Raw genomic sequence first — 404,888 nt, 5'->3', positions numbered from 1 at the left:
CTGTTCTGAGATAAGGTTTCGTATGAGGTTCCCTGTAGATGACAGGGTTGATAGGCCGGATCTGGAAGCACCGTGAGGTGTGGAGGTGACCGGTACTAATACACCGATACAACACACACAAAAATATTTGGTGTCACCAACCAGCCACACGGGCTGCATTGATGATGAGTATTGTGTTCGCGTCCACTATCTGGTGTCTGGCACACCACCGCTAAACCCCCGTTTGGGGTTTGGTTCACGTGCCGAATTGATGTGCCGGTGGCATTCAGCGGCGGGGTCACGCCCGGTCCCATTCCGAACCCGGAAGCTAAGCCCGCCAGCGCCGATGGTACTGCACCCGGGAGGGTGTGGGAGAGTAGGTCACCGCCGGCCCTTAAACAAATATTGGGAAGGCAACACCTCGTTGAGGTGTTGCCTTCCCTTTTTGTATTTCTACAGTCAAGTAATAAGACTTGATTGCGACTTCATTGACTCATCCTGGTCTTCAGCGCGACAGCGCTATCCGCGATCCATCAATGTCCGACCGTGTGGGATACTTCTTGCTATGACAATTCGAGCTGCTGCGGACGGTTCCGCCCTCGACAACCCCGGACCAGCTGGTTGGGCGTGGTACGCCGACGATGACACCTGGGCAGCCGGCGGTTGGCCAAATTCCACCAATAATCGCGGCGAGCTCACAGCAGTCGCCGAACTCCTCGAAGCAACCGCCCACAAGGCAGAAGAACGCCTAGAGATACTGTGCGACTCCCAATACGTGATCAACTCGGTCACCAAATGGATGGCTGGGTGGAAGAAAAAAGGCTGGAAAAAGCGTAATGGCGACCCAGTCCTCAACGTCGACCTCATGCAGCGCATTGACGCTGCAATGGCCGGTCGGGATGTGAAGTTCCAATGGGTTAAAGGGCACTCCGGAAACCCCATGAATGAGGCTGCGGACAAACGAGCCCGCGAAGCCGCCATCGCCTTCAAAGAGAAGCGCTCCCCAGACTCTGGACCAGGATTCCCCGGCGACACCAGGGACCCCGGTTCCGAAGAAGAACGCAATAAACGCAAACCCGCCGCCAAAGAAAGCATCGGCGCATTATTCGACGTCGAACCAGTCGAAAAAGGCGACGACAAAAAGGCGCTTGCAGCGGTGACGGCACATCGTGTTCTCGCCCGAGCGGTCGCACAATTGCGTACCGGTGACGGTCGCAGAGCGCGCTTCCTCACCCGCGATGCAGTCGTGGTGCCAGGAGTCGAAGCCATCCCGGAAGCCTTCGTGCGCGCCCCCGCAGATGTCGGCGCCACCAGCGGCAACACCGCTGTCACCGTCGCCCGTGGTGGTGACACCATTGTGACCTGTACCTGGGATATCTCCGGTGACCCGAAGCTGGTCAGCCTGCACGCATCCCACACCTAAAATCAGCGGGCACAACCGCGGTCTTAGCTCACCTGCCGCTACTGGTAGCGTGACCATTCGATATCAGTCACACACTACGAAGGAGTTGCCCAGCCTATGGCGGAGCACGACGGTCGACGTTCTGGAGGCCGGAGTCACGGCAAGCCCGATAACTTCGGAGGCGCTCGAGGCGGCCGGGGCCGCGATGAACGTCGCGGACGAAGCGGCAACCGAGACGACCGACGCGGGCGCGGCGATGAACGCCGCCACGCCCAACGCGGCGGTCGCGACCGGGACCGCAATAACCCCAGCGGCCCCCAGCGCCCAGGATTCCGCGAAGAGCGGATGAACCTGCGCGCCAACGAACCCGATCTTCCCGATGACGTGCGCGCCGACGAGCTCGACCCGTCGGTACGCCAGGACCTGCGCTCTCTGGCCAAGGACAACGCAGACGCCGTCGCCAGGCATATGGTCATGGCCGCAACCCTGTTGATCGACGACCCGCAGCAAGCCCTGCGGCACGCCCGCGCCGCCAAGGACCGGGCCGGCCGCGTCGGCGTGGTCCGTGAAACCAACGGCGTCGTCGCCTATCACGCAGGGGAGTGGAAAGAGGCGCTATCGGAACTGCGCGCTGCCCGCCGGATGAGCGGTGGCCCCGGCATGATCGCGGTCATGGCGGACTGCGAACGCGGCCTCGGCCGTCCGGAAAAGGCCATCGAGCTCGCCCACAGCGAAGACCTCAGCGGGCTTACCGACGAAGACCGCACCGAACTCGCCATTGTTGTCGCAGGAGCGCGCCGCGACCTCGGGGATGTCGAAGCGGCCATCCTTGAACTGGAAATGCAGGACCTCGACCCGTCCCGAAAGGACCTCGAGGCAGCGCGCCTGTTCTACGCCTATGCCGATAATCTCGCCGCCGCTGACCGCGTAAGCGAAGCACGCACCTGGTTCGAACGCATCGTTGACATGGACCCCGACGACGCTCTTGGCGCCAAGCAGCGACTGAAAGAACTCCCGGAGGGCTAACCACATGGCTACCAGCGCAACCCTCGCCGCCTCCTATGACGCGGCACTGCTCGACCTCGACGGCACCATCTACGAAGGCGGCCGGCCCATCCCCGGCGCCTACGATGCACTGGTCAAGGCCGGCCTGCCGATGCTATTCGTCACCAATAACGCATCCCGGGCGCCGCGCACGGTAGCTAACCAACTCACCGAAATGGGCTATAACTGCAGCCCCGACGACGTGATGACCTCCGCCCAGGCGGCCATCGAGATGGCCAAAGACCATATCCCCGATGGCGCAACAGTGCTGGTGCTCGGCGCGGACTCCTTCCGCGAACTCGCCCGCAACGCCGGCTATACCGTGACAGACACTGCAGAAGACAACCCAGCAGCGGTCCTGCACGGGCATTCCCCAGACACCGGCTGGGCCCAGCTGTCTGAGGCCGCACTATCGATCCGCAAGGGCGCTGTCTACCTGGCCAGCAACCTCGACACCACGCTGCCTTCTGAGCGGGGACTGTGCGTGGGCAATGGATCCATGGTCGCCGCCATTGTTTCCGCCACAGGTGTAGAACCACTCAGCGCCGGCAAACCACTGCCGCCAATGTTCCACCGCGGCGCCGAACGCATCGGATCGACCAACCCATTAGCCATCGGAGACCGCCTCAACACCGATATCGCCGGAGGAAATAACGCCGGCTACGCCACGCTGATGGTCATCACCGGGGTCTCCGGGCATTTCGATGCGCTCACCGCCACCGGTGCACAACGCCCCACCTATATCGGCGCTGATATGTCCAGCCTGCTTGGGCCTATCGAACACACCCAGCCCGGCCCGCAGGCAGGATTCACCGCCAGCTGGTCCACCGATGCCGCCGGCACCATCATTATCGACGGCGGCGACGAAGACGACGAACGCCTCCACAACCCCGCCGAAGCAGCCGTGGCCGCCCTGCTCACCGCAGCAGAACTGGCCTGGGCTGATGATGCTGCCACCGTTGACAGCGTGGTCGGCGGTTCCACCGCGGCAGAATCAGCCCTGGCGGCGTGGCGGTAAAGACTATGGCAACCCCAAGCCCAGTCGACATCGCCGGCACCACCGATATCGATACGCTGCGCAGCAACTACGACGAGATCGTCGCCGAGCTCGCCGCAGACAGCGAAACCACTCCTGCTCGCGGAGCCGAGATCCTCGAACGCGCGCACCAGTTATTGCAGGACACCCTCGGCGGCCAGGGGGAACAGCGTGGCTAAAGCAAAAGGTGGCCCCAGCCGACGTCGACTCGACGCAGAACTGGTGCGCCGTAAAATCGCGCGCTCACGTGAGCACGCCACGGAACTCATCCGCGACGGCCGCGTGGAAGTAGGCGGGATTCGCGCCACGAAACCAGCCACCGGCGTCACCCCAGATATCTCCATCCGCGTCAGCGGCGGCGATGACGCAGACTGGGCCTCTCGTGGCGCCCATAAGCTCCTCGGCGCCCTGGCCGCTTTCGAACCACAAGGGCTCAGCCTCAAAGACCGCCGGGTTCTTGATGCCGGGGCATCCACCGGTGGCTTTACCGACGTGTGCCTGCGCCGCGGTGCCAGCGAAGTCGTCGCCGCCGACGTCGGCTACGGCCAACTCATCTGGCGGCTGCAAAACGACGACCGCGTCCTTGTGCTCGACCGCACCAACGTGCGCACCCTCACCCCCGAGCAGATGAATGGGCCTGCCGACGTGATGGTCGGTGACTTATCGTTTATCTCCCTGCAGCTAGTCCTACCGGCACTAGCCGACTGTATCCGGCCCGGTGGTGACCTATTGCCCATGGTCAAACCCCAATTTGAGGTCGGTAAAGACCGGCTTGGTCGGGGAGGGGTAGTCCGCAGCCCCGAACTGCGCGCCGAGGTTGTGACCGACGTCGCCACCGCCGCAGCACGCCTTGGGCTATCCACCCGCGCAGTTGTCGCTTCCCCGTTACCCGGGCCCAGCGGTAACGTCGAATACTTCCTATGGCTGGTCAACGACGGCGCCAAGACCGCACCGTCGGCAAGCGAACTCAGCGAACACGTCCAGCACGCCGTCGCCGCGGGGCCACAATAAGCGCCCACAACAACCCCGCAAGGTGCCCCGAAAGCCCGCGTGGGCAATAATGACCACCACAACCGGCGAACCCGTCGAGACCATATAAGGAGGAACCGCCATGACCCGACGTGTGTTGCTCGTGCCGCATACCGGCCGAGCCAACAACCTCGAGGCCGCCGCGGAAGCCGCCACAGAGCTCGACAAAAACGGCATTGATGTGCGCGTGCTCGCCGGCGACTACCCGGAAATGCTTATCCGGCACCCCGTGCTGGGCAGCTTCCCCCGCTTTGGCCACTCCGCCGAAGCCGCCGACGGCTGTGAACTGGTGCTCGTCCTCGGCGGTGATGGCACATTCCTGCGCGCAGCCGATATCGCCTACTCCAATGACCTCCCGGTGCTGGGCATCAATATGGGCCACGTCGGTTTTCTCGCCGAGTGGGAACAAGAATCCATGGCCGAGGCAATCGGCCGCGTCATCGACCGGAAGTGGCGCATTGAAGACCGCATGACGCTCAAGGTTGTCGTCCGCGACTCCCACGGCTACATCACCGGCGAAGGCTGGGCCCTCAACGAACTCAGCCTGGAAAATATGAACCGCCGCGGGGTACTCGACGTAGTCCTCGAAGTCGACCGCCGACCGGTGTCGTCCTACGGCTGCGATGGTGTGCTGGTATCCACGCCGACCGGCTCCACCGCCTACGCATTCTCCGCCGGCGGCCCGGTGCTGTGGCCGGAGCTCGACGCGATGCTCGTCGTGCCCAATAACGCCCACGCACTGTTCGACCGCCCCCTCGTTGTTGCCCCCGGCTCACTTATCGCCGTGGAAACCAGCCCAAGTGGAGGCCCCGCCCAAGCCATGCTGGACGGGTTCCGCCAGCTCATGGTGCCGCCGGGCTCCCGCATGGAAATCACCCGCGCCGAGCAACCAGTGCGCTGGGTGCGCCTGGACTCGGTGCCCTTCGCTGACCGCCTTGTGCATAAATTCCGCCTGCCGGTCACCGGTTGGCGGGGGCCGCGGGAGTAACCGCCATGCTCACAGACCTCGCCATCCGAAACCTTGGTGTCATCACCGGTTCCACTGTCGAGTTCGCACCGGGCCTGACCGTGCTCACCGGCGAAACCGGTGCTGGTAAAACCATGGTGGTTACCGGCCTGCGCCTGCTTGCCGGTGGGCGTGCCGACGCTGGCCGCGTCCGCTCTGGTGCCGAAAAAGCCCTGGTTGAAGGGCATATCAGTACTGACGGTATGGGGGATCTAGCCCGTGCTGCCATCACGGGCGCGCTCACCGAATGCGGCGGTGAGACCGACGAAAATGGCGAAATTTTACTCGCGCGTCAGGTTTCCGCGAAGGGCCGCTCCCGTGCCTGGGTCGGCGGGCGCACCACCCCGGCAGGCACCCTCGGCACTATTTCTGCGGCGGCTATTGCCATCCACGGCCAAAATGACCAACTGCGTCTGCTGGGCAATGACGAGCAGCGCGGCGCACTGGATCGCTATGGCGATAACGGCCACAACCAGCTGCTCGAACGCTACCGGAAGGCCTACACCACCTGGCGTGGCCTGGACAAAGACCTCAAAGAACGCACCGCCAGCCGACGGGAACTGGCGATGCGCGCCGACCAGTTACGCTTCGCCATCGACGAAATCGATGCGGTCAACCCCGAACCAGGCGAAGATGAACGCCTCGTGGAGACCGTGCGTCGCCTCCAGGACGTCGACACGCTGCGCGACGCCGCCACCGCAGCCCTTATGGCCATCGATGGTGCCGCTGAAGACACCACCAGTGAAGAATCCGCCGCCGCCGAATTGCTTGGCGGCGCCCAGCATCACCTCGCCACCGCTGGTGATGATGAGCTGCGTGACTTAGCTGAGCGGATCGGGGCGGTTACGACCGAACTTTCCGAAATCTCGGCTGACCTGGGCCGATTCGCTGAAGCGCTTCCCGACGATGACGGCGACCTGGACACATTGCTCACCCGCCAGGCCGATATCCGCCAACTCACCCGGAAATACGCCCCCACTATCGACGGGGTGCTTACCTGGCGCACGAAGGCCGCTGCGCAGCTCGACAGCCTCGATGTGTCCGAAGAAGCCCTCGACGAATTGGCTAAAAAGGTCGCCGCGGCGCATAAAGATCTGCAGGCCGTGGCGAAAAAACTCACCAGTTCACGCTCTGCATTGGCAAAGAAACTCGGTGCCGCGGTGACTGAGGAACTCGCCGGGCTGGCCATGCCGAATTCGGTCCTCCAGGTCAGCGTGGACGACGCTGGTGGTTTCGGCCCCGAGGGCGCCGATACCGTCACCTTCGGACTTGCCGGGCATGCCGACGACACCCCACGGCCCCTGGCCACCAGCGCCTCCGGCGGTGAACTATCCCGCGTGATGCTTGCCCTGGAAGTAGTACTGGCCAGCAGCGATAGTGGCCAAACACTGGTTTTCGACGAAGTCGATGCCGGTGTCGGTGGCCGCGCCGCCGTCGAGATCGGTCGCCGCCTGGCTCGCCTGGCGCAACGCAATCAGGTCATCGTGGTCACCCATTTGCCGCAGGTCGCCGCCTACGCCGATACCCACCTCCACATCGCCAAGGACTCCGGTGCCAGCAGCGTGGAAAGCGGAGTGAACGAACTCAGCCGCAATCAACGAGTCGAGGAACTAGCCCGCATGATGGCTGGTCTCGACGACACCGAATCAGGCCGCGCTCACGCCACCGATCTGCTCGAGCGGGCCGAATATGACCGTGCGCAGCTGTCCACGTCGCGCCGATGACGTCGGAAAGCTAGCGACACGCAGGAGCTAAGCGGCGCGCCTCCCCAGGCCGCGCCCCAGTGCGGGGCACACTGTGCACATGAGTCTCTTCTCCCGGAACTCCGACGAACTCCCAGGCCTGACCGGCACTGTCCGCGATGGCCTGCGCCTGGACCGTGCCTTGCGCAAACTTTCGGCCGGAGACATTCTTGTCCTCGACGCCCCAGACATCCCCCTGGAGGTGGCCCGCCGCATTGTCGCCGCGAAGGCCGCCGCAGTGATCAACGCCGCCGAGTTCTCCACCGGTAACGTGCCGAATTACGGCCCCCAGCTGCTGCTGGAAAACGGTGTGCAGCTCGTCGAAAACGCCGGTACCGAGGCCTTCGAGAAGATTAAGGACGGCAAAACCGGCCGCCTGCACGAAGGCAAGCTCTACTACGGAGACCGCCGCGTGGCAGCCGGTGACGAAGTTGATACCGACAGCCTCGTCCGCACATTCAACGAGGCCCGCACCAGCCTGGTCGACCGCATGGAGGCCCTATCCGGCAACCTGGTGGAATTCTCGGCCACTGAAGCCCCGCTTTATGTCGATGGCCTCGGCATCCCGATGATCGACCCGAAGCTGCACAACCGCAAAACAGTGGTGGTCAGCCCCGGCCCGCGCCATGAAGAGACGCTGAAGAACCTGTCGAACTTCATCCGCGAGTACGACCCAGTACTCATTGGTGTCGACGCTGGTGCCGACACCCTCAAGGATGCTGGCTACCTGCCGGACCTCATCATCGGCGACCCGAAAAGCATGCGCGCTGAAACGCTGCGTTGTGGCGCCCAAGTGGTGTTGCCCGCCGATCCTGATGGTCACGCCGCCGGCCTTGAGCGCATCCAGGACCTCAATATTGGGGCTATCACCTTCCCGGCGCTGACTGATTCGGCCACCGACCTGGCGTTGCTGCTCGCTGAGCATCACGGCGCGGAGATGATCGTCAACGTCGGCGCCCCAGTCAACCTCGATGGTGTTTTCGCCGCCGCTGATAACCCGGAAACCCCCTCGGCGCTGCTGGCCCGCCTCAAGGCCGGTGGCAAACTCGTCGACGGCGAGGTAGTTGCTGACCTGTACCGAGTTCAGGGCGGTGGCTTCGGCGTGGCGTGGGCCATTCTGGCCGTCCTTATCGCTATTGCCGTGATTGTGCTGATTGCGGGCTTCACTGGCGATGATTCTGTGCAGCAGAACCTCATCAACACGTGGAACTCCATCGCGTTGCGGTTCCAAGAACTGTTCAAGCGGTAGCAGCCCACCCAACACGTCAGGAGAAACCAGATGAGTAAGCGACGCGGCAGCGGCAACACCTCTGCCATTATCACCGGCCTCGGGCTGGGTATCGCCGCAGGTTCGGCGCTGGGTGCCTTCGTGCTGGCCCCCGACGGAGGGATCACCATCGGCGGTGCTTCGGCTGAACAGCGCGCCGCCGCTGAGGCAGAAGCGCAGCAGGCCAATGAGCGCGCCGACGTGGCGGAGGAAGTCTTAGCCGCCGTTGAGCAGGACATCATCGGCGATGAACTGTCCGATGTCCCGGTTACCGTCATCGCCACCCCCGATGCGGACCGCGATGACACCAAAGCTGTCCGCGCCGCCCTGACCACCGCCGGGGCCGAAGATGCCGGTCTTATCACCCTGACTGATAAGGCACTGAGTTCTGATGGTGTCGATGAGCTCGGCGATGTTGTTGCCGGCGCTTTGCCAGGTGGGGCGAAACTTGACGAAAACCGCCTCAACCCAGGCCGGCACGCCGGCCAGGCCCTGGCTGCGGCGCTCCTCACCGACCAGGCGGGTACTCCGAGGGCCAGCGACGGGGATCGTGAATTGATGCTGGCCTCGCTGAAAGAAACTGGTTTTATTGAATACCGCGATGGGGCGGTGAAACCAGCTGGGGCCATCGTGTTCCTTGCCGGTAATGGTGCTGGTACTAATCCGAGTGACGATGAGGTCATGCCCGGTGCTTTCGGCTCCAATGTGTTCGCCGAAATGGTCACCGCTGTGCATGAGGCCGGCCCGGTAGTGCTCGCGGCCCGTCCCGAAGCCACTGGTGAAGACGGTGTGATTACCTCCCTCGGGGAGGTCCCCAATGGCGACGAGGTCGATACTGTCAGCGTGATCGGTGATGCCGCCGGCCGCATTATGATGATCAACGACCTGCGGAATCAGCTCAACGCACCCGCCCCGGAACCTTCCGCTGCCCCCGACCAGGGCGCTGCTGGGGCCGAGGGCAATGAGGGCGCGGCAGCACCCCAGCCGGCCCCGGAAGAGCAGCCCGCAGCGCCGGACCAGCCCGCCGGGGAGCAGTCCGCGCCCGGACAGCCCGCCGCGGAGCAGTAGCCGCCGCACCTGATTGCCGTGCGTTTGTGTAACTGTCACGTTTCGCGGCGGTAAAACCTGCGTAGGCGGGTGCAGGTCACCCCGGTGCGCACCGTTTTGGTGTTGGCTGGGGTGCGCGCCGACCGATAGGCTGAAGTCCCGTGGTCGTGTTCAACGCGGCCCGCCATCACGGTTCAACAGCCACCGCGATGGCTTCACCACCGACCCCGGGGAGCCCGAGTGAACCGCAGCCGAGGCGCAGAGCACGTCACCAAATACATCATCGTTACCGGAGGCGTCGCCTCGTCGCTAGGCAAGGGGCTGACCGCCTCGAGCCTGGGCCGGTTGCTGACCTCCCGTGGCCTGAAGGTCACCATGCAGAAACTGGACCCGTATCTCAACGTCGATCCGGGCACCATGAACCCCTTCCAGCACGGCGAGGTCTTTGTCACCGAAGACGGTGCCGAAACTGACCTGGATCTTGGCCACTATGAGCGGTTTTTAGATCGGGATCTCGACGGCAATGCCAATGTCACCACCGGCAAGGTGTACTCCTCGGTTATCGCCAAGGAGCGCCGCGGTGACTTCCTGGGTGAGACCGTGCAGGTCATCCCGCATATCACCGATGAGATTAAGAACCGCATCGTCGGCATGGCCCATGCTGATGCCGACGGCGGCAAGCCCGACGTGGTCATCACCGAGATCGGCGGAACGGTGGGCGATATTGAATCCCAGCCGTTCCTGGAGGCCGCCCGCCAGGTGCGCCACGATGTGGGCCGCGAGAATATTTTCTATATTCACGTATCCCTGGTGCCGTACCTGGGGCCCTCCGGTGAGCTCAAGACCAAACCCACCCAGCATTCTGTCGCTGAACTGCGCTCCATTGGCCTGGTGCCGGATGCAGTGGTGCTGCGGTGCGACCGTCAGGTCCCCGATGGGCTGAAGGAAAAGATCGCGCTCATGTGCGATGTTGACCTCGAAGGTGTGGTTTCCTGCCCTGATGCGCCGTCGATTTATGACATCCCGAAAGTTCTTTACGAAGAGCACCTCGATTCCTTCATCATTCGTCGCCTGAATCTGCCGTTCCGCGATATGGATTGGCGGAAGTGGGGCGGCCTGCTGGACCGCGTGCATTCCCCGAAGGCCACTGTGAAGGTCGCCCTCGTCGGCAAGTATGTGGATCTGCCCGACGCGTACCTGTCCGTGACTGAGGCTATTCGTGCTGGTGGTTTCGATAATCAGGCCCGCGCCGAGATCCTCTGGGTGCCTTCCGACGACTGCGCCACCGATGAAGGCGCCGCGCGTGCCTTGGGCAGTGCCGACGCTGTGGTGGTGCCCGGCGGATTCGGTATCCGCGGTATCGAGGGCAAGATCGGTGCGATTAAGTACTGCCGTGAGAATAAGATTCCGCTGCTGGGCCTGTGCCTAGGTATGCAGTGTGTGGTCATTGACGCCGCCCGCACCGCTGGTGTGGCAGCAGCCTCCTCCAGTGAGTTTGACCCGGAGGCCGCCGAGCCTGTGATCGCCACGATGGCGGAGCAGAAAGCAGCCGTGTCCGGTGAGGAAGACTTAGGCGGCACCATGCGCCTTGGTTCTTATCCGGCCACGCTCGCCAGTGACACGATTGTCGCTGACCTGTACGGCACTACCGATGTCGCTGAGCGCCACCGCCACCGCTATGAGGTCAATAATTCCTACCGGGATAGGTTGGCTGAGGCTGGTTTGGTGATTTCTGGTACCTCGCCTGATGGGGAACTGGTGGAGTTCGTGGAGTACCCGCGCGAACAGCATCCCTTCCTTGTCGCTACCCAGGCGCACCCGGAGTACAAGTCCCGCCCGACTAAGGCGCACCCGTTGTTCTCCGGCCTGATTCGCGCCGCCCTGCAGCGTGGGTAATAACTATGGCTGAGACTTCTCACACCCCTGGACAGCACGTTTTCGATGTGGTGGATTCGACCATCTTGGTGGAGTCACCAATTCTGGCGTTTCGTCGTGACCGGGTGCGTATGCCGGGTGGCCGGATAGCTAACCGCGAAATTGTGGAGCATTTCGGTGCCGTCGCAGTGGTCGCGGTCGATGCCCAGAACCGGGTGGCGATGGTGCGCCAGTGGCGCCAGGCCGCAGGGGAACGGCTGTGGGAATTGCCGGCCGGGTTGCTCGACGTCGCTGATGAGCAGCCCTTAGCCGCGGCCCGTCGGGAATTGGCGGAGGAGGCTGGTTTGGCTTCTGCGCAGTGGTCCACGTTGGTGGATATCTGGACTTCCCCGGGGTTCGCCCAGGAGGCGGTGCGGATTTTGCTGGCCGAGGATGTGCACGAGGTTCAGCGCCCGGAAGCACCCGATGATGAAGAAGCCGATCTCGTACTGGACTGGTTTGAGCTGGACCAGGCCATTGACATGGTGTTGTCCGGCGAGATCCGCAATGGCATTGCGGTAGCAGGCATTCTGGCTGCGGTGCAGGTGCTGCAGCATGGTCGGCCGCGTCGCGCAGCTGATCCGGATTTCACTATTCGCCCGCGTGCTTTAGCGGATCGTCGCAAGCAGCAGCTAGGTGGCGGTGACCTCAAGCGCGTGCCCAACCCTGATGCGGCCGACGGTGGCGCCGGCGCTGTTATGGAGTAGGCAATGTCTGCGGAGGATGATCTTTCACCGCAGCTTGCCGACGAGGGCGCGGCCTTCCTCGGCCATATGGCCGTCGAGCGTGGCGCTAGCGGCAATACTCTTGCCGCCTACCGACGTGATGTGCGGCGCTACCTGAACTACCTCAACAGTGTGGGGCGGTCCAGTTTGGGGGAGGTGACCGCGGTTGATATTTCTGCGTTTCTGGAGCAGCTGCGCCGCGGTGATGCTGAGGCCGGACAAGCCCCTTTGGCGGCTACTTCGGTAGCGCGGGTGTTGTCCACGGTTCGGGGGATGCACCGTTTCGCTGTCGGGGAAGGCGATATTGCCGATGATGTCGCCGCTCGGGTGCAGCCGCCGAAAGCCCCGCAACGCTTACCGAAGGCGCTCACTATTGCCGAGGTCGAAAAGCTCATCGATGCGGTGCCGACGGGGGAGTCGGCGGCTATTTCGGATATCCGTGATGCCGCGTTGGTTGAGTTGTTGTACTCCACCGGCGCGCGTGTTTCTGAGGTCACTGCTTTAGATATTGACGATCTGGATCGCGTGGACGGGTTGGTGCTGCTGCGCGGCAAGGGCGGTAAAGAACGCCTTGTGCCTGTCGGCACGCCAGCACTGCGGGCCGTGGAAGCGTGGTTGGTGCGGGGCCGGCCGAACCTGGTTCGGGCCGGGTCGCCGCCGGCGCTTTTATTGAATAATCGGGGCGGGCGGCTGTCCCGGCAGTCGGCTGGCAATACCTTGGCGGAGTTGGGTACGCGCTGTGGCCTTGACGGCAGGACTTCTCCGCACGCGCTGCGGCATAGTTTCGCAACGCATCTTCTCGAAGGCGGTGCGGATATTAGGGTGGTTCAGGAATTGTTGGGCCACGCCTCGGTGACCACAACGCAGATTTATACCAAGGTCACCGCTGATAGCCTGCGTAAAGCCTGGTTGCAGGCGCATCCTCGGGCCAGTAGTGGCTAGCTAGCGCCAGCTGGGTGAAGGTGTTTAGTCGGCTGCGGGCGCGCCGAAACTGGTGCGCGGGTGTGCGTAGGTACAGTGGGAATATATGCACATGAGGTGTCGGGAGACGACACCCCTAGCGAGTAGTCAAGTGAAAGGGGTTGACGGTGAGCGGAGAAGGGCTGTTTGACGCTTCAGCTAGCGAAGTCGGGCTCACTGGCCGCCCGGCGCGCGAGCTCCCAGAACCACGCCCCGTCGACCGGCACGGCCCAGCCACCGTGCTGGCCATGTGTAACCAAAAGGGTGGCGTCGGGAAAACCACCTCGACGATCAACCTCGGCGCGGCGCTTGCAGAATTTGGCCGCAAGGTGCTGCTGGTAGACCTTGACCCGCAGGGTGCGCTCTCGGCAGGCCTGGGGGTGCCCCACGAGGAACTCGACCTGACCATCTACTCGCTCATCATGGACCCGTCGCTGGATGTGCGCGACGCCATCCACACCAGCAATGTTGCTGGCCTGGATCTGGTTCCGGCCAATATTGACCTCTCTGCTGCCGAAATCCAGTTGGTCAATGAGGTCGGGCGGGAACAGGCATTAGGTCGCGCCCTGCGCCCGGTGATGAATGACTACGACTACATCATCATCGACTGCCAGCCTTCGCTGGGCCTGCTCACTGTCAATGCGCTCACCATCGCCCGTGGTGTGATGATCCCGATGGAGTGCGAATACTTCTCGCTGCGTGGCCTGGCGTTGCTCACCGATACCGTGGAGAAGGTGCGCGACCGCCTGAACTTCAATCTTGAGGTACTCGGCATTTTGGTCACCATGTTCGACCGGCGCACCCTGCACGCCCGTGAGGTGATGACCCGCCTGGTGGAAGTCTTTGATGACAAGGTTTTCGATACGGTCATCACCCGCACGGTGCGCTTCCCGGAAACTTCTGTCGCCGGAGAGCCGATCACCACGTGGGCTCCGAGCACTGAGGCGGCTAACCAGTACCGCAACCTCGCGCGCGAGGTCATTGAGCGCACCGGGGGCTAAACCCGTGGCGCGCGCTTTATCCGCGCCCGGTAATTCTGGCCCGCCTGCCGGCCAGGGGGTGCAGGAGGAAATCACTGGCTTTCAGGTCGCCCTGGCGAATTTCACTGGCCCATTCGACCTGCTGCTCCATCTCATCGGGCAGAAAAAGATGGATGTCACCGAGGTGGCTTTGGCCTCAGTAACTGATGAGTTCATTGCGTACACCCGGGGCCTGGACGCTAAGGCCGAACTGGATGAGATCACCGGTTTCCTTGTTGTCGCGGCGACCTTGCTGGATCTGAAAACAGCTCGGCTTTTGCCACGCGGTGATGTCGAAGACGATGAGGATGTCGCCGCCCTGGAGGCCCGGGATCTGTTATTCGCCCGCCTTTTGCAGTACCGCGCCTACGGCAAGGTCGCGGATCTGTTCGCCGACTGGCAGCGCGATGCCCCGCGGCGTTATCCGCGCGCTACCGGCATGGAAAACCGTTTCGCCAGCCTATTGCCCCCTGTTGAGTTAGGCATGGACCGTAATGAGTTCGCCGAATTCGCCGCTGCGGTCCTGCGCCCTAAACCCCCGGAGCAGGTCGGGGTGGAGCATATCCACATCGCACATGTCTCAGTTCCCGAGCAGGCTGGCCGCATCTTGGATGCGTTGAAACTTGCCGGGGTCAATACGTGGGTGCCGTTTACCCGCCTTATCGCCAGTTGCGAGCAGTCCATGGAGGTTATTGGTCGTTTCCTGGCTCTATTGGAGCTCTACCGAGCCCAGGCCATCGCCGCTGAGCAGGAAGAACCGCTAGCCGATTTCAACGTCCAGTGGACCGGCAAGGACGTTGATCCGGCCGTTGTCGCAGCCGCGAATTGGGCCTAGGCCTACACCGGTTAGGCTCGCAGCTATGACCACGCCCGAATCCTCTTCGCAGCCCACGCCCACCACGTCGGCAAGCACCTCTGCGGCTGGCTTGCCGACGGTATCTGCGTTGCGTGCCGGGGTGGAGGCGATCTTATTGGTTGTTGATGCCCCGGTCACTCCGATGGATATCGCCCGCGCCTTGGAGACCGACCCGGAGGCGGTGCGCACTGTGTTGCACGAGATTCGTGCCGAGTTCACTGCCCGTGGTTCTGGTTTTGACCTGCGCGAACTCAGTGATGGGTGGCGCCTTTATACCCAGCCGGAGCATGCCGACGCGGTGGAGCGATTCCTGCTTGATGGGACGCATACGAAACTTTCCCGGGCCGCGCTGGAAACCTTGGCTGTGGTTGCCTACCGCCAGCCAGTGACCCGCGCCCAGGTTTCGGCGGTGCGTGGGGTCAATTGTGACGGGGTGATGCGCACCTTGCTTGCCCGTGGCCTGGTTGCTGAGGCGGGGGAGGAGCCTGCAACTGGCGCGCACCTCTACATCACCACCGAGCTGCTGCTGGAACAGTTGGGTATTGACTCCCTGGAGGCCCTGCCTGACTTGGCGCCATTGCTTCCCGACGTTGACCTCATCGACGAGCCATAGTTGTCGCCACCATAGGACTAGGCAAAAACGGCCGTTGGGACCTAGACTAGTTAGCGAATGTGCCTGTGTAGGCACACTGTTTTTTACCGACCCCGACGCCGAATCGGCCCGGGGTTACTCAATTTTTAAGGACGTGTACACGTGACTCCCGCTCGCCGAGACGGCACACCGGACCACAACCGCGGCAAGAGCCGCGCCACCAACGAAGGCGCCTCCGGACATTTCGTGTCCCAGGCCCGACCAGCCCGACACCAGCACGTCCGCAATAAGAATGAGGCGTCGTCGGAAGAGAATAAGGTGCGCCTGCAGAAGGTGCTCGCCCAGGCTGGCGTGGCATCGCGGCGCATGGCCGAAAAACTCATCGAAGACGGCCGCGTTGAGGTCGACGGCAAAATCATCACCCGCCAGGGTGTGCGCGTCGACCCGGCCACCGCGGTGATCCGCGTCGATGGTTCGCGGGTCATTGCCGATAATGAATTGCAGTACTTCGTGCTGAATAAGCCGCTTGGTATGCATTCGACCATGCACGACGATCAGGGCCGCCCCTGTGTCGGCGACCTGGTCAGTGAGAAAGTAGCTGCCGGGCAGCGCCTTTTCCACGTCGGCCGGCTCGATGCCAATACTGAGGGCCTGCTGCTGCTGACCAATGATGGTGAGCTCGCCAACCGGCTGATGCACCCGCGCTATAACGTCACCAAAACCTACCTGGCCACCGTGATCGGTGAGGCCGACCGCGCGCTGGTGAAGACACTCACCGACGGCATTGAGCTTGACGACGGCCCCGCCAAAGCTGATTTCGTACAGGTCGTGGACGCCTGGCAGGGCCGCGCCATTGTGCGTGTGGAACTGCACGAAGGGCGCAAGCACATTGTGCGCCGGATGCTGAAAGAAGCCGGCTACCCCGTGCAGCGCCTGGTTCGCACCAAGCTGCACACCGTCCAACTGGGTGAACAAAACCCCGGCACCTTGCGCGCTTTGAACCGCGCCGAGATCGCCAGCTTGTACAAGGCGGTGGGCCTGTAATGACCACCCAGAACCACGACCAGGAGAAATCCATGTCTGACGCCACCGCGCAGCTACTTGTTGCAATCGACGGACCGTCCGGCACCGGTAAATCCACCGTGTCCCGCGCCGTCGCCGAACGCCTCGGGATGAACTACCTCGACACCGGCGCCATGTACCGCGTGGCCACCCTATGGGTGCAGCGCCAGGGTATCGATCCCAGCGACACCCAGGCCGTTATTGACGCCACTGCGGAACTGCCCATGGAAGTCACCGAGGACCCCCGTTCGACTGAGGTCATCCTCGACGGCCGGGACGTGTCCTCAGAGATCCGCAGCGAAGCTGTCACCAGCGCGGTATCGGCTGTTGCCGCTATTGCCGAGGTGCGTGAAAACCTCGTCGCCCTGCAGCGCGAACTCGCCACACAAGCAGGCCGTTGCGTGGTGGAAGGCCGCGATATCGGCACTGTGGTGTTGCCGGACTGCCCGCTGAAAATCTTCATGACCGCCACCGCTGAGGTCCGCGCCCGCCGACGCTACGACCAGGACATCGCCGCTGGCCGCGAGGCTGACTACGACACCATCCTGGCCGCGGTCAATCGCCGCGATGAGCTGGACTCCACCCGTCAGACCTCCCCGCTGCGCCCCGCCGATGACGCCCGCCTGCTGGATACCTCCGAGATCGATGTCGACACTGTTATCGACACCATCCTCGGCCTCGTCGAGCAGACCTACGGCACTGCCGCCCCCAAGGCCAACGAGGGCGGCGAGCTGCCCCCGCCGTCGGCAGGCAGCGCACATGGCGATGCCGACGCCGCCATCGACCGGGCACTGGCGGACCACGAAGAAATCATCGCCGACGCCATCGCCCGCGCAGAAGCCGGAGAACTCGGCGACGATGTTGATTGGGACGAACTCGAAGAGGCCTTCGCCGCACTCTCCGGTGAGGTCGACGAGGACGAACCGCTGCCGACAGTGGCCATTGTGGGCCGACCCAATGTCGGCAAGTCCACGATGGTCAACCGCTTCATCGGCCGTCGCGAGGCTGTTGTGGAAGACTTCCCCGGCGTCACCCGCGACCGGATCAGCTACCTCGCTGACTGGGGCGGGGAGCGGTTCTGGGTGCAAGACACCGGCGGCTGGGACCCCGACGCTAAAGGTATGCACGCCGCCATCGCCCGCCAGGCCGAGGTCGCTATGGCCACCGCCGATGTGATCATCATGGTGGTGGACACCACCGTCGGCGTGACCTCCACTGATGAGGTCATGGCGCGTAAACTGCAGCGCGCCGAACAGCCAGTCATTCTGGTGGCCAATAAGTTCGAAACCGATGGCCAGCTGGGTGATGTGGCCGAATTCTGGAGCTTGGGCCTGGACTACCCCTACCCGGTTTCCGCCCTGCACGGCCGCGGTAACGCCGATGTTATGGACGAGGTGCTCCGACGCTTCCCGGAGCAGCCGCGTGCCGCCGCGCTGCCATCCGGGCCGCGCCGGGTCGCCCTCGTCGGCAAGCCCAATGTCGGCAAGTCCTCCCTGATGAACAAGATCTCCGGCGAAGACCGGGCCGTGGTCTCCGACGTCGCCGGCACTACTGTTGACCCCGTTGACACGCTGGTGCAGCTTGATGAGACGGTATGGCGGTTCGTCGATACCGCCGGGCTGCGCAAGAAGGTGCGGCAGGCCCAAGGCCACGAGTACTACGCATCGCTGCGTACCCGGGCGGCCATTGACTCCGCCGAGGTGTGCATTTTCCTCATCGACTCCTCTGAGCCAATCACCGAACAAGACCAGCGCGTGCTGCGCATGATTCTTGACTCCGGGCGGGCCCTGGTGCTGGCGTTTAATAAGTGGGACAAGATGGACGAAGACCGTCGTGACCTGCTTGAACGCGAGATCGACCTGCAGTTGGCGCATGTGCCGTGGGCGCGGCGAGTCAATATCTCCGCTAAGACCGGCCGGGCCCTGCAACGCCTCGAGCCGGCCATGCTTGACGCGCTGGACAACTGGGAAAAGCGTATCTCCACCTCGAAGCTGAACACGTGGCTACGCGGAGTGCTGCAGCAGACCCCGCCGCCAATGCGTGGTGGCCGCCTGCCGCGGGTTCTTTTCGCCACTCAGGCTTCGACCCGGCCGCCGGTGTTCGTGCTATTCACCACCCACTTCCTAGAGCACGGTTACCGTCGCTTCCTGGAACGCAAGCTGCGTGAGGACTTCGGTTTTGAGGGCTCGCCCGTGCGGATTGCGGTCCGGGTGCGCGAAAAGCGCCAGCGCCGCTAGGTGCGCTGATGCTAGCGGCGACTGCGGCTGGGCACCTTTCGGTAGGGTTGGGCGTTTAACCTATAGCTAGAGATTCCGACGATTCCGTCGATCACATCGAGGAAGAAGGACAGGGCCATGACTGATAATCGCGATAACCGGGACCCCTACGGTGAGGACAACCCCACCGAGTACATTCCGCGTGAGAACAGCAATGGTGCTGGCCCGGGCGCTGATTCTGCTACCGGATCCAATGCTGGCGATGACGCGCCCACCCAATTCTTTGGGCGCCCCGACGCTGCGAATAATGAGCCGCCGGCCACGGCGTGGAGCGAAACCCGCCAGGCCCCGGCGCCCGGTGCCGACCCGGAAGGCCCCCGTGACGCCACGGGGCAGTATTGGGCCCCGCTGACCCCGGAGGAACGCGGCTACGCCGATGCCGAATATGCCGGCAGGGGATACCAGGGCGGCGGTTATGCTGGTTCGTCGCGCACCCCGCGCCCGAACCCCGTGCAGGGAGGCCAAGGCCGCACCATCCCGCAGCCGCAGGACTCCAACAGCTCGGCGTGGCCGATCGCCATTGGTGCCATTGTGCTGCTGATTGTGGTGGTGGCGGCGTTGCTATTCGTCTTCAATAATGATGACAATCCGCCGCCGGCAGCGACGACCAGCCCGACGACGACCTCCGTCGAGCCGGAAACCACTGAACCCGAGAGCAGCCTGAACGACGAGATCGATTCCTTGCGTGATGAGATCGAATCGATGCGGGAAAACCCGCCGGAGATCCCCGGCCTGCCCGGTGGTGAGGTCAGTGAACAGGTCATCCCCGATGCCGCGGGTAAGTCCCCGGCTGAGGTGGAATTGAACCTACGTCGTCTCGGCTTCAATGACATCACCGTCTTTGATGCCAATGGTGAAGAGGTCAACTCGTTGATTGCGGTGACCGGCACCGTCGCAACCATTGATCCGCCGTCGGGAACGACGGCTAGCACCGACCAGCCGGTGCGGATGTACCTGGAGTGACCAGGCGATTCGCCGGAGCTTAGGGCTATGTTGTAGCCTGTACGAGTTGCTTCGGCGACAGCCGGACTGTGGCGCAGCTTGGTAGCGCACCTCACTGGGGGTGAGGGGGTCGCAGGTTCAAATCCTGTCAGTCCGACAAGAAATCCCACCCTTTCCGGGTGGGATTTTTTCATGCCTGTGAGGCCGGGGCGCCCCGCACGAGTCGCCCCGCACGAGTCGCCCCGCCGCCTGGTGCTCGCTACTGCACGACAATGCCGTCTTCGTCAGACCACAGGTGCTCGCCGGGCACGAAGTCGATGCCGCCGAAGCTGACCACAATATCGCGCTCACCTGCGCCGGTCTTGGTGGACTTGCGTGGGTTGGTGCCCAGCGCCTTGCACCCAAAGTCCATCTCGGCGATGACTGCGGAGTCGCGTACCGCACCGTTGACGATAATCCCGGCCCAGCCGTGGTCTCGTCCCAGGGCTGCGATGATGTCGCCGACTAGTGCGGTGTGCACCGAGGCGTCACCATCAATGACCAGCACCCCGCCGGGGTTGTCTTCACTGAGGATGGACTTCAGCAGAGCGTTGTCCTGGAAGCATTTGATGGTGGTGATGGTGCCGTGGAATTGCTTGCGGCCACCGATATTGCGCATTTGCAGGTCGCAGGAACGCACCTCGGGGCCGATATCGTCGACTAGGTCCGCAGTGGGGATGAATTCGTGCTTGGTCATGAGTGTCCTCTCTGAAGGGTTGTGGTTTTTACACTGCCAGATGTGCCGGATTGTGGGGGCGTGGGTGCGTTAGGGTGGGGGCCTAACCTCGCCGGTGGTTTCCCGGCGGCCGCGTAACCCATGGAGGACACCCCGATGGCGGGAATGAGCTGGTTCTGGAAAGCACTGGGCGGGTCCCAAGGACGCGACCAGAAACGCAGTGTTTCTTTGGTTGCTCAGGCTGCTGCGCTTGCCCCAGAGCTTGCTGAGCTTTCCGACGCTGACCTCGCCGCGCGGGCCCGTGCTGATAAGGACGATGCCCCGCAGTTATTGGCGTGTCTGCGGGAGATTTCGCAGCGCACCATCGGGTTGCGCCCATTTGATGTGCAGCTGCAGGGGGCTTTGCGCCTGCTGGAGGGCGATGTGGTGCAGATGGCCACTGGTGAGGGCAAGACCCTGTCCGGTGCGCTGGCTGCGGCTGGTTTCGCTTTGCGTGGGGACCGGGTGCATTGCATCACGGTGAATTCTTATTTGGCGGCCCGGGACGCGCGCTGGATGGGCCCGATTTTCTCGTTTATTGGTTTGACGTCGGCGGCTATTGAAGAAACCGCTGATGCCGATGCTCGTCGGCAGGCTTATGCCAGTGATGTGGTGTTCGTTGCGGTTAATGAGTTGGGTTTTGATGTGCTGCGCGATCGGGGCGCGCTGAGCCCGCAGGAGCGGGTGCAGGCCCCAGCGCGGGTGGCGATTATTGATGAGGCTGATTCGGCGCTGGTTGATGAGGCTTTGGTGCCGTTGGTGTTGGCTGGTTCGGAACCGGGTACCTCGCCCACAGGCCGGGTGACTGATGTGGTGCGTCGCCTCACCAAGGACCGGGATTACACCGTTGATCCGGGCCGTCGCAATGTGTTTTTGACTGATACCGGGGCTGCCCGCATTGAGCGCGAGTTGGGTATTTCCTCCCTGTATGACGCTGAGCATGTGGGCACGACGTTGACCCAGGTCAATGTGGCCTTGCATGCGCGGGAGCTGTTGGTGCGCGATGTGGATTATATTGTGCGCGATGGCAAGGTGGCCCTGGTTGATGGTTCACGCGGCCGGGTGGCCGATCTGCAGCGCTGGCCGGATGGTTTGCAGGCTGCGGTGGAGGCCAAGGAGGGGCTTGCGGTCACCGAGGGTGGCCGGGTGCTTGATACGTTGACGATTCAGCAGCTCATTGGCCGCTATCCGGTGACCTGCGGCATGACTGGTACTGCTACTGCCGCCGGGGATCAGTTCCGTGAGTTTTATGGGCTGACGGTGTCTGTGGTGGAACCGAATGTGCCGTGTATTCGTGTCGATGAGCCGGATCGTATTTTCGCCACGCATGAGGATTCTTTCGCCGCGGTGGTCGATGAGGTGCTCAGTGTGCATGCCACGGGGCGCCCGGTGTTGGTGGGCACCGGTGATGTTGCCGAATCAGAGCAGCTTGCCGACGCTTTGGGCGCACGTGGTGTGGATGCGGCGGTGCTTAATGCCAAAAATGATGAGGTGGAGGCCCGTGTGATTGCTGATGCCGGTGCCCTGAACGCGGTGACGGTATCAACGCAGATGGCTGGTCGCGGTACGGATATTCGCCTTGGTGGGCATGATGAGTCGCAGCGTGATGAGGTTGTGCGCCTTGGTGGGTTGTGTGTGATCGGTACGAGTCGGCATCGCACGGCGCGTCTTGATGGGCAGTTGCGGGGCCGCGCGGGGCGCCAGGGGGACCCGGGCTCGTCGGTATTTTTCGTGGCCCTTGATGATGATGTGGTGCGTGAGGGCGGTGCCGGCGAGGAGCTGGTGGTGCAGCCCGACGCGGCCGGGCAGATCACTGAGAAGCGGGCTGCGGAATATGTTGATCGCGCCCAGCGGGTGACTGAGGCGACGATGCTGTCGATTCATGCCACCACCTGGAAGTACAACAAGCTCATCGGTGACCAGCGCGCTATTTTGGATGAGCGCCGCGAACGGGTGCTCACCGGTGATGTGGCGTGGCAGGAGTTGTCCGCCAGGGAACCGGAGGCTGCCCGGCAGATGGCTGAAGTAGCTGGCGAGGACACCGCTCGGGCGGCTGCTCGTCGGATCATGTTGCACTACCTGGATGAGGGCTGGTCGCGGCATTTGGCGGATCTTGATGATCTGCGTGAGTCGGTGCATTTGCGGGCATTGGCGAAAGAAAGCCCGATTGATGAGTTTCACCGCGCCGCTATTGCCGCGTTTAAGGGGTTGGCTGCCGGTGCGGTATCCGATGCTGCCCGCACCTTCCGCAGCGTGACTGTGACCGACCAGGGCGTCGATTTTGAGGCCGAGGGTTTGGGGCGGCCAACGTCGACGTGGACCTATATGGTCAATGACAATCCGTTGGCCGGGGGGTCGACCATGGGCTCCATTGCGGATATGTTTCGGTAAAGGTTGCGTGGGTGGAATTTTCAGGGGAGCCGGGTAGCGCGGAGAGCAATGTAGCGCGTGCTCGCCGCATCTATAACGAGCGTGACCAGGCACTGCGGGATCGTTTCGGGATTCGGCCGGATCACCTGGCGCGCGCGGTGCCGCCGGGGATGGGGGATATCGCCGAGCAGCAGGCCGACGTGCCCTCAGAACGGGTCATTACGCTGCCTAATGCGCTTTCTATGCTGCGCATCGTGTTGGTGCCGGTCTATGTGTGGCTGTTGCTTGGCCCCGGGGATTATGGTGCGGCGTTGGCGGTGATGATGCTGTCGGCCTTCACCGATTGGTTGGACGGCAAGATCGCCCGCGTTTTCAATATGACGTCGAAGTTGGGGCATTATTTGGACCCGGCTGCGGATCGGCTGTTCATCATGGTCACCCCGGTGGTGTTTGTGATGATCGGGATTTTGCCGTGGTGGGTCGCTGCCCTGCTTATCGGCCGGGATGTGGTGCTTGCTCCGACGATGTTGGTCTACCGCAACCGGTCCCGCGGGGAAGTTCTCTACCTGGGCAAAGCGGCGACTTTTGCGTTGATGTTCGCGATCCCGTGCTACCTGTTGGCCGAAGCGGGCTGGTCTTTTTCCCCGTGGTTTTCGCCGTGGGCGGATGCATTGATGGTGTGGGGGACCGTTTTGTACTTGTGGACCGGGCTGTTGTACCTCGGTCGAGCATTTATTGTTGCGTTTCGGCAACGGTCGGTAGCTGCAGGTGAAGGCGGCCTGTCGGGGGCTTCATAGGGGGTTGGGGGCGCCGATATCGTCATTATCGCGTACCCCAGCGCCGCGCTGGGCGCTATGATTTAAAGCTGTAGTCGAAATCTGAAACGAACTGCGGAGGAATCCACTGATGAGCGATAACACCGGCAAGCCTGAGGCCTCGGTAGAGACCACCTCGGTGTTCCGCGCCGATCTCCTGAAGGAGATGGAGGGCGGTTCGGGCAAGGAGCCGGCCGTTTCGGGCGTCGAGAGCCTCCCGAAGGGCTCTGCACTCCTGGTGGTGAAGCGAGGCCCCAATGCGGGTTCGCGCTTCCTGCTGGACCAGTCGGTCACTACCGCTGGTCGCCACCCTGATAGCGACATTTTCCTTGATGATGTCACCGTCTCCCGTCGCCACGCAGAGTTCCGTCTGCAGGACGGCTCCTTCGAGGTCGTTGACGTCGGAAGCCTCAATGGCACCTATGTCAACCGGGAGCCGAAGAACTCGGCAACGCTCGGCAATGGTGATGAGGTGCAGATCGGCAAGTTCCGCTTGGTCTTCCTCACCGCTGGCGAGAGCGCCTAGGTTAAAAACACCCCGAACGCGCACCGCGTGGGCGAACGTCGATAACGCCTCGCCGCCGGTGCGCGATCGCACAGCGGGCGAGTTTTAGCCTTAGCAATTCCGCCTCCCCTGACAGTTTTCCCCTGTCAGGGACGCATATATCAGAAAGACACTCACTCCAGTGGCAGCAGCACAATCGGCGACCTCACATGGCGCTGCAGCGCGATCCGGTTCTGGCCGGACGATGACTATCGGCGCAGTGCTCAAAGAGCTCAAGCAGGATTTCCCGGAAATCTCCGTGTCGAAGATCCGCTTCCTCGAGACTGAGGAGCTGGTGTTTCCGGCGCGCAGCAAGTCCGGGTACCGCAAGTATTCCCCGGCCGATATTGACCGTTTGCGCTATATCCTGACCCTGCAGCGGGATCACTACATGCCGCTGAAGGTCATTCGTGAGCAGCTGGACTCCATGGATGAGGCCGCTGGTGCTGGCAATGGGTTGGCCACTGTCACCCCGTTGGTTAGTGCCGAGCAGTTTCGCCCCGCCGCCCCGGTTCGGCTCAGCAGCGCCGAGTTGGCTGCTGAAGCCGGTGTGGATGAGGACTTCATCGTCGAACTGGAGCGCGTCGGCATCCTGCGTGCGGACACTCTCGGCGAGTACGACGCCGATAGCGCTGTTGTTGCCCACACTGCGGCGCAGTTGCGTGATTACGGTATTGATTCACGCCACCTGCGGTCTGTGCTCAATGCCGCTAATCGGGAAGCTGGCCTCATTACACGTGCGGCGGCCCCGACGGCCCGGTCGCGTAAAGAAAACGCGGTACAGAAGGCCGAGGAGATGTCTCGGGAAATGACAGCACTGATGGTGTCGCTGCACGGTGTGCTGGTAAAGCGCGAAGTCAACCGCACCACTCACTAACTGCCCCGCCGCAGGCGGCAGTGGCCATAGGCCCTCGACTAGGGGAGGTATGTCGCGATGGAGAGCATCGTCAATCCCGTTGAACTTATTGTCCGCGAGGCCAATTTCGTGGGGCCAGAGGCCGACGCACTGGTCATCTTGCACTGGGAAGCCGGTCAGCGGGACGTGCCGGTGTGGATTTACCCGCCGTCGCTGCCGTTGATTGACCACGAGGCTGGCTATTTGCGCCCCTCGCGGCCGACGGTGCTTAACGCCATTGGCGACATCGTGGAGGTCTTTGGCGGTTGTGTTGACCGGGTAGAGGTGCGCGGCATCGTCGAGGGCGTGTTCATTTCCGATGTTGTGGTCATTGACAGCACCGGCCAGGAGCACCCGATTAGTCTGCGGATTTCCGAGGCGATTGCCTTGGCCCAGTCTTTGGAGCTGACCATTATTGCCCCGCAGGATTTTGTGGAGTCGGTGTCCTTGCCCACGGAGTTGGTGCAGCGCAGTGGTGCTGGTTTCCCGGAGGAGCCGGAGCAGGAGGAGTCGGTCGATGAGTTTCGGCGCTTCCTGGAGGATATTGATGCCGCTGATTTTTTGGCGTCCGACGGGGACACCCCGCAGCCTGAAACTGGCGATACTGATGTGACAGATGATGACAATAGTGATGGAAGTGCCCCCGGTAAATAACCCCGTTGGTATTTAGCTCTACCGCGATGAGCAGCGGTTTTGTTCCTAGGGTGAACTAGACCTCAACTAAAGGTTGAAACTTTAGGGTGTGTGCGGGTTATCCTGTTGACACTGACCCCACTGTGGCGAAGTATTAACTACACCGTTGTGACCCGACCTTATGGGAGCAAAAATGGCTGACGCGCACACCCCCGATGGCGTCCAGGAGTCCCTTTTCGACATGGGACCGGACGAAGAAGTGGGCTACCGCGTGCCCATTGCACTCCAGGTCGCCGGCATCACATACCGCCAGCTGGACTACTGGGCACGCACCGGACTGGTCGAACCATCAATCCGCAATGCCGCCGGCTCCGGCTCACAGCGCCTGTACTCCTTCCGCGACATCCTCGTATTGAAGATCGTCCGCGGCCTGCTCGACACCGGCATCTCCCTGCAAAATATCCGCCAGGCCGTCGATAAGCTCCGCGACCTCGGCGTCGAGGACCTCGCCACCATCACCCTGGTCTCTGACGGCCGCACCGTCTACCAGTGCCGCTCTAATGAAGAAGTCATCGACTTGCTCAATGGCGGCCAGGGCGTCTTCGGCATCGCAGTGCCAGGCATCATGAAGGAACTCGCCGGCTCCATCGCCAGCTTCCCCTCCGAACGCGTCGACGGCTGCGCAGTCGACCAGCCCGTCGACGAACTCGCCCAGCGCCGCAAGCGCCGCATCAGCTAACACAACGCCGCGGCCACAGCCGCGCACAACAACAGCCCCGCGCTTTATCTGCGCGGGGCTGTTGTTATCGCTAAAGGGCCCTAGCCCAGACCAAAGGCCTGGCGCAGCGCAGCTGGAAGATCCTGGCGGCCATCAATAACAACACCACCGGTGGCCTCAGCAGCCGACTGCAGACCACCATTGGTGCGATCGTCGCCGATAAGCACAATATCGACACGCACCGGACGATCCTCGCCGATCATCTCGCGCAACCGGTCCACAGCAGCATTCGGGTCCTCACCGGATAGATCCAGCCCAGAGCTGACCAGCACCACCCGGTTCGTGGTCTCCGGCAACCAACCATCCTGAGCGTGACCGAACGCCTCACGCAGTGAGGGCCACATCCACGGCTCACCCACCGAGCGCAACTGATTGAGCTGATCCACATCAGCCTGCGGCGTTGCACCCGACAAATACGTATTCGCGCGCACCGGGCTTTGCACCCCAGGCGACTGCGGGGACGAGAAATTCCACAGCGCCACCCGGCGGCCCGCACCGGTACCGGCCTCCTCAATGACGGGCACCAACTGCGGGCGCAGCGCATCAATATCAACCTCAGTTGAGGTATCCACAAGCAGCACCGTCGAACCCGCCGGGGCATCGCCAGCGGCCTGCGCAGGGTCCTGATTGCCCGCATACGGGTCAGTCTGCAACCGGGCTAAGTCCGGCATTACCGCCAGCGCCTGCGCGCCAGTGGGGCCAATAGGGGAGATGGTCGTGTCATCGGCAGCCAGACGCTGTGCCGCGAAGTCAGTAAAGGACTTCGCCGCCCGGGCAGTGGGCTCATCAATCGGGCCACCAGAACCAAAAGCGACCACAGGTGCTGCAATAGCTGCAGAACCCTCCGGGGAAATAAACCCCACCCCAGGGCCCACATTCATCGTCATTGACTGCGTTGCCGCCAAAGCCTGGTACGTCTTATCCCCATTGGCCATCTGGCCAGCAATAGTATCGGCAGTCAGATCCCCGCTCTGCTCCGCACGAGCAATCGCCGCATCACGCAGCTGCTGCGCCTCACCGTCATCAATATGGGCGGCAACCAGTGACGACACCACCGCGTCATCACCACCCGGGGCGGCAATATTCAACGCCGAAAGCTCATCCCAGGTCTGCGCGCGGTACTGATCGCGCTGGTCGGCGGGCACAGCCAACCCCACCGGCTCGGGGCTGAGCCGGGCATCAATATCGGATACCGAGACCACATCAAGATCCTCAGCAGCATCCACCGCGCTATCGACAGCAGGAATCCACACCGCCGGCAACGCAGCCACCGCATTATCATCACCTTCACCGGCGGCCCGAATAGCATCGACCACCTGGTAGCTGCCGCTGACCATCAACTGCGGGCGCACACAGTAGTCATGCGCCACTGGGTTAGATTCGCCATAATCGGCCACCAACTGCTGAGCCTGGTTAGCAACAGCAGGGTCCGCGCTGACCCGGATACTGATATCCCCCTTGGTGCAGTCGGCATTGACCGCGCGGCGCTCATCGGTGACCCTATTGAGCACCACCCACGACACCACCAACGCGGCGACCACAATCAGCGCCACGATGAGGAATAACAGGCCCCGCGAGATTCGGTAATTGGACTCCCCAGTGGAATGGCGGCCCATGACATCACACCCCTTATGCTGCCGGCGGCAACTGCACTGTCGCCTATTGCACCAATGGTAACGACAAATCCGCCCCGGACGAGCAGAACAACCAAGCCCAGCTCACTCACCCAGGGCAGCGTCGGCAAGTGCAAGCAACGCACGACGCAACGGCTGCCCCCGGTCAGTGAATTCACGCTGCTTATCGACGTAGACAGCCTTACCCTCAGCGGTCTCCACCGCAATAGGCTGCACACCCCACGCCGAGAGGTCGTAGGGGCTCGCGGCCATATCGACCGCACGGATATCGCGGGCTAACTCGAACGTATCCAGCCACAACTCACCCGGCACTAAGGGCCCAAGCTTCGCCGCCCACTTATACAAATCCATCCCCGCGTGCAGACATCCCGGCTGCTCACACTCAGGTTGGCTCTCGCGGGTCGGCTGCAACACATTGCGCGGCTTCGCCGGTTCAGTAAAGAACCGGAAAGCATCAAAATGACTACAGGCAATCGTGTGGTTTTCCACAACCTCATCAGTACCGTCCTGGCCGAGGCGCAACGGCTCAGGGTGGCGTGGCTTATCGGCGCGGTAGACCATCGCCCACTCGTGCATCCCAAAGCAGGAAAAGCGGGCAGGGCGCTGGCTGGTATTACGCAAAAGATTGCGCACATACGCCACCGTGTCGCCACGGGCAGCAAGAAAAGCAGCCACATCAACAGTGGCGGAACCATCGTCGGCAAGCCGATAAAATTTCGGCCACGCTAAGCGACGATCAACGCGCACACCATCGCGCGTCTCGACGACAGCGTCGGCAAGCTGCACCCCAGCCCCAGGGCACCAACGCCTAAGATGAGCCGGACGGATGGGGTAGTAGTCGAAGAGGAAATCCTCCACCGGGTGGCGCTCATGGCGACTACGACGCTCACGGTGCGCCGCAGTGAAACCATCAGCACGCTTGGCATGTGCAGCCGCGAACTGCCGCCACTGCGAAGCAGCGACGGCAGTCGGTGTAGCAGACGCGGAAGACATACCGTGACCCTAACGGGTCTGGTTCCTCCCCGGCCGCACCGGGCCAAGATCGACCTGAGCATGACCGACGGTCTCGTGCGTCCAGTCCCGCACGACACCAATATGCTCCTCGATGAGGTCCTCCAAGGTCACAATGCCCACCGGCTTGCCGTCCTTGGTGGCCAACGCCATATGCTGCGACTTGCGGCGCAAAATACGCATCGACTTATCGATGGAACCATCAGCATCGACCGAAATCAGGGTGCGGATCTCCTCATCCGGAATAGCCTCCTCCGGGCCCGACTCCGGATTAATCACCCGATCCAGCACATCCTTGACGTGGATATAGCCCTGATAAGAACCAGCCTCATCAATCACCGGGAAACGAGAAAAACCAGTATCGGTCACCGCCTCCTCTAAGTCACCGACCCGAGGATGGGCCGGCACAGTACGCACCTGCTCCAACGGCACCAGCACCTCCGCGATTGAACGGGACTCCGAAGACAAGGCACGGTTGAGCCGCGAATGCTCATCAGCATCCAACAGGCCTTCTGAGCGCGACTCAGCAATCATCGAAGCCAGCTCGGAGGAATCCACCGAAGAATCCAGCTCATCCTTCTGCTCAATGCCAAACCACGCCAAGGTGTGCCGGGCAACCCAGTTGAAGAACAGCAGCAAAGGCTTGGTGAGCTTATAGAACACCACGTGGATAGGTGTCAGCCACATCGCCGTGGTTTCCGGGCCGGCCAGCGCAATATTCTTCGGCACCATCTCGCCGAGCAGAATATGCAGAATCGAAATCAGGCCCAAAGCAATCGCGAAACTCACCGGGTGCAGCAAGTTATCGGGAAGATGCGCGGCATGGAAAGGCTTTTCCAACAGGTGCGCAATCGCCGGCTCAGAGACCTTACCCAACAGCAGCGAAGCGATCGTGATGCCCAGCTGCGCGGCAGCCAACATCAACGACAGGTTCTCCGAAGCCTGGATAACAGTGCGGGCACGCTTTTTACCCTGGGCGGCAAGCGCCTCCAAGCGGTCGCGGCGGGCGGCAATAAGAGCGAACTCCGCGCCAACGAAGAACGCGTTCAGTAACAGCAAAAACGCGGTCAGGAATAATCCGAAATAGTCATTCATCAGCCGAATATCTCCTTGGCGCGTTCATCGGTCATGGGGATAAGCAAGGCACGGTCGACGCGGCGACCATCCATTGCCGTAATGCGGGCTGTCCACCGACCCGGAATGCCGGACTCAAACTCATCCATGCCATCTCGGTCAGTCTGGGGCAGCAGCACCGCATCTCCCTCGGCGGGAATGCGGCCCAAGGCATTCATCAATAAGCCACCCAAGGTTTCATAATCACCCTCGGGCGCGAAATAACCGACACACTCAGGAAGTTCATCAATACGCACCAGGCCGGAACAGTCCCAACCTTCCAACACGCGCTTCACTTCCTGCTCGGCCTCAGCGTCATCATGCTCGTCATAGACCTCGCCGAGAATCTCCTCGACCACGTCCTCAATAGAGACAATGCCCGCAGTGCCGCCGTACTCATCAGCAATGAGCACCACCTGGCTACCAGCAGAGCGCACCGCATTAAGCACCGCGTCACCATCTAGCGACTGCGGTAAAACCGGCACCTCGCGGGCAAGCTCACCAACAGAGGTGGTGCCGCGCTTCGGGCCGGGCACCGTGAACGCTTCCTTTACGTGCACCACACCGACGGTGGCATCCAGGTCACCATCGGCAACCGGGAAACGGGAATGGCCAGTGGTTAAGGCCAGCTCCAGTAAGTCAGTGACGGTCGCATCGGTATGCAACCAGTCAATAGTGGAGCGCGGGGTCATCAAATCCTCGGCGGAAGTCTCACCAAAACGCAGCGAGCGGTCCAGAATCTGGGCCTTGCCTTCATCCAGGGAGCCATGCTGGGCGGAATTACGCACCAAGGCGCCAAGTTCCTGGGGGCTGCGCGCCGAGGCCAGTTCATCGGCAGGCTCGATACCAAATTTGCGGACCAACTTATTGGCCAGCACATTCATGATGTTGATGAGCCACTTGAAGATCCAGTTGAAAATCGTCACCGGCCGGGTGACCTTGCGGGCCACCGCCATCGGCTCGGTAATAGCAACATTCTTCGGCACCAGCTCGCCATAAATCATGGACAGCCCAGTGGCGATAATCAGCGCCAAAATCAGGGACACCGGCCGAGTTGCGGCATCAGGCAGATTCAGCCATTCCAGCAGCGGCGTGAAATAGCCGGCAAGGACTGGTTCAGCCAAAAAGCCAGTGACCAGGGTGGTGATCGTAATACCGAGCTGCGCACCAGAAAGATGGAATGACAGGTTGTTATGTGCCTGCTGCAAAGCCTTACCGGTGCTGTCACCCCGCTTGCGAGCGTCATTATCAATGGCGGAACGTTCCAGGCCGGTGAGCGCGAACTCAAAGGCCACGAACATGCCGGTGCCGGCGGTCAAGGCGATGAAGCCAATGATCGCGGCAATATTAAGCACGATGTCCATATTCGGTGTGTATTACATCCTTTATCTAGTCACGTAGTACGCCCGCCGCAGATTTTGCGGCCCCTCCCTGCGTAAATACTGTAGGTCAGCGTACCCGCTCAACTACCGACGGCGGGTACCACCGGAGCGACCCCGCCTGCTTGCGCCATCACGACGAGTCTTCGTCCGAGGCCTAATTTCGTTGCCATCAAGACCAACCTGAAGATCAACCGGAATTCCCCGGCGACTCTTCGGCGGTGTTTTCTTCGCCTTCCGACGCCGCTCCGGCGCACCAGTATCAGTGCTGCTAGAACGACGCGGACGCCCTGGTGGGCGGCGCGCCCCAGTAGCTGCTTGCACCTGGCCGGAACGCAGATCAGCATCCAGCTCCTGGGCGCTCACCCCTGCCTCGGCAAGTACTGCGCGGGCGGCACTGAGACCATCCCGGGTGATAAGAGTCGCAACAATTCCGCGGCGGCCCGCGCGTGCCGTGCGCCCCGAGCGGTGCACATACGACTCAGCATCAGCAGCCGGGTCAACGTGCACCACCAGTTCCACATCATCAATATCCAGCCCACGGGCAGCCACATCAGTAGCCACAAGCACCGGCGGGGAACTAGCAGCAAAACCGCGCACAGCTTCAGCGCGGGCAGTATGGCCACGGCGGCCATGAATAAACCCAGCGTCGATCCCAGCGTCGGCAAGCACCTGATGCACCTTGCCGACCCGGAACCGCTCGCCCACAAAAAGAATGGTCCGCCCTGGGCGGGCAGCTAACCAGGTGGCCAACTCATCCCGGGCGGCCTCATCCTTGGCGATCAGCAGGAAATGCTGCACCCGGTCTAGCTGCTGCGCACCGGCGGCAGGGCTCACCACAGCGCCCTCGGCACCAACCTCATGGCGAACCGGGTTCTGCAAACGCTGGTACAAAGGCTCCACCGCCGCACCCAACGTCGCCGAGCACAACATCAGCTGCGCAGTATTGGGCACCTTATTGAGGATGCGGTTGACCTCCGGCAAGAAACCCATATCGGCCAGCTCATCGGCCTCATCGACCACGGCGACAACAGTCTTATCGAAACGCAATAAACCCGTGCGGATCAGCTCACCAGCGCGGCCAGGGGTGACCACCACAATATCCGCAGGGGCCGCCAGCCGACGCTGCTGCGGGGCCAATTTCTCCCCGCCAATCAGCGATAAGGTGCGCAAACCATAGGCCCGGCCCAACTCACTGAGCACCTGAGCAATCTGATTAGCCAACTCTCGAGTCGGGGTAATCACCACCGCACGAGGATGGCCCGGCACGCTATGGCCGTCGGCAAGCGCAGCCACCAGCGGCACCGCAAACGCCAAGGTCTTACCGGTGCCGGTCGGGGCGCGGGCAATAATGTCCCGGCCAGCCAAACCATCGGGAATCACCGCAACCTGCACGGCAGTAGGGGTAGTAATACCCATCCGGGTGAGCTCCCGGTTAATCGCCTCCGGGGCGCCGAGCTGCTGCAGCGAAGAATCCACGATTAAGACTGGACTTCCGAACGGTCGCCCGACCACAACGTGTGGAAGGAGCCGTCCTTATCGGTGCGCCGGTAGGTGTGCGCACCAAAGAAATCACGCTGGCCCTGAATAAGAGCGGCCGGCAAACGCTCGGCACGCAGACCGTCGTAATACGCCAACGAAGAGGAGAACACCGGGGCAGGAATACCCAGGCGGGTGGCGGTGACCACCACATCACGCCACGCATCCACGCACTCGGTGACCTGCTCGCGGAAATAATCATCCAGGATCAGCGCCGGCAACTGCGGGTTGCGCTCATAAGCTTCGCGGATACGGTTCAGGAAGCGGGCACGAATAATGCAGCCACCACGCCAAATAGTTGCGATAGAGCCGCGATCCAGCTCCCAGCCGTACTCGGCGGCACCAGCATTAATCTCATCGAAGCCCTGCGAGTAGGCCACAATCTTCGAGGCATACAGCGCACGACGGACCTTCTCAACGAACTCAGCACGGTCGGCCGGGGCGTCGGCAAGCGCACCAGAAGCCAGCTTGCCCTGGGCGGCCTCGCGCTGCGCCAAGGAAGAAGACAGGGCGCGGGCGAACACGGCCTCACCGATACCAGTAACCGGAATACCCAAATCCAGGGCGGCCTTCACAGTCCAGCGGCCGGTGCCCTTCTGACCAGCGGCATCAACAATGACATCCACCAACGGCTTGCCGGTCTCAGCATCGACCTGGGAGAGCACCTCAGCGGTGATCTCCACCAGGTACGAATCCAAATCGCCGGTATTCCACTCGCGGAAGATATCGGCAATCTCGGCCGGGGAGTAGCCCGCGGCATCGCGCAGCAGCTGGTAGGCCTCGCCGATGACCTGCATATCGGCGTACTCAATGCCGTTGTGCACCATCTTCACGAAGTGGCCCGCACCATCGGCACCAATATGGGCACAGCACGGGGTGCCATCGACCTGGGCGGAAACACTCTCCAGCAGCGGGCCGAGGGACTCGTAGGCCTCCTTGGTGCCACCAGGCATAATCGCCGGGCCGTTCAGGGCACCTTCCTCACCGCCGGAGATACCAGCACCTACGTAGTGCAGGCCGCGGGCCCGGATGGCCTCTTCGCGGCGGATGGTGTCGGTGTAGAGCGAGTTACCACCATCGATGATGATGTCGCCGGGCTCCATGGCGTCGGCAAGCTGGTTGATCACAGCGTCGGTCGCCGGGCCGGCCTGCACCATGATCAAGGCGCGGCGGGGACGCTCCAGGGAGGCAACAAAATCCTCAATGGACTCGGAGGCAATGAAGTTGCCCTCCGAACCGTGCTGGTCCATAAGGGCCTGGGTTTTTTCAGCGGAGCGGTTGTAGACGGCGACGGTGTGGCCGCGGCGGGCGAAGTTACGGGCAATATTTGAACCCATAACCGCCAGACCGACGACACCAATCTGCGCGAACTGATGTGAAGTCATGGATTTGAGGATAAGTTATGGGAACCATAAACGCAGAAAGGGGCAACCATGAGCGACGAAAATAAGGGGTCCGCGGCGCCGGATTCTGACATTGATGAATCGATGAATTTCCTTGTGTTGCGCGATATCGCAGCTCAGCGTGAGCTTACCGACGATGAGCTCACCCAGATCAACACGATGCTGAGCCAGTCGACCGCACATATCGACGGTGACCTTTCTCAAGTATTCGGCATGGAAGCCCTCACCAACGTGCGCTATCGGGCCGTCGGACCCAAGGGCGTCACCCTGTCGGTCCAGGTTGACTACCGACACCTGCAGCCCGCCGGCCAGGTCAATGGCGGCATGTTGGCCTTCCTCGGCGAAACCGCCGGTTCCATTGCTGGATATATCGCCCTGGGCCCGGATTCAGTAAGCCGTGTAGTCGGCGCCAATAACAACACCGACTTCATCCGCCCATGTTTCCCCGGAGACACCATCACCTCCCAGGCCACCGCGATTCACCTGGGCCGCACCTCCCAGCTGTGGGATGTCCGGCACACCAACCAGCACGGCAAGCTGTTGGCGTGCACCACCCTGCGCCTGGCTGTGTTGACCCCGCCACAGAAGTAGGCACGACAAACGCCCGCTGGCGCACCATCACGGTGCACCAGCGGGCGTTATCGATAACTAGCCGCAAGGGGTGGGCTGATTTATTCCTCAGTGTCCTTGCTGCGGATCGCGCGGCGGGTATCGCGGATCTCCATCGGCTTGTCCTGGCCGGTGAGTTCCTCAAGCTGCGAGATGGCGTTGCGCGCGTACATTTGCTGGCGGGTGGACACCAGCTGCCAGCGGTCGCGGGTGAGCACGTTGAGGCCCCAGCTGATGGACGACACCAGGCGGTTGCGGAAGCCCACCAGGAACATCAGGTGCACGCCCAGCCACAGTGCCCAACCCAGGAAGCCGGTGACCTCGACCTTGCCCATCTTCACCACAGCGGAGAAGCGGGAGACAGTGGCCATAGAGCCCTTATCGAAGTACTTGAACGGCTGGCGCTCGCTGATATCGGCGCCTTCGGCCTCATCGGCGATATAGCCGGCGACGCATTCGCCGCCCTGGATGGCCACCTGGGCCACACCGGGCAGACCGTCCAAGCTCATCATGTCGCCGATCACGAAGACCTTGCGGTCATCACCGACGGAGAGGTCCGGGTTGACCGGTACGCGCCCGGCGCGGTCGACCTCGACACCAAGCTGGTCGGCGACGAGCTTGCCCAGTGGGGAAGCGGCCACACCGGCGGACCAGATCTTGCAGTAGGAGGGGATGGTGGCGGTGACGTCGCGGACGGTGTCCTTGTACACAACACCGTGGTCGTCGACGTCGGTGACAATGCTGTTGAGCTTGACGACAACACCGAGGTCCTCCAGGCGCTTCTGGGCGTTGCGGCCCAGTCGCTTGCCGAAGGGCGGCAGCACCTGCGGGGCGCCATCGAGCAAGATGACGCGCGCGGAGTGCGGGTTGAAGGAACGGTAGGACGAGGTCAGGGTGCGGTTAGCTAGCTCCGCGATCTGTCCGGCAAGCTCCACACCGGTCGGGCCTGCGCCGACGACGACGAAGGTGAGCAGGCGTTCCCGCTCGGCCGGGTCATTGGTGAGCTCTGCGCGCTCGAAGGCGGAGATGATCCGTGCCCGGATCTCAAGGGCGTCGTCAATGGTTTTCATGCCCGGTGCGTAGTGGGCGAAGTGGTCATTGCCGAAGTAGGACTGGCCAGCACCGGCGGCGAGCAGCAGGTAGTCGTACTGCCACAGGTTGACTTCATCGCCCAATTCCGAGGTCACGACCTGCTTGTCGACGTCGATATCGACGACATCGCCCTTGACGACGCGCACATTGGGCTCGCTGTCGAAGATCTGGCGGGTTGGCGGGGCGATCTCGCCGGAGGACAGGATGCCGGTGGCAACCTGGTAGAGCAGGGGCTGGAATAGGTGGTGGTTGGTCCGGTCGATGATGGTCACATCGACGTTTTCGTCTTTGAGCTTTTTCGCGGCGAACAGACCGCCGAAGCCCGAACCGACGATGACGGCATGGGGGCGCCCGGACTCAGGACGGAACGGCGTCTCGGTCATTGTCTCTCCTCACAATTGCTGACGCGGCCAGGTCAGGGTGGATTGCACACTTTTCGGCCACGGTTACCGCGACAGTTTATGCGCAATGGTGTGCCGCCGCCGATTTGGTGGGGTGCAACGGTAGCGTTCAGGGATATCTGCTTATTGCGCCACCCGGCGTGACAGGTTCATTGTGCTGTTGGTTTTATTCGAACCTGCACCAATGTAATCGCCGAATAGCATTTATTGAAGTTCACGTTGTTTTCTGGAGGTTCTGGTGGAGCCCTACGCCATTGATGCGCAGCGCTGGCCTGGTGTGGCGCGGGTGCCTGCGGGCCCGCTGGGTGGCACGCGCGGAACATTGGCGCGGCGCTCCTTCGAGCGTGCGTGTGTGCGCGCTGGGGTGGAGCTTTCCGACGCTTGCCGCGGCGGCGCTGACTCTGCTGTTGCGCCTGCTTGTGAGCTGCGGGTGAATAATGAAGCGATTTATCAACGGCTTGCCGAGTCTGACTGGTTGGGCCTGGGGGAGTCGTACCTGGCTGGGGAGTGGACCTCGGATACGTTGCCGGACACTCTTGGCGCGCTTTTAGGGGTGGGCCTGGAGTCCGGTATGGAAGGCCGGGTGGGCCGGTCATTGCGTCGGGTGACCCGTACCCGCCCCGAGCTTGCCGACGAGTCCCCCGGCGGGGAGCTGCCGTCGTCTCTGGTTGCCCTGTATGCGGGTAAGAGTTTGGCGGCCGGCTCGGCCCGGTTCGCCTCCGGGATTGCCACCACCGCACGCGAGGATGTCGCCGCTGATGCGGGTAGCCCCAAGCGTCGTGATCTGCATCGCCCACCTGTGGATATCACCACTGTTGACCCGCCGGTGGACCCGATGCGTGCTGATTTGCCGGGCGCGCAGCAGCGTCGGATTGCTGCGATGATGCAGGCTGCGCAGGTGCGTGCGAGTTCCCGGGTGCTGGAGTGGCCGTCCTCGGGTGGTTCTTTGGCGATGGCTGCCGCACAGCGGGGTGCAGCTGCCGACGTGGTGGTCAACAGTTCCGATATGGCCGCGGCGGTGGGGAAAAATATCGCCGAGGCTGGGATGAGTTCTTATGTCAAGGTGCTGCGCAGCCGTGACTCGATTCCTTCGGCCCGCGAATTCCCCACTGATTATGACGCCATTATCTGTGCTGAACGTCTGGAAACTCTGGGCATGGCTGGGTTATTGCGGTGGCTGAAGACCGCCGATCGAGTGCTTGCTGAGCGTGGCCGCATTGTGCTGCACCTGCCGGTGGCTGTGGGCGATAGTTGGGGAGAGGTCGGCCCGGCCCTGGATTTTGTGCGTTCCTATATTTGGCCTGCTTTGTACTACCCACAGTTGCCGGAACTGCGGCGCCTTATTGAGCGCGATACTGGGCTGCGGGTTGTTGAGCACACCCATTTCGCCGGGCATTATGAGCACACTTTGCGGATGTGGCGGGAGCTTTTTGCCGCCCAGTCCCGGCAGGCCGCCGGTCTTGGTTATGACCGCGTCTACCGGCGCTTATGGGAGTACTACCTGGCTTTGCAGGAGGCGTTGGTGCGCACTGGTCGTCTGGACATGGTGCAGTTGACGTTGACGGTTGCGCCACCGCGACGTCGGTAAGCACTGAGGGGTTGACCAAAACTCGGCAAAACTGTTTTCTGTGAAAATATTTCTCGGTATGGTTTGGTCATGGATACCAAGCAACAGTCCGTCTCAGAAGTCACCGCCCAAGAGTATTTCGACGTCATCGTTGTCGGCGCTGGTCTTGCCGGCCTTGTTGCAGCCTATGAAGCACAAAAGGCTGGGCGCCGCGTCCTCATCGTCGACCAGGAATCGTTCCGCAACCGAGGAGGCCAGGCCTTCTGGTCCCTGGGCGGCATTTTCTTGATTGACTCACCTGAGCAGCGCCGACTGGGGGTAAAAGACAGCCTTGAGCTCGCCCGCCATGACTGGTTCTGCTCAGCCCAATTCGACCGGCCCGAGGATCACTGGCCCCGGCAATGGGCCGAGGAATACCTCAAATTCGCAGCAGGGGAGAAGCGCGAATACCTCACCGGCCTGGGCATGCGGTTTTTGCCGGTGGTCGGCTGGGCAGAACGCGGCGAAGGCGATGCCGACGGGCACGGCAATTCCGTCCCACGCTTCCACCTGACCTGGGGCACCGGCCCGGAGATTGTGCGCGTCTTCCTAGAACCCCTGGAGGAGGCGGAAAAGGAAGGCCGTGTCGTGTTCGCGCACCGCCACCGCGTCGACGAGGTCACCATGGAATCTGGTCGCGTCACCGGTGTGAAGGGCACTGTGTTGGAGCGCTGCGATCACCTCGACCGGGGCATGGCGTCGCCGAAGGGGGAACTGGGCCCCTTCGAGTTCCGCGGCGACACTGTGCTTATCGCCACCGGTGGCGTCGGCGGCAACCTGGACATGGTGCGGCGCTACTGGCCGGAGGAAAAGCTTGGCCCGATGCCCACCGATATGGTCACCGGTGTTCCCGCACATGTGGATGGCCGTGGCATCGAGATCGCCGAACGCGCTGGTGCGCACACCATTAACCGGGACCGCATGTGGCATTACACCGAAGGAATGGCCAACTGGGACCCCATCTGGCCCAACCACGGCATCCGGATCATCCCCGGCCCGTCGTCGTTATGGTTCGACGCCACCGGTAAGCGACTGCCGGCGCCGTATATTCCCGGCGCGGACACTGTCGGCACGATGAAAGCCATCCTGGATACTGGCTACAGCTATTCCTGGTTTGTGCTCAATGAGTCGATTGTGAGCAAGGAATTTCTGTTCTCCGGTTCCGAGCAGAACCCGGACCTTACCGATAAGGAACTGACCAAACTCGTCGATAAGATCCGCGCAGGTATTCCCGGCCCGGTGCAGGCTTTTATGGATAAGGGCGAAGACTGGGTGATCGCCGATACCCTCGAAGAACTTGTCGACGGCATGAATGCAATCACCGGTGCTGATCCGGAAAGTGACACCAACGAGGTGCCCGTTGTCGACGCCGCGCAGCTGCGCCACCAGATCGAGGCCCGCGATATGCAGGTCGACAATAATTTCAGCAAGGACTACCAGGTCAACTACACGCGGGTGGCCCGTAAATTCCTTGGGGACAAGCTCATCCGGTGTGTGAGCCCGCATAAGATTCTCGACAAAAAGCATGGTCCGCTTATTGCGGTGCGGCTGCGTATGCTCACCCGGAAGACCCTCGGCGGTATTGAAACTGATCTCGAAGGCCGCGTGCTTGGTGCCGACGGCCAGGTCGTCGACGGTTTGTGGGCTGCTGGTGAGGCCACCGGTTTTGGTGGCGGCGGAATGCACGGCAACAACGCACTGGAGGGCACATTCCTTGGTGGCTGTGTGTTCTCCGGAATGCGTGCAGGTCGCTCGATGTCCCAAGCTGTATATCACGAGGCGCGCAGCGCCATTACTGCTGAATAGGTAGAACGGGACATATGACTGATACCACTGCCTTCCAGGGCACCCCCGTAACTCTGTCCGGAACGTTGCCTACCGCAGGTGAATCCCTGCCGTCTTTCACGGTCACTGGTACTGACCTGAAGGCACTGTCGAATAAGGAACTCACCGGCAAGAAACTCGTCCTCAATATCTTCCCGTCGGTTGATACCGGCGTGTGCGCGGCCTCGGTGCGCCGCTTCAATGAGATCGCCGCTGAGCGTGGTGATGCCACGGTGGTCAATATCTCCCGCGACCTGCCGTTCGCACTGGGCCGTTTCTGCGCCGCTGAAGGAATCGACGGTGTTATCTCCGCCTCGGATTTCCGCCGTGAATTCGGCGAGGCCTTTGGTGTGGTGCAGACCGACGGGCCGCTGGCGCAACTGCTGGGTCGCGCTGTGGTTGTTGCTGATGCCAATGGTGGCGTCATCTACTCCCAGGTTGTCCCGGAAATCACTGAAGAACCCGACTACGACGCGGCTCTGGCTGCGCTCGATAGCTGATTGAGAATGTAATTCATCATGACCCCAAATTCCGTAGGTCTAGCTCTTCTCCTCCTTGGCCTATTCCTGCTGGTCGGCAAGTTCATCCGGATGCGTGTGCGCTGGGTGCAGAACCTGTTCTTGCCCTCCGCCATCGTCGCGGGCTTCATTGCGCTGGCGTTAGGGCCGGATGTTTTCGGCCAGATTATGGCCCTATTCGGCAATGACAGTTTCACCGAATCCGGCCTGCTGGGAGCGGACACGCTGGAAGTGTGGAAGTCCCTACCGGGCCTGCTGATCTCGGTGGTCTTTGCCACCTTATTCCTGGGCCAGAAGCTGCCCGGGCCGCGCACCGTAGTGGATCTCGCTGGCCCCCAGCTGTCTGTGGGCGTGGCGTTTGCTTCCGGCCAGTACGTCATTGGCCTGCTGCTGGCAGTGCTTGTGCTGGCGCCATTCTTCGGTATCCCGGAGATGGCCGGCGCGCTTATCGAAATTGGTTTTGAAGGCGGCCACGGCACCGCAGCCGGCATGATTCCCGTTTTCGAGGAAGTCGGCTGGTCTGATGGCGCCGACCTTGCCATTGGTGTGGCCACCATCGGTCTGGTTGGCGGCATTGTAATCGGCGTCGGCGTGATCAACTGGGCTATCCGCACCGGCCGCACTGAGGTTGTGACCGACGTCTACGAGCAGTCCCTGGCTGAGCAGCGTGGCCTGTTCGGCAAGGATGAGCAGTACACTGCCGGCAGCCTCACGTCGCGCCCGTCGTCGATTGAGCCGCTATCGCTGCACATGTCCTTCGTTGCTTTGGCCATCATCATTGGTGTTGGCTTGCTGGAGTTTTTGCAGTGGGTTGAGCAGATGCTGTGGGCGGATAAGGTTGAACTGTTGGCATACGTGCCGCTGTTCCCGCTGGCCATGCTGGGCGGCATTTTCTTGCAGATCGCCATGAATAAGCTCGGTATTGGCCATTTGGTCGACCCAGGTTTGATGATGCGTATCCAGGGCTTCGCCCTTGACGTGCTCGTCGTTGCTGCCTTGGCCACCATCTCGCTGCAGGCTATTGCCGCGAATTTCTGGGCCTTCCTCATCTTGTGTGTCGGCGGTATTGCCGTGAACCTGTTCTTGCTGCTGTGGATGGTGCCGCGCACTATCCCGTCGTTCTGGCTAGAGCGCGGTATCGGTGACTTCGGCCAGTCCATGGGTGTCACCGCCACCGGCCTGATCCTCATGCGCATTGTCGACCCGGAGGGCAAGTCGCCCTGCTTTGAGGCTTTCGGCTATAAGCAGCTGGTCTTTGAGCCGTTCTTCGGCGGTGGTCTGATTACCGCAATCGCCATCCCGCTGATCTACCAGTTCGGCCCGTACCCGCTGCTGGTGGGGATGGGTGTGCTCTTTATTGGCTCGTTGGTCACTGGCCTGTTCTATTGGGGCCGGAAGACCAGTGATGATGCTGCATTGCGGCATGCCGATGTCACACCGGATCATGTCGGCCCCGGCGACGGGGTTTCGTCGACGGCCTAGCTAGGCGATTCGCGAACACAAAATCTCCCCGTCCCCACAAGCGTTGGGGGCGGGGAGATGTGTGTTTTTTTCGGGTCAGTTAATGGGCGGCACCGAAATTGCCGGAGAGGCGTTCTAGTCGGGCCAGACTGGCCCCATCGAGTCCGGTGATGGTGACGTCCTTTCCGCGCTGCTGGTATTTGTGCACGATGCCGTCCAGTGTTGCCACCGTCGAGGCGTCCCAGATATCGGCACCGGTTAAGTCAATAATGATGTGCTTGGCATCATCGGTGTAGTCGAAGGCGTAGACGAGGTCATTGGAGGATGCGAAGAATAATTGGCCACTGACCAAATAGCGGCGGGTATCGACTTGCCCATCGTGGTTGGTGTCGAGCTCTTCGACCTTCTGCACGGTCACCAGGTGTGCGATCCTGCGGGCGAACATGACCATGGCGGCCAGCACACCGGTGATGACACCGACGGCGAGGTTGTGGGTCACCAGGGTGGCGATGACGGTGGTGAGCATGACGCCGGTTTCCGATAGCGGCATCAGGCGCAGGGTGTTGGGGTGAATGGAGTGCCAGTCCATGGTGGAGACCGACACCATGATCATGACCGCCACCAGCGCGGCCATGGGGATAAGGCCCACCATTTCGCCGAGGCTGACTACCAGAATCAGCAGGAAAATACCGGCCAGCAGGGTAGATAGGCGGGTGCGGGCACGGGATGCGCGCACGTTGATCATGGTCTGTCCGATCATGGCGCAGCCGCCCATACCGCCGAAGAAGCCAGTGACGAAGTTCGCGGTGCCCTGGCCGAGGGCTTCGCGGGTTTTATCGGAGTGCACGTCGGTGATGTCGTCGACGAGCTTGGCGGTCATCAGGGACTCGAGCAGGCCGACGATGGACATGGCCAGCGCATAGGGCGCGATGATCTTCAGTGTCTCGAAGGTCAGGGGCACGTCGGGCAGTAGTAGTGCCGGCAGGTTTTTCGGCAGTTCGCCTTGGTCGGCGACGTCGGGAACGTCCCAGCCGACGGTGACCACGAGGATGGTGAGCACCAGGATGGCGATGAGGGGAGCGGGCACCGCGGTGGTGAGGTGGGGGAAGAGGTAGACGATCAGCAAACCACCAATGACCAGCGGGTAGACCAGCCAGGGGACACCGAGGAGGTGCGGAATCTGGGCGGAGAAGATCAGGATTGCCAGGGCGTTGACGAAGCCGACCATGACGCTGCGTGGGATGAAGCGCATGAGCTTGGCTACCCCAATGAGGGCTAGCAGGACCTGGAAAATGCCGGCCAGGATCACTGTGGCGATGAGGTAGTTCAGGCCGTAGTCCTTGGCTACTGGGGCGATGACTAGTGCGATCGCGCCGGTGGCGGCGGAGATCATGGCGGGGCGGCCGCCGGTGAAGGCGATGGTCACGGCCATGGTGAAGGAGGCGAATAGGCCTACCCGGGGGTCGACGCCGGCGAGGATGGAGAACGAGATCGCCTCGGGGATGAGGGCGAGCGCGACGACCAGTCCGGCGAGGACTTCGGTGCGTAGTCGTGAGACCGAGGAGAAGGCGTAGCGGAAGGATTCGATAACGCCGGTGGGGGCGTTGGCGCCTTCGACGTGCACCGGGGTGGGGTGCTCGGCGGTGGTGGTTGAACTCATGGGGCTCCTATAACCGCACATACGTTCCGGCTCGGCCGGGCGCCGGTGTGGGTTGGTGGGTTGTGGGGCGGAAAAGTGATGACTAGGCGGATGTGGTCTAGCTGGGTGAGCGGGCCGTAAGTATGTAACGAAAACCTTGCTCACCGTACTGTTCAGCGGTGATGTGCAGCAATTCGAGACAGGGGGTTTAGGGGTTTAGGTGTGGTTAGCAGCCACCCCCAATAGTTCACCCTTTCGTGAATACAGCGAACGATGTACTGTTACGGCTATGAGTATTGCACTACCCACGGTTCATCTTGAGGCGCTGTCGCGTTTCGGGCATGCGCTATCTGACCCGGTTCGCACCCGAATCCTCCTTGAGCTCAAGGAAGCCTCGCGCTATCCCTCTGAGCTTGCCGACGATATGGGCGTCTCGCGCCAGGTCATGTCCAACCACCTGGCCTGTTTGCGCGGGTGTGGCTTGGTCAACCGTGTCGCCGATGGGCGTCGAACGCGATACTCCCTGTCCGACCCACACCTGGCAGAAGCGTTAGACGCACTGCTAGCCGTTACCGTGCGCACCGATCCGGTGTGTTGCGGGGGAGAAGAGTGCTCATGCTAACCATTACTGAAACACAAGCGGCCCCGGTGGCCCCGTCGGTCGAGCGGCAACACGTTCTCGGTCGGCGCATTCGCCTGATTGTCGCAGCGACGATCATCTACAACCTCATTGAAGCTGTTATTGCGATTACCGCAGGCACCTTGGCCTCCTCGGGTGCTCTAATTGGCTTCGGTTTGGACTCGACTATCGAGGTGACCTCGGCAGTTGCTGTTGCTTGGCAATTCACGCGCCAGTCGCCTGAAAAATGGGAAAAGTCCACGCTTCGTGTCATTGCGATGGCCTTCTTCGCGCTTGCTGCCTATGTCACTTTTGACTCGGTCCTGTCGCTGACCCAAGGCGAAGCTGCTGACCATTCCACGGTGGGCATTGTCCTGGTGGCTATTAGTGCCGTCGTGATGCCCCTGGTGAGCTTCTTAGAGCGTCGTGCAGGCATGGAGCTTGGTTCAGCAAGTGCTGTTGCCGACTCTAAGCAGACCTTGATGTGTTCGTACCTGTCGGTAGCTGTGCTTATCGGCTTGGTATTGAACTCGTGGCTTGGCTGGTGGTGGGCAGACCCGGCTGCCGCGCTCGTTATTGCCGCACTGGCTGTGCGCGAAGGCGTCGAGGCATGGAAGGGCGACGGATGTGCGCTAGCTGCCGGTCGAGCCCTTGATGCTCAGCCGGGCGATGGTTGCTGCGGTACCGACGGGTGCACCGACGGCTGCTGCGACTAAGGCAGCCTCAGTCGGGGTCACTAGACTTGGCGGTTATGAAGACTCCGCGTAATTGGCGTGCCATCGCCGTCGTACTGATTCTTATGGCGAGCGTTCTCGTGGTCTTGTCCGCGAAGAGTTTCTTCCCGGGCTGGTCCACGATCGCCTGGGTTGGTGCGCTGTTGTGTTTCGCCGGCAGCTTTCTTGCGATCAATGAGGCGCGCAAGGAGTAGCTGGCGTGCCGGCTATATGCCGTGGGGTGGGGTGTACTGAAACTGGGGTTCAGCACCACGTGGCGTAAATGTCATAATGTATATTATCGGACAATTGTTGAGCTGGGATATTGTCGTCTACCCACGCGCTAGCGCCATGAGATCAGTCTTCCTCGGCTACGCCGGGTGTGGACTGCTCATTGCGTTCCTTTTCCTGCATTACAGGTAGCTCTTCGCGTAGTTGCTTTATCTGGTAGACCGCCAGCGCCAGGAATGCCAAGCCGATGAGGACGAAAATCCACGCCTTCTCGAGCACCATGACGGCGATGAAGATGATGAGCAGCGTGGCGCGCACATAACGCATCCGCAGCATCCGCTCGAGGGTGGCAACGTTCATAAGGTGTCCTCTAGGTCTTATTGGTGGTAGCTCCACTCTAACCGTCATTACGTCACAGTGACGTAATGACGGGTGTAGTGGCGCCGTTGTTAGGCTGTCTCCGGGACCCGGATCGTCGTGATAAACGCAGCATGATCCGAATCGCCTATCCGATGTACCGCACAGTCAGTAGCTTGCAGCGGCGCGGTAATAAATACATGGTCAATCTGCGCGCGCAGACTAGCTGGGCTCGCCGCCGGCCAGGTGCCGCCCGGAAAATGGTCACACTGGCGTGCAGCATCAAGCAATGCAGAACGACGAGCCATCGGCCCATGCCGCAGCGTCGCATTGAAATCCCCGGCCATAATGATCGGAGCATCAAAATCTTCGCCATAGGCAACGCTGCGATTCAGATCGGCACGCCACACATCCATCAATCCCGGTTTCGGCGAGGCGGTATGCAGGCCGATAATGCGCGGCAGCCCCGGATCGTCGAACTCCAGGCTCACCGTGCCGGATCGAGTAATCGGCCCCTCAACGAGCCGCGAATGGCCAAGGCGATTATTGACAATCACTGTTGTGGGCGCCACCTGGTCCGCGAACTGCTTGAGACGTCCCCACGGTGGCGTGCCCCGTACATAGCCTGGGTAGTCAAGATCGGCTACATAGCGCACGAGGTCCCTATGCGGGGTTTCCGGCAGCACCAGAATATCCGGGTCATATTCAGAAAAGATTGTTTCCAGATCATTTTTAGTGAATGCGCCCTGGGTATTAAAGGTCATTATCCGAATAGACCTCCCCGCGCCGTCATCGGCAGCAGCTGCCTGCGCCTCAATAGCTGGTGCGCGTTCTGGAAAATAAAAACCTGCCGGAGCCAGTGCAAAAATAATGCCGGAAATAATCCAGACCACTGAGGCTACCCAGAGACGAAAAGACCGCACCGGATAATGGGCCAATACCGCCAACACCACCCCCAGCACGCACACACATAATGACACCGGCGCCAAAAACGCCACGAACTGGGCAAACGGCATTGTGGTGGTCAGCTGCCGCACAGCTGGGTGCTGCGGAAAAATCGCGGCAAAAAGCGTCACTAGACCAACAGCTAAAAGAGCCTCGGCATAGAGGTGGCCACGGAAGTGCCGAAATAGCATTGCGTTCCTTGCAGGGCTTAGGAGCGAACTCGCTCCAAAACAAGGCGAATATTCAGCTCGCCGTCTTCATCCACCAAAGCGGCCGCGAAGTCAGGAACACGCACCCCATAGTCGAGACGATTAATAGTGATATCGCCAGAGAGCAACACATTCTCACCAGTACGGGTGACCTCTAAAGGCACGGTGACGTCCTGCGTTACACCACGAATCGTCAACCGGCCAGGAACCTCTACCGTCTGCGATGTCGCATCGTCAGGCACATCGGAGATATCCACCGGCTCGGCGACCTCAAAGGTGGCCGTCGGATAGCGATCAGTATCGAAAATCGTCATCCGCACATTGACGTCGCGACGCTCAATATCCGACGACATGGAGGTCATATCGACCGTGATCGTGCCGTCGGCAAGCTTGCCGTCCTTGACCTCCACCTGGCCCGTGACCTCGCGGGTATTACCGGAGGTGGTCCGCGCATCAGAGGGCAACAGCTCGTTGAAGGTGTACCCCACCGCAGTAGCATTAGGGCCACTACCTGGGATAACTTCCCACTGTCCGTTAATGCCGACGCTCGCAGCGGGCATATCGGCGGTCGTGAAGTCACCGGTTTTGACACCCTCAGACGTCACGAGCCGGTACAACACCGGGCCAACAATGACGATAGCCAGGGTGACCATCGCAACAGCGAAGAGAGTCAACAGCGTCTTCTTCATAAATCCATCGTATCTGCCTGAGCAACAAACCATGACATTGCCGCCTGCTCAAATACGTACCCCGACGAGTTGGGCTACCGTAATTTGTCCAGCTCACGGGTCAGTTCGATGAGCTCAGTGGCCATGTGCTTGATATCGTCGTGCGAGGCTTTCTCCACAGCGGCGGTATGGATATCTTCTGCGGCGCAGCGCAATTCGAATAGTCCGTCGTGCAGTCGGTCAGCGGTGGCCTGGCTCATGGTGACGCCCTCACCGGGCTGGACTCCCCTGCCGCCGCGGCGCGATTCGTAGGCACGCTGCCGACAGGCATGGCCACAGTACTTGCGGCGCCGACCGCGCGGTGGTGATTCAATCTCGCGGCCACACCACTCACAGTGGTTCCGGGCGCTGGCTGTCATGCCGCTTAGCCTATCCCCTTTCCGTTTTCTGTAGTATCGACCAAGCTCCGGGTTATACTCGGAGGTCGACTATCAGGGCCGTCCTGGCCCGCTGATGCGCGTGCGCTTTAAGGGAGGAACGCAATGGCAGACCGAGTTCTGCGAGGCAGCCGAATGGGTGCCGTGTCCTATGAGACGGATCGCGACCACGACCTGGCCCCACGCCGGATGGTGAAGTACCAGACCGAGGACAACGAGATCTACGAGGTCCCGTTCGCCGACGATGCTGAAATCCCCGGCGAATGGCTGTGTAAGAACGGTAAGGTCGGCAAGCTCATTGAGGGCGAAGGCACCGAGGCCAAGCCGGTCAAGCCGCCGCGCACCCACTGGGACATGCTGCGTGAGCGCCGCTCCATTGAGGAGCTCGATGTGCTTCTCGACGAGCGCATTGACCTGCTGCGCAAGCGTCGCCGCAATGCCGCGCGCCTGCTCAAGCAGCAGCAGGAGGCCGAAGCCGCCGAGGCTGCCGCCAAAGGCAAGAAATAACTCGCCCAGCTAGCCGCAAGAACCACGCAAAAGCGCCCGCCATAACCGGCGGGCGCTTTTTACTGTGTGGAATCTGGACTACAGCTTGTAGCGGCGCCGCTTACGCTTGGCGACTTCCACCTCATGCTTGAGCTCATTGCCCAACAGGCTGCCAACCTCGGTGGCGAAATCCTTCACCTGGGTCGCGCGGTGCTTGGCCGCCCAGGTGGTGACATTGGCCAGCGACTTCAATACGAAGCTCGGGTCCATCTTGGACTCGCCGTACTCACGCTCCACGAAGGTAATCGGCACCTCCTCGACATAGAAACCCGCCTGGTCGGCCTTCCAGCCCAACTCAGTCTGGAACATATAGGCCGCCCCGCCAATGGAGCTCAGGTCAAGCTCCTCGAGCACTTCGCGTCGGAAAGCGCGGTAGCCGGCGGTGATATCAGCAATATCGGTGCCCAGGGCCAGGGCGATATACACATTGCCGCCCCGGGAGAGCAGATAGCGTGACTTCGGCCAGTTGCGGGTGCGGCCACCGCGTACATAGCGCGAACCGATAACCAGCTCGGCGCCGTCGTCGATCTCATTGAGCAGCCGGTGCAGCTGCTCTGGTGCGTGGGAGCCATCGGCGTCCATCTCGCACAGCACCTTGTAGTCCCGCTCTAGGCCCCATTCAAAACCAGTGCGGTAGGCGTCCCACAGGCCGTCCTTCTTCTTACGGTGCAGGACGTGGATCTGCTCATCGGCGCTGGCCATCTCATCGGCAATATCACCGGTGCCATCGGGCGAATTATCGTCGACGATCAACACATCAACATGCGGTTCTGCTTCGCGCAGCCGCTGGACAACCAGCGGCAAACTCTCCCGCTCATTGAAGGTCGGAATGATGACCAAAGTAGAGTCGCTGGGCTTTGCTGTCGCGGTCATGGTTTCTCCTGTTAGCTGTTGGCCGACGAGTCGCGCCGGATCACGGCTGCGGCGGCCACCATCATGGCGATGATGACGACGCCCCACTCAACACTAGCGCCCCACCGGGCTGCGATAGTGCGCTGCGTGTGTAACGGCACTGTCGACGTCAATACAGCCTGCTCGAAAATCTTCGTCGACGCCGCCACAGTGCCGTCGGGACGCACAATGGCGCTGACCCCCGAGGTGGCGGCCACAACGACGGTGCGGTTGTGCTCAATGGCGCGCAGCCTGCTCATCGCCAGCTGCTGGTAGCTCATATCGGTGTAGCCGAAAGTGGCGTTATTAGTCGGCGTCGCCAAAATCTGGGCACCATTATTGACCGCAGTGCGGTAGGCATCATCAAAGATCACCTCAAAACAGGTGGCGATACCGACGGCGATACCGTCGGCATGCACCACAGTGTCACCATGACCGGGCTTCATATCGCCGGCTAGCTCCACCATGTCGCTGAAATGGGCGAGGAAATCACGCATCGGCATCCACTCGCCAAAGGGCTGTAAGTGAATTTTCTCGTGGGTCTCCCCCGCGCCTGTGTCCGGGTCCCACACCACCATGGTGTTTTGCACCCCGTCGGTATACGTGAACGTGCCGACGATGATGGGGGCGGCAATGGCGTTCGCGGCCTGTTCGATCATCCGCTGCGCCTGGGGCTCAATGAAGGGCGACACATCGGCGGAGTTCTCCGGCCAGATAACAACGTCTGGCTGCGCCTCCTGGCCAGCCTGTACCCGCTGCGCCAGTTCGATGGTGGCGTCAACATGGTTGCGCAGCACCGCCAGGCGTTGGGCGTTGAACTCCAGACCCAACCTGGGCACATTGCCCTGCACCGCGGCGACCCGAATAGACCGCGCCGCGCCGGGCTGCTCAGCACTGGGCTCTGAGTCGCGAAACAGTGGGGCGGCGCTGCTGAGTGCGGCGACGATGGCCACCACTACCCCGCTGCTCACCCAGGTTTTCGGCTGCCAGCGCAGGATGGCCACCGCACACGCAGTACCAATAAGGCAGGTCAGCCAGCTCACCAGGGGCGCGCCGCCGATGATTGCGGTCTGCGCGATGGGCCCACCGACCTGGCCGAAGGCGTGCCGCAGCCACGGGAAACCACCAAAGGGCCAGCGGACCAGTACCGCCTCGATGGCGATAATCCAGCTGGCGGTGCCGACGATGATGAGTGCTGGGTGCAGCCGGGCGTTGGTGATGAGCCACACACCGAGTGCGGCAGCGATCTGCACAATGCCCAGGGTCAGGCATAGCGCCAGCCACGGGCCATTGCCGACGAATTCGCCGATCCAGCCCAGGGACATCAGGGCAGGCACCGCGCCCCAGATGAGGCCGATGACTACGGCAAGCCACCACCGGGGCCGACCCGCCAGTGCGAGCACGAGCAGCGCGGCGGATAAGGGCCCAAGCACCCACCAGCCGATGGGCTGGAAGGACAGCGATAATGAGGCACCGCCCGCTGCGGCAGCGATGAGGCGCAGCAGGGCGGTGTAGGCAGGTGAGATGCGACTAGGCACGGCCGTCGCGGTGATCTCGATTGTCGTCGACGTCGTCGGGCATATCGATAATGGTCTGGTCGGTGCCTGTGTGGCCGGTAGTGCCCTGGTTGGGTGTGCCGAACAGCCCCTGGCCAGCGTCGGGGTCGTAGCCCTTGGATTTCATATTGGTGCGCACGATGGTCATCGAGGATGTTGCGGTGTTTTCAATCCAGGCCATGGTGGCCCGGCTGATAATGCGGCGCAGCATTGTGCGTGTCGGCGGGGCGATCATCAGCAGGCCACAGATGGTGTTGACCAGGCCGGGCAGCGCAACGAAGATGCTGCCGACAAACACCATTGCCGAATCGGCAACAACACGGCCGGGCCGCTGCCCGGTTAAGGAGGCCTCGGCGACTTTTCGCATTTGGACTGCGGCGAAAATCATGCCGAAGAAGAACAGCGCCATGATGACAAGGACAGTCCACAGCCAGCCGATCCATTGAGCCAGGGCCCAGATGGCAACGAGTTCGGCGATTATGTAGAGGGCAAACAGGACGCGCTTCATGTCCGACATCCTACGTGTAGCCCACTACAGTGACACCAATGAGCGACTCTGATAACGCTGCGCGCCCGGTGGAGCTGCGTTTCCCCGCTGCGACTGTGCCGGCTGAGTATTTTGCGGCCTTCGCCGATGCCGCCGACCACCACGGTGATGGCACTGTGCAGCTGACCCGCCGTGGCCAGTTGCAGATCCCCACCAGTGACCCCGATGGTGTGGTGGAGATGCTCCTGGCTGCTGGGGCGTGGTCGGCGCACCCGCAGCGGGCGCATGTGCGCACGGTGGTGTCGCCGTTGAGTGGTCGCAGTGGTGGCCGGCTGGATATGGGCGAGTTGGCGCGGCTGTTTTGCCAGCAGTGCCCGCAGCTCGGTGCGGTGTTGGTGGGTTTTGATGATGGGCGCGGCGATATTCTCGCAGAAGGCCCTGAACTGGGGTTATTGGCCTGTGATGGGTCCGAGGTGGAGCTCATTATTAATGGCCGCCCCGCAGGTGTGGTGGTCAGCCGGGATGCCGCGGTGCCTGCTTTGGTAGAGCTTGCCCAGGTGCTTGCCGACGCTGGCGGCGACCTGGCTGCGATAGCTGAGGTCCACCAGGTGCTGCGCACTCCGTATCGGCGCGGTTCGGCCGGTGCGCCCCAGCAGGCCCCCACTGCCCCGGTGGGCTGGTTTGGGCAGCCGGATGGGCGGGTGAGTCTTGGCGCTGGCTTGGTCAACGGTGTGTTGAGTTCTCAGCAGGCGCGGATGCTGGCCCAGACGCGCACGTCGGTGATTATCACCGCCTGGCATGGGTTGGTGTTGGTGGACCTTGATGAGGCGGTTGCTGATGTCATCGTGCGGGTACTGGCGCCGAATGGGTTTGTTTTTGACGTCAACTCTGCGCTGCTGAGCGCACACCCCAGTTAATGTTGACGCGCGGTGAATGCTTGGTGAACTCTCGTCAATAGGGCGTTCCTCGAGTATCCGAATGGGCCGGGATGCGGTGAAATCGGTGAGAATACCTCCGATTTCACCCCACGAAAGGTTCTCTGCCAGTGCTTAACGGCTTCCTCGTCAACCCGGACCTGACGAACCGGCGCATTGTTTTCGAACTCGAGCACGCCTCGCAGTTCCTCGGCGGCGTCGAGGAAGACCGCGTCAGCGTTGCCTTCCAAGAAGACGGCTCCACCTACGCCGCGCTGTACTCCTCCTCCGCAAAGGATGAGGGCGCAGAACCCAACCCGGTTGCTTCCCTGGGCCGCAATACTGCGGCCACCGGCAATCCCGCGTTTTTCACTGACCCCACTACTGCGGTCTCCGGTGCGGTGATCTTCGTCGGCGCTGAGGGCGAAGACATCACCGATGAAGAAATTGAGCGCGTCAACCAGGGCATCCGCGCAGTCAAGCGCTACCGCGAGGACCACCCTGAGGAGTTCAACTACTGGCGTTCTGCGGTGCTCAACCTCGCCGAGCACGAGGATGAGCACAACAGCTAGGGACCTAGCGCGTCCACGCCACCCGGCGCAGCAAGCGCTGGGCGGTGCCAACGTCATGGGCCACATCAGCAATAGATGCGCCCGGCAAAGCTGGACGCTGCACCATCACCACGGTTTTCTTTAAATTCCGGGCTGCCTCCAGCGTCACCGCCCCGGCTGCACTGCCGGTATTGGTGACCACCACACAGTCCACCGCGTAGTCACGCATGAGTTTGCGTTCACTCGCCACATCGCGCTCAGTTGAATCGGGAACAACCGTATAGGTGCTTGGCAGCGGACCACTGGGCCGGTGATTGGCGCGAATAAGGTAGCGGCCCTGCGTATCGGAGGCGAAGTCCGCAACAGACTGCGGCCCCACATCCAGCAGCGGCGCCCGGAAACGATCGCGCACAACGTCGGCAGCTGCAGCTAGGCAGTCCACCGGAATCCACTTATCCAGCCGCTCTGGTTCCCACTCCGGGCGCAGCAACACCACCAATGGCACACCCGTAGCCCGGGCTGCTTCTGCGGCGGTATCGGAAATGCGCTGGGCAAGCGGTACTGCGGCGTCGACGATGACATCAGTCTGGGATTCCAGTAGCCACCGGGCCATACCGGCCGCCCCACCAAAACCGCCGATCCGCACCTGACCCACCGGCAAAGCCGCATCGCCGGCCTCGTCGGAAAGCGCAGTGGTCACAAGCCACCCATCGGCCTGTAGCCGGCGCGCCAGGTCCCGAGCGTCGTCAGTTCCACCGATAATGAGCGCCCGCGGCGGGAGTGCCCCCGGCCTCATCGCGGCATCCTGCGCCACACCGGGCGCGGCACCCACCGGGTAATCCAGGCGAGCACCCCAATCCCAGCTGGAATCCACACCGCGTCCTTGCCAGCATCGAGGGCGGCCACCGAGGCGTCGGCGACCTGATCTGGGGTGGACGACATGGGCGCGGGATCCATGCCTTCGGTCATGCGGCCAATGACGAAACCAGGCCGGGCAATAGTCAGCTGTACCGGCCCGCCATGCACACGGTCCTGCAATCCCTGTAAGAACCCATCAAGCCCGGCCTTGGCGGAACCATAGATATAGTTCGGGCGGCGCACCCGCGCCCCAGCAATGGACGAGAAAGCCAGAATGCGCCCGCCACCTGCGGCCTCCATGCGGCAGACCAAGGAGGTGGCGATAGCGGCGTGGGCGGTGAAATCAGTGTGGATAATGGCTGCGGTGCGCCTACCATCGCGCTCATCGGCATCCTGATTGCCCAAGACCCCGAATGCGATCACTGCGGTGGTCACCGGGCCATGCGACCACACCTCGTCGAGAACAGCCTCATGGGAGCCCAGATCATCGGCGTCGAAAAATACGGTGTGGACCTCACGAGCCCCGGCTGCGGTTAATTTCTCCGCTACGGGGCCGAGTGCTTCGACGCGCCGGGCGGCGAGGGTGACCACCGCCCCCGGTGCCAGCCGTTGGGCGACCTCACCGCCGATCTCTGAGGTTCCGCCAAGGATCAGCACATGCTGCGTGTTGGTCATCACAGGGCTCCTTGTGTGGTGGGGACAAGTGCTCGGTCGCAATTATTGAGGCTGCGCACACCATCGGCGGTAACGACGACGATGTCTTCGAGCCGCATCCCGAATTCGTCGGGAAGATAAATGCCAGGTTCGACGGAAAAGGTCATGCCCTCGGCAAGCTCAATATTATTCCCGGCCATAATGAACGGTTCTTCGTGGACACTTAAACCAATGCCGTGGCCGGTGCGGTGGATGAAATTCTCGCCATAGCCGGCCTCGGTAATGACGCTACGGGCTGCCGCATCGATATCAGCAGCAGTCGCACCAGGCCGCACCGCTGCCACTGCGGCCTGTTGGGCGCGGTGCAGGACCGCGTAGACCTCCTCGGCGTGTGGGTTGGTTCCGATGACGTAGGTGCGGGTGCAGTCGGAGTGGTAGCCAGCCCCGAAACTGCCGCCGATATCGACCACGACGACGTCACCGTCGGCAAGCACTCGGTCAGAAAAACTGTGGTGTGGGTTGGCCCCATTCGGACCGGATCCCACAATGACGAAATCCACTGCGTAGTGGCCTTCGGCGAGGATGATGCGGTGTAAGTCCTCTGCCACCGCACGCTCAGTGCGCCCTGGTTGCAGTAGTGCAGGCACCTGGGCGTGGACCCGGTCGATGGCATCGGCGGCGCCTTGTAAATCAGAAAGTTCGGCGGCGTCCTTGGACATGCACAGCTCACGCAGCGCCGGAGCTGCCAGCACCGGGTGTGCTGCGGGCAGGTGATCCAAGATGGGCAATATGTGGTCGGCGGTCAGCGAGGAGCCGATGCCGACGCGGTCGCCCTCCGAGGCCGCTAAGGCCGCGGCGGTGCGCTGGTGGGGGTTATTGCCGTCGGTCCACAGATCAATCTTGATATCGAGATCAGTGACTGGGCAGTTGGCCAGCGCGTCGCGTTCAACAGCGGGCATCAGCAGGGTTGGGGTGCCGGCGGCGGGAATGACTAAAGCGGTGAGACGCTCATATGAGCTGACCGTTGAGCCCAGGAAATACTGCAGGTCAGGGCCTTCTCCAAGGATGAAACCGGCCAGATGCTGGTCAGTAGCGCAGGCAGCTGCGCGCCGAAGACGGTCGGTATAAACCGCTGCGTCGAAAGTGGTGTCCGGCGATGTCATGTGCCCCACGGTACAGATTTGACGCCTGGGACTAATGAGGCGCGTGGGGACAATAGTGCTGCCGCAGCACAGAGCAGAAAACTTCTAGGTTCATGTCATGTTCAGATGCTGGTCAGGAAGCTGTGACCCCACCTCGTCACACTAATGAGGTTTGCACACAACGCTGCTCCCACTCGACCGCATAGGAAAGGTTTCTGCTTTGGACCGCCGCGCCTCAGTACTCGCCGCCGCCCTCACAGCCGCCACCGCACTCACCGCTGCCGCCGGGCCCGCCGCCGCACTCAACTCCGCCACTGGCGAAGCAACCCAAAAAATTCTTGGCGAACTCGATGATGTCCTCTACGGAGACAACGGGCCGTACGGCGAATATGAAAACGCCACCGTCAATAACCAGGTCGACCCCCACTCCCCGGTTGAGCGAGTCATTGTCGCGCCCAGCGCTGATGGCGCCCACGGTGTCACCATCACCTTCCGCAGCCCCAGCGAAAACACGAGTGTTGAATACCGCACCGGCAATGGCCAGCTCATCAGCGTGCCAGCAATAACCAAAGACGAATACGATGGCCGCTTCTTCCAGTTCGTCGAACTCACTGGCCTAGCCGGTGGTACTGAGTACACCTACCGGGTACGCCTCGGCGACCAGCACAGCCAGTGGTACCGATTCACCACCGCCGCCAATAGTCATGAGCCTTTCGACGTGCTGTATGTCGGCGATGCCCAAAATGGGCTCACCACCCACTGGCCGATTACCGCCCACACAGCGCTCAACGACAACCCTGAGGCTAAATTGCTGCTGCAGGGCGGTGACATGATCAACCACTCCGGCCAGGACAAGCAATGGTCCGATTGGTACAACGGCATAGGCCCTGAGGCCCCGAATACCCCGATGCTCACCGCACTGGGCAACCACGAGATCTGGCTTAAAGACGACGGCCCGGACCCGACCGCACGGGCCTACCGCAACCACTTCACCCATCCGCTCAATGGGCCGGCACAATTTCCTGATTCGAGCTTCTACGTCGATTACCAGGGCGTGCGCATTGTGGTGCTCACCGGCAACTACTTGGGCTACAGCGCCCAAGCCGCTTTCCTCGAGCGAGCACTAGCAACCAACCCCCACCAGTGGTCGCTTGTGATGCTGCACCAGCCCATCATTAACTCCACGGATAAGCGCGTGGACCCCGCTCAGCTCGCCGCCTTCGCGCCCGTGATTGAGGCACATGATGTGGACCTGGTGCTCACTGGCCACGATCATTCCTACGCCCGCGGCCACCTGACATCGTCGAATAAGGGCGACTTAGTCTCCGGCCCGGTCTACCTCACCGCCACCGCTGGTTCGAAGTTCTACCCCACCAGCGAGGACAACCTGTCCTGGAAACTCTTCGGCGCACAGCGCGAGGTCTGGGCCCAGGGGTTATCGACGTACCAGCGCCTGCACTTTTCCGGCTGCGCCCTGGAAGTCACCGCCACCGTCACGGTCACTGATGATGCCGACATCGTCTCCTCCAATGGCGTCACCGACGGTGTGCTCGACCAGTTCACCATCGATAAGTGCGGTGGCGACAAAATTGTGCGCTAGCCGTTGTATAGCGCCACTACCCCACGACGAATCGCCTCAATGGCCTTGCGGGCATTGCGGCGAATCTCGTCGGTATAGCCCGTAACCTTCACCTGTTCCAGCAGGTCAATGACCTGACGGCACCACCGCACGAAATCACCCGGGGTCAACTCAGCACCATTATCGGCAGCTGCGGCTAAGGCATACGCCAACGGTGCTCCCGCGGTCCACTGGTGCATCGCACCAGCAAAAGAGGCGTCCGGTGCCTTCGTGAGCGGCAGGTTGTGGCGCTCCTCGTCGGCGGTGAGCTCGCCCCACAGCCGGTTGATATTGCTAATCGCAGTGGCCAGGGCCTCCGTCGGCACCGCAGCGGCAGCCTCAGTGGGGCGACGGTTTTCAAACACCAATGCCGAGGCCGCACCAGCAAGTTCTGCCGGGTCCAGGTCGTCCCAGATCCCGCGGCGCAAACAGGTCGCCACCAGCAGGTCCGAACCACTGTGGATCCGGGCCAGGCGCTCGCCCTCATCAGTGACCACCCACGGCTCGGCACTATCCCCGTCGGCAGACGCAGTACCGCGTTCGACGTAGCTCATCTCGCTGAGCAGGTCCAAAATGCGGTCAAACATCTTCGCCAAGGTGTCCGACTTCTTCGCCACCCGCTGCTCTAGGCGCTTCACCTCACGCTGGGCCTTCCGCAGCGCATCAACCTCAGCCATCGCCGCATCAGCCGCCGGGTCCCCATGCATGGGGTGCTCGCGCAGCCTCGCCCGCAGCTCCTTCATCTTCTTCGTTGGCTTCACCGAACGACGCTTCAGCCGACGCGGGCCTTTAATGCTGCGCCGGGCAATCTCCGACTGCACCAACTGCACCGCACGCCGCGGCTTATGGGCGGCGTCCTTGGGGACCTTGATCGTGCCCAACACAGTCGGGGCGGCCGGGAATATTGAGGCATCAATAGCGCCGGTGAAGCCCTTCTCGCCGACCACCACCGGACGCGGATTCGCGCCGCCATGTTCTTCCCGCACCACAGCCACCAGCTCAACCTTCTTGCCGCGCGGCATCGCAATCACATCGCCACGGCGCAATTTGCGCAGCGCAACGGTCGATTCTTTGTGCCGGTCCTCAATATTGCGGCGTTTGGCATCCCGCTCTTCGGCAGTGATCGCCGCACGAATATCGAGATACTCCAGCAGCGCGTCAAGATCGCGGTCCTGTGCCTGGGCCGCGTCGGTAAGTTTTTCTAGTCGCCGCTTCGCCCGCTCGAGAGCCTGGACTTCGCCGACGACCTCACCATCGGCCTGATACTGGGCAAAAGAGCGCCCCAGAACCGCTGTTGCTTCGGCATAGCCCTGCGTGCGCAGCAGGTTAACGGCCATATTGTAGCCGGGCGCGAAGGTCGAAATCAGTGGGTAGGTGCGCGTGGACGCCAGACCAGCCACCCACTGCGGGTCCATCGCCGGAGCCCACTGCACCACCGCATTACCGACGGTGTCGATGCCGCGCCGGCCCGCGCGACCCGTCATCTGGGTGTACTGGCCCGGGGTGAGATCCACATGGGCCTCACCGTTGTACTTCACCAGCCGCTCGAGCACCACGGTGCGCGCCGGCATATTAATACCCAGCGCCAGGGTCTCGGTGGCGAAAACCACCTTGAGCAAACCAGCGTTGAAGAGTTTTTCCACGATGTGCCGGAAGGCCGGCAGCATGCCTGCGTGGTGGGCGGCGAACCCGCGCATCAGGCTCGCCTTCCAACGGCGGAACATGAGCAGTTCGAGGTCTTCGCGCGGGATGGTTTCCACACCGGCGTCGATAATCGCCGAGATCTGTTCCTGCTCATCCGGGGTGGTCAGCGTCATTCGGGAGGCACCCAGTTGTGCCAGCGCCCCATCACAGCCAGCCCGGGAGAAGATGAAGATAATCGCCGGCAGCATCCCGCGGCGCTGCAGGATGGACACAACGTCGGTACGCCGAGCCATCCGCACCCGCTTCTTCTCCGCCAAGGAGGCAGCGGCCAGCACATCGCGGTTTACTGTCTCGCCGTCAGAGGCGAACAGCGGCATCAGTCGGTTGCCGACCATCATGTGCTGGTGCAGCGGCACGGGGCGGCGCTCAGAAACAATGATGTCGGTATGCCCGCGGACTTCAGTGAGCCAGTTGGCGAATTCCTCCGCATTGGACACCGTCGCCGATAGGCCCACAATCTGCACGTCCTCTGCCAGGCCCAGGATGACTTCCTCCCAGACCGCGCCGCGTTCTTTATCGGAGAGGTAGTGGATCTCATCCATCACCACCGACTGCAGCCGGTTCAGCTGCGGTGACTTGGCGTAGATCATATTGCGCAGCACCTCAGTGGTCATCACCACAATGTCTGCGCTGCCATTATTGGAAATATCGCCGGTGAGCAGGCCGACGTTGTCCTCGCCGTAGACCGCACACAGGTCCCGGTACTTTTGGTTCGACAGTGCCTTAATCGGTGTGGTGTAGAAGCACTTACCGCCGGTCTCATGAGCCCGGCGGATCGCGAATTCACCGACAACAGTTTTGCCGGAGCCGGTGGGGGCGCACACCAGCACCCCGCGGCCGTTGGTGATGGATCGGCACGCGTCGAGCTGGAATTCGTCCGGGGTGAAGCCCAGATCGGCGACGAAGGTATCGAGGACGCTCATGCCGCCAGGGTGTCAGTTCGCGGCGTTATTTGCGAGTTCGCCGGACAAACACCCAGATCACAAAACCCACGATGGGAAGCACTAACGTCACCAGACCCCATGCGATGGCAGTGCCGATATCAGAGCGGCGAAGTGCGGTGATGAAGACGGAGCCGACCAGTACAAGGTAGCCCAGTAGAATTCCACCGACGTCAGCGCAATGAACACTAGGGCCAACACCACGGAGAACGATGCGGGTACTGCTCATCGATAACCACGACTCGTTTAGCTATAACGTGGCTCACGATATTGCGGTGGTCACCGGCGCCGCACCCGAGGTGATTGTCCACGACAACCCTCCGGTGGCTCCGGGTGAAGTTGACCAGTGGTTGCGCTGTTTCGACGCGATTGTGGTCTCCCCTGGCCCGGGGACCCCGGATTGTGCCGCAGACCTTGGGGTGTCCGCGGCGGCTATTGCCCAGTCCGAGGTACCGGTGCTTGGTATTTGCCTGGGTATGCAGGCCATTGCCCACGATGCTGGGGTATCGGTTATCAGGGCGCCTCGCCCGGTACATGGTGAGGTAGCTGAGGTGCGTCACGACGGTGGGGGCCTCTTTGCCGGCCTGGCCTCTCCGGTGCCGATGGTGCGCTACCACTCCCTCATCGTTGACCCGCGCGAAAGCGCCGCACATGAGGACATTGTGGTCGATGCCCTCGTTGGGGACATCGTGATGGGCCTACACCGGCGCAGCCGCCCGCAGTGGGGACTCCAAGCCCACCCAGAATCCATTTGTTCACACCAGGGCCGCAGTCTGCTGGAGCGCTTCTTTGACTGCGCCCGGCAGTGGAATCAGCAGCACCGGCGGGGCGGTAGTAGGCACAGCGTTCAGTCGTCGGGGGCCGCATCCGTGCCGCTATCGTCGGGCACCCGCCCGCACTGGCAGGTGCTTGTGCAACGGGTAGCTGTGGAGGCCACCTCGGAAGCAATTGTCGACGAAATATTCCGGCAGGACGACCACGCCTGGTGGCTCGACTCCGCTACTGGTACGGGCGTATCCATCTGCGGTTCCGCAGCCGGGCCGCTGGCGAAAGTGGCGACTGCGCTTCCCGACGGCGTCCGGGTCCGCGGTACAGCAGGCAGCCACGACCTCGATATCGACTTAGTGGACCTTGTGGAATCCACCCTGGGCTCAGTAGCGGCGCGCGACCTCGATGGCACGGATATCCCGCCAGAGTCCCTGCCCTTCGTCCCCGGTTGGGTCGGCTACCTCGGGTATGAGTACGCCTGCCGTTGGCTGGACCCACACACCCATATCGACCCCGGCACGAGTGCTCCGCCGGCTGAACTTGTCTTCAGTGATCGCGTAGTCGTCATTGACGACACCACCGCCTGGGTGTTGGCGCTGACCGACGAATCCGTCGCCGAGGAGCAATACCAGTGGGTAGGCGACACCGCTGAGCGGATACGCACCATGCGCGCCCAGCAGCTGCCGCTGCCACCTGCTCCGGAATGCGGCGAGGTGACGGTGCGGCACAGTCGGGACGACTACATCGACCTCATCGAGCAGTGCCAGGAGGAAATCGCCGCCGGCCAGAGTTACGAACTGTGTCTGACTAATTCGATCCGGGTGCGGGCCCGCACGGACTCCTGGCAGCTCTACCGGCGATTACGCACGTTGTGCCCGCGCCCCTTCGCGGCTTATCTCGCCTTCGGCGACCACCATGTGTTGTCGGCCTCCCCGGAACGCTTCCTCACCGTCGACCCCCTCGGGCAGGTCGAGGCCAAACCCATCAAAGGCACCAGCCCGCGTGCGGCCAATCCGCATGCCGACGCTCGCCTGGCCGCCGAGCTTCACGAATCGGTGAAGGAGCGAGCCGAGAACCTCATGATCGTTGATCTGCTCCGCCATGACTTATCCCGGGTGTGCACACCAGGCTCAGTTGAGGTGCCACTGCTGTTCGATATCGAATCCCACGCTGGTGCGCACCAGATGGTCAGCACGATTCGGGGCACACTCACCAAGACCAATGGCGCCCTCGACGCTGTGCGCGCCACCTTGCCTGGCGGGTCCATGACCGGTGCCCCGAAATACCGCACGGTCCAGCTGCTGCGGGAATTCGAGGACGCTCCACGCGGGGTGTATTCGGGCGTGCTGGGCTATATCAGCGTCAATGGAGGCACAGACCTCTCCATCGTGATTCGCACCATCCTCCACCACGCCGACCACGTCGAATACGGCGTCGGTGGTGCCATCACGGCTCGTTCAAACCCCACGGAGGAATGGGAGGAAACCCGGGTGAAGGCCCGCACACTTGGCGTGGCCTTGGGAATCGATCTGGATGAGGAGCTTGAGCGCGCCGCCCGCTACTGATGAACCGGCGTGAGCTGCCCGTCAAGGAACTCCCGCCAGGAGGTGAACCGCTGCGGCGCGCCGGGCGTGATATCTGCGCCCACCCAGTCGGTGACATAGCGAATCCCCTGGTAGGCGTTGAGTAACCACGCCTCGCAGCCATCGAGTTCGGCGAGTCTGGCGGCCACCTGGCGCACTGGTACACCTAGCTCGTGGGCGCGCTGCTCCACTACCAAGCGGGTCACACTCGGCAGGACCGGCAGCTCAGGCGTCGGGACGCACAATGCCTCACCGTCCCACCAGACCAGCGCGGCATAGCCGGCCTCCAGTACGAGACCTTGTTCGTCGCGGAACAGCACTTCGTGCGCCCCAGCCTTAGCTGCGTCGGCGATGAGCGCGCCGGTGCGGGCTAGGTCAGGGCCCTTCACCCGGGGGTTAGTGCGTGGATCGCCTGGTGGTAGTACCTGCACGGTTAGTGCTTGCCGACGCTCTGGGCCCGGCCGAATATCCAGGTACACGGTGTCTTCAACGAGGCTCAGCCGGGGAAACCACTCCCCTTCCGCAGGAATGAGCTCCACCGCAGCGGTAAAGAGCGCCGACCCGTTTACCCGGTAACCATACTGGGCAGTGGAGTGCGAAAATCGCTGTTGGTGCAGGTCAATTCGTCGGACATGTCCGTTGGTCTGGCGCCACGAGTCCGCGACGCGAAGTTTTCCAGACGGGGTGGACGCAGGAACAAACTGCGTGCCATCCCATGCGAATGTGCTCATTTAGAGAACGTCGTCGAAGTCAGAGCCTTCGCGCTCCGACAGCGGCTTTGCCTGGCCCGACTGCGCGGAGGCCTGCGGCGCACCATACGGCGACGAGGCCGGTGGCGCCGAGGGGCGCGGCTGGTTGGTCGTACGCACCGGCGCGGGCCTATTGAGCGTCGAGGCAGCCGGGCGGGAACCAGTGGGGCCAGTGACTGGCTCGGACTGGATTGGGCCTGAGGAACGCACCGGCCCGGATGCTTCATCGTCGGCAAGATCCAGCCATTCCGCACGCTGCTTGGCGCGGCGCTTGTCATTGAGTCGGCAGAACTGCAGGGCAATCTCGACCATGATGCACAGCGCAATAGCCATGGCCGACATCGATGCCGGGTCACCACCCGGGGTCATGAACGCGGCGAAGATGAACAGGCAAAGAATGATGATGCGGCGCTTGTCTTTCAGCGTGTCGTATTCCAGCACGCCGACGATATTGAGCATCACGATGAATAGTGGCAGCTCGAAGCTCACGCCGAAGACCAACAGCAGGGCGAGGATAAACGAGAAGTATTCGCCACCAGTGAGGAAAGCCACCTGGGCCTCGTCACCGATCTCCAGCAGGAACGCCAGACCGTAGTTGACAACGAAATAGGCCAGGGCGGCGCCTGCGCAGAATAAGATCACTGCGGCGGTAACAGCGATAAATGTTGCGCGGCGTTCGCGGCGCACCAGGCCCGGGGTGATGAACGCCCACATTTGGTACAACCACACCGGCGAGGACAGCACCACGCCAGCAAGCGCGCCGACCTTGAGGCGCAGCATGAACATCTCAAACGGGCCGGTCGCCAGCAGGCGGCATTCTTCTGTCAGATTCCCACCGAAACGTGATTCGGGAGGCAGCGAACAATAGGGCCGCTTAAGTAGCTCGCCGAGGGAGAGCACATGTAGGTGACCGATATGAAACGACACCTGGTACCAGATGAAGCCAATAATCGTGCCGAGGAAAAGACCCAGCACGGCCTTGAACAGCCGGGAGCGTAGCTCCTGGAGGTGCTCGACGATCGTCATCACGCCCTCGGGGTTTTTCGGCTTACGCCGCAAACCCCGGGGCTTCGTTTTCTCCGCCACTAGCTAATTACTGCTGCGGGGGCTGGTAGCCCTGCTGCGGTTGCTGGTAACCCGGCTGAGCCTGGGGCTGCTGCGGGGGCTGCTGGTAGCCCGGCTGCGGCTGCTGCTGAGGCTGCTGGTAACCCTGCTGCGGCTGGTAGCCCTGCGGGTAACCTTCTTGCGGCTGCTGCTGGGCCTGCGGAAGCTGCTGCGGGGGCTGCTGGTAGTTCTGGCCAGCATCCTGCGCATCATCGTGCTGCATTTCCTTGACCTCAGACTTAAAAATGCGCATGGAGCGGCCCAGCGAACGGGCTGCATCCGGCAGACGCTTAGCGCCGAAGAGCACAATCACGACGATAAGAATGAGCAGCAGTTCGGGCCAACCGAGAGTCGGCATGAGGTGCACCTTCCAATAGTGAATAGGGGGTGGGCGTTACCAGTATCCAGCGTCGGGGCTGCGACAGTCCAGATTCTATGCGCCATCATCTGACGCTGGCAGTTGAGCATACGCTGCCAATGCCATTTCCGCGCGCGAGACAACCGTACGTGCCACTGCCCCATCATCGGTAGCCCGCACCCCAGGGAAACGCTTCAACAAGAACCCCGCCGTGCGGCGAATATCGCCTTCGGGAATCCACGCGGTATAGCCGTCGCCATCCTCAGCAGGCTCGATATCGACTACCGGGTCGTATTCACTGACCCACGTCCAGCCGTCGGCGATGCGCACCGGCACCCACTCCGCCTCGTCTTCGGCAAGAAAGCCGTGCGGGTCTTCCGGGTCCGGGCTTTCCGACGTTATCCGCGCCGCCGCCTCGTCGAGCACTCGCGCGGATTCGATCCGATCCAGGCGGAATGTCTTAGGCTTCACCTGCTCACCGTTATCGGTGACGCGGTCCGTGGCGTAGAGGTAGGTAAACCCGTCGACAGCGCGCAGCTGCACCGGATTGACCTGGCGGGTGGAGCGCTCATCGGAACCAGACCAATAATCAATCTCGAGCACCCGGCGCGAGTCAACCGCCCGGCGCACAGTAGTCGCCACCTCAAGCGGGCTGCGCTGCTGCGAATCCAGATCAAGCAAAACCGAGAAACGCTGAAAAGCACGCGGGGCAACCGCACGCAGCTTCTGCTCCGCCGACCGCACCACAGCCGGGTCAGCCACATCGGGCATACCGATAAGCGCCCGCAAAATCAGCAATAACGTGGCCGTCTCAGTTGCCGTGAGTTTCAGCGGCAACCCCAGCGGCTCGACGCGACTGCGCGTGATCTCCGCGGTAAACCGGTTCGGACGCACCACATCAAACGCTGGGATAGATGTCTGGCCGGGGACCTCAGCGTCGGCAAGCGCATCCAAACACTCCGTTACCGTGGCCGTATCCACACCCAATTCGGCGGCGGCCTCCATCACACTGTGCTGGCGCTGATAGAAATACGCCGCGACAGTAAGCAATTCGCCAATCGTTGCACTCGATTTAGCCATCAGCGGGCTCCTTATAGGCGGCCACAACCTCGCGCAGCTGGGCAATAACGTGCTCGCGCACCGCAACTGGTTCCACGATGACGAGATCGCCGGCGTGCTCGAGGGCCATATTGGTGGCTTCTCGAATAGGCATCTCGGGAAGCTCCCAGCGGCCATCGCCGCAATCCCGGGCGGTGCGCACAATATCGCCACACGTGCCAGGCACAACATCAATCACAACCGGGCCATCAGTGAACTCACCGAATAAAGACTGCTCGGCAAGCCGACGCATCTCCGCCGCACCCGGGTCGCCATGCACAGCCAGATCATCTGCACTGGTCGTGACCTCACACATCCGGGACAGGCGGAATGTTCGTGGGCCCTTGCGGTGAACATCCCACCCAATTAAGTACAGCTTCCCGTCATGCGGAAACAGCCGCCACGGCTCGAGTAGGCGCTGCTGATCATTATCCCCGACCTGCGGTGTGTACCAGAACCTGATGCGCTGTCCGAACAGTCGCGCGGCAATAATCGCATCCAAATCAGCGCCGGTGAGCAACGAATTATCGGCAACCACCACCGCCGAATCAGCATTTTTTAAATCCTCCCGGCCACGCAGCCCAGCAATCTTCGCCCAACCACGAGAGCCCACTCGCGACAGTGACCGATCCGCGAAAGTCGCCGACCCAGCCATCGCCACCACCTGGGATTCAGCCTCAGTGAGATTCGGGTCCACCAAATGCCACTGCTTCGCATCCACCGCATAGGCAACCTGGGAACCAGCGACAGTGCGTTCCACCACCGGCACCCCAGCCGACTCCAGCGCAGCAAGATCGCGTTCCAACATCTTGCGCGCCGCATCGTCGGCAGCGGAATAGGAACTGATCCGGGCCTCGAGCTGCTCCCGGGTGCTGCCACGCGGATTTTCCTCCAGGTGCAGCACAAGCTCTAGTTGGCGACGCGCCGGAGTGAGCTGGTCAACCACTGCTACGCTCCCCCAGTCAGCTCATCAAGCAACGCGGCAACAGAGGCATCCTCAGTAATAAACGGGTCATCGAGCACCGCGGCTTTCGGGTTATCGCCGCTGACCTTCAAATGAGTCCAGTCGACAACAGTGGCCAGCCCGGCTTCGCGGGTACGGCGCAAAAACTCGCCCCGCACATGCGCACGGGTGGTCTCCGGCGCAGTAGTCATCGCGTGCTGGATATCCTCATCGCTCACCCACGAGCTCACCGCACCGCGGGCCTCGAGCAGCCGGAAAATGCCACGTCCGGGGCGCGTGTCGTGATACGCCAAGTCCAAGCGGGCCAAGCGGGGGTCCGTCAGCTCCAGACCGCGATCTAAATACCGGTCAATGAGCGACTTCTTAATCGCCCAGTCAATATCGCGGCTGATCCCGGAATAATCCCCGGAATCAACGGCGTGCAACGTGCGCTCCCACAACTCCACCAAGCGCTGGAACTCGGCGTTCTTCGTGCCCGAGTCGGAATCATCACGCTGCTGTAGGTACTGCTTCGCCGCCTCAAGATAGATGTACTGGATAGCCAACGCGGACTCGCTGCCACCATGCCGCAACGGAATCTGCACCCGCCCCGTCACATCCCTCGACACCAGTCGGATGGCCTTAATCTCATTGGCCACCTCCAAATCCGGCAACTCCCACCCAGCCTCGATCAACTCCAAAACAAGGAAGGCAGTACCGACCTTGAGCGCGGTGGTGGTCTCACTCATATTCGAGTCGCCCACAATCACATGCAGGCGACGGAACCGAGACGAATCAGCATGCGGCTCATCACGGGTATTAATAATCGGCCGCGACCGCGTCGTCGCACTGGAGACCCCCTCCCACACATGGTCAGCGCGCTGGGAGAAACAGAACTGGGCAGGGTCCTTCTCATTCGGGCTACCCGGATACGGCCGAGTGATGACACCAGCACCGCAAATCAGCTGGCGGGTGACCAAAAACGGCAACAGCTTCTTCGACAAGGCCTTCAGACTCATCGACCGACCCACCAGCAAATTCTCATGGCAGCCATAAGAATTACCGGCTGAGTCGACATTATTGCGAAGCAAAAACACCTCGCCGCCGATGCCCTCGTCGGCAAGCGCACGTTCAGCCCGCACCGCTAACTCGTCAAGAATGCGCTCCCCTGCCCGGTCATGGGCAATCAGCTGGCTAATCGAGTCACACTCAGCTGTAGCGAACTCAGGGTGCGAACCCACATCGAGATAAAGCCGGCCGCCGTTATCGGTGAAAATATTCGTCGCCCCATGCTCCTCCAACACCGGACGGAACATGTACCGCGCGGTCTCATCGGGCCCCAGCCGGGTCTTACCGTCCTGGGTGCACACCACGCCGTATTCGGTTTCGATGCCCGCAATACGGCGCGTCAACACCGTGGGGTCGGCTGCCGTCACGGTTTACTCGCCGCCCTTCTGCACGTAGGACTTCACAAAATCCTCGGCATTGGATTCCAACAGCCCATCAATCTCATCAAGAATGTCATCAGTGTGCTGGGCGTGCTCCTGCAGCTGGCCGCCACCAGCGGCATCGACCTCATCATCGTCGCCGCCGGAGCCACCACCCTGAATCTGCGAGCCTTTAATATCCGCCATCGCGCAAAATCCCTTTCGTCGTACCTGATCTAGTTCTACTCGGAAGTATCAGCATCGTGCGGGCGCAACCCCGCCAAGCCCCGGGCACAAAGGCCACCGACCACATCGCCAATGGTCTCCGCATTCTCAACAATGTCCGCGACCGCGTCGGCACCCAGGCCCTCCACGTCATGCAGCGACAATTTCACCAACGCATTCGGGTCGGTGGGGGCACCACTGTTATCGGTATCGCCTACGTTGACGATGGTGGAATCCCAGCTGGCGGCGACAATATCGGCCGGGAAGCGTCGCAGCAGCCCGCCGCGCAAATAGGCGCGCGTGGACGTGGGGGCCTCATGCACCGCCCGAGCGACGGTCTCATCGTCGGTAAGCCGACGCATCCGGCCCCGGGCAACCAGCGCGTGATACAGGCCGCGGTCGGGATCAATATCGGAATACTGCAGGTCAATAAGGGCAAGCTTGGGATGATCCCAGCCGAGGTTGCCGCGCGAACGCAGGCCCTCCAATAAGGACAGCTTCGCCGTCCAGTCCAGAATCCCGGAAGTCGACATGGGGTCTTTAGCCAGCAGATCCAGGACCTCACGCCAGCGCGACACCACCGTGCCATGCGTATCGAACTCGGCAACCCGGTTGAGGTACTCGTACTGGATCTCCACCGCAGTCCGCCACGTGACATGGTCCTCATGCTGCAGCTTCTCCGTGCAGCTGAGATCCCGGGACACCTTGCGCACATCGGAAACCGGGTCCCGCAGCGCCAAATCGGAAAAATCCACCCCGGCCTCGATGGCGTCCAGCACCAACGACGTCGCCCCCAACTTGAGGAAAGTCGCCGTTTCCGACATATTCGCATCCCCAATGATGACGTGCAGGCGCCGCCACTGGTCCGGGTCCGCATGCGGCTCATCGCGGGTATTAATAATGCCGCGGTTCAGCGTGGTCTCCAGGCTGACCTCGGTCTCGATATAGTCCGCGCGCTGGGAAATCTGGAACCCAGCATGTTGGCCCTTCTCCCCCAGGCCCACCCGGCCAGCACCACAAAAGACCTGGCGGGTCACGAAAAATGGGGTCAGCCCAGTGATGATGTCATCGAAATTCGTGTCCCGGCGGAACCGGTAATTCTCGTGGGTTCCGTACGAGGCGCCCTTGCCGTCGACATTATTGCGGTAAATCTTCAGCTGCGGGCAATCCGGCTCGGCGCTGGCGAGCTTGGCGGCCTCGAGCATGATGTGGTCACCAGCCCGGTCCACAATCACCGCCTCCAACGGGTCGGTGGTCTCCGGGGCGGAATATTCCGGGTGGGCATGGTCGACATAAAACCGGGCGCCATTATCGGTGATGATATTCGCCGCCCCCAGTGCATCCGGGTCCACCACAGGAGTCTGCCGGTAGCGCCGCAGGTCAAAACCACGGCTATCACGCAGCGGCGACTCTGGCTCATAATCCCAGCGGGCTCGCCGGGACTGGCCCTTGGCATGGGCCTTGGCGTAGCTCAACACCGCCTGGGTGGAGGTGAAAATAGGGCTGGCGTCGGCATCGCCAGGTGCTGCAATGCCGTACTCGATCTCGGTGCCTAAAACGCGGGCCACAACTTCCCCCTAAGCGTCGGGCTGGGTGCAGGAATCAATATCAGGGCAATGCGCACCGCGCTGCGAGAGCACAGTGACATCAACCACGCGACCAGAGGTGCGCCCGGAAATGCGGGCCCACTCATCCGGATTGGCGGTATTGGGCAAGTCCTCGTTCTGGGCGAACTCCTCAGTAACCGCACTAATCAGGTGGCGTTCATGGATGCCCTTGGCCGTGCCAGAAATGACATCCTTAATCGCGAGTTTCTTCGCCCGGTCGACGATATTGGCGATCATCGCCCCAGAGGCGAAGTCCCGGTAGTACAGCACATCTTGGCGGCCATCAGCGTAGGTCAGCCGCACAAACTCATTCTCAGCACCAGCGGCGTACATCCGGTTAGTGGTGGCCTCAATGAGGTGGGCGGCGACTGCCTCAGCACTGCCGTGGGCGGCGATATCCTCGTCGGCATACGGCAAAGTGCTGGTGAGGTACTTAGCGAAGATATCGCGGGCGGCGTCAGCGTCGGGACGCTCAATGCGGATCTTCACGTCCAGTCGCCCCGGGCGCAGAATTGCGGGGTCGATCATTTCCTCACGGTTGGAGGCGCCGATGACAATGACATTGTCCAGGCCTTCCACACCGTCGAGTTCGGCCAATAACTGCGGGACGACGGTGTTTTCCATATCGGAGCTCACACCGGAACCGCGAGTGCGGAAAATCGCGTCCATCTCGTCGAAGAACACAATGACCGGGCGGCCATCCTCGGCGATATCGCGGGCGCGGTCGAAAATGAGCCGGATCTGGCGTTCGGTCTCGCCGACGAACTTATTGAGCAACTCCGGGCCCTTGACATTTAAGAAATAGGAGGTCGCGCGGCGAGCCTCGGACTCATCAGCGCCCCGCGAGATCGCGATCTTGCGGGCCAGCGAATTAGCCACCGCCTTGGCGATAAGGGTTTTGCCATTACCGGGCGGGCCGTAGAGCAGCACGCCCTTCGGCGGGCGCAGGTCATAGGAGGCGAACAGCTCCGGGTGCAGAAATGGCATCTCCACGGCGTCATGAATCTGCTCGATCTGCTTGGTCAGGCCACCGATATCGCCGTAGTCGACATCGGGAACCTCCTCCAGCACCAGGTTTTCGACCTCGGCTTTCGGGATGACCTCAAAGGCATAACCGGCTTTACGGTCGACCAGTACCGTGTCACCAATTTTCGGCGCTAATTCACCTGCAAGATTTAACAGGTATTCCTCCCCGTGCGGGTCGGTGACGAGGATGCGCCGCCGATCGGGCAGGTTTTCGCGCACTAACGCTAAGTCCCCGTTGTCGACAAAACCGCAGTCTTCGACGATCACGGCACCATCAGAGATCCGCACCAACGCACCCGGGCGCAGCGTGCGGGCATCAATAGTGCTGACCACATTCAGCCGCATTCGGCGGTTGCCGGTGTAGACGTCGGCTGTTTTGCCGTCGGCCATGGCCTGCAAAAAGGTGCCGTAGGTCGACGGTGGGTCGGTCAGCGTGTCAAGGTCGCGGCGCAGCTCGGAGAGTTGGTCCCGGCTTAATCTGAGCGCGTCAACGAGTCTTTCGTTGCGCGCCGCGAGCACCTTGTTCTTCTGCTCGAGGCTGCGGATCTCACGCTGGTGATCGGCTAGCTCGGTCATAAGCGCCAGATTACCTGCCGCAGGTGTGGTGACCCTGTGCTGCCCCGTTGCTGGCGTGTATTAGCGCCGATTTCGCCGCTGCGGGCGCGGCGCCACAGTGCCATCGGCTAGCCGACGTGCGGTGAGCACAAACGCGGTATGGGCCTGCATGCGGTGCACCGGGCGCACCGCGAGATCGACGACATGCCAGTCACGCACCATCGTCTCCCAGGCGCGCGGTTCGGTGAAGCAACCCAATTCGCGGATACCTTCCATCACCTTCATCAGCTGGGTGACGGTGGCGACATAGCCGATGAGCATGCCGCCGGGCTCGAGGAGATTCTTCGCCGCCTCCAGGCAGGTCCACGGCTCCAGCATGTCCAGCAGCACCCGGTCGACGGTGCCGCCGCAGTCTTCGGGGGTGACCTCGCGCAGATCCCCAAGCCGCAGGTCCCAGTTGTCGGGGTGTCCGCCGGAGAACTCGGAAACATTGCGCTCAGCGTGCTCGAGGTGATCCTCGCGGATTTCATACGAGATGAGTTTTCCGCTCGGCCCTATGGCACGCAGCAGGTAGAGGCTCATTGCACCGGAACCGGCACCGGCCTCCAGCACCCGGGCGCCGGGGAATACGTCGCCTTCAACCAGGATTTGGGAAGCGTCCTTGGGGTAGATGACGGCTGCACCGCGCGGCATGGACAGCACATAGTCAACCAGGGTGTGGCGCTGCGCTAAGTACACAGTGCCTTCCCCGGAGACCACGGTGGTGCCTTCTTGGGAGCCGATGATGTCATCGTGGGCGATCGGCCCGCGGTGGGTGAAGAAGCGCTCACCAGGTTTAAGGGTGATGGTGAATTTTCGGTTCTTGCCGTCGGTGAGCTGAACGCGGTCGCCGACGTGGAATGGTCCGCTATGTGCCATGTCCGTGTTCCCCTTCCAGGTGATGGTGTGGTGCAACCCGCTGTGATGAACACGGGCGGTGGGCTTATCCGGTAGATGTCCGGGCGGCCGCTAGCCTTGCAAATTATGCCCCACCCGCCTGCTGCACCCGAATCGAATGCCGCGCCGGCCCCAGCCAACCGCCGGCGCCTGGCGCTGTCCCCATCGCGTGCCAATGATTACCGGCAATGCCCGTTGAAGTACCGGCTGCGCGCTATCGACAAAATCCCAGAGCCCCAAACCATTGCGCAGGTCAAAGGCACTTTAGTGCATGATGTTTTAGAGCAGATGCACTCGTGGCCGCGTCAGTCGCGCACCTACCCCAATGCTGTTGCGCGGCTCAAACCCACCTGGCGGGAAATGGCCGATAAGGACGCTGAGCTCGATGAACTCGTCGGCGAGGATGACCTGCTGGATTTCCTCATTCAATGCCGAGCTTTGCTCAAGGGGTATTTCATGATGGAAAACCCGCAGGGCTTCGATGCGACTGAGCTAGAGCAGTTCGTCACCGCCCGCCTAGAGGGGGTGCCGGCGCGTGGGTTCATTGACCGGGTGGATGTCGCCCCCACCGGTGAGGTGCGCATCGTGGACTATAAGACCGGCAAAAAGCCCGCGCCACGGTTCCAGAACGAAGCGCTGTTTCAGATGCGTTTTTATGCCCTGGTGTATTGGCGAATCACTGGCCGCGTGCCCGACCAGCTGCGGCTGATGTACCTCAAGGCCGCGGATGACTTGGTGCATGTGCCGCGGGTGCCGGAATTGGAGCGGTTTCAGCGGGAATTGTCGCAGCTGTGGGCCGATATTGTTCGCGATGGTGAATACGGGGATTTCGCGCCGAAGACGAGCAAGCTGTGCGATTGGTGCAGTTTTAAGGACAGCTACTGTCCCGCCTTCGGCCACGAACCCCCGGAATACCCCGGCTGGCCCGGGGCTGCCTAGGTGCTAGGCCGTGTCGTCGGAAGCCTCTGGGGCCTTTTCATCATCGCATTCGCCAGCGACTTCTTCGTGGCTTTCCGACGGTGTGAGCTGCGCGCCCTCGGTATTGTCGTCGGCGGCGCGGGCACGTAGTTCATCCAGGCGGGTTTCCCCCTCGACATAGCGACGCCCGCGGTACTCCGGGTGCATGAGATTGTCGACAGACAGCACCCGTTCGAGCTCTTCCTCATCGAGCAGGCCTTTTTCCAGGATGAGGGTGCGGATGCTCTTGCCGGTGGCTGCGGCCTCCTTGCCGATGACATCGCCCATATGGTGGCCGATGATCGGGTTGAGGTAGGTGATGATGCCGATGGAATTGTCGACGTAGTCGCGGCAGACCTGCTTATTGGCGGTGATGCCATCAATGCACAGCTCCCGCAGCGTGCGCGCGGCCTTGCGTAGCAGGTTAATCGAGGAGAACAGGCACTCGCCGATAACCGGTTCCATGACGTTGAGCTGCAGCTGGCCTGCTTCTGCGGCCATGGACAGGGTCACATCATTGCCGAAGACCTTGAAGCACACCTGGTTGACGACTTCGGGGATGACCGGGTTGACCTTGGCCGGCATGATCGACGAACCTGCGGCGCGCTCAGGCAGGTTGACCTCATTGAAGCCAGCGCGCGGGCCGGAGGACAGCAGGCGCAAGTCATTACAGATCTTGGACAGTTTCATCGCAGTGCGCTTCAGGGAGGAGTGCACATTGACATAACCGCCGGTATCGCTGGTGGCCTCAATGAGGTCCTTGGAGGATTCCACGGTCAGGCCCGTGATTTCGCGCAGTGCCTGCACCGCGGCTTCCCGGTAGCCCTGCGGGGCGTTGACACCAGTGCCGATTGCGGTGGCACCAAGGTTGACCTCAAGAAGCAAAGCAGCGGCACTGGACAGTACTTGCTGTTCTTCGTTGAGGTTATTGCCGAAGGCGTGGAAGGTCTGCCCCAGCGTCATCGGCACCGCATCTTGGAGCTGGGTGCGCCCCATGGTGATGACGTCGTTGAATTCATCGCCCTTATCGTGCAGCGAATAGGCCAGTTCCTCGAGTTCCCCAAGCAGGCCACGCAGCGCGATATGCACAGCCAGGCGGAAGCCGGTGGGGTATGCATCGTTGGTGGACTGGCACTTATTGACGTCGTCATTGGGGTTGACCACGTCGTAGCTGCCCTTGGGGTAGCCCAAGTATTCCAGCGCGAGGTTTGCCACCACCTCGTTGGTGTTCATATTCAGTGACGTGCCCGCCCCGCCCTGGAAAACATCAATGGGGAACTGGTCCATGCAGCGGTGCTTGACCAGGATTTCGTCACAGGCCCAGATGATTGCGTCGGCCACATCGGAAGGAATGGTGTGGATACGACGGTTGGCGATAGCTGCGGCTTTTTTCACCATCACCATGCCGCGAATGAACTCGGGGTGGTCATTGATGGTGCTGTTCGAGATGTCATAGTTTTCCATCGCGCGAACAGTGTGGACGCCGTAGTAGACGTCATTGGAGATCTCCCGGGTACCCAGGAGGTCTTCCTCAATTCGTACGTCGGCCTGGTGGTTGGGGGCGCTGGAAGTATTGGCAGTCATACAATCCACGCTAGCCAAGGTTGCCCAGCTTTGCCTGCGCGCAGCCAGTGCCGACGTGACAGCGGCGAACCGCCTCGAATCAGATACGGGCGATCCGGATATCCGAGGCCAAAATTGCCTGCGCGCCGAGAGCGGCGAGCTTATCCATCACCGGGTTGGCCTGGTCGCGCGGCACCATCGCGCGTACCGCAACCATGTCATCATGCTGCAGCGGCGACACCGTCGGCCCGGACAGGCCCGGGGTGACCTGGGAGGCTTGTTCCAGGTCAGCGCGATTGATGTTGTAGTCAATCATCAGGTAGTTCTTTGCGTGCAGGATGCCGGTGATGCGGGAGAGGAACACATCCTGGTCGGGGTGTGCTTCGGCCCCTTTTCGGGCCACCACAACAGCCTCCGAGGTCACCAGTGGTTCACCGAAGGGAGCTAGTCCTTGTTTGCGCAGCGTGCGCCCGGTGGAGACCACGTCGGCGATAACGTCGGCAACGCCAAGTTTGATGGAAATCTCCACCGCCCCATCGAGGCGAATGACCTCCGCCTTCATGCCGCGGGCTTTCATGTCCTCGCGCACCAGGTTGGGGTACGACGTCGCGATGCGCTTGCCCTCGAGCTTCTCAATGCTCCAGGACTGGTCAGCGGGTGCGGCATAGCGGAAGGTGGAGTCACCAAAACCGAGCTGAAGAACCTCATCGACCGGGGCGAGCGAATCTGCCGCTAGGTCGCGTCCGGTGATGCCCAGATTCAGCTGGCCATTGCCGACGTAAATCGGGATGTCTTTGGGCCGCAGGAAGAAAAACTCAATCCCATTGGCGGCGTCGGTGACGGTGAGCCGCTTGGAATCACCGCGGCCGGGGTAGCCAGCTTCGGTAAGAATCTCGAGGGCGGCTTCAGACAAGGCGCCCTTATTGGGCACGGCGACGCGCAGCATGGTGGCAGAATCTCCTGGGTGGTGTGTGCCGGTGACAGGTCAGTAGGCGAAAACTACAGGGTGCGATAGATATCGTCCGGGGTGAGTCCCCGCCCGACCATCAGCACCTGCAGCCAGTAGATGAGCTGGGAGATTTCCTCGGCCAGTTCCTCATCGGATTCGTATTCGGCGGCCAGCCATACCTCGCCAGCCTCCTCCAGAATCTTCTTGCCCTGGGCATGGACGCCAGCATCTAGCATCGCCACTGTCGACGATCCTTCGGGGCGGTCTTGTGCACGCTGGCGCAGTTGCTCATAAAGGGTTTCGAAGTCTTTCACGGCAGCCATTGTTTCACACCCAGCCTGGTGCTTCACGATGCCGTGGCCAGCCGGTCGTAGAGCGCCGCGAGTTCCTGCAGCGAGATGCGCCCAAAATCACTATCGCCAGTCAGATCACTCAAGCGTGATGCCCCCTCGGCGATATCCCCCTCATCATCAACAGGTGCGGCGATAGTGACGCACCCAGCCGCGACGGCAGCGGTGGCGCCATTGCGGGAATCTTCAATCGCCAGGCAGCGTTGGGGCGTGGTGCCGGCCTGGGCTGCCGCGGCGGCATAAATATCGGGTGCGGGTTTGCCGTGGGCAACGTCGTCGCCGAAGAGCACCCCGTCGAACCAGTCCGGCCCGATCTGTTCCAGGGAGTGCACCGCAACCCGGCGCACCGTATTGGTGACCAGGATCTGTGGGATACCGGCTGCTTTGGCCTCGGCGAGGAGGTTTTGGGTCCCCGGCCGCATTGGTGCCCCCGCGCTGAGTGCCTCGAGGAAAAGCTCGAATAGACGCTCCCCGGCGCGCTCGCGTTGTTTGTCGGTGAGGGTGAGGCCGAGGTAGTTCTCGATGACGCTGACTGTGTGTGGTGCCGAACCGCCGATGGTGGTCTGCCGCAGGTGATCGGGCAGCCGGCCGCCGAGTTCTTCAGACAGCCGGTAGACCCCACTGCCCCATAGCGGCTCGGAGTCGATCAGGGTGCCGTCCATATCCCATAACAATGCGTCCATCACTCGGGGAAGGCTACCTGGTCGCAGTGCTACGGACTTAGTCGGCAATGCCCACACGAATCGTCACACACCGTTATTGTTTTGGCATGGCACATAACGATGTTTTTGGCTCCCCGACTGAATCCCTTGCCGGCAACTCCGCCTATTTCGAACCCCTTGGAGTGCATACCGAAGGCGACACCACCTTCGAATGCTTCCAACCCACCGAGCACACCCACGGCGCCTGGGGTGAATTCCAGCATGGCTCTCCCCCAGCCGCGCTTCTCACCCGCGCCCTGGAACGCTGCGAAGGCGTGGCCCCCGGGATGCGCACTACCCGTATTGCCGTGGACCTGCTTGGCGCTGTGCCCTACACCGAGCTGCGGGTGCGTTCGTGGGTATCGCGGCCAGGCCGGCAAATCTGCAAAGTCGATGCCGAATTGCTCGCTGAGGTCAAAGGCACCTGGCGGGCGGTGGCCTCCGCAGCGGCATGGCGCATGCAGGTACACGACACCGACGTCATCACCCGCGCCCTTGAGCGCGATATCCCGGGTCCCGAACAGTGCCCCGCAGAAGGCAGCGAGATCACCGGCCGCGGCGCCGATGTGCCGCTACTGCAATGGGATGGTGGTTTTATCCGCTCCATCCGGGCCCGCTGTATGCCAGACCCCGATAACCCGGAGGGCCCAATGATCCACTGGGTACGCACCGACCACCCCGTAGTCAGCGGCGAAGAACCCACCACCATCGAGCGCCTGATGAGTGTGGTGGATACCGCCAACGGCATCGGCGCCACCCTGGACCCGAAGAAGTGGGCGTTTATGAACACCGACCTTGTGGTGCACCTGCACCGCGAGCCCACCCCGGGCTGGTTCGGTATCTCCGCGCGCGGTTCCATCGGCCCCGACGGTATCGGCATGACCGCCGGTGAACTCTACGACGAGCACGGCCCGGTCGGCCGGTCGGTGCAGACACTGCTAGTCCGCCCCCAGCCGGAATGAGCCCTACTCGGCATCGGGCAAGCTCTTCGCAGCCGCGCGTAGCCGGGTGATATCAGAGGCCTGAGCGCCGTGGGACTCGGCTTGGTCAATCATGGTGGCCACATGCCCGCGTAACCGCACCGCCAGGCCCGGCTCACATATATGCGGCATTACGCGGGTAGCCATCTCCACCATCGCCTCCAGCACCAAGGGCTGCTCCATTGAATACGGCACGATATGGGTAAACGGCTGATCAATGACATCAGCCGCACTCACCCGCGGAATGGAAGCGCGGATGACGCCATCATCGTCGGCAAGCAGCTGTGGTGGGGCCTGCCGCTGCACCGCAAGGATGAGCCCAGGCACAAGCTCATCGATGGCACCCATAGCCGTGTACGGGTCATTGCTGCCCGGGGACAAGGCGCGCACAGCCAGCTCGACGACCTGCTGCTCAGCAAAAGCCACATCGCGGTACGGGTTGCGCGAATCCTCCACATCAGTGGCGTGGCGCAGCGCGGTATCCAGCGCGGAGACCACATCGTCGGACAGCGGCTGGGTGGAGTCACCATTGCGCCACACTCGGGCCACCACCTCACCGGGGGCCACCGGCGAGCCCACGCCCACCGACAGTTCAATGACCGCATCATTCTTCGCGGCAGCATCGCGCAGGGTGGAACCATCCACGCTGGTGACATAACCAGTGGAGTTGGCGTACAGCTTGCGCACGCCCCCAGAAGGCCTAGTGACCTGCTCTGAATGCGGCGGGCGGAACGGCGGCACCGCGGTGGTCTCCGCAGCGGCGGCGTCCGCACTGTCCTCATCGCGTTCGTGGAAGACCCGTTTGACGGTATCGACGAAGGTGAGTCGGGTGGCGCGGGAGAGAGTCTCCACCCGGATCGACGTAGCGATGTGATTAATGAAGTACACCAGCACAAACACATCAGCCACGGCCAGGAAAATAGCGAAATACACCGCCACGTGCGGCACGAAGTCCCCGCCGGACTCCTCATTGCCCGCCCGGATCGTGCGCAGCACCAACAGTGAGTACACGAACGTGGCGCTGAGCACGCCCAACACCACCTGGTTGCCGCGGTCAGCCATGAAGTTACGCACCAAACGCGGGCCATAACTTGTCGACGCGGTGGCCACCACTGAAATAGTGATGGAGAACGCGGTGCCGGCAACACCGAAAACCGTGGCGCCAATACCCGACAGCATCGACCGTGAGCCGGACACCCCCAACTCCAGCAACCCTTCAGTCACCGACTCGAAGGAATTACTGCGGTCCACCTGCACCAGCACAGAGGCCAGCAGCATCGCCAGCACGATACATAGCGACGGGATGAACCAGAATGACTCCAACGCGGCGAGGCCCTTGCGTTGCATCCGGCGCAACCACGTCTGCATCTTCATGGGTTAACCCCAGGTGGTCTCGTTCGGCATGCCGACGTTGACGCCGAGCAGGCCGCGCACCGCATCAGCCATGAGCTGACCATCGGCAGTATCGACCCGCTCGTGGCCACTGCGCGCGGCCCACCTATCGACCACGGCCAAGGCCGTTGGGGTGTCAATATCATTAGCCAGGGCCTCGCGCAGCTCCACTACAGCCGGGGCGGCCGGGGCGCCTGGGTTGGCAACAGCCTCACGCCACCGCGACAGGCGGTGTTCTGCCTCAGCAAGCACCTGATCGGACCACGGCCGGTCCTGGCGGTAATGACTGGCCAGAATGCCCAGGCGGATCGCCGCCGGATCGTGGCCAGCGGCAGTGAGCTTAGAGACAAACACCAGGTTGCCCAGGGACTTGCTCATCTTTGTGCCGTCCAGCGAAATCATGCCGGTGTGCACATAGTGCAAGGCCATGCGCGGGGCGTCGGCGGCGGCCTCGGCATGGGCGGCGGAGAACTCATGGTGCGGGAAAATCAGGTCGCTGCCACCGCCCTGAATATCGAAGGGCACGCCGAGCCGGTTGCGGGCAATAGCCGAGCACTCGATATGCCAACCGGGCCGGCCAGCACCAAATGGGGCCTCCCAGGACGGCTCGCCCGGCCGGGCCGCGCGCCACAGCAAAGCATCGAGCGGGTCACGTTTGCCGGGGCGATCCGGGTCGCCGCCGCGTTCAGCGAAGAATGTCGACATCGTTGCTTCGTCATAATTCGACTCGTAGCCGAACTGCTTTGTGGCGTCGCGGCGGAAATAGATATCGGCGTAGTCGTCGCCCTCTAGCTGGTAGGCAGAACCATTGGCCAGCAGCTGGGAGACCATCTCGATGACCTCGGGTACGGCCTCAATCGCGCCGATATAGTCCCGCGGCGGGATGACGTCGAGATTGTCCATATCCGAGCGGAACAGTTCGATCTGAGAATCGCCTAGTTCACGCCAGTCCACCCCGTCACGCTCGGCGCGCTCAAACAGCGGATCATCAACATCGGTGATGTTCTGGACGTAGTGCACGTCGTGGCCGTTCGCGAGCAGCACCCGGTGGATGATGTCGAATGCCACATAGGTCGCTGCGTGGCCAAGGTGGGTTGCGTCATAGGGGGTAATGCCACAGACATACAGCCCGGCTACGGGACCTGGGGTCACCAGGTGCACCCCAGCACGGGCGGTGTCGTACAGCTTCAGCGGTACTGGTGCGCCGGGGATAGCGGGCACCTCGGGTGTAGGCCAAGAACGCATGGGGCAAACACTACCGCCCCGGGGTCACTAGGTAGCGGAGAGCACCCCGGCACCAAGCAGACCCATCACGGCGAGACCAACCGGGATGCGGTAGGCAGCGAACCACGCGAAGGAGTGGTTCGACACGAAACGCAGCAACCAGGCAATGGAGGCGTAGCCCACAACGAAGGCGATCAGCGTGCCCACACCCAACTGGGCGGCAGTGGCGGATTGGCCAGCCTGCGGGTCGAAAGCGTCGGGAAGCGAGAATAAGCCCGAGGCCAACACGGCCGGGATTGCCAGCAGGAAGGAGAACCGGGTAGCTACTTCGCGCTCTAGGTTCAGCAGCAGGCCCGCCGAGATGGTGCCACCAGAACGTGACACACCAGGGATCAGCGCCAGGCACTGGGCGCCACCCATAATGAGCGCGTCGCGCATGCGCAGCGAACCGAAACCGCGATTACGCTTCGAGCGGCGTTCTGCCCAGATGAATACCAGGGAGAAACCAGCCAGCACGGCGGCGGTGATCCACAGGTTGCGCAGATTATCGCGGATTAGGTCCTTCCCCAGGAAGCCAACAACACCGACGGGGATGGTGCCGGCGATAACCATCCACCCCATCCGCCACTGGTCCCCACGGGCGGACTTATTAAATAAGCCCCGCACCCAACCAGAGGCGATATTCCAGATATCGCGGGCGAAGTAGACCAGCACCGCGGCCTCGGTGCCGAGTTGAATGACGGCGGTGAACGAGGCGCCAGCATCAGCACCCCAGAACAATTCCGAGACAATACGCAGGTGGCCGGAGGAGCTCACCGGAAGAAATTCGGTGAGGCCCTGCACGATGGACAAACCGATGGTCTGAGACCAGCTCATAGTGGTGGGTTCAATCACGCGGCTAAGGCTACTCGTTCTTGGCACGTAGAGTCGTAACCGTGCGACGACGGATTTTGGGAGCAAGCGGGTTACGTGTTTCTGCGCTGGGCCTTGGCACAGCCACCTGGGGTGCAAGCACCGAACCTGATGAGGCCGCGGCGATTCTCGGGGAGTTCATTGATGCCGGCGGCAATCTTGTTGACGCCACCCCGGTCCAAGGTGGGGTGGCTGCTGCCCAGGTGCTCGGTGACACGCTGCGGCGCCGGGGTATGCGCGATGAGGTGATTCTTTCTGTTGCCTCCGGGGTGGACCCGGCCCGCCCGGTGGGTCGGCGGGTGGATTGTTCGCGCCGGGCGTTGCTTGGTGAGCTAGATGAGGCGCTATCGAGGCTGCGCACTGAGCATATTGATTTGTGGAGCGTGGGCTATTGGGATGGCCATACCCCGCCGGAGGAGGTTGCGGACACCCTGGAGCATGCGGTGCGTACCGGCAAGGTCCGCTATGTCGGGGTGCGTGGTTATAGCGGTTGGCAGTTGGCGGTCACCCATGCCGCTTCTGGTGCGGTGCGTCCGATTGCTGCCCAGGATGAGTACAACTTGCTGCGCCGTGGCCCGGAGCATGAGTTGCTGCCTGCTGGGGAGCACCTGGGGGTGGGGTTTATTGCCGGCGCTCCCCTGGCCCAGGGTGTGTTGACCGGGAAGTACCGCACCACTATTCCCAGTGATTCGCGTGGTGCCTCGGAGTATGCCGACGCTGAGGTGCAGGACTATCTGGATGAGCGCGGCGCGACGATTGTGGGCGCGTTGTGTACTGCGGCGGAGGGGCTTGGTGTGTCGGCGCCGGCGGCGGCCTTGGCCTGGGTGCGGGATCGTCCTGGGGTGAGTTCGGCGTTGGTGTGTGCGCGCACCAGGCAGCAGTTGCGGGAGTTATTGCTTTCCGACGAAGTGGTGTTGCCGGGCGCTATTTGTAGTGCCCTGGATGACGTGTCGTTGTAGCCAGGTTTGGGCCTGCTCTGTGTCAATGCGCCGTGATGGTAGCGTCGGGAGGCGTGAGCAGCCATATCCGTCACCGTATCGCCGCGGCTAGCTGTCTTCTTGCTGCGGCAAGCACCCTGACTGCCTGCGGTGGGTCAGATGAGGACATCGGCCCCATGATGGGCAATGCCACTGCGGCGCCGCCTTCTGCCCCCTCCACTTCGCCTGCAGGCAAGGTTGTGGATCTCGATTATGAGGTCACCAATGCCGTGCAGATTGATGACCGGATTCTTGCCCGTGCGGGCGATAAGGTTATTTCCGGCACTCCCACCAAGCCTGCGGTGAATACCACTGATATTGACCCGGCGTGTGGCGATTTGGCCCCTGCTGGTGGGGTTGCGGTGCTCCCCTGCCCTGATGGCATTCATGTGCTTGCCGACGATGGCAGCACCGCCGCGCTTGTGGGCCGTGGTACTGCCTATTCTTCGGCGGTTGGTCTTGATGATGGCCGCATTTTGGGGCACCGCGCTGATTCTGAGCGCCTCGATGTTTATGGCCCCGGTGGGGAGCTCGATACTGATTTTAAGGCTTCTCGGGTGGGTTCCCAGCTTGTGCCGGTTCCTGGCGATAAGGATCTGGTGTTGGAGATCAATAGCCCGGAGACGTCCATCCATGAGTTGGAGATCGCCGAGGACCGTTTGGGTTCGAGTCTCCGGGTGGGCCTTGGTGTCGCTGAGGCCGCTGTGGGCGATGACGGCACTATTGCGGTGACAGATGCCACCGGCAGCCAGTTGATGATTTATACCGCCACCGATGTGATTCGGCTGCACCAATCGTTCCCGGTGCCCCAGAGCCCGTGGGCTGTTGTGGTGGACAATCAGCGCAATCTGGTGTGGGTGAGCTCTACAGCCGAGGGCATTATCACCGGTTGGGATATTTCGTCTGGTCAGGGCGTGAAGGTAGCCGAATTGGAAGCGGTGACCGACCCGCGTGCGATGGTGCTGTCCGACGGTGGCCTGGTGGTGTATTCCGCCGCTGGCGACGGGGTGCAGCGCATTTCGGCGACTGAGTTGAATGAGGCCATTGCCGCAATGGCTGATACCGCCGACCAGGAGCGCGAATTGCTTGCCCCGGGCCCGGCGAAGGACCGTTTGCCCACGGGTGCGACTGAGACGACAACCCCCGCCCCGCTCGACGAGAATTAACCCTGCCCCGCCCCCGCGTGGGGCGCACTGAGGAGCCCCATGTCGATCCCTGATTTCCGATCTGTGCGCGGCGTCGCCTACCAGGCAGCGCTCAAAGCCATGTTCCAGCTCGACCCGGAGACCATCCACACCTGGATGAATAAGGCTCTGGCCGGGGTCAGTGCCAGCACTGTGGCCCAGCGTGGCCTGGGCCGGGTTTTGCCGGTAACTGACCCGGTGTTGCAGCAGCGGGTGTTTGGGGTGGACTTCCCCGCCCCGCTGGGCCTGGCTGCTGGTTTTGATAAGTCGGCTGGTGCTGCCGATGCGTGGGCCCCGCTGGGGTTTGGTTTCGCTGAACTTGGCACGGTTACTGCCCAGCCGCAGCCGGGTAACCCTAAGCCGCGGTTATTCCGCTTGCCGGCCGATCATGCTGTGCTGAACCGGATGGGTTTCAATAACCCCGGTGCCGCGGCGGTGGCCTCGACCTTGCAGCGCAGGCGCGGCGACGGGGTGATCGGGATCAATATCGGCAAAACGAAGAAGGTGCCGCTGGACGGTGCGGTTGCGGACTACCGGGCCAGCGCCCGGACCTTGTCTGGTGTGGCCGACTACATGGTGGTCAATGTGTCATCGCCGAATACCCCGGGTTTGCGGGATCTGCAGGCGGTGGAGTCACTGCGCCCGATTTTGGCGGCGGTGCAGGAAGAGTCCGATATTCCGGTGTTGGTGAAGATTGCCCCGGATCTCAACGACAGTGATGTGGATGCTGTTGCGGACCTGGCTGTGGAATTGGGCTTGGCCGGCATTGTGGCGACGAATACGACGATTTCCCGGCAGGGTTTAACCACCGCCGCCGATCAGGTCGCTCAGATGGGTGCTGGTGGTATTTCTGGCCGCCCGGTGGCCGAGCGTGCCGAAGAGGTGCTGCGCCGCCTCTATGGGCGGGTGGGCAACCAGTTGGTGCTCATTGGTGTGGGCGGTATCGAAACCCCACGCCAGGCCTGGGCGCGGATTAATGCTGGCGCTACCTTATTGCAGGGCTATACCGGCCTGATTTATGGCGGCCCGGACTGGATCCGCGATATCCACCTCGGCCTGGCCGCACAGGTACGCGCCCACGGCCTGAACTCGATCAGTGCGGCCGTAGGCGCGGGACTTGCCTGGCGGGACTAGCTGATTACTCCGTCGTTTCCCACCACGGCGTGATGATGGCACGGCCGATGCTGTGGAAGTACAGGTTGAAGCCCAGCACCGTCGGGGTGGCGTCGGCGGGTACGTCGAGCGTGTCGACGTCCACGGCGTGCACTGCGTACATATAGCGGTGGGGTGCGTGGTTGGCCGGTGGGTTCGCGCCGTAGTGGCCGCGGATACCGGAGTCGCCGGCGAGCTGAATGGCCCCTTTAGGCAAGGTGGTGGAGTTTTCCTGGCCGGCGTCGCGCTCTAGGCCAGTAGCAGTTGCCGGAATATTGAACACAGCCCAGTGCCAGAAGCCGGCAGCGGTTGGCGCGTCGGGGTCGAAGCAGGTCACCGCGAGGGACTTGGTGCCCTCGGGCAGGTTGGACCAGTTCAACTCTGGGGAGACATTCGACGGTGCGCGGTTGGCCTCGGGGATCGGCTCGCCATCGGTGATATCGGGCGAGGTCAGCGTGAATGACGGCAGGTCTTTCAGTGGCGCATAGGGGTCAGGTCCGGGGAAGTTCGTCGGAGTTGTCATGCAACCAGTGTGCCCAGCTATGACTTTTGATGCCAGTTTTAGGCGTTCTACCAGCTGATTTGTCCGTCAATCCCGCGCCGGGGTACAGTATCGTCCGTTGCCGCGACCACGAGTTGCGGTCACCACCAGTCCGGGTGGCGGAATGGCAGACGCGCTAGCTTGAGGTGCTAGTGTCCTATTAACGGACGTGGGGGTTCAAGTCCCCCTCCGGACACAAAATAAAGGCCGGGTCAGCACTGACCCGGCCTTTGTCATGCGCACCGCGCCCCGTCTGACTACTGCAGCGACGACGTCAGCCGGAACACGTTATCCAAATAGCGTTGCCGCCACGGCCGGTCCTGCCACATCTTTTCCGTCAGCGCAGAAGAGGCCGCGTCGTATTCGTCGGCAAGCGCTACGAGCCGGTCCACGAGCGTGCCGCAGGCGGTGACAATGGTGACCTCGTAGTTGAGGCCAAAGGAGCGCATATCCAGGTTCGACGAGCCGACCACGGCAATCTCATCATCAATGATGAGGAACTTCGCGTGCAGCACATTCGGGGCGGGGAAACGACGAATCTTCACCCCCGCCTCCAGCAACGCCTGGTAGTAGGACTGTTGGGCGTGTCCCACCATGAACTGGTCAGCTTCCTCATTGACATGCAGGCGCACCTCAATGCCCGAATAGGCGGCGGTGGTCAGTGCCATAAGCAGGGACTCATCAGGCACTAAATAAGGACTCACGACGGTGATCCGGTGCCGTGCGGCATAGATGAGGTCATTGAAGACCCGCAGGTTCGGTTCTGTGGTGTAGCCAGGCCCGGACGGTAAAACCTGGACGAGATTAATATCCGGGTCATCGGCGATTGGTTCTTCGATCTTCATCGTGGCGCTGGGCTGCGGCGCTTCGGCTCCCTCACTGGTCCAGTCGACGGCGAAAACCGCATCCAGGTGGGCGGCGATATCGCCCTCAAGTTCGACCATGACGTCATGCCACCGCCTGCCATCACGGTGATTGGCCTCTGACTGGTATTCCGCCTCAATCATATTTTGGCTACCGACGAAGGCATGGCTGCCATCAACGACAAGGATTTTGCGGTGATTACGAAGATCCGGGCGTCGGCTGCGCAACCGAAAGGGACTAATCGGCAGCATGGCGTGCCACTGCACCCCGGTGGCGTTGAGCAGTTTTTTCAGTTTCTTATACCCGGGGTATTTGCGCGAACCAATGGGGTCGACGAGGACTTTGACGTCCACTCCCCTGTTTTTTGCCGCAATGAGTGCATTGACGAAAGGGCGGGTTGTTGGGTCGAGCGCGAAGATATACATCTGCACGTGCACGGTGTGCTTGGCGTGCTCGACTGCGGCGGTCATCGCTGCGATGGACGCGGCGTAGTCCGAATGCACCGCACGGCAGCGGCCTTTGACCGCCGGTGGCCCGGTGAGCTGGCGAATAAGTTTTACCGTGGCGATGAGTTGGCCCGATAGTCCCGGCCCGCGCGTGTCGATCTGAGCATCGGCGGGAATATCGGGAAGGTGCGCGGTGCGGCGCACAATTTCTTTATTTGCGTGTGCCTGAATCCGGTGGCGGCGACCTGTGATGGTCTGCGAGCCAAGGAGTAAGAACAGCGGCAGGCCGACGAACGGCAGCAGCAGGATAATCAGCAGCCAGGCTGTCGACGAGGAGGGGTTACGGTTTTCTGGCACCGTGCCAATGGCAAAGAACTTAATTGTGTAGTCGGCGACGAAAATCGCGATTTGCCACCATTGCACATTGGCCATGTTTGGCCAGAGATCCAGTAACCACTCCATCGCCTCAGCCTAGCGCTCGCTGGGCGAGCCGACGGTGATTAGTCGTGCTGTTCGTTGGGATCGTTTTCGGCATCCTCGAAGGTTTCGTGGATGGTGCCCTGGACATGGTCGGCCGGGCCGTAGATGGAGTACAGCTTCAGCGGCTCATCCCCGGCGTTGAGGACGTTATGCCAGGAGCCAGCGGGCACGAAGGCCGACCAGTCATCTTCGACAACTTCGTCGATATCGAGGTTGTCCTCCGACGGGCCGATCTTGACGTGGGCTTTGCCCTGTTCAATGCGGAGGAACTGGTCGTTGGAGTCGTGAACTTCGGCGCCAATTTCACCGTTGACCGGGATAGCCATGACGGTCATCTGGATGTGCTTGCCGGTCCACAGGGTGTCCCGGAAGTTCTCGTTGTCCAGGGTGGCCTTTTCGATATCGAGGACGTAGGGGTTCGGGCCATGATCGGTTCGAAGATCGGACATGTGCGCTCCTTCACGGGTTGCATCTGATACTGCTTTTCTCAGCAGCCGCAGCGGCCGCTGATGTTCGCAATCGTACGCCGGTTGGTGGTGGCGTCGACCTGCTGCGGGCGCGAGTACGCTCGTAGCGATGTCTGTCAATCGCGCCTCTACTGTGTCTGCCCGTCAGCAGCGCCGCCGAGTGTTCATCGCTGCTGCGGTGTTAGTGATGTCTGCGGTGGTGGTCGCTGTTGTGGGTATCCCGGATTTGTCGGCTATTCGACAGTGGGCGGATGCGGCCGGCCCGTGGTTCCCGGTGCTGTTTGTGGGCATTTATGTGGTGTTTACGCAGTTGCCGATTCCGCGCACGGTGTTCACGGTCAGTACCGGGTTGTTATTCGGCCCGGTGGTGGGTTCTGTGGTGGCGCTGGTGAGCACTGCGATTGCCGCGGCCGTGTCGTTGACTGTGGTGCGTACTCTTGGCCGGGATTGGGTGCGCCGCCGTGTCGATGGCCCTATTTTCGCCGAGGTGGATCGGCGTTTGGCGCGGCGGGGTTGGCTTGCAGTGGGGTCTTTGCGCATGGTTGCCGGGGTGCCGTTTTCCATTCTTAATTACGCGTGTGCGATGACTGCTATCCCTTTGGGGCCCTTTTTGTTGGGCACGGTGGTGGGCTCTGCCCCGGGCACGATTGCGTTGGTGGTGTTGGGTGATGCCTTGACTGGTTCGGTCGATCCGCGGCTGATGATGATTGCCGGTGGGCTTGTGGTGCTGGGGTTGGTGGGGCTTTTTGTGGAGTCGCGGCTGCCTGCGCCGAAGTCTCAGGCAGGTGGGCTTTCCGACGTGGAGGGCGGCGCGGACTAATACGGTCCCCCAAAAGTCAAGTCTTAGGCATAGACTTATGCCTATGTTTGCTGTTCATGCTCGCTACCGTGGTCGGGCTAGCCGCCGCGCTGACCACGTAGTCGCCTCCGCCGCAGCACTGTCGCGCCTGGAGGCCGTTGGTGAGGTCACCACCGCCGGCGTCGAAGATATCCACGCCACCCCGCAAGGACCGGTCGGGGTGACCACTTTGGTGTTGGCATTGCTTGCCGCCGGTGACTGGGCGGTGGCTATTGCCGTGTGTCCCCCACATGCCGGCGCTGGTGCTGGAATGAGTGCTGCTGCCCGGGCTAGTGCAGCCTCGGATGCTGCTACTGCCGCTCTTGGGCGCGGTGGGCGCGCGGGGCAGGTCCAGGTCCGCGTGATCGGTGAGACCACAGCCGTCGGTGATGCCAGTGATGATATCGCTGCGGCTTTTACGTTGCTGCAGCACGTGATTTCGCGGCGCTCCGCGCAGGGGCGCCAGGCAACGGGGCTCATGCGCGCAGGGTGGTCTCAGGTGGAGGCCGCCGCCGAACTTGGGGTGAGTAAGCAGGCGGTCAATCAGCGGCTCAACGCGGCTGGTTGGCATGCCGAAGAGGCCGGCTGGACCCTGGCGGTACATCTGCTCGAACGCGCAGCGCAGCTGTAAAAGCGCAGCTGTAAAAAATACCGATGCGGCCCCGACGCAGGCTTGTGAGTCTGCGTCGGGGCCGCATGTGCTCGGCGGTATTGCGGATTAGGTATCCGATGGGGTCGAATCACCCTCGCGTGGTATCGGGTGTGGTTGCTGCTTGGTTGGTGGCACACCCGGCTCTGTTGTACCGGGGGCGGCACCAGCTGCTTGCGACTGGCCGAGTTCGCGTACCGGCGGGGCCTGTTCGGGCTTAGCTGGACTTTGCTCGTCGCCGGTGACCTTTGCGGAGGCAGCGGCAGCTAGTGGGTCATCGACTGGGCGGTTGGCGACCTCATTGGCAGCGGCGACGGCACGCGCAATCTCCGGGTTGGTCGACATATCGAACCAATCCTGGTTGTCGTCGGCGGCTACTTCCTCACGCACCCGGTCGGGTACCGGCGGGGCTTCGTAGCGGAAGACCCCATCGTCGTCTTGTTTGCCGAAGGCCTTGGCGAAGGATTCCAGGGAATCCCCGAACTGGCTGGGCACCATCCACACCGAGTTGCCGTCCTTAGCGGCTAGTTCGGGCAGCGTCTGCAGGTACTGCCAGGCCAGAACCTCAGGGGTAAGCTCAGCGGCCTTGACCGCAGCGTTGACCTTGCGCACCGCAGCGGCCTCACCTTGGGCAATCAGGTACTGCGCGGCGCGTTCACCCTCGGCTTCGAGGATGGTGGCCTGGCGTTCCGCCTCCGCGGCGAGGATTTTGGCGTGCTTATCGCCCTCAGCGGCCAGGATTTGGGCCTGCTTGCGGCCCTCGGCGGTTTTGATATCGGCCTCGCGGGTGCCTTCTGCGGTCAGAATCATGGCGCGCTTCTCACGGTCGGCCTTCATCTGCTTCTCCATCGACTGCTGAATCGACGGCGGCGGGTCAATGGCCTTCAATTCCACGCGGGCAATCCGCAAGCCCCAGTTGGCGGTGGCTTCATCCAGGGAGCCACGCAGCCGGCGGTTGATGTATTCGCGGCTGGTCAGGGTCTGTTCCAGGGTCAGGCCGCCGACAACGTCACGCAGGGTGGCGGTGGTGATCTGTTCGATGCCGAAGATGTAGTCCGAGACGCCGTAAATAGCGCGGGCGGGTTCATTGACCTGGAAGGTCACCACCGTGTCAATGGCTACGGTGAGGTTGTCTTCGGTAATGACCGCCTGGGGTGGGAAAGTCACCATCCGCTCACGGGTGTCGACCTTCTCGCGCACCGAATCAATGAATGGAACAACGAAGGCCAAACCCGAATCGAGGGTGCGGGTATAGCGGCCCAGACGCTCCACGATGGCGGATTCACCCTGGCGTACCAGCACCATCGACCGGGAAATAATGACGATGAACAGGGCGACGATAATTGCGCCCACAATAATGCCTGTCAATGGGAGACCTCTTCGTCTATCACAACGGTATTGCCGTCAACACTAATAACTGTGACGCGGTCACCTGCGGCGAATTCGGTGCCGGTGACCAACGTGCGCGCCGACCATAATTGGCCGGCAACACGCACCACCCCGGCATCGGCATCGACGCTTTCTACGACCACCCCACCCCGCCCGGGAAGCGAGCGGGGACCGCCGGCGAAGTCCAAGGCGCGGTCGGGGGTGGCCATACGCTTCCGCAATGCAGGCCGGACCAGCATCAACAGCAGCGCGGTCACGACCACGAATGCCGCCACAGTGGCCCATAGCGGCATCCCCAGCCCACTCATACCGGCGGCGACCAGCGCGCCGCCTCCGAGCATGAGCAGCGATAAATCGCCGAGGAGCAATTCCCCGGCGATGAGTGCTAATGCAAGGACAACCCAAACTATTGCTGCGGACACGCCGTCGACTCTACCCGCCTTATTGGTTGGGTGGCACGGTCACAAAGTCAATAAGTTGCTCTACTGCCTGCAATAACGTCGGTTCTAAGTCGCGGAAACTATGCACTGAGGAGCGCACTTTACGCCAGCCATCGGTGGGGTCTGCCCAGCCCAACTGTGCGCACACGCCGGTTTTCCAGTCCTGGCCTTTGGGTACCTTCGGCCAGGCTTTAATGCCGACCGCGGCGGGCTTCACCGCTTCCCAGATATCGATATAGGGGTGTCCGGTGACCATCACATGCGGGCCTAGGTGCTGGGTCATGCGCATCTCTTTGGACCCGGTGACGAGGTGGTCGGCGAGCACCCCGACCCGACGGCCCGGCCCGGGCTGGAACTCAGCTAGTCGTTCGGCGAGGTTATCGAGGCCTTCGAGGTGTTCGACTACTACACCTTCGACGCGCAGGTCATCGCCCCAGACGCGTTCGACGATCTCGGCGTCGTGGATGCCTTCTACCCAGATTCGGCTGGGCAGGGCGATTTTCGCGGTTGCGTTAGCGACCGCCCGGGAGCCGGAGGCGGTGCGTTGTTTGCGCGGGTCCGGTGGGGTTTTCTTTGGCCGCACCAGGGTGACTTCTTGGCCGTCGATGAGAAAAGCCCCGGGGCGCATCTCGAAAAGGCGCACTTTGCCGCGCCGGTCCTCGAGTTGCACCAGGTCATAGGGCCGGTTTTTCTCGAATCCGACGACGAGGCCAACGAACCCGGATTCGGGGTCCTCGGCGACAACATCAGGTGTTGCTGGCACCTTCGGTGGCGCCGGTCGGTTTCGGCGCTGGTGGCCGCGTCGGCCAGCGAAGACGTCTTGGCCTGAGTACATATCGGAGAAGCCCATGGGGTCCAAGATATCGTTGCCCCCATGGAACGGCCGATTCTGGAGCAGGTGTGGAATCCCACCCAGCACATAGCGCTGTGGTTGGGGGCGTGGGCGACCGGTCACGCAGGTTTTGATCATTGTTCAGAAGCCTTGGCGAGCCTCGGGCCTACCCACCAGGTTGATCTTGTCGACGCATATGTGCCCGAGGTGGTCGACCTCGACGCGCCGCTGCACACGCCGGAGTTTTTACGCCTGGTTCGCGCAGTTACTGCCGACGGCCCGCGTGGGGTGACCGCCGAGCCCCCGGTGCGGCTTGTGCTTGCCGGGCCGGGTGATGTTCCGGCGCTGCCCGCCCAGTCCGCGGCGGCGGAGGCGACCCGGCAGGCAGGTTCTGCGGTGGTGCTTGCCGACGCTGATCCCCAGTGGCATCACGTCGTTGTTCCTGCCGCCGGTGATGCCGGCTTGGTCTGGCAGTGGTTTTCGCTGGACCAACCGTTGCCGCCGTCGGCGCACCTGTCCCCTGGTGAGGCTGATCTGCAGCTTGCCGACGCTACCCGCGCCGCTGCGGCACAGGTGCAGGCCCGCCACCACGGCGGTGCCGGTTCGACGGTGCCGAATCCGCGACTTCGGGTGGGCGCGTTAACGGATCATTTTGATCTGGTGGCAACCCCACCGGCGATGCCGAATCGGGCCGGTGGGCTCATCGCGCGGGCGGATAATGTGGCCGCGGTGCTGGCGGTGGCCCAGTCCGGGCCGGGCGGGTCAGAGGTGGACCCGGAACTTATTCCGCTGTGGCGCACTGTCCGCCAAGCACGGACCACGGCCGTGGAATATGCGGTACGGGAGTGGTCTGCGCAGGCGGCGGAGTTTGCCTAACTAGCGTTGGCGCCATGAGCTGTGCCGTGGCCGGCACCGTGGCCGTGGCCGGCCCCGTGGGGGCGGCGTTTGGGCTGCACACAGCAATTCTGGTTACAGGTATTGCCATCGCTGGCCTGCCCAAACTGGGGCAGTGTGCCAAGCCGACGCACCGGTGCCTGCTCCGTTTGCTCCCGGATGAGCTCAACAATCATCGTGGCGAACCCAGCGGTCGGTCCCGGGGTGCCGGCGCGCTCAATGACGATGTCGTGGTGCTCCATCTCATCCTGAAGCTCGGAGTCCAAGTCCCAGGCGACCTCAATATGGTCAGAAATAAACCCGACCGGGCACACCACCGCAGCCTTTAAGTCCTCATTCTCGGTGAGGTCCTCGACGTGGTCGACGATATCGGGCTCAAGCCACGGGATCTGCGGCGGGCCGGAGCGTGACTGCCACACCACATCAAAGTCTTCGATGCCAAGCTTGTCTGCGATGAGCTGGGAGGCTTCGGCAACCTGCCGGGAATACAGGTGCCCCTCCCCTGCGGCCGGGCCGGCGGCCTTATCCGCCGACTCCGGGATCGAGTGCGCGGTGAAGATCAAGCGGGCCTCATCGCGGCGATCGGCGGGAAGCCGGTCAAAAGCATCCTGGATGGTGCCGGCGAACTCCGCAATGAACAGCGGGTGGTCGTGGAAACCACGAAGACGCTGCAAGTGGAGCTGCGGCAGCCCCTTATCCGCGAGGTGCTGGCGGGCTCGGGCGATGTCCTCGTGGTACTGGCGGCACCCCGAGTACCCGGCCCAGGCGCTGGTGGCGAAGACTAGCGCGGAACGCACCCCGTCGCCCACCATCTCTTCGACGGTGTCTTCGATCATGGGGTGCCAGTTGCGGTTACCGAAATAAACCGGCAGGTCGATCCCCTCGTCGGCAAGCTCAGCGCGCACGTGATCAATGATCTCGCGGTTGAGATCATTAAGCGGCGAACGGCCATTGAAGTTCTTGTAATGCTCGCCGACCTCATCGAGTCGCTCGGGCGGGATACCGCGACCACGAGTGACGTTTTCCAAAAAAGGCCGGACATCTTCCATCTTCTCCGGGCCACCGAAGGAAAGGAAGAGCAGAGCATCGTAATCGGCTGCTGTCATGCCGCCAGTCTAACCGGGCGCCACGGCGAAATGCCGCTAAGCATCACCTCAATGGCCAGGGCTGCGCCGCGACTCGAAAACCTCAGCGCCCACCGCAATCACAAGGACCCAAAAAGCCGCCAATAACCACGGGCGCGGATTAGGCTCCTGGCGCATCTCATAACCAATATCATCAGCCAACTCGCCGTAGGCATCATTGAGCTCATCGAGCGACTCCGCCTTATTGAACGTGCCGTCGGTGCGCTCAGCGATCTGCTGCAAAGACACATCATCAGTGGGCACCGGGATTCGTTCCCCCTGGACTTCAACAGCACCGTCGGGAGTACCGAAAGAAATAGTATTCACCGGCACGCCCCGCTCGGCGGCCTCCTCAGCGGCGGTATAAGCACCCCGCGGATCATCGAGTTCAGCCGGAATGGTCTGCTCCCCGTCGGAAAGCAAAATAATCGCCGCCGGCGGCGGGCCCTCTGCCCCACCAATCGTGTCCTCAACCTCGGCAACCGCATCTAGGGCAGCCATAATCGCATCACCAGTGGCAGTGGCATTAGCCAAGGTAGCCGCGTCCAAAGCACGAGCAACCCGGCCATGATCAGTCGTCGGCGACACCGGGGTTCGCGTAGAACCCGCAAAAGTCACCAAACCCAGGTTGAGATCATCGGGCATGGTCTCAATGAACTTCTTCCCCGCCTCCTTCGCCGCAACCACACGGGACGGAGCAACATCCTTTGCCCCCATGGACAACGACACATCCACGACAAGAATGACCGTGGCGCGATTGCGGGCGACCTTCTTCTCTGTAATCGGCTCCGCTAAGGCGATACAGGCCAACACCAAGGCCACCACCATCGCAATAACCGGGATATGCCGGGTCCAATTCGTTGTGGACTGCAACACCTGCTGCAACGCGAAGGTATTAGAAAACGCGATCGCTCGGCGCCGCGAACGCCGCACCACCACCGCATAGACAGCCGCCGCGATAAGCGGAATAACAGCAGCGACAAGCCAATAAGGATGCGCGAACATCTAACGTCCTGCCTTCCGAGAAAGCTGGCGGGCCATATCAGTCACCCAATCCCGGTCCGTCCGCAACTCAATGGTCTCAGCCCGGCAGCGGCGCAATTCCGCATGTACCTGCTCCCGGTGCTGGGCGGCCTGAGCAGCATAATCCCGCCGGAGTCGTTCTGTGACGGTGAAGGATAACCGCTGCCCGGAATCAGCGTCGGAAAGCACCACCGGGCCTTCCCCGGGAAGTTCCACATCGGCGGGATCGACTAAGTGAATGGCCATGACATCAGTACGCGCAGCAAGCACACGCAGCGGCTCTGACCAGCTGAAATCACCGAGGAAATCGGAGATCACCACAATCAGGCCAGCATGTGGGGCGCGCGCCGGAAGCGACATCAAATCCGCAGCAAGACCCCCACCGCCCTCATGACGAGCAGCGGTATCCATAATCCGCAGCATCGCGGCCCGCCCCCGCGCCGGCGGCACAAGCTGGCCGTCGGCAAGCAAAGCAGTGCGATCCCCCGGGCCCGAATTCAGCAAGGCCACCGCAGCGCAGGCATCTACGAGCAGGTGCCGCTTCGTGATCGCGCCGGTACCGGCGTTGAGACGCTGCGCGGCGTCGATCACAATCCAGGCCTCCAGCTCACGCTCTGCCTCCGGATCGCGCACATGCGGCACACCGGTGCGCGCAGTAACCGCCCAGTCCATCCGGCGCACATCATCACCTGGGGTGTACTCCCGGGAAGCATCCGGCTCACTGCCCGGGCCAGGCAGCGCAGAAGGAAACGAACCGCGCAACATCCCATCGAGGCGCCGCGTGACCGTTAACTCCACATGGCGCAGCAGGCGCTCCAGATCTTTGCCGCCGCGGGCCATCTAGACCCCCGGCTCCGGCAGCCGCACCGAAGCCAATAACTGGTCAATGATGACGTCCGGGGTCACTTCCTCAGCAACGCCCTCATAGCTGAGCACCAGGCGGTGGCGCAGCACGTCGGGAAGCACCTCGACGATATCCTCCGGCACAACATAATCCCGGCCCGCCAACACCGCAGTGGCGCGGGCAGCAGCAATCGTGCCCAGCGTCGCACGCGGCGAAGCGCCATAGGAAAGCTGACGATTGACATCAACCAGATTCGCGCGCATCGGATTCCGGGTCAGTTCAATAACCGCGACAACGTAGTCAATAAGACTGTGGTGGACGAAAACCTCACGGGTGTGCTGCTGTAACTCCCGAATCCGGAACGGGTCCAGGATCTGGTGCGCCCGCGGCGGGGTCGACCCCATCCGGTACACAATCTCGCGTTCCTCAGCAGGTGTTGGGTAGCCCACCAGGACCTTGAATAAGAAACGGTCCCGCTGCGCTTCGGGAAGCTGGTAGACGCCCTGGTTTTCGATCGGGTTCTGGGTGGCCAGCACCAAAAATGGGTCCGGCACCGGCAAGGTTTCATTGCCGATCGAGACCTGCCGCTCGGCCATGACCTCCAACAAAGCGGACTGGACCTTAGCCGGGGCGCGGTTGATCTCGTCGGCAAGCACCACATTGGCCATCACTGGGCCCTGCTCAATGCTGAATGTCGAGGTGTCCTGCCGGAAAATGCGGGTGCCGACAATATCGGAGGGAACCAGGTCCGGGGTGAACTGGATACGGCGGAAAGTACCGCCGATCACGGTGGCGAAGGTGGACACCGCCAAGGTTTTCGCCACACCGGGCACACCTTCGACGAGCACATGGCCGCCGGCGAGCATGGCCACAGCGAGGCGGTGGCACAGTTTTTCCTGGCCGACCACCACGGTCTGCATCTCGGCGAGCACACGGGATATATCCGAGTGGGACTCTATGCTCTGCGCGTGCTGGTTCACCTGGGAGGGCTCCTCATCGATAACAGTCCAAGGGCCCCGCACCAGTACAGGTTGCGGGGCGCCGAGGGTTTTTAGTCGGGCGCGGTAGCCCTGACTTTAGAGCAGACGGACCACATTCGGGGTCATGCTGTTGTAGCGGACCGGGGAAATCTTGACGACGTCACCGGACTGCGGGGCCTCAATCATGGTGCCATCACCGAGGTAGATGGCGACGTGGCCGTGGCCGTTGGGTCCCCAGAACAGCAGGTCGCCGCGCTGCATCTGGGACTTCGGGTAGTGGGTGCCGCGCTGGTACTGGTACCCGGTGTAGTGCGGCAGGGAGATGCCGACACCGGCGTAGGCGTACAGAGTAAGCCCGGAGCAGTCGAAGCCGACCTTGTTGTAATCGCCGTGGGCGTCAGCCACGCCACCATCGCGGATGCCGCGAGTCGGGCCGTTGGCATTGCCGCCACCCCAGGCGTACGGGGTGCCCAGGTAGGCCTTGGCGCGGGAGATCACGGTTTCAATCTTGGCGGCGCGGGAGCTAGCAGAAGACGCGGTGCCCTCAGCGCCGCTGGGGGCGGTCTCTACAGTCGAACCGGAGCCGGTGGTGCCGGAATCACTGGTGCCGGAATCGGAGGCGCCAGCCTCAGAGTTGCTATCTTCCTCGGCCTTCTCCTGGACCTCGTCTACGACGTCCTCGACCGCATCGGCTGCCTCAGCGATCGCATCGGCTGTGCCGGTATTGGCATCACCGGTACCAGTGCCATTGTCGGTGCCGTTGTCGGTGCTGGCGTCGGTGTCCGGGGTCGGCTCTTCCGAGGGCTGCGAGGGCTCTGGGGTGGGCTCGGTGGACGGCACATCCGGGATGGGCAGCGGAGTGGGCTCATTGGAGCCGTTATCGGCGCCGTTATTCTCGTCGGCACGCTCCTGGGCGGCGCGGATAGCCTCGGCGGCGGCACGAGCACCCAAGGCAGCAATGCCCTTGGCAGCATCGCGGACGCGGGCCTGGTTTTCCTCGTCCTCAATCTCGGCCTTGATGCGCGCACGTGCCTCATCGGCAGCGCGCTGCGCGGCCTCAGCCAGTGCCTTTTCCGCACGCTTGCGCTCTTCGCTGTTTTCGTAGGCTTCCCGGGCGCGGTTGAGTTCCTGGACTACCGTGCGGGCAGCCTCAAGTGCAGCATCGGCGCCACGGCGCTCAGCGAGAACCTGGCGGTACTCGGTCTGCTTGACCTCAAGCTTCTCGGTGGCAGTGACCATGGACTGCTCGGCCTCGGTCTTGCGGGTCTCGGCGACGAGCTCCGACTGCTCCGCTTCGCGCTTGGCTACGCGCAGGGAGGCCTCAGAGTTGGCGTCGCGGGTACGGGCGCGGACGAGCTCTTCAAGCTCGGCCTGCTGCTCTTCGACCTTGCGGCGCAGCAGTGCGGAACGCTCCAGGGCCTCATTGGCGTCATTGGCGCCCTGCAGGCTGCTGCCGGTGGACTTGCCCTGGCGCATGATCGAGCGGGCCAGCTTGTTGAAGTCAGCCTGCTCCTGGCGCAGCACCTCGCGGGCGTCATCGAGCTTGGCGCGGGCTTCGGCGGCGGCGGCGCGGTTGCGTTCGGCTTCCTCACGGGCGACTTCGAGGTCGACCATGGCGCGGTTGACGCTTTCGCGGATGGAACCTAACTGCAGTTCCAGCGCGGCGACTTCGCGTTCGCTGGCGGATGCCTCAGCAACGAGGTTCTGGACGACCTGGGCAGAGGTATTCAGCTCTGCTTTGGCGTTATTGATTTCGGTCTGACTGACAGGGCGCGGTTCAGCTGCTGCGGCAGGAATCTGCGCAGCAAACATCGCGGCCATGGCTAGGCCTGCGACTGGGCGCGTAATCCAGCGCTGGTCGCTGAAGGGTCGAGCGTGGGCCACCTGTGCTCCTTGGTTTGTTGACTGCCGGAGCGTCTAGGCAGAAACAACTTCCCCATTGCTCTTACCGTGCGCCGCTCCGTATATACCGGCGTTACCAGCAGATGACCCTGCGCCTCATAGGGCAACATAGGTCTAACTGCCGAACAACAGGCACGCTACGGCACTCGCGCCCCTAAAAACACAGCAGTCACATAAGAATAAACTCATCTCATGGCTGTTATGCGTTCGTAACCGCGTCTAACCTGCAGGCTTGTCGGCAAAAATTTCTAGTGTGACCTTCGTCTCATTTTGGGTTTTGTGCGGTGTGTCATGAGCTGGGGATACGCAAAAGCGACTACGAGGCCGTCATTTGGTCAAGAATAAAGCCTTGACTACCGCTAAGGCGAGTCAAGGCTGCACCGACCCAAAAGGGCGCTACACACTATCCGGTCGTCGTCACCGGCTGTAAGCCCTGCGCGCCCGCAACCACCACACCAGAGGCAGGGTCACGGCCAAGACCATGACCACCCCGAGGGCGATGTAGTTGATCTCAGACCACGGAATGAAATGCGTCGTAGTCGTATGAATAAACGCGTCAAGGCCTTCGGGGTAGCGAATCTCATCCATCATCGCCAACTCCCCCGACTCCAAAGCAGAACGAGAAAAGCTTTCCGAATAAGAACCGCTCATCATGGGGCTACGCACCACAACGGTGCCGCCGGTCTCCTGGCCAATGGTGGTCGCCAAATCCCGCACCAGGGTGTCTGTCTCAGGTGTCTTATCTAATACGACAACCTGAAGATCGGGCATGCCACGGCTGCCCGCATCATCGACGATCGGTTGCAATGCGTCGTCAAGCTGCGCATTCGTCGTTACGATGCGATCCTCGGCCAGCTCGGCGCGGATAGCGTCGATGTCGAAGTATTCGCTCGCGGTCTGCACCTCGGTCGTCATCGCGTCACTCCTGGGGGTTTCATTTGGGTGTGGCCATTGTGCCCGTTAGTGACGGCGAATCAGTGATGGCGCGCGGGGGTGTGGTTCACCCAGCTGCGCCGGGGTTAAGCAAAGCGGCACGCGGGAGGCTCATTTATGGAACAGAACGCCCGTACTGTTAAGATTGTTTGAGGTCGAGCACTATTTGTGTGGTCTGCGTTGCCGGCTTCACTAGACGCTCGAGCTACGCGCCTAGGGCCCGTTCGTGTGCGGGGCCACGGTGCGCACTCACCCGAATTAAAGAATTGGAGCTGACTGTGACTGACAGCAAAAACTCCTTCGATGCCAAGAGCACTCTTGACGTCAATGGCAAGTCCTACGACTACTACCGCATTGACGCCGTGCCCGGCATGGAGAAGCTGCCCTACGCGCTGAAGGTTCTCGGCGAGAACCTGCTGCGCAATGAAGACGGCGCGAACATTACCGAAGAGCACATCAACGCGGTTGCTAACTGGGACCCCAGCGCAGACCCGTCGATTGAGATCCAGTTCACCCCAGCCCGTGTGATCATGCAGGACTTCACCGGTGTTGCCTGTGTGGTTGACCTGGCCACCATGCGTGAAGCGGTCAAGACCCTCGGCGGTGACCCGGACGCGGTTAACCCGCTCAACCCGGCCGAGATGGTCATCGACCACTCCGTCATCATCGAAGCTTTCGGTGACTCGCAGTCCCTCGAGACCAACGTGGACATCGAGTACCAGCGCAATGATGAGCGTTACCGCTTCCTGCGTTGGGGCACCGGTGCCTTCGACAACTTCCGTGTCGTTCCCCCGGGAACCGGCATTGTGCACCAGGTCAACATCGAGTACCTGGCCCGCACCGTCTTCGACAAGGACGGCCTGGCCTACCCCGATACCTGTGTCGGTACTGACTCCCACACCACCATGGAAAACGGCCTGGGCATCCTGGGCTGGGGTGTTGGCGGCATTGAGGCCGAGGCTGCCATGCTGGGCCAGCCGATCTCCATGCTCATCCCGCGCGTTGTTGGCTTCAAGCTGACCGGCGATATGCCGGTGGGCTGCACCGCCACCGACGTCGTGCTCACCATCACCGACATGCTTCGTCAGCACGGTGTGGTCGGCAAGTTCGTCGAGTTCTACGGCGCTGGCGTCTCCAAGCTGCCGCTGGCCAACCGCGCCACCATCGGCAATATGTCCCCCGAGTTCGGCTCCACCGCCGCGATCTTCCCGATCGACGAGGAGACCATCAAGTACCTCGAGCTCACCGGCCGCTCCAAGGAGTCCCTGGCTCTGGTCGAGGAGTACGCCAAGGCTCAGGGCATGTGGCTCGACGAGAACACCCCCGAGGCCGAGTACTCCGAGTACCTCGAGCTCGACCTGTCCACTGTCGTTCCCTCCATCGCCGGCCCGAAGCGTCCCCAGGACCGCATCGAGCTCACCGACGCTAAGAGCCAGTTCCGCAAGGACCTGCACAACTACGTCTCCGTCGGCGAAGATATGGGCGATATGGCCGATGAGGGCGGCGCTGCTGCTGCCGGCACCCCGGCCAATGCTGCCGACGCCAAGGGCAATATGCCCTCCGCTGCCGCATCGGCTGAGGGTCGTCCCTCCAACCCGACTGTTGTTGAGTACAAGGGTGAGAAGATCGAGCTCGACCACGGCATGGTCGGTATCGCCTCCATCACCTCCTGCACCAACACCTCCAACCCGTCCGTCATGGTCGGTGCCGCCCTGCTGGCGCGCAACGCCGCGGATAAGGGCCTGAAGTCCAAGCCGTGGGTGAAGACCTCCATGGCTCCGGGCTCCCAGGTTGTCACCGGCTACTACGAGAAGGCGGGCCTGTGGTCCTCCCTGGAGGCCATGGGCTTCTACCTCGTCGGCTACGGCTGCACCACCTGTATTGGTAACTCCGGTCCCCTGCCGCAGGAAATCTCCGACGGCATCAACGAGGGCGACCTGGCTGCTACCGCGGTGCTGTCCGGTAACCGTAACTTCGAGGGTCGTATTAACCCCGACATCAAGATGAACTATCTTGCGTCGCCGATCCTGGTTATCGCCTACGCCATCGCCGGCACCATGGACTTCGATTTCGAGACCGATCCGCTGGGTCAGGACCAGGACGGCAATGACGTCTTCCTGCGCGATATCTGGCCGACCACCGAAGAGATCGAGTCCGTCATCGAGGAGTGCATCACCTCCGAGCTGTACGACGAGGACTACGCTGACGTCTTCGCCGGTGATGAGCGCTGGCAGTCCCTGCCCACCCCGGAGGGCAAGACCTTCGCGTGGGACGACGCCTCCTCCTACATCCGCAAGGCACCGTACTTCGACGAGATGGACATGGAGCCCTCCGATGTCACCGACATCGACGGCGCTCGCGTGCTGTGCTTGCTGGGCGACTCGGTCACCACTGACCACATCTCCCCGGCATCGTCGATTAAGCCGGGCACCCCGGCTGCCCAGTACCTCGACTCCATGGGTGTGGAGCGCAAGGACTACAACTCCTTGGGCGCCCGCCGTGGTAACCACGAGGTGATGGTGCGCGGTACCTTCGCCAATATCCGCCTGCAGAACCAGCTGCTCGATGGCGTCTCGGGTGGCTACACCCGCGACTTCACCCAGGAAGGTGGACCGCAGTCCTTCATCTACGACGCCGCCCAGAACTACAAGAAGGAAAACACTCCCCTTGTGGTGCTCGGTGGTAAGGAGTACGGCACCGGTTCCTCCCGTGACTGGGCCGCTAAGGGCACCCTGCTGCTGGGCGTGCGCGCCGTCATCGCCGAGTCCTTCGAGCGTATTCACCGCTCGAACCTCATCGGCATGGGCGTCATCCCGCTGCAGTTCCCCGAAGGCGAGTCCTGGAAGTCCCTGGGCTTGGAAGGCACTGAGACCTTCGATATCTCCGGTATCGAGGAGCTCAATAACGGCACCACTCCGAAGACGGTGCACGTCAAGGCCACCAAGGAAAATGGTGACGTCATTGAGTTCGACGCTGTCACCCGCATCGACACCCCCGGTGAGGCTGACTACTACCGTCACGGCGGCATCCTGCAGTACGTGCTGCGCAATATGATCAACGGCTAGTTTCACTGCCCGTTGAGGCCCCTTAATAGTCCGCCCCGGTCCCATCCAGGGTCCGGGGCGGATCAGTGCACAACTGCGGGGAGCAGCCTATGCCGAAGGTAAGCGTTGAAGATTTGGCGCAACGCCGTCAGGACATCCTGGAAGGTGCGCGCCGGTGTTTCACCGAGTTCGGCTACGGCGGAGCAACCGTTGCACGACTGGAAGCAGCCACGGGTAAATCTCGGGGCGCTATCTTCCACCACTTCGGTTCCAAGGAAGGGCTGTTTTTAGCCCTTGCTGAAGAAGATTCCCGCCAGATGGCGGAGTTGACTGAGGAATCCGGGTTGGTGGAGGTCATGCGGGATCTCATTGCCAATCCTGACCAGCATGCCTGGTTGGGTACGCGCCTTGAGGTGGTGCGTCGGTTGCGTACCGACGCTGAGTTCCGCCAGCAGTGGTTCCAGCATCAAGAACACCTCGATCACGCCGTGCGGGAGCGTCTTTCTGCAAGTGCAGAAGCCGGCGCCTTGCGTAGCGATATTCCGCCGGAATCCTTGCGACTTCTCCTTGAGCTTTTGCTTGATGGGCTTATCACCAGGATTGCGACGGGGCAGCCTACCGATGGCGTGTCCGATGTGCTGGATCGTGTGGAAGCCTCCGTGCGAAGTCGTTAGTCGGGTGAGCGCACCTAGCCTTTGTGGGCCGCGCTTGTGTGGACATTGGTCCGGCAAGTGCGGCCCCTTTTCTATGCCCTGAACCAACGATGGACTAAGCTGTCTATCTGTCGTTGGAACCGACCGCCCCTTATCCCCGATCCACCACGCCGAGAGCAGGTCGCTGATTATGAACCACGCCATTGGTAGCGCACACAGCGCCGATGCCAAGCCGTTCCTGCTGCTGTCCACCCGAGGTGAAAACGCCGCCGCGCACGAGGAACAACTCTCCTTCGCCCGCGCCACCGGCCTCGCCCCCGTACACCTGCACCAGATGCGGCTCGAACGTGGTCTACCCGGAGACCTTGACTTAGACCGGTATTCTGCCGTCATCGTCGGCGGCGGTCCCTTCAACTACACCGACGAGAATAAAAGCCGCACCCAGCGCAATATCGAGGCCTGGTTCAAAGACCAGCTCGCCAATATTCTGCAGCGCGACTTCCCCTTCTTCGGCGCCTGCTATGGCGTCGGCCTGCTCAGCGCCGCCGCCCACGGCCGGGTCTCCCGCACCTATGGTGAACAGGCTGCGGTCATCCCCGTGGCGCTTACCGACGAAGGTGTGGCCGACCCGGTGCTTGCCGACGTTGACCCGAATTTCCACGCCATTGTTGGCCATAAGGAAGCCATCGAGGAGCTTCCCGACGGCGCGGTGCTGCTAGCTCGCGGTGAGGCCTGCCCGACGCAGATGTTCCGCCTGGGTAAGAATGCCTACGCCACCCAGTTCCACCCCGAGCTTGATGCAGTCAGCTTCGAGAAGCGACTGCGGATCTACGCCGGCCAGGGCTATTACCAGCCCGGCGCTGAGGCCCAGGCAATCGCGGATTCGAAGAAGTACGACGTGGGGGCGTCTAGCCAAATGCTGCGCAATTTCGTCTCGGCGCATGCCACGCCCCGGGCGAGCTAAGCCAGCTCGACGATGTCCATATAGTCTTCGCTCCACAAGTCCTCGGTGCCGTCGGGAAGCACAATGACGCGCTCTGGCTCTAGGGCTTTGACCGCACCGGGGTCGTGGGTGACAAGCACCACTGCCCCAGTGTAAGTGCGTAGTGCGTCGAGCACCTGTTCACGAGAGATCGGGTCCAGGTTGTTTGTCGGCTCGTCAAGCAGCAACACATTGGCCCGGGAGCTGACCAAGGAAGCCAGCGCGAGGCGGGTTTTTTCACCACCGGAGAGAGTCCCGGCGGGTTGTTCCAGCTGCGCCCCGGAGAACATGAACGCCCCCAGCAGCGAGCGCAGTTCCTGCTCATTGACATTGGGGCAGGCTTCGACAGTGTTCTCCCAGACGGATTTATCGGGGTCGATTGTGTCGTGCTCCTGGGCGAAATAACCGATCTTTAGCCCATGCCCGGAGACGATGCCGCCTTCGCCGTCGGTACGCTCCACCCCGGCCAGCAGCTTCAATAATGTTGTTTTACCTGCACCGTTGAAGCCCAGTACGACCACCCGTGAGCCTTTATCGATGGCCAGGTCCACCCCGGCGAAGACCTCCAGGGAGCCGTACATTTTGGTCAGCCCGGTGGCGTTGAGCGGCGTTTTGCCGCATGGGGCCGGTTCCGGGAAAGAAATATGGGCGACCTTATCGGCGACGTGCTCTTCGTCGAGGTTGTCCATCATCCGTTCGGCGCGGGCAACCATCTGCTTAGCGGCCTTGGCTTTGGTGGCTTTGGCGCCGAGCTTATCGGCCTGCTTTTTCAGCTGGCTGGCTTTCTTTTCGGCATTGGCCCGTTCGCGTCGGCGGCGGGCTTCGTCGGTGGCGCGGGCGTCGAGGTATTTGCGCCAGCTCATGTTGTACACGTCGGCTTCAGCGCGTACCGCGTCGAGGAACCAGACCTTATTGCACACTGCGCCGAGCAGGTCCACGTCGTGGCTGATCATCACCAGGCCGCCGTCGTGTTGTTTGAGGAAGTCGCGCAGCCAGGTGATGGAGTCGGCGTCTAAGTGGTTGGTTGGCTCGTCGAGCAGCAGTGTCGTCGTGGATTTACCGGCCCCCTCCGATGCGGCGAAGAGGATGCGGGACAGTTCCACGCGGCGGCGTTGGCCACCGGAGAGAGTGGATAGTTGCTGGTCGAGGATGCGTTCGGGCAGGCCCAGGGCGTCGCAGATGCGGGCTGCTTCACTGTCGGCCTCGTAGCCGCCGAGGTCGTGGTAGCGCTCCTCGAGGCGGGAGTATTTGCCGATCGCCGCATCGCGTTTGGTGTCGGAGAGCTCGGATCCCATCAGCTCTTGCTGGCGGTCCATATTGCGGCGGATGGCATCCAGGCCGCGGGCGGAGAGCACCCGGTCGCGTGCGGTTTGGGTGATATCGCCTTCTTTGGGGTCCTGCGGCAGGTAGCCGACTGGCCCGGAGGTTGTCACCGAACCGCCGTAGGGTTCACCTTCACCAGCGAGGATGCGCATGGTGGTGGTTTTGCCCGCACCGTTGCGGCCGACGAGGCCGATCCGGTCGCCGGGCTGGACCCGCAGGTGTTCGCCGGGTGCTTCGAGCAGAGTCCGGGCGCCGACGCGGACTTCGAGGTCTTGGGTGACAATCACGGCTGGAAGGCTATCAAGCATGTGGCGTTTCGCTAATTTTGGGGCTATGCGTTGTTCTCCTTCTGCCTTGGTGTTGGGACTAGGCCCGGCTGGTCGTATCGCCGCGTATCGGGCTGCTGCTCGGGGGTGGTCGGTGTGCGCTATCGATCCCACCGGCGGCAGGATGCCCTCGACGATTGGTGCTTGGGCGGGTCAGCTGCCGCAGTGGTTGCCTGCCGACGTTGTCGCCGCCTGCGCCCCGGCGTTGGTGATTACCTCGACCGGCCGGGAGCGCCAGCTCGGCGATGACTACGTGGTGTTCGATGTGGATGCTCTGGGGCGCCTGGGTGCGGATACTTTCGAGGTGCTTCGGCAGCGTGCCATCCACACCACAGGTTTCCAGTTCTCCTTCTCGGATGCCTCCTCGCAGCGGTCGGTTGTGGCCCGCTGGTGGAGCAAGCTTCGGGGGTTATTCGATGTTGAGGACGCTTTCGCCGGCGCCGCTGTGATGCATGAGTATTTCCGCGTTGATCCGCGCCACTGGCCGGAGGATTTCGTTGACCCGCTTGGCCCCGGCGGGTCGTTGGAGTCGTTTGCGCAGCCGGACCTGCTCGTTGACACCATCCCGGTTTCTCCCCTGCTGGCCCGCCAGTTGGCTTTTGGCCAGGTTTTTGAGGAGGCTGACCTGCCCGTTACGCACCGTCGGTTAGTGCTGATGGATTTCACGGTGGCCGGCCAGCCGCACCCGGAGATGCCAGCCACCTTTTCGTACCGCATCCCGCTTGGTGATGGGCGCTGGCTGGTGGAGGAAACGATCCTGGCCACCACTGTGGGTGACCGGGGCCATGCTGAGGCGCTGCACGCCTACCTGCGTGAGCAACAACGCGCCCGGCTTGAGGCGCTTGGCATTGATGCCGGGTGTGCTGTGGATGAGGAGGTGGTGGATTTCCCGCTTGGCCCCTGGAAGCTGCAGGATCAAAGGCCCCGCCGTGCTATTGCCGATAAACTCCGCAATATTCCGGTGGGCAGCAAAGCCGCGCTGGACTTGTCCTGGTTGGTTCCGTTCAGCGGGAATAACGCTCCAGGTGAGGTTCATTTCGGTGCCGCTGGTGGGTGGATGCACCCGGCTACTGGGTATTCGGTGGGTGCGGTGCTTGCCGACGTTGACCGCGTCCTGGATCGTGGCCTAGCCGGCAAGAACACGAATCCCCCAGGTGGTGTGCGGCTGGGTCGATTGCGCCGGTTGGGGTTGGCGGTGTTGTTGAGTTTCAGCCCGGATCAGACGCGAGTATTTTTTGATGCCTTCTTCCGGCTTTCGGATAGGCGGATTTTCGCCTACCTGACGGGGTCGAGTCTGCGCGGTACCGCCCTGACGATGGTGTCGCTGTTGCCGCATCTTGTGCCGCACCGGGAAACATTATCTCGGTTGCTGGTGACGGCTGTGTCGGCAGTTGTCCCCTTCCGCACTAAAATCTCTAGACAACGGCGAGTGATGAACTAGGCTTAGCGACGTTTCGTGCCGCACGTGCGCGGCCTTGCCGTGAGGAAAGAGAGCCACCGTGAGCGTTTCTGCGAATACCGCAGCAGCGGATAGTTCAAACACGCAGCATCCGGGGACGCTCCGGCGCAGTTTGCGTGCTCGCCACCTCAATATGATCGCCATTGGCGGCGCTATCGGCACCGGTCTTTTCGTCGCCTCCGGCGCCACTATTTCTGAGGCGGGCCCTGGCGGCGCGCTGTTGGCCTATGCCCTGATCGGCGTCATGGTGTACCTGGTGATGCAGTCGCTTGGTGAGATGGCTGCGTATATGCCGGTGGCTGGTTCTTTCCAGGAATACGGTTCGCGGTTTGTCTCCCCGTCCTTCGGTTTCGCGATGGGCTGGAATTACTGGTTTAACTGGGCCATTACTGTTGCCGCGGAGCTCGTGGCTGCGGCTTTGGTGATGAAATACTGGCTGCCCGATGTCCCCGCCATTGTGTGGTCGGCGTTATTCCTGGCGATACTTTTTGGGCTTAATGCCCTTTCGGCGCGTGCTTATGGTGAGTCCGAGTTCTGGTTCGCCGCGATTAAGGTCATGACCGTTATTGTGTTTTTGATCATTGGTGTGGCAATGATCCTGGGCATTATGTCCGGCCAGTCCCCCGGTTTTGAGAACTGGACCCGAGATGACGCCCCATTTGTTGATGGTGGCCTTGGCGTCTTGGCTGTGTTCATCGCGGCTGGTTATTCCTTCCAGGGCACTGAGCTCGTCGGTGTTGCCGCAGGTGAAGCGGAGAATCCTTCGAAGACCATCCCGAGGGCGATCCGCACTATTTTCTGGCGCATCATGCTGTTCTATATCGGTGCGATCGCCATTATCGGTTTCCTTATCCCCTACACCGACCCGAACCTGCTGAACGCGTCGACGGAGAATATCTCGATTTCCCCGTTCACTCTTGTTTTCGACCGCGCTGGCGTGGCCATTGCCGCCGGTTTGATGAACGCGGTCATCCTGACCTCGGTGCTTTCTGCCGGTAACTCGGGTTTGTTTGCCTCCACTCGTATGCTTTTCGCCTTGTCCCGGCAGGGCCTGGCCCCGAAGTTTTTCGGCAAGCTGTCCAGCCACCAGGTGCCGATGCGGGCACTGGTAGCCACCACGGTTATCGGCATGGCCGGTTTCATCACCAGCCTTGTTGGTGATGGTGTGGCCTACACCTTCTTGCTGACCCTGTCCGCCCTGGCTGGTTTTATCACCTGGATGGGTATTTCGTGGTCCCATTACTGCTTCCGTAAAGCCTTAAAGGCCCAGGGCCACGAGTTAGCTGAGTTGCCCTATAAGTCCCCGTTCTTCCCGGCTGGTGCTGTTGTGGCGCTGCTGATGTGCTTTGGTGTCGTCATTGGCCAGGCGTATGGCCCGGCAACGACCGGTGAGAATGTGTTCGCCATCTTGGCGCCGTACCTGGGTATCCCGGTGTTTTTGGCGCTGTGGTTTGGCCATAAGTTCATCACCGGTTCGCAGGCGGTGGACCCGGCACAGGCTGATCTGTCCCGGGATGCCAGCTATGTTGTGGGCCCGTTTGATTCGGTGGAAGATATCGAGGCCGCCTCGAAATAGGCCGGCCCTGGTACACAAATACCGCCCCTCGTTGTGTCACGAGGGGCGGTATTGCTGTGTGGCTAGACGGAGAAGCCGAGGGCGCGCATCTGGTCGCGGCCGTCTTCGGTAATGAACTGCGGTCCCCACGGCGGCGACCATACCCAGTTGATCCGGAAGTCCTCGATGCCGTCGACATCCATCACCAGGGTTTCGGTCTGGCTGGTGAGCAGGTCAGTTAAGGGGCATGCCGGTGAGGTCAGGGTCATGTGGATAACGGCGGTGGAGCCGTTTTCGATCCACAGGTCGTAGACCAGGCCCAGGTCGACCACATTGATGCCGATCTCGGGATCGACCACGTCGAACATGGCTTCTTCGACCTTGATCGCCAACTGGTCGTCTTCTGGGGTTTGGTCGGGGCGTGGGGGCACGCCGAGAGTGTTTTCTTCGACTTCGATCGGGTCGTAGTCTTCAGCGTTGGTGGGGTTGTCGTCGCTCATGGTTTAGGCCTCCGGTTGCTTGGTTGTGCCACCCATGGCTTCGGCAGCAGCGGCTTGGAATGCTTTCCAGCCCAGCAAAGCGCACTTGACTCGGGCGGGGTATTTGGACACACCGGCAAAAGCGATGCCGTCGCCGATGAGGTCTTCGTCGCCTTCAATAGTGCCCCGGGAGGTCACCATCTTCTCGAATTCGGCGAGCTTGGCCATTGCTTCATCCACCGGCTTGCCGACGATTTCTTCGGCCATCACCGACGTTGAGGCCTGGGAAATGGAGCACCCAATGGCTTCATAGGAGACGTCCTCGACGGTGCTGCCATCGTCGGAAAGCTTTACTCGCAGGGTCAGTTCATCGCCGCAGGAGGGGTTGACGTGGTGAACCTGACCGCCGAAGGGTTCGCGCAGGCCAGCGTGCTGGGGGTGTTTGTAATGATCCAGGATGACTTCCTGGTACATCGACTCAAGTTTCATTATTGCTCCGTTCGCCGTAAACCCATAGTGGCATTAGGCGCCGAAGAAGTCCTGTGCCGCGCGGATTGCATCGGCAAGCTCGGTGACTTCTTCGAGGGTGTTGTACAGGTAGAACGATGCCCGTGCGGTGGACTGGACGCCCATGGTTCGGTGAACCGGCCATGCGCAGTGGTGGCCGACGCGGATGCACACGCCCCGGTCATCGAGCACCTGGCCGAGGTCATGCGGGTGGACCCCGTCGACCTGGAAGGACACGGCCGAACCGCGCTGCTCGGCGGTTGTTGGTCCGACGATGGTGAGCCCTTCGATATCCTGCAGCTGCTCCAGGGCGGCTGCGGTGAGGGCGTGCTCATGGTCGGCGATATTGGCCATGCCGACTTTGGTGAGGTAGTCCACGGCAGCACCAAGGCCCACGACCTGGCTGGTCATCATGGTGCCGGCTTCGAAGCGCTGCGGCGGCGCAGCGAAGGTCGAGCCATCCATGGTGACCACTTCGATCATGGACCCGCCGGTCATAAACGGCGGCAGGGCGTCGAGGATTTCCGCGCGTGCCCACAGTGCGCCGACCCCATTGGGGCCAAGCATTTTATGCCCGGAAAATGCCAGGGCGTCCACACCTAGTTCGGCGACATTGACCGGCATATGCGGCACGGACTGGCAGGCGTCGAGCACGGTGAGCGCCCCGACGGCCTTGGCGCGGGAGACGATCTCTGCCACGTCAGAGACCGCACCGGTCACATTCGACTGGTGGGTAAATGCCACAACCTTGACGCGCTCGGTGAGTTCCAGCGAGTCGAGGTCAATGCGGCCCTCCGGGGTGGCCGAGTACCAGCGCAGTGTTGCGCCGGTGCGCCGGGCCAGTTCCTGCCACGGCACCAGGTTGGCGTGGTGTTCCAACTCGGTGATGACGATCTCATCGCCGGCACCGACCTGGTACTTTCCTGCCCGGTCATCACCGAAGGTGTACGCCAGCAGGTTCAGTGCCTCAGTGGCGTTTTTGGTGAAGACCAGTTCGTGGTCGGCCGCGCCGATGAACGCCGCAATGGCGCTGCGGGCGTTCTCATAGGCGTCGGTGGCCTCTTCGGCGATCTGGTAGGCGCCGCGGTGTACTGGTGCGTTGCACTCAGTCAGGAACCGGTATTCGGCGTCGAGCACCTGGCGGGGGCGCTGCGATGTTGCCCCAGAATCAAGGTAGATCAGGGGCTTATCGTCGCGCACGGTGCGTGACAGGATCGGGAAATCCTGCCGTAGCGCGGGACTAAGCATGGATGAAGCGGTCGTAGCCATGCTCTTCCAGGGCCTTGGCCAGTTCCGGGCCGCCGGACTCAACGAAGCGGCCATCGTGGAAGACGTGCACGAAGTCGGGCTGCACGTAGTTCAGGATGCGCTGGTAGTGGGTGATGATGAGGATGCCGCCGTCGTTTTCGCGCTGGTAGCGGTTGATGCCTTCACTACACACCCGCAGGGCGTCGACGTCGAGGCCGGAGTCGGTCTCGTCGAGGATGGCGAACTTCGGCTTCATCAGGTCCAGCTGCAGGATTTCGTGGCGCTTCTTTTCGCCGCCGGAGAAACCTTCGTTGACGGAGCGCTCCGAAAACGACGGGTCGATCTCCAGGTCCTTCATGGCTTCCTTGACTTCCTTGACCCAGGTGCGCAGCTTCGGGGCCTCGCCGCGCACTGCGGTGGCGGCAGAACGCAGGAAGTTGGACATGGAAACGCCGGTGACCTCGACCGGGTACTGCATGGCGAGGAAAACGCCGGCGCGGGCGCGTTCGTCGACCTCCATGTCGAGGATATTTTCGCCATCGAGGAGGACTTCACCGTCGGTGACTTCGTATCGGGGGTGGCCAGCGATCGTGTAGGCCAGGGTGGACTTGCCGGAGCCGTTGGGGCCCATCACGGCGTGCGTCTCACCGGAGTTGATGGTCAGGTCGACGCCCTTGAGGATCGGCTTGGCCTCGTCGGTGTCGTCGGTGGGTAGCACTGATGCGTGCAGGTTTTTGATTTCGAGGGTGCTCATCGTTTGTCGCGTTTCCTTCGTAAAAGTATGTGGGTGAGGTGCCAGTGGGTTAGAGCTCGACGGTGTCGAGTTCTTCGTCAATCAGCGCGCTGAGCTGCTTGCGGGCGGATTCGACCGGGATGCGGTTGATGACCTCGCCGAAGAAACCACGCACCACCAGGCGGCGGGCGATTTTCTCCGGGATGCCACGCGACATCAGGTAGAACAGCTGGTCATCGTCGAAGCGGCCGACGGTTGCGGCGTGGCCGGCCCCGGCGATCTCACCGGTTTCGATCTCCAGGTTCGGCACCGCGTCGGCGCGGGCGGCGTCGGTGAGGATCAGGTTGCGGTTGAGCTCGTAGGTGTCGGTGCCACCAGCGTCGGCGCGGATGAGCACATCCCCCACCCAGGCGGTGCGGGTATCGGGCTTATCGGAGTTCGGGTCGCCCTGCAGCGCGCCCTTGTACATCACATTGGAGCGGCAGTTGGGCACTGCGTGGTCGACGAGCATGCGCTGCTCGAAGTACTGGCCGTCGTCGGCGAAGTAGACGCCAAGTAGTTCGGCATCAGCACCGGGGGCGGTGAACTTCAACCGCGGGATGACGCGCACCACGGAACCACCGAAGGTGGCCACGGCGTGGCGCAGGGTGGCGTCGCGGCCGACGGTGATGTGGTGGCCGGAGAGGTGCACTGCATCATCGGCCCAGTTGGCCATGGTGACCACGGACAGGCGAGCGGCGTCGCCAAGGACGAATTCGACGTTATCGGCGTAGGTGCCTGAGCCTTGGTAGTCGATGATGGCGACAGCTTCGGCGCCGTCTTCCACATCAATGACGATATGGCCGTAGCCGACTTTGCCTTCGCCGGGGCCGTGCACGGTGATCCGTAACGGTTCCTCGGTGGCCGGGGCGTTCTTGCCGACGGTGACGACGGTGGCCTTATCGAAGCTGGAGAACGCCTGGGCGGCGACTCGGTCGACGGGCTTGCCGGCGCGGCCAAGTCGCTCATCGCCGCGGGTGACGCGGTCGATGCTGACGTGGTCGTCGGCATTATCGACGGTGATGTCTACGGGGACGGGCTCACCTGCGGTGCCGTCGTGCAGGCCGCCGAGGCGACGCAGCGGTGCGAAGCGCCACTCTTCGTCGCGGCCCTTGGGCACGGCGAAGTCCTCCACATTGAAGGAGGAGAAAATATCGCCCTTATTCTCCAGGACGCGGTCGCGCCAGCTGGAGGACTTCGGTGCTTGTGCGGTAGTGGTCTCAGCCATTGGGGTTAACCCACCGACCCTTCCATTTGCAGTTCGATGAGGCGGTTGAGCTCGAGGGCGTATTCCATCGGCAGCTCCTTGGCGATCGGCTCAACGAAGCCACGAACCACCATTGCCATTGCTTCGTCTTCTTCGATACCGCGGCTCATCAGGTAGAACAGCTGGTCATCGGAGACCTGGGACACAGTTGCCTCATGTCCCAAGGTGACGTCGTCTTCACGCACGTCGACGTAGGGGTATGTATCCGACCGCGAGATGGTGTCGACCAGCAGCGCGTCACACTCCACGGAGGACGAGGAGTGCTTGGCGCCTTTATTGACCTGCACCAGGCCACGGTATGCGGCGCGGCCGCCGGCGCGGGCAACGGACTTGGAGACAATATTGGAGCTGGTGTGCGGCGCCATATGCACCATCTTGGCGCCGGTGTCCTGGAACTGGCCCTCACCGGCGAAGGCGACGGAGAGCACCTCACCGCGGGCGTGCGGGCCGGTCATCCACACCGCGGGGTACTTCATGGTGACCTTGGAGCCGATATTGCCGTCGATCCACTCCATGGTGGCGCCCTCTTCGCACTTGGTGCGCTTGGTGACGAGGTTGTAGACGTTATTCGACCAGTTCTGGATCGTGGTGTAGCGGCAGCGGCCGCCCTTCTTCACGATGATCTCCACCACGGCGGAGTGCAGGGAATCCGACTTGTAGATCGGGGCGGTGCAGCCCTCGACGTAGTGCACGTAGGCGTCTTCATCGACGATGATGAGGGTGCGCTCGAACTGGCCCATATTTTCCGTATTGATGCGGAAGTAGGCCTGCAGCGGGATGTCGACGTGGACACCCTTGGGCACGTAGATGAAGGAGCCACCGGACCACACGGCGGTGTTCAACGCGGAGAACTTATTGTCACCGGCGGGAATGACGGTGCCGAAGTACTCCTCGAACAGTTCCGGGTGCTCCTTCAAAGCGGTGTCGGTGTCGAGGAAGATGACGCCCTGGGCTTCAAGATCCTCACGAATCTGGTGGTAGACCACCTCGGACTCGTACTGGGCGGCCACACCGGCGACCAGGCGCTGCTTTTCTGCCTCGGGGATGCCGAGCTTGTCGTAGGTCTGCTTAATGTCATCGGGCAGGTCATCCCAGGTCTGGGCTTGCTGCTCGGTGGAGCGGACGAAGTATTTGATGTTGTCGAAGTCAATATCCGACAGGTCCGCGCCCCAGGTGGGTAGCGGCTTGCGGTCGAAAATCTTCAGAGCCTTCAAGCGGTTATTGAGCATCCACTCCGGCTCGTTCTTCTTCGCGGAGATATCGCGCACGACGGCTTCGGACAGGCCGCGCTGGGCTGCGGAGCCTGCAGCGTCGGCGTCGTGCCAGCCGTACTGGTACGCGCCGATCGAGTCGATAATCTCCTCGTCGGTGGACGGAGTGTGCACCTTTGCGGATTCATCCTGGGTGAGGGTCATTGTCCGCTCCTTTCTGTGGGTGCTTCGGTGGCCTTTGGGCGGGCTGCCGGCGCAATTGGGATATTTGTTGTGCACACGCCATTGCCATCGGCGATGGTAGCGAGCCGCTGGGTGTGCTGGCCCAACAGGGTGCTCACCACTGCCTGCTCTGCTTCGCAGAGTTCGGGGAACTCCCCGGCGACGTGGCTGATTGGGCAATGCCGCTGGCAAAGCTGCACATTGCCCCGGTTTTCATGGACGTGTGCGGAATAACCGTGGCGTCGGAAAGCCGAAGCGACTTCATCGACCACCTGGGGGAGGTCATGGTCGTCACTGACCGGTTCCACGCCCTCAAGGATCTTGGCTACCCGCTGGTGGGCGAAAGCAGTGACTGCTTCTTGTCCACCGGCTTGGCGCAGTGCAGTAAGTGCTGCTGCGGCAAGTTCGTCATAGCCATGACCAAATTGAGAGCGGCCAGCGTCGGTAAGCCGGAACGTCTTCGCGGGCCGTCCCCTGCCGCGTGGCCCAGTAGCTGGTGCCGGTGCGGGTTCAGCCAGCCCATCGGTGACCAAAATGTCCAGGTGGCGGCGTACTGCCGCTGCCGACAAGCCAAGTTCGGAAGCGATAACCGACGCTGAGGCCGGATTGCCTTCGAGAAGGCGGTGCAGGATGTGATTGCGGGTGTCGCCGTCATGTGTTGACGTCACGTGGCATCCACCTCCTGGTGCCGGCGCGGGTGCCGGGTTGCTGGGTTGAATATTGTGGGCTGGGCCGCGTGGGGACAGGGTCCGAATTGCGGGCAGTGTCCGATCCATTAGTCGAACCGTTATGAACGCCCTGATGGATTAGACAAAACAAATCTTACGTAATTCCCACCCACTGTAAAGACGAGCAGGTCAGCGCCGCGCAATAAAGACGGAAAGCACAATCGCTGCTACACGGACGCGGGTGACTATCCTTATCCACGTGAGTACCGGGACCACGCGCCACCACCCCAGGACCTACTGGCTGCGCGAAGCAATGCCACGATTCGGCCTTGCTGGCTCCCGCTCCGCCCAACTGCACTCCGGCGTGGAATCCCCGCTGGCTTTCCGCACCGATCACCGCGAACTGCGCCGCTTCACCGCGCTGCGCTGGCTGGGCACCCTGGGCGCCATTTTGATCATGGTCGGCGGCATTGGTGCCGGGGCCACCCCGGTGCTGTCCAACCCGTTCTGGGCCAACCCCATCGGTTCGCTGCTGGGCCGGATGCTGCTTGCCACCACCATCATGACCTTCACCGGCATCGCCATGCTGGTGGTCGCCTGGCTGGGCGTGGGTGCCTTCGTCTATTCCGGGGCGCGCACCCGCGTCACCGCAGTCGATACCGGAATGCTGGTGCGCACATTCGCCGGGTGGGTTTTGCCGCTGCTCTTCACCGCTCCCCTGTTCACCCAGGATATTTATTCCTATCTAGCCCAGGGCGCGGTGGTGGTGCGCGGAATGGACCCCTACGCCGCAGGCCCGGTGGATCTGTTGGGCGCGGCCGACCCATTGGCCCGCTCGGTGCCGCTTATTTGGTCGCACTCCCCTAGCCCTTATGGGCCGGTGGCGATGTTGGTTGCTGCGGCTATCGCCAAGATCACCGCTGATGGGGTCTTGATGTCTGTGTTGCTGCACCGGGCGGTGGCTATTGTCTCGCTTTACGTGGTGGCCTGGGCGTTGGTGTGCCTGGCGCAGCGGTGCGGGGTGTCCCCACAGTTCGCCCTGTGGCTTGGTGTGCTCAACCCGTTGACGTTGCTGCATTTGGTTGGCGGCGTGCATAACGAGGCCTTGTTATTGGCGTTGTTGCTTTCCGGTTTGGAGCTGACCCAGCGTGCTTTGCATGGGCGGCCTGATCCTGGTTCCCCCGACCCTGCTGTGGCCGCCGGGAGGCCTTTATTGTCTCGTCGGGCGTGGCTGGTTTTTGGTGCCGGGGTGGTGCTTATCGCGATGGCGGGCATGGTGAAGGTCACCGGTTTTGTGGCGCTTGGTTTTGCGGGGATGGCTTTGGCGCGGCGTTTCGGTGCGGGTCTGCGCGCTGTTGCCGGGGCGGCTGTTGTTACTGGTGTTATTACTGCTGCTACGACGGTGCTGATTTCCGTGGCGTCTGGTTTGGGTTTTGGCTGGATTTCTAGTCAGGGCGGGGCTGCGACGGTGCGGAGTTGGATGAGTGTGTCCACGCTTATTGGGATGTGCTCGGGCCTGATTGGTCGGTTGCTTGGTGTTGGTGATGTCACTGAGGCGGCCTTGGTGATGACTCGTGGGGCAGGCATTGTGGTTGCCGCGATCTGGTTATTGCGTATGTTGTGGGCCACTTTCCAGGGCCGTGTGCACCCCTTGGGTGGTTATGGCCTGTCGATGTTTGTGCTGGTGTTGCTGTTCCCAGTGGTGCACCCGTGGTATTTGCTGTGGGCGTTGGTGCCGCTGTCGGGGTGGGCGGACCGCCCGGGTTTCCGGATCGCGGTGGTGGTGTATTCCACGATTTTCAGTTTCACGGTGTTGCCGCGTGGTTTGGGGTTGCCGCCGATCACGGTGCTGCAGGCGTATCTGGGTGCGGTGGCCGCATTTGTCATCTGTATGGCGTTGATTTTGATGGTGGGCGCCCGCACTCGGGCTTTCCGGGTGCGCTAAATCGGGGACTTAGGCGGCCCATTGCACAATCCGGGCGGCTGGCTGTCCTAGACTTGCCGACGTGAACCACGCATCTTCAGCTAGCTTTGAGCTCGCGCTTGAACTCGACGGGGTGACGAAACGCTATGGCGATGTCACTGCCGTTGATTCCCTGAGCTTTGATCTGGCGCGTGGCCAGGTGTTGGCCCTGCTGGGCCCTAATGGTGCCGGCAAGACCACGACGGTGGAGATGTGCGAGGGCTTTGTGCGTCCCGACGAGGGCAGCGTGCGCGTGCTCGGCATGAATCCGCTAAAGCAGTCCGACGCGCTGCGCCGCCGGATCGGCATCATGCTGCAAGGCGGTGGCGGCTATCCCGGTGTGCGCGTGGGCGAGATGTTAGAGCTGGTCGCCTCATATGCGGACAATCCTTTGGATACGCAGTGGCTTCTCGACGTGGTGGGCTTGTCGAAGCACCGCAATACCGGTTACCGGCGGTTGTCTGGTGGCCAGCAGCAGCGGCTGTCTTTGGCGTGTGCCCTGGTGGGCCGGCCGGAGTTGGTGTTTTTGGATGAGCCCACCGCCGGTTTGGATGCCCAGTCGCGTATTGCGGTGTGGGATTTGGTGACCTCGTTGCGCCGTGATGGTGTCACTGTTGTGTTGACCACGCACTTGATGGATGAGGCGGAGTCGCTGGCGGACAAGGTGCTGATCATTGATCATGGCCGGCTGGTCGCTGGCGGCACGACCGATGAACTGACCGGGCTAGCTTCTACCCGGGGTATTGATATCAGTGTCACCGACGATATTGATACCCGCGATTTGCAGCATTACCTGCAAAAACCCACGCGTTCCATTGAGGTGCGTTCGATGGCGCCGGGGCGGTATCGCGTTGATGGTGCCGCCGAGCCGGAGGATATTGCCTTAGTTGCTCGGTGGTGCGCGGATCGGGATGTGCTGATCACCGATCTTCGGATGGCGCATCGCAGCCTTGAGGATGTTTTCCTCGACATCACTGGCCGAGAGATGAGGAATTGATATGAGCACTCCGTCATCGACTCGTTTCCCCGAGGGCACGTTTGCCCCGAACCCCGGTTCGGCCCCGATGCTGAAGGTGCTGATCGCCCAGACGCGGATGGAGTTGGCGCTGATTCTGCGCCACGGCGAGCAGGCTTTGCTGTCGATGGTGATTCCGCTGGCGATGCTGGTGGGCTTTACTGTCGTGCCGGTGCTGGAGATGGATGACCCCTTGGCCACCGTCTACCCGATGGTGCTGGCGGTGTCTGCGATGTCAGCCGGTTTTACTGGTTTGGCGATTGCGGTGGGGTTTGACCGCCGTTATGGGGCGCTGAAACGTGTGGGCGCCTCGGGGCTGCCCAGGTGGGCGATTATTGCGGGGAAGACGTTGGCGGTTGCCGGGGTGGTCACCATCCAGTTCGGGTTGATGACTGCTACCGCGATTGCGTTGGGCTACCGCGAGCACGTCGGCCTGGTCCTGCTGGCCTTTGTGGTGACCTTATTGGGCGCTGCGGCGTTCGCCGCGATGGGTTTGCTAATGGGCGGCACGCTTGCTGCTGAGCTCATCTTGGCTTTGGCGAACTTGATCTGGTTTGTGCTGTTGGGCGCGGCGACTCTGGTTGCGGTGGGCCCGGAGCTTCCCGACGCTGCGACGACCGCGTTGTCCTTATTGCCGTCGGTGGCACTGACCCAGGCGCTTATTGGGGTGCTTGGTGATGGTGTGGTCTGGCCATACTTATTGGTGATGGTGGCGTGGGGTGCGCTGTGCGCGGTGCTGGCCACGAAGCTGTTTTCGTTTGACTCTCCCCAGGACTAAACCCCAGGCCGGTAGCGGGTAGGCACCAGGTAGACTGTGCGTTTGTGAGCACTTCTGCCCAGCCCTCCCAGCCCGTGTCCGAACGCCAGCTGCCGTTGTCGTTTTTGCCGCTTCCTAGCGTCGGCAAGCAGAAACTTTTCGCCTTATTGGTGTTGCTGGCCCAAGCAGGTATCGCCGTTACCGGCTCGATTGTCCGCGTGACGGGTTCTGGTCTTGGTTGCGATACCTGGCCGCAGTGTCATCCGGGTAGTTTCACCCCGGTCCCCGGCGCCGCCCCGGCGTTGCACCAGGCCATTGAGTTCGGCAACCGACTGTTGACCTTCGTGCTGATTGTGATCACGTTGGTGTTGTTCCTTGCGGTGGTGCGCGCAGGCCGCCGTAAGTCCATTATTGTGCTGAGCTTCATTGAAGGTTTCGGCATCATTGTGCAGGCCGTGATTGGCGGCATTTCTGTGCACGTGGACCTGAACTGGATTTGGGTGGCGTTCCACTTCTTGCCGTCGATGGTTCTGGTGTGGATCGCTGGTGTGATTTGGGTCCAGGTGGGCCAGCCTGATGATGGCCAGCTGGAGCGCCGCTACCCTACCGCCCTGCGGTGGCTGAGTGTGCTGATGGGTGTTGCGGTGAGCCTGACGTTGGTCTCCGGCACGATGGTGACCGGCGCTGGCCCGCACGCCGGTGATGCCGATGTCACCCCTGAGGAACGTTTGAACCTGCCGATTGTGGAACTCACCCATGTCCACGCCGGTTTCATGTACTTGCTGCTGGGCCTGGTGGTTGGTCTGACGATGGCGTTGATTGCCCTGAAGGTGGAGCGCCGCGTGTTGATTGTCGGCTGGGCTTTGATTGCGGTGATTATCTCGCAGGCCGTGGTCGGCATGGTGCAGTACTGGACTGGTACCCCAGCGGCCCTGGTTCCGGTGCATATCGCTGGTTCTGGTGCGGTGACCGGTCTTGCCGGCATGCTGTACGCCTTTGGTCGTGATCGGGTGGGCGGTACCGCCACGAATTACGGTTCGCTGGCTGCCGAGCAGGACCCGAAAGCGAAGGCGAAGGCCTAACCCGGTGAGCTAGCCTCGCCGACCTGCTTGCCGACGGTGGTTGCTGGTTGGCGTGAATCCTGAAAAGCCCGCTCCGAGATTTCTCGGGGCGGGGTTGGTGTACTCGTAAGGTTGCTGCACCGCCTCAGTAAGTGAGGCGTAGATGAGACAAACAACAAAAGAAGTATAGAATGTATCTACCGGAGGAACGATCAGGAGCGGCTTAGCGAACATTACTTATTGTTTATTTTAGATTGTCGGTTTCCAAGTCTGTTAGTGCAGTTAAGATAGGTCTACTACGGGAGAGTGTTACGCTAAGCCTTAGAAAATCACGAGTTTAAAGATGTGTAGAGAAGCCGGTTATTCCATAAATAAGAATTGGTCCTTAGGAAATTCAGTCTCTATACGAAAATATTTCGAATCGACTCATTGCAAAGTTTTGGATGGCCCGAAAGATTTAGCCTGACTGTGATTCATGTCGGAAATAGTCAAAGAGTCAAAAAAGTTTTTCGGATGGCGTAAAAAGTAACTGAAAACCTCATTTTGCTCTGCTAGAAAACGAATTCTACTTTTGTTGGCTGATGGATCTTGCTAAAGTTCTTAGTACTTTCGACGGCAATAAGTATCGGTTATGTATTTTCATCTTTCGCGTATCAATCACAGCACTTGGTAAAATGTTTTTAGTGGACTTAAGTTAATCCCAAAAACCTCGCTATGTTGTAAAAATCGGTCGACATGACGAGCATTATTGTAGTCACCAGTACTATCTTCGTTGCAAAGGGTTAAAGAAATGTGAAATGCAATTAAATAAATCTTTGATGAAGCGCAATAGCGGGAATAGGAGCATAGAATGAATGAATCGAAATTTGGCGTTATCGGTCAAAAGCTCAGAAGTCTTCTAAGCCATGCACTAAAAGGGGGCGGGCAGAATGAGCCCATTCTTCGGGAGCCCACATGGGCGAGATATATTGCTAGTGTCCACCCCAACGTTCTCAATTTCATTATCGTAGTTCTATCTTGTTTTGCTGGTGCACAAATTAGCAATGGCAGGATATGGATAGTTGCATTAATTTTTATTCTTATAGCAATTTGCTTTGGCCTTAATATGCTCAGTGAACGTCGCGATAGAGACGTTGAGGAAGAGCGAAGCGAGATTCAGGAAGAAGCTGTAAGGTCAATCATTTTCGCGCTTACCGACACTACTCAGGCAATTAGTCACGCCTTACACACTAATAAGAAAGTAGAGCGGGACACAGAGATTGCCGCTGCCCGCCGAGCGATTCTAGCGTCCGTTAGAGAACGTATTGGTCCACCTGAAGGTGTTCGAGCAAATCTTTTTGAAGTCAGTAATACGTCTCCAGTTGAGCTTAGTGCTTCGAAATATGGTCATGATGGTCGATTAAATCATCACTCTAAGCGCATTTTTACAGTGAACGATAGAACTCTTCGTGTCGCGATCGAAAATAACCAAGGTCGATATATAAAGGATACGAGTGAATTAGAAGAGACTTCTGAGAAAGCATTAGACTACGACTGTTTTGCTGTCATGCCGGTTAGTACGGGCGACGAGCTATTTGGTCTTTTGACTGTCGATTCAAAAAACGCCGGAGACATCGATGAGTTCCACGGAACCGCTCTCTTGAATCAGTTTGCTTCTTTGCTATCCTTGACTTATGTTGGAAAAAACGCTGAGAACGACGCTGTTCCCATAGGTCCGCTAGGAGCTGACGCCGGGCAACACGCCGCCGACGACCGTGACGGCGGAATCGGCGTCCCGGCTTCTAACATGGGTCAAGATCAACTCGAAACATCTGAACGACTAGAGGGAAGTGCCGATGATGAGTGGTAAGGGCGATCTTTACGATGCTCACCGTCAAGATCGGATCCGTTTGCTCCAGGAAAATCCCGCGCTATACTTCCGTGACGCACCGCGTTTGACCTTTGGGTTTTCTAACTACACTGACAACGAACGGGCTGCTCGTCGACGGCGCAATCAACGTAACTAGCCGTCATGGGTGCCCCCCCCCGGGGCTTGCGCACAGCGTGGCGTCATCAGTGTCGATGCCTCCGGTCCTGGTGAGTGTCGTCAGCTTAGGGAAAATTAATTTCTCGCTGACCCCGAGATGTGTAAAGAACCAGGTCACAACCTAAGCTTAGAGTTTTAAAAATAATCTACTACCACAAGCTGCGACAGGTCGATGGTTAGACATAGGTAGCAGTCGGTCACCTCAGATCTCGATCAGGTTGAGTAAATTTCGGCTAGGTATGCCGTATCGACACCGATGAATTGGTCGCCACCGTTTATCTACTGCGTTGTTTCGGATCCTATTGCGTGAGATGGCCCTGCTTTCGACTCGTTGGTTGCTGGGAAGCCCGGGTCAGCCGGCGAGATGCAACCATAGCTCCAGCTCGGAGACAATGGGCCGCGCTTCATGCCTCACCTTTCACCGCACGATCTGGTTCGGGCGTTTGTAGTGGCCACCTTGTTGTCTTCAAGGGAGTTAACGATACGGACCGTTTCCAAGGCGACGCTGGTGACTTTGGCGATGAGGTCGACGATATAGCGCGGATTCCCGACTTCGTCTGCCCAGTCGTTGGGGTCGTTGACGATCCCGGACTTCTTGTCCTTTTTCACCTGGTAGCGGTCAATGAGCCAGGCGATAGCTGAGCGGGAACCGAGCATGTACTCGTCAGCTTCTGCGGGGATGTCCCGGATGGTGACCTGCTTGTTGTAGATAAGCGTGGTCACATCGTTGACCTTCTTGCCGGTCTCCTCATCCGTGGTCTTGGCCCACTTCATTTTGGTGACACGCCAAGTCTCCCGGTCATCCGGATCAGCAGTCTTCTTTAGATCCACAGTGACTGGGTACGGCTCAATCGACTCGTAGTTGATGTGGAGATCCATCAATTCCCGGCCGGCAGCACTGAGTTTGTCGAACCTGGCGCGGTCGGTTGGGGTCTCAATATGCGGCAGCATCTTCTTTAGATCTGCTGCGTATTTGGTGCGGTACTCCGGGTCGTGGAGCTGCGCGTAGACAAAGTAGAAGATGTCATCTTTAGACACCTCCCCCAACGCCTGCTCGTATTCAGTCAGGATTTCGTCGGTGATGTTGTCAACGCGGCGGTATCCGTCCCGGATCTCTCCCTCAGTACCGACAGGACCGCTGGAGGCTTGGTCTAGGCCGAAATCGAGTTCGCCCTCTTCTGCCTCTATCGGTTCCCAAATCCAGCGTGGGAAGAATTGAACGGGGTTACCTGCGCCAGCAACGCTTTGCAAATCCGGGACTAAATTCGTTGAAAAAGCGGTAAAAGGAGCGCTCGATCCTCGAGAATTTATGGATATACCGTAGTTATCGTGGCGTGGTGTGGGGAAAATATGTCTTATTTGATAAATTTGATCGTTAAGTTTAGCGGAAAAGTCAAGATATAGGTGGCTCCGCATGAAAGGGCGATAACTTAGTTCTCGAAATCCTGTGGTATCGATGCTTACACTCACGCCACGTTCGATGTCTTTCTTGTTGGTTCTATTCCAACTGAAGCGCGACTTGTTGCGGTAAAGTATTTCATTGAAGGTTCTGTTATTGCCTCGATCGCTATTTAGTAATTGAAGAGTTTCGTTGTAATAACTGACCATATCTTCGACATTGTGGGTTAGTTTTTTCTTGCTGAAGTTCACTACCCAAGCGTCCCTAGCTGTGGCAACACCGCGAGAAAAGACGCCAAAAATTGGTTGGCTGTTATCCCCCCGTTTTATTCCTAGGGCGGGGAAGGTTAAGAAGTCTTCTGCTCTTTGGCTAATCCAGTCTCCGTAGGAGTTAGGATCAATGCCGCGCCAGTCCATCTCGCTTACCTGGCTGTTGTCGACGATTTTGAGTTTTTCGTCGGCGGATAGATAGTCGCCAATGTCCTTATAATGGATTGTGCATCCTGCACTGTTGCTTCGTTTGACGCCAATAGTGATAGCAACGGTATTGCGGCTGCCCGATCCGAAAACCTTCCCGCCCTCTTTGCGGGATAGCTCACCTGCGGTGCGTTGATTTCCGCGTAGGTTAAAGACATAGATGTCGCTGAAGTCTTCGGCAAAGGACAGGCGAACTCCATCTGCGGTGTTACCGTCAATCCAGCCGCCGTTGGATACGAAGGCGACGACACCTTCGTTTCCAATGCGGTCAGTGGCCCATCGGAATGCACGCAAATAGGAGTCGTACAGCGAATTCTTATTCGTAGCAGTCGACTGGGCTGCGTAGGTCTGTTCAATCCGCTTATCTAGCGTCGGGTACTTGAGGTTCTGGTTATTGTCGTTGGCGCTGCCCTGTCCGACCGAGTACGGCGGGTTGCCCACGATGACGTTGATGGGTGAATTCTTTTGCCGTTCGATGGCATCGTTGTTTTCCACGAAGACATCCATGTCCAAGGTGTCGTCGTCTTCATGGATCTGGAAGGTATCTGCCAGGGCGATGCCGTCAAAGGTGACGTACGGAACGTCTAAGTCACTTTCGGGGTTCTCGGCCTTCTGCTGTTCCCGGATTAAAGCGTTGTAGGTGGTCTCGATATTGACCGCTGCGACGTAGTACGCCAAGAGCATGATCTCTGTGGCATGGAGTTCGTTGGCGTACTTGCGGGCCATATCTTCTGGCTTAATGCGTCCTGATTGCAGCAGGCGCACCATGAATGTGCCCGTACCAGTGAACGGGTCGAGGATATGTACGCCTTCGTCGGTCAGTCCCCTACCGAAGTGTTCCTGCATGAGGTCATCGGCGGCCCGGATAATGAAGTCGACAATCTCTACCGGGGTGTAGACAATGCCCAGGGCATCTGCTTGCTTCTTGAACGCTTTACGGAAGAACCGTTCGTAGAGGTCTTTGACGACCTGTTGCTTGCCCGAGGCACTGGTGACACCAGAGGCCCGCACGCGCACAGACTTGTAGAACTTCTCTAGCCCCTCGGTCTCAGTTTCTAGCTGCTTATCGGCAAGAGCATCCACCATGCGCTGCATCACCCGGGATACCGGGTTGTGCTGGGCGAAGTCATAATCACTGAACAGGGCATTAAACACAGGCGCGGTGATGAGGTGCTGTGAGAGCATGCCGATGGCCTCATCCTCGGAAATCGAGTCATTGAGGTTGCCGCGCAGGCCCTCAACGAACTCTTCAAACTCTGTGCGGAGTTTCGGGTCAGCCCCGTCGACGAGGGTTTTGATGCGCTCTACCTGGGCGGCGGCGATATCGGCGACATCATCTGCCCAGTCTTCCCAGTACGTGCGGTCGCCAACTTTGTCGACGAGTTTGACGTACATCGCCTCCTGCCACTTCTCCAGAGAGAACAGGGCGAGGGTTTTCGCTGTGACGTCATCTGGATCGTAGGCGTGGTTGGCGCTATCCTCCTCAGCCTTCCGCAGACGCTCACGAGGATCTGCAGTGTGATCATGCTTGATCGGCAGCTCATCTGGTGTGGACTCGTTGAGGCTAATGGAGTTGACCTTGGCATTGAACCGATCATCATGGGCACGAAGCGCATTGAGGATCTGCCAGACAACCTTGAACCGGGTGTTATCGTTCAACGCTTCCGAAGGGGACTTGCCCGGCGGAACCGCGACCGGAAGGATGATGTAGCCATAATCCTTGCCTTTGCTCTTACGCATGACACGCCCGACTGACTGGACCACATCCACCATCGAATTGCGCGGGTTGAAAAACACCACCGCATCCAAGGCCGGTACATCCACCCCCTCAGACAAGCACCGGGCATTAGTAAGAATGCGGGTTTCGTTATCCGGGACGTCAGCTTCAAGCCAACCCAGCCGGGAGTTGCGTTCCATCGCATTCATCGACCCATCGACATGCTGAGCCCTCACCCGGACATCAATATTGTGCAGGCTCACATCATTGAGTGCCGCGCTCTCCCGCAGCGACTGCTGATAGTTGTCAATCAGCGCCGGGTAAGACTCAACAATCGACTTCGACGTCTTAATGTCCTTGGCGAAGGCAACCGTGCGCTGCATCGCGGCAGCACCCTCATCGAAACCTGCGGACGTACCCTGCTCAGAACCTGAACGCTTCGCAAGACCATTCCAGGTGCCGATCATCGCAGACGCCAAGCTCAGATTGACGCCGCCAGCATCGCCCCGGGACAGAGCCTCAGCTGCCACAGATTCGTCAACAGTCATGACCAAGACTTTGTAATCGGTCAACAGGCCCTGCTCGACGGCATCTCCGAACCCAAGCCGATGGAACTCCGGCCCGTAGATGTCCTCATCGTCCATCGAGGCCACCTCGGCGGAATGCTCCTCAGCTTTGCCCTTAACCTCATCGTCGAACAGCTTCGGAGTCGCCGTCATATACAGCCGCTTTGCCGCCTTGATGTAGTCAGCGTCATGAATCCGCACGAAGTTCGACGCATCCTCGCCGGCAATGGTCACACCTGTGGTGCGGTGCGCCTCATCGCAAATAACCAGATCGAAATCCTCAAGGCCACGCTGCTGGGCATCATGGATAGCCGGCAAAGATTGGTAGGTGGAAAACACCACCTGGAGGCCCTTAGCGCGCTTGCCGTGTGAGAATCGCTCGGCGATATCAGCACCATCAGTAGACACCGGCACTTCCAAGTCGTATGCGGCGATATCCTCGGCCTTCTTCGAGACCTTAGAATCCGAGCACACTGCGTAGACCTTCATGTCCAGGCGCGCCTGGGCGGTCCACTCCTTCAAGGTCTGCGACAACAAGGAAATCGACGGCACCAGGAACAACACCCGCGCCCGACCACCATTGGCCTCGGCGAACTGCTCCGCCAGCCGCAAAGACGTAAAAGTCTTACCCGTACCGCACGCCATGATGAGCTTGCCGCGATCATGGGCGGCAAACCCCTTCAAGGTCGCATCAATAGCCGCAGACTGATGCGGACGCGGCTCAAAGGTCTCCTTCTGAGACAGGTGAATATTCAGCTCCGAACCGGGGAACGTCAGATCCCAATCCAACGGGGAGCTCGCAATATGCTCGGTGCCGATGCGGTTAGTCGGGATGAGCTGGCTCTCCAGCATCGCCTCAGCATTAGAACTCCACCGGTCCGTGGTGGAAATAATCATCCGCTGGGCGAAGGTCTCAGTGCCATTATCGGTCTGGAAAGTACGGCCAGAAGCCTCAAAGAACGAGTCCAGATTCGCCTTGCTCACCGTCGTGGTGGGCTTATAGAACTTGCACTGGATAGCCACCCACCGCTGATCCTCACTACGCCGGGCAACCAAGTCGATACCAGCGTCGGCCTTGCCGCCGTTATACTTCCAATCCACCCACCGGCAGACCTCGTCATACTCAGTGCTGAGCACCGGGTCATTCTTGAAGTAATTGACCATCAACTTCTCAAAAGCCAAGCCATACTTCCCGGCAGGCTGATTTTCACGAAGTTGGACCAATGCTTCAGCAAAAGACGACATGCTATTCAGTATGACAGCAAAAGGAAAACCCCGGGTGGCAACCAGGGGCTCGGTGCGTCGGAAGGCTCGTACAGACGAGCAATAGGCCCCTCTTACTGGGACATCATCCGTAGCGTAGCGGAGCGTTACTCCTCGAAGAAGTCTTCATCGACTTCGTAAAGAGTGAACTCGCGCTTCTTATGCACAGCAACGCCGTAAGACAGCATCAAACTCGTGAGCTTCAGGCCGTCAATGAGAATAATTTTGCCGTGGCGGTACCGTTCAGCAGTACGCACAGCAGCAGGCTGGAAGCTCGACGTCGTAATGAAAACACCCAGGTTCGCCCTGCGGGAATCCAGTGCACCAATGAAGTTGCGGATCTCCGGGTCGCCCACCTTATTGGTATCGGCATAACGCTTCGCCTGGATATAGATATTGGTCAGGCCAAGAGCATCCTGACTGATAATCCCGTCTACCCCACCGTCACCGGAACGGCCCACACGTTTCTTCTCGCCATGGGAACCGCCGTAACCCATCGCCCACAACACATCAATGACAGCATCTTCGAAAAACCCAGGAGAGGCCTGCTGCAGCTTCCGGCGCAGCTCAGTCTCCGTCTGGGCGTTAAACGCCGCCTCAGCATCAGCCATCGTTTCGATGGGGTCCGATTGGTCCGTGGCTTCTACATCGCTGGTATTCGGAGAAGCCTTTTTGCGGGCCGCAACTTCCTCCTGATACTCCCGCCACGCCGGCCACTCCAGCATGTCTTTTTCGGTGTACTCAGTCAGATCGCGGCTATCGACGGCACGACCGTCCTCAGTGATCCGGTACCGGCCACGCTTAGGACGATCCAGCAGACCTGCAATGGTAAGCCCGGAGAAAGCCCACTGGATTCGATTCACGTATCGGCTCTGGCCAGAAGAAATCGTCTCTGCACGGACATCGTCGGACAGCTGGAGATAGTCGGCCACCAGCTCGCAGATATCACGGCCCGCGCGCTCGTGGCCGTCGCCGAGCACTCGCAGCACAATGGGGCGGAATTGGTCAGTTGTTGGTGTGTTGTCTGTACTCATGCGTTCCTTTTCGTGCGCCTAAACATAAGGCGAAACAGCCAGCCCTCACCGTCGGCAAGCGAAAACTAGGACACCAGTGAGCCGATGGTCTGCAGGCCCAGCACGGCATCCACAGACAGGCCCACGCACACCAGCGACAGGTAGTTATTCGACATCAAGAACAGCTTCATCGGCCTGATGCTGCCGCCCGCCTTGACGTCGCGATGTAACACAATGGAGCCGTAGAGGAACCACGCACCGGCGGCTACCGACACCACCGCGTAAATCCAACCAGCGGCCGGAATCAGCAAGAACGTGGTCACCGCAGTCGCGGCGGTATAGGCAATGATGCGCTTGGTGACGTAAATCGGCTCATGCACCACCGGCATCATCGGCACCCCAGCGGCCTCATAATCCTCGCGGTAACGAAGCCCCAGCGCCCAGGTATGCGGCGGGGTCCAGAAGAAAATCACCATGAACAGCACCAGTGCCTGCCACCAGTGCCAAATGCCATCGACATTGGTGGTGTTGTCGGTAATAACCGCCCAGCCCACAAAGACCGGCATACAGCCAGCAGCGCCGCCCCAGACCACATTCTGGTCCGTGCGACGCTTGAGCCACATGGTGTAGACGAACACGTAAAACGCGATCGTCATCAGGATAAAAACAGCCGCTAGCAGCGAGTTACACAGCAACCACAGCCACAAAAACGACGCCACCATCAAGGTGGTGGCAAAGATCATGGCATTGCGATTCGACACGCTCTCCAGGGCCAAGGGGCGCTTCCGGGTGCGCTTCATCATCTTGTCGATATCAGAATCGGCAACCATATTGAAGGTATTGGCAGCCGCAGCGCCCATCCAGCCACCGGCGAGGGTAGCCAGAATGAAGCCCACGTGGACCTCGCCACGATCGGCCTGCAGCATCGCCGGAATCGCCGCGACGAGCAGCAGCTCAATCACGCGAGGCTTCGTCAGCGCGATATACGCCTTGACGGTATCCAGCAATGGTCCTCCCAGACAGGTTAGGGCTAGCAGGCAACGCACAAAGAGCCTAGCGGCTCAATCGTAGCCTTGACCGTACCCCACACCCCCACCGGGCTGGTCGGCGCGGTGTGCCCCAACCCTTACCGTGCGGGATAGAATGGCCCGGACAACACGACGACACCAACCGGTAGGAGCCCTTCCCGTGACGTTATCCCCCGAGCTGCAGCCCCGAGTCCGACGCAATTACCCCGACGACTGGGCCGAGCTGGATACCAAAGCCGTGGATACCGCCCGCGTGCTCGCCGCCGACGCCGTGCAAAACTGCGGCTCCGGCCACCCCGGCACCGCCATGAGCCTCGCTCCCCTGGCCTACCTGCTCTACCAGCGCGTACTGCGCCACGACCCGACCGACCCCACCTGGGTTGGCCGCGACCGCTTCATCCTCTCCTGCGGCCACAGCTCACTGACCCAGTACATCCAGCTCTACCTCGCCGGCTTCGGCGTCGAACTCGATGACCTCAAAGCACTGCGCACCTGGGGCGCCCTGACCCCAGGCCACCCCGAATACGGCCACACCGACGGTGTCGAAATCACCACCGGCCCCCTCGGCCAGGGCCTGGCCTCCGCTGTGGGCATGGCTATGGCCGCCCGCCGCGAGCGTGGCCTATTCGACCCCCAGGCCGCCGCTGGCCAGTCCCCCTTCGACCACCACGTCTACGTCATCGCCTCCGACGGAGATATCCAGGAAGGCGTCACCGCCGAGGCCTGCTCCTTAGCCGGCACCCAGAAACTGGGCAACCTGATTGTGTTCTGGGATGACAACGGCATCTCCATCGAAGACGACACCACCATCGCCTTCACTGAAGACGTCGCCGCCCGCTACAGCGCCTACGGCTGGCAGGTCATTGAGGTCAACGGCGGTGAGGACGTCGCTGCCCTGGAAAAGGCTGTTGCCGAGGCCAAGGCCGAAACTGAGCGCCCCACCTTCATCCGGGTGCGCTCCGTCATCGCCTACCCCGCGCCCAATGCCATGAACACCGGCGCCTCCCACGGCGCCGCCCTGGGTGATGACGAAGTCGCCCTCATTAAGGAAGAACTCGGCTTCGACCCGAACCAGAGCTTCGCCGTGGCCGATGAGGTCATCGAGCACACCCGCGGCGCCATCGAGCGCGGCAAGGCCGCCCACGCCACCTGGCAGGAAAGCTTCGACGCCTGGGCCAAGGCCAACCCGGAAGCCCACGACCTGTTCACCCGTCTCGAAGCCGGTGAGCTGCCCGAGGGCTACGCCGCCGAGCTGCCCAGCTGGGACGCCGACGCCAAGGGGGTGGCCACCCGTAAGGCCTCCCAGGAAGTGCTGCAGGCCCTCGGCAAGACCCTGCCGGAACTCTGGGGCGGCTCCGCCGACCTGGCCGGTTCTAATAACACCGTGATCAAGTCCGACCCGTCCTTCGGCCCGGAAGAGATCACCACCGACACCTGGACCACCTCCCCCTACGGCCGCAATCTGCACTTCGGTATCCGCGAGCACGCCATGGGCGCCATCCTCAATGGCATCACCCTGCACGGCGGCACCCGCGTCTACGGCGGCACCTTCCTCATCTTCAGCGACTACATGCGCCCCGCAGTGCGCCTGGCCGCCCTGATGGGCATTTCCCCGCTGTACGTGTGGACCCACGACTCCATTGGCCTGGGTGAGGACGGCCCGACGCACCAGCCCATCGAGCAGCTGGCCACCTTGCGCGCCATCCCGGGCATGGCCACCCTGCGCCCGGCCGACGCCAATGAGACCGCCGCTGCCTGGACCGCCGCCCTCGAGGCTGCCCCCGGCCCGAAGGCGCTGGCGTTGACCCGCCAGAACGTGCCGGTGCTTGAGGGCACCAAGGACAAGGCCGCCGAGGGTGTGCGCCGTGGCGCCTACATCCTGCGCGATACCGATGGCACCCCGGACATCATCCTTATGGCCACCGGCTCTGAGGTGCAGATGGCCATCGAGGCCGCTGATGTGCTCGCCAAGGACGGCGTGGCAGCCCGGGTTGTCTCCGCCCCGTGCCTGGACTGGTTCGATGAGCAGGACGCTGACTACCGCGAGCAGGTGCTGCCCCGCGAGGTCCGCGCCCGCGTCTCCGTTGAGGCCGGTATCGCCATGAGCTGGCATAAGTACCTCGGTGATGCTGGTCGCGCGGTGTCCCTGGAGCACTTTGGTGCCTCTGCCCCCTACCAGAAGCTGTTCGAGGAATTCGGCATGACCACTGAGTCTGTGGTTGCTGCCGCCCGCGAGTCCCTGGCCGCGGCGAACTAACAGCAGGAACAACCGCAGCATCCCGTCCACCCGCGTGGGCGGGATGTTCGCGTTACCGCGCGTCTTCTACCGATCTCATGTGCGCCATGGGCGTCGGTAGCGCATACTCGACACCACGTATCAATCGGAAAGGTCACCTCTTCTTATGGCGAATACCCCGCTGACCCAGCTCGCCCAGACCGGCACGTCCACTTGGCTCGACGATCTCTCCCGTGGCCGCCTGCAGTCCGGCAACCTCACTGAGCTGATGACTGAGCGCGACGTCGTCGGTGTCACCACCAACCCGGCTATTTTCCACACGGCCATGACCGTCGGTGATGCCTACAACACCCAGCTCGATCAGCTTGCCGACGCTGGCGCCGACGCCGCCGAGGCGGTGTTCACCATGGCTATCGAGGACGTGCGCAACGCCTGCGATGTGCTGGAACCGGTCTATGAGGAAACCAATGGCGAAGACGGCCGGGTCTCCATTGAGGTCGACCCCCGCTACGCCGCCGATTATGAGCAGACCATCGCCCAGGCCCGCGAACTGTGGTCCCGCGTCGGCAAGCCCAATGCGATGATCAAAATCCCGGCCACCGACGAATCCCTGCCGGCTATTTCCGACGCCCTGGCCGAAGGCATCGCCGTCAATGTGACCCTCATTTTCTCCCTGCAGCGCTACCAGCAGGTCGTTGACGCCTATATCGATGGCATCAGCCGTGCGAAGCAAGCCGGCCTGGATATCTCCCAGATTTACTCTGTGGCGTCCTTCTTCGTCTCCCGCGTCGATTCTGAGGTCGATGGTCGCCTGGAGGCCATCGGCACCGACGAAGCCCTGAAGCTGCGCGGCGCGGCCGGTGTGGCCAATGCCCGCCTGGCCTACGACCACTTCGAGAACACCTTCACCAACAGCAATGAACGCTGGGCTGAGCTGGCTGCTGCCGGGGCGAATGTGCAGCGCCCACTGTGGGCATCGACGGGTGTGAAGAACCCGGACTACCCCGCCACCATGTACGTCACCGGCCTGGCTGGCCCGCACACCGTCAACACCATGCCTGAGGCCACCCTGGAGGCCACTGCTGCTGCCGATATTGACCAGGTGCCCGATACGCTCAGCGGCACTGGTGCTGCGGCCAAGCAGACTATGGCCCAGATCGCCGCTGTTGGGGTCGATATTGACGATGTGTTCACCCTCCTGGAAAAGCAGGGTGTCGATAAGTTCGTCGCCAGCTGGAATGAGCTGCTTGACGCTATCGGCGGCCAGCTCGACGAGCGCCGCTAAACCCACCCGCGCCTACTGCGAAAGTTCCCATGAGTAACGACGCCCTCGGCAATCCCACCGGTTGGACCAACCCCCTGCGCGACCCCCGCGATAAGCGGCTGCCGCGCATCGCTGGCCCCGGTGGCATGGTGATCTTCGGTGTCACCGGTGACCTGGCCCGCAAAAAACTCTTGCCGGCCATTTATGACCTGGCCAACCGTGGCCTGCTGCCCGCATCCTTTGCCCTGGTGGGCTATGGGCGCAGGGAGTGGTCGAAGGAATACTTCGAAAACTACGTCTACGAGGCTGTCGCCGCCGGTGCCCGCACCCCGCTGCGTGAACACGTGTGGCGTCGCCTGGCCGAGGGCATCCACTTCGTCCAGGGCACCTTCGATGACGATGAGGCATTCGACCGCCTTGCCGGGCGCCTCGCCGAGCTTGATGCTTCCCGCGGCACCGCCGGCAACTGGGCGTACTACCTGTCGATTCCGCCGGATAATTTCCCCGACGTGTGCCACCAGCTTGACCGGGCCGGCCTGGCCCGCCCTGGGGCGGAGAACTGGCGCCGGGTCATTATTGAAAAACCCTTCGGCCACGACCTCGCCTCGGCGCAGGAACTCAACCGGATTGTGAACTCGGTTTTCCCCGAGGAGTCGGTATTCCGCATCGACCACTACCTCGGTAAAGAAACCGTGCAGAACATCCTGGCGATGCGGTTCGCGAACCAACTATTCGACCCGCTGTGGAACTCCCACTACATCGACCATGTGCAGATCACCATGGCCGAGGATATTGGCCTTGGTGGCCGCGCTGGCTATTACGACGGTATCGGCGCTGCCCGCGACGTTATCCAAAACCACCTGCTGCAGTTGCTGGCCCTGGTGGCGATGGAAGAGCCGATCGACTTCACCCCGGAGCAGTTGCAGTCGGAGAAAGTCAAGGTGCTGCGCGCTACTGAGCCGGTCACGCCGCTGTCGAAAACTACCGCCCGCGGCCAGTACGCAGCCGGCTGGCAGGGCTCACACCCCTGCGTCGGACTGCGTGATGAGGAAGGTTTCGACCCGGCCTCTACCACCGAAACTTTCGCCGCCTGCACCCTGCAGATCAATTCCCGGCGGTGGGCTGGGGTGCCGTTCTACTTGCGCACCGGTAAGCGTCTGGGCCGGCGTGTCACCGAGATTGCTTTGGTGTTTAAGACCGCGCCGCACCTGCCGTTCGCGGACACTATGACCCAAGCCCTTGGCGCTAATGCCATGGTCATCCGGGTGCAGCCTGATGAGGGCGTGCTGTTGCGCTTCGGTTCGAAGGTGCCGGGTTCGACGATGGAAGTCCGCGACGTCAATATGGACTTCTCCTACTCGGAGTCGTTTACCGAACAGTCCCCGGAGGCCTATGAGCGCCTCATCCTGGATGCCTTGCTTGATGAGGCCAGCCTCTTCCCCACCAATGAAGAGGTCGAATTGTCCTGGCGCATCCTGGACCCGATTATCAATTTCTGGGCGCAACGCGGCCGGCCGGACGATTACCCGGCTGGCACCTGGGGCCCGGCATCCGCGGATCGGATGCTGGCCCGCACCGGTCGCGCTTGGCGACGCCCCTAGACCGCGCATCACGTACCCCGGAGAAACCCGATGATCATTACTCTGACTGACTCCGACACTCGCGATATCGCCCGCGAACTGGTCCGCCGCCGCGATGACGGCGGCATGGTCACCACCGGCCGAGTGCTCACTTTGGTCGTGCTTGCCGACGGCGACGACGACCTGGAATCCATCATCGCCACCGCCAATGAAGTCTCCCGCGAGCACCCCGCCCGCGTGCTGATGCTGGTCTCTGAATCCCGCGATGGGGACAACCGCCTCGATGCGGAAATCCGCCTCGGCGGTGATGCCGGCGTCGGCGAGATCATCGTCATGCACTTGGCCGGCAAAATAGGCGACCACCCTGAGGCCGTTGTCATGCCGCTGCTGCTGCCTGACACCCCGGTGGTGGCCTGGTGGCCCACAACTCCCCCAGTGACCCCCTCAGAGACCGAGATCGGTGCCCTAGCCCAGCGCCGCATCACCGATATGCGCGCCTCGAAGCGGCATAACCCCCTTGAGGTGCGGCGCAATGCCTACCGGCCGGGTGATTCGGACCTGTGCTGGTCCCGGCTGACCGCATGGCGTGGTGTGCTGGCCTCTGTGCTGGACCTGCCGCCCCATGAGCCGATCACGGGGGTCACCATTACTGGTGCCGCCGATAACCCGTCAGTTGACCTGGCCGCCGGTTGGCTCGCCGACCGGTTAAGCCTGCGGGTGCGGCGCACCATTTCCGAGGACCCGGCCGCCAATGATCCACACCGGGTGCCGGTGACCCGGGTACACCTGCAGCGCCCGACCAGGGATATCGTCGTGGAAACCGTCGATGAAGAAACCGCCCAGGTGTGCATCGGTGACCGCCCGCCGTTCCGGGTTGCGGTATCGGCCCGCCCGGAAGTTGACTGCCTGGCCGAAGAACTACGCCACCTGGACCCCGACCAGGCCTACGCCCGCGCCCTGCGCGGCCTGTCCCGCGTAGACCGCAGCACCGGAGTGAAATAACCAATGAGCATTACTGTTTCCCGCCACGACGACCAAGACGGCCTCATCGAAGCCGCCCGCGCCCGGTTCGTGGCGCAGGTAAGCGCCGCCCAACGCGATGGTGGCATTGCCCGCGTCGTGCTCACCGGTGGTGGCGCCGGCATAGGGCTGCTCCGAGCATTGCGTGCCGACTACGGGGATATTGATTTCTCCCGGGTGCTTGTGTTCTTCGGCGATGAGCGTTTTGTGCCTGCCGATGATGCCGAACGCAATGAACTGCAGGCCCGCCAGGCGCTGTTGGACCATATCGACATCCCGGCGCAGAATATCTTTCCCATCGCCGCCAGTGATGGGCAATTCGGTGCCGACCCGGAGGCTGCCGCTGCGGCCTATGCCCGAGTACTTGCCGAACACGCGCCCGATGGTTTCGATATTCACCTGCTGGGCATGGGCCCGGAGGGGCATATCAATTCCCTGTTCCCCCATACTGAGCATCTGGCGGCCACCGGCACTGTGGTGGCAGTGCGGGACTGCCCGAAGCCCCCGCCGACCCGGGTGTCGCTGACCTGGCCGGCCATCGCCACCGCGAAGCACGTGTGGCTGCTTGTTGCCGGCAGCGCGAAAGCCGAAGCCGCTGCGGCTGCTGCCTCTGGTGCTAACCCGCAGCAGTGGCCCGCCGCTGGCGCCAGGGGCAGTGAAGAAACCGTGCTGTTCGTCGCCGCCGACGCCAGCGGCTGGTTAGACGACTAACCACACACGTAAAAGACCGCCGCATCCGGTATGGATGCGGCGGTCTTGGTGTACGCGGGGGCGGAGTCTTAGGTATTCCAGCCGAAGGCCTGGTACAGGCCCAGCAGGACAATGCAGGCCACCCACAAAATCGCGGTGATCACCGTAATCCGGTCCAAGTTTTTCTCCACCACGGTGGAACCGGACAGGTTCGACTGCATGCCGCCGCCGAACAGGCTGGACAGGCCGCCGCCCTTACCCTTATGCAGCAGGATAAACAGGGCCATCAGGAATGAGGTGATGACCAAGATAATCTGAAGTGCGAGGTACACGCGGGTCTTTCCTCTGCGAAAATCGGGAACGTCCGGTCTTCACAAACCGGGTGGTTAATTCTGCACCAGGATAGCGCACGCGGGCAGTGAAACCAGCGCGCGCCCCCAGCGGCGTGGCCTAACCGGAGTTACGCAACGCCGTGGCCAGACCATTCATCGTCAACTGGATCGTGCGGCGCACCCGGTCGCGCTCATCGCCGGCGCGGTAGCGGCGCAGCATCTCCAACTGGATGACGTTGAGCGGCATCAAGTACGGGAAACGCATATCCACCGAACGCGCCAGCAACGGGTTATCGTCCAGCAGGCCTTCTTGGCCGGTGATATCGAAGAAGATCTGCTTCGTCAGCTCGAACTCGTCAGTGATCCGGCCGTGAATGCGGTCCGCAATATCCTGGTCATCAAGCAAATCAGCGTAGAGCCGCGCAAGATCCATATCGGCCTTGGCCATCACCTGCGCCATATTGGACAGCACCGAGGCGAAGAACGGCCACTCACGGTACAGCTCACGCAGCTCCTGCAGGCGCGCCCCGTCGGGGTCCTCGCCGATCCACTGCGACACAGCCGAACCCACACCGAACCAACCAGGCACCATGGAGCGCTGCTGCGACCAGGACAACACCCACGGGATAGCACGCAGGTCAGAAATGGACGTGGTCTGCTTACGCGAGGACGGGCGGGAACCAATATTGAGGCTGCCGATCTCCGCCAGCGGCGTGGAGGTTTCAAAGAACTCGATGAAACCCGGGTCCTCGTGCATCAACTCCGCATAAGCAGTGCGGGACAGCTCCGCGATCTCCGACATGATCTTATGCGCCCGCGGCGGCGTCGGCGGCTGCCCGATGGTCAACAGCGTCGACTCGATCGTCGCAGACACCAGCGCCTCCAGGTTGCGTCGGGCCGCCTCGGGGTGACCGTACTTGGCGGAAATAATCTCGCCCTGCTCAGTCACCCGCACCTGGCCCTGCACCGCCCCGGTGGGCTGGGCCAGGATCGCGTCATAGGACGGCCCGCCGCCACGGCCGACGGTGCCGCCACGGCCGTGGAAGAGGCGTAAGCGAATCTCATGGTCCCGGGAGACCTCAGTCAGCTGCAATTCAGCGTCGTATAGCGCCCAGTTCGCGGCGAAATAGCCGCCGTCCTTATTCGAATCCGAGTAGCCCAGCATGACCTCCTGAAGGTCATGGCGCATGCCGACGTAGGCGCGGTAGAACGGCAAGGCCCACGCATCACGCAGCACCCCAGCCCCGGCCTGCAAATCCTCAATGGTTTCAAACAGCGGCACCACATCAGGGCCAGCGATGGGCCCGTCGGTGCCGATGGTGATCAGGCCGGTTTCCTTCAGCAGGATCATCGGCTCGAGCAGGTCAGAGACACTGGTGCACATCGAAATGATGCAGCGCGGCACCATCTGTTGGCCATAGGCCTGCACGGCCTCAGCGGCGGCACGCATAATGCCCAGTTCACGTTCGGCGACCTCACCAAGGGTGGCGGTGGTGGGAACCAGCGGGCGGGCCGAGGACAATTCCTGCACCAGCAGGTTGACCTTGTCGTCCTCACTCAGCGAGCGGTAGTCATCAGTGACCCCGGCAAGCGCGAACATTTCAGTGAGCACGTCCTCGAAGGACTCCGAGTTCTGGCGCAAATCCAGCGAGTACAGGTGGAAGCCGAAGGTCTCCACGGACAACTGGATGGCGGCCAGGCGGTGGTCGGCGATGATGTCGTCGTGGTTGCTGCGCAACGACTCCTCCACCACACGCAGGTCACCTTGGAGTTCGCTGACATCCCCATAGGGCTCGTACTCGGACCAGTCGCCCTCGATGACGTTATCGCCCAGGCGGGTGATGGCGGTGGCGGCGACGCGGCCACGGATACCGTGCACGGCACGCCGGTACGGCTCATCAACACGGCTGGGAATATCGTTATGCCCAGCCTTGGCCAGGCTCATCAGGTCCACTGAGACATGTGAGAGCCGGTCCGACAGGGACAGTTCCCGCTCCAGGGCGTGCAGCTGCTTCAAATAGTGACGCAGGATGACTGCAGCCGCCCGGTCCGAGGCGTAGCGCACGGTTTCTGCGGTGACGTACGGGTTGCCGTCATGGTCGCCACCAATCCACGAACCCATCCGCACCATCGGCAATGAGGGCACCTCGGCGTCAGCGAAGCGACGCAACTCACGCTGGATATCGGCATTGAGCTGCGGCACGGTCTCCAGCAGGGACAGCTGGTAGTAGCGCAGGCCAACCTCAATCTCATCGCGGATATCGGGGCGGTTGACGCGGATCAGCGCGGTCTGCCACAACGTGGTGATACGGCGCCGGATCTCCAGATCAATGGCCTCAATGCGCTGCTGAGTGCGGGCATTTTCCTTCGCACCGGCGATTTCGTGGCGCAGCCGCATCGCCGCAGCAATATGCTTCTGCACGTCAAAAACAGTTCGGCGGCGGGTTTCGGTGGGGTGCGCGGTCAGCACCGGGGTGACCTCACCATTGAGCAGCATATCGGCGGCATCGGCCTTCTCGATGCCAGCGTCGGCAAGCTTGCCCCACGTCGCGTCGAGCGAAGAATCAAACGGCGGGTAGCCGGCATCAAGGTGATTTTCGATGATGCGTTCTTCGTGCAGATCCTCAGCCAAATTGGCGAGCAGCGCGAAGTGGGTGAAAGCCCGCACTACCGGGCTGGCGTCATCGGCGTCGATATCGCGGAACAGCCCGGTGAGCTCAGCAATGCTTTCCTCACCCCGGTGTAGGCGGAAAGCGGTCTGGCGAGCAGTTTCCACCAGCTGGAAAACATCTTCGCCTTCTTGTTCCCGGATGACGTCGCCGAGGATTCGGCCGAGGTGACGGATATCGTCACGGAGCAGGGTGTCGCTCGGTCCCGGGATAGCGGAATTGGTATCGCGTGAATGCATGCCCGGGATGCTACCGCCCCGCCGGTGAATATGCCGACGGGGCGGGGTCTAACTAGTTGTTCACCGCGTCCACAGCCAGGGCAGCCAGCTTGGCGAAGTCCTCCCCATCCAGGGAAGCGCCACCGACCAAGCCGCCGTCGACGTCGTCACGCGAGACCAGCTCAGCGACGTTATCGATCTTCATGGAGCCGCCGTAGAGGATGCGCATGGAATCAGCGACATTATCGCCGGCGATCTCGCGGACCTTATCGCGAATCGCGGCGCAGACTTCCTGCGCGTCAGCAGCCGAGGCGACCTTGCCGGTACCGATAGCCCACACCGGCTCGTAGGCAATAACCGTGTTTTCCAGATCGGTTTCGGTCAGGCCGGACAGCGAGTTTTCCACCTGGGTGACCACATGGTTGACGTGCTCGCCGGCCTCACGGACCTCCAGCGGCTCGCCGACGCACACAATGGGCTTCATATCGGCCTTCAGCGCGGCCTTGGCCTTCTTGGCGACGATCTCGTCGGTCTCGTTGTGCATCTCGCGGCGCTCAGAGTGGCCGACCACAACCCAGTCGCAGCCCAGCTTGGACAACATGCCAGCGGAGATCTCACCGGTGTAGGCGCCGGAGTCATACATGGAGATGTCCTGGGCGCCGTAGGTGACGCGCAGCTTATCGCCCTCCACCAGGGTCTGTACCGAACGCAGGTCGGTAAACGGCGGGATGACGGCCACATCAACGTCGTTGTAGACGTCCTTATCCAGCGCGAAGGCCAGCTTCTGGACGACGCCGATGGCCTCCAGGTGGTTGAGGTTCATTTTCCAGTTACCGGCAATAAGAAGCTTGCGTGCCATAAGAGGTATAGGTCCTTTCGAAAAGTGTTTTTAGGAAATTTATGCAGTGCGGATGAAGCGGTGCAGCGGCGCGGGCCGACCGTTGCTATCGTACGGCCGGCCCGCGACACCTGGGATCAGATACCTGACCCCGTTGTGAGTGAACTAGCGGTCGAGGACTTCCACGCCCGGCAGGTCCTTGCCCTCAAGGAACTCCAGGGAAGCGCCGCCACCGGTGGAGATATGGCTAAACCCGTCCTCGTCGAGGCCCAGGGCGCGCACCGCAGCAGCGGAGTCGCCGCCACCGACGACGGAGAAGCAGCCGTCCTTGGTGGAGTCGATAATGGCCTGGGCGACGTGGCGGGTGCCGTTGGCGAAGTTGTCCATCTCGAACACACCCATCGGGCCGTTCCAGAACACCGTCTTCGCCTCAGCCAGCTTGGTGCCGAAGGCCTTGGCGGACTCGGTGCCGATATCCAGGCCCATCCAGCCATTGTCGATGGCGTCGACGGCAACGATCTTGTGGTCGGCGTCGGCGGCGAACTTATCAGCAACAACAACGTCAGAAGGCAGCACGATCTTTTCGCCGTAGCGCTCCAGCAGGTCCTTACAGGTGTCGATCATCTCATCCTGCAGCAGCGAATCGCCGACCTCATAGCCCTTGGCCTTGAGGAAGGTGAAGCACATGCCGCCGCCGATGATGAGGTTGTCCACCTTCGGGGCCAGGGCCTCAATCACACCGAGCTTGTCGGAGACCTTGGAGCCACCCAGGACCACCGCGTAGGGCTGCTTGGGTTCCTTAGCCACGGTGCGCAACACCTCAAGCTCGGACTGGACCAGGCCACCGGCGTAGGCCGGCAGCTTCTTGGCGACGTCGTAGACAGATGCCTGGGCGCGGTGGACCACACCGAAACCATCAGAGACGAAGGCACCTTCGGGCACCAGGGCGGCCAACTCGGCGGCGAAAGCCTCGCGCTCGGCTTCGTCTTTGGAGGTCTCCCGGGGGTCGAAGCGCACGTTCTCCACGAGCAGCACATCGCCTTCGGTGAGGCCATTGGCGCGCTCATGGGCGTCCTCACCGGAGACATCGGCGGCAACGGCGACGTAGCGGTCGAGGCGCTCGGAGAGGGCCTCGGCCACAGGTGCGAGCGACAGTTCGGGCTTAACCTCACCCTTCGGCCGGCCCAGGTGGGCGGTGACCACAACCTTCGCACCTGCCTCGGAAAGCTTCTTCAGCGTCGGCACGGAGGCATCCACGCGGCCGAAGTCGGTAATAGCGCCGTCCTTGAGCGGGACGTTGAGGTCAGAACGGACCAGGACGTAGCGGCCGTCGACGCCTTCGTCGATGAGGTTATCCAGAGTGTGCACGGTCATGAAGATTCCTTTGCTGCGGGTGTTGTGTAGATATGGGTCGGGCCGGGGTGCGCGCCGAGGCGCACCCCGGCCCGGGGCGTAGTGCTAGCAACGACCTACCTAGCCGGTGCTGAGCATCGCGGGGTTATTAGAGACGCTCGCCGACGTAGGTGGTGAGGTCCACGAGGCGGTTGGAGTAGCCCCACTCGTTGTCGTACCAGGACACAACCTTGACCTGATCGCCGATGACCTTGGTCAGGCCGGAGTCGAAGATCGAGGAGTGCGGGTCGGTAACGATATCGGTGGACACCAGCGGGTCCTCGCTGTAGGCCAGGACACCCTTCAGGTCGCCCTCGGCGGCCTTCTTGATGGCGGCGTTAACGGCCTCGACGGAGACCTCCTTCTTGGCGGTGAAGGTCAGGTCGGTAACCGAGCCGGTGGGCACCGGCACACGCAGAGCGTAGCCGTCGAGAACACCCTTGAGCTGCGGGAGCACCAGGGCCACAGCCTTGGCGGCACCGGTGGAGGTCGGCACGATATTCAGGGCTGCGGCGCGGGCGCGGCGCAGGTCCTTATGCGGGGCGTCGTGCAGACGCTGGTCGCCGGTGTAGGCGTGGATGGTGGTCATCAGACCACGCTCGATGCCGAACTCCTCGTCGAGGACCTTGGCCATCGGGGCGAGGCAGTTGGTGGTGCAGGACGCGTTGGAGATGATGTTGTGCTTCTCCGGGTCGTAGTCGGTGTGGTTGACACCGACGACGAAAGTGGCGTCCTCATTCTTCGCCGGGGCGGAGATGATGACCTTCTTGGCGCCACCGTCAATGTGGGCCTTAGCGGCGTTGGCATCCGTGAAGAAGCCGGTGGACTCGACAACAATGTCGACGTCGACGTCGCTCCAGGGCAGGTTCTTCGGGTCGCGCTCGGCCCAGACGACAATGCGCTTATCGCCGACGGTGATGGACTCATCATCGAAGGTGACGTCCTGACCAATACGGCCCAACAGGGAGTCGTACTTGAGCAGGTGGGCCAGGGTCTTGTTATCGGTGAGGTCGTTGACCGCCACGATGTCAATGTCTGCGCCGGATTCCATAACAGCGCGGAAGAAGTTGCGGCCAATTCGGCCGAAGCCGTTGATACCTACACGAACCGTCACGATGTGCTCCTTAAAGAGTCGCTTTCTCGGATGCCGCCACCCGGATGATTCCGGGGGCTGGCTCACCTATAGATCCTACCGACATTTAAGGGGCGCTGCAGCCGCTGAGCACCGGCGTCCGCAGACGAATTAGCCACCAGCGGGTGAACTTGCCCACTAACTGCCAGAGTTGCCATCCACCGCGGCATGAGTGTTGGCCACCCCAAGCTCAGCAGCCCGCCGATCCGCCATCGACAACAGCCGCCGAATACGGCCCGCCACCGCGTCTTTGGTCATCGGCGGGGTGGCCAACTGGCCCAGCTCCTCCAGCGACGCCTGGGTGTGTTCCACCCGCAGCCGCCCGGCAGTCACCAGGTGCTCGGGCACATCATCACCCAGGATCTCCAGGGCCCGCTCCACCCGGGCCGCAGCGCGGGCGGCAGCGTCGGCACTGCGCCGCATATTCGCATCATCGAAATTCGCCAACCGGTTCGCGGTATTGCGAACCTCCCGACGCATCCGGTGCTCCTCCCACTGCAGGCGCGTCTTCTGCGCCCCCATCCGGGTCAACAAGGCACCAATGGATTCCGCGTCCCGGATCACCACCCGGTCCCCCGTCTTGGTCTCCCGGCTCTTCGCGGTCAAACCAAGCCGTCGGGCACAGCCCACCAACGCCAACGCCGCCTCCGGGCACGGGCAGGTGACCTCCAGTGACGATGAACGCCCCGGCTCAGTAAGTGAACCATGCGCCAGGAAAGCACCCCGCCAGGCGGCTTCGGCATCGACAATCTCGCCGCGAATAATATGCGGCGGTAAACCCCGCACCGGACGGCCTGAACGGTCCACCAGACCAGTGCGGCGGGCCAGCTCATCGCCGCCGTCGACCACCCGCACCACATAGCGGGTGGTGCGCCTAATACCGCCCGGCTGCAGCACAATAAGTTCCGGGGCCACATTGAATAGTTCCTGGATCATGCGGTGCAGGCGACGTGCCACCGCCCCCGCGCCGACCTCAGCCTCCACCACAATCCGGCCACTGACCAGGTGCAAAGCACCCGCGAAGCGCAGCAGGGAACTCACTTCAGCGCGCTGCGCGCTTTCTTGGGCCACCTCTACACGGGCGAGCTCGTCTTTCACCTCGGCCGTTAGCGCCATGGAAGCCTCCAGATCGTTGTGGACAACGCTGTACCGGCCACTGCGGTGACCAGAATGCACATCGCGATTCTACCCGGCGGGCACTACCCACCTGCCCCACAGTGCCCGCGGCCGCTACCGCAGCTGCTCAGCCAGGGCAGTACCCAGCTTCGCGCAATCATGCCGCCCAGTCACCCGGCCGAACTCATCAAGTTCGCGGACATCGGCAAAGACCACCTCAGCGTCCAATAAGGCCGCCGCGCGCTGTAAGTGACTGCGCTCCCGGCTACTCGGCACCGTCGCCTCATCAACCAGAATCTGGTCAACAGTCAGCCCTGGAGCGTGTTGCTGAATCATGTGAATATGCCGCTCAGTGGAAAAACCAGCGGTCTCCCCCGGCTCAGACACCAAATTCAGCACCACCACACGGTGCGCCTTCGTGGTCCGCAGTGCCTCCACCAAATCCGGCACCGTCAGGTGCGGCAACACCGAGGTAAACCAGGACCCCGGGCCAAGAGTCACCATATCGGCACTGTGAATCGCCTCGATAGCTTCTTCGCTAGCCGGCGGATTAGCGGGAATAAGCCGAATACGACGCACCTGGCCAGGAGTGGTCGCCACCGCAACCTGGCCGCGCACCGTACTCACCACCCGGGCATCATCTTCCAGGCCGACCACTTCGGCCTCAATATCCAACGGCACCGGGCTCATCGGAACCACCCGGCCCCGAATATCCAGAATGCGGCCCAGCTCATCAAGGGCGGCAATCTCGCTGCCCAAAATAGACACCAGCCCGGCAATGAGCAGGTTGCCGACGGCATGGCCGGCCAGCGCACCGGTGCCGCCGAAACGATGCTGCAAAGTATCGGCCCACAGCTGGCCGTGCTCATCAGTATTCGATAAAGCGGCCAAAGCCATGCGCAAGTCACCAGGCGGGATCTGGCCCAATTCCCGGCGGATACGGCCTGAGGAGCCACCATCATCAGCGACGGTGACAATGGCGGTGATGTCATCAGTGATCGTGCGCGCCGCCGAGAGCGTGGCGTAGAGCCCGTGTCCCCCGCCGAGGCAAGTAAGTGAGGTCATGACGAGCTGCTCCTAAGGACGATCGATATCGCGGTGCACGGCGGCGACTTCCACGCCCTGCATTTCTTGGAGCCGAGACACCAAAGCCTCAGTCATCGCCACAGACCGGTGGTGGCCACCGGTACAACCAATCGCCACCGTCATGAAGCTCTTCCCCTCCCGGTTATAGCCAGGCAGCGCCACCTCAATCATTTGCTGCATCAGATCTAAAAACCGCTCCGCATCCGGCTGGGCCAGCACATAATCGGCCACCGGAGCGTCGGTACCGCGATGCGGGCGCAGATCCGGAATCCAATACGGATTCGGCAAAAAGCGCACATCCACCAATAAGTCAGCATCGCGCGGCGCGCCGTGCTTAAACCCAAAGGACTGCACCGTGACCCGCTGAGTACGCGAGGCCGGGTTAGCGAACTGGCGCTCTAACTCCCGGCGCAAATCATGAATACTCATGCTGGAGGTATCAATAACCACATCGGAGGACTGCCGAATCGAGGACAGCATCTCGCGTTCCCGGGCAATACCGAAAGACAAGGTCTCACTGCCCTGCAGGGGGTGGCGCCGGCGCACCTGGTCGTACCGGGCGATGAGCACATCATCCTCGGCATCCAAATACAGCACCAGCGGACTGCGACCAGCAGCACGCAACCGGTCCAGCACATCGCCCAATGAGCCCGCGAACTGGCGGGAGCGCACATCGGTGACAATAGCGAGCCGCTCCACAGGGGAATCGCCCTCGAAGGACAACTCCACCATGCGCACAATGAGCTCCGGGGGCAGGTTATCTGCGACGTACCAGCCCATCTCCTCTAAGACTGAGGCAGCCGTATTACGGCCGGAGCCGGACATACCAGTAATGAGGACCAGAGAGGTGTCGGGGCGCGTCCCGGGATTCGGCTGCTCGCTCATGGTTCAAGACTACTGTTCGTAGCTAAATTGTGCTGGTATCCGAATGCAATGCGGTAAAAACCGCCTCAGCCAGGGCTGGGCCGATACCCGGGGCCTGCTGAATCTGCTCCACATCAGCCTGCTTCAGCTTCGCCACCGAACCGAAATGCTTCACCAATTCGGTACGCCGCTTCGGCCCTAAACCAGGCACCCCATCAAGTACCGAAGCCCGCATCCGCTTCGAACGCTGCTGACGGTGATAGGTAATAGCGAAACGATGCGCCTCATCGCGCAGGCGCTGCAGCAAAAACATTGCCTCCGAATTACGCGGCAAAATCACCGGCTCCGGGTCCCCCGGCACCCACACTTCCTCTAAACGCTTCGCCAACCCCACCAGCGCCACATCAGTCACACCCAGCTCATCGAGCACCGCCTGAGCAGCCGCGACCTGCGGGGCACCACCATCGACAATGAATAAGTTCGGCGGGTACGCGAATTTATGAACCCCGGTGGTCTCCTCCTGCGCGTCGACCTCCTCAGCGAAAACCGTGCCGTCATCGGTGGCGGGCATCGCCAACTTGTCCTCCACATGACGTTTAAACCGCCGGCGCACCACCTCAGCAATAGAGGCCACATCGTCGGAATGCCCACCGCCGGCGGCTTCCTTAATCCGGTACCGGCGGTAATCAGCCTTCTTCGGCAAACCGTCCTCAAACACCACCAAAGAAGCCACCACATCGGTGCCCTGGATATGCGAAATATCGGTGCACTCAATACGCAGCGGCGCCTCCGGGAGGAAAAGCGCATCCTTAATTTCCTCCAAAGCCTGCGAGCGGGCCGTGAGATCCCCGGTGCGTTTGAGTTTGTGCTGCGTCAACGCCTCGGCGGCGTTCCGCGCCACCGTGTCCATCAGTTCCCGCTTATCGCCGCGCTGCGGCACCCGCAGATCAACATTCGCGCCCCGCAGATTCTGCAGATAATCCACAATATTGTCGCGCTCGGCTGGATCGGCCTGAACCAGAATCTCGCGCGGCACCGCCGTCGTGCCATCAGTATCTTCGGCCCCATCCACCCGGGCATGATCCATGGCATCACCGTAGAACTGCACCATGAACTCGGCGATAAGCTGCGGCAACGCCGGGTCCGGGGCGCCTTCCGGGATCGGGCCGGACTCAGTATCGCCAGTTTTCTCCACTGTCCAACCACGCTGGCCGTGAATGCGGCCTTTACGGACATGGAAAATCTGTACCGCGGCCTCCAGCTCATCAGTGGCAAAAGCGATGAAATCGGCGTCGGTCGCGTCGCCAAGCACCACCGACTGCTTCTCCATCACCGAACGCACCGCAGCAAGGTCATCACGCAGCCGGGCGGCACGCTCAAAATCGAGCTCCTCAGCCGCGCTTGCCATATCTGCCTCAAGCTGACGGACCACACTGCGGGTATTGCCCGACATAAAAGACATAAAGCCGTCGACAATCTCCCGATGCTGCTCAGCGCTGACCTTGCCGACGCACGGCGCGGCGCATTTATCGATATAGCCCAATAGGCACGGCCGGTCGAGCTGCCGCTGCCGGTTAAACACACCCTTCGAGCAGGTGCGGGCGGGGAAAACCCGAGTCAACAAATCAAGGGTTTCGCGCACCGCCCAGGCCTGCGAATACGGGCCGAAATAGCGCACGCCCTTCCGCCGCGGGCCGCGGTAGACAAACAGTCGCGGGTATAACTCCTGCACGCTGACTGCCAACATGGGGTACGACTTATCGTCGCGGTACATCACATTGAACCGCGGGTTGAAACGCTTAATCCAGGTGTACTCCAACTGGAGCGCCTCAACCTCAGTGTGCACCACCGTCCACTTCACCTGGGCCGCGGACTGCACCATCTGCCGGGTGCGCGGGTGCAGCTGCGTGATGTCCTGGAAGTAATTGGACAGCCGGGCACGCAGATTTTTCGCCTTACCGACGTAAATAACGCGGTCGGCGGCGTCCCGAAATGTGTAGACCCCCGGCTCGGTAGGGATCGTGCCAGGGGCAGGCCGGTATTCGGCGGGGTCCGCCATAGGAGTTAATCCTCCGGCATATAACGGTCTTCAAGTTCGCGGAACCGGTGCACTGCTTGCACAGCGGCCTCACCGTCACCAGCCTGAATGGCCCACATGGGCACAAACTCGAAATCGGGCAGCTCCAGACGAGCCCACCGGGCGGTCTTCGGGAAGCTCAGCCCATAAATATCGTCCCAGACATAGAAATGCCCAGATAGGTAGTTGCGCACCTCCACGCCGCGGGAGTTCACCCGCACCCGAGCGCGCTTGAGCATCAATGCCGCACCGGCAAAAACCAAACCCACCAGCGGGAAGGCAGTGAGATCAACTGGGGTGAGCACCACGCCGGTATCACCAATATTGACCACCACGCCCATGAAGATATGCAGCACCATGATGGCCGCTGCGGCACCCCAGGCCCACCGGTTCATTGTCTTCGAGGTGACCACAAGCTCCCAGTCGCCATCGAGGGCAGACCGGATCGCAGGAGTATCGATATCGCTACCCGCATGTGGTTCGCTCATCGGGTTCCCTCCACTTCCCGCAGAATATGGGCGGTATGTAGCGCCGCCACCATGGCCTCACGGCCCTTATTCTCCGCCGAATCGGCAAAACCTGCCCGGTCGACGGCCTGTTGCTGAGTGTCACAGGTCAACACCCCATTGCCTACCGGAGTGCCGGTATCAAGCGCAATGCGGGTCAACCCTTCAGTCACCGAATCGCACACATAATCAAAATGCGGAGTACCACCACGCACCACGCACCCCAACGCCACCACCGCATCGCAGGTACGCGCCAACGCCTGGGCCACCACAGGGATCTCCAGGGCACCGACAACGACATGGGAACGCACCGTGGCCCCAGCCTCCTCGGCGGCACGAACAGCCTGCTGCTGCAGCTGGCCAGTGATCTCCTCATTCCAATGCGAGGTCACCACGCCAATGGTCAGACCCGAACCGTCGGGCAGGTCAATAGTGGGCAATCCGGCACCGCTCATCGGCCCTCCTCCTCAGCAACGCTGTGCTGCTTCACATAGTCATCCAACCAGGGCAGCTCATGGCCCATACGCTGCTGCTTAGTCAGCAGATAACGCACATTATCCTCATTGACCTCCACCGGAACCGGGACCCGGCGGGCAATAGTGAGCCCATAGCCGCCCAGGCCGGAACGCTTGGTGGGGTTATTCGTCAGCAACGCCATCGACCGCACCCCAAGATCCCGCAGAATCTGCGCCCCGGTGCCGTACTCGCGGGCATCACTGGGCAGTCCCAGCGCAAGATTCGCGTCGACCGTGTCCGCGCCCTCATCCTGCAGCTGATACGCCCTCAGCTTGTGTAACAGGCCAATACCGCGGCCCTCATGGCCACGCATATACAGCACCACACCCCGGCCGGCTTCCTGCACAACCGCTAATGACGCATTGAGCTGCTGGCCGCAGTCGCAACGCCGCGAGCCGAAAACATCGCCGGTCAAACACTCCGAATGCACTCGCACCAGCACATCGGCACCGTCATTGCTGGACGGGTCCCCCACCACCAGGGCCACATGCTCCACCCCATCAACAAGACTGCGGTAGCCATGCGCCCGAAACACCCCGTGCTCGGTGGGCATATGGGTCTCAACGACCTTCTCCACCAACGTCTCATTATGGCGCCGGTGGTCAATGAGCTGCTCAATAGAAATCAGCGCCAGATCGTGGCGATCACAGAACTCGCGCAGCTCCGGGGCGCGCGCCATCCCCGTCGGGTCCTGTTCGGAAACAACCTCACACAACACACCAGCCGGGCGCAGCCCCGCCAGGCGAGCCAGATCCACCGCAGCCTCGGTATGGCCGGCACGAGCAAGCACCCCACCATCTCGGGCGCGCAGCGGCACCACATGGCCAGGGCGGGTGAAATCTGCGCTGGAGCTCGACGCGTCGGCAAGCAGCCGAATAGTGCGGGCCCGGTCAGCCGCAGAAATGCCGGTAGAGCCCGTATTGGCGTCGACGGTGACCGTATAGGCCGTACCGCGCACGTCCTCGTTATGCGCCACCATCGGCGGTAAACCCAGCCGATCACAGTCCTGGCTGGTCAGTGAGGCGCACACATAACCCGACGAATAGCGCACCATGAACGCCAGCAACTCTGGGGTGGCCTTCTCAGCGGCGAAAATAATATCGCCCTCGTTCTCGCGGTCCTCGTCATCAACAACGACAACAGCCCGCCCGTTAGCGATATCGGCAATCGCCCGATCCACGGTGTCGAAATGCATCACCACTCCAGCCTAACGCTCAAGCATTTGTTCGACGTACTTCGCCAACACATCAACCTCAAGGTTGACCGTTGTTCCCACGCCCGCCTCACCCAAGGTGGTTTCCTCCAGCGTTGTCGGAATAAGACTGACCTCGAACCAGCCATCCCCCTTGGCCGATACCGTCAGCGATGTGCCGTCGACAGTGATCGAACCCTTCTCCACCACATACCGAGCAAGCTCAGCAGGCAAGGAGATGCGCACCACTTCCCAATGCTTCCCGGGGTTGCGGCTGAGCACCTCCCCGGTGCCGTCGACATGGCCCTGCACAATATGGCCACCAAAACGGCCCCCAACAGCCATTGCGCGTTCCAGATTCACCCGGCTACCCGCCTGCAATGAGCCCAAACTGGAGCGGTTCAGCGTCTCACGCATCACATCGGCGGTGAAGCCGGAAGCGGTGCGATCCGCCACAGTCAGGCACACACCATTGACCGCTATTGAATCGCCGTCGCGGGCATCGGAGACAACCACGCTGCACCCGACCGTGAGCCGAATAGCATCGCCCTGGTCAAGCACCTCAGTGATACGGCCTGTTTCCTCGATTATTCCGGTGAACACCTAGACCAGACTAGCCGCCGGGTGGACACAGCGGGCCAACGGCCCAACCACACCCTCACGACGCGGCGTGGCGCACCGCCCGCAACAGCACATCATTGCCCAATTGCGTCACAGAGGTTGTCCGGAACCGACGCAGATCCCCAATAGTGGTCTGCGCACCAACCTGCACCGCCGCCGAGCCCGCACCCAATACCGCCGGGGCGATATAGGCCTCAATCGCATCCACACAACCAGCGGCAACAAACGCACCAGCCAGGCGTGGCCCGCCTTCTACCAACACATCAACAAACCCCAACTCGCCGAGCTTGCCGACGACCTCGCCGATATCCCGGGTAAACAACTGGCACATCCCACCAGCGCCGACAACCCGGAAATCCTCATCGGCGCCGCCGCGAATAAGCGCATCCGTGGCCACCTCAGATCGGCCCACCACAATCCGCGCCGGCTGATGCGGCACAGCAACACCCCCGCGATCCCGGGCAGTCAACCTCGGATTATCCGCCAGCACAGTGCCCGTGCCCACCACAATGGCATCCCGACGCGCACGATCCACGTGCACATGATCCCGGGCCGCCTGCCCCGTAATCCACTGCGAAGTGCCGTCGGTAGCAGCAGCCAACCCATCAATCGTGGTCGCCGTCTTCAACGTGATATGCGGCCGACCAGTGCGGTTGGTATGCAACCAGGCGCGCAGAACCTCATCGGCAACGATATCGGCCAACACCCCGCCGGTGACCGCAATGCCGTGCTGGCGCAGCTCGTCGGCACCACCAGCGGCAAGCGGATTCGGGTCCGCCAGCGCGTAGACCACCCGACGAACCCCAGAGGACAACAACGCACCCGTACACGGCGGAGTACGCCCCTGATGATTACACGGCTCTAAGGTGACCACGGCAGTACCACCGTCGGCACGCCCACCAGCAGCCCGCACCGCCTGCGCCTCGGCATGTAGTCCCCCGGCCGGGTCAGTACCTGCAACAGCGATGGGCACACCGGCACCATCGAGCAACACACACCCCACCGCCGGGTTGGGGCGAGTAGTGCCGCGTACCCGCTGGGCGGCCGCAATCGCCAACCGCATCGCCGAGGTATCAGAAACCGGGCCGTCGCTCAGCAGCTCAGGGAAAACCGGCATGGGCTAGCCGTTCTCAACAGCGACGCGACGAAGCTCATCAATGGCGTCATTAGGCACCTCAGCGCCGTAAACGGCAGAACCGGCGACGAAACAATCGCACCCAGCAGCAGCGGCCTGCGCAATCGTTGTGGCATTAATGCCACCATCGATCTCGATCAAAGTCGCCAGGCCCCGCTGGTCAATCTCCTGGCGCAGGGTGCGCACCTTATCCAACTGATCCGGCATGAACGACTGGCCACCGAAACCAGGCTCGACGCTCATCACCAACACCTGGTCGAACTCGTCGAGCACCGACAACCACGGCTCCAACGGCGTACCAGGGCGCAGCGAAAACGCGGCGTTGACCCCACGGGAGCGAATATGCCGGGCCAACTGCACCGAATCCTCAGCGGCCTCAACATGGAAAATAACCGTGTCGGCCCCAGCATCGATGTACTGGTCCACCCACTTCTCCGGGGCCTCAATCATCAGATGCACATCCATATGGGCATCGGTGACCTTATCTATGGCCGCCAACACCGGCGCGCCGAAAGTCAGGTTCGGCACGAAATGCCCGTCCATCACATCGACATGGATCCGGTCGGCATGAGAAATCGCCGCAATCTCACGGTCCAGGCGGGCGAAATCGGCAGAGAGAATAGACGGGGCAATAATCGGTGCGCTCATAGCCCCAATCGTAATATCTCCCCTGCCGGGCTACGCCCGATCAGTAGGAACACGCAGCACCGCGAAGAACATGGCGTCCGTGCCATGCCGGTGCGGCCACATCTGCACCGACTGCTCCGTGCCCGTATCGCTCATCGGGGCGACCAGTTCCTCGGCGGCTAATTCCACCAGGCCGAAGGAACGCACCGCCTTATCGACGATGGCGCGGGTCTCCCGCAAATGCGGCGAACACGTCGAATACACAATCACCCCGCCCGGGCGGGTCAGCTGCACCGCGCTGGCCAGAAGCTCCGACTGCAGAGTGGTCAAGCCCACCAAATCCGAAGGCTGCTTCCGCCACCGCGCCTCAGGGCGACGCCGCAATGCGCCCAAACCCGAACACGGGGCATCCACGAGCACCCGGTCATAGCCGCCATCTAAACCCGGATCGCGCCCATCGCCGATATGCACCGTCACCGGAAGACCACTGGTGGCATTACGCACCAGCTCCGCGCGGGTATCGGAGACCTCCACCGCATCCACATGCGCGCCATCAATACCAGCCAAGGCACCCATCATCGCGGCCTTACCGCCGGGGCCGGCACACAGATCCAACCAACGCCCATTATCGGCGCCCTCGGTGGCTGCAGTGCAGGTAGCGCGAGCAATAAGCTGCGAACCCTCGTCCTGGACAGCCGCCATATGCTGGCGCACCACATCCAGATCCCCGGGGTCACCAGAATCCAAATACACCGCGTACGGGGAATACGAACCCTCCTGCCCACCAGTGATCAGGGCCAATTCCTCAGCACTGATCTCACCGGGCCGGGCAGCCAAATGCACCTTCGGGCGGGCATCATCGGCGGCCAAAGCGTCGGCAAGCTCACCAGCCTGAGCACCCAAAGCCTGCGCAAAAGCCTCCGCAATCCACCGGGGATGGCAGAACTTCGTGGCAACATAACCCACCGGGTCAACAGTCCGATCCGGGGCCACAATATCGACCCACTGCTGCTCATCACGGTGCGAAACCTTGCGCAAAATGGCATTCACAAACCCCGTGGCAGAACCCTGGCCCACCGTGCGGCACGACGCCACCGACGTATCCACCGCGGCGTGCACACCGACGCGAGTGCGCAACAATTGGTAAACACCCAGGCGCAAAATATCCAGCACCGCCGGGTCCATCCGGTCTACTGGGCGGTCCGACACCTCGTTGAGGATCGCATCTGCTAAACCCTGGGCACGCAGCGTGCCATAGGTAAGTTCGGTAGCAAACGCCGCATCGCGGCCAGAAATTTTGCGTTTGCGCAGCAACTGCGGCAGCACCAGGTTCGCGTAGGCGCCACGCTGACTGACCTGGGTGAGGACCTCCAGCGCAACCTGGCGGGCCGGGTCCACACTGACTGTGTGATTGCCCTGCTTCCGCTGCCTGCCACCATTGCCACCACCGGTCTTAGCAGGACGGGACTGATGCGACCGGGAACTACTGCGGAAACCACCGCGCGGATTCCGCCCCGAATTGCCCTGTGCCATCTAGCTCAACGCCTTTCCATCAGGCTGGGCGCCATTAGCCCAGTCCCCCGCCGCCATCATCTTCTTCCCAGGCACCTGCACCTGGCTCAGCTCCACCGGGCCCGACCCAGTGCCGACCAACACCGTGCGCTTCTGCACCCGAATCTGGCCGGCCGGAAGATCCTCGCCGCCATCGACCAGACGCACCGGGCCAAGCTTGAGCCGGTCGGCGCCCAGCATCGTCCACGCACCCGGGGCCGGGCTGTGCGCACGAACCTGCCGATCGATGACATGGGCCGGCAGCGACCAGTCCACCCGGGCATCCTCAGTGGTGATCTTCGCCGCATAGCTGACATCAACATCGGGCTGGGCTTCGGGGCGCAAGGCACCAGAGTCCAACCCATCCATAGTGGCCACCAGCAAATCCGCGCCGGACACAGCAAGACGCTCTAGAAGATCACCAGAGGTATCGCTGTTCCGGATCGTCTCAGTCACCCGGCCGAAAACCGGGCCAGTATCGAGGCCTTCTTCAATACGGAATGTCGAGGCACCAGTGATGTCATCACCACGCGCAATCGCGGCCTGCACCGGGGCGGCACCCCGATAGGCCGGCAATAAGGAGAAGTGCAGATTCACCCAGCCGTGGGTGGGCAGATCCAGCAAATCAGGCGGCACCAGCTGGCCATAGGCAACCACCGCAATACAATCCGGCGCCAGTTCCTGCAGGCGGTGCCGGGTCTGTTCACTGGCCTCACCACGCAGGCTCGACGGAGTAAGAACCTCCACCCCAGCTTCGGCAGCGACCTCGCGCACCGGCGACGGCCGTAGCTTGCGGCCACGCCCCACCCGCGCATCCGGGCGGGTGAGCACCCCAACAATATCGTGGTGCTGGGCAGCCAGCAGAGCACGAAGCGATGGCACAGCGGCCTCAGGGGTACCGGCGAACACAATCCGCATAGACGAGGTCTCCTTAACTAGTCGGCGAAGCGAGATAACACCGCCACTCAGGCACCCCATGGTAGCGCCTAGGGGGCAGACCCCAGACAGTTGCGCAGCAGCACCGCCAACAGCGCTGCCGCTAACCGATTCGCAGCGGGTCCATCATCACCCGCACCGGCGGCTCACAACGATCTAATGCCCGGGTAGCAGCCGCAGTGCGCAACGCCCGGCCCAGCCTGCGGCCCTGACCATGCGGTACCCGCACCAGAATCCGGCGGGTATCGGCGGCATCCATCCCCGGCGGCGGGCGCGACCCAGCAGGCAACGGCACCGGGCCTAAAACCGTCGCCGCCTCGGGCAGCTCGGCATCATCAAGAAAGCGATTAATGGCAGCAGGGGTGCCGTCCACAGCCGCCAACTGGACTGCCGGCGGCAACTGGGCGGCGGTGCGCTCAGCTAATTCCCGTCCCGCCGCGCCAACAATATCCCAGTTCAGCAGGTCCGTCACCACGGGGACAGCAGCATCGGCGGCAATGACTACCGCCCCACCCGCAGTCGCCGGCCGGGCCAGCGCAGCCGCGCGCACCCAGTTGGCCAACGCGTCCTCGCTGGCACGCAAATCCTGCCGGCCCAGCATCGCCCACGTATCCAATAGCAACACCGCCCCATAGCCGCCGTCGACACGCGGCTCAGCGCCTGGGGTGCACACCACAACCTGAGGCCCAGGCTGGATCTCCTCCACAATGCGCTCACCTGAGGAGGCCACAACTTTATGCGGCGCGAACGTGCGACCCAGCTCTTCGGCGGTGCGCTCCGAACCGGTCACCACGGCCCGGATTCTCGGCGAACCGCACTCGCCGCACCGGTGCCGCCCATCAATTCGCCCACACCAGCGACACGCCGGAGCCATCGCCTGAGCAGTATCATCGCGACTGCCATCGGGGCGCTGCGGGATCTCTAACGGGCCATTACATGCCCGGCAGCGACTCGCCGCCCCGCATTTCCCACACGCCAGACTTGGCTGATACCCCTTGCGCGGGACCTGCACCAACACCGGGGCGCCATCGCGAAGCGCCGCCCGGGCTGCCTTAAAAGCCGACGCCGGTAATCTGCCGGGGGCGATATTGTCCGGGTCGGTGGACGTATCCGAGGCAGCCAACAGCTGCGGAGCGCGTTCAGTCAACGCCGCCACCGTGGGCACCAACGTCCCAGCCCACCCACGATCAACGAGCTGCTGCACCTCCGTGGTGCGCGCCCAGGAGGCACAAAGCCAGGCGCAGCGCTCCACAACCGAACGCAAAACCGTCACCTCACGGGCATGGGCGTACGGGGCGCGTTGGTCGACAAGATTGTCATCACCATCGTCAACGACCACCGCCAAGCGCAGATTCACCACCGGGGCGAAAGCCGCAGAGCGGGTGCCGACGACAATGCGGGCACTGCCATGCACAATATCCAGATACCGCCGGTAGCGGGCCTCCGGGCCCAGCTCAGCGGTTAACACCGTCACCTGCTTAGCACCGACATGGGCACGCAACGCAGCTTCCATCCGGTCCACGCGACGCTGATCGGGCACCACCAACAACACCCCACCGCCCTTAATGGCAGTAACGGCGGCTAATTCGGCTAGACGGGCGTACGGGTCCTCCCCAGGGGCTGGATGCCAGGCAGCACGCACCGGTTTGCCGGCACCAACTGCACCAATAAAAGACCCAGCCCAGGCGTAGCTATCCCACCCGGATAGGTCAATATCAGGGCCTGTGGCGGAACCCTCGGCTGGCCCAAGCTCTTCCCAGGTGGGCGGCTGCAGGCCAGCGCGGCTTTTCTCCACCCGGGCATGCCGCCCCGGAATCGCGGACCGGATAATGTCTGAGCGCACCCCACCGGTGTAGTCAGCTAGCACATTGACCAATTCGGCCAACCGGTCCGGGTAGACCACCTCCGGGGACAAGACCGACTGCAGGCTGGCGAGCTGGCCGGCATGGTCTGTTGTGGTGCCGCGTTCGATGACGATGGCGTCGGTAAGCCGCCCAGCAAAACGCACCCGGACCCGCACCCCCGGCTGCGCCGCGGCATCCATATCGTCGGGCACGCGGTAGTCGAAAGTGCGATCCAGGTGCGGTAACCCAAGCAGCGGCAACACCCGGGCGACCCGAAGGTCAGCAGGGATGTGCGGCGCGGCGGTCATGACCCCCGATGGTAGTGGTGCGCCACCCGGTGGTGCCTAGCGGACCCCGGCGGCTGCGCGCAGCGCGTCCACCCGGTCCAGGCGCTCCCAGGGCAGCTCCACATCGGTGCGCCCAAAGTGGCCATAGGCCGCAGTCGGTGAATAAATCGGGCGGCGCAAATCCAACTCCCGGATAATAGCGGCCGGACGCAGGTCAAAGACCTCCGCAATGGCCTTCTCAATGATCTCCGGGGCCACGGTCTCAGTGCCGAAGGTCTCCACGTACATGCCGACGGGATTAGCTCGACCAATCGCGTAAGCCACCTGAACCTCCACCCGGTCAGCCAGGCCCGCGGCGACAACATTCTTCGCCACCCACCGCGTCGCATAGGCCGCAGAACGGTCCACCTTCGACGGGTCCTTACCGGAAAAAGCACCGCCACCATGCCGGGCCATGCCGCCGTAGGTATCGACGATCACCTTGCGGCCAGTAAGACCGGCATCACCCATCGGGCCGCCCAGCACAAAGGAACCAGAGGGGTTGATTAACAACGTCAGCGCGGAAATATCCAGCGTCGGCAAGCCATCCTCGGCGAGCACGTGATCGATAACATGCTCGCGGAGGTCGCGTTCGAGCTGCTCATGGGTAATGCCCGGATTGTGCTGGGTGGAGATCACCACAGTGTCCAGCTCGACGGGCTTATTGTCCTCGTCGTAGCCGACAGTGACCTGGGTTTTGCCGTCGGGACGCAAATAATCCAGAGTGCCGTCCTTGCGGACCTCGGTCAGGCGGCGGGCCAGGCGGTGTGCCAAACCAATCGGCAGCGGCATCAGCTCCGGGGTTTCACGCACGGCATAACCAAACATCAGGCCCTGGTCGCCAGCCCCGGCACGCTCATCCTCATGGGCGGCATCAGAATCGGTGCGGTACTCCAGCGAATCGGTGACGCCATCGGAAATTTCCGGGGACTGCTCACCAATAGAGATGGACACGCCACAGGTGGTGCCGTCGAAGCCTTTCTCCGAAGAGTCGAAGCCGATATCGCGCAGTTTGGCGCGCACAATGCCGGCGATATCGACGTAGGCGCTGGTGGATACCTCACCGACGACATGCACGAGGCCGGTGGTGACCACAGTCTCCACGGCGACGCGGGCGAAGCGATCTTGATCCAGCATTGCGTCGAGAATCGAGTCCGAGATGGCATCACAGATCTTGTCTGGGTGTCCCTCGGTGACGGATTCACTGGAGAAGAGTCGGAGGCGTCCAGTCACGGTGTCTATGCCTTTCCTAGTGGGCGTGCGAGATGACCCTGCGGTCAGCCGCTCGCAATAGTATAGACTAAGCGGTTCAGAATCCAGCTGTGGGGCCAACCCCTCAGGGGTATCGGCCCCTAGGGCAATAACGGAATAACCGCGTCAATAATCGCAGCCGCAACAGCCCGCTTCGAACCGTGCTGCACCTCAGTGACAGTAATATCGCCGCCCTGCTGACCACCGGTGAGCAACCAACCTGCGTTATCAGCAGCACCAAAGGTCGCCCCACCAGAAACGTCATTGCACATCAGCAGGTCGCAGCCCTTCTTACGGAGCTTGCGTTGCGCATAATCCACCGGCGACGCATCCTCATCACCGGTCTCCGCGGCGAAGCCAACAATCACCGGCTTGGCACCACCGCGTCCGTCACGCTGCTGGACCAGGCCCTGCAGAATATCCGGGTTCTCAGTTAGCTCCAGATGAGCCAGACGCGCAGAAGACTGCCCCTTCTTCAACTTCGAACCGGAGATCTCCGTCGGGCGGAAATCCGCGACCGCAGCCGCCATCACCACCACATCAGCATCTGACGCGTAAGAACGCATGGCCTCGGCCAACTCCACGGCAGAGACCACATGGTGCACTTTCGCCCCAGGCGGGTCCGGCAGCCGGTCCACCGCACACGACACAAGCGTCACCTCAGCGCCGCGGTGGACCGCAACGTCGGCAAGCGCATACCCCTGCCGACCCGAGGAGTGATTGCCCAAAAACCGCACCGGGTCCAACGCCTCCCGGGTACCACCAGCGGAAATAACGAACTTGCGGCCCTCAAGATCCCGGGTGAGCGCATCGGGGCGCTCATAGGCAAGATCGGCCATAAAGCCGATATGTTCCGGCTCCGGCAGCCGGCCCGGCCCAGTATCGCTACCAGTCAAACGCCCATGAGCTGGCTCAAGCACAATATGGCCATGCCGACGCAACGTGGCCACATTGTCCTGCGTAGCCGGGTTATTCCACATCTCGGTGTGCATCGCCGGGGCGAACACAACCGGGCAGGTCGCGGTCAATAACGTCGCGGTGAGCAGATCATCGGCGCGGCCCTGAGCGGCCCGGGCCATAAGATCCGCTGTTGCTGGGGCAATGACGACGAGGTCAGCGTCCTTGCCGACGCGCACATGGCGTACCTCGTCGACAGCGGAGAAAACAGTGGTGCTCACCGGGTTTCCGGACAGCGCCTCAAAAGTGGCGGCGCCCACAAAATTCAATGCCGCCTCAGTGGGCACAACCTGCACCGAATCGCCCCGCTCAGTGAAGTAGCGGATGAGGTGACAGGCCTTATACGCAGCAATGCCGCCGGAAACTCCGACGACAATACGGCGGGGACCGGCGGCTACAGTCGAGCTCATCGCTGCGGAAAACCTCTTAGCCCTCAGTGTGCTCAAGAAGGCCAGCGTTGACTTCGCGCAATGCGATAGACAGCGGCTTCTCAGCTGCACCTGGGGTCAGCAGGGGGCCAACGAACTCCAACATGCCCTCGTCAATCTGGCGGTAGAAGTCGTTGATCTGGCGAGCGCGCTTCGCAGCGAAGATCACCAGGGCGTACTTCGACGAGACCTTGTCCAGAAGCTCATCGATCGGCGGGTTGGTAATACCGACCGGCGGATCGAAAACAGCTTCCGGGGTGGGGATGGTCTGCTGGGTCACTAGGAAGTCTTCCTTCTACGTTGCTGTGGTTAACGCTATTTAAGCGGTATGGCCGAGTTCAGCGGCAATACGCGCAATAGCGCCATCGACATCATCGTTGACAACGACAACATCAAATTCGTCTTGGGCGGCGAGCTCATTACGGGCCGTCTGGAGGCGACGATCAATCGCCGCCTGATCCTCAGTCCCCCGGCCAGTGAGGCGCTCAACAAGCACCTCCCAGTTCGGCGGGGCCAAGAACACCAGGCGAGCCTCCGGCATAGCCGAACGGATATTCCGAGCCCCGGCGAGGTCAACCTCACACAAGACCGGACGACCATCGGCCAAAGCCTGCGCGACAGGCTGCCGCGGCGTACCGGAACGTTGCATACCGCCGTGAATATCAGCCCACTCCAGCATCTCACCAGCATCAATGCGTTCCTGGAACGCCTCGGGAGAGACAAAGAAATAATCCTTGCCCTCAACCTCGCCGGGGCGAGGTACCCGAGTTGTCATGGAAACACTGAAATACAGGTTGGGCACAGTGCGCCGCAGTGCAGACACCACGGTCGATTTGCCCACCCCGGCTGGGCCGGAGAGGACGACGAAGCGGGATGCGCCGTCGTCAGTCATCGGATTAGTCCTCGGCGGAGAAGCCGAAGCGCTCCAGCAGAGCGCGACGCTGGCGCTCGCCAAGACCACGCAGGCGGCGGGTCTGGGCGATCTCGAGGTCGCTCATGATTTCCTGAGCCTTGACCTTGCCGACCTTGGGGAGGGCTTCGAGCAGGGCGGAGACCTTCATCTTGCCGACGATCTCATCCTCGTCGGCCTGCTTCAGGACCTCGGGAAGATCGGTTGCGCCACGCTTGAGCTTGTCCTTAAGTTCGGCGCGGACCTTGCGGGCCTGAGCGGCCTTCTCGAGCGCGGCTGCACGCTGCTCCGGGGTCAACTGCGGAAGGGCCACGGGTTCCTCCGTTATTTCTAGGGGATCTGGAATATGACGTCTCGACAATATTAGCTGGCGAGACAGTTAGCTTGTCGTCACCGCGCAACATTGTTCGCGGTAATGCGCTAGCCGAGAGTAGCCCCTCCCTAGTGGGAAAAGTCAACCGGCCCGGCCAGCGCTTACTCGAGGAATGATAACACCGACTCTGAAATGGGCTAAATACTGGGGCGGCGTTTTGCCCAGTTCACACCGAGAAATCAGTCCGAGCCTTGACTGCAGCCTCACGCAGAGACACAAGATCTGGGCCCTGAGAAAGAATCCCGCGGGAGATATTGGGCAACGCGAAACGGGCCACCCCACCAGCAATCCGAGCCACATCAGCAGCAGTAGCGCCCTGCGCACCCACACCCGGCATCAATACCGCACCACGCAACTCATCAAGCTGCGGCGGGTCCGCCAAGGTAGCGCCCACGACCACACCGACCGGGCCGCACTCCCCAGCTGCCGCGTACTCAGCATTAACCCGACCAGCCTGGTCAATAACCGACTGATCCACCCGAACCCCATCCCGGGTAGCACGCTGAATACTCGCGCCCTCCGGGTTCGAGGTCGCCGCCAGAACAAACACACCCCTGCCCTGCTCGACGGCAAGATCAATGGCCGGCTGCACCGAGCCGAACCCCAAATACGGCGACACCGTCACACTGTCGCAGGCCAACGGGGAATCAGCGCTAAGCCACGCCCGGGCATAGGCGGCCATCGTGGACCCAATATCGCCACGCTTGGCATCAGCGACCGATAAGGCCCCAGTGGCGTGAATATCACCCAAGGTCTGCTCAAGCACGGCGATACCCGCCGACCCGTACTCCTCAAATAACGCCACCTGCGGCTTAATCAGCGCGGCAATATCACCAAACGCCTCAATGCAGGTGCGACTAAAGGCTCGCAGGCCATCGGCATCAGCGGTCAAACCCCACTGCTGCAGCAGGTTCGGGTGCGGGTCAATCCCGGCGCACAGCCGACCGCGCTGGGCGGTAACAGCTGCAAGCCGGGCGCCAAAGGGCTCCATGATGGGGCTACTCCGTCTCCGTCGACTCAGCATCGGCAGGTACACCGGCAGAAACCAGGTCCTGCAAGGCCATCACATCGGTCTCGTTATTCAGCACCGCTTCAATGCCCTGCACAGCAGCGACCGCGCCCTGGACGGTGGTCACACACGGCACGTTCATCGACACCGCAGCAGCACGAATCTCGTAGCCGTCGGAACGCGAACCAGCCGAACCAACCGGAGTGTTAATAATCAGGTCCACCCGGCCAGCACGAATCGCATCGACAATGGTGGGCTCGCCCTCGACCTCCGGGCCATCAGCGGTGTACTTATTCACCAACTCGCAATCAATGCCATTGCGACGCAGCATTGACGCAGTGCCCTGAGTAGCCAAAATATGGAAACCAAGACCAGCCAGACGCTGAATCGGGAACACCAAGGTGCGCTTATCGCGGTTGGCCAAGGACACAAACACAGTGCCCTGCGTCGGCAGCTCACCATAAGCAGCGGCCTGGGACTTCGCGAAGGCAGCACCGAAATCACCGGCGCGGCCCATGACCTCACCAGTGGACTTCATCTCCGGGCTCAGCAGCGAATCCAACTCCTTGCCATCGGGGCGGCGGAAACGGTTAAACGGCATGACCGCTTCCTTCACCGCAATCGGGGTATCCGGCGGCAGGTCCGTGCCATCGCCGGAGTCCGGCAGCATCTTCTCCGCACGCAGATCGGCGATAGTTGCGCCCAACATCACGCGGGCAGCGGCCTTCGCCAACGGCACCGAGGTGGCCTTCGACACGAACGGCACCGTGCGCGAAGCACGCGGGTTGGCCTCAATGACGTACAAAGTGTCGTCCTTCAAGGCGTACTGCACATTCATCAGGCCATTGACGCCAATCCCCTTCGCCAGCGCCGCAGTGGCCTCCCGAACCCGCTCGATGGTGTCGCCACCCAACGTCATCGGAGGCAGCGCACAAGCGGAGTCACCGGAGTGAATACCGGCCTCCTCAATATGCTCCATCACACCACCGAGGTAGACCTCCTCGCCATCACACAGAGCATCGACGTCGATCTCGATCGCGTTATCCAAGAAGCGGTCCACCAACACCGGGTGGTCCGTGGAAAGCTCCGTGGCGCGGTTGATGTAGTCCTCGAGAGTCTCCTCGTCGTAGACAATCTCCATGCCCCGGCCACCAAGTACATACGACGGGCGCACCAGCACCGGGTACCCAATAGAGGCAGCCACCGCCTTGGCGGCAGCGAACGTCGTGGCAGTACCGAACTGCGGTGCCGGCAGGTTGGCCTTCTCCAACACAGTGCCGAACTCGCCGCGATCCTCGGCCAGGTCAATGGCCTCCGGGCTGGTACCGACGATGGGGACACCAGCGTCGGCAAGCTGCTGGGCAAGACCCAACGGAGTCTGGCCACCGAGCTGCACAATCACGCCAGCAACAGTGCCCGACTGCGACTCGGCATGGTAGACCTCCATAACATCCTCGAAGGTCAACGGCTCAAAGTAGAGACGATCCGCGGTGTCGTAGTCAGTGGAGACAGTCTCCGGGTTGCAGTTGACCATGACAGTCTCATAACCCACCCGGGACAACTCCAGGGCCGCGTGCACGCAGGAGTAGTCGAACTCGATGCCCTGGCCAATCCGGTTCGGGCCAGAGCCAAGAATGATGACCTTGTCCCGCTCAGTCTGCGGGGCCACCTCAGACTCAGCATTCGGGTCCAGCTCATAGGAGGAGTAGTGGTACGGGGTGGCGGCCTCAAACTCGGCGGCACAGGTGTCCACAGTCTTAAACACCGGGTGCACACCAAGGCGCCAGCGCAGCGAACGAATACCCTCCTCGCCAGCGAACTCAGGGCGCAGCGCGGCGATCTGGGCGTCGGAAAGCCCCCAGTACTTCGCCTCACGCAGCAGATCCTCAGTCAACACCGGGGCATCAAGCACAGCAGCGCGGATATCCTGCAGGTTCTCCATCTCAGACAGGAACCACGGGTCAAGGCCAGAAGCCTCATGCACCTGCTCAATAGAGGCGCCCAGGCGCATCGCCATCTCCACGTCGTAAATACGGCCCTCTGTCGGGCGACGCAGATCATCGAGGATGGCAGTGACATCACCAGCACGCTCACCGGCAATGTACTCATCCGAGGTCGTCCAGAAACCAGACGGCTTCGACTCCAACGAACGCATCACCTTGCCCAGTGCACTGGTGTAGTTACGGCCAATCGCCATGGCCTCACCGACGGACTTCATCGTGGTGGTCAGGGTGTCATCAGCGCCGGGGAACTTCTCAAAGGCAAAGCGCGGGGCCTTGACAATGACGTAATCCTGCACCGGCTCAAAAGCAGCCGGAGTCTCGCGGGTGATGTCATTGGTGATCTCATCCAGGGTGTAGCCAATGGCCAGCTTCGCGGCGATCTTGGCGATCGGGAAGCCGGTGGCCTTCGACGCCAACGCCGAAGACCGCGACACCCGCGGGTTCATCTCAATAGTGATCAGGCGACCATCATCGGGATTAATGGCGAACTGGATATTGCAACCACCAGTGGCCACACCAACCTCACGCAAAATGGCAATGCCCTGGTCACGCATGGTCTGGTACTCGCGGTCGGTCAAGGTCATCGCCGGGGCGACAGTCACCGAATCACCGGTGTGCACACCAAGGGCATCCACATTTTCAATCGAGCAGATGACGACGACATTGTCATCCCCATCGCGCATCAGCTCCAGCTCGAATTCCTTCCAGCCCAGGATGGATTCCTCAATGAGCACATTGGCCTCCGGGGAGGCCGCCAAGCCACCACCGGCGATACGTTCTAAGTCCTCATTGGTAAACGCCAGGCCAGAACCCAAGCCACCCATAGTGAACGAGGGGCGCACCACAACGGGCAAGCCCAGCTCAGCCACAGTCTCGTGGACCTCGTCCATATTGTGGCAAACCTTCGAGCGGGCGGACTCGCCACCAATGGAGGCAACAATATCCTTGAACTTCTGGCGATCCTCACCGCGCTGAATAGCGGGAATATCGGCGCCAATGAGCTCCACGTTGTACTTGTCGAGAATGCCGGCCCGGTCCAGCTGGATAGCCGCATTCAGGGCCGTCTGGCCGCCCAGGGTGGCAAGCACCGCATCAATGGGGTGGCCTTCGGCCTGCTCCTTGGCGAAAATCTTCTCGATATAGCCCGGCTGGATCGGCTCAATATAGGTGTGGTCGGCGAACTCCGGGTCGGTCATAATCGTCGCCGGGTTCGAGTTAATCAGCGTCACCCGCAGGCCTTCTTCGCGCAGCACGCGACAAGCCTGGGTGCCGGAATAGTCGAACTCGCAGGCCTGGCCAATAACGATCGGGCCGGAGCCGATGACCAGGACGTGGTTGATATCTGTACGACGGGGCATGAGTTAATTGCCTTCCTGGTCAGTGTTGGCGGTGGAATCCATCAGCGCGACGAAATCGTCGAAAAGGGTGCGGGCGTCGTGCGGGCCAGCCGCAGACTCCGGGTGGTACTGCACCGAAAAGGCCTTGCCATTAGCCAAGGCAACGCCCTCGACAGTGCCGTCATTCAGGCAGGTGTGGGTGATACGTGCCGGGCCGAACTCAGTGTCGAAGCTCTGCCCCGCCGTGCCCTCCAAGGCGAAACCGTGGTTCTGGGCGGTGATATGAATAACCCCAGTGGTGTGGTCTTTGACCGGGATATTGATACCGCGATGACCGAACCGCATCTTGTAGGTACCCAGCCCCAAAGCCCGGCCCAGGATCTGGTTACCGAAGCAGATGCCAAATAGCGGCATGCCATCAGCCATCGCGGCCTTGGCCACCGCAACCGGGCCATCGGCAGTGGCCGGGTCACCCGGGCCATTGGACAAGAAAATGCCATCCGGGTGGTACTCGGAAACGGCATCCTCATATGTGGTCTCGGCAGGCACAACAACCACCCGCAAGCCCCGGGCAGCCATCTCACGCGGGGTATTGGACTTAATGCCCAGGTCCCAGGCGACAACAGTGTGCTTGGCCTCCCCCTCAGGCTCGACCACATAGGCCTTATCGCAGGAAACTTCACCGGCAAGGTCGGCCCCAGCCATAGACGGCTGCGCACGCACGATCTCTAGCAGCTCATCGACGGGCTTTTCGGCCTCCGCGCCGGAGAAAATACCGGCCGGGGTGGAACCATTCTCACGCAGGTGGCGCACCAGGGCGCGGGTATCAATCTGACGGATGCCGATAATGTTCTGCTTAGCCAGCTCTTCAGCCAAGCTGCGCTTGGAGCGCCAGTTCGACGGGGCCCGGGAAAGGTCACGGATGATGAAACCAGCGGCCCAAATACGCTCATCGTGGGATTCGCTGTCTTCATCATTCCAGCCGGTATTGCCCATCTGCGGGGCGGTGGCGCACACCAACTGACGGTGGTACGACGGGTCGGTCAACGTTTCCTGGTAGCCGGTCATCGCAGTGGAGAACACGGCCTCACCAAGGGTGCGACCAGTAGCGCCGAAACCACGGCCCTTAAAGACCGTGCCGTCGGCAAGTACTAGTACAGCGGGAGTGGAACTAACGGCGGGCGACGCACTAGTCACAGGGCTGCCTTTCTGGGTTGAAGATTCTGAGCTTAAGGGTTGGGTCATTGAACGCCACCTAGCGTCGGATTGACTTCGCCGTGAAGGCTGGTCACGCGGCCACGCAAGATAGTGCCCGCAATGGATACGGGCAGCTCCATGCCCTGATACGGAGTATTCGACGACTTCGAGGCCAACGCCTCCCCGTCGACAGTCCACGACGTATCGACATCGACAAGAGTGAGGTTGGCCGGCTCTCCGACAGCAATAGGCCGACCATGACCAGGCAACTTCGTGATCTCGGCGGGGCGCTCACTCATCACGCGCGCCACCCACCGCCAATCACAGGGGCCATTGAGCACAAACAGGCTGGCAATAATCGGCAACGAAGTCTCCAAGCCCAACATGCCGGGCTTAGCGACGTCGAACTCGCAGCACTTCTCCTCAGACCCATGCGGGGCGTGGTCAGTGGCCACACAGTCGATAACGCCATCAATCAATGCCTGGCGCAACGCCGCAGAGTCACTGGCCTCGCGCAGCGGCGGGTTGACGCGGAAGACCCCGTCGAAGGTCTCCAGCTTGTCGTCATTAAGAATCAGGTGATGCGGGGTGACCTCGGCAGTAATAGCAATGCCCTGCTCCTTGGCCCATCTGAGCAGCTCGACTGCACCGGCGGTCGAGGCGTGACAAATATGCATCCGACCGCCATAGTCGCGGGTCAAGATGACATCGCGGGCAATGATGGACTCTTCAGCCACCCGCGGCCAACCAGTAAGCCCCAAACGGGCACTGGTGGGGCCTTCGTGGGCCACCGAACCGTGGGTAAGGCGGGAATCCTCGCAATGCTGGGCGAGCAACACATCCTCACCGGCGGCGTACTCAACAGCACGACGCATCAACAGCGGATCATCGACGCACTTGCCGTCATCAGAGAACATGCGCACCTTGGCCTGGCTGTCCGCCAGCATCCCGAACTCGGTGAGCTGCTTTCCGTTCAGCCCCTTAGTGATGGAACCAACCGGGTGCACATCGCAGGTATTAAGGTTCTGCGCCTTCAGCCACACACTCTCGGCAACCGACGGGTCATCAGTAACCGGGCTGGTATTGGCCATAGTGAATACCGCAGTAAAACCACCACGGGCAGCAGCAGCCGAACCAGTGGCCAATGTTTCGGTGTCCTCACGGCCCGGCTCACGCAGGTGCACGTGCATATCCACCAGGCCCGGCAACAGCACCGCGCCGGCACCGTCGACCGCTGTGGCATCAGTGGCGCCGTGGTCAGCACCAATATGTGCGATCTCACCATCGCGGATCAGGACGTCGGTGGGCTCCCCCTCGCCATAGGGGCGCACATTGGTCAGCAGCAGTTCGCCGTCCGCCGCCGGGGCTAGCGGGCCCACCTCGGGATAATTATGAGTTGTCATGGCTTAGACTCCTTCCGCCGCGGGGCTGGCGATGAGGGTGAACAGCACGGCCATGCGCACATGCACACCATTGGCGACCTGCTGCAGCACAGCAGTGCGGGGCAAGTCAGCGACATGGTCATTAATCTCCATGCCACGCAGCATGGGGCCGGGGTGCAAGACGACAGTGTCATCACGCAGCAGCTTCTCGCGGGCGCGGGAAAGGCCATAGCGGGTGGCGTACTCGCGATGGGACGGGAAGAAACCACCATCCATGCGTTCTGCCTGCACCCGCAGCATCATCACCGCATCAGCGTCGGCAAGCTCAGCGTCAAAGGAATCCGCCACGCGCACCGGCCAGTTCTGAACGCCATAGGGCAAAAGCGTCGGCGGGGCGACGAAAACAACCTCAGCACCAAGCTTGGACAAAAGATCCGCATTCGACCGCGCCACCCGAGAATGCAAAATATCGCCGATGATGACGATCTTGCGGCCCTTAATCTCGCCCAGACGCTGACGCAATGTCACCGCGTCCAATAAGGCCTGGGTGGGGTGCTGATTTTTACCATCACCAGCATTAATAATGGCCGGGCCGGAACCGTGGGTGCCCGTCCACTGAGCTACCAGGTGCGGGGCGCCCGAAGACGGGTGCCGCATCACGATGGCATCAGCGCCAATAGCGTCCAGGGTCAAGGCCGTGTCCTTGAGCGACTCGCCCTTCTTCACCGAAGAAGACGACGCGGAAATATTGATCACGTCCGCGCTCATCCACTTACCAGCGGTCTCAAACGACGAGCGGGTGCGAGTGGAGTTCTCGTAGAACAGGGTAAAAATCGTGCGCCCACGCAGGGTCGGCAACTTCTTAATCTCCCGACCAGCCAAGGCTTCTTTGAACCGGTCGGCCTCATCCATTAGGCCAATGATCTCGTCGGCAGTCAGGTCGGAAATTGATAGCAGGTGTTTCATTTACTCTGCTCCTCTGCTCAATAGCACCGCATCACGGCCGTCGATAGCTTCGACCAGCACGCGCACCTCTTCATGGCGTGCGGTGGGCAGATTCTTGCCGACGTAATCGGCGCGAATGGGCAGCTGGCGGTGGCCACGATCGACCAGCACAGCCAGCTGAATGATGTCCGGTCGGCCGATATCGTTGACCGCATCCAGGGCGGCTCGAATGGTGCGACCAGAGAACAACACGTCGTCGACCAGCACCACAATGGTGCCGTCAATACCCGTGTTCGGAATTTGGGTGGGCAACAGCGCCCGGTGCGGGCGAGCGCGCAAGTCATCACGGTAAAGGGTGATGTCCAAAGACCCGGTCTCCGGGCGAATCCCGGAGAAGTTCTCGATGTGCTCGGCGAGGCGCTCAGCAAGCGGCACTCCACCGGAGGGAATCCCGAGGAGCACAACCCGTGGCCCGTCGGAACTATCTAATGCGGTCTTTTCGATGATCTGGTGGGCAATACGCGCCACCACGCGGGCGACCTCACCAGCGTCAAGAAGCTCTGTGGGCTCCTGCGCCTGTGGGGTATTCACAGCGTCGCTCATCGTGACCTCCTTCCCCGCCTCTCAGTGCGGTCCTTAAAGGATGTCGACGTTGACATACCGCTATGAGGTTACCACTGGCTCCCGGGCTGTTCCGCCTCATCGGAGCTGACCTCGGCCGCAGCGCCATCATCGCTACTCACTTCGGGGGTGGTCTCCCCCTGCGGCGGCAAGGACTGCGCCACCGCAGCAGCGGCAGCACGCGCCTGCTCAGCAACCCCAGAAGCCGAGTCCAACACCGCATTCACATACGGCGGGGCCTGGTTGGTGGAGTACTCACTAGCCAGCTCCACCGCCTCCACAACAGCGACCTGCGGGGGAACATCCGGGTTGTGGAATAGTTCCCAGATCCCCAGCCGCAAAATAGCCCGGTCCACAGCCGGCAAGCGGTGCAGCGGCCATTCCTCGGTCAAATAACCGGCAATAGTCGAGTCAATGCCATCGATATTGGTGGCCACACCGACGACGATCTGTTCGGCGTACTCGGCCACCGGGGCGATATCGCTGTGCTGCTCCCGAGACATTGCGATGCGCTCTTCAACGAGATCAATGGGGTTGACGTCTCGCTGTTCGGCCTCGAAGAGCAGATCGACTGCGCGTCGGCGGGCCCGGTAGCGGGCGCCGCGACGCTTATAGTTGGCTTCTTTCATAACCGTGCTGTCTGCGCCTATCAGCGCTTAGTTGTTCACGCGGGACAGGTACGAACCGTCGCGGGTATCGATCTTGAGGACATCACCGGTGTTGATGAACAACGGGACCTGAACCTCAGCGCCGGTTTCCAGGGTGGCGGGCTTGGTGCCGCCGGTGGAACGGTCACCCTGCAGGCCCGGGTCAGTCTGCGACACAGTCAGCTCCACCGACACCGGCAGCTCAGCGAACAGCGGCTGGCCCTCGTGGAAGGACACCTGCACCGGGGAGTTCTCCAGCAGGAAGCGGGCGCCATCGCCCATCAGGTCCGGCTCCAGGTTGATCTGGTCGTAGGTCTTATCGTCCATCAGGACGAAGTCCTGGCCATCCTTGTACAGGTAGGTCATATCGCGGCGGTCGACGGTCGCGGTCTCGACCTTCACGCCGGCGTTGAAGGTCTTGTCGATGGTCTTGCCGGAAACAACGTCCTTGAGCTTGGTGCGCACGAAGGCAGGGCCCTTGCCCGGCTTCACATGCTGGAACTCGACGATCTGCTGCAGCTTATTGTCGATCTTCAGCACGAGGCCGTTCTTGAAATCCGAAGTAGTTGCCACGAAGTGTTCTCCTGTACCAGGTTGGTTTATCGGTAAAAGTCGGTCGCAGGCACAATACAGCGCCGCCGAAAACGCGACGCAACCACGGTACCGCGCCAAGCAGCAGGCTATAAAACGCGGGCTACCTAGGCGCGCCGCCCTACGAAAGCGTTTTCGGCAGGTTAACCAGGTTCTCCGGCTCACCGTCAGTGATGATCAGAGTGTCTTCAATGCGCACCCCACCACGGCCCGGCACATACACCCCAGGCTCAATGGTCAACGTCATCCCCGGCTGCAAAGCACCAGTGCCACGGGTGGCGGCATACGGCGGTTCATGCACATCAATGCCGATGCCATGACCAGTAGAGTGCACAAAATACTCCCCATAACCAGCCGCACTAATCGACTCGCGACACACAGCGTCGATCTCAGCTAACTGGGCACCAGGCCGCGCAGCCTCAACACCGGCCAGCTGCGCGCGCAGCACCACCGAATAGATCTCGCGCGAAAAATCATCCAACGCCGCTGCCCCACCCACAGCCGACGTGCGCGTCATATCCGAGCAGTACCCATGAGCCAGCGCACCGAAATCCACAGTGACTAAATCCCCGGTCTGCAACACCCGGTCGCCGGCACCGTGGTGCGGCAGCGCCGAATTCGGCCCAGAGGCCACAATCGTGTCGAAACTGGGTTTATCGGCACCACGCAACCGCATCCGGTACTCCAGATCGGCTGCGACCTCACGCTCCGTGCGGCCAGCGGCGATGCCACCGTCGGCAAGCAACTCCGCATAAGCCCCAGCCGCGATGTCGGCGGCCGTGCGCAGCAGCTCCAGCTCCACCTCATCCTTGACCTTGCGCAACTCAGCGATAACGCCGGTGACCGGCGTGACCACAATGCCCTCAGCGGCACCATCGCGCAGGCTGTGGAAAGCAGCGACGCTAAGATGCTCGGCCTCTACACCAATACGCGTTCCCGACGCCTCGGCGAACGGCTGCTCACGCTTGGCAAAAGAATCCACCAAAAACGAGGCGCACTCACGGGTGATATGACGCTGCAGATCCGGGACCTGCTCGGCAGCCTGCGAGGTATAGCGCGAATCCGTCGCGAAAGCCGCCGTGGCACTGGCATCAATAACCACCGCACTATTGGAACCAGTAAAACCAGTCAACCAGCGCACATGCTCCGGGCGGGCAACAACAATCGCATCAACGTCATGCTCGGCTAAGGCCTTTGCGACGCGGGCGCGGCGAGAGGAGTAATCAATAGCAGGCACAGGCACGTGTCCTTCACACATAGCTTCAGCAAAAAGTTCGTACTACTAGGCGGTGGGCCCCAGCACGGCACTAAGGGCCATACCGTAGCCAGCACAACCAAACCCGACGATAATCCCCCGGGCATTGGCCGACAGGAAAGAATGATGCCGGAAATCCTCGCGGGCGTGCACATTGGAAATATGCACCTCGATATAGCCGGCGCCATCAGCGACCTCAGCTAACGCATCCCGCAACGCCACCGAGGTGTGCGTGAACCCACCGGCGTTAATAATCACCGGCCAATGATGATCAGCGGCCTCATGCACCCACTCGATGAGCTGGGCCTCCGAATTGGACTGGCGGCAATCCACCGTGGCGCCATACCCCTGGGCCACAGTGGTCAGATCGTTTTCAATATCGGCCAGCGTGGTCGAACCATAAACCTCCGGCTGGCGCTTACCCAGCCGATTCAGATTCGGGCCATTCAACACCAGCACATAATCAGGCGCATTGCTCATCGTTCAGACTCCTCCGCAGCCGGGCTGCCCTGGGTAGTCAACAGCTCATAGGCCTGCGCCAAGTCCGCACCACTCGGGCCCTCGAGACGGGTGCACTGCCCCGGGCTGGTCAGTGCCACAAAGCGGATCGTGCCGGCCCGGTTTTTCTTATCGCGGCTCATCCCCGCCAACAGTTCATCAAACAGCCCCGAGTCATACGTGGTGGGCAGGCCAATCGACTCCAAAATCGCGCGGTGCCGATCCACAAGGTCCTGGTCAATCAGCCCATTGAGCTTCGCCAGTTCCGCAACAAACACCATGCCGACGGACACAGCATGGCCATGCCGCCACCGGTAGTTCTCGTGCAACTCCACAGCATGACCAAAAGTGTGGCCGTAGTTGAGGGTCTCGCGCAGACCCGCTTCCTTCAGGTCCTTCGAGACCACACTGGCCTTCACCGCAATAGACCGCTCAATCAGTTCCGGCAAAGCGCCGTCGATATCGAGACAAGCGGCCGGATCATGCTCATAAAGATCCAGGATCTTCGTATCCGAGATAAACCCGGTCTTAATGATCTCCGCAGACCCGGCGACAATTTCAGCCTCCGGCAAGGTACGCAAAAAGTCCAGATCCACAAACACTGCCCGCGGCTCATGGAACGCACCGACAAGGTTCTTACCGGCCGCGGTGTTAATACCCGTCTTGCCGCCCACAGCAGCATCAACCATGCCCAGCAGCGTGGTAGGCACCTGGATCACAGCGATCCCACGCATCCAGGCCGCGGCGATAAAACCACCCAGATCAGTAGCCGCCCCGCCACCGACAGAAATCACCACATCACCACGGCCAAGACCACGCTGGCCAAGAGTGTCCCAGCAGCGTCCTGCGACCTCGAGGGTCTTGCCGGATTCGGCATCGGGAACCTCCATGGCGAAAGCCTCCACCCCACGGGCGGCCAGGCCTTCCACAATGCGGTTGGCCGGACCGGCCACCGGGCCCTGGTGAATCACGGCGGCAGCAGAAGCAAAAGAGGCTGCCTCGGCGATCGCGTCGGTAAGCCCAGTACCGATAGTGACCTGGTAGGGCGATGCTCCGGTAACGGCGATAGTGGTGCTCACACGGTGTCCTTTGGTCGTGGGAAAAATCGGCTAGCGCGGCGGAGTTAATGCCGCATGGTCGTCATTGGCGATCTCAAGGAAAGAAAGAATCTCGGCGACAACACGCTGCGGAGACCGCTCATCCGAATGCGCCCGGAAAGTAGCGACCTCCTGGTACAGCGGGCGGCGACGCTCCAGAAGCGCCGCATAATGGGCCTGCGGGTCCTCCGCCTCCAACACCGGGCGGGTGTTATCCCCACAGGTGCGCTTCACACCCAACTCGGCCGAGACCTCCAGATAAATCACGGTGTGCTGCGTCAACAAGGAACGGGTCGAATCAGTCAGCACCGCTCCCCCGCCCAGGGCTAAAATGCCCGGCTGGTGCAACGCCTCAGCAATGATCTCGGCCTCCACACGGCGGAACTCTTCCTCACCAAGGTCGCGGAAAACCTCACCGCAGGGCTTGTTATAGCGCTGCGCAATCACGTCATCAGTATCAGTCAGCGGAACTTTCAGCTCCCTGGCCAATCGTCGCCCCACCGTGGATTTACCGGCCCCCGGAGGCCCCACGAGAACCGCGATGGGTGCAGTGTCATAAGGATGCACCGTGTTACTCCCAATCAAGCCGTTCGGACACTTGCTGCAGGTAAGACTCGGCATTACGACGGGTCTCGCGGAGACTATCGCCACCGAACTTCTCCATCATCGCCTGTGCCAAGGTCAGCGCAACCATTGCCTCAGCAACAACCCCACCTGCGGGTACCGCACACACATCAGAACGCTGATGAATAGCAGTCGCCGCAGCACCGGTGGACATATCCACCGTCTGCAAAGCACGCGGGACAGTAGAAATCGGCTTCATAGCGCCACGGATCACCAACGGCTGGCCATTAGTCATACCGCCCTCCAAGCCACCAGCGCGGTTAGTGAGGCGGTCGACGCCACCGTCGGTACGCACCATCTCGTCATGGGCCTCAGTGCCGCGACGACGGGCCTCTAGGAACCCATCCCCAATCTCAACGCCCTTAAAGGATTGGATACCCATAACCGCAGCCGCCAGACGGGCATCAAGGCGGGTACCCCCAGAAATATGCGAACCCAGCCCCACCGGCAGGCCGTGAACCACAACCTCGACAATGCCACCAAGGGTGTCGCCCTGCTTCTTAGTCCGCTCAATCTCAGCAATCATCGACTCTTCGGCATCCTTACCGAAAGCCCGCACCGGGGAAGCATCGATGGCATCAATATCGGCGAACGTCGGCAATGGGCCCGCATAAGGCTCCGAACCGCCAATAGAGATGATGTGGCTGAGCACCTCAACGCCAAGGACCTCACGCAGCAAAGAGCGAGCCACAGTGGCAGCAGCAACACGCGCAGCTGTCTCCCGGGCCGAGGAGCGCTCCAGAATATTGCGGGCATCGTGATGGTCGTACTTGACCATGCCATTGAAATCAGCATGCCCCGGTCGCGGGCGAGTCAAAGTGGCACCACGGGCAGTATTGAGATCTTCAGCCGCCACCGGGTCCGAATTCATCACCGTGGTCCACTTCGGCCACTCGGTATTGCCCACCATGATGGCAACCGGCGAACCCAGGGTCTCACCGTGACGCACACCGCCAAGCACAGTGACCTCATCGGCCTCAAACTTCATCCGCGCACCACGGCCATACCCAAGCCGACGCCGCGCCAACTGAGCGGAAATGTCCGCTCGGGTTACCGGGACACCGGCGGGGACGTCCTCCACCATGGCAATGAGGGCCTGGCCGTGCGATTCGCCTGCAGTGGTCCATCGAAACATGCGGTCTATTCTTCCACGGCACCGCCGGTAGTGGCAGCATTGGCCCAGCAAACAGGCCCAAGCCCCATCAGATACACACTGACCTGCTAGAACACGAAGGCCACCGCCGCCCCGAGCAGCATCGCCGGGCCATGGGCAACACTCCGGCGCCGCCTAACCAGGCCATACCCGGCACTCAGCAACCCAGAAATCATCGTCGCCACCGCCGCAGTCAACACCACCTCCCCCAGCCCCGCATCCACATACGCCCCCGCCCATAACCCCAGCGCCAATGCGAGCTTGATATCCCCACCGCCCACACCACCCGGGCGCGCCAGACTGGGCACCAACAGCAACGCAGCCCACACCACTGCCCCACCGACGGCATCACCCACCTGCCCGCGGCTGAGCGCAATAAATAAGAAAACAGCGATTGCCGGGATAGTGAGCCAATTATCTAACCGGCGCGTGCACAGATCCCGCAGCATCAGCAGCCCCGCCCACGCCGACCACACAGTCCATCCAAGAAGTCCCATAGTGGCCACCACGCTAGAAAGAAACCCCAGCTAGCCGGGCGCACAGCAACTGGGCCCGGCCCACAATGTGGACCGAACCCAGTTCGTGGAAAACACCTAATCCATAATCGCGGCGCGCATAGCCTCACGCGGGGCAGTGTGACCAGTGAACTGCTCAAACTGGCTCAGCGCCTGATGCAGCAGCATCGTCAAACCCCCAACCGCCGGGGTATCGACACGACGCGCCGCCGACACCAATGGCGTAGGCCACGGGTCATAAATCGCATCCAGGATCATCGGTGCACGAGCCAACTGGCCAGCCACACCCTCCACCGCCGCCGCGGGAACCGTGGAGACCAGCACATCGGCGGCAGCGGCAATATCGGCAAGATTCGGCGCATCCAAACGCACCCAGGTGAACTCCATACCTAACTGGGCGGCCAGGGGCGCTAAGTCATAAGCACGCTCAGAGCGGGCGACGATATTGACGTGGCGCACCCCCAACTGGTGCAGGGCCCACATCGCGGGCCGGGCAGTGCCGCCATTGCCGACAATGATTCCCCGGCCACGCCGAGCCTCACTTAGACCAAGCTCACGCAGCGCACCAGACACGCCTTCACAATCAGTGTTATCGGCACGCCACCGGTTGCCGTCAAGACGCACCAAAGTATTGGCCGAACCAATCGCGCGGGCCCGATCAGAGACCTCGTCGGCATAATCCAGGGCCGCGAACTTACCGGGCATGGTCACCGAGAAACCGGCGAAACGCTCATCAGCGCCGCCCACAACGTCGGCAAGCTGCTCCGCATTGCACTGAATCGGCAGGTAGTGCCAATCCGCTAAGCCCAGCGCGGCATAGCCGGCATTATGCAAAGCCGGAGACTTCGAGTGGGCAACCGGGTCGCCCATAACCGCCGCGAGATGACGGTACTGGTCAGTATCGGGCAAGCTCATCGGTTCGAGTCAAGAACGCCGTTAGCGCGGGCCTGTTCAATAGCAGCACCATGCTCATCAAGAGTGTTGGTGAACACTGTGGTGCCATCCTTATCGACGGTCACGAAATACAACCAGGCACCCGGGGCGGGGTTCTCCATAGCCTTAATCGCCTGCACCGACGGCGACGAAATCGGGGTCTGTGGCAGGCCATCGCTGGCGTAGGTATTCCACGGGGTTTTCTCCTCGCGGTCCTCGTCGGTGGTGGCGATCTCCTGATCATCGAGGCCATAGTTCACCGTGGAGTCAAACTGCAGTCGCATCGGCTCATCAAGACGATTCAGGATGACCCGAGCAACCATCGGGAAGTACTCGTCGGAGGCTTCCATCTGCACCAGCGACGCGGCGGTGAGCAACTCATACGGGGTGAGGCCAACATTGTCCGCAGACTCAGCCAGACCAGTTTCCTCATATTCGGCAACGGAATTGGTCACCAACTCAGTCAACACCGTCTTGGCGTCATCCATCGGGTTGAATTGGTGCACACCCGGGCTAATCAAGCCCTCCAGGCGACGAGGATCATCACCGCGGGCAGTAACCGGCTTGATCGCCCAGTCCGGAACGCCCAACTCGGCGGGATCCGTGGTGGCGGCAGCATCGCGCAATGACTCCACGGTGATGCAGTCATCATCGGCGACACAGGATGCCTTCGCGATCTTGGTGAAAATGCCCTCGCGGACATCATCGGAACCCACCACCAGAGTGTCCTCCAGACGAGAACCAGTGGGGATATCGACAGTGCCGGAACGATTCTCCGGGTCAAGCAGCGCATCAACGGCAGCGGCGGCCGACATGTGCTCCTCGAGGCGGTACCACCCCGGCTGCAGCTGATCGGCACGCGGATTATTAGCCGCAGCCGTCATGAAGGCGCTGCTGGAGGCCACTACGTCATCGTCGACGAGACTATCGGACAGATCCGACAGTGAGCTGCCGTTCTCCACATTGACCAAAACCATATTGCCGTTACCGTCACCCTTGAAATCACCGGTGGTGCCTCCGGTAAACCAGGCGACACCCAAGACGAGCAGCACCAGGCCGCTCAAGATGATGGACGTGACGTTAATGGCAAGCGCTGTCTGACGGCGCCGAACCCGGGCCCCGGGTCCACGACGAGACCGACTGTCCGGTCGGTTAACGCGAGGCGCACGTTGACTGCGGCTCATCCGTTCTCCTCCACTAGTGCGGTGGTGCGGCGGCATGTGACGATTCGTCCATGCAGTTGTTGGTTAAAGTTTCCACTATCGACGGGGCATTTGTCACATTTCTGTCACGTCCGGCGCGTCGGAATCGTGCGACAAAGCCGCAACATCCTTACGTGCATCCAACCACGACTGCAGAATTTCCACAGCCGCAGCCTGATCAATACGGGAGCGACCACTCTTGGCATCCACCCCCGCCTCCCGCATCCGAGAAGCAGCAATAACCGTGGTCATGCGCTCATCCTGCATCCGCACCGGCACCGTATTATCGGTGCGCCGACGCAGCCGGGAACGTAGCTTTTCAGCCGTGCGAGCAGAACTACCCAGACCCCCATCGAGCATTAACGGCAAGCCAATAATGATTTCGACAATCTCATTTTCCTCGATGAGATCGACGAGTCTATCGACGTCGGCGCCGTCGGGGCCGCGTCGCCCACTCTCCTTGCGGATGGTCTCCACCGGAGTAGCCAGCAAGCCATCCGGATCGGAGATAGCCACACCAATCCGGGCCTCACCGACATCAATGCCAAGACGGCGACCCCGCCCCGGGTCATCAGCACCGGGGCGGTCCGGGAGTAGTTGCGCCATAGTCGCTACCGCTGTTCCAATTCCGCACGCACAGCTTGAATGCCGGCGCTGATCCCGGCCGGCTCCGAACCCGAACCCTGGGCCAACTGCGGCTTGCCGCCACCACGGCCACCAATATGGGGGCCCAACACCTTCACCAAATCGCCGGCCTTAAGACCATCGGCGACACCAGCGTCGGTGACCGCAATCGCAAATGGTGCCTTACCGTCGGACTTGGCGGTAAGCACAATCACACCAGGCTTCGCGCCGAACCGGCCCCGCAGGTCATTGGCCAGCGTGCGCAGGTCCTTCGCCTGGGTGCCCTCAGGCAGCTCCACGCCCAAGAACGTGGTGGTACCGATGAGTTCGGCATCATCGAGGTGGCGGGCAGCGTCGGCAAGCAACTGCTTCGACCGCATCTCCTGGATGGTGCGCTCAGCCGCACGCAGCTTCTCACTCAGCGCGGCGATACGGTCCGGAAGCTCAACCGACGGGGCCTTAAACTCAGTCGCCAACTGCTCGGCAAGAAGCCGCTCGGTGGACAAATACGAGAAGGAATCCATACCCGAGTACGCCTCAATACGGCGCACCCCGGACCCCACAGAAGACTCACCAAGAACCGCTACCGGGCCGATACCGGAGGTATGCCGCACGTGGGTGCCACCACACAACTCCATGGAGAACGGGCCACCCATCTCAACCACACGGACCCGGTCACCGTAATTCTCCCCGAACAGCGCCAAAGCACCCATCGCCTTGGCTTCCTGCAGCGAAGTTTCGGTGGTATGCACAGTCCAGTCAGCATCGACGGCTTCATTGGTGACCTGCTCAACCTGACGCAGCTGGTCCGCAGACAACTGGGCGCCATAGGAGAAATCGAACCGCAGATAGCCGGGCTTATTTAGCGAGCCGGCCTGCACCGCATCGGGGCCAAGCACCTCCCGCAAAGCGGCGTGGATCAGGTGTGTAGCCGAGTGCGCCTGCGCCGCCTGGTGCCGCCAGGAAGGATCGACCTGGGCCTCGCCCACACTGCCGGCAGTGATATCGCCGCCGCGGACGGTACCGCGATGCAGCCAGAGCTTCTTGCCGACCTTCTGCACATCGTCGATATCAACCGTTGCGCCATTGGGCAGCACAAAGCAACCATGGTCGGCCATCTGGCCGCCCGACTCGGCATAGAGCGGGGTGCGATCCAGGATCAGCTCAACCTCATCGCCCTCCTCCGCGCCGGTCACGGTCTGGCCATCACGAATGAGGCCCACCACAGTGGACTCTTCAGTGAGGTTGTCATAGCCGGTGAAGGTGGTCGGGTGTTCGTCTAAGAACTGGCGGTAGACGCTGTTATCGCCATGATCGCGCTTCTTGGAGCGGTTATCGGCCTTAGCGCGGGCGCGCTGCTCAGCCATCAACTCCTTAAAGCCAGCCTCGTCAACACTCAGCCCAGCCTCGCTGGCCATCTCCAGGGTCAAATCCAGCGGGAAGCCGTGGGTGTCGTGCAAGGTGAACGCGTCCGCACCGGAGATGGTGGACCCACCGGCAGCGCGCACCGATTCGGCGGCGTCGTCGAACAGCTTGGTGCCGGCTTCGAGCGTGCGCAAGAAGGCCTGCTCCTCACCGACAGCGTTACGACGGATGCGCTCCCAGTTCTGCTCCAGTTCCGGGAAGGACGGCAACATGGTGTCGCGCGCGGTGGTCAGCAGCGCTTCGAGGGTCTCGCCCTTGGCCCCCAACAGGCGGGCGGAGCGGATAATGCGGCGCAGCAGGCGGCGCAGGATGTAGCCACGGCCCTCATTGGAGGGGCTGACCCCGTCCAGCATCAGCATTAGGCCGGTGCGGGAGTGGTCCGCGATCACGCGGAAACGCACATCAGAGGTGTTATCGGCGCCGTAGCTGGAGCCGGTGAGCTTTTCCGCGGTATCGATAACCGGGCGCAGCAGGTCCGTCTCGTAGACGTTCTCGACCCCCTGCAACAGGAAGGCGACACGTTCGATGCCCATACCGGTATCAATATTTTTCTTCGGCAGCGGGCCGAGGATCTCAAAATCGCCCTTGCCGGTGCCTTCGCCGCGCTCATTCTGCATGAACACGAGATTCCAGATCTCGATATAGCGGTCCTCATCGGCAACAGGGCCGCCTTCAACGCCGTAGTCCGGGCCGCGGTCGTAGAAAATCTCCGAACACGGACCACACGGGCCGGGCACACCCATAGACCAGTAGTTATCTTCCATGCCCCGACGCTGAATGCGTTCTTCGGGCAGCCCGATCTTATTCGCCCAGATGTCGTGGGCTTCATCATCGTCGTGGTAGACGGTGACCCACAGCAGCTCCGGGTCGATACCGAAACCGCCATCATCAACGGACTTCGTCAGAAGCGACCAGGCCAGGGTGATAACGCCTTCTTTGAAGTAGTCACCGAAGGAGAAGTTGCCCGCCATCTGGAAGAACGTGTTGTGGCGGGTGGTGATACCGACTTCTTCAATATCCAGGGTGCGCACGCACTTCTGGATGGAGGTGGCGGTGGCGTACGGCGGGGTCTCCTGCCCGAGGAAGTACGGCTTGAACGGGACCATGCCAGCGTTGACGAACAGCAGGTTCGGATCTTCCAGCACCAAAGAAGCGCTGGGAACCTCGGTATGGCCCGCGGCGATGAAGTGCTCCAAGAAGCGCTTGCGGATCTCATGAGTCTGCACTGCGGAGGGACCTCAATTCGGATAGTGCGGGTCAGGACAAAACGCGCGTTGCACCATGCCATAACCGGCCGGGACGCGGGACGTGCACATCATACTCTGCACCAACTGGTGCTACGTCTGCCGGTAGTTGCGCACGATATCGCGCAGTTTGCCGACGCGGTGGGCGATATCTTTTTCATACCCATGCCCGGACGGGCTGTAGTACTGCGCATCAACAATATTGTCCGGCGGGTACTGCTGGGCGACGACACCAAGGCGGTCATTATGGGGGTACTCGTAGCTGACGCCGTGCCCCATCCGCCGGGCACCGGAATGGTGACCATCGCGCAGGTGCGGTGGGACGGGGCCGACTTTGCCGGCCCGGACATCAGCAAGGGCGGCGTCAATGGCGGCGATCACCGAATTCGATTTCGGGGCCGTGGCCATATAGACAACCGCCTGGGCTAGCGGCAGGCGGCCCTCGGGCATGCCGATGCGTTCGACCGCAGCTGCGGTGGCGGTGGCCACAGTGAGGGCTTGTGGGTCGGCCATGCCGATATCTTCACTGGCCAAGATGGTGATCCTGCGGGCAATGAAGCGCGGGTCTTCCCCGCCCTCAATCATCCGGGCGAGATAATGCAGGGCAGCGTCGACATCTGAGCCACGCATGGACTTAATGAATGCGCTCGTGACGTCGTAATGCTGATCCCCGTCGCGGTCATAGCGCAACGCAGCCTTATTGATGCTGGCGTAGACCGTGTCCGCATCCAGGGTGCCGCCTTCGGCAACACCTTCGGCCGATGCTTCTAAGTAGGTCAGACTGCGGCGGGCATCGCCTGCAGCCAGGGAAACCAGGGCTTCTTTCGCATCGGCGGTAAGGGTGATAGCGCCGCGCAGGCCACGCTCATCGCGTACCGCCCGGTCAAGGACCTCACCAATATCACCATCGCTGAGCGGCTCGAGCTGCAGCAGCAGGGAGCGGCTCAGCAGCGGTGAGACCACCGAGAACGACGGATTTTCGGTGGTGGCGGCAACGAGCAACACAATCCGGTTCTCCACCGCACCAAGCAGCGCGTCCTGCTGGGTTTTGCTAAACCGGTGCACCTCATCGATAAACAGCACGGTTTGCCGGGAATCATTGAGTAGATTCCGGCGCGCGCGGTCAATAACAGCGCGGAGTTCCTTCACCCCGGAATTGAGGGCGGAGAGCGCTTCGAAGCGGCGGTTGGTGGCCGCAGAGATCAGCCCCGCCAGGGTGGTTTTACCCGTGCCGGGCGGGCCGAAGAGGATCACCGAGGTGTCTCCCCCACCTTCGACCAGGCGGCGCAGCGGCGCACCAGGGCCTAATAGGTGCTGCTGGCCGGCGACCTCGTCGAGACTATTGGGGCGCATCCGCACCGCCAGCGGGGCGTGCCCGGAAGGGTGAAAATACTCATGAGCCCCCTTAGTGGTGGCCGCCTCTTCGGCGCTGAGCTGGGGGTCACCAAATAAACCCGGCTCGGTCATGCTCAACTACCCCGATGGTCAGAGACCATGGCAACCACAGCGTCGGCAAGCGGCACACAGTCAGCGAACCGCTCCGAGCAGCTCTCGGCGAACCGGCGCAACACCTTCGCGGTACGGATCAAGTCCTTGCGTTCGGCCGCCGACGAGGCAGTCCACTCCACCCCGTCGCGGTGATCCGGTGGTACGTAGATAGCACCCGGGTCGCTGAGTTCACCGTGTTCAATGCGCCGCTCCAGGTAGCCCTCGGCGGCCAGGGCGTCCTCGGCCCCACCGAAGTGCAGCAGGGTTACTGACAGCAGCACCCAGCCCAGAAGCGCAATAGTGATGCGCTCATGCAGCTCATCATCACCAATGATGTCGGGCCACATATGCTTCACCGCGCCCTGCCAGGTCTCGACGAAGAACGAAGCCTCATCATCGCTGAGTGGTTCGGTGAACGGGTAGTGCGGGAAACCGGCGACAACGGCTGCTAAGTCGAAGGCGACATCGCGGAAACCGGCCCACTCGTAGTCGAGGAAGAACACCCGGTTGCGCACCAAAATATTGTCCGGCCGCAGGTCAAAGGGCGTGAAAGCACGATGGTTGCCTGAGTTTGTGCGCCGGGCGGCCAGATTGGCCAGCTGCTGCACATCCTCAGTAACCGCGATGCCACGCGAGTGCAGAATTTTCAGGCCCTTATCGATGGAGCGCACCACACCACGATCCCTGGCACCGGCAATAGCCGGGTCCAGGTGGTGGCGATGGAATAGCCGCGACATCAGCGCGTGGAAGCCTTCTTCGCGCATGGCGGTGGCGGTATGGGTGCGGGCGAGCGCATTAGCTAAGGCCCGCAGCGCCTGCGTGCGCTCATCCGTGGTGGTCTTGGGGGCGAGCAACTCGTCATAGGTCTCGGCTTCCCCGATATCGCTGAGTACCAATAAGCGGTGCTCGACATCGTGTGCCAGCAGGGTCGGGCCCGGCCGGGTGTCCTCCGGCAGGGTGTTGGTGAACTGGTAGGACACGATCTCGCGCAGCAACGCCGGCTCAAAACCGGTAGTTGCTGCGGTCGGGAGCTGTTTGACGACAACCGAGCGTTCCGGAAGGAAGGGGTTGGTGGCTAGGCGGAAGCGTAAAACGACGGATTCGCCGGAACCACCAAGGTCTTCGGGATCGCTAAGTTTCTGGCGCCCGCCGAAGCGGGCCGCCAACAGTTCCTGCGCAGAATGCAGGATGTCGTCAACTGATATGGCATCCATAGGTCGGTCCTTGCCGGGCCCTGTGGTGCTGGGCCGTTATTTGGAAGCAGAGTCCTTGGTCGGTTCTGCCTGAGTCTTCTTCTTGGGCTTGGCATCAATACCCGATTCCTTGCGCTGAGCAGCGGTAATCGGTGCCGGTGCGTCGGTGAGCGGGTCCACGCCGCCACCGGACTTGGGGAAGGCAATGACTTCCCGGATGGAGTCCATGCCGGCTAGCAGTGAGCAGATCCGGTCCCAGCCGAAGGCGATACCGCCGTGCGGGGGCGCGCCATAGGAGAAGGCCTCGAGCAGGAAGCCGAACTTCTCCTGGGCCTCTTCTTCATCGATGCCCATGACACTAAAGACGCGTTCCTGGACGTCCTTGCGGTGAATACGGATCGAACCGCCACCGATTTCATTTCCGTTGCAAACAATATCGTAGGCATAAGCGAGAGCCGAGCCCGGGTCCTTATCGAAGGAGTCCAGGTGCTCCGGCTTCGGCGACGTGAACGCGTGGTGCACCGCCGTCCAGGCGGAATGGCCCAGCGCGACGTCACCGGAGGCGGTGGCATCAGCGGCCGGCTCGAACATCGGCGCGTCCACAACCCAGGTGAAGGCCCAGGCATTGTCGTCGATGAGATCCAGCTTGCGGGCGATCTCACCACGGGCGGCACCAAGTAGGGCGCGGGAGCTCTTGGCATCACCAGCGGCAAAGAAAATACAGTCGCCGGGCTTAGCGCCAACATGCTCGGCGATACCGGCGCGCTCTTCGTCGGTGATGTTCTTCGCAACCGGGCCGCCCAGTTCGCCGTCTTCAGAGACCAGGATGTAGGCAAGGCCCTTCGCACCGCGCTGCTTGGCCCATTCCTGCCAGGCATCGAGCTGACGGCGCGGCTGGCTGGCGCCGCCTTCCATCACCACAGCGCCGACATAATCGTTCTGGAACACGCGGAAGGTGGTGTTGCTGAAGAACTCGGTGCACTCGGTGATTTCGATATCAAAGCGCAGGTCGGGCTTATCGGAGCCGTAGCGGCGCATTGCCTCGTGGTAGGTCATCCGCGGGAACGGAGTGGTGACCTCAACGCCGGCAGCAGCCCACACCTCGGTGATGATGTCCTCAGCCAGGGCGATGACGTCTTCCTGGTCAACGAAGCTCATTTCCACATCGAGCTGGGTGAACTCCGGCTGCCGGTCGGCGCGGAAATCCTCATCGCGGTAGCAACGCGCAATCTGGTAGTACCGCTCCAGGCCAGAAACCATCAGCAGCTGCTTGAACAGCTGCGGAGACTGCGGCAGCGCGTAGAACGTGCCGGGCTTGAGGCGCGCCGGAACCAGGAAGTCGCGGGCGCCTTCCGGGGTGGAGCGCGTCAGGGTCGGGGTTTCGATCTCGGTAAAGCCCTGGGCGTCAAGCACGCGGCGGGCGGCCTGGTTGGCCTTGGCGCGCAGCCGGATGGCCTGCGCGGGAGCTTCGCGGCGCAGATCCAGGTAGCGGTACCGCAGGCGGGTTTCTTCGCCGACCTCATTAGCCGAGGACTGGTCATCGAGCTGGAACGGCAGGGCCGCGGAGGTGTTGAGGATCTCCAGGTCGGTGACGTTGACTTCAATATCGCCGCTGGGCAGGTTCGGGTTCTCCGAGCCTTCGGGGCGGGCTTCGACAACACCGGTGACCTGGATGCAGTACTCGCTTCGCAGGTGGTGGGCGCGCTCGGCGACCTCAGAGTCGCGGAACACTACCTGAGCAAGACCGGAGCGGTCGCGCATATCGATGAAGATAACGCCGCCGTGGTCGCGACGTCGGGCGACCCATCCGGTGAGGGTGACGGTCTGTCCAGCATGCTCAGCGCGGAGCTCGCCAGCGAGGTGGGTACGCAGCACTGCGTGTCCTTCCAGGGGTTGGTGAAGTCGTCTATCACGCGGCAGGTGAGTAACACCTGGCGTTCAAAGCACGCAGTCTACCCGTTCCTTGGACATCGCAACCTTGGGTTCCTACTACCGTGTTGGTATGAGCACCAACCAGCCGGCTAGTGAGCCAACCGAAACTGAGACCGCGGGCACCCGCGCCACTGAGTTCCTCTCGGCATTTAACCGGCTAGAAAAGCACTTTCGCGCACAGCTCAACCTGGACCGCTATATCGGTTTTACGTCGATGGTGCACAAACTGCATAAGCGCGGTGAGCTTTCCGACGCCCAACACGCCGCACTGACCTCTTTTGCCGAACTGCGCAACGCCATCTCGCACGGCGAATACCACCAAGGCATGCCGATTGCCGACCCGTTGCCGCACACGGTGGCCGCTATCCACCAGATCGAAGAGGTCCTCATCCACCCGCCACAGGCGCTGCGTGTTTTAGAGCACCGGCGGCCGGTGACAGTGCGCCCGGAAGATTCGGTGGACAGTATTTACGATGTGCTGCGCACAACGACGTATTCCCAGTTTCCCGTCTATACCGATGGGACCTGTACTGCATTGTTGACCACCGATCAGATTGCCCGCTGGTTAGCCGAAGACATCACCGATGATGGCCATATTTCGGCCCGCACCGTCGCCGAAATCCTGGACACCACCGGCACTGCAGAAAAACCTGTGTTCGTCCGCCGCACTGTGACAGTGCAAGAGGCAGTGCAGTTGCTCACTGTGCCGACGAAGAAGGGTCGCCTGCCGCGCGCACTCGTGGTCACCGAGCACGGCCATGCTGACCAGAAGCCATTGCGCGTTATCGGTGGTGGCGATCTGCCGGCCTTATTGGAGTCAGTGGCCGTGCCGGACTAGTTGGTGCGACCTCAACCAGGGTGAGCCGGAGCTCACACAACTGGGGGTACATGTTTTTCACCGGCTAGGGTGTGCCCAATGAGTGCGTCTTCGCAGCCAACGGCTGTCCACCCCGTTAATGAATATCCGGGCCATGCCCGCGTGCTCCTGTTGGGTTTCCAGCATGTGCTCGCTGCCTATGCTGGCGCAGTGGCTGTGCCGCTGTTCGTCGGCTGGGCCCTTGTCGACGCCGGGCGGATGCAACCCAGCGATATCCCCCACCTCATCGCTGCGGATCTCTTCGTCGCAGGTATCGCGACCATTGTGCAGTCCGTCGGGATCTGGCGCTTCGGTGTGCGCCTACCACTGATCCAAGGCTGTACGTTCTCCGCGGCGATCCCGATGGTCACCATCGGCGGCACCTACGGTGTGCCCGCCATCTACGGCTCAGTGATTGCCTCGGGCCTATTCATCATCATCTTCGCCCCGCTCTTTGCGTCACTATTGCGCCTATTCCCGCCGCTGGTCACCGGCACTGTGCTGCTCATTATCGGCACCACCTTGATGCCTGTTGCCGCCGACTGGATTGGTGGCGGCGCCGCTGTGAAGGGAACTGAGGAATACGGCACGGTACAGAACCTGGCCATTGCGATGTTTGTGCTCGTCCTCATCTTGCTCATTGAGCGCTACGGCCCGGAGTGGCTCTCCCGGATCGCCGTACTCGTCGGCATGCTCACTGGCCTGGTGGTGTGCATTCCGCTGGGCATGGTGGATTGGTCCGAGACCGCCGATACTCCCCTGCTGGGACTTACCACCCCGTTCTACTTTGGCCTTCCGACGTTCATTCCGGCTGCTGTGCTGGCAATGTGCATTGTGTCCTTGGTGACCATGGTTGAGGCCACCGGTGATGTTCTGGCCATCGGCGAGATCACCGATACTGACGTCGACGATCGCCGCATTGCCGATACGTTGCGTGCCGACGGTGCCGCCACGGTGCTCGGCGGTGTTTTCAATACCTTCCAGTACACGGCATTTGCCCAGAATATCGGCGTGCTGTCGATTACTGGTGTGAAGTCACGCTGGGTGACCGCCGCAGCCGGCGGCATGCTGATCGTGCTGGGGCTCATCCCGAAGACCGCGGCGATTATTGCAGCCATCCCCGCGCCGGTGCTCGGTGGCGCTGGGCTGGCCCTATTCGGCATGGTTGCCGCCTCTGGTGTGCGCACCTTGTCGAAGGTGCAGTTCACCGAGTCGAATATCCTTGTCGTCGCTATCCCCGTCGGGCTGGGTTTGCTGCCCGCAGTCTCCCCGGACTTGTTCAGCTCCATGCCGGCGTGGGCGCAGACTTTCCTCAGCTCCGGCATCGTGATCGGTTCGGTTGCCGCCATTGTGCTCAACCTCATGTTCAACACCGGTAGTCGTGCCCCCGTTTCGGCCAAGCCCACCGCCCATGACTCGTTCCGTGGTGAGCTCAACCTCAACGACGCGAATAATGATGGCTTCGGCGACCACCCGCACGGCTCCCGCCGGGTCTCCGATAGTGAAGACTGACCCGGCTCTAGGGCAGCAGCACTGTTAACCCCAGGGATTGGGCATCGGAACTGTTGAGCAACTCTGCGAAACTCAGGGTGCCGTCTTCTGTACCAAGCGAGAGCACACCCACAGCAGCTAAGGAGCCATCAGGTCGCGCCCAAAACACCGGGGCCCCGCTGTCGCCGTGTTGGGATGATGCATCAAAACCCACGTCGGAAGGCCCATTCCACCCGGTAAAGCCCTGCACGGTGCCGCAACTACGACCGGTGGTGCGCCCGATGAAGCACAGTTGGGTGCCCTGCTCGGGTGGGATGTCGTCGACTACAGCTACTGATGCTGGTGCCGCGTCGATCTCGGCAATAGTGCGTTCGATGGGCAGGGTTTGGTCATAGAGCCGGATAAAAGCCAGGTCAAAGATTTCCTCTGGCTCATAGGGGCGGTCTTTGATGCTGGCGGGGTCAACATTGGCCTCACTGATGGTGAAAACCCCAATGGGGCGTAGAAGGCCGTTCTCATCTTTGACCGTGACTTCATCGCCGACCAGGCCGCAATGGCTTGCCGTGATGAAACCCTGCTGGCCTTCTGCGTCCCGGGCGGCGAAACCCAAGGTGCATGCGGAATCTTTTTCCGCGACGAAGAACTCCGTGCCCGGCCCGGCACCGAAGGCCGCAACCTGGTAGTCCGCAGCTGGTACCGGCAGCGGCGAAGATTGTTGCGAGTCCAGCACAGCCCAAAGCCCGGCGATACAGATCAACACGGCGCCGGTGATCCCTAGCAAGGTCACCATGAGATTCGAGTTGGTGTTCTTTTTCCCAGCTCCGCCGCCGTGCGGCACCATCTGAGGTGGACTCGGGGCGAGGTATGGCTGCGCACCGGGCTGGTTGTGGTAGCCAGGGTGGTTGTACTGCCCGGGCTGGCTGTACTGCCCGTAGCCCGCATTACCACCGTGTCCCGGCGCGGGATTGGGGTATTGCGGGTACTGGTTCATGGCCGCCATAGTGCCAGATCTCATCGGAGAACATGAGGTGTGTCACAATGCCGAAACACTAGAGAAACTCTGGGTCAACCCGGGCGCTCTAGGGTGCAATTATGCGTTTAAGTGTCGTCGATATTTTCGCGGTCGGTCCTGGCCCCCGCTTCGTGTTCAGCGTGGGCCCGATGCGCGCGGCACAGCGCTTCGCTGCTGCAACTGAACCCCAACCAGGGGTCCTGGTCGATATCGAACTCGGCGGTGCCCTGACGGCGCGTGCGGCCCGCCCGATAGTGACCCGCGCAATCATGCTGGGACTATCTGGCACAGATGCCCAGATGGTGTCGCCCGGCGCATTCGAGACCACCGGACCGCGCCTTGGCATGACCCACACCATCACCGGCGCGGCCGGGAATTTCAGCTGCCGCATGCACAGCAATGCCGACGACGCGGCCAGGCCAGACCCCGGCCCGGCAACAATCACCATGCGGTATGTCGACCAGGCGAACCAGGCGGCGGGCACCACCGGCAGCGCCCCAGCCATCACCTACCGCATCCTGCCTGGCGGTCAGGTTGTTGCTAATTGGCAGCACCACACCGCGGTGCCGTACGAGTTTTCCACCACGACAGAACTTGTCGCACACGCAGTCCAGCACAATATGACGGTGGCTGAGGTCGCCGCCCACAATGAAGCAACCTTCCACCAGGACCCCGACGCCGCGCCAGCACACCTGGACCAGGTGTGGGACATTATGCGCGACAGTGTCGCCGCAGGTCTTAGTCGCGGATCTGTGGGGCCACAGCGGCTGACGAACCGCCGGGCGCCGGCCCGCCTGGATGAACTACTAGCCCAGCGAAAAAAGAACCCCACCGCCCGGGGTATCTCCCCCGCGGCCGATAACTGGCTGGTGCTGTACAGCTTGGCGGTGGCCGAATATGCCCAGGCTGGGTGTCGCGTTGTCGCCGCCCCCACGGGAACAGCCGCAGCCCCGGTGCCTGCGGTGCTGCACCATGCCATGGACCGGATAACCTTCTTCACCCGAGAGACCGTGCACCAGTTCCTCTTCGCAGCCGGCGCCATTGGCCAGGTCTTCGCCGAAGCCGATATGCACCGCGATAGCGGGCTGCCGCTGGCCCCAGAGGTCGACTACGGGCTGGGTGCGGCGATGGCTGCGGCTGGCCTGTGCGAAATTCTTGGCGGCTCCCCCACCCAGGTCGATAATGCCGCCGGGCTGGCCCTGGATCAGCTGCTGCACCCCGACGCAGGTATTGACACCACAACCACCGGGATAGCTGAAGCCGCCGCAGCCAGCGCCGTTGAAGCCGCCCGGCTGGCGTTGCGACCAGCCGGGCCGCACCATATTCGCCTTGACGACGTCATCGCTGACAATTCGAACCGGCAGCATGTGTGCGCCGGCTAAGCACTCGTCGTTAAGCCTGCCCGGCGCCCAGCGCACCGGCTAAGGTGCTGACCAGCTCGGCAAAGGCAACCGGGTTCTGTTCTCCGGTGGCAAGGTCTTTGACCTGCACCTGTTCCGCATCGAGTTCCGCGTCGCCAAGCACCAAAGCGAATCGGGCGCCGGCGCGATTAGCGCCCTTCATCGCGCCCTTAAGCCCACGCCCGCCATAGGACATATCGGTACGGATACCGGCCTGGCGCAACTGGTGTACGAGCACACCCATCCTGTGTTGCGCCGCCTGGCCAAGGGCTACGCCATAAACATCAACGCGCCCCTGCGCACCGACTGTCTTCTGTTCTGCTTCTAGCGCAAGCAACGCCCGATCCACGCCGAGGCCGAAACCGATCCCGGATAGTTCCTGGCCGCCCAGCTCAGCCATCAGGCCGTCATAACGGCCACCGCCGCCGATACCGGACTGCGCGCCAAGCCCATCATGAACAAACTCAAAACAGGTCTTGGTGTAGTAATCCAGCCCACGCACCATGCGCGGGTTGATGACGTAATCGATGCCCATATCGTCCAAAAGGCCCGTCACCGTGTCGAAATGCTCCGCGCACTCGGCAGAGAGGTGATCGCGCATCAGGGGTGCGTCGGCAAGCATCTCTTGTACCTCGGGGCGCTTATCGTCCAACACCCGCAGCGGGTTGAGCTCCGCGCGACGGCGGGTCTCCGCATCCAAAGGAAGACCAAAGAGGTAATCCTGCAGCTTCTGCCGATAAGCCGGGCGGCAGGAATCATCACCAAGACTGGTCAGCTCCAGGCGGTAACCAGTAAGACCAATCCCCCGGAAACACGCCTCGGCCACAGCGATCACCTCGGCATCCAAAGCCGGGTCATCCACACCAATGGCTTCGATACCGAACTGCTGCAACTGACGGTAACGGCCCGCCTGCGGGCGCTCGTAACGGAAAAATGGGCCCGCATAGGACAACTTCACCGGCAACTGGCCCCGGTCAAGATTGTGCTCAATGACCGAACGCATCACACCAGCGGTGCCTTCCGGGCGCAGCGTCACCGAACGGTCACCACGGTCAGCGAAGGTGTACATCTCCTTCGACACCACATCAGTGGACTCACCCACACCACGGGCGAATAAGCCGGTGTCCTCAAAAATCGGCAGCTCGATATGCTCATAGCCCGCAGTGCGGGCATGGTTGCGCCAGGTATCGCGAACAGCCTCGAACTCACGCGAGGCCGGCGGCACGTAGTCAGGCACACCCTTAGGTGCGGAAAAGGCCTTGGGCTTCTGCTTCTTCTCGCTCACGATGGTTGACCTTACCGGGCTAACGAATCTGGGCCAGGAACGGGTTGGTGGCACGCTCAGCGGCCATGGTCGTCTCAGGGCCGTGGCCCGGCAGCACGCGCAGCCCGTCGGCAAGCGGCAGCACCTGATCCCGCAATGACGCCATCATCTGCTGCGGGCTGGAACCAGGCAGATCCGTGCGGCCAATCGAACCAGCAAACAGCACATCGCCAGAAAACAGCACCGGCTGGGCCGGGTCGTCGACCCGCAACAACACACTGCCCGGTGAGTGACCCGGGGCGTGACTGAGGTGGAAATCAATACCAGCCAGGCTTAACGACGTGCCATGCGGCAAATGCCGCACCTGCTTCGCCGAGGGCATCGCGGCCACATCAAACATCCGATCCAGGCCCATGGGCGCACCGACCATGGGATCGTCGAACATGAACCGGTCATCATCATGCAGATAGACCGGGATGTCGAAATCATTGGCCAAGCCCGGGGCGTCGCGCGTGTGGTCAATATGACCATGCGTGAGCACCACCGCCACCGGCGTCGCATTATGCTCGGCGACGATCTGCTTCACCTGCGCAGCAGCCTGCATCCCCGGATCGATAATGAGACACGGCCGCGGCCCACCCGGGTGGGCGGGATTGCCCAGCACCACATAGCAATTCGTGCCCAAGGGGCCAGCAACAAAACCAATAATCTCCATGCCGCCCGATGCTACCGGCGCGACATGGCAGATAAGCCTCTTTACCGCAACGCCGAAACCGGCCAGGCATAATGGGCACCTGATATTGCCAACGTGATGGGAAGGCGGCACACCGTGGCCGATAATAAGCAGCGCCGCAAGGACGCGATGAAAGAACTCGACCGGGAACTGCACCGGCGCGAGCGCGCGGAGAAAACCAAGCCGCTCGGCGTTGTGCTGGCAACCTTGGCGATCCTCGCCGTCATTGGTGGCGGCATCTGGGTGCTGACCACCTGGGGCAGCGAAGATGAGGCCACCGATGTGGACACCACCGCCGCCGAACAAACCCCCGAACCGCAGGACGCGACTCCCCTGGCGATGAAGCGCGCACAACCCCTGGGCGAGACCGTCACCTGTGACTACACCGATACCGGAGACGGCGTGAAAGACGTTGACCTCCCATCGGGAACTGATGTGCCCGCCACCGGCACGGTCACTGTGACGCTGCAGACAACCGCAGGTGAGATCCCGATGGAACTCGACCGCGCCCTATCCCCCTGCGCGGTTAACTCCGTGGTGCACCTGGCCGAGTCCGGCTTCTATGACGACGTGATCTGCCACCGCCTGACCGAGGGCGGCATCTTCGTGCTGCAGTGCGGCGACCCGGCCGGTAACGGCACCGGCGGCCCCGGCTACAGCTTTGCCGACGAGTACCCCGTCGACGAGGCCGATAACGGCGCCGCCCAGCAGGTCATCTACCCCGAGGGTTCTATCGCTATGGCCAACTCCGGCCCGAATACCAACGGCTCCCAGTTCTTCCTGAACTACGCCGATGGCACCCTGCCCCCGTCCTACAGCGTGCTCGGCATGATGAGCGATGAGGGCTTGCAGACCGTTAAGGGTGTTGCCGACAAGGGCACCGAAGAAGGCAGTGAGACCCCGAAGGAAGAGGTCCGCATTACCGGCGTCACCGTCAAGTAACGCCTGCCCCAGATAACCAATAAAGCGCCCCGGCTGCGGTGATAGTTACCGCAACCGGGGCGCTTGAGGATCTGCTGCGCTGTGGTGCTGGGTCTGTGCTGCCGACGGCTTGTGCGCAGCTACCTAGCCGCCGCTGGTGACACGGAAGACGTCGTAGACGCCCTCGATTTTGCGCAGCGCAGAAATCACGTTGCCTAGCTGCTTGGTATCAGAAACCTCGAAAGTAAAACGCATCGTGGCCACCCGATCCTCGGCGGCATGCGAACTCGTCGACATGATAGAGACCTTGTGGTCACTGATCGTGTGCGTGATCTCAGATAGCAGGCCATACCGGTCTAAGGCCTCGATCTGGATGGTGACAGTAAATACCGCCCCGGTGGAATCTGCGGCCCACTGCACCTCAATATTGCGCTGTGGTTCATCACGCAGCTTCGGGGCATTTGTGCAGTCCGTGCGATGCACCGACACCCCGCCACCACGAGTCACAAAGCCGAAAATCTCATCCCCCGGCACCGGGGTACAGCACTTAGCCAATTTGGCCATCATGTCCGCTGAACCCTCGACCAGCACGCCCGCACCGTCGGCACGCGAACGCTTCGCCGGGTTCTGCAGCTTCGACATGGGGGTACGTGCGGCCAGCTGATCCTCGGCCTCATCGCGACTGCCGAACTCCGCTAAAAGCCGCTTGGTGACATGCCCAGCCTTTACCGTGCCCTCACCAATAGCGGTATAGAGCGCGTCCACATCCGGGTAATGCAGCTCCTGGGCAATCTGCTTCATGCCCTCCGGGGTGAACAGCCGATGCATCGGCATGCCGCCACGCTGCACCTCGGCAGCCAACGCGTCCCGGCCGGCCTCAAGGGCCTCCTCGCGGCGTTCCTTCGCAAACCACTGCCGAATCTTCGCCTTAGCCCGCGGGGTGCGCACAAAGCTCTGCCAGTCCTTTGACGGGCCAGCGTGAGCGTCCTTAGAAGTGAAAATCTCCACCCGATCGCCGGTATTGAGCGAAGACTCCAGGGCAACGAGTTTTCCGTTCACCTTCGCGCCAATACAGCGGTGCCCGACCTCGGTGTGCACCGCGTAGGCGAAGTCCACTGCAGTGGCTTCGGCAGGCAAGGTCACCACATCACCCTTCGGGGTGAACACGAAGATCTCATTGCTGGCCAGGTCGTAGCGCAGATTGTCGAGGAACTCATTGGGGTCAGCGGCCTCCCGCTGCCAGTCAAGCAACTGGCGCATCCACGCCATCTGCTCCACCTCATGCGCAGAGCCCGAATGCGACCCCTTGGTCTCCTTATACCGCCAGTGCGCCGCGATGCCGTATTCGGCGTTGTAGTGCATTTCGTGGGTACGAATCTGCACCTCGAGCGGTTTGCCACCTGGGCCAATAACAATGATGTGCAGGGACTGGTACACCCCGAAACGAGGCGCGGAAATATAGTCCTTAAACCGCCCCGGCATCGGCTGGTACAAGGAATGCACCGCGCCCATCGCCGCGTAGCAATCCTTCGTGGTGTCCACCAGAATGCGGATGCCGACCAGATCAAAAATCTCATCGAACTGGTGTCCACGGACAATCATCTTCTGATAAATCGACCAGTAATGCTTCGGCCGGCCACGCACCTCAGCGGCAATATGCTCGCCACGCAAATAGTCCGTGACCTCACTGCACACCTGGTTGAGGTACTTATCGCGCTGCGGGGCCCGGTCGGCGACCAGGCGCACAATCTCCTGATACTTCTTCGGATACAGGATCGCGAAGGACAGATCCTCCAGCTCCCACTTCACACTGGCCATACCCAGCCGGTGCGCCAGCGGAGCAATAACCTCAAGGGTCTCCCGGGCCTTCTTGGCTTGTTTCTCCGGCGGCAAAAACCGCATGGTGCGCATATTGTGCAGCCGGTCGCACACCTTAATCACCAGCACCCGCGGGTCCTGGGACATGGCCACAACCATCTTGCGCACCGTCTCCGCCTCGGCGGCAGAACCTAGCGCAACCTTGTCGAGCTTGGTGACCCCATCGACGAGTTGGGCGACTTCGGGACCGAAATCATTGGTCAGGTCCTCGATGGAATAGTCAGTGTCCTCAACGGTGTCGTGCAGCAACGACGCAATAAGCGTCGTGGTGTCCATGCCGATCTCAGCGGCAATGGTGGCAACCGCCAACGGGTGGGTGATGTAGGGCTCCCCGGACTTACGGAAAACCCCGTCATGTAGCCGCTCGGCGGTGTCATACGCCCGCTGCAGCTCACCGACATCAGCGCGCGGATGCACCTCCCGGTGAATCGCCACCAACGGTTCCAGCACAGGCCGGACACGGGCGCGGCCCCCGGTGAGGCTACGGGCTAGCCGAGCGCCATAGCGTCGCGCAGAGCGGTCGGCCATCATTGCCCGTCCTTCTCCCCTGGTGCGCTGTGCCCATCGGCATGATCGGGATTATTCACCACATGCACGGTGACATCAGAAAAATGCTCACGGCCATTCAAACCAGGCACCTCAAGCACAGAAGCGATACCGACGACCTCGGCGCCACACTCTTCCAATAAGGCGCGCGCCGCCCCCATCGTGCCGCCGGTGGCCAGCACATCATCCACCAGGGCTATCCGACGGCCCTGCAGCGGAATCCCCGACGCCGGCACCTCAAGAGCAGCCTCACCATATTCCAGGTGATAGGACTCCGAAAACACCGGTGGCGGCAGCTTGCCCTCCTTGCGAACCGCAAGAACACCGGTGCCCAGGGAGTAGGCCACCGCCGAGCCGACCAAGAAACCCCGGGCGTCGAGACCGGCGATCACATCGGCACCCATGGCCCGAATGGCCTCAGCGAGGTCATCAATGACCAACCGGAAGCCCTCAGCGTCGGCAAGCACCGGAGTGAGGTCCTCGAACAAGATGCCCTCGGATGGGAAGTCCGGGACATACCGGATGAGCTCACGTAAAGCTTCTTGGGCGTTGGCGTAGGTCACGAGTGTCTCCAGGTCGGCTAATCCGGGTGCTGCGGCAAGTACATCTAGCGTACCGCCCGCACCTACATCCCCGGGCGCCAGGACAGCGGGGTGCTGCCGTTGGCCTTCGCATCACCGGCAGGCTCAGCGGGGCGACGATGAGCCTGATCCGGCACCTGCGCTGCCTCAGCGGAAGCAGCCGCCTCGTCGGAAGAGCCAGCACCCGAGCGGGCCGCCAGCACCTGCTGATTGTGCTTGCGGTAATCACGCTGCATACCCTTCAGCGCCACCAGCAACGGCGAAGCGAACAGAATCGAGGAGAATGTGCCCTGGATAATGCCGATGAACTGGATCACCGCCAGGTCCGCCAAGGTGCCCACACCCAGTGCCCACACCGCAATCACCAGCAGCGAAGCCACCGGCAGCAAGGTGGAAATAGTGGTGTTAATCGAGCGCATCACAGACTGATTCACCGCCAGGTTCACCAGCTCGCCATAAGTGCGGCGCGTGGACTGCTTAAACCCAGCAGTGTTCTCCTCCACCTTGTCGAAAATCACGACCGTGTCATAAAGGGAGAACGCCAACACAGTCAGCAAACCAATGACGGTGGCGGGAGTGACCTCCAGGCCAGTCAACGAGTACACGCCCATAATCACCACGCCATCAAGGGCCAGACAGGCAATGGCGGCGATGGCCATATCGCGTTCGAAACGGAAGGTGATATAGGCGAATACCAGCACCAGGAACACCGCAGCGGCCAGCAGCATGCGTTCGGTAATCGAGCTACCCCAGGACTCCGACACGGTGGAATCACCGATAGCGTCCGGGGATTCCTGGCCGGACGCGTCCTTGGGCTCGAAGGCGGTGTAGAGCTCCTCGCGGGCTGTAGCGATCTGGGTTTCGTCGATACGCTCCGAGGTGATCTCAAGCACGCGGCCCTCACCGGAACCAACAATCTGGACCTGCTCGGGTTCAGTGCCGGTGGCCTCCGTGAAGATCTCCTCGGCCCGCTCAATGGAGGTGCCCTCGGCAGGCATCGTCATACGGGTGCCGCCCTCGAAATCAATGCCGAGGGTGAAACCGCGGATAACCATCGCCAATAAGGCGACGACTACGACACCAGCTGCGATGGAGAACCACAGCTTCGAACGGCCAATGATATTAATGCCGCCAGCGCCGCTGTAGAGGCGCCACAGCACACCACCTTCATGAGCGGTGTCGTCGGTGGCAGGTGCCACGGGGGTGCGGGTAGTGGCCTCGCTCATCGCTGGCTCCCCTCGGTCTTAGTAGCGGTGCCGACGGTGGGTTCATCGGCAGTGTCATAGCGGTCGGTGACGCTGGAGTGCTCCGGCGGCGCCACAGCCCCACGCTTGCGGGCCAAATCCATCACCGAACCGAAGCCATTCATCGACGGCTTTGCCATCGCTGGTTTGCGCGACGCCATGATCACCAGCGGTGCGGTGACCAAGAAGGCGGTGATGATGTCGAATGTGGTCGACAAACCAAGGGTGAAGGCAAAGCCCTTCACATCGCCCACGGCCAGGATGTAGAGCACCACGGCCGCGATAATCGACACGAAGTTACCCGACCAGATGGTGCGCTTAGCGCGGCGCCAAGCGTGCGGCACAGCCGAACGGAACGTGCGGCCATCCCGGATCTCATCCTTGATGCGCTCGAAGAACACAATGAACGAGTCCGCAGTCGTACCAATCGAGATCACAATGCCGGCGATACCGGCAAGATCCAGGCTGTAGCCAATCCAGCGGCCCAGCAAGATAAGCACGCCATAGACCATTGCGCCGGAGGCGGCCAACGACACCACCGAGATAGCGCCCAGTGCCCGGTACAGCAGCAGTGCGTAGCAGACGATGAGCACAATGCCGATCAACGCGGCCAGCAGACCGGCCTGCAGGGAGGCCGCACCAAGGCTTGCCGGGATGGTCGTTGCAGTGCCACCGCGCTCGCCGTCCTTGCCGGCAAAGCTCAGCGGCAAAGCGCCATAGCGCAAGTTATTAGCCAACGCCTGGGCTTCTTCAGAGGTGAAGTCACCGGTAATGGCAGTAGCCGAACCGACCGGGGTTGCCGAACGAATCACCGGCGCAGAGATGACCTGGGAGTCCAACACAATGGCGATCTGCTGCTGCAGGTACTCGGTAGTCAGGTCCGTCCAGGTGGCGGCACCGGTGCTGCCGTTATCGGACTTAAACCGGAAGCTGACCTCCATTTGGCCACTGTCCTGGTTCAAGCCGCCAGTGATGGGCGAGTTGGTGTCAATAGCGTCACCGGAAAGGCGCTTGCCGCCTTCCTTCTCCCCCTTCAGCAGGGGCGCCGGGGCGAGCAGCATCGCCCGGCCAGAAGCATCCGGGTCACAGGTCACCAGCGGCTTAGCCGGGTCATCGCCGCCACCAAGCGGGTCGACAGCCTCGGGGTTTTCACACTGCATCAGGGCAGCCGCAGCGAAAAGCGTGGTCGGGTCGTCGGACTGCCGGGTCTGCAGCAAAGTCTCATGGGCTTGCTTACGCAGGTCGGCGCGCTCGATGGAGTTCGCTGCCTTCTTCGGGGGCTTTGCCGTGACCTTGCCGGGCTTGGCCTCATCGCGGGCTAAATCCGGGGGCAGTTCAGCCTCGGGGTCGGCTTCCTTAAACTGCTCGCGCTGCTGTTTCAGAGTCTCGTTGAGATTATCCGCGAGCTCTTTCATTTCTTTATTGGCTTGCTCCGGGGTGATGATGCCGGCGGCAACCCACTGGTTGGCGACCTCTTCGACCCGGGATTCCATCTCGTCAACAGCCGGTGATTGCGGCTGCATGACCGGGCGGAAGTACAGCTTGGAGGTCTGGCCAACCTGGCGCGCCTCCTGCGAATCCGAACCGGGCACAGTAATGACCAGGGTATTGCCGTCGGTGACGACTTCAGCGCCGGAGACACCCATACCGTTCACACGGTTTTCCAGGATGCGTCGGGCCTGTTCTAACTGTTCCTGGGAGGGTTCTTGGCCCTGCGGAACCAGGGTGACGCGGGTACCGCCCTGTAGGTCAATACCGAGCTTCGGGGTGAGATTGCGGTCGCCGGTGAACAGCACCAATGCGTAGGTGAACACCAGGATGATGCCGAAAATGGCAAGTGCCCATTTCGGGCGTGCGGCGGTTGTGCCGCGGCGGCGCTTGGAGGTGGCCAAGACAAAGCTCCTGCCGGGAGTAGGTCGAAAGTGGATGGTTGAAAAGCAGAGGATTACCCTGCGACGAATTTACTTCTCGTCGGGGTGGGTGTCGGCCTGTTCCGGCTGCTGCGTCTGCTCAGGTTGTGCAGCCTGCTCGGCCTCAGCGGCCTTCTGGCGCTCCACATCCTCCAGGGTGAGGTTGCGCATAATCGCGGCGCGTTCCCAGGTAGTGACGACACCCTCGGCGATCTGCAGCTCGACGGTGGTCTCATCGCAAGCAACGACAGTGCCGTGGCAGCCAGCACCGGTCTGCACGCGGTGGCCGGGGGCGACGCGGGACTGCATATCCCGGATCTCGCGGATGCGCTTGTTCTGCTTATAGGTCTGCCACGCCGGCAAGGCCAGTAGCAACACCATGAGGATAATGAGAAGAATCGGGTCCATGACGGTCGAGTGTAACGGCCCGGTCGCATCGGTGCGGCGGGGGCTACCCGCGTGCCGCCCCGTTCATGGCAGACACAGCGCCTAAAACAACCCCATCGTGCCCTCGGGCGGTTCTAAACCAAGGTGCCGCCACGCCGCGGCGGTGGCGATCCGGCCACGCGAGGTGCGTGCCACAAAACCGGCGCGCACCAAATACGGTTCGCACACTTCCTCAACAGTGCCGGGTTCCTCACCAACAGCAAGCGCCAGTGACCCCACACCGACAGGGCCGCCGCCATGGCCGCGGATAAGGGCATTGAGCACCGCGCGGTCTAGGCGGTCCAGCCCGGCCTCATCGACGTCGAAAACCACCAGCGCCGCCCGGGCAGCACCGAGGTCGATGACTCCCCCGGCGTGTACATCAGCGAAGTCACGCACGCGGCGCAGCAAACGGTTGGCGATACGCGGAGTGCCACGAGAGCGAGAGGCGATCTCTACTGCGGCATCATGGTCAATCTCAACACCAAGAATCCCAGCGGCGCGGGTGACGACCTCAGTGAGGTCGTCGGTGGCGTAGAACTCCATCTGGGCGGTGAAACCGAAACGGTCCCGCAGCGGGCCAGTGAGCATACCGGACCGTGTCGTAGCTGCCACCAGCGTAAACGGCGGGATTTCTAGTGGGATAGAGGTAGCTCCCGGGCCCTTGCCGACGATCACGTCGATGCGGAAATCCTCCATTGCCATGTACAGCATTTCCTCAGCGGGCCGGGCAATACGGTGGATCTCATCAATGAAGAGCACATCGCCCTCCATAAGGTTCGACAACATCGCAGCCAAGTCGCCAGCGCGTTCTAGGGCCGGGCCGGAGGTCATGCGCAGCGAAGAACCAAGCTCTTGGGCGATGATCATCGCCATAGTGGTTTTACCCAGACCAGGCGGGCCGGAAAGCAGGATATGGTCGGGCGCTACACCACGGCTGCGGGCCCCAGCGAGCACCAGATCTAGCTGGCCACAGACCTTCGGCTGGCCAATGAACTCCGTGAGCGACTTCGGCCGCAGATTAAGTTCGGCGCTTTCCTCCACAGCTTGAGCAACCGGGTCCACAGTGCGCTCGTCGCTGCTGCTGGAGCCTCGCGGTGGCGCCGAGGTATTGCCGATATTGAACTCGGTGCGCTCGATATCACTCATGATGAATTCACCCTATCCGGCTAGGAACGGCCCAGTACCTTTAAGGCAGCACGCAGCACTGTGGAGGTATCGGCCTGACTATTAGCACCGGCGGCCTGGGTGGCAGCGCTTTCTGCCTCGCTGGCATTAAAGCCAAGGCCGACCAGAGCTTCCACAACCTGGTCAATATCCGCTGCCGGGGCAGCAAGATTGGTCACGTCGGCAATATCGGCGGCAGGGCTTGGCGCAACAGCGAACTCATCGACCTTTTCGGCGAGTTCCACCACCATCCGGTTGGCCATCCGCACACCTACCCCATTGGCGCGCGCAAGAGTTTTCGCGTCTTCTCGGGCCACCGCAGTAGCGATCTCGGAAGGGTCAAGCACCTCCAGAATGGACATGGCCATGCGGGGGCCCAGTTTGCTCACCGACTGCAGCACATCAAACATGCGCCGCTCATCGGAGGTGGCGAACCCATAGAGAGTCATGGAGTCCTCCCGCACCACAAGTGTGGTCAGCAAGAACGCCTCCGCGCCGCGGCTGAGGGTGGCGAGGGTACGTGGGGTGGCATGAACCAGATGCCCTACCCCGGCACATTCGATGACGGCCGTGGTGAGGTTTTTATCAATGACCTCTCCGCGCAGCGATGCAATCACGGCAGGTTCCTTTCTCGACTGACCGAATTGGCCTTGCGGTGCAGTTCTTCCAGACGGTTCCGCCCACCGGTGGCCGCACGCTGGCGGGCTAAGTGTGGGGCACGCCAACAGTGACAGATCGCCAGGGCCAAAGCGTCGGCAGCATCGGCTGGCTTTGGTGGCTCACTCAAGCCGAGAATGCGGGTGACCATCGTGGTCATCTGCGCTTTATCAGCCCGGCCATTGCCGGTGAGTGCCTTCTTCACTTCCGACGGGGTGTACTCGTGGATCGCTAGCCCGCGTCTAGCGGCGGCGACCATAATGGCGCCGACACCGTGGGCGGTGTGAATGACCGTGGAGACATTGCCGCGCTCGAATACGCGCTCCATGGCGACAACATCCGGGTCATACCGATCCATCCATTCCTCGGCGGCGTTGGATAGCCGCAACAGGCGTTCTTCCAACGGCAAGTCAGAGGGGGTGCGGGCCACACCAACAGCAATGGGCGTGACCTTCCGGCCGGAGCCGCCGTCGGCTATCGAAAAGCCACAGCGGGTCAGGCCAGGGTCAACGCCCATGACGCGGACGGATGAACTGGAGGTGCTCACATGGTTCTTTCTACCAGATCATCCGAACAGGTGTTTGCTTTAGTCCTCGTCGAGCTCAGCGAGCACCTCATCAGAGATGTCCATATTGGTGTAGATATTCTGCACATCATCGGAGTCCTCAAGAGAATCGATGAGGCGCATCATCTTCCGAGCACCATTGGCATCCAGCGGTACCTCGACCGAAGCGCGGTAATCCGGTTCCGCCGAGTCATAATCAATGCCCTCGTCCTTGAGTACGTTGCGGACATTCATCAAATCCGGCAGATCGGAGACGATCTCAATTTTCTCGCCCAGGTCGTTGACCTCTTCGGCACCGGCATCGATCACCAGCAGCAGGATATCGTCGGGCTCCTGATCGTTTTTCGGGGCCACAACAACGCCCTTGCGGGTGAACATGTAGGCAACCGAGCCCGGGTCGCCCATCGAACCGCCGGCCTTGGTGACGCGGGAGCGCACCTCAGAGGCGGCACGGTTGCGGTTATCGGTGAGGCACTCCACCAGCATGGCCACACCGCCGGGGCCATAGCCCTCGTACATGATGGTCTGCCAGTCCGCACCGCCGGCTTCCTCACCGGAGCCGCGCTTGCGGGCACGTTCAATATTGTCATTGGGCACCGACAGCTTCTTCGCCTTCTGGATGGCGTCGTACAGCGTCGGGTTGGCCGCCGGGTCGCCACCGCCGGTACGGGCGGCGACCTCAATATTCTTCACCAAGCGAGCGAACTGCTTGCCGCGCTTGGCGTCATTAGCGGCCTTCTTATGCTTCGTTGTTGCCCATTTTGAGTGCCCGGACATTGGTAGAACCAACTCCCTAATTATTGCGTTCAGTAACGAGGCGGAACCGCCCTAAAATCTTTGCCCACTATAGCGGGCCGACAACCCCAGCTTTACGCCTGTGTGCCGACTGCGCCGCCGACGCACTCGGTGACGAAGTACTCGTGCAGGCGGGTCTCCCCCGGCTGGCACTCCGGGTGAAAACTCGTCGCCAAGATATTGCCGCAGCGCACCGCAACAACAGCGCCGGAATGGTCACCGTGGCCTTCGGGAACCCGAGCCAGCACCTCCACCTCATCATCGGCGATCTCAACCTGCGGGGCACGAATAAATACCGCATGCACCGGCTCGTCGAAACCCACCATGTCGAGGTCAGCCTCGAAGGACTGCGCCTGGCGGCCAAAAGCATTGCGCCGCACCGTCACCGGCAACACACCGAAGCTCACCGCATCGGCGCGGGTATCGAGGACCTCGTCGGCAAGCAAAATCATGCCCGCGCAGGTGCCAAAAGCCGGCAGACCTGCGCGCAAAGCCTCCCTGACGGGGTCAAACATCGACTCAGTGACCAGCAGGTGCGACATCGTCGTCGACTCGCCGCCAGGAAAAATCAGCCCATCAAGGCCATCAAGATCAGCGGGTTTGCGAACAAGTCGGTGCGCTACCTTAAGCGAGTCCAACACGCGCTGGTGCTCGGCGACGCCGCCTTGCAGCGACAAGATGCCAATCAGCGGGGTACTCAATCTGCGTTCTCCGGGGGCTTATCGAATGAGGGTGGGGTTTTCGCCTTAGGGATGGGCTCCACGCCCGGCGTGAGATGGCGGGTCAGGCCTTCCTGCGTCACCACTGCGACAAGATCGCCTTGGCGGTTAAAAATCCGGCCATGAGTTAAGGCCCTACCAGCGTGTCCCGACGGGGAAACCTGGTCATAGAGCAACCAATCATCAGCGCGGAAGGGCCGCAAAAACCACATCGCGTGGTCAAGGCTTGCCTCCTGCACCTCCACACCGGGGTGCGGAACCAGCGCTGAGGACAGCAGCGTCATGTCAGACATATACGCCAGGGTGCACACGTGGAAAGTCGGGTCGTCGGGAAGATCCTCACGACACCGGAACCACACCACCTGTTGGGAGGCGGTGTACTTATTGTGCTCGTAACGGTCCGGCTCGACGACGCGAATATCCCAATCAGCCCATTCCCGGAGCAGCAATTTCCGGGTCTCGGTCATATTAGACGTGTCCAGGACAACATCCTCAGGGTCCGGCACGGTCCGCATGATGTCGGAATGCTCAATTCCGGTATCGCCGATGCGGTGGAAACTCGCCTGCATCGAGAAAATCGTGCGGCCATCCTGGACGCCCTTGACATGGCGGAAGCAGAAGGAGCGGCCGTCACGGACCCGGTCGACGACAAATGTCGTCGGCATATGAGGCCGACCAGGGCCGACGAAGTAGCCATGCAGGGAGTGCACGGCATAGCCCTCGCCGACGCTTCGGGTAGCAGCTACCAGAGCCTGCGCGGCGACCTGGCCACCGAAGGTGCGCTGCAGCACCGATTCAATAACCGGGCCGCGAAAAATATCGCGGTCAATGCGCTCTAGGTCGAGTACCCGCTGGATTTCGGCCATCGCGTCTTACCAGCCGCGCTCTGCGAGACGGTGCGAGACCGGCAGGTCATCGACATTGAGGCCAACCATTGCCTCACCCAGGCCGCGGGAGACCTCAGCGATGGTCTCTGGGTCGTCGAAGTTCTGGGTGGCGCGCACAATAGCCGCAGCGCGCTTAGCCGGATCGCCGGACTTGAAGATGCCGGAGCCGACGAAGACGCCCTCGGCACCAAGCTGCATCATCATCGCGGCATCAGCCGGAGTGGCGATACCGCCGGCGGTGAACAGCACCACCGGGAGTTTGCCGTTCTCGGCGACCTCACGGACAAGCTCATAAGGCGCCTGGAGTTCCTTCGCGGCGACATAAAGCTCGTCGGGGGCCATCGACTTCAGGCGGTTAATTTCGGCGCGGATGGTGCGCATGTGGGTAACCGCATTGGAGACATCGCCGGTGCCGGCTTCGCCCTTGGAGCGGATCATCGCAGCGCCCTCATTAATGCGGCGCAGTGCTTCGCCGAGGTTGGTGGCACCACAGACGAAAGGCACGGTGAAATCGAACTTATCGATGTGGTTGGCGTAGTCGGCGGGGCTGAGCACCTCGGACTCGTCGATGAAGTCCACGCCAAGGCTGGCGAGCACCTGGGCCTCAACGAAGTGGCCGATGCGTGACTTCGCCATCACGGGGATGGAAACGGCGTCGATAATGCCCTGGATCATGTCCGGGTCGGACATGCGAGAGATACCGCCCTGGGCGCGAATATCGGCGGGGACGCGCTCTAGGGCCATCACTGCGGTGGCGCCGGAGTCTTCAGCGATCCGGGCCTGCTCCGGGGTGACGACGTCCATAATGACGCCGCCCTTGAGCATTTCGGCGAGGCCGCGCTTCACGCGTGCGGTGCCCTGTCCGGCGGTGTTATCAGTAGTGGTCAACGAGTGTTCTCCCTGTTCACATCGTGTCCGGCGCTGGAGTGATGGTGTGGGCTACGCATCTGCGCCGGAGGTACCAAGCCATGATAGAGGTAATGCTGCTAAGACTTTATCGCCGGGTCCCCAAAAGCGGAATGCTCTGTCTATATTTATGGCTAACATGCTGGTAGAAGGCGTGTTACCCAGGTGATAGTCGCCGCACACTAGCGGGCAGCTGCGTCGAAATACTGCGGTCGCGGTGCAGTGCCGGCAAGCCGGAAATACTTCACCATCGGCCTCCTGCGCAGCGCCCGGGTATCGGTGACGGCCTCGTTATAGAACCGACGCGCCAAATCCACGCGCACCCGTGCCTCATTGAGCTCACGGACCACAGCAGGACTGAGTTCATCGGTGCGCTCAGGCGCAATATCCTCAATAGCTGCGGTCAGGCGGTTTTCTGCATCGGCCCGCAACCCCGGATCAGCAGCGGTGAGCGGCTGGGATTCCGCGGACTGCACAAGCTGGCCCAGCTCCGGGTATGCCGCACGGGCCACCGCAGCGCGCCTGCCAAGTGCCGCCTCAAGTGAGGCCCGGGCCAAGTCGCACCGCACATGCATGCGGTTGAGCCGTTGCGCGGCAGCTGAGGCCAACACGCCGGCGATAACAGCAATGACCACCACAATTGCCAGGAACAGTACCCATACCGGAAGTTCAATCATCGCCCAATCACCACTTTCTCCCCAGGAGCGCGCACAGTTTCGTAGACCTGAAGCACCTTATCGGCAATCGCTGACCAGTCGTACTCCCAAGCCCGCTGGTGCGCAGCCTCAATAAGTGCTTGCCGACGTTGTGGGTCGCGGACTAAGGCAATGACCTTCGACGCCAGATCGCGGCTATCCCCATTGCGGAAAGACACCCCATACTGGCCATGGTTGAGCACAAGGTTGAACGCATCAAGATCGCTGGCCACCACAGCAGCACCCGCGGCCATCGCCTCAACCAGGACAATTCCGAAACTCTCGCCGCCCTTCTGCGGGGCGATATACACATCAGCCGAAGCCAAGATCGCCGACTTCGCCTGGTCAGAAACACGCCCGACGAACCGCAGCACCTCGGCATGGTCGCCGGCACGTTTGCGGGCGGCGGCAACATCGCCATCACCGACGATGATGACCTCTACGTCGCCGACTTCCCGCCGAATTTCCGGTAAGGCCTTCAGCAATACCGGAAGGCCTTTCCGCGGCTCATCGAAGCGGCCTAAGAACACCAAACGCACTGTGCTGGGCTCGGCTGGCCCCACCCCGGCTGCTGCTGCCGTATCCGGATCAGCCAGGGTCTTCGACGTCTCATAGTCGGCGACGCGGACACCATTGGGGATGAGCACCGGGTCTCCGCCGAGCTGCTCGACCTGCCAGCGCCGCGCAATATCGGACACCGCGATGCCGCCACGGATGCGCTCCAAGACCGGACGCAACACCGGCAGCGCCACTTTCAGCACCAAAGAGCGAGTAGCTGCGGAGTGGTAGGTCGCTACCAGCGGGCCTAAAGCCTGGGCGGCGGCGAGCATGGAAAAACTCGGCGAATTCGGTTCGTGGATATGCACCACGTCGAAATCACCGCCGGAGATCCACCGGCGTACGCGCCAGGCCGTAAGGGGGCCAAAAGCCAGGCGAGCAACAGAACCGTTATAAGGAATCGGCACTGCCGCTCCCCCGCGCACCACGAAATCAGGCACCTCAGCGTTCTTACTTGCCGGACCAATCAGAGAAACCTCATGGCCACGGCGGCGCAATTCCGCACAAAGGTCAATGGCGTGGGCTTGCACACCGCCGGGAACATCGAAGGAGTACGGACACACCATGCCGATGCGCATTAGTTACTCTCCTGCCGTTTCTTGCGGCGATCTGCGGGCCAAATCGGCTGCAGCATATGCCAATCAGCGGGATGAGCTGCAATATCAGCTTCTAGGTAACGGGCTTGTTCGGTGACAATATCGGGCACACTACGCCCGGCCACCTCAATCGGCGGGTGAATATTCAAAGCCCAACGCCCCGGCCCCGGATAGCTGACATGACACACATGCAGCGCACAATCAGTATCCACCGCCAGTTTTGCCGGGCCGGCGGGCATTGTGGTCTGCTCGCCGAAAAATGTCACCGGCACACCATTGCCGCCGAAGTCACGGTCACCGAGCAAGCACACGATGCCACCGTCGGAAAGCACAGCCCGCAGCTGAGCGACGATATCGCCACCACCGGTCAACGGGAGGACATGGAAGCCCAGGCTCTCCCGGTATTCGACGAAAGCTTCATAGAGCGACTCTGGCTTTAACCGCTCAGCCACAGTCCAGAAATCCCCACCGGTGTGATGGTTCAGCCACGTACCGGCCGCATCCCAATTACCAGAATGAGTTACGACAAGGACCACACCTTTACCGCGGGCGAGGGAGGCATCAAGATACTCCGCGCCAGTGGTCCCACGGTCCAAAGCGGCACAAAACTCAGGGCCCACCATCCGCGGTAAGCGGAAAGCCTCCACCCAATACCGCAGATAGGAACGCATCGAGGCGCGCACCAAACCATCGGGAACATCGGCAACCGGAGCCCCAATAACGCGCGCCAGATTCTTGCGCAATTGCAACGGACCCCGGCCATCCGGGCCACCACGTGCCGCCCGGTCTGCAGCCCACATCGCCGCCGCCAGCACCGGCTTCTGCGGCAGCAGGCCCACTACCTTCCAGCCGAGCACATAACCAATCGCCGCAATGTCCTCGCGGGTGCGGGGAAAATGCGGAAACCTCATTGCTCAGCCCCTGCCGGCGGGGCAATATGCTCACTGCCGCGTTCGTCCTGGGCGACCATCATCAATCGCTGCACCACGGTAATAACCGAACCGATGGCCAATACACTCAGCGAAACCTCGATGGCATACGGCACCCCAAGGCCCTCAAAACCCACACCAACCAGGCCGATAATGAGCCGCTCAGGCCGCTCCACCAAACCACCATCGACATGGAACCCAGATGCCTCGGCGCGGGCCTTCACATACGAAGTCACCTGGGAACCAACGATGACCACCATGCACGCCATCAGCAACCACCACGGCGCGTCATGGCTATAGATCAGCCACCACAGGATGGACAAAAACAACGCGCCGTCGGTAATGCGGTCACAGCTGGCGTCGAGCACAGCGCCGAAACGAGTACCGCCACCACGCAGCCGGGCCATCGTGCCATCGACCATGTCGAAAGCAGTGAACAGACCAGCAAGTACCGCCGCGAGGAATAAATGCCCCGTCGGGATAAGACTCACCGAGATCGCAATCGCGGCAAGAGTGCCGATCACCGTCACCGCATTCGGGCTTAGCCCCGCTGCCGTGGCCGTTTTAGCCAAAGGTTCGATAAGACCACGAACGGGCTTGCGGCCTTTCGCGCTTAACATTCGTCCCTCCCCCACGCATCAGCCAGCAGCTGCCGCGTCTCACGTAACAACTGCGGCAACACCTTGGTGTCGCCCAGCACCGTCATGAAATTAGCGTCGCCCGCCCAGCGCGGAACGACATGCATATGGAGATGCTCGCTTACCGAACCACCGGCAGCGCGCCCCAGGTTAAAACCCACATTGACAGCATGTGGGTGGCTCACTCGCTTCAGCGTGCGGATAGCCTCCTGGCCAAAAGCCATCAATTCCGCTGTTTCCGCCTCGGTGAGGTCTTCCAGATTGGCGACCTCGCGGTACGGCACCACCATGAGGTGCCCAGAGTTGTACGGGAACAGGTTAAGCAGGCAGTACACCAACTCGCCTCGCGCAATGATGAGGGCTTCCTCATCGGACATCGCGGGTATGCGGGTAAAAGGATTCACCCGCTCACCAGCGGTGTCGGTATTAGCATTGGAGGCGATATAGTTCATCCGATATGGCGCCCACAGGCGCTCAAGTCGGTCGGGAACACCCGCACCGAAATCGGCGAACGTGCCGTCAGGACCGCCGTGCTGCAATGGCCTCTCCATTCGGTTGGGTGTTATTGCGCTCGCGGATCCAGGTGCTGATAATCCGCACCGCCTCATCAATGGGCACCCCGTTGACCTGGGAACCATCAAGGAAACGGAAGCTCACCGCATTGGCTTCCACATCGCGGCCGCCTGCAAGCAGCATAAACGGAACCTTGCCGGTGGTGTGGGTACGGATCTTCTTCTGCATGCGGTCATCAGCGGTATCGACCTCGGCACGCACCCCCTGCGCACGCAGCTGCTTGGCGACCTGCTCCAAATGCGGAATGAACTCATCGGCAACCGGAATACCCACCACCTGGTGCGGGGCAAGCCAAGCGGGGAACGCACCGGCGTAGTGCTCCAACAGCACGCCGAAGAAGCGCTCAATGGAACCAAACAGCGCACGGTGAATCATGATTGGCTGCTTCTTGGAACCATCAGAGGCGGTGTACTGCAAGTCGAAGCGTTCCGGCAGGTTAAAGTCCAGCTGCACAGTAGACATCTGCCAGGTACGCCCAATGGCGTCTCGGGCCTGCACCGAAATCTTCGGGCCGTAGAAAGCAGCCCCACCCGGGTCCGGGACCAGCTCCAGGCCAGAGGCGTCGGCAACGCGCTGCAAGATCTCGGTAGAACGCTCCCAGATCTCGTCCGAACCAACGAACTTGCCCTCGTCCTTGGTGGACAGCTCGAGATAGAAATCATCCAAGCCATAATCACGCAACAACGAGATGATGAAGTCCAGCACATCGGTGAGCTCCTGCTCGAGCTGGTCCTCAGTGCAGTAGATATGCGCATCATCCTGAGTGAAGCCACGCGCGCGGGTCAGACCGTGGATCACACCGGACTTCTCGTAGCGGTACACAGTACCGAACTCGAATAAGCGCAACGGCAATTCACGGTAGGAACGGCCCCGCGAGGAATAGATCAGGTTGTGCATCGGGCAGTTCATCGGCTTGGCGTAGTAATCCTGCGCCTGCTTGGTGACATTGCCCTCGTCGTCGGTCTCCCCGTCCAGCTTCATCGGCGGGAACATGCCGTCGGCATAGAAATCCAAGTGACCCGAGGTGGCGAAAAGGTCTCCCTTGGTGATGTGCGGGGTGTTGACGAAGCTGTAGCCAGCAGCGATATGACGCTGCCGGGAATGCTGCTCCATCTCCAACCGGATTGTGCCGCCATCGGGGTGGAACACCGGGAAACCCGAGCCGATCTCGTCGGGGAAGCTAAACAGGTCCAGTTCCGCGCCGAGCTTACGGTGATCCCGCTTTTCGGCTTCGCGAAGCATCTCCAGGTACTCCTCCTGGGCTTCCTTCGACTCCCAGGCCGTACCGTAGATACGCTGCAAGCCGGCATTGGACTGATCTCCGCGCCAGTACGCCGCCGAGGACCGAGTCAGCTTAAAAGCCGGAATGTACTTCGTCGTCGGCACATGCGGGCCGCGACACAGGTCAAACCAATCAACATCTCCAGTGCGTGGATTGATGTTGTAGTAGCCGGTTAGCTCACCGCTGCCAATCTCGGTCGCCTCATCCGACTCCGGGTCCACCGACCCCTTATCGGCGATGAGCTCAATCTTGTACGGCTCGTCGGCAAGCTCAGTGCAGGCCGCCTCGGAATCGCTGAAAACGCGGCGCTCGAATTTCTGGCCGGACTTGATGATCTTCTTCATCCGCTTTTCGATCTTCGACAGATCCTCAGGGGTGAAGGGCTCATCGGCATCGAAATCGTAGTAGAAGCCATTAGCAATGGCCGGGCCGATACCCAGCTTGGTGCCCGGAAATTCCCGCTGCACTGCCTGGGCCATCACATGCGCACAGGAGTGCCGGATAACCGAACGGCCATCTTCGGTGTTGGCTGCCACCGCAGTGACGGTCTCGTCGGACTCCGGAGTCCACGCCAGATCACGAAGCTGGCCCGAGGCATCCCGGATACAAACGATCGCCTCAGGTCCCTTATTGGGCAGTTCCAGCTCACGCATCGCGGCACCGGCCGGAGTTCCGGCGGGGACAGCAAAAGTGGTTGCGGGGGCGGATGGGGAGGTCACAGATGGGCTCCTTAGCTTTTTCGTACGGCAGCCGCATACCTGGCGACTGCCGTGGACCGCAATTACCTTACCCCCTACCCCAAGCCGCAGCCGAGGCTAGTCCGGGCTACCTGCTGGCTCCAGCAAGCTCTGCGCCCAGTACTCATCCGGACCCGTGCCACGCGGGATCACAAACACAGCCGATCCGACGGTAGTGGTGTAGGCCAGAAAACGGTCCCGGTCCCCTAAACGCTGGCGAATCTGGTCGAATTGCGCCAACGGGTCCTTCTGAAACGCCACGAACATCGTGCCGGTTTCCGTGCCCGCAAACGGGTCAATGGTCTCCGTCGCCTGCGGCGAATCACTCTCGGGCGCCGGGGCACCAACCACTGTTTGTTCAAAGGGGTACGAGCGGCGCAGCATCCGCTGATTCGGCAACTCCTCCGGCGGGCGCGCCAAAGCGATATGACTATTCGGATCGATCACAGGCTGGCCATCAATATCGGTGTCCTGGAAACGAGGAGTATCGCCGGCAACCCGCCCGGTCAAAGGCGCCCCGGTATCGAGTTTGCGGCCCACAACCGCTTCCCGCTCGGCGCGCGGTAGCCGCTGCCAGGAGTTGATATTGGTCAGCACGCGGCGCACCACCACAGCGGTGCCCCCGCGCAACCAATCCGGCCCCTCATCAATCCAGACGACCTTGTCCCGGTCAGCCTTATCAGTAGGGTTCACAATGCCGATCTGGTACCCCATATAGCTGCGCGGCACCTCGTTTTTCGCCAATGCTGCAGGCTCCTGCAGTTCGCCGTGCTGGGCCCACCGGATAGTGGCGTACTCGGCGGCATCACGCAGCAGAAGCCGCGTAGTGTGCGCCACCGTCATAGCGTCATCAGCGCAAATCTGTAGAAACAGGTCCCCACCGCTAAAACGGTCTTCGAGCTCATCGCCCGGATATTCCGGAAGCGCAGTTAACCATTCTGGGATGGCCTCGGCGCGCCCGGCCGCGCGGAAAAAGCCCTCGCCAAGGCCGACGGTGATCGTCAGATTGGCTGGGGCCACACTCAACTCATGCGCCAAGTCCGACGGGATGGGTTCCCCGTCGGTAAGCAGCCGGGCATCAGCGGTCAGAAGCCGCATGAGATTCTGTAGCTGGACCACGCCGATATCGGGGCGCAGATCCAAGGCGACGAAACGAGCATTGGTTTGCCGGGGAGTATCGATACCGGCTTGGTGCTCACCGTCGAAGGGGACCTTCGCCACCTGCAGGGCGGGGAGTTGTTCTTCTGGTTCTGGCGACGGCCAGGACAGCGCCTGGGCCGCAGGCGCGGCCATGACCGCAGCGCCTGAACCAAGACCAAAGCCCAGGAGGAAGCGACGGCGTGGAAACTTTGTGCTCATCGCTCCTCCTGGGCCCTATCTGGTGCTGCGCACTAAGCGCAGCGAAGGCGGAGTTCTTTGTTGTCGCCTCCGGGTTTATTAGCCCTCAGCGCTGCCAGCGTAATCCTCTTCGCCAGCGGGCTGGACGCGAACCGGAATATCGATGGACAACTCAGAACCATCATCGAAGTTGATGACCAAAGTGTACTCGGCACCAGGGGCAAGGTCATCGAAGTTGTTCATGATCATCAAGTGGTCGCCACCGGGCAGCAGTTCATGGCTGCCATTGGCCGGGATGACGTGACCACCCTTGATCTCACGCATGACGCCGTCGGCGACCTCATGCTGCTCGTAGACAGTGTCCGCGGACAGACCCTCGACGTAGAAGTCGGTGATCTCCAGGTCCTCGTCGGTGTTATTGACCAGGGTGCCGAAGATGGCGGTCATATCCTTATCGGCCGGCTTTTCCTTGATGTAGCCGTCCTCGAGGGTGACCTCCTGGTTCTGGGCGTCAACAGCGTCCTTCGCCTCAGACGTGGCCGAGGCGCCAGCCGACGTTGCCTCGTTGACCACGTCCTCAGCGTCGTCAGTGGAGCAGCCCGCCAGGGCCAAAGCTGCGGCGCCGGCAATAGCGATAACTCGAGTGCGTCGGTTAGTAATCATGGGATACACCTTTCATGTTGGGTGCCTTTGACCTGCCGGTTAGAGCAGGTAAAAAGCCGTTAGTCCTTAAGGAGCTTTTCTCCCCAGTACTCATTCGGGCCCGTGCCGCCAGGGATGGCGAACACAGCCGAACCGATATGTTCGATCCACTCGTTGAGTCGATCGACTTTATCCAGACGCTTCTGGATGGGGTCAAACTGCTTCATCGGGTCCTTCTGGAAGGCGATGAAAATCAGGCCGGTATCCGAGTCAGCGTCCAAGTCAGCTGTTGGTGGCAGATCGTATTGGAATACACGACGCCGAATCTGCAAACTCGGTTTGCCATGCTTCGGCATCGAGCGGGCCACGTGGCTCTTCGGATCAATAAACGGCAAGCCGAACTGATCCCGCTTATCCAGGTCCACCGGGTCGTGTTCCTTTTTCTGCCCCAGTGGCGCGCCACTAGCCAGTTTGCGGCCGACGACTTCCTCACGGGTATTGCGATCGAGCAGTTCCCATTCCCGGAGGAACATCTCTACTCGCCGCACCACCATGGAGGTACCGCCGCGTAGCCACTCCGGCCCTTCGTTAATCCAGACGATGTCGTCGTATTCCTCGTCGGTGCGCGGATTAATGGTGCCGTCAAGCTGCCCGAACCGGTTGCGCGGGGTGGCCCCCTCAGGGCGGGAACCATTGGCATTGAGGAAACCGACCTGCGCCCACCGCAAGTCCACATAGGGAGCGCCATTGCGGATCATGTAGCGGGTCACGTGCGACAACGTCATCGGATCATCGCAGCAGACCTGGAGCATGATGTCGCCACCGCTCCACTTATCCTGCAGATTGTCCCGGTCATATTTGGGCAGTGGGTGCAGCCACTCGGGCCGCTGCGCAACGCGGTCGATGACATCGAAAAAGCGCTGGCCAAAACCAATGGTGAAGGTGAGGTTTGCTGGCCGCTGCACCATTTCGGGCTCAAGCTCAGTGATGGACGGAACACCCAGCGACATCCTGCGCGCATCCTCAGTCCAGGTACGCATCAGGCGCCGCATCGTCTGCCGGTCGCCGCCGTCCTTGATATCGAAAGCCATCACCCAGGCCTGGGCCTGCTGCGGGTTGGAGATACCCGCCTGATGCTCACCATCGAAGTCGATCGTCGAATCAGCCAGCAGATCAGGGTCGATGGGCTCACCCTTATCGTTGGTGGGGCCATCCTTGGCCAACGTTGCAGCATCGGCAGTACCCATGGCTAACGCACCGGCACCAGCGCTGACGCCTAGTCCGGTGAGGAATCGCCTACGGGGCAGTTCGTTGCTCATCGTTCCTTCTCACACACGCAACTATGCGCGTTGGGGTTATTTGTGCTTGCGGTTACGAATAGCGACGCCGGCGACGACACCGACGATCAGGACAATAACGGCCACTCCACCAACAACAGCCCAGGTCGGGATGCTGTCATCGTCGGCAGCGTCGGCAAGCGACTGATCCGCGGCAGTGCCATCGGTACCGAGCTCATCGCCGTCATCAGCGACGGTGAAGCCGACCTTGCCACGGGTGGAATGCCCATCAGAAGAGGTGATCTGGAAACCGACAATGTACTCGCCGGGGCCGGGATCAATATCTCCGGGAATATCGATGGTCACCAGCTGGCCGTCCAGATCTGGCTCCTTGGTGAAGAGGACTTCACCAGAGTCGACATCACTGATCGCCACCGTGTTGAAGTTTGGTCGCGGCTCACCAGAGAAGGTCAGCTCGACGTGGTGCGGAAATTCATCCACAGTGGCGCCGTTGGCCGGTACTGACTTGATGACCGAGTCATGTGCGGCGGCGATAGGGGTGTTTAGGCCCAGCATCGAGCTTGCTGCCAGCGCACTGGCGACAACAGCGGACGCACCACAGCGGCGTGCCATGGTGTGTGTGGCGGTTTTGTGGTGCTTCATCGGTCTCCCTATAGGTGGTACATCGTTTACCTCGCCATGGTACGGACACAGCCGAAGCCACTACATGCCCACCCAGTGCCTCCACTGAGGTGGTTATAGAAATTAGTCGGCTATGCGCACGGGATAGTTCCCAACGGAGGCGGTTTTTCTTCACAACCAGGAGGCAATCACTACCTCAACAGCAAAAACGCCCGGTCCGAGAAAACGGACCGGGCGTGTGTGGTAGCTCCAACTGGGTTCGAACCAGCGACCTTTCCGGTGTGAACGGAACGCTCTCCCACTGAGCTATGGAGCTATATTTTCCTGCCTAATGCAGGTGGGTGACGCCTCGGTGAAGCGCTGCGGAATAAGTTAGCACAGACGGTTTAGGCGAGCGAAATCCCAAGCTAAGAACGGCTATTGGGGCCGCGATTGCACGACAAAGCAGGCCTGTCCTAAGCGCTGGGCGCAACATGGCTACAAAAAGGCGTTTGCCAGCCGTTTACCTTGCCCAAAAAATAGGTTCTAGCTGGGGATTTGTGTAGGCGGATCAAATAACGCTAGTGTTCTTTACGCACCGCAAGCGGGAGCGAGGTAAAAATCGCTTCTTCTTGTAAGGTCAATGCGGATGTAGCGCAGCTGGTAGCGCATAACCTTGCCAAGGTTAGGGTCGCGGGTTCGAGTCCCGTCATCCGCTCTGATTTTCGCAGGCGCGATACCATCTGGTATAAACTTGTGAGAATCACGAGGCGGAGACGCCACGGTGGAATGGCCGAGTGGTGAGGCAACGGTCTGCAAAACCGTGCACACGGGTTCGATTCCCGTTTCCACCTCGAGTACTTCGGTACTTTCCGCGCGTTTAGCTCAGCGGGAGAGCGCTTCCCTGACACGGAAGAGGTCACTGGTTCGATCCCAGTATCGCGCACAGGAGTATGACCCTCGGGTTATACGCCCTGCGGATGTAGCGCAGCTGGTAGCGCATAACCTTGCCAAGGTTAGGGTCGCGGGTTCGAGTCCCGTCATCCGCTCCATAACGAAAGCCCGTCAGTTAACGCTGGCGGGCTTTCGTCATATCTACTCCAGCGAGCCCGTAGGTTGTGTGCCTCTCCCCTGGCCTAGATATAAAGGAGCACCCCGCCACGGGCTGGTGGCGGGGTGCAGGGTGAGTTACCGGATTCTGTTTAGCGAGAACCCAGCTCATCGTCGATGCGCAGAAGACCGGAGCCTTCATTGCCGACGAGGTTCAGGCGGCCGATGATGCTACGCACGGAATCCTCTTCCTCAATCTGCTCGACAAGGAAGTCATCCAGCAGCGGGCGGGAGTCGACGTCGCCCTCATCGTCGGCAAGCTTGCGCAGTGCACGGATGGACGCGGAGACCTTCTCCTCATGCTCGAGGGAAGCGCGGAAGGCGTCGATAGCGGAGCTGATCTTTACCTCCGGCTTGTCGATGGTGCCGATCTCAGCGCGGTTGTCGCGATCCGCCAGGTGCGCAATGAAGCGCTCGGCGTGTTCGATTTCTTCCTCGGCCTGCTTGCGCATCCAGGAAGCCATCCCCACGAGGTCGAGCTGGTCGAGCTCGATGGCGAGCTGGCGGTACACGCTAGACGCGTGCAGTTCCATAGTGATCTGGTCGTTGAATGCTTTTTCCAAGGTGTCGTTCAATCGCATGACCCAAGAATAGAACCGACCTTTTAAACTCCACAAGCTTGTACGTCTTTACAATAACAGCCTGCCCTCACCTCATCCGCTGTTTATCGGATTGCCTTAATCTCCCAGGTGAGCGCCAAAAACAGGCTTTTTGGCAAGGTTTAGGCCTTTTCCCGACCCTTACTCACACGTAAATTGGCCTCATGCATTGGATCGGCGAGATTTCCTCTGAGACCATCGGCACGTTTATTTCCCCGAGCACCCCCATTCGGGGCTGCACCGTGCCTCCAGCGTCGGTGAGATTGGTCGCAGTGACCTCATTAAACGGCGCCGGAGCCATCGACGGAACGTCCGGCGCACTCGGAAATGACACCGACAGCGCCATCTTCACCGCAATCAGAGAAGAAGCCGACGTCATCATTGTCGGTGCTGATACCGCTGTCGCCGAGGACTACGGGACGTGTTCAGCCACACCAATGCTGGTGCTCTCCCGCTCCCTAGATCTCGTTGACTGGGCCCATAGCCTGGACACGACCGCCACGAACTGCCCAGAAATCATCACAACAACACCGCACCGAGACACCACCCAGTGGCGCATAAATAAGCAGAAAATTGAAAACCAAGGAGTGACAGTCACCGTCCTGGCTGATACCGAACCCCAGAATGTCCTCGACGAAATCACGCGACGTGGTTTCCACACGATCGCATTAGAAGGTGGACCGACGCTGTACGGACTGTGGCTCGAGTCCGGTGTCGTCACCGAGGTCTTCCTCACCCTCGCACCCGTTTTCGTCGGCAATACCGCCTCACTAATACAGTTTCCGAATGCGGAGGGGGTCGTCGAAAAGCTCACACTCGCTGCTCTAGGAGTCTCCGACTCGCACCTGTTCCTCCGTTATCAGCGCACCTAAAATCGGTAATCTTTACCTTTATGCGCAAAGAAGCAGCCACCGCGGACCTAGTCGGCCCCACCCACGTGGATACTCCCGGCAACACTGCCCTGCACGCCGTGTTCTGGCCGCTGGCCGCCATCGCGCTGTTCCACCGCGTCTATATCCGGGGCACGTCCACCCTCACCGACGACTACACCACCGTATTCACCGCCATCCGCCGCTTTATCGAGGGCGGCAATGTCTACCAGCAGGATTACGCCAGCGTCGTACCGCACTACCTCTACTCCCCCGGCGCAACACTGCTTCTGGCGCCATTCCTCGGCTGGACTTCCGACGTGGAAACCAGCCGCGCGGTTTTCCTGACTATCCAGGTGCTGGCCATCATGGCCGCGATCCTGGTGATGTTTCGCTGGATGGGTATCTCCGGCCGGTCCTGGGTCTACCCCGCCACTATTTTCGGCGCACTGCTGACCGAAACGGTGTCCAACACCATTGCGTTCACCAACGTCAATGGGGTCCTGCTGCTGTTGGTGACACTGTTCTTAATCACCTTGCTTGACGGCCGGGTCATCCTCGCCGGCCTCATTATCGGCCTGGCAATCACCGTTAAACCCGTGGTCGCCCCCTTACTATTCCTCCCCTTTGCGCTGCGCAGGTTCAGCACCGTCGGCGTCGGCATCGCTGTCCCCGTGGTGGCCAACGCCGTCGCCTGGCCGCTTATGCCGCACCCGGAGGAATACCTCACCCTGACCTTGCCGTACCTCGCTGAGGTGCGTTCCTACGCCAATGTGTCCATCGCCGGGCAGTTCGTTTTCTTCGGCGCCTCACCCAAATGGCTGATGCTGTGGCAGGTGCTGCTGGCCGGCGCTGTCATCGTGGGCCTGATTCTGCTGCTGCGTTGGATTGACCGCGACCGCGTGTTCTGGGCGACCACCACCAGCGCACTGTTGCTCACCGGCGCATTCTTATTGGGTTCCCTCGGCCAGATGTACTACACCATGCTGCTCTTCCCGCTGGTGGCCACTATTGCCCGGCCTATTCGTGGAGTCACAGATGCACACGGAAAGCCGGTGCGCACAGTCGCCGCGGCATGGCCATTCTGGGTCGGTTTTGCCCTCTGCGTCTGGTTCGACAGCTTCCTCACCGAGGGCCACCCCTTGGGTTCCTACTGGTTCGATATCGGACGAGGCACCCTTGGCTGGATCATTATCTTGCTCAGCATCACCGGCTGCGTGGTGAAATGGACCATCGAAGACGTCGCCGCCGGTGAAAACCTCATGCCCGGTTTCTCTTTCCGCACGCGCGACAAGAACGGAACGCCTCATGCCTAAAACTCCAGACCAGCCCACCGATTTCGCCAATCTCTCCGACGCCGAATGGAAACAGCGGCTGTCCGATGCGGAGTACCGCGTCTTGCGTGAAGCCGGCACCGAAGCCCCCTTCGTCGGCGAGTACACCGACACCGAAACGCCCGGCACCTATATGTGCCGGGCATGTCATGCAGAACTGTTCCGCTCCACGGAGAAATTCCATAGCCACTGCGGATGGCCGTCCTTCTTCGACCCGGCACAAAGCGAAGCCGTCATCACTCGGGCCGATAACAGCCTAGGCATGCGCCGTGTCGAAGTGCTATGCGCAAACTGTGAAAGCCACCTGGGCCATGTCTTCGAAGGCGAGGGCTACCCCACCCCAACTGACCAGCGCTACTGCATCAATTCGATCTGTTTGGTACTGCAACCAGATAATTAATGCCCACACCCAAAAACGCCCCGGGAACCAGCTCTGTCCCGGGGCGTTGTGCGTGGCGCTGAATCAGGGCAGCGTCTCGACGAGCTCTGCGATGTCGTCGACGCGACGGCCAGCGAAGAACGGGATTTCTTCCCGCACGTGCAGGCGGGCTTCGGTGTAGCGCATCTTCCACATCAATTCCACGATGCGGCCCATGTCATCACCTTCAAAGGCAAGCAGCCACTCGTAGTCGCCGAGGGCGAAACACGGCACGGTGTTGGCGCGCACATCCGGGTAATCGCGGGCGGCCATACCGTGTTCGGCGAGAATACGGCGACGCTCCTGCGGGTCCAGCAGGTACCAGTCGTAGGACCGGACGAAGGGGTAGACCGAGATGTACTTCTGCGGCGGCTCGCCCATCACGAAGCTGGGCAAGTGAGACTTATTGAATTCAGCCGGGCGGTGCAGGCACGCATTAGACCAAAACGGGGTACTGGCCTTACCCAGGGTGGTCTCCCGCTGGAAGCGCTTGACGAATTCCTGCAGGTCTTCAAGGTGCTCGGCGTGGGTCCAGAACATGATGTCGGCTTCCGCACGCATGCCGGAAATGTCGTAGACACCCCGGATTTCGAGGTCATGATCGTCGTAGGACGCCAGGAACTCGCGGGCCTCGGCCACGGCGGCGCTGCGATCATCACCAAGCTGCCCCGGGGCAACCTTATAGGCGGTGAACATGGCGTAGCGCACCATGGAGTTGAGCTTTTGGTAGTCGAGTTTCGCCATTATGGGTACTCTCCCAGTTTCGGACGGAGTCGGATTTCGGCGGTCATCAAAAATCGTACTCCCGCCGCCCTTGGCACGGCGGCAGGGGCTGCACATTACCTATATCTAGGGTTTATACCCCACCAAGATGCTTGCCGACGCTGACTGCCGCCTTTTTCGCATCGGCGATACACGCCGGAACACCCGGGCCCCGGTGCCAGGCACCAGCAGCCGCCAGCCCCGGGATCTCGGCGAGCTCTTGGTCAGCCACATCCATGAGTTCCATATGGCCGACGTCATATCGCGGAAGCCCGCCATACCACCGCTGCACCATGGTCTCGGCGGGTTCGACATCGAAACCGCTGACCGTGCGCAAATCCGCTTTGGCCTTAGCGATGAGGTCCGCATCGGGTAAGTCCACTAAGGCGCAGTCGTCATAGCGGCCGAAGGATGCCCGCACAATGGCACCGCCGCGCTGTTGCAGGTGTGGCCATTTCCGCGAGGAAAAGGTGAAGGCCTTCGCGTCGAGCCCGGCGTCGGAAGCAACCAAAATGCCGGAATTATGCGGCAGCCCGCTGTCATCATCGAAACGCATAGCCACCACAGCCGAATTGGCGATATCCACGCCGCCGATAATGTCGGAGGCCGCCGGGGCAACGTCGGCAAGCACAGCACCTGTGACCGGGGCTGGCGCAGCAACAACCACACCATCGACAGCACCGATTCCCTCCACGTGGAAACCGGCGGCCTTTCTGGTCACCGCCCCGGCCTGGGTGTGTAACAACAGCTCAGGCGCAGCCCGCTCAATAAGAGCGTCCAGCAGTACCTGGTAGCCGCCCTGGAAAGTGCGGAAAACCGGGCGCGGCTTGGTCGTTTCGGCGGAGGCCAGTCGTGCCTCATTAGCCGCGGCGCGCTGTTCCAAGACTAATCCGGCAGCCGCAGTTACAGACACCTCAGCGCCAGCATTGGCAAGAGTGTCGAGCGCATCGGCGATCTGGGGCACAGTAGCGCGCATACCCAGGTCATCCGCGCTGGTGGAATAGACCCCACCGAGCAGCGGGGAGACAACATGGTCGACCAGCTCATCGCCGAGGCGCACCCGCAGCAGTTGGCCAAGGTTGCAGTCATCCCCGGAAATCCAGTGCATCGGGGCGACCTGCTCGGAGTCGCCTTCGGCCTTAATCCGGGCTGCGGTGTGCTCACTAATAAGGTCGCCGAGGCCTTCGGGTGAGGCCGGAATGCCCATCACGGTATTGCGGGGCATGGCGTGCAACTGCCCACCAGACCACACCGAAGACGGCAGGCCGGAGGGCTCCACAAGCTCATCGCCAAGACCGAGTTGTTCGAAAAATGCGGTCGCATCTTCGCGGAAGGCAAGGTAGGCCTCGGCGCCAACCTCGATCGGGCCGGTGGCTGTGGCCACGGTTTTCAGCTTGCCGCCGACGCGCTCAGCACTGTCCGCAACGATAATGCGGGCACCTGCGCCAAGCGTGCGGCGCAGATAATAGGCGGCGGTCAGTCCAGTCAGGCCCGCGCCGATAACGGCAACAGTAGGGCCATCAGTCATGGTGTTCTCCTCGCCCGGGCCGCCGGTGATCGGCCCGTTAGTGGTGGCCACCGGCCAGTTTAAACAGCGGCCGGGGGCAGACTGTGCACGAATTCGACGGTACTCGTGATGACCTCAGGCTTCGTAGACGGCAATACACCGTGGCCCAGGTTGAAAATATGCCCACGGGCTTCGCCACGTCGGATAGCCGTATCGGCTTCCTTAGTAATACGGGTGACCTCGGCTTCAATGGCTTCATTACCAGCGAAAAGGATCGCCGGGTCGAGGTTGCCCTGCAAAACGCGGGCCTGGGCACCGCGCCCATCGCTGTGATCCTGCTCATGTACAGCGACGCTGATCCGGTGCGCGGCGTGATGCAACGGCACGCGCCAGTCGACGCCGACAACCTCAGAGCCGGCCTCCGCCATGGCCCCAAGCAACTCACCGGTGCCCACACCGAAGTGAATGCGGGGAATACCGGCATCGGCGACGTCGGCGAGAATCTGGGTGGAGTGCGGCAGCACAAAGCGTCGATAGTCGCGTTCGGTAAGGAAACCGGCCCAGGAGTCGAAGAGCTGGACTGCGTCCACACCGGCTTCAATCTGTGCCCGCAAAAAAGCACTGACCACGGGTGTGAGCCGTTGCATGAGCCGGTGCCACAGATCCGGCTCGGAGTGCATTAATGCTTTAGTGCGCTCGTGGTTCTTCGACGGCCCACCTTCGATGAGGTAGCTGGCCAGGGTGAATGGCGCCCCAGCGAAACCGATAAGCGCCTGGTTGGAGCGCAGCTCAGCCAGCACCCCTGCGATTCCCTCGGCGACGGGAACAAGATCTTCCGGGTCGAGCTGCGGCAGTGCGTCAATATCACTGGCGGTGCGTACGGGCTGGGCCACAACGGGGCCGCGACCGGCAACGATGTCGATATCCAGGCCTGCTGCTTTAAGAGGCACGACGATATCGGAGAACAAAATTGCGGCATCGGTGTCGTGCCGACGCACTGGCTGCATGGTGATCTCGGCGAGAATATCGGGCTGGAAGCAGCTGTCCAGCATGCCGATCTTTTCGCGGATCGCACGGTATTCCGGCAGCGATCGGCCGGCCTGGCGCATGAACCACACTGGCCGTCGGGTTGGGGTGCGGCCAGCGATGGCGTCGAGCAGCGGTGCGCGGTGGAGCTCGCGTCGGTTCGTCATGTGCTCAATTGTGCCCCATGGCCAGATCGGGCTACGGACGGGTCGGGGCAATCGGCGCGCCTCACCGGACAGTGCGCGGCTGCGGGTTAGATTCCCGTTTGTGACCGCAACAGCTCCCGAAGAAGCACCGCAGGCTTTTACCGAGGCCGTGGCGTCAATGCATGCCGCCTCGTTGCGCCCGGAGATCTCCCTCGGCGAGATTCGCCCGCCGCGCAAACTCGCACCGTTTTCGCATGCGGTGGGGCTCGAGGTGGTGCAACCGGAAACCGATATCATCCCGGAGACTTCCGAGGGCGACGCTTTTGGGCGCCTGATTTTGCTGCATGACCCGCGCACTGAGGAATCATGGGACGGTTCCATGCGACTGGTGGCCTATATCCAGTCCGATATGGATTCCGATGTCGCCGAAGATCCGCTGTTGCCGCAGGTTGCCTGGGAATGGCTGCTGGAAGGTCTTACTGAGTCAGGGGTGCCGTACTCCCATCTGGGTGGCACAGTGACCAGCACGAACTCTGTGCGCCACGGTGATATTGGCGGCCCCCCGCAGGCCTTCCAGTTGGAGCTGCGAGCGTCGTGGACGGCTGCGGATATTGATTTAACGCCGCATGTGGAGGCCTTTGCCCACGTACTAGCTTTGGTTGCTGGCTTGCCTCCGGAGGGCGTTGCCACCTTGGGTTCCTAGGGTGCGTGCTACGTAGACCGGCCCCTTATTGAGCCGAGTCTCGCGCTACCTCGTATGATCTTCTCCATGTCCGAGACCCTCTTGCACCCCCGCGGCGGTACTCCCCCTGTTCTTTCAACTGCTGATGAGGTGGGCCAGGCGGCGGCTGCTATTGCGCAGGGGTCGGGTCCGGCTGCCATTGATACCGAGCGCGCCTCAGCTTTTGTCTATGACGACCGCGCTTTGCTTATCCAGGTCCGCCGTGAAGGCGCCGGCACGTTCCTTATCGATCCGGAGACGAACCCGGGTGCGGTGGGTCCGTTGGTGCCGGTTCTCAATGACATCCCGTGGATTCTGCATGCCGCTGTGTCGGACCTGCCGTGTCTGGCGGAGTTGGGGATGAGCCCTCCGGAGCTTTTCGATACCGAGATCGCCGGTCGCCTACTGGGTTTGCCGAAAGTCAACCTTGCTGCCCTGACTGAGCACTTTTTAGGCTATGGGCTTGCCAAGGGCCACGGCCGTGAGGACTGGTCGACTCGCCCGCTTCCCGACGAGTGGCTGGACTACGCGGCCCTCGATGTCGAACTACTCGGCGATCTGGCTATTGCGCTTTCCGACGCTTTGGCCGAGGTGGACCGTCTTGATTGGCTGATCGACGAGACGACGGCGTTATTGGCAGAACACCCGCCAGCGAAGAATCCCCGGATTGGCGGTAATGCCGATATTCGTTCCGGCTCCCCTGATCCGGAAGGCTGGCGCAGCCTGAAGGGGATCGGTGCTCTGCGCCGGTCTGAGCAGCTGGTCATTGCCCGGGAAATGTGGCTTGCCCGCGACCGTAAGGCCCGCGCACAAGACCGCAGCCCCTCCCTTATCCTCCCGCATGCGGTGATTATTGATGTGGCTAAGACTGTGCCGCATTCTGTCGCGGAAATCTCTGCGGTCCGTGGTTTCCCGCGGCGGCGTTCGGGTGCGGCGAAATACTGGCAGAAGATCGTCGACGATGCCTTAGCCCTGCCCCGTTCGCAGTGGCCGAAACGGGAGCGGGAAACCAAGCGTGGCCGCCCTCGGCACCGGGATTGGTCGGATCGGGCGCCTGGCCCGGCTGAGGCGCTGGCTGCCTTGGAGGAGGCAGTGCAGCATATTTCGGACGAATATGGCATCGAGCAGGCCATGTTGCTGCGCCCGAAGGTGCTGCGCGATCTTGCCTGGCAACTCGGTGACGGGGATGGGGAAGGCACCCAGCCTTGTTCTGTCAGTGAGGTACGTGCCTTGCTGCGCGAGCGTGGTGCGCGGCCATGGCAGGAAGAGCTCATTGGTGATGTGGCCGCTAGCGCGGTGTTATTGCCACGCAGCGAACCACTGTCATAATCATCGCCCGGCCAGCGTTTTCTTACTTTTTATGCAGTAGTGCGATGGCCTCGACATGGTGGGTGTTGGGGAACGCATCAATAGCCTCGAGCCGGTCAATGCGGTAGCCGTGATCAGCCCAGCTGCGTAGGTCGCGGGCGAAAGTGGCGGGGTCGCAGCCGATATGCATGACTTGCTCCGGTCCTGCCGCGGAGACCTGGGAAATAACCTTATTGCCGGCCCCAGTTCGGGGCGGGTCGAGCACAACAATGCGCGGGGCGGAAGTCTCAGCTAGCTTGGCGACGCAGTTCTCCACACGTGCGGTATGCATGGTCACCGGCAAGCCAGTAAGTGCTTTTGTACCTGCCGGGGCTGCCGACGGGGCGGCCTCCACACTGTCGACATGGCCACTATCGCCAACAATCTGGGCTAGTGCAGCGGCGAGCACCCCTACCCCGCCATAAAGATCCCAGGCGGTTGCCCCTGTTGCCGGGGTCAACCAGTTCAGCACCCGGTCGTAGTAGTACTGAGCGGCGCCGCTGTGCGCCTGCCAGAACCCATCGACAGCAACTTCAAAGCGCCGTCCCGCCACGATATGTTCCGCGGTCGGGGTGCCTTCGATAACGGTGGCTGCGGGGCGTTTTCCTTTCGCCCCACGGACACCGCGTTCCGGGGCGGCGCGGTGCATCACGTGCCTGGCCCCATCGGCGTCGATAACCGCGTGCAGTTCCCCGCCGGGAGGGCAGAAACCTTCAGTTCCGACACCGTCGAGCAGCCCGTCGACGACTTGGGTGCAGCCGGTTGCGACAACCAGGTCGCGGGAATGGCGTTTGCGCAACCCGGCCCGGCCGTTATCGTCCACACCCAGGCGGACTCGGGTGCGCCACCCGGTGCTGGGCTTGAGGCTGGTGCTGTCGATAACGTCGGGCAGTTCCGCTGCCGTAAACCGGCCGATCCGACGCAGCGCATCGGCGATAATGGCGGCTTTGAAACGGATTGCGGTGGCGTTGTCGATATAGGCCCAGTCGCAGCAGCCAGCTCCGGCGCGGGCGGCCGGACAGGAGGTGTCGACCCGGTGGCTCGATGGTTCCAGGATGTCTTCTGCAGCACCGCGTAGCAGTTTGGCGTTCGGGTCGTCGAAACGAACCCGGGCGACCTCACCGGCCATGGCGCCACGTACGAGCACAATGCGCCCGTCGAGGGTGCCGATAAACTCACCGCCCTGTGCGGGCCGGTCGATGCGAATATCGGCGGTGGCGCCGGGGGCTTCAGTCATGGGTTTCCTGTTCACTGAGGGTGTCTTGTGCGTGGCGTGCCCGTCGGACAGCCCAGACACAAATAAGCAACGCAATGCCGGTCAGTGGCCAGCCCATGACAACACGGGCGACACCCAACCACTCAACTTCATCAGCGTTGTAGAAGCTGTGCTGCACAAGGAAGCGGGCTGCGAAAACAACCGCCCAGGCGCCTGTGGCGATTTGGTAGGACTTGCGCATCACTGGGTTGCGCACCCAGCTGCTATCGCCGCTGTTGAGGCCTTCCCAGATATAACCCACCGCTGGCCGACGCAACAGCATCGAGACGGTGAAAATCACCGCCAGCAGAGCCGAGTACCAGATGCCATAGAGGAAGAACCCCTTGGCGTCGCCGAGCAATACGGCGATGCCGGCGCCAATGAGCACGGCAAACATGCCGGAAAAGGCTGGCTGCAGGTTTTCTTTGCGCGCCCACCGCCAGATAAAAACGGCCAAGGCCACAGCCACCGAGGCGACCAGCGCAGGGGTCAGGCCCCAGATGCTGTTGACGGGCACTAAGACGAGCACCGGCAGCGTGGAAGCGACCAGGCCGGAGACACCGCCCATCTGCTCAAGCAGGCTGGCGGTTTCTGCTACTGCGTCCTCACCGTCGGGGGCGTGCTGGATCGGGTTGCGCTCGGTCACTGCTGGGCCGGTTTGTTTTCTTCGTCTGCCTTGGCAGCTTCAGCTTCCTGCTGCTGCTTATAGGCCTCGTGGATCTGCTGGGCCATCTGGGCCGGCAGGGTCACCGGCAAGGGCTGGCCGGCCGGGATCGGGTTATCGCCGCGGTTGACGAAAATACGGGCCAGGGTCTCGCGGGCAATCGCCGCCAAATCCTCATTGCCTTCCTCGGGGCCGCCGCAGGTAACCCGCAGCATCCACCGGGGGCCTTCGACACCGATGATGCGCATGCACACACCATCGCGCTTGCCGACGACCTCATCGCCCCACGGGCCCTGCTCGCGGGTGACGGTCAGGCCATCACCGGAGAGGCCCTTTTCAATATCTTCAGCCGAATCGGCCCACAGGCCGCCGGAGGTCGGTGCGGCGAAGGCAACCGGGGTCAACCGGCCGTACTGAGTGACCAAGTGCAACATGGTCGGCCCATTGGGGCCCATCTCGACCTGGATATCGCCGTTTTTCGGGATCGGCAGCAGCAGTGAACCGAGGTTGACCGATGCCTTGGCGAAATCACTGAAATCGTGGTTTTCGGGCTTGTCGATATCGATATCGAACGGGCCCTCGGCGCCGAGAGCGCCACTTTCGGCCTGGGGTGCTGCGGCGCCAGCGTCGGGGGCGTCAGCCGGTGCAGGGTTGTCCTGCACCTGGTCGGCGGCTGGGGCCTGCTGCGGCTGGGCAGCGTCGTCGTCTTTATCGTTGTTCTTGCCGAAAGGCCACATAGTGCGTGGTCTCCTCACCTAGATAGCGTCGGTTATCGAGCTGTATGTCGTTTATTGCGCGCTTTGCGGCGCACCTAGTAGTCCAGGGTAGCGCCCGGTTGGACATAGCGCCGGTGCTTAGACACGCCCACTGGAGCCATAACCAGATGCGCCGCGCTCAGTATCGACAAGTTCATCGACCTCAACAATCTTCGGCAGCTCAACTCGCTGGATAACCAGCTGCGCAATTCGCTCACCGCGTTCAATCACAATCGGCTGATTCGGATCGTGGTTAATCAAACAGACCTTGATCTCACCGCGGTAGCCCGCGTCGATAGTTCCCGGGGTGTTGACGATGGAGAGGCCATGCTTGGCCGCGAAACCCGAACGCGGGTGGATCAGTCCCACGGTGCCCTGCGGCAACGCGATGGCGATACCGGTGCCCACCAGAGTGCGCTCACCGGGGGCTAGTTGGACGTCGTCGGTACTGCGCAGGTCGATACCAGCATCATCGTGATGCGCACGCTGCGGTAGCGGCAGGTCGCGGTCAAGACGCTTAATCTGGAGGTCGCCGAGATCAGGATTCGAGTTCATAGCCCAGCAGAGTACTTCCTGCCGCCAGGGCGTGACGCGCCGGTAGGCGATAGTGCCTACCCGGTAGACTCATCGGTGTGAGTAAGTCGACGAACACCGACAACCCCGGCCAGATCTATCGCGAACGTCTCTACGTGCCGTGGTGGTACTGGGTGGCAGGCGCCATTGCCTGCGCTGTGTGTACTGCCCAGGTGGGCTTTAACCGGCCAGCGATATGGACTGTTGTGGGCGGCATCATTCTCACCGCACTGACTATCTGGGTGCTTGTGACGATGTCGAAGACCTTGGTCCGCGTCGAGGTCGACAGTGCTGGTGAGCGCTGGCTCTACGCGGGCAACGCTGTATTGCCGGCTTCTGTGGTCGCCCGTTCGCTGGTGGTTCCCGAATCCGCCCGGCAGAACGCACTGGGCCGCCAGCTGGACCCCGCGGCGTTCCTGGTCACCCACTCCTGGGTTCCGGACATGGTGCTTTTGGTGCTCGATGACCCGGATGACCCCACACCGTATTGGTTGGTGTCTTCCCGCCACGCAGAAACGCTGCTTGATGAGTTCCTTGGTAAGCACCGCACCAGCGCCTAAAAGTTTCTGCCTGCCTGGTTGAACAACCGCGCACGGCTGAAAAAAAAGACAATGCCCGCCGACCCGGTACCGGATCGGCGGGCATACCCGTGCGGTGGGCTGCTACACGCAGTCGCGACAGTACGGGAGGTCGTCTTCGGGTTCTTTCGCAATCATGGAGACGTGCTGCACTAGGAAACAGGAACCGCAGGTGAACTCGTCATCGCGCCGCGGCACGACGGAGATCTCCAGTTCCTCACCCGATAGGTCTACTTCCTTCGGCTCGAAGGGTTCGACGATTTCTCCATCGTCATCATCGGCGACCTCTGCTTCAGCAGCTGCAGCCTGAAGCTTTTCCAGCGAGTCAGTCTCCATTTCTTCGCTCTGCGTGCGCGGGGAATCGTAATCGACTGCCATCTGCAAGCCCTCCTCCACAGGGGTCCAACCTTTGGCGCTGTTGTTGCGTCTGCGCGGATACTATGTCACCGCGGAAAGCTTGTCATATTTGCTGCTCAAAGGCCCTCTTTTGGGGTCGACGAGCTGTCTACAGCCAGGTCTGGAAGCAAAGTCACTATGCTGAAACGGTCACGACCATTGCCACCACGACCGAAAGGGCACCGATGAAGCGGGTCTCCAGAGGCGTACCGGGATATAACCCGCTGCCCTATTACATACTTCTCGGTGTCCTTATTGCCGCCATGCTCGCCGCGTGGGTCTTAGTGGCCACCCGCACCTCAGACCCAGCCCCGGTGGCCTGTGGTCGCGCTGAGGTCGGGCGCACGGTGCCATCGACTGAGCTTTTCGGTGAACCAGTAGCCCGCCCCAATGAGATCCCGGTTCGCGTCCTCAACGCCAATGGTGAAGCCGGTGACGCCACCCGGGTCGCGGATAAATTATCCACCCTGGGTTTTATGCAACATCCCGAAGGGGCGGCCGGCAATGACCCGGTGATTACCGAGCAGGACCTCAACTGTCACGGCCAACTGCGCTTCGGGCCAGACTCGATTGCCAAGGCACATACTCTGCACGTTTTGGTGCCGTGTTTTGAACTTATCGACGATGGCCGCACCGACGGCACCGTCGACATGGCCCTGGGGCGCGGCTATACGGGAATCGAGGATGCCCCCTCGGTGACCAACGCCCTCAATGAGCTCAATAACGGCGCCGATCCCGCCACTGTGGATATCGACAGCGGCTCACACGAGGTCTGCTAGCCCCTCACCAATCGGCCGGTCCGCGCCGACCTCGCGCACAGCGGCGAAAAACTCTTCAGCCACCGACGGGGCTGCTGCCAACAGCGGGGCGCCCTCCCCATCCGGCAGGCACACCTGAACCCCGGCTTCTTCGGCAATCACAGCCCCGGCGGCGTAGTCCCATTCATTCAGGGCGTGTTCATAGAAAACGTCGAGGCCACCGTCGGCAAGAAAACACAGATCCAACGCAGCCGAGCCCATCCGACGAATATCGCGGACCTGCGGCAATAGCTCAGCAATCCACCGTCCCTGTTGGGCGCGATTATGCGCGTCATAACTAAACCCGGTGCCCAATAATGCCTGGCTCAAGTCGGCAGGTTGGTTGGCCTGCAGCGATACGGTTCGCCCGTCGGCAAGCGTGACTGCCGCACCGGCGCCGCGGGCGGCATGGAACACACGCTGGTGGGCAATATCGGCGACCGCCCCGGCCACAGCTGTGCCACCAATTGTTGCCGCAATGGACACAGAAAACGCTGGTAGCCCGTAGAGGAAATTCACGGTGCCATCAATGGGGTCAACCACCCACCGCACCTGCTGATCATCTCCCCCAGGGCGGGCCTGTCCACCCTGTTCCTCACCAAACACCGCGTCAGCTGGGCGCAAGGCGGCGATGAGGTCACGAATATGCTGCTCAGATTCCTTATCGACGACCGTGACCGGGTCGACCGAACTGGACTTCGTCTCCGTGCCGTCGACAAGCCCTGCGCCGGAGCCGGCAATAAGTTCAGCCCGGCGCCGCCGCACCAGATCTGCGGCTGCGGCGGCAATAGTGCGCGCAAGCTCCCGCAATTCCGTAAAGGAGGGCTCAACAGGGCAATCTGATGTGTGTTCCGCCATGGCGCTATTGTGCCCCGGCCGTACAATTGACGCCATGAGTGACAACCATGGATTCGGCATTGACGTCGGCGGCTCGGGCATTAAAGGCGGTGTGGTCGATTTAGATAACGGCACCCTCGTTGGGGACCGCATCAAAATCAAGACCCCACAGCCAGCCACCCCTGATGCTGTGGCTGCCACCATCGCCGAAATCGTCGAGATCGCCGGCTGGGAGGGGCCCATCGGGGTGACGTTGCCCTCGGTGGTGCGTAATCAGACCGCACTGTTGGCCGCCAATATCGATAAAAGCTGGGTCAACCTTGATTGCGCGGAGCTTTTCGCCCGGCACCTGCCTGGCCGCGATGTGCACGTGCTTAACGACGCTGATGCGGCCGGTATGGCTGAGGCTGCCTACGGTGATGAGCGAGCCAAAAAAGGCTCGGTGGTGCTTTTGACCTTCGGCACCGGTATCGGCTCGGCACTACTGCACGACGGCAAGCTGTTCCCCAATACCGAGTTCGGCCACCTGGAGGTCGACGGTAAGGAAGCCGAGCATATCGCCTCCGCGGCAGTGCGCGAGCGCAAGGAAATGTCGTATAAGAAGTGGACCAAGAAGGTCTCGAAGGTGCTTAACACCTATGAGGACCTGCTGTGGCCGACTCTATTTATCGTGGGCGGCGGTATTAGCCGGAAGCACGAAAAGTGGGTCCCATTGCTGGAGACTCGCACCCCAGTTGTGCCCGCTAAGCTGCAGAATCAGGCCGGTATTGTCGGTGCGGCAATGGCGGTTCAGCAGGGTCTGCGCCCCTGATTCTGGTTGCCTCGACGCGCGCGGCGCCGCTACCGGATAACCGCCTGCGGCGGTTGGTTCGTTACAATGGTGAGTTGATTCACGGTCGGCTGGCTCTTCCACTGTTGTGGACCTAGCACCGACACGTTTCGGCGATACCTTTCGTCGGCCGCCGTGGCGCTATTTATCGGCAATATACGGCCGTGCTTGTGGCATTGCACCACGGGGCGGTCGCACCTGGCATGCACTGTCAGGTGAGGGTTCGTGCCCCGACTATGGTGGGCGCGGCCGTACACACGACATCTTATTGTGAAAGGGCATTCGTGGCAGTCAACGAAAATGATCAGCCGACGGCGTCCGAAGGCTCCGATTCTCAGGGCGACGCTGCCGCGTCGGCGCAGAAAACGACGCGGAAGACAGCTGCGAAGAAGACTGCAGCCAAAAGGACTACCCGCAAGACCGCCGCGAAGAAAACCGCAGCGAAAAAGACCACTCGTAAGCGCACTGCGGCGAAGAAAACCACCGCTGCGGCCACCTCCGAAACCGCTGAAGCCGGTGCCGAGGCAGCCGAGTCAACATCGACGCCGAAGAAGACCGCGAAGAAAACTGCGAAGAAAACCACTCGCAAACGCGCGGCGAAGAAAACAGCTGCGAAGAAGACGGCTGCGAAGAAAACGACTCGTAAACGCGCAGCCAAGAAGGCTGATAACGCGGAGTCAGTGCAGGCGACCTCTGCGAAGGCGAAGAATGCCGAAGCTGAGGATAACGACGAGCTCGACGATGATGATGACGTCGACATCGATATCGCCACTGCCTTGGTCCCAGAACTTGACGACGAAGACAGCGACGAGGATGCCGACGACGATTCCGACGATGACGCCGCTGATGCCGACAGCGTCGACGAAGTCTGGAACGAGGACGAGTCAGCAGCGCTGCGCCAGGCCCGTAAGGACGCCGAGCTTACTGCTTCTGCCGACTCGGTCCGGGCCTACCTCAAACAGATCGGCAAGGTTGCCCTGCTGACCGCTGAGGAAGAAGTTTCTCTGGCCAAGCGCATCGAGTCTGGCCTGTACGCCCAGTACAAGATCGATGAGGCGAAAAAGGCCGGCGAGCGTCTCCCCCACGCCCAGCGCCGTGACCTGCGAGAGATTTCTCGTGATGGCCAGCGCGCGAAAAACCACCTGCTGGAAGCTAACCTGCGCCTGGTGGTGTCCTTGGCGAAGCGTTATACCGGCCGCGGCATGGCTTTCCTTGACCTCATTCAGGAAGGCAACCTTGGTCTGATTCGCGCAGTCGAGAAGTTCGACTACACCAAGGGCTATAAGTTCTCGACCTACGCCACCTGGTGGATTCGTCAGGCGATCACCCGCGCTATGGCCGACCAGGCCCGCACCATTCGTATCCCGGTGCATATGGTGGAGGTCATCAATAAGCTGGGCCGTATTCAGCGTGAGCTGCTGCAGGATCTGGGCCGCGAGCCCACTCCGTTCGAGCTGGCCCGCGAGATGGATATCACCGAGGAGAAGGTCCTCGAGATCCAGCAGTACGCCCGTGAGCCGATCTCGTTGGATCAGACCATCGGCGATGAGGGCGACTCGCAGCTTGGTGACTTCATCGAGGACTCCGAGGCTGTGATCGCCGTCGATGCGGTGTCCTTCACCTTGCTGCAGGACCAGCTGCAGGATGTGCTCAAAACACTGTCTCCGCGTGAGGCTGGCGTTGTGGAGCTTCGCTTCGGCCTTACCGACGGCATGCCCCGCACGCTGGATGAGATCGGACAGGTCTACGGCGTTACCCGCGAACGTATCCGCCAGATCGAGTCGAAGACGATGTCGAAGCTGCGTCACCCCTCGCGTTCTCAGGTGCTGCGCGACTACTTGGAGTAGACACGCTTCCTGCTTGCCTATCCGGCATACGAAAACCGAGCCTGTGCTTGCCCGCAAATGCGGGGCACAGGCTCGGTTTTTTGTTGGTGTGCAGGTCTTAGTAGACCAGGTTGAAAACCCAACCCAGCAGAGTCACCGAGGTGATGGAGATAAGAACCATCGCGATGAGGTTGAGCCACATACCCACCTTGATCATGCTCTGCATGGTCACGTAGCCCGAGCCGTAGGCAATAGCGTTCGGCGGGGTAGCAACCGGCATCACGAAGGCGGAGGTAGCAGCCAAGGCGACGGGCACGCAGAAGACCATCGGGTCCACCCCGAGGGTGAGGGCGATACCGCCGACGATAGGCAGGAAGGTCGCGGCAGTAGCGGTATTGGAGGTGAACTCGGTCAGCAGAAGAACCACCAGCACCATACCGCCGATGATGAACAGCACCGGCAGGCCGCCGAGGCCCTCCATCTGCTCACCGATCCACTCCGATAGGCCAGACTTGGTGAACTGGGTGGAAAGCGCCAGGCCGCCACCGAAGAGCAGCAGCACACCCCACGGCAGTTCGTTCATATTGCGCCAGGTCAGCAGCTTCACGCCGCTGCGGCCGCCAGGAATAATAAACAGTGCAATACCGACGGTCATGGCGATGACCGCGTCGGAGAATAAGGTTTCCTTCCACAGCACCGGAACAAAGACCCAGGCCAGGGCTGCGGCGATGAAGGCGATCAGCACGCGCTTTTCACCAGTGGACATCGGGCCGAGGTCTTTCAGCTGCGCCTTCATCATTTCTCGACCGCCCGGCATCTTGTTGATCTCGGGCTTGTAGAACACGAAGGTCAGCAGCACCCACGCCACCAGCATCAGCACCATAGCCACCGGAACACCCACGAGCATCCAGCGCCCGAACCCGATTTCCAGGTCGTGGTTTTCTGACATATAGGCGACAAGCATCGCATTGGGCGGGGTACCAATGATGGTGCCCAGCGAACCGATGGAGGCCGAATAAGCGATACCCAGCATCAGGGCGATACCGAAATTGGAGTTCGGGGCGCTGTCCTCTTCGGCGTCTTCGGCGATGTCCTGGGCGGCACTATCCGTCGTGGAGGAGCTGTCATGCTTCTTGCCTTCGCGCACAATATCGACGACCTTAGCGAGCACGGAGACACCGATGGGCAGCATCATCACGGCGGTGGCAGTATTCGATACCCACATCGACAAAAAGCCGGTGGCGAGCATGAAGCCCAAGATGAGCATCTGCGAGGAGCTTGCCATGAAGCTCAGTACCCACAGTGCGATGCGCTTATGCAGGTTCCATCGCTGCATAGCCAGCGCCAGCATGAAGCCGCCCATGAACAAGAAGATCGTCGGGTTGGTGTACGAACCCGAGAAATCCCCGATATCGGATAGGCCAAGAGCTGGGAAAAGGACCAGGGGTACCAGGGCGGTGGCGGCGATCGGGATGGCTTCCGACATCCACCAGACGGCGATCAACACTGTTGCAGCGGCGGTGGCGCGCAGTTGATACGACAAGTCGCTCGGCATGACGTAATAGACGACAAACGCCAAAACGACGCCGATGATAAGACCACTGCGTTCGCGGAAGAGTGCGCGCGGGGCGCGACCTCGATCCTTCTGGCCCTCAGATAAGTGCTGGCCGTTCCGGGAGGAAGTCTGTACTGACATAGCTTGAGTACCCCGTCCAGATGATGTTATGGGCTGGAGGCAACTAGGGCGCCGTACGCTCCAGTTGACTGATTACATTTTATTACATCGACATAGCGTCATCCTGTGGGTGTCTCGCTATGCCGCGTCTAACGCATACCTCACCAATTATCGCATTTTCCAAAGGGAAAAGTGTTACCGATGCCCTAAAAAGCTCAGCGGTTTTGACCGCCGCCTAGCCCTTGCGCAAAAAGCTGATCCGTTGCCGGAGTTGGTCCACCGAACACAGCGCGGTCGGCGGCCCACCGCAGCGTTGGCGCACCTCATTATGGATCTGGCCATGTGGCCGCCCAGTGCGTGCAGCAGTCATTGCCACAAGCGTGTTGAGCTCTTTGCGCAGCCGCGGCATTTCCTCACTCATCGCACCGAACGTCGATGACCCGCCCTGACTGGGTTGACTAAACCTCGTTCCCACCGGCGGCGGCACCACTGGAGCAGCACTGTCGGTATCGCCTGAGGTGCGCCCCACCCGTGGCTGCGCAGATGCTTCTTCGCGGGCATTGAGCTGCTGCTCCTGCCGCTTTTGCAACAAGACCTTCATCTGATCCGCGTTGAGCAGACCCGGCAGGCCCAAGTAATCGGCTTCCTCCGCTGACCCAGCCAGCGTCGCCGTGCCATAGGACGACCCGTCATAGATGAGGTAATCCAGCTCAGCGTCGGCCCCGAGAGACTCATAGGGCGGCAGTTCATCGGGTTCATCGCGTTGCCGATTGGCCTCTGCGACCAGATCGTCATCCCAGCCTTCATTGGGCCGGTCGGGTTTGCCAAGCACATGCGTGCGTTGGGCTTCCATCTCACTGGCAAGATCCAGCAGCACCGGAACTGAGGGCAGGAATACCGAAGCGGTCTCCCCGGGGCGCCGCGAACGCACGAAACGACCAACCGCCTGCGCGAAAAACAATGGTGTCGAAGCACTAGTGGCGTAGACGCCAACGGCAAGCCGCGGCACGTCCACCCCCTCGGAGACCATCCGCACCGCCACCATCCATTCATCGGTAGAGGCACTGAAATCAGCGATGCGTTGGGAGCTGCCCTCCTCGTCGGACAGCACTAGCGCCACCGGTGTCGACGACAGGGACTCCAGAATGCGCTTATAGGCGCGTGCCGAGGCCGCGTCGGTAGCGATCACAAGGCCGCCAGCATCGGGCACATCCCGCCGAGTCTGTTGCAGACGGGTGTGGGCCGCACGCAACACCGAGGGAATCCAGTCGCCTTTCGGGTCCAAGGCGGTCCGCCAGGCCCGGGTGGTTTGTTCCGGGGTGGCGATATCACCGATCCGGGCGGCGAATTCCTCGCCGGCGGAGTCACGCCAGCGGGCTTCACCGGAATAAGCCAAAAACACCACTGGCCGGACGATGCCGTCGGCAAGCGCCTCGCGGTAGCCGTAGGTGTAATCGGCGGCGGAGGTGCGGTTTCCTTCAGCATCTTCGACATAGCGCACAAAGGGGATGGCAGCGTCGTCGGACCGAAACGGGGTACCCGTCAAGCACAGCCGTCGGGTGACGTCGCTATAAGCAATTTCGATGCCCTCACCCCAGCTTTTGGCGTCACCACCGTGGTGCACCTCATCGAGGATCACCAAGGTGCGGCGGCTCTCCGCGAGAGTCTGGTGCTTATAGGGCGCCACCGCGACCTGGGCATAGGTAACCGCAATGCCGTGGAAAGCGGGGTTGAGCACGCCGCGGGAGTTGGTGAAATCTGGGTCTAATTGGATGCCCACGCGCGCGGCAGCCTGAGACCACTGCTTTTTCAGGTGCTCAGTGGGCACCACCACAAACACGCGGTCGACCTGCCGGTCGGCAAGCAATTCGGCTGCTAGGCGCAGGGCGAAGGTGGTTTTGCCGGCCCCTGGGGTCGCGACCGCGAGGTAGTCAGTCGGTTGGGCAGCCCGGTAAGCCTCGAGGGCTTCGTGCTGCCATTGCCGCAGTCCGCTCACGCTTATTTACGACGGAGGCTTTGGTAGATCCGTTCGCAGTCCGGGCATACCGGAGAGCCCGGTTTGGCGGACTTCTTCACTGGGAAGGTCTCACCGCACAGGGCTACTACATAACTGCCGCTGACCGCCGATTCGACGATGCTGTTCTTCTTGACGTAGTGGAAGAACTTTGGGGTGTCATCGTCGGTGGTGTTCGACGTGTCAACGTCGGGACGTTCGATGGTTTTGGTGGTTTTCAGCGGGGTGGTCACGAATGCGATTGTGCCGCATCGGCCGCGCACAGTCAGATCGACCCCTCCCCTGGGCTGGTGTGCTTGGCATTAGCCCGCTAATGGTTCGCGGTGTCGCGGCGGCGAGTACCGTCAAAGGCATGGCTCGACTGCGGCGGAAGAATCGGAGGGACACGGCGCTCATTACTGACGCGCGCACTTCGCCGCAACGAAATTACAATCAACGTCGCCATACCTACACGTTGCTGCAGCTATCGCGTATTCCGCTGCTGCTTTTAGCTGGTGCGGCGATTATGTGGTGGGACCTGCCCTGGTTGGCTGCGGTGTTGACGGTTGTGAGTGTGCCGATGCCGTGGATTGCCGTGGTGATTGCCAATGGTGTTGGTGAGCCAGCCGACCGGCGTGCGCCCAGGGTGTATAAACCAGCTGCGGCTCGTGCTGAGGCCGCGCGGTGGGCGGCGGCGCAGCAGAACCAACTAGCTGGTGGTTCGCTGGGGGCGTTGCCTGCGGCAGAGCAGCCGCTTTCCGACGCTGACGGCGACGCGGATGCTGATGACTCGATTGTGATTGATATGCCCACCGACGATGCCCCGAATGAGGACACCGATGACTCCACCGACGACGGAAAAACTGAATAAATTCGCCGGTCACGCCGCCACGCTGGCCCAAGCATTGCACGATGTCGGGTTTAGCCCTGAGGGGTTATCCGCCGCGCTTTCCGACGATGGCATCTGCGCTCTGGATCGCGGTGAACCCGCAGGCGTGCTGTGGGCCTTAGACCGCGCCGGGGATGCTGGCTCGACCGTGTCGGAGGGGTTGCGCAGCGTGATTCGCGGTGTGGTCGTCGGTGAGCCAGCGCCGTTGCGTGAAGTCTTTGGCGACGAACTTACTGATGCGCTGGTTGACTGCGATGTGCTTGCGGCAACCGAATCCGGTGAGCTGTACGCGACTATCGATATCCGCCCGATCACGGTAGGCGAGACCACCGTGTTCGCCTTCTCCGACCGGGATGCGTCCATGCGCCCGCATATTCCCGGCCGCGATCATGTGCCTGGGGTGGGCCGGGCTTCCCGGTCGTTGCTTGATATCACCCCGTGTTCGCCGGTGGGATCGGTTTTGGATCTGGGCGGCGGCTGCGGCATTCAAGCGTTGGGGCAACTATCGGCGGGCTCCCTTGTGGTCACCGATATCAGCGAGCGGGCGAATGCTTTTGCCCGGGCCAGCCTCAACGCAGCTGGGCGCGTCGATGCCGAAGTACTAACGGGTAGCTGGTTTGCGCCGGTAGCGGGGCGCACCTTCGACCGGATTGTTGCCAATCCACCTTTTGTGGTGGGCCCGCCTGAGGTCGGCCATGTCTACCGGGATTCGGGTTTGGATCTCGATGGGGCGACCGAGTTGTTGTTGCGCCAGATCCCCGACTACCTCGCCGAGGACGGTACCGCTCACCTGCTGGGCGCCTGGGTCACTTCAGATGATGAGTCCTGGGAGTCCCGGCTTGCCTCATGGTTGCCGGCTGAGGGAGTGGAGGCCTGGATTGTGCAGCGCGACCATGTCGACGCCATGACCTATGTGGGCACCTGGTTGCGTGATGAGTCGGTTGACCCGCGTACTGAGCACGGCCGTGAGCGGATGCGTCGTTGGGTGCAGCATCTGCACGATCATGGTGTCACCGGCGTCGGCTTTGGCTATATCACCTTGCATGCCATTACTGGGCCTAGTGAGGTCACCTGTGAGGTGATGCCGCAGGCCCTGGGTGGGTCGTTTGCTGAGGAGGCTGAGGAGTTTTTGGCGCGCAGTCAGTGGCTTCGCCATCGCAGTGCCGACGATATTCTCGATGCCTCATTCCAGGTGCGCCCCGATGTCGCTATTGAGAAAGTCGAGCTTGCCGACGTTGAGGCCCGCCAGGGCTTTGAGCCGATCACAGCCCGGGTCTGTCGCACTGATGGGCCGCGGTGGAGCCACGATACCGATCCGGGCACCACTGCCCTATTGGGTGCTCTCCACCCGGATATTCCGTTGCGGGTGACCGTGGAGTTAATGGCCGAGTTTGGCGCTTTCGGTGATGGCGATGGCACTGAGCGCTCGGTCGGGGTGATTGTGGATCTGGTGCGCCACGGCATTGTGCTGCCTACTGATCTCGTTGTAACCGAGGACGCTGATGAAGAAGGGATGGGGCTATGAAGGCTGTGTTGACGCGGGTGACCCGGGCGATGGTGACTGTGGGCGACGAGGTCGTCGGCGAGATTGATGGCGGCCAGACCGGTGGTGTGCTGGCTCTGGTGGGTGTGGGCCGCGATGATGTCGAGGATGCCTGGCAGACCATGGCCCGCAAGATCGCCGAGTTGCGGATTTTGGATGGTGAGGTCAGCGCTGCTGATGTCGGCGCCCCGGTGTTGGTGGTGTCGCAGTTCACTTTATTGGGGGCTACGGCTAAGGGGCGGCGGCCGTCGTGGTCAGCGGCGGCACCTGGGGCGCAGGCGGCCGAGGTTATTGACCGGATTGTGGCCGATTTACGGGATCGGGGTTTATCGGTGGCTACTGGACAGTTCGGGGCGATGATGAAAGTCGAGTCGGTCAATGATGGCCCGTTTACTGTTCTTGTGGAATGTTAGACCGATTTACCTGCCTAAATAGTGCGTGCGGGGCGGTGTGGAAAATAAGTACCTGACTGCTGGGGAACAATCTCTAAAGTCCGTTCGTTAAACCTTATGAACATCGCGACGATCCAGGAGGCCGGTGCATATGACAAACGCGGATGCCCTACCCACAGATGACAAGGGCACCACGGTCGATCGAGGCCGACGCTCGGGTAATAACAACAACCCCTCGCAGGACCTGGTCCGCGTTTATCTCAACGGCATCGGTAAAACCGCGCTGCTTTCTGCCGAAGAAGAAGTTGAGCTGTCTAAGCAGATTGAAGCCGGTGTGTACGCCGAACACCTGCTTGCCGAGGGCGTCAAGGTCACCCGCGCTAAAAAGCGTGACATGAAGGTGCTGGTGAAAGAGGGCAAAGCGGCTCGTGCTCATCTGCTCGAAGCCAACCTGCGGTTGGTGGTGTCGCTGGCTAAGCGCTACACCGGACGCGGTATGCCGCTATTGGATCTGATCCAGGAAGGCAACCTGGGTCTTATCCGCGCTATGGAGAAATTCGACTACACCAAGGGTTTTAAGTTCTCTACCTACGCAACCTGGTGGATTCGCCAAGCAATTACCCGCGGTATGGCCGATCAGTCCCGCACGATTCGGCTTCCTGTTCACTTAGTTGAGCAGGTCAATAAGATTTCCCGGATTAAGCGTGAGCTGTACCAGCAGCTGGGCCGGGAAGCCACCAATGAGGAATTAGCTGACGAGACCGGCATTCCGGAGGAAAAAATCGAGATGCTGCTCCGCCAGTCTCGGGACCCGGTGAGCCTGGATATGCCGGTGGGTACCGATGAGGAAGCCCCGCTGGGTGACTTCATTGAGGATTCTGAAGCCACTGATGCCGAGGAGGCTGTGGTCGCCGCTTTGCGGCATCACGATGTGCGCCGGGTGTTGTCCACTCTGGAGCTGCGGGAGCGTGAGGTCATCAAGCTTCGCTATGGGCTCGATGATGGTTTGCCCCGCACCTTGGACCAGATTGGCCGCCACTTTGGGCTTTCCCGTGAGCGGGTGCGCCAGATAGAGCGTGAGGTGATGGCGAAGCTGCGAGATGGCGATCGCGCGGACAAATTGCGCGCCTACGCTAAGTAGCTGGACGTGGTGTGCTGGGCATACCTTTTCTGCACTGTGAAAAGAAGCCCCAGCGCACACCTTGTTTACAGGGGCTGGACCCGGGAAATATAAACGTGTCTGAGCTCCGCACTAAAGGCACTGATTTCAGTTATCCTTTAATCCTACGTTGCCTGCCGTTACCAACTGAGAAGTTCGGCCGTGCAACACCATGCTTCACCCCGAGGTCGCTGCCGACGGGAAGCTGCGAACCGTATAAGACCGGAGGACGTGACGTGAGGGACCTGGTAGATACCACTGAGATGTATCTTCGAACCATCTACGAGCTCGAAGAAGAAGGCATCGTGCCACTGCGTGCGCGCATTGCTGAGCGCCTCGAGCAGTCGGGCCCGACGGTGTCCCAAACTGTCGCCCGCATGGAGCGCGACGGTCTGGTCGCTGTCGCTCCCGATCGCAGCCTGAAGCTGTCTGAGCAAGGCCGCGATTTGGCCACTGCGGTTATGCGTAAGCACCGCCTGGCTGAGCGCTTGCTCGTCGATATTATCGGCTTGAACTGGGACAAGGTTCACGATGAGGCGTGCCGCTGGGAGCACGTGATGAGTGAAGAGGTTGAGCGTCGGCTGATTTCTGTGCTCAGCAATCACGACTACTCCCCCTTCGGCAACCCGATCCCGGGCCTGGATAAGCTTGGCGCCGATCCGGTGGTGCCCACCGCGGATGCGGTTCGTCTGTCAGAGATCCCGGAGGGCGGCCCGTACACCGTCGTCATTGAGCAGATCAATGAGATCTTGCAGATGGAGCACACCTACATGCGCCGTCTCTACGCTGCCAAGGTCTTCCCCGGGACCGAGGTCGAGATCGAGGTACACTCCGGACGTGTGACTGTTTCCCATAATGACCATTCTCTGGACATCCCGGAAGAACTTGCCCACGCTGTGACGGTGACCCGAAAGTGAAACTCCTTGTTACTGGAGCCGCCGGTTATGTCGGCGGTGTAACTGCAGCTGTTCTCGCCGAAAGTGGCCACGACGTCACTGTCATCGACAACCTCAGTACCGGTAATCGGGATGCCTTGCACCCCGACGTGACCTTCATTGAGGGCGACGTCGCCGACTGTGCCCATGAGGTGCTCGCCGGTGGCAATTTCGACGGTGTCGCTCATTTCGCCGCCCGCTCTTTGGTGGGTGAGTCCTGCCAGGACCCTGCCGCTTATTGGCATGGCAACGTCGGCACCACGCTTGCGTTGCTCGATGCGATGCGGGCTACTGACACCAATAATCTGGTGTTCTCCTCCACTGCGGCTACCTACGGTGAACCCGAGCAGGTACCGATTACCGAGGACAGCCCCAAGGCACCGACGAACCCCTATGGCGCCACCAAGCTTGCTATTGACTACGCAATCACCTCCTACGCCGAGGCGTACGGGCTGGCGGCGACGAGCCTGCGCTACTTCAATGTTGCCGGCGCCTGGCACGGCTATGGCGAAAACCGGGAGATCGAAACCCACCTCATTCCGCTGGTATTGCAGGTAGCACTTGGCCATCGGGACAAGATCATGGTCTTCGGCGATGACTGGCCCACCGTTGATGGCACCTGCGTGCGTGACTATATCCATGTCAAAGACCTCGCTGACGCCCACCTGTTGGCCTTGCAGTCGAATAAGCCTGGGGTGCACCGCATCTACAACCTCGGCTCCGGCGATGGCTACTCGGTTCGCGAAGTCATCGATACGTGCCGTGAGGTCACCGGACACGAGATTCCTGAGGAGAAGGCCCCGCGCCGCGATGGCGACCCGGCCACCCTCATTGCTTCTTCCGCGAAGGCTATCGCCGAGCTCGGGTGGAACCCGCAGCTGACGGATCTGAAGACCATTGTCACCGATGCCTGGGAGTTCACCTCCCAGCTAGGCGATAAGGCCTATTCCGCACGGCGGTAAGCCGTAGCACTGGCGTTTTTGCGCGCCCCACTGTTCACAGCGAATGGTGGGGCGCCATTTCTTTGATCAGCTCATAGCTTGTGGACAGCATGGTCGACACCGCCATATCCCCTTGCCCAGTGTTGATGGCCCGGGACAATAATGAGCTCAGGTTGTGCCCCGGAAATGTTTGGGCTGCCGCTTCGAGTGCATATTGGGCTGCGGTATAACTTCCCATCGCATACCTGTCCAGCGCGTAGCAGGCCAAGGCGTGGGCCCGCAGTTCTCCGCCAAGGCACCGTCCTGCGGCCAACCAGATAGCACGCACCACGGGTTCTCTGTCGTAGTCACTGATAACACTCATTGTCATATCGCGGATGGTGAGGTCGCACAGTGATTGGGCGACGATCTCGATGGCTTCACGGTCGCTCAAGATATCGCAGATCGGCCGCTTACCTGCGTCGATCGCATCGACGAGGTTATTCCACTGCCGCCACCACCGCTGGCGGCGCCGCCAGGTTTCCTGCGGTACCTCTGTGCGCAGTATTTCTTGCCACTGCGCTTGCACCTGCGCCACAACATCCTGGATGAGTTCTTGTGGGGCGAAGGGGTCCGGCTCGAAGCGTTGTGCCAGTGCGGCGAAGTCCGGTGCGATGGCCTCGCCGGATTGGGCCAGAGCAAGCGCAGAACAGCTTTGCGCCGGATCACCGACCCACCCCACCATGCAACCATCCGGGGTATAGATCTCGGTGCCAGGTGAAATAGCGGCAACACCTGCGACAACGCCGAGTTTTACGCCCGCTGTGCGTACAACCGCTGCCAGATCCTCGCCCAGGGTTGTTGTGACAGGGTGTGCCCACTCAGGACTGATGAAGAAGAAATCCACCCACTCCACATCGGTGTCTTCGACGAGGACATTGCGGATATCGTCGGCAAGCTCATCGGGTTTATCGAGGTTGCGGATGAGAAGGGCTGCTTTGAAGGTCTGCTCGGGGTGGTAGGCGCCATAAGGCCCGGTGGGGTTTGACGCTTCGGTGCGCATCAGCATGGCGACGATATTGGAAGGGTGAAAGCCGAGGTACCCCGGCAGGTTGGTAAAGAATGCGATGGTGTCGAGGTCGAAGGGCTGTGGCTGGCTGCTTGTGTCGGGCATGCTGTGACCGTGCCTTGTTCAGTGGCGTCGGCGTCGGCACGCAGGCACCTGTGGGCCCGGTTTTGTGGATTGTGCCGCAATAGTGGATAACTTGTTCGAATACGATGGTGCGAATGCGGAATACTTCCGTATGCCACGTCGTTATGCCTAGCACGACACTAAATCTGAGTGCGGGCCAGGTAGACTGGTTCCTCACATTCCGGCCGCGAAAGGAGGCGACCCCACAATGTCAACGAACGAAAGCGACAATGGCATGTACCACCTGGAGATTCCCACTCCCGACGTACGCGCCCAGGATGGTCGCCTGACGATGGTGGTGGCCCTGCGGGGCTATGCCGACGCAGGCCTTGCCGTTGGGGCTACTGCCGAGCACCTGCTGAGCAACCTCGACCACCGTCGAATTGTCTCGTTCCACAATGATGAGCTCATTGACTACCGCTCCCGTCGACCGGCGGTGACCATGATCGGCGACGAGGTGGCCAGTATCGACGATATGGGCCTGTCGCTGGAGGTCATGCGCGATGGTTCCGGCAAGCCCTTCCTGCTGCTATCGGGCCCGGAGCCGGATTTCCGGTGGGATGCGTTTTCTTCTGCGGTCGCCGATTTAGCCGAGCGGTTTAATGTTGGGCGCACTGTGGCGCTTTATGCTGCACCGATGACGGTTCCGCATACCCGGCCGATGAATATCATCTGCCACGGCACCGACCGCGATGTGATGGAGCGCTACCGGTCCTGGGGCCAGCGGGTCACTGTTCCGGGTGCGGCGAGCTTACGTCTTGAGCTGGAGATTTCCCGTCGCGGCGGCACCACAAGTGGCTTTACTGCCCAGGTGCCGCACTATATCGCCCAGTCGGAGTACCCGAATGCGGTGCTTGCATTGCTGCAGGTGCTTTCCGACGTCGGTGGCCTGGAACTTCCCACTGAGGCTATTGAGCGTGAGTCCGAACGTGTCCAAGAGATGCTCGGCGAGCAGGTCGAAGAGACCGAGGAGATCGGTCGGCTGGTGCATATGCTCGAGCAGCAGCATGACGAGGAAGAACGTCGACGCTCGATGTTGGAGTCCAGTCCGCTGATTCGCCCGGATGGGTCGATGGCCACTGCTGACGAGTTGGGCGCGGAGTTCGAGGAGTTTTTGGCTAAGAACGCCTCCGCTCCCCGTCCAGGCGGCGCGGATACCGACAACGCCGGCAGCCCACGCGATGCGGCTACAGATCCGGTCAATGAGCTTTCCGACGATGCCGCCGGTATTGCCGATTCTGCGGAAACCGCAGCAGCCGACGACGCTGATAGCACTGACGACGCTGACAGCATTGACGGCACTGACCGCACTGTGGACACGGAACCCCATGCGGCGGCGGATACGTCGGACCAGCAGCAGCCCGAATCTTTTGCGAGGGCTCTGGGCGAACACGCCGTGCGGCGCTTGCCGAAGAAGCTGCGTTCTTGGTTTCGCCGCTAGTTAGTTTTCCGTCACGCCCCGGGCAGTAATGTCCGGGGCTTAGCTACGCTGGGTTTGTGCTTCTCTCACAGATGTTGCCTGACCTTGCCGAGGTTCCCGACTCCATGGTGTCGGAGGCCGCCGTTGACTGTTTCACCAGGTGGACACAGTCACGGTCGATAAGCCTCTACCCTGCCCAGGAGGAGGCGACTCTCGCCCTGGCCGGTGGTGACCACGTCATCCTTGCCACGCCGACGGGGTCGGGTAAGTCGATGGTGGCTATCGCCGCGCACTTTTTGTGCATGGCCCAGGGCGGCCGCAGCTTCTACACCGCGCCGATTAAAGCGCTGGTGAGCGAGAAGTTCTTTGCTCTGTGTGAGATTTTCGGCGCCGATAACGTCGGCATGATGACCGGTGATGCCACCGTCAATGGCAAGGCGCCGATTATCTGCGCGACTGCTGAGATCGTTGCCAATATTGCGCTGCGCGAAGGAGCCGAGGCCGATATTGACCAGGTCGTGATGGATGAGTTCCACTACTACGCTGACCCGCAGCGCGGCTGGGCATGGCAGGTACCGCTTCTGGAATTGACCGGCGCACAGTTTTTGCTGATGTCGGCGACTTTGGGTGATGTCTCCATGTTCCAGAAGGACCTCAAGCGCCGCACGGGCCGCAATGTTGAGCTCGTCGCCGGGTCGACTCGCCCGGTCCCCCTGGATTTTTCCTACGTATTCACACCGGTGCACGAGACCATTGAGCAGTTGCTTGCCGATAACAAGGCCCCGGTGTACGTGGTGCACTTTTCCCAGCGGGAGGCTGCTGAGCGGGCCCAGGCGTTGACGGGGATGAAGCTTGTTAATGATGAGGAAAAGCAACGCATCCGCGATGAGATCGGTGGGTTTAGATTCACCACCGCTTTTGGTAGGGACCTCTCGAAATTATTGCGTCGCGGGATTGGGGTGCACCACGCCGGGATGCTCCCGAAGTACCGGCGTCTTGTGGAGCGGCTGAGCCAAACAGGTTTGCTTAAAGTCATCTGCGGTACCGACACCCTCGGGGTGGGTATCAATGTGCCAATCCGTACTGTGCTGATGACCGGGCTGGTCAAGTACGACGGCATCAAGCAGCGCACCTTGAGTTCCCGGGAGTTCCACCAGATCGCCGGGCGTGCGGGACGGGCCGGGTATGACACCGAAGGCACTGTGGTCGTACAGGCCCCGGACTACGAGATTGAGAACGTCAAACTCCGCAAGCGTGCTGGTCAAGACGAGGCGAAGTTGAAGAAACTGCGCAAAAAATCAGCACCTAAGGGTGAGGTCACCTGGTCCCAAAAGACCTATGAGCGCCTCATTGACCAGGAGCCGGAATCACTGACAAGTAGGTTCCAGGTGTCCAACGCCATGGTGCTCAACGTTATTGGTCGCGGCGGCGATACGTTTGCCCATATGCGCCATCTGCTGCGCGATAATCATGACACCCGGCACCAGCAGAACCAGGCTATTTTGAAGGCTATTGAGCTCTATCGGGGGCTGGAGTCCGCCGATATTGTGGGTCTGACGGAAACCAAGTTCGGCCCGCAGCCGCGACTTACCATTGAGCTGCAGCGCGACTTTGCTTTGGACCAGCCATTGGCGCCGTTGGCCATTGCCGCGTTGGATCTGCTGGATAAGGAGTCGGAGACCTACGCACTGGATGTGCTGAGTGTTTTCGAGTCGATTCTTGATGACCCACGTCCCCTACTGGCGGCCCAGCAGCGCGCTGCTCGTGGTGCAGAAATCGCCGCACTGAAAGCCGACGGCGTGGAGTACACCGAGCGGATGGCGCTTATCGAGGACATCACCTATCCGCAGCCGTTGGCCGAGGAACTCGAAGCGGCTTATCAGACCTACGCCAAGGGACACCCGTGGGTGCGGGAGTTCGATATTTCACCGAAGTCCGTGGTCCGCGACATGGTGGAAAAGGCGATGACGTTCTCAGATGTGATTGCTGAGTACGGGTTGGCCCGGGCCGAAGGCGTGGTGCTGCGCTACCTCACCGATGCGTGGCGCACGTTGCGGCACACATTGCCCCCAGAGCACACCACCGATGAGCTGTCCGACATCATCGAGTGGCTCGGCGAGACTGTCCAACAGGTGGACTCGTCACTGGTTGATGAATGGGCGCGGATGGCCGATCCGGACGCGCCTGTTGATGAGCAGACGCTGCGTGAGGTTGCTTATGGCGATGATGGTTCCCGTCCGCTGACGGGTAATCGGCGCGCATTTACCCGCATGGTGCGTAATTACTTCTTCCGCCACGTGCAGCTCTTCGCCTTCGAGCGTGAGGATGCCTTGGCCGAGCTTGATGCGTATCTGGATAATGCCCCGGATTGGCCGGCATTGATGGACGACTACTACGACGAGTACGACGAAGTGCTTATCGACGCTGATGCCCGTGGCCCAGAGATGTTCCACATCGAAGACGCCACCGCCGATGGCGTGTGGCGCGTGCGGCAGATCCTGCACGACCCCAATGGTGATAAGGGATGGCAGCTTATCGGCGAGGTTGACCTCGCTGCCTCAGATGAGGCCGGCGAGGTACAACTACGCAGCCTTGAGGTGCAGGCTGGCTAGTCCGCGATCCGGGAATCGACCGCGCCGGTGGCTTTATAGGCGCGGGTAACCAGGTCTCCGATTCGGATATATTCCTCACCGCGCACAGAGCTGGCCCGGTGCACCATACCGACGGTGCGGCCGGGGCGGTTCGGGCCGGCAAAACGTGCTGTTGCCAGATTGGGCCGGGTTGCCTCAACAGGTAGGGCTGATGCGGGAATGAGCGTTTCGCCCAGGCCGCCGGCAACGCACTGGACCACAGTCGACAAGGATGCGGCGCGGGTTTCCGGGGCAACATCTTCCTTTTGCTGCATATTGACGCTGCGGCACAGGTCGAGGACCTGGTCGCGCATGCAGTGCCCGTCGTCAAGCAGCAATAAATCCAGGTCGTTCAGAGCGTCTAGTGAGATGTCGTCGCGGCCGGCCAAAGGGTGGTTCTCTCCCGTGACCAGGTGGAATTCTTCCTCATAGAGCGGGGTTTCTTGGAAGATGGACACCCCAGTTGGCAGCGCCATAATCGCCAGATCGATAGAGCCGGAGCGCAGTGCCTCCATGAGGTGGGCGGTGGGCTCTTCGTGGATACGCGGCTCTAGGTCGGGCAATTCCTCGCGCACAATCCGCAAAAAATTCGGGAGCACATAGGGCGCGATAGTGGGAATAAAGCCTATGGACAGCGGCCCAGACAGACTCGCAGACCGGCCAGCAGCACGTTCCACGACCTCGTCGACAAGCTCAGAGACATCCCTAGCCAGCGGCAACAGGCCGCGCCCGAGCGGGGTGACAAGCACCCGGCGGGTTGATCGCTCGACGAGTTGGACGTCAAGACCCTGCTCAAGGGTGGCTAATGCTTGGGACAAAGAAGGCTGCGAGATGCCGAGCTTGCGAGCTGCCTGACCGAAATGGCCGGTATCAGCAATAGCTACAAACGCGCGCAGCTGCGGCAGGGTCGGCCGGTACTCTCGATTACGCATACCTATCACCATACCGTAAATTCTTCAGTGATTCCTCTTGACGGGCTTATGGTTGCCGTGCATACTCGACATTGAGCCCGCACGGTAGAGCGGTCCACAGCCTGGAACGCTCTGGCCTTCACCCAGCGGGGATAACAGCCCTTTCTTCAACGCAATCCCACAGGAGGATTTTCATGGCTCTGCTAACCATTGGTGACCAGTTCCCTCAGTTCGACCTCACCGCCCTTAAGGGCGGCAATCTCCGCGAGGCAAATGCCTCTTCCCCGGAGGATTACTTCGAGCAGGTCACCAACGACTCCTTCGAAGGTAAGTGGAAGATCTTCTTCTACTACCCCAAGGACTTCACCTTCGTCTGCCCCACTGAGATTGCTGCCTTCGGCAAGCTTTACGAAGAGTTCGAAGACCGCGACACCGTGGTCCTCGGCGGTTCCGGCGATAACGAGTTCTCCCACTTCAACTGGCGTGCAACCCACCCCGAGCTGCTCGAAATTCCGTTCCCCATGTTCGCCGATGTGCGCCATGACCTGATGCGCGCCCTCGGTGTGGAAAACAGCGACGGCGTTGCCGACCGCGTTACCTACATCGTCGACCCCGATGGTGTTATCCAGTTCGTCTCCGCTACCCCGGACGCCGTCGGCCGTAACGTCGACGAGGTGCTTCGCGTTCTCGACGCGCTGCAGTCCGAAGAGGTCTGCGCATGCAACTGGGAGAAGAACGACCCGACCAAGAACATCGACAAGATGGACGTCTTGAAGCAGGAGCTGAACTAATACATGAGCATCGATAATCTTCGTTCCGGCCTTCCGGAGTACGCCAAGGACCTCAAGCTGAACCTGGGTTCGCTGACTCGTACCACCGAGCTCAACGAACAGCAGCTCTGGGGCAGCCTGCTGGCCTGTGCCGCTGCCACCCGCAACGACACGGTCTTCTCCGAAATCGCTGATGAGGCCAAGGATCACCTCTCCGAGGACGCTTTTAATGCCGCCCTTGGTGCCGCCTCCATCATGGCGATGAATAACGTCGCCTACCGCACCCGGCACATGCTTGGCGAGGACTACACCCAGGTCAAGTTCGGCCTGCGGATGAATATCATCGCCAAGCCGGGCGTGGAGAAGTCCGACTTCGAGCTGTGGGCACTGGCCGTTTCCTCCATTAACGGCTGTGAAGCCTGCGTCACCGCTCACGATAAGGTCGTGCGCGAAGAGGGCCTGACCAAGGAGCAGGTCTGGGAGGCCGTTAAGGTCGCCGGTACCGTTCAGGGTGTCGCCCAGGCAGTCCAGATTGAGGATGCCCGCTAGTCACACCCTTGGCTAGAAAGAACTAATCGCCGTTTGGTGGGAGACCCACCAAACGGCGATTTTTCTATCGTTATACCGAAGCTATCTGCGCCTGCAGATTACACAATCGGACGACGGCCGCCGATGCACTGACGGTAGCCATGAGCTGCCATCAGCAAGCTGACCGGCATGAAGTACAGCAGACCAACGAAGCACAGCATCATGCCCACCAGCTGCAGCAGACTCTGCATGACCACCAAACCCAACAGCGCCAGGTAGTTGTTTTTGGCGATGGCAATATTCTGCTTCAGCGCCTCAATGGGGTTCACCCGCTGGTCGATCACAATGTGCATGAGGAAGCAGTACAGCGGCATGATAGCGATCCACGCGACGATCGCTACCACCGCGAGCACAACCGCGAGGGGATACAGCTCCGCCACAAACGCAACGGCGATAGCGGTGCCGAAGATTCCCGCAAGCACCACGGAAATCAACCACTCGACAAGCAGGGTCAAGACAATCGTGCCCCAATTGTTGACCTTGACGAAGTCCCCGAAGCCCAGCTCCCGACCATCAATGATCTCGAACGCACCACGGACCAAGAAGATCATGAACACGGTCGAAACCAGGCCGGTGATTACCGAGAACACCGCACTGACGTCGGAATAGTACGATGCGTCCGGAGCAATAGGCTCGTTCATGCCTGGGGAGAATGCCTGCCCCAGGGCGCTGACAAAGAACACCACAACGCCGAAAATGACCAGGAAACCGATCCAGGCTCCCGGGCCACGCTTGAAGCCCTTGAAGCCATAGGACAATGCCTGCCCAAGATCGAGGTTGGCGCCGCCTGTGGTGACCGGGATGGTCGGCGGCAATTCACCACCGGGCTGTTGCACACCTACCCCGATATCACCCTGAGGGGCAGTGAAACCGTACTGGTTGGCCTGTTCAGCATTGGGATAGTTCGGGTAACCACCTTGGGCGTAGCCACCACTGGGCTGGTCATAACCGCCCTGGTGATAGGGGTTCTGGTTATAGGGACCACCGGACTGGTCATAGCCGCCCTGGTTATAGGGGTACTGGTTGTAGGGACCTTGGTTATTAGGGCCCTGATTCGGGTAGGAGGGGTTGCCTCCCGGGTTCCCGTTGTCAGCGTCACCATTATTGGGGTTGGTCATCTTCGCTGCTGACTCCATTCTTTCGTTGTTTTTACGCCCCGAGGCGAATACATACGTTTACAGTACGGACTCGTGCCTCGACAGCAAGCAGAAGCTGTGTTCGCTCGGGCGGACTAGGCCACTGTAACCGTTGCCGATGCCGAGAACGGCGTGACGCGACCAGTCAGGTCACGTGCGGCAAAGTCGAAATGAATGACGTAGTCACCAGGGGCCGAACCGGCGGTATTCCAGGACACCACCGCATTGGTGATAAGACCATCCTTATCGAATACCAGGCGAGTGAACTCATGCGAGTCATCGGCAATAATGCTGCCGTCAGGCGCTTCGACAGTGACGTAGCCCCGCTCTTTACGCAGGTCTGAGTTCGGATTCGCCGCGGCGAAGGTCACTTCCACCCACTCCCCTTGCGCCACTGGTTCATCGGGGGCGGTGATGACGTCACCGAAATCATGGCCTGGCTGCGGGATATCGTGGCTCGGGTTACCCGCCGGCGAAGGCGGAATAAGCGCAGTGGCATCAGGGTGCAACCTTCCCGGCTTATTAGGCAGGCCGTCGGCAAGCTCAGCAGCCAACGTATCGAAAATCTGCATCACAGCAGGCAACGTCGCCCGACCGAATGCGGTGGCACCGCCTTCATAATTCTGGGTGTCGTACTCCTGCGGGGTGGCTATATAGTGCCCATAACCCGAGGTGTAGCCCTGCACGATGACGGTGCGCTCGTCGACATCAAGCACCTCAGCCACCGTGCGCCGAATGCGCAGACCAGAGACCACGGTCGGCTCGAAACCGAGCGACACCAGCGTGATCCCGCCGATACGGGTGATATGGAAAAGGTGGGTCTGCTGGATGAAGCCGTCGATATACCCCAGCGGAATGAGCATTTCCTTATTGCCGTGAATCGCTTTGGCCGACGGCGGCACAACGACCTTATTCACCTGGGCAACCCACGGCGAGCCGCCCCGTGCCCCCTCATCAAAGGGCAGTGAGTCATCACCGCCGCCATCTTCCTGACTAGAAGCGGCAAAAGCTGCGCCAAGCACAGCCGGGCCGGTGCGGGCAGGCTGACCATTATCGGTAAACCGGGCTTCGACCTGCACATTGCGCATATCAACCCACTTCCAACGGGAATCAATACCGCTATTGGGCGCAGGGCTAATCCGGCTGCCTTTGGTGCCTTCTGCCTGCCGGTAGCCCAGAATATGGGCCGATTCGTACTGGTCAGCGCCGGGACCAGTACCCGGGGCAAGGCCGTGGTTAGGTGTGACATCGCCGGCGCAACCAGTCTGGAAGGCCGCGACGAAGGGCACGTCGTTTAATTCGCGGTGGTTTACACCTGCGGCATATTCCATTGACCAGGCCGCATAGCCCTTGGAGTCACCGGAGATCTCAGTAAATTCAGGACCAAAGCTGGTGGGGTGAACCCCGTACCAGCTGATCAACCCAATATTGCCCCCGTTGCGAAGCACGTGCAGGGTGGTGGCTGTGCGCAGCACCCCATCGGGAACAAGAGCCTTATCCGACTCGGGGTTTTCTGAAAATGCTTCGAAGGAACGATTCCGGCCGGTGTCTTCGACATCACCAATGGTGAGCAGCATTTCCGAGGGCGCAATATCGTCGTGGGCGCGGGCCACGGAGTCGATAATGCCGGACACCTCGGCCTCAAATGTGACCGGGCGGAACCCCAATGTGGTCAGGTCCACCATTGCGTGACCAGAGGTGCCACCAGGTGCGACATGGGTGTGCGTGGCGGTAATGAGGGTATTGCCCTCGTGATAGAGGTCCCCGTAGCGCGCGGCTAGCCGACGCAGCACTTCTTGCTGCACGGATTGAAACATCAACCCGGTATCGACAGTGATGTGGGCAACCCGGTTACCGCTGGCATCTTCGAAGATAAAGGTGCGGGCAAACTGGCGTCGTTGAATACCGGTAGAGGTCTGTTTCAGCACTGCATAACCATTCATGCCAGCGCCGAGTGGCTCGCCGGTGACATCGCCGATACCTCGCCCAATATTCATGGCTATAGCCGAATCTGCCTGTGCAGCAGCTTGTGCGGTGTAGCGAGAAAGTAGTGCTGCACCGGCGGCGGCACCAGAGCCAACCAGAAACGTCCGGCGGGAGGGGGTCGCCTTCGCAACCTTCTGAGCAATTTCCATTGCACCAGTATCCTTTGCCTACGTTTAGAAGTTAAGGATTTGACGAAAAACACTCTCCGAGTTTTTTGCGCGATCCACCACCGTAAATACAAAACGCCGGCCAGGAATTGGGTACGAAAACTGCCTCATACCCACTTTTCCGGCCGGCGTGGTGCACCAGTGACGACAATGCCGTCTTGCGAGGTGGTCTTAGAGGACCATCGCTGCAATCCAACCCGCGATCAGCAGCGGGATGTTGTAGTGCAAGAAAGTCGGAATCACGGTGTCGCGGATGTGGTCATGCTGCCCGTCCGCATTCAAACCAGACGTCGGGCCCAGGGTGGAGTCCGAGGCCGGCGAACCAGCATCACCCAGCGCGCCGGAGGTACCAATAATGGCGACCGTCGCCATCGGCGAGAAGCCCAAAGACAGGCACAAGGGCACATAAATGGTGGCGATAATGGGCAGCGTCGAGAACGAAGAGCCAATACCCATGGTCACAATGAGGCCCACGAGCAGCATTGCCAGCGCGGCGGCGGCCTTATTGTTAGAGAAAATATCGGCGGTGGCATCAACCAGGGTGGCGACCTCACCGGTAGCGCTCATGACTTCGGCGAAGCCCTGCGCAGTAATCATGATGAAACCGATAAGCGCCATCATCTTCATGCCCTGGGTGAACACGTCGTCGGCCTGGCGCCAATTGACAGCACCGGTGCCCATGAAAATGGCCAGGCCGGCAAGAGCACCAATGAGCAAGGAGTCAGCCTCGGTGCCGATGGACTGCATAACGACCTGAATAGCGAAGGTCACCACGATAGCGACCAGGGCCACACTGACCTTGTACTTGGAAATCTCCCCTTCATCACCGGTCTCGGCGATGGCGCGATCCTCGTAGTCACGGGGCTTGCGGTAGCTGAAGAACACCGCAATGAGCAGGCCGGCGACCATACCCAGTGCCGGGATACCCATCACCGTCATGATGTTGATCCCGGAAACATCCAGACCGGCGTCTTCGATATTGCCCAGCAGGATTTCATTCAAGAAGATCGAGCCGAAGCCGACGGGGATGTACATGTAGGTGGTGACCAGGCCGAAGGTCATGACACAGGCAACCAGTCGGCGGTCCAGGCGCATCTTATTCATCACCGACAGCAGCGGCGGAATGATCAGCGGGATGAATGCGATATGCACCGGAATGAGGTTCTGCGACATGATCGACATCGCAAGAATGCCGGCAATCACGCCGTATTTGGTGGTGGTGATCGCTGCGGTGCGGGCGGCACCTTCCTGCATATTGATTTTGCCGATCAGCCATTCGGCGAGCAGTCGCGGAAGACCAGAGCTTGCAACAGCCATGGCAAAAGCACCGAGCAAGGCGTAACTCAGTGCGATCTTGGCGCCACCGGACAAACCGTCCTGGAAAGCGACCATGGTGTTGTCAAAGCCAAGGCCACCGAGCAACCCGCCAACAAGGGCACCGATGAACAAGGCAAGCACGACGTGAACGCGTGCAACGGCAAGGAGGAGCATCACCACAACGGCGATTAGGACGGCATTCATGGCCCTCAGATTAAACGGTGGCTCAACAACAATTTGCGTCAGGGTGCAAATTAACCGCGCCTATGCAAGATTTTCGTCAAAAACTGCCCGCAGTGCAGTCGCCGCAGCCCGCGGGTCCTTCGCCTCAGTAACAGCGCGCACAACAACAATCCGCTCGGCACCAGCAGCACGAACCTGCTGGGCACGCTCGATATCAATGCCCCCAATGGCCCACCAATTCACGGTGTCACCAGCCTGCCGACGCTGCGCAACCATCTCAGCGGCACGAGAAACCATCGGCACCCCCACCGCCGCCCGGTCGGGCTTGGTCGGTGTCGGCCACACCGGGCCAATAACCGCGTAGTCGATATCACCGTCGGCAAGCGAATCGGCGAACATCTCCTCACTACGATTCGACCGACCCAACAGCACATCGGGCCCCAACAGTGCCCGCATATCAGCAGTACACAAATCCTCCTGGCCCCCGTGGAAAATATCCGGGTTGGTCAGGGCCGCAATATCGGCACGGTCATTGACCGCAAAAAGCCCACCATGCTCCCGGGCGACCGCACCCAATAACCGCACCGCAGCGATCTCATCGCGTGCGGAGATGGACTTATCGCGCAATTGGATAATGTCTACTCCCCCGGCGAAGGCCTCATGGAAGAACATTTCCAACTCCCGCATATCCTCCGGGCTATTGCGGTCGGTGCGGGCATCGGTACATACATAAAGCCGGGCGGCTTCCAGACGGGCGAGTCGGCGGGCTCGTGCCTCCGGGTCAGCGGGCAGGTGCGGCTGCGGTTGCGACATGCGGCCTATAGTAGTGATCACACTTTTTCCGCGGGAGCCCCATTGGGGCTGAGAGGGCCGGTTACCGGCCGACCGCCGAACCTGACGCGGGTCATGCCGCCGGAGGGAGGAAGACATGCCGGAGATCGTCATCGCCGGTGGTGGAGTCATTGGGCTCGCCACCGCGTGGGAACTGACCCAACGCGGCCACAGCGTGCAGCTTTTTGACCCAGACCCAGGCTCGGGTGCTTCTCGGGCGGCCGCTGGGATGCTCGCCCCCGTCGCTGAGGTGGTCTGGGATCAGCCGACGCTGTACCCACTGATGATTGAGGCCGCGCGGCGCTACCCCGAATTCGCGGCCACCATTTCCGAACAGGCCGGACGCAGCGTTGGCTACCTGACCACAGAAACCTTCGTATGCGCCGGCGATGCCGCCGACCGGGCAAGCCTGCGTGAACTCTGCGATATGCAACAACAACTCGGTATGCAGGTTGAGCCAATTACAGCCCGGGCTGCCCGCCAACTTGAGCCCGCCCTTGGTCCCGGGTGCGTCGGCGCAGTACATATCCCCGGCGATCACCAGATCGATCCGCGCCAGTTAGTTGCCGCCCTGCTCGATATTTTGGGGCCGGTGGTGCAGCGGGCACAGGTCACCGAGGTGCTCTGGGACGGCGACCGCGCCGCCGGGGTGCGCCTGGCTGATGGCACCTGCGTGCCTGCCGAGGAGGTGCTTCTCGCCGCTGGGCTGGGCATAACCGAAATCGCGGGCCTGCCGGAGCACTGGCACCTGCCGCAGCGACCCGTGCATGGTGATGTGGCGCGGTTGCGTGTCCCTGAGCACCTACAGCCCTTACTGAGCCGCACTATCCGCGGTGTTGTCCGGGGCTTCCCCGTCTACCTGGTGCCGCGTGCCGATGGCAGCATCGTGTTGGGGGCGACCTCCCGGGAGGACACCATGGCTGGGGTGTCGGCGGGCGGGGTCTATCAACTACTGCGCGATGCCCAGCGCCTTGTGCCGGCCATCCTTGAGTGCGAGATCACTGAAATCATTGCCCGGGCTCGGCCCGGTAGTCCCGATGATGTGCCTATCGTGGGACGTATCGCCGAAGGGTTGTGTGTCTCTGCTGGTTATTTCCGGCATGGCATTCTGCTGACCCCTCTTGGCGCGAGCCTCGGCGCAGACGTGGTGACTAACACTGCGCTTGCCGACGATCTCGCCGCCGCTGTCGACCCGCACCGTTTTTCCCACGGCGCTTAGGAGCACTTCATGACCACTATTAATGGTTCTGCACATAACGGTCCCGAAAACACTATCCTCGAAGTCGTCATGACCTGGACTAACCGGGAACTTAATGACGATGGCACCCCCACCGACGGTGGCCGCCTTGGCATAGCTGTGGCGGTCAATGGTGCTGTGGTGCCACGCAGCCGCTGGTTCGACACTCCCGCCCAGGGCGAGATCGATATTGTCACCGCCGTCCAGGGAGGCTAAATCAATGAGCACTGCGGATAGTTCGCTGACCATCGGCGGGCTGGAATTATCCTCCCGGCTGATCATGGGCACCGGCGGCGCCACGAATCTGGCTACTTTACGCAAAGCCCTGGTGGCCTCCGGGACTGAGCTGACCACCGTGGCGATGCGGCGTGCCGACGCCGGCGGCACCGGCGGGGTTTTCGACCTTCTCAATGAACTCGGTATTGCCGCGCTTCCCAATACGGCTGGTTGCTATACCGCCCGCGATGCGGTGTTGACCGCGGAACTGGCCCGGGAGGCGCTAGAGACAGACCTCATCAAACTGGAGGTCATTGCCGATGAGGACACGCTGCTGCCCGACCCGGTGGAACTGGTTGACGCAGCCGATCAGCTGGTGACGAAGGGTTTCACGGTCCTGGCCTACACCAACGATGACCCCGCCCTGGCCACACGGCTCGAGGATCTTGGTTGTGCCGCGGTCATGCCTGCCGGCGCCCCCATCGGCACTGGTTTGGGCATTCTCAACCCGCACAATATTGAGCTCATCGCTGAGCGGGCCCACGTTCCGGTCGTGTTGGACGCCGGCATTGGTACCGCCTCTGAGGCGGCACAGGCCATGGAGCTTGGTTGTGATGCGGTGCTGCTGGCTTCTGCGGTCACCCGCGCCCACGACCCGGAAAGCATGGCCGACGCATTCCGCCAGGCTGTTTGCGCCGGGTATTTGGCCCGTCATGCCGGACGGATTCCCCGCCGTCGGCTGGCCCAGGCAAGTACTGCCACCGAAGGGATCATCACCGGGGCGAGGACAGGAGAAAGCCTCTAATGGCATTGGTCTCACGCGGCGGTCGCCTCAGCGACACCGAATCGGCCCGCTACGCCCGCCATATTGCGCTGCCCGGATTCGGCGGCGACGCGCAGCGGCGACTGCGCAACGCCCGAGTATTGGTTATTGGTGCTGGCGGCCTCGGCTCGCCGGCGATTACCTACCTCGCGGCCGCTGGTGTGGGGCACTTAAGCATCATTGATGATGATGTGGTCGAGGAATCGAACCTGCAGCGCCAGGTGATCCACCGGCAGCAGGATCTGGGCCGCCCGAAGGCGACTTCTGCCCGGGATGCCGTGCTGCGTCTGGACCCGAGTGCATCTGCGACCGCACTGGTAGACCGGCTCGACGCAGATAATGCGCTGGAGCTCTTCCGCGACCATGATCTGGTTGTGGACGGGGCCGATAATTTCGCGACCCGGTATCTCGCCAGCGATGCCGCAGAGCTGACCGGCACCCCTGTTATCTGGGGCACCATCAACGGTTTCGAAGGCCAGCTTTCGGTGTTCTGGCCAAGCCACGGCCCAATGCTGCGTGACCTCTACCCCGATATCCCCGATCCTGATTCGGTGCCGTCCTGCGCCGCCGGCGGTGTGCTCGGCAGCCTGGTGGGAATAGTGGGCGCCACCATGGCCACTGAAGCTATTAAGGCGATCACCGGCGTCGGCGAACTGGCCTGCGGACGGTTGCTGATTGTGTCCGGTTTAACCGCGCAGTGGCGGGAACTGAGTTTTAGCCCTGACCCGCACCGACCACCCGTGACCGATCTCAGCGAAGCTGGTGCTGCCTGCGCTGCCGTGGCTGACCAGGCCAGCCCTGCCCCACAGGTCGCTCCGGGAGCACTTGCCGACGAACTGGCCAGCGATAATCCACCCACGGTGGTGGATGTGCGAGACGCCGAGGAGTTCGCGGCGCTGCCCCCACTACCCCAGGCGGTCCATATCCCGTTGGCTGAGATCCGCCGCCGCGGCATGGCTGCTGTCGCGGCGAAGGTCAATACCAACGTCCGCCACCTGAACCTGGTTTTCGTGTGCCGCACAGGTATCCGCTCCGCGGAGGCGGTACGCAGTTTGTCCGCCACCTATGACGCCCGGATGCGTAGCCTGTCCGGCGGCATGGTGGCCTGGGCAGCAGGCCCGGGCGCCGAAGCCGACGAGGACTAAAGCAGCCTTCGGGCCCGGTCGGCGATCCCGTCGGCGCTCAGCCCCATCTCGGCGAGCACCTCATCACGGCTGGCATGGGCATAAAACCGCACATCAGCGCCGTGGACATGCACCGGCGTGGCACAACCTTGCTGCTGTAGCGACCGAGATACCGCGGCACCAACACCACCGTGGGCAATACCGTCCTCCACGGTCAAAACGACGCGGTGCTGCGCCGCGAGGTCAGCTAGGGCTTGTGGCACCGGAAGCGCCTGTGGGCAGTGCACCACGGTAGCGGCGATACCAGCGTCGGCAAGCTTATTGACGCAATGAAGACACGGCTGCGCCATCGCCCCCACCGCCACAATCAACACCTGCGCGCCCGCCGCCTGGTGCAGGATATCGACCCCACCAGCACTACTGCCGGCAATGCGCTGCGGCAGCGACCCCTTCGGGTAACGCACCGCGACTGGGCACTGCTGCGCAACTGCTGTGGCAACAGCACTGTCCAAAGCCACGCGCAAGCCCACCAGATCGCGGGGCGCCCACAGCCGCATCCCCGGTGTTGCCGCACATAACGCCATATCCCACATCCCGTTATGCGAGGGCCCATCCGGGCCGGTGACACCTGCGCGGTCAATGGCAAGCACCATAGGTGTATCGATAAGCGCGACGTCCATCAGCAACTGGTCGAAAGCCCGGGCAAAAAACGTCGAATACATCGCCACAACAGGAACAAAACCCCCACGTGCCAACCCGGCGGCACTGGCCAGACCATGCTGCTCAGCGATACCAACATCAACGACGCGGTGCGGGAACTGTTCCGCAAAAGCGCTCATTCCCGTCGGCCCGGTCATTGCCGCGCTCACAGCAATGATGTCCTCGCGGGCGGCACCAGCGTCGTTAAGCCACTGCCCGAAAACCTCGGTGGGACTGGGATGCGAGCAGGTGTGGGCACCAGCGCCACCCCGAGCGCTAGTGGAGTGCATATGGTCTGTTGCATCAGCCTCGGCGGGACCAAAACCGTGGCCTTTTTCGGTGAGCACATGCACCACCGTGGGGTGGGTGGCTTTAGCTGCGCGGTGGAGCTGCAGTTCCATCGCCGCGATATCGTGGCCGTCAATGGGACCGATATAGTCCAGGCCAAGGCCGCGCAGCAGCGTCGGCAGGTGCGTCGCAAGCGCACCGACGGTGGGTGCATACGAGCGGCCATTATCGTTGATCACAATGACCAGCCGGCGGTTTGGAGGATCATCTTCGGCGATGAGGTTAAGCGCCTCCCAGCACATCCCACCGGTCAACGCCCCATCGCCAACAACGGCCACCACCGGGCGGGCCGGGTGCATTGGGTCAGCTCGCAAAGCTCGGGCCCGGGATAGCCCTTCGGCCTGACTCAGTGCGGCCGAGGCGTGCGAAGATTCCAACCAGTCATGTTCTGATTCGGCACGGCTGGGGTAGCCCGATAGGCCACCGGCGCGGCGCAGGGAGTCGAACTGGTCTGCTCTGCCGGTGAGAATCTTGTGCACGTAGGCCTGGTGGCCGGTGTCGAACAGGATGGCATCGGCAGGCGATTCAAAGACCCGGTGCACCGCGATGGTGAGTTCGACGACACCGAGATTCGGGCCCAGATGCCCGCCGGTACGCTGCACCTTGTCAATGAGGAAGGCGCGGATCTCGTCGGCAAGCTGGGTCAGCTCGGCCGGGTGGAGGGCCCGCAGATCCGCGGGGTGCCGGATGGTGTCGAGGATACTCATACTGCCGCCCAGCCTAGGTCACAGCAGCTGCCAGTGAGCGCTGCACAACCCACCCACTAGGCTTGTCGACGATTATGTCTGAGCAGAATGCATCCTCCTCCCCGTCCGGCCATGGCAACTCACGTCGTCGTGGACGCGGCCGAAGCCGTGGTTCGGGCCCCGATAAACGCCCGCTCTACGACCGCCTCGATGGGGTAAGCCTGTCCGAGGCGCGCAGTTTTCGGCGGCGGCTCAAACGCGCCGGCTCGGCCAAAGCCATTCATGCGATCGGCGCTGATATTGAGCTTGCCCGGCAGCGCATGGAGCAGCGTGCTGCTGGCATTCCGACGATCACGTACCCGGAAAACCTGCCGGTCAGTGGGCGTCGTGACGATATTCGGGCCGCCATTGAATCCCACCAGGTCACCGTTATTGCCGGCGAGACTGGTTCTGGCAAGACCACGCAGATTCCGAAAATCCTGCTGGAGATGGGCCGCGGGGTGCGCGGCAAGATTGGACATACCCAGCCGCGCCGGTTGGCGGCGCGTTCTGTGGCAGACCGAATTGCTGACGAACTTGGTGAAAAGGTGGGCCAGCACGTCGGCTACGCCATCCGCTTTGATGACAAGGTCAGCCGCGATACCTGCGTGAAGCTGATGACTGACGGCATCCTGCTCGCCGAGATTCAACGCGACCGGCTGCTGTTGGAATACGACACCATCATCATTGATGAGGCGCACGAGCGAAGCCTTAATATCGACTTCCTGCTTGGTTATCTCAAGCAGCTGCTGCCCAAACGGCCTGACCTGAAGGTGATTATTACTTCGGCGACGATCGACCCGGAGCGTTTCGCCGAGCATTTCGCCGATGATGCGGCCAACCCCGCGCCCATCATCGAGGTGTCTGGGCGGACCTATCCGGTGGAGGTTCGCTACCGCCCCCTTGAGCGCGAATCGCAGCAGAAGAATGGCGATACCCGTGTGACGAGCATTGACCCTATTGATGGGGTTGTTGCCGCGTGCGAAGAGCTGATGCGCGAAGGCGACGGCGATATTCTGTGCTTCTTTTCCGGCGAGCGCGATATCCGCGATGCCGCTGATGCGATTGAGGGCAAGAATTGGCGCGGGGTGGAGGTGCTGCCGCTCTTTGGTCGACTGTCCAATGCTGAGCAGCACCGTGTTTTTGGTCCGCATTCTTCCCGACGGATTGTGCTGTCGACCAATATCGCCGAAACGTCGTTGACGGTGCCAGGTATTCGCTATGTGGTCGATACTGGTGAGGCCCGTATTTCTCGCTATTCGACGCGCACGAAGGTGCAGCGCCTGCCCATTGAGCCGATTAGTCAGGCCAGCGCGAATCAGCGTTCGGGACGGTGTGGCCGTGTGGCTGCGGGTGTGGCGATTCGTCTTTATTCTGAGCAGGATTTTCAGGCACGCCCTGAGTTCACTGAACCAGAGATTCTGCGCACGAACTTAGCCAGTGTGATCTTGCAGATGGCCTCGCTGGGCCTGGGTGATATCGCGGCTTTCCCGTTTGTCGAAGCCCCGGAGCAGAAGTCCATCCGTGATGGCGTAAACCTTCTTGATGAGCTCGGCGCCATTGAGACTGATACTAAGCATGCCGATACTGGCCCGACGCTTACCGACGTCGGCCGCGACTTGTCCCGTCTGCCGGTGGACCCGCAGTTGGGGCGGATGTTGGTGGAGGGGCACCGCAATGGGGTGCTGCGTTTGGTGACGATTATTGTCGCCGCGCTGAGCCTGCAGGACCCGCGGGAACGGCCCTTGGAAAAGCGCGCCCAGGCGGACCAGGCCCATGCCCGTTTTACTGATAAGACCTCGGATTTTCTGAGTTATCTGCGGTTATGGCGCTATCTCGCGGAGAAGCGTCGGGAGTTGTCCGGTAATCAGTTCCGCAAACTGTGTATGCGTGAGTACCTGCACTATTTGCGGGTGCGCGAGTGGGAAGATTTGGTGCGTCAGCTCAACCAGATCACTGCTGAGATGAAGTGGGATGCTGGGCTTGCCGACGATGACGACCGGGTGCATCAGTCGCTCTTGGCTGGGTTGTTGTCGCGTATTGGCGTTCGTGAGGGCGAGGGCAAGGAATTTACTGGTACTCGCAACACCTCGTTTGTGGTGCACCCGTCTTCGGCGTTGTCGAAAAAGCCGCCGCGGTGGGTGATGGCTGCCGAGATTGTGGAAACGTCGCGGATGTTCGCGCGTGATGTCGGCAGGATTGAGCCGCAGTGGGTGGAGAAGCTTGCCGCGCATTTGCTCAAGCACAATTATGCGGAGCCGCATTGGTCGTCGAAGCGGGCTGCGGCGATGGCTTTGCAGACGTCAACGCTGTACGGGGTGCCTGTGGTGCAGTCGCGCCCGGTGCCGTATCACCGGATTGATGCCGAAGCTGCCCGGGATATGTTTATTCGCCATGCGCTGATCGATGGTGAGTGGAATGCGGAGCCGGAGTTCCAAAAAACGAACCGCGCGCTGCTTGAACAGGCCGCTGAGGTGGAGGAAAAGGCTCGTCGCCGCGGCATTGTTGTCGATGATGAGACGCTGCATGCCTTCTATGACGCGCGGATTCCGCATTCGGTGACAACAGGTGCGGATTTTCTGAAGTGGTGGAAGCACAAGCGACATGATGAGCCGTCGCTGCTGGATTTCGATCCCGCGTCGCTTGTGGACCCGCAGGCAGAGGAGGTTTCGGAGACTGCTTTTCCCGATCTGTGGCGTCATGGTTCTTTGGAACTGCAGTTGGGGTATCGATTTGAGCCTGGTGCGCCTGATGATGGTGTGACCTTGAAGGTGCCGTTGCCGCTGCTTGCGGGTATCCGGCATGAGGGTTTCGACTGGTTGGTGCCGGGACTGCGCGCTGAGCTTGCGGAGGCGTTGATTCGAACGTTGCCGAAGCCATTGCGCAAAACTGTGGTGCCGGCGCCGGATTTCGCGGCGAAGGCCCTGGAGAAGATGACTGCGTATGCCCGGCCGATAACGCAGGAGCTTGCCGACGCTTTGCGCAGCCTGGGCGGTTCTGGCATTTCAGCGACTGATTTCAATGACGACAAACTGCCGGACCACCTGCGGTTTAATTTCGCTGCGGTCGACCGCAGTGGCACGGTCATCGACCAGGACCGTGATTTGGCTGCGCTGCAGAAGCGCCAGTCTGATTCGTCGACGATGGCGATGTCGAAGGCCGCCCGGCGTGGTGGCGGCAGGAAGCCGAAGGGGGCGATGGAAGCCCAGCAGCAGTCTGCTGGTGGCGGCGGCGGTGCAACAGTGGTGCGTGGTCCGGTGCAGAAGTGGACTGCGGAGAGTCTTGGTGCGGTCGAGGAGACTGTGACTACCTATGTCGATGGGCACCGCGTTGTTGCCTACCCGGCGTTGGTGGTGCAAAAGGACGGCGTGGCGATTCAGGTGATGCCGACGAAGCAGCAGGCCGAGGCGGCGATGATGACCTCGACGCTGACGTTATTGCTGCGTGAGTGCACGGTGAAGACTGCTGCGATGGTGAAGGGGTTGCCGTTACAGCAGCGGGTGTCGGTGGATGCCTGGCCGCATGGTGGGGCTGCTGGTCTTGTTGAGGATTGCCGGATCACGGTGGTGCGTGATGCTCTTGTGGCCGCTGGCGGCCCAGTGCGTGACCCGGAGGCGTTTGAGAGGTTGCGGGCGCAGATTTCGCCCCAGGTTTCTGCTGGGGTGCGGCAGTTGGTTGTGGGTGTGGCGCAGTTTTTGCCGCGCTATCAGCGTATCCGGGAGCAGGTGTATGGCTGGGATGGTGCCGCGATGGAGGATATGCGCCAGCAGCTGGCGTTCATGTTGCCTCGTGGCGCGGTCGCTAAGCATGGGTGGCATCATCTGCGGCATATGCCTCGCTATCTGGAGGCGATGGAGATCCGTTTGGAGGATATGGACCGTGATCCGCAACGCGACGCGGACTGTGAGGACCAGGTGCGTGGTGTTGCCGAGGAGCTTGCGGCGAAGCTGAAGACATTGCCTGAGGGGCGGCGTAATTCTGCGGCTGTACGCGAGATTGGGTGGCGCATGCAGGAGCTGCGGGTGAGTTTATTTGCGCAGCGGTTGGGTACGGCTGGTTCGGTGTCGCCGCAGCGGATTAGTAAGCAGATTCAGAAGCTGCGTTAGCTGCGCAGGGCGTCGATTTCGACGAGGAAGTCCTGCGCGGAGCTGAAGGATTTGTAGACCGAGGCGAAACGCAGGTAGCCGACTTCGTCGAGGTCGCGAAGCGGCTCCAAGATGGCCAGGCCAACTTTATCTGAGTGCACCTGGGAGGTTCCTTCAGAGCGGAGGATCTCCTCGACCTTTTGGGCGAGTTTTTTCAAGTCCGCTTCAGAGACGTTGCGGCCCTGGCAGGCCCGGCGCACACCGCGGATGACTTTGTCGCGGTCGAACTCTTCCGGCTGACCATCGCGTTTGATGACCATCAACATGGTGCGTTCCAGCGTGGTGAAACGCTTGGCGCATTCGGTGCACTCCCGGCGCCTGCGAATGGTCGAGCCTTCTTCAACGAGCCGGGAGTCCACCACTTTAGTTTGAACGTGATGACAAAACGGGCAATGCACGCCGCTTATTCTATGGCCTCTACTCCCCTACTGAAGAACTCGCGGCCCCAACGCTGTAGGTGGCTGCGGGGCTTTCCAGGGGTTGCGGGTCCGCCCAGGCGTAATTGAGGGCACCGCCGAGGAAAAGCCCAAGACCCAGGATGGCACCGATAGTGCGGCGGTTCGTCCCACTGCTGCGCACCGGACGACCAATAGTGTGCTGCGCAGGTGCAGCGCCTTCATGGGCGCGGTGGACTGCCGGGATAGTGGCACGAAGCGTGCGCGCATTATCGCCGTGGGAACGGGCATAGCTGCCGTTATGTACCCGGGGCCCGCGACCACCCGGCGTCGTTGGTGCGTTCGCCCCATTACGCGGCGGCCGCAGCGCACGACCCCGTGTTCGAGTAGTACCCGTACGGCGCGTGCGACGCGCCGGTGTGGTCTGCTCAATCCAGCTGGGCAAACCACTGTCAATTATCGCGGCGGTATTGCCGGTCCGGTTATTCTGAGCTGCGGTATTGGTGAGAGTCATCATGTTGTCCTTCATGGTTGCCGATTGTGCCGACTGGATGGACACGCGCTATCACCCTGGGGCACAACTGTTCGAATTCGTTGATGCTTCGATTTATAGCACCTGTGTTCGACACTGTCCACACGTTCGAAAGAATTTTTCGAACGTGTGTGCACTGCGCACAGTGTTCGACTATGCTTTGCCACCGAAGGCATAAGCCACCGCACACACCGGATAATCCGGCGCCAGGGTGCGCCACGCTTCACTGAGACAGCAGTCCCCAGACGCCATGGAGGCATCCACCCGATGAGCGATTCGAAGAAGCCGAATATCAGCTCCCTCACCGACCGCCAGCGCCGCATCCTCGATGTCATCCAAGACGCGTTGAAGCTGCGCGGCTACCCGCCAAGCATTCGCGAAATCGGCGACGCCGTTGGCCTCAACTCCACTTCTTCGGTCTCCTACCAGCTCAAAGAACTAGAGCGGAAGGGTTTTCTGCGCCGGGACCCACATAAGCCCCGCGCAGTCGATGTTCGTGGCCTCGACCAGCACTCCTCCCACAGCAAACCCAAGGCTGGCCCGAAGCCGAAAGCCGCAGCAGATCTTCCCCAGGGCGCTACCCCAGCTGCGTACGTGCCCATCGTCGGCACCATCGCCGCTGGGACTCCGATTCTCGCCGAGCAGCATATTGATGACTACATGGCGATGCCGGAAGAAATTGTCGGCCAAGGTGAGCTATATATGCTGCGCATCGACGGCGACTCCATGAAAGACGCCGGGATTATGGACGGCGACTATGTTGTCGTCCGCTCCCAACAGACCGCGAATAATCACGATTTCGTCGCCGCGCTTTTCGAAGACTCCGCCACATGTAAGGAGTACTTCGAAGACAGCACCGGCCGGTGGCTACTGCCTCATAACGACGCCTACGAACCTTTCCGGGCTGACGAAGCCCAGATCATCGGCAAGGTCGTCGCCGTGCTCCGCAAGGTTTAGCGCATCAAGCACACCAGAGCCTAAAAACGCTCCGAACATACAGTTCGGAGCGTTTTTAGCTGCGCCCACAAGGTGCAGGCCAGACCAACTTGACCTACCGAAGCGCGTTTCGGGCAGCCTCCCGCGCACTATCGGCATCCGGGGCATCCAACGCGGCCTTAGCAGCGGCAACACACTGCTCGCGGGTGACGTCGGCAAGCTGCGCGCCCACCCCCGGCAGCGCAGTAGCCGCCGCCGACAACGACGTCACACCCAGGCCCACCAACACCACCGCCATGAGCGGATCGGCAGCAGCCTCACCGCACACACCAACAGGAGTGTCGAGGTCCTTACCGGAGCGGCACGTCATATCAATAAGCCGCAGCACCGCCGGCTGCCACGGGTCAGTTAAATGAGCCAGATGCGGGGAAAGCCGGTCCGCAGCCATCGCGTACTGGGTGAGGTCATTCGTACCGATGGAAACGAAATCCAGCACCTTCATCAGCTGGTGACACATCAGCGCCGCAGCGGGAATCTCAATCATCCCGCCGGGCACCAAACCACGGTCCCGGCATAGTGCGGCAAACCACTCCGCCTCCGCAACAGTGGCAATCATGGGCGCCATCACCCAGATCGGGGCGTCCGCACAACGGTCAGCGGCGTTCTGTGCAGCAGCGATCGCGTCAAGCTGGCGCTCCATCAGGCCATCAATAGCGCTCGCCATGCGTAAACCACGCACCCCCAGTGAGGGGTTTTCTTCCACCCCGAGGTTGGCGAAATTCAGTGGTTTATCGGAACCAGCATCCAGGGTGCGCACCACGATCTTCGACTCCGGGAAGGCACCGAAAACCCTGCTATAGATTTCGACCTGGCGCTCCAGGCTCGGCTCATCGGGGGCAGATAGGAAACACAGCTCGGTGCGGAATAAGCCAATTCCCTCGGCCACACTATTGGCCGCTTTAGCCGCAGCCGGACCATCGCCCACATTGGCCAAAAGTTGGATGAGCTCACCATCGGCGGTTCGGCCCGGGCCGCGCCACTCAGCGGTCTTTTTCGCATGCGCGGCCGCCTCCGCCACGGCCGTGGTGGCCTGGTGCTCATCAGGGTTGGTGGCGATGGTGCCGCGGGCGCCGTCGACAAGCACCAACGTGCCAGCCGGAATATCGTGCAACTGGGCACCAGCAGCGACAACACAAGGCACACCAAGTTGGCGGGCAATGATGGCGGTATGCGAGGTCGGCCCACCCAGCGAGGTCACCATGGCGACATACATCTGCGGGTCAAGCGTTGCGGTATCAGCCGGGGCGAGGTCATCAGCAAAAAGCACCGAGGGGCTGTCCACCGGAGGCAAGCCGGGCTCGTCCTCACCACGCAGTTCGGCGATGACCCGGTCGCGGATATCTTCTAGGTCGGTGGTGCGCTCGGCCATCAGGCCACCGGCAGAGCGGAACATGTCCACGAATTTCGCGATCGCCTCGGTTGTGGCCAACTCAGCGGTGGTTTTGCCCTTGATGGCTTTCTTCGCAGCCCGGTGCCAACCCCGGTCCAGGGTCAGCTTGGCTGTTGCGTGCAAAACCTCGGCGGCATTGCCGTCGACCTTCTCGGCGCGTTGCTTCAGCCGCTCGGATACAGCGGTGGTCGCCTGCTCAAAACGCTCGATCTCGGCGTCGATATCGTCAGCTGCGATAGAGGCCGGGGCGGTAGGCAGTTCGGGCCGCGGGTTCACCCACACCACGGGGGCGTAGGCAACACCAAGAACAACACCGGTTGCGCTGATGCTTTCGGGAAGGGACATGAATCCTCCTGGGAGCGAGCCGTAGCTGCGGAAATTGGAATCAGTCTACAAGGTCAAAATCCCTGTTTGGGTTGCACATTCACACATTGCGCCCTAAATCCACACTCCCGTGGGGTTCGGCCACCCCCGGCTATGCAAACTGCTTGACTCCCCCACATAACCGGGCACAATCACAGATATACCCCGCAATATTTTTCCGAAAATACCGGAAACCGGGTCAGGGGCCGGAAAACTGACGCAGCCTTCCGCGGCCCCTTCTCCCACCAACTGCACAGTGCGGGACACACAAGGAGAAGCACCTGTGTACGCAGAGGAACGACGCCGCAAAATCGCTTCCCTCACCGCGGTTGAAGGCCGCGTGATGGTCGCCGAACTCGCCCGCACATTCAATGTGACCAGTGAGACTATCCGCCGCGATCTCAAAGAACTTGCCGACGAGGGCGCCGTCAACCGCGTCCACGGCGGCGCTGTGGCAGCAAAAGCCTTCCAAACCTTGGAAGTATCCGTCGCTGACCGCGAGAACGCGCAACGCGATGCTAAGCGCCTCATCGCCCGCGCCGCGGTGGATTTCCTGCCCGAAAACGCCGCTGGGGTGTTCCTCGACGGTGGCACCACCACCGAAGCGCTGGCGAAACTGATGTCCGCTGACCCCGCCAACCGGCACTGGTCGGTGGTGACGAACTCACTTCCCGCCGCGCTTATCCTGGCCGCCAACCCGTATATGGAGCTGCAGCTTGTGGGCGGCTCAGTGCGCGCCATCACCCAGGCCGTGGTCGGGGATCAGGCGTTGCGCACCCTGGCGCTGATGCGCGCCGAGGTTGCCTTTATTGGTTCTAATGCCGTGACCATCGACCACGGCTTATCCACCGCTGACCCGCAGGAAGCCGCGGTGAAACGCGCCATGATCGCTAATGCCCGCACTGTGGTGGTGCTGTGCGATTCCACCAAACTCGGCCGCGATTACCTGGTCAGCTTCGCATCACTGTCGGATATTGACGTGGTCATCACCGATGATTCGGCACCGCAGGCCTTCCTTGATGAGGTGCGCGAACATGGCGTCGAGGTTGTCATCGCCCAATGATCATCACCCTGACCCCCAATCCTTCTATTGACCGCACCTGCCGGATCCGCACCGAGCTGCACCGCGGCGGCGTCTACCGGCTGACTGACGCTATTGACGTCGCCGGCGGCAAGGGCGTCAATGTGGCCAATGCCATCCATTTGGCCGGGCACAGCACTCTGGCTTTGGTGCCGGTGGCCACTTCGGGCCGGTTTTCTCGGCTGGTGCGGGCGGCAAATATTCCCTACCGCACCATCGACACCAATGATGAGGCGCGCACCAATATGTCCATCATTGAGCCCGATGGCACCACTACGAAGCTCAATACCCCTGGTGCGTCCTGGGAATCCGATACCGCCCCGCGCTGTTTGAATGCGCTGCGGACCTACGCTGTGGAAAGCACCTGGATTGTGCTGGCCGGCAGTCTGCCCTGTGGCGTTGAGGACCGGTTCTACCTCGAAGCTATTTCCGCACTGCGTTCGGCGAACCCGAATATTCAGATTGCGGTTGATACCTCCGACCGCCCTTTGGCGGCCATTGCGCACGGTTTGCGCACCGGTGACAGATCAGCTGCACCGGATCTGATGAAGCCCAATGGTTTCGAACTGGGCCAGCTTGCCGACGTCGACGGCCTGGAGCTGGAAAAACGCGCCTGCCACGGCGATTTCGACGATCTTATCGCCGCCGCCCGCAAGGTTAATGACCTTGGTGTTCGTGAACTCCTGGTCACCCTCGGCGAGGCCGGTGCGATTCTTGTCCGCAAAGACGAACCCGTACTCCACGCCACCTCCCCGTCGATTATTCCGCTGTCGACGGTGGGGGCCGGCGACTCGGCTTTAGCGGGCTATTTGCTGGCCCGCACCGCCGGGGCGCAACCGTCGGAATGCCTCACTAATGCGGTGGCCTATGGGGCCGCTGCTACTGCCCTGCCTGGTACTACAGCCCCTACGCCGGAGCAGGTTCATCCCGAACAGTCCACCGTCACCACCCTCGACGGCTAACCAAGAAAAGACATCATGACTGACATCGTTACCCCTGAGCTCGTCGAGCTCGACGTGTCTGCTGGAACCAGCGCCGACGACGTCATCCGCCACCTCGCACATATCGCCTACCGGGCCGGCCGCGCCACGGACACCGACCAGCTTGCCGACGATGCACTGGCTCGGGAGCACAAGTCAGCCACCGGCGTTCCCGGCGGTGTGGCTATCCCGCATTGCCGCAGCAGCGCCATCACCACCCCAACGCTGGTCTTCGCCCGCCTCGCGAACCCGGTGGACTTCTCCGGGCCCGATGGGCCGGCCGACCTGGTTTTCCTTATCGGCGCGCCTGCCGACGGGGATAAGGCCCATATGAAGATCTTGTCTAAACTAGCCCGTGCGCTGGTGAAAAAGGACTTCCGGGCCAGGCTCCGGGGCGCAGAATCGCCAGCAGAGGTCGTCGACGCGGTCGGTCAGTACATCGACAATAAGCCCAATCACAATGCCTCCAGCATCGATAATGTGGGCACCCCCACCGGCACGGCTGCCTCCGGCAACACTGTGACTCGGATCGTCGCCATCACGGCCTGCCCCACAGGTATCGCCCACACCTATATGGCCGCCGATTCACTGACCCAGGCCGCGCAGGCTCGCGATGATGTGCACCTTGAGGTCGAAACTCAAGGCTCCTCATCGACCCAGGCGCTTTCCCACGACACCATTGCCCATGCCGACGCGGTGATTTTCGCAACCGACGTGGGCGTGCGCGACCGGGAAAGATTCGCCGGCAAACCCTTGGTTGAGTGTGGTGTGAAGCGCGCCATCAACGAACCGGACGCACTGATCGACGCCGCCGTAGCGGCCTCCACGAACCCACAGGCCACCACGGTCAGCGGCACCAACGCCGACTCATCAATAACCGATGAACATGCCGGCTCCGGCCTGAGCTGGGGCAAGCGCATCCAACAGGCCGTGATGACCGGCGTGTCCTATATGGTCCCGTTCGTCGCCGCCTCCGGTTTGCTCATCGCACTGGGCTTCCTCTTCGGTGATTTCGACGTCACCAAGGTCGCCGACCAGGTCGCTACCGGGTACAGCCTGTGGGACTTGCCTTCGAATACCGTGGCCGTCGATGGTGACCCAGTAACGGTTAACCGCTCCGGGTTGTTGCTCTACCTCGGGTCTATTTTCTTCGTCACCGGCGGCTACGGGATGAGCGTGATCGTCGCCATTTTGGCCGCCTATATCGCCTACGGCTTGGCTGGCCGCCCCGGTATCGCCCCCGGTTTTATCGGCGGCGCAATTTCGGCTGCAATCGGCGCTGGCTTCCTCGGCGGCCTGGTCATCGGCATTATCGCCGGTTTTATTGCACTGGGCCTGGGCTCACTGAAGGTTCCGCGTTGGCTGGCCTCCCTGATGCCCGTAGTGATCATCCCATTGCTGGCATCAGCTGCCGTCGGCCTGCTGATGTACCTGTTCCTGGGTGTGCCGTTGACCGCTGTGATGACCGGCATGCAGAACTGGCTCAGTGGCCTCGACGGCACCTCTGCGGCGGTACTGGGGCTCATCTTGGGTCTGATGATGTGCACCGATATGGGTGGCCCGGTGAATAAGGCCGCCTACCTATTCGCCACTGCTGGATTGTCCACCGGCGATGAGTTCGCAATGCAGATCATGGCCGCTGTGATGGCAGCAGGCATGGTTCCGCCGCTGGCTATGGCGCTGGCCTCTGCACTGCGCCCGGGCCTGTTCACCCCCGCCGAGCGGGAGAACGGCAAGGCCGGCTGGCTGCTGGGTGCCTCGTTTATCTCCGAGGGCGCTATCCCATTCGCGGCTGCTGACCCGCTGCGGGTCATCCCGTCGATTATGGCTGGCGGCGCGGTGACCGGTGCGATGTCTATGGCCCTGGGTGCTGCTTCCCGCGCACCGCATGGCGGCATTTTCGTGCTGTTCGCTATCGATAAGCCGCTGCTGTGGATCGCATCCATCATCGTCGGCACCGTGGTGGCAGCAGTGCTGGTGGCGGTGTTGAAGCAGTTCTGGCGCCCCAGTGGTTCCCGTACGACTGCCGAGGAGTCTGCACAGGCTGGTGCATCCGTGGGCGCCGCCAACTAAGATTGACTTTCAGAACCCCGGTCATACAGGCCGGGGTTGGGTCACATCCCCGGCGGCAATCGTCGCCACCGCGCTTATCGAAAGGATGGCCACCATATGGCTTCCCGCACCGTTACTGTCGGCTCGACCGTCGGCCTGCACGCCCGCCCGGCAACCGTGATTTCCGATGTTGCTGCCGAATACGACGACGAAATCCTGATCGAGCTTGTCGACGCCGATGACGACGATCTGGAGCCCGCCGACGCTGCATCATCGCTGATGATCATGTCACTGGGCGCCGAATATGGCGATAAGGTCACCATCTCCTCGGATAATGAAGAGGCACTGGAGAAGATCGCTGAGCTCGTGGAAAGCAATCTCGACGACGAGTAGAGCCCTACTGCACAGCAAAAGGCCCTGCACCAGTTCTGGTGCAGGGCCTCTTTGGCGGTTGGGCTACTGTTGCCCGCCCTCCCCGACGAGTCTGTAAAGACGGGTGAGAATCGGGTAGCCGACGATGATGCCCACCGAACCCCAGGCGATACCCTCCAGCGTGAGGTCGCCGATATTGAGGGTCAGGTTGCCGATACCGGCAACCATCGCGGTAGCCGCAGCGGTGAGGTTGACCGGGTTATTGAAGTCGACCTGACTATCCATCCAGATCCGCACACCCAACATGCCGATAAGGCCGTAGAGAACAATGGCTGCACCACCGAGCACACCAGTGGGAATGGTCAGGATGAGGGCGCCGAACTTCGGGATAAACGCCAACGCAATGGCGGTGGCGGCGGCCACCCAGTATGCGGCGGTGGAGTAGACGCGAGTAGCCGCCATGACGCCAATATTTTCCGCGTAGGTGGTGGTACCCGAGCCGCCGAAGCCACCGGCGACGGTAGTGGCAAGACCATCGGCGATGAGCGCATCACCGGCAAGGTCGTCGAGATCGCGGGCAGTCATGGCGGACACGGCCTTGACGTGGCCGACGTTTTCGGCGATGAGCACGACAATGACCGGCAGGCCGATGAGCACCGCATTGAGGTGGAACTCTGGGGCATGGAATTGGGGCACCCCAAACCAGTTCGCGCCATTGAGCGCATCAGTGGCTGCCGGGTCAAGATTGCCGGTCAGCGCGGCGAATAACCAGCCGATAATGACACCGATGAGCACACCGAGCCGGGCGACCATGCCCCGGCCCGCCACAGTAGCCACCACAATGGCAGCCATGGTGATAAACGCCACCAGCGGCTGGGTGGCGAAATTATCGGTAGCAGCCGGTGCCAGGTTGAAACCAATAAGCGCCACAATCGCGCCGGTGACAGCCGGAGGCATAACAGCGTCAATAATCTGACGCCCGGCCATCTTCACCACAAGGCCGACCAGGGTCAGCGCAATACCGCAGGAGATAACAATGCCCAACTGGGCGCCGATGCCATCGGCCTGGGTAGCAGTCAGCGGGGCGATGAACGCGAAGGAAGAACCTAGGTAGCTGGGGAGCCGGTTGCGGGTGAGCAGCAGGAATAAGATCGTGCCCAGACCGGAGAACAATAAGGTGGTGTTGACCGGGAACCCGGTGAGCAACGGCACCAAAAGGGTCGCGCCGAACATGGCAATGACATGCTGCATGCCGATGCCGATAGTGCGCGGCCAGTCGAGACGTTCCTCAGGGGCAACCACTGCCCCACGTTCGATATGGCGGCCGTCGCCGTGCAGTTTCCAACCGAAAAAAGATCCGCGGTGGGGTTGTTCAGGTGTAGTTTGTACGCGCTCAGTGGTCACGGCCGCTAATGCTACGCGCTGGCACCAGTGGTGAAAAAGGAACGCAGCTGCTCTGCGGACTGTCGGGGAATACGGGCTTCAATTAAAGTGCCCTGTTCGGTATAGCTCTCGGAGAGCACGGTGCCTTGTTCATGCACCCGGGCGACGATATCGCCCCGGTCAAACGGCACCAAGAGTTCGACCTGGGAGTCGAACATATTCAAGGCCAGTTCCACCCGGGTCTGCAGTTCATCAATACCTTCACCAGTGGCCGCAGAAACGAATACGGCGTCGTCAAGCGCATGCCGCAGCTGAACCAGGGTGGACGGCTCAGCCTGGTCGATCTTGTTGATCACCAGCAGCTCCGGTGGCGGTGTGTCACCACGTTCGGCAGCAATATCGGCAATGACGTCGGTGACAGTGCTGATTTGGCTCAGCGGGAAAGCATCGGAGCCATCAGCGACGTGCACAATAAGATCGGCCTCAACGATTTCTTCGACTGTGGACCGGAAAGCCTCCACCAACTGGGTGGGTAGGTGGCGGACAAAACCCACCGTGTCAGTCATGATGACAGTGCGCCCGTCGCGCAGCTGCGCGCGGCGCGTGGTGGGGTCCAGGGTGGCGAATAGGGCATTTTCTACCAGCACCCCGGCGCCGGTCAGGGCGTTAAGCAGCGACGACTTGCCCGCATTCGTATAGCCGGCAATGGCGATGCGCGGCAGATGCCCGGACCGTCGGCGAGCACGACCCACCGAGCGGGCAGTCTTCATTGATTCCAGTTCGCGGCGAATCCGGGCCATATCCTGGCGCAGGCGCCGACGGTCGGTCTCAATCTTGGTCTCACCGGGGCCACGCAGGCCCACACCACCATTAGAACCCGCCCGACCACCGGCCTGACGGGACATCGAATGACCCCAGCCACGCAGGCGCGTAATCAAGTACTGCATCTGGGCAAGACTGACCTGCGCCTTGCCTTCTTTGGACTTCGCATGTTGGGCGAAGATATCCAAAATCAGCATGGTGCGGTCAATGACCTTCGCATCCAGCTTGTCCTCCAGGGCAACCATCTGGCCCGGGGAAAGTTCACCATCAGCAATGACGGTGTCCGCACCGGTGGCGGCGACGATATCGCGCAGTTCTTTGACCTTGCCGGAACCGATATAGGTGCCGGGGTCGGGTTGGTCACGGCGCTGGATGACAGATTCGAGAACCTCAGAGCCCGCCGTCTCCGCCAGGGCCTGCAGCTCAGCCATGGATGCTTCGGCCTCAGCGAGGCTGCCTTCGGTCCACACACCCAGCAGAATGACTCGTTCCAGACGCAGCTGGCGGTACTCGACTTCGGTGATGTCCTCGGCGTCTTGGGTGTGGGTTGCTGCACGGGTGAGGCGACGCAGCGAGGAGCGGGCCTCAAGGTCAAGATCGCCTGTGGTGGGCTGCTCATTCTCCACGGCCGGGCCGGGGCTCACTGGGCGTACCGGCAGCGGGCCGTGGTCATTATCGGCGAACGCGCGGGCGATGAGGTCGTCGGCGGACTCGGTGCCTGCAGGCGTTTCGGAGCCACCCGCAGAAGGCGCGTCGAAAGTGTGGTCATCATTCATATGGGCTCTATTGTGCACGGTTATCGCAAGGGTGCGGTAATTACGTGAGCACTACTCACCGCTGGTTCCGTCCGGGGGCAACCGACCACTAGGATCATCGGTATGAGCACCGACCTGCAAAGCATTGGCTTCGGAACCTCCGATTGGCGCGAAACCATCGAGGCCGCAATCGCCACCTACCGGCTATCCGTCATCGGTGAGGTTCGCGATGGCCAGCTGGTGCGCTATGACGACCCCTCTGGCGCGCAGCTATACATCCTGGGCGTGGAGCCTTTCTCCACGTACACCGGCTTTGCCTCCAGCAGCACAATTACCGGGCATGTCAGCCCGGTCGATGATGTGCTCTCAGTAGTCGACATCACCGACGACGTGCCCTCCTCCCCCAATTTCGAAAAAACCGTGTGCTCCCTGACCGCACATATCGCCCAGGGGCCGATGATTGTGGAGGCCGGCACCCAGTCTTTCGAACAAGTCGCGTTAACAGGCCTGGCTTTAGATATCACTACCGACGCCTCTGCTGACGCCTATGCCGAACGCACCGGTAACCGTCCCGGAACCTTCAATCCGGTCGGTGCTGCCCCGGTGTTGCGGGCAGGCGGTGGGGTGCCGAATGCGTGTGCGGTGATTTCGGCGACGGTGTCCAGTGTGGACCGCCGCGCCAATGCGCTGACTGGCGAGAATTTCTACCACGCCACGATCACTGCCGGACCAGTGCCGATGGATTTCTGCGTCAGTACCGATGACGTGCCGACGCTTGAACCAGGAATGGTGGTGTCCGGCACCGTGCAGATGGTGGGCGAAATTATCCCGCCGGCTGGCTGCGGCGATGGGTGCGGCTGCGGTTCCGGCGGTTGCGGCTGCGGTTAAAGCGCAGCGAGATCCACATCGCCTTCGGCGAGGATGATGGACGGGCCAGTCAGCGTCGCCGCTCCCTCCGCGGACACGCTGACCTGGACTTCACCGCCGGGCACAGTGACGGTGACAGTGCCAGAAAGCTCACCACTATCGGCCAGGGCCGCCACCGCGGCGGCCACAGTGCCGGTGCCACACGAACGGGTTTCCCCGGAGCCGCGTTCGATCACACGCATGTGCACTGCCCCTTCACGCAGCGGGGTGAGGATCTCCAGGTTCACCCCGGCCGGGAACATATCCGCAGGTACGTCCACGTGGGCAGTGAGGTCAAGTTGCGCAAGCCCGTCCGCGTCGAGGCCCGGTACAACACAGGCAAGATGCGGATTTCCGACGTCGATACCGACACCACCGAAGCGGCCCGCACCGACGAAACACGACGCCGCGCCTAAAACCCCAACCGTGCCCATATCGACGGTGACCTCGCCGGTGCGCTCATCGGCGGAATGCACCGTCACCGGGCGCAATCCCGCGCGGGTGGCCACCCGGATGTCGGGGCCGTCGGCAAGCCCACGAGAAGCGATGTAGTGGGCGAAAACGCGCACCCCATTGCCGCACATTTCGGCGATGGAACCATCGGCATTGCGGTAATCCATAAACCAGTCGTCTTCGCCGATACCGTCGGCAAGCACTTCGCCCGTGCCAAGACTGCCGGCGCGGACGACCCGCAAAATGCCGTCGGCACCGATCCCGGCGCGGCGGTCACATAAAGCGGCAACCTGCTCGGCGCTCAGATCGAGTTCTCCGGAGGCATCGGGGATGATGATGAAGTCGTTCTCGGTGCCGTGGCCTTTGAGGAAATGCATGGCACGAATGGTACCCGGCCCCGGTTAGTGGCCAAGTGTGCGCAAGGCCTCGCCAACCACATTGGGGGCCGCGGCATCGACCCACTGGACCCGGGGGTCGCGTTTAAACCAGGAACGCTGCCGACGCACGTAACGGCGGGTGCCGATGATGGTCTGTTCGCGGGCCTCGGCCTCGGTGAGTGTGCCATCAAGAAGCTCAAGAGCCTGGGAGTACCCGATGGCTTTGCTGGCGGTGACACCATCGCGCAGGCCAACGTCGATAAGGCCGCGCACCTCCTCCACTAAACCCGCGTCGAACATGGTGTGGGCGCGCTGGGCGATGCGTTCGTGCAGCCACTCGTTGACAGTGCCCATCCCAATGATGTGGGTACCCCACCGTGGCGGCGCGTTGACCGGGGGTTTTGTTGCCGCGAATGGTTTCCCGGTCAGTTCAATAACCTCCAGTGCGCGCACAATGCGGCGGGGGTCGCGGGTTTCGATGGTGCTCGCCGCGGCCGGGTCGACGCTGGCGAGGTGCTTATGCAGGGCCTCAACGCCAATCTCATCCTGGGTGCGTTCCCATTTCTTCCGGACCTCGGGGTCGGTTGGGGGAAACTGCCAGTCATCCACAAGCGACTGGACATAAAGCATCGAACCACCCACCAGAATCGGGGTGATATTGCGGGCCCGAAGGTCCTCAACCACGGCAATGGCCTGCTGTTGGTACGCCGCAACAGAGGCCGGCTCGGTCACATCAAGGACATCGAGCAGATGATGCGGGATACCGCGGCGCTGCGCCACGGGCAGTTTCGCGGTACCGATATCCATGCCGCGGTAGAGCTGCATGGAGTCCACATTGATGATCTCGCCATGGAAGTATTCGGCAAGCTCCAGGCCAAGGTCAGATTTGCCGCTGCCGGTGGGGCCAATAACAGCGATCGGCGTTGGTGCGCTCACCAGGCCCACCTCGCAACGTGGTAGCCGACCCCGTGGGCGCTGGTGTGGAAGGTTGCTTCGGCCCTGGGGTCGGTGGCGATGGCCAACTCTGCCAGCTGGTGCCAAATATCGGCGGTATAGAACCCGATCTGTTCTATGGCCGCAGAGTCGCTGCCGTCGAAACCGGCCAGTGCCGCCTGAGCTTCGGCGACCCGGTCGAGTGCCGCGATCTGCGTGCAGGCCTTATTGACGTCGTGGGCGACTGGAATATCGGTCAGCGGGGCCCGCGGAGTCAACGCCGCCGGGCCTTCTGCGACAACAAGATAGACCTGGTGAGCATCGGCGTGGAACCGGTACTCAGCTGTGTCTGGTTGGGGTAGCCCTAGCCGTGCCGTGGCCGCCACCGGGTCCGCACCGCATTCGCGTAGTGCCCACCGGGCGAGGATCTCCGCCAGGCGATGTCCGGCGCCGATAGTGATATCCGCTCCCCAGGGCTTCAGTGATCCCGCTACCGGGGACGACACGTCCGGGCCGTCGGCAAGCACCACCACCGGCGCAGTGTTGGAGGCGGCAAGGGCTTGGCTCAGGGCGTCGAGAAGATGGGTGCGCACAGCCGTGGCTGTCTCGTCAGCGCCGGAGAGCTCAGGTACGAGCAGCGGGGCCCCTGGCATGATGATGAGTTCAGCAGACACGAGGTCGAGGATACCGTGGGTAGGCGGGCCACAGTCGGGGCAAACGTGCGATACTAGGCGCGTCATACGCAGTTGGCAGCCGTGTCGCGCGGCACAGAAGGAATCAGAAAGCAGTCGCCATGTCTGAAAAGCCCTCCTCCCCCACTCCCGGCGCTACGCCCGGCCCGAAGCCTGGACCGCGTCCCGGCCCCCGCCCTGGAGCCCGTCCTGCCCGTCCGGCGGCCCGGCCCGCCGCGGTCGTTCAGGTGCCCGCCGCCGATCCCAGCAAGTGGGGCCGCGTCGATGAGGACGGCACTGTCTACGTCATTACCGGCGATGGTGAGCGCGTTGTTGGGTCCTGGCAGGCCGGTGATGCCAAGGAGGCGCTGACGCACTTCGGTAAGAAATTCGACGATATGGCCACCGAGGTCGTCGTTCTAGAAGAGCGACTGCACACCCACCCCGATGAGGCCACCGCCATCGCTGAGAAGGCCACCACCCTGCGTGCTGGGCTTTCCGACGCCAATGTCGTCGGCGACCTCAACGCCCTCGATAAGCGCCTGGACGCGGTGATTGCTGAGGCAGGTTCAGCAAAGGAGCGCGCCCAGGAGGAAAAGACCAAGCGCCGCGCGGAGGCTATTGCTCGTCGCGAGGAGCTGGCCGCTGAGGCGGAAACCATCGCTGAGGAATCCACGGAGTGGAAGGCCGCCGGCGACCGGCTGCGCGACATCCTTGAAGAGTGGCGCACTATCCGGGGTATTGACCGGGAAACCGACGATGCCTTGTGGAAGCGGTACTCGAAGGCCCGGGACGCCTTCAACCGGCGCCGCGGCGCCCATTTCGCCGAACTCGACCGCACTCGTGCTGCTGCTAAGCGCACGAAGGAAGACATCATCGCCGAGGCCGAGAAGCTGCAGGATTCGACGGACTGGGCCGGTACGGCCAGCGCATACCGGGAGCTGATGAAACGGTGGAAGGCCGCCGGCCGCGCCCCGCGTGATGTCGACGACAAGCTGTGGGCACAGTTCAAGGCTGCCCAGGACCATTTCTTCGCTGCCCGCAATGCGGTCAATGCGCAGCGGGATAAGGAATTTGAGGCCAATGCGCAGGCCAAGGACGCGTTGATTGCCGAGTTCGAGCCGCGCATCCAGCCGGAGAAGAATCTCGATGCTGCCCGCCAGGAGCTCAATACGCTGCAGGAAAAGTGGGATGCGATTGGTTTTGTGCCACGCGATCGGGTGCGCGAGTTTGAGCAGAAAATTGGTGCGCTGGAAAAGCGCGTCGCCGATGCCGCTGACTCCCATTGGCGCCGCAATGACCCCGAGGCCCAGGCTCGTGTGGCCCAGTTTGAGCAGCGTGCCGCTGACTTTGAGCAGCAGGCTAAGCAATTAGAGGCCAAGGGTCGGGCGAAGAAGGCCGCCGAGGCCCGGGAGTCGGCTGCCCAGTGGCGTGAGTGGGCCGACGCTGCCCGCCAGGCTCTGGAATCGCTCTAATAGTTTCTGCACACAGCACCGCGCCCCCGTTAAGGCTTTTTACGGGGGCGCGGTTTTGTGTACTGCTTGGCGTAGTTAGTTCTCGGTGCTGTCGGCAGCAGAGCTGCTGTTGGTGTTCTTGCTGGCGGCGTGCCGACGGCGGGCGCGGGCGCGGCGGTCATCGACGACCTCAAGGTTGGTCTGTGTATTCGGCGTCAGTCCCGAACGGAGGTACTGCTGCTGGGCGCGCAGCACCGGGTCAGAATGCACGTGCTCGCGGCGCGCTAAGGCAATGGCGGCTTGGCGGGTGGTGCGCCGGAACACCAGCAGGGAGAACGACACCGCAAGGCCGAATGCGGCGATCATGCCCAGCACGAGCCCGTAAGAGATGCCTTCACCGGTAATGGTGAGGGGGCGAGTCTGGCGCATCCAGCCGGCGAACATTGAATACACCGTGGTCACGCAGGCAAAACCCCAGCCGAATAGCGCTACGACGGCCGAACGGGACAGCAAGGTGGCGAACGCCAATAGAGCAGATACCAGAGCCAGGACGCTGTAGATGCGCTCTGGTGCTTTGGTGCTGTTGACCTGGGCGACATCGGTGTCCAGCAACACGTCGAGCCCGAGCACCGGGCCGGAGTGCGGCAGGAACAACGACATGATGAGCAGGATTGCGAACACCAGCACCGGAATTAGTGCCGGTGTCAGCGGGATTTCCCCTGCCACGCGTCGTTCTTCATCGCGCAGATCGTCTTTGGCTTTGGGGTCCAGATTCGGAGTTTCGCTGGTATTAGTCACAACCACATCCCGTGTTTGGGCTTTGCGCCGGAGTTGGCCGACCTATCCGTGGCAAGCCTAGTCCGACACCGGCGGGTTTCGTTGTCGGGGTCTGGCCGGCTTCCCACATATCCCCTGCGCGGGTGCGGGTGTGCGAATGAACCCCACCGTCGGCGATCACAAAGTGCGGGGCGGCCTCTGTCACCCGCGCGGTGAGGTAATCACCCGGGCGGATGGTTTCACGCATGGATTCATCTGGGGTGAAGTGCACCAGGCGGCCGTCGCGGGAACGCCCGGACATGCGCCCGGTGACGTTATTGCGGCGCCCCTCGTGGGCACTGACCAGAATCTGGGCGTCGGTACCGATGAGGGTGGCGTTTTCTTCGCCGCTGATGCGTTCCTGGAGTTCCATCAGTCGCCCGTAGCGTTCCCGCACAACCTCCGCGGGAACCTGATCGTCCATTGTCGCTGCCGGGGTTCCCGGCCGTGGCGAGTATTGGAAGGTGTAAGCGGAGACGAAGCGGGACTTTTCGACCACGTCGAGGGTGGCTTCGAAATCTTCGTCGGTTTCGCCGGGGAAGCCGACGATGATGTCCGTGGTTATCGCCGCGTTGGGCATTTTGTCGCGGACTTTGTCGAGGATTCCGAGGAATTTTTTGGTGCGGTAGGACCGCCGCATGGCTTTGAGAACCCGGTCTGAGCCTGATTGCAGTGGCATGTGCAGCTGCGGGCAGATATTGGGGGTTTCGGCCATGGCGTCGATGACGTCGTCGGTGAATTCGGCCGGGTGCGGGGAGGTGAACCGCAGCCGCTCAAGCCCGTCGATATCGCCGCAGGCGCGCAGCAGTTTGGAGAACGCGAAGCGGTCGCGGGGCATATTCGGATCGTCGAAGTGGACGCCGTAGGCGTTGACGTTTTGTCCTAAGAGGGTGACTTCGGAAACGCCTTGTTCGACGAGGGCGGATACCTCGGCGATGATATCGCCTGGGCGGCGGTCGCGTTCTTTGCCGCGTAGTGACGGCACGATGCAGAACGTACAGGTGTTATTGCAGCCCACGGAGACCGATACCCACCCCGAGTACGGCGATTCGCGCCGGGCGGGCAGCACTGAGGGGAACTCTTCGAGGGCTTCCCGGATTTCTACTTGGGCGGCGTCATTATGGGCGGCTCGTTCGAGCAGGGTGGGCAGGGAGCCCATATTGTGGGTGCCGAAGACAACATCGACCCAGGGGGCTTTGCGTACTACCAGGTCGCGGTCTTTTTGGGCCATGCAGCCGCCGACGGCGATCTGCATTCCGGGGTGGTTTTGTTTGACCGGTTTGAGTTGGCCGAGGGTGCCGTAGAGGCGGTTGTCGGCGTTTTCGCGCACGGCGCAGGTGTTGAAGACGATGACGTCGGGTTCTTCATTGGCGGTAGCGCGGCGGTACCCGTCGTCTTCGAGCAGGCCGGAGAGCCGCTCAGAGTCATGGACGTTCATCTGGCAGCCGAATGTGCGCACTTCGTAGGTGCGTCCGGCGCCGTGCTGGGTGGTGGCGCTGGTGGGGCTGGGGTGTGTCACGGGAAGCAAGGATAGCCCCCTGGGCGGTGAACCTAAGAATCGCCTCCGGTGGGCGGCGAACGCCGCATTATGTGGGCGGTTGCCCTTATGGCTGCTCTAGTTCCGCGTAGCGCTGGTTCAGTGCGCTGGTGGCTACCGGCATGGCGATGTGCTGGGCAAAGCCGCGGCGGGCCAGGACGCCGAGTACCCGCCGGAGGTTCTTTTGGTGTTCGGCGCGGTCGGCGGGTGGGTTTTTGATTGTTCTGGCTTTCTTTTCTGCCAGGCCCTGGGCCATATCGACCTCGTCGTCGTCGCTTACTTGCTCAAGGGCGCTGGCCCGGTGGTGTTCTGCGACGCCTTTATCGCGTAGTTCTTTATCGAGGACGCGGCGTGATTTTCCGCGGCGGGCGGCGCGTTGTCGTACCCATTCAGTGGCGAAGGTGTGATCGTCGATAAGCCCTGAGGATTCCAGGCTGCCGAGGACTTCGTCGATAATTTGCGGCTCGAATTCGGGATTTTCGGCGATTCTGCGGCGTAGTTCTTCACGTGAGCGGGCGCGCTGATCGAGTAGCCGGAGGGCCTTATTGCGCACCGGAGCGCGCTGGGCTTCTGCGACGGGGTCGATAATCCCGGAGCCATCGGCATGGGCGTGCGCGGCTTCTAGTGCGCGGCGCAGTTTGTCGATGGTCTCCGGGTCAGGGCCCTGGTTGGGCCTAGCGGTGCTCACGGTGGGTGACTACTTATCGTCACCGAAGTCCGGTACGAGGTCGACCGGAGCGTCGGCATCGGGCTCTTCGGCTGGGGCGTTGGCGTACTCGCCCACGCCGAGCTTCTTTTTGATCTTGATTTCGATCTCTTCGGCCAATGCCGGGTTTTCCTTCAGGTGCAGGCGGGCCTTTTCCTTGCCTTGGCCGAGCTGATCGCCTTCGTAGGTAAACCAGGAGCCGGACTTTTTGACAATGCCGTTGTCGACGGCCATGTCGATGATGGAGCCCTCTCGGGAAATGCCCTCACCGTAGAGAATGTCGAACTCGGCAATCTTGAATGGCGGTGAGACCTTGTTCTTGACCACCTTGAGTTTGGTGCGGTTACCCACGGCGTCCTGGCCGTCCTTGAGGGTCTGGATGCGGCGCACGTCGCAGCGGACCGAGGCGTAGAACTTCAGTGCCTTACCACCGGTGGTGGTTTCTGGGGACCCGAACATGACACCGATCTTCTCGCGGAGCTGGTTAATGAAGATGGCGGTGGTGCCGGAGTGGGATAGTGCACCGGTCATTTTGCGCAGTGCCTGGCTCATCAAACGTGCCTGCAGGCCGACGTGCGAGTCACCCATTTCGCCGTCAATTTCGGCCTTCGGGGTCAGCGCGGCCACCGAGTCGACGACGATGATGTCGATTGCGCCAGAGCGAATCAACATATCGGCGATCTCCAGCGCCTGTTCGCCGGTATCAGGCTGTGAGACCAGCAGGTTGTCGGTATCCACACCCAGCTTGCGGGCGTATTCGGGGTCCAGGGCGTGCTCAGCGTCGATAAAAGCGGCGATTCCACCGGCCCGCTGGGCCTCAGCGATTGCGTGCAGGGCGACGGTGGTTTTACCCGAGGACTCCGGGCCGTAAATTTCCACCACGCGGCCACGTGGGAAACCACCGATGCCAAGGGCAACGTCGACGGCGATATTGCCGGATGAGATCGCGCCGATCGGTGGGCGCTTTTCATCACCGAGGCGCATGACTGCGCCTTTACCGAAGTCTTTCTCGATATTGGCCAGGGCGACATCGAGCGCCTTGATCCGGTCATTGCCGGTGGACGCTGATGCGGTCTTCTTCTTCGCCACTGTGTCTCCTTTTGATGTTTGGCGGCTTAGCAGGTTCAGCGGGAGGCGTTCCCGCACTACTTAGACGCCACGAGGCGGGTGTGAGGTTCCCTGCTTCGCTAAAAACTTTTGTGTTCTCAGGTGCCGTGTGCACCCTCGTTGCTGTCACTGGGTATTTGTACTGCAGGCGTGGACATTGCCGGCGCACAACACAGCTTAGTCGAATACGTATTCGAATGCACTACTGGCGTGCACTAATCCTGGCTTGCCTCATCAGGGCCGAGCCATCGCTGTTTGGGCACATCATTATCGCGGCACAGCCCCCACCAGACTTCACGCAGGTCATCTCCGCGTTCAATGGCTTCTTCAGCGGTTATGCCGCGATCAGACAGCACGTGTGACTGCACAAGGTAGGTGCCGTGGATATCGCCAAATTCTGCTGCCACATTCCTGTAGAACTCCGCCAACCGCATGTGTCGCACCATACGTGGCACTAGTCCGTCGGGGGTGTTCCGACCCACCACAACCTCATGAAACAGCGATCAAGACACCGCAGGACCGTGCCGGTGGGAAAACAATGATCGCCGTTCAAGTTATGTACTACGCTAAACGCCGTGCAGAAAAACGCTATTCGAGACCTCGTCCTCATCGCGGCGTTTGCCGCGCTCATCATTGTCCTCGGCCTTGTCGCCATCCCCGTCGGCGTGCTCGGGGTACCCATTGTGTTGCAGAATATGGGCGTCATCCTGGTGGGCATGCTGCTCGGCTGGAAGCGCGGCACCCTCGCAGTCATCCTGTTCCTCGCCGTCGGCCTACTCAATGTGCCAAACCTCGCAGGAATGAAAACCACCCTTGCCGCCCTGTCCGGGCCCACCATCGGCTACCTGGCTGGCTATATCCTCGCCGCGTTCCTGGTAGGTATGCTCACCGCCAAGCGCCCCAGCAGCAGCGGCGGCCAGTTCGCCCTGTTCACCGGCGCCGGCATCGTTGGCCTCATCGCCATGTACGTGCTGGGCTCTATCGGCCTGATCTTCCGAACCGACCTGCCTTTCACCGAGGCGCTGCTTTCCAATGGCGTCTATATCCCACTGGACCTGGTCAAGGTTGTCTTCGCTGCCCTTATCGCCATCGCGGTTCTCAAGGCTGTCCCCCAGCTGCGCCCCCGTACCTCCCGAACTGCCTAATGCCTACGATCCAGTTCACCGATGTGACCTGTGATTTCTTCGGACGCCGCGCCATCGGGCCGGTGTCCGTTGCACTTTCTGAGCAGCGCATCGGCATCATCGGCCCCAATGGTGGCGGCAAGTCAACCTTCGTACGCCTCATCAATGGCCTCGACGACGCAACAACAGGCACCGTCACCGTCGACGGGGTCAACCCGTCTTCCGATGGCCGTGCAGTGCGCCGCCGGGTGGGTTTTGTCTTCTCAGATGCAGACAGCCAGATCGTGATGCCCACAGTGGCTGAGGATGTGGGGTTTTCGCTGCGGCAGCGCAAAGTGAAAAAAGCCGACCGCGCCGAGATGGTCTCCCGCGCGCTTGCCGACGTTGGCCTGGCCGATCATGCCGACGCTTCGCCACACACGCTATCCGGCGGCCAAAAGCAGCTCCTGGCCCTGACCTCCGTACTGGTCTTAGAACCGGACCTCATCATCGCCGATGAGCCCACCACATTGCTCGATCTGCGCAACCGTCGGCAGTTACACCACGTCTTTGCTGAACTAGCGCAGCAGCTCATCGTGGTCAGCCATGATCTTGATTTCCTCGAGGGCTTCGACCGGGTGCTGTGCTTTGAGGACGGCCTTCTCGTCGATGATGGCGAACCTGAACGGGTCATCGCCGACTATGTGGCCCGGATGGGTGGCTAAAGCCCATGGCGAAGAAGCTACCTATCCCCTTATCCGTCTATGTACCAACAGGTTCGGTAATCCACCGTCTGCCCGCTGGGTGGAAAATGCTCACTGTTATCGCGTTCACGATCGGTGTGACGCTATGGGCCGATACGTTGCTGTCCTCTGGGGTGTGCGTGCTTGTAGCCTTCGCCGGCTACATCATCGGCCGTATTCCGTGGCGGATCACGATGGTGCAGATTGTGCTTGCCGCCCCGGTCCTTGCCTTCCTCGCGATCTTGCAGGGCCTATTGGCAACAACATGGGAGCGCGCCGGGGTGATGTTCCTATCCATTTTCGCCTCTGTGGTCGCCGCAACATTGGTGGCATTAACGACGCGGGTATCGGACGTGATGGAGGTACTCGACCGAGTACTTGCACCACTGAGCCATATCGGCGTGCCGACTCAGACCATTTCCCTGGCTTTCTCCCTCACCCTGCGCCTGATTCCGCTTCAGGTATTAACGGTGCAGCAGGTACTCGATGCCCGACGCGCCCGTGGGGGCCGCATCACACCGGCTTCATTCGGGGTGCCAGTCATCGTGCGCACTGTGAAGCGCTCCGAGGACGTCGCAGACGCACTGCTCGCCCGCGGCCTCGGCGACTAATCACGGCCCGGTGAGACACAACAACGCCCGCCGGGACCAATCCCCGACGGGCGCTGCACATCATTATCGCTAGTGCTTACTCACCACGCAGTTCGCGCAGCTTAGCGGCGACCTCCGGGTCAGCCTGCGCGGAGCCAGCCGAATTAGCTTCGATGGACTTGGTCTCACCAGAGGACAGGGCATTATCCGAATTCATCTGGGCGCGAATCTGCTCCAGACGAGAGTGGCCGGCCATCTGCACCGAAGCCTGCTCAATCTCAGCCATCCGGCCCTCAACAGAGTTTTCCGCCAGTTCAGCCTGCCCCAGGGCGTTGGCGTAGCGGCGCTCGATCTTCTCCCGCACCTGATCCAGGTTCGGGGTATTGCCGGAGCCAAGCTGGTTCATCGACTGCAGCGATTCGGAGACCTTTTCCTGCATCTTGGCCTGCTCAAGCTGAGACAGCAGCTTGGTGCGCTCCGCGACCTTCTGCTGCAACTGCATCGAGTTGCGCTCCACAGCCTTCTTGGCCTGGTCGGCCTGCTGCAAAGACTGATCGTGCAATGCCTTGAGGTCCTCGACGGACTGCTCGGCGGTCACGAGCTGGGCGGCGAAAGCCTCAGCAGCATTTTCATACTCGACGGCCTTGGCGGTATCGCCTTCGGAGCGGACCTTATCGGCCATCTGCAGCGCCTGGCGGGTATTGCCCTGCAGCTTCTCGATCTCGGCGAGCTGGCGGTTCAGTCGCATCTCGAGCTGACGCTGATTACCAATGACCGCAGCTGCCTGCTGGGAAAGATCCCGGTGCTGGCGCTGAGCGTCCGCGATAGCCTGCTCGATCTGGATCTTCGGGTCCGCGTTTTCCTCCACCTTGGAGTCAAGTAGCGCCATCATGTAATTCCAGAACTTGGCAAAGGGATTGGCCATGGTTTCTGCGTGCCTTCCTGAGGGTCAGACGGGGAATTCGTCCATAAATCAATTGGCTGCCAAACAGCCATCACAAACCAAAACGATACCCGCCGCAGGCGGGCATCGCACCGGTGCTGCGGTTTTACATTGCAGCCATTTCGGGGCGTGCCGAGTGCAGCACCATCGCGCCAGCTGCCTCAATAAGGACATCGGCAACCGAGATATCCAGACCGTGACAAACCGAGGCCAAAAGCTCCGAAGAAACTTCCTTACGCCCACGCTCGAGCTCCGAAAGATAGCCCGGGCTGACCGCAGCAGCCTGGGAGAGCTGACGCAGCGTCATGCCGTTGCGAGAACGGATATCACGCAAAGCCTCGCCCAGCGCTGCGCGCAGCAGCGGCTCGGCAGACGGCTCAGTTTCTGGGGCAACGCTGGCGACACCGCGATCTGCGGGCGCCGGCAGGGTCATGGTGTGGTTAGTCATCACTAGGTTCAACGAATCACATGGCGGTTTTGTTCCAGTAGCAGTCGAAAACCGGACTAAATATCCAACGGAAGCTCGCCACGCAGGGTATGCAGCAATAATTGCACCGCCCGAGAAGCCGACTCATGACGAATCTCCTCACGAGACTGCCCCTCGATCGGCAATAACACCGCACGGCTGCCATGCGGCCCGGCCACACCGCACCACACCTCACCGGGCTGGTGCCCATCTTGCGGGTCCGGGCCCGCCACACCCGTCAGCGATAACGCCCAGTCAGAGCCACAACGGTCGCGGGCACCGTCGGCAAGCTCAATTGCCGTTTCTGCAGCTACCGGGCCGTACTGCGCCAAAATCTCATCATCAACGCCGGCAAGACTCGCCTTGAGGTCAGTGGCATAGACAACCAAACCACCCCGCAACACCGCAGAAGCACCAGGCACACTCGCGATATCGGCAGCCAACAAACCGGCCGTCAGCGACTCCGCGGTAGCCACAGTCTCACTCCGCGAAATCAGCTCCGAGACAAGATCACGGGTACTGAAATGCGACATACCGCGCAGCTACCCCGCGTATTCCTTGGCCGCTTTACGAGCATCCAGGATGTACTGCACACCGGTAACGACGGTCACCACCAGCGCTGCAATCATCACCACCCAGGCCAACCAGTGCACCCAACCCCACGGGATCAGGAACATCACTACAGCCAGGGTCTGGGTGACAGTCTTCACCTTGCCGCCCTGAGAGGCAGGCACCACACTGCCAGCCTGCAACTGCACCAGTCGCCACAAGGTAATGCCCAGCTCACGGACGATAATGATGATCGCCACCCACCAGGGCAGCACCTCAATAAGGCACAGCCCCACAAGGGCACCAATCATGAGGAATTTATCGGCGATGGGATCAGCCATCTTGCCGAAGTCCGTGATCAACCCCCTGGACCTGGCAAGGTAGCCATCCACCTTGTCTGTAGCCATGAGCAGGCAGAACACTAAGGTTGCCCACCATCGCCAGGAAGCTGAGGCGCCGTTATCGTGCAGCAAAAGCCACAGGAATACCGGCACGAACACGATTCGGGCCACCGTCAACACATTGGGAAGATTCCAATTAGACGGGGCCTGGGTGCGGAAGTCGGTGACGGTCACGGCTGTAAAGACTACTCGTTGGAATCGTCGGCGGCAGTGTGGGGATCCAACGCCTGCTTACGGACACCAGCACTCCCCTGACCCGAGGGGGTCTGACCGTCGTCGTCGATAGGTGTATCTGCGATAGTGCGGGGAATGGCGATAGCCCCCATATTCTCGTCCCGTTTGATCTTGATCCAGGAGGCAATAACGGTCACCGTCAACACCCCGACGATGACAAGCAGCGAGGTCCCAGTACCAATCTCGGGCACCGGCACAGGGTTGCCGCCATTGATAAACGGCAACTTATTCTCATGCAAAGCGTGCAGGCCAAGTTTGATGGCAATAAAGCCCAGCACCACACCCAAGCCATAGGCCAAGTACACCAAACGGTCCAGCAAACCGTCGAGCAGGAAATACATCTGCCGCAGGCCCATCAACGCAAGGGCATTGGCGGTGAAAACGATATATGCCTCCTTCGTCAGACCATAGATGGCCGGAATCGAATCGAAGGCGAACATCACATCAATAAAGCCAATGGAGACCAGGGCCACCGCCAGCGGCGTGAAATGCAAAGTGCCCTTGATCCGCTTAGTCATCCGGTCACCGTGATAATCATTCGTCAGCGGAATGACCTTACGGGTCCACTTGATGACGGCCATCTCCGAAGGGTCCTTCTCCGGCGCGTCGGAAGCCTCATCCCACACTGTTTTCGCCGCGGTATAGAACAAGAAGATCGCGAACAGGTAGAACACATCGGACCACGCCGAAATGACCGCAGCGCCCAACACGATGAATACCGTGCGGAACACCAATGCCATCGCGATACCGAATAGCAGCACCTTCTGCTGGTGCTGCCGGGGAATCTTGAACGCGGCAATAATCAACGCGAAAACGAAGAGGTTATCGACCGAGAGGGCCTTCTCAGTCACATAACCGGAAAGAAACTCAATTGCCCGCGCGTGGTCCCAAAACACCCAGACAGCGCCGGTAAAAAGAAGAGCGACGACGATATAGAACAGCGTCCAGCCGCCGGCCTCTTTTAATGTCGGCTCATGTGGGGTGCGCACATGGGTGAAAAAGTCGAACGTGATGAAACCGACCACCACTGCGATGGTGATGGCCCATGCCAACAGGGGTACGTCCATGAAAAACCTCCGGTAGAAACGTCGACGCTATAGCGTCGGGAACCGGAGGTCTCTCCCACCCAGCACAGGCAAGATGCGCCTGCGTGGAAACGGGGCCGGGGCGCTCTAGGCACCCGTGTTGACGACCCTGTCGCGGAATGTCCGGGGATACTCCCCTCCAACAGAGGCCCAATCTACACGCTTTGCGCGCAGATCAGCACACCCCGTCGCCAGGATCGGCATCCACGACGTTGACATCATCGTCCTTAGGTGCCTCCGCTGGGTCAGCACCCCGAATCATCCACAAAATCGTGTCCAACTCCTCAGGTTTGACCAACACCTCGCGGGCCTTCGAACCTTCCGAAGGCCCAACCACACCGCGGGTTTCCATCAGGTCCATCAACCGGCCCGCCTTGGCGAAACCAATCCGCAACTTGCGCTGCAACATCGACGTCGAACCGAACTGGGAGGTGACAACCAACTCGACAGCCTGGATAAGGTCCTCGAGATCATCACCGATATCGGGGTCAATATTCTTCTTCGCCTCAGCAGCCTGATCCTCAGTCACACCCTCGGTGTAATCAGGCTCAGCCTGTTCCTTACAGGCCTCCACCACAGCCTGGACTTCCTCGTCGGTGACGAAAGCACCCTGAATACGACGAGGCTTACCCGCGCCCTGCGGGATAAAAAGACCATCGCCCATACCGATGAGCTTCTCGGCACCGCCCTGGTCGAGAATGACTCGCGAGTCCGTCAACGACGACGTAGCAAAAGCCAACCGCGATGGGACGTTGGTCTTAATCAGACCAGTGACAACATCCACCGAAGGACGCTGCGTAGCCAACACCAGGTGAATACCAGCAGCACGTGCCTTCTGGGTAATCCGCACAATCGCGTCCTCAATATCGCGCGGCGCAGTCATCATCAGGTCAGCGAGCTCGTCGACAATGCACACAATGAACGGGTACTTGCGGTACTCGCGCTCAGACCCCGGAGGAGTCACCAAGGTGCCGTCGTCAATCTTGCGGTTGAAGTCCTTAATATGGCGCACCCGAGCAGCCTTCATATCCATATAGCGCTGCTCCATCTCCTCAACCAGCCACTGCAGCGCCGCCGCAGCCTTCTTCGGCTGAGTGATGATGGGCGTAATCAGGTGCGGAATACCCTCATACGGCGTCAACTCCACCATCTTCGGGTCCACCAAAATCATGCGGACCTCCTCGGGAGTCGCACGAGTCAGGATGGATACCAGCATCGAATTCACGAAAGCCGACTTACCCGAACCAGTAGAACCGGCAACCAATAAGTGCGGCATCTTCTGCATCGAGTGCGACAAGAACTCGCCCTCAATATCCTTGCCCAGGCCGATCAACATCGGATCATGATTGGCCTGCGTCTTCGGCGCCTCCAGGACGTCGGCAAGCCGAACCATCTCGCGGTCGTCATTAGGCACCTCAATACCCACCGCCGACTTACCCGGAATCGGAGTCAGCAGGCGCACATTATCGGTAGCCACCGCGTAAGCAATATCGGACTGCAGATTAGTGACCTTGGAAACCTTCACACCAGGGCCAAGCTCAACCTCATACCGCGTCACCGTCGGGCCACGGGAAAAGCCGGTGACCGTGGCATCAACCTTAAACTCCTCGAAAACAGCAGTAATGGCCTCAATCATCCGGTCATTAGCGCGAGTACGAGTCTTCGGAGCATCACCCGGGATAAGCAGATTCGTCGCCGGCAACACATAATCGCCCTCCGCAGTACGCGGCGCCGGCACATTCTTCGGCTTCGGCTCCGTTTCCGACTTCGGGGTAGCAGCCGGAACCGCCGCAGGGTTCACCCCAGAACGAGCGGCAATGGCCTCCATACGCTGACGAGTAGCCGCCGAGACAGCATCAGAACTCTCAGGCTTCTTCTCCGCACGAGGCTCACGGACCTCATCGAGCTCGGAAGCATCATCGGGAACCGGGTCACCAAGGGCAGGCAACTCAGAAGTACGCACCTGACCAAGCACCGTGGTCGAATCATCGTCCGGCGGGTAATTATCCACCGGAGTGCGGCCCGGAGTGCGGCCCGGGTTACGACCAGAACTACGGCGCATCGCACGGGTGCGGGTATCCGCGTCGAAGGACTCCTCGTCGGCACGCTCCCCCTGCTGATCGGTGTCGAGATCAAGCTCAGGCTGCGTATCGCCACGCTCATAGGAGCCGGTATTCGCCTCAGAATCAACCAAACTATGCAGGTCAGTATCACCACGACGCGAAGGCGCAGGCCGACGACGCGGGCGGGGGCGACGCGAGGCGGAGCCAGCCCGAGAGGTCTGAGCAGCACGCTTTTCATCAAGACGGTACGGAGCCACCGTGGTCTCCTCCGCGTCCCAATCCGAATCATCAGCGCGGTCACTAATCACACCGTCGACATCGGCATACGGATCGTCATAGGCGCCCTCATCGTCGGCAACCGCAGCGTAGCGACCCACACCCAAATACGAACTCACAGTGTCAATGAGCTGGCGGATACTAATACCAGTGACCAAAAGAGCACCGTAGAACACCAAAGCCAGCAACAAAATAATGGCCAAGCCCGAAGTGAAACCAGTCGCCATGGGGCTACCAATCCACGCCCCAATAGCCCCACCAGCGGTCTTGCGATCAGCCCACTGCGTCGGACTGCCCGAACCAATATGCACCACCGACAGCAAACCAACAGCAATAAGGCCAGCACCCAACCCCACCGTGGGATTGCGTCGGTGCAGCGGGAAAACGCGCAGCATCAAGCCCACTGCTGCGCCACCAAGCAACAGCGGCAACAAATACGTGCCAAGGCCGACGATGGCAGCCACACCCGAATGAATGCCACGCCCAACCGGGCCAGCGACCTCAAACCAGGAAGCCGCGGCAAGAATAACTGCCAAGCACAGCAGGCTCAGCGCTAAACCATCGTGGTTATCAGATCCACTACGCCGCCGGGAAGGACCGGCGGCGCTGGCGTCTGAACGCGACGCACGTCTCCGGCTCACCCGCGCGGTCGGCTGCTCATCAGCATCCAGGGCAGCACCCGTGGTCGGGTCCGTCGGCTGAGCAGGGGCAGCGAAATCCTCGTCGTTGTAGCCATCGTCAACCGCGTCGTCGATATCGCTGCGGCCGGAAAGCTTGCGAGTCAGGCCAGCCACTCCCCTGGCGGTTTGGCCCCACGCCCCAGCAAGGCCAGCACCGACAGCGCGGAATGCGCTGCCGGTGCGCTCGAATCCATCGTCGAATTCATTCTGGCCGCCCGGGCGACGCGACGCGGCACCCTGGGTCGCAGGGCGAGATCCCGCATTGCGGCGGTGGGTGCGGGAAGACGTACTTCGGGCACGGCTGGTGGCAGACATGAAAACAACAATAGACGTATTTAGTCACAATTTTCACATCTCTTTCGCGGCGTGTTTGCACATCGTGGCCGTTTTCTGGCCTGATGGGGGCCGCTGGAGCTGGGGCTAGGGGCCGCTGGAGCCAGATCCGTACGAATTGCGCAGATCCGTACGAAAATTCGCACGGATCTGCGCAATTGGTACGGGTTTGCCGGAAAGTGGCGAGTGGGGCGCGGCGGCGCGCAAAAAGTGGGCCGCGCGGGCCAGACGCGACGCCGGCAACCGCCAGCACCTAACCGCAGCCCCTAAAAGCCGCGCTTAATGCCGCTGGCATCCCCATCGACCTCGACCTCAACAGCATCGCGGCCAAAGGCCCACAGCAGCAACTCACCAGGCTCACCAGTCACAGTCACCGCATCGGCCTGGCTGGACTTCTTATCCACGACCTTCGCCGCCTCACCGTCGGGACGCTGAAGCACCACATCCACCGGAGACTTACTCAGCAGCACCTTGCCGAAAGTGCGCACGATACTCCACAGCTGCTCGGTATCACCGGGGCCGAAATTACGCGGCATCCACGCATCTTGACCACGACGGACATCCTCATGGTGGACGAAATTCTCCGCCGGATTCACCCACCGATCCAGCCACCGAACCGGATTCCACATCGGGGCGCCACCGGCCCACTGGCGCACCAGCTGGGTGTACGGGGTGTTCGCGGCAATCTCGGAGCTGACCTTGTCAAGGTGACCGGACAGGGCGGGGACGAACATGCCGGCGGCGGCATCAGGCCGGGCCTCCCGCACGCGCATGTGCACAACCATGTCCTTGGTATTCCACCCTTCACACAAAGTGGGCTGGTTGGGGCCAAGCTCAAGCAGCAAGTCAGCCAGAGCTCTACGTTCACGGGAGGAAAAAGTCATGCTAGTGAGCGTAAACCCTAGCCGGTCAGAAGGCACAACCTTCCCCGTCAGCTACAGCACAGCGCCGGCCCACCCCGGGTATCGGGATGGGCCGGCGCTGCAGCTAGCTCAAGCAGTTATCGGGTCTCCCCTATTGCTTAGAGGCTGGGCCGCTGGCCTTCGACCTCGTCGTCGGTAAGCACATTGCCTGCCTCGGAGCTCATCGGCACGATGGTGGGAACAACCATCGGGGAACGGCGCCACTTGGAGTTGACGGCCTTCTCCACACGGCGGCGGACCTGCTGAGCCATGCGGTACGGGTTGTTCTCGCCGGAGCCGGCCAGGTCGTACATAATCTCGTCGACCTGCTTCTCCACCTCGGCGACAATATCCTTGGTGTCCTCGGTGAAGCCGCGGGCCTGGGCCTTCGGGCGCTCCAGCGGGCGGCCAGTGCGGTTGTCGATGACGGCGGTGACGGTAATGAGACCGCCCTCGCTCATCTCGGTGCGGTCGGCAAGCACATCGGCATCCACATCGCCGAGGGTCACACCATCGACGTAGAGGTTGCCGATCGGGTACTGCCCAACGACGCGAGCGCGGCCATCAACAAGGTCAACGACAACACCATTCTGCGCGAGCACCACGTTATCGCGGTCCACGCCAGTGGAGATGGCCAGTTCCTTATTGGCGCGCAGGTGGCGCCACTCACCGTGCATCGGCATGACATTCGACGGCCGAGCAGCGTTGTAGAGGAACAGCAGCTCGCCGGCATAACCGTGGCCGGAGGTGTGCACCTTGGCGTCACGGCCAGTAATGACAGTGGCACCAATCTGGGCAAGCATATTGATGACGCCGAAAACGGCCTCTTCATTGCCTGGGACCAGGGAGGACGACAGGATGATCAGGTCGCCGTCACGCACGGTGATTTGGCGGTGTTCACGGCGGGCCATGCGGGACAGGGCAGCCATCGGCTCACCCTGGGTACCGGTGGTCACCAGCATCACCTTATGCGGGGCCAAGCGAGCGGCCTCGTTCATCTCAATGATGGTGCCTTCCGGCGCCTCGAGATAACCAAGCTCCTGGGCGATCCGCATATTGCGAATCATGGAACGGCCGTTGAAGGCCACCTTACGGCCGGCCTTGACCGCAGCATTGACCGCTGTCTGCACGCGGTAGACGTTCGACGCGAAGGTCGCGACAATCACGCGCTGCTTAGCGTCAGCAACTAGCCGGTTCATCGCGGGGATAAGTTCCGCCTCCGACCCGGAATGACCTGGGGTGGTGGCGTTGGTGGAGTCACACATGAACAGGTCGATGCCCTCGTCGCCGAAGCGAGACAGCGCCGGCAAGTCAGTGGGGCGACCATCGGTCGGGGTCTGGTCGAGCTTAATGTCACCAGTTGCGACAACCAGGCCAGCGCCGGTCTTCAAGGCAATGCCCAAACAATCCGGGATGGAGTGGTTGACATTGAAGAAGCGCACATCGAACGGGCCGTAATTGACGTGAGAGTCAGCGTTGACCTCAACGCACTTCGGGCGCAGGCGATGCTCCTGGCACTTAGCTTCAATCAGCGCGATGGTGAAACGAGAAGCGATAATCGGGATATCCGAGCGCTGCTTCAGCAGCCACGGGATCGCACCAATATGGTCCTCGTGACCGTGGGTGATGACGAGCGCGTCGACACGGTCCCACTTATCGTCGAGGTAGCTAAAGTCCGGCAGGATCAGGTCCACACCAGGCTGGTTAGAGCTCGGGAAGAGCACACCACAGTCGATAATCAGGATGCGGCCCTTGTACTCGAAGATGGTCATATTGCGACCAATCTCGGAGATACCGCCCAGGGCGATAATGCGCAGGCCGTTATCGGGAGCCTTCGACGGCTCCGGCAAACGCTTGGTCAGGTCAGCGCCCTGCATGGACTGCACAACATTGCGGCGGTTGCCGCCACGGCCGCGGTTTTTGCCGCCCTTGCCGTTGTTGTTATTGCGGCCACCGTTATTGCCACCGTTATTGCCGCCGTTATTGCGGTTGCGGTTGTCGTTACCAGAGTTTTTCTGGCCTCGGTTATTGCCATTGCGGTTACGGCCGTTGGAGCCACCGCGGTTGTTGTCGCCAGAGCTATTGGAGTTGTTGTCGTTATTCGACTTTTTCTCCTGCTTCTTGGCGGCGCTGCCACTGGGCTGAGTGGCACCGCTGGTGTTGTCGTCATCCTGCGGCGGACCCGCTTTACGGGTAACGCGGCGGGGACGATTTCGGCTGTCGCTCACTTAGAGAACACCGGCCTTTCGGAGGTCTTCGGCGAGCAGATCGAACTGCTCGGTATTTGGGGTGATTTGAGGTAAACGGGGCTCTCCAACATTGATGCCCTGCAAATGCAGAGCAGCCTTGGAGAAGGTCACGCCACCCAGGCGGCCCTGGGCGCGGAATAGTGGAGAAAGGGAAGCATGGATACGGCGAGCTGCTGTGATATCGCCTTCGTTGAAGAGACGACGCAACTCGACCAGTTGACGCGGGGCGGCATGCCCAATCACAGAAATAAAGCCAGTGGCGCCAATCGACAGCCACGGCAGGTTCAGAACGTCATCGCCAGAGTACCACGCCAGGTCGGTGTCCTCGATGAGGCCCGCTGCGGCGCCCAAGTCGCCCTTGGCGTCCTTAACCGCAGCGATATTGGGATGCTCGGCAAGGCGAAGGATGGTGTCGGTCTCAATTGGCACCACAGAACGCGGCGGAATGTCGTAGAGGCACACCGGCAGGTCGGTAGCGTCGGCCACCGCTGTGAAGTGCTGGTACAGCCCTTCCTGTGATGGCTTGGAGTAGTACGGGGTCACCACGAGCAGCGAGTCAGCGCCTGCCTCAGCAGAAGCCTTCGCGATTTCGATGGACTCAGCGGTGTTGTAGGTGCCAGCACCGGCGATGAGCTTCGCTTGGTCACCGAATTCCTGCTTCACAGCACGCAGCAGCTGAAGCTTCTCCGACACCGAAGTGGTCGGTGATTCACCGGTGGTGCCCGCAAGCACGAGGGCGTCCACGCCATTGGTGATCAGGTGATCGGCCACCTTCAGGCCAGCATCAATATCGATCTCACCCTCAGGGGTGAAGGGGGTCACCATGGCAACGCCGATAGTGCCGAAGTGGTCAATACCGCGGGTAGAAGCGAATCCAGTGGTCATAATCTCTGGCTTCCTATTAGTTGGGTGCTCACGCGTCTGCGCCAGGCTGTAGGCCACAAGGCCCGCCCGGCACTGAAGAACAGTGGAGCAACGGTGATAGCCGTACTGGCGTACTAGCCTAACCTGTCCTTGGGACACGCAACGACAGCACGCGGGCCCTGTTTTCAACCCACGCGGTTATAGCTCGTCAACGATTTCTCAACAGCCGCCGCCCACGACGCCTGCATCACGCACATTTTTATAGCTGTCGCGCGTTGTTATCCGTAACCCTACTATCCCGGGCATAAAAGTCACGCACAACAAAGGCCCGCCCAACCGGTCATTGCCTGTGTGCCTGCCTTCGACAATGCTCCACATGACTGTTGTCGCTGCCACATAAGTCGTGGTCGTGCTAACCAGCCGGGTGTTTCTCGACTGCCGCGCTGACCGGGTTGGTCGCAAACAACACCTAAGGTGCCTCACCTGGTGGAAGTCGTTTTCGTACTAGCCACCATGGCGGCGCTATGCCTGGCCAGCGCACTTTTCGTGCGATACCGACAAGCCCAGCAGACGTTTGGGTAGCGCTGAGCCGCCCGAGAGCGCTGCTAGCCCTCGAATGCGTAGGGGCTAGAGGCGATCACAGAACCATCACGCAGTTCGGAAATTTCGAAATCACCGAAGGCCGCCGGCGCTACCGTGCGCAGCTGCTTGAGGCATTCCACCGCCAAAGCGCGGATCTCAGCGTCGGCATGCTCAACAGCGCGCATACCGATGAAATGCCGCCACGAGCGGTAGTTACCGGTGACCACAATGCGGGTTTCGGTGGCGTTGGGCAGCACACTGCGTGCGGCCTGGCGGGCTTGTTTACGGCGCAACACAGCGTTCGGCTCATCGCCGAGGCGCTCCTCCAGTGCGTCGAGAAGCCGGTGGTAGGCGTAGCGCGACTCGTCCACGGCGGCTTCAAAAATCTCCCGCAACTCCTCGTCCTCGGCCACAACCGCCGGGGCCACCACATTATTGGCGGTCTCCGGGACGAAGCGCTGCGAGAGCTGGGAGAAGGAAAAATGCCGGTGCCGGGTGAGCTCCTGGGCGCAGGATCGCGACAGCCCACGGACATAGAGCGTCGCCGAGGCATGCTCAAACAGCGAGGTATGGCCGACCTCGAGCACATGACGCAGATAGGCGTCATTGGCGGCTGTGTGTGGGTTGGGTTTATCCCAGGTCTCGTAGCAGGCGCGGCCGGCGAACTCGATCAGCGCTTCCCCATCGCCGGTTTTTTCCGGTGCGGGTGGCTGCCACGGCACGTCGGCAGGCGCAGTGAATGTCGTGGCTGCGATGAGTTCAACCTGCAGGTCGACAATATCCGGCACTGGCATCACAGGCCCAGGTACGACTCGAGGCCCACAGTCAGGCCATCATGGTCGGCAATCTGGCGCACGCCGACGAGCACGCCGGGCACGAAGCTGGTGCGGTCGTAGGAGTCCTGCTTGATGGTGAGCGACTGGCCCTCCGTGCCGAAGATGACGGTCTCATGGGCAACAGCGCCGGTCATCCGCACTGCGTGCACCGGGACACCATCAACGTCGGCACCGCGGGCGCCGTCGAGGCTCTGCTCGGTGGCGTCGGGCTGGGCGCCCTTATCGGCTTCGGCCCGGGCGCGGGCAATGCCCTGGGCGGTGTGCACCGCAGTGCCGGAGGGGGCGTCCTTTTTAAACGGGTGGTGCATCTCAATAACTTCAGCGGACTCGAAGAAGGGTGCTGCCATTTCCGCGAACTTCATGGTCAGTACCGCCGAAATCGCAAAGTTCGGGGCGATCAGCACATTAGCGCCGACACCGTTATCCTTCGCATCGCTAATCCAGGTGCGCACCTGCGCAAGGCGCTCATCGGTAAAGCCAGTGGTGCCGACCACGGCGTGGATACCGTTATTAATGCAGTATTCGAGGTTGCCCATCACCGCATCCGGCTGGGTGAAGTCCACCACGACCTGTGCACCATTCTTCGACAGGTCGGCGATATCATCACCGGCGTCGATTTCGGCGACAAGCTCGAGGTCATCGGCATCGCGAACGGCCTCACAAATAGTGCGACCGACCTTGCCGTGGGCGCCGAGGACGCCAACTTTCACCGTGCTCATATAAAAACTGCCTCCTCTATGGTGGTGCTTGTTCAAGGTTCCACCCTACTGCCCTACCGGACATTGCCGTGCAGGGCACAGTAATGCGGCGTTGGCGTAGTAGGTACACCAGATGCCACCGATTCCAGGAGGCCCCATGCCGCACCATTTCCCCGTCGGTCGCCTTAGCTTGGGTGTTGCCGAGCCACTGACCAATGACGGCCCCGTGCCGGATATGTCCGTCGATGCTGAGCGTGCGGTGCTGGCCGAAGAGGTGGGGTTCGACACGTTGTGGTTCCGCGATGTGCCGTTGTTGTGTTACGAGTTCCGCGATGCCGGCCAGATTTATGACCCATTCGTGTACATGAGTTTTATTGCTGCCCGCACCAGGCGCATTGGGCTTGCCACGGGTTCGACCATCCTGACTCTGCGCCACCCCATTCATGTTGCGAAGCAGGCGGCGAGCCTGGACTTATTATCCGGTGGCCGGGTTGCTCTTGGTGTTGCCACCGGGGATCGGGAAGAGGAGTTTCCCGCTTTTAAGCAGAAACGTTCGCAGCGGCAGCGCAGCTTCGCCGATGCGGTGTCGTATATTCGTGCACTCTGGCAGCCTGGTACGCCTATGACCACGGCGAATAGGTGGGGTGCTGTCGATATGGGGGTCGAGATGCTGCCGAAGCCGGCTGGTGGCGAACCGATCCCGCTGATTATCACGGGGCATTGTCGCCAGTCCCCAGAGTGGATTGCCAAGCACGGCGATGGTTGGTTGTTCTATCCGCAAGACCAAGACCGCACAGCAGCTCATGTCCGTACGTTTCGTGAGCTCACCAAAGCAGCGGGTCGGCAGCCGCAGCCCTATCTGACGCAGCTATCGGTGGATTTGCTTGCCGACGCTGACGCCCCCGCTAAACCCTTGCGTCACGGTTTTCGGGCCGGGCGTAGATTCCTCATCGCATATTTGCGGGAAATGGAACAAGCCGGCGTGGACCATATGGTGATCAATCTTCGGTCGTGCCGGGGCCGGCCTATCCCGGAGGTATTACAGGAATTTGGGGAGCATATTTTGCCCCACTTCCCCACTGTCAACGACTAACGGCGCCGGGGTAATGCGCATTACCCCGGCGCCGCTTGTCAGCTGTGGTCAGGCGACCCGGCGGGCGCCTGCCGACGGCGTGGCCGCCAGGAATGCCGGGGCGGTGAACCCGGCCTTGGCGAAAGCGTCGGCAATAGCGCGCGCCACCTTCGCCTCATCCTCGGAACGGACCAGGGCGATCGCGGAGCCGCCGAAACCGCCTCCGGTCATCCGGGCTCCGATCGCGCCATGTTCCATTGCAGTGTCCACTGCCAGGTCCAGTTCTGCGCACGAGACCTCGTAGTCGTCGCGCAGGCTGGCGTGCGAGGCACACATGGACCTGCCGAAGGCCTCGAAGTCACCGGCTCGCAGCTGTGCGATGGCTGCAGTGGTGCGCTCATTCTCAGAGAGCACATGGCCCACCCTGCGGCGCACCGTATCAGCCCACGTCGCCTGGTCAACGCCGTCGGGAGTGGACTCGGCAGCCCACTTTTCGGCGTGTTGGAGCGGATCGGCGACCTCGCGCAGCACATTGGCGCCAGCGGCCGCGGCGACGCCATCAATGACGCCACGCCGGGAGGCGTACTGGCCGTCGGCGAGGCTATGCGCGGCGCGGGTATCGATGACCAGCAACTCCAGCCCGGCGGCACCGAGATCGCAGGCGACCTGCTCATCGGTGTCTTCACCAAAATCAATGGCCAGAGCATAACCAGGCTGGCCGAGCAGCGCGATGCGCTGATCCAGGCCGCCGGTAGCCGCACCAACAACCTCGTTTTCCGCGCGCATACACGCGCTCACCAAGCGACGCCGGGCGTCCTCATCAACCTCTTCGGTGCTGGCGAGCTCCCGGGCGGCCAAAGCCACCGAGCACTCCAAGGCGGCGGAACTGGACAGTCCACCACCGACCGGCACATCGGAGGTAATCGCGATATCGAAGCCACCCAGGTCCGACGGAAGATCGCCGGCTTCCTGCTGGGCCCAGATTGCGCCTGCGGCATAACCGGACCAGCCCTCAGGGCTGCCCGGGCCGACGTCGGAAAGCGCGATCTGTACTGGTTCGGCATCGGCGCCGCCGAAATCAGAGACCAGTCGCAGCATGCCATCTTCACGCGGGGCTACCGCGGCGAAGGTGCGTTGGGCCAGCGCGAAAGGCAGGCAGATGCCGCCGGCATAGTCGACGTGCTCGCCGATGAGGTTCACTCGACCCGGCGCTGACCACACCCCTGCTGGCTCCGCGTCAAAGACGCGGCGGAATAAGGCGGTGGCGTCGGCGGCGCCGGTGGCGTCATCGCGGGCGGGGACGTGCACTGTTTCTGATTCGGCGCCACTCATTGGGCTACCTCCCTAAATCGATCTGCGATGCGTTCTGGGGTGGTGTCGGAGATCCACGCCCCCTGGCCCGATTCCGAGCCGGCGAGGAACTTCATTCGCCCAGCAGAGCGCATCATCGAGTACAGCTGCAGGTGCAGCCGACCGTCGCGGCGATCCTCCCCCACCGGAGCCTGATTCCAGGACGCGATATAGGGAGTGCGCTCGACACCATCGAAGAACCGGTCCAGCCGACCAAACAGATCCAGCAGGATCGAAGCCAGCTCGTCCTTCTCCGAGTCGTCCAGCGCCGCGAAGTCGGGTACATCGCGGTAAGGCACAACCATCACCTCTACCGGCCATTTCGCAAAGGCCGGTACGAAGACGAGGAAATGCTCACCCTCAAAGAGAACCCGGCGCCCGGAACTGCGCTCCGCGGCGATCAGATCGTCGAAAAGCTCACGGCCAGTGGCCTCGCGGTGCTCCTGGCAGCGACGAGCAATGGCCGCCGCCCGAGGCGGCAGGTACGGGTAGGAGTAGATCTGCCCATGCGGGTGCTGCAGGGTAACCCCGATCTCCTCACCACGGTTTTCGAAGGGGAATACCAGGCGCACCCCATCGATCTCGGAGAGTTCCCGGGTGCGGTGCGCCCAGGCCTCGATGACCGTGCGCACCCGCTGCCGTGGCAGATCCCGGAAGGAACCGGACACGTCGGGGGTGAAGCAGACCACCTCACAGCGCGCCAGGGCTGGCCGACGCGGGTAGAGGTCTTGGCCGTCAACGCGCTCGGCGAAGTCGTCCGGAACCTCCATGTGCATCGACAGTGACGGGAAGCGGTTCTCGAATACCGCCACGTCGTAGTCGTCGGCGGGTACCTCCGTAGGCAGTTCTCCCGGACGAGTCGGCGCCAGCGGGTCCTCGTTTGCCGGGGGCATGAACGTGCGGTTCATCCGGTGCGCCGCATAGGCGTACCAGTCCCCGGTCAACGGGTCGCGACGCAACTCAGACTCGGTTACTGCCTCCGGCAGGTCGCGAGCGTCATGCAACTCCCTGACTTTTTCCCCAGTTGCGTACCCCGGGGAGTCGTCGAAGTAGATCAGCTCGCGGCCGTCGGCAAGCGTGGTGCGAGTGACAGCGAATTCATGCTCCGCCACGGCTTAGGCACCCCGATTGGCGTCGAGCTGCTCTGCCTCCAGCGTGCCCGGTTCCACGGGCACAATGATCGGGCGCAGCTTCGCCCAGATGAAGAACACTGCGGCGACAGCCAGCAAAGCCAGGCCGGCCCAGGTGTTGTACATGGGGTTCTTATCCAACCCGGTGTCCGGATTCACTCCGGGTTCGAGCAGGAACGCAGCGATGAGCAGGACAAGGCCGTAGAGGCCGAGCAGCAGCCCGATCACATTGCGGATGTCGAAGGCGCCGGCGGCGCGTCGACGAGTGGCACCAGTAGTGGTTTCCTTGGTTGCCATGGGATGTGCCTCCTAGGCGAAGATGATGTTGAGGGCCAGGACCATTACCAGGCAGAGCATGCCCAGCGGGACGGTGCGGCGGTACCAGGGCAGGCCCTCTTCCGCCGCGTCGACCAGGTCTTCCTTGGGGGTCACGGACTTGACGAAGCCAACCAGCTCCTTGTCCGGCTTCGGCTCGGTGACCAGGGAGACGATAACCGAGGCGATGATGTCCACCGCGAAGGCGATGGAGGCAGCGACGAACGCAGTGCCCTGGCCGGGCAGGTTGAAGAAGCTTGCTTCCAGGCCACCGAATTCGCTGACGCCCCAGTAGGTCATCGCGGACAGCGTGCCCAGTACCAGACCGACCCAGCCGGCGGTGGGGGTCATGCGCTTCCAGAACATACCGAGGATGAAGGTCGCGAACAGCGGCGCGTTGAAGAAGCCGAACAGCGTCTGGAGGTAGTCCATGACGTTGCCGAAATTATCCGCGATAAGCGCGGTGCCCACGGCGATAAGCGTGGCACCGATGGTGGCCAGTCGACCAATCTTGAGGTAGTAGTCGTCGGCGCGGTCCTTGACCACATAGGTCTGCCAAATGTCGTAGCTGAACACGGTGTTGAAGGCGGAGATATTGGCCGCCATACCGGCCATAAACGCGGCGAGCAGACCAGCCAGGGCGACACCGAGCAAGCCATTGGGCAGCAGGTCGCGCATGAGGTAGAGCATCGCGTCGTTCGGCGGGGCCGAGGAGTCCATGATCGGGGCGACGGTGGCCGCAGCAATCATGCCGGGCAGCACCACGACGAAGGGCACGAACATCTTCGGGAAGGCGCCGATAATCGGGGTACGCCGGGCCGCAGACAGCGAATCGGCGGCCATGGAGCGCTGCACCTCAACGAAGTTGGTGGTCCAGTAACCGAAGGACAGCACGAAGCCGAGGCCGAAGGTCAGGCCGATAACGCTGATGATCGGGTTGTCGAAACCAGAGATATCCGTACCGGGCCAGGTGTGGAAGTGGCTTTCGGCATTCAGTGCGGTCTTCAGGCCGCCCCAACCGCCGACATTATGCAGACCGATGAGGGTCAGCGGCACCAAAGCGGCGACGATGACGAAGAACTGCAGCACCTCGTTGTAGATAGCTGCGGACAGGCCGCCGAGGGTGATGTAGGACAGCACGATTGCCGCAGCGATAAGCAGGGTGACGATGAGCGGCCAGCCGAGCAAGGAGTTGACCACCTTGGCCAGCAGCAGCAGGTTGATGCCGGCGATGAGCAGCTGGGCCACTGCGAAGGAGATCGCGTTGACCAGGTGTGCGCCGGGGCCGAAGCGACGAAGCATGAACTCCGGCACCGAGCGAACCTTGGAGCCGTAGTAGAAGGGCATCATCACGATGCCGAGGAAGACCATCGCCGGGATGGCGCCGATCCAGAAGTAGTGCATCGTCTGGAAGCCATATTCGACACCGTTGGCGCTCATGCCGACGATCTCGACGGCACCGAGGTTCGCTGAGATGAACGCGAGCCCGGTAACCCAGGCCGGCAGAGACCTGCCGGAGAGGAAGAAGTCGATCGAGCTGGACACCTTTGAACGGGCAGCCCAGCCGATACCGAGGACGAAGATGAAGTACAGCGCCACTAGTGAGTAATCCACCCATGTGGCGTCGAGGCGTAGCGCCTCCTGAGCCATGATCACTGTCACGTCTCCTTTGCCGCGGGCCCCTGCGGTCCGGGTGCGGGTGCATCCGGTGCGGCGGGACCCTGGTTGCCGTGGGGGGCGATCACGCGGCCGGGGAAGTGCTACCGGCGACCACAGGTCATGCCCGCGTGTTGTCGCCCATCACCCCCGTTTTTACGCCGATAAAGCGATTCCCGCTGCAAGGCGCGAAGTGGGGATTCCCACATTCCGAAAGGGTGGGTCGACACGGTAGTATCGATCTCCCTTTTGGATCGGACCTGCAGCGGGATACAGCCGCGACCGGCACATTCGCGGCGCTGGCCACCACCGGGTTAATCCACGGCGCGCACGCCCACCCGGAATTGTCGGGTCTGCCCCGGCTCTACAACCAACAAATCCCGACCGGAGTTGAGCGCATCCGGCGGGCAGCTCATCGGCTCTACCGCCACTGCCCTACCCAGGCCCGGGAAACCCTCACCGCGATTCGGGTCAGCGGTATAGATCTGCCACCAGCGGAAGTCCCCACCAGCGCGCAGCTCCACCGCGCCGTCCGGGCCGCGCAGTTGCGCCCGCGACCAACCGTCCTCTGCGGCGGGCAGCCCACCGAAGCAGTGATCCAGCCACGTTCCAGACATCGGCACCGACCAGCCTTCAGCGACGCTACGGCCACCGACCGGCTCCAGGACTGTGCCTGCCGGCTCCTCCGGCCCGGAAGGCAGGTTGCGGCGCTCATCCAGCGGCAGTGCAGACGCCACCGGGGCCTGCAAGGTGCATTCGTCCAGCGCCGCCCCACGAGCAACGAGATAAGGATGCCAGCCCACACCGAGGGGGCACGCCTGCTCAGCACGGTTCGTCACTGACAACTCACCACACAGGCCCTGTTCGGGGTCAAGAGACCAGTCAGCGGTCAGCTCCAGCGGCCAGGGCCAGCCGGGCTGCTCGGGGATATGCAACCGGCGACGGATGACCGTGGCTGGATCTGCATCACCAGGCTGCGCCGGCGACCACGCCATTCGGCCTGTGAAACCGTGGATGGCGGTGTGCCGGGGCGGTTCGGTAACCACCAGACGATGTTTTTGGCCAGCGAAGGTGTACTCCCCGTCGCGGGTACGGTTCGGCCAGGGGGCAAGCAAAATTCCGGCATCCAATGGTGGTGCGGCAGCCTCGGGGTATTCCGCAAGCAGCGGCTGCCCCTGGTACCTCAGGCTGCGCGGTCCACCGCCGACCTCACCGATCCACGCCTGGTAGTCGCCGGCACACAGCATCGTGCGCGGCCCGGGATCCTCGTACATGGGCACCATCCTCGCGTCGGGCGGCGCTGGTAGACCGCGCCCGACGCCGACGCCGACCGCAGCCGGGTCCCCGGCCCCGCCGCCTTCCGGCCGACCGGACCCGCACCCAAGCCTACCTGGTGACCAGGCGAGCAGCTGCGAAAAACCTTTTCCACGCACAGCAGGAACAGCACACTAAGCCAGGATCGCGAAGGCCCCCGTCGGAGGCGCATATGCGCGTCCGACGGGGGCCTAAAACAGGCAGCAGGGACTGGCACTAAGCCGCCCCGGGCCCGGGAATTATTCCTTGACCGGAACCAGCGAGATCTTGCCGCGGTTGTCGATATCGGCAATCTCGACCTGGATCTTGTCGCCCACATTGACGACGTCTTCTACCTTGTCGATGCGCTTGCCGTCACCGAGCTTGGAGATATGCACCAGCCCATCGCGGCCGGGCACCAGGGACACAAACGCACCGAAGGCGGTGGTCTTCACCACGGTGCCGAGGTAGCGCTCGCCGACCTTGGGCAGCTGCGGGTTGGCGATGGCGTTGATCTTCTCGATCGCAGCATCGGCAGCTTCGCCGCTCGTCGCGGAGACGTAGACGGTGCCATCGTCCTCAATGGAGATATTGGCGCCGGTGTCCTCCGTGATCGAGTTGATGGTCTTGCCCTTCGGGCCGATGACCTCACCGATCTTCGACGGCGGAACCGACACGGTGGTGATCTTCGGCGCCAGCGGGCTCATTTCCTCAGGACCGTCAATGGCATTAGCCATGGTGTCGAGGATCTCAGTGCGCGCCTCCTTGGCCTGGGCCAAAGCGTCGGCAAGCACCTTCGAGGGGATACCGTCGAGCTTGGTGTCCAGCTGCAATGCGGTGATGTAGTCCGAGGTGCCAGCGACCTTGAAGTCCATATCGCCGAAGGCATCTTCGGCGCCGAGGATATCGGTCAAGGCCACATAGCGGGTCTTGCCGTCAACCTCACCGGAGACCAGGCCCATCGCAATACCGGCAACCGGGGCCTTCAGCGGCACACCAGCGTTGTACAGCGACAACGTGGACGCACACACCGAGCCCATAGAGGTCGAGCCATTGGAGCCGAGGGCCTCAGAGACCTGGCGGATGGCGTACGGGAACTCCTCGCGGCTGGGCAGCACCGGGATCAGGGCACGCTCAGCCAGCGCACCGTGGCCGATCTCGCGGCGCTTCGGCGAACCCACACGACCAGTCTCACCGGTGGAGTACGGCGGGAAGTTGTAGTGGTGCATATAGCGCTTATGATCCACCGGGCCCAGCGAATCAATCTGCTGTTCCATCTTCATCATATCCAGGGTGGTCACGCCCAGAATCTGGGTTTCACCACGCTGGAATAGGGCGGAACCATGAGCACGCGGGATGAGCTCAATGGCAATAGACAGATCGCGGATGGCGTTGGTAGAACGGCCATCGATGCGGAAACCATCGCTGAGGATCATCTGGCGCACAATGGACTTCATCAACGCGTTGTAGGCATTGCGGATTTCCTGCTCGCGCTCCGGGAACTGTTCCGACAATGCCTCAACAACCTGCACCATATGCTCATTGGTGGCGTCGTCGCGCTCCTGCTTGCCTTCCGTCTTCAACAGCTTCGGCAGCTTCTTGGCGGCCTCAGCTTCAACGGCGGCGTAGACGTCGTCGTTGTACGGCGGGAACAGCGGCAGGTCCTGCGGCTCATTGCCGGCCTTGTCCAGAAGTTCCTGCTGGGCGCGGCACAGGGCAGCGATATGCGGCTTAGCAGCCTCGAGGCCCTCAGCCACAACGGGCTCGGTCGGGGCGGGACGGCCCTCGGCGATAAGTTCGCTGACCTTCTCAGTCGCACCGGCTTCGACCATCATGATGGCCACATTGTCGGCCTTGGCCTTAGCCTGGGACTTCGACTGGCCCTTGGCGGTGTTGTCATCAGTTAGGCGACCGGCAACAACCAGCTCAAACAGGGCGTTTTCGTGCTGCTCATGGGTCGGGAAGGCAACCCAGGCGCCCTTGGGGTGCTCATCATCGGCAACAAGAGCCATGCGCACGCCACCGACCGGGCCGGAAACCGGCAGGCCGGACAGCTGTGTGGCCGCCGAGGCGGCGTTGATGGCCACCACGTCGTACATGTCCTTCGGGTCCAGCGACAGCACGGTGACCACGATCTGCACCTCGTTGCGCAAGCCCTTCACGAAGGTCGGGCGCAGCGGGCGGTCAATGAGGCGGCACGCAAGGATGGCGTCGGTCGAAGGGCGACCCTCGCGGCGGAAGAAGGAACCCGGGATGCGGCCGGCGGCGTACATCCGCTCTTCGACATCAACGGTCAGCGGGAAGAAATCGAAACCCTCGCGGGGCTTGGAGGAGGCACAGGTGGTGGCGAGCATCATGGTCTCGTCATCCAGGTAGGCGGTGACCGAACCATCCGCCTGCAGTGCCAGTTCGCCGGATTCGAAGCGCACCTCGCGGGTGCCAAAGTCTCCGTTATCGATTACGGCGACGGTGTCGACAATATTGTCTTCGTATGCTTCGTCGTACTCGTACTCGTTGTTATTGCTCATGCGGTAAATAACCACGTCTTTCCATCATGTGTCCCTAGGGCGATCATCGGTGCCGCCCACACGTTCACTTCGTGGGACATCGCCGCTAACCCTAGCAGGGCTTTTATATTCACCGCCGATTCTCGATCCCGCGGGCCGGTCGCACACCCCGCCCCAGGGGCGCCCGGCGAACACAAAACACCCCCGCCGCAGTCGAAAACTGGCGGCGGGGGTGGAAAAGCGTGGGAAAAGTCTTAGCGACGCAGACCGAGGCGCTCGATGAGCTTACGGTAACGCTCGACGTCGTTGTCCTGCAGGTACTTCAGCAGGCCCTTGCGGCGACCGACGAGCAGCAGCAGGCCACGGCGGGAGTGGTGGTCGTGCTTGTGGAACTTCAGATGCTCGGTGAGCTGACGGATGCGGTAGGTCAGCAGGGCAACCTGAGCTTCGGGGGAACCGGTGTCGGTCTCGTGCAGGCCGAATTCCTTGAGAATGTCGGACTTTTCAGCGGCGGAAAGCGCCATGGTGATATTCCTCTTCTGTTCGATGACTATTTCAGTCCATAAGGGTCGCCCTGAGGGCTAAAAGTGACTGTCATGGACCACGGTCACGACCGGCCAGCGATACTACCAGGTAGCACGCCTGCCTAAAAATCACTCACTATCGTTGGCAGCAGCATCTGCGTCCAGGATTGCCTGGCACTGGTCCACATCATCATGCATTTGCTCGATCAGCGCTTCGATGCCGTCGAACTTCACCATTCCGCGAATCCGCTCCACGAAGTCCAGATGCCCAGTCAGGCCATATAAGTCCGCAGCCCGACCAATCACGTAGGCCTCCACGGTGCGCTCGGTCTCGCCGAACGTGGAGTTGCTGCCGACGCTCACCGCAGCCGGATAACGCTGCGCGAAGGCCATATTGCCCTCCGGGTCGCGCTGATCACGGTCCGGACCGGCTGTGACGCAGAACCAACCGGCATACACACCATCGGCTGGCACAGCGGTACCTTCCGCCAAATCCAGGTTCGCCGTCGGGTAGCCCAGCTGCGACCCACCACGACCGGCGCCGCGAATAATTTCACCACTGACCCGGTGCGGGTGGCCTAAACATTTCGCAGCGGCGGCGACGTCACCGTCGGCAAGCAAAGAACGAATCCGAGTCGAGGACACCCGGCCCCCATCGTCGGCAAGCAACTCCACGATGGTGACCTCAATACCCAACTCAGCGCCGTGTTCCGGCAAGGTCGTGTGATCACCGGCAGCCCGACTGCCATAGGTGAAGTTCTGGCCCACATGCACGGACTTCGCGTGCAGGCTGTTGTGCAGGATCTCGCGCACGAAATCCTGCGGCTCAGTAGAGGCAAGTTCCTTGGTAAACGGCAACACCAATGTCGCGTCCACACCAAGCTCGGCGGCCAACTCGGCGCGCTGCGAAGGAGTAGACAACTGCGCCGGGGCGCGGTCCGGGGCAAAAACAGCCACCGGGTTGGGGTGCAAGGTCACCAGGACAGTGGGCAGCCCCAACTCGTTGCCGCGGGCCACAGCCGAACGGATAAGGCGCTGATGGCCGCGGTGAATACCATCAAATACACCGATAGTCACCACGGTCTCCCCGAGGTCCGCGGGTACGTCATCTAGTCCGTGCCAAATATTCACGACCGCAACGATACGACATCACGTCGAGCCGTCATGCACTACGGCGTTAGAATCCGGGCCATGTCCTCTTCCACCACCGCTGATTCCGACGCCCATACCGACCCGCTCGCCGATTCCGGCATTGTCGTTGTTGACAAGCCGCAAGGATTGACCAGTCATGATGTGGTCGCCAAACTGCGCCGCATCTTCCACACCCGGCGAGTGGGCCACTCCGGAACCCTGGACCCCATGGCCACTGGTGTGCTGGTAGTGGGCATTAACCGCGGCACAAAATTCCTCCCCCATGTGCATGCCGACGCTAAAAGCTACTCCGCCACCATTCGCCTAGGCATGGCCACCCATACCGACGATGCCGAAGGCGAAGAACTCTCCCGAACCGACGCTACAGCGGTTACCGACGAGGCCATCCGGGAAAAGGTAGCCACCCTCACCGGCGACATTATGCAGGTCCCCGCAGCGGTGTCCGCCATTAAAATTGATGGTGTCCGCGCCCATGAACGCATCCGGCGCGGCGAAGAGGTCAATATTCCAGCCCGCCCAGTCAGCGTCGATTGCTTCGAAATCATGGAGATCCGTCGCGATACCGAGGGCTTCGTCGATATTGATGTCGCCGTGGGCTGCTCAGCTGGTACCTATGTGCGCTCGCTGGCCCGCGACCTCGGCGACGCCCTGGGCGTGGGCGGTCATCTCACTTCGCTGCGCCGCACTAGTGCTGGCCCGTTCACTATCGGTGACGCGCTCAGCCTGGAGGCGCTCGAAGACACCCCGGTGTTGTCTATGTCTCTGGACCAGGCCTGCGCGCGGTGTTTCCCGGTGCGCACGGTCAGCGCCGATGAGGCCGCGCTTTTAAGTGAGGGCCAGTGGTTGCAGCCCGAGGGCTATGACGGGGTCTACGCCGCCCAAGCCCCCGACGGGCATGTCATGGCACTGCTGGAAGAGCAAGGCAAGCGGGCAAAGCCGGTTTTTGTGGCTCGGCCGTCGAATCTGACTTAACGCACCACTGCGGTGGCGATCACATAACCATTATCCAGCGACCAGGTGCCTTCAATGAAGTGCATCGGCGTAGGCCGGGCGAGGATATAGGAGACGAAGGTGCCGTCGTCGCGGACGTCGATATCGGCGTCTTCGAAGCCCAGCCAGCGACCTGTTAGCGGGAACCAGGCCTTATAGGTGGCCTCCTTGGCGCAGAAGAGCAGCCGGTCTGCGAAGGGCAGCTCGCAGGAGCGCACGCTGGCTTGTTCGCGCTCTGAGGCGATCATGGGCAACACCCCGTCGGGAAGCGGCTCGGCAACTTCGGCATCAACACCGATGGATTGCACGAGTAACCGCGGCACCACCACAGCGGCGCGGAAGCCGTTGGTATGCGTCATCGACCCGGTGACTGTCTCCGGCCAGATGGGCATGCCGCGCTCCCCGCGCAGGATGGGGGTTGTCGATGGCGCGCCGGTGAGTTCTTCGATGGCGCGGTGAGCGCACCAGCGGGCGTCACCGAACTCGGCTTTGCGCGCATCAACCGCGCCGGAGACCAGGCAGCGTTCGCGTTCGTCGAGCTGCAGGTAGTTTTCGAGGTTTGTTCCGTGGGTCCACATCTGACGAAAAGATGCGTGGGCCGGGAGCATTGCGCGGGTAAGCACGGTCATGCTGCCTCCATGACGGGATAGGGCCAGGTGCGGTCTGCGGGTAGCTGGCGCCATTGCCGCGGGTATCCCAGGGAGACTTCGACGTGCTTGACGCCATCGACGGTGATCTCGCCGGGGATGTGCAGGTGGCCGAAGACGACGGTGTGTGCGTCGTATCTGGTCGGCCAGTCCTGGGTGTGTCGGGTTCCGCACCACATAGCTATTTCTGGGAATGCGAGCGCTTCAAGAGGTTCGCGCACCAGGGGCCAATGGTTGATGAGGATGGTGGGTCCGCTTACCGACGCCATCCGCCGCACTGTGTACGCCAGCCGGCGGCGGCACCACAGCACGGGGTCGACGAATGGTTTGATGGCGAATTCGTCGTTGAGCACTACTTGGCGGTGATAGGCGCGGGCGAGTGCTTCGTCGATGGTGGTGCCAGCTGGGCGCAGTGAGTAGTCGTACAGCGTGAACAGTGGGCACACGGTGGTGTCACCGAACTGCGGGAACGGGTCTTCTGGGGTGAGTACCCCGATTGCGCGGCAGCCATCGACGAGCTGGCGGTAGCGGTCCTCGCCGACGTGGCGGTCGGTGCCCCGGCAGAACAGTTCATGGTTGCCTGGCGCCCAGATGACCTGGGCATAGCGCTGGGCGAGCTCGGTGAGCGTGGACAGCACCAGTTCGGGGCGTTCGGCGACATCACCGGCCACGATGAGCCAGTCGTCGGGGTGGGGTGGGTAGAGTTTGGCGGCGATTTTGCGGTTTTCACGCACGGCGACGTGGAGGTCTGCGACCGCCCACAGCGTTGGGGTGTGCGAATCCGGCATGGGTGCACTCCCCTCTCGTGTGGTTGTCGTGTGCGTGGTTATGTGGCTTATCGCTTGGAATCACGAAATCGTAACAGTGTCCTGGTGGGGACCTGCCAAAAATCGAGTCCCATGCGACACTTCCCCCACTCTAGTCACATGGGAAACACACGCACCAACAGTTTTGGCGCAAAACCGCTATGAGGTCACAAAATGGTTACTGCGTCACGGGGGCGCGGCCACGCCCCACCGCTATGCCGAATCAGCGTCGGTACGCGCCCACTGACCACTGAGATACCGCGCCACCACCGCCACTAAACGCACCAGCAAAAAGCCCACCATGCCCCACCACACACCGGTGAGCCCCCACCCAAATTCAGCACTCAGCCAAATCGGTGGCAAGAAGCCACACACCACAGCACTAATCGACGCATTGCGCAGGAAGGCGGCATCCCCGGCGCCTAACAACACACCATCAACAGCGAACACCACCCCACCGATCGGGATAGTCAGCACCAACAGCCACCACGGAGCGCCATCAAGCTGAGCAAGCACCGACGGCTCATCAGTGAAAATAGCCGGAATGACCTGGTGGCCGACTGCGAAAACAGCTCCCAGGGCCACAGCGAAACCGGTGGACCATAAAATCACCCGACGCCCGGTATCACGCGCCGCCGCAGCAGAACCCCGGCCCAGCGCAGCGCCGACAAGGGTCTGCGCGGCAATCGCTAGCGCATCAAGCACCAGCGACATGAAATTCCACAGTTGCAGCAACACCTGGTGCGCACCAAGTGGCGCAGCACCAAACCGGCCCACCACCCCAGCAGCGGAAACAAAAGCCACCTGGAAAGACAACGAACGCAGGATCAGGTCCCGCCCCATCACTAATTGACCGCGAATCGCAGCAAAATCAGGGCGCCAAGAAACCTCTGAGCGACGAGCTTCCGAAATGAGCATGACCACAAAACACGTTGCAGTCAGGCTCTGGCCAAACACATTGGAATAGGCCGAACCAGCCAGCCCATAAGTGCGCACCAACGGGATAACCGCAAGCGCGGCCGGAATGACACCGCACAGCACGAAATACAGCGGACGACGAGTGTCCTGAACCCCGCGTAACCAGCCATTTCCAGCTTGAGTAATCAACGTCAGCGGAATACCAAAAGCAGCGATCCGCAGCCACCCAGCTGCTTCACCAGCCACCGAACCTACCGGCGCCAACCAGCCTGTAAATATTCCTGCGAAGACCACCATGCACGCCAACAACGCCACTCCGACGCCGATGGCCACCCAGGTCGCCTGCACGCCTTCAGCCACCGCATCGCTGCGTCGACCAGCCCCAAAAGCCCGGCTCGCCCGAGCAGTAGTGCCATAGGCGAGGAAGGTCAACTGGGCAACCACCATCGCCATAATGGTGGAACCAGCTGCCAGAGCCGCTAGTTCGGTAGCGCCAAGCCGCCCGACAACCGCAGTGTCGAGCAGTAGATACAACGGGGCAGCAACAAGGACACCCAAAGACGGCAACGCCAGGCGAAGAATCGTTCCTGGCGTTGCTTTAGGTGCGCTGGCTGCGCCGGATTCTGGCCGACTCACACCACAGCCGCCGCAGCAGTAGCGGAGGCAGCGTTGATCTGGTCGAGAACCTCGTCTCTGGTGCCGTAGAGCCTGCAACCCGCAGCGCGGGTATGCCCGCCGCCGCCGAGGTACTCCGCCACAACGGAGACATCAACTTTTTCCCGAGAACGCAGCGAAAGCGTCCACTCCCCCGGTTCGTATTCCTTCAGCGCGACGGTGACATCACTGCCGGCGGTAATCCGCACCACGTCGATGACAGCCTTGACCTCATCGTGGCCGATATCTCCCATATCGTCGTGCGCGACGGTGACATGCACGAGTCCCGCGCCGCCACCCCACTCCGGGACGCGCTCGGCAGTGGCCATCACTCGGCTTAGGAACGGCAAGTACTCAAAGGGATGGCACTCCAATAGCTGGGCGCTAATCACACGCGGGTCTAAGCCCATATTGAGCAGTTTCGCCGCCGCAGTGTGCATCCGTGCCCGACCAAACTGAAAGCTGTCGGTATCGGTGAGCAAACCTGCGTAGAGCGCATGCGCCATATCGCGATTGAGCTTGATATTCCACACCTCAAATAGGTCCACCAACACCATGGAAGTGGACTCGGCATCAATATCGACGCAGTTGACCGTGCCGTAGAGCTCATTGGAATTGTGGTGATCAATATTGATCACACGGTCTGCACCGAGGATGCGGTCTTCGAGCTCGCCGAGACGCTGGCTGGTGCCACAATCGACAACTACCCAGGTGTCAATATCGTCGGGTAAGTCGGTGTACGCCACGAACTGATTCCAACCCGGGATAGTCAGCATCGACTTCGCAGGCAGCTCATCAATACCGTAGGTCGCCACGGCACGTACGCCCCGCTGCCGCAGTGCCATCACCATCGCGGAGGCCGAACCGACTGCGTCGGCATCGGGGTGGATATGGCAGACCACTGCGACGCTGCGGGCAGTGCTGAGCGCGTCCATGGTCTGCTGCAGCGGACCGGACATCTTGCGGCTGATCGACTGCGAAAGCTGGTGGTTCGGCGGATCAATCGGGCTCATGAGTTCTCCGGGTCATCGTCGTCGTGCCGATACGGGTCCGCGTCGCCGACGGGACGGGCGTCACGGGCTTTGCGGGCTAGTTCCTCATCGCGGGCACGAGTCTTGGCGAGGAGTTCCTCCAGGTGCGCCGAAGTGTCCGGCACAGTATCTACTTCGAAGGCCAGCGTCGGGGTGTAGCGCACACCGGTACCTCGGCCGACCTTCGACCGAAGCTGACCGCGGGCGCGTTCCAGCGAATTCGCAGCTGCCTCCCAGTCCGGTTCGGTGTCAATGGTTTCACCACGAACCGTGTAGAACACAGTCGCGTCGTGCAGATCGCCAGTAACCCGGCAGTCGGTGATGGTGACGTACTCAAGGCGCGGGTCCTTGATATCGCGTTCGATTGCCACAGCGACGATTTCTTGGATTCGCTTCGCCAGCTTGCGGGCACGTGCCTGGTCAGCCATGTGCATCACTTCCTTGGAATGAGTTGGGCCGCGTTGAACAACCCAACGTGGGTGTCGGCCTTCCAGGCTAACGCGTTCGGGGCGCAGATAGTGCACTGGCCACGTGAGAAACCGACCACGTTCGCGGTGGGCGTACTTTGGACGTACATACAAAGGTTGGACCGGGGTATGAGAGTTCTTGTATGGAAGAACGCACCATGACAACGCTCTTTTTTTAAAAACATCGCCCTGGAATCTCAAATATTGGGTGCAGAACTTCGGATCTATGGCGAGGATCGGCGTTCCTACTGGGTTCGACCGAATCGGGACGTATCAACCAGAGTCCCGTTGGATGATTTGCGCGGAACGATGCAGTTAGAAAAAGCCCAGCTCGTTGCTAACCGAATCCTAGAACCTGTTAGTAACGAGCTGGACAATAACTACCCGGGCGGTTACGCCCGGGCACAAAGCAATCTAGCTGAGTGATTGGCGGGAGAGGTTTAAAGGTTGCACTGGAGGTGAACTTCTTCGGATACTCCGTACCCCACGTGTTCACCAGCATTAATTTTCCCGGTAACCCGGAAGTCGTGTCCTGCATTGTCGTAACCGACTACCGGAAAGGTACTGATGCGGAGCTACAAGCGTTCTTTCTAAAAAATTTCAACTTCCGTTGATACGCACCGCACCGGGTTACATCGCTACCTATTTAAATTGTTCGGTTATGGACTCTGGGTGGGTCTGCCGGTACTCGTAGCTCACCTCCGGCCAGTCCGGGTGCTCACTGCGGTACATGTCAGCCCAATCTCGACCCTCGTCGGATAGGTCGGCAAGGATGCGCACGGGGCGGGTGTCCGGTGCGGTATGGAAGTCAAAGGTGAACGCGGTCATGAGGTCGCGCTTTACCGTCTCCACCTCATCGCGAGGTGCAGACAGAACAACCTCGTCATGCACAATTGCACGTAGATAGTCGTCCATATAACGCGGTAGGAGTAGCAAGCATTCCGCCATGAGGTCACGGGCGGTGCCTTGACCGATACCGGCTGGTTCCTGGGTGTAGCAACTATCAGGATGCACACGCATACGACGGCCAAAAGCGTTGGTAATGACCTGGGTGTTCTCGGCCCGTAGTCGAATATCCTTCTTGAACTGGTCGAGCTGCGGGTAGGCCTGTGTGAGTGCAGTTAGGTGCTGACGTACTTCGTCCTCGGTAAAACCGGTTGTCTGAGCGAGCCTTCTCGCCCCCATACCGTAAGTCGTGCCGTGGGTAATCGCCTTGGCCTCGCTACGGCGAGGGTGGTTCTCGCCAGACTCCGGTTTCCACCCGTGTGCACCCAACATGTCCGCTGCGACGTGTGAGTGCATATCGCGTCCCGGCTCTAATGCGTCTAAGTAGCCGCTGTCCTGGGTGTGTACGCCATAGCGCGTGCATCAATCTGGGATAGATCGATAGCAATAAGGCTGTGCCCGTTGTCAGGTAGCAACATAGGGCGCTGCAATACGTCCTTATGCTCCCGCTTACCCAGCACAGTTAGGCCTGGTCGGGCGATGGAAAATCGGCCTGTAGTGGTGCGCGACATATCCGCGTAGTCCACACCTAGAGATGGCAAAGCAGGTTCTAGCGCCGCCTGGCCGTCGGTGGTGGTGTGCGGCTTGCTCCCCGTGCCCGGTAGCCCGTAAGTATCGGCTAGGAGCTAGCGTGCAAAGATAACGCGCTGCTCAGCTGCATTGTGGAACGTTTTTACTAGCTCGGTGTCTACCGTGAAGCCATTACGCGGGATACCTCTACGTCCTGGCGTAAGTAGGCGTGGTAGTCGCCGCTATCAGTCGGTATCCGGTGATAATCGCCGTCGCGCTTCGCCAGCTTCGTGAGCATAGTGCCGTCCTGGTCGGACAGTTTCCCGTCGAGGCCATACCGGTGCGCAATACCGTTCAGGCTGTAAGTAACCCGTGGTCTTACCGCCAGATAGCGGCGGGTTCAATGTGGGTACTCCACCACCCCCACAAAAACCGGCCCGGCCCCTGAAACTTTCAGGGACCGGGCCGGTTGGCAGTGGAACTACCACGGGCTAGGTGCGGGGCACCTCAACCTGTTCGTAGACCTCGATGATGTCGTCGACCTGGATGTCCGGGTAGGACAGCACCATGCCGCACTCGTAACCAGCCGAGACCTCGGTGGCGTCGTCCTTTTCGCGGCGCAACGACTCGATGGTGGCCTTCTCGGTGACAACATTATTGTCACGCAGCAGGCGCACAGTGGCGTTGCGGCGAACCTTGCCCGACTCGACCATGCAGCCGGCGATGAGGCCGACAGCAGAAGCCTTGAACAGGGCGCGGATTTCGGCGCGACCGATCTGACGCTCTTCGTAGATGGGCTTGAGCATGCCCTTGAGAGCAGCCTCGACCTCTTCGATGGCGTTGTAGATAACCGTGTAGTACCGGATATCCACGCCCTCGGCATTGGCCATCTCCGTGGCTTTGCCTTCGGAGCGAACGTTGAAACCGATGATGACGGCATCAGACGCAGCAGCGAGGTTGACGTTGGTCTGGGTGACAGCACCCACACCGCGGTCGATGATGTTGAGGGCGACCTCGTCATCAACCTCAATCTTGAGCAGCGCCTCTTCCAGGGCCTCAACCGTACCGGCGTTATCGCCCTTGAGGATGAGGTTAAGAGTGCTGGTCTCCTTGAGGATTTCGTCGAGGTTATCCAGGGAGACGCGCTTGCGGTTCTTCGCTTGCAGGGCGTTGCGACGACGGGCATCGCGACGGTCTGCAATCTGACGAGCCGTGCGGTCTTCCTCCACCACAAGCAGGTTGTCGCCGGCGCCACAGACACTGGTCAAACCAAGCACCTGCACCGGGCGGGACGGGCCTGCCTCTTCAACATCGTTGCCGTACTCATCGATCATACGGCGCACACGGCCGTAGGAATCGCCAACGACGATGGAATCACCGACGCGCAACGTGCCGCGGTGGACGATGACGGTGGCAACCGGGCCACGGCCGCGGTCAAGGTGGGCCTCGATGGCGACACCCTGTGCGTCCATTTCCGGGTTGGCACGTAGGTCCAGCTCGGCGTCAGCGGTCAGCAGCACGGCTTCGAGCAGTGCATCGATATTCTCGTTCTGCTTAGCGGAGATATCGACGAACATGGTGTCGCCGCCCCACGCTTCGTCGGTGAGGCCGTATTCGGTGAGCTGGCCACGGATCTTCTGCGGGTCCGCGCCTTCCTTATCGATCTTGTTCACTGCGACGACAATCGGCACCTCGGCGGCCTTGGCGTGGTTAATCGCCTCAACCGTCTGCGGCATCACACCGTCGTCAGCGGCGACGACAAGGATGGCGATATCGGTGGCCTTGGCACCACGGGCACGCATGGCGGTGAACGCCTCGTGGCCCGGGGTATCCAGGAAGGTCACGCGACGATCCTCGTCCTCATGGTTCACCGCTACCTGGTAGGCACCAATGTGCTGGGTGATGCCACCGGACTCATGGCCGCCGACATTGGCCTGACGGATGCTGTCGAGCAGCCTCGTCTTACCGTGGTCGACGTGGCCCATGACGGTGACCACCGGAGGACGGTGCTCGAGGTCATCCTCGTCGCCTTCGTCCTCACCGAACTGAAGGTCGAAGGATTCGAGCAGTTCGCGGTCCTCGTCCTCGGGAGAGACAACCTGGACCTTGTAGTCCATCTCGTCGCCCAGCAGCTGCAGGGTTTCGTCAGAGACGGAGGCCGTTGCGGTCACCATTTCACCGAGGTTGAACAAAGCCTGAACCAAGGCTGCCGGATCGGCATCGATCTTGTCGGCGAAGTCGGACAGGGAGGCACCACGGGCAAGACGGATGGTCTGACCGCGACCGTTGGGCAGCTGAACGCCACCCACGACCGACGGGGCCCGCATTGCCTCGTACTCGTGCCGCTTCTGCCGCTTCGACTTACGTCCACGACGCGGAGCGCCACCGGGACGACCGAAAGCACCTGCAGTGCCGCCGCGACGTCCGCCGCGACCGCCACGGGGGCCACCGCCGCGGGGACCACCGGGTCCACCACCGGGGCCGCCACCACGACGTCCACCGGGACCACCGGCAGCGGCCTTGGCAGGCATCTGGCCGGGGTTGGGGTGCGCCGGCATTGCTGCCGGAGTCGGGCGGTTACCGCCCTGCGGCCGCGGGGAGCGACCGGGCTTGCCGCCACCAGCATTGCCACCGGGACGGGGTCCACCCGGGCGCGGGCCCGGCTTGCCGCCGGGTCCACCGGCACCGCCGGGGCGACCCTGCGGGCGCGGCATATTCGACGGCCGCGGGGCCGGACGAGCACCGGTGGAGAAAGGATTATTGCCCACGCGCGGGGTGCGGCTACCGGGCTTGGGGCTCGGCTTAGCCGACGGGGCCTTCGGGCCTGGGCGGGCAGCGGCTTCAGCCGGGGACGGTGCCTTCGCACCGGGCTTAGCTGCGGACTGTTCGGCCTTAGCCGCCGGCTGGGCGGCCGGTTTGGCGGCCGGTTTGGCGGCAGCCTCGGCCGCTTCTGCCTGGGCAGCTGCGGTCTTGGGGGTCACTGCAGGCTTTGCACCGGGCTTGGCAGCCTTCGGCGCCGGCTTGGAGCTCTGCTTAGCAGCGGGCACCTCAGCCGGGGTCGGGGCCGGGTCAGCAGCGGCTGCCTGCTTGGCAACCTGCTTAGGTGTCGGCGTTGCCGACGGCTTCTTCGGTGCCGGCTTTGCACCCGGCTTGGCGCTGGCCTGCGGGCCGGGTTTCGGACCGGGCTTGCCAGAGCCACCATTGGTTTTGGTTTCGGCCGCGGCGGCTTGAGAGCCACCGTCTTTTTCGGCGTACACCTTTTTCATCTTTCGAACGACCGGGGGTTCCACGGTCGACGATGCGGTCTTAACGAACTCGCCTTGCTCTTTGAGCTCGGCAAGAAGTTCTTTGCTGGTGACTCCAAGCTGCTTAGCCAGCTCATAGACACGGAGCTTTCCGGACACTGCTCTCCTCACTTGTGGAGTCGAGCAGCACCCAGAACCCTGTCATGCAGGGTCAGGGATGCGCCGACTCCGAATTATCGGTTGACGTTCATCGCTGATGCTTCATCGTGTGCTCATCAGTGTTTAAGTCTTTCTTCCTTGTTCAATGGTCCCGGCCGCTGTTGGCGGTCGTCCTCCTCGAGCGTGTCGAGGTAGTCACGAACGGGACCAGCGTCCACTGTTGTGGACACCTTTAGTGCGCGGCTGAAGGCACGACGCTTCTGGGCTAATTCCCACGCTTCAATGGTGGGAGTTATCCAGGCGCCACGCCCCGACATCCGGCGTTGGGGGTCAGGCACAACACGAAGTGTGCTGCCTTCCCCGCGGGAAACAACCCGCAGCAAACGCTCTTCCGGAAATCGGTTCCGAGTGGCGATACACATGCGATAGCGCGCAGCGGGCAGTGATGCGGGGGCTGAACCCGAAGTGCATTGCTGCTTGTGCGTGCGCAGTGGCTACCGTCCTTTGTGTCAACTACTCGTTTCTTGGCCGTCCTTAACCTTAACCCTAACTACGGGTCTAATCCCAACAATGCAGTCTGCGGCGTTGCGCGGCAGTAGCGATTGGCGCAGTAGCACCACCTGGGGACTATTCGGCGTCGGAGTGAATATCGATTCGCCAACCAGTCAGGCGGGCCGCCAGGCGAGCGTTCTGCCCTTCACGACCAATGGCCAGTGAGAGCTGGTAGTCCGGCACGACAACGCGAGCGCGTCGCTCGTCTTCGTCAATGACCTCCACCGAGACCACCTTGGCCGGGGCGAGGGCATTGCCGACGAACTTTGCGGGGTCGTCGTCGAAGTCAATGATGTCGATCTTCTCGCCGCCGAGCTCCTCCATTACCGTGCTCACACGAGAGCCACGCGGGCCGATGCAGGCACCCTTAGCGTTCAGGCCCTTAATCAGGGGACGGACTGCAATCTTGGAGCGGTGGCCGGCCTCACGGGCAATCGAGACAATCTCAACGGCGCCATCAGAGACCTCAGGTACTTCGAGTTCGAACAGCTTGCGCACCAATTCCGGGTGCGTGCGTGACAGGTTGATGGTGATGCCACGGTTATTGCGGTCAATGCCGACGACGTAGGTCTTCACCCGCTGGCCGTGCTGGAGGGCCTCACCGGGCAGCTGCTCAGCGGGTAGCAAAATGCCGTCTCGGCCGTTGATCTCAGAGCCGATCCGGATGACCTGAATGCCCTTTTCTTCGGCGAAGGCGTCGCGCTGCACCACGCCAGAGACCACTTGGTTGGTGATGTCGGCGTACTCGGAAAGCGCCTGGTCGGTGGTGGCGTCACGCAGCCGCTGCAGGATGGCCTGGCGCACCTTAGGCGCGGCGACAACTTCGAAACCTTCGGGGGTGTCTTCCCATTCCTCGATCAGGTTGCCTTCTTCGTCACGCTCCTGGGCGTAGACGGCGACATCACCGGTTTCTTTGTCAATATCCACGCGGGCGTACGCGGCGGGCGCGGTGGTGTTGCGGTAGGCGTCCCGGAGGGCCTGGGCAACAATGGCGATCATCTCGTTTACCGGGATGCCCTGGTCTTTTTCCAAGGCGCGCAGCGCGGTGAGCTCAATCTTCACTTGTTTGTCCTCCAGCTAATCCACGGCAGCGTCAAAATCCAGGCCCGCGAGATGTGCTTCTGTTTCGGGCGCAGGTGTGAACTCAACTTCTACCACTGCCTGGTTCAACTTCTCCAACGGCACCGCAATTGCGGTGGGTTCGGGGGCCTTTTTGCCCTGTCCTTTTTTCGTTCCCCGCGCCACAGTCGGGATCAAAATGACGCGCGTTTCGTCGTCGGATAGCGCACCGATGCGGGCGAGGGTGAAGTCCTCCCCTGCCACCTCCACGCGGGCGAGTCGGCCCTGGTTGCGCCGCCAGTGCCGGGGCCGGGTAAGGGGGTGATCAACGCCGGGGGTGGATACCTCAAGACGGTAGGGCTGGGAGCCGAATTCGGCCTTACCGGAGGCTTCGGCGGCGTCGAGGGCAGCGGAGATTTCCTCAGTCAGCGCTTCCAGAGTGTCCAGATCCGGCGCGGTTTCGCCGTCAACAAGCACGGTTACCTGGGACTTAGCGCCGGCACGCACAATTTTGACGTCTTCGATATCGAGCTCGCGTGCGGCTGCGGGCCGTTCGACGATGCTGGTCACGGTTTCAGCGCTGGGATAAGCCATGTCAAAGAGTGTATCTGGCTTCATCCGTGGCACGATGGTGGCCGTGACTGACCCCGCTTTTCACCGTCTCAGCCGACTGCTGTTGCGCCCTGTTTCCGCCGCTTCTTTCGACACCCATCAAGCGACAGGCGGCGGCTTTCAGTGTGGTCGGCGTGCTTTTTTGTTGGGTAGCTCCGGTTTTGCCGTGGCGGCTGCGGGTTGTTCTGCGCTGCGGTTTGCTACCCCCGATCCGATGCTGGAAGCCATGATTGCGCTGGCTGAGCGCGATGCGCAGCTGCTGGGCGATTACGCCTGGATGCGCGAAGAGCATGTGCGGGTCATTGGTGCCGAAATTGACCGCGCTTGTGGTGTGCGCAAGGACGGTACGACTCCGCAGGATTGTGTGGCCCGCCCGGAACCTGCCCCCGCGCCGGAGTCGCCGGAGCAGCCCACTGCTGCGTCGTTGCTGTTGGATTCGCTGGACTCGGCTAGCCTGCACACGGCTATGGATAGCAGCGGGGCTTTGGCTTCTGAATACTCCGCTGCGGTGGCGGTTTCAGTCACCGGCGGCATTATGTTGGCCGCCCGGCTTAATGATGTTGCGTGGGAGCGCCTGGTGCCGCCTGCGCTGCAGGTCGACAAGCTGCGCGGGAATGATGATGAGCTTATCGCCGAGGCCCTGCGCGATGAATACGCCTTGATTTATGGCATGGGGGTGGCCGCCGCTCGCGTCCCGGATTCTTTGCGGGAGTCGACTGTTACTTCAGCGGAGCGGCACCGCAGCCTGCGCGATAGTGCGGTTCAGATGCTTACCGACGCTGGCGCCGACGTTCCTGCAGCAGGCGGCGGCTATGTCGCGGACCCGGATGTTGCCGATATCGATGGCGACGCGGCGGGTTTCGCCTCCGCCCTAGAAGCTGCGGCGGCTTCGTCGTGGCGCCGCGTCGTTACCGAAGCAAAGGACCCGAAGGTGCGCCTTTTTGCTATGTGCGCCTCCGGGTTGTCCAATGCCGGTGCCGCCGTGTTCACCGGGGAGCCCGAGGTGGCGCTGCCCGGTCTTACGGGTTAGTTATTTCTGAGCGGCTTCTTGCACCGCGGCCACGGCCTCGCCGATGGGCAGCTTGTGGGTCTGGCCGTGGAAGCGGTCGCGCAATTCGACGTTGCCGTCTTTAAAGTCGCGTCCGACCACAACCACCACGGGCATACCGAGCAGCTCGGAGTCTTTGAATTTCACGCCCGGGGATACCTTCGGCCGGTCGTCGAGCAGCACGCTCACCCCGGCGGCATCAAGGTCGGCGGCTAGTTTCTCGGCGGCCTCAGCTGCGGCGGCATCCTTATTGGCGATGACCACGTGGGCCTGGAATGGGGCTACTGATGCGGGCCAGCGCAGGCCTTTGTCGTCGTGCAGCTGTTCGGCTAGTACGCCAATGAGTCGTGAGACACCGACGCCATAAGAACCCATGGTGGGCTTCACGCGCTTGCCGTTTTCGTCGAGGATGTCGACGTCGAAGGCTTCAGTGTATTTGCGGCCGAGCTGGAAGATATGGCCAATTTCGATGCCCCGGTCCAGGGTCAGCGTGCCCTTGCCGTCGGGGGCTGGATCGCCTTCGCGGATCTCGGCGGCTTCCACAGTGCCGGTCGGGGTGAAGTCACGGCCGACCACCATATTCACCATGTGGTGATCGTGTTCATCGGCACCGGTGATCCAGCGGGTGCCGGTCACGACGCGGGGGTCAACCAGCAGGTCAACCTCATTATCAGCCAGGGACTTCGGTCCGATATAGCCCTTGGTGAGGAAGTCGTGCTTGCGGAAATCAGCGTCGTCAAGCAAGCGCACTGCCGACGGTTCGAGGGCAGCCTCGACGCGCTTGAAGTCGATCTCGCGGTCTCCGGGCACGCCGACGGCGAGGAGTTCTTCGTCCTTGCCGGGCTTGGTGCGCGCCATCATGACAATCTTGAGGGTATCGGCGCCGGTGACTTCCTCGTCGATACCGTCGGCACTATTGGCCCAGTCCACCAAGGCATTGATCGTGGTCGCGCCGGGGGTGTGTCGTTTCTCGGCGGCGGGCTGGCCTTCGATGGGCTGCTCGGGCGCGGCGGGGGTGGTCACAGCCTCGACGTTGGCGGCGTAGTCAGAGCCGGTGGAACGGACGAAAGTGTCTTCGCCTGCTTCGGCGACAGCGAGGAATTCTTCCGAAGCGGAGCCGCCCATAGCGCCAGACATGGCCGAGCAGATGACGTACTCCACACCAAGGCGGTCGAAAATCCGCTGGTAGGCGCCGCGGTGAGCCTGGTAAGCCTGCTCCAGACCGGCGTCGTCCATATTGAAGGAGTAGGAATCCTTCATGACGAATTCGCGGCCGCGCAGAATGCCGGCGCGGGGGCGTTCCTCATCGCGGTACTTGGTTTGCACCTGGTACAGGATGACCGGGAAGTCCTTATAGGAGCTGTAGAGGTCTTTGACGGTGAGGGCGAAAATTTCTTCGTGCGTCGGCCCGAGCAGGTAGTCGGCTTCCTTGCGGTCCTTCAGGCGGAACAGGTTATCGCCGTATTCGTACCAGCGGTTGGACTGCTCGTAGGGTTCGCGTGGCAGCAGCGCGGGCAGTTCAATTTCTTGGGCCCCGATGCCGTCCATTTCTTCGCGAACGATGGCCTCAATATTTTTCAGAACTCGCAGTCCCAGCGGCAGCCAGGAGTACACGCCTGGGGCGATGCGGCGGATATAGCCGGCGCGGACCAGGAGGCGGTGGCTGGCCACCTCCGCGTCGGCCGGATCCTCGCGGAGGGTACGCAAAAACAGCTGGGACATCCGAGTAATCATGGGGGAAAGTCTAGCGGGTACCCGGCTAGTGTTGGGTAATGCGAATTATCTTGCCGCCGTCTGAGACCAAAGCTGCTGGAGGCGACTTAGCGCCGCTGAGTCTTGCTGACTTATCCTTCCCGGCTCTCAACGACATCCGTTCTGATATCGCCAACGATCTTGTTGCCTTGGCCGCTGATGAGGATACGGCGATGGATGTGCTCGGTATTGGCCCCAGGCTGGCCGAGTATGTCGATGCGGACGCGAACCTCTTCACTTCCCCGACGATGCCCGCGGTGCAGCGCTATACCGGAGTACTCTATGACGCCTTAGCTGCGGATTCTTTGTCTGAGGCGGCCTGTGATCGGCTGCTTATCGGTTCGGCGTTATTTGGTGTGGTCGCCGCTAACGACGCGATCCCGCAGTACCGGTTGTCGGCTTCGGTGAAATTGCCGTATGCGCATGGTGCTGGCACGAAGGCCCCGACGATGAAGGCCCGCTGGGGCAAAGAGCTCTCCGAGGCTCTCAATGGGCTTTCCGACGTTGTGATCGACCTGCGCTCGGGTGCGTACGAGAAACTCGGCCCGGTTACTGGGGCGGTAACTGCCCGGGTCGTGACCGAGGAAGGAAAGGTCGTCTCCCATGCCAATAAACAGCACAAGGGACTGCTGGCCCGGGCTTTGGCCTGTGCGGATGTTGCTGAGGCGATTGTTGATGTGGACTCGGCGGTGAGTGCGGCCCGCGAGGCGGGTCTGGATGTGGAGCTTATCGACGGGGTGCTCACCATCACCACGCATTAACCACCTACTGAAAACGCCGCCGCAGTGCCCGGGAGATTCCGGGGATTGCGGCGGCGTTGTCAGTAACTGTGTGTCTGTGTGTTTAGCGCTCCAGATTGAGTGCCTTCTGGGATTCGTCCCAGACCTTGTCGAACAGGTCGGGGTTCTGCTCCAGCTTCTGGCCGTAGGAGGGCACGAGCTCCTTGATCTTCGGTGCCCAGTCGCCCATCTTCGGGCCGAAGCAACGCTCGACAAGCTTGATCATCACCGACGGGGCGATGGAGGCACCCGGGGAGGCGCCCATCAGGCCAGCCAGCGAGCCGTCGGAGTCGTTAATCACGGCGGTACCGAATTCGAGGCTGCCGAAGGACGGGGCGCCTGCCGGGGCAATGACCTGCACGCGCTGGCCGGCTTCGACGATCTCCCAGTCCTCGTCGCGGGCTGCGGGCATGTACTCGCGCAGGGACTCCATACGGGCCTCGAAGTCCTTGAGCACTTCCTCGATGAGGTACTTGGTCAGGCCCAGTTCCTGCATACCAACGCCGAGCATGGCGGGGATATTGTGCGGGCGCAGTGCCTTGACCAGGTCCAGGTAGGAGCCGGTCTTGAGGAATTTCGGGGACCAGCCGGCGTAGGGGCCGAACATCAGGCCCTGCTTGCCGTCGATGACACGGGTGTCCAGGTGTGGCACGGACATCGGCGGGGCGCCGACAGCGGCCTTGCCGTAGACCTTGGCGTGGTGCTGGTCGATGAGGTCTTCGTTGGTGCAGCGCAGCCACTGGCCGGAGACCGGGAAGCCACCGTATCCACGGATCTCCGGGATGTTTGCTTTCTGCAGCAGCGGCAGGGCGTTACCGCCGGCGCCGACGAAGACGAAGTTGGCGCGGACGGTGCGGATATCACCGGTGTGGACGTTCTTGACCTTGACGATCCACTTATTGCCGTCCTTCTTGAGGTCCTTGACGCAGTGGCCGTAGCGGATTTCGGTGCCGCGATCGCTGAGCGAGGACAGGTACTGGCTGGTGAGGTTACCGAAGTTGACGTCGGTGCCGTTGGGGTTGCGGATCACCGAGACGGGTTCGGAGAAGTCGCGGCCTTCTGCCATCAGCGGCAGGTACTCGGCGAAACGGTCCTCGGTGTTGATGAGCTCCTGGCCGCGGAAGAGGTTGAGCTTTTCGAGGGCTTCGTAGCGGGACTTCAGGAAGTCAATCTGCTTATCGCCGTGGCCGAAGGCAACGTGGTCGACAGGCTGGATGAATCCGCTGGGGTCTTTGAGTACCCCGGCGCCGACGAGGGAGGTCCAGAACTGGCGGGAGATCTGGAACTGTTCGTTGATGGCAATGGCCTTGGAGACATTGACACCGTCGGCAGTTTCGGGGGTGTAGTTCAGCTCACACAGCGCGGAGTGGCCGGTACCAGCGTTATTCCAGGGAGACGAAGACTCAGCGGCCGGGGCGTCGAGCTTTTCGAAAACGACCTGGGACCAGGACGGTTCAAGCTCTTTCAGCAACACGCCGAGGGTTGCACTCATGACGCCGCCGCCGATCAGCGCGACATCAACTTCGTCTGCTGTCTTTGCTGGCAGCTTATTGTCAGACACGGCAGTTACATCCTTCACGATGGGGTGGCCGGGTCAGCGCATGGCTCCGAATTGCGGGGGCGCTGCCCGGAATTTATCGCTTACTCAAACCATTGTGTCACAACACCCCCGAGACCAAAGCAACCTCTCGGTACGATTGTGGCCGTGAACTCTTCTACGCTTCCCCCCTCCACCCCTGAACCTGCTCGGACGTGGGTTCCCGACCTTCTCGGTGAAGGTTTCAGAAATACGTCTGTGCATCTTGGCACTGACCCCGATGGTGAGACCGACCCCATCGCCACCGTGGTCCGCTACTGCCCAGATCCGGACGATGAGTCCTTCGCGCACCGACCGGCTGTGCTGTGGATTCACGGCATGAGTGACTATTTCTTCCATCCCCACGTTGCCCGCTGGCTGCATGACAATGGCTATGCCTGCTACGCCATTGATTTGCGCAAGTGTGGGCGTTCGTTTTGCCCCGGCCAGTCCCGCCACCACATCACTGACCTGAAGCTGTACGACGAGGAGCTCAACGCCGCGCTCGATATCATCACCGAACAGGGCCATCCCAGGATCGCGCCGATGGGCCACTCCACCGGTGGTCTTATCGAGGCACTGTGGCTGGACCGATTACGCACCTGCGACCCGCAGCGTTATGCCCGGATTAGCTGCGCAGTTTTCAATAGCCCCTGGTTTGAGCTGCCTTTAAAGGGCTTAAAGCTGCGTGGCACCAAGGCCGTTGTGGCCTTGATGGCGAAACTTCGCCCCAATGCCGATGTGCCTGATGAGGGCTTGGCCGCCTATGGCAAGAGCCTGCATATTTCCGAATACGGCGAGTGGGACTTCGATCTGGCGCATAAGCCACTTGCTGGTTTTTCCAAGAAGTTCTCCTGGCTTGACGCCATCCGACGTTCGCAAACTCAGCTGGCTAAGGGCATTGAAACCGGCGTGCCGAATCTGGTGATGCATTCCGACGCCTCGCGCTTAGAGGGCGAGTACTCCCCTGCCACGGATACCGCCGATGCTGTGCTTTATGTCGATCATATTGCCGACCGGGCTGCCAAAATTGGTTCCCAGACCACAATTGAGGCAATCCCGGGTGCCCGGCATGATGTGTTTTTGTCCAAGGAACATGCCCGCCAGCAGGCAATGGCCCGCACCTTGGAGTTCCTGCATACCCATATGCCGACCGACGTGGCCCCGGCTGAGTAGGCACACCCCTTCGTCATCGGGCACGATGGTCAACTACACGCAACAACAGTGAGGCAGTACATATGACCGCAACCGCAGACAAGCATTACGACGTCATCATCATCGGCTCGGGTTCGGGTAACTCCATTCCTTCCCCCGCCTACGACGATCTTTCTATCGCCCTAGTGGAGGAGGGTCGCTTCGGAGGCACTTGCCTGAATGTTGGCTGCATTCCGACGAAGATGTACGTCTTGGCTGCGGACGCGGCGCTTAACGCCCGTGAGGCCGGACGTCTCGGCGTTCATGCCAGCGTCGACAGTGTCGACTGGGATTCCATCCGGGAGCGTGTTTTCGCCAAGCGCATCGACCCCATTGCCGAGGGCGGCGAGGCCTACCGCCGAGGCACTGAGACACCCAATATTGATGTCTACGATCAGCACGCCCGGTTTGTCGGTGAGCGCACTATCGTCACCGGCCAGGGCGATACGCAGCGCACCATCTCCGCTGACCAGGTCATTATTGCTGCAGGTTCGCGCACGTCAGTTCCGCAGTTCGTGCTCGATTCTGGTGTGGACTACCGCACCAATGCGGATGTGATGCGCATGGACACGCTCCCCAAGGAGATGATCATTCTCGGTGCGGGCTATATCGCCTGCGAGTTCGCCCACGTCTTCTCCGCCTTGGGTGTCACCGTGCATGTCATCAACCGTTCCGGGCTGATGGTCCGGCATTGCGATGGCGACGTTGCGCAGCGTTTTACTGACGTCGTCACCAATAATTGGGATGTGCATCTCAATACCGTCATCGATGAGCTGAGTGCCGACGGTGATGATATCGTCGCCACCCTTTCCGACGGCACGACCGTGCGCGGCCAGGAATTGTTAGTCGCTACCGGCCGCACACCCAATGGGGACCTGATGGACCTCGATAAGGGCGGTGTGGAGATGACTGATGATGGCCGGGTCGCTGTTGACGCTTTCGGCCGTACCAGCGCTGATGGGGTGTGGGCTTTAGGTGACGTCAGCTCCGCGCATCAGCTCAAGCACGTCGCGAATTTCGAGGCGACCGCGGTGTTCCAGAACGTGCTGGCCTGCCGCGATGGTGGTGCTAATGCCGAGTCACGGCTGCGCACCCAGAGCAAGGGCGTGGTGCCTTCGGCTATTTTCTCCCACCCCCAGATCGGCCAGGTGGGCATGACGGAGGAACAAGCCACCGAGTGGGCGCAGGCCAATGGCAAGGAGATCACCGTCAAGGTGCAGGATTACTCCGATGTTGCCTATGGCTGGGCCCTAGAGGACACCCACGGGTTCTGCAAGCTCATCGCCGATAAGCACACCGGGCGTCTGCTCGGGGCTCATTTCATTGGCGAGCAGGCCGCGACTTTGGTGCAGCAGTGCGTACAGATGATTGCGTTCAATATTGACTGCCGCGAGGCAGCCTCCCAGCAGTACTGGATTCACCCGGCACTGCCGGAGCTGCTGGAAAACGCCCTGCTGGGCCTCGAGTTCGACGAGGCCTAGTGACACCTAGTTCTTGGCGGGGTCGATTTCGCCCTCGCTGGGCAGGGTGAGGATCTCGTAGCCGTCGTCGGTGACCAGGATGGTGTGTTCGAACTGGGCGGTCCATTTACCGTCGGTGTTCTGCACCGTCCAGGTGTCATCCCAGATCTTGTAGTCCAGGCTGCCGATATTGATCATCGGCTCCACGGTTAAGGTCATGCCCGGTTCCAGGATGGTGTCCTGGCTGGGGTCGTCATAGTGCAGCACCACGAGGCCGTTGTGGAAGGTTGTGCCCACACCGTGGCCGGTGAAATCGCGGACGACGTTATAGCCGAACCGTTTCGCGTAGGCCTCAATAACGCGACCAATGACGTTAATCTGCCGGCCCGGCTTGATGGCTTTAATTCCGCGCATGGTGGCGTTGTAGGTGCGCTCCACTAGCAGGCGGTGTTCTTCGGAGACATCGCCGGCGAAAAACGTGCGGTTGGTATCACCGTGGACCCCATCGCGGTAGCCGGTCACGTCAACATTGACGATATCGCCGTCTTCGATGACCTGAGTGCTGGGGATGCCGTGGCAGACGATCTCGTTGAGCGAGGTGCAGCAGGACTTCTCAAAGCCTCGGTACCCCAGCGTGGACGGGTAAGTTCCGTGGTCGAGCAGGTACTCGTGTACGACCTTGTCGACATCGTCGGTGGTATTACCCGGGATACATGCCTTACCGGCCTCAGCTAAGGCGTCAGCAGAGATTCGGGAGACCTCGCGCATGGCCTCAATATCCTCCGGCGACTGCACCAGCGGCTCGCCGACGCCTTCTTGAACCTCAGATTTCCAGGCGTACTCAGGCCGCACAATCGAGGCCGGCACAGTGCGAATCGGGGTGGGTTTTTGCGGGGTTAACATGGCACGCGACTTCATGGCGCTCATGGTACTCGGGTGCTTACCGACGCTGACGTCGATACCGACTCACCCCTGTACAGCCCTGCTATGCCGCTAGTTGGGTACGGGAAGAACCTCAGCCTCATCGACGCCGGCGAGGAACTGATCCGTAATCGCCACCGCATGTTCTGAACCGCCGCCGTGAATAATCAGCGTCGCAAAAGCGAGGTCACCACGGTAGCCAGCGAACCACGAATGCGACCCACCGTCGACTTCCGCCTCACCGGTTTTGCCGTAGACCTCTCCCCTGCCGGCAATGGCCACTGCAGTACCGGAGGTCACCACAGCGCGCATCATGCTGCGCAGCTCATCGAGGGTCTGCGGATTCAACGGCGTAGCCGAATTGTCCGCATAGGTGCCTTTGGCCGGCACGAGTGTGGGCATTGGGGTCTTGCCATGAGCGACGGTGGCGGCAACCAGGGCCATCCCGAAGGGGCTGGCCAGGTCCTTGCCCTGGCCATAGCCGGCGTCGGTACGCTCGGCGTCTTCCTCAGTATCCGACACTGAGCCGGTGATGGTGGTCAGACCAGCAACGGAATAGTCCACCCCAAGACCAAAAGCCTTGGCCTGCTGCTGCAACTGGCCGGGACGAAGCCCGTGCGAAATATTGCCGAAAGTGGTGTTACAGGAGCGGGCGAAAGCGTCGGAAAGCGACGTCATGCCCACGCCCATGCCGTTGTAGTTGGTGACAATACGGTTGCCGATCTCCATCGTGCCCGGACATGGCACAGTCGAACCCGGATTGAGATCATCGATCTCCATGCCCGCAGTGGCAGTAATGATCTTAAAAGTCGAGCCAGGCGGGAATTGTCCCGTCAGCGCCACATCACCCAACTCATCAGCCTTCTTCGTCTGGGCGACGGCCAACACCTCACCTGTCGACGGGCGGATCGCAACCAGCATGGCCTGGGCATCGGAACGAGTATCAACGGCGCGCTGGGCAGCATCCTGCACGGACTTGGCGATACTTGCGTGCACCGCCGGGCGAACCTCAGGATCTACCCGGTGCAACTCGGCAAGAGCAGCGCCCTCAGGACTGGACGCAACAACACGCCACCCATCATCACCGCGCGGCCCATCAGCAACCAGGTTTTCAATACGGCTCATCAACTCTGGGGCAAAAGCCGGATCGGGACGGATCATGGCGGCCTCGTCATTAACGCTCACCCCAGGCACACCCTTGAGCTGCTCGAGCACATTATCCGGGGTGCCCTGCGGCAAAACCGCAACCGAATACGCCCCCTTACCTGACTGCGCGGCGGAGCCGACCGCACGGGTATCGACCTTCGGCGCTGACTCATCCTCGGCCGGGAAACCATTATTGACCACCGTGGCGATCCGGTTCACCGTGCCCTGCACACTGTCGACCACATCTCGGTCCATCACCACCCGGTGCACCGTTCCCGGCTCCAACAACGCAGCCCCATCAGAACCAACAACATTGGTGCGCGGCGCTGGCACGGGACGCAATGCTAGGTGTTGATTCGCCCCAAGTTGCGGGTGCAAGGCCGACGGCGCCCACCGCAGTTTCCACCGCTCCCCGGTGCGGGAAAGATGCATGGTGGTCTCATACGACCAGGTGCGCTGCTCCGGCAGGAACCAGGTGAGGTGCACGGTGCCGGTGGACTGGGCCCCATTGGCGCTCAGCGACTCCACTTCGGCCTCAATGCGCTTAGGTTTGAGACCCTGCCAGGCCTCGCTGAGATCCTTCTCGGCGGTTTCCGGGCGGTCGGTGAGCTCGGCGGCATGAGGGATATCGGCTTCGGAAAGCGCCTCAAGGAACTTCGACAACACATCAGAGCCGGTATCCGGGCGTGGGGTGCAGGCGGTAATGGCTACCAGCAGCACAGTAGCCAGCAGTGCGGTGAGAAGGCGCAAATGACTGCTTTCCCGCTCACCGCAGCGGCCTGCACGCCCGTTAACTGTCATGGGTGGAAATCTAATCGGCGGCACAGCGTTTGCTTTGCTGCCACGCCGAACAGGGCCGCAGCACAGGCGTACTAGCCGAAAAGACGAATCGGATTGACCACGTCAGCGGTAATAACTAGCACACCAAAGACAAGCAATACTGCGGTGACCGCCATGGTCAGTGGCATCAGTTTGCGGTAATCGGCAGGACCTGCCGGGGCAAGACCTCGGGCGCGGCGCAGCAAATCCCGGATGCGTTCATATATGACCACCGCGATATGCCCGCCATCCAGTGGCGGCAGCGGGATGAGGTTGAAGAAGGCCAGGAAGAAGTTGAGGTTTGCCAGCAGCATCACAAATACCGACCACATGCTGCGCTCAACCAGGTCGCCTCCGGCACGGGAGGCGCCGACAACGCTCATTGGCGATTCGGGGTCACGCTCCCCGCCGAAGATCGAGGCAACGACTCCGGGGACTTTTTCGGGGATACTGATGAGCCCCTTGAATACCGCGTCGAACATGTCACCGGTGAACAAGATCGCACCAGGAATGGCACTGACCGGGCCGAACTGTTCAATCGCTTGGTCGGGAACGTCCCACTGCACGCCGACAGCGGGCACGGTGACTAAAGCACCAGCACTGGTGTAGCGCTGGGCCTTTTCCGGTACCACTGTGACCTCTAGGGTGTCTTGGCCGCGCAGCACCGTCAGATCGATGACGTTCGCCTCGGCGGCGCGGATGGCGTCGGTGGCATCGGCGAAAGTCTCCACTTCTGCGCCGTTGACTTCGGTGATGATGTCGCCGCTGCGCAGCCCGGCGGCTGCGGCCGGGCTGGTGCCGGTGCATTCGGGGAAGGTGCCGTCGGGGTTTTGGGTTGCCGGCACGCAGGGGGTGTCGTCGACGATGGGACGCAGGTCAATATCGCGGTCAGGCAGGCCCCAGGCGACGGCGACGATATAGATCAGGATGATTCCGATGATGACGTTCATCATGATGCCGCCGCAGAGCACGATAATGCGCTGCCACCAGGGACTGCGCCACATCGCGTAGGGCTCTTCTTCGGGCGAAATTGGGTCTTGGGCGGTCATGCCTGCGATATCGCAAAAACCACCCAGCGGGATTGCTTTGACCCCGTATTCGGTGATGTGCCCACCACCGCCGCTGTGCCGCCGCTTTGTTGACCAGATGGTGGGGCCAAAGCCAATGAAATAGCGGCGCACCCGCATGCCGAAGATGCGGGCAGCAGTCAGGTGCCCCCATTCGTGCAGGGCAATGGTGAGCGCGATGCCGACGGCGAAAAGCACAACTCCGAGAATGAAAGACACATCGGCAGTCTAACGAAGCCGGCGGCAATGCTCCGCGCACACCGGGCCAAGCAAATGGAGCGATAAGGGGTGATTGTGGGCAGAACCTACCCGGGTGGGGTTGCCCACTTGGGGGATTTCTCGGGCTATCCTGGACCCGATACTCATTTTTAGCTGAGAGTGTGCCAAAATACTCGTTAATAGGTACGTGGCAAACAGGAGGAACCCGTGTCCCAGTCCCACCAGAAGGAAGAGTTCTACAACGGCGTCAGCACCCTCGACGAGCCGTCGGCCAAGTGGGGCTGGCATGGCCTCAGCAAGGGCGCCAAGCAGAAGTTTGGTTGGGTGTCCGTTGTCTTCCTGTTCTTGATGTTGCACGGCAACCATCACGGCAATGTTGAGAATATTTGGCTCATCTCGCTCGGCGTCATCTTCATCATCGCCCTGCTGTGGCACGCCTTCACCCCGCGCGGCAGCCAGGTGCGCACCGTCACCGCACGCAATAAGCCCCTGGGCCACCAGGAGCCGGAATGGTGCCGTGACCAGGTCAATGGCACCGGCGTGTACGCCGAGCTGACTGATTCTCAGCAGCGTGCGTGGAACCGCGTAGCAAGCAACAACGACCCCAAGCACCACGAGCTGGCCTAAAACCCCAGCTTTCCCAAAAACCCACCCTCCCCCGCGGCGTTGAGCGCGGGCAAGGGTGGGTTCTTTTTATGCCCAGCGGTGCACTGGCACCACTGTGGCTAGTTCTCTTCAGCCGCCAGCTGGCCACAGGCCGCCGAGATTTCATCGCCCTTAGTGTCACGCACGGTGCAGGGCACACCTTGGGCGATCACGCGGCGCACAAACTCGTCCTGGCGTTCCTTCGGTGCTGCGTCCCACTCCGACCCTGGGGTCGGGTTCAGCGGGATGACGTTGACGTGCACTCGGGAACCAAGCGCCTTGTGCAGCTTCTTGCCGAGCATATCGGCACGCCAGCCCTGGTCATTCTTATCGCGGATAAGCGCGTACTCAATGGAGACCCGGCGCCCGGTGCGGTCGGCGTAGTACGCCGCGGCGTCGAGGACCTCTGCCACAGAGAAGCGATTATTGATCGGCACCAGCGTGTCGCGCAGTTCATCGTCGGGAGTGTGTAGCGACACCGCCAGTGTCACCGACAGTCCCTCGTCGGCAAGCCTGCGGATCGCTGGGGCCAGGCCAACGGTAGAGACCACAACATTGCGCTGCGAGATACCGAACCCGTTGGGTACCGGCTCGGTAATGCGGCGCACCGCAGCAACAACGCGCTTATAGTTCGCCAGCGGTTCACCCATGCCCATAAACACAACATTGGTAAGGCGGCCGGGGCCACCAGGCAGGGCGCCATCGCGCATTGCTGCCGACGCGTCGCGGACCTGATCCACAATCTCGGCGGTGGACAGATTGCGCTGTAGGCCGCCCTGGCCGGTGGCGCAGAATGGGCACGCCATGCCACAACCTGCCTGCGAGGAAATGCACAAGGTAGCGCGGTCGGAATAGCGCATCAGCACTGATTCCAGTAAGGTGCCGTCCTCAGCGCGCCACAGGGTTTTGCGGGTGTCGCCATTATCGGTGGCGACATTGCGTACCGGCGTCATCAACGGCGGGAAAAGCGCGTCTTTGATTTCTGCGCGCTTTGCTTCAGGCAGGTCCGTCATAGTTAGCGGATCTGCTTCTAGGCGCCCGTAGTAGTGGCGGGCGATCTGGTCGGCTCGGAATGCGGGTAGGCCTAGGCCTTGCACGGCCTCTTTACGCCCTGCGGCGTCGAGGTCGGCAAGGTGCTTGTCTGGCATACCTCGTCGGGGGGCTGTGAAAACGAGGGGCAAAGTCTTGCTCATGGTGGTTTAAGCATGTCATGTCTACCTGCACCTAAGCGAACCGACAGGGAGTGAGCCAGCGGCACAAATAATGACTCTTATTCCACATTGCGCACCGATCCTGTTGAATAGGGATCATGACTGAACGACACGACGAGACCCGCGCGTACGAGGCCCCTGACGCCGCCGCTGACCCGGCAGCACGCACCACCCCGGCCCCGGCCCAGGACAACCAGGCTGTAGAGCACTCCACCCAGGTGGATAACACCACTCATTCGGCGCCGAAGAAGAAGGTCAAGCGCTCCCTGGCAGGCAGCACCTGGACCGCGCTGATCGTCGGCGCCCTGCTGCTGATTGTGCTGTTGGCATTTATCATGCAGAACGTCGACCAGGTCACCCTGCACTTCTTCATGTGGGATTTTGAGTTCCCGCTCGGTGTGGGCATGCTGCTTGCCGCGATTATCGGCGCACTGCTTATGGCGATTGTCGGCGGCTTGCGGATGGCGCAGCTGCGCCGCCAGATCCGCAAAAGCTAAGCCATAGCCCGACCCACCCGGGCATAAACACCAACGGGCGCCTGGCGGTTATCCGCCGGGCGCCCGTTGGTGTTGTCGGTAGTGCTAGCTGACTGAGGACAGTAGGCACCAGGTGATGGCTGCGGCTGGCAACATGCCGTCGAGCCGGTCCATCAGCCCGCCGTGGCCGGGGATGAGCTTCGACATGTCCTTAATGCCAAGGTCCCGTTTGAACTGGGATTCCACCAGGTCGCCCAGTGTTGCTGAGACAACCAGCCCCACACCGAGGGCGATGCCGAACCACCAGGCCTGGTGCAGCAACACCGTGGCGGTAAAAAGGGAGACCACAATGCCAAAGAGCATGGAGCCGGCGAAGCCTTCCCAGGACTTCTTCGGGCTAATTGCTTTGGCCATAGGGTGTTTGCCGAAAAATACGCCCAGGACGTAGCCACCCACATCGCTGGCGACCACACCGATCATGAAGCTGAAGATGAACCACCGGTGGTCAATATCGTTGACTGGTTCGAGGGTGGACAGCATCGCGCCGAAGCCCATGCACACCGGGATCCACAAGGTGACGAACACGGCGGCTGAGGAGTCGCGTAACCAGTTCCGTGGCGGTCGGTCGATGCCGTTGAAGAACAGGCGCTGCACGACCGCACACATCACGGTGAGGATGAGTGCGACCAGCATGCCTCGGGTGGCCCAGGGCAGGGTGGACCACACGATGGCTTGGCCGCCGATGAGCAGCACAGTGCGCGGGACATGCCAGTCGGATTGACGCAGCCGGGTGGTGACTTCCCAGGTAGCTAGCAGGGTGGCCACCGATAGCAGTGGGTACCACAGGGTGGGGCCGCCGAGGATAGCGACGATGACTAAGGCACCCAGTGCGACGCCGACGGCAACTGCGACGGGCAGATTACGCCCGGCGGCATTGCGCGGTTTAGGTAGGCGCAGTTCGTCGCGTAATCGTTCGCGACCTGGCATGGACACGTGCTACTCGCCTTTCACATCACTGGGTTTGGTGGTGGGCGCCACCTAGACCTCCATCAACTCGTTTTCCTTGCGCTCCACATGGTCATCAACCTTGGACACGTAGGTCTTGGTGATGTTGTCGAGTTCTTTCTCAGCAGCCTGGACTTCGTCCTCGCCGGCGTCGCCGTCCTTCTGGATCTTCTTCAGGGTTTCCATGCCCTTGCGGCGCACGTTCCTAATCGCGATCTTGGCGTCTTCGCCTTTGGACTTGGCGACGCGCACCATTTCGCGGCGGCGTTCTTCGGTCAGCTGCGGCACGGTGACCCGCAGGACCTGGCCGTCGTTGGTGGGGTTAACCCCAAGATCGGAATTGCGGATGGCGTTTTCAATATCGTCCATCAGCGACTGCTCATACGGCTTGATGAGCAGCATCCGCGGCTCCGGCACGGAGATAGTCGCCATCTGGGTAATGGGCGTCGGCACGCCGTAGTACTCGGCCATGACGTTGTTGAACATGCCTGGGTTGGCGCGGCCGGTTCGGATGGTGGTGAGCTCTTCGCGGCAGTGCTCCACGGAGTTGCCCATCTTTTCTTCGGCATCCAGCAGGGTTTCGTCGATCATGTCGCCTCTTTTAGTTGATTGTTATCGTCCCCGGTTACCCGGGTTACGGTGCATCTTTAGCGGCGGCACCGGCCGCACCGTCACTGTATTCGAATCTATCAGCTTGCCGACGCGGTGCTCAGGTCTTCCATGCCGCGCGCGGCGGAGAGTACACCCAGCCGCGCGGCGGGGATGAGCTAGGAGCTGACCAGAGTGCCGATCGGCTCGCCGGAGACCGCACGGGCAATATTGCCTTCGGTGAGCAGGTTGAACACAAGGATCGGCATGTCGTTGTCCATGCACAGCGAGAAGGCGGTGGCGTCGGCAACCTTCAGGCCCTGCTCGATGCAGGCGCGGTGCGAAATCTCGGTGAAGAGTTTGGCGTCGGGGTTGGTGCGCGGGTCATCGTCGTACACACCGTCGACGGCCTTGGCCATCAGCAGCACCTCGCACCCAATTTCCAGGGCGCGCTGGGCTGCGGTGGTGTCGGTGGAGAAGAACGGCATGCCCATACCGGCGCCGAAGATGACTACCCGGCCCTTTTCCAGGTGGCGCTTTGCGCGCAATGGGAGGTAGGGCTCGGCGACCTGGGTCATTTCGATGGCGGTTTGGACGCGGCAGTCAATGCCTTCGCGTTCGAGGAAGTCTTGCAGGGCCAGGCAATTCATCACGGTACCGAGCATGCCCATATAGTCCGAGCGCGCCCGGTCCATACCGCGCTGCGAGAGTTGGGCGCCGCGGAAAAAGTTTCCGCCGCCGATCACGACCGCGACCTCGGTGCCGCTGCGGGCGATCTCGGCGATCTGGCGGGCAACGTTGACAACCACATCAGGGTCGACGCCGACTGCGCCGCCACCGAACATTTCACCGCCCAGCTTTAACATGACCCGCTTGAAGCCTTGTCGCTTTTCGGTTTGCTCGGTGGTCAAGGTTGCCTCCTCGTATGTGGCGCGACTGTCATGTCGCTGTCAGTGCCCGCAGTGCGGGTGTTGGCCGGGTTCCAACATACCGGCTTGGTTGGCTCTGTCGGCAGTTCGCAGGTGAGAGGTTTCGGTCACGCCAAAAGGCCCGCCTTTCCCGGTTGCCGGGAGGGGCGGGCCTTTATGGGTGCCTAGCTTGGGTAGGCGGCGAGCTTAGTGCTGGCCGACCTCGAAGCGGGCGAAGCCGGTCAGGGTGACGCCAGCTTCATCCATGAGCTGCTTGACGGTCTTCTTGGAGTCAGCAACGGAGGGCTGCTCCAGCAGGACGGTGTCCTTGTAGAAGCCATTCAGGCGGCCTTCGATGATCTTCGGCAGGGCCTTTTCGGGCTTGCCTTCTTCGCGGGAGATCTTCTCGAACACGGCGCGCTCGGACTCGACGCGCTCGGCCGGCACATCCTCACGGGAGAGGTAGCTAGCCTTCAGGGCCGCAACCTGCATAGCGGCGGTGTGGGCGGCCTGCTCGGCCTGCTCACCTTCACCGGTGTAGGCAACCAGCACGCCGACGCCGGCGGGCAGGTCGGCGGCACGGTGGTGCAGGTACTTGGCAACGTTGTCGCCCTCGAGGGTGACAGCGCGACGCAGTTCCAGCTTCTCACCGATCTTGGCGGACAGCGCCTGGGTGGCCTCGCCGGCCGGGGTGCCGTCGACCTCGACTGCTGCGAGCTCTTCAGCGGAGTTGGCCTTGGCGGCAGCGGCGGCCTCGGCGACCTTATTGGCGAAGTCGATGAACTCCTGGTTCTTCGCGACGAAGTCGGTCTCGGAGTTCACCTCGATCATGGTGTGGCCGGAGACAGCAACGAGGCCCTCGGCGGCGGTGCGCTCAGCGCGCTTGCCGACGTCCTTGGCGCCCTTGATGCGCAGGATTTCGACGGCCTTGTCGAAGTCGCCGTCGGTCTCGACGAGAGCATCCTTGCATGCCTTCATGCCGGAGCCGGTCAGCTCACGGAGCTTCTTGACGTCCGCAGCGGTGAAATTCGCCATATGTGGCGACCCTCCTAGTTAGTGGTTTTCGAACTGGTGGCGGTGGCGCAGATTACTCTGCGGCCGGTGCCTGTGCCTTGTCCTCGGCCGCCGGGGCAGCTTCGGTCTTCTCGGCCGGCTCAGCCTTGGCCTCAGCCTCGGCGGGCTTGTCGGCCGGAGCGGACTCGGCGCCCTTATTGGCGTCGCCGGCGGCCTCGCGGCTGGCGGCTGCTTCGCGCTCGGCCTTGACCTTGCGGCCCTCTTCCACAGCGGAGGAGATGATGCGGGTCAGTACGGTGGCGGAGCGGATGGCGTCGTCGTTGCCCGGGATCGGGTAGTTGACGTCGTCCGGGTCGCAGTTGGTGTCAAGGATGGCGACGACGGGGATGTCGAGCTTCTTGGCCTCGGAGACAGCGATGTGCTCCTTGTTGGTGTCGACGATCCACAGCGCAGAGGGCACCTTGGACATATCGCGGATGCCGCCCAGGGTGCGCTCCAGCTTGGTGCGCTCGCGGGTGAGCATCAGGATTTCCTTCTTGGTGCGACCCTGGTAGCCATTCTCGGCGGCTTCCATAGCCTGAAGTTCCTTCAGGCGGTTCAGACGCTTGGCGACGGTCTGGAAGTTGGTCAGCATGCCGCCGAGCCAGCGGTGGTTGACGTAGGGCATGCCCACGCGCTCCGCCTCGGTCTGGACAGCTTCCTGAGCCTGCTTCTTGGTGCCAACGAACAGGATGTTGCCGCCGTGGGCGACGGTCTCCTTAACGAACTCGTAGGCCTCGTCGATGTAGGTCAGCGTCTGCTGCAGGTCAATGATGTAGATGCCGTTGCGGTCGGTGAAGATGAAACGCTTCATCTTCGGGTTCCAGCGACGGGTCTGGTGGCCGAAGTGGACACCAGCGTCGAGGAGCTCTCGCATAGAGACAACTGCCATAACTTGTCAGGGAAGTCCTCTCGCTTAACTAGGTTTTGCCTAGGTGCGGCTGCTTCCCTTCCTCGCTTTCTGTAGGTACTCGGTTGGTCATGTGTGCAGGTTCTCCCTGCACCCTGGCGCCTGCCGTGGACGTAGACTTGACCCCAGTTACAGGGCCACCGTGTCTACACCCGAAGCGATGGCAAGCGCGCGATGTCAGCTGTCCACCTGGCGGCGGACATGCTGCGAACGAGAGTTTAACGCCTGCGCCGGTCATACGCCATTTTTGCCCCCTCCCGGCGATTCGTTGTCCACACCTTCCTGCTGTGTACACATTGAACCCGCAGCCTTAGGCCCGCGCACCGGTACGGCTTCGCCGGTGCTGCTGGGATGGTGACTATGCGCCTAACAACCCGACGTCGTCGCTGTATCACCTGGTGTGTGGCACTGGCCCTGACTGTTGCGGTCTCCACTCCCCTACAGGTCAGCCACTGCTTTTGGGCTGCCGCCGAGGTGTCGGTGGCCTCTGCGGCCCCGGATGGAACTGTGCACCTGCGGCCGGTGCCTGGCGCTGTTATCCGTGCTTTTGATCCACCAGAGAAGGATTGGTTACCGGGTCACCGTGGTGTGGATTTAGCAGCACCGGTGGGCGCGGCGGTGCGCGCTTCTGGTGATGCAGTGGTGCTCTATGCCGGTGATGTCGCTCACGTGCCGACGATTTCGCTCCAGCACCCAATGGGCTTGCGCACCACGTATCAGGCTGTTGCGCCGGTTGTGAGCCGCGGTGATGAGGTGCGTGCCGGAATGGTCATCGGCCACGTTATTGCCGGCCGCGATCCTGGGCTGCAGTGGGGCGCGAAGATCGGTGAGCGCTATATCAACCCACTCGACCTGCTTGGCCTGCGCCCAATAGTGCTCAAGCCCACCGGTGGTGGTTAAGACCGGGGGTGGGCGCGTTTATGGGCTTCGCGCAGCCTGTCTACTGAAACATGGGTGTAGAGCTGCGTGGTGCCAAGAGAGCTGTGGCCGAGCAGTTCTTGGACAATCCGCAGGTCCGCGCCGCCTTCGACCATATGCGTGGCGGCTGAGTGGCGTAGCCCGTGGGGAGAAAGGTCAACGCCGGTACACGCGGTGATGCGGTGCACAATGCGTCGCGCCTGACGTGGGTCGAGCCGCTTGCCGCGCCGACCAAGGAAGAGCGCTTCCCCGGATTCTGCGGTGGCCCATTGTGGGCGTTGTTCCAGCCAGGCTGACAGCGCAATGGCTGCTGGTTCACCAAAGGGGGTGGTGCGTTGTTTATCGCCCTTGCCGGTGACAATCAGGGTGCGCCGGTCGAGGTCGATATCGCCGATATTCAAGCCGCAGAGCTCACTGACGCGGATGGCTGTGGAGTAGAGCACTTCGCCAAGTGCGGCGTCGCGGGCATCTTCGGGGTTGGGGGTGTTGCTGGTGTCGATAATGCTGCCTAGGGCCTGGCGAACCTGGTCGGTGGTGAGTACTTCTGGCAGGTGCCGGTGGGTGCTTGGGGAGGACAGTCGCACTGAGGGGTCTGTGTCCAGGATGTTGTGTTCTGTTGCCCAGGCGCAGAATTGCCGGATGGCGGTTGTGGCGCGAGCAAGTGAACTCCGTGCTGCCCCGGCGCTATGGCGACGAGCTAGGTCATTACGGATATGCCTCAGGGTAAGCGTGTCGACGGTGGCGAGACCGGCAAGAACAGGGATGAGATCTGCCCGGTAGGCGGCGACTGTGCGCGCAGATAGCCCTCGGGTGTAGTGGAGGTAATCGAGGAAGTCGTCGAGGACTTCTTCGGCGGCTGGTGTGAGACCGCTATCGGTGTCAGGCTGCGCCATTGGTGCCCTCCGCTGCTACCTGTGGGGAAAAATACGGAGGGCGGCGGCGCCAACTCCGAAGAGTTTGTGGCGCCGCCGCCCTTGCCTCACCCATGATGCAAGACCATACCCCGCAGGGGAAGTGAGAGCGGCGCCAGCCCGCGCCTTGTGCCTCACTCTTAGGCTTGCCTGGCCTATTTTACATACCGAGTTTTAGTAAGCAAGCCCTCATTGCCGATAATTCTTCCCTGTGCCGATTTCTGTGTAAAACACAGCTTCATTCCCGTCCACCGAACCGTCGTGAACTGCACGGATGAGAACAACCTTACCGTGGGGGCCGCAAAAAAAATTTTTATTAGACCGCACTGCGCTGCCACTGCGAACCGACTCGGCGCACCATTCCGCGCTGTTGTAAGGCGGCCAGTAGATGCATGGTCAGCCCCAAAGAGCACCCCGACTCCCGCGCAATATCAGAAGCCCCGACTGCCCGGGTGGGGTGCAGCGCGTCGTAGACCTTCAACTCATTGCGCGGCAGCGCCTGCACCGCATCCTTGGCATAGTCCAGCTCCATCTGGTCTTCCTCATCGAACTGGCCAACCTGCCGCGCTAGCGCTAATGCATCGTTGACGCCTGTTATCAGCGTCGCCGAGCCCTCCTTAATGCAGGAATGACAACCCGTTGACGCCGCCGAACTAATCGGCCCCGGCACCGCGCCAACTGGGCGATTAAGCTCATGCGCCCAGTTCACGGTATTGCGAGCACCAGAGCGCCACCCTGCTTCCACCAGCACGGTCGCATCAGTCAACCCGGCTACCAGACGATTCCGGGTGAGAAAACGATGCCGCGCCGGCCGCACCATCGGCGGGTACTCGGTTATGACCGCGCCGGTGCGCACCACCTCGTCGAAAAGACCCGCATGCCCCGCCGGATAGGTACGACCAGGCCCGGCAGCAGCAACCACTATGGTGCGACCCCCACAACTCAGCGCAGCGCGATGGGCCGCCGCATCAATACCCACTGCTCCCCCGCTAACCACCGTGACACCATTGGCGGCCAGGCCGTCGGCAAGCGCAGTGGCAACGCGAGTCCCATAGGAGGTGCTCGCCCGGGTGCCGACAATGGCAACCGAGCAAGCCAACAACTCCGAAAGCTCTAGCCCTCGGACCCACAGCGCATAAGGCGCGATTGCTGTGGAGCAACCATGCCCAACGAAATGCTGCACGGCATCTGTAGGCCACTCCGCACAATCGGGGGTCACCAGTCGGAACCCCTCGGCCGCGGCGGCGCGGACATCATCGTCGGCCATATCCAACTCGGCGCGGGCCTCTGTTGCCCGCAGAAGTGTGGGAGAAAGTCCGCTACGGCGCCGGATGCGTTCTGCGGTCTCGGTTGGCCCGTATTTGCCGAGCATGAGGTTGAGTTCGGCATTGGGACCTTCAATGACTCTGGCTAGGTAGGCCCAGTCATTCCTGCTCATGCCAGCACCGCCTCGTGATCGATATGCAGCTCAATGGCATCGGCTACTTCGCCGAGCTCGGGTTGTGGTTTGGCCGCCAGGTCAGCCAGTGTCCAGGCAACCCGCAACGTGCGGTCAATGCCGCGTTGGGTGACTGTTTTTTCAGCAAGCTGCGTGGCTAACCAGGCCATGCCTTCATCATCAGCTGGGGCATAACTGCGCAGGGTCGTCCCGCTCACTCTGGCATTAGTGGTTTGTGGAAGGTGGCCGAGCCCGGCCCACCGGGTGTGCGCGCGGTGCCTGGCCTCCTCGACGCGGGCGGCGATATCTGCCGATGATTCGGCCCGCTGCGTGCTCAGCACACTGTGTTGCGGGTCGAGGCGTACCCGCAGGTCAATCCGGTCTAGCAGTGGCCCGGAGAGTCCTTTGAGATGGTTTCGGCGATCAGCTTGAGTGCAGGTACACAAGGAGGCTTCTGTCGCCCCGCAGCGGCATTGGTTGGCTGCAGCGATAAGCTGAAATTGGGCGGGGTAACACACGGTTCTGCGGTCCCGGTGGAAGACCACCTCCCCGGTCTCCAATGGGGTGCGCAGGCTGTCGAGAACACGCCCGCTCATCAGGGAGACTTCGTCGAGAAAAAGCACCCCGCGGTGGGCCAGGCTGACCGCACCCGGGTGCGGGATTCCGCAGCCGCCGCCCAAAAGCGCCGCCGATGAGGCCGTGTGGTGTGGGGAAATAAAAGGCCGACAACCGGCGCGTATTGCGTGTGCGCTGTGGTGGGAGCTAACCGAGTGGATAGCTGTGGATTCCAGGGCTTCGGCGCGGCTAAGCGGCGGCAAAATGCCCGGTAGGCGTTGGGCGAGCATGGATTTACCAGTTCCGGGTGCGCCCACCATGAGCATGTGGTGCCCGCCGGCGGCGGCGAGTTCGAGTGCTCGGCGTGCCTGCGGCTGCCCGTGCACGTCGGCCATATCCGGACCTGGTGCACGCTGAGTTGCCCAGGGCTGTGCGGCGGCGGGACTGAGCCCACTACCAGTGCGCAGCCAGTCCCACAGCTCGGTCAGGTGCGCTGCGGTAATAACACTCATGCCCTCGACCATGGCGGCTTCTACCCCATTGGCTTTGGGAACAACCACACGTGCAATTCCGGCGTCGCGGGCACCCAACACAGCAGGCAGGACACCTGAAACAGCGCGGATATCGCCAGCTAAACCGACTTCCCCAATGAGGACGGTTGTGGCAAGACGATGGTCGATATCGGCGTCGGCAAGCCCTGCGGCAATGACCGCGCACACAATCGCCAGGTCATAAGCGGAGCCGTATTTGCGAAGCGACGCCGGTGACATCGACACCACAATTTTGGTACGCGGCCATTGCACACCGGAGTTCACCGCAGCAGTGCGGACTCGGTCACGGGCTTCGCTCACCGCAGCGTCGCCCAGGCCACCGATATGCATTCCCGGCAATCCCCGGCCCACATCTGCCTCGACCGTGACTAAGTGGCCGTCAATCCCCTGAAGCGCCACCGACGAGGCCCTGCCGACGGCCATTTAGACCACCGCCTCGTAGTGGGTGAGGTCAATGTGCTCACCGGTTATCCGCACATCGCACACATCGAACCGCACCTCAGCGAAGTACTCGTCATTGCGCTGCAGCCACGCCACTGCGGCACGACGCATCCGGGCGAGTTTGGCGGTAGTGACCGACTCAGCGCCGATGCCGAACCGGGAACCAGTGCGCGTTTTGACCTCCACGAACACGAGATGATGGCCGTGCCTGCAGATGAGGTCTATCTCGTCATGGCCCACGTAGACGTTATGGGCGATGACCTCCATACCGATGCTGCGCAGGTAGTTAGCGGCATAGTCTTCGCCGCGTTTGCCGGTGGCCGTGGTGGGTTGTCGTGTAGCTGGCACTGCTGCTCCCCTGCTTGTGCTGTTGTCATGCTGGGCCCAAGCATGGCGCGCGCACGCATGAGACAACCCGCCACCGGTGGTGACGGGCTGGGATTTTGTGGGTAAAGCCGCAACTGTGGACAACCAGGTGCCCGGGGCGCCTATTCGGGCAGGCGCAGATCTGGTTTGTCGAGCTCTTCGATATTGACGTCCTTGAACGTGATGACTCGCACAAAACGCACAAAACGCGCCGGGCGGTACATATCCCACACCCAAGCGTCGGACATGCGTAGTTCGAAGTAGACCTCACCGCCGGAATTATGCGGAATCAACTCGACAGCGTTGGCTAGATAGAACCGACGCTCAGTTTCGACCACATAGGAGAACTGGCTGACGATATCGCGGTATTCCCGGTAGAGGGACAGCTCAACTTCAGCCTCGTAGTTGTCCAGGTCCTCAGCGCTCATGGTTCACCTTTCCGCCGTGGTTGTCGCTCCCGCCACGGCGACGCCGTTGCGGGTGATGTGCGCTGGCAGCAGCAATATTGGCATAGCTCATGCGGTGGCAATCCGCCGGTCCGTTTTCAGCAACCGCCGCCATATGAGCTGCTGTGCCATAGCCCTTGTGGGTGGCGAAACCATACCCAGGCCAACGTGCATCGTGCTCAACCATAATGCGGTCACGCGCCACCTTGGCTAAGACACTCGCAGCGGCGATACAACGAGCTACGGCATCGCCTTTGACCATGGGTAAATGTGGGGCGCGCAAACCGGAAATATGCCAGGCATCGGTCAGTACGAAACCTGGACGTACCGGTAGGGCCTCTACTGCCCGACGCATTCCGGACAGGTTGGCAACTCCCACGCCGTGGGCGTCGATATCTGCTGCGCTGATACTGATCACCGACCAGGCGGTGGCTACGTCTTTAATGACAGGCTCGAGGCGTTCCCGGCGCGCTGCGGAGAGTTTTTTGGAATCCGTCAGGCCATTAAGGGCGTCGATATGTTCTGGCGGCAATATGCAGGCGGCGACCACCAGTGGGCCTGCGCAGGCTCCCCGGCCGGCTTCATCGACACCGGCCACAGGGCCCATACCGCGAGCGGCGAGGGCGTGTTCGTAGATCCGGTCTTGGCTGAGTCGGCGCAAACGGGGCCGCTGCGGCAGGTAACCATGAGCCCGGCTGTCGTTGAGGTGGGCGACGACAGCGTCGGCAAGCGATTTAGTCGGTGAGGATATCGGGGTCATCGACGCCACCAATGCGGCTGATCGGCAGGATGCGCCAGCGAACCTTACCGACGACTGCGCTTTCTGGGATGCTGCCCTGGTACTCGTCTCCTTGGTGGTAGCGGGAGTCGAGGGAGTTAGTGCGGTTATCGCCCATCATCCACAAGTTGTTCTCGGGTACCGTCAGCGGGCCGAAATAGGGGCCGCCGCAGGCATCGGAACCGGCATTCGGGTCCACGGGGTACTCCGGCGGCTGCAGGATGAAGGAATTGTCAATGGGCGCGCCATCAACCATGACTCCGGGGTCTCCAGGCAGGCACTGCACGGTCTGGCCGCCAGTAGCAATCACACGCTTGACCAGGGCGTTTTCGGCCGGGGCGACGACGCCGACCCATGACCCAACAGTCTGCAGGCTGTTGACGACAGGGTTAGTCGACCGCTGCACCTGATAAGCGGACTCCCAGGACTCTGGACCGTTGAAGACCACAACATCGCCGGGTTCGGGGTCGCCGAATCGGTAGGCCAATTTATCGACCCAGATGCGGTCGCCAGTGCATCCGGCACAACCGTGCAGAGTCGGCTCCATCGATTCCGATGGGATGAGGTAGACCCGGCCGACGAAGGTCTGCACGCCGACGCTGATGAGCAGCGCAAGAACGATGATGATCGGGATTTCGACATACCACGGGGTGGAATGCTCTTCAGGCTCCTGCCCCTCATCAGATGCGGGATTGTCTTCAGCGCCGGCGCTTTGGTGCGTCATGGTTGATGACTATACAAGCCCCTTCGGGCTCAGCCGCGGATCTGTGCCAGTGGCCCGTCAACCTGCGGCGGGTTCAGGCACGAGTCCGGAATCCGCGCTGCTGAGCACTTCGCAGGGCTGTTGACCGGCTGGTAGCCCTGCGGGACACCACCGTTGGTGATGAGGTCACGGTAGGCGGCCACACCGGAGGTCGGCTGGCGGGTCAGGGTGGGGTCGTTGAGAATGTCGACTCGGTACAGACCGAAGCGGGCGGAGTAGTCACCCCACTCGTAGTTATCGGTGATGGACCAGTGGTTGTAGCCGATGACTGGGTAGCCGTCGGCAATGGCGCGCTGGATCCAGAAGATCGTGTCGGAGACGAAGTCACCGCGCGTGGCGCCGTCTGCACGCTCACCGTTAACGCTGGGCATGCCGTTTTCCACGATGTAGATAGGCAGTCCCGGGAATGCCTCGGAGAAGTGCCGGATGGCCTCATAGATACCGTCGGGTTGCGGGCGCACGCGGCCGAATTCGGCGTTGGCGGCGTAGATGGCGGAGATATTGTCGGCGCTTAGTCCGTAGTAGTAGTCGATGCCGACGTAGTCGAGGCTGTCGGCGACCCGGTCCATGAATACCCGGTCGGCGAGCCCAGTTACTGCCGGCAGGAATGCCTCATTGGTGGTGACCATGGCATTGGGGTTGGCTGCGTGCGCGGCGGCGTAGCCGAGTTTGTGGGCGGCGACCACATTGTCGAGGAAGGCTGGCATATCGGTGGTGTCGATAAGCCCGATTTCAACCTCGTGGCCGTAGAAGACCAGTGGTTCGTTGAAGGTGACCCACATGGTGTCGCCGTCGCCCCAGCGTTGGGTGATGAGTTCGGCGTAGCGGCCGAAGAGGGCGGGTGCTTCCGGGTCGAGGAAGCCGCCGCGGTCAACGAGCCAGCCTGGGTAGACGTAGTGCACCATCGTGATCATCGGCGTCATGCCGTGGTCGCGGATTGTGCCGATGATGCGGTCGTAGTGTTCGAGGGCGGCTTGGTCCCAGTGGCCAGGTTCGGGTTCGATGCGGGCCCATTCCACCGAGATTCGGTAGGTATTCACGCCCATGGCCGCTGCATTGGCGATGTCTTCTTCGTAACGGTTCCAGAAGTCCACGGCGTCATTGACCGGGTCGACATCGTCGCTGTCCTGGTTGGCTTCGACATAGCGCAGCCAGTTTGAGTCGGGGTTGGAGCCTTCGACTTGGAAGCCGGAGGAGGCCACGCCCCAGTGGAAGTCGCGCGCTATGGGCGCACCCTTGGCACTTGGGGCCGGAAGGACGAGAAGGGCAAGGATGATGGCTGGGGTAAGGGCTGCCGCGAATATAGCGAGGCGAGCCCGGCTGATTGCGAACATATTCTAAATTTACATGTTCTTTACCTTCTGTTGCAGGCGACACGCTCCCATAAAGGGGCTGGTCAACACAACAAAACGAAGCCCCCACCCACTCCGCAATGGAGCCTGGTGGGGGCTTCGTCGGCTAGCGAAAAGGCCTAGCGCACAATTAGCGCTTTTCCTTGATGCGGGCAGCCTTGCCGCGCAGGTTGCGCAGGTAGTACAGCTTCGCGCGACGCACGTCGCCACGGAAGACAACCTTGATGTGGTCGATATTCGGGGAGTGCACCGGGAAGGTACGCTCCACGCCGATACCGAAGGACACCTTGCGCACGGTGAAGGTTTCGCGCACGCCGCCGCCCTGGCGACGAATGACGACACCCTTGAAGACCTGAATACGCTCGGTCTTGCCTTCCACAATCTTGACGTGCACCTCAACGGTGTCGCCAGCGCGGAATTCGGGGATGTCGGAACGCAGCGATGCGGCGTCAACCTTGTCCAGAATGTTCATGGAATATTTTTCCTTAGCTTTTGCAGTAGACAGAGGACCCTGGCGGCACTTCCCCGCTGGTGGGGCGCTCGGCCGGTTCATGCCCGAGACATGTAAAGCCGACGCAGATAGACTTCTTCTGCGATCAACCCGAGCAGTATGACATAACGGGCAGGTCAGACCCAAATCCCACCGCGGCGCGGACAATCTCTAGCCATATTGTGCTAATTGTGATAGCACAACAGTGCTCAGTCAGGAGGGTGTCATGCTGGTCAGTATCGACCACAGTTCCCCCACGCCGCTGCACGCACAGCTCACTGCTGCCCTACGCCACGCAATTGCCGACGGCCACACCCGGCCAGGCGATACCCTGCCTGCCGCAGGCGATCTGGCCGCCAGCCTGCACCTGAATAAAAACACTGTGCTGCGTGCCTACCGTTCCTTGCGTGACGAGGGCGTGCTTGAACTGCGCCGCGGCCGTGGCGCAATAGTCATTGGTCTACCAAGGCGCACCGACGCTGTAGAAAACGCACTCGACCACCTCGCCGAACTGGCAAAAGAACACGACACCAGCCTGTCGACGATTACCGCCGGCCTCACCATCCGAGGACTGAACTAGAAATGGAGACCACCATGAGCACAAAAAACCGGGTACGCCTTATCTCCCTTATCGTCCCGGCGCTCATCCTGGCGGCCTCTGTCGTCTGGGGCATGGCTCAGCGCGACCAGTTACCTCTGGCCATTGCCAGCCACTTCTCCTTCTCCGGCGAGCCCGACGGCTTCATGCCACTAGACAGATTCCTCATCACCACACCACTGGTCGCCGCAGTCTCAGCGGTGCCGCTAGCACTCCTGCTTCCCCACCGCGTCATCGCTGCCGTCAATACCTGGGTTGCTAGCTTCCTCACCTGCCTTAATGTCTTCATTATCGAAGCGCATCTCAATATCGGCGACCCCGTCCTGGTCCGCTTCCCAGCCATCAATGCTCTTGCCGCAGCAGCACTGGCGTTCTTTCCCGCCCTTATCGTGTGGTTCTTCACCCCGGATATCCCCCGCGAACTCAATGATGACGACCTCAACAATGACACCGATATCCCCGTAGCTGAGCACGAATCCACTGTGTGGCAAGGTTCCGCACGCGCCAGCGCTGTTTTCAGCGGCATTATGGCAACCGCCATCTTCACCTCCTTAGTGGTCTGCGCCTGGTTATGGCTCATCAATGCCGGAGGCTTCCTGGTATTTCTGTTCAGCCTGCTGACGGTGGCGCTCGTTGCTGTCACCCTTGCCTTCACCAAAGCCACTGTGCGGGTCGATGCCACGGGCTTAACCGTGCGCTATGGCGTCACACCATATGCCTCCCACTTCCCCGCTGCGACGCTGAACAACGCCACGGCCGTCCAGATGGAGTTCACTGACTGGCTGGGCTACGGATACCGGCTGCGCCCGAAGGGCACTGCACTGCATGTCCGAAACGGTGCGGGCATCCGGGTCGGCCGCGCCGGTAAAAGCGATTTCTACGTCAACTGTGACGACGCCGAAACCGGTGCTGCACTGCTGCGCACCTATATGAAAAAAGCCCAGCACAACGGCAACAACGACGGCGGGCACGACACGAATAAAAGTCCCGCCTAGGCTCAAAGGCATGTCCCACACTGAGCCCACCCCCAGTGCCGTATTCGATGCGCTGGCACTCGCCCCCGAAGCAAAAGATGGTGCCTTCCCAGCCGCGCAACGCCTCGGCACCTGCAATGGCGTCACCCTCATCGTGTTCCGCTTCGCCCCCGGCCAGCACATGACCGAACACCGGGCACCACACCCCATCACCGTTCAGGTCTTAACCGGCGCCGTGGACTTCACCGTCGGCGAGCACACCGCCCACTTAACCGCAGGCACAATCCAATACGTCGATGAGCACCTGCCGCACAGTTTGACCTCGCCAGAGGGTGCAGTCATGCTGCTCATGCTGCACACCGGGGCGCAATAGTGGCCACCGGCGCTGGCTATTGCTCTGGGCTGACGCCGTTTTCCAACACCCACTGATCCCGTGGGTCGAGCTCTACTGCCCCAAGCAAATCCGGCCTGCGCTGTTGCGTGCGCAGCAGCGCCTGGTCATGGCGCCACCGGTCAATGCGGGCATGATTGCCGCTGAAAAGGACCTCCGGGACTTCCCGGTCCCGCCACACTCGAGGCTTGGTGTAACTGGGCCCTTCCAGCAACCCATCGGAAAAACTGTCTTCCTCATGGCTGCGGTGATTGCCCAGCACACCAGGGATCAGCCGGACGACGGCCTCTGCCATCACAATGACGGCCACTTCACCGCCGATGAGCACATAATCACCGATGGAGACTTCCTCCACCCGGTACCGGTTGTCCGCTTCATCAATAACCCGCTGGTCAATGCCCTCATAGCGCCCGCAGGCGAAAATAATGCGAGATTCGCCCGACCAGCGCTGCGCCATCTCCTGGGTAAAAGGACGCCCCGCCGGGGTCGGCACCACCAATAACGGGCGAGCGTCCTCGTCGGCAGTTACGGCATAGGACGATTCTGTAGCCCCGCCGGCTAGCTCATCGCGGCGGGCCTGAGTGCTATGCGGGGTCGCAGACTGCAGCGGCCGCGCACTACGAGCCGGGCCGGCAATAGCGCAGACATCATCGAGTGCCGGGCCCCACACGTCGGGCTTCATCACCATCCCTGGCCCACCACCACAGGGGGAACTATCCACACTCTGGTGCACCCCAGTCGCCCATTGCCGCAGATCGTGCAGGTGGACCGATAACCGGCCCTGTTCGATAGCTTTGCCCAGCAGCGCATGCCGCAGCGGATCGAGATAGTCCGGAAAGATCGTGACAACGTCGATACGCATCTGGGGATTGGCACTCACAGTTCCAGCAGTCCTTCCGGTGGGGTGATCACAACCGCCTCATTATCGAGGTCCACAATCGGCACCAACTCATGCACCAACGGCACCAAAGCCGAACCCCCCGCATCAAGCGCGACCTCCAGCAACCGCTGCACAGGACCACGCACCACACCGGTGATTTCGCCGATATCCTCCGGCTCGGGCTGGGCGCCCTGATAAGCGCGGGCCTCAGCTGTCTCAGCGCTGACCGCGCCACAGTTAAGCACCCGCAGACCCACTAATTCGTGGTCATAAAAGGCGCCGTCATCATCGTCGGCTACTGCGGCAGCGAAGAATTTAATACCCCGCAACGATTCAGCAGCGGTACGGTCTGGCACTTCATCGAAGCGCACCAGCAGGCGGGATTGGTGCGGGCGCATGGTAGCAACGGTCAATTCCACAGTCTTGCCGGTCTGCTTACCGCTAAGTACTGTGCCCACAGCAAAACGACCGGCGGGGTCATCAGTAGTGGGGTCGATGACGACTTCACCGCGCACCCCGTGGGGTTTGATGACGCGGCCAATCTGAACCAATTCCTCATTCGTGCTCACCCGATGAGGATAACCGCACCGCCAATCAAGCACCGCAGCACATACAAAAAGCGCCGCTGAGGGGCGAACCCCATTCAGCGGCGCTGGGTGCCTAAAGGCGGCACAGGGACCTACTCGGCCTCGTCGGAGGAAGCTTCCTCTTCCTTCTTCGGCTGAGCGGCCTCGCGGGCCTCGCGGCGCTTGGCGGCAACGGTCTCGGCGTCGGCGGACTCGTTAGCCTCGGCAAGAGCCTTGTTGAACAGCTCGAGCTTGGAGGGCTTCTCCTCGGCAACCTTGAGGGTGCCCTCGGCGCCCTCGATGCCCTTGAACTTCTGCCAGTCGCCGGTGACCTTCAGCAGAGCGAGAACCGGCTCGGTGGGCTGGGCGCCGACCTTGAGCCAGTGCTGGGCACGCTCGGAATCGATCTTGATGACAGACGGGTCAGCCTTCGGCTGGTAGATGCCGATATTCTCGATGACGCGTCCATCGCGGCGGGTACGTGCGTCGGCAACGACCACGCGGTAGTGCGGGGTACGAATCTTGCCGAGGCGCTGAAGCTTAATCTTGACGGCCATGTGGGGCCCTTTCTCTGGTCACGGGGCAATTCTGATGACACCTACGCTCGGTAGTGCGCAGGCCGGTTTTGCCCTTGGTTTTTCACTGCAGGTGACCACCGGCCGACCGTAGACGGGAACGATGTCTGCAGCTGCCGCACTGAGCTAACCTCAGCGCAACCCGGAAAACAATACCAGCGCAGCCCTGGGCCGACAAACCACAACTTTCACGGAATCAATACTGCGGGTCATACCAGCCACGGCTTTTGTGGGGTCTATGGTAGGCCAACGTGAGAACCGCGACGCCGCTCCCGACGTACCGCACAGACCTCGATGGACTGCGCGGTATCGCGATCGCACTTGTTGTTGTATTCCACGTCTATGTTTTCCGGGTCTCCGGTGGCGTGGATGTGTTCCTGCTGCTGTCCGGGTATTTCTTCCTCGGCTCCCAAATACGTGCAGCAGCCGACACGACCAAATCCATCAACCCGTGGTGGCCAATCTGGCGCACTATCCGACGGCTATTGCCTGCCCTTTTGACCGTGGTCGGCACCGTCACTGTGGCGGCAATATTTCTCTTCCCGTCATTGGCTTCGCTCAATATGGCCAAGCAAGTCACTGCCTCTGTGCTGTATTTCCAGAATATTGAGCTCGATAAGCAGTCCCAGGAATACGCCGCCGCCTCGGTGGATGCTTCCCCACTGCAGCACCTGTGGTCAATGTCGGTGCAGGGGCAGTTCTACCTTGCCAGCATCCTGGTGGTGTGCGCCATCGCGCTCGTCATGCGCACACTGCGCATAGCCCGCTATATCAACTGGGTTCTCGTGCCTGTCCTGGCCGTGATTACGGCCCTATCCTTTTCTGCTGCACTTGAGTTGCACCAGGTTGACCAGGCGGCGAACTACTATTCCACGGCGACTCGGATGTGGGAGCTCACCCTGGGGGCGCTACTGGCGGTCGCTGGGTCGAAGGTGATGCTGCCCGCCCGCGCCGCACGTGTGGCCATCCCCATTGGTCTTTTGATGGTGGTTACTACCGGCGCGCTGTTCGACGGCGCGGATGTTTTCCCCGGCCCTGGGGCGCTCTACCCGATCGGTGGCGCGGTGCTGGTGATTATTTCTGCCCGCGGCGCCGGCTGGACCCAGCGGGCGTTGGCGTCGAAGTTTTCTACCTTCTTCGGCGATATTGCCTATTCGCTGTACCTGTGGCACTGGCCGCTGTTGATTCTGTCGTTGCTGTATCTGAATCGTCAGTCCCCCGGCTGGTTGCTGGGCACTGTTGTGATTGCGGTCTCCATTGTTATTGCGTGGCTGACCCACAAGTTCATTGAAACACCGCTGCGCCAGCACGCGAAGCGGCCCCGCGTTGGTGAGGCTCGTGCCCGCCTGGCCTGGCAGCAGCTGCGTAAAACGTGGGCACCTCGGTGGCGTGCCGGTGCGGGCGTGGGTTTGGCTTTGCTGGCTATTGCATTGGTGGCGTTGGTCCCGGTGCAGGAGTACCGGATTAAGCGTGCCTACACCACTGGTCTGGACCCCCAGGTCTACCCGGGTGCTTTGTCGATCAGTGATGACTACGACATCCCGGATGTTTTCGAGGTCAAGCCCTCACCGGGCATTATTCGCTCCATTTATGCCCTGCCTGCCAAGGAGGGCTGTATCACCATGGGTGAGGAGCCCTACCGCACGCTGCACCTGAATAAGGATGAGGGCGACGATATCGGTGCGCCCTGTGTCTACGGCGATGTCGACGGTGAGAACACCATGCTCTTGCTCGGCGGCTCCCATTCGGAGATGTGGTTCGACGCATTGGACCCCATCGCTAAGGAGAAGGGCTGGCGACTGGAGACGATTTTCCGTCAGGGTTGCCCGCCGATTACTCGCGAGCAGGATTTGCCTGGCGACGTGTGCGCCTACTGGACCAAGGCCGTGCTGGAATATCTCGATGACAATCCGCCGGACCTGATTGTGGTCACCTCTACTCGCCCTGTCGATGATGGCCCCGGCGATTTCGTGCCGGATCGTTATATCCGTTTCTGGGATCAGTTGCGCGAACGCAATCTGCCGTTTGTGGCGCTGCGCGATACCCCGTGGTTCTTCGATGCCGAGGATGAGTCCTACTCCCCGACTGAATGCGTGGTGCGTGGCGGTGACCCGCGCAGCTGCGGTAAGCCACGCAAGGAAGTGCTTAACGACGTCGATCCCGCCGCGGAGGTTCTCGACGGCTACCCCAATGGCACTGCGTTGGATATGACCGACCTGTTCTGCCCGGACGACTACTGCCCGGCGGTTATCGGCAACCTCTACCCCTATCGCGATAGCAACCACGTCACGGTGGAATATGTCCGCACTGTGGCTAAGCAGATGGCCCGTGAGCTGGGGCCGATTATGGAGCGCGCCGCGATTCGGAAACGCTCTGCGGATTAGTCACACACCCGACCAGGACGAACAACTGCGGCCCCGATGCTTTTCGCATCGGGGCCGCAGTGTGTGGTTGTGGTTACCGCTTCGGCTTGCCGGGGCCGCCGGGGCCACCATTGCCGAAGTCCAGCTTGGACAGGTCGAGGTCTTCCATGCCCGGGGGCAGACCGTCTTTCATCTGCTTCTGCAGTTTCTGCATATCGGCCATACCGGGCCCACCGGCACCAGGCATACCGGGCATTCCCGGCATTCCCGGCATTCCGCCTTGCCGCATTGCCTTCGGCGGCGTCGGGCCCCGGCCCTTGCCTTTCTTACCCTTCTTGCCCTTGCGGCCCTTGCGCTGCTTCTTCGTCGCGGAGCGACCACCGGGCATACCGAACTGGCCGGCCATCTTATTCATCATCTTGCGGGCTTCGAAGAACCGGTCCACCAACTGGTTGACCTCGGTGACGGTGACGCCGGAGCCCTTGGCGATACGCTTGCGTCGGGAAGCGTTAAGAATCTTTGGATTATCGCGCTCAGCCGGAGTCATACCGCGGATGATGGCCTGGATGCGGTCGAGTTGTTTCTCGTCGACCATATCGGCGACCTCGGACATCTGGGAGCCGCCGGGCAGCATCTTGAGGATATTGCCCACCGGACCCATCCGCCGGATCATCAGCATTTGGTCCAGGAAGTCTTCCAGGGTGAGTTCCCCGGAGCCCATTTTCTGGGCGGTCTTTTCGGCTTCCTTCTGATCGAAGACCTGCTCGGCCTGCTCGATAAGGGAGAGCACATCGCCCATCCCGAGGATGCGGCTGGCCATGCGCTCTGGGTGGAAGACGTCGAAATCGTCGAGCTTTTCGCCAGTAGAGGCGAACATGATCGGCTTGCCGGTGACCTCACGGATCGACAGGGCGGCACCACCACGGGCGTCACCGTCGAGCTTGGTGAGCACCACGCCGGTGAAATCCACACCATCGCGGAAGGCCTCGGCGGTTTGCACCGCGTCCTGACCGATCATGGAGTCAATGACGAACAGCACTTCGTCCGGATTGACTGCATCACGAATATTGCGGGCCTGGGTCATCAGTACGTCGTCGATACCCAAACGACCGGCGGTATCGACAATGACCACGTCATGGTGCTTGGCGCGGGCGTAGGCAATACCGCGGCGGGCGACCTCAACAGGGTCAGCAGCAGAGGGCTGCACATCAGCACCAGTGGAGGCCAGGGAGGCCCCCGGGTCAGGCGCGAAGCACGAGATCTCGGCACGCTCAGCGACGATTTCTAGCTGCTGCACCGCACCGGGGCGCTGCAGGTCACAGGCGACCAGTACCGGGGTGTGGCCCTGCTTGGCCAGGTGGCGGCCCAATTTGCCGGCCAGGGTGGTTTTACCAGCACCCTGCAGACCGGCGAGCATGATCACCGTCGGCGGGTTTTTCGCCATATTGAGGCGACGAGTCTCGCCACCGAGGATTTCCTGCAGCTCCTCGTTGACGATCTTGACGACCTGCTGGGCGGGATTGAGTGCCTCAGAAACCTCAGCTCCTGCGGCGCGTTCCTTGATGCGCTTAATGAAGGCGCGCACCACCGGCAACGAAACATCCGCTTCCAGCAGCGCCAGGCGGATCTCACGGGCGGTGGCGTTGATATCGGCTTCGGTCAGCCGGCCTTTACCGCGTAGATCCTTTAGCGCCCCGGTAAGCCGATCGGATAGTGATTCGAACACGTACCTGGTACTCCCTGGTCATTTCGACGGTCGGTCTAGTGGATCAACCATACCCGCCGCAGTGGCTCAACTTTTAGCCGCCGTCGGTCAGCGCGCTTTCCAGCGCCTCGCGCTCACCACGCGGTTCCACCAGCACCACTAAGGTGCCGGCTACTGTCGCCGCCCGCAGCCACTGCATCTGACGCGCCCCTTTACTCACCAATGTCGCCAACGCACCAGGGGCTTCGGCGGCGCGCAGTTCCAGCACGCTACCGCGCCAGGTGAAATCCCAGTCGCAGTGCACAGGGGGCGTGCCGACGTCGGTGGCTCCGGCCCGGCGGTATTTTTGGCGCAACACACCGGCCTGCGGCGGGCCACCATGTCGGGGCCGCACAGTAATAGCTGCGCGAGTATCACCGTTATCGGCGAAAACAGCCTCACAGCGCAGCGCGGTATAGCCGGAGGCTTTGATGACATGGAGCAAGCGCGCCATAGTGTCGGGCGCATCATCGTGAAGCAGCACGCTCCAGTCCTCGACATCGACTGGGGGCTTGGCTGGTTCGGCTAATTGTTGTGGCGGCTGCGGCGTGGCGCCGGAGAGATGTTCCCGGGTAATGCCCGCCAATGTCGTCATCGCAGCTGCCCTCCCGGCGCTCCAGACCCCAGGGCCAGTGCCCCGCGAATCAGCTTCGGTGAGCACGGTGAGGATATCGAGGATGAGCAGCGGGTCCGGCACCCCGGAAAGACAGTGCGCGAGCTCGTCGGCAGTATCGGGGGACTGCGGATTTTTCGTAGTGGCCAGTTCAGCAAGCATCTGGTGCTGCTGGACAAGGGTGACCAGCGACGCGGTATCGGCCGCATCCAATCCCGCGCGTTTGGCGAAGCTAAGGGCAATATCGGCGCCCTCCTCCGCATGGGGGCGGGCGGTGCCTTTGCCGATATCGTGCAACAGGGCTGCGAGCAGCAGCAGGTCCGGGCGGGCGACTCTGGTACGGCGCTCAGCGGCTTCTCGTACCACCGAGATGGTGTGCTCATCGACGGTGTGGGTGTGGGTGCGTTCGCGGGGTACCAGGCCACGGATCACCGGCCAGGACGCCACGATCGGTTCCCACAGGCCGTGGCGGTCCAGGTCGCGGATGATGGTGGCATCGCTGGCGAGGATGGACACCACGTCGGCAAGCACCGCAGACGGCCACGGAGTAGGCAACGGTGGGCATTCTTTCAGCCGCTGCCAGGTCGCCCGGCCCACCGGCAAGCCCGTGCGGGCAGCACTGGCGGCAGCACGGTAGGGCAGGCCGGGGTCAATGAGTTTCGCGCCGCGGGCGAGCGCCACCTGCCCGGAATGTTCCACCACTCCCTCATCAAGAGGCCGGCGCACAGGACGACGCAAAGCGGTGTGGCGGGGCAATGCCGCCCGCGCGGTGGCGGTGCCGTCGGTAAGCGCAGCATCAATGGTGCGCGCGGCGGTGGCGAGGTGACGCTGCAGTTCAAAGCGGTCCGCATAGCCAAGTTCATCGGCGATGGGTTCGGCAAATTCCGGGTCGAGCACATCGCGGGCCCGACGAGCAGCGCTGTGCAGCCTGCTGCGGATATCGAGCACCAGGGTGCGCTCATCGGTCAAATCGGGGGCGTCGGTGAGGTTCGCCAGCGCCAGGGCGCGTAATAAGTCATGGTCACGTAGCCCACCGCGGCCGTGTTTTAGGTCCGGGCGGGTCATCGCCGTCACCGAACCGGAGCGACGCCACCGGCTGGCTGCAGTCGCAATAAGGTCGTCGAAACGCCCCGTCATACCCCGACGCCATTGGGTAATGAGTTTCGTGCGAGTGGTTTCGGTGAGCTCGGCGTCACCGCTGAGATGAGTCAGGTCCAGCAATGCCAGGTAGGCGGTGAGATCTGATTCAGCGGCGCTGAGCGTGCTATCTGGGGTGCGCACCGAATGATCGATGCGCATTTTCGAGTCCCACAGCGGGTACCAGATGGAATCGGCAACCCGCGCGATCTCGGCATCACTGTTGCCGGGGGCGGCCAATAGGGTCAGGTCCAGGTCCGAGTAGGACGTCATTTCCCCTCGAGCCAAAGACCCAGTGGCCGCCAACGCGAACCCATCCGGCACGGAAATGGTGTCGAGGAGTTCGCGGGCGAAGGCGCCACCAGGACCAGCAGGACCGGTGTGGGTTGTGTGGGACTCGGCGGTCATTGCCTAGACCGCGTCATCATCACGGTCACCGGTGCGCACGCGCACAACCTGGTCGACCGGGGTGACCCACACCTTGCCGTCACCAATGGACCCGGTGCGGGCGGCATTGACGATGGCTTCGACCGCAGCGTCGGCATCAGCATCGCTGACCACGATTTCAATCTTGAGCTTGTCGACGAAATCGACTGCGTATTCGGCACCTCGGTAGACCTCGGTGTGGCCCTTTTGCTGGCCGAAGCCGCGGACTTCGCTGACGGTCATGCCGGCGACGCCAACCTGCTCGAGGGCTTCTTTGATCTCGTGCAGGGTGAACGGCTTGATGATGGCGGTGATGAGCTTCATGTGTTTTCTCCTAGTAAGACAGGCGGCTTAGCGCATGGGGTTCGGGATTGGGGTGGAGGTTTCGTATGCGGTTTCGCCGTGTTCGGCACCATCGATGCCGCCGAACTCGTCTTCCTCGCTAATCCGCCAGCCCATCGTGGCCTTAAGGGCAAGAGCGATAATAAGCGTGACGACGCCGGAGAAGACCAGCGCAACAAGGGCAATCAGAATCTGGATGACCACAAGGCGCACCCCATCGGCGCCACCGCCAAGCAGCAAGCCGGTGTCATTAGCCAGCAGGCCAGCACCAACAGTGCCCCACAGGCCGGCAACAAGGTGCACGCCGACGACGTCGAGGGAATCATCGAAGCGGAAGCGGTACTTCAGGCCGACACCGAGGCACGCCAGGGCGCCACCGATGGCGCCAAGGGCGATGGACGATACCGGGCTGAGGTCACCGGCGGCCGGAGTAATAGCAACCAGGCCTGCGACCACACCGGAGGCAGCGCCAAGCGAGGTGGCCTTGCCGTCGCGGATGCGTTCGGTGGCCAACCAGCCAAGCATTGCTGCGGCAGTAGCCACAGTGGTGTTCAGCCACGCCAGACCGGCCAGGCCATCAGCGGCGAAAGCAGACCCGGCGTTGAAACCGAACCAGCCGAACCACAGCAGCGCAGCACCGAGCATGACCATCGGCAGGTTATGCGGGCGGTGTGCCTGCTTCATAAACCCGTGCGAATGCCCGACGACCAGGGCAAGTACCAGTGCGGCAATACCGGCGTTGATGTGCACCACAGTGCCGCCAGCGAAGTCGATGGGCGCGATGGCCGCTACGGTTTCACCGTCTTCGGTGATGGTGCCGAACAGCCATGCTGACAGGCTGTTTTCCCCGTGGGAGAGCAGGCCGCCGCCCCAGACCATATGGGCCAAGGGGAAGTAGGAGAACGTCACCCACAGTGCAGAGAAAACCATCCAGGTGGAGAACTTCACGCGGTTGGCGATAGCGCCGGTAATCAATGCGGTGGCGATAACAGCGAAGGTGAGCTGGAACCCGATATCGATGACGTTGGCGTAGCCTGCGGCCCCGGCGAGGTAATTGCCGTCGGCGTCGGTGATGGCCCCGGCGAGACCGAATTGCTCGAAGGGGTTGGCGAAGATAGTGCCGATATCTTCATTGCCGTAGGACATCGACCAGCCCCACAGCACGTAAATTACGCTGACGACTCCGAGGCTGCCGAAGGACATCATCATCATGTTGAGCACTGAGCGTTGCCCGGACATGCCTCCGTAGAAGAATGCCAATGCTGGGGTCATAAGTAGCACCAGTGCTGCCGAAATGAGCATCCATGCTGCATTTCCGGACATTGCGGTGACCTGATCTGGGGTCATGTCGACTCCTTGTAGTCGTCGTTGTTGACCATTAAAGACTCGCATTGCCGTGTTTCGGTTTGTTCTGGGCCTGAGTAACCGGTCGGTTAAACCAACAGCAATGTCGTTTCAGTTTCATTTCACAGCCCATGATTGCGTTTCCGGTAGGTGATAGCGCACAAAAATGGCGCCCGGCGGGTTACCGGACGCCATAAGGGGTGGGGCGCTGCAGAAACTATTCGCCGAGCAGGGCGTCGACGAAGCTCTCCGGCTCGAATGGGGCGAGGTGGTCGGCGCCTTCACCAAGTCCGACGAGTTTGACCGGAACGCCCAGTTCATGCTGGACCTGGAAGACAATACCGCCCTTGGCGGTGCCATCAAGCTTGGTCAGGGCCGCACCGGTGATATCGACAACATCGCGGAATACCCGAGCCTGGGTGAGGCCGTTTTGGCCGACGGTGGCGTCGAGTACAAGCAGTACCTCGTCAACAACGGCTTTTTTCTCTACGACGCGCTTGACCTTGCCGAGCTGGTCCATCAGGCCGGTGGAGGTATGTAGGCGCCCGGCGGTATCGATCAGCACCACATCGGCGCCCTGCTCAACGCCCTTAGCAACAGCATCAAAGGCAACGGATGCGGGATCGGCGCCTTCCTTACCGCGCACGGTGTCAGCACCGACGCGGCGGCCCCAGGTTTCAAGCTGGTCAGCTGCGGCGGCGCGGAACGTATCAGCCGCGCCGAGCACGACCTTATGGCCCTGGGCGACGAGGACGCGCGCAAGTTTTCCGGCGGTGGTGGTCTTACCGGTGCCATTGACACCGACGACGAGGACCACCGCGGGCTTGCCGTCTTGCGGCAGGGCGTGGATAGAGCGGTTGAGGTCGGGCTGGCATTCCTCAATCAGCACTTCGCGCAGCAGAGCGCGGACTTCTTCTTCGGTTGAGACATTGCGGCTGGCGATGCGCTCCCGCAGCTTGTCCACCACGCTCATCGTCGACGGGGTGCCAAGGTCCGCCATGAGCAGGGTGTCTTCAATTTCTTCCCAGGATTCCTCGTCGAGGTCACCGGCGCCCATGATGCCGAGCACGGATTCGCCGATGGCGTTCTGGGAGCGGGACAGGCGGCCACGCAGTTTGCCGAGGCGGCCCTCGGTCGGCGCGATATCGTCCAGTGGCTCATCAGGTGCGGTGCTGATGGCGGTATCGGGGCTGGCCGTATCGTCAGCGGGGGCTTCAGGCTCGGCCGGTGCAGGCTCGGCGGGGGCCTCAGGCTCGGTCGGCGCAGCAGGCTCGACCGGCTCAGTGGGCTCAGTGGGCTCAGCGGCGTCTACTGGTTCAGTGGGCGTCGTGGCGCTGACGTCATCGTCGGCATGCTCACTGGGCTCAACAGCGGCCTGCTTCGGCTCCGGCTTATCGGCAGGGCCTTCCTTGATAACCGGCTCATCAACAGAACCCACCTCCGGCTTGGGCTCCGGCTGCGGCTTGGCCTGCGGCTGCGGCTTCTGCACCGGCGGCTGGTCATCGAGCTTCTGGCCAGGCAGTACCTCAGGCTGTTTCTCCGCAGGAGCCGAGGTCGCCGCGGCAGTACCAGCGGCGAAGTCGAAATCACTCTTGGCCTGATAGTTGCCGGACTTCTGCTCCTGAGTGAGCTCACCGACCTCGTCCTTCTTCGTCAGCGAGATCGTCTTCTGCTTACGCCGGTAGATACCAACGAGGAACAGGATCGTCAGCAGGATAAGGAAGACAACTATGCCAATAGCGACATAGAGCCACATCGGATCGATCGAAGCCAAGAATTCGTTCATGCCACCAGTGTGACAGCCCCACCCACGGACTGCATACAGCACCCGCCCAACAAGCCGCCCGGCGCGGCTAGTTCCCCACCGCCTTCGGCGCCATGCGCTGCGATAGCACCTTGGTCACACCATCGCCCTGCATGGTCATGCCATAGAGCACATTGGCCACATCCATCGTGGGCTTTTGGTGTGTGATGACAATGAGCTGGGACGATTCGCGCAGCTCCTCAAGAAGGGCAATCAGCCTGCGTAGATTGACATCGTCGAGTGCGGCCTCGACCTCATCGAGCACATAGAACGGCGATGGCCGAGCCCGGAAAATAGCGACCAACATCGCCAACGCCGTCAGTGACTTCTCGCCACCAGACAACAGCGACAACCGCTTCACCCGCTTCCCCGGTGGGCGGGCTTCGACCTCGATACCGGTGGTGAGCATGTCATCGGGGTCAGTAAGCACCAACCGGCCTTCACCGCCGGGGAACAAGGTGGTGAATACGCGCGGAAATTCTGCCTCCACATCACGCCAGGCATCGGTGAACAACTGCAAAATGGTGTCATCGACGTCATTAATGACGTTGAGCAAGTCCTTACGGGCGCGCTGCACATCATCGAGCTGGGTCGACAGGAAGCTGTACCGCTTTTCCAGCGCGGCGTATTCCTCTAACGCCAACGGATTCACCTTGCCTAGTGCGCGGAGGTCCTTCTCCGCCTGTTTCAGCTGAGCCTCGGCGGCACTGCGGTCAAAGTCCTCCCCGGGGCCATGTTCGGCTAACAAGTCCTCAGCACTGATACCCAGTTGCTCAGCAATGGACTCCTCGGCCTGCTGCACGCGCAACGCAGCTTCCGCGCGGGCAATATCGCCGTGGTGGGCTTTATTGCGCAACACCTCCAGGGCCTTCGTGGCATCAGCGGCGCTCTGCCGCGCCAGGCGCAGCTGCTCAGAAACGTCCTTAGCGGTAGCGGCAGCCGCGTCGCGGTGCGTCGCAGCGATCTGGAGCTGCTCATCTACCCGTCGGGCCAAGTCTTTGGCTAGACCACTGACTGCGGCGGCGACATCGCGCGCATGAGCCCGGCGCGCCTGGGCGGCTTCATGTCGGGCCCGTGATTGGCGTTCGGTGGCGGCAGTGCGGCGCAATCGGTCAGCTTTACCGAGCACCCCACTGTGGCGTTCCTCAGCGGTGCGCAACGCCAGCCGCGCTTCGGTTTCTGCGCCGCGGGCTGCGGTCAGTTCGGCCGCGGTGCGGTCACGTTCCTCAGTGGACGGCTCCCCTTGGCTGGGTTCATCATCCATGCGCGCTAGCCGTGAGGTGATGTCGTCGAGTTCGTCGGAAAGTACCCGAACACGCTGTTCGGCTTCCTCCCGTCGTTTCGCTGCCCTGGCTGCATCGTGGTCAACACCGGCGCGTTGCGCATTAGCTCGCGTGACCGCATCAGTCAGGTTCGACACGTGGCGTTGGTGGTCGCGCAGCGCTGCCCTGGCGGCAGCAGCGTCGGTACGCCGGTCCTCTTCTTCAGCAATCGCACCGGAGAGCACACCACCAAGGTCGGAAAGCCGTGCCGACGCGGTTTCGTGCTCGGCGCGGATCTCAGCGACCTCGGCGCCAAGTTCAACCGCGCTGCGGCTACCACCAGCACCGCCGGCGACCCAACCCGGGCCATGCAGACGGCCCTGCGCAGTAACGGCGCGGAGGCGATTGTCGTTATTGACCACTTCCCGTGCGGTGGTGCTATCGGGACACAGCACCACATCAACCAGCAGCGCGGCCAGCGGGGCGGCTAAATCTGGTGGCGCAATAATCTCATCAAGCGCCCAGGTGCACCCCGCGGGCAATTGTGCGTCCAGGCGCCATGTCGTTCCCTGCTCGGTTTGTAGCACCATGGCACGCCCGGCGGCGGCTTCGACGAGTTCATCGATGAGGTCATCTGCCCCATCGACGGCGACGACGGCATCAGCGGCTGGGCCAAGGGCCGCGGCGATAGCACTATCCCAGCCGGAGCTGACCGACATTAGATCAGATAGCGGATCGAGCCCGTGGGTCGACCGTAACCAGCCAGCACCGTCGGTCAGCGCTTCGGAGGCCATACGCTGCAGCGCATCGATACGTGCCGCCAGCCCAGACACCGCCCGTTCCAGGTCGCGCTCTTCGCCGCGGAGTTGCTTGACACGGGCGGAGGCGGCTTCGGCTTCAGTGCGGGCGCGTTCATCAGCCGCAGCGAGTTCAGGCCCAGTCGTTTTGGCCTCAGCAAGTGCGGCAGCGGCGTCTTCGGCTGCGCGGGCGGCGCTCACGCGGCGCTCATCGGACTCGGCGACCTGCTCGGCCAGGCGAGTGACCTCAGCCTCGGCGGCCTGCAGGCGCTGGCGGGTGGATTCTTCAGCAGCGATGACGCGCACCACCCCCTCACGGCGATCAGCGATGGCGCGGACTGCAGCTAAGTGTTCTTTTTCCGCGGCGCGGGCGGCGGCTTCAGCAGAGGCGAGTTTCTGACGTACCTCCTCGAGGCGCTTGCGGGCACCGGCTTCAGCCTCGGCGAGTTCGGCTTCTTCAGCTGCGACCCGGTCGGCCTTAGCTTCGAGCTGGTCCGGGTCGGGGCCAGTCCACGGCGCGGGGCCAGCAGCACTGGCGCGGTCACCGGCGATCCGAGTGGTTGCCGAGACACGTTCGGCCAAAGCCGAAAGCCGGAACCATACCTCGCGGGCTTTTTCAGCGTCGGGGGTGAGCTGTTCGAGTTGTTGTTCTAGCCCGTCGCGGCGGGAGATGGCGTGGTCGGCGTCAGCGGCTGCGGCATTGGTGCGCCGGGCGATATCGGCTGCATCGGCGACAGCATTGTGTTGGGCTGCGCGGAGGTCGGTGAGGTCAGCTGCGGCCAATCCGAGTTTGGCTTCACGCAGGCTGGCCTGCACGGTGCGGGCGCGTTTGGCGGCCTCGGCCTGCCTGGCTAGGGGTTTGAGTTGCTTGGACAGCTCCCCGGTGAGGTCTTCGAGGCGGTCCAGGTTCGCCTGCATGGATGCCAGCTTGCGCTGGGCTTTTTCTTTCCGACGGCGGTGTTTGAGCACACCGGCTGCTTCTTCGATATACGAGCGGCGGTCCTCAGGTCGGGATTGCAGGATCTCGGAGAGCCGGCCCTGGCCGACGATGATGTGCATCTCTCGGCCAATACCGGTGTCAGAAAGTAACTCCTGCACATCCATGAGCCTGCAGCGCGAGCCATTAATTTCGTATTCGCTGGCGCCGTCGCGAAACATCCGCCGGGTAACGGAGACCTCGCTGTACTGGATGGGTAGCGCCCCATCGGTGTTATCGATGGTGAGGGTGACCTCGGCGCGGCCTAATGGCTTGCGGCCTGTGGTGCCGGCGAAGATGACATCACCCATCGTGGAGCCGCGCAGGGTTTTCGCCCCCTGCTCCCCCATCACCCACGCCAGGGCGTCAACCACATTGGATTTACCGGAACCGTTGGGGCCCACCACGGCACAAATACCCGGTTCGAAGACAAGGGTGGTCGCTGACGCGAAGGACTTGAAGCCCTTGAGAGTCAACGATTTCAGGTGCACGGCGGCTATTGTGCCATGACTTATGGCCCGAACTTAGGAGGAGGTGTTGTTCAGCGGCGTTGGAAATCGGTGTACTGACCGCGGGCCTCACCGAAATCGGACACCACAGTAGCTACCGTGCCGGGGGTATTCGGCCCGCGCAGCCACTTAAGTAGGTCCTCGGCGCGGTCTTTGGCCCCCTCGGCGATAACGAGGACGCGGCCGTCGGGGTAGTTCTTGGCATAGCCCACCAGGCCGCGCTCAAGTGCTGCTGAGCGCGCTGCCCAGCGGAATCCCACGCCTTGGACGTGGCCATGTACCCAGGCGGTGAGTCGTACGCTATCGTCCATGCCCGCTAGCTTATGGCTTAACGCTGGCAACGTGGGCATAAATAACTCGACCGGTTCATAAACACCCGCCGGGTAATCACAGTCCCGCACCGCGGACAGGGCTGCCCTGCCTGCCCATAGGCATTGAGCTGCCGGGAAAAATACCCAGACTCCCCATTGACGTGCACATACAGTGCGTCAAAACTTGTGCCACCAGCAGTGATTGAGCGCCGCAGCACCGCGTCACCAACGCGCACCAGGGCCGCGAGTTTGCGGATGGATAACTCATCAGCCGGGGTTTCCCCATTCACCCGGGCCGCCCAGAGCATCTCATCGGCGTAGATATTGCCGATACCGCTGACAACCTCCTGGTTCAGCAGCACGCGCTTGATGCCGCTGTGGCGTTTCTGCATCGCATGGGCCAGCCTCACCGGGCCTGTCTTGTGGGCCATGACCTCTAATAAGTCTGGGGCGATATGTGTTGCCGGGTGCGGTACATACCTGCCGTCGTGCCGCGATGGGGCCAGCTCACAGGCCCATAACCAACCGAAGGTGCGTTGGTCGCGGAAAGCCACTGTCGTACCGTCGGAAAGCTTCACCCGCACCCGCACATGCGGATCTGTCGCACTACCAGCAATAGATGCGGCCTGATCGGCAGGCGGGATGACAAGTTGACCGCTCATGCCCAGGTGCACCAGCAACGCCGCACCATCATCGAGCATCCACCACAGGTATTTACCGCGGCGATCCACACCGGTGACCGCACGGCCAACAAGCCGCCCGACGAGCTCATCAGCCCCACCGGGCTGGCGGCGCACTGCCCGATCCCGCAGCACCTCGATATCAGTGATGCTACGGCCGACAATATGCGGACCAAGCCCCCGACGGATCGTTTCTACCTCGGGTAACTCAGGCATACCGGCTCTCGCTTAGGACAGGGCTTGGGTCGCCTCGTGGGCGGCCTGCATCTCTGCTTCCTTCTTAGTGGCACCCTCGCCACGGCCACGCACCACACCATTGACGAGGACCTCAACGGTGAAATGGCGTTCATGGTCCGGACCGGAGCTTTCCACCTGGTACTGCGCCGCCGGCAATTTCTTCACCGCCAGGCGTTCCTGCAGAAGAGTCTTCCAGTCGCGGCCACGGCTTTCCGTAGGCGCGTTATCAATCATGTCGCCAAAGAGGTCAACAATGACGCGCTGAGAGGTATCAAAACCATGCTCAAGATAAATCGCGCCAAGCAGGGCCTCAGTGGTATCGGCAAGAATGGAATGCTTATCGCGGCCACCGCTGAGCTGCTCACCCCGGCCCAACAGGATGTGCTCACCCAAATTGATGCTGCGCGCTAAGTCAGCCAGGGCGTACATATTGACCACCGCGGCACGCATTTTGGAAATATCCTGCTCATCCCGGTTAGGGAACCGGCGGTAGAGCTCTTCGGCAACCACCATGCCCAACACCGAGTCGCCCAAAAACTCCAGGCGCTCATTATTGGTCAGGTTGCCGTTTTCATTAGCGAAACTGCGGTGCGTCAACGCCAACGTAAGCATCTCATCAGCAATAGGGGCACCAAGCGAGGCCAATAAAGGCGCGTGATCCACAGCGTCGAAAGCGGCGGTACGTGCTGCCTCACCGGTGAGGCGACGGCGGCGGCTCATTTGGTGTCCTTCTCATCGTCGGAAAGCGAAGCGAACTTATCCGCCAGTGCAGCCCAGCGCGGATCGGTGGCCTGAGCTTGCTCTTCGGCGACTTCCTCGGAAACCCCATCAGGCTCGGGCACCTCAGTATCAGCCTCCGCGCAGGCATGACCGAAGTCCTCACAGGTGGGGTTAAACGGCAAGGTCAGCACCGTCTCATCAATCACCGGCTGGGTGATATCGGCATTATCGTCGGTCAGCAGCGGGGCCTCGTCGTCAAGATCTTCTTCATCATCGTCACTGGCGGTGAGGAAACCCGCCGAGGCACTAAAAGCCTGTGTGACGTGAATATCCAGGTGATCATTGAGCTCCGCCAAGCAGCGCACACAGGTGCCATGCAGGGGTGCGCTGATCTCTGCATCAACAAGGACACCACCGCCGAGAGCGGTAATAAAACCGTCGACGAGCACGTCAGCGCCAGCGTCGACACCGATCATCTCGGCACCGATGCGCTCTGGGGTGTGGCCTTCGTTGCGGAAGGGCTGCGCAGAGCCTTCGCGCAGAACATCGCTGACATTGATCAGAAAAGGGGAGCCGGACTGGGTGCTGCGTGCATTCATGATGCGATCAGCATACCCGTCGGCTCCCCCAGACCTCACCGTGGTGAAGTCAGCGACAACTAGCGGCGGTAGTCGCGCTCATCATCGTCGTAGGAATCGTCATAACCACGGTCGCCGCGGGAACGATCCCGCACCGAATCGCGGCCGTAGCGTCCCGACGCACCAGCGCCCTGACGCAGCGCGGCACGATCGCGGCCGACCGTGCGCAGCGTGGTCGACAAGGACTCTTCGAACTCGGCGAGCTTGCTGTCGATATAACGGTCGCATTCGCCGCGCAGCCGGTTGGAATCCGCATGGGCGGCCTCGTTGATCCGGCGGGCTTCCTCGGTGGCTTCGCGCACAACCTCAGAATCAGAGATGAGGCGCTGCTGTTCTTCGAGGCCTTCCTGCACCGACCGGTCATAGGCGGCGTTACCGGCAGTCACCAGGCGGTCAGCCTCAGCGGCGGCCCGATCGGTGACCTGGCGGTATTCACGGTCAGCGTCTTCACGGCGGCGCTCGGCCTCATCCTGGGCCTTAGCCACGGTCATGCTGGCGCGTTCCTCAGCATCGGCAATGGTGGCCTCGGCGCGGTCAGTGGCCTCATCGACGCGGCGAATCGCTTCAGCTTCAGCGTCGGCAACAGTAGCTGCAGCGCGCTGTTCGGCGTCATTAATAATATCGTCGCGCTGGTCAAGAACGTCCTGCGCATCGTCGATTTCGGCGGGCAGAGCGTCGCGGATCTGATCCAAAAGGTCAGCAACCTCACGACGCGGGACCATGCAGTTAGTGGTCATCGGGACGCCGTAGGCTTCCTCGACGATCTGGTTCAGTTGATCAAGACTTTCGAAGACGCGATACATGGTGTGTAGATTACCTGCGACACCACGGGTTTCTCGTTATTGCAGGTACGGGGCTTACGGCGTGTCAGAAAATAACCAGGTTTATTTGCCCAGGAAAACCTGGGCGATACCGGGCTAGCTCAATGAGCTACCAGGCGCCACACCACTATTGTCCGCGGCGCCAACCCCAGAGCGCACTAACGGTCCTGCACCTTGGCCAGCAGCGCCTTTTCCACCGAATCAGGAACCAAACCCTGCACGGAACCGCCATACGTGGCGACCTCTTTAACCAGGCTGGAAGAGGTAAAACCATACTGCGGGTCGGTGAGTAAGAACATCGTGTCCACGCCGGATAAGCGGCGATTCATCTGCGCCATCGGCCGCTCATAGTTGTAATCCGAACTATTGCGCAGGCCCTTAATCAGGGTCGTGATGCCGTGCTCTGTGGTGTAGTTCACCAGCAGCTCCGACCACAAATCCACATGCACATTATCCAAGTGCCCGGTGCAATCCCGAATAAGCTGCATCCGCTCCTCAGGGCTGAACATGCCCTTCTTATTGGGATTATGCGTCACCAAAATAGTGACCTTGTCGAACAGGCTGCAGGAGCGCTCCACAACATCAAGATGTCCCATAGTCAGCGGGTCGAATGAACCCGGGAAACACGCATGCGTCATCTATGCCTCCTCCTCGCGGTCGGCGTTATCGCCCACATAAATCGCGGTATCAAACCGGGCATGGCCATGAGTTTTCCGCTTGCGCTTCTGCACAAGTTCGCTATAGCCCTGCGGCCACACCGTGTCCGCATCGGCGGCAGCGCGCTCCACGGTGACCACAGCGTCGGCACGCAAAGCCGGGCGTAGTGCCTCCAGCATTTCGGTGACCGCCTCCCCAGCCAGTTCATACGGCGGATCAGCAATAACGCGGTCAAAATAGTTCTGCGGGGCGGTCTTGAGATAGGTCGAAGCCTTCAGCTCAACGAGCTGCGCCCCAGGGAGTTTGACGACCCCAATATTGTGCGCGATGGCCGCACATGCCTGGGCGTCATTATCAACCAGCACTACCTCACGGGCACCCCGCGACAGTGCCTCCAGCCCCATCGCACCACTGCCGGCAAAAAGATCCAACACAACAGTGTTTTCAATGCCGAAACGCTGCTGCCAGGAGGAAAAAATAGCCTCTCTCGCCCGGTCAGAAGTAGGCCGAGTGCGTTCTCCCTTGGGGGCGTTAATACGCCGACCACGGGCAATACCTGCGATAATGCGCATTAGGAACCTTCCGTCTCGACCGTGATCGTAACGAGCACATCACCGCCGGCGACATCGGCGAAATCCTCGCCGACAGCAGACTCGATAATGCCAGCGCACGGCGCGACCACGGGAGCTTCTAGCTTGACGGCCTCAACAACAGCGACTGGGTCGCCCACATTGACACGGTCGCCAACGCCGGCCTGCATCCGCGCTATTCCAGCAAATGGTGCGTGCACCTCGACGGTTGCTTCAACGTGATCGCTCATATGGCTTAGTGTACTTTCCGCACCGATGTCGACTCAGCCTCGGTCGAGGTAGTCAGACTCTTCCTCAGTGATATCGGCGGTAAGCGCCCGGGCAGCCTTAATATCCTGCGCAACGAGGTCCTGAGCCACCGTGGCGGCATACTCAATAATCTTGCGATCCGAGCTGAGATCCAGCAGCCCAAGCCCACCGGCCGCACCGGACTGCTCATCGCCTAAAACATCGCCGTGGCTGCGGTAACGAAGGTCCAACTCCGCAAGTTCGAACCCATCATTAGTAGCGGCAATATCCTGCAACCGTTGCCGCTCCGGGCTGCCGCTCTCAGCGTAGGTGCACAGAAAACACAATCCCCCGCGCCCGCCACGGCCAATACGTCCCCTCAGCTGGTGCAGTTGGGAGACCCCAAAACTTTCGGCTTGGCGAATCATCATCACCGTCGCTTCGGGCACGTCAACACCGACCTCCACCACCGTGGTGGACACCAGCACATCAATCTCACCTTCGGCGAAGGCACGCATCACCTCGTCTTTAGCTGCAGCGGGCAGCTGGCCATGCAGCATCCCTACACGCACACCGGGCAAGGCCTGCTCTGCTTGTTCGTAGACCTCCAGCAACGACTCGCCGGGGTCGGTGTGTTCCTCATCGCCGTCCGGTGGCCGCGGATGAATCTTCGGGCACACCACAAAGGCCCTATTACCTGCGGCGACTTCCTCCCCGATCCGTGCCCAGGCACGCGCGTGCCAATGGGGTTTATCAGCCACCGGCACCACAACGGTGTCGATCTCCCGACGTCCGGCGGGCAACTGCCGCAATGTCGAGGTGTCTAAATCACCAAAGAACGTCATCGCAATAGTGCGCGGGATGGGTGTCGCCGTCATCACCAACACATGCGGCACCGCTGCACCACGAGCACGTTCGCGCAGCCGGTCGCGCTGGCGCACCCCGAACCGGTGCTGCTCATCAATGACCACCAGACCAAGGTCGAAAAACTCCACCCCGTCGGAGAACAATGCGTGCGTGCCGACGATGACATCGACCTCCCCGGTCATGATCGCCAAAAGGGCGGCACGTTTATCTGCTGTGCTGAGTGAGCCCGTCAGTAACATCACCGACATTGCGCAACCGGCGGCATCGAACATGGCCGCAAGGGTGCGCGCGTGCTGGGCTGCGAGCACCTCAGTCGGAGCCAACAGTGCACATTGGCGCCCGGCGTCGACAACCCGCGCCATCGCCATAGCAGCAACAACGGTCTTACCGGAGCCCACCTCGCCCTGCAGCAGCCGATTCATTGGGGTAGGTCGCCCAAGATCGGCATCAATGGCGGAGATGACCTCCAGCTGCCCGTCGGTCAATTCGAAGGGCAATCCACGGGTCAGTGCGTCGCGCATCCCGTCGGAACGCGCAGGACACACCTCAGCGCTACGCGAGGCAGTATCCACCCGGCGCAGTTGTGTTGCCAACTGCAGCTCAAGAGCCTCGTCGTATTTCAAACGCTTGCGAATAAGCTCCTCGGCGCGGTTACCAGCAGGCGGGAATTGCAGTCCCCGCAAGGCTTCGTCGAAACTCGGTAAACCAGGCGGCACCTGCGGCAGCGGCTCAGGCTGGGCCGGTAACCACTGCATCAATCGGTGTAAATACAGCGCCAAGGTGATGCCAGCGACTTTATTGCGGCCACGGTGCAGCGGCAGCGACGGCCGGGCAAGTAACTCCAGCAGCTCACCAACACCATGCGCTGTTGCAAAAAGTTTGCCCAGCCGGCCGGTGGCTTTCTCAGCATCATCGGGGTCGGAGATATTAATGAAGTCAGCGTTGGCGAGCTCAAGGTTGTGGTGTCCGATCCGCACCGTGCCCATCACCAGCAACTGTGCGCCCTCATCGATCTCCTCGACCCGGGCGTGGTTGCCAAACACCGGCATGGCCAGGAATTGGGTGCCGTCGGTAATCGTCAACATCCACGGTTTATGTGGCAACCTGCGGCCACGGCCCCGCTTTTTCCAATAATCCACCTCCGCCTTGGTGGGGTCTGGGCCTTTATTGGCCACACGCACAATGGCGGTCACCACCTGCCCGTCCTCCAGCACACCAAGACCGTCATCATGGCGCAGGTAGCGCGGCGGGACCATGGTGAGCAGTTCGCCGACAGTGCTGACCCCAAACCCCTTCCGCAAAGTGCGTGCGGTCTCAGCGCCCAGTGCGTCGGCAAGCTGTGTTGAGGCAGTAGCCCCACGTGCCCAACCCAGCACGACTTATTCCACCCCGATAAGGGCCAGCGGGCCGATGCCATTGGCGGCATAGGCCGAAACATCCACCCCTGGGGTGGTGCTGGCGAGGTACTGCCGCAACGCGATAGCGGCCTCCGGGTCAGCGTCATCACCCAGTAATACGGTGACCAGTTCCCCACCGGCGCGCAACATCAGATCCGCGGTGGTGCGCAATGCTTCAGTCAGGTCCGGGGCCACAACGAGGATATCGCCGGCGGTCTCGGCGAGAATATCTCCCTTGGTGCAGGGCCCAGCAATGGTCAAACCATCACCACGAGCAACACTGAGTTCAGCGGTACGCACCCCAGCAGAGGCCTCGCTCATCGCGTACGTATCGACCGCAAGCGGCAGGCTGGCATCGTGCACCGCCAACGCGGCGAGCCCATTGGCCGCTGTTGCGGTCGGAATCACAGTGACGGAATGTTTCGCAGAGTGGGCAGCTAGTTCGATTTCGATAAGGCCGCGGCTGTCGACCAGCCCATTAGGCAGCAGCACAATATCGGTATCGGCGGCGGCCTCGCCCATCGCGCGGGTCACCGCCGCGCCTGGGTTATCACCGGGGTCCACAGCAATGGCACCGGAGGCAGTCATCAGCTCTGCAAGAGGCCCTGGGGCGACCAAAGCCAGCACCTCCCGCGTGGGCTGGGCCTGGCCCTGCCCCTGGCCTTCGTTCTGCGCAGGATTATGGCTGTGGCCAGCAGGGCCCAAAATTTCGATGCGTAAGTTCTCCAGCTTGCCGACGTCGTAGCCGGCCTCAATGACAGCACCGGCATTGCAGGTGTGGATATGCACCATGTGCCCACCTGAGGCATCTCCAGCGATCACAATGGAGTCGCCGAGGGTTTCCAGAGTCTGCCGTAGCTGCCCGATCTCCTCATCGGTGGCGGTGAGGAAAAACATGACCTCCAGCTCACCGGACTGGCCATGACTTTCCAGCGCCGCACTCGACTGCAGCGCCGGCGGGGCCAGGTGTTCGGCCCCGACTTCGTCAACAAGCGCATCGAGAAGCAACACCAAACCCGCTCCCCCGGCATCAACAACCCCGGCCTCACGCAGGGCGGCGAGTTGGGAGGGGGTGCGTTCTAGAGCATCATCGGCAGCCTGCGCAGCCGCAGCAACAACCCCGGTGATATCGGTGTCGCCATAGTCATCAGCGGCAGTGGCCGCTTCCCGAAGCACGGTCAGGATGGTTCCTTCGACGGGATCGGCAATAGCGTGGTCGACCAGATTGACCGCCTGGATTAACGCATCACGAATATCGGCGCCATTAATATCGCCGTGCTGCGCCGAGTCAGCTATTGCCCGGAGCACCTGCGACAACACGGTGCCTGAATTACCGCGGGCACCACGCAACGCACCTGTGGCAAGCGCCGCCCCGACTTCACGAGTCCGCGTCCTGAGCTCCTCGGCGGGCACACCGTCGGTAGCGTCCTCGGCGGCCTGCAGCGCCGCGGTCATGGTGGCGGCCATATTCGACCCGGTATCCGAATCCGGGACTGGGAAGACGTTCAATGAGTTGAGGTCTTCGCGTCGTTTTTCCAGCGCGCTGACCGCCCGGCGCGCCCAATTGAGCAGGCCATCACCACCAAGGCTTACGCGTGCGGACATGGCGTTCATGCTACAACCGCCAATCGACGGGCTGCACACCCCGGGCGGTGAGTTCCGCATTAGCCCGGCTAAACGGTTTCGAACCGAAAAACCCCCGGGAGGCCGACAGTGGCGAGGGGTGCGGGCTCATAATTGCAGGATGATCGCCCAACAGACTCGCCGCGGTTTGCGCGTCGCGGCCCCACAAGATGGCGACTAGGGGTTGGTCCCTGGCTGCTAGAGCCCGGATTGCGTGTTCGGTGATCTGTTCCCAGCCTTTGCGGCGGTGGGAGCCAGGTTTGCCTGGGGTGCAGGTAAGGACTCGGTTGAAGAGGGCGACGCCCTGGCGGGCCCATGGGGTCAGGTCACCGTTATCGGGAGGGGTGAGCCCAATATCGTCGTGGAGTTCTTTGAAGATATTGGCCAGGGAACGCGGCACCGGGCGCACGTGTGGGGCGACTGAGAAACTCAACCCCATGGCGTGGCCTGGTGTGGGGTACGGATCTTGGCCGACGATGAGTACTTTGACCTCTTCGAAGGGGTACGTGAAGGCCCGTAGGACGTCCGCGCCGGCAGGTAGGTAGCCACGACCGGCTGCGTTTTCGGCGCGCAGGAAATCTCCCATGTGGTGAATCTGGTCAGTGACGGGGGCTAGTGCTTCGGCCCACCCGGGGTCGATGGGAAGTGGTGCGTTGGTTGTCATTAGAAGCTCACCCATCCCCCGCGCAGCCACGGTTTTTCGCCGTCGAGAGTAACCTGCCCCGGCTGTCCGCGGGTGACAGAACCGATAATGCGGAAACTGTCGGGTTGTGCCCCAGCAATGGTGCCGAGCAAGGTGTGGTCTTCCCCACCGTTGAGTACCCAGTCCCACGGGTTGGTATCAAGCACATGCCCGGCGCGGATAAGCAGTTCGTCGGGTGCTAGGGCGTCCCGGTCGAGGTCAATGGCGACATTGGAGGCGGTAGCGATTTGGTTGAGGTCGGTGATGAGCCCGTCGGAATTGTCGGTCAGGCTGCCTGCTCCGGCGGCGCGGGCTACTGGGCCGCGACCATAGGTGAAATCTGGGGCAAGGTGCGCCAGGACTAGTTCATCGAGGTCATAAGGCACTGCCGCGCGGGAACCGAAGCGGCGCAGCAAAGCCAGGCCTGCCGCTGAGTGGCCGATATGGCCTGCGGCGATAACGTTTTCGCCGTGTCGGGCGCCACTGCGCGCCAGGGGTCGGGCGGGCCCGCCGAGTTCGCCCATGGCCGTAATGGAAATAACCAGTGAGTCGCCCCCGACGACATCTCCGCCGACGATTTCTGCCGCACATCGGCCGCATTGGTCCTGCAAGCCCCGGGCGATGCCGACGATGTGGTCGAGCGGGGTGTCCTCAGGTGCGGAGACACCGAAAAGGATGGCGGTTGGTCGCGCCCCCATGGCTTCGACATCGGCGAAGTTTTGCACTGCTGCCTTGGCCCCGATGTGTTCTGGGGTGGACCAGTCGCAGCGGAAGTGGCGGCCTTGGATGAGCATGTCGGTGGTGGCGACATAGCGCGCGTTGGGGGTGGTCATACTCAACACCGCGGCGTCGTCACCGTTGCGGGCGGAGGGGGCGACCTCGCGGATCGCTTCGATGACCCCGTACTCGCCGGTTTCTCCGATAGTGATCATGAATATTTCTCCGATGTCGGGGATAGTCGGGCGGGTGCGGGGACAGGGGCGGTGTCGCCACCGGTGGGGGTTATAGACTGTGCCCCATGGCAGACGACGATCAGGTCAAGGGTAACCGCCGCCGGGCGGCATTCGCGTTAGTGCTGGCTATTGTGCTGGCTGCCGGTGTTATTGGCGCCACGAAGGTGATCCAGGATCGCGCGGCGCGCGGCCCGGTGTTGTTGCCGACGGTGGAGATGCCCGATGATGATTCGGCCCAGTGCAGCCACCTCATGGATGCGCTGCCCGATTCTATTGGCCGTCTTATGAAGGCGGATCTGATGGACCCGAAGCCGCAGGGGGCGGCTGTCTACCGGGATTTCACCGATGACCGTATTACGGTGCGCTGCGGTGCGCCGACTCCGGCGCAGTACACCAAGTTGTCGCGCACTTTTACTGAAGGCGGCGTGGAGTGGTTGGCCGTTACTGATGACACCCCGGAGCTGGACCTAGTGACCTGGTTTTCTGTGGGTGCCTCTCCGGTTGTGGCGGTGACTGGTTCGTCTGACCATAAGGATTCATTGGCCACCATTGCTGAAGCTATGGGTGATGATTTCAAGCCGGGGCCGAAGCGCCAGCCGATTCCGCTGATGGATATTGATGCCCCGCAAGCCGATGGTGTCTGCGATGGTCTGTTCGCGGCCATGCCGGACACACTCGCTGATCGCAGTCGCACCAAGGATGAGGATATGCCTGATGGGGTGCGGCTTCCCGACGGTGCTGCCTTGTGGATGGATGATGCCGGCGATGCGATCACGATGCGTTGTGGTGTGCAGTCCCCGCAGAGCTACGCGCCCGGTGAACAGTTAACGCAGGTGGGTGAGGTGGTGTGGTTCACCGAGCCGACGCTTTCTTCGGGTACCACGGCGGCCTATTTTGCGCTGGGCCGCCAGCGGCTGGTGGCGGTGCATATGCCTGTTGGTGTGGCCTCTGGGGTGCTGCCGGAGATCTCAGCGGTTATTGCCGCCAATCTGGATAACACCGCCCCGTCGGAGCTTGCCGACGGTGCGGGCGACTAAAACACACCCCGGTACCACGCAAACCCTGGTACCGGGGATTTTTTAGCGCCGGGCGACTCGGGCGCGCTCGATGAGTGTGTCGAGCAAAGCGATGTAGCCGATATTGGTCGCGGCGAACATCTTGGGGTACATCGAGATCGGTGTGAAGCCGGGCATGGTGTTGATCTCGTTGATGATGGGCCCTTGGTCGGTGATGAAGAAATCCACCCGGGAGAGCCCATCGCAGCCCAGGGCACGGAAGGCTTTCTTCGCGATCTCCTGCACCTTCTCGACAGTATCGTCGGCGAATTTCGCCGGGATCTGGGCGGTGACCACATTGTCGAGGTATTTGGTGTCGAAGCCGTAGAACCCCTCGTCGGATTCCTCAGTGCCGCACAGTCGGGCCGGCTCGGAGGCAATAACCGTGCCGTCGGGGCGCTGCAGCACACCGCATTCGACCTCGGGGCCGGCCATGGCGGCCTCCACAATGACCTTCCAGTCATGTTCGTGGGCGAGGCTCATGGCGTCGGCAAGCTCATCCCAGCTATCGACCTTGGAGATTCCGATAGACGAACCCCCACGGGCGGGTTTGACGAAGACGGGCAGACCCAACCGGTCTCGTTCTTCGTCGGTGAGCTCCTCGCCCTCATGGAGGACCACCTGGTCCCCAATAGGCAGGCCCGCTGCGGCAACAAGGTTCTTGGTGCGTTCTTTGTCCATGCCGGCTGCGCTGGCGAGCACACCCGGGCCGACGTAGTCCACCCCGGATAGTTCGAACAGGCCCTGGATAGTGCCATCCTCGCCTTGCGGCCCGTGGAGGACCGGGAAGATGACATCGGCGGTGGCGAAAATTTCACCAGTCCGCTTGCCGTTGAGGATGCGTATCTGGCCGCGGTGGCCGGGGTCGGCGGCTAGTTCCAGGCGCTCGGTCTCGGCGGTGGGCTCGGGGACTTCCGGCAGTTCCCCGTCGGCATCGGCGGTGGGGTCAGCAGTACCGGGAACCCAGGTACCGGTGCGGGTAATACCGATGGGCACTACCCGGTAGCGTTCGGGGTCCAGGTGGGCGATAACCGCTGCAGCGGAGATACAGCTAACCGAGTGTTCTGGGCTGGCGCCGCCATAGAGCACGGCGACGGTACACATGCTGTTGGCTGCCTCAGTGGTGTTCATGGCAGGCGATTCTACCGCTGTTTACTCCGCTTTTCGGCTACGTCCCATCAGCGCGCGAATAGTGTCGGGCACATCAAGGCCTTGATGGCATACGCCATGAACGGCGGCGGTAATCGGCATTTCTACCCCGTGATCGGCTGCTAATGCCGACACCGACACACTGGAAATGACCCCCTCCGCGACTTGGCCGTGGGTGGCGTGTTGGGCCTGCTCGACGGTATCGCCCTTGCCCAGGCGTTCCCCGAAGGTGCGGTTACGCGATAGCGGGGACGCACACGTTGCCACCAGGTCACCAAGCCCGGCCAGACCGGAGAAGGTTTTCGCTTCCGCTCCGGCGGCGGTACCCAGGCGCGTGATTTCGGCAAGGCCCCGGGTGATGATGGTGGCCCGGGTGTTCTCGCCAAGACCTTGGCCAGCGGCCATACCGCAGGCCAGGGCGATAACGTTCTTGCAGGCACCGCCGATCTCGCAGCCAATGACATCAGTGTTGGTGTACGGGCGGAAATACCCGGTTGCCACTGCTGCTTGCACCAAGCGGGCCCGGTTTTCGTCAATACAGGCAATAACGGTTGCTGCGGGTTGTTCTGAGGCAACCTCGCGGGCCAGGTTCGGCCCGGACAGCACCGCAATGCGCTCATTATCGAACTCACCGACTTCGGCAATGACCTCACTCATGCGCATATGGGTATCCCGTTCGATGCCTTTTGCCAGGCTGAGCAGGGTGGCCGATTCGGGAATGAATTCGCGCCAGCGTGTGAGGTTGTCGCGCAGTGTTTGTGAGGGAACAGCAAGTACGACGACGTCGGCGTCGGCAAGCGTGGCCTGCGCATCCGCGGTGGCGGTGAGCCCATTAGGAAGGCTTAGCCCCGGTAGATAATCACGGTTTTCGCGGGTGATCTGGATTCGGCGGGCCTGCTGTTCGCGGCGTGCCCACAGTGTTACCGGGTTACCTGCGTCGGCGAATACCTTTGCCAGGGTGGTGCCCCACGAGCCCGCGCCCATTACCGCTACCTGAACCATGCCGCCTCCTTGACCTGCCTGTCTCCACGTACTGGACATCGTATGCGCAGCGTCGATGAACCGCGGGAAAGAAACCCAGGTGTCCCCATTCACAATTGACCGTAGTTTAGACTAGGCTACCCTCACTACTGCGGACTGGCATTCAAAGCGTATCGGTCCAAAGCCGAGTGAACGCGCCGTCCGCAGAAAATTTCTGGCCCCTGCCCGCTTTAGCGCCAAAGACTTCGCGAGCAGCGATAAATTCGTTGAGAAAGGTATGATATGTCGCCTTCCCAGAGGCCGGTACGAGTTCTAGTAGCCAACCGAGGGGAAATAGCGACGCGCATCATCCGGACACTGCACGAGATGGGTTGTGAATCCGTGCTGCCTACATTGCCCGATGATTCATGTGGCATTGCCGCAACACTAGCCAGCCAGGCCGTACTGGTGGACCCCCGGTCAGAAATCTTTACCGATATAAACGAAATGGTGGATTTCGCTGTAGAACACAGAGCAGATTTGGTTCACCCGGGATATGGCTTTTTTGCCGAGGACCCTAAGTTTGTCGAAAAACTAGCAGCACATAAAATCCGATTTATCGGCCCAAATGCCGCTAGCATGCGCACACTTGGCGAAAAAGGACAAGCCCGAAAATTAGCAGAACGCCTCGGCATACCCACAATACCCGGAATCGACCAAGGAAATGTCAAAGCAGACTCCATCAGGAATTTCATTGAAAAACATGGGTACCCGTTTATTTTTAAACGAGTAGACGGTGGCGGAGGCCGAGGAATCACAAAGATTGAAAACGCGCGCGATCTCGAAACATTTTTCCGGGTAAATGAACAATCCCCGGAGGCATTAACCAAATATGTCGTAGAGAAGTATCTCATGCGGCCACGCCATATCGAGACCCAGTGCATTGTCGACGTAGACGCAGAACCACTCATCCTCTCGACGAGAGAGTGCTCAGTCCAACGACGAAACCAAAAGCTAGTCGAGGAAGCACCTGCAATTAACCTAACAGAGAGTAATGTTGCGCGGCTCCACAACTACTCGAAGCTTTTACTAAAGGCTGCGGGTTATACAAATGCTGGCACCTGTGAATTTTTGGTAAGCAACGACAACATCTACTTTCTCGAGGTCAATCCAAGAATCCAAGTGGAGCATACTGTCACCGAAGAAATAACGAGTATTGACCTAGTACGGGCGCAGCTCGAAATCGCTCTTGGGAAACGAGTCGGTCTGACCGAAGCACAATCTGGCCACGCAATCGAAGCACGCATAACTGCTGAAGATTTAGGCAGCCCGACAGGAACCGCTGGTGGACAAATTTCAAGACTCCAGCTGCCTGCAGGTCCTGGTGTCCGCGTTGAAACAGATGCAGTACTCGGGTGCACGATTACTGACCGGTTCGATCCACTGGTCGCTAAAGTAATCGCTTACGGCAACACACGTGACGAAGCACTTAACCGACTTCAACGGGCTCTAAACGAAACAGTAATCGAAGGCCCAACAACATCTCTATCTACACTTCGCTCTTTGCTTGATGATAGTGACTTTGCAACCAGTAGCTATGCCGTGACAACACAGTGGTTTGAGAGTGATTTTTTGCCCCGAAAAACCAGATTGCTACAGCGTCAAAAACAAGGACCAGGAGCGAAAACACAAACGTTAGTAGCTAACGATATTCCCTCGGTTGATCCATTTAGCATCCAACTGAGACGCACTAAGTACGACGCGCTAAGCACACTTGATCAACAGACGGCCGACGGCTCAGTCTACGCGCAGAGACCATGTTCCGTAGTAGCCGTGACTAAACATCCAGGCGACGTCGTCTTATCCGGTGACGTAGTACTCGTAACGGAAGTTATGAAGATGGAGGAAAAGGTTTGTGCTCCCATTTCGGGGCGGATAGTCCAGTCACTCAAGGTTGGCGACAGACCACGTATAGGGGATCTCTTGCTACGCATAGAAAAGGACAAAAATGACGAAATCGAGTAGCGAAAAAAACGTTGTCCAGGAGGATGAAGTTAAAAGGGTAACAGCTAGGGTTCTCAACGCACAGCGACTTGACTACGACAGGTTGCACCATGAGCGTAACCGAGTTATTGAAGACCGTGCACAGGCACGCAACAGCGCTTCTGTTCTTTCTCGGATTTCCGCCTTGGTCGATGCTGGCACTTTTCAGGAGCACTGGGAGTTTTTAGGGTACACACCTAATCAACATGAACAATTACCTGCGATTATCACGGGCCTAGGAAAGATTCATGGTCGCGATGTAGCTGTTTACGCTCAGTACGACTCAGGCGGCGCGGGCGCATTGGGTGCAGTGGAAGCAACTAAGATGCTTCGACTGTTTGAACTTGCGGAGCGACAAAGAATTCCCATCGTCGGAATTATCAATTCAGCTGGAGCCCGAATACAGGAGGGCGTTTCAGCTCTTTCAAGCTATAGCCGTATTTTTCATAAGACTGCTGCACTGTCTGGCACGGTTCCCCAAGTCAGCATTATCGTAGGAGCTTGCGCTGGTGGCGCGGTGTACGGCCCTGCGATGACAGATTGCGTCGTTATGGTTGCCGAATCTTCTTTCATGTTTGTCACAGGACCATCGGTTGTACGTGCAGAGATCGGTGAAACGGTTGATGCTCTTGAGCTGGGTGGAGCAGAAGTCCACGCAACTAAGTCCGGTCTTTGCGACTACATGGCTGCTGACGAAGAAGACGCTTTTGAGTACTGTCGCTGCTTCTTATCTTATCTCCCTGATAGTTGTGGAAGCTATCCAAGGAATTTCAACTCCTTCGAATCTGAGGTTGTCCCACAACGTTTACCCAGCGAGGTAGTTCCTGCTGATTTTCGCGAGTCCTACGATGTCCGCGACCTTGTCAGATCTCTTGTCGATTACGGCGAGTTCCTTGAGGTTAAACAAAATTATGCGAGATCGCTGTCAACTGGTTTTGCCTGCCTAGGTGGGTTTCCGGTCGGCATTGTGGCCAACAACCCTCGCTACTATGCAGGAACGCTGGACTCAGAGTCGTCAGAAAAAGGGGCTGCCTTCGTTCAGCTCTGCGATGCGTTCAATGTTCCCATCGTTTCTTTAGTTGATGTTCCCGGTTATTTGCCTGGTAAAGACGTCGAAGCTGGCGGAATTATCCGACGGGGATCTAAATTGCTTTTCTCTTATGCCAGAGCCAGCTGCCATCTATTAACAGTTGTCGTTAGGAAAGGGTATGGCGGCGCCTTCGATGTCCTAGGGTCGAAGGCTCTCGGTGCTGACCGGGTTCTTGCGTGGCCGACGGCGCAGGTAGCCGTTATGGGAGCTAACGGTGCAGTAGACATTCTGTACCGGCGCAGGCTTGCTTCAATCGACGACGCAGACGAACGCTCGCGCGTTCGCGAAGAGCTACGCAAAGAGTATGAAAAAGAAGTCATGAATGTTCATCGTGCGGTCAGCGAAGGTGACATTGATGATGTTATCGCTCCCGATGCGACCCGCGACAGGCTTATTGAAGAGTTACACCGTTGGCATGCGAGTCGGCCACAGCCTTCCTCATCGCCCAAACACGGCAACTTCCCGGCATAACTACCCCGCACCGAAGTGTCTGCCCGTGCTGCGTTGGCTCCGGCACTAGCGCCGGAGGTTATGAGCCAACGCGCCGAGGTCGGTCTAGGCGGTTAGACTGGCACCGACCGAGATGTGGAGCGGTTTGACTGTCCATACCCCGAGGCAGCCACTCCTCGACGCTAGGTACTAGTAGGAGTTACCCCATGGCTTTGCGCGAAAACGACAAGGACATCATCAACGATTCCGATCTCTGTGGTCGCCGCCGCGCGATTCCCGTCAAACCTGCTGAAGGGGTAAGCAAACCCACCTATGCCGCTGGTGCGGTGTTATGGCGGGGCAACCCCGCTGACCCGGAAATCGCCGTCATCCACCGCCCGCACTATGACGACTGGTCCCTTGCCAAGGGCAAGCTCGACCCGGGCGAGAACCTGCCGGCAACTGCAGAGCGCGAAATCCGTGAGGAAACCGGCTACCAGGTTCGCCTGGGCAAACTGTTGGGCAACGTGGAATACCCGGTCAAGGATCGCACCAAAATGGTCTGGTACTGGACCGCGGAGGTCCTCGGTGGTGATTTCACGCCTAATTCTGAGGTTGATGAGATCCGCTGGGTATCCCTGGATAAAGCCCGCGAACTGGTCAGTTATGAGCTCGATAGCGGTGTGTTGGATAAGGCCGCCAAGCGCTTGGCGAAAGAACCTGATACCCGCGTGATTTATGTCCGGCATGGCCGCGCCCATTCCCGTAAGAAGTGGGCTGGTGAGGATTACCGTCGGCCTCTGGATAAGAAGGGCCGCCGGCAGTCGGAATTGCTTGTGGCAGAGCTACTCCCCTTCCGCCCGGAGCGGATTTATGCAGCTGAGCCGGACCGTTGTCAGCAAACCGTGCAACCTCTTGCCGCTGAGTTGGGGGTTGAGGTGGAAGTCGATTCCCGCTTCGGTGATGATGGCTGGCTCAATTCGATGGTGTCGGCGAAAAAGGCATTTGCCGACGTTGTCGCTGAAGGCGGAGTGTCAGTGATCTGCGCTCAGGGGATGATTATTCCGGACATGATCGCCTCGCTATCAGCCAAAGGCACACTGCCGCTCGAGACTGATGAGGTGCCGTGCATGAAAGGCTCAGCATGGGTGCTGGGCTTTAATGACGGCGTGTTGACAACTGCTGACTACTACGCTTCCGCCCTGGCGATTAAGTAGCGACACTCCCCGGTTATCCGCCGGGGTTTTTAGCCGCCGAAGCTGCCGTGCGAGGAACTGCGGCGCACGGTGTGCCCGCAGGTGTGCGGTATTTCGCCGTCGGCGACGACGGTGCGGAAATACTTCGCTGGCCGGAAGGTCGGGGTCCGTATGGCGGGTACGGATATTTCGGCGCCGGTATGCGGGTTGCGTGCCCGTCGTGCTGCCCGGTCTTTGGCATCGAAGGTGCCAAAACCCATGATGGTGACTGCGTCGCCTTCGGCCACACTGCGGACAATGATGTCCAGGGTGTGTTCCACCATGGTCGCGGCTTGGGCTTGGGTGATGCCAAGGCGGACGGCGAGCTGAGATACCAGGTGCGATTTGTTCACTGTAGGGCCTTCCGCAGTGGTTGTTGGTGCCGACGGCATTGCCCAACAATTTAGCCAAAGACAATAGTCTTTACTGCAAAATCTTTTATTTATTCGAAGGCCCTACCCCCGAAATAACGCACCTGGCGTACTACTGGGCGTCTTGCTGCAGCGTGCGCGGCTTATGCGCCGGACGATTGCTCTCGTATTGGCTAATCGCATCCTCATTGCGCAGGGTCAGCGAGATATCGTCAAGGCCTTCGAGCAGGCGCCAGCGAATATAGTCATCAACCTGGAAGGGCAGTACGACGTCCCCGCAGGAAACATTGCGTTTTTCAAGGTCAACGGTGACGCTGCGGCCGGGTTCCTCGTCGAGCAGCTTCCACAGCAGTTCAATATCGCCCTGCTCCATCTGGCCGGCCAACAGGCCCGCCTTAGCGGAATTGCCGCGGAAAATATCAGCGAAACGAGACGACAGCACGACGCGGAAGCCGTAGTCCATCAGTGCCCATACTGCGTGCTCACGCGAGGAACCAGTACCAAAATCGGGCCCGGCGACCAGCACTGAACCAGCGGCGTACTCGTCCTGGTTGAGGACGAAATCTTCTTCGTTGGTACGCCAGTTGTTGAACAGTCCGTCGGCAAAGCCAGTGCGGGTGACACGCTTGAGGTAGACCGCCGGGATGATCTGGTCTGTATCGACATTGGACCGCTTCAACGGCACGCCAATACCGGTGTGGGTGGTGAATTTCTCCATCATGGGGGTGTTCTCCTTGATATCCCGCGGCGTTTAGGCCGATTCCGCGGTCGGCATCGGCAGGCTAATCGGGCCACCGGCCCCAGTTTCCGAACCGGGTTCGATAACTACAGCTGCGGCCTTCTCATCGAAGCGGGCTAGCTGTTCTTCCGACACCGGTTCCAGGTCCGCCGGAGCGCGGAATTTACCGGTCACGGCGGTGGCGGCGGCCACGGCTGGGGACAGCAGGTGGGTGCGGCCGCCCTTGCCTTGGCGTCCCTCGAAGTTACGGTTGGAGGTCGATGCGCAGCGTTGGCCGGGGGTGAGCTGGTCGGGGTTCATGCCCAGGCACATGGAACAACCCGGCTGGCGCCATTCGGCACCGGCGGCGAGGAAGATCTTGTCCAGGCCTTCGGCTTCGGCTTGTTCACGCACCCGCGCTGAACCGGGCACCACCAGCATCTGGACGTTTTCGGCGACCTTGCGGCCACGCATGACCTCAGCAGCAGCACGCATATCTTCAATACGGCCGTTGGTGCACGAGCCGACGAATACGACGTCGACCGGGATATCGCGGATGGGCGTGCCTGGGACGAGGTCCATATATTCCAGCGCGCGGCGACCGGCGATGCGCTCGGATTCATCGGGGAACAGCTCGGGGTCCGGGATATCGGAGTTCAGTGGCACGCCCTGGCCGGGGTTTGTGCCCCAGGTGATAAACGGCGACAGAGCGGAGCCGTCGATCTCGACGACGGTGTCGAATTCGGCATCGTTATCGGTGACCAGGGAGCGCCAGTACTCCACGGCTTCATCCCACTGCTGCCCCTGGGGTGCGTGGGGGCGGCCTTTGAGGAATTCGAAGGTGGTCTCATCCGGCGCGATCATTCCGGCACGGGCACCGGCCTCGATGGACATATTGCAGATTGTCATCCGCGCTTCCATCGATAGCTTCTCGATGGCTTCGCCGCGGTACTCAATGACGTGCCCCTGGCCGCCGCCGGTACCGATTTTGGCGATGATTGCGAGGATGAGGTCTTTGGAGGTCACCCCGGGCTGCAGTTCGCCGGAGACGTTGACGGCCATGGTTTTGAATGGCTTCAGCCGCAGCGTCTGGGTGGCTAGCACGTGTTCGACTTCGGAGGTGCCGATGCCGAAGGCCATCGCCCCGAAGGCGCCGTGGGTGGCGGTGTGTGAGTCGCCACAAACCACGGTGGTTCCGGGCTGGGTGAGACCAAGCTGGGGGCCAACGACGTGGACGATGCCCTGCTCGAGGTCGCCCATGGGGTGCAGTCGTACGCCGAACTCTTCGCAGTTTTTGCGCAGTGTTTCCACCTGGGTGCGCGAGACCGGGTCAGTAATGCCTGCCAGCAGGTTGGTGGTGGGCACGTTGTGGTCTTCGGTAGCGATGGTGAGATCGGTGCGACGCACTTGTCGGTTGGCAAGACGCAAGCCATCGAATGCCTGTGGGGAGGTCACCTCGTGGCACAGGTGCAGGTCGATGTAGATCAGGTCTGGGTCGCCATTATCGCCTTTAGTGACGATATGGTCGCGCCAGACCTTCTCTGCGAGAGTCAGCGGTTTCTGAGCGTCGGGGGTGCTCATGGTCACCTCATGGGTTGTTGCAGGGGCTTGCTCGGGCGGGAGCTGCCGCCCAAGGGGAGGGTGCCATCCCATTCAATGGGATGTTAATATCATTGTATGGGACAGACTAGCACACGGGAAAACGGCGATCTCAGCGCCGGTACCCATGCCAGCGGCATTAAGGTACTCGACCGTTCGGTGCTCATCCTCACCACCGTCGCCGACGGTGCGTGCACCCTCACTGAACTGTGCGAACGCACCGATCTGCCCCGGGCAACCGCGCACCGCCTCGCCACCGCCTTAGAGGTACACCGCCTCGTGGCGCGCACCCCAGACGGCCGCTGGACAACAGGGCCAGGCCTAGCCGCACTGACACCAGTGACATCCGATCTGCTTGCCGACGCCGCCGCCCACGTCCTGCCACGCCTGATGGAACTGACCGGCGAATCGGTCCAGATATATCGTCTCACGGGCGATACCCGAACCTGTATCGCCTCCCTGGAACCGCCGACGGGACTGCGCAATACCGTTCCGGTGGGGTCCCGAATGCCGCTCACCGCCGGTTCTGCCGGTCGCGTATTCCTCGCCTTCGGCCCGCACGGGCTCGCCGAGCGATTCCTCGCTGAGTCTGAATACACCGAAGCCGACCTGGCACAGACTCGCCGCGATGGCTGGGCTGAGTCCATCGGCGAACGCGACCCGGCCCTGGCTTCTGTTTCCGCGCCGGTTCGTAATTCGGTTGGCGAGATGGAAGCTGTGCTGTCAATTTCTGGTCCCGTAGAGCGACTCAGCCCCTCCCCCTATGGCATGTGGGGTGAAGAGATCCTCAAGTCCGCCCACGCCATGGGCACTCGTCTGTGAACCGCGCCGCCGACGCCCCCTGGTACCGCCACGTCGCACTTAGCCTGTCCACGTTGGCGGCGGTGGGCTCAACCACCGTGCATATGGGCGTGCCTTTTCTTATCCCGGCACTTGTGAAATCGGGCTATTCCCTCGCCACCGCCGGGTTCATCGCTTCCATGCCCGCTGCTGGCATTGTGGCCACGCTCATCGCCTGGGGGTGGTTTGTTGACCGCTTCGGCGAACGCGCCGCTATCTCCCTCGGGCTGGGACTGACCGCCCTGACCACAGCGGTTGCCGCAATCGCGGCCCAGCACGGCGCGGCTGCACTGGCAGTGTCCTTATTTATTGCTGGCTGTGCCGCAGCCTCAGTCAATTCCGCCTCCGGCCGGGTGGTGTCAGGCTGGTACCCGCCTCATCAACGAGGCGCTGCGATGGGTATTCGGCAAACCGCCCAACCACTAGGCGCTGCCCTATCAGCTGCGGTCCTGCCGGTACTGGCGGCCAACTTCGGCATCCAGGTCGCTTTAGCATCAGCAGCGGGACTGTGCGCAGCACTCGCGGTGACCTGCCTGGTCGGCATTATTGACCCACCGCGCCCCAGTACCGGCAGCCCAGATCATAATGCGGCTGCACAGAACCCCTATCGCGGCGATGGTCGGCTGCCCTATCTGGTGCGCATCCATCTCGCATCGGCTCTTTTGTCCTGGCCGCAGTCGATGATGGGGGCAATGTTTTTGGTGTGGCTCATCGAGCGCGGGTATCCGCCAGCACAAGCGGGCCTGATTGTGATGTGCGCCCAACTCGGTGGTGCGGTCTCCCGGGCAGCTTTAGGTTTTCTCTCCGACCGGGTGCGCTCGCGCATTCGGCCATACCGGTGGGTCGCCACCGGCACCGCCGTGCTGTGTCTATGCGTGGCCGCACTGGATTACCTGGCACTGAACACTGCCGCCACTGCGGTGATGATGGCATTAAGTATTGCGGCAGTTTCCCATAATGGGCTGGCCTTTACCGCGGTCGCGGAGTACTGCGGGCCGTTGTGGTCAGGCAGGGGTCTGGGGACGCAGAACACCTTTCAAAATATTGTTTACGCATCTACTCCCGCGCTGGCTGGCCTCGTCGTCACCAGCGCTGGTTTCCCCGCACTATTCCTGCTCAGTGCGGCTTTTCCGGCGGTATCAGTACTGGTTTCACCGCGTGCCGATAAGCGCCGCACACGATCAGTACGTCGGAAAGCGCAACCATCACCGCGCCCATAGGCGTTAAAGTAGCGGCCATGGAGATGCACGACCTGAGCGACAGCGCACAGAACTACCTCAAGGCGCTGTGGACGCTGTCGGAGTGGTCAAACATGCCAGTGCCGTTATCTAAATTGGCTGAGCGGCTCCAGCTTCGGCCTTCTTCGGTCTCCGATCAGATTCGGCGCCTGCGCACCCAGGGCCTCGTTGATCATGACCCCTATGGTGCGGTGACCCTGACCCCGCGGGGGCAGGCGATTGCGTTACAGATGGTGCGCCGCCATCGCCTTGTGGAGACCTTCTTGGCCCAAACCCTCGACTACACCTGGGATGAGGTTCACGAAGACGCCGACCGGCTCGAACATGCCATCTCGGATCGTTTATTGGAACGGCTAGATAAGTTCCTCGGCTCACCGCAGCGCGACCCGCACGGTGACCCCATCCCCGGCCCCGACGGCACAATTGCGACCTCACTAGACGAGAGCCTCGCTGCGGTCACCCCCGGTAGCACTGTGGAAATCTCCCGGGTGCGCGATGCTGATTCGGCCCTGTTGCGCCACCTCGCAGATGTCGGAGTAACCCCCGGGATGCAGTTCACGATGCTCGACCAAGGGCTTGCTTCAGGGGTGCTCCTGTTGCAGCCAGCAGGTGGCGCAGAAGGCAACAATCCCGGCCAACCGGCAGTTGTGCCAGTTAACCGGGATGTCGCCAACTTAATTCGGGTTCGTCTTCCCGAGGCATAACAGCCCTAACCGGTGACTCCCCCACTCCCTTAAGGGGCAGGAGGGTCAAGGTGGGTGGGTTGCCAGTAGGTGCGGTTGTGGTGCACCAGCGGGGCGTCGTCGGTCCCCGGGATGTAGGTCCGCTTCACCTGGCATAGCAGGAGCCGGGACTCGCCGACGGGCACGATGGATATCACCGAAGCGCGTAGCCACGCTCCCGTGCCGCGCAGTACCGGAAGGCCATCGTCGCCGGGGTTCCATTGCACACCGTCGAAGCGGTCGATCCCGGAGGTCGCAAACTGGGTGGCCAGTTCACTATGCCGAGTAGATAACCGGTGGGCGACAATTTCCCTGGTGTGTTCGACAGCGGGCCACGACGATGATCCGCTTTGCAGCGAGAAGGTGAATACGGCCGGGTCCAGGCTTACCGACGCCAGCGACGAGGCGGTAAAGCCCACTGGTTCTCCGTCGGCATTGCGGGTGGTGATGATCCACACGCCAGAGGCGGCGCCGCGGAAAAAGACCCGCAGGCCCTCTCCTGCCGGCGGCATGGTCTGGTAGGACGGCGCTGCCGAAGCCTGAGGCCGTTGGGTCATTTGTTCTCGTCCACGCGGGTGCCGGCCTTCGCGCCCGACTTCAGCGAGTAAATCTCCTCGACGTGGATAACCACGGCGCGCTTGGGTTCGGGCATGCCGTTTTCCTTGGCGAATGCGATGCAGTTATCCCATGCTTCGCCTTCGGTGGTGGTCTCGGCGGTACCGAGGAAGCGGTAGCCGTCCAGGTTGGGCCGGTCGATCACGGCGACGGCAACCTTGGAGCCTGCCTCGATATTGGCCAGGTGCTGGCCACCGGTGTTTTCGTTGTAAATAAGTTTGTCGTCTCCGAAGGCTCGTAGCGACCGCTTCGGGCCGATATTCGGGGTGCTGCCATCGGTGACCGTAGCCAGGATGGGTAGTTGTTCAGCGAGCATCTGCTGCATAGCTGAGTCGATTGTGGCCATGTGCGTGATTCTCCTTACTGGTAGTTGCCGAAAGGACGAACTCAACCCTAGACTTCGGTGCTACGTACTTCAATCTACGTGGGACAGAAAGGCCGCGATGGCACTCATCGTCTACTTCTCCTCGGTATCTGGCAACACCCACCGGTTCGTGGAAAAACTTGGTCTCCCCGCACGCCGCATCCCGCTGCGCCGCAAGGACCCGCACTTGCGTGTTGATGAGCCTTATGTGCTCATCGTCCCGACATATGGCGGCGGTTCGGAGAAGGGGGCGGTCCCCAAGCAGGTCATCCACTTCCTCAACGACGAGCACAACCGTCGTCTCATCCGTGGAGTGATCACCTCGGGCAACACCAATTTTGGTGAGGCTTTTTGTAAAGCCGGCCCGATTATTTCCGCCAAGTGTGGGGTGCCGGAGCTGTACCGCTTCGAACTTCTCGGCACTGATGCCGATGTCGCCACTGTCAAACATGGCCTCGAGCAGTTCTGGGCGCAACAGCCCGATGAACACACCAACGATTCGCATTCCGACGGTCACGCCGAGGCCAGCTAACGCCTAAATATCCCCTTGCCCATCCCCGTCGAAAGGGACCGAGAACTCCTAATGAGCACGACACATATCACCCCGCCGCAATGGAGCGTCGGGGAAACCCGACCGCTGCACCCCATCAACTGGAACCGCATCCAGGACGAAAAAGATCTCGAAATCTGGCACCGGTTGACTGCCAATTTCTGGTTGCCGGAAAAGGTGCCGCTATCTAATGACCTGAAGCAGTGGCGGATGCTTTCCGACGCCGAACGCGAACTGACGGTTCGTGTTTTCACCGGCCTGACGCTGCTCGATACGGTGCAGGCCACTGTTGGTGAGGTCTCTCAGATTCCCGATGGCCGCACTGAGCACGAACAGTCGGTGTACACCAATATTGCCTTCATGCAGGCCGTCCATGCCCGCTCGTACTCCTCGGTGTTCTCCACGATGTGTTCGACGCAGGAAATCGATGAGGCCTACGAGTGGGCCTGCAATAACCCGGTTTTGCAGCAGCGCGCTACTGCGGTGATGAAGCATTATCGCGGTGACGACCCGCTGAAGCGCAAGGCTTCGGCGACCCTGTTGTCCTCGTTATTGCTCTATGCCGGTTTTTATCTGCCGCTGCGTTTTTCCGCCCGCGGCGTGATGATGAATACCGCCGATATGATTCGTCTTATCCTGCGCGATAAGGCGGTGCACGGCTACTACTCCGGATACAAGTATCAGCGCGGTCTCGACGCCTACCCGGAGCGCAAAGAAGAGATGGAGGCCTTCGTCTACGACTTGGTTGACCATCTTCTCGAGTTGGAGCTGAAGTACTCCTCGGAGCTGTACGAGGGCTTCGACATGATCGATGGTGTGATGGCCTTCGTGTACTACAACGCGGATAAGGCGTTAATGAATCTGGGCTACCGCCCGCGCTTTGAGGCTGAGGCCGCCAAGGTGGAACCTGATGTGTTGGCTGCGCTTGCTCCCGACGCCGCAGAGACGCATGACTTCTTCTCCGGTTCTGGTTCGTCCTATGTCATCGGGCGGGCTGAATCCACCGATGATGGGGACTGGGACTTTTAAGTCCCCCTCCCCCGCGATAGGCACAAAAAAGCGCCCCCACCGTGTGGTGGGGGCGCTTTGTGGTACCCCGTACGGGATTTGAACCCGTGCCGCCGCCGTGAGAGGGCGGTGTCCTAGGCCGCTAGACGAACGGGGCTAGCGTGTCGTGCGCTATTGCTGCTGCGCGCTGACCGGGAAAGATTATCAGGACGCTATCTTGCGTACCTAATCGCCTGCGTAGCTCGCATAATTCCCCATGGATCTAGTTGCCGCTGCGCAGTTGTGCTCACTACCCTTAGTGAATATCGTTTTCTTTAGTGATGTGAGTTTTGAAGGAGAGTGACATGACAGATCAGCACAGAGTCGACGTCGCAGTCATTGGAGCTGGCCCCGCAGGCCTCAGCGCAGCTACCGTGCTGGGCCGCCAGCGCCGCACCACGCTGCTATTGGACTCCGAAAATTACCGCAACGCCGCTTCCCCGGCCGCCCATATGGTCCTTGGCCAGGACGGCACCGCCCCTAAGACGATTCGCGAACAAGCCCGAGCGACCATCGCCGAGCTTCCCAGCGTCGAATACCGCATCGCGACGGTGACGGACGCCGAGGTCGCCGAAGACGATGACGCGGTGGTTCTCACTCTTGCTGATGGCACCTCTATCGTCGCCCGCCGCGTCATTCTCGCCACTGGCCAGGTTGATGATCTCGACGTCGTCGATGGCCTGCGCGCCGCCCATGGCACCTACAGCTTCCACTGCCCCTACTGCCACGGCTGGGAGGCCCGCGACACCGATATCCTCGTCGCTGCGCTGCCTCACACCATGGCGCTGCGTGCGGCTTACCAGGCGCTCTACTTGCGGGACCGGATCTCTGAGCGCGTTCGTCTGCTCGCGCCCGCGCAGGAAATCCCGGCCGCCCAGCGCGATGCGCTAGCCGCACTTGGTGTAGAGCTCATTGACGCTATTGCCACCGACATCTCTGGCGGGCCTGGCGCCACGGTGGTCCGCGATAGTTCAGGGGCGCAGCATGAAGCGGAGACACTGTTTGCGGTGCCGCCGACGGCCCCGGGCAGTGAGATTGCCCAGTGGCTTGGCGCCGAGACCTTGGGGCCGTGCGTTGTTGTCGACCAGCATGGCCGCACCACTGTTGCGCAGGTTTTCGCAGCCGGCGATGGTGCGGTGCCCCGCAATGAGCCTGAGCCATTGACTTTCGTCGCCCAGGCAGGCGCTGAGGGACAGCGTGCAGCCCTGTGGGCCGACCAGGACTTGTTCATGGGCCGCCCCGAGATCCCCTTGCCTGAAGGCCTGTAGGCCCACTGGCTACTGCCGGGCATAGAAAATGGCCCACCGGTTAACCGGTGGGCCATTTATTGTACCCCGTACGGGATTTGAACCCGTGCCGCCGCCGTGAGAGGGCGGTGTCCTGGGCCGCTAGACGAACGGGGCTTGACAAAACCCGCCTTCATAGACGGGCTGTCAGCTGGCCTACCAGGACTCGAACCTAGAACGACGGTACCAGAAACCGCTGTGTTGCCAATTACACCATAGGCCATTGTGCTCAACGTTCTGCGGTGTGCAGTCCGCCGTGCGCAACGGGACTTACTATATGCAGCTACCTAGCACCTACACAAATCCCCAGCGTATTGGCCATTTTTCGTAGCGTTTTGGGCATTGGTACGCACAGCAAAGCCCCGCCACCACATATGAAGTGCTGGCGGGGCAGAGCGCTTATGACACCGGAGTCTACTGCGCGGGCTGGTACGGGGTCACCGCTTGCGCCTTACGCAGCCGAGCAAGCGATACTTCCTTGCCCAGCAATTCCATGGACTCAAACAGTGGTGGGGAAACCTGTGCGCCGGTAATTGCCACGCGCACCGCACCAAAGGCCTTGCGGGGCTTAAGCTCCAGGTCCTCAATGAGCGCCTTGTGTAGCGCCCGCTCAATTTCCTCGGTGACGAAGCGGTCATCGCTGATGCCCTCGACTGCTGCAATGGCCGCGTCGAGGGTCTGTACCGCGTCTTCCTTGAGGTTCTTCTTCGCGGACTTCTCGTCGAGTTCAAATGCGTCTTCGCTGACAACGAGGAATTTCAGCAGGCCCCAGGCATCGCTCATGGTCTTGATGCGGGTCTGCACCAAATCGGCGGCGATATCGAAGTCCTTGGCCGGGTAGCCCTGGGGGAAGTCATACTGCTTCTCCAAGTAGGTGCGCAGCCGCTTGGCGAAGTCCTCTTTGTCCAGCAGTCGGATGTGCTCGGCATTGATCGCGTCGGCCTTGCGCTGGTCGAAGCGCGCCGGGTTGGCGTTGACGTCGGCGACGTCGAAGGCAGCGACCATCTCGTCCATGGAGAAGATCTCGTTATCTGCAGAAATGGACCAGCCCAGTAGCGCCAGGTAGTTCAGCAACCCCTCGGGGATGAACCCATTTTCGCGGTGGATGAACAGGTCTGATTCAGGGTCTCGCTTGGACAGTTTGCGGTTGCCCTCCCCCATCACGAACGGGAGGTGGCCGAACTGGGGCACCTCCTTGGCTACGCCGATGCGCTGCAGCGATTCATAGAGGGCGATCTGGCGCGGGGTGGAGGACAGTAGATCCTCGCCGCGCAGCACGTGGGTGATTTCCATCAACGCATCATCAACCGGGTTGACCAGGGTGTATAGCGGGTCGCCGGAGGAACGGGCGATAACGAAGTCCGGGACGGAACCGGCTCGGAATTCGACATGCCCGCGCACCAGGTCGTCGAAGGCGATGTCGTGGTCGGGCATCCGCAGTCGGATGACTGGTGTGCGGCCCTCGGCGCGGAAGGCTTCCTTCTGTTCGTCGGTGAGATCACGGTCATAGTTGTCGTAGCCGAGCTGGGGGTTTTCCCCCTTGGCTTCGCGGCGGGCGGTGACTTCCTCGCGGGTGGAGAAGTCCTCGTATGCTTCGCCGGCGTCGAGAAGCTTCTGCAGCACGTCCTGGTAGATCTCACGACGCTGCGACTGGCGGTAGGGCCCGTGCGGGCCGCCGACGTTAATTCCTTCATCCCAGTCGAGGCCCAACCAGGTCAGTGCGTCGAGAATCGCCTGGTAGGACTCTTCGGAGTCTCGGGCGGCATCGGTATCTTCGATGCGGAAGATGAGTTTTCCGCCCGTGTGGCGCGCATAGGCCCAGTTGAAAAGGGCGGTGCGGATAAGCCCAACATGGGGGGTTCCGGTTGGTGAGGGGCAGAAGCGTACGCGAACGTCAGACATGGCCCCTACGGTACCTGGCTGCCCGGGTGCTTTTCCGCTCTGCCTACCACCTGCACCGTCGCCGGACCCCGCACCCGTAATACCCCAGGCGGTATTATTGTTCCTATGGGTGCACAAGGTAGCCGGCTCATCAATACTCCCCTGCCGTTCTTCGCCACCGTGATGGGCACCGGCGGACTCAGCCTCGCCTGGCGGCGCTGCGCGGAGGTTCTGCACACTCCAGAGTTCATAGCTGAAGCGCTGTTCTGGGTGGCGCTCGCAGTTTTTATCGTTACCTCGCTTGGCTACGCAGTGCGGATTTCGGACCCAGCACGGCTGCGCGCCGATCTGCAGCGCCCCATCACAGTCACCTTCCTCACCACTATCACCGTGTCGATCGTTATTCTCTCCGCGGCAAGCAGAGGCGCGCTTCCCGACGGTCTCGCCCAGGCCATGTGGTGGCTGGGCGCTATCGGACACCTGGTGGCGATGGTGGTGACGATGCGGTTGTGGATGAATCCGCGAATCACGCTTAGCCATGTCACCCCGGCATGGTTCATTCCGGTGGTGGGTAATGTCATTGTCCCCTTGGGCGGTTGTGGTTTCGGCAGCATCGAACGCACTGTCAGCCTCGGGTTTTTCGCAATCGGGGTGGTGATGTGGCTCGGCCTGCTGCCAGTTGTGCTTTTCCGGCTTTTCCTCGCCGAACCGATGCCAGCACCGCTGTCGCCTACTGCACTGGTACTTCTCGCCCCACCAGCGGTATCGAGTGTGTCCGCGCATCTGCTTTTCGACGGTGGTGCTGCCCCTGGCGTATTGGCCACCATGCTCATGGCTTCTGCCGGGGCTTTTCTGTTACTGGCGCTGACGATGGCCCCGGAGATTGTGTCCGCCCCCTTTGGGCTAGCGCATTGGGCGATGTCTTTTCCACTTGCAGCGATGGCCTCAGCGACACTGGTTTTCTCATCCGTAGTCGGCCTTATTTTCTTGGCCTTCGCGACGATTGTGATCTGTGCGCTGTGGGCGCGCACTGTCGTCGCTATCGCCAAAGGCGCACTCTTCGCCCCGGCGCTGCCCTAGTTCGCGGTGGGATACCATTCATCGGCGATATCGCCGTGATAGCCAGCGGCGCGTAGCTGCTCGATCCATTGGGCAATAGGTGCTTTCCCGGTGCCGGGTGCGCCTCGGCCTGGGAAATCCGCGATCTGTACGTGGGCTGGCAATAGTGTCGGGTCGTCGGCGGCGTCGGCAAGATAGGCGGCGGTATCAATGCCTAGTGCCGCGCAGTGGAAGAAGTCGAGAAGCAGCCCGCAGCCGGTGTCGTGGGCAAGGCGCGCACCAACCCACGGGTCCCGCACCGGCAGGTGCGCATTACCTGACATGGGTTCAAGCAGTGTTGTCACACCATGGGGACGTAAATAATCAGCGATCTCGGCGATGCGCTCGCGTTGAATATCAAGTATCTCTGGGCCGCCGGCGCCGGGCAGTAGATTCGACATTGTCATCCCGGTTTCGGCTGCGATATGAGCAACGATGTCCAGGTGTGCGCTCGGCAGCTGGCGGATGTGTAAAACGCCGCGTTCACCAGCGCCCAGGTCGCCGCCGAAAAGGTTCATCGCCGCCAGGTGTACCCCGGCTTCACGCAGGCCAGCAAGGAAGGCGTCCACGTCGTCATCTGCTGGCACGGGGCTTGGAAAAGGCCACCAGTATTCCACCCGGCGATAGCCGGCCCGGGCTGCAGCGGCGGCAGCAGCGGCGGTATCGAGGCCGGCGAAAACGGTAGAGCAATTGACGATATGCGTGTTCATCGGCGCCGATTCTATCCGCCACGAATACGTTCATGATTGACTATCGGACTATGAATAGCCCGCATCGTTCGCATACTGGTCATGCCGTAGTCACCGGTGGTGGCGGCGGCATTGGTCGCGCTGTTGCCTTTGCTCTTATCCAGGATGGGTGGACTGTCACTGTGTGCGGTCGCAGTGCGGACAACCTCGCTGCGACTGTTTCTGATCCGCGTAGCGCTGGCCGCATCGACCAGCGTGTCTGCGATATCTCCGATGAGTCCAGCGTCGCAGCACTGTTCGACTATGTCGCCGATACTCACCACCGGGTGGATCTGCTTGTTGCCAATGCGGGCACCCCGGGTCCTGCTGCTGAGTTCGGCCAGGTGCCTGCCGACGAGTTCCGCGCCACGGTCGATACCAACCTGGTTGGTACGTTTTTGACCTGCCAGGAGGCGTTCCGACGGATGCGCGGTGCTGGCGGGCGGATCATTATTAACGCTTCGATTGCGGCCCAGGTGCCGCGGCCGCATACCGCTGCTTATGCCGCCACGAAGTCGGCGCTTAGGGGACTGTCGAAGGTGATTTCTTTGGATGGGCGTGCCTATGGCATCACCTGTGGGCGCATTGATATCGGCAATGCTGCTACCGAGCTTCTCGACGGCTTCGGCGCGCAGTCTGGTGCATTGCAGCCTGATGGTTCGCACAAGGTGGAGCCGACGTTTTCGGTGGCTGATGCCGCCCGTGCCGTGGCGTTGATGGCGTCCATGCCGCCGGAGGCAGTTGTGGATGAGTTGACGGTGACTGCGGCAGGAATGCCCTTCGTGGGGCGTGGTTAGCCTAACTTTGTCATTTGCTACCTAAACATTGCTCTACGCCGGGTCCTTTACCGCTGGTGAGACCTTTTTTATGGATGATCGAACTGACCTATTAAGGTAGGCCCTGTCACCAACGAGGGAAGGTGGTGTGGGACCAATGGTCGGCAGCGGCGATGCCTCCTCCGGTTCTGGGAGCACCCGTGGGCGCTTCGATGGGCGCCCAATTACCGCACCCGACTTCCTGTTATCCCGCGCCCACGGTTCGATCCACACTCGCGGTAGCACCGCCACGTACGATGATCCCTGGTTGGCCGCCGAACACCTCCGCCGCGGCAAAGTGGACATGATTGTGGGCGCCTTGCCGTTCAACACTGACCGTCCCTCGGCGCTGACTGTCCCAGAAACTGTGGTGCGCGCGGAGCATCCTTCCGAGCCACATGCGCATTACCGCTGGGGCTCCCCACCCATCCGGGCGCGCATCGTGGCGGAGAATCCGCCCCTGGAAGACTTCGCCGACCGGGTGGAAGCCGCAATCCGGTTAATGGAACACAGTGGCGTGGAGAAGGTGGTGCTTGCCCGCGAGCTGGCGGTCAGCTTCAACCCGGCCATTGACCCGTTATTGCTCGCCGCGCGGCTCGTTGATTCCTCCCCGAACCGCAATGGGTTCGTCGTGGACCTCTCCCCTGCTGGCGGCGAATTCGTCGGCCGCACGTTGGTGGGTTCCTCGCCGGAGATGCTGGTTCGTCGCCGTGGGCGTAAGGTCACCGCTTTCCCGGTGGCTGGTTCGGCAGCACGCATGCCGGACCCGGCGGCCGACGAGGCCGCAGCGAGCCGCCTGCAGGCTTCGCGGAAAAATAATGAGGAGCATGACCTCGTTATTGAGGATATTGCGTGGAATCTGGGCCCGCTGTGCACGAATATCGATATTCCCGATACCCCGGTGGTCTACTCCACCGGAGAGATGCATCACCTGTGCACCCCCATCACGGCGACACTGAAGGACCCGGTGATCTCTGCCCTGGATGTGGCACTAGCGCTACACCCCACCCCGTCGGTATGCGGTAGTCCTACCGAGTCGGCGATGAGCATTATTAAGGTCGCCGAAGATGAGCGCGGTTTCTATGGCGGCGCGGTCGGCTGGTGTGAAAGCTCCGGTGATGGCGAATTTGTGGTTGCTATCCGCTGCGCCGAAATCAATGCCGATGGCACTGGTGCCCGCACCTGGAGCGGCGGCGGAGTCATCCCCGAATCCACCCCTGAGGAAGAAGTCGCAGAAACCACCGCGAAGTTGCGTACCGTGCTGCGCGCAATGAACCTCTGATCCAATAATCGCGCCGGAATACCCGAGGCATGTTTCGGGTATCCCGGCGCGATAGTGAGCCAGGCGTGGTGGTTAGTCGGCGCGCTCGACCGGGTTGGCCAGCTTGCCGATGCCCGGGATTTCGATCTCGATGCGGTCACCGGGGACCATTTCTGCGGTACCGGCAGGCGAGCCGGTGCAGATGACGTCGCCGGGCAGCAGCGTCATGGACGCGGTGATGAACTCGATGATCTCCGGGATGGACATGATCATCTGCTCAGAGTTGGAGTTCTGCTTGGTGTGGGTTTCCCCGTCGTGGGTCAGGTGAGCCTTGATCGGCAGGTCGCGGTAGTCCAGTTCGGTCTGGATCCAGGGCCCGAGCGGGCAGAAGCTATCGATGCCCTTGGCACGCGCCCACTGGCCGTCGGCGAACTGCAGGTCACGGGAGGACACATCATTGACGATGGTGTAGCCGAAGATGACCTTCTCTGCGTCCTTCTGCGAGACGTTCTTGCAGGGACGACCGATGACGAGGGCCAGCTCGCCTTCAAACTCCACCTTGGTGGCGAAGTCGGGAATCCGGATGGGGGCCTCGGGGCCGGTCACGGCCGTCGGCGGCTTCAAAAACAGCGTCGGGGGTAGGGACTCGCCAGAGGCCTTGAATACCTCTTTGACGTGGTCAGCGTAGTTACGACCAATGGCGACAACCTTCGACGGCAGCATCGGCGAGAGCAGTCGAACCTCCGACAGCGGCCACGAGCGGCCGGTCTTGGAGATATCGGCGAAGGGGTGGCCTTCGATCTCGTGCAGCTGTACATCAGAGTCGTCACCCTCAACGAGTGCGAAACACATGCCCTCCGGGTGGGCGATTCTGGCGATACGCATGAAAGTTAGGGTAC

The 404,888-nt window shown here is 61.5% G+C and carries 365 protein-coding genes, 10 tRNA genes, 2 rRNA genes, 3 pseudogenes and 1 riboswitch; of the genes and pseudogenes, 132 read left to right on the top strand and 248 right to left on the bottom strand.

Annotation, left to right across the window (positions count from 1 at the left end; all coding sequences use genetic code 11):
* The 21 genes from KRX51_RS06325 to KRX51_RS06225 form a co-directional block, all read left to right on the top strand.
* A 23S ribosomal RNA gene (locus tag KRX51_RS06325) occupies positions 1 to 120 on the top strand; the annotation flags it as partial.
* A gap of 134 nt (positions 121 to 254) precedes the next feature.
* A 5S ribosomal RNA gene (gene rrf / locus KRX51_RS06320) occupies positions 255 to 372 on the top strand.
* Between the two features lie 172 nt (positions 373 to 544).
* Positions 545 to 1,402: a ribonuclease H gene (locus KRX51_RS06315; RefSeq protein WP_218362179.1), complete on the top strand. Its 858-nt coding sequence runs from the start codon at positions 545 to 547 to the stop codon at positions 1,400 to 1,402.
* Between the two features lie 96 nt (positions 1,403 to 1,498).
* On the top strand, positions 1,499 to 2,407 hold the full coding sequence (locus KRX51_RS06310) for a tetratricopeptide repeat protein (RefSeq protein WP_218362178.1): 909 nt from the start codon (positions 1,499 to 1,501) through the stop codon (positions 2,405 to 2,407).
* Between the two features lie 4 nt (positions 2,408 to 2,411).
* A complete protein-coding gene (locus KRX51_RS06305) occupies positions 2,412 to 3,443 on the top strand; it encodes an HAD-IIA family hydrolase (RefSeq protein WP_218362177.1) in 1,032 nt (343 codons plus the stop codon).
* A gap of 5 nt (positions 3,444 to 3,448) precedes the next feature.
* Positions 3,449 to 3,640, top strand: a complete 192-nt coding sequence (locus KRX51_RS06300) for a hypothetical protein (protein WP_218362176.1) — start codon at positions 3,449 to 3,451, stop codon at positions 3,638 to 3,640.
* Entirely contained in the window at positions 3,633 to 4,472 is an 840-nt protein-coding gene (locus KRX51_RS06295) for a TlyA family RNA methyltransferase (protein ID WP_218362175.1), read from the top strand. Before KRX51_RS06300 ends, KRX51_RS06295 begins: the two co-directional genes overlap by 8 nt.
* 100 nt (positions 4,473 to 4,572) lie before the next feature.
* Positions 4,573 to 5,478: an NAD kinase gene (locus KRX51_RS06290; RefSeq protein ID WP_218362174.1), complete on the top strand. Its 906-nt coding sequence runs from the start codon at positions 4,573 to 4,575 to the stop codon at positions 5,476 to 5,478.
* 5 nt (positions 5,479 to 5,483) lie between these two features.
* Positions 5,484 to 7,220: a DNA repair protein RecN gene (gene recN / locus KRX51_RS06285; protein ID WP_218362173.1), complete on the top strand. Its 1,737-nt coding sequence runs from the start codon at positions 5,484 to 5,486 to the stop codon at positions 7,218 to 7,220.
* A gap of 79 nt (positions 7,221 to 7,299) precedes the next feature.
* The gene (steA, locus tag KRX51_RS06280; protein WP_218362172.1) at positions 7,300 to 8,487 is read left to right on the top strand and encodes a putative cytokinetic ring protein SteA; all 1,188 of its coding nucleotides are present in this window, start codon (positions 7,300 to 7,302) and stop codon (positions 8,485 to 8,487) included.
* Between the two features lie 30 nt (positions 8,488 to 8,517).
* Positions 8,518 to 9,573 (top strand): copper transporter, encoded by a 1,056-nt coding sequence (locus KRX51_RS06275; RefSeq protein WP_218362171.1) that lies wholly within the window; start codon positions 8,518 to 8,520, stop codon positions 9,571 to 9,573.
* Between the two features lie 219 nt (positions 9,574 to 9,792).
* Complete coding sequence (locus KRX51_RS06270; RefSeq protein ID WP_218362169.1) at positions 9,793 to 11,448, top strand: CTP synthase; 1,656 nt, start codon at positions 9,793 to 9,795, stop codon at positions 11,446 to 11,448.
* 5 nt (positions 11,449 to 11,453) lie between these two features.
* Complete coding sequence (locus KRX51_RS06265) at positions 11,454 to 12,173, top strand: NUDIX domain-containing protein (RefSeq protein ID WP_218362168.1); 720 nt, start codon at positions 11,454 to 11,456, stop codon at positions 12,171 to 12,173.
* A 3-nt stretch (positions 12,174 to 12,176) separates the two neighbouring features.
* Positions 12,177 to 13,133: a site-specific tyrosine recombinase XerD gene (locus tag KRX51_RS06260; protein WP_218362167.1), complete on the top strand. Its 957-nt coding sequence runs from the start codon at positions 12,177 to 12,179 to the stop codon at positions 13,131 to 13,133.
* Between the two features lie 146 nt (positions 13,134 to 13,279).
* Positions 13,280 to 14,152, top strand: a complete 873-nt coding sequence (locus KRX51_RS06255) for a ParA family protein (protein WP_218362166.1) — start codon at positions 13,280 to 13,282, stop codon at positions 14,150 to 14,152.
* Between the two features lie 4 nt (positions 14,153 to 14,156).
* On the top strand, positions 14,157 to 15,005 hold the full coding sequence (locus KRX51_RS06250; protein ID WP_218362165.1) for a segregation/condensation protein A: 849 nt from the start codon (positions 14,157 to 14,159) through the stop codon (positions 15,003 to 15,005).
* Positions 15,006 to 15,030: 25 nt separating this feature from the next.
* On the top strand, positions 15,031 to 15,639 hold the full coding sequence (gene scpB, locus KRX51_RS06245) for an SMC-Scp complex subunit ScpB (protein ID WP_218362164.1): 609 nt from the start codon (positions 15,031 to 15,033) through the stop codon (positions 15,637 to 15,639).
* Between the two features lie 225 nt (positions 15,640 to 15,864).
* On the top strand, positions 15,865 to 16,662 hold the full coding sequence (locus KRX51_RS06240; RefSeq protein ID WP_370625054.1) for a pseudouridine synthase: 798 nt from the start codon (positions 15,865 to 15,867) through the stop codon (positions 16,660 to 16,662).
* Entirely contained in the window at positions 16,662 to 18,917 is a 2,256-nt protein-coding gene (der, locus tag KRX51_RS06235; protein WP_255549388.1) for a bifunctional cytidylate kinase/GTPase Der, read from the top strand. The genes KRX51_RS06240 and der overlap by 1 nt, the downstream gene beginning before the upstream one ends.
* 117 nt (positions 18,918 to 19,034) lie before the next feature.
* Positions 19,035 to 19,919, top strand: a complete 885-nt coding sequence (locus KRX51_RS06230) for a PASTA domain-containing protein (RefSeq protein ID WP_218362162.1) — start codon at positions 19,035 to 19,037, stop codon at positions 19,917 to 19,919.
* A 62-nt stretch (positions 19,920 to 19,981) separates the two neighbouring features.
* Positions 19,982 to 20,055: transfer RNA gene (locus tag KRX51_RS06225), tRNA-Pro, on the top strand.
* A 102-nt stretch (positions 20,056 to 20,157) separates the two neighbouring features.
* Here the strand turns inward: KRX51_RS06225 and rraA are convergent.
* A complete protein-coding gene (gene rraA, locus KRX51_RS06220; RefSeq protein WP_218362161.1) occupies positions 20,158 to 20,634 on the bottom strand; it encodes a ribonuclease E activity regulator RraA in 477 nt (158 codons plus the stop codon).
* Positions 20,635 to 20,769: 135 nt separating this feature from the next.
* Here rraA and secA2 point away from each other — a divergent pair, with 135 nt between their 5' ends.
* From secA2 to KRX51_RS06190, 6 genes are all read left to right on the top strand, one after another.
* The gene (secA2, locus tag KRX51_RS06215) at positions 20,770 to 23,043 is read left to right on the top strand and encodes an accessory Sec system translocase SecA2 (protein ID WP_218362307.1); all 2,274 of its coding nucleotides are present in this window, start codon (positions 20,770 to 20,772) and stop codon (positions 23,041 to 23,043) included.
* An 11-nt stretch (positions 23,044 to 23,054) separates the two neighbouring features.
* Positions 23,055 to 23,819, top strand: coding sequence for a CDP-alcohol phosphatidyltransferase family protein (locus KRX51_RS06210; protein ID WP_370625038.1), 765 nt, complete (start codon positions 23,055 to 23,057; stop codon positions 23,817 to 23,819).
* Positions 23,820 to 23,928: 109 nt separating this feature from the next.
* Positions 23,929 to 24,363 carry an oxoglutarate dehydrogenase inhibitor Odhl gene (gene odhI / locus KRX51_RS06205; protein WP_218362160.1) on the top strand — a complete coding sequence of 145 codons (435 nt, stop codon included), beginning with the start codon at positions 23,929 to 23,931 and terminating at the stop codon, positions 24,361 to 24,363.
* A gap of 160 nt (positions 24,364 to 24,523) precedes the next feature.
* On the top strand, positions 24,524 to 25,258 hold the full coding sequence (locus KRX51_RS06200; RefSeq protein WP_370625037.1) for a MerR family transcriptional regulator: 735 nt from the start codon (positions 24,524 to 24,526) through the stop codon (positions 25,256 to 25,258).
* A gap of 57 nt (positions 25,259 to 25,315) precedes the next feature.
* Complete coding sequence (locus KRX51_RS06195; RefSeq protein ID WP_218362159.1) at positions 25,316 to 25,930, top strand: bifunctional nuclease domain-containing protein; 615 nt, start codon at positions 25,316 to 25,318, stop codon at positions 25,928 to 25,930.
* A gap of 172 nt (positions 25,931 to 26,102) precedes the next feature.
* Complete coding sequence (locus KRX51_RS06190) at positions 26,103 to 26,648, top strand: MerR family transcriptional regulator (protein ID WP_218362158.1); 546 nt, start codon at positions 26,103 to 26,105, stop codon at positions 26,646 to 26,648.
* 80 nt (positions 26,649 to 26,728) lie between these two features.
* On the opposite strand, the gene KRX51_RS06185 is transcribed toward KRX51_RS06190, so the two are convergent.
* From KRX51_RS06185 to gndA, 6 genes are all read right to left on the bottom strand, one after another.
* Positions 26,729 to 28,303: a hypothetical protein gene (locus KRX51_RS06185; protein WP_218362157.1), complete on the bottom strand. Its 1,575-nt coding sequence runs from the start codon at positions 28,301 to 28,303 to the stop codon at positions 26,729 to 26,731.
* A 102-nt stretch (positions 28,304 to 28,405) separates the two neighbouring features.
* Positions 28,406 to 29,314 carry a 3-methyladenine DNA glycosylase gene (locus tag KRX51_RS06180; protein ID WP_218362156.1) on the bottom strand — a complete coding sequence of 303 codons (909 nt, stop codon included), beginning with the start codon at positions 29,312 to 29,314 and terminating at the stop codon, positions 28,406 to 28,408.
* A 9-nt stretch (positions 29,315 to 29,323) separates the two neighbouring features.
* Entirely contained in the window at positions 29,324 to 30,427 is a 1,104-nt protein-coding gene (locus KRX51_RS06175; protein WP_218362154.1) for a hemolysin family protein, read from the bottom strand.
* Complete coding sequence (locus KRX51_RS06170; protein WP_218362152.1) at positions 30,427 to 31,809, bottom strand: hemolysin family protein; 1,383 nt, start codon at positions 31,807 to 31,809, stop codon at positions 30,427 to 30,429. Before KRX51_RS06170 ends, KRX51_RS06175 begins: the two co-directional genes overlap by 1 nt.
* Positions 31,810 to 31,911: 102 nt before the next feature.
* Positions 31,912 to 33,303 carry a DEAD/DEAH box helicase gene (locus tag KRX51_RS06165; protein WP_218362151.1) on the bottom strand — a complete coding sequence of 464 codons (1,392 nt, stop codon included), beginning with the start codon at positions 33,301 to 33,303 and terminating at the stop codon, positions 31,912 to 31,914.
* A gap of 2 nt (positions 33,304 to 33,305) precedes the next feature.
* Entirely contained in the window at positions 33,306 to 34,748 is a 1,443-nt protein-coding gene (gene gndA, locus KRX51_RS06160; protein ID WP_218362150.1) for an NADP-dependent phosphogluconate dehydrogenase, read from the bottom strand.
* Between the two features lie 48 nt (positions 34,749 to 34,796).
* Between gndA and KRX51_RS06155 the strand changes: the two genes are divergently transcribed.
* Positions 34,797 to 35,357 carry a PaaI family thioesterase gene (locus tag KRX51_RS06155; protein WP_255549387.1) on the top strand — a complete coding sequence of 187 codons (561 nt, stop codon included), beginning with the start codon at positions 34,797 to 34,799 and terminating at the stop codon, positions 35,355 to 35,357.
* A gap of 80 nt (positions 35,358 to 35,437) precedes the next feature.
* On the opposite strand, the gene KRX51_RS06150 is transcribed toward KRX51_RS06155, so the two are convergent.
* Positions 35,438 to 36,850 (bottom strand): NAD(P)/FAD-dependent oxidoreductase, encoded by a 1,413-nt coding sequence (locus KRX51_RS06150; RefSeq protein ID WP_218362149.1) that lies wholly within the window; start codon positions 36,848 to 36,850, stop codon positions 35,438 to 35,440.
* Positions 36,851 to 37,106: 256 nt separating this feature from the next.
* Between KRX51_RS06150 and KRX51_RS10325 the strand changes: the two genes are divergently transcribed.
* The 4 genes from KRX51_RS10325 to KRX51_RS06130 all read left to right on the top strand — a co-directional run bounded on the left by KRX51_RS10325 (position 37,107) and on the right by KRX51_RS06130 (position 42,298).
* Positions 37,107 to 38,456, top strand: a complete 1,350-nt coding sequence (locus tag KRX51_RS10325; protein ID WP_218362148.1) for a class I SAM-dependent methyltransferase — start codon at positions 37,107 to 37,109, stop codon at positions 38,454 to 38,456.
* Positions 38,457 to 38,525: 69 nt separating this feature from the next.
* A complete protein-coding gene (locus KRX51_RS06140; protein ID WP_218362147.1) occupies positions 38,526 to 40,280 on the top strand; it encodes an FAD-binding dehydrogenase in 1,755 nt (584 codons plus the stop codon).
* Positions 40,281 to 40,294: 14 nt separating this feature from the next.
* Positions 40,295 to 40,798 (top strand): thiol peroxidase, encoded by a 504-nt coding sequence (gene tpx, locus KRX51_RS06135; protein WP_218362146.1) that lies wholly within the window; start codon positions 40,295 to 40,297, stop codon positions 40,796 to 40,798.
* A gap of 18 nt (positions 40,799 to 40,816) precedes the next feature.
* Entirely contained in the window at positions 40,817 to 42,298 is a 1,482-nt protein-coding gene (locus tag KRX51_RS06130) for a sodium/glutamate symporter (protein WP_218362145.1), read from the top strand.
* Positions 42,299 to 42,377: 79 nt separating this feature from the next.
* Here the strand turns inward: KRX51_RS06130 and KRX51_RS06125 are convergent, their stop codons facing one another.
* On the bottom strand, positions 42,378 to 43,937 hold the full coding sequence (locus tag KRX51_RS06125; RefSeq protein WP_218362143.1) for a SulP family inorganic anion transporter: 1,560 nt from the start codon (positions 43,935 to 43,937) through the stop codon (positions 42,378 to 42,380).
* 268 nt (positions 43,938 to 44,205) lie between these two features.
* Between KRX51_RS06125 and KRX51_RS06120 the strand changes: the two genes are divergently transcribed.
* The 3 genes from KRX51_RS06120 to KRX51_RS06110 are packed head-to-tail and all read left to right on the top strand — an operon-like array spanning position 44,206 to position 45,463.
* Positions 44,206 to 44,538, top strand: coding sequence for a helix-turn-helix transcriptional regulator (locus KRX51_RS06120; RefSeq protein WP_218362141.1), 333 nt, complete (start codon positions 44,206 to 44,208; stop codon positions 44,536 to 44,538).
* Positions 44,532 to 45,251, top strand: coding sequence for a cation transporter (locus tag KRX51_RS06115; protein ID WP_218362138.1), 720 nt, complete (start codon positions 44,532 to 44,534; stop codon positions 45,249 to 45,251). The genes KRX51_RS06120 and KRX51_RS06115 overlap by 7 nt, the downstream gene beginning before the upstream one ends.
* 35 nt (positions 45,252 to 45,286) lie before the next feature.
* The gene (locus KRX51_RS06110) at positions 45,287 to 45,463 is read left to right on the top strand and encodes a hypothetical protein (RefSeq protein WP_218362137.1); all 177 of its coding nucleotides are present in this window, start codon (positions 45,287 to 45,289) and stop codon (positions 45,461 to 45,463) included.
* A gap of 142 nt (positions 45,464 to 45,605) precedes the next feature.
* Here KRX51_RS06110 and KRX51_RS06105 read toward each other — a convergent pair whose 3' ends face one another.
* The 4 genes from KRX51_RS06105 to KRX51_RS06090 form a co-directional block, all read right to left on the bottom strand.
* Positions 45,606 to 45,839, bottom strand: coding sequence for a hypothetical protein (locus tag KRX51_RS06105; protein WP_218362135.1), 234 nt, complete (start codon positions 45,837 to 45,839; stop codon positions 45,606 to 45,608).
* 89 nt (positions 45,840 to 45,928) lie between these two features.
* On the bottom strand, positions 45,929 to 46,972 hold the full coding sequence (locus KRX51_RS06100; RefSeq protein ID WP_218362133.1) for an endonuclease/exonuclease/phosphatase family protein: 1,044 nt from the start codon (positions 46,970 to 46,972) through the stop codon (positions 45,929 to 45,931).
* A gap of 17 nt (positions 46,973 to 46,989) precedes the next feature.
* Positions 46,990 to 47,679, bottom strand: a complete 690-nt coding sequence (locus tag KRX51_RS06095; RefSeq protein ID WP_218362132.1) for a YceI family protein — start codon at positions 47,677 to 47,679, stop codon at positions 46,990 to 46,992.
* A gap of 74 nt (positions 47,680 to 47,753) precedes the next feature.
* Positions 47,754 to 48,077 carry a hypothetical protein gene (locus KRX51_RS06090; RefSeq protein WP_218362131.1) on the bottom strand — a complete coding sequence of 108 codons (324 nt, stop codon included), beginning with the start codon at positions 48,075 to 48,077 and terminating at the stop codon, positions 47,754 to 47,756.
* A 123-nt stretch (positions 48,078 to 48,200) separates the two neighbouring features.
* Between KRX51_RS06090 and KRX51_RS06085 the strand changes: the two genes are divergently transcribed.
* On the top strand, positions 48,201 to 48,602 hold the full coding sequence (locus tag KRX51_RS06085; RefSeq protein WP_218362130.1) for an RNA polymerase-binding protein RbpA: 402 nt from the start codon (positions 48,201 to 48,203) through the stop codon (positions 48,600 to 48,602).
* Positions 48,603 to 48,680: 78 nt separating this feature from the next.
* Here the strand turns inward: KRX51_RS06085 and KRX51_RS06080 are convergent, their stop codons facing one another.
* The 3 genes from KRX51_RS06080 to KRX51_RS06070 are packed head-to-tail and all read right to left on the bottom strand — an operon-like array spanning position 48,681 to position 51,596.
* Positions 48,681 to 49,514: a polyprenol monophosphomannose synthase gene (locus tag KRX51_RS06080; RefSeq protein WP_218362129.1), complete on the bottom strand. Its 834-nt coding sequence runs from the start codon at positions 49,512 to 49,514 to the stop codon at positions 48,681 to 48,683.
* A gap of 11 nt (positions 49,515 to 49,525) precedes the next feature.
* Positions 49,526 to 51,070 (bottom strand): apolipoprotein N-acyltransferase, encoded by a 1,545-nt coding sequence (gene lnt, locus KRX51_RS06075; protein ID WP_370625036.1) that lies wholly within the window; start codon positions 51,068 to 51,070, stop codon positions 49,526 to 49,528.
* Positions 51,063 to 51,596 carry an FxsA family protein gene (locus KRX51_RS06070; protein ID WP_218362128.1) on the bottom strand — a complete coding sequence of 178 codons (534 nt, stop codon included), beginning with the start codon at positions 51,594 to 51,596 and terminating at the stop codon, positions 51,063 to 51,065. Before KRX51_RS06070 ends, lnt begins: the two co-directional genes overlap by 8 nt.
* Positions 51,597 to 51,634: 38 nt before the next feature.
* Between KRX51_RS06070 and KRX51_RS06065 the strand changes: the two genes are divergently transcribed.
* Positions 51,635 to 52,492: a hypothetical protein gene (locus KRX51_RS06065; protein WP_218362127.1), complete on the top strand. Its 858-nt coding sequence runs from the start codon at positions 51,635 to 51,637 to the stop codon at positions 52,490 to 52,492.
* Between the two features lie 128 nt (positions 52,493 to 52,620).
* Positions 52,621 to 53,061, top strand: coding sequence for a hypothetical protein (locus KRX51_RS06060; RefSeq protein ID WP_218362126.1), 441 nt, complete (start codon positions 52,621 to 52,623; stop codon positions 53,059 to 53,061).
* A gap of 4 nt (positions 53,062 to 53,065) precedes the next feature.
* Here the strand turns inward: KRX51_RS06060 and KRX51_RS06055 are convergent, their stop codons facing one another.
* From KRX51_RS06055 to KRX51_RS06045, 3 genes are read right to left on the bottom strand one after another with little or no spacing between them, the layout of a single operon-like run.
* Positions 53,066 to 53,914 carry a precorrin-6A/cobalt-precorrin-6A reductase gene (locus KRX51_RS06055; RefSeq protein WP_370625035.1) on the bottom strand — a complete coding sequence of 283 codons (849 nt, stop codon included), beginning with the start codon at positions 53,912 to 53,914 and terminating at the stop codon, positions 53,066 to 53,068.
* The gene (locus tag KRX51_RS06050; RefSeq protein ID WP_218362124.1) at positions 53,833 to 54,573 is read right to left on the bottom strand and encodes an SDR family NAD(P)-dependent oxidoreductase; all 741 of its coding nucleotides are present in this window, start codon (positions 54,571 to 54,573) and stop codon (positions 53,833 to 53,835) included. The genes KRX51_RS06055 and KRX51_RS06050 overlap by 82 nt, the downstream gene beginning before the upstream one ends.
* A complete protein-coding gene (locus KRX51_RS06045; protein ID WP_218362123.1) occupies positions 54,573 to 55,715 on the bottom strand; it encodes a Xaa-Pro peptidase family protein in 1,143 nt (380 codons plus the stop codon). The genes KRX51_RS06050 and KRX51_RS06045 overlap by 1 nt, the downstream gene beginning before the upstream one ends.
* Positions 55,716 to 55,914: 199 nt before the next feature.
* On the opposite strand from KRX51_RS06045, the gene KRX51_RS06040 reads away from it, so the two are divergent.
* Positions 55,915 to 57,294, top strand: a complete 1,380-nt coding sequence (locus KRX51_RS06040) for a metallophosphoesterase family protein (RefSeq protein WP_218362121.1) — start codon at positions 55,915 to 55,917, stop codon at positions 57,292 to 57,294.
* Here the strand turns inward: KRX51_RS06040 and KRX51_RS06035 are convergent.
* Together KRX51_RS06035 and KRX51_RS10320 are read right to left on the bottom strand one after the other, a co-directional pair.
* Positions 57,291 to 59,939: an RNA helicase gene (locus tag KRX51_RS06035; RefSeq protein WP_218362119.1), complete on the bottom strand. Its 2,649-nt coding sequence runs from the start codon at positions 59,937 to 59,939 to the stop codon at positions 57,291 to 57,293. The genes KRX51_RS06040 and KRX51_RS06035 overlap by 4 nt on opposite strands.
* Before the next feature lie 25 nt (positions 59,940 to 59,964).
* Entirely contained in the window at positions 59,965 to 60,186 is a 222-nt protein-coding gene (locus KRX51_RS10320; protein ID WP_218362117.1) for a PLDc N-terminal domain-containing protein, read from the bottom strand.
* Between KRX51_RS10320 and pabB the strand changes: the two genes are divergently transcribed.
* On the top strand, positions 60,170 to 62,290 hold the full coding sequence (gene pabB / locus KRX51_RS06025) for an aminodeoxychorismate synthase component I (RefSeq protein WP_218362115.1): 2,121 nt from the start codon (positions 60,170 to 60,172) through the stop codon (positions 62,288 to 62,290). The two genes, KRX51_RS10320 and pabB, sit on opposite strands and share 17 nt — an antisense overlap.
* On the opposite strand, the gene KRX51_RS06020 is transcribed toward pabB, so the two are convergent.
* The 10 genes from KRX51_RS06020 to KRX51_RS05975 form a co-directional block, all read right to left on the bottom strand.
* Positions 62,284 to 63,039, bottom strand: coding sequence for an aminotransferase class IV (locus KRX51_RS06020; protein ID WP_218362113.1), 756 nt, complete (start codon positions 63,037 to 63,039; stop codon positions 62,284 to 62,286). The two genes, pabB and KRX51_RS06020, sit on opposite strands and share 7 nt — an antisense overlap.
* Complete coding sequence (gene tatC / locus KRX51_RS06015) at positions 63,040 to 64,083, bottom strand: twin-arginine translocase subunit TatC (RefSeq protein ID WP_218362301.1); 1,044 nt, start codon at positions 64,081 to 64,083, stop codon at positions 63,040 to 63,042. It lies immediately after the preceding gene.
* Between the two features lie 67 nt (positions 64,084 to 64,150).
* The gene (gene tatA, locus KRX51_RS06010; RefSeq protein ID WP_218362111.1) at positions 64,151 to 64,519 is read right to left on the bottom strand and encodes a Sec-independent protein translocase subunit TatA; all 369 of its coding nucleotides are present in this window, start codon (positions 64,517 to 64,519) and stop codon (positions 64,151 to 64,153) included.
* A gap of 75 nt (positions 64,520 to 64,594) precedes the next feature.
* A complete protein-coding gene (locus tag KRX51_RS06005; RefSeq protein ID WP_218362109.1) occupies positions 64,595 to 65,599 on the bottom strand; it encodes a YafY family protein in 1,005 nt (334 codons plus the stop codon).
* Positions 65,592 to 66,563, bottom strand: coding sequence for a WYL domain-containing protein (locus KRX51_RS06000; RefSeq protein WP_218362107.1), 972 nt, complete (start codon positions 66,561 to 66,563; stop codon positions 65,592 to 65,594). Before KRX51_RS06000 ends, KRX51_RS06005 begins: the two co-directional genes overlap by 8 nt.
* A gap of 2 nt (positions 66,564 to 66,565) precedes the next feature.
* The gene (gene pafA / locus KRX51_RS05995) at positions 66,566 to 67,996 is read right to left on the bottom strand and encodes a Pup--protein ligase (RefSeq protein ID WP_218362105.1); all 1,431 of its coding nucleotides are present in this window, start codon (positions 67,994 to 67,996) and stop codon (positions 66,566 to 66,568) included.
* 3 nt (positions 67,997 to 67,999) lie between these two features.
* Positions 68,000 to 68,194, bottom strand: a complete 195-nt coding sequence (locus KRX51_RS05990) for a ubiquitin-like protein Pup (protein WP_218362103.1) — start codon at positions 68,192 to 68,194, stop codon at positions 68,000 to 68,002.
* Positions 68,195 to 68,229: 35 nt separating this feature from the next.
* Complete coding sequence (dop, locus tag KRX51_RS05985; protein WP_218362102.1) at positions 68,230 to 69,780, bottom strand: depupylase/deamidase Dop; 1,551 nt, start codon at positions 69,778 to 69,780, stop codon at positions 68,230 to 68,232.
* Positions 69,781 to 69,789: 9 nt separating this feature from the next.
* Positions 69,790 to 71,421, bottom strand: a complete 1,632-nt coding sequence (gene arc, locus KRX51_RS05980) for a proteasome ATPase (protein WP_218362101.1) — start codon at positions 71,419 to 71,421, stop codon at positions 69,790 to 69,792.
* Between the two features lie 60 nt (positions 71,422 to 71,481).
* Positions 71,482 to 72,318, bottom strand: coding sequence for a tRNA (adenine-N1)-methyltransferase (locus KRX51_RS05975; RefSeq protein WP_218362100.1), 837 nt, complete (start codon positions 72,316 to 72,318; stop codon positions 71,482 to 71,484).
* A gap of 105 nt (positions 72,319 to 72,423) precedes the next feature.
* Here KRX51_RS05975 and KRX51_RS05970 point away from each other — a divergent pair, with 105 nt between their 5' ends.
* Positions 72,424 to 73,275: a RecB family exonuclease gene (locus KRX51_RS05970; RefSeq protein WP_218362099.1), complete on the top strand. Its 852-nt coding sequence runs from the start codon at positions 72,424 to 72,426 to the stop codon at positions 73,273 to 73,275.
* 3 nt (positions 73,276 to 73,278) lie between these two features.
* Here KRX51_RS05970 and aspA read toward each other — a convergent pair whose 3' ends face one another.
* The 4 genes from aspA to KRX51_RS05950 form a co-directional block, all read right to left on the bottom strand.
* Positions 73,279 to 74,877 carry an aspartate ammonia-lyase gene (gene aspA / locus KRX51_RS05965; protein WP_218362098.1) on the bottom strand — a complete coding sequence of 533 codons (1,599 nt, stop codon included), beginning with the start codon at positions 74,875 to 74,877 and terminating at the stop codon, positions 73,279 to 73,281.
* Between the two features lie 79 nt (positions 74,878 to 74,956).
* Complete coding sequence (gene hisG / locus KRX51_RS05960) at positions 74,957 to 75,802, bottom strand: ATP phosphoribosyltransferase (RefSeq protein ID WP_218362096.1); 846 nt, start codon at positions 75,800 to 75,802, stop codon at positions 74,957 to 74,959.
* Between the two features lie 53 nt (positions 75,803 to 75,855).
* On the bottom strand, positions 75,856 to 76,128 hold the full coding sequence (locus KRX51_RS05955) for a phosphoribosyl-ATP diphosphatase (protein ID WP_218362094.1): 273 nt from the start codon (positions 76,126 to 76,128) through the stop codon (positions 75,856 to 75,858).
* A 23-nt stretch (positions 76,129 to 76,151) separates the two neighbouring features.
* The gene (locus KRX51_RS05950; protein WP_255549515.1) at positions 76,152 to 76,838 is read right to left on the bottom strand and encodes an HAD family phosphatase; all 687 of its coding nucleotides are present in this window, start codon (positions 76,836 to 76,838) and stop codon (positions 76,152 to 76,154) included.
* An 86-nt stretch (positions 76,839 to 76,924) separates the two neighbouring features.
* Between KRX51_RS05950 and KRX51_RS05945 the strand changes: the two genes are divergently transcribed.
* Complete coding sequence (locus KRX51_RS05945) at positions 76,925 to 77,818, top strand: thioesterase family protein (RefSeq protein WP_218362092.1); 894 nt, start codon at positions 76,925 to 76,927, stop codon at positions 77,816 to 77,818.
* A gap of 3 nt (positions 77,819 to 77,821) precedes the next feature.
* Here KRX51_RS05945 and KRX51_RS05940 read toward each other — a convergent pair whose 3' ends face one another.
* From KRX51_RS05940 to KRX51_RS05930, 3 genes are read right to left on the bottom strand one after another with little or no spacing between them, the layout of a single operon-like run.
* On the bottom strand, positions 77,822 to 79,210 hold the full coding sequence (locus KRX51_RS05940) for a DUF2254 domain-containing protein (RefSeq protein ID WP_218362091.1): 1,389 nt from the start codon (positions 79,208 to 79,210) through the stop codon (positions 77,822 to 77,824).
* A gap of 3 nt (positions 79,211 to 79,213) precedes the next feature.
* Positions 79,214 to 80,473 carry a cysteine--1-D-myo-inosityl 2-amino-2-deoxy-alpha-D-glucopyranoside ligase gene (mshC, locus tag KRX51_RS05935; protein WP_218362090.1) on the bottom strand — a complete coding sequence of 420 codons (1,260 nt, stop codon included), beginning with the start codon at positions 80,471 to 80,473 and terminating at the stop codon, positions 79,214 to 79,216.
* Between the two features lie 27 nt (positions 80,474 to 80,500).
* Positions 80,501 to 81,346, bottom strand: a complete 846-nt coding sequence (locus KRX51_RS05930; RefSeq protein ID WP_218362089.1) for an undecaprenyl-diphosphate phosphatase — start codon at positions 81,344 to 81,346, stop codon at positions 80,501 to 80,503.
* Positions 81,347 to 81,387: 41 nt separating this feature from the next.
* Here KRX51_RS05930 and KRX51_RS05925 point away from each other — a divergent pair, with 41 nt between their 5' ends.
* Genes KRX51_RS05925 through KRX51_RS05915 form a run of 3 tightly spaced genes read left to right on the top strand, consistent with a single transcriptional unit; the run spans position 81,388 to position 84,659 of the window.
* Positions 81,388 to 82,323, top strand: coding sequence for an aldo/keto reductase (locus KRX51_RS05925; protein WP_370625034.1), 936 nt, complete (start codon positions 81,388 to 81,390; stop codon positions 82,321 to 82,323).
* 53 nt (positions 82,324 to 82,376) lie between these two features.
* Positions 82,377 to 83,507 (top strand): hypothetical protein, encoded by a 1,131-nt coding sequence (locus KRX51_RS05920; RefSeq protein ID WP_218362088.1) that lies wholly within the window; start codon positions 82,377 to 82,379, stop codon positions 83,505 to 83,507.
* A 39-nt stretch (positions 83,508 to 83,546) separates the two neighbouring features.
* Positions 83,547 to 84,659: a quinone-dependent dihydroorotate dehydrogenase gene (locus KRX51_RS05915; RefSeq protein WP_218362086.1), complete on the top strand. Its 1,113-nt coding sequence runs from the start codon at positions 83,547 to 83,549 to the stop codon at positions 84,657 to 84,659.
* A 4-nt stretch (positions 84,660 to 84,663) separates the two neighbouring features.
* Here KRX51_RS05915 and KRX51_RS05910 read toward each other — a convergent pair whose 3' ends face one another.
* Positions 84,664 to 85,200, bottom strand: a complete 537-nt coding sequence (locus tag KRX51_RS05910) for a YbhB/YbcL family Raf kinase inhibitor-like protein (protein WP_218362084.1) — start codon at positions 85,198 to 85,200, stop codon at positions 84,664 to 84,666.
* Between the two features lie 128 nt (positions 85,201 to 85,328).
* Here KRX51_RS05910 and KRX51_RS05905 point away from each other — a divergent pair.
* Positions 85,329 to 85,414: transfer RNA gene (locus KRX51_RS05905), tRNA-Leu, on the top strand.
* Positions 85,415 to 85,475: 61 nt separating this feature from the next.
* Here KRX51_RS05905 and cls read toward each other — a convergent pair.
* Together cls and KRX51_RS05895 are read right to left on the bottom strand one after the other, a co-directional pair.
* A complete protein-coding gene (cls, locus tag KRX51_RS05900) occupies positions 85,476 to 86,990 on the bottom strand; it encodes a cardiolipin synthase (RefSeq protein ID WP_218362082.1) in 1,515 nt (504 codons plus the stop codon).
* A gap of 38 nt (positions 86,991 to 87,028) precedes the next feature.
* Positions 87,029 to 87,457: a cupin domain-containing protein gene (locus KRX51_RS05895; protein ID WP_218362080.1), complete on the bottom strand. Its 429-nt coding sequence runs from the start codon at positions 87,455 to 87,457 to the stop codon at positions 87,029 to 87,031.
* 127 nt (positions 87,458 to 87,584) lie between these two features.
* On the opposite strand from KRX51_RS05895, the gene KRX51_RS05890 reads away from it, so the two are divergent.
* Both KRX51_RS05890 and KRX51_RS05885 read left to right on the top strand, forming a co-directional pair.
* The gene (locus KRX51_RS05890) at positions 87,585 to 88,295 is read left to right on the top strand and encodes a TVP38/TMEM64 family protein (RefSeq protein ID WP_218362078.1); all 711 of its coding nucleotides are present in this window, start codon (positions 87,585 to 87,587) and stop codon (positions 88,293 to 88,295) included.
* A gap of 43 nt (positions 88,296 to 88,338) precedes the next feature.
* Positions 88,339 to 88,944: a DNA-binding protein gene (locus KRX51_RS05885; RefSeq protein WP_218362076.1), complete on the top strand. Its 606-nt coding sequence runs from the start codon at positions 88,339 to 88,341 to the stop codon at positions 88,942 to 88,944.
* 87 nt (positions 88,945 to 89,031) lie between these two features.
* On the opposite strand, the gene KRX51_RS05880 is transcribed toward KRX51_RS05885, so the two are convergent.
* The 3 genes from KRX51_RS05880 to KRX51_RS05870 are packed head-to-tail and all read right to left on the bottom strand — an operon-like array spanning position 89,032 to position 91,641.
* Positions 89,032 to 90,267, bottom strand: a complete 1,236-nt coding sequence (locus KRX51_RS05880) for an SPFH domain-containing protein (RefSeq protein ID WP_218362299.1) — start codon at positions 90,265 to 90,267, stop codon at positions 89,032 to 89,034.
* A 59-nt stretch (positions 90,268 to 90,326) separates the two neighbouring features.
* The gene (locus KRX51_RS05875) at positions 90,327 to 90,773 is read right to left on the bottom strand and encodes an NfeD family protein (protein WP_218362075.1); all 447 of its coding nucleotides are present in this window, start codon (positions 90,771 to 90,773) and stop codon (positions 90,327 to 90,329) included.
* A gap of 19 nt (positions 90,774 to 90,792) precedes the next feature.
* Positions 90,793 to 91,641 (bottom strand): DUF3097 domain-containing protein, encoded by an 849-nt coding sequence (locus tag KRX51_RS05870; protein WP_218362074.1) that lies wholly within the window; start codon positions 91,639 to 91,641, stop codon positions 90,793 to 90,795.
* A gap of 24 nt (positions 91,642 to 91,665) precedes the next feature.
* Here KRX51_RS05870 and KRX51_RS05865 point away from each other — a divergent pair, with 24 nt between their 5' ends.
* Positions 91,666 to 92,499, top strand: a complete 834-nt coding sequence (locus tag KRX51_RS05865) for a hypothetical protein (protein WP_218362073.1) — start codon at positions 91,666 to 91,668, stop codon at positions 92,497 to 92,499.
* On the opposite strand, the gene KRX51_RS05860 is transcribed toward KRX51_RS05865, so the two are convergent.
* The 6 genes from KRX51_RS05860 to KRX51_RS05835 form a co-directional block, all read right to left on the bottom strand.
* Positions 92,496 to 93,623, bottom strand: a complete 1,128-nt coding sequence (locus KRX51_RS05860) for a ferrochelatase (RefSeq protein WP_218362072.1) — start codon at positions 93,621 to 93,623, stop codon at positions 92,496 to 92,498. The genes KRX51_RS05865 and KRX51_RS05860 overlap by 4 nt on opposite strands.
* A 48-nt stretch (positions 93,624 to 93,671) precedes the next feature.
* Positions 93,672 to 94,646 (bottom strand): VWA domain-containing protein, encoded by a 975-nt coding sequence (locus tag KRX51_RS05855; protein WP_218362071.1) that lies wholly within the window; start codon positions 94,644 to 94,646, stop codon positions 93,672 to 93,674.
* Positions 94,647 to 95,504 (bottom strand): DUF58 domain-containing protein, encoded by an 858-nt coding sequence (locus KRX51_RS05850; RefSeq protein ID WP_218362070.1) that lies wholly within the window; start codon positions 95,502 to 95,504, stop codon positions 94,647 to 94,649.
* On the bottom strand, positions 95,505 to 96,428 hold the full coding sequence (locus tag KRX51_RS05845; RefSeq protein ID WP_218362298.1) for a MoxR family ATPase: 924 nt from the start codon (positions 96,426 to 96,428) through the stop codon (positions 95,505 to 95,507).
* A gap of 156 nt (positions 96,429 to 96,584) precedes the next feature.
* Positions 96,585 to 98,309, bottom strand: coding sequence for a DIP1281 family NlpC/P60 protein (locus KRX51_RS10200; protein WP_370625053.1), 1,725 nt, complete (start codon positions 98,307 to 98,309; stop codon positions 96,585 to 96,587).
* A 498-nt stretch (positions 98,310 to 98,807) separates the two neighbouring features.
* Positions 98,808 to 99,305, bottom strand: a complete 498-nt coding sequence (locus KRX51_RS05835; RefSeq protein ID WP_218362068.1) for a DUF6676 family protein — start codon at positions 99,303 to 99,305, stop codon at positions 98,808 to 98,810.
* A 296-nt stretch (positions 99,306 to 99,601) separates the two neighbouring features.
* Here KRX51_RS05835 and acnA point away from each other — a divergent pair, with 296 nt between their 5' ends.
* From acnA to KRX51_RS05820, 3 genes are all read left to right on the top strand, one after another.
* Positions 99,602 to 102,388 carry an aconitate hydratase AcnA gene (acnA, locus tag KRX51_RS05830; protein ID WP_218362067.1) on the top strand — a complete coding sequence of 929 codons (2,787 nt, stop codon included), beginning with the start codon at positions 99,602 to 99,604 and terminating at the stop codon, positions 102,386 to 102,388.
* Between the two features lie 89 nt (positions 102,389 to 102,477).
* Positions 102,478 to 103,041: a TetR/AcrR family transcriptional regulator gene (locus tag KRX51_RS05825; RefSeq protein ID WP_218362066.1), complete on the top strand. Its 564-nt coding sequence runs from the start codon at positions 102,478 to 102,480 to the stop codon at positions 103,039 to 103,041.
* Between the two features lie 169 nt (positions 103,042 to 103,210).
* The gene (locus KRX51_RS05820) at positions 103,211 to 103,984 is read left to right on the top strand and encodes a glutamine amidotransferase (RefSeq protein ID WP_218362065.1); all 774 of its coding nucleotides are present in this window, start codon (positions 103,211 to 103,213) and stop codon (positions 103,982 to 103,984) included.
* Here the strand turns inward: KRX51_RS05820 and KRX51_RS05815 are convergent.
* Positions 103,981 to 105,612 (bottom strand): ABC-F family ATP-binding cassette domain-containing protein, encoded by a 1,632-nt coding sequence (locus KRX51_RS05815; RefSeq protein WP_218362064.1) that lies wholly within the window; start codon positions 105,610 to 105,612, stop codon positions 103,981 to 103,983. The two genes, KRX51_RS05820 and KRX51_RS05815, sit on opposite strands and share 4 nt — an antisense overlap.
* A 19-nt stretch (positions 105,613 to 105,631) precedes the next feature.
* Here KRX51_RS05815 and KRX51_RS05810 point away from each other — a divergent pair, with 19 nt between their 5' ends.
* Together KRX51_RS05810 and KRX51_RS05805 are read left to right on the top strand one after the other, a co-directional pair.
* The gene (locus tag KRX51_RS05810) at positions 105,632 to 107,092 is read left to right on the top strand and encodes a lycopene cyclase family protein (RefSeq protein WP_218362063.1); all 1,461 of its coding nucleotides are present in this window, start codon (positions 105,632 to 105,634) and stop codon (positions 107,090 to 107,092) included.
* Between the two features lie 151 nt (positions 107,093 to 107,243).
* The gene (locus tag KRX51_RS05805; RefSeq protein ID WP_255549510.1) at positions 107,244 to 108,686 is read left to right on the top strand and encodes an amino acid permease; all 1,443 of its coding nucleotides are present in this window, start codon (positions 107,244 to 107,246) and stop codon (positions 108,684 to 108,686) included.
* A 62-nt stretch (positions 108,687 to 108,748) separates the two neighbouring features.
* On the opposite strand, the gene KRX51_RS05800 is transcribed toward KRX51_RS05805, so the two are convergent.
* The 7 genes from KRX51_RS05800 to KRX51_RS05770 are packed head-to-tail and all read right to left on the bottom strand — an operon-like array spanning position 108,749 to position 115,039.
* The gene (locus tag KRX51_RS05800; RefSeq protein WP_218362060.1) at positions 108,749 to 109,165 is read right to left on the bottom strand and encodes a metal-sulfur cluster assembly factor; all 417 of its coding nucleotides are present in this window, start codon (positions 109,163 to 109,165) and stop codon (positions 108,749 to 108,751) included.
* Positions 109,166 to 109,168: 3 nt separating this feature from the next.
* Positions 109,169 to 109,633, bottom strand: coding sequence for a Fe-S cluster assembly sulfur transfer protein SufU (sufU, locus tag KRX51_RS05795; protein ID WP_218362058.1), 465 nt, complete (start codon positions 109,631 to 109,633; stop codon positions 109,169 to 109,171).
* Between the two features lie 33 nt (positions 109,634 to 109,666).
* Positions 109,667 to 110,920, bottom strand: coding sequence for a cysteine desulfurase (locus KRX51_RS05790; RefSeq protein ID WP_218362056.1), 1,254 nt, complete (start codon positions 110,918 to 110,920; stop codon positions 109,667 to 109,669).
* Positions 110,892 to 111,653 (bottom strand): Fe-S cluster assembly ATPase SufC, encoded by a 762-nt coding sequence (sufC, locus tag KRX51_RS05785; RefSeq protein ID WP_218362054.1) that lies wholly within the window; start codon positions 111,651 to 111,653, stop codon positions 110,892 to 110,894. The genes KRX51_RS05790 and sufC overlap by 29 nt, the downstream gene beginning before the upstream one ends.
* Before the next feature lie 49 nt (positions 111,654 to 111,702).
* Complete coding sequence (sufD, locus tag KRX51_RS05780) at positions 111,703 to 112,899, bottom strand: Fe-S cluster assembly protein SufD (protein ID WP_218362053.1); 1,197 nt, start codon at positions 112,897 to 112,899, stop codon at positions 111,703 to 111,705.
* Positions 112,900 to 112,904: 5 nt separating this feature from the next.
* On the bottom strand, positions 112,905 to 114,353 hold the full coding sequence (sufB, locus tag KRX51_RS05775) for a Fe-S cluster assembly protein SufB (protein ID WP_218362051.1): 1,449 nt from the start codon (positions 114,351 to 114,353) through the stop codon (positions 112,905 to 112,907).
* Entirely contained in the window at positions 114,350 to 115,039 is a 690-nt protein-coding gene (locus tag KRX51_RS05770; protein WP_370625033.1) for a helix-turn-helix transcriptional regulator, read from the bottom strand. Before KRX51_RS05770 ends, sufB begins: the two co-directional genes overlap by 4 nt.
* A 313-nt stretch (positions 115,040 to 115,352) precedes the next feature.
* Between KRX51_RS05770 and mptB the strand changes: the two genes are divergently transcribed.
* From mptB to KRX51_RS05745, 5 genes are all read left to right on the top strand, one after another.
* Positions 115,353 to 116,984, top strand: a complete 1,632-nt coding sequence (gene mptB, locus KRX51_RS05765) for a polyprenol phosphomannose-dependent alpha 1,6 mannosyltransferase MptB (protein ID WP_218362297.1) — start codon at positions 115,353 to 115,355, stop codon at positions 116,982 to 116,984.
* A gap of 61 nt (positions 116,985 to 117,045) precedes the next feature.
* Positions 117,046 to 117,999: an ABC transporter ATP-binding protein gene (locus KRX51_RS05760; RefSeq protein WP_218362048.1), complete on the top strand. Its 954-nt coding sequence runs from the start codon at positions 117,046 to 117,048 to the stop codon at positions 117,997 to 117,999.
* A 1-nt stretch (position 118,000) separates the two neighbouring features.
* Positions 118,001 to 118,795 carry an ABC transporter permease gene (locus KRX51_RS05755; RefSeq protein WP_218362046.1) on the top strand — a complete coding sequence of 265 codons (795 nt, stop codon included), beginning with the start codon at positions 118,001 to 118,003 and terminating at the stop codon, positions 118,793 to 118,795.
* A 44-nt stretch (positions 118,796 to 118,839) separates the two neighbouring features.
* Complete coding sequence (locus KRX51_RS05750) at positions 118,840 to 119,856, top strand: COX15/CtaA family protein (protein WP_218362044.1); 1,017 nt, start codon at positions 118,840 to 118,842, stop codon at positions 119,854 to 119,856.
* 829 nt (positions 119,857 to 120,685) lie between these two features.
* Positions 120,686 to 121,684: a hypothetical protein gene (locus KRX51_RS05745; RefSeq protein WP_218362042.1), complete on the top strand. Its 999-nt coding sequence runs from the start codon at positions 120,686 to 120,688 to the stop codon at positions 121,682 to 121,684.
* A gap of 588 nt (positions 121,685 to 122,272) precedes the next feature.
* Here KRX51_RS05745 and KRX51_RS05740 read toward each other — a convergent pair.
* The 3 genes from KRX51_RS05740 to KRX51_RS05730 form a co-directional block, all read right to left on the bottom strand.
* Positions 122,273 to 127,264, bottom strand: coding sequence for a DEAD/DEAH box helicase (locus tag KRX51_RS05740; RefSeq protein WP_218362041.1), 4,992 nt, complete (start codon positions 127,262 to 127,264; stop codon positions 122,273 to 122,275).
* A gap of 125 nt (positions 127,265 to 127,389) precedes the next feature.
* Positions 127,390 to 128,316, bottom strand: coding sequence for a restriction endonuclease (locus tag KRX51_RS05735; protein WP_218362039.1), 927 nt, complete (start codon positions 128,314 to 128,316; stop codon positions 127,390 to 127,392).
* A 65-nt stretch (positions 128,317 to 128,381) separates the two neighbouring features.
* Positions 128,382 to 129,299, bottom strand: a complete 918-nt coding sequence (locus KRX51_RS05730; RefSeq protein WP_218362296.1) for a heme o synthase — start codon at positions 129,297 to 129,299, stop codon at positions 128,382 to 128,384.
* 184 nt (positions 129,300 to 129,483) lie between these two features.
* Between KRX51_RS05730 and tkt the strand changes: the two genes are divergently transcribed.
* The 5 genes from tkt (at position 129,484) to pgl (ending at position 136,134) form a co-directional block, all read left to right on the top strand.
* On the top strand, positions 129,484 to 131,580 hold the full coding sequence (gene tkt, locus KRX51_RS05725) for a transketolase (protein WP_218362037.1): 2,097 nt from the start codon (positions 129,484 to 129,486) through the stop codon (positions 131,578 to 131,580).
* Positions 131,581 to 131,725: 145 nt separating this feature from the next.
* On the top strand, positions 131,726 to 132,844 hold the full coding sequence (tal, locus tag KRX51_RS05720) for a transaldolase (protein ID WP_218362036.1): 1,119 nt from the start codon (positions 131,726 to 131,728) through the stop codon (positions 132,842 to 132,844).
* Positions 132,845 to 132,873: 29 nt separating this feature from the next.
* Entirely contained in the window at positions 132,874 to 134,424 is a 1,551-nt protein-coding gene (gene zwf, locus KRX51_RS05715) for a glucose-6-phosphate dehydrogenase (RefSeq protein ID WP_218362035.1), read from the top strand.
* Positions 134,425 to 134,454: 30 nt separating this feature from the next.
* The gene (locus tag KRX51_RS05710; RefSeq protein ID WP_218362034.1) at positions 134,455 to 135,405 is read left to right on the top strand and encodes a glucose-6-phosphate dehydrogenase assembly protein OpcA; all 951 of its coding nucleotides are present in this window, start codon (positions 134,455 to 134,457) and stop codon (positions 135,403 to 135,405) included.
* Between the two features lie 3 nt (positions 135,406 to 135,408).
* The gene (gene pgl / locus KRX51_RS05705) at positions 135,409 to 136,134 is read left to right on the top strand and encodes a 6-phosphogluconolactonase (RefSeq protein ID WP_218362033.1); all 726 of its coding nucleotides are present in this window, start codon (positions 135,409 to 135,411) and stop codon (positions 136,132 to 136,134) included.
* A gap of 68 nt (positions 136,135 to 136,202) precedes the next feature.
* Here the strand turns inward: pgl and secG are convergent, their stop codons facing one another.
* The 44 genes from secG to aspS all read right to left on the bottom strand — a co-directional run bounded on the left by secG (position 136,203) and on the right by aspS (position 185,868).
* The gene (gene secG, locus KRX51_RS05700; RefSeq protein WP_218362032.1) at positions 136,203 to 136,445 is read right to left on the bottom strand and encodes a preprotein translocase subunit SecG; all 243 of its coding nucleotides are present in this window, start codon (positions 136,443 to 136,445) and stop codon (positions 136,203 to 136,205) included.
* Positions 136,446 to 136,563: 118 nt separating this feature from the next.
* Positions 136,564 to 139,353, bottom strand: coding sequence for a phosphoenolpyruvate carboxylase (gene ppc, locus KRX51_RS05695; RefSeq protein WP_218362031.1), 2,790 nt, complete (start codon positions 139,351 to 139,353; stop codon positions 136,564 to 136,566).
* A 52-nt stretch (positions 139,354 to 139,405) separates the two neighbouring features.
* Positions 139,406 to 140,191, bottom strand: a complete 786-nt coding sequence (tpiA, locus tag KRX51_RS05690; RefSeq protein ID WP_218362030.1) for a triose-phosphate isomerase — start codon at positions 140,189 to 140,191, stop codon at positions 139,406 to 139,408.
* Positions 140,192 to 140,335: 144 nt separating this feature from the next.
* Entirely contained in the window at positions 140,336 to 141,544 is a 1,209-nt protein-coding gene (gene pgk, locus KRX51_RS05685; RefSeq protein WP_218362028.1) for a phosphoglycerate kinase, read from the bottom strand.
* A 127-nt stretch (positions 141,545 to 141,671) separates the two neighbouring features.
* Positions 141,672 to 142,676 (bottom strand): type I glyceraldehyde-3-phosphate dehydrogenase, encoded by a 1,005-nt coding sequence (gene gap, locus KRX51_RS05680; RefSeq protein ID WP_218362027.1) that lies wholly within the window; start codon positions 142,674 to 142,676, stop codon positions 141,672 to 141,674.
* A 156-nt stretch (positions 142,677 to 142,832) separates the two neighbouring features.
* Positions 142,833 to 143,810, bottom strand: a complete 978-nt coding sequence (gene whiA / locus KRX51_RS05675; protein WP_218362295.1) for a DNA-binding protein WhiA — start codon at positions 143,808 to 143,810, stop codon at positions 142,833 to 142,835.
* 114 nt (positions 143,811 to 143,924) lie between these two features.
* Entirely contained in the window at positions 143,925 to 144,875 is a 951-nt protein-coding gene (gene yvcK, locus KRX51_RS05670) for a uridine diphosphate-N-acetylglucosamine-binding protein YvcK (protein ID WP_218362025.1), read from the bottom strand.
* Between the two features lie 12 nt (positions 144,876 to 144,887).
* Complete coding sequence (gene rapZ / locus KRX51_RS05665) at positions 144,888 to 145,781, bottom strand: RNase adapter RapZ (RefSeq protein ID WP_218362024.1); 894 nt, start codon at positions 145,779 to 145,781, stop codon at positions 144,888 to 144,890.
* A 22-nt stretch (positions 145,782 to 145,803) separates the two neighbouring features.
* Positions 145,804 to 147,819, bottom strand: coding sequence for an excinuclease ABC subunit UvrC (gene uvrC, locus KRX51_RS05660; protein WP_218362022.1), 2,016 nt, complete (start codon positions 147,817 to 147,819; stop codon positions 145,804 to 145,806).
* 5 nt (positions 147,820 to 147,824) lie between these two features.
* The gene (locus KRX51_RS05655; RefSeq protein WP_218362020.1) at positions 147,825 to 148,325 is read right to left on the bottom strand and encodes a PH domain-containing protein; all 501 of its coding nucleotides are present in this window, start codon (positions 148,323 to 148,325) and stop codon (positions 147,825 to 147,827) included.
* The gene (gene ribH, locus KRX51_RS05650) at positions 148,322 to 148,798 is read right to left on the bottom strand and encodes a 6,7-dimethyl-8-ribityllumazine synthase (RefSeq protein WP_218362018.1); all 477 of its coding nucleotides are present in this window, start codon (positions 148,796 to 148,798) and stop codon (positions 148,322 to 148,324) included. The genes KRX51_RS05655 and ribH overlap by 4 nt, the downstream gene beginning before the upstream one ends.
* Complete coding sequence (locus KRX51_RS05645) at positions 148,795 to 150,054, bottom strand: bifunctional 3,4-dihydroxy-2-butanone-4-phosphate synthase/GTP cyclohydrolase II (protein ID WP_218362017.1); 1,260 nt, start codon at positions 150,052 to 150,054, stop codon at positions 148,795 to 148,797. Before KRX51_RS05645 ends, ribH begins: the two co-directional genes overlap by 4 nt.
* Positions 150,055 to 150,066: 12 nt before the next feature.
* Positions 150,067 to 150,654, bottom strand: a complete 588-nt coding sequence (locus KRX51_RS05640) for a riboflavin synthase (protein ID WP_218362015.1) — start codon at positions 150,652 to 150,654, stop codon at positions 150,067 to 150,069.
* Between the two features lie 55 nt (positions 150,655 to 150,709).
* Complete coding sequence (gene ribD, locus KRX51_RS05635; RefSeq protein ID WP_218362014.1) at positions 150,710 to 151,789, bottom strand: bifunctional diaminohydroxyphosphoribosylaminopyrimidine deaminase/5-amino-6-(5-phosphoribosylamino)uracil reductase RibD; 1,080 nt, start codon at positions 151,787 to 151,789, stop codon at positions 150,710 to 150,712.
* 3 nt (positions 151,790 to 151,792) lie between these two features.
* Entirely contained in the window at positions 151,793 to 152,455 is a 663-nt protein-coding gene (gene rpe / locus KRX51_RS05630) for a ribulose-phosphate 3-epimerase (protein ID WP_218362013.1), read from the bottom strand.
* A gap of 30 nt (positions 152,456 to 152,485) precedes the next feature.
* Positions 152,486 to 153,967: an RsmB/NOP family class I SAM-dependent RNA methyltransferase gene (locus KRX51_RS05625; protein WP_218362011.1), complete on the bottom strand. Its 1,482-nt coding sequence runs from the start codon at positions 153,965 to 153,967 to the stop codon at positions 152,486 to 152,488.
* A complete protein-coding gene (gene fmt / locus KRX51_RS05620; protein ID WP_218362010.1) occupies positions 153,968 to 154,903 on the bottom strand; it encodes a methionyl-tRNA formyltransferase in 936 nt (311 codons plus the stop codon).
* A 121-nt stretch (positions 154,904 to 155,024) separates the two neighbouring features.
* On the bottom strand, positions 155,025 to 157,073 hold the full coding sequence (locus tag KRX51_RS05615) for a primosomal protein N' (RefSeq protein WP_218362009.1): 2,049 nt from the start codon (positions 157,071 to 157,073) through the stop codon (positions 155,025 to 155,027).
* Between the two features lie 36 nt (positions 157,074 to 157,109).
* Positions 157,110 to 158,324 carry a methionine adenosyltransferase gene (metK, locus tag KRX51_RS05610; protein WP_218362008.1) on the bottom strand — a complete coding sequence of 405 codons (1,215 nt, stop codon included), beginning with the start codon at positions 158,322 to 158,324 and terminating at the stop codon, positions 157,110 to 157,112.
* 119 nt (positions 158,325 to 158,443) lie between these two features.
* Entirely contained in the window at positions 158,444 to 159,709 is a 1,266-nt protein-coding gene (gene coaBC, locus KRX51_RS05605) for a bifunctional phosphopantothenoylcysteine decarboxylase/phosphopantothenate--cysteine ligase CoaBC (RefSeq protein ID WP_218362006.1), read from the bottom strand.
* A gap of 16 nt (positions 159,710 to 159,725) precedes the next feature.
* Positions 159,726 to 160,007 carry a DNA-directed RNA polymerase subunit omega gene (gene rpoZ / locus KRX51_RS05600; protein ID WP_218362004.1) on the bottom strand — a complete coding sequence of 94 codons (282 nt, stop codon included), beginning with the start codon at positions 160,005 to 160,007 and terminating at the stop codon, positions 159,726 to 159,728.
* Between the two features lie 39 nt (positions 160,008 to 160,046).
* Entirely contained in the window at positions 160,047 to 160,619 is a 573-nt protein-coding gene (gene gmk / locus KRX51_RS05595) for a guanylate kinase (protein WP_218362003.1), read from the bottom strand.
* Between the two features lie 4 nt (positions 160,620 to 160,623).
* On the bottom strand, positions 160,624 to 160,950 hold the full coding sequence (mihF, locus tag KRX51_RS05590; RefSeq protein WP_218362002.1) for an integration host factor, actinobacterial type: 327 nt from the start codon (positions 160,948 to 160,950) through the stop codon (positions 160,624 to 160,626).
* A 226-nt stretch (positions 160,951 to 161,176) separates the two neighbouring features.
* The gene (gene pyrF / locus KRX51_RS05585; protein ID WP_370625052.1) at positions 161,177 to 162,004 is read right to left on the bottom strand and encodes an orotidine-5'-phosphate decarboxylase; all 828 of its coding nucleotides are present in this window, start codon (positions 162,002 to 162,004) and stop codon (positions 161,177 to 161,179) included.
* Between the two features lie 4 nt (positions 162,005 to 162,008).
* Complete coding sequence (gene carB, locus KRX51_RS05580; RefSeq protein WP_218362000.1) at positions 162,009 to 165,380, bottom strand: carbamoyl-phosphate synthase large subunit; 3,372 nt, start codon at positions 165,378 to 165,380, stop codon at positions 162,009 to 162,011.
* A gap of 3 nt (positions 165,381 to 165,383) precedes the next feature.
* Positions 165,384 to 166,604: a glutamine-hydrolyzing carbamoyl-phosphate synthase small subunit gene (gene carA, locus KRX51_RS05575; protein WP_218361999.1), complete on the bottom strand. Its 1,221-nt coding sequence runs from the start codon at positions 166,602 to 166,604 to the stop codon at positions 165,384 to 165,386.
* Positions 166,601 to 167,959: a dihydroorotase gene (locus tag KRX51_RS05570; protein WP_218361998.1), complete on the bottom strand. Its 1,359-nt coding sequence runs from the start codon at positions 167,957 to 167,959 to the stop codon at positions 166,601 to 166,603. The genes carA and KRX51_RS05570 overlap by 4 nt, the downstream gene beginning before the upstream one ends.
* Before the next feature lie 3 nt (positions 167,960 to 167,962).
* Positions 167,963 to 168,904, bottom strand: coding sequence for an aspartate carbamoyltransferase catalytic subunit (locus tag KRX51_RS05565; protein ID WP_218361996.1), 942 nt, complete (start codon positions 168,902 to 168,904; stop codon positions 167,963 to 167,965).
* Positions 168,905 to 169,486 (bottom strand): bifunctional pyr operon transcriptional regulator/uracil phosphoribosyltransferase PyrR, encoded by a 582-nt coding sequence (gene pyrR, locus KRX51_RS05560; RefSeq protein WP_218361995.1) that lies wholly within the window; start codon positions 169,484 to 169,486, stop codon positions 168,905 to 168,907.
* A 68-nt stretch (positions 169,487 to 169,554) separates the two neighbouring features.
* Entirely contained in the window at positions 169,555 to 170,133 is a 579-nt protein-coding gene (gene nusB / locus KRX51_RS05555; protein ID WP_218361994.1) for a transcription antitermination factor NusB, read from the bottom strand.
* A 27-nt stretch (positions 170,134 to 170,160) separates the two neighbouring features.
* Entirely contained in the window at positions 170,161 to 170,724 is a 564-nt protein-coding gene (gene efp, locus KRX51_RS05550) for an elongation factor P (protein ID WP_218361993.1), read from the bottom strand.
* Between the two features lie 139 nt (positions 170,725 to 170,863).
* A complete protein-coding gene (locus KRX51_RS05545; RefSeq protein WP_370625032.1) occupies positions 170,864 to 171,985 on the bottom strand; it encodes a M24 family metallopeptidase in 1,122 nt (373 codons plus the stop codon).
* A gap of 39 nt (positions 171,986 to 172,024) precedes the next feature.
* Positions 172,025 to 172,477 (bottom strand): type II 3-dehydroquinate dehydratase, encoded by a 453-nt coding sequence (aroQ, locus tag KRX51_RS05540; RefSeq protein ID WP_218361989.1) that lies wholly within the window; start codon positions 172,475 to 172,477, stop codon positions 172,025 to 172,027.
* Complete coding sequence (gene aroB, locus KRX51_RS05535; protein WP_218361988.1) at positions 172,474 to 173,574, bottom strand: 3-dehydroquinate synthase; 1,101 nt, start codon at positions 173,572 to 173,574, stop codon at positions 172,474 to 172,476. The genes aroQ and aroB overlap by 4 nt, the downstream gene beginning before the upstream one ends.
* Before the next feature lie 30 nt (positions 173,575 to 173,604).
* Complete coding sequence (locus KRX51_RS05530; protein WP_370625031.1) at positions 173,605 to 174,159, bottom strand: shikimate kinase; 555 nt, start codon at positions 174,157 to 174,159, stop codon at positions 173,605 to 173,607.
* 4 nt (positions 174,160 to 174,163) lie between these two features.
* The gene (aroC, locus tag KRX51_RS05525) at positions 174,164 to 175,351 is read right to left on the bottom strand and encodes a chorismate synthase (protein WP_218361986.1); all 1,188 of its coding nucleotides are present in this window, start codon (positions 175,349 to 175,351) and stop codon (positions 174,164 to 174,166) included.
* Between the two features lie 86 nt (positions 175,352 to 175,437).
* A complete protein-coding gene (locus KRX51_RS05520) occupies positions 175,438 to 175,866 on the bottom strand; it encodes an A24 family peptidase (RefSeq protein ID WP_218361985.1) in 429 nt (142 codons plus the stop codon).
* 96 nt (positions 175,867 to 175,962) lie between these two features.
* Positions 175,963 to 176,799, bottom strand: coding sequence for a shikimate dehydrogenase (locus tag KRX51_RS05515; protein WP_218361984.1), 837 nt, complete (start codon positions 176,797 to 176,799; stop codon positions 175,963 to 175,965).
* The gene (gene mltG, locus KRX51_RS05510; RefSeq protein ID WP_218361983.1) at positions 176,796 to 178,001 is read right to left on the bottom strand and encodes an endolytic transglycosylase MltG; all 1,206 of its coding nucleotides are present in this window, start codon (positions 177,999 to 178,001) and stop codon (positions 176,796 to 176,798) included. The genes KRX51_RS05515 and mltG overlap by 4 nt, the downstream gene beginning before the upstream one ends.
* Positions 178,002 to 178,094: 93 nt before the next feature.
* On the bottom strand, positions 178,095 to 178,625 hold the full coding sequence (gene ruvX / locus KRX51_RS05505) for a Holliday junction resolvase RuvX (RefSeq protein ID WP_218361982.1): 531 nt from the start codon (positions 178,623 to 178,625) through the stop codon (positions 178,095 to 178,097).
* 5 nt (positions 178,626 to 178,630) lie between these two features.
* Positions 178,631 to 181,294 (bottom strand): alanine--tRNA ligase, encoded by a 2,664-nt coding sequence (alaS, locus tag KRX51_RS05500; protein ID WP_218361981.1) that lies wholly within the window; start codon positions 181,292 to 181,294, stop codon positions 178,631 to 178,633.
* Between the two features lie 111 nt (positions 181,295 to 181,405).
* The gene (locus tag KRX51_RS05495) at positions 181,406 to 182,779 is read right to left on the bottom strand and encodes a replication-associated recombination protein A (RefSeq protein ID WP_218361980.1); all 1,374 of its coding nucleotides are present in this window, start codon (positions 182,777 to 182,779) and stop codon (positions 181,406 to 181,408) included.
* A gap of 2 nt (positions 182,780 to 182,781) precedes the next feature.
* A complete protein-coding gene (locus KRX51_RS05490) occupies positions 182,782 to 184,014 on the bottom strand; it encodes a phosphotransferase family protein (protein WP_218361979.1) in 1,233 nt (410 codons plus the stop codon).
* Between the two features lie 36 nt (positions 184,015 to 184,050).
* Positions 184,051 to 185,868, bottom strand: coding sequence for an aspartate--tRNA ligase (gene aspS / locus KRX51_RS05485; protein ID WP_218361977.1), 1,818 nt, complete (start codon positions 185,866 to 185,868; stop codon positions 184,051 to 184,053).
* 127 nt (positions 185,869 to 185,995) lie between these two features.
* On the opposite strand from aspS, the gene KRX51_RS05480 reads away from it, so the two are divergent.
* Positions 185,996 to 186,763, top strand: a complete 768-nt coding sequence (locus KRX51_RS05480) for a CBS domain-containing protein (protein WP_218361975.1) — start codon at positions 185,996 to 185,998, stop codon at positions 186,761 to 186,763.
* A gap of 78 nt (positions 186,764 to 186,841) precedes the next feature.
* Positions 186,842 to 188,293: a nucleobase:cation symporter-2 family protein gene (locus tag KRX51_RS05475; protein WP_218361973.1), complete on the top strand. Its 1,452-nt coding sequence runs from the start codon at positions 186,842 to 186,844 to the stop codon at positions 188,291 to 188,293.
* A 7-nt stretch (positions 188,294 to 188,300) separates the two neighbouring features.
* Here KRX51_RS05475 and KRX51_RS05470 read toward each other — a convergent pair whose 3' ends face one another.
* On the bottom strand, positions 188,301 to 189,263 hold the full coding sequence (locus KRX51_RS05470) for a S1 family peptidase (protein WP_218361972.1): 963 nt from the start codon (positions 189,261 to 189,263) through the stop codon (positions 188,301 to 188,303).
* Positions 189,264 to 189,364: 101 nt separating this feature from the next.
* Between KRX51_RS05470 and KRX51_RS05465 the strand changes: the two genes are divergently transcribed.
* Positions 189,365 to 190,666, top strand: a complete 1,302-nt coding sequence (locus tag KRX51_RS05465; protein ID WP_218361971.1) for an L-serine ammonia-lyase, iron-sulfur-dependent, subunit alpha — start codon at positions 189,365 to 189,367, stop codon at positions 190,664 to 190,666.
* Positions 190,667 to 190,676: 10 nt separating this feature from the next.
* Here the strand turns inward: KRX51_RS05465 and hisS are convergent, their stop codons facing one another.
* Positions 190,677 to 191,969 carry a histidine--tRNA ligase gene (hisS, locus tag KRX51_RS05460; protein ID WP_218361970.1) on the bottom strand — a complete coding sequence of 431 codons (1,293 nt, stop codon included), beginning with the start codon at positions 191,967 to 191,969 and terminating at the stop codon, positions 190,677 to 190,679.
* A gap of 19 nt (positions 191,970 to 191,988) precedes the next feature.
* Positions 191,989 to 192,663 carry an MBL fold metallo-hydrolase gene (locus KRX51_RS05455; RefSeq protein ID WP_218361969.1) on the bottom strand — a complete coding sequence of 225 codons (675 nt, stop codon included), beginning with the start codon at positions 192,661 to 192,663 and terminating at the stop codon, positions 191,989 to 191,991.
* 114 nt (positions 192,664 to 192,777) lie between these two features.
* On the opposite strand from KRX51_RS05455, the gene KRX51_RS05450 reads away from it, so the two are divergent.
* Positions 192,778 to 193,623 (top strand): peptidylprolyl isomerase, encoded by an 846-nt coding sequence (locus KRX51_RS05450; RefSeq protein WP_218361968.1) that lies wholly within the window; start codon positions 192,778 to 192,780, stop codon positions 193,621 to 193,623.
* Positions 193,624 to 193,746: 123 nt separating this feature from the next.
* Here the strand turns inward: KRX51_RS05450 and KRX51_RS05445 are convergent, their stop codons facing one another.
* The 23 genes from KRX51_RS05445 to KRX51_RS05335 all read right to left on the bottom strand — a co-directional run bounded on the left by KRX51_RS05445 (position 193,747) and on the right by KRX51_RS05335 (position 216,106).
* A complete protein-coding gene (locus KRX51_RS05445) occupies positions 193,747 to 196,008 on the bottom strand; it encodes a bifunctional (p)ppGpp synthetase/guanosine-3',5'-bis(diphosphate) 3'-pyrophosphohydrolase (RefSeq protein ID WP_218362294.1) in 2,262 nt (753 codons plus the stop codon).
* Entirely contained in the window at positions 196,008 to 196,589 is a 582-nt protein-coding gene (locus KRX51_RS05440; RefSeq protein ID WP_218361967.1) for an adenine phosphoribosyltransferase, read from the bottom strand. The genes KRX51_RS05445 and KRX51_RS05440 overlap by 1 nt, the downstream gene beginning before the upstream one ends.
* Positions 196,590 to 196,651: 62 nt before the next feature.
* Positions 196,652 to 197,833 (bottom strand): protein translocase subunit SecF, encoded by a 1,182-nt coding sequence (gene secF / locus KRX51_RS05435; RefSeq protein ID WP_218361966.1) that lies wholly within the window; start codon positions 197,831 to 197,833, stop codon positions 196,652 to 196,654.
* Positions 197,830 to 199,743, bottom strand: coding sequence for a protein translocase subunit SecD (secD, locus tag KRX51_RS05430; protein WP_255549382.1), 1,914 nt, complete (start codon positions 199,741 to 199,743; stop codon positions 197,830 to 197,832). The genes secF and secD overlap by 4 nt, the downstream gene beginning before the upstream one ends.
* Positions 199,744 to 199,812: 69 nt before the next feature.
* On the bottom strand, positions 199,813 to 200,169 hold the full coding sequence (gene yajC, locus KRX51_RS05425) for a preprotein translocase subunit YajC (RefSeq protein ID WP_218361965.1): 357 nt from the start codon (positions 200,167 to 200,169) through the stop codon (positions 199,813 to 199,815).
* A gap of 81 nt (positions 200,170 to 200,250) precedes the next feature.
* Positions 200,251 to 201,336, bottom strand: coding sequence for a Holliday junction branch migration DNA helicase RuvB (gene ruvB / locus KRX51_RS05420; RefSeq protein WP_218361963.1), 1,086 nt, complete (start codon positions 201,334 to 201,336; stop codon positions 200,251 to 200,253).
* A gap of 20 nt (positions 201,337 to 201,356) precedes the next feature.
* Entirely contained in the window at positions 201,357 to 201,971 is a 615-nt protein-coding gene (gene ruvA, locus KRX51_RS05415) for a Holliday junction branch migration protein RuvA (protein ID WP_218361961.1), read from the bottom strand.
* On the bottom strand, positions 201,968 to 202,528 hold the full coding sequence (ruvC, locus tag KRX51_RS05410) for a crossover junction endodeoxyribonuclease RuvC (protein ID WP_218362292.1): 561 nt from the start codon (positions 202,526 to 202,528) through the stop codon (positions 201,968 to 201,970). Before ruvC ends, ruvA begins: the two co-directional genes overlap by 4 nt.
* A 69-nt stretch (positions 202,529 to 202,597) precedes the next feature.
* Positions 202,598 to 203,353, bottom strand: coding sequence for a YebC/PmpR family DNA-binding transcriptional regulator (locus KRX51_RS05405; protein WP_218361960.1), 756 nt, complete (start codon positions 203,351 to 203,353; stop codon positions 202,598 to 202,600).
* Between the two features lie 92 nt (positions 203,354 to 203,445).
* Positions 203,446 to 204,072 (bottom strand): pyridoxal 5'-phosphate synthase glutaminase subunit PdxT, encoded by a 627-nt coding sequence (pdxT, locus tag KRX51_RS05400; RefSeq protein ID WP_218361959.1) that lies wholly within the window; start codon positions 204,070 to 204,072, stop codon positions 203,446 to 203,448.
* The gene (locus KRX51_RS05395; protein WP_218361958.1) at positions 204,069 to 204,956 is read right to left on the bottom strand and encodes an acyl-CoA thioesterase II; all 888 of its coding nucleotides are present in this window, start codon (positions 204,954 to 204,956) and stop codon (positions 204,069 to 204,071) included. Before KRX51_RS05395 ends, pdxT begins: the two co-directional genes overlap by 4 nt.
* Positions 204,957 to 204,962: 6 nt before the next feature.
* Entirely contained in the window at positions 204,963 to 205,865 is a 903-nt protein-coding gene (gene pdxS / locus KRX51_RS05390) for a pyridoxal 5'-phosphate synthase lyase subunit PdxS (RefSeq protein ID WP_218361957.1), read from the bottom strand.
* Between the two features lie 200 nt (positions 205,866 to 206,065).
* The gene (locus KRX51_RS05385; RefSeq protein WP_218361956.1) at positions 206,066 to 206,560 is read right to left on the bottom strand and encodes an NUDIX hydrolase; all 495 of its coding nucleotides are present in this window, start codon (positions 206,558 to 206,560) and stop codon (positions 206,066 to 206,068) included.
* On the bottom strand, positions 206,557 to 207,714 hold the full coding sequence (locus KRX51_RS05380) for a glycosyltransferase family 4 protein (protein ID WP_218361955.1): 1,158 nt from the start codon (positions 207,712 to 207,714) through the stop codon (positions 206,557 to 206,559). Before KRX51_RS05380 ends, KRX51_RS05385 begins: the two co-directional genes overlap by 4 nt.
* Entirely contained in the window at positions 207,714 to 208,643 is a 930-nt protein-coding gene (locus KRX51_RS05375) for a phosphatidylinositol mannoside acyltransferase (protein WP_218361954.1), read from the bottom strand. The genes KRX51_RS05380 and KRX51_RS05375 overlap by 1 nt, the downstream gene beginning before the upstream one ends.
* Positions 208,640 to 209,281, bottom strand: a complete 642-nt coding sequence (pgsA, locus tag KRX51_RS05370; protein WP_218361952.1) for a phosphatidylinositol phosphate synthase — start codon at positions 209,279 to 209,281, stop codon at positions 208,640 to 208,642. Before pgsA (KRX51_RS05370) ends, KRX51_RS05375 begins: the two co-directional genes overlap by 4 nt.
* A complete protein-coding gene (locus KRX51_RS05365; RefSeq protein WP_218361950.1) occupies positions 209,275 to 209,850 on the bottom strand; it encodes an HIT domain-containing protein in 576 nt (191 codons plus the stop codon). The genes pgsA (KRX51_RS05370) and KRX51_RS05365 overlap by 7 nt, the downstream gene beginning before the upstream one ends.
* On the bottom strand, positions 209,819 to 211,807 hold the full coding sequence (gene thrS / locus KRX51_RS05360) for a threonine--tRNA ligase (RefSeq protein WP_218362291.1): 1,989 nt from the start codon (positions 211,805 to 211,807) through the stop codon (positions 209,819 to 209,821). Before thrS ends, KRX51_RS05365 begins: the two co-directional genes overlap by 32 nt.
* Positions 211,808 to 211,969: 162 nt before the next feature.
* Complete coding sequence (locus KRX51_RS05355) at positions 211,970 to 213,250, bottom strand: Dyp-type peroxidase (RefSeq protein ID WP_218361948.1); 1,281 nt, start codon at positions 213,248 to 213,250, stop codon at positions 211,970 to 211,972.
* A 78-nt stretch (positions 213,251 to 213,328) separates the two neighbouring features.
* Entirely contained in the window at positions 213,329 to 213,892 is a 564-nt protein-coding gene (locus tag KRX51_RS05350; RefSeq protein WP_218361946.1) for a copper chaperone PCu(A)C, read from the bottom strand.
* A 59-nt stretch (positions 213,893 to 213,951) separates the two neighbouring features.
* Positions 213,952 to 215,190, bottom strand: a complete 1,239-nt coding sequence (locus KRX51_RS05345; RefSeq protein ID WP_218361944.1) for a Dyp-type peroxidase — start codon at positions 215,188 to 215,190, stop codon at positions 213,952 to 213,954.
* Positions 215,191 to 215,226: 36 nt separating this feature from the next.
* A complete protein-coding gene (locus tag KRX51_RS05340; RefSeq protein ID WP_255549380.1) occupies positions 215,227 to 215,811 on the bottom strand; it encodes a copper resistance CopC family protein in 585 nt (194 codons plus the stop codon).
* A 220-nt stretch (positions 215,812 to 216,031) separates the two neighbouring features.
* Positions 216,032 to 216,106, bottom strand: a tRNA-Val gene (locus KRX51_RS05335).
* Positions 216,107 to 216,414: 308 nt separating this feature from the next.
* Here KRX51_RS05335 and KRX51_RS05330 point away from each other — a divergent pair.
* The 4 genes from KRX51_RS05330 (at position 216,415) to KRX51_RS05315 (ending at position 216,821) form a co-directional block, all read left to right on the top strand.
* Positions 216,415 to 216,487, top strand: a tRNA-Gly gene (locus KRX51_RS05330).
* Between the two features lie 65 nt (positions 216,488 to 216,552).
* A tRNA-Cys gene (locus KRX51_RS05325) sits at positions 216,553 to 216,623 on the top strand.
* Between the two features lie 20 nt (positions 216,624 to 216,643).
* Positions 216,644 to 216,715: transfer RNA gene (locus KRX51_RS05320), tRNA-Val, on the top strand.
* A 30-nt stretch (positions 216,716 to 216,745) separates the two neighbouring features.
* A tRNA-Gly gene (locus KRX51_RS05315) sits at positions 216,746 to 216,821 on the top strand.
* Between the two features lie 150 nt (positions 216,822 to 216,971).
* Here the strand turns inward: KRX51_RS05315 and KRX51_RS05310 are convergent.
* A complete protein-coding gene (locus KRX51_RS05310) occupies positions 216,972 to 217,460 on the bottom strand; it encodes a ferritin (RefSeq protein WP_218361942.1) in 489 nt (162 codons plus the stop codon).
* Between the two features lie 182 nt (positions 217,461 to 217,642).
* Between KRX51_RS05310 and KRX51_RS05305 the strand changes: the two genes are divergently transcribed.
* From KRX51_RS05305 to msrB, 3 genes are read left to right on the top strand one after another with little or no spacing between them, the layout of a single operon-like run.
* Positions 217,643 to 218,350 (top strand): dihydrofolate reductase family protein, encoded by a 708-nt coding sequence (locus KRX51_RS05305; protein WP_218361940.1) that lies wholly within the window; start codon positions 217,643 to 217,645, stop codon positions 218,348 to 218,350.
* A 20-nt stretch (positions 218,351 to 218,370) separates the two neighbouring features.
* On the top strand, positions 218,371 to 219,663 hold the full coding sequence (locus KRX51_RS05300) for a glycosyltransferase family 87 protein (RefSeq protein WP_218361938.1): 1,293 nt from the start codon (positions 218,371 to 218,373) through the stop codon (positions 219,661 to 219,663).
* A complete protein-coding gene (msrB, locus tag KRX51_RS05295; RefSeq protein WP_218361936.1) occupies positions 219,656 to 220,081 on the top strand; it encodes a peptide-methionine (R)-S-oxide reductase MsrB in 426 nt (141 codons plus the stop codon). The genes KRX51_RS05300 and msrB overlap by 8 nt, the downstream gene beginning before the upstream one ends.
* Before the next feature lie 63 nt (positions 220,082 to 220,144).
* Here the strand turns inward: msrB and hemQ are convergent, their stop codons facing one another.
* The 3 genes from hemQ to hemE all read right to left on the bottom strand — a co-directional run bounded on the left by hemQ (position 220,145) and on the right by hemE (position 223,561).
* Positions 220,145 to 220,843, bottom strand: coding sequence for a hydrogen peroxide-dependent heme synthase (hemQ, locus tag KRX51_RS05290; protein ID WP_218361935.1), 699 nt, complete (start codon positions 220,841 to 220,843; stop codon positions 220,145 to 220,147).
* A gap of 112 nt (positions 220,844 to 220,955) precedes the next feature.
* On the bottom strand, positions 220,956 to 222,440 hold the full coding sequence (locus KRX51_RS05285) for a protoporphyrinogen oxidase (RefSeq protein ID WP_370625029.1): 1,485 nt from the start codon (positions 222,438 to 222,440) through the stop codon (positions 220,956 to 220,958).
* Positions 222,441 to 222,448: 8 nt separating this feature from the next.
* Positions 222,449 to 223,561 (bottom strand): uroporphyrinogen decarboxylase, encoded by a 1,113-nt coding sequence (hemE, locus tag KRX51_RS05280; protein WP_218361934.1) that lies wholly within the window; start codon positions 223,559 to 223,561, stop codon positions 222,449 to 222,451.
* A 100-nt stretch (positions 223,562 to 223,661) separates the two neighbouring features.
* Between hemE and KRX51_RS05275 the strand changes: the two genes are divergently transcribed.
* Together KRX51_RS05275 and KRX51_RS05270 are read left to right on the top strand one after the other, a co-directional pair.
* Positions 223,662 to 224,243 (top strand): DUF3000 domain-containing protein, encoded by a 582-nt coding sequence (locus KRX51_RS05275; RefSeq protein WP_370625028.1) that lies wholly within the window; start codon positions 223,662 to 223,664, stop codon positions 224,241 to 224,243.
* A 66-nt stretch (positions 224,244 to 224,309) separates the two neighbouring features.
* Positions 224,310 to 225,590 carry an HRDC domain-containing protein gene (locus KRX51_RS05270; RefSeq protein WP_218361932.1) on the top strand — a complete coding sequence of 427 codons (1,281 nt, stop codon included), beginning with the start codon at positions 224,310 to 224,312 and terminating at the stop codon, positions 225,588 to 225,590.
* A gap of 22 nt (positions 225,591 to 225,612) precedes the next feature.
* Here KRX51_RS05270 and KRX51_RS05265 read toward each other — a convergent pair whose 3' ends face one another.
* From KRX51_RS05265 to dut, 4 genes are all read right to left on the bottom strand, one after another.
* Positions 225,613 to 226,845 (bottom strand): class I SAM-dependent RNA methyltransferase, encoded by a 1,233-nt coding sequence (locus tag KRX51_RS05265; protein ID WP_218361931.1) that lies wholly within the window; start codon positions 226,843 to 226,845, stop codon positions 225,613 to 225,615.
* Complete coding sequence (locus KRX51_RS05260) at positions 226,838 to 227,509, bottom strand: DUF3159 domain-containing protein (RefSeq protein ID WP_218361930.1); 672 nt, start codon at positions 227,507 to 227,509, stop codon at positions 226,838 to 226,840. Before KRX51_RS05260 ends, KRX51_RS05265 begins: the two co-directional genes overlap by 8 nt.
* Positions 227,506 to 228,264, bottom strand: a complete 759-nt coding sequence (locus KRX51_RS05255) for a DUF3710 domain-containing protein (RefSeq protein WP_218361929.1) — start codon at positions 228,262 to 228,264, stop codon at positions 227,506 to 227,508. The genes KRX51_RS05260 and KRX51_RS05255 overlap by 4 nt, the downstream gene beginning before the upstream one ends.
* Positions 228,265 to 228,381: 117 nt before the next feature.
* Positions 228,382 to 228,837, bottom strand: coding sequence for a dUTP diphosphatase (gene dut / locus KRX51_RS05250; RefSeq protein WP_218361927.1), 456 nt, complete (start codon positions 228,835 to 228,837; stop codon positions 228,382 to 228,384).
* 77 nt (positions 228,838 to 228,914) lie between these two features.
* Between dut and KRX51_RS05245 the strand changes: the two genes are divergently transcribed.
* Positions 228,915 to 229,415 (top strand): DUF3093 domain-containing protein, encoded by a 501-nt coding sequence (locus KRX51_RS05245; RefSeq protein WP_370625026.1) that lies wholly within the window; start codon positions 228,915 to 228,917, stop codon positions 229,413 to 229,415.
* 102 nt (positions 229,416 to 229,517) lie between these two features.
* Here KRX51_RS05245 and KRX51_RS05240 read toward each other — a convergent pair whose 3' ends face one another.
* Positions 229,518 to 229,811 (bottom strand): DUF4193 family protein, encoded by a 294-nt coding sequence (locus KRX51_RS05240; protein WP_218361925.1) that lies wholly within the window; start codon positions 229,809 to 229,811, stop codon positions 229,518 to 229,520.
* Between the two features lie 203 nt (positions 229,812 to 230,014).
* On the opposite strand from KRX51_RS05240, the gene cei reads away from it, so the two are divergent.
* On the top strand, positions 230,015 to 230,608 hold the full coding sequence (gene cei / locus KRX51_RS05235; RefSeq protein WP_218361924.1) for an envelope integrity protein Cei: 594 nt from the start codon (positions 230,015 to 230,017) through the stop codon (positions 230,606 to 230,608).
* Here cei and KRX51_RS05230 read toward each other — a convergent pair.
* Positions 230,591 to 231,484: an inositol monophosphatase family protein gene (locus KRX51_RS05230; RefSeq protein ID WP_218361923.1), complete on the bottom strand. Its 894-nt coding sequence runs from the start codon at positions 231,482 to 231,484 to the stop codon at positions 230,591 to 230,593. The genes cei and KRX51_RS05230 overlap by 18 nt on opposite strands.
* Before the next feature lie 34 nt (positions 231,485 to 231,518).
* Between KRX51_RS05230 and ppgK the strand changes: the two genes are divergently transcribed.
* A complete protein-coding gene (gene ppgK / locus KRX51_RS05225) occupies positions 231,519 to 232,274 on the top strand; it encodes a polyphosphate--glucose phosphotransferase (RefSeq protein ID WP_218361922.1) in 756 nt (251 codons plus the stop codon).
* A gap of 302 nt (positions 232,275 to 232,576) precedes the next feature.
* Complete coding sequence (locus KRX51_RS05220) at positions 232,577 to 234,139, top strand: RNA polymerase sigma factor (protein WP_370625025.1); 1,563 nt, start codon at positions 232,577 to 232,579, stop codon at positions 234,137 to 234,139.
* A 97-nt stretch (positions 234,140 to 234,236) separates the two neighbouring features.
* Here the strand turns inward: KRX51_RS05220 and KRX51_RS05215 are convergent, their stop codons facing one another.
* The 3 genes from KRX51_RS05215 to KRX51_RS05205 form a co-directional block, all read right to left on the bottom strand.
* A complete protein-coding gene (locus KRX51_RS05215) occupies positions 234,237 to 235,814 on the bottom strand; it encodes a DASS family sodium-coupled anion symporter (RefSeq protein WP_218361921.1) in 1,578 nt (525 codons plus the stop codon).
* Between the two features lie 214 nt (positions 235,815 to 236,028).
* Positions 236,029 to 237,789 (bottom strand): DEAD/DEAH box helicase, encoded by a 1,761-nt coding sequence (locus tag KRX51_RS05210; protein ID WP_218361920.1) that lies wholly within the window; start codon positions 237,787 to 237,789, stop codon positions 236,029 to 236,031.
* Positions 237,790 to 237,791: 2 nt separating this feature from the next.
* Positions 237,792 to 238,040, bottom strand: coding sequence for a DUF3039 domain-containing protein (locus KRX51_RS05205; protein ID WP_218361919.1), 249 nt, complete (start codon positions 238,038 to 238,040; stop codon positions 237,792 to 237,794).
* A 119-nt stretch (positions 238,041 to 238,159) separates the two neighbouring features.
* On the opposite strand from KRX51_RS05205, the gene KRX51_RS05200 reads away from it, so the two are divergent.
* The 6 genes from KRX51_RS05200 (at position 238,160) to galE (ending at position 243,666) form a co-directional block, all read left to right on the top strand.
* Complete coding sequence (locus tag KRX51_RS05200; protein ID WP_255549379.1) at positions 238,160 to 238,657, top strand: DUF3099 domain-containing protein; 498 nt, start codon at positions 238,160 to 238,162, stop codon at positions 238,655 to 238,657.
* Positions 238,626 to 240,200, top strand: a complete 1,575-nt coding sequence (locus tag KRX51_RS05195) for a methyltransferase (RefSeq protein ID WP_218361918.1) — start codon at positions 238,626 to 238,628, stop codon at positions 240,198 to 240,200. Before KRX51_RS05200 ends, KRX51_RS05195 begins: the two co-directional genes overlap by 32 nt.
* Positions 240,197 to 240,631 carry a D-aminoacyl-tRNA deacylase gene (dtd, locus tag KRX51_RS05190; RefSeq protein WP_218361916.1) on the top strand — a complete coding sequence of 145 codons (435 nt, stop codon included), beginning with the start codon at positions 240,197 to 240,199 and terminating at the stop codon, positions 240,629 to 240,631. The genes KRX51_RS05195 and dtd overlap by 4 nt, the downstream gene beginning before the upstream one ends.
* 130 nt (positions 240,632 to 240,761) lie before the next feature.
* Entirely contained in the window at positions 240,762 to 241,751 is a 990-nt protein-coding gene (locus tag KRX51_RS05185; RefSeq protein ID WP_218361915.1) for a sigma-70 family RNA polymerase sigma factor, read from the top strand.
* A gap of 254 nt (positions 241,752 to 242,005) precedes the next feature.
* On the top strand, positions 242,006 to 242,686 hold the full coding sequence (locus KRX51_RS05180; protein ID WP_218361913.1) for a metal-dependent transcriptional regulator: 681 nt from the start codon (positions 242,006 to 242,008) through the stop codon (positions 242,684 to 242,686).
* Positions 242,683 to 243,666, top strand: coding sequence for a UDP-glucose 4-epimerase GalE (gene galE, locus KRX51_RS05175; RefSeq protein ID WP_218361911.1), 984 nt, complete (start codon positions 242,683 to 242,685; stop codon positions 243,664 to 243,666). The genes KRX51_RS05180 and galE overlap by 4 nt, the downstream gene beginning before the upstream one ends.
* A 34-nt stretch (positions 243,667 to 243,700) precedes the next feature.
* On the opposite strand, the gene KRX51_RS05170 is transcribed toward galE, so the two are convergent.
* On the bottom strand, positions 243,701 to 244,798 hold the full coding sequence (locus KRX51_RS05170; protein WP_218361910.1) for a DUF4192 family protein: 1,098 nt from the start codon (positions 244,796 to 244,798) through the stop codon (positions 243,701 to 243,703).
* Between the two features lie 226 nt (positions 244,799 to 245,024).
* Between KRX51_RS05170 and KRX51_RS05165 the strand changes: the two genes are divergently transcribed.
* Together KRX51_RS05165 and KRX51_RS05160 are read left to right on the top strand one after the other, a co-directional pair.
* Complete coding sequence (locus KRX51_RS05165; RefSeq protein ID WP_218361908.1) at positions 245,025 to 246,257, top strand: PAC2 family protein; 1,233 nt, start codon at positions 245,025 to 245,027, stop codon at positions 246,255 to 246,257.
* 71 nt (positions 246,258 to 246,328) lie between these two features.
* Positions 246,329 to 248,848, top strand: coding sequence for an RNA helicase (locus KRX51_RS05160; protein WP_218362285.1), 2,520 nt, complete (start codon positions 246,329 to 246,331; stop codon positions 248,846 to 248,848).
* Here KRX51_RS05160 and KRX51_RS05155 read toward each other — a convergent pair.
* On the bottom strand, positions 248,845 to 249,798 hold the full coding sequence (locus KRX51_RS05155) for a hydrogen peroxide-inducible genes activator (RefSeq protein ID WP_218361907.1): 954 nt from the start codon (positions 249,796 to 249,798) through the stop codon (positions 248,845 to 248,847). The genes KRX51_RS05160 and KRX51_RS05155 overlap by 4 nt on opposite strands.
* A 173-nt stretch (positions 249,799 to 249,971) precedes the next feature.
* Between KRX51_RS05155 and KRX51_RS05150 the strand changes: the two genes are divergently transcribed.
* Together KRX51_RS05150 and KRX51_RS05145 are read left to right on the top strand one after the other, a co-directional pair.
* Complete coding sequence (locus KRX51_RS05150; protein ID WP_218361905.1) at positions 249,972 to 250,568, top strand: peroxiredoxin; 597 nt, start codon at positions 249,972 to 249,974, stop codon at positions 250,566 to 250,568.
* A gap of 3 nt (positions 250,569 to 250,571) precedes the next feature.
* Positions 250,572 to 251,096, top strand: coding sequence for a carboxymuconolactone decarboxylase family protein (locus KRX51_RS05145; RefSeq protein ID WP_218361903.1), 525 nt, complete (start codon positions 250,572 to 250,574; stop codon positions 251,094 to 251,096).
* A gap of 98 nt (positions 251,097 to 251,194) precedes the next feature.
* Here the strand turns inward: KRX51_RS05145 and KRX51_RS05140 are convergent, their stop codons facing one another.
* From KRX51_RS05140 to thiE, 5 genes and pseudogenes are all read right to left on the bottom strand, one after another.
* Positions 251,195 to 252,271 (bottom strand): hypothetical protein, encoded by a 1,077-nt coding sequence (locus KRX51_RS05140; RefSeq protein ID WP_218361901.1) that lies wholly within the window; start codon positions 252,269 to 252,271, stop codon positions 251,195 to 251,197.
* Between the two features lie 95 nt (positions 252,272 to 252,366).
* A complete protein-coding gene (locus KRX51_RS05135; protein ID WP_255549378.1) occupies positions 252,367 to 254,406 on the bottom strand; it encodes a neutral/alkaline non-lysosomal ceramidase N-terminal domain-containing protein in 2,040 nt (679 codons plus the stop codon).
* A 189-nt stretch (positions 254,407 to 254,595) separates the two neighbouring features.
* On the bottom strand, positions 254,596 to 255,486 hold the full coding sequence (locus KRX51_RS05130) for a Na+/H+ antiporter NhaC family protein (protein ID WP_370625051.1): 891 nt from the start codon (positions 255,484 to 255,486) through the stop codon (positions 254,596 to 254,598).
* Positions 255,487 to 255,698: 212 nt separating this feature from the next.
* A pseudogene (locus tag KRX51_RS10315) lies at positions 255,699 to 255,945 on the bottom strand (sodium:proton antiporter); the annotation flags it as partial.
* Between the two features lie 60 nt (positions 255,946 to 256,005).
* Positions 256,006 to 256,737, bottom strand: a complete 732-nt coding sequence (gene thiE, locus KRX51_RS05125; RefSeq protein ID WP_218361898.1) for a thiamine phosphate synthase — start codon at positions 256,735 to 256,737, stop codon at positions 256,006 to 256,008.
* 20 nt (positions 256,738 to 256,757) lie between these two features.
* A riboswitch (TPP riboswitch) is annotated at positions 256,758 to 256,862 on the top strand.
* On the opposite strand from thiE, the gene thiO reads away from it, so the two are divergent.
* The 4 genes from thiO (at position 256,853) to KRX51_RS05105 (ending at position 260,176) form a co-directional block, all read left to right on the top strand.
* Positions 256,853 to 257,974, top strand: a complete 1,122-nt coding sequence (gene thiO / locus KRX51_RS05120) for a glycine oxidase ThiO (protein ID WP_218361896.1) — start codon at positions 256,853 to 256,855, stop codon at positions 257,972 to 257,974. It overlaps the preceding riboswitch by 10 nt.
* Before the next feature lie 9 nt (positions 257,975 to 257,983).
* Positions 257,984 to 258,208: a MoaD/ThiS family protein gene (locus KRX51_RS05115; RefSeq protein ID WP_255549377.1), complete on the top strand. Its 225-nt coding sequence runs from the start codon at positions 257,984 to 257,986 to the stop codon at positions 258,206 to 258,208.
* 4 nt (positions 258,209 to 258,212) lie between these two features.
* Complete coding sequence (locus tag KRX51_RS05110) at positions 258,213 to 259,013, top strand: thiazole synthase (RefSeq protein ID WP_218361894.1); 801 nt, start codon at positions 258,213 to 258,215, stop codon at positions 259,011 to 259,013.
* Positions 259,013 to 260,176, top strand: a complete 1,164-nt coding sequence (locus KRX51_RS05105; RefSeq protein WP_255549376.1) for a ThiF family adenylyltransferase — start codon at positions 259,013 to 259,015, stop codon at positions 260,174 to 260,176. Before KRX51_RS05110 ends, KRX51_RS05105 begins: the two co-directional genes overlap by 1 nt.
* Here the strand turns inward: KRX51_RS05105 and KRX51_RS05100 are convergent.
* Complete coding sequence (locus KRX51_RS05100) at positions 260,173 to 261,909, bottom strand: 1-deoxy-D-xylulose-5-phosphate synthase (protein WP_218361892.1); 1,737 nt, start codon at positions 261,907 to 261,909, stop codon at positions 260,173 to 260,175. The two genes, KRX51_RS05105 and KRX51_RS05100, sit on opposite strands and share 4 nt — an antisense overlap.
* Positions 261,910 to 261,983: 74 nt before the next feature.
* Here KRX51_RS05100 and hrpA point away from each other — a divergent pair, with 74 nt between their 5' ends.
* Entirely contained in the window at positions 261,984 to 266,033 is a 4,050-nt protein-coding gene (gene hrpA / locus KRX51_RS05095) for an ATP-dependent RNA helicase HrpA (RefSeq protein WP_218361891.1), read from the top strand.
* Here hrpA and nrdR read toward each other — a convergent pair.
* Together nrdR and KRX51_RS05085 are read right to left on the bottom strand one after the other, a co-directional pair.
* The gene (gene nrdR / locus KRX51_RS05090; protein ID WP_218361889.1) at positions 266,030 to 266,470 is read right to left on the bottom strand and encodes a transcriptional regulator NrdR; all 441 of its coding nucleotides are present in this window, start codon (positions 266,468 to 266,470) and stop codon (positions 266,030 to 266,032) included. The genes hrpA and nrdR overlap by 4 nt on opposite strands.
* A 19-nt stretch (positions 266,471 to 266,489) precedes the next feature.
* Complete coding sequence (locus tag KRX51_RS05085; RefSeq protein WP_218361888.1) at positions 266,490 to 266,996, bottom strand: hypothetical protein; 507 nt, start codon at positions 266,994 to 266,996, stop codon at positions 266,490 to 266,492.
* Positions 266,997 to 267,266: 270 nt separating this feature from the next.
* Between KRX51_RS05085 and lexA the strand changes: the two genes are divergently transcribed.
* Entirely contained in the window at positions 267,267 to 267,956 is a 690-nt protein-coding gene (gene lexA / locus KRX51_RS05080; protein WP_218361886.1) for a transcriptional repressor LexA, read from the top strand.
* Between the two features lie 94 nt (positions 267,957 to 268,050).
* On the opposite strand, the gene ptsP is transcribed toward lexA, so the two are convergent.
* Positions 268,051 to 269,730: a phosphoenolpyruvate--protein phosphotransferase gene (ptsP, locus tag KRX51_RS05075; RefSeq protein WP_218361885.1), complete on the bottom strand. Its 1,680-nt coding sequence runs from the start codon at positions 269,728 to 269,730 to the stop codon at positions 268,051 to 268,053.
* Positions 269,731 to 270,031: 301 nt separating this feature from the next.
* Here ptsP and KRX51_RS05070 point away from each other — a divergent pair, with 301 nt between their 5' ends.
* From KRX51_RS05070 to KRX51_RS05055, 4 genes are all read left to right on the top strand, one after another.
* Positions 270,032 to 270,811: a DeoR/GlpR family DNA-binding transcription regulator gene (locus KRX51_RS05070; RefSeq protein ID WP_218361884.1), complete on the top strand. Its 780-nt coding sequence runs from the start codon at positions 270,032 to 270,034 to the stop codon at positions 270,809 to 270,811.
* On the top strand, positions 270,808 to 271,791 hold the full coding sequence (locus KRX51_RS05065; protein ID WP_218361883.1) for a 1-phosphofructokinase family hexose kinase: 984 nt from the start codon (positions 270,808 to 270,810) through the stop codon (positions 271,789 to 271,791). Before KRX51_RS05070 ends, KRX51_RS05065 begins: the two co-directional genes overlap by 4 nt.
* A gap of 15 nt (positions 271,792 to 271,806) precedes the next feature.
* A complete protein-coding gene (locus tag KRX51_RS05060; protein WP_218361882.1) occupies positions 271,807 to 273,882 on the top strand; it encodes a fructose-specific PTS transporter subunit EIIC in 2,076 nt (691 codons plus the stop codon).
* Between the two features lie 96 nt (positions 273,883 to 273,978).
* A complete protein-coding gene (locus tag KRX51_RS05055) occupies positions 273,979 to 274,254 on the top strand; it encodes an HPr family phosphocarrier protein (protein WP_218361881.1) in 276 nt (91 codons plus the stop codon).
* Between the two features lie 63 nt (positions 274,255 to 274,317).
* Here the strand turns inward: KRX51_RS05055 and KRX51_RS05050 are convergent, their stop codons facing one another.
* Complete coding sequence (locus tag KRX51_RS05050) at positions 274,318 to 275,637, bottom strand: solute carrier family 23 protein (RefSeq protein ID WP_218361880.1); 1,320 nt, start codon at positions 275,635 to 275,637, stop codon at positions 274,318 to 274,320.
* Positions 275,638 to 275,648: 11 nt separating this feature from the next.
* Entirely contained in the window at positions 275,649 to 277,214 is a 1,566-nt protein-coding gene (hflX, locus tag KRX51_RS05045; protein ID WP_218361879.1) for a GTPase HflX, read from the bottom strand.
* A gap of 102 nt (positions 277,215 to 277,316) precedes the next feature.
* Between hflX and KRX51_RS05040 the strand changes: the two genes are divergently transcribed.
* Entirely contained in the window at positions 277,317 to 278,081 is a 765-nt protein-coding gene (locus KRX51_RS05040; protein WP_218361877.1) for a hypothetical protein, read from the top strand.
* Here the strand turns inward: KRX51_RS05040 and dapF are convergent.
* Genes dapF through KRX51_RS05025 form a run of 3 tightly spaced genes read right to left on the bottom strand, consistent with a single transcriptional unit; the run spans position 278,078 to position 280,536 of the window.
* A complete protein-coding gene (gene dapF / locus KRX51_RS05035) occupies positions 278,078 to 278,929 on the bottom strand; it encodes a diaminopimelate epimerase (protein WP_218361876.1) in 852 nt (283 codons plus the stop codon). The two genes, KRX51_RS05040 and dapF, sit on opposite strands and share 4 nt — an antisense overlap.
* Positions 278,930 to 278,953: 24 nt before the next feature.
* The gene (gene miaA, locus KRX51_RS05030) at positions 278,954 to 279,868 is read right to left on the bottom strand and encodes a tRNA (adenosine(37)-N6)-dimethylallyltransferase MiaA (RefSeq protein ID WP_218362281.1); all 915 of its coding nucleotides are present in this window, start codon (positions 279,866 to 279,868) and stop codon (positions 278,954 to 278,956) included.
* Positions 279,862 to 280,536, bottom strand: a complete 675-nt coding sequence (locus KRX51_RS05025; RefSeq protein WP_218361875.1) for a hypothetical protein — start codon at positions 280,534 to 280,536, stop codon at positions 279,862 to 279,864. The genes miaA and KRX51_RS05025 overlap by 7 nt, the downstream gene beginning before the upstream one ends.
* Positions 280,537 to 280,655: 119 nt before the next feature.
* On the opposite strand from KRX51_RS05025, the gene KRX51_RS05020 reads away from it, so the two are divergent.
* Positions 280,656 to 282,008 carry a DUF349 domain-containing protein gene (locus KRX51_RS05020; protein ID WP_218361873.1) on the top strand — a complete coding sequence of 451 codons (1,353 nt, stop codon included), beginning with the start codon at positions 280,656 to 280,658 and terminating at the stop codon, positions 282,006 to 282,008.
* Between the two features lie 75 nt (positions 282,009 to 282,083).
* Here the strand turns inward: KRX51_RS05020 and KRX51_RS05015 are convergent, their stop codons facing one another.
* From KRX51_RS05015 to KRX51_RS04995, 5 genes are all read right to left on the bottom strand, one after another.
* Complete coding sequence (locus tag KRX51_RS05015) at positions 282,084 to 282,785, bottom strand: hypothetical protein (protein ID WP_370625024.1); 702 nt, start codon at positions 282,783 to 282,785, stop codon at positions 282,084 to 282,086.
* Positions 282,778 to 284,322: a tRNA (N6-isopentenyl adenosine(37)-C2)-methylthiotransferase MiaB gene (miaB, locus tag KRX51_RS05010; RefSeq protein WP_370625023.1), complete on the bottom strand. Its 1,545-nt coding sequence runs from the start codon at positions 284,320 to 284,322 to the stop codon at positions 282,778 to 282,780. The genes KRX51_RS05015 and miaB overlap by 8 nt, the downstream gene beginning before the upstream one ends.
* Before the next feature lie 85 nt (positions 284,323 to 284,407).
* Positions 284,408 to 285,028, bottom strand: a complete 621-nt coding sequence (locus tag KRX51_RS05005; RefSeq protein WP_218361872.1) for a regulatory protein RecX — start codon at positions 285,026 to 285,028, stop codon at positions 284,408 to 284,410.
* 9 nt (positions 285,029 to 285,037) lie between these two features.
* Positions 285,038 to 286,135, bottom strand: a complete 1,098-nt coding sequence (gene recA / locus KRX51_RS05000) for a recombinase RecA (protein WP_218361871.1) — start codon at positions 286,133 to 286,135, stop codon at positions 285,038 to 285,040.
* 233 nt (positions 286,136 to 286,368) lie between these two features.
* Positions 286,369 to 286,587 carry a DUF3046 domain-containing protein gene (locus KRX51_RS04995; RefSeq protein ID WP_218361870.1) on the bottom strand — a complete coding sequence of 73 codons (219 nt, stop codon included), beginning with the start codon at positions 286,585 to 286,587 and terminating at the stop codon, positions 286,369 to 286,371.
* 141 nt (positions 286,588 to 286,728) lie between these two features.
* Here KRX51_RS04995 and KRX51_RS04990 point away from each other — a divergent pair, with 141 nt between their 5' ends.
* Genes KRX51_RS04990 through KRX51_RS04980 form a run of 3 tightly spaced genes read left to right on the top strand, consistent with a single transcriptional unit; the run spans position 286,729 to position 288,610 of the window.
* Complete coding sequence (locus tag KRX51_RS04990; protein WP_218361869.1) at positions 286,729 to 287,298, top strand: biotin transporter BioY; 570 nt, start codon at positions 286,729 to 286,731, stop codon at positions 287,296 to 287,298.
* A complete protein-coding gene (locus KRX51_RS04985; protein ID WP_218361867.1) occupies positions 287,298 to 287,981 on the top strand; it encodes an energy-coupling factor ABC transporter ATP-binding protein in 684 nt (227 codons plus the stop codon). The genes KRX51_RS04990 and KRX51_RS04985 overlap by 1 nt, the downstream gene beginning before the upstream one ends.
* Before the next feature lie 5 nt (positions 287,982 to 287,986).
* The gene (locus tag KRX51_RS04980) at positions 287,987 to 288,610 is read left to right on the top strand and encodes an energy-coupling factor transporter transmembrane protein EcfT (protein ID WP_255549375.1); all 624 of its coding nucleotides are present in this window, start codon (positions 287,987 to 287,989) and stop codon (positions 288,608 to 288,610) included.
* 76 nt (positions 288,611 to 288,686) lie between these two features.
* Here the strand turns inward: KRX51_RS04980 and KRX51_RS04975 are convergent, their stop codons facing one another.
* The 11 genes from KRX51_RS04975 to dapB form a co-directional block, all read right to left on the bottom strand.
* Positions 288,687 to 289,514 carry a PspA/IM30 family protein gene (locus KRX51_RS04975; RefSeq protein ID WP_218361864.1) on the bottom strand — a complete coding sequence of 276 codons (828 nt, stop codon included), beginning with the start codon at positions 289,512 to 289,514 and terminating at the stop codon, positions 288,687 to 288,689.
* A gap of 124 nt (positions 289,515 to 289,638) precedes the next feature.
* Positions 289,639 to 289,980, bottom strand: a complete 342-nt coding sequence (locus KRX51_RS04970; RefSeq protein WP_218361862.1) for a helix-turn-helix domain-containing protein — start codon at positions 289,978 to 289,980, stop codon at positions 289,639 to 289,641.
* 56 nt (positions 289,981 to 290,036) lie between these two features.
* A complete protein-coding gene (locus tag KRX51_RS04965; RefSeq protein ID WP_218361861.1) occupies positions 290,037 to 290,531 on the bottom strand; it encodes a CinA family protein in 495 nt (164 codons plus the stop codon).
* A 9-nt stretch (positions 290,532 to 290,540) separates the two neighbouring features.
* Positions 290,541 to 291,122 (bottom strand): CDP-diacylglycerol--glycerol-3-phosphate 3-phosphatidyltransferase, encoded by a 582-nt coding sequence (pgsA, locus tag KRX51_RS04960; RefSeq protein ID WP_218361860.1) that lies wholly within the window; start codon positions 291,120 to 291,122, stop codon positions 290,541 to 290,543.
* A gap of 11 nt (positions 291,123 to 291,133) precedes the next feature.
* The gene (locus tag KRX51_RS04955; RefSeq protein WP_218361858.1) at positions 291,134 to 292,249 is read right to left on the bottom strand and encodes a TerC family protein; all 1,116 of its coding nucleotides are present in this window, start codon (positions 292,247 to 292,249) and stop codon (positions 291,134 to 291,136) included.
* Positions 292,250 to 292,442: 193 nt separating this feature from the next.
* Positions 292,443 to 295,601 (bottom strand): DNA translocase FtsK, encoded by a 3,159-nt coding sequence (locus KRX51_RS04950; RefSeq protein ID WP_218361857.1) that lies wholly within the window; start codon positions 295,599 to 295,601, stop codon positions 292,443 to 292,445.
* A gap of 284 nt (positions 295,602 to 295,885) precedes the next feature.
* Complete coding sequence (locus KRX51_RS04945; protein ID WP_218361856.1) at positions 295,886 to 296,503, bottom strand: TIGR03085 family metal-binding protein; 618 nt, start codon at positions 296,501 to 296,503, stop codon at positions 295,886 to 295,888.
* 137 nt (positions 296,504 to 296,640) lie between these two features.
* Positions 296,641 to 298,749, bottom strand: coding sequence for a ribonuclease J (locus KRX51_RS04940; protein WP_218361855.1), 2,109 nt, complete (start codon positions 298,747 to 298,749; stop codon positions 296,641 to 296,643).
* Entirely contained in the window at positions 298,750 to 299,655 is a 906-nt protein-coding gene (gene dapA, locus KRX51_RS04935; RefSeq protein ID WP_218361854.1) for a 4-hydroxy-tetrahydrodipicolinate synthase, read from the bottom strand. It abuts the gene before it with no gap.
* Between the two features lie 584 nt (positions 299,656 to 300,239).
* Entirely contained in the window at positions 300,240 to 301,010 is a 771-nt protein-coding gene (thyX, locus tag KRX51_RS04930; protein WP_255549374.1) for an FAD-dependent thymidylate synthase, read from the bottom strand.
* Positions 301,010 to 301,771 (bottom strand): 4-hydroxy-tetrahydrodipicolinate reductase, encoded by a 762-nt coding sequence (dapB, locus tag KRX51_RS04925; RefSeq protein ID WP_218361853.1) that lies wholly within the window; start codon positions 301,769 to 301,771, stop codon positions 301,010 to 301,012. Before dapB ends, thyX begins: the two co-directional genes overlap by 1 nt.
* Positions 301,772 to 301,907: 136 nt before the next feature.
* Between dapB and KRX51_RS04920 the strand changes: the two genes are divergently transcribed.
* On the top strand, positions 301,908 to 302,843 hold the full coding sequence (locus tag KRX51_RS04920; protein WP_218361852.1) for a TIGR03571 family LLM class oxidoreductase: 936 nt from the start codon (positions 301,908 to 301,910) through the stop codon (positions 302,841 to 302,843).
* Between the two features lie 48 nt (positions 302,844 to 302,891).
* On the opposite strand, the gene galK is transcribed toward KRX51_RS04920, so the two are convergent.
* The 8 genes from galK to KRX51_RS04880 all read right to left on the bottom strand — a co-directional run bounded on the left by galK (position 302,892) and on the right by KRX51_RS04880 (position 312,728).
* On the bottom strand, positions 302,892 to 304,154 hold the full coding sequence (galK, locus tag KRX51_RS04915; RefSeq protein WP_218361851.1) for a galactokinase: 1,263 nt from the start codon (positions 304,152 to 304,154) through the stop codon (positions 302,892 to 302,894).
* Positions 304,151 to 305,284: a galactose-1-phosphate uridylyltransferase gene (gene galT, locus KRX51_RS04910; RefSeq protein WP_218361850.1), complete on the bottom strand. Its 1,134-nt coding sequence runs from the start codon at positions 305,282 to 305,284 to the stop codon at positions 304,151 to 304,153. The genes galK and galT overlap by 4 nt, the downstream gene beginning before the upstream one ends.
* A gap of 3 nt (positions 305,285 to 305,287) precedes the next feature.
* Positions 305,288 to 305,599, bottom strand: coding sequence for an LPXTG cell wall anchor domain-containing protein (locus tag KRX51_RS04905; RefSeq protein ID WP_218361849.1), 312 nt, complete (start codon positions 305,597 to 305,599; stop codon positions 305,288 to 305,290).
* Between the two features lie 12 nt (positions 305,600 to 305,611).
* A complete protein-coding gene (locus tag KRX51_RS04900; protein WP_218362277.1) occupies positions 305,612 to 307,267 on the bottom strand; it encodes a sodium:solute symporter family protein in 1,656 nt (551 codons plus the stop codon).
* Positions 307,268 to 307,587: 320 nt separating this feature from the next.
* Positions 307,588 to 308,547 carry an aldose 1-epimerase family protein gene (locus KRX51_RS04895; protein WP_218361848.1) on the bottom strand — a complete coding sequence of 320 codons (960 nt, stop codon included), beginning with the start codon at positions 308,545 to 308,547 and terminating at the stop codon, positions 307,588 to 307,590.
* 279 nt (positions 308,548 to 308,826) lie between these two features.
* The gene (locus KRX51_RS04890) at positions 308,827 to 311,094 is read right to left on the bottom strand and encodes a polyribonucleotide nucleotidyltransferase (RefSeq protein ID WP_218361846.1); all 2,268 of its coding nucleotides are present in this window, start codon (positions 311,092 to 311,094) and stop codon (positions 308,827 to 308,829) included.
* A 233-nt stretch (positions 311,095 to 311,327) separates the two neighbouring features.
* On the bottom strand, positions 311,328 to 311,597 hold the full coding sequence (gene rpsO / locus KRX51_RS04885; RefSeq protein ID WP_218361845.1) for a 30S ribosomal protein S15: 270 nt from the start codon (positions 311,595 to 311,597) through the stop codon (positions 311,328 to 311,330).
* Between the two features lie 129 nt (positions 311,598 to 311,726).
* The gene (locus KRX51_RS04880; RefSeq protein ID WP_218361844.1) at positions 311,727 to 312,728 is read right to left on the bottom strand and encodes a bifunctional riboflavin kinase/FAD synthetase; all 1,002 of its coding nucleotides are present in this window, start codon (positions 312,726 to 312,728) and stop codon (positions 311,727 to 311,729) included.
* Positions 312,729 to 312,788: 60 nt separating this feature from the next.
* Between KRX51_RS04880 and truB the strand changes: the two genes are divergently transcribed.
* Positions 312,789 to 313,721 carry a tRNA pseudouridine(55) synthase TruB gene (truB, locus tag KRX51_RS04875; RefSeq protein WP_218361843.1) on the top strand — a complete coding sequence of 311 codons (933 nt, stop codon included), beginning with the start codon at positions 312,789 to 312,791 and terminating at the stop codon, positions 313,719 to 313,721.
* On the opposite strand, the gene KRX51_RS04870 is transcribed toward truB, so the two are convergent.
* From KRX51_RS04870 to rimP, 10 genes and pseudogenes are all read right to left on the bottom strand, one after another.
* A complete protein-coding gene (locus KRX51_RS04870) occupies positions 313,718 to 314,368 on the bottom strand; it encodes a 4'-phosphopantetheinyl transferase superfamily protein (RefSeq protein ID WP_218361842.1) in 651 nt (216 codons plus the stop codon). The two genes, truB and KRX51_RS04870, sit on opposite strands and share 4 nt — an antisense overlap.
* On the bottom strand, positions 314,365 to 315,174 hold the full coding sequence (locus tag KRX51_RS04865) for a metallophosphoesterase (RefSeq protein WP_218361841.1): 810 nt from the start codon (positions 315,172 to 315,174) through the stop codon (positions 314,365 to 314,367). The genes KRX51_RS04870 and KRX51_RS04865 overlap by 4 nt, the downstream gene beginning before the upstream one ends.
* A gap of 231 nt (positions 315,175 to 315,405) precedes the next feature.
* Positions 315,406 to 316,746 (bottom strand): MATE family efflux transporter, encoded by a 1,341-nt coding sequence (locus KRX51_RS04860; RefSeq protein ID WP_218361840.1) that lies wholly within the window; start codon positions 316,744 to 316,746, stop codon positions 315,406 to 315,408.
* Complete coding sequence (locus tag KRX51_RS04855) at positions 316,743 to 317,777, bottom strand: bifunctional oligoribonuclease/PAP phosphatase NrnA (RefSeq protein WP_218361839.1); 1,035 nt, start codon at positions 317,775 to 317,777, stop codon at positions 316,743 to 316,745. Before KRX51_RS04855 ends, KRX51_RS04860 begins: the two co-directional genes overlap by 4 nt.
* The gene (rbfA, locus tag KRX51_RS04850; RefSeq protein ID WP_218361837.1) at positions 317,774 to 318,223 is read right to left on the bottom strand and encodes a 30S ribosome-binding factor RbfA; all 450 of its coding nucleotides are present in this window, start codon (positions 318,221 to 318,223) and stop codon (positions 317,774 to 317,776) included. Before rbfA ends, KRX51_RS04855 begins: the two co-directional genes overlap by 4 nt.
* A 681-nt stretch (positions 318,224 to 318,904) precedes the next feature.
* Positions 318,905 to 319,597 (bottom strand): annotated as a pseudogene (locus KRX51_RS04845) (DNA polymerase); the annotation flags it as partial.
* A gap of 671 nt (positions 319,598 to 320,268) precedes the next feature.
* Positions 320,269 to 323,181: a translation initiation factor IF-2 gene (gene infB, locus KRX51_RS04840; RefSeq protein WP_218361835.1), complete on the bottom strand. Its 2,913-nt coding sequence runs from the start codon at positions 323,179 to 323,181 to the stop codon at positions 320,269 to 320,271.
* Positions 323,182 to 323,297: 116 nt separating this feature from the next.
* Positions 323,298 to 323,603, bottom strand: coding sequence for a YlxR family protein (locus tag KRX51_RS04835; RefSeq protein ID WP_218361833.1), 306 nt, complete (start codon positions 323,601 to 323,603; stop codon positions 323,298 to 323,300).
* Positions 323,604 to 323,808: 205 nt separating this feature from the next.
* The gene (nusA, locus tag KRX51_RS04830) at positions 323,809 to 324,795 is read right to left on the bottom strand and encodes a transcription termination factor NusA (protein WP_218361831.1); all 987 of its coding nucleotides are present in this window, start codon (positions 324,793 to 324,795) and stop codon (positions 323,809 to 323,811) included.
* Between the two features lie 15 nt (positions 324,796 to 324,810).
* On the bottom strand, positions 324,811 to 325,386 hold the full coding sequence (gene rimP / locus KRX51_RS04825; protein WP_218361829.1) for a ribosome maturation factor RimP: 576 nt from the start codon (positions 325,384 to 325,386) through the stop codon (positions 324,811 to 324,813).
* A gap of 43 nt (positions 325,387 to 325,429) precedes the next feature.
* Here rimP and KRX51_RS10310 point away from each other — a divergent pair, with 43 nt between their 5' ends.
* A complete protein-coding gene (locus KRX51_RS10310) occupies positions 325,430 to 326,434 on the top strand; it encodes a DUF4439 domain-containing protein (protein WP_218361827.1) in 1,005 nt (334 codons plus the stop codon).
* Here the strand turns inward: KRX51_RS10310 and KRX51_RS04815 are convergent, their stop codons facing one another.
* Positions 326,435 to 328,186 (bottom strand): proline--tRNA ligase, encoded by a 1,752-nt coding sequence (locus KRX51_RS04815; protein ID WP_218361825.1) that lies wholly within the window; start codon positions 328,184 to 328,186, stop codon positions 326,435 to 326,437. It lies immediately after the preceding gene.
* A gap of 38 nt (positions 328,187 to 328,224) precedes the next feature.
* Between KRX51_RS04815 and KRX51_RS04810 the strand changes: the two genes are divergently transcribed.
* Positions 328,225 to 328,965: a YaaA family protein gene (locus tag KRX51_RS04810; protein WP_218361823.1), complete on the top strand. Its 741-nt coding sequence runs from the start codon at positions 328,225 to 328,227 to the stop codon at positions 328,963 to 328,965.
* An 82-nt stretch (positions 328,966 to 329,047) separates the two neighbouring features.
* Here the strand turns inward: KRX51_RS04810 and mqo are convergent, their stop codons facing one another.
* Positions 329,048 to 330,544, bottom strand: a complete 1,497-nt coding sequence (mqo, locus tag KRX51_RS04805; protein ID WP_218361822.1) for a malate dehydrogenase (quinone) — start codon at positions 330,542 to 330,544, stop codon at positions 329,048 to 329,050.
* A gap of 234 nt (positions 330,545 to 330,778) precedes the next feature.
* On the opposite strand from mqo, the gene KRX51_RS04800 reads away from it, so the two are divergent.
* A complete protein-coding gene (locus tag KRX51_RS04800) occupies positions 330,779 to 331,735 on the top strand; it encodes an alpha/beta hydrolase (RefSeq protein ID WP_370625022.1) in 957 nt (318 codons plus the stop codon).
* Positions 331,736 to 331,797: 62 nt separating this feature from the next.
* Positions 331,798 to 333,234, top strand: coding sequence for a mycothione reductase (gene mtr / locus KRX51_RS04795; protein WP_218361819.1), 1,437 nt, complete (start codon positions 331,798 to 331,800; stop codon positions 333,232 to 333,234).
* Positions 333,235 to 333,240: 6 nt separating this feature from the next.
* On the opposite strand, the gene map is transcribed toward mtr, so the two are convergent.
* The 3 genes from map to KRX51_RS04780 all read right to left on the bottom strand — a co-directional run bounded on the left by map (position 333,241) and on the right by KRX51_RS04780 (position 337,385).
* Complete coding sequence (gene map, locus KRX51_RS04790; protein ID WP_218361817.1) at positions 333,241 to 334,131, bottom strand: type I methionyl aminopeptidase; 891 nt, start codon at positions 334,129 to 334,131, stop codon at positions 333,241 to 333,243.
* A gap of 75 nt (positions 334,132 to 334,206) precedes the next feature.
* Positions 334,207 to 336,081: a penicillin-binding transpeptidase domain-containing protein gene (locus tag KRX51_RS04785; protein ID WP_218361816.1), complete on the bottom strand. Its 1,875-nt coding sequence runs from the start codon at positions 336,079 to 336,081 to the stop codon at positions 334,207 to 334,209.
* A 71-nt stretch (positions 336,082 to 336,152) separates the two neighbouring features.
* A complete protein-coding gene (locus tag KRX51_RS04780; protein ID WP_218361815.1) occupies positions 336,153 to 337,385 on the bottom strand; it encodes a M50 family metallopeptidase in 1,233 nt (410 codons plus the stop codon).
* A 207-nt stretch (positions 337,386 to 337,592) separates the two neighbouring features.
* Between KRX51_RS04780 and KRX51_RS04775 the strand changes: the two genes are divergently transcribed.
* Positions 337,593 to 338,012 carry a DUF2631 domain-containing protein gene (locus KRX51_RS04775; RefSeq protein ID WP_218361814.1) on the top strand — a complete coding sequence of 140 codons (420 nt, stop codon included), beginning with the start codon at positions 337,593 to 337,595 and terminating at the stop codon, positions 338,010 to 338,012.
* Between the two features lie 98 nt (positions 338,013 to 338,110).
* Here the strand turns inward: KRX51_RS04775 and rlmN are convergent, their stop codons facing one another.
* A complete protein-coding gene (gene rlmN, locus KRX51_RS04770; RefSeq protein ID WP_218361813.1) occupies positions 338,111 to 339,223 on the bottom strand; it encodes a 23S rRNA (adenine(2503)-C(2))-methyltransferase RlmN in 1,113 nt (370 codons plus the stop codon).
* Between the two features lie 116 nt (positions 339,224 to 339,339).
* On the opposite strand from rlmN, the gene KRX51_RS04765 reads away from it, so the two are divergent.
* Positions 339,340 to 339,738, top strand: coding sequence for a lipopolysaccharide assembly LapA domain-containing protein (locus tag KRX51_RS04765; protein WP_218361812.1), 399 nt, complete (start codon positions 339,340 to 339,342; stop codon positions 339,736 to 339,738).
* Positions 339,739 to 339,822: 84 nt separating this feature from the next.
* Here the strand turns inward: KRX51_RS04765 and KRX51_RS04760 are convergent, their stop codons facing one another.
* The 5 genes from KRX51_RS04760 to rpsB all read right to left on the bottom strand — a co-directional run bounded on the left by KRX51_RS04760 (position 339,823) and on the right by rpsB (position 344,163).
* A complete protein-coding gene (locus tag KRX51_RS04760; protein WP_218362275.1) occupies positions 339,823 to 340,704 on the bottom strand; it encodes a phosphatidate cytidylyltransferase in 882 nt (293 codons plus the stop codon).
* Between the two features lie 51 nt (positions 340,705 to 340,755).
* Positions 340,756 to 341,313 (bottom strand): ribosome recycling factor, encoded by a 558-nt coding sequence (gene frr, locus KRX51_RS04755; RefSeq protein ID WP_218361811.1) that lies wholly within the window; start codon positions 341,311 to 341,313, stop codon positions 340,756 to 340,758.
* Between the two features lie 176 nt (positions 341,314 to 341,489).
* Entirely contained in the window at positions 341,490 to 342,176 is a 687-nt protein-coding gene (gene pyrH / locus KRX51_RS04750) for a UMP kinase (protein ID WP_370625050.1), read from the bottom strand.
* Positions 342,177 to 342,425: 249 nt separating this feature from the next.
* Positions 342,426 to 343,253 (bottom strand): translation elongation factor Ts, encoded by an 828-nt coding sequence (gene tsf, locus KRX51_RS04745; protein ID WP_218361809.1) that lies wholly within the window; start codon positions 343,251 to 343,253, stop codon positions 342,426 to 342,428.
* A gap of 52 nt (positions 343,254 to 343,305) precedes the next feature.
* A complete protein-coding gene (rpsB, locus tag KRX51_RS04740) occupies positions 343,306 to 344,163 on the bottom strand; it encodes a 30S ribosomal protein S2 (protein ID WP_218361808.1) in 858 nt (285 codons plus the stop codon).
* Positions 344,164 to 344,541: 378 nt separating this feature from the next.
* Here rpsB and KRX51_RS04735 point away from each other — a divergent pair, with 378 nt between their 5' ends.
* Positions 344,542 to 345,081: a M23 family metallopeptidase gene (locus tag KRX51_RS04735; protein ID WP_218361807.1), complete on the top strand. Its 540-nt coding sequence runs from the start codon at positions 344,542 to 344,544 to the stop codon at positions 345,079 to 345,081.
* On the opposite strand, the gene KRX51_RS04730 is transcribed toward KRX51_RS04735, so the two are convergent.
* From KRX51_RS04730 to rplS, 9 genes are all read right to left on the bottom strand, one after another.
* Positions 345,078 to 345,992, bottom strand: a complete 915-nt coding sequence (locus tag KRX51_RS04730; protein ID WP_218361806.1) for a tyrosine recombinase XerC — start codon at positions 345,990 to 345,992, stop codon at positions 345,078 to 345,080. The two genes, KRX51_RS04735 and KRX51_RS04730, sit on opposite strands and share 4 nt — an antisense overlap.
* Before the next feature lie 334 nt (positions 345,993 to 346,326).
* Entirely contained in the window at positions 346,327 to 347,448 is a 1,122-nt protein-coding gene (dprA, locus tag KRX51_RS04725) for a DNA-processing protein DprA (protein WP_218361805.1), read from the bottom strand.
* The gene (locus tag KRX51_RS04720; protein WP_218361804.1) at positions 347,445 to 348,977 is read right to left on the bottom strand and encodes a YifB family Mg chelatase-like AAA ATPase; all 1,533 of its coding nucleotides are present in this window, start codon (positions 348,975 to 348,977) and stop codon (positions 347,445 to 347,447) included. Before KRX51_RS04720 ends, dprA begins: the two co-directional genes overlap by 4 nt.
* A complete protein-coding gene (locus KRX51_RS04715; RefSeq protein ID WP_218361803.1) occupies positions 348,978 to 349,343 on the bottom strand; it encodes a YraN family protein in 366 nt (121 codons plus the stop codon).
* 140 nt (positions 349,344 to 349,483) lie between these two features.
* Positions 349,484 to 349,789, bottom strand: a complete 306-nt coding sequence (locus tag KRX51_RS04710) for a DUF2469 domain-containing protein (RefSeq protein WP_218361802.1) — start codon at positions 349,787 to 349,789, stop codon at positions 349,484 to 349,486.
* On the bottom strand, positions 349,779 to 350,468 hold the full coding sequence (locus KRX51_RS04705) for a ribonuclease HII (RefSeq protein ID WP_255549484.1): 690 nt from the start codon (positions 350,466 to 350,468) through the stop codon (positions 349,779 to 349,781). The genes KRX51_RS04710 and KRX51_RS04705 overlap by 11 nt, the downstream gene beginning before the upstream one ends.
* A gap of 73 nt (positions 350,469 to 350,541) precedes the next feature.
* Positions 350,542 to 351,309, bottom strand: a complete 768-nt coding sequence (gene lepB / locus KRX51_RS04700) for a signal peptidase I (RefSeq protein ID WP_218361800.1) — start codon at positions 351,307 to 351,309, stop codon at positions 350,542 to 350,544.
* Positions 351,310 to 351,338: 29 nt separating this feature from the next.
* Positions 351,339 to 352,682, bottom strand: a complete 1,344-nt coding sequence (locus tag KRX51_RS04695) for a family 1 glycosylhydrolase (RefSeq protein ID WP_218361799.1) — start codon at positions 352,680 to 352,682, stop codon at positions 351,339 to 351,341.
* 148 nt (positions 352,683 to 352,830) lie between these two features.
* The gene (gene rplS / locus KRX51_RS04690) at positions 352,831 to 353,172 is read right to left on the bottom strand and encodes a 50S ribosomal protein L19 (RefSeq protein ID WP_218361798.1); all 342 of its coding nucleotides are present in this window, start codon (positions 353,170 to 353,172) and stop codon (positions 352,831 to 352,833) included.
* Between the two features lie 244 nt (positions 353,173 to 353,416).
* On the opposite strand from rplS, the gene KRX51_RS04685 reads away from it, so the two are divergent.
* The 3 genes from KRX51_RS04685 to KRX51_RS04675 are packed head-to-tail and all read left to right on the top strand — an operon-like array spanning position 353,417 to position 355,135.
* On the top strand, positions 353,417 to 353,770 hold the full coding sequence (locus tag KRX51_RS04685) for a GntR family transcriptional regulator (RefSeq protein ID WP_218361797.1): 354 nt from the start codon (positions 353,417 to 353,419) through the stop codon (positions 353,768 to 353,770).
* Positions 353,771 to 353,784: 14 nt separating this feature from the next.
* Entirely contained in the window at positions 353,785 to 354,783 is a 999-nt protein-coding gene (locus KRX51_RS04680; protein ID WP_218361795.1) for a DUF1648 domain-containing protein, read from the top strand.
* Positions 354,784 to 354,793: 10 nt separating this feature from the next.
* Positions 354,794 to 355,135 carry a cupin domain-containing protein gene (locus tag KRX51_RS04675; RefSeq protein WP_218361793.1) on the top strand — a complete coding sequence of 114 codons (342 nt, stop codon included), beginning with the start codon at positions 354,794 to 354,796 and terminating at the stop codon, positions 355,133 to 355,135.
* A 16-nt stretch (positions 355,136 to 355,151) separates the two neighbouring features.
* Here the strand turns inward: KRX51_RS04675 and trmD are convergent, their stop codons facing one another.
* From trmD to rpsP, 3 genes are all read right to left on the bottom strand, one after another.
* A complete protein-coding gene (gene trmD / locus KRX51_RS04670) occupies positions 355,152 to 356,015 on the bottom strand; it encodes a tRNA (guanosine(37)-N1)-methyltransferase TrmD (RefSeq protein WP_218362274.1) in 864 nt (287 codons plus the stop codon).
* Positions 356,016 to 356,029: 14 nt separating this feature from the next.
* Entirely contained in the window at positions 356,030 to 356,602 is a 573-nt protein-coding gene (rimM, locus tag KRX51_RS04665; protein WP_218361792.1) for a ribosome maturation factor RimM, read from the bottom strand.
* A gap of 110 nt (positions 356,603 to 356,712) precedes the next feature.
* Positions 356,713 to 357,156, bottom strand: a complete 444-nt coding sequence (gene rpsP, locus KRX51_RS04660; RefSeq protein WP_218361791.1) for a 30S ribosomal protein S16 — start codon at positions 357,154 to 357,156, stop codon at positions 356,713 to 356,715.
* 269 nt (positions 357,157 to 357,425) lie between these two features.
* Here rpsP and KRX51_RS10305 point away from each other — a divergent pair, with 269 nt between their 5' ends.
* Positions 357,426 to 359,558, top strand: a complete 2,133-nt coding sequence (locus tag KRX51_RS10305; protein WP_218361790.1) for an acyltransferase family protein — start codon at positions 357,426 to 357,428, stop codon at positions 359,556 to 359,558.
* A 73-nt stretch (positions 359,559 to 359,631) separates the two neighbouring features.
* Here the strand turns inward: KRX51_RS10305 and ffh are convergent, their stop codons facing one another.
* From ffh to KRX51_RS04565, 18 genes are all read right to left on the bottom strand, one after another.
* Complete coding sequence (gene ffh, locus KRX51_RS04650; RefSeq protein WP_218361789.1) at positions 359,632 to 361,263, bottom strand: signal recognition particle protein; 1,632 nt, start codon at positions 361,261 to 361,263, stop codon at positions 359,632 to 359,634.
* 73 nt (positions 361,264 to 361,336) lie between these two features.
* A complete protein-coding gene (locus KRX51_RS04645) occupies positions 361,337 to 363,439 on the bottom strand; it encodes an HD domain-containing protein (RefSeq protein ID WP_218361788.1) in 2,103 nt (700 codons plus the stop codon).
* Positions 363,440 to 363,442: 3 nt separating this feature from the next.
* Positions 363,443 to 363,781: a P-II family nitrogen regulator gene (locus KRX51_RS04640; protein ID WP_218361787.1), complete on the bottom strand. Its 339-nt coding sequence runs from the start codon at positions 363,779 to 363,781 to the stop codon at positions 363,443 to 363,445.
* A 27-nt stretch (positions 363,782 to 363,808) separates the two neighbouring features.
* Positions 363,809 to 365,146 carry an ammonium transporter gene (locus KRX51_RS04635; protein WP_218361786.1) on the bottom strand — a complete coding sequence of 446 codons (1,338 nt, stop codon included), beginning with the start codon at positions 365,144 to 365,146 and terminating at the stop codon, positions 363,809 to 363,811.
* A 214-nt stretch (positions 365,147 to 365,360) separates the two neighbouring features.
* Positions 365,361 to 366,929, bottom strand: a complete 1,569-nt coding sequence (ftsY, locus tag KRX51_RS04630) for a signal recognition particle-docking protein FtsY (RefSeq protein ID WP_218361785.1) — start codon at positions 366,927 to 366,929, stop codon at positions 365,361 to 365,363.
* Between the two features lie 67 nt (positions 366,930 to 366,996).
* A complete protein-coding gene (gene smc, locus KRX51_RS04625; RefSeq protein WP_218361784.1) occupies positions 366,997 to 370,473 on the bottom strand; it encodes a chromosome segregation protein SMC in 3,477 nt (1,158 codons plus the stop codon).
* A 50-nt stretch (positions 370,474 to 370,523) separates the two neighbouring features.
* Entirely contained in the window at positions 370,524 to 370,802 is a 279-nt protein-coding gene (locus KRX51_RS04620) for an acylphosphatase (RefSeq protein WP_218361783.1), read from the bottom strand.
* Positions 370,803 to 370,819: 17 nt separating this feature from the next.
* On the bottom strand, positions 370,820 to 371,698 hold the full coding sequence (gene mutM, locus KRX51_RS04615) for a bifunctional DNA-formamidopyrimidine glycosylase/DNA-(apurinic or apyrimidinic site) lyase (RefSeq protein ID WP_218361782.1): 879 nt from the start codon (positions 371,696 to 371,698) through the stop codon (positions 370,820 to 370,822).
* Positions 371,699 to 371,710: 12 nt separating this feature from the next.
* On the bottom strand, positions 371,711 to 372,439 hold the full coding sequence (gene rnc / locus KRX51_RS04610) for a ribonuclease III (RefSeq protein WP_218361781.1): 729 nt from the start codon (positions 372,437 to 372,439) through the stop codon (positions 371,711 to 371,713).
* Positions 372,436 to 373,038 (bottom strand): DUF177 domain-containing protein, encoded by a 603-nt coding sequence (locus KRX51_RS04605; RefSeq protein ID WP_218361780.1) that lies wholly within the window; start codon positions 373,036 to 373,038, stop codon positions 372,436 to 372,438. The genes rnc and KRX51_RS04605 overlap by 4 nt, the downstream gene beginning before the upstream one ends.
* Positions 373,039 to 373,097: 59 nt before the next feature.
* Positions 373,098 to 373,880 (bottom strand): DivIVA domain-containing protein, encoded by a 783-nt coding sequence (locus tag KRX51_RS04600; RefSeq protein ID WP_218361779.1) that lies wholly within the window; start codon positions 373,878 to 373,880, stop codon positions 373,098 to 373,100.
* A 176-nt stretch (positions 373,881 to 374,056) separates the two neighbouring features.
* Positions 374,057 to 374,536, bottom strand: coding sequence for a pantetheine-phosphate adenylyltransferase (coaD, locus tag KRX51_RS04595; protein WP_218361777.1), 480 nt, complete (start codon positions 374,534 to 374,536; stop codon positions 374,057 to 374,059).
* Positions 374,537 to 375,127 (bottom strand): 16S rRNA (guanine(966)-N(2))-methyltransferase RsmD, encoded by a 591-nt coding sequence (gene rsmD / locus KRX51_RS04590; protein ID WP_218361775.1) that lies wholly within the window; start codon positions 375,125 to 375,127, stop codon positions 374,537 to 374,539.
* Positions 375,127 to 375,375 carry an acetyl-CoA carboxylase biotin carboxyl carrier protein subunit gene (locus KRX51_RS04585; RefSeq protein WP_218361773.1) on the bottom strand — a complete coding sequence of 83 codons (249 nt, stop codon included), beginning with the start codon at positions 375,373 to 375,375 and terminating at the stop codon, positions 375,127 to 375,129. Before KRX51_RS04585 ends, rsmD begins: the two co-directional genes overlap by 1 nt.
* A 33-nt stretch (positions 375,376 to 375,408) precedes the next feature.
* Positions 375,409 to 377,616, bottom strand: coding sequence for an ATP-dependent DNA helicase RecG (locus tag KRX51_RS04580; protein WP_370625020.1), 2,208 nt, complete (start codon positions 377,614 to 377,616; stop codon positions 375,409 to 375,411).
* A gap of 3 nt (positions 377,617 to 377,619) precedes the next feature.
* The gene (locus KRX51_RS04575; RefSeq protein WP_218361772.1) at positions 377,620 to 379,242 is read right to left on the bottom strand and encodes a DAK2 domain-containing protein; all 1,623 of its coding nucleotides are present in this window, start codon (positions 379,240 to 379,242) and stop codon (positions 377,620 to 377,622) included.
* A 10-nt stretch (positions 379,243 to 379,252) separates the two neighbouring features.
* Positions 379,253 to 379,924 (bottom strand): uracil-DNA glycosylase, encoded by a 672-nt coding sequence (locus tag KRX51_RS04570; RefSeq protein ID WP_255549373.1) that lies wholly within the window; start codon positions 379,922 to 379,924, stop codon positions 379,253 to 379,255.
* Positions 379,924 to 380,874: a thiamine-phosphate kinase gene (locus KRX51_RS04565; RefSeq protein WP_218361768.1), complete on the bottom strand. Its 951-nt coding sequence runs from the start codon at positions 380,872 to 380,874 to the stop codon at positions 379,924 to 379,926. The genes KRX51_RS04570 and KRX51_RS04565 overlap by 1 nt, the downstream gene beginning before the upstream one ends.
* An 86-nt stretch (positions 380,875 to 380,960) precedes the next feature.
* Here KRX51_RS04565 and KRX51_RS04560 point away from each other — a divergent pair, with 86 nt between their 5' ends.
* Positions 380,961 to 381,932 (top strand): DUF3515 domain-containing protein, encoded by a 972-nt coding sequence (locus tag KRX51_RS04560; RefSeq protein WP_218361767.1) that lies wholly within the window; start codon positions 380,961 to 380,963, stop codon positions 381,930 to 381,932.
* 42 nt (positions 381,933 to 381,974) lie between these two features.
* Here KRX51_RS04560 and KRX51_RS04555 read toward each other — a convergent pair whose 3' ends face one another.
* Together KRX51_RS04555 and KRX51_RS04550 are read right to left on the bottom strand one after the other, a co-directional pair.
* Positions 381,975 to 383,081, bottom strand: coding sequence for a D-alanine--D-alanine ligase family protein (locus KRX51_RS04555; protein WP_218361765.1), 1,107 nt, complete (start codon positions 383,079 to 383,081; stop codon positions 381,975 to 381,977).
* 21 nt (positions 383,082 to 383,102) lie between these two features.
* The gene (locus KRX51_RS04550) at positions 383,103 to 384,101 is read right to left on the bottom strand and encodes an NAD(P)H-dependent glycerol-3-phosphate dehydrogenase (RefSeq protein ID WP_218361764.1); all 999 of its coding nucleotides are present in this window, start codon (positions 384,099 to 384,101) and stop codon (positions 383,103 to 383,105) included.
* 261 nt (positions 384,102 to 384,362) lie between these two features.
* On the opposite strand from KRX51_RS04550, the gene KRX51_RS04545 reads away from it, so the two are divergent.
* The 3 genes from KRX51_RS04545 (at position 384,363) to KRX51_RS04535 (ending at position 388,838) form a co-directional block, all read left to right on the top strand.
* Positions 384,363 to 386,084, top strand: a complete 1,722-nt coding sequence (locus tag KRX51_RS04545; RefSeq protein ID WP_218361763.1) for a biotin carboxylase N-terminal domain-containing protein — start codon at positions 384,363 to 384,365, stop codon at positions 386,082 to 386,084.
* Positions 386,068 to 387,663 (top strand): acyl-CoA carboxylase subunit beta, encoded by a 1,596-nt coding sequence (locus KRX51_RS04540; RefSeq protein WP_218361761.1) that lies wholly within the window; start codon positions 386,068 to 386,070, stop codon positions 387,661 to 387,663. Before KRX51_RS04545 ends, KRX51_RS04540 begins: the two co-directional genes overlap by 17 nt.
* 185 nt (positions 387,664 to 387,848) lie before the next feature.
* Positions 387,849 to 388,838 carry a bifunctional NUDIX hydrolase/histidine phosphatase family protein gene (locus KRX51_RS04535; RefSeq protein ID WP_218361760.1) on the top strand — a complete coding sequence of 330 codons (990 nt, stop codon included), beginning with the start codon at positions 387,849 to 387,851 and terminating at the stop codon, positions 388,836 to 388,838.
* A gap of 29 nt (positions 388,839 to 388,867) precedes the next feature.
* On the opposite strand, the gene KRX51_RS04530 is transcribed toward KRX51_RS04535, so the two are convergent.
* The 3 genes and pseudogenes from KRX51_RS04530 to leuC form a co-directional block, all read right to left on the bottom strand.
* The gene (locus tag KRX51_RS04530; protein WP_218361758.1) at positions 388,868 to 389,209 is read right to left on the bottom strand and encodes an HU family DNA-binding protein; all 342 of its coding nucleotides are present in this window, start codon (positions 389,207 to 389,209) and stop codon (positions 388,868 to 388,870) included.
* Between the two features lie 130 nt (positions 389,210 to 389,339).
* Positions 389,340 to 389,945, bottom strand: a complete 606-nt coding sequence (leuD, locus tag KRX51_RS04525) for a 3-isopropylmalate dehydratase small subunit (protein ID WP_218362272.1) — start codon at positions 389,943 to 389,945, stop codon at positions 389,340 to 389,342.
* A 150-nt stretch (positions 389,946 to 390,095) separates the two neighbouring features.
* Positions 390,096 to 391,526, bottom strand: a pseudogene (gene leuC / locus KRX51_RS04520) (3-isopropylmalate dehydratase large subunit); the annotation flags it as partial.
* Between the two features lie 96 nt (positions 391,527 to 391,622).
* On the opposite strand from leuC, the gene KRX51_RS04515 reads away from it, so the two are divergent.
* The 3 genes from KRX51_RS04515 to KRX51_RS04505 are packed head-to-tail and all read left to right on the top strand — an operon-like array spanning position 391,623 to position 394,326.
* Entirely contained in the window at positions 391,623 to 392,366 is a 744-nt protein-coding gene (locus tag KRX51_RS04515) for an IclR family transcriptional regulator (RefSeq protein WP_218361755.1), read from the top strand.
* Positions 392,363 to 393,604 carry an MFS transporter gene (locus tag KRX51_RS04510; protein ID WP_370625019.1) on the top strand — a complete coding sequence of 414 codons (1,242 nt, stop codon included), beginning with the start codon at positions 392,363 to 392,365 and terminating at the stop codon, positions 393,602 to 393,604. The genes KRX51_RS04515 and KRX51_RS04510 overlap by 4 nt, the downstream gene beginning before the upstream one ends.
* A 17-nt stretch (positions 393,605 to 393,621) precedes the next feature.
* Positions 393,622 to 394,326 (top strand): metal-dependent transcriptional regulator, encoded by a 705-nt coding sequence (locus KRX51_RS04505; RefSeq protein ID WP_218361754.1) that lies wholly within the window; start codon positions 393,622 to 393,624, stop codon positions 394,324 to 394,326.
* A 29-nt stretch (positions 394,327 to 394,355) separates the two neighbouring features.
* Here the strand turns inward: KRX51_RS04505 and KRX51_RS04500 are convergent, their stop codons facing one another.
* On the bottom strand, positions 394,356 to 394,901 hold the full coding sequence (locus KRX51_RS04500; protein ID WP_218361753.1) for a flavin reductase family protein: 546 nt from the start codon (positions 394,899 to 394,901) through the stop codon (positions 394,356 to 394,358).
* Positions 394,898 to 395,305: a pyridoxamine 5'-phosphate oxidase family protein gene (locus KRX51_RS04495; protein ID WP_218361752.1), complete on the bottom strand. Its 408-nt coding sequence runs from the start codon at positions 395,303 to 395,305 to the stop codon at positions 394,898 to 394,900. The genes KRX51_RS04500 and KRX51_RS04495 overlap by 4 nt, the downstream gene beginning before the upstream one ends.
* A 97-nt stretch (positions 395,306 to 395,402) precedes the next feature.
* On the opposite strand from KRX51_RS04495, the gene nrdI reads away from it, so the two are divergent.
* Both nrdI and nrdF read left to right on the top strand, forming a co-directional pair.
* Positions 395,403 to 395,855 (top strand): class Ib ribonucleoside-diphosphate reductase assembly flavoprotein NrdI, encoded by a 453-nt coding sequence (gene nrdI / locus KRX51_RS04490; RefSeq protein ID WP_218361751.1) that lies wholly within the window; start codon positions 395,403 to 395,405, stop codon positions 395,853 to 395,855.
* 51 nt (positions 395,856 to 395,906) lie between these two features.
* Positions 395,907 to 396,902 (top strand): class 1b ribonucleoside-diphosphate reductase subunit beta, encoded by a 996-nt coding sequence (gene nrdF, locus KRX51_RS04485; RefSeq protein ID WP_218361750.1) that lies wholly within the window; start codon positions 395,907 to 395,909, stop codon positions 396,900 to 396,902.
* 60 nt (positions 396,903 to 396,962) lie between these two features.
* On the opposite strand, the gene KRX51_RS04480 is transcribed toward nrdF, so the two are convergent.
* Positions 396,963 to 397,038, bottom strand: a tRNA-Glu gene (locus KRX51_RS04480).
* A 187-nt stretch (positions 397,039 to 397,225) separates the two neighbouring features.
* Here KRX51_RS04480 and KRX51_RS04475 point away from each other — a divergent pair.
* Entirely contained in the window at positions 397,226 to 398,188 is a 963-nt protein-coding gene (locus tag KRX51_RS04475; RefSeq protein WP_218361749.1) for an NAD(P)/FAD-dependent oxidoreductase, read from the top strand.
* Between the two features lie 62 nt (positions 398,189 to 398,250).
* On the opposite strand, the gene KRX51_RS04470 is transcribed toward KRX51_RS04475, so the two are convergent.
* From KRX51_RS04470 to gltX, 3 genes are all read right to left on the bottom strand, one after another.
* Positions 398,251 to 398,323, bottom strand: a tRNA-Glu gene (locus tag KRX51_RS04470).
* 34 nt (positions 398,324 to 398,357) lie between these two features.
* Positions 398,358 to 398,429: transfer RNA gene (locus tag KRX51_RS04465), tRNA-Gln, on the bottom strand.
* Positions 398,430 to 398,620: 191 nt separating this feature from the next.
* Positions 398,621 to 400,108 carry a glutamate--tRNA ligase gene (gene gltX / locus KRX51_RS04460; protein ID WP_218361748.1) on the bottom strand — a complete coding sequence of 496 codons (1,488 nt, stop codon included), beginning with the start codon at positions 400,106 to 400,108 and terminating at the stop codon, positions 398,621 to 398,623.
* Positions 400,109 to 400,213: 105 nt separating this feature from the next.
* Here gltX and KRX51_RS04455 point away from each other — a divergent pair, with 105 nt between their 5' ends.
* Entirely contained in the window at positions 400,214 to 401,167 is a 954-nt protein-coding gene (locus tag KRX51_RS04455; RefSeq protein WP_218361746.1) for an SLAC1 anion channel family protein, read from the top strand.
* Here KRX51_RS04455 and KRX51_RS04450 read toward each other — a convergent pair.
* Entirely contained in the window at positions 401,164 to 401,895 is a 732-nt protein-coding gene (locus KRX51_RS04450; RefSeq protein WP_218361745.1) for a TIM barrel protein, read from the bottom strand. The two genes, KRX51_RS04455 and KRX51_RS04450, sit on opposite strands and share 4 nt — an antisense overlap.
* A gap of 50 nt (positions 401,896 to 401,945) precedes the next feature.
* Here KRX51_RS04450 and KRX51_RS04445 point away from each other — a divergent pair, with 50 nt between their 5' ends.
* Complete coding sequence (locus KRX51_RS04445) at positions 401,946 to 402,710, top strand: SDR family oxidoreductase (RefSeq protein WP_218361744.1); 765 nt, start codon at positions 401,946 to 401,948, stop codon at positions 402,708 to 402,710.
* A 136-nt stretch (positions 402,711 to 402,846) separates the two neighbouring features.
* Positions 402,847 to 404,010, top strand: coding sequence for an isochorismate synthase MenF (locus tag KRX51_RS04440; RefSeq protein WP_218361743.1), 1,164 nt, complete (start codon positions 402,847 to 402,849; stop codon positions 404,008 to 404,010).
* A gap of 72 nt (positions 404,011 to 404,082) precedes the next feature.
* On the opposite strand, the gene KRX51_RS04435 is transcribed toward KRX51_RS04440, so the two are convergent.
* Positions 404,083 to 404,874, bottom strand: a complete 792-nt coding sequence (locus KRX51_RS04435; RefSeq protein ID WP_218361742.1) for a fumarylacetoacetate hydrolase family protein — start codon at positions 404,872 to 404,874, stop codon at positions 404,083 to 404,085.
* Between the last annotated feature and the right edge of the window lie 14 nt (positions 404,875 to 404,888).

The sequence above is a fragment of the Corynebacterium sp. TAE3-ERU12 genome (assembly GCF_019209905.1).
GTDB lineage: Bacteria > Actinomycetota > Actinomycetes > Mycobacteriales > Mycobacteriaceae > Corynebacterium.
The sequence above is the reverse complement of the archived record's forward strand: the minus strand, read 5'-3'. Positions and strand labels throughout refer to the sequence as shown.

Bases quoted from the DNA above. Each gene is read 5' to 3' on its own strand.
- KRX51_RS04760 (WP_218362275.1), bottom strand. From the start codon at position 340,704: ATGCCAGGTCGCGAACGATTACGCGACGAACTGCGCCTACCTAAACCG.
- KRX51_RS06140 (WP_218362147.1), top strand. From the start codon at position 38,526: ATGGATACCAAGCAACAGTCCGTCTCAGAAGTCACCGCCCAAGAGTAT.
- KRX51_RS05835 (WP_218362068.1), bottom strand. From the start codon at position 99,305: ATGACGACCGAGGTGCAGACCGCGAGCGAATACTTCGACATCGACGCT.
- dapA (WP_218361854.1), bottom strand. From the start codon at position 299,655: ATGACCACTGGATTCGCTTCTACCCGCGGTATTGACCACTTCGGCACT.
- KRX51_RS05115 (WP_255549377.1), top strand. From the start codon at position 257,984: ATGACCACTATTAATGGTTCTGCACATAACGGTCCCGAAAACACTATC.
- KRX51_RS05755 (WP_218362046.1), top strand. From the start codon at position 118,001: ATGAGCACTCCGTCATCGACTCGTTTCCCCGAGGGCACGTTTGCCCCG.
- KRX51_RS06105 (WP_218362135.1), bottom strand. From the start codon at position 45,839: ATGAACGTTGCCACCCTCGAGCGGATGCTGCGGATGCGTTATGTGCGC.
- KRX51_RS04455 (WP_218361746.1), top strand. From the start codon at position 400,214: ATGGGTGCACAAGGTAGCCGGCTCATCAATACTCCCCTGCCGTTCTTC.
- hemQ (WP_218361935.1), bottom strand. From the start codon at position 220,843: ATGGCGAAACTCGACTACCAAAAGCTCAACTCCATGGTGCGCTACGCC.
- steA (WP_218362172.1), top strand. From the start codon at position 7,300: ATGAGTCTCTTCTCCCGGAACTCCGACGAACTCCCAGGCCTGACCGGC.
- rpsB (WP_218361808.1), bottom strand. From the start codon at position 344,163: ATGGCAGTTGTCTCTATGCGAGAGCTCCTCGACGCTGGTGTCCACTTC.
- scpB (WP_218362164.1), top strand. From the start codon at position 15,031: ATGACCACGCCCGAATCCTCTTCGCAGCCCACGCCCACCACGTCGGCA.
- nrdF (WP_218361750.1), top strand. From the start codon at position 395,907: ATGAGCACGACACATATCACCCCGCCGCAATGGAGCGTCGGGGAAACC.
- KRX51_RS04645 (WP_218361788.1), bottom strand. From the start codon at position 363,439: ATGACCGCCGAGTCCCACACAACCCACACCGGTCCTGCTGGTCCTGGT.
- KRX51_RS05340 (WP_255549380.1), bottom strand. From the start codon at position 215,811: ATGAAGCACCACAAAACCGCCACACACACCATGGCACGCCGCTGTGGT.
- KRX51_RS06050 (WP_218362124.1), bottom strand. From the start codon at position 54,573: ATGACCAACACGCAGCATGTGCTGATCCTTGGCGGAACCTCAGAGATC.
- ruvC (WP_218362292.1), bottom strand. From the start codon at position 202,528: ATGGGCGTTGACCCTGGCCTGACCCGCTGTGGCTTTTCGATAGCCGAC.
- KRX51_RS05265 (WP_218361931.1), bottom strand. From the start codon at position 226,845: ATGACTGAAGCCCCCGGCGCCACCGCCGATATTCGCATCGACCGGCCC.
- rpe (WP_218362013.1), bottom strand. From the start codon at position 152,455: ATGAGCGCACCGATTATTGCCCCGTCTATTCTCTCTGCCGATTTCGCC.
- mutM (WP_218361782.1), bottom strand. From the start codon at position 371,698: ATGCCTGAGTTACCCGAGGTAGAAACGATCCGTCGGGGGCTTGGTCCG.
- lepB (WP_218361800.1), bottom strand. From the start codon at position 351,309: ATGACGCACCAAAGCGCCGGCGCTGAAGACAATCCCGCATCTGATGAG.
- KRX51_RS05085 (WP_218361888.1), bottom strand. From the start codon at position 266,996: ATGAAGGACAACATGATGACTCTCACCAATACCGCAGCTCAGAATAAC.
- KRX51_RS04765 (WP_218361812.1), top strand. From the start codon at position 339,340: ATGACTGAACGACACGACGAGACCCGCGCGTACGAGGCCCCTGACGCC.
- rpsP (WP_218361791.1), bottom strand. From the start codon at position 357,156: ATGGCCGTCAAGATTAAGCTTCAGCGCCTCGGCAAGATTCGTACCCCG.
- KRX51_RS04815 (WP_218361825.1), bottom strand. From the start codon at position 328,186: ATGATTACTCGGATGTCCCAGCTGTTTTTGCGTACCCTCCGCGAGGAT.
- truB (WP_218361843.1), top strand. From the start codon at position 312,789: ATGTCCTCTTCCACCACCGCTGATTCCGACGCCCATACCGACCCGCTC.
- KRX51_RS04970 (WP_218361862.1), bottom strand. From the start codon at position 289,980: ATGACTAACCACACCATGACCCTGCCGGCGCCCGCAGATCGCGGTGTC.
- KRX51_RS05990 (WP_218362103.1), bottom strand. From the start codon at position 68,194: ATGGCGGATATTAAAGGCTCGCAGATTCAGGGTGGTGGCTCCGGCGGC.
- KRX51_RS05800 (WP_218362060.1), bottom strand. From the start codon at position 109,165: ATGAGCGACGACAACCCCACCAACGCTGAAGACTACGACCCGATCGAA.
- KRX51_RS05625 (WP_218362011.1), bottom strand. From the start codon at position 153,967: ATGGCACAGGGCAATTCGGGGCGGAATCCGCGCGGTGGTTTCCGCAGT.
- KRX51_RS06080 (WP_218362129.1), bottom strand. From the start codon at position 49,514: ATGACCGCGACAGCAAAGCCCAGCGACTCTACTTTGGTCATCATTCCG.
- leuD (WP_218362272.1), bottom strand. From the start codon at position 389,945: ATGGAGAAATTCACCACCCACACCGGTATTGGCGTGCCGTTGAAGCGG.
- KRX51_RS05805 (WP_255549510.1), top strand. From the start codon at position 107,244: ATGATCGCCATTGGCGGCGCTATCGGCACCGGTCTTTTCGTCGCCTCC.
- KRX51_RS04895 (WP_218361848.1), bottom strand. From the start codon at position 308,547: ATGTACGAGGATCCCGGGCCGCGCACGATGCTGTGTGCCGGCGACTAC.
- msrB (WP_218361936.1), top strand. From the start codon at position 219,656: ATGCCTAAAACTCCAGACCAGCCCACCGATTTCGCCAATCTCTCCGAC.
- KRX51_RS04635 (WP_218361786.1), bottom strand. From the start codon at position 365,146: ATGACCCCAGATCAGGTCACCGCAATGTCCGGAAATGCAGCATGGATG.
- KRX51_RS05195 (WP_218361918.1), top strand. From the start codon at position 238,626: ATGACTCCACCGACGACGGAAAAACTGAATAAATTCGCCGGTCACGCC.
- KRX51_RS05345 (WP_218361944.1), bottom strand. From the start codon at position 215,190: ATGAGCAACGAACTGCCCCGTAGGCGATTCCTCACCGGACTAGGCGTC.
- uvrC (WP_218362022.1), bottom strand. From the start codon at position 147,819: ATGGCGGACCCCGCCGAATACCGGCCTGCCCCTGGCACGATCCCTACC.
- KRX51_RS05130 (WP_370625051.1), bottom strand. From the start codon at position 255,486: ATGACCTTCGGCCTGGTCACCACCTACATGTACATCCCCGTCGGCTTC.
- KRX51_RS06070 (WP_218362128.1), bottom strand. From the start codon at position 51,596: ATGAAGCGCGTCCTGTTTGCCCTCTACATAATCGCCGAACTCGTTGCC.
- KRX51_RS04675 (WP_218361793.1), top strand. From the start codon at position 354,794: ATGTCCCACACTGAGCCCACCCCCAGTGCCGTATTCGATGCGCTGGCA.
- cls (WP_218362082.1), bottom strand. From the start codon at position 86,990: ATGGAGTGGTTACTGGATCTCTGGCCAAACATGGCCAATGTGCAATGG.
- KRX51_RS04835 (WP_218361833.1), bottom strand. From the start codon at position 323,603: ATGTGTATCGCCACTCGGAACCGATTTCCGGAAGAGCGTTTGCTGCGG.
- KRX51_RS04995 (WP_218361870.1), bottom strand. From the start codon at position 286,587: ATGCGGTTGGCGGAGTTCTACAGGAATGTGGCAGCAGAATTTGGCGAT.
- KRX51_RS04640 (WP_218361787.1), bottom strand. From the start codon at position 363,781: ATGAAGCTCATCACCGCCATCATCAAGCCGTTCACCCTGCACGAGATC.
- KRX51_RS05240 (WP_218361925.1), bottom strand. From the start codon at position 229,811: ATGGCAGTCGATTACGATTCCCCGCGCACGCAGAGCGAAGAAATGGAG.
- KRX51_RS05885 (WP_218362076.1), top strand. From the start codon at position 88,339: ATGTTTGCTGTTCATGCTCGCTACCGTGGTCGGGCTAGCCGCCGCGCT.
- nrdI (WP_218361751.1), top strand. From the start codon at position 395,403: ATGGCACTCATCGTCTACTTCTCCTCGGTATCTGGCAACACCCACCGG.
- KRX51_RS05475 (WP_218361973.1), top strand. From the start codon at position 186,842: ATGAGTGCGTCTTCGCAGCCAACGGCTGTCCACCCCGTTAATGAATAT.
- KRX51_RS06310 (WP_218362178.1), top strand. From the start codon at position 1,499: ATGGCGGAGCACGACGGTCGACGTTCTGGAGGCCGGAGTCACGGCAAG.
- KRX51_RS04870 (WP_218361842.1), bottom strand. From the start codon at position 314,368: ATGACCGTGCTTACCCGCGCAATGCTCCCGGCCCACGCATCTTTTCGT.
- tatA (WP_218362111.1), bottom strand. From the start codon at position 64,519: ATGCCGACTCTCGGTTGGCCCGAACTGCTGCTCATTCTTATCGTCGTG.
- KRX51_RS06170 (WP_218362152.1), bottom strand. From the start codon at position 31,809: ATGGACATCGTGCTTAATATTGCCGCGATCATTGGCTTCATCGCCTTG.
- KRX51_RS06100 (WP_218362133.1), bottom strand. From the start codon at position 46,972: ATGCTATTTCGGCACTTCCGTGGCCACCTCTATGCCGAGGCTCTTTTA.
- KRX51_RS10320 (WP_218362117.1), bottom strand. From the start codon at position 60,186: ATGAGCAGTACCCGCATCGTTCTCCGTGGTGTTGGCCCTAGTGTTCAT.
- der (WP_255549388.1), top strand. From the start codon at position 16,662: ATGACCACCCAGAACCACGACCAGGAGAAATCCATGTCTGACGCCACC.
- KRX51_RS05405 (WP_218361960.1), bottom strand. From the start codon at position 203,353: ATGTCCGGGCACTCAAAATGGGCAACAACGAAGCATAAGAAGGCCGCT.
- odhI (WP_218362160.1), top strand. From the start codon at position 23,929: ATGAGCGATAACACCGGCAAGCCTGAGGCCTCGGTAGAGACCACCTCG.
- frr (WP_218361811.1), bottom strand. From the start codon at position 341,313: ATGATCGACGAAACCCTGCTGGATGCCGAAGAAAAGATGGGCAACTCC.
- KRX51_RS04810 (WP_218361823.1), top strand. From the start codon at position 328,225: ATGCGAATTATCTTGCCGCCGTCTGAGACCAAAGCTGCTGGAGGCGAC.
- KRX51_RS06150 (WP_218362149.1), bottom strand. From the start codon at position 36,850: ATGACCGAGACGCCGTTCCGTCCTGAGTCCGGGCGCCCCCATGCCGTC.
- KRX51_RS04905 (WP_218361849.1), bottom strand. From the start codon at position 305,599: ATGGCAACCAAGGAAACCACTACTGGTGCCACTCGTCGACGCGCCGCC.
- aspA (WP_218362098.1), bottom strand. From the start codon at position 74,877: ATGACTGCCAATACTTCCAGCGCCCCCAACCACCAGGCCGACGTACGA.
- tpx (WP_218362146.1), top strand. From the start codon at position 40,295: ATGACTGATACCACTGCCTTCCAGGGCACCCCCGTAACTCTGTCCGGA.
- KRX51_RS05970 (WP_218362099.1), top strand. From the start codon at position 72,424: ATGCCCCACCCGCCTGCTGCACCCGAATCGAATGCCGCGCCGGCCCCA.
- KRX51_RS04550 (WP_218361764.1), bottom strand. From the start codon at position 384,101: ATGGTTCAGGTAGCGGTAATGGGCGCGGGCTCGTGGGGCACCACCCTG.
- rraA (WP_218362161.1), bottom strand. From the start codon at position 20,634: ATGACCAAGCACGAATTCATCCCCACTGCGGACCTAGTCGACGATATC.
- pyrR (WP_218361995.1), bottom strand. From the start codon at position 169,486: ATGAGCGACGCTGTGAATACCCCACAGGCGCAGGAGCCCACAGAGCTT.
- yajC (WP_218361965.1), bottom strand. From the start codon at position 200,169: ATGGACCCGATTCTTCTCATTATCCTCATGGTGTTGCTACTGGCCTTG.
- KRX51_RS04545 (WP_218361763.1), top strand. From the start codon at position 384,363: ATGTCGCCTTCCCAGAGGCCGGTACGAGTTCTAGTAGCCAACCGAGGG.
- ppc (WP_218362031.1), bottom strand. From the start codon at position 139,353: ATGCATTCACGCGATACCAATTCCGCTATCCCGGGACCGAGCGACACC.
- KRX51_RS05170 (WP_218361910.1), bottom strand. From the start codon at position 244,798: ATGCCCGACACAAGCAGCCAGCCACAGCCCTTCGACCTCGACACCATC.
- KRX51_RS06260 (WP_218362167.1), top strand. From the start codon at position 12,177: ATGTCTGCGGAGGATGATCTTTCACCGCAGCTTGCCGACGAGGGCGCG.
- thiO (WP_218361896.1), top strand. From the start codon at position 256,853: ATGCCGGAGATCGTCATCGCCGGTGGTGGAGTCATTGGGCTCGCCACC.
- KRX51_RS05200 (WP_255549379.1), top strand. From the start codon at position 238,160: ATGGCTCGACTGCGGCGGAAGAATCGGAGGGACACGGCGCTCATTACT.
- KRX51_RS06125 (WP_218362143.1), bottom strand. From the start codon at position 43,937: ATGAGTTCAACCACCACCGCCGAGCACCCCACCCCGGTGCACGTCGAA.
- KRX51_RS06175 (WP_218362154.1), bottom strand. From the start codon at position 30,427: ATGAATGACTATTTCGGATTATTCCTGACCGCGTTTTTGCTGTTACTG.
- KRX51_RS06300 (WP_218362176.1), top strand. From the start codon at position 3,449: ATGGCAACCCCAAGCCCAGTCGACATCGCCGGCACCACCGATATCGAT.
- tpiA (WP_218362030.1), bottom strand. From the start codon at position 140,191: ATGGCACGCAAGCTTCTTATTGCCGGTAACTGGAAAATGAACCTCAAC.
- tsf (WP_218361809.1), bottom strand. From the start codon at position 343,253: ATGGCGAATTTCACCGCTGCGGACGTCAAGAAGCTCCGTGAGCTGACC.
- KRX51_RS05020 (WP_218361873.1), top strand. From the start codon at position 280,656: ATGTCTGAAAAGCCCTCCTCCCCCACTCCCGGCGCTACGCCCGGCCCG.
- KRX51_RS05915 (WP_218362086.1), top strand. From the start codon at position 83,547: ATGTCGATCCCTGATTTCCGATCTGTGCGCGGCGTCGCCTACCAGGCA.
- KRX51_RS05185 (WP_218361915.1), top strand. From the start codon at position 240,762: ATGACAAACGCGGATGCCCTACCCACAGATGACAAGGGCACCACGGTC.
- KRX51_RS04985 (WP_218361867.1), top strand. From the start codon at position 287,298: ATGCCTACGATCCAGTTCACCGATGTGACCTGTGATTTCTTCGGACGC.
- sufU (WP_218362058.1), bottom strand. From the start codon at position 109,633: ATGAAACTTGAGTCGATGTACCAGGAAGTCATCCTGGATCATTACAAA.
- ruvB (WP_218361963.1), bottom strand. From the start codon at position 201,336: ATGAGTGATATCGAGCGCACCGAGTTCAATATCGGCAATACCTCGGCG.
- gltX (WP_218361748.1), bottom strand. From the start codon at position 400,108: ATGTCTGACGTTCGCGTACGCTTCTGCCCCTCACCAACCGGAACCCCC.
- KRX51_RS05155 (WP_218361907.1), bottom strand. From the start codon at position 249,798: ATGCGTAATCGAGAGTACCGGCCGACCCTGCCGCAGCTGCGCGCGTTT.
- arc (WP_218362101.1), bottom strand. From the start codon at position 71,421: ATGACCGAGCTAGCCGATCACCAGCGTGAGATCCGCAGCCTCGAGCAG.
- KRX51_RS05105 (WP_255549376.1), top strand. From the start codon at position 259,013: ATGGCATTGGTCTCACGCGGCGGTCGCCTCAGCGACACCGAATCGGCC.
- KRX51_RS06305 (WP_218362177.1), top strand. From the start codon at position 2,412: ATGGCTACCAGCGCAACCCTCGCCGCCTCCTATGACGCGGCACTGCTC.
- KRX51_RS06005 (WP_218362109.1), bottom strand. From the start codon at position 65,599: ATGGCTAAATCGAGTGCAACGATTGGCGAATTGCTTACTGTCGCGGCG.
- KRX51_RS04450 (WP_218361745.1), bottom strand. From the start codon at position 401,895: ATGAACACGCATATCGTCAATTGCTCTACCGTTTTCGCCGGCCTCGAT.
- dapF (WP_218361876.1), bottom strand. From the start codon at position 278,929: ATGCATTTCCTCAAAGGCCACGGCACCGAGAACGACTTCATCATCATC.
- KRX51_RS05865 (WP_218362073.1), top strand. From the start codon at position 91,666: ATGGAACGGCCGATTCTGGAGCAGGTGTGGAATCCCACCCAGCACATA.
- KRX51_RS05855 (WP_218362071.1), bottom strand. From the start codon at position 94,646: ATGTTCGCGCATCCTTATTGGCTTGTCGCTGCTGTTATTCCGCTTATC.
- KRX51_RS05300 (WP_218361938.1), top strand. From the start codon at position 218,371: ATGCGCAAAGAAGCAGCCACCGCGGACCTAGTCGGCCCCACCCACGTG.
- hisG (WP_218362096.1), bottom strand. From the start codon at position 75,802: ATGCTGCGCGTCGCCGTGCCCAATAAGGGCGCCTTGTCTGAAGCCGCC.
- KRX51_RS04440 (WP_218361743.1), top strand. From the start codon at position 402,847: ATGGTCGGCAGCGGCGATGCCTCCTCCGGTTCTGGGAGCACCCGTGGG.
- KRX51_RS04570 (WP_255549373.1), bottom strand. From the start codon at position 379,924: ATGACAACCAACGCACCACTTCCCATCGACCCCGGGTGGGCCGAAGCA.
- KRX51_RS06265 (WP_218362168.1), top strand. From the start codon at position 11,454: ATGGCTGAGACTTCTCACACCCCTGGACAGCACGTTTTCGATGTGGTG.
- mltG (WP_218361983.1), bottom strand. From the start codon at position 178,001: ATGAGCCGCAGTCAACGTGCGCCTCGCGTTAACCGACCGGACAGTCGG.
- KRX51_RS04515 (WP_218361755.1), top strand. From the start codon at position 391,623: ATGGGACAGACTAGCACACGGGAAAACGGCGATCTCAGCGCCGGTACC.
- KRX51_RS05100 (WP_218361892.1), bottom strand. From the start codon at position 261,909: ATGAGTATCCTCGACACCATCCGGCACCCCGCGGATCTGCGGGCCCTC.
- KRX51_RS04475 (WP_218361749.1), top strand. From the start codon at position 397,226: ATGACAGATCAGCACAGAGTCGACGTCGCAGTCATTGGAGCTGGCCCC.
- KRX51_RS05735 (WP_218362039.1), bottom strand. From the start codon at position 128,316: ATGAGTACAGACAACACACCAACAACTGACCAATTCCGCCCCATTGTG.
- tal (WP_218362036.1), top strand. From the start codon at position 131,726: ATGGCGAATACCCCGCTGACCCAGCTCGCCCAGACCGGCACGTCCACT.
- KRX51_RS05515 (WP_218361984.1), bottom strand. From the start codon at position 176,799: ATGAGCTTGCCCGATACTGACCAGTACCGTCATCTCGCGGCGGTTATG.
- KRX51_RS05615 (WP_218362009.1), bottom strand. From the start codon at position 157,073: ATGACCGCCGCGCCGCACATCCCTGCTGACCTTCGGGTCGCCCGGGTG.
- rapZ (WP_218362024.1), bottom strand. From the start codon at position 145,781: ATGAGCGAGCAGCCGAATCCCGGGACGCGCCCCGACACCTCTCTGGTC.
- secF (WP_218361966.1), bottom strand. From the start codon at position 197,833: ATGAGCGAGGCCACTACCCGCACCCCCGTGGCACCTGCCACCGACGAC.
- ribD (WP_218362014.1), bottom strand. From the start codon at position 151,789: ATGCCGGTTTTCCCTGAGCTGCTGAGCGACGGCCCGGTTTCTGATACC.
- KRX51_RS05165 (WP_218361908.1), top strand. From the start codon at position 245,025: ATGTCAACGAACGAAAGCGACAATGGCATGTACCACCTGGAGATTCCC.
- KRX51_RS06155 (WP_255549387.1), top strand. From the start codon at position 34,797: ATGAGCGACGAAAATAAGGGGTCCGCGGCGCCGGATTCTGACATTGAT.
- rplS (WP_218361798.1), bottom strand. From the start codon at position 353,172: ATGAACATTCTGGACAAGGTTGACGCCGCATCGCTGCGTTCCGACATC.
- KRX51_RS04605 (WP_218361780.1), bottom strand. From the start codon at position 373,038: ATGAATGCACGCAGCACCCAGTCCGGCTCCCCTTTTCTGATCAATGTC.
- thiE (WP_218361898.1), bottom strand. From the start codon at position 256,737: ATGTCGCAACCGCAGCCGCACCTGCCCGCTGACCCGGAGGCACGAGCC.
- mshC (WP_218362090.1), bottom strand. From the start codon at position 80,473: ATGCGTTCTTGGCCTACACCCGAGGTGCCCGCTATCCCCGGCGCACCA.
- KRX51_RS06195 (WP_218362159.1), top strand. From the start codon at position 25,316: ATGGAGAGCATCGTCAATCCCGTTGAACTTATTGTCCGCGAGGCCAAT.
- KRX51_RS04560 (WP_218361767.1), top strand. From the start codon at position 380,961: ATGGCAGACGACGATCAGGTCAAGGGTAACCGCCGCCGGGCGGCATTC.
- dtd (WP_218361916.1), top strand. From the start codon at position 240,197: ATGAAGGCTGTGTTGACGCGGGTGACCCGGGCGATGGTGACTGTGGGC.
- KRX51_RS04950 (WP_218361857.1), bottom strand. From the start codon at position 295,601: ATGTCTGCCACCAGCCGTGCCCGAAGTACGTCTTCCCGCACCCACCGC.
- KRX51_RS10200 (WP_370625053.1), bottom strand. From the start codon at position 98,309: ATGGCCGCGATGTTTGCTGCGCAGATTCCTGCCGCAGCAGCTGAACCG.
- thyX (WP_255549374.1), bottom strand. From the start codon at position 301,010: ATGCCAGTGCCGGATATTGTCGACCTGCAGGTTGAACTCATCGCAGCC.
- rpsO (WP_218361845.1), bottom strand. From the start codon at position 311,597: ATGGCGCTTTCCGCCGCTGAAAAGTCCGACATTCTCAAGGAATTCGGC.
- KRX51_RS05455 (WP_218361969.1), bottom strand. From the start codon at position 192,663: ATGGAGATTATTGGTTTTGTTGCTGGCCCCTTGGGCACGAATTGCTAT.
- KRX51_RS05065 (WP_218361883.1), top strand. From the start codon at position 270,808: ATGATCATCACCCTGACCCCCAATCCTTCTATTGACCGCACCTGCCGG.
- KRX51_RS04965 (WP_218361861.1), bottom strand. From the start codon at position 290,531: ATGTCGCATTTCAGTACCCGTGATCTTGTCTCGGAGCTGATTTCGCGG.
- KRX51_RS05895 (WP_218362080.1), bottom strand. From the start codon at position 87,457: ATGTCCGATCTTCGAACCGATCATGGCCCGAACCCCTACGTCCTCGAT.
- KRX51_RS06085 (WP_218362130.1), top strand. From the start codon at position 48,201: ATGGCAGACCGAGTTCTGCGAGGCAGCCGAATGGGTGCCGTGTCCTAT.
- carB (WP_218362000.1), bottom strand. From the start codon at position 165,380: ATGCCCCGTCGTACAGATATCAACCACGTCCTGGTCATCGGCTCCGGC.
- KRX51_RS05055 (WP_218361881.1), top strand. From the start codon at position 273,979: ATGGCTTCCCGCACCGTTACTGTCGGCTCGACCGTCGGCCTGCACGCC.
- KRX51_RS04685 (WP_218361797.1), top strand. From the start codon at position 353,417: ATGCTGGTCAGTATCGACCACAGTTCCCCCACGCCGCTGCACGCACAG.
- KRX51_RS06045 (WP_218362123.1), bottom strand. From the start codon at position 55,715: ATGACATCGCCGGACACCACTTTCGACGCAGCGGTTTATACCGACCGT.
- hrpA (WP_218361891.1), top strand. From the start codon at position 261,984: ATGTCTGAGCAGAATGCATCCTCCTCCCCGTCCGGCCATGGCAACTCA.
- KRX51_RS06180 (WP_218362156.1), bottom strand. From the start codon at position 29,314: ATGTCTTCCGCGTCTGCTACACCGACTGCCGTCGCTGCTTCGCAGTGG.
- galK (WP_218361851.1), bottom strand. From the start codon at position 304,154: ATGAGTGGCGCCGAATCAGAAACAGTGCACGTCCCCGCCCGCGATGAC.
- KRX51_RS05890 (WP_218362078.1), top strand. From the start codon at position 87,585: ATGTCTGTCAATCGCGCCTCTACTGTGTCTGCCCGTCAGCAGCGCCGC.
- KRX51_RS04855 (WP_218361839.1), bottom strand. From the start codon at position 317,777: ATGAGCCCGATTGATCCGCCGAACCACCAGCTTTCGCAGTCGATCAGC.
- recN (WP_218362173.1), top strand. From the start codon at position 5,484: ATGCTCACAGACCTCGCCATCCGAAACCTTGGTGTCATCACCGGTTCC.
- coaBC (WP_218362006.1), bottom strand. From the start codon at position 159,709: ATGAGCTCGACTGTAGCCGCCGGTCCCCGCCGTATTGTCGTCGGAGTT.
- KRX51_RS05375 (WP_218361954.1), bottom strand. From the start codon at position 208,643: ATGAGGTTTCCGCATTTTCCCCGCACCCGCGAGGACATTGCGGCGATT.
- yvcK (WP_218362025.1), bottom strand. From the start codon at position 144,875: ATGACCTCACTTACTTGCCTCGGCGGGGGACACGGGCTCTACGCCACG.
- KRX51_RS04955 (WP_218361858.1), bottom strand. From the start codon at position 292,249: ATGGACGTACCCCTGTTGGCATGGGCCATCACCATCGCAGTGGTGGTC.
- KRX51_RS06095 (WP_218362132.1), bottom strand. From the start codon at position 47,679: ATGAAGAAGACGCTGTTGACTCTCTTCGCTGTTGCGATGGTCACCCTG.
- thrS (WP_218362291.1), bottom strand. From the start codon at position 211,807: ATGCGTGAGCTGGAACTGCCCAATAAGGGACCTGAGGCGATCGTTTGT.
- dapB (WP_218361853.1), bottom strand. From the start codon at position 301,771: ATGAGCACGGTGAAAGTTGGCGTCCTCGGCGCCCACGGCAAGGTCGGT.
- mtr (WP_218361819.1), top strand. From the start codon at position 331,798: ATGACCGCAACCGCAGACAAGCATTACGACGTCATCATCATCGGCTCG.
- KRX51_RS05135 (WP_255549378.1), bottom strand. From the start codon at position 254,406: ATGGAAATTGCTCAGAAGGTTGCGAAGGCGACCCCCTCCCGCCGGACG.
- KRX51_RS06130 (WP_218362145.1), top strand. From the start codon at position 40,817: ATGACCCCAAATTCCGTAGGTCTAGCTCTTCTCCTCCTTGGCCTATTC.
- KRX51_RS06230 (WP_218362162.1), top strand. From the start codon at position 19,035: ATGACTGATAATCGCGATAACCGGGACCCCTACGGTGAGGACAACCCC.
- KRX51_RS04900 (WP_218362277.1), bottom strand. From the start codon at position 307,267: ATGGCTCAGGAGGCGCTACGCCTCGACGCCACATGGGTGGATTACTCA.
- KRX51_RS06090 (WP_218362131.1), bottom strand. From the start codon at position 48,077: ATGACAGCCAGCGCCCGGAACCACTGTGAGTGGTGTGGCCGCGAGATT.
- KRX51_RS05060 (WP_218361882.1), top strand. From the start codon at position 271,807: ATGACTGACATCGTTACCCCTGAGCTCGTCGAGCTCGACGTGTCTGCT.
- KRX51_RS05740 (WP_218362041.1), bottom strand. From the start codon at position 127,264: ATGTCGTCTTTTGCTGAAGCATTGGTCCAACTTCGTGAAAATCAGCCT.
- KRX51_RS05940 (WP_218362091.1), bottom strand. From the start codon at position 79,210: ATGAAGATGCAGACGTGGTTGCGCCGGATGCAACGCAAGGGCCTCGCC.
- KRX51_RS05845 (WP_218362298.1), bottom strand. From the start codon at position 96,428: ATGCAGACCGTGGTGGTCGGCCAGGAAAAACTGTGCCACCGCCTCGCT.
- rimP (WP_218361829.1), bottom strand. From the start codon at position 325,386: ATGGCTTATCCCAGCGCTGAAACCGTGACCAGCATCGTCGAACGGCCC.
- KRX51_RS05140 (WP_218361901.1), bottom strand. From the start codon at position 252,271: ATGGAGTCAGCAGCGAAGATGACCAACCCCAATAATGGTGACGCTGAC.
- pabB (WP_218362115.1), top strand. From the start codon at position 60,170: ATGCGGGTACTGCTCATCGATAACCACGACTCGTTTAGCTATAACGTG.
- KRX51_RS04920 (WP_218361852.1), top strand. From the start codon at position 301,908: ATGCCGCACCATTTCCCCGTCGGTCGCCTTAGCTTGGGTGTTGCCGAG.
- dprA (WP_218361805.1), bottom strand. From the start codon at position 347,448: ATGAGCAGGAATGACTGGGCCTACCTAGCCAGAGTCATTGAAGGTCCC.
- ftsY (WP_218361785.1), bottom strand. From the start codon at position 366,929: ATGAACGAATTCTTGGCTTCGATCGATCCGATGTGGCTCTATGTCGCT.
- KRX51_RS04600 (WP_218361779.1), bottom strand. From the start codon at position 373,880: ATGTATCGCGTCTTCGAAAGTCTTGATCAACTGAACCAGATCGTCGAG.
- KRX51_RS05255 (WP_218361929.1), bottom strand. From the start codon at position 228,264: ATGTGGCCTTTCGGCAAGAACAACGATAAAGACGACGACGCTGCCCAG.
- KRX51_RS04730 (WP_218361806.1), bottom strand. From the start codon at position 345,992: ATGGCGCAGCCTGACACCGATAGCGGTCTCACACCAGCCGCCGAAGAA.
- rbfA (WP_218361837.1), bottom strand. From the start codon at position 318,223: ATGGCTGACCAGGCACGTGCCCGCAAGCTGGCGAAGCGAATCCAAGAA.
- KRX51_RS05355 (WP_218361948.1), bottom strand. From the start codon at position 213,250: ATGAGCACAAAGTTTCCACGCCGTCGCTTCCTCCTGGGCTTTGGTCTT.
- KRX51_RS06020 (WP_218362113.1), bottom strand. From the start codon at position 63,039: ATGAGCACATTCGCATGGGATGGCACGCAGTTTGTTCCTGCGTCCACC.
- KRX51_RS04695 (WP_218361799.1), bottom strand. From the start codon at position 352,682: ATGTTCGCAATCAGCCGGGCTCGCCTCGCTATATTCGCGGCAGCCCTT.
- KRX51_RS05465 (WP_218361971.1), top strand. From the start codon at position 189,365: ATGCGTTTAAGTGTCGTCGATATTTTCGCGGTCGGTCCTGGCCCCCGC.
- hflX (WP_218361879.1), bottom strand. From the start codon at position 277,214: ATGAATGATGACCACACTTTCGACGCGCCTTCTGCGGGTGGCTCCGAA.
- KRX51_RS04495 (WP_218361752.1), bottom strand. From the start codon at position 395,305: ATGGCCACAATCGACTCAGCTATGCAGCAGATGCTCGCTGAACAACTA.
- dut (WP_218361927.1), bottom strand. From the start codon at position 228,837: ATGAACTCGAATCCTGATCTCGGCGACCTCCAGATTAAGCGTCTTGAC.
- KRX51_RS05645 (WP_218362017.1), bottom strand. From the start codon at position 150,054: ATGCATTTCGACACCGTGGATCGGGCGATTGCCGATATCGCTAACGGG.
- KRX51_RS04540 (WP_218361761.1), top strand. From the start codon at position 386,068: ATGACGAAATCGAGTAGCGAAAAAAACGTTGTCCAGGAGGATGAAGTT.
- KRX51_RS04680 (WP_218361795.1), top strand. From the start codon at position 353,785: ATGAGCACAAAAAACCGGGTACGCCTTATCTCCCTTATCGTCCCGGCG.
- KRX51_RS06115 (WP_218362138.1), top strand. From the start codon at position 44,532: ATGCTAACCATTACTGAAACACAAGCGGCCCCGGTGGCCCCGTCGGTC.
- secA2 (WP_218362307.1), top strand. From the start codon at position 20,770: ATGGCGGGAATGAGCTGGTTCTGGAAAGCACTGGGCGGGTCCCAAGGA.
- KRX51_RS06290 (WP_218362174.1), top strand. From the start codon at position 4,573: ATGACCCGACGTGTGTTGCTCGTGCCGCATACCGGCCGAGCCAACAAC.
- KRX51_RS05480 (WP_218361975.1), top strand. From the start codon at position 185,996: ATGAGCACCAACCAGCCGGCTAGTGAGCCAACCGAAACTGAGACCGCG.
- KRX51_RS04535 (WP_218361760.1), top strand. From the start codon at position 387,849: ATGGCTTTGCGCGAAAACGACAAGGACATCATCAACGATTCCGATCTC.
- gndA (WP_218362150.1), bottom strand. From the start codon at position 34,748: ATGACTTCACATCAGTTCGCGCAGATTGGTGTCGTCGGTCTGGCGGTT.
- KRX51_RS05385 (WP_218361956.1), bottom strand. From the start codon at position 206,560: ATGATTGAACTTCCGGTATGGGTACTGTTCCTGGCAATTGTGGTGGTC.
- KRX51_RS04720 (WP_218361804.1), bottom strand. From the start codon at position 348,977: ATGGCCGTCGGCAGGGCCTCGTCGGTGGCGCTTCAGGGGATTGACGGC.
- gmk (WP_218362003.1), bottom strand. From the start codon at position 160,619: ATGACTGACGACGGCGCATCCCGCTTCGTCGTCCTCTCCGGCCCAGCC.
- cei (WP_218361924.1), top strand. From the start codon at position 230,015: ATGAAGCGGGTCTCCAGAGGCGTACCGGGATATAACCCGCTGCCCTAT.
- KRX51_RS05310 (WP_218361942.1), bottom strand. From the start codon at position 217,460: ATGCGATTGAACGACACCTTGGAAAAAGCATTCAACGACCAGATCACT.
- KRX51_RS05825 (WP_218362066.1), top strand. From the start codon at position 102,478: ATGCCGAAGGTAAGCGTTGAAGATTTGGCGCAACGCCGTCAGGACATC.
- KRX51_RS06035 (WP_218362119.1), bottom strand. From the start codon at position 59,939: ATGAGCGTCCTCGATACCTTCGTCGCCGATCTGGGCTTCACCCCGGAC.
- KRX51_RS05655 (WP_218362020.1), bottom strand. From the start codon at position 148,325: ATGAGCGAACCACATGCGGGTAGCGATATCGATACTCCTGCGATCCGG.
- KRX51_RS06120 (WP_218362141.1), top strand. From the start codon at position 44,206: ATGAGTATTGCACTACCCACGGTTCATCTTGAGGCGCTGTCGCGTTTC.
- KRX51_RS05860 (WP_218362072.1), bottom strand. From the start codon at position 93,623: ATGACAGCAGCCGATTACGATGCTCTGCTCTTCCTTTCCTTCGGTGGC.
- tatC (WP_218362301.1), bottom strand. From the start codon at position 64,083: ATGACGATCGTCGAGCACCTCCAGGAGCTACGCTCCCGGCTGTTCAAG.
- KRX51_RS06065 (WP_218362127.1), top strand. From the start codon at position 51,635: ATGAGCGACTCTGATAACGCTGCGCGCCCGGTGGAGCTGCGTTTCCCC.
- nusB (WP_218361994.1), bottom strand. From the start codon at position 170,133: ATGAAAGAAGCCAACTATAAGCGTCGCGGCGCCCGCTACCGGGCCCGC.
- KRX51_RS04945 (WP_218361856.1), bottom strand. From the start codon at position 296,503: ATGACTTTTTCCTCCCGTGAACGTAGAGCTCTGGCTGACTTGCTGCTT.
- KRX51_RS05790 (WP_218362056.1), bottom strand. From the start codon at position 110,920: ATGGCTACGACCGCTTCATCCATGCTTAGTCCCGCGCTACGGCAGGAT.
- KRX51_RS05520 (WP_218361985.1), bottom strand. From the start codon at position 175,866: ATGGGACTTCTTGGATGGACTGTGTGGTCGGCGTGGGCGGGGCTGCTG.
- KRX51_RS05820 (WP_218362065.1), top strand. From the start codon at position 103,211: ATGAACCACGCCATTGGTAGCGCACACAGCGCCGATGCCAAGCCGTTC.
- KRX51_RS05495 (WP_218361980.1), bottom strand. From the start codon at position 182,779: ATGACCGAGCCGGGTTTATTTGGTGACCCCCAGCTCAGCGCCGAAGAG.
- KRX51_RS04565 (WP_218361768.1), bottom strand. From the start codon at position 380,874: ATGATCACTATCGGAGAAACCGGCGAGTACGGGGTCATCGAAGCGATC.
- KRX51_RS04710 (WP_218361802.1), bottom strand. From the start codon at position 349,789: ATGAGCGCTGAGGACCTGGACAACTACGAGGCTGAAGTTGAGCTGTCC.
- aroC (WP_218361986.1), bottom strand. From the start codon at position 175,351: ATGTTTCGATGGACCACTGCAGGCGAATCGCACGGCCAGGCCCTCATT.
- KRX51_RS04620 (WP_218361783.1), bottom strand. From the start codon at position 370,802: ATGGACGATAGCGTACGACTCACCGCCTGGGTACATGGCCACGTCCAA.
- KRX51_RS05395 (WP_218361958.1), bottom strand. From the start codon at position 204,956: ATGGCCGAAATCCAGCGGGTACTCGACCTAGAGCGCATTGACCGCGAT.
- fmt (WP_218362010.1), bottom strand. From the start codon at position 154,903: ATGCGGATTGTGTTCGCCGGTACCCCTGAGGCCGCTGTGCCATCGCTT.
- KRX51_RS05570 (WP_218361998.1), bottom strand. From the start codon at position 167,959: ATGACAACTCATAATTATCCCGAGGTGGGCCCGCTAGCCCCGGCGGCG.
- KRX51_RS06275 (WP_218362171.1), top strand. From the start codon at position 8,518: ATGAGTAAGCGACGCGGCAGCGGCAACACCTCTGCCATTATCACCGGC.
- KRX51_RS05880 (WP_218362299.1), bottom strand. From the start codon at position 90,267: ATGGTGCTGGTACGCCAGGGTGAATCCGCCATCGTGGAGCGTCTGGGC.
- carA (WP_218361999.1), bottom strand. From the start codon at position 166,604: ATGACCCAACCCTTAAGCTCAGAATCTTCAACCCAGAAAGGCAGCCCT.
- KRX51_RS05910 (WP_218362084.1), bottom strand. From the start codon at position 85,200: ATGACAACTCCGACGAACTTCCCCGGACCTGACCCCTATGCGCCACTG.
- KRX51_RS05745 (WP_218362042.1), top strand. From the start codon at position 120,686: ATGAATGAATCGAAATTTGGCGTTATCGGTCAAAAGCTCAGAAGTCTT.
- mptB (WP_218362297.1), top strand. From the start codon at position 115,353: ATGCCACGATTCGGCCTTGCTGGCTCCCGCTCCGCCCAACTGCACTCC.
- aroQ (WP_218361989.1), bottom strand. From the start codon at position 172,477: ATGAGCAATGCGCCTGATTATGTGCTGGTGTTGAATGGCCCGAATCTG.
- rnc (WP_218361781.1), bottom strand. From the start codon at position 372,439: ATGAGCCGCCGCCGTCGCCTCACCGGTGAGGCAGCACGTACCGCCGCT.
- trmD (WP_218362274.1), bottom strand. From the start codon at position 356,015: ATGCGTATCGACGTTGTCACGATCTTTCCGGACTATCTCGATCCGCTG.
- KRX51_RS05955 (WP_218362094.1), bottom strand. From the start codon at position 76,128: ATGGCTGCCGTGAAAGACTTCGAAACCCTTTATGAGCAACTGCGCCAG.
- KRX51_RS05975 (WP_218362100.1), bottom strand. From the start codon at position 72,318: ATGGCACATAGCGGACCATTCCACGTCGGCGACCGCGTTCAGCTCACC.
- KRX51_RS05565 (WP_218361996.1), bottom strand. From the start codon at position 168,904: ATGAAACACCTGCTATCAATTTCCGACCTGACTGCCGACGAGATCATT.
- KRX51_RS04435 (WP_218361742.1), bottom strand. From the start codon at position 404,874: ATGCGTATCGCCAGAATCGCCCACCCGGAGGGCATGTGTTTCGCACTC.
- KRX51_RS04555 (WP_218361765.1), bottom strand. From the start codon at position 383,081: ATGAACACCACTGAGGCAGCCAACAGCATGTGTACCGTCGCCGTGCTC.
- KRX51_RS05230 (WP_218361923.1), bottom strand. From the start codon at position 231,484: ATGGCGGAACACACATCAGATTGCCCTGTTGAGCCCTCCTTTACGGAA.
- pgl (WP_218362033.1), top strand. From the start codon at position 135,409: ATGAGCATTACTGTTTCCCGCCACGACGACCAAGACGGCCTCATCGAA.
- map (WP_218361817.1), bottom strand. From the start codon at position 334,131: ATGAAGTCGCGTGCCATGTTAACCCCGCAAAAACCCACCCCGATTCGC.
- KRX51_RS05270 (WP_218361932.1), top strand. From the start codon at position 224,310: ATGTCCGAGACCCTCTTGCACCCCCGCGGCGGTACTCCCCCTGTTCTT.
- KRX51_RS05945 (WP_218362092.1), top strand. From the start codon at position 76,925: ATGGCACATAACGATGTTTTTGGCTCCCCGACTGAATCCCTTGCCGGC.
- KRX51_RS06110 (WP_218362137.1), top strand. From the start codon at position 45,287: ATGAAGACTCCGCGTAATTGGCGTGCCATCGCCGTCGTACTGATTCTT.
- KRX51_RS05490 (WP_218361979.1), bottom strand. From the start codon at position 184,014: ATGGATGCCATATCAGTTGACGACATCCTGCATTCTGCGCAGGAACTG.
- KRX51_RS05160 (WP_218362285.1), top strand. From the start codon at position 246,329: ATGTTGCCTGACCTTGCCGAGGTTCCCGACTCCATGGTGTCGGAGGCC.
- KRX51_RS05950 (WP_255549515.1), bottom strand. From the start codon at position 76,838: ATGGACGCATTGTTATGGGATATGGACGGCACCCTGATCGACTCCGAG.
- KRX51_RS05470 (WP_218361972.1), bottom strand. From the start codon at position 189,263: ATGAACCAGTACCCGCAATACCCCAATCCCGCGCCGGGACACGGTGGT.
- KRX51_RS05380 (WP_218361955.1), bottom strand. From the start codon at position 207,714: ATGCGCATCGGCATGGTGTGTCCGTACTCCTTCGATGTTCCCGGCGGT.
- KRX51_RS05145 (WP_218361903.1), top strand. From the start codon at position 250,572: ATGAGCATCGATAATCTTCGTTCCGGCCTTCCGGAGTACGCCAAGGAC.
- rlmN (WP_218361813.1), bottom strand. From the start codon at position 339,223: ATGAGCAAGACTTTGCCCCTCGTTTTCACAGCCCCCCGACGAGGTATG.
- KRX51_RS05150 (WP_218361905.1), top strand. From the start codon at position 249,972: ATGGCTCTGCTAACCATTGGTGACCAGTTCCCTCAGTTCGACCTCACC.
- KRX51_RS04500 (WP_218361753.1), bottom strand. From the start codon at position 394,901: ATGACCCAACGGCCTCAGGCTTCGGCAGCGCCGTCCTACCAGACCATG.
- KRX51_RS05040 (WP_218361877.1), top strand. From the start codon at position 277,317: ATGAGCACCGACCTGCAAAGCATTGGCTTCGGAACCTCCGATTGGCGC.
- KRX51_RS05215 (WP_218361921.1), bottom strand. From the start codon at position 235,814: ATGTCAGTACAGACTTCCTCCCGGAACGGCCAGCACTTATCTGAGGGC.
- KRX51_RS05870 (WP_218362074.1), bottom strand. From the start codon at position 91,641: ATGGGCTTCTCCGATATGTACTCAGGCCAAGACGTCTTCGCTGGCCGA.
- pyrH (WP_370625050.1), bottom strand. From the start codon at position 342,176: ATGTTAAAGCTGGGCGGTGAAATGTTCGGTGGCGGCGCAGTCGGCGTC.
- KRX51_RS04975 (WP_218361864.1), bottom strand. From the start codon at position 289,514: ATGGCCAATCCCTTTGCCAAGTTCTGGAATTACATGATGGCGCTACTT.
- KRX51_RS05350 (WP_218361946.1), bottom strand. From the start codon at position 213,892: ATGATTACTAACCGACGCACTCGAGTTATCGCTATTGCCGGCGCCGCA.
- hemE (WP_218361934.1), bottom strand. From the start codon at position 223,561: ATGACGAACCGACGCGAGCTCCACCGCGCACCGCTGCTCGACGCCATC.
- KRX51_RS04785 (WP_218361816.1), bottom strand. From the start codon at position 336,081: ATGACAGTTAACGGGCGTGCAGGCCGCTGCGGTGAGCGGGAAAGCAGT.
- KRX51_RS06190 (WP_218362158.1), top strand. From the start codon at position 26,103: ATGGCTGACGCGCACACCCCCGATGGCGTCCAGGAGTCCCTTTTCGAC.
- coaD (WP_218361777.1), bottom strand. From the start codon at position 374,536: ATGACGCATGCGTGTTTCCCGGGTTCATTCGACCCGCTGACTATGGGA.
- sufB (WP_218362051.1), bottom strand. From the start codon at position 114,353: ATGACCCTCACCCAGGATGAATCCGCAAAGGTGCACACTCCGTCCACC.
- ruvX (WP_218361982.1), bottom strand. From the start codon at position 178,625: ATGGCGCAACTACTCCCGGACCGCCCCGGTGCTGATGACCCGGGGCGG.
- KRX51_RS05110 (WP_218361894.1), top strand. From the start codon at position 258,213: ATGAGCACTGCGGATAGTTCGCTGACCATCGGCGGGCTGGAATTATCC.
- KRX51_RS04505 (WP_218361754.1), top strand. From the start codon at position 393,622: ATGGAGATGCACGACCTGAGCGACAGCGCACAGAACTACCTCAAGGCG.
- ppgK (WP_218361922.1), top strand. From the start codon at position 231,519: ATGAGTGACAACCATGGATTCGGCATTGACGTCGGCGGCTCGGGCATT.
- KRX51_RS05850 (WP_218362070.1), bottom strand. From the start codon at position 95,504: ATGGCCCGCGGCGGCAAAGATCTGGAGCGCCTGCTGCGCCATGTGGAG.
- KRX51_RS06185 (WP_218362157.1), bottom strand. From the start codon at position 28,303: ATGGGCCGCCATTCCACTGGGGAGTCCAATTACCGAATCTCGCGGGGC.
- lexA (WP_218361886.1), top strand. From the start codon at position 267,267: ATGAGCGATTCGAAGAAGCCGAATATCAGCTCCCTCACCGACCGCCAG.
- KRX51_RS04865 (WP_218361841.1), bottom strand. From the start codon at position 315,174: ATGCCGGATTCGCACACCCCAACGCTGTGGGCGGTCGCAGACCTCCAC.
- KRX51_RS04445 (WP_218361744.1), top strand. From the start codon at position 401,946: ATGAATAGCCCGCATCGTTCGCATACTGGTCATGCCGTAGTCACCGGT.
- zwf (WP_218362035.1), top strand. From the start codon at position 132,874: ATGAGTAACGACGCCCTCGGCAATCCCACCGGTTGGACCAACCCCCTG.
- pgk (WP_218362028.1), bottom strand. From the start codon at position 141,544: ATGACCGTGCACACTCTGGATAACCTCATCGACGAAGGCGTCGACGGC.
- KRX51_RS04575 (WP_218361772.1), bottom strand. From the start codon at position 379,242: ATGTCCGCACGCGTAAGCCTTGGTGGTGATGGCCTGCTCAATTGGGCG.
- rsmD (WP_218361775.1), bottom strand. From the start codon at position 375,127: ATGCGCATTATCGCAGGTATTGCCCGTGGTCGGCGTATTAACGCCCCC.
- sufD (WP_218362053.1), bottom strand. From the start codon at position 112,899: ATGGCTGAGACCACTACCGCACAAGCACCGAAGTCCTCCAGCTGGCGC.
- KRX51_RS05810 (WP_218362063.1), top strand. From the start codon at position 105,632: ATGTGGCGTTTCGCTAATTTTGGGGCTATGCGTTGTTCTCCTTCTGCC.
- KRX51_RS04585 (WP_218361773.1), bottom strand. From the start codon at position 375,375: ATGAGCGATCACGTTGAAGCAACCGTCGAGGTGCACGCACCATTTGCT.
- KRX51_RS05365 (WP_218361950.1), bottom strand. From the start codon at position 209,850: ATGGAGAGGCCATTGCAGCACGGCGGTCCTGACGGCACGTTCGCCGAT.
- KRX51_RS04735 (WP_218361807.1), top strand. From the start codon at position 344,542: ATGCGCCTAACAACCCGACGTCGTCGCTGTATCACCTGGTGTGTGGCA.
- KRX51_RS04890 (WP_218361846.1), bottom strand. From the start codon at position 311,094: ATGAGCAATAACAACGAGTACGAGTACGACGAAGCATACGAAGACAAT.
- ptsP (WP_218361885.1), bottom strand. From the start codon at position 269,730: ATGTCCCTTCCCGAAAGCATCAGCGCAACCGGTGTTGTTCTTGGTGTT.
- ribH (WP_218362018.1), bottom strand. From the start codon at position 148,798: ATGAGCGGTGCCGGATTGCCCACTATTGACCTGCCCGACGGTTCGGGT.
- KRX51_RS05305 (WP_218361940.1), top strand. From the start codon at position 217,643: ATGCATTGGATCGGCGAGATTTCCTCTGAGACCATCGGCACGTTTATT.
- sufC (WP_218362054.1), bottom strand. From the start codon at position 111,653: ATGAGCACCCTCGAAATCAAAAACCTGCACGCATCAGTGCTACCCACC.
- KRX51_RS06315 (WP_218362179.1), top strand. From the start codon at position 545: ATGACAATTCGAGCTGCTGCGGACGGTTCCGCCCTCGACAACCCCGGA.
- KRX51_RS05710 (WP_218362034.1), top strand. From the start codon at position 134,455: ATGATCATTACTCTGACTGACTCCGACACTCGCGATATCGCCCGCGAA.
- whiA (WP_218362295.1), bottom strand. From the start codon at position 143,810: ATGGCGCTAACGGCCGAGGTGAAAGACGAGCTCGCCCGTGTAGAGGTG.
- pgsA (WP_218361952.1), bottom strand. From the start codon at position 209,281: ATGTTAAGCGCGAAAGGCCGCAAGCCCGTTCGTGGTCTTATCGAACCT.
- KRX51_RS04980 (WP_255549375.1), top strand. From the start codon at position 287,987: ATGGCGAAGAAGCTACCTATCCCCTTATCCGTCTATGTACCAACAGGT.
- KRX51_RS05445 (WP_218362294.1), bottom strand. From the start codon at position 196,008: ATGGCCGACCGCTCTGCGCGACGCTATGGCGCTCGGCTAGCCCGTAGC.